The sequence below is a fragment of the Streptomyces sp. NPDC007991 genome (assembly GCF_042958445.1).
Taxonomy (GTDB): Bacteria; Actinomycetota; Actinomycetes; order Streptomycetales; family Streptomycetaceae; genus Streptomyces.
The window spans coordinates 1-363661 of the sequence record NZ_JBIBJD010000005.1 but is presented as its reverse complement, the minus strand read 5'-3'; the positions used below and the strand labels follow the sequence as shown (position 1 = coordinate 363661).

The following is a 363661-nucleotide window of genomic DNA, read 5'->3' as shown; positions in this document are numbered from 1 at the left end:
CCCGGGGGGCCGGGGGCGTCGGTGCCGGGGCGGTCACCCGGGGTGCGGGGGGGGGGGGCCACCCCGGGGGGGGGGGGGGGGGGGGGGGGGGGGGGGGGGGGCACCCCCCCCACCGACAGGGAGCCGAAGAGGACAGCCAGGACAACCAGCAGACGTACTCGGATAGTCGGCATGTCCACTACAGTCCGGTGATTTCAGGACACCGTCAACACCCCTGACTCTGGAGTAAGTTCCCTCTCGGGCAGCGCGCACACCTCAACCGCCCACTCTTCGTGTCACATTCAACAAGTACTCCTTCCTGTTCAGCGGGTTGTGGTCGGTGCGCGGACGCCCGGGAATCACGCCGTGCGTGACGGGCGCGTAGTGGTCGAAGGCGCTCTCCAGTTCTCCCTCGCCGCGCGTCAGCCCCGGCAGCAGGTGTCCGAGGGCGTGCACCCGGGCCGCAGGTACGGTGCCTTCGAGAACGCAGAGGTCGCCCCGGTTCCGCGTGGTCTCCGGTACGGCCGCGAGCCCGGCGAGGGCCGGCAGCAGGGCGCCGAGGGTGTCAGCCGGGGCCTCGACACGGAAGCGGTGCGTCGGCTCGTGGACCCGGGTCCCGGCCCGCCGCAGCGCCTCGGTCAGCACCAGCGGGGTGACGCCCCGGAAGTCGGCTCCGGTGCTCGACATGCTCTTGTCGAAGCCCTGGTGGGCGTGGCTCTGGCGGGGCGAGTAGCCGCTGTGGGTCATGGTGACCGTGCAGTCGGGGACCTGCCAGCCGTGCAGCCCCTGGCCGAGGGTCTCGCGCACGGTGTCCTCGACGGCCTTGAAGAAGGCGTACGGCATGGAGCCGAGCTCCACCTCCAGCCGGAAGGCGACGCCCGAGCCGGCCGGTGCGGGCTCGACGCGCAGGCCGACCGTCGCGAGGAACGGGTTGCCGTCCTTCTTGTCGAACTCCACGGCATGCCCCGTGCCGACGAGCCGTTCGACGCACAGCGGGGTGGTCTCGCGGAAGGTGACGTGCAGACCGTACTCGTCGGCCAGGGTCGCCTGGACGACCTCCTTCTGCACCTCGCCGTAGAGGGACACGGAGGTCTCCTGCCGGCGTTCGTCGTGGCGCAGGCCGATCAGCGGGTCCTGTTCGGCGAGCTGGGTGAGCGCGAGATGCAGGGCGCCTCTGTGCACACCGGGGCCGGGGACGACGACCGTCTCCAGGGTGGGCGGGGCGAAGACGTGCTCGTACGCCGTGCGGGGTTCACCGATCGCGTCGCCGATCCTGATGTCGGCGAGCCCCCACAGCCGGGCGATCTGTCCGGCGGCGACGGCGTCCGCGCGGGTGTCCGTGCCGTGGCCGAAGACGCTGATGCCGGTGACCCGGCCTTCGGCGCCGTCCGCTCCGCAGGGGATCCGGTCGCGGGTGCGCAGGGTGCCGGAGAACATCCGGGCGTAGGCGACCTTCTCCCCCGCCGGGCCCCGCTCGACCTTGAACACCGTGCCGGAGACCGGCCCGTCCGCGTCCCCGCCGGCGGTCGGCAGCAGTTCCTCGATGTCGGCCAGGAGCGCGTCCACACCCGCGCCGGTGGCGGCGGAGCCGAAGTAGACCGGGTGAACCAGGGCCTGTCGGGTCTGCGCGACGAGGGACCTGCGCAGGAGAGCGTCCGTGACGGTGTCCTCGACGTAGGCGGACAGCAGGGTGTCGTCGTGCCCGGTCAGCACGTCGAGTGCGGCGGCCGGGCCGGGCCCCGGAGTGAAACGGGCGGCGCGCGTGCCGAGGCCGGTGGCGGTTCCCATCGGCGCGATCGCTGGTGTCAGGCGGGCCGCGACCGACCGCAGCACCTCCTCGTCCCGCGCCCCGCGCCGGTCGATCTTGTTGACGAAGAGCAGGGTCGGGATGCGCAGCCGCTGCAGCGTCCGCATCAGTACCCGAGTCTGCGCCTGTACTCCTTCGACGGCGGAGATGACGAGGACGGCGCCGTCCAGCACGCCGAGCACGCGCTCCACCTCGGCGATGAAGTCCGGGTGCCCGGGGGTGTCGATGAGGTTGACCGTCACACCGTCGAGCGGGAACGAGACGACGGCGGACTTGATGGTGATGCCACGCTGCCGCTCCAGCGCGAGGGTGTCGGTACGGGTGTTCCCGTCGTCGACTCGGCCGACCTGGTCGATCACCCCGGCCGAATGGAGCAACCGCTCGGTCAGGCTGGTCTTACCCGCGTCGACATGGGCGAGGATTCCAAGGTTGAGCAACTGCACGAAGCGTCATGTCCTTCGGAGAGAGAGCCGTTCCTGTCTGGGGGGACATGGACGCAGTGCGCATCTGGGGCTCCTCGGGACTCGGTGACGTCGTCGACCCGTGCAGTGCAGCAGACCGGCGCGGACGGCCACAACGGAATTAACGGGGTACCCGGTGGGCTGCGTGGAAGGAGCCGGTCGTGCGTGACATCCTCCCGGTGCTCGGCCGCTGGTACGCGGCCGGGCTCCCGTTCGGGCTCGCGACGGTCGTCGAGGTCAGCCGCAGCGCGCCGCGCGATCCGGGCGCGGCGATGGCGGTGGGTCCGGACGGGGAGGTCGTGGGCAGTGTGTCCGGGGGCTGTGTCGAGGGCGCGGTGTTCGAGCTCGCGCAGGAGGTCGTGGCGAGCGGCGAGGCCCGGCTGGAGACCTTCGGCTACAGCGACGAGGACGCCTTCGCCGTCGGTCTGACCTGCGGCGGCGAGATCACGCTACTCGTGCGGCCCGTCATGCCCGAGCGGGATCCCTCCTTCGGCACGGTCGTGGACCGCGTCACGGCCGGAGATCCGGTGACCCTGGCGACGGTGACCGACGGCCCGGCCCCGTGCGGGGCGGCGCTCGCCGTCTGGCCGGACGGGGTGTCGGGCACGCTGGGCGCGGCCGGCCTGGACGCGGCCGTCGCCGCCGACGCGCGCGGCGAGCTCGCTCTCGGTGCCACCGGGCTGCGGCACTACGGGCCTCAGGGGCAGCGCCGTGAGGACTCCGTCAGTGTGTTCCTCCAGTCGTTCGCGCCGCCGCCGCGGATGCTGGTCTTCGGCGCGATCGACTACGCGGCGGCCGTCGCCCGTATCGGGGACTTCCTCGGCTACCGGGTGACCGTCTGTGACGCCCGCCCCGTCTTCGCCACGCCCCGGCGTTTCCCCGAGGGCGTCGAGGTGGTCGCCGAGTGGCCGCACCGCTATCTGCGGGACACGGACACCGACGAGCGCACGGTCGTCTGCGTCCTCACCCACGACCCCAAGTTCGACGTGCCGCTCCTGCAGGAGGCACTGCGCCGGCCCGCCGCCTACATCGGGGCGATGGGCAGCCGCCGTACCCACGCCGACCGGGCGCGGCGGCTGGCCGAGGCCGGGCTCACCGGGCCGGAGCTGGCCCGGCTGCGCTCACCGGTCGGGCTCGACCTCGGGGCCCGTACGCCCGAGGAGGTGGCGGTGTCCGTCGCCGCGGAGATCGTCGCGCTGCGCTGGGGCGGCAGCGGGGCCCCGCTCACCGCCACGCGGGGAGCGGTGCATCCGCCCCGCTGAGTCAGGACCGCGGGTCGTCCTCGGCGGGCCGCCGGCCCCAGGCCGAGATCATCGGTGAGGTGGCGAGGTCGAGGCGCCCGGCCTCCACGCCTGCGAGGTGCCGGTCGATCTCCTCGTCGGTGGCGAGGCCCTCGGCGACGAGCCGGCCCCGCACCTGCCGGACGGTGGCCGCCTCCAGGACGTCGCACGCGGGCGAGGTGATCGGGAAGTAGGCGTCGGCCTCGACCTCGACGAGGCCCGCCTCGCGCAGCAGGCGCGGCAGCCTGCGTCCGTAGGACAGGTCGGCACCCCGCTGCCGCAGCAGCTCACGGAAGCCGGTGCGGAGCCGGTTGGCCAGCTCCTGCTCGGGGCCGTACTCGTCGGGGCAGATCAGCGGCTGGAGCGCGGGGTCGGCGTCCTCCACCAGCAGCCAACCGCCGGGACGCAAGGCCTGGACCATGGTGCGCAGCGCGGCGTCGCGCTCGGCGACGTGGACCAGGACGAGGCGGGCGTGGATCAGATCGAAGGGCCCGGCCGGGGGTTCGTCGCGGCCGACGTCGTGCCGGAGCACCTCGACTCCCTCGGGTGCGGCCGCCTCGGTCCAGGACACGTCGATGTCGGTGGCGAGCACGCGCCCGCGCGGCCCGACGCGCTCGCGGAGCCAGACGGCGACGCTCGGGCCGCCGGCCCCGACCTCCCAGCACCGCCACCCCTCGGCGATCCCGACCTGCTCGAAGTGCCGGAACGTCGAGGCGTCGAAGAGGGCGGCCAGCGCGTCGAATCGCGTACCGGCCTCGGCCTGCCGATTGTCCAGGAGGTATCCCCTGTCCCGCTCGTCCCGCACCATGCGCCGATCATGTCACGGCGGTTCGACGGCGGATCCACGGCGGTCCGGCCGCCGGGATCGGTGCCCGGTTCGGGTCAGCGGGGTGTGCGGGGCGGCAGCCGGTGCAGTTCGACGTCGGTGAGCCGGCCGTCTGCGACGGCGGCGGTCAGGTACGTGCAGTGGGGCTGGCGGCGGCGGTCCGTCGGGGAGCCCGGGTTGAGCAGGCGCAGGCCCGTGGCGGCCGTGGTGTCCCAGGGGATGTGGCTGTGACCGAAGACCAGCACGTCCAGGCCGGGGAAGCGGGCGGCGCAGCGCTGCTCCCGGCCCTGGGCGGGGCCCGTCTCGTGGATCACGCCGAAGCGCAGCCCGCCCAGGTCCGCGTACGCCACCTCGGGCAGCCGGGCGCGCAGGTCCGGCCCGTCGTTGTTGCCGTACACGCCGACGAGCCTGCGGCAGCGCTGCTCCAGCAGGTCGAGGGTGGCCGTGTCGACCCAGTCGCCGGCGTGGAACACGACGTCGGCGTGCGGGAGTTCCGCCAGCAGCGGGGCGGGCAGGGCCTTGGCCCGCTTGGGCAGGTGAGTATCGGACATGAAAAGCAGACGCACCTTCTCACCGTAGAGGCTTCTCGCCGCCCCGCCCGGGAACCCGGCCGATCTTCGAACAGACGGCCTGTGCAGCAGATTTGCCCATGGCCGGAGATGATCACGGGCCGGTCTCGAAAGGTGAGGAGGCATCGCCGACCGGGTTAGCATCGGGCGACACCCAAGACAACAGGACGTCTACGGCAAGCGACCCGAAGGGGCCCGGAAACCCGATGCCGGTCAAGGTCAGCGTCATCGTCCCCGTGTACAACCCGGGGATCTACATCGAGGACTGCATCGCCTCGCTCCAGAGGCAGTCGCTGCCCCCCGACGAGTACGAGGTGATCTTCGTCGACGACGGCTCGACCGACGAGACACCGGCCCGGCTCGACGCGCTCGCCGCCGAGGACCCCCGGATGAAGGTCATCCACCAGGAGAACTCCGGCTGGTCGGGCAAGCCCCGCAACGTCGGCATCGAGGCCTCCCGCGGCGAGTTCGTCATGTTCGTCGACAACGACGACTACCTGGGCGACGAGGCCCTGGAGCGGATGTACGACTACGGCGTGGCCAACGGCGCCGATGTCATCGTGGGCAAGATGGCCGGCAAGGGCCGCGGGGTGCCGGTGGAGCTGTTCCGCCGCAACCATCCGCGCGCCACCGTCGAGAACGCCCCGCTCATCGACAGCCTCACTCCGCACAAGATGTTCCGCCGGGCCTTCCTGGACCGCATCGGCCTGCGCTTCCCGGAGGGCCGGCGGCGCCTGGAGGACCACGTCTTCATCGCCGAGGCGTATCTGCGCGCGGAGAACGTCTCCGTGCTCAGCGACTACGTCTGCTACTACCACCTCCGGCGGGACGACAGCTCCAACGCCGGCTTCGAGCGCTTCGATCCGGTCGGCTACTTCAAGAACCTCCGCGAGGCCCTCGACGTCGTCGAGCGGTACAGCGAGCCGGGACCGGTGCGCGACAAGCTCTTCCGGCGCTGGCTGCGCGTGGAGATGGTCGAGCGGCTGCGGGCCCGGCGCTTGCTGCAGCTGCCGGACGGCTACCGCAGGGAGCTGTTCGCCGAGATCCACGAGGTCGTCGTCGAGCGGTTCGGTCCGGGCGTCGCGGCCGGGCTCCAGCCGGCGCAGCAGGTCGTCGCCGCGCTGACCGCGGCCGACCGGTACGACGACGTGGTGTCCTTCGCCCAGTGGGAGGCGGGTATCGCCCCCAAGGCGGCCCCCGGGAACGTGGAGTGGCAGGGCGGCTCCCTCAGCATCGGCTTCACGGCCGAGTACACCTCCGGCGGTGAGCCGATGACCTTCCCGGCCGACGCCGAGGCGACGCCGCTGGACGACGCGCCGAAGGACGTCACGGAGGCGGTGGAGTGGGTGGCCGCGCAGACCGCGGCGCGCTTCGGCCAGGCCACCGCCGACCTGCTGCTGCGGGAGCGGTCCAGTGCCGCGCAGTTCTTCCAGCCCGTGCGGTTCACGCGCGAGACCGTGCCCGTCGGGGACGGCGAGGAGGTCCGGCTGGTGCTGCGGGCGACCGCCACCGTCGATCCGGCCGAGCTGCCGGGGGACGGCGTCTGGGACGCGCTCGTCCGGGTCAAGCTGGGCGGCTGGACCAAGGAATGCCGGCTGGGCCCGGCGCCGACGGCGAGCCGGCCCACGCCGGACGCCGGGGTCGTCGCAGGCCGTACGGCGCTGCCGTACTGGACGGATCCGCACGGCAACCTCTCCCTGGAGCTCGGCCCGCGCGGCAAGCGCCTCAGGCTGGGCCGCGTGCAGCAGTCCGCCGTCACCGTCACCGGGGACCAGGTGCGGGCGCGGCTCCCGCTGTTCGTCCCCGGCGAGACACGGGTGCGACTGCGGTTCGTGTCCGCCCAGGAGATCTTCGAGGCGTCCGGCACGCTCTCCCCCGCCCCGGGCGGGACGGAGGCGGTGCTGGCGGCGGCCCTGCCCGCGGAGAGCCTCTCGGGCGGGGTCTGGCGGGTGGCCCTGTGCCTGGCCCCGGACACCGCCCGGCCGCTGTACACCGGGCTGCCTTTCGCGCTGCGCGCGGCGGGCGGGCGTGTGCGGGTGGTGCCCGTGCCGCAGCCCGGTGTCGCGCTGCGGGTGGCGCGGCGTGCGCGACGCGTGCTCGGTGCGGTGCGCCGGAAGGTATCCCGTCTCAGGATCGGAGGGCAGTGACACATGCGACCACTGGGGATGGAGGGCGCCTGGGTTCTGGAGCCCAAGATCTTCCCGGACGAGCGGGGCAGCTTCCACGAGTGGTACCGGGGCGCGGAGTTCCGTGAGGCCACGGGCTACGACCTGTCCCTGGCCCAGGCCAACTGCTCGGTGTCCCGGCGGGGCGTGCTGCGCGGCGTGCACTTCGCGGATGTGCCGCCCAGCCAGGCCAAGTACATCACGTGTGTGCGCGGTGCCGTCCTGGACGTGGTGATCGACATCCGTGTCGGCTCCCCCACCTACCGGCAGTGGGAAGCCGTACGGCTCGACGAGGACACCCGGCACGCGGTGTTCCTCGCGGAGGGGCTGGGCCACGCGTTCATGGCCCTGACCGACGACGCGACGGTGGTGTACCTGTGCTCGACGGGCTACGCCCCGGAACGCGAGCACGGCATCCACCCGCTCGACCCGGCCCTGGGCATCGAGTGGCCCACCGGAATCGAGCCGCTCCTCTCCCCGAAGGACGAACAGGCCCCGACCCTGGCCGAGGCGGAACGCGAGGGCCTGCTGCCGTCGTACGAGACGTGCCTGGCGTATTACGAGGAGCTGCGGGGGCAGCGGGAGGGCTGACTCGACCACGGCACGTGGGGCGTCGCGGACCCGGACGGGGCGGCGCGCGACGCCCGAGGCTGCCCCGGAAGGCCGGGCGGTGTGTGGGGCGAGGGCGCGCGGGCGCGGTTTGGTGGCGGGGCAGCATCCGTGCGGGCAGGAGGTCCTCGGCGAGGGCGTACGCGGGTGACGTGCCCCGGCCCTGCGGACCCCGTTCGGACGAGGACGAGGGCTGCCTCGCGGTCCCGCACCTCGTGCTTGCGCCCGGAGCAAGCCGGGCCGTCTTGTGCGCGTGCGGGGCCGGGCGGCGCGCGGTTCTTGGGGCCGGCGCCCGCCGCAGCCGGAGAGGTTCACTCCCCCGACACACACCGGAGCCGGTCCGCGCGGCCCCTGCGACACGCCGTAGGACCGGCCCGCGCAACACCCCGACACGTCGAACGACCAGCCCGCCCAGCGCAGACGGCACACCCCGCAGAGCCCGGGCACGCCGCGGGCCCGGGCGCGTGTGGCGCCCGGGCCCGGATCCGCAGGGACGACCGACCGTGCCAGAGGGGTCAGCGGCTGACGCCCACCTGTTCCAGGGCCTTGCGCAGGGGCTCCCAGCCGATGGAGCGGGGCAGACCGCGGTTGCGGGCCTGGACGAGGGGGCGCCAGAAGCCCGCTTCCACGAGGGCCTCGGGGCGTACCGCGCCGGCCCGCTCCAGGATCGCCTCGGGGACCTTCTGGGGGTCGGGGATCTTGTACTCGGCCATGATCTCGTCGTACTTGTCGTGCAGGACCCGGTTGTTCGGGTCGGCGCCGAAGACGACGAGCTGGCCGGTGGGAGCGGTGTCCACCTGGATCGTGACCAGGTCGGGGCGGTAACGCGCCAGCACCTCGGTGATCTTGAAGACGTCACCGGTCCAGGCGTTGGTGTGCCGGTCCCGGGCCGCCTCGTCGATGCTGCGCGGCAGCATGTCGTCGAGGACGATCACACTGGACCAGTCCGAGTACTTCTCGACGTTCATGAAGTCGCGCAGTGCGAACTCGAACAGGTGCATGCCGTCGATGAACGACAGGTCCAGCGTCGTCTTGCGCCAGTAGCCGATCGGGCTGCGGCCGCGGCGCAGGTTGCGCAGCGGGTGACGGCCGCCCTTGAGGTGCTGGAGGGGGTTGTCACGCGCGAAGAAGTCGTCGCTGGTGGCCTTCACCAGGTGGACGTCGCATTTCAGCTCCGAGACCACCTTGAAGGCGGGGTCGATGGCGATGCTGGGGACGCGGGACAACGTCAGGCTGCGGCCGTCGTTGACGCCGATCTCCAGGTAGTTGCGATTGGCGCTGACCTTGTGCAGTTCCCGGAGGAACTCATGGCGTTTCACGAAGGGGGACCTTCCATGCGGATACGGGGCAGTGCTTCGTGCAGGGCGGAGCGCCAGTCACGCGGCAGCGGCAGGCCGATGTCCTGCCACCGGCTGTGCGCGAGGGCGCTGTACGCCGGGCGGGGCGCGGGCCGGGGGAAGGCCGCGCTGCTGGTGGGGCGCACCCGGTCCGGGTCGGCGCCGACGAGGGAGAACACCTCGCGGGCCAGCTCGTACCAGGTGGCCTCGCCGGAACTGGTGGCGTGGAAGACGCCGTGCGCGTCCGGGCCGAGCCGTACGCCGAGGTCGGCGATCCGCTCGGCGACGTCCGCGCTCCACGTGGGCTGCCCGCGCTGGTCGTCGACGACGTCGACGGTGTCGCGGCGGGCTTCGAGACCGATCATGGTCCGCACGAAGTTAGCGCCGTGGACCCCGTAGAGCCAAGCCGTGCGCACGATCGCGCTCGCCCCGGGCAGCTCCTCCAGCACGGCCTGCTCACCGGCCAGCTTGGTGCGGCCGTAGGCGCTGCGCGGGCCCGTCGGGTGATCCTCCGGGTAGGGCGTCGTGCGGGCGTCGCCGGAGAAGACGTAGTCCGTGGAGACGTGGATCAGGCGGGCGCCGTGCGCGGCGCAGGCCCGGGCCAGCAGGCGCGGTCCGTCGCCGTTGATCTGCAGCGCGCGGGCCTCGTCGCTCTCGGCGTCGTCGACGGCCGTGTACGCGGCGCAGTTCACGACCACGTCGGGCCGGTGGTCGCGCACGGCCGTGTCGACGGCGTCGGACCGGGTGATGTCCAGGGCCGCCCGGTCCAGGCCCGCCACGTCCTCGCCGCGCCGGGTGAGTTCCTCGACCATGTCACGGCCGAGCATGCCGCCCGCCCCGGTGATCAGCCACCTCATGCCCGCTCCTGGGCGACGCGCTGCTTGAGGGGTTCCCACCAGGCGCGGTTGTCGCGGTACCAGGCGACGGTCTCGGCGAGGCCGGTGGTGAAGTCGTGGCGGGGGCGGTAGCCGAGTTCGTCGCGGGCCTTGGACCAGTCGACGGAGTAGCGCAGGTCGTGGCCCTTGCGGTCCTCGACGTACTCCACCCGGTCCCAGCCGGCACCGCAGGCCTCCAGGAGCAGCCCGGTGAGTTCCTTGTTGGTGAGCTCGGTGCCGCCGCCGATGTTGTAGACCTCGCCGGGCCGGCCCTTGGTGCGGACGAGGTCGATGCCCTGGCAGTGGTCGTCCACGTGCAGCCAGTCGCGGACGTTGCGGCCCTCGCCGTACAGCGGCACCGTGTGGCCGTCGAGGAGGTTGGTGACGAACAGCGGGATGACCTTCTCGGGGAACTGGTGCGGGCCGTAGTTGTTGGAGCACCGGGTGACGCGCACGTCCAGGCCGTGGGTGCGGTGGTAGGCCAGGGCGAGCAGGTCGGAGGAGGCCTTGGAGGCCGAGTACGGGGAGTTCGGCTGCAGCGGGTGGTCCTCCGGCCACGAGCCGGTCTCGATGGAGCCGTAGACCTCGTCGGTGGAGACGTGCACGAAGGGGCCCGTGCCGTGGCGCAGGGCGGCGTCGAGCAGGGTCTGGGTGCCCAGCACGTTGGTGCGGACGAAGTCGGCCGCGCCGGTGATCGAGCGGTCCACATGGGACTCGGCGGCGAAGTGCACGACCTGGTCCGCGTCGGCCATGAGCTTGTCGACCAGTTCGGCGTCGCAGATGTCGCCCTGGACGAACTCCAGCCGGGGGTGGCCGAGTTCGAGGTTGTCGAGGGTGCCGGCGTAGGTGAGTTTGTCCAGCACGGTGATGCGCGGCGCGCCGGGCGTGTCCGGGGCGAGCAATGCGCGGACGTAGCGGGAGCCGATGAACCCGGCAGCGCCGGTGACGAGGAGATTCATGAAGTGATCTGCACCTTGCTGTGGTCTCCGAGGACGAAGCGGTGGGCGCTGGGGACGCTGGGGGCCGGCGTCACCTCGACGTGCCGGCCGATCAGCGAGGCCTCGATCCGGCCGACGCCCTGGATCGAGGAGTCCCGCAGCACGATGGAGAACTCGACTTCACTGTCGGTGATCCGGCAGTTCTCCGCGATGGAGGTGAAGGGGCCCACGTAGGAGTTGCCGATGACGGTTCCGGAACCGATGACGGCGGGGCCGACGATGCGCGAGTTGACGATCCGCGCGCCTTCCTCCACCACCACGCGCCCGATGGTCTCCGACGCGGTGTCCACGTCACCGTCGATGCGGCGGTCCACGCCCTCCAGAACCATGCGGTTCACCTCGAGCATGTCGCCGACGTTGCCGGTGTCCTTCCAGTAGCCCGTGATGACCGTGGAGCGCACGTCGGCGCGGGAGTCGATCAGGTGCTGGATGGCGTGGGTGATCTCCAGTTCGCCGCGCCAGGACGGCTCGATGGCGCGTACCGCTGCGTGGATGCGGGGGGTGAACAGGTAGACGCCGACCAGGGCGAGATCGCTCTTGGGTTCGCCTGGTTTCTCCTCCAGGCCGATGACCTGGCCGGAGGGGTCGAGTTCGGCGACGCCGAAGGCACGTGGGTCGGCCACGCGCGTGAGCAGGATCTGGGCGTCGGGCCGGCTGCCGCGGAACTCGTCGACGAGGTCGGTGATGCCGCCGACGATGAAGTTGTCGCCGAGGTACATCACGAAGTCGTCGTCGCCGAGGTAGTCCCGGGCGATCAGTACCGCGTGGGCCAGCCCCAGGGGTCTCTCCTGGGGGATGTAGGTGACCTTGAGGCCGAACTGCGACCCGTCGCCCACCGCCTCCTCGATCTCCGCGGCCGTGTCCCCGACGATCATGCCCACGTCGGTGATGCCGGCCTCGGCGATCGACTCCAAGCCATAGAACAGCACGGCCTTGTTGGCCACTGGTACCAGTTGCTTGGCCGACGTGTGTGTGATCGGCCTCAGTCTTGTTCCTGCGCCGCCGGACAGCACGAGAGCCTTCATTCGGCTCACCTTAGTCGTGATCCGGCGGATGTGAACATCACTTCTTTTGGATGCCGATGCGCGGAGTTGGGCCTCTCGTCACCGCGCGGTCCCCTGGGGAACGGTCAGTCCTCGCCCAGGACGATGTTCCAGTCCGGCTCGGAGCGCGCCGTCCTGGTGATGGCCCGGTCCTCCACGGCGGGGAGGCAGGTCCGCGGCGCGGCCTCGCCGCGCAGGCGGCGTGCCTTCGACCAGCCGGTCTCGGGCCGTCGGGTGAGGGGCTTGTCACTGGTCTCCATGGTCGTCACGGCTCATCATCTTCCTTCTGCGTCCGCTGCCGTTCGAGTCCCCGTGAACCCTCCGGACAAACCCGTGTCATGACGTCTCGGCCGGGCTCCGAAGTCCCGTGCGCCTCAAGGGTGTTGCCCGCGCCATGCGCCGGTCCCGCGCACGGTGCGTGCGCGGGACCGGCCGGCCGGGTGCGGTCGTCAGGTGTTGGGACGCGCGGCGCTGATGTCGCCCAGCGCCGAGTCGGGGTCGCGCTCCATGGCCATGTCGCCCAGGGAGACGATGCCCACGGGGTGGCCGTGGTCGACGACGGGGATACGGCGCACGGAGTGCTCGCGCATCAGCTCCACCGCCTGGTCCAGGTCGTCGTCGGGGCTGACGGTGACCAGGTCGTCACTGCACGCGCCGGCCACGGTGGTCCACTCCGGGTCACCGCCCCGGCTGATCGACCGGACCACCAGGTCACGGTCGGTGACCACGCCGCGCAGGTCGTCACCGTCCGTCACGAGGACGACGCCGAGGTCCTCGTCGCGCATGATGCGGGCCACCTCGGCGACGGAGGTCTGCGGCTCGACCGTGGCCGGATCGCTGGTCATGATGTCGCGGACATGCTGAGCCATGACGTTCCCCTTCCTTCGGCTCGGGTTCTCCGTCCTGCGCCGCCCGGGTACCCGGCGAACCGGCCACGGTCACCAGGTGACCGTGGCCGGTGCTCACCGCCCCAGTACCAGCTCCGCCCACACCTGCTTGCCGCCGCTCACCGGCAGGGTCCCCCACGTCGCCGACAGGGCCTCGACGAGGAGGATGCCCCGGCCGCCCGTGGCCTCCCAGCTGATGCTGGCCGGCCGGACCGGGCTGCGCGGGGAGGCGTCGGCGACGGCCACGCGCAGGCGCTTGTTGATGAGCGTGAGGTCCATACGGACCTGGCCGTCGGTGTGGACGAGGGCGTTGGTGACGAGTTCGGACACGACGAGCAGGACGGCGTCGACGTCCTCGGTGACGCCCCAGGAGCGCAGGGTGCGCCGGGCGAAGCGGCGGGCGTGCCCGACGGCCTGCGGGACGCGCCACACCGTCCAGCTCTCCCGCAGCGGGCGCAGGTCCATGCCGTCGTAGCGCACGAGGAGCAGGGCGACGTCGTCGCTGCGCGGGGCGTTGCCGAGGAGGGCGTCGGCGACGAGTCCGAGGTCGGCGGGGGCGGCGTCGGCCAGCCGGCCGGCGAGGCGATCCATGTTCTCGTCGATGTCGGTGCCGGGCGTCTCGACGAGCCCGTCCGTGGCCAGGGCGATCACGGTGCCGGGCGCCAGGCGCAGCGGGCTCATGGGGAAGTCGGCCTGGGTGATCACCCCGAGGGGCGGGCCGCCCTCGGCCTCCGCGATCTCGGTCCGGCCGTCCGGGTAGCGCAGCACCGGCGGCAGGTGCCCGGCGCGCACGCACCAGGCGGAGCCCTCCTCCAGGTCGATGTCGACGTAGGCGCAGGTGGCGAAGAGGTCGCTCTCCATGTCCATGAGCAGCCGGTTGGCGTGCCCGACCACCACGTCGGGCGGGTGCCCCTCGACGGCGTAGGCGCGCAGGGCGGTGCGCATCTGGCCCATGAGGGTGGCGGCGCCCGTGCTGTGCCCCTGGACGTCGCCGATGATCAGGGCGACGTGGTGGTCGGGCAGGGGGATGACGTCGTACCAGTCGCCGCCGAGTTCGAGTCCCGCCGTGCTGGGCAGGTAGCGGGCGACGGCCACCGCGCCCGGCAGCAGGGGCAGGCGGCGCGGCAGCAGCTGGCGCTGGAGCATGCCGACGAGTTCGTGTTCGGCGTCGAAGGCCCGGGCCCGCACCAGGGCCTGCCCGGCGAGGCCGGCGCAGGCGGTGAGCAGGGCGCGCTCGTCGGTGCCGAAGTCGTGCGGGGAGTCCCAGCCGATCAGGCAGGCTCCGGCCATGCGGTTCCCGGCGGGCAGCGGCAGGACGGCGAGACCGCCGGGGCCGACCTCGGCCAGGGCGCGTTCCAGGGGGCTGCCGGCGGGCCAGATCCGGGCCCGGCCCTCGCGCAGCGCGGCGGCGAGGGTGGGCATGGCGCGCACGGGCGCGTCGGGCCACTCGCCGCGCCACTCCGCGCGCCACACCTCGGGCCAGCTCTCGGGTTCGGGCGGGTCGAGGACGGTGACGACGAGCCGGTCGCTCTCCAGCTCGGCGAGGGCGATCCGGTCGGCCCTGAGCGGCCGGCGCAGGGCGGCGACCACGGCGTTGCCGACGTCGCGTACGGTGACGGCGGTGGCCAGCGCGGTGGCCAGGCGCTGGACGCGGGCCACGTCGGTGACGTCGGAGCGCAGGGTGGAGGCGTCGGCGACGGTGCCCACGAGCCGCACCGGGCGGCCCTCGCCGCCGGGCAGGAGACGCCCGCTCAGCCGGAGCCACTTCGGCGGCCCCGTCGGCTGGAGCACGCGGAACTCCAGCTCCCGGTCGCCGATGGACATGTGGTCCGCCTCCACGACGGACATCAGCGAGGGCAGGTCCTCGGGCACGGTCAGGCCGAGCAGCGTCTCGACCCGGCCGTCGAACTCCACGGGGTCCAGGCCGAACAGGTCCAGCAGATCGTCGCCGACCCGGACGCGGCCGGTGTCCATGGCGAGGCTGAAGGCGCCCGGCGGCAGCTCAGCGCCCTCGGCGGGCGCGGCCGGGGCGGTGAAGGCGACCGCCTCGGAGACGAGCTCCAGGCACGCGCGGTCGTCGGTGTCGAACCCGGCGGGACGCTCGCTGACGGCGAGCAGGCAGCCGCCGCCATTGCCGTGCACGGGCAGGGCCATCAGATGGAAGTCCCGGGACGGCACGCGCCGCGCCTGGGCGTGCTCGGCGAGTTCGGCCGGGCCCATCGAGACCGGCCGTCCTTCGCGGTGCGCCTCGGCGACCGGGGACCGCCCGGCGCCCGGGTAGCTGTCGCGCAGCCCGTACAGCGTCCTGGGCGCCCCGGCCGACTCGACGAGGCCGAGCAGTTCGCCGTCGTGGCCGGGCGCGTATACGGCGACGAACGCGGCACGGGCGAAGACGAGTGCCTGTTCGAGGGTGCGGTGAACCCGTTCGGGCGACTCCTGGTCGGCCGCGATCGCTTTGAGGGCACTTTCGGCACGCAGCGTTCGCGTTCCGCGCTCGTGTGCGCCCTCACTGACCACGTTGGCCATTACAGCGCTTATGAGACACCCGCGCAGCCCCTGTGGGCGTTCCGTGCAGCCGGGCCGGTGCGGGCGCCCGGAAGCCACGGAACACGTCTTTACCCATGCGTCCCCACGGTGTTCTCGTGACAGGCGTGACGGTCCGGCCCCGTCGCGTGGCCGGAACCGGCAGCGGGGGCTGGACCCGGTCGAGGGCGTCCTCGCGGCTCGGCCCGCCGCGCCGAACGTGTGCTGGTCATGGACGTCCGGAGCACGGCCCGGGGCGGCCAAGGGAGCTGATGCGGACCTCGGCGCTGCAGCGGGACCTCGTCGGGAGCTGGTGCCGCGCACACGTCCGGCCGCACGCGGCATGGGTCGCGGCGGTCGGGGTACGCGGGCGCCTGCAACGGTGCCGCGTGCCTGTGACCGACGGTAGCCAGGCCGATCCCCCGGGCCGCTCGTCGTGCGCGGCGGGCTCCCAGGGAGGACATTTGTTCCTGAGTCCGGTCGCACGGCCGTGCGAGGAGGTGGTCGGCGTGTCCGACGGGCAGTCGTCCACGCAGGCGCCGGCAGCCGCCAGGACGTCGGTGGGCCGTCCCCTGCTGTCCCTGGCGCTGGCCTCGATGATGGACGAGGTGCACGCCCACTCCGGCGCGGTGTACCTGCTGGGGCCGGACCAGCCGGTGCTGCAGATGGCGGTGATGGCGGGGCTGCCCCGGGCGTTCGCGGCGCCCTGGGAGCGGGTGGGGCTGAGCGCGCCGATCCCGGTCGCCGACGCGGCCCGCGAGCGGCGGCTGGTGTGGGTGGGCGGCGAGGAGGAGATGGCCCGCCGCTACCCGCGGATCGCCATGGTGCTGCCGTATCCGTTCGCCTTGGCCGCGGTGCCGGTGGCCACCGAGTCCAGCGTGTACGGCGCGGTGTTCGTGACCTGGCCGGGCGGGCATCCGCAGGAGCTGTCCGACCGGGAGCGCGAGCATCTGACGGCGGCCTGCGGGCGGCTGGCGGTCCGGCTGGAGCGGGCCGCCGAGCACAGCATCCCGCCGCACTCCGAGACCGATCTGGTCGCCTCGCCGCTGGTGGGCGGGATGGCCGGCACGCTCGGCACGGTCGAGGCGGCCCGGATGGTGAGCCGGCTGCCGTACGGGCTCGTCTCGCTGGATCTGCACGGGCGGATCGGGTTCGTCAACGCGGCGGCGTCCGAGCTGCTGAACGTCCCGGTCAGCCGGCTGCTCGGCACGCAGCTGTGGGCGTCGGTGCCGTGGCTCAACGACCCGGTGTACGAGGACCGTTACCGGGCCGCGCTGATCAGCCAGCACACCGCCTCGTTCGTGGCGCTGCGCCCGCCCGGCGAGTGGCTGTCGTTCCGGCTGTATCCGAGCACGACGGGCCTGAGCGTTCGGATCACCCGGGCCCGAGCCGTGGCGGAGATGAACCGGGCCGCACCGCCGCCCGACGGGACGCCTACCCGGCTGGTCACCATCACGCAGGTGCTGAACCTGGCCGGTGCGCTCACCGAGGCGGTAGGGGTGCAGGACGTGGTGCAGCTGGTCGCGGACGAGATCGCCCCGGCCGTGGGCAGCCAGGCCCTGGTCCTGCTGGGCTCGCGGGCCAACCGGCTGCGGGTGCTCGGGCATCGCGGGTACCGGGACCCGGCCGTGGTGGAACGGTTCGACGGGATGCCGCTGACCGAACCGACCCCCGTCACACAGGTGCTGCGGACGGGTGTGCCCGCGTTCTTCGAGTCGCAGGAACAGCTGGAGCGCCTCTACCCGGCGCGGGGCGCGACGCCCGACGGGTTCGCGGCCTGGGCGTATCTGCCGCTGGTCGCCCAGGGCCGGCCGGTGGGGACGTGTGTGCTGTCCTACGCCGAGCCGCACCCCTTCCCGACGGAGGAACGGGCGGTGATGACCAGCCTGGCCGGGCTGGTCGCCCAGGCGCTGGAGCGGGCACTGCTCTACGACGCCAAGCACCGGCTCGCGCACGGCCTCCAGGAGGCGCTGCTGCCGCACTCGCTGCCGTCGCTGCCCGGCATCGAGGCGGCCGCCCGCTACGTGCCGGCCACGCAGGGCATGGACATCGGCGGCGACTTCTACGACCTGGTGCGCACCCAGGGCATGGCGGCGGCGGTGATCGGGGACGTACAGGGCCACAACGTCACGGCGGCCGGGCTGATGGGGCAGGTCCGTACCGCGGTGCGCGCGTACACGGCCGTGGGCCAGGCGCCCGAGGAGGTCATGCGCAGCACCAACCGGCTGCTGCTGGACCTGGGGGCCGACCTGTTCGCGAGCTGCCTCTACCTGCGGCTGGACCCGGAGCGCGGCCGGGCCGTGATGTCCCGGGCGGGTCATCCGCCGCCGCTGCTGAAACGCCCGGACGGGCGGGTGCGCGTGCTCGACCTGGCCGGCGGTCCGCTGCTGGGCATCGACGCCGCCGCGGTGTACCCGACGACGGAGGTCTCCTTCGCCCCCGGCTCCCTGCTCGTCCTCTACACCGACGGGCTGGTCGAGTCCCCCGGCACCGACTTCGAGGAGGCCCTCGCGGTGCTGGGCCGTCGCCTGACCGACGCCGGGGACCAGCCGCTGGACGAACTGGCCGACAGCCTCGTCCGCCCGGAGCACCACCGCGCGGACGGGGAGGAACGGCTCGACGACATCGCCCTGCTGCTGCTCAGGGCCGTCGGGTAGGGCCCGGGACGTTCCGCTTCGCTCTCCCGCGGAGCTGCGCCGACACGCGACCGGGCCGGTCCTCCCGCCGAAGGACCGGCCCGGTCCACCGCCGCCCGGAACCGCGAAAGCGCGACTCGGGCCGGTCGGTGGCTTCGCACGCCGGTGGACGCCGCGGCCCCGGAACCCCGTCTCGGCCCGGTCACCGACCGGAACGCCGGCGAACGCCCCGGCCCGGAGCGCGTCTCAGTCGGCTCGGCAACGGGGAACGCCGACAGACATCTCGGCCCCAGAACCGCCCAAGCACGCCTCACGCCCCCGACAACCGGAAACTCCGACGGACGCCCCGACCCCGGAACCCCGCCTCAACCCGATCACCGACCGGAACGCCCACGAGCACCCCGGCCCGGAGCGCGTCTCAGTCGGCTCGGCAACGGGGAACGCCGACAGACATCTCGGCCCCAGAACCGCCCAAGCACGCCTCACGCCACTCAGCTGCCGCAAACGCCGGTGCGCCGGCCCGGTCCCGCCAGGAAGGGGGCGGGACCGGGCCGGCATCGTCGGACCGGCTGCCGACGTCTTCGGGTCAGCGGGACTCGGTCAGACCGGACTGGTCCTCGGCACCCTGGCCCGCGTCCTGGCCGGCGCCCGCTTCCTCGCCGCCGGCCTGCTCACCGGCACCTGCTCCGGCACCGGCTCCGGCCTCTTCACCGGCTCCGGCTTCCTCACCGGCACCGGCACCCGCGCCGGCGTCACCGCCCGCACCGGCCTCGCCGGCTCCGGCCTCCCCACCGGCGCCCGCTTCCTCACCGGCACCGGCGCCCGCGCCGGCGTCGCCGCCGGCACCGGCTTCCTCGCCCGCACCGGCATCTCCGCCCGCGCCGCCCGCGCCGAGGGTCGCGCCGACCGCCTCCAGGGCGGTGGTCACCGGCTGGAAGAACGTCTCGCCGCCGGCCGTGCAGTCACCGCTGCCGCCCGAGGTCAGGCCGATCGCGAGACCGTCCTGGGTGAACAGCGAGCCGCCGCTGTCGCCGGGCTCGGCGCAGACGTCGGTCTGGATGAGGCCGGTGACCGTGCCCTCCGGGTAGTTCACCGTGGCGTCGAGGCCGAGGACCTGGCCGTCGTTGAGCCCGGTGGTGCTGCCCATCCGGAAGACCTGCTGGCCGACGGTCGCCTCAGCGGCCTCGGTGATCTGGACGGTCTGGTCGCCGGTGTTGACCTCGCTGGGCGCCTCGGTCGCCGGGTCGTCGTACTTCACGAGCGCGAAGTCGCCGTCGCCGGGGAAGGTCGCCTGGTCGACGGTGGCGATCGGCTGGCCGCCCTGCGTGTCCGACCACTCGTTGCCGCCGAGCGTGCAGTGACCGGCCGTCAGGAAGGCCGGCGAGCCGTCGCCCGCGGTGACGTTGAAGCCGAGGGAGCAGCGCGAGCCGCCCGCGAAGATGGCGTCACCGCCCGAGACGAACGGCTTGAAGGTGCCCGAGGACTTCTTGAGGGTCGCCATGCCGGAGCCGAGGCTCTGCACGGTGGACTCCAGTCTGTCCCACTTGGCGCCGGTCACGGTGCTGTCGGCCGTCACCAGAAGCTTGTTGGTGACGGGGTCGATCGACCACGAGGTGCCCGCGATGGTCGCGTCCGACTTCAGGGTCTGCGCCCCGCTCTTCAGCTCCGACCAGCTGTTGTCGACCTCGCGGACCTTCGCACCCGCCGCCTTCGCCTTCACGACCACGTTGTTGTTGTCGCCCGGTACGACGTTGACGACGAGCTGCTGGCTGTCGCTGTCGTAGTAGGAGCCGCCGAACGCCTCACCGAGGAGCCCGGGGAGCTGCGAGGCGAGATCCGAGGCGTCGCCCGCCTTCAGGGTCTTCGGCGCGGCCGCCGCGTCGTCGGACGAACCGTCCTGCGAGGCGTTGGCGTTGGGGAGCAGGATCGCGGCCGCGCCGAGCGCCACCACACCGCCCGCCGCTATCGCGGCCTTGCGCTTCGGAATTCGCTTGTGACTCAAACTTCTCTCCTCCTGAGGGACGGAGTACGTGCCGCCGTCCGGCAGTTTCGGGGGGCGCCTGGATGGCTGTTGGTACGCATGGGCCCTCCGGGGCGTTCAATTCCGTTTGCAAGTGATCCGTTCGCATCGCGAAATCAGCCAACTCCCGCACCCGAGCACCAACCGCACGGTCTGCGACCGTCCTGGTCACAGCGGCACGCTGGAGAGCGCGAAGGGCGCGGACCCACGCCCGCCCATGGCCGGATGACGGCGTTTCAGCCACAGCTCCAGTGACGACCCACCGAACGAACACGATCCGTATCCAACTGGAAACGATCTGTTGCGATCGCCGAGTCGAATCCCACCTTCAGCGAATCTGCACACCGAATGCTCAACCCGGTCACCGAGTCGAGGATTGACCACGCGCCGGCCGCGTCGGACACGCCTTTGGGGCGGGAGTGCCGGATTCGCCGCTCCCCGCGACAAGGGGCCCGATGAGCCGATGCCGTGACGCATGTGAAGAACCGGCCACGAAGGCGTGCGCAGACCTGCACTCTTCGGTGCGGCTGGGGCGCAAGTTGCCTGGTGAGACGGGTGGTTGATTGGAAGCCCGTGCCCGCAGCGTGCTTTGATCCATCGCACCGCAGGGGCCGCACAGGGCACTCGGAAACGGGAGTCCGGCCTCGCGGTCGCGGCCGTCATCTGTCCCCAGAGGGGGCCGCTCCCCCCTTGTGAGATATCCATACGAAGGGAAGTTCCATCATGAACTCCACCCCCCAGGTTGAGACCGTCGAGATCGCCGACGCCGAGCTCGACGCCGTCTCCGGCGGCCTGTCCGTGAACGCTGTCAACACCGTCACCGACACCGTCGACGGCATCGCTCCGGTTTCCGGCCTGGTCGACACCGCTGTCGGCACGGTCGAGGGTGTCACCGGCCTGAACACGGCCCCGGTCACCAACCTGGTCTCCGGTCTCTGATCGAGCCCCAGTGCCGTTGACTCCCGGAGCCGCAGCCGGCGGTTCCGGGATCTTCGGGTGCCGTAACAGCCTCTGCTACGGCCGTAAGAACCTCTTCTACGGGTGAGGGAAGTTCCTTGCAGTTCCGCCAACAGGCCCTCGCCAAGCTCCAGTCACCCGAGGAGCTCGACCTGCCGGTGCGCTTCGCCCGCCCGCAGGGCTGGCTGGTGCTCTCGGTGACGGTCGTCGCGATGGCGGCCGCCTCGGTGTGGGCGGTGACCGGCTCGGTGACCTCCACCCTCAGCGCACCCGCCATCCTCACGCACGGGCAAGGCAGTTACCTCCTGCAGAGCCCGGTCGCGGGCCAGGTCACCGCGGTGCTCGCGAAGCAGGGCGAGACGCTGCCGGCGAACTCCCCCGTGCTCAAGGTCCGTACGCCCCAGGGCCAAACCGTCGTCCGCACCCTCGACGCGGGCCGTGTCTCCGCGCTCGCCGCGACCGTCGGGCAGATCATCCAGACCGGCGCGAACGTCGCCTCCGTCGAGAAGGTCGCCCACACCGAGGACGCGCTGTACGCGACGGTCTACGTCCCCGCCGAGAACGCCGCCTCGATCCCCGACGACGCCGCCGTCGACCTGACCGTGCAGTCGGTGCCGACGCAGGAGTACGGAGTGCTGCGCGGCCATGTGAAGTCGGTGGACCGCGCGGCCCAGTCTCCGCAGCAGATCGCCGCGTTCCTCGGGGACAGCCAGCTGGGCGAGCAGTTCACGAAGAAGGGCAGGCCGGTGGCCGTGACGGTCCGGCTGGACACGTCGTCCGCCACGAAGAGCGGGTACAAGTGGTCGTCCGCTGACGGGCCGCCGTTCAAGCTGACCTCCATGACGCTGGCCTCCGGGTCGATCCGGCTGTCCGACCAGCGTCCCGTCGACTGGCTGCTGCCGTGACCGCGACCGCACCGGACACCCGGGGCCGGCGCCGCGCCGCCCCGCCGAAGCGCAAGGTGCCCAAGGCCGGGGCGAAGACCGTCCGCACGCCCACCGTGCTCCAGATGGAGGCCGTGGAGTGCGGCGCCGCCTCCCTGGCGATGGTGCTCGGCCACTACGGCAAGCACGTCCCGCTGGAGGAGCTGCGCATCGCCTGCGGTGTCTCCCGCGACGGCTCGCGCGCCAGCAACCTCCTCAAAGCCGCCCGCAGTTACGGCCTGACGGCCAAGGGCATGCAGATGGACCTGGCCGCCCTCGCCGAGGTGAAGTCGCCGGCCATCCTGTTCTGGGAGTTCAACCATTACGTCGTCTACGACGGCATGGGCCGCCGCTTCGGCCGCCGCGGCGTCTACATCAACGACCCCGGCAAGGGGCGCCGCTTCGTCCCCATGGAGGACTTCGACGGCAGCTTCACGGGTGTCGTGCTGGTCATGGAGCCCGGCGAGGACTTCACCAGGGGCGGGCGCAAGCCCGGCATCCTGGGCGCGATGCCCGCACGGCTGCGCGGCACCGCGGGCACGATGCCGGCCGCCGTCCTGTCGAGCCTGCTGCTGGTGGCGGTCGGTGCGGCGGTGCCCGCGCTCAGCCGCACCTACATCGACGAGTTCCTGATCGGGAACCAGACCTCGCTGCTGGGCGTGCTGTTCGCGTCGATGGCGGCGTGCGTGCTGCTCACGGTGGTGCTCACCTGGCTCCAGCAGGCCAACCTGCTGCGCGGCCGCATCATCTCCTCCACCCTGTCCAGCGCCCGCTTCCTGCGCCATCTGCTGCGGCTGCCGGTGACGTTCTTCTCCCAGCGCAGCCCGGCCGACCTCGTCCAGCGGCTCCAGTCCAACGACGCGGTCGCCGAGACCCTGTCCCGCGACCTCGCGGCGGCGGGTGTGGACGCGGTCGTCGTCGTCCTGTACGCGGTGCTGCTGTACACCTATGACCCTCAGCTGACGTTCGTCGGCATCGGCGTGGCGCTGCTGAACATCGTGGCCATGCGGGTCGTCATCCGGCTGCGCGCCACGCGCACGGCCAAGTTGCGCGCCGACACGGCCCGCCTCACCAACACCGCCTACACCGGCCTTCAGCTGATCGAGACGATGAAGGCGACCGGCGGCGAGGACGGCTACTTCCGCAAGTGGGCCGGTCAGCACGCCACCACCCTGGAGGAGCAGCAGCGGCTCGGTGTGCCGAGCGCCTGGCTGGGCGTGGTCGCGCCGACGCTGGCGACCCTGAACAGCGCGCTGATCCTCTGGATCGGCGGCATGCGGGCGGTCGAGGGCCACATCTCGGTGGGTCTGCTGGTCGCCTTCCAGGCCCTGGTCACCCGGTTCACCGCCCCGCTGACCCGGCTCAACGGCGTCGCCGGCCGCATCCAGGACTTCGCGGCCGACGTGGCGCGGCTGAAGGACGTGGAGAACTTCAAGGCCGATCCGCTCTACGGCCGCCCCGAGGCCGGCGAGTCGACGCGCCGGCTGCAGGGCCATGTCGAGCTGGAGAACATCACCTTCGGCTACAGCCCGCTCGACAAGCCCCTGCTCACCGGCTTCGACCTGACGGTCGGGCCCGGGCAGCAGGTCGCGCTGGTGGGCGGTTCCGGCAGCGGCAAGTCCACGGTGTCCCGGCTGATCTCCGGCCTGTACGCGCCGTGGGAGGGCGTGATCCGCATCGACGGACAGCGCATCGAGGACATCCCGCGCGGGGCGCTGGCCGCCTCCGTCTCCTTCGTCGACCAGGACGTGTTCCTCTTCGAGGGCACGGTCCGCGACAACGTGGCGCTGTGGGACCCGTCGATCCCGGACGAGGCGGTGGAGGACGCGCTGCGCGACGCCGCCCTGTACGACGTGATCACGCGGCGTCCGGGCGGCATCCACAGCAAGGTCGAGCAGGACGGGCGCAACTTCTCCGGCGGGCAGCGCCAGCGCCTGGAGATCGCGCGGGCGCTGGTGCGCCGGCCGAGCATCCTGGTGCTCGACGAGGTGACGAGCGCGCTGGACGCGGAGACCGAGCTGGTCGTGATGGACAACCTGCGCAGGCGCGGCTGTGCCTGTGTGGTGATCGCGCACCGGCTCAGCACCGTGCGCGACAGCGACGAGATCGTCGTCCTCCAGCACGGCACGGTCGTGGAGCGGGGACGGCACGAGGACCTGGTGGCGCGCGGCGGAGCATACGCGGCACTGGTCAGGGAGCGGTGAGATGACGGCCGTTCAGGGACACGAGGGCGACCTCGTCCTCAACGCGTTCGGGCAGATGGGCACGCGCATCGACTGCGCCGGGTTCAACCGCCTGGACCTGGAGGGCCCGCAGGTGCTGTGGCTGGTCGCGTCGGGTGCCGTCGACCTGTTCGCGGTGGACGCCGGTCAGCAGGGCCACTGGCACCATCTGGGCCGCCTGGAGGCGGGCTCGCTGGTGCTCGGGCCGGTGCCGGGGCCGCAGCACACGCTGGTGGCCCGCCCGCTGCGGGACTGCGTGGTGCACCGCATCGGCCTGCGCGAGCTGTACCAGCCCGCCAACACGGCGACCTGGTCGTACGACGAGTACGGCAACCCGCAGTACGTGCCGCCGACGACGAGCCCGCTGGAGTACGCCCTCGCCCTCGGCGTCGGCCGCAGCCTGTCGATCCTCTTCCAGGCGCCGATGGCCACCGACCGGGCCGCCGTGCTCACGGACGACGACGTGTTCTGGATGCAGGTGCCGCCGGGCAGCGTGCAGTACGGCTCGCTGTACGGCGCGGAGGCCGCGGCCGACCTGCTGATGGATCCCGCGCTGTGGCAGTCCATGGTCGACCAGCAGTACCGGCTGCTGACCACGCTGGACCGCTGGATCGAGCAGCTGGAGCGCACCCACGAGTCGCGCACGGCCGAGGGCATCAAGGCCGGCGAGGCGGTGCGCGCCCAGGCCGATCAGACGCTGCTGGCCTCGATCGGGAAGCGGTCGTCGAAGCGGACCACCGCGGCCGACGCCGACGCCACGTACGCGGCGTGCAAGCTCGTCGCGCAGGCCGCCGGGATCGGCCTCACCGAGCCCACCCAGAAGGGCACCGGCGGCGACCGCCTCGACCCGGTCGAGCAGGTCGCCCTGGCCTCCCGCGTCCGCACCCGGGCCGTGCGCCTGGACGGCCGCTGGTGGCGGGACAACGTCGGGCCGCTGGTCGGCCACCGGGCCCTGTCGGGCGCGCCGGTGGCGCTGCTGTGGCGGCACGGCGGATATGTCGCCGTCCATCCGTCCACCGGCCGTGAGACGCCGATCGAGAAGGCCAACGCCGACGAGTTCGAGCCGCGCGCGGTGATGTTCTACCGCCCGTTGCCGGAGCGGGGGCTCAGTCCGCTGAGGCTGCTGCGGTTCTGTATGCAGGGCACGCGCGGCGACCTGACGGGGCTGCTGCTCAGCGGACTGGTCACGGTGGCGATCGGCGCCCTGGTGCCCATCGCGACCGGCAAGGTGCTCGGCGAGTTCGTGCCGAAGGCGCAGACGGACCTCATCGTGCAGGTCTGTATGGCGGTGATGCTCAGCAGCGTGGTGTCGGCGGCCTTCATGCTGCTGCAGAACCTGACCATCCTGCGGCTGGAGGGCCGGGTCGAGGCCACGCTCCAGCCGGCCGTGTGGGACCGGCTGCTCAGGTTGCCGACGAGGTTCTTCACCGAGCGTTCCACCGGCGAACTGGCCAGCGCGGCCATGGGCATCAGCTCCATCCGCAGGCTGCTGGCGGGAGTCGGGCCGACGGTCGCCCAGTCGGTGACGGTCGGGGCGATGAACCTGGGGCTGCTGCTGTGGTTCAGCGTGCCGATGGCGATGGCCGCGATCGGCATGCTCGTGGTCATCGCGGCCGTGTTCCTGGGGCTCGGGCTGTGGCAGGTGCGGTGGCAGCGGCGGCTGGTCGTGCTCGGCAACAAGCTGAACAACCAGGCCTTCCAGACGCTGCGCGGTCTGCCAAAGCTGCGGGTGGCCGCCGCCGAGAACTACGCGTACGCCGCGTGGGCGTCGCAGTTCGCGCGCAGCCGTGAGCTCCAGCAGAAGGTCGGCCGCATCAAGAACCTCACGACGGTGCTGGGCGCGGTGTATCTGCCGCTGTGCACCCTGCTGATGTTCATGCTGCTGGCGGGTCCGGCCCGGGGCTCGATGTCGGCCGCCGCGTTCCTCACCTTCAACACCTCGGTGACGATGGTGCTGACCTCGGTGACCCAGCTGACGGGTTCGTTCGTCTCGGCCGTGGCCGCGCTGCCGCTGTTCGAGGAGATCAAACCGGTGCTGGACGCGACGCCCGAGGTGCGCACCGCGAGCACGCGTCCGGGCCCGCTGTCCGGGGCACTCGAAGCCCGGCGGCTGTCCTTCCGCTACTCGGACGACGGTCCGCTCGTGCTGGACGACGTGTCGTTCGAGGTGCGGCCGGGCGAGTTCGTCGCGGTCGTCGGCCCCAGCGGCTGCGGCAAGTCGACGCTGCTGCGGCTGCTGATCGGCTTCGACCGCCCGGTCTCGGGCAGCGTCCTCTACGACGGTCAGGACCTGGCCGCGCTGGACCAGTCGGCGGTGCGCCGCCAGTGCGGTGTGGTGCTCCAGCACGCGCAGCCGTTCACCGGCTCGATCCTGGACGTCATCTGCGGCACCGAGCCGTACACGCCGGAGGAGGCGATGGCGGCGGCCGAGATGGCCGGGCTCGCCGAGGACATCAAGCGGATGCCGATGGGCCTGCACACCATCGTCTCGGGCAGCGGGGCCGTCTCCGGCGGCCAGCGCCAGCGGCTGATGATCGCCCAGGCGCTGATCCGCCGGCCGCGCATCCTCTTCTTCGACGAGGCGACCAGCGCCCTCGACAACGAGACCCAGCGCACGGTCATCGAGAGCACCAAGGCCCTCAACGCCACCCGCATCGTCATCGCCCACCGGCTGTCGACCGTGATGGACGCCGACCGGGTCGTGGTGATGGAGGACGGCAAGGTCGTCCAGCAGGGCCCACCGGCCCAGCTGCTCGCCGACACCGGCGGCCGGCTGCACGAACTGGTGCGGCGCCAGATGGCGTGATGCGGCCCGGCCCGGCCGTGGCGTGTCTTCGCCGTACGCCGGGCCCCCGACCGTTGGCCCCGCCCGGAAGTGGGTACCCACGGCCCATGCGAATCAGCGTGGTGGACGTGGGATCGAACACGGTCAGACTGGTGGTCGCGGACGCGGACGGCGGCGTACCGCTTCCGGTGCACACCGCCAAGTGGCGGCTCAGGCTGTCCGAGCAGGTCACACCGGGGGGACCCATCCCTGAACATGCCGTCGAGCAGTTGGTGCACGCGGTGGCCGAGGCGAGCCGGACCGCCGCGCGGTGGGGGGCGGCCGCGCCCCTGGCGTTCGCGACCGCCGTGGTGCGCGGTGCGTGCAACCGGCACGAGGTGCTGCATACCGTCCGGGCCCGTACCGGCGTGGACCTGTGCACTCTGCCGGGCGAGGTCGAGGCGGAGCTGACGTTCCTCGGGGCCCGGCGCTGGATGGGCTGGCGGTCGGGTCCGCTCGCCCTGCTCGACATCGGCGGCGGCTCGCTCGAAGTCGCCTTCGGGCGCGGCCGGTTGCCCGACTTCGTGGCCTCGCTGCCGCTGGGCGCGGGGCGGCTCACCCACGAGTTCTTCGAGGACGAGGACCCGCCGTCGCCGGAGCGGGTGCGGGCGCTGCGCCGCAAGGTCCGCCACCAGCTGCGGGACGTCGCGGCGCGGATCCGCTGGGAGGGCCCGCGCACCGCGGTCGCCACCTCGCGCACCTTCCAGCAGCTGGGACGGCTGTGCGGTACGGCGCCCGGACGCCACGGCCCGTTCGTGGACCGGGTGTTGCACCGGACGGCGCTGCGGGAGGCGATTCCGCGGCTGGCCGCCCTGCCCGCCGCCGAACGCGCGCAATTGCCCGGCATCTCCGCCCCGCGGGCCGCGCAGAGCCTGGCCGGGGCGGTGGTCGCGCACACCGCGATGAAGCTGACCGGCCTCAGGTCCGTCACGGTCTGCCCCTGGGCGATCCGCGAGGGCGTGCTGCTGCGGCACATCGAGGACGGCCCGGCCTGGTGGGCGGAGGTCACCCGCCGCCCCGAGGAGGCGGCCCCGCCCGACCCGGTGCCGCTGCGCATCGCCACCGCCTCTCCCTGAAGCCCGGAAGCCCGGAAGGCCGGACGGCAACGGACGCACCGAACGCACCGAACGCAGGAAGGAGACCCCCGTGTCCCAGGACGACAACCACGACAGCTCCGACAAGAAGCCCGAGACGGCGCTGGAGGAGGTCCTGCGCGAGATCGAGGAGGCGGAGAACCGCACCGAGGACTCCGCCGAGCAGCGACGCCACCGGGGCGAGGCCGGAGAGGCCATCACCCCCAACCCGCGCGCCCAGGAGGAGTCCCACGGCGACTGAGCGAAGGGACCCGCCGCGGCCCCTTCACGGCGTGCCGGAGTCCCTTCCCGCGGGAGCTACGCGGGTAGGTGACTCCGGTCGCCGGCCGGGTACCCGGCGGGCATGGAGCACGACCGCGGAGCACCAGGACTGCCCGCCCCGCGCGGCCCGCTGAGCGGGGGCGTCGAGGCATACCTGCGGGGCGCGGGCCGGCTGCCCCGTCTCGAGGACGTCGCCCGGGCCGCGGTGTACGGCGAGGATCTCCAGCTGGCCCTGTACCTGTGCTACGAGCTGCACTACCGCGGGTTCGCGGGGGTGTCCCCCGACCGCGAGTGGGACCCCGAGCTGCTGCGCACCCGGGCGGCTCTGGAACACCGCTTCCTGTCCGCCCTGCGCGCCGACGCCCGGGTGCACGACAGCGTGACGGAGGCGCTCGCGGACCTCCTGGTCGAGCCCGTCGACGGCACGGGCGTGAGCCACTTCCTGCGCGACGAGGGCGAGCTGTGGCACCTGCGCGAGTACGCGGCCCAGCGCTCCCTGTACCACCTCAAGGAGGCCGACCCGCACGCCTGGGTGCTGCCGCGGCTGTGGGGCCGGGCGAAGGCGGGGATGGCGGCGGTGGAGTTCGACGAGTGGGGCGGCGGCCGAGCCGACCGTGTGCACGCCCGGCTGTTCGCCGGCCTGATGACGGACCTGGGCCTGGACACCACGTACGGCCGCTACGTCGACGCGGCCTGTGCCGAGGCCCTGGTCACGGTGAACCTCATGTCCCTCTTCGGCCTGCACCGGGCGCTCAGGGGCGCCCTGGTCGGCCATTTCGCGACGGTCGAGATCACCTCGTCGCCGGGTTCGCGGCGGCTCGCCGAGGCGATGCGCCGCACCGGCGCCGGGCCGGCGGCCGAGCACTTCTACGACGAGCACGTCGAGGCCGACGCGGTCCACGAGCAGGTGGTGCGCCACGACGTCATCGGCGGCCTGCTGGAGGAGGAGCCGCAACTGGCCGCGGACGTCGCGTTCGGGATCGACGCCACCGGGTTCACCGAGGACCGCTTCGGCGCCCGGCTGCTCGCCGACTGGCGCGCGTCACGTTCGTCGCTGCGTGCACCGCTTGACCGTGAAATATCCCATATCTCCTGAATAGCCGGGTACCCGAGCGCGGTGAACCCACTGGTACCCCCGGGCGTGTACGCCCCGCAGGAGGACACCGAGCTGCTGGCCGGTGCCCTGGCCGACGAGCCGTTGCCGCCGAGCGCGGAGGTACTGGACGTCGGCACCGGCAGCGGCGCCCTGGCCCTGGAGGCCGCGCGCCAGGGCTTCCGGGTGACCGCCGTGGACGTCTCGCGGAGGGCGGTGTGGGCCGCGCGGCTGAACGCCGCCCGGTCGGGACTGCCGATCCGTCTACGGCGCGGGAACCTCTTCGATCCGGTGCGTGGCGAGTCCTTCGACCTGATTCTGGCCAATCCGCCGTACGTGCCCGCGCCGGGCGGCACCGGACGGCCGCGGGGCGCGGCCCGGGCGTGGGACGCGGGCGACGACGGACGGCTGGTCGTGGACCGGATCTGCCGGGAGGCGCCTGACCTGCTGCGTCCGGGCGGGGTGCTGCTGCTGGTGCAGTCCGCGCTCAGCGGCCCGGATCTGACCGTGGGGTGTCTGCGCGCGTCCGGCCTGAAGGCCGCGGTGACGCGCCGGCGGCGGATCGCGTTCGGCCCGGTGCTGCGGGGCCGGGAGCGCTGGCTGCGGGAGCGGGGGCTGCTGCCCGCCGCCGAGGACAAGGAAGAGCTGGTGGTCGTCCGTGCCGAACTCCCCGTCTGACCGATCCACGTCTGACCGGTCCACGTCTGACCGGTCCACGTCTGACCGGTCCACGTCTGACCGGTCCACGTCTGACCGGTCCACGTCTGACCGGTCCACGTCTGACCGCTCAACATCTGACCGGTCCACGGCGCCGCGCCGCGTCACGGTCCAGCGCAAGGGTCCGCTGCTGCTGGAGGGCCCGGTGGAGGTGGAGCTGGAGGACGGTTCCGTCGTCACCTCGGACCGCTTCCGCGTGGCCCTGTGCACCTGCCGCCGCAGCCGCCGCTATCCGTGGTGCGACACGAGCCACCGCGACCGGGTCTGAGACCGGTGCGCGATGGCCGGTGAGCCCAGGGGCCGGCAGGCGGCCCCACTCCGCCCGCCGGCCCCCTTGTGCGAGATCGCAGGTCCCCGCGTCAGCGGCCCGGCTCCCCAGCCTCGAACCGCCGTACCTCACGGGAACGGCGCGATCCCGGTCTCTCAGAACGCGAAGACGCCGGAACCGTAGGCGTTCTTCACGCACTCGTTGGAGAAGGTGCGCTCGTACGAGACCCTCTGGCCCTGCCAGACACCGTCGACGGTGACGACCACCGGGTCGTACTGCTTGGTGCACATCACGCCGTCCCTCGCGGTCAGGGCGCGGATGTCGCCGCCGACGCCGCGCAGCTGCGCGCAGGCGGAGCCGGCGACCGGGTGCGTGCCGGAGGGCGTCGGGGCACAGGTCAGGGTGACCGCGCGTTCCGGGGTCGCGGCGGCCGCGCTCTCACCGTGACCCATCGTGAGAACGAGGGCCGACGGGGCGTAGAGCGCGGTGGGGGCCTGACCCGGAGTGGCGAGGGCGGCCCCGGTGAGGGGTCCGCAGACGGCGGTGGCCGTCAGTCCGAGGATCGTGGCCCAGCGCGCGGTGTTCCGCATTGTGTGCATCCTTCCGCTCGATTACAGGGTGTGCCGGCCCGTGCTCGGTCGGTGCCCGGGACGGCGAACGCGAGTCTGCCGAGTCCGTCGCCGAAGCACACATCGACCCCACGGGTTTCAGTAACCTTGCGTGTTGAATCAGTGGCGTGAAGTTACGGAATCCGCCCGCGTGAAGCCCGTAACCGCACGGTGCGCGGTGGTGCGAAGCGGCCAGATGGCCGATTCCCGCACGCTCGTCAATCGGCCTGAAACATTCCGGTTCCGCTCTCAGCCGACTGCTTTGTTGCCCCTTGTGTTCATGCTCTGGCCGAGTAATCGTCATTACATGATTACGACAGAGCAGCGAGAGAAGCTACGCGGCTGGTTCGCCGGCCGCCTCCCCGACGACCTCTTCGAGGAACTGACCGAGATCACGGTCGACCGCGAGGAGATCACCGTCATCGGCCGCATCCCCGCACCCCGGCTGGCCGAGGACGCCCCGGCCGCCGAGCGGGACGCGGCCTTGGAGAGCCGGGTGCAGGAGTTCCGGGAACGCACGCGTGAGGACCGGATGGCCGTGGCCCGGGAAGCCGAGCACCGGTTCCGCCGGAAGGTGTCCTGGGGTGTGGAGTGCGGCGGGCGGCGATCGCTCTTCACGCACGTGGCCGCGCCCGTCATGACGCGGCTGCGCCAGCCCGAGCGCCAGGTCCTGGACACCCTGATCGCCGGCGGCGTCGCGCGCAGCCGCAGCGATGCGCTGGCCTGGTGCGTACGCCTGGTCCAGCGCCACACCGACGACTGGCTCGCGGAGCTGCGCGACTCCCTGGAACACGTGCAACGGGTGCGCGCCCAGGGCCCGGACGCGGAGCCGGACCACGCGCCGCCCACACCTGACGAGGAGTGACCCAAGAGTGGAGGATCCATCCACCGGCAACGCGGAAAATGGATGAACCGTCCTCTGGCGTAGATCACCTGCGCCGTCCTACGGTCGGCACAACCCCAGAGGACGGCTTCCGCGCGCCGCCGCACACCCCGGCGCCGGCGAGCGGCCGTCCGCCCCGCCGCCGCGCCACCCCGCGCTCCGCCGACCCGTCCCCGCTGGAGCCCTCTTGTCCTCGCAGGCCGAACGTCCCCCGGGCGCCGACCTCCCCTCCCCCGCCGCGCCTGTCCCGTCCCTGACGGAGGTCGAGGCCCACGGTATCGACCGCATCCCCGACGCCGAGCGCACCGCCACCCCGCTGGACCTGTTCCGGCTCGCCTTCGGCGGCGCCAACACCTTCTCCACCTGCGTCCTCGGCGCCTTCCCGATCCTGTTCGGCCTCTCCTTCTGGCAGGGCCTCGCGGCGACGCTCCTCGGGGTCCTCGCGGGCGCGCTGATCCTGTGCCCGATGGCGGTGTTCGGCCCGGTCAACGGCACCAACAACGCCGTGTCGTCGTCCGCGCACCTGGGCGTGCACGGCCGTGTGGTCGGCTCCTTCCTGTCCCTGCTGACAGCTGTGGCGTTCTTCTCCCTCTCGGTGTGGAGCTCCGGCGACGCCCTGGTCGGCGGCGCCCACCGGCTCTTCGGCCTCGCCCGGAGCGACCTGTCCTACGCCGTCGCGTACGCGCTGTTCGCGGTGCTGGTCCTCTGGGTGTGCGTCTACGGCTTCCGTTTCATGCTGTTCGTCAACAAGATCGCGGTGACGTCGGCGAGCGCGCTGTTCCTGCTCGGCGCCGTGGCGTTCGCGGGGGACTTCGACCCCTCGTACGCGGGCGTCTTCACCGACTCGGCGGACGCGGCGACGACGGCCGCGTTCTGGCCGTCGTTCATCGGGGCGGCGCTGATCGTGCTGTCGAACCCGGTGTCGTTCGGGGCGTTCCTCGGCGACTGGTCGCGCTACATCCCGGCGAGCACCTCGCGCCGGAAGGTGATGGGGGCCGCGTTCCTGTCGCAGCTCGCGACGCTGCTGCCGTTCCTGTTCGGCCTGACGACGGCGAGCATCATCGCGCGCCAGGCGCCGCGGTACGTCGATCCGGCGGCCCCCGACTTCGTGGGCGGGCTGCTCGCCATCTCGCCGGGCTGGTTCTTCCTGCCGGTGTGCCTGCTCGCGCTGATCGGCGGCATGGCGACGGGCACGACGGCGCTGTACGGGACCGGACTCGACTTCTCGTCGGTGTTCCCGAGGCTGTCCCGGGTCCAGGCGACACTACTGATCGGCGCGTTGTCGGTCGGGTTCGTCTTCGCCGGACGGTTCGGGCTCGACCTCGTGCGGTCCATCTCCGCCTTCGCCACGGTGATCATCACCTGCACCACGCCGTGGATGGTCGTGATGATGCTGGGCTACTGGACGCGGCGCGGCTGGTACGACCCGGAGGCGCTCCAGGTCTTCAACCGGCGTCAGCGCGGGGGCCGTTACTGGTTCGCGCACGGCTGGAACTGGCGGGGCATGACCGCCTGGTGGGTGGCGGCGCTGCTCGGCGTCCTCTTCACCGACATCCCCGGGCAGTTCGTCGGCCCGCTGGGCGGTCTCGCCGGCGGCGTCGACATCAGTCTGCCGCTGTCGCTGGTGGTGGCGGCGGTGCTGTTCCTGACGCTGCTGTGGCTGTTCCCCGAACCCCGGGCGGTGTACGGGCCCGAGGGCGCGCGGCTGGCCAGGACCGTCGAGGTGCCGGTGCCGCCGATCACCGGGCCCGGCGCCGAGGGGGCGTTGTCAGACCCTTCGGCTAGGTTGCCGGCATGACCAACTTCGTACTGGTGGCGGGGGCGTGGCTCGGGGCGTGGGCGTGGGACGAGGTGGCCGCGGAGCTGCGTGGCGCCGGGCATGACGTCCATCCGCTGACGCTCTCGGGCCTCGCCGAGAAGCAGGGTGAACCGGCCGGGCAGCAGACGCACGTGCGGGACATCGTCGACGAGGTGGAGCGCCTCGGCCTGCGCGACGTCGTCCTCGTGGGGCACAGCTACGCGGGCATACCGGTGGGGCAGGCCGCCGAGCGCATCGGGGACCGGTTGCGGCGCGTGGTGTTCGTCGACGCGAACGTGCCGGTGAACGGGGAGTCATTCCTGTCCGGCTGGCCGAGCGACCACGTACGGCGGTCGATCGCCGAGCACGAGGGGTGCTGGCCGCCGCTCGGCGCGCCGGACTGCGCGGGGCAGGGGCTGACGGACGAGCAGATCGCGCGGTTCGTCGGCGGTTCGACGCCGCATCCGGGTACCACCCTCACCGAACCGGCCGTGCTCACCCGTCCCTTGGGCGAGCTTCCGGCGACGTATGTGAAGTGCCTCCTCGACGGGGACGAGCCGATGCCGGCGGTGGCCGAGCTGCTCAAGAGGGACAGCTGGGAGCTGGTGGAGCTGGACACCGGCCACTGGCCGATGTTCTCGCAGCCGCGGGCCCTCGCCCGCCTCCTGGACGCGGCGGGGGCCCGCCCCTGACCCGGCGCCGCGCATACCGCTCGGTATCGTCTGCCGTGGAGCACGGTCTCGACGAGGAGACGACGAGAGGCGGCTGCGTACGGTGGGCAAGCACTGGGCGGACTTCCAGTACGAGATCTATCTGAACGGGATGACGGGTGCCGTACCGCGGCTGCCCACCGATCTGACCCGGCTGGAGGAGCTGACCGAGCAGCGGCTCGGGCCCGGCCCGGTCGGCTATGTGGCGGGCAGCGCGGGCACCGGCAGCACGGCCCGCGCCAACCGGGCGGCCCTGCAGCGTCGTCGGATCGTGCCGCGCATGCTGCGGGACGTGCACGAACGGGACCTGTCGGTGGAGGTGCTGGGCCGTGCCCTGCCGGCCCCGCTGGCGCTGGCCCCGGTCGGCGTGCTGTCGATCATGCACCCGGACGCCGAGTCCGCCGCGGCCCGGGCGGCCGCCGCGCAGGGCGTGCCCTTCGTTCTGTCGTCCGCGTCGAGCACACCCATGGAGCAGGTCGCCGAGGCGATGGGCGACGCCGAGCGGTGGTTCCAGCTGTACTGGCCCAGGGACCCGGAGGTCGCCCGGAGTTTCCTGACCCGGGCGAAGGCGGCCGGGTTCAGCGTCCTCGTGGTCACCCTGGACACGCCGCTGCTGGCATGGCGGCCCCGCGATCTCGACCAGGCGTATCTGCCGTTCCTGCACGGCGTGGGCACGGCCAACTACTTCTCGGACCCGGCTTTCCAGGCGGGTCTGGCCAAGCCGGTGCAGGAGGATCCGAACGCGGCCGTGGCGCACTTCGTCGGGATGTTCGCCGACCCGGCGAAGACCTGGCCGGACCTTGAGTTCCTCCGGGAGAACTGGGACGGCCCGATCGTCCTCAAGGGCGTGCTGCACCCGGACGACGCCCGGCAGGCCGCGGCGGCGGGCATGGACGGCGTCGTCGTCTCCAATCACGGCGGGCGCCAGGTGGCCGGGTCCGTCGCGGCGGCCGACGCGCTGCCCCGCGTCGCGGAGGCCGTCGGCGACCGGCTCACCGTCCTCTTCGACAGCGGTGTCCGCACCGGCGACGACATCTTCAAGGCACTCGCCCTGGGCGCCCGCGCCGTCCTCGTCGGCCGCCCGTACGTCTACGGTCTGGGTCTCGACGGCCGCTCGGGCGTCGAGCACGTCATCCGCTGCCTGCTGGCCGAACTCGACCTGACCCTCGCCCTGTCGGGCCATGCCACGCCGGGCACGATCGGTCCCGCCGACCTCATCGAGGACCCGGCATGACCAGCGGGGCTGCGCGACGCGTGCGCCGCGCAGCCCCGCTCAGGCGCCTGGGCCCGTGGTCACGCCGTCCGGCCGTGGGGCAGGGTCACATGCCGGGCCGCCGGCCCCGCCTGCTCCTCGATCGACAGGGAGCCCGCCGCCGTCGGCACGGGCTCGGCCTGCCAGCGCTGTGCGTCGGAGCGGTCGCGGACCTTGACGACGATGTCGGCGCCGGGGGCGTCGTCGATGGGCGCGAGGGCGAGCTGCTCGTCCCAGCGGGGCAGCAACTGCCCTTGCACGGTGAGGTCGTAGCGCACGTCGTCGGCCCGCTCGGCGTCCTCCTCGGCGCAGGTGCCGAGGACGACGACGCCGGCGTCCTTGTGCGAGTCCAGGCACAGGCCGGGATCGGCGACGCTGCGCAGCACCCCGTCGTTCTCGTACGTCCACTGCTGGGTCCATGCCGCCGAGCACTTGGCCAGCTCGGTCCCCGAGCCCTCCTTCGGCAGGTCCCGGACATCGAGGCACAGGTCGGCACCGGCGTTGCGCAACCGCGTCACGCCCGGTGCCGTGGGCAGCACGGCCGTGTCGGGCGGGGTCGCGGACCCGGCGCCGTTGCCGCCGGCGGCGCTGTTGGAGCCGGCCGGGTCGGCCTGGCCGCCGTCGTAGGACGACGCGCTGATGATGAGCACGGTCGCGAGCACCCCGGCCGACACCGCGCCGACGCCCGAGAGCAGCGCCCGCGAGGAGCGCAGCGCGTCCGGGAGGCGCACGCCCTGAACGCGGCGGACCTGCGCGGGGATCCGGGAGAGCAGGCGGTGGCGTCCGCCCCCGGGCCGCCCGTCACCGCGCCCCGCCCCGCGCCGGCCCGTGCGTGAGCCCCGCGTGCCGTGCGAGGACCGGCCTGGGCGGGAGTCGAGGTAGCGGCGGGCGCCCCAGCCGAGCACCGACTCGGCGATCAGCGGGCCCAGCCCGCCCTCGAAGTGGCTCAGTTGTTCGGCCGCGTTGCGGCAGTAACGGCACTCCGCCAGATGCTCCTGGACGTCGGGCAGCAGCGCGCCGCCCCGGCGGATCGGCACGTCGAGGAGACGGTTGTGGAAGCGGCAATCCTGGGTCGGCGCGAGTTCATGATGGGCACGCACACAGCCCTCGCGGAATGTGGTACGCGCTTGTTCGACTGCGGCCGACGCGAGGTCGGTGTCCATGCCCAGCAGAGCGGCCGGGACGCTTAAAGGTTCGGCCTCGACCTCGACGTGCCAGAGCAAACAGCGCGCGGCTGCGGGAAGTGCCTGAAATGCCCGCTCCGCGAGGACGCGATTCTCGGGCGTCATGGACGTGGCCGCGCGCAGCCCGCGCCCTCCGGCCGGTTTCTGCAATGCCGGCAGTACGGCGGCTATTCGATCGTCGCCGGACCACTCCCGGACCGTGTCGCGCGCGGTCACGAGAAGCGCCGGGCGCAGCGCGACGGCCGACTCGCCGAAGGCGAGGCGATTGAGGGTCCGGTGGAAGGCGGTCCCGGTGACCATCTCGGCGGCCTGCGCCGACGAGGCGAGACAGATGACCGCGTACTCGTGCACCGGCTTCCAGTGCCGCGCCATCAGCAGCGCGACGGAATGGGCGGCGACGTTGCCCTCCGGACTGCCTCTCAGGCGGGCGGCGAGAGATTCATCGGATTCCCCGGGATCCCCGCCGGGCGGGGGATACGGGGGACGAGGGGGGTGGGGGGTGGGCACTGAGATGGTTCCTTCCCACGCGCATGTGGCACACAGAAGTCCTGACGCCGAAAAAGGAGCCCGGTTGGTGCGTCCTTTTTTGACGGGCGCGGGAGGTGCGAATTCACCAGCGGCGAATCGGACTCGGTCTGCAAATCGCGTGCGACACTCGGTCATTCCCCCCCGCACGTATGTTTCACTCTTGCACAACCCTCACACGACCAACAAGGCGCCGGTGCAACATCAAGCCCATTGACAGGACGTCGGAAATGGGAACAAACACACGCTGCTCGCACCGGTTTTCGACCCTTAGATCTGCCAGGACCGCAGCCGGTCCGCCGCGCCGTAGACGTCGGCCGTGCCGGACATCAGGTCGCGGGCGAGGTCGACGAGGGCCCCATAGGGCGGATCGATGCCGACGCCGCTGACGAACATGTACGCCACGGCCGTCGCACATGCGAAGCGGGCGTTGGCCGACGGGAGCGGCCGCAGCAGGGTGATGGTGTGCAGCAGCGCGGCGGCGCGCCAGGCCGGGTCGGAGTTCACGCCGAGGCGGGGCGGGTCGACGCGGTGCCGGGCGACCGCGGCCACCAGCGCGGAGAAGTCATTGACGGTGGGCTGGTCCGGCAGGACCTCTTCGTGGCGCTGGAGCAGCCAGGGCACGTCGATATGGAGGACGGGTGCCATCGGTCAGGCAGCCCGTCCCTCGCCCTTGGCGGGCGGTTCGTCGTCCGGGAAGGCGGCGGCGAACTCGTCGGCGTGGGTCGCGAAGAACCTGCGGAAGGCCTCCGCGCCCTCCTGGAGGGCCCGGTGGCGGGCTATGTCGGCGGCGGCGGCCTCCCGCACGAGAGCCTTCATGGACGTACCGCGCTCCTTGGCGATCTGCCGCAGGTCCTCAAGTTCGCGGTCGCTGAACTCCACGTTGAGAGCTGGCATGCCTTCACGGTACCGCTGCGGGTACTGACTCGTAAATACTCCCAGGTCAGACAGCTAAGCGGACGGTACCGAAGGGGCCCCCTCCTTGGCCATTCGCCGAGATCTGCGTCACATCGCACCGTGTGATGTCACATTCCGGGCCCCATGCGGCTCGTAGGAGTGAGCGCGTCTCTGGGAGGACCACGCATGACCGAGATCCCCGTACCCGGCACCGCCGCCCCGCTCGACGAGGCGACCGGGGTGTTCGTCGACCACCGCGAACTGCTCTTCGGCGTCGTCTACAACATGCTCGGCAGTGTCGCCGACACCGAGGACGTCCTTCAGGAGACATGGCTGTCCTGGACGGCCCGCGGCAGGGGCGCTCCCCTGGACGGCGTCGACAACCCCCGCGCCTATCTCGTCCGGGTGGCGGTCAACCACGCGCTGCGGCGCCGGGCCGTGATCAGCCGCCGGCAGGAGACGTACGTGGGCTCCTGGCTGCCCGAGCCCCTGCTGAACGACGAGGGTGCCGAAACCGCCGACGGCCCGGCCCTGCGCTCCGAGTCGGTGTCACTGGCGATGCTGGTCGTCCTGGAGTCGCTCACCCCGCTGGAACGGGCCGTGTTCGTCCTGGGCGAGGTGTTCGGCTACCCGCACGCCGAGATCGCCGGCATCATCGACCGCTCCCCCGCCGCCGTACGGCAGTTGGCGCACCGGGCCCGGGAGCACGTGAACGCGCGGCGGCCCCGGTACGAGGCGCATCCGCGGGTGCGGCGGGAGGCGACCGAGCGGTTCGTGCGGGCGGCGCTCGGCGGGGACATCGCCGAGCTGATGGAGGTCCTCGCGCCGGACGTCACGGCGTGGACGGACGCCGGCGGCAAGCGCAGGCCGGCGAGCCTGCGCCCGGTGCACGGCCGGGACAAGGTGGCCCGTCTGCTCACCTCCGGGCGGGGCGGCCCGGACAACCCCGTGTTCCGCTACCGGCGCGTCAACGGCGACGACGCGGCGGTGCTGTTCGACGGCGACGCGCCCTACGCCGTCCTGGTCCTGGACCTCACCCCGGAGGGCGACCGGGTGTGCGGGATCTACGTCGTCGCCAACCCGGACAAGCTCGCCCACCTGCCCAGGGAGGCGGCGTGAGCGCGGTCGGGCGGCCCGGGAGGGCCCGCGGAACTCATGCTCGGGAATGGGCCCGGCAGAACTCCCGGACCGTCCGGTTGAACGGCTCCGGGGCCTCCAGGTTGCTGAGGTGCCCGGTGCCGGGCAGCACGACCAGGGTGGCCTCCGGGATCGCCGCCAGGAGGGGACGGGCGACGAGGTCCACCGGCGAGCGCGCGTCGAGCTCACCCCAGAGCAGCAGCGTCGGCACGCCGATCCTGGGCAGCAGGTCGCGCTGGTCGGCCTCGGCCATGATCGTGAGCTCGGTCCGCATGCTCTCGGGACGCGTGTCGCCCGACATCACGGACAGCAGGCGTACCGCTTCGGCGGGTGGTTCGCCGGCGAACAGGGCCGGCATCGTCGGCGCGAACTCCTCGGCCGGGACGGCGAGCATCCGCTCCGCCCCCTCGACCCGTGACCGCACCTCCGACGCGGGCAGCGAGCCCTTCCAGCCGGCGTAGGTGTCGACGAGGAGCAGCGTCCGGACGAGCTCGGGGTGGTGCCGGTAGAGCTCCAGCACCACGGTCCCGCCCCACGACAGGCCGAGGACGTGCGCCGGACCGAGGTCCACGTCCTCGATGACGGCCGCGAGGCAGCGGGCGTAGTCCGCCAGGGCGAAGGAGGGCGGTACGTCGGTGGAGCGGCCGGCCCCGGGCTCGTCCCAGGCGACGACGGTGAACGCGTCGGCCAGGTCCGCGAGCTGTGGGCGCCACAGGCGGGCGTCCGTCGTGGCGCCGTGCACGAGCACCAGGGGCGGGCCCCGGCCCACCCGGTCGTAGGCGACCTCGATGCCGGCTACCCGCACCGCGTGCATGACACCAGGCTACGCGCGCGTGCCGGGGGCGTCCTGTCGGTGGACTCCCCCGGCACGCGGCCGGGTCACCCCCTCGTCACCCCTGGTCCGCCACGAAGGCGGCCATGCGGGTCAGGGCGGCGTTCCAGTTGATCGTGTGCTCGTTGGTCGACCAGGACTGGATGTCGTCGATGTAGCAGAACTGGCCGACGCAGCCCTGGAGTTTGCTCTGTGCGTAGGGGTCCTGGATGCCCGAGTTCGGCCCGCCCGCGAGGGTGCCCTTCGGCGGGTTCGGCAGGTTCGGGTCGAGCTGGCGGGCGTACCAGCGGCTGTGCTGGTTCTGGGCGCTGACCTCGCCGTAGCCGGTGACGTAGGAGATGTTCAGCGCGTTGCGGCCCAGGATGTAGTCCATGCTCTGGAGCGCGCCGTCGCGGTACTTCGAGGCGCCGGTGATGTCGTACGCGGTGGCGAGGACGACGGCGTTGTTGAGGACCTGGTGGTTGGAGCCCCAGTCGTACAGGTTGCCGTCCGGGGCGTACGGCATGCCGTAGGGCTGTGCCTTCAGCGTGGCCAGGTAGCCGTCGGCGCCCTTGACGACGGACTGGCGGACCTTGTCCCGGCCGGGCAGCCTGTTCGGCACCGTGGCGAGGTCGAGCCGTCCCGCCGCGCCGGTCCGGGCCCAGTCGAAGGCGATGGGCTTGAAGAGATCGGCCGTGTGCACCGGGGACTTCAGGACGTACTCCTCGAACTGCTTCTCACCGGTGCTGAGATACAGCTCGGCCGCCGCCCAGTAGAAGTCGTCGGTCACGTCGGTGTCGGCGTAGGCGCCACCGCCGACACCGTCGCTGTCGGAGGCATAGCGGTCGGGGTGCGCGAGCGCCGCCGACCAGGCCTTGCGGGCGGCCGTCAGCGCCCGGGCGGCGAACGCCTTGTCGTAGGGCCGGTAGAGGCGGGCCGCCTGCGCGGCCGTGGCGGCGAGGTTCAGGGTGGCGGCGGTGGACGGCGGGTGCAGTTCGCGCTTCTGCGGGTCGTCGCTGGGCAGCAGCGGCAGTCCGGTCCACTGCTCGTCGTGCATCTTGTGGTGGGCCATGCCGGCCAGCGGCTCGCCGTCGGGCACCTGCATCCTGAGCAGGAACTCCAGCTCCCAGCGGGCCTCGTCGAGGATGTCGGGGACCTTGTTGCCGCTCTCGGGGATGGCGAGCGTGCCGTCGCCGAGCCCCCGGGGGTCGCCGGTGCGGGCGTGCAGCGCGCGTTCGTGGGTGCTCAGCACCTCCCAGGTGGAGATGCCGCCGTTGACGACGTACTTGCCGTGGTCGCCGGCGTCGTACCAGCCGCCGCTCGCGTCCAGGGTGTAGTCGCAGACGCCGGGCTGGCACGGTACGGCCTTGTCGCCCTTGTTGGGGGCCACGTCCACGTGGCCTGCCGGGCGGCCGTAGCCGGGGCGGAGGTCCTCGCGGATCGCGATGCCGCTGCGCTGGGTGTAGTAGTACTTCGCCGAGTCCAGCCGGAGCCGTTCGTAGGCGCTCGCGTCGATGTCGAAGGGGCGGCTGGTCTCGCCGTCGGCGACAAGCGTGAGGCCCGTGCCCTTCTTGCGGTACTTGCCGAAGTCGATCGAGTGGACGTTCTGCCCGGAGGAGGCGTCGACGCCGCGCGGCACGGTCGTGCCCCGGGCGACCACCGTCCCGCCGGAGTTCTTCAGCTTCCAGGGCAGCTTCGCCGCGGCGTCGGTGACCAGGGTGGCGTTCTTCGGCCCGGCCGGCAGATAGGCGACCTGGTTGACGCGGACCCGGGGCCCGGTGTCGGGCTCGTACGGCTCCGGCGTCACCCCGCCGAGCAGGGAGACGTCGTCCATGCAGAAGCGCCAGGGATCCGCGCTGCCGCCGAGCTGGAAGCCGACCTGGCCCTGGGTGGTGTCGACGGGCGCGGTGAAGGTGTAGGAGTAGGTGTCGCCGGAGACGCTGAGCTGCGGTGTCACCTCGTGGTAGGTGTCGTAGGGCGACACCGACAGGCCCACGATCGCCCGTACGACGTGCCCGGCGGGCGTGCCGGTGGCGCTGAAGGAGAAGCGGTAGGACTCCCCCTTCACGAGGGTGATGTCGTTCTGCCCGACGGCGGCGTCCCAGCGGTTGGTGGTGCCGCCGGGGACGTCGGCGCAGAGCCGGCCGTCGGACAGACCAGCGGTGACGTTGCTGGTGGCCCACCACGGGTCCATGGTCGTGTCGAAGGTGCCGTTCCTGACCTGCTCGACCTCTTCGGCCCCGGCCGGTGCGGAGGGCAGCGCGGTGAGCGCGGTCGCCAGCAGGGCCGTCAGGGACAACAGGGCGGTTCTGCGTCGTTTCACGTCCGGGCTCCTCTGGAGAGGTGCGGGTGGCGCTCGGCGTGGGAGCGCTCCCAGATGTGGATGCACGCCATGGTTGTGGCTGATGTGACGCCCCGTCAACGGTCCGGACGGGACTGGCTGTTCGTCGCCCGTCCGGACCGTCGCACCCGAGGGCTCAGGCGGCCGGGGTCTCCAGTCGGCTGATGCGGAGCGCGCCCCGGGGCTCGTCGGGGTGGCGGCTCGTCATCGTGAGCCGGATCCGGGAGCCCCGGACGGCCTTGAAGGTGATCACGGTCGGGGCGTCGGAGGCGGTGGCCCAGTCGATGGCCGCGTCCTGCACGGCCCGCCACGTCCGGCCGTCCCACACCGCCACCTCGATCGCCGCGGGCAGGCTGTGCGTGGCGTCCACGGTGAAGGAGACGTCCACGCGGTCGTAGCCGCGGGTGCGTCCGTGGTCGACCGTGACCCAGTCCTCGGCGCGGGCGCCGTCGAAGGCGGGCAGCAGGGCCGTGGCCTGCTTGAAGAAGCCGTTGGACCAGCCGGTGGCCGGGTCGCCGTCGAGCATGGCGGCGGGCAGGGTGTCCGGGCGGCCGGAGTAACTGGCGTCCGCGTGCGGGTAGTCGACGGGCGCCGGGTGCTCCGGCCGGAAGGCGGGCGGGGCGGTCTCGGCCCGGTCCGCCGCCCGGCCGGCGCGTACGGTCGCGGTGCCGGTGCGCAGGCCGTCGGCGCGGGCGGTGACCTTCACCGTGCCCGTCCTCGTGCCGGAGCGGACGATGGCGAGGGCCTTGCCGTGGAAGGCGGTGCGGGTGCTCGCCTGGTAGCGCTCGGCGCTCTCCTGGCGGCCGTTGTCGAGCCCGGCGAGAAAGCCGCCCGCCACCTCGAAGGAGAGCAGGTGCTGCGCGTCGGGCACCACCACACCGCGCCGGTCGACCACCTCGGCGGTGACGAAGACCAGCGAACGCCCGTCGGCGGCGAGAGAGTCGCGGTCCGGCGTCAGGCGTATCGCGTGCGGGGCGCCGGCGGTGCGCAGCACGTCGGTGGCGACCGCCTTGCCGTCCCGCCGCGCGACCGCCTTCAGCTCACCCGGCGCATAGGGCACCTTCCAGGTGAGGTGGAGCTTGCCGGCGCTGCCGTTCGGGCTGGTGTAACTGCCGGGGTAGGGGCCGTCGGTGAAGGTCTTGTCGTCGCCGGTCGGCTCGGTCGTCTCCAGGTAGGTGCGGCCGTCGACGGTCTTCTTGGTGTCGAACCGCCGTACGCCCAGGGACTTTCCGTTGAGGTACAGCTCGACGGTGTCGACGTTCGCGTACGCCCAGACCTCGACCGTGTCGCCCTCGGCGTGGTTCCAGGTCATCGGCAGCAGATGGACCATCGGCTTCTCGGTCCACTGGCTCTGGAACAGGTAGTACATGTCCTTGGGGAAGCCCGCGGTGTCGACGGCGCCGAAGAAGGACGCCTTGACCGGGAAGACGTCGTAGGGCGTGGGTTCGCCGATGTAGTCGATGCCCGACCACAGGAACTGCCCGGCGAACCACTTGCGGTCCCGGTCCTTCTTGTGGCCGTACTCGCCGCTCATGGTCCAGGAGGCGAGGTTGTTGTCGTAGGAGGAGGTCCCGCGCCGTCCGGGTGTGTGGTTCTCGCCGGTGTTGAGGTGTTCGGGCTCCTGGTACTCGCCCCGCGTGGAGGTCTCCGAGGAGGACTCGGACTCGAAGAGGAAGAGGTGCGGGTAGGCCGCGTGCAGCTGGTCGACCGACTTCGCGGTGTTGTAGTTGAGGCCGAGGCCGTCGAGCTTGGCCAGCATCAGGTCGGCCGCGGAGCCCTTGGCGGGGAGGCGGCGGTACTTGTCGGAGCCGATGACCAGCGGGCGGGTGTCGTCCGCGGCCCGGATCGCGGTGATGATCCGGTCGGCCATGGCGAGGCCGGCGGTGGAGGTGGAGTCGGGGACCTCGTTGCCGATGGACCACATCAGGACGGCGGGCGAGTTGCGGGCCGCCCGCACCATCTCGGTGGCGTCCTTCTCGCACCACTCGTCGAAGAACCGGCCGTAGTCGTACCGGTTCTTTCCGGTGCGCCAGCAGTCGAACGCCTCCACCAGCATGACGATCCCCAGTTCCTCGCAGACCTGGATCACCTCGGGCGCGGGTGGGTTGTGGGAGGTGCGCAGGGCGTTGACGCCCATGGAGCGCATGATCTCCATCTGGCGGCGGACGGCGTCCTTGCTGACCGCCGCGCCGAGCGCGCCCAGGTCGTGGTGGAGGTCGACGCCCTTGATCTTGTGGTGGGTGCCGTTGAGGAAGAAGCCCTCGTCCGGGTCGAAGCGGAAGGTGCGGATGCCGAAGGGCGTGCGGTAGGTGTCGGTGGTCCGGCCGGCGACGCGCAGCTCGGTGTGCAGGGTGTAGCGGTGCGGGGCCGCGATGTCCCACAGCTGGGGGCGCCGCACCGTGAGCTCATGGGTCTCGGTCCGCTCGTCGGTGACGGCGGCCGTGGAGGAGGTGCGGGCGACCGTCCGGCCCTTCGGGTCGACGATCCGGGAGACGATCTCGACGTCCGCGCCCGCGCCCGACGCGTCGACGACCGACGTGTCGATCCGGACGACGGCCCGTTCGGCGGAGACCTCGGGGGTGGTGACACGGGTGCCCCAGCGGGCCACGTGCACCGGCTCGGTGATCACCAGGCGGGCCTCGCGGTAGATGCCGCTGCCCGAGTACCAGCGGCTGCTGGGGAGCCGGTTGTGGACCTTGACCGCGAGCACGTTCTCGGTGGTGCCGTCGGGGTGCACCAGGTCGGTCAGATCGAAGGCGAAGCCGGTGTAGCCGTAGGGGTGGCGACCCACCTCGGTGCCGTTGCAGTGGACCGAGGAGTCCATGTAGACGCCGTCGAACTCCACCGAGATCCGCTTGCCGGCGAGGGCGGGCGGCAGGGTGAAGGCGAGGCGGTACCAGCCGAGGCCGCCGGGGAGGAAGCCCGTGCCGCTGGTGGTGCCGTGGTCGGTGGTGGGGGTCTGCTCGATGCTCCAGTCGTGCGGGACCGCGACCTCACGCCACCCGGAGTCGTCGTAGCCGGGCCGGGCCGCGTCGGCGTAGGCGCCGGTCGGGTCGGTGATGCCGCCCGGGTTGACCAGCGCGAAGCGCCAGCCGTCGCGCAGTGCGACGGTGCGGCGGCCGGACGCGCCGCGCGCCGCGTCGGCGGCCCACGCCTCCGGGGCGCCCAGCAGTGTTCCGGCCGCGGGCGCGGCGGCGGAGGCGAGCAGGACCGATCTGCGCGTGACCGACATGGCGGCTCTCCCTCATCAAAGCCCAGAAGTACTCATAACTGATCGCGAACAAACAGATTCTGTCGATGTGTCACACCGGGCCGTCAAGAGTGCGGCGGCGTCGTTCTGCCCGGGAGTCACCATCGGCCGGAATCGCGCCTTGACCCTGCACGGTCGGGCGGCACAGGGGTTACCGGGCCACGTCGGGCGCTCACGGTCTAGTCTGGAACTCAAGCGACCTCCCTGATCACTGTGAGTGTCCGTATGGAGTGGCGACGATGAGCCCGGACGAGCCGTTCGACGATGGCATGGCCGCCCGTGTCGTCATCGCCGCCGACGGCACGCTCACCGAGTGGAGCGAGGGCGCCCGCCGTCTGCTGGGCCACACGGCCGCCGAGGTCCTGGGCCGCCCGGCCGCCGGGCTGCTGGCCGACGGAGCGGCCCCGCCGCCCCTGCCCGCCGATTCCCGCTGGAACGGGATGCTCACGCTGCGTCACCGCGACGGGCACGCGGTCTCCGCGTGGGTGCTCGCCCACCGCAGACCGCCGGACGGCCCCGATGCCACCGAGTGGCTCGCCGTCTCGCCTCCTCAGCCCCCCGGCCCGGGGCTGCCGGACGATCCACTGATGCGGGCGGCCCTGACGCAGTCGCCCTGCGCCACGATGATCTTCGATGAGCGGCTGCGGCTGCACGGCGTCAACGACGCCATGGCGGACCTCCTCGGGCTGCCCGCCGACCGGCTGCGGGGCCTGCGGCCCACCGACGTCGGCAGCCGGCCGCAGAACGCGGAGCTGGAGGAGAATCTGCGCCGCGTGCTGAGCACCGGCCGGCGGCAGGACATGCAGACGTACATGAAGGCCAGCGGCGAGAGCCGGGGTGCGCACGCCTGGCTGGCCCGGCTCGCCCCACTGACCGACGACTCGGGCCGGGTGCGGGGCGTGTGCGTGACCGCCCACGACTTCAGCGACCAGTACCGGTCGCGGGAGCGGCTCCAGCTGGTCAACGAGGCGAGCGTGCGCATCGGCACCACCCTCGACGTCAACCGGACGGCCCAGGAACTGGCGGACGTGTGCGTCCCGGCACTCGCCGACTTCGTCAGCGTCGACCTGCTCGACGTACGCGAGCACGGCGGCGAGTCCGCCGGCCCGCCGCTCCCGCCGGTGAGCCTGCGCCGGGCCGCCCACCAGTCGGTCAACTCGGGCAGCCCCGAGGCCGTGGCCAAGCCAGGGCAGGTGGACGTCTATCCGGAGAACTCCCCGCAGGCCGCCTCGCTCATCATGGGACGCTCGGTCGTGGCGTCCGCAGCGGACGGCGGCGACCTCGAGAAGTGGCTGGCCTGGGACCCGGCGCGGTTCCGGCGCATCCGCGAGTACGGCATCCACTCGACGATGTCCGTGCCGCTCCAGGCCAGGGGCTCGACCCTCGGGGTGGCGGTCTTCACCCGCTTCCGGCGCCCCGAGCCCTTCACCGACGACGACGTGCTGCTGGCCGAGGAGGTCACGGCCCGCGCCGCCGTCTGCATCGACAACGCCCGCCGTTACTCCCGCGAGCGCGAGACGACACTCACGCTGCAACGCAGCCTGCTGCCCCGCACGCTGCCGCGCACGGCCGCCGTGGAGGCGGCCTCCCGCTATCTGCCCGCCACCCGCTCCGGCGTGGGCGGCGACTGGTTCGACGTGATCCCGCTGTCCGGGATGCGCGTCGCGATGGTCGTCGGCGACGTCGTCGGGCACGGCATCCAGGCCTCGGCCACCATGGGCCGGCTGCGCACCGCCGTCCGCACCCTCGCCGACATCGACCTGGCCCCCGACGAACTGCTCACCCACCTCGACGACCTGGTCGTCCGGCTGTCCCAGGAGTCCGGTGTCGACGCCGGCACCGGGGAGGTGGGCGCGACCTGCCTGTACGCGGTGTACGACCCCGTGTCGCGGCGCTGCACCCTGGCCCGGGCCGGGCACCCGCAGCCCCTGCTGGTGCCGCCGGACGGCCCGGCCCGGCAGCTCGACCTGCCCTCCGGTCCCCCGCTCGGTGTCGGGGGGCTGCCGTTCGAGAGCGCCGAGGTGGAGCTGCGGGAGGGCAGCGTCCTGGCGTTCCACACGGACGGGCTGCTCGCGAGCCGGGAGCGGGACCTCGACGCGAGTCACCGGATGCTCCGCGAGGCCCTGTCGGCTCCCTCCGACTCCCTGGACGAGATCTGCGACCGCGTGCTGCACGCCCTGCTCCCGCCGAGCGGCTCCGCCGACGACGTGGCCCTGCTGCTGGCCCGCACCCGGGGCCTGCCGTCCACCCAGGTGGCGACCTGGGACATCCCCGCCGACCCGGCGCTGGTGGCCCCCATCCGCAAGCAGGTCGTCGACCAGCTCGACCGCTGGGGGCTGACCGAGGCCACGTTCACCGGGGAACTGGTGGTGAGCGAGCTGGTCACCAACGCCATCCGCTACGGCGCCCAGCCCATCCGGCTGCGGCTGATCCACGACGCGTCCACGCTGATCTGCGAAGTGTCCGACACCAACCACACGGCGCCCCACCTGCGCCGCGCCAAGACCTGGGACGAGGGGGGCCGCGGTCTGCTCCTGGTCGCCCAGCTCACCCAGCGCTGGGGCAGCAGGCACACCGCCGAGGGCAAGACGATCTGGGCGGAGCTGGCCCTGCTCGACGGGCTGTGAGGACCGCGGTTTCCCGGTGCCGCCCGCCGTTCTCCCGGTGCCACCGGCGGTTTTCCCTTTGCCGCGGCGGACACCCGCAGGGCATGGCCACACCATCTCAGTCCGTACGCGTGGGGGCCGTACTCGCGAGCGCGCTCGCGGCTCTCGGCTCACTGACCGCCTGCGGCGGCACCGACCACCGTGCGCAGACCGCCGCACAGCAGGTGCCCGCCGCCGCCACCGGTACCCGCTGCCACACCTCCGAGCTGCGTGCCTCGGTCGGCCGGATGGATCCGGGGGCCGGGCAGCGCAACTTCCCGGTCGTGCTGACTAACGTCTCCTCGCGCACCTGCACCCTGCACGGCTATCCGGGAGCCGCGTTCGTAGACGCGTCCGGCCGGCAGCTGGGCCCCGACCCGAAGCGCACCCCCGGCGAGCCGGCGACCGTGACCCTGGCGCCGGGCAGGAGCGCCTGGGCGGGGCTGCGGTACGCCGCCCCCGAGGTCAGCGGCGCCCACGCCGCCACTCCGGCGGCGCTGCTGGTGACCCCGCCGGACGAGCGCAAGCCGCTTAAGGTGCGGTGGACGGCCGGTGAGGTGCCGGTCGGCGGGAACGCGTCCTCGGTGTTCCTCACGGCGTTCGAGGCGGGCAGCGGGCCGTGAGGCCGGGGCCCTCATAGGTCTCTTACCCACCCCTGGTTTCATGGGCGGGCACGCTGTGACCACGCCCCGGAGGACTCCGCCCTGAACGCCCCGCTCGCCGAAGTCCTGTCCGTGGTGCTGCTGGCCGCCGTGCTGGTCTGGGCCGTGCTCCGTCCGCGGGGGCTGCCCGAGGCCGTGCTGGCGGTTCCGGCCGCCGGGATCGCGGTCGCCGTCGGAGCGATCTCGCCGGACCACGCGTGGGAGGAGATCCAGCGGCTGGGACCCGTGGTCGGGTTCCTCGCGGCCGTGCTGGTCCTCGCGCACTTCTGTGATGTCGAGGGCCTGTTCACGGCGTGCGGGGCGTGGATGGCCCGCTGGGCGGCGGGGCGGCCCGCGCGGCTGCTGACCGCGGTGTTCGCACTGGCCTCCGTCATCACGGCCGTGCTCAGTCTGGACGCCACCGTCGTCCTGCTGACACCGGTGGTACTCGCCACCGCCACCCGGATGGGCGTCCAGGCCCGGCCGCACCTCTACGCGTGCGCGCATCTGTCGAACACCGCCTCGCTGCTGCTGCCCGTATCCAACCTGACCAACCTGCTGGCCTTCACGGCGAGCGGACTGAGTTTCACCCGGTTCGCGGCACTGATGGCGCTGCCCTGGCTGGTGGCGATCGGCGCGGAGTACCTGGTGTTCCGGCGCTTCTTCGACGAGGAACTGACCGCCCCGCTCCCCGCGCCCGACCCCGCACGGCCTCCCGAGCTGCCCCTGTTCGCCCTGGTCACCGTGGGATGCACACTCGCCGGGTTCGTCGTGGCCTCCGCCCTCGGGATCGCACCGGCCTGGGCGGCCCTGGCCGGTGCGCTCGTGCTGGCCGGGCGGGCGCTGCTGCGGCGGCGGGCCACCCCGCTGACGGTGGTGCGGTCCGCGTCCCCCGCCTTCCTGGCGTTCGTGCTCGCCCTCGGCGTCGTCGTGCGGGCGGTCGTCGACCACGGGCTCGCCGACGCGCTCCACCGGGTGCTGCCCGACGGCTCGGGCCTGCTCGCGCTGCTGGGCGTGGCCGCGCTGGCCGCCGTCCTGGCGAACCTCATCAACAACCTGCCCGCGGTCCTGGTGCTGCTGCCGCTGACCGCGGGGGCCGGCCCCGGTGCCGTGCTGGCGGTGCTGCTCGGTGTGAACATCGGGCCCAACCTGACCTACGCCGGATCGCTGGCGACCCTGCTGTGGCGGCGGATCGTGCAGCGGCACGGGCATCGGGTCGGGGTCGGGGAGTTCACCCGGCTCGGGCTGCTCGCGGTACCGGCCGCGCTGGTGCCTGCCGTGGCGGCGCTGTGGCTGTCGCTGCGCGTCGTCGGAGGCTGAGCCGCGCGTCCGGTCAGCGGCGGCCGCCTCCATAACCGCCGTAGCCGTAGCCGTAACCGGGGTACCCGTAGCCGTAACCGGGGTAGCCGTACTGGCCGCCCCCGTCGCAGGGGTAACCGTAGCGGGAGCAGCCCGAGTCGGTGGGTGCCGTGCCGGTCGGGGCCGGACGCGGTGCCGGCGGGGTGGCGGGCGGGGTCGGTGTCGCCGTGGGCGTCTTCGAGGGCGTGGGTGTCGGGGTGGGGCGCGGCGCCGGGGCTTCGGCGTGCCAGTTGACGGCCTCCATCTGGAGGTCCGCCTTGGAGGTGTCGATCACCCAGCGCTGGTCCGCGTCGTCCGCCCGGTTCTTGAGAACCAGGGACCCCGAGCCGTCGGTCGCGGCCGGAGCCAGGGCGAGATCCTGGTTCCAGCGGGGCACCAGGGCGCCCTGGAGGGTGAAGTCGTAGCGGATGTTCTTGGACTCCGGCTGGGACTCGCCCACGCAGGGGGCCAGCCGCACGGAGTAGCCGAGGTGCGAGTCCAGGCACAGGCCGGGGGCGGAGACATTGCGCAGCAGGCCGTCGGTCTCGTACGTCCACTGCTGGGCGGCGGCCGAGGAGCAGGGGGTGAGTTCGGCCTCCGCGTCGTCGACGGCCTTGTCGCCGTCGACGCCGACGCACAGCCCCGAGTCCACGTTGTGCAGCCGGCCGCGCAGCGCACCCTTCTCGGCGTCGCCCGACCCGACCCAGGACGGGTCGCCCGTCGGCTTTTCCGCACCGGAGCCGGGCGTCTGGGAGGGCCGTCCGGCACCGGCCTGCCGAGGGCCCTCGCCCGAGTTGCCGAGGGACCACAGGACCAGCGGGACGACGACCAGGCCGCTGACGGTCAGGATGCTCACGGTGAGGTTGCGGCGGCGGGCGCTACGGCGGGCCGCCTTGTGGGCGGATCTGCGGGCCGCGGTGCGGGGGCCCGCGGCGCGCGGGCCGGGGGTGGTTCCACCGGCCGGCGGGGTGTCGGGCGGGGCGGGGAAGCCGGCGTGGCTGTGGGCTGTTTTCTCCGTCGTGAGGGCGGCCGGCGTGCCGACCGGGTCGGTGAACGACTCCCCGGCCATGCCCGCGAGGACGACGGGGTCGGGGAAGGCCTCCCCGCCGGCCACATCCGCGGGGAGGCCGATCCCCGCGGCGGCCGTCTCCGGGCCGGGCCTCGGGACGTCCGTCACGCCGCTCTGCGCGACGCCGCCCGGTCTGCTCTGCGCGTACTCCAGCCCGCCCCAGCCGAGCACCGCCTCCGCCAGGGCGAGACCGAGGCCGTGGTTGAACCGGCCGAGCTGGTCCGCGGCAGCGGAGCAGTGCCCACAGCCCTGGATGTGCGCGCGCAGATCGGGATCGACGCCGAGGCCGCCCCGCCGGTACGTCACGTCGAGCAGGCGGAGATAGCGCCGGCACTCCTCGTCGGGCGCGAGCTCGCGGTGCAGTTGGAGGCTCTCCTCGCGCAGCCGGTCACGGGCCCGGTCCAGTTCGACGCGGGCGCCCTCCGCGTCCAGGCCGAGCAGCCCGGCGGGGACGGCGAGCGGTTCGGCCTCGACCTCGACGTGCCACAGCAGACAGCGCGCCGACTGGGGCAGCCGCTGGAAGGCGCCGGACAGCAGGCGCCGGTGCTGCTGCGGCAGCAGCCGGGCGGCCACCCGCTTCCCCTCGTCGGTCCCGGACAGCAGTTCCGGGTGGAGCATGTCGCGTCTGTGGTCGGTGGCCCACTCGGCGGCGATGCGCCGCACGGTGACGAGCAGATGGGGCCGCCAGGCGGAGGTCGGGCCGGTCTGGCGGAGGGTTTCGCCGAAGATCCGGGTGAACGCGGCGGTGGTGAGGATGCCGGCGGAACGCGACCCGTCGGTGCACAGCCGGGCGTAGGCGGAGGCCGCCTCCCAGTGCCGGTCCAGCAGTTCACCGACGGGGTGAAGTGCGGGGGTCGCCCCTGTCCACTTCCTGAGCTCGGCGCTCAGTTGCTCGTCCGTCGCGCCGATCCTGCGGGCCGGACCCGGAGAATTCGACGGGCCTGCGTCGTTCACGGCTGCATTCCTCTCACGGACATGCGGAAGAAAGTCCATACCAATGGGTATGTCGGCCCGGTGGCCTTGCGCATGCGAAGAAAGGCGTGTTGTCCGGACGCCGACAAGGCACACCTTTGCACAGGCCAGCGACAGGGAACAAGTGATCTAGCGGTTTCGTGCATTACGTAGGCGGGCAGGACCTTTCGACAGAACGTCAATGTGCGGCGCGAAAGGGATTTCCGCACTGTCCGTTCTGCTTTTTCCGGCACGTTTTCGCCGGGCTCCGGGCGTCGCCCCAAAACCATTGAACTGCCGCCTGCGCAGCAGCTCACACCCGCGGACCTTCCCCGCACGGCCCTTTGGACGACTCCTTCCGGAACCAATGACCACACCGCCGCTCAGCCCCACCGGCTGCCATGACCGGCGTTCCGGTAGGCCCCCGGAGGTGTCCCGTAGCGCTCGCGGAAGACGCGGTTGAAGTGGAAGGGGCTGGCGAAACCCGATGCCGCGGCGACGCGTTCCACGGGCAGGTCGGTGCCCTCCAGCAGGCGGGCGGCGTGACGCAGCCGCGCCTCGCGCAGCACACGCATGGGCGACCGGCCGACCTGGCGGCTGAACAGATGGGCGAAGCGGGACGGCGACAGGGAGACCTGCTCGGCCAGCGAGCGGACGGTGTGCGGGGCGCCCGGGTCGGCGTCGATCAGCTCCTGGGCCTGTTGGATCCGTGCGTCGAGTCCGGGACGGGGTGCCGCCGGCCGGGCACCGGCGGTGGTGAGGAGGACGATCTCCTCCAGTGCGCACAGGGCGAGTTCGCGGGCGACGCCACCGTGCGCGACGGCGATCCGCCCGACCGGGGCCGCTGTGTCGTCCGCGACGTCCCCCGAGGCCGCCGCCTCGGGCGGTGGTGCCCCGGCCCCCGGCCGACGGGCATCGGCGTGCATCCGCCGGAACGCCGCCTCGACACGGCCGTGCACCCCGGCCGGGGCGGACGTGACGACATGCACCCCGGCACCGGCCTCGTACGGCCGCAGCCACGCGGCCCACGACGGGCGGGCCCGGCAGTGCGCCCACCAGAAGCGCCAGCGCCGGGCGCCGGGCTCGACACCGTAACGGTGCGGGGCGCCCGGGGCGAGCACGACCAGCTGGCCCGCGCCGGCCGAGGTCTCCACCCCGCCCTGCCAGAGCCGCCCACGGCCTCCCGTGGTCCAGGTGAAGAGCCAACTCGCCGCCCCATGTGGCCGGTTGACGCCATAGCCGGGTGGCTGGTCGAAGTGGCCGATCACGACCGGGCCGGGCGGCGGTGCGGGGTCCCCGTCGTCCCCGTGCTCAGCAGTGCCGGGCAATCCGTCAGCACGCACGGGCATCCCCCTCGGCGGCTCGGTGTCCTAGCGTGTCGTGCCGGGGACCACTGACCGAGGAGTGCGCTCATGACAGTCACGGGCAATGGCGCCGCCGGCGCTCCCATCCTGGACCCTGCCGCCCTCCGGCGGTACCGGGAGGATTTCGAGAAGGACGGTTTCACGGTCGTGCGCGGGCTCTTCGGGGCCGACGAGACCGAGCGCCTGTGCGACGCGTTCGCGGCGCTGCGTGCGGCCGCTCCTGTTCCCGGGCACTTCGAGCCGCGCGCGGCCGGGCCGGGCGCCGATCCGCTGCACGTCTGGCCGCGGGTGATGCACCCGCACGAGATCAACGACCTCGCCCGCGACGTCCTGCTGGACGCCCGGCTGCGGACGGTGCTGGAGGTGCTCCTCGGGGAGGAGGTCCTGGCCGCGCAGAGCATGTTCTACTTCAAACCGCCGGGCGCCCGGGGGCAGGCGCTGCACCAGGACAACTTCTATCTGCGGGTGGAGCCGGGCACGTGTGTGGCGGCGTGGCTGGCCTGCGAGGTGATCGGCCGGGAGAACGGCGGGCTGGAGGTCGTGCCGGGCACGCACCGGATGGACCTGTTCTGCCCGGAGGAGGCGGACGCGGGGGTGTCCTTCGCGCGGGAGTACGTTCCGCCGCCGCCCGGTCTGGCCGCCGTGCCCGTGGACATGGAGCCGGGGGACGTCCTGTTCTTCAACGGCAGTCTGGTGCACGGGTCGCAGCCGAACCGGACGGCGGACCGGTTCCGGCGGTCGTTCATCGGGCACTACGTGGGGCGGTCGGCGGAGCGGATCGGCGGTTTCTACCGGACGTTGACGATGAGCGGGGCGCGGGTGGTGCTCCCGGAGAGCGAGGGGTCGGGGCCCTGCGGGACGGAGTTCGCGCCGCGGGGTCCCCACTAGGGCCCTAGTCGTCCGGCTGCGGGTTTCCCCTGTGGGGGCGCTTTCAGTGGCCGGCGGTCGGATGCGGTGTGTAGGGCCGCTCCAGTTCCTCGAGTTCCTTGTCGCTGAGCTCCAGCTCCACCGCCGCCACCGCGTCCTGAAGGTGCCGCGGCTTGGACGCTCCCACGATCGGGGCCGTCACCGTGTCCTGGTGGAGGAGCCAGGCCAGGGCGACCTGGGCGCGGGGCACGCCGCGCTCCCCGGCGATGCGGGTGACCGCCTCGACGATGGTGCGGTCGCCCTCCTGGTACAGGTTGCTGCCGAAGGTGTCGGTGGCGCTGCGCTCGGTCGTGGTGTCCCAGTCGCGGGTGAGGCGGCCGCGGGCGAGCGGGCTCCAGGGCAGCACGCCGACGCCCTGGTCCGCGCACAGGGGCAGCATCTCGCGCTCCTCCTCGCGGTAGAGGAGGTTGTAGTGGTTCTGCATGGAGACGAAACGGGTCCAGCCGTTCAGGCGGGCGGTGTACTGGGCCTTGGAGAACTGCCAGGCGTACATCGAACTCGCCCCGATGTAGCGGACCTTGCCGGCCTTGACGACGTCGTGCAGGGCCTCCATCGTCTCCTCGACGGGGGTGTGCGGGTCGAAGCGGTGGATCTGGTAGAGGTCGACGTAGTCGGTACCGAGGCGGGTGAGGCTCTGGTCGAGCTCGGTCATGATCGCCTTGCGGGACAGTCCGCCGCCGTTGGGCCCGGGCCGCATCCGGCCGTGCACCTTCGTGGCGAGCACGATCTCGTCGCGGCGGGCGAAGTCGCGCAGGGCCCGGCCGACGATCTCCTCGCTGGTGCCGTCGGAGTAGACGTTCGCCGTGTCGAAGAAGTTGATCCCCGCCTCGACCGCCTGGCGGATCAGGGGGCGTGAGGCCTCCTCGTCCAGGGTCCACTCGTGCCGGCCCCGGTCCGGCAGGCCGTAGGTCATGCACCCCAGACAGATCCGCGAGACGTCCAGGCCCGTCGAACCGAGCTTCACGTACTGCATCGTTGCTGCTCCTGCCTTCGGGAGGTGTTCCAGGGGGAGCGTACGTGCTCGTGTGCGCTCGAAGGCGTCAGCCGCGTTCGACCAGGTCCAGCGCCCGTTCCCAGCCGAACTCCGGCCGTCGGCCGTCCTCGTCGGGCTCTTTGGTGTACGGCTGTCCGAACCGCACGCCCATGCCCCGCAGCCGTTCGAGACTGTCCCGGTAGGCGGGGTGGGAGGCCAGCGCGTCGGCCACGCACGGCAGGACGGCGACCGGCACGCCGAGCCCCGCGACCTCGCACAGGGTGCCCAGGGCGAGGGTGTCGGCGATGCCGGCCGCCCACTTGTTGACGGTGTTGAAGGTGGCGGGCGCGACGACCACCGCGTCGGGCGCCGGGAACGGGCGCGGCTCGCCCGGGGTGCGCCAGGCGGACCGGATCGGGCGCCCCGTCTGGGCCTCGACGGCCACGGTGTCGAAGAAGCCGTTCATGGCGACGGGCGTCGCGATGACACCGACCTCCCAGTCGCGCTCCTGCGCCGCGGTGATCAGTTTGCTGACGTCCGCGGCGACACCGGCGGCGCAGACGACGACGTAGAGGAAGGGTCTCCGGGCGGCCTGTTCGGTCATCCCGGAAACCCTAGCGACTCCTCAAGGCTCACCGGACGGGAAACGTGGCTCCGCGTTCCCGCTCCGGCCGCGGGCCGAAGATGCGGCGGTCGCCCTCCTCGATCGGCACGTCGTTGATGCTCGCCTCGCGGCGGGTCATCAGGCCGTGCTCGTCGAACTCCCACAGTTCGTTGCCGTAGGAGCGCCACCACCGGCCTTCCGCGTCCCGGCACTCGTACTGGAAGCGGACCGCGATGCGGTTGCCGTCGAAGGCCCACAGGTCCTTGCGCAGCGCGTACTCCCGCTCGCGCTCCCACTTCGCGGTCAGGAACTCGACGATCTCACCGCGTCCGGTGAGGAAGGTGTCGCGATTGCGCCAGACGGAGTCCTCCGAGTAGGCGAGGGCGACCTTGTGCGGGTCGCGGGTGTTCCAGGCGTCCTCGGCGGCCTGGACCTTCTGCGCGGCGGTGTCCCGGGTGAAGGGCGGCAGCGGCGGGCGGTCGGTCATGGATCCTCTCAGCTCACCGTCTCCGACACGGTGATGGCGCTCACCGGGCAGGCCCGGGCCGCCTCCCGCACCAGCGGGCTGCCGCCGCCGTCCTCCTGGCCGGGCAGCAGGGCACTGTAGCCGTCGTCGTCCTGGGTGAACACGTCCGGGGCGGTCAGGGCGCACTGGCCCGCGCCGATGCAGACGTCCTTGTCGATGTCGATGCGCATGTCCGGAAGCCTCTTACCAAGTCACGGGGAGTTCCAGCATCCCCTGGATCGTGTCGCCCGGTTTGAAGGGGATCTCCTCGGCCGGGGCGGCCGGCCGCAGCGTGGGCAGCCGGTCGAAGAGGGTGTGCAGGGCGATCTCGAGTTCGGCGCGGGCGAGGTTCTGGCCGAGGCACTGGTGGATGCCGAAGCCGAAGGCGACGTGGTGGCGGGCCGGGCGGCTCCAGTCGAGCGTGTCCGGCTCGGGGTAGACCGTCTCGTCGCGGTTGATGACGGAGGTCGCGAAGACCACGCCGTCCCCCTTGCGGATCGTCGTCCCGGCCACCTCGATGTCCTCGACGGCCAGGCGCAGCAGACCGTCGGCGATCGACAGCATCCGCATCAGCTCCTCGACCGCGGCCGGCAGCAGTTTCGGGTCGGCGCGCAGCTCGGCCAGCCGCTCGGGGTGCTGGAGCAGGGTGAAGGTGCCGAGCGAGATCATGTTGGCGGTCGTCTCGTGGCCCGCGACCAGCAGGATGAGCGCCAGGGCGGTCAGGCCCTCGCGGTCGAGATCGCCCTCGCGCAGCTGCCGGTGGAGCAGGTCGTCGAGCAGGCCGGTGCCGGGGTCGCGCTGCTTGCGGTCGATCAGCTCGCCGAAGTAGGCCTCCAGCCGGTTGCGGGCGTCCTCCACGTCGGCGGTCTCCGGGCCGCGCAGCAGCCGTCGTGACTGGGTCTCGAAGAAGTCGTGGTCGGCGTACGGGACGCCGAGCAGGGCGCAGATCACCATGGACGGCACGGGCAGCGCGAAGGCGCTCACCAGGTCCGCGGGCGGGCCCTGGGCGATCATCGCGTCGAGCCGTTCATCCACGATCTGCTGGATCCGTGGCCGGAGTTCGACGGCCCGTTTGAGGGTGAAGTCCCCGACGACCATCCGCCGCTGGGCGCGGTGCTCGGGGTCGTCGACGCCGAGGAGGGCCGTTCTGCGGTTCTTGATCCCCGCGAATCGCCGGGTCGGGGCGGGGAAGCCGGGACGGCTGCGGTCGGAGGACAGGCGCGGGTCGGCCAGCAGGGCGCGGGCGGTCGCGTGCCCGCTGACCAGCCACGCCTCACGGCCGTCGAAGAGGGTGATCCGGGTCAGGGGACGCTCGCTGCGCAACGAGTCGTAGGCGGCGGGCGGCTGATAGGGGCAGGTCCGGCTCTGGGGGAAGGCGACGGGTGCGGTCGTTTCCGTCATGAAGACCTCGCAGACGAAGTGTGCGTCGTGCCGATCTTCATTAGATGCCCCAGGCACCTATGGGGCGACGCGAAGTTCGGCCAGATCGGTGGCGGCGGCAACATGGCCGAGGAATATGGCCGAGGAATGCCGTCTTCCCGTTCGAACGCCGGGTGTCCGGGGCCGGGAGCCGGGGGCCGGCCCCTTGCCGGAAGCGGCAGTGCGCGGGTGCCGGTGGGAAAACCGCTTGTCGGTGGGGCGGCGCAGGCCTCAGGATCCAGCCATGTCTGCTTGCGCCGTCCCGCTGCCGCTGTCCGCCGTCGCGTCTGCCGCGCGCCGACAGCAGCGGTCCGGCCGCCGTGGTGGACCGACGCCGCCGCGGTCATGACGGCCGCGCTCGTCGCGGGGCTGCTCGCCGGGTACGGCATCGCCGTCCCCGTCGGCGCCGTCGGGACGTACCTCGTCTCCCTCACCGCCCGTACGTCCCTGCGCACCGGTGTCTGCGCCGCGCTCGGCGTCGCCACCGCCGACGGGCTCTACGCCCTCGCGGCCACGCTCGGGGGCGTGGCCCTGGCCGGCGCGCTGCGGTCGGTGCTCGGGCCGCTGCGGTGGGTCTGTGTCCTGGTGCTGCTCGCGCTGGCGGCGTGGGGTGCGGTCACGGCCGTACGCGAGTACCGCGGCCACCGGCTCGCCACGCGGACGGCCCCCGCTCCCCCGGGTCCCGGCCGGGCCTACCTGGGGCTGCTCGGCATCACCCTGCTCAACCCCACGACCGTGATCTACTTCGCGGCACTCGTGCTCGGCTCCCGGGCCGCGGGCCCGGCCGGCCCTGGGGAGCAGGGCGCCTTCGTCCTCGCCGCCTCCGCCGCGTCGGCGAGCTGGCAGGTGCTGCTCGCCGGGGGCGGAGCGCTGCTGGGGCGGGCGCTGACCGGTCACCGGGGCCGGCTGGGGACGGCGCTGGTGGCGAGCGGGGTGATGACGGTGCTGGCCGTACGGACGGCGATGGCCCCGGGGTGAGACGCGCGGCCGGCCAGGATGTGGCACGGTACCCGCCGTACGGATGATTCGCGGGGGTACCGGCGTTGAAGGCGAACGCCGGTCAGGTGTGACACGACGACGAAGGGACGGATGCCATGCCCCTCCAGGGCGAGTACGAACCCAGCCCGACGCAGTGGGTGCGCAAGCAGGTGGAACTGTACGAGAGCTCCGGTGGAACGCAGGGCACGACCCTCCAGGGTTCGAAGATGCCGGTGGTCATCCTGACTTCACGGGGTGCCAGGAGCGGCAAGCTGCGCAAGACGCCGGTGATGCGGGTGGAGTACGAGGGGCGTTACGCCGCGGTCGCCTCCCTCGGGGGCGCGCCCAAGCACCCGGTCTGGTACTTCAACATCAAGGCCGATCCGCACGTGGAGCTCCAGGACGGTCCGGTGAAGCAGGACATGATCGCCCGTGAGGTCACGGGCCAGGAGAAGGCCGAGTGGTGGGAACGCGCCGTCGCGGCGTATCCGTCCTACGCCGCCTACCAGAAGAAGACGGACCGTGAGATCCCGCTGTTCGTGCTGGAGCCGGCCGACGGCGGGTGACGCGGGGGCCCTCCTCGGGCACGCCCCCGGATGATCCTCCCGACCGACTGAGGACGGTCCCTCCGGGCGTGCCGGACCGGCGCGTCCGACCGGTCGCCGAAGCGCCCTGCCTCCGGCCGAGCAGGGCTGAAGCGGCCGTCACCGGTCCGCCGGGGCACGGGGCGCCGCGCCCGGCGGGCCCGCAATGTCGCCCGCCCGGCCGGGCCAGGAACCCAACCCATCCGACGAAGCCCGCACGCCACCTGTCCCCCGGGCACGGGAGGCCGCCCGCCCGGCGGGGCCCGCAACCCAGCTGGGCCTCTAGCGCCGGGCGCAGGCCGGGTTCGGCGCCCGGCACGTTGCCGGGCCCGAACGGCTCGCCCGGGTAGCGCCCTTCCGACGAGGCCCACAACGCCACCCGCTCGGCAGGGCCCGGAACACCACCCCCTGCGACGAAACCCGCAACGCCACCTGTCCCCCGGGGTACGCGACAGCGCCCACCCGGCGAGGACCGCACCGCCGTCCCTCCGGCGAGGCCCGCAACGCCACCCGCCCCTGCCCGCCGGGGCACGAGACGCCACCCGCCCGCCGAGGCCCACCATGTCGCCCGCCCGGCAGGGCCCGGAACACCACCCCCTGCGACGAAACCCGCAACGCCACCTGTCCCCCGGGGTACGCGACAGCGCCCACCCGACGAGGACCGCACCGCCGTCCCTCCGGCGAGGCCCGCAACGCCACCCGCCCCTGCCCGCCGGGGCACGAGACGCCACCCGCCCGGCGAGGCCCGCAACACCGCCCCTCCTCCCGAGCCCGGAGACGACGGGTGTGCTCGCGTGGTTGCCCCGCTCGTGCGCAGCCCGGAGCGGTGATCACGCGGAGCGGGTCGGAGAAGCCGGCCGCCCTGTCGGGGGGCGGCTGAGAAGCTCTCCGGGCGGGGGTGCATGAACCGTCCGCGACGGGGCAAGCGTGGGTCAGGCCCCGCCGCGTTCCCCCGTCGCGGCGGGGCTTTCCGCTGCCTCCCGCGCGCGATGGTCGGTGACGTCGAGGAAGATCTGGTCGGCCTCGGGGACCGTCCGGGCGATGGAGCGTTTGATGCGGACGGCGACGTCCTCGACGCGCTCGCTGTCCAGGCCGGGCACGAGGTCGACGCGGGCGGCCACCAGGGCCGAGTCGAGACCCGTCTTCATGGTGAACAGCGCCTCCACGCTGTCGATCTCGGGCTGTGCCCGCAGCAACTCCCGGATCTTCCCGCTGGCCTCCCGGTCGGCGGCCTCGCCGATCAGCTGGTCGCGGGCGTCCCGGCCCAGCCGGTAGGCGACGTAGACCAGCAGCGCCCCGATCGCCAAGGACGCGGACGCCTCCCACACCACCTGGCCCGTGACCATGTGCAGCGCCATGCCGATGATGGCCAGCGTGACGCCGAGCACCGCCGTGCCGTCCTCGGCGACGACCGTGCGCAGGGCGGGGTCGCGCAGCCCGGCGCCCACGCCGCCCTGCCGGCGCACCTGGTACAGCGCGCGCAGCAGAGAGGCGCCCTCCGCGAGGAGGGCGATACCGAGCACGATCAGGCCCGCCACATAGCCGCCGAGTTCCTCCTCCGCTCCGCTCGCCAGGGCTTCGAAGCCCTGGAAGAAGGAGAAGCAGCCGCCCATCACGAAGATCCCGACGGCCGCGAGGAGCGACCAGAAGAACCGCTCCTTGCCGTAGCCGAAGGGGTGACGCCGGTCGGCGGGGCGGCGGCTGCGGCGCAGTGCCGCCAGTAGGAACACCTCGTTCAGGCTGTCGGCCACCGAGTGGGCCGCCTCCGACAGCAGTGCCGGTGATCCCGCGGCCAGGCCGCCGACCGCCTTGGCCGCCGCGATCACCAGGTTGGCAGCGAGCGCCACCAGCACGGTGACGCGTGTCCTCCGATCAGATCCTTCTGCAGTCACCCACGCCGATTGCCCCGGTCGGCGGTGCTCACACCGTGCCGTCGGCGGAAAAAGGGGAACGCGTCCACCAGGGCACACACGACAAGCAGGCCACCGGCACGCCGAAGGAGGTCATCCCCATGAGCCGCGACGACGGCGACGACGGCAACAGCGCCTACGGAAGGAGCAGGTTCAAGCGGTCCAAGGCGCATTTCTCGGACCGGATCACCGCCGATGGCCGGGACGGCTGGCCGGTGGAGGCCGGCCGCTACCGTCTGGTCGTCAGCCGCGCCTGCCCGTGGGCGAGCCGGTCGCTGGTCTCCCGGCGGCTGCTCGGCCTGGAGGACGCGCTGTCCCTGGCCGTCGCCGACCCGATCCAGGACGACCGCAGCTGGCGCTTCACGCTGGACGAGGACGGCCGCGACCCGGTCCTCGGCATCCGCTATCTGAGTGAGGCGTACGACCGCCGGGAGACGGACTATCCCGGCGGTGTCAGCGTGCCGGCGATCGTGGACGTGCCCAGCGGACAGCTGGTCACCAACGACTACCAGCAGCTGACGCTCGACCTCGCGACCGAATGGACGGCCCTGCACCGGCGGGGCGCGCCCGACCTGTACCCGGACACGTTGCGTGACGAGATCGACGAGGTGATGGCGGACGTCTACGAGGACGTCAACAACGGTGTGTACCGGGCGGGTTTCGCCACCGAACAGGGGGAGTACGAGGCCGCCTGCGCGGGCGTGTTCCGGCGGCTGGAGCTGCTCGCGGACCGGCTGGAACGGCAGCGGTACCTCGTCGGCGACACCATCACGGAGGCGGACATCCGGCTGTTCACCACGCTGGTCCGCTTCGACGCGGTCTACCACGGCCACTTCAAGTGCAACCGCTGGAAGCTGACGGAGAACCGGGTGCTGTGGGGATACGTCCGGGACCTCTACCAGACGCCCGGCTTCGGCGACACCGTCGACTTCGACCACATCAAGCGCCACTACTACCAGGTGCACACCGGCATCAACCCGACCCGCGTCGTGCCGCTGGGCCCGGACCTGTCCGGCTGGCTGACCCCGCACCACCGCGAGGAGCTGGGCGGCCGGCCGTTCGGTGACGGTACGCCGCCCGGGCCGGTCCGCGCCGGGGAGCGGGTCCCGGCCGCCCACACCCCCTGACCACTTCCGTCCACCCCTCACCGATCAAGGAGATTCACGTGGCCAAGAAGAAGAAGCTGCCCTTCGCCTACCAGCCCCTCGGGTTCGTGCTGGGCTGGTCGAGCGGCTGGCTGGCCGGGCTGGCCTTCCGCAAGACATGGATGGCGATCCGCAACGAGGAGGACGCGCCCGACGCGCTGGACAAGGACCGCGGCTGGGGGGAGATCCTGCTGGCCGCCGCGGTCCAGGGCGCCATCTTCGCCGTGGTGCGCAGCGCCGTGGACCGCGCGGGCGCCAAGGCCATCGAGCGTTCCACCGGCACCTGGCCGGCCGGGGAGAAGGGCGGCCGCGACTGAGAACGGCCCGGCCCCGCCCGCCGGTGCGGCGGGCGGGGCCGGGCCGTCCTGCGCGAGGGGGCGGCACGCACCGCGCCCCGTTCAGCCCTGCTTCGGTGCGGTCGGTGGAGTGCGGCGCAGGATGAAGGAGTGGCCTGCCGGGTCGGCGTAGCCGCGCTCCTCCAAGGGGCCTGAGGGCTCCTTGGCCTCCAGAGGGCGGCCGCCGAGGGCGACGACCCGGCGTTCCACGGCGTCGAGGTCGTCCACCACGAACTCCAGGTGCGCCTGGAGGGAGTTCTCGGGGCGGGGCCAGCTGGGCGGGGTCGCGTTGACGTCCCGGCGCAGGGCGATGCGGAAGCCGTCGGCGCCCTTGATCTCCACCCGGTTCGCGGTCGCGTCCGCTTCCTCCCCCTCCAGCAGTTCCTTGTAGAACACGGCGAGCTTCTCGGGCTCGGCACAGTCGAGCACCAGGACACCCGCTTTCACCAGTGCCATGTCTCCTCCGCAGGATTCCGGCCGGGGGGCGGTCGTGCCCCGCGGCCCCGTACCTTGCGGTTATCCCCGTCCGGCCGATTCAGTCGGCCGTCAACCACCGTCCGTCGCGCATGAGTTCACGGCCGTCCAGTTCATCGGCCTCCCGCCAGGCCTGAATCCGCTGCGGCACGACGCGGAAGTAGAGGTACGGCGTGGCCAGCCGTCGGGGGTCGAAACCGGTCTTGGCGGCGAAGAGTTCGGCGTCCTGCTCGGTCAGCTCGCCGGGCTGGACGGTCTCCACCACGCCTTCCACCATGACGACGTCGCGGGTCGGCCCGATGCCCACCCGGGCCCGGCCGGTCGCGGCGAGGTTCCGTCCGGTGGGGCTCGACGCGGGGGTCGCGAACAGCAGGTACGAGCCGTTCCAGAGGAACGACAGCGGGACGAGGTACGGCGTCCCCGACGTGCCGTCGGCCGTGGCGACCCAGGCGTCCACGTCGTGTTCGAGACGGTGCAGGGTGTCCTTCGTGCGCTGCTCAGCGCTGCGTGCGGGTGCGGACGTCATCGTCGGTGCGCCTCCTGGACAGTCGTAGAACGGGCTCCGACCAGTGTGACGTTCCGAGCCTGGGGAGGCTCGCCGGACAAGCCGGTACCGAGTGAGGGACGAGGGAGTATACGCAGCTCATGCACTTCGGACAGTAACGGAGATCACGGCAGGGTCACGGAATGGCTTATTCACGTCGTGGGCAGCCTCGTACCGCTTGTCGGTTCAACTTTCGGACTGCGAAGCCCAGTTCGAGTACGCGGGCGGTCACGGCACCGTCCGTTCGCAGGGGTGAGAGGACTCTGCGGTCCCTCTCCCGAAAGGAAACACATGCCTCAGGACGTCCGGTTCGACCTGCCCTTCGACCCCCCTGCCAGCCACCCACACGCCTCGGGCGCAGTATGTCGTGCCCCTCGCGGTCGTTCGTAACAGGAGCCACAGCCGGTCGCATGAGTCCGGCTGTCCGGCGACCGTCGCGGAAAGTACAAGATTCCCGGACACGGCCGGTCAACGACCACGGCCGATCGATTCCGTTGCCAGGACCACAGCTTATTGGGAGACCGGTGTGAAATCTCGAGTCGCAGGTGCTGTTCCGCAGGCGTCCGCCGACAGCTCGATCCCGGCGCAGCCAAGCGCCCAGCTCCAGCCCACGGAGGCGGGGAACACCCTGGCCCGCCTGTTGGTGAAACACATCAATGGGAGCACGGAGCAGTACCGAAGGTCCCAGGACGCCGCTCAGCAGCGGCTGAACGCGTTCGGCTCCCCCCACTCCAGCACCACGCTGCATGTGGAGGGAGCCCTTCATCTGGCGCGGCCCGCGTTCCTCCCGCCCGACGAGGAGGGCTACGCCAGGTTGAGGCACCTCGACACCAGGCTGCGCCTGATCGAAGCAGCCTTCCCCCAAGTCAGCACCGACATCGAGGTCTGCAGACTGGCCTGCGCGATGCTGGAAGGGGCCTGGAGGAGCCGGGCACTCGCCCCGCCGCGCGAGGAGGAGCAGACGACCGTCTGCGCCTGCCCTCTGTGCCGTCGGCTGCCCACGCCCCCCGCACGCACGCTGGACGACTACCGTTGGCGGCAGAGCGCCGGTCGTCCCCTCACCGTCAAGACCTGGCCATACCGCCGGGAACTCGACAGCGTCCTGACCGGTGGATGGTCCTGGACCCGGCAGATGAACGACCTCGAACGAGACCTCGGCCACCGCCACCGCTTCGAGGACGACATCCTCGTCTTCCACGAATACAAACGCGTGATCGACACCATCGACACAACGCGCCTCACCCAACACGCCGAAGGCCGCCTGGCCGAGAATTTCAGCACCAACAGCGCACGGGCCCTGGTCTCCGGACTCTTCGCAGCCCACAAGCGATCCGTCGACGAGTACTGGCTCCAACAGCACGACACGGGCAGCGTCATGCTCCCTCAGACCAACCCGCTCAACCAGAGCACCTACTCAGCCCTGCAGATGCTGGACTGCCTGTTCTGGCACGTCGCCCCCGACACCGAACTCTGGCAGGAGGAAAACCTCGCCTCCCTGCTGCTGTGCCGCGTCATCGACGACATGGCCGACGTACGAGCCGACGCCCTCACCGGCGAGATCAGCAACTTCTGGCTCGCCGACATGCCCACCCACACCAAGGCGCTCTACGCTGCCTGTGCGATAGCCCTCGTCAAGTACGGCTGCATGCCCGAGGCCCACAGCCCGATGTGGAACACCTGGCTGATGACCACCACCATCGTCTGGATGGGGCTCACGGGCCGCCACGCCCTGTGGTTCGACGGCATCACCCAGGGCCTCCCCCCGGCCGAGGATTGCCCGCTGTGCGACCTGCAGCCCAACCCATGCACCGGCATCCTCACGCACGGCACCACCCTCACCATCGCCCCGCGGCCCACCACACCAGCACTGAGCACCCGGGCCGCCGAGCTGTCCGCACGCTGTCGAGCCCAATACCCCCGGACATGGCCCCTCTTCGACGCCGAGCTCCGTGCCTTCGAAGCACTGCACGGCCCGTGGTACGGCAACACGGACAGCACATGGGAGATCGTGCGCCGCACCTACATCGCCGCCGTGGAGGCCTCCAGCGACGCACCATCGCCGGACCGCGCCCGTCAAGTCCAACAAGACGCCGGCGTAGTCGGATCCGAGAGGTTCCACACCCTGCACGACCCTCAGACCGGGAGGGAAGACACCGCACTGCTCGCCTACATGTTCGGCTGTGCCCACCCGCATTTCCTCTGGAACGCCACGGGATACCGCCCCACGGGCGTCGCAGGCGACTGGCTCGACGGCTGACGCCTCGACCGTGAAAGCCCGGGCCGCTGCTCGCACCCGCCTGGTGGTGGCAAGGGCCGGCCTGCGCCCTGCCCCACTAGGCGGGCGTGGCCGCGGCCGAACTCCCCGGACGCAGTTCGGTTGACGACCTGCTGGGCGTGGGAGCCACCGCCTGCACCCACACACGGCGTTGCCCGGCCGGAAACCGGCCGGGCAACGGTCCTCAGGCGTGGCCTAGACGGCGAACTCGACCGGCAGGCTGTCCAGCCGGGACTCCCACGTGGAGGCGGTCGAGCTGAGTTCTTCCGGCGGTACGGCCAGGCGCAGGTCCGGCAGCCGGTGCAGCAGGACGTCCACGCCGATCTCGATGATGGACTGGCCGATGCTCTGCCCCGGACACTCGTGCGGCCCGGCGCTGAACGCCAGGTGCGACTGGTTGCCCTGCACGGCGACGGCCGGGTCGGGCCGTACCTCCGGGTCGAGGTTGCCGGCGGCCAGTCCCAGGATGAGCAGTTCTCCCTCCTGGACGTGATGGCCTCCGAGCTCCAGGTCGGCGGTTGCGAACCGGCCCGGCAGCACGGACAGCGGCGGGGCGTCCCACATGATCTCTTCCACCACTGAGGAGATGTTCAGCTCCCCGCTGACCAGACCGGACAGCCGGGCGGCGTCGGTGAGGACCCGTTGCAGGACCCGGGCCAGCAGATTGCTGGTGGTGGTGTGCGCGGCGATCAGCACCAGGCGCAGATGGCTGACGACCTCGTCGTGGTCGAGGCCGGCCGGGTGCTGAAGCAGGGCCGTGGCGAAGTCGGAGCCCGGCTCGGCCCGCTTGCGCTCGGCGAGTTCCGCGAGGATCTCCATGATCCGTTCGTTGTGCTCGAGGGCGCCCTCACCGCCTCGGAGGACCTGGGCGCACGACTCGATCAGGCGTAGCCCGTCCGCCGAGGGAAGGCCCAGCATCCTGGTGAGCACGAGCATCGGCAGTTGCTCGGCGTAGTCGGCCACGAGGTCGGCGCGCCCGTCGTCGGCGAACGCGTCGATCTGCTTGTTCGCGAAGTGCGTGACGTGCCGCCGGATGCCTCGGACGGCCGCCGCCTGCAGCCCGTCGGTGACGGCGCCGCGCAGCCTGCGGTGCGGTTCGCCGTCCTGGGACACACAGTCGGGGCGCCAGCCGACCATCGGCATGATCGGCGAGGTCTCCTCGATCCGGCCCTCCCGCCAGTCCCGCCAGATCCGCGCGTCCCGGCTGAACTGGCGGGGGTTGTCGAGCACCCGCCGGTTGTCGCGGTAGCCGAGGACCAGCCAGGCGGGCACGTCGCCCTCGAGCAGGACGGGAGCGACCGCGCCGTGTTCCTTGCGCAGCCGCTCGTAGATGGCCGCCGGGTCGGTCGCGGCCTCCGGGCCGTAGAGCCGGGTCAGTTCGGCGGCGTGGTGGGCGACGGGGCAACCGCGCGGGGCGGTCTGATCGTTCATCGGGGCTCCAGGGCCACGGCCGAGCGTTGCTTCAGGTGGTGGATCAGGGCGACGAGGACGTCACGGCTGGAGGCCCGGTCGCGGGCGTCGAAGGCCAGGACCGGGGTGTGGTCGGGGATGTCCAGCGCGTCCCGGATCTCCTCGACCGGATAGTTCCGGGAGTCGGGGAAGACGTTCAGCGCGACGACGAAGGGGACGTCCTGCCGCTCCATCTCCTCGATCGCCCGGAAACTGGATTCCAGGCGGCGCGTGTCCACCAGGACGATCGCGCCGAGCGCTCCCTTGAACAGCCCGTTCCACAGGAACCAGAACCGCTCCTGGCCCGGCGTGCCGAACAGGTACAGCACCAGGCTCTCGTTGATGCCGATCTTGCCGAAGTCCAGGCTGACGGTGGTCTGCGTCTTGTCGGCGACGCCGATGAGGCGGTCGACGTCGACGCTGGCCTGGGTGAGGGTCTCCTCGGTGGTGAGCGGCTTGATGTCGCTGACCGACCGGACCATGGTGGTCTTCCCGGTGCCGAACCCGCCGGCGATCATCACCTTCACCGAGCGGGTGTCCCCGGCCGCCCGCCCTCCGGGTTGGTCAAAGCCTTTCAAGTCCACTGAGTACCTCCTCAAGGAGCGCGAGGTCGGGCCCGCGGCCGGCGTCGTGTGCCGGGATGGGATCACGGGCTTCGACCCGACCTGCGTCCAGCAGGTCCGACAGCAGCACCGCGAGAATGTTGAAGGGCAGCCCGAGGTGGGCGCCGAGTTCGGCGACCGACAGCGGATCGCGGCAGCGCCGGAGGATCTCCTCGTGCTCGTGCTGCATTCCCGGTAACGGGGCGGCGCGGGAAACGACGAGAGTCGCCACGTCGAGGCTCGACGCCGAACCGCCCGGTCCGCTGCGCCCTCCCGTGAGGACGTAGTAGCGCTCGAGACCGGACGGGTCGGACGGCCTGCGGGGAGCACTCATCCAGAGTGCTCCTCCAGGCGCGGAGTGGTGCCGAGGAGCTCACCCATCCTGCGGGCCAGGTCCCTCATCTGGTGCCCGAGCAGGCCCTGGTCGAGGCCCTCTCTGGCGAGGACACCGAGGTACGTCTCCACACCGGCGCGGACGACGAAGAGGTGCCCGCCGTCGACCTCGATCATCGCGAGGCGCAACTGCCCGGCGTACTTGGGGAACTGCTCGGCGACCGGCTGGGCCAGGGCCTGGAGGCCGGCCACCACGGCGGCGAAGCGGTCGACGTCGTCGGGGTCTTCGGCGCCGTAGGAGGTGATGGCCTTGCCGTCGCTGGAGGCCACGAGGGCGAAACGGATCTCCTGGATGCTCTCGACGAGATCGCGGAGCGCCCAGCTCACATCGGTTCCTTGCTGCGTCATGAGGACTAGTCGCTCTCTTCGGTGCGGTGCTCGGTGGACTCGCGTCCGGCGGAGGTCTCGCGGTCGTCGGCCGCCTGGGACGCCTCGGCGGCGTCACGGCCGGCGGTGGCGAAGGCCGCGAGACCGGAGAAGGATGCGTCCGGCGGGACGGCGGAGACGGCCGTGCTCCGGTCGCTCCGCTCGGCCTGCCGGGACCCGTCCGCCTCGGTCCGCTTGCTGCGGCGCCGGGGCAGTCCGCCGGGTGTGGTCTCCACGCTTTCCGTCTGTCCGGCCGCCGCCGGTGCGGTGACCGTCTCGCGGGCCGGGGCGGGCGCGGCGGGGCGGGCCTCGGGGGTGGGCGCGGCCTGGGTGGTCGCGGCCGCGGGCAGCGGGCTGAAGTACTTGTGCGGGACCACGACCACCACGGAGGTGCCGAGCCACGGCGAGTCCGCGAAGGTCACCCGGATGCCGTAGCGGCGGGCGAGGGCGCCGACGACGCGCAGGCCGATGCTCGCGTCCTCGGTGATGCCGCCGAGGCCCGCCCCGGGCGCGGTGCCCGCGAGGGCGTGTTCGGCCGCGCGCTTCTTCTCCTCGCTCAGGCCCTTGCCGGAGTCCTGGATCTCGATGCCGACGCCGTTGGGGACCTCCTTGCCGGAGATGAGCACCGGCTCGGTGGGCGGCGAGTAGCGGGCCGCGTTGTCCAGGAGGTGCGCGAAGATCAGCGTCAGGTGGTCCACCAGGCCGCCGTCGACGCCGAGTTCGGGCAGATGGCGGACCTGGACGCGATGGAAGTCCTTGATCCGGCCGATGCCGCCGCGCACCACGCTCAGCAGCCGCTGGGGTTCCTGCCACTGGCGTCCCGGGCGGTCCGAGCCGCCGAGCACACCGATGCTCGCGGCGAGCGAGTCGGCGGGGCCGAGTTCCTGGTCGAGTTCCATCAGCCCGCGTGCGACGGCCGGGAGCCTGCCGTGCTCGCCCTGCATCTCGTGCAGCCGGCCGCGGAGCTTGCTGGTCAGCACGTGGATGCGGTTGCCGATGCTGATCACGGCCTGCTCGGCGGTGGTGGAGCGGTCGAACTCCGCCTCCAGGCCGACCAGGGCGGTGCGCAGCAGCTTGCGCAGTTCGGTCTGGAGATCGGCGCTGACCTTCGCGCACTGCGTGACGGTGGGCAGGACGTCGTCGATGGCCTCGCCCGAGCGCAGCTTCTCCATGGCGTCGGGCAGTTGCTCGTCGGCGAGCCGGGCGACCGCGGCGAGCTGGTGGGAGAGCTGCTCCTGCCAGACCTCGGCCTGGTCGGCGAGCTGGGCCTCGTAGGACCTGGTCTGCTCGGTCAGCCGTTCCTCATAGGCCCGGGACTGGTCGGCGAGCTGCGACTCGTAGGTGGCGCTCTGCTCGGCGAGGCGCCGCTCGTACGAGGCGTTCTGCTCGGTGAGCTGGGACTCCAGGGTGGCGCGCTCGGCGGAGAACTTCCGTTCCAGACCGGCGACATGCTGCTGCCACTGCTGGTTGTGCTCGGCCTGCGTGGTGCGGAAGGAGCCTTCCGCGCGGTGCAGTTGGGCCCGGGTGCGCAGCAGCAGCCGTACGCACACGGCGCCGGCAGCTGTCGCCGCGACACCGGCGACGGCCACGGTTAGTCGCTCCGAGCTCATGAACGTGGCGGCAACGGTCCCGCCTCCCAAGCCCAGCGGCATCAACCACCAGCTGTACCAGGCGACAGGGGCCCGCGCCGCCGGTGGCGGAGTGGCGAGTTCCATCTGCATCCTTCGAAGCAACACGATCGAACGGGGGGTGTGGACCGCACTCATGAGTACGCACGGCGAGTCGACTGGACGCGATCGCTCCAACTCGCAGCGCCAATGGGAACCTTATCGGGTTTACACCCAAGAGGATCAACCTCGTCCCCTCGGCGGAGGTGAGGGTTCTGTCACGGTCCGACAGAAGGCAACAGGTCGACACATCGCTTTGCTGACCGACCAGTTGAGCGGGCGCCGGGTCCCGGGCAGGTCAGTGGGCTGTCTGGAACGTACGACGGTAGGCCTGCGGGGTCACTCCGATCGCCGCGTTCAGGTGCTGGCGCAGGGAGGCGCCGGTCGCGAAGCCGACCCGGCCCGCGATCTGGTCGACGGTGAGGTCGCTGGACTCCAGCAGATGCCGGGCCCGGGCCACCCGCTGCTGGATCAGCCAGCGGCCGGGGCTGAGGCCCACCTCGTCGTGGAAGCGGCGGGCGAAGGTCCGCAGGCTCATCCCGGCGTGGCCGGCGAGGTCGGCCAGGGTGAGCGGTTCGCCGAGGCGCTCCAGGGCCCAGGAGCGGGTGGCCGCGGTGCTCGCGGCGCCCTGTTCGGGGACGGGCTGTTCGATGTACTGGGCCTGGCCGCCGTCCCGGAACGGCGGTACGACACAGCGGCGGGCGACGGTGTTGGCCAGGCGGCTGCCGTGGTCCTTGCGGACCAGGTGCAGGCAGACGTCCACGCCGGAGGCGGCTCCGGCGGAGGTGAGGACCGGGTGGTCGTCGACGAACAGCACATCGGGGTCGAGGTCGACGTGCGGGAACATGCGGCGGAAGTGGTCGGCGACCTGCCAGTGGGTGGTCGCCCTGCGCCCGTCGAGGAGTCCGGCGGCGGCGAGGACGAAGGCGCCGGTGCAGATGGAGACGATGCGCGTTCCGGGGCGGACGAGCGCGAGCGCGGCCAGGACGTCGGCGGGCACCTCGTCGGCCAGGTGGGCCGGAGCGACGGGGGCGATCACCACGGTGTCGGCGGTGGCCAGGGCCTCGGGGCCGTGCTCCACGGTGACGCCGAAGTCCGCGTTCGTGCGCACCGGACCGCCGTCGACCGAGCAGGTCAGCACCTCGTACCGGCCGTCGGCCGCGCCCAGGATCCGGCTGGGGATGCCCAGTTCGAACGGGTACACGCCGTCCAGGGCCAGGACCACCACTCGCTCACGTCGCATGGCACGATCCTATCGAAGGTTGACCATTCTGCCATTGGCGGGCCGGGCGCCGGCGGGCACGCTGGATGACCATGAGCACACAGAACACGATGCGAGCCATCAGCCAGGACGTCCTCGGCGGCCCCGAGGTCCTGAAGGAAGTGGAAGTCGAACGCCCGGCACCCCGGCCGAACGAGGTGCTGGTCCGGGTGCGGGCCGCCGGGGTCAATCCGACCGACTGGAAGCACCGCGCCACGGGCGGTTTCCTGGGCGAGCCGCCCTTCGTCCTCGGCTGGGACGTCTCCGGGGTGGTGGAGGCGGCCGGCATCGGCGTCGCGGCGTTCGCTCCCGGTGACGAGGTCTTCGGCATGCTGCCGTATCCGTACGGGCACGGCTCGCACGCCGAGTACGTCATCGCCCCGGTGCGGGCACTGGCGCGCAAGCCGGCCGGGATCGACCACGTCCAGGCGGGCGCGCTCCCGCTGGTCTCGCTCACCGCCTGGCAGGCGCTCACCGAGCACGCGGACCTCCGGCCCGGGCAGCGGGTGCTGATCCACGCCGCGGCGGGCGGGGTCGGGCACGTGGCGGTGCAGATCGCGAAGGCACGCGGCGCGTACGTGATCGGCACGGCGAGCGCGGGCAAGCACGAGTTCCTGCGCGGGATCGGCGTGGACGAGGCGGTGGACTACCGGGAGACGGACTTCGCCGAGGCCGTGAAGGACGTCGACATCGTCCTGGACACGATCGGCGGCGACACCGCCCTGCGCTCACTGCGCATACTGCGCCCGGGCGGCGTCGTGGTGTCGATCCTGCCGGGTGGTTCGGACGACTTCTACGAGGAGGGCGAGCGGCTCGGTGTCCGCGCGGTCCGGATGCTGGTCGACGCCGACCGCGCCGGCATGGAGACGATCGCGGAACTCGCCGGGACGGGCAAGCTCCGCGCCACGATCGCCGAAACCTTCCCCCTGTCCGCCGCCGCACAGGCCCACACGTCGGGCGACACGGGCCGCACGACAGGGAAGCTGGTCCTGACAAACGACTGAGGCGAGCTTCGAAGGGGCGCGGGGAACCGCGCGGCAAGCCACGGCAAAGCCGCACTCGCCGATCCACCGCGCCCCCGAGTTCTCGGCCCTCAGAACATCAGAACCGGCTTGATCGTCTTGCCCGACCGCATGTCCTGCACCGCCCGGTCGATGTCCCCGAAGGGATACGTGCCGATCAGGCGGTGCAGCGGCAGCCGGCCGTCCTTCACCAGCCGGACCAGCGCGGGGATCATGGTCTGGGTCTCGCTGTCGCCGAGGGTGAGACCCACGATCCGCTTGCCGCCGAGCAGGCCGTTGACGTCGAGGGCGACCTCGGTGCCGAAGGGCGGGGCGCCGACCACGACCAGCGTGCCACGGGCGGCGAGCGCGTCGACGCCCTGGCGCAGGACGCCGACGTTGCCGGTGGTCTCCACGACACCGTCCGCGCCCTGGCCGCCGGTGATCTCGGCGAGGGCCGGGGCGAGGTCCGTCCCGCTCGTGTCGACGGTGTGCGTGGCCCCCAGTTCCGTCGCCAGGGCGAGGCGTTCGGCGACCCGGTCGACGGCGACGATCCGCGTGGCCGGGGTGAGGGCCGCCGCCATCACGGCCGACAGACCGACCGCTCCGGCTCCCAGGACGACGACCGTGCTGCCCGTGTCCGGCTTCAGGACGTTCCAGACGGCGCCGACCCCGGTCTGTACGCCGCAGCCCAGCGGGGCGATGGACTCCAGTGGCACGTCCGGGTCGACCTTGACGAGACTGCGCTCGTCGGCCAGCGCCCGCTCGGCGAAGGAGGACTGGCCGAAGAAGTGCCCGCCCAGGGCCTGGCCACCGCGGCTGATGGTGCTCGTGCCGTCCGCCCGGCTGCCGCCGAGCAGGTTCAGCGGCAGCCAGGTCGCGCAGTACGCGGGGTGCCCGCCGCGGCAGTTGCGGCAGTCGCCGCAGGAGGTGAAGGAGAGCAGGACGTGGTCGCCGGGCGTGACGCCGGTGACGGCGGAGCCGACGGCCTCGACGACGCCCGCGCCCTCGTGGCCGAGGACCCCGGGCAGCGGGAAGGGCAGTCCGCCGCTCGCCACCCCGAGGTCGGTGTGGCACAGGCCGGTGGCGACCATCCTGACCAGCGCCTCGTGCGGGCCGGGTTCGTCCAGGACGACGTCGGAGAGGGTGAAGGGCGCGCCGCCGGACTCGACGACCGCGGCACGGGTGGTGGTGGGCATCGCAAGAGCTCCTCGAGGGTGTCTCAGTCGAGCGAGACGACGACGGACTTGACCTTGGTGTAACCGGCGAGCGCCTCGGGCCCGTACTCGCGGCCGTAGCCGGAGTCCTTCACGCCGCCGAAGGGCATCGCGGGGTCGAGCATCGCCCAGTCGTTGACCCAGACGATGCCGGCCTGGAGCCGGTCGGCGACCCGGTGCGCGCGGGCGAGGTTGGTGGTCTGGACGCCCGAGGCCAGACCGTAGGGGGTGGAGTTGGCGAGGGCGACGGCCTCGTCCTCGTCGTCGAAGGGCTGCACGGTGAGGACCGGGCCGAAGATCTCCTCCTGGATCACCCGGGAGTCGTTCGACAGGTCGGCGATGACGGTCGGCTTGTAGTAGTAGCCGCCGTCCAGGTCGAGCCGCTCGCCGCCGCAGACGATCCGGGCGCCCTCCTTGCGGGCCAGGGCGACGTACTCCTCGACCTTCTTCAGGTGCTTCTCGGCCGCCATCGGGCCGACGACCGTGGCCGGGTCGCGCGGGTCGCCGACCGGTACGCCGGGTACGGCCTCGGCGAGGATGCCGAGCAGCGTGGGGTACACCGAGCGGGCCACCAGCAGGCGCGGGCCGCCCATGCAGAACTGGCCGGTGTTGAAGACGAAGCCCTTGATGACCGCGCCCACCGCCTTCTCCAGGTCGGCGTCCTCGAAGACGACGTGGGCCGCGTTCCCGCCGAGCTCCATGGTGACGGGCTTGAGGGCCTCGCCGGCGACGCTCGCCACGTGCCGGCCGATCGCGGTGGAGCCGGTGAAGGCGACCTTGTCGACACCGCGGTGGCGCAGCAGGGCCTCGCCGGCCACCGGTCCGCTGCCGGTCACGACGTTGACCACGCCGTCGGGCACCCCCGCCTCCTGGAAAAGCCGGGCCATGTACAGCGCGCTCAGCGGGGTCTCGTCGGCGGGCTTGTGGACGACCGTGTTGCCGGCCGCCAGCGCGGGGCCGATCTTGCTGCCGGCGAGGATCAGCGGGAAGTTGAACGGGGTGATCGCGGCGACCACGCCGAGCGGCTCGCGCCTGGTGTAGGCGAGGGCGTTCATGGGGGTGTCGCGCAGGGCGCCGTCCTGGCTCTGGGCGAGGTTGGCGACGTACTCGTAGTCGTTGGCCGCGTTCGTCACGTCGACCGCGCCGCACAGGGTGATCGGCTTGCCGACGTCGAGGCTCTCCAGTGCGGCGATCTCGTCGGCGTTCTCGCGGATCAGCTGAGCGACGCGGTGCAGCACCCGGCCCCGCTCGCGGCCGCTCAGGCCGGACCAGGCGCCGTCGTCGTAGGCCTCGCGGGCGGCCCGCACGGCCGCGTCGACGTCGGCCGGGCCCGCCTCCGCGACGGTGGTGACGACCGTGCCCCGGGACGGGTCGACCACCTCGGTACGAGCCCCGTCGGCGGCCTCGCGCCACCGTCCCCCGATGAACAGCTGTCCGGGTTCCCTCTCGAAGGTGGTCATCGCCGCTCCTCAGCGTCGTCGCCAAGATTTCAACAAACAGGATTCCTGTTGGTTCGCAGTCTCATTACAGACAGGTTTCCTGTCAATGCTCTAACCTGCGTCCATGCTCGACGCACAGGTGACCAAGGCGCCCCCTTCCCTGCTCTACATGGTCAAGCAGGTGGAGCTCGTCGTGCGCTCCCACCTGGACGACCTGGTCAGACCCTCAGGGATCACCGCCCTGCAGTACACCGCGCTGACCGTGCTGGAGCGGCACGACGGGCTGTCGGCGGCCCAGCTGGCACGCGACTCCTTCGTCACGGCGCAGTCCATCGCCGACCTCGTCCGCTCCCTTGAAGGCCGGGGTCTGGTGCGCCGGGAGCGCAACCCCCGCAACCGCCGCGAGCTGCAGATCCTGCTCACCGACGCCGGACGGGAACTCCTCTCACAGTACGCCGGGCCCGTCCGGGAGCTGGAGGAGCGGATGGTGCGCGACCTCACGGCCCACCAGACCGAGCAGTTCCGCCAGGCCCTGGTCAAGGCCTGGCACGCCCTGTCGTAACCCAGGGCGCACGCCCGCGCACACCCCCGCGCGAACCTCAGCCAACTCGGCTGCGATTCAAAGACATATGTCAATCGAACATGCTCAAATTCACCCGTTGGAGGGTAACTTGCAGGGCGGGGAACGGTTTTGAGGACCGCGGCCCCTCCCCACGCACGGAGCAGGCTGGAGGCGATCTCGTCGTGCGGCAAGGACCTGCACCGCTGACCCGGCATCTGCGCGTCCGCCGGGAACGGGGGCACACGGTGCTGGAGTTCCGTGGCGAGATCGACCTCGCCGCGGCCACGGAGATCGCCCCGCACCTGGACCGGGAGACCAACCGCCGCGCCGCCCGCGTCGTGATCGACCTCAGCCGGATCGAGTTCTTCGACTGCTCGGGCCTGCGGCTGCTGTACCGGGCCAGGAGCCGGGTGCTCGACCGGGACGGGCAGCTCCTCCTCGTCTGCGCCCACCCGCTGACGCTGCGCGTCCTGCGCATCACCGGCCTGTCCCGGCTGCTGCCCCCGCAGCCGACACTGGACGCGGCCCTGGAGCAGCCGGAGGCGGCGTCCGGCCCCGTGTGACGCCCGAGTGCGCCCTTCAGTGCTTCCGCTGACGTCCTCCATCCTCAACCCGCCGGTCTGGCACGGCCCGTGGCGGGCATCCGGACAGGAGGAAGGAGGGCCGTCGCATGACGACTCCCGTCAAGCGTCTCCCCCGGCGCGTGCCCGGCTGGGCGAAGGTGGTGGGCGCCCTCGTGCTGGTGCTCGTCGTGTTCTTCGCCGGGATCCGGCTGAGCGTGCTCCCGGGTCTGAAGGACCTGTTCGGCACCGACACTCACGACCGGTCCGGCCCCGCGCTGCTGAAGTCCGTCCAGGACCTCAGCCGTTACGACGCCGCATCCGGCAACTTCCAGGTCGTCGTGGACCTGGAGAAGGACGCCAAGTTCCTCCCCGACGCGATCCGCGGCACCCGCACCCTGTACGTCGGTGCGGGCACCGTCGACGCCTACGTCGACCTGGGCAAGGTCGGCGACGACGACGTGCAGGTCAACGGCGACCGCACGTCCGCCACGCTCCGGCTGCCGCACGCGCGGCTGGGCAAGCCGGCCCTGGACCCCGACCGTTCCTACGCGGTGTCCAAGCAGCGCGGTCTCTTCGACCGCCTCGGCGACCTCTTCTCGGACAACCCCAATGGCGAACAGGCCGTGCAGAAACTCGCGGTACGGCACATCGGCGACGCGGCGAAGGAGAGCGAGCTGACCGCCCGAGCCGAGACCAACACCACGGGCATGCTCGAAGGCCTGCTGCGTTCCCTGGGCTTCAAGGAGGTGCGCGTCACGTACGGGAACTGATCAGCTCCCGAGGATTCCGGGCAGGGCGAGCGCGCCCAGCAGCGTGGTGCCCACCAGCAGCCACGCGACGTAGTCACCGACGTGCCCGGACTGCAGGCGCCGCAGCGGCAGCGCCCGGTCCGGCGCGGCGAGCAGCCGCGGCCGGGTGACGGCCACCGCGGCCAGCGCGATCGCCAGCGCGGTGGAGACGAGGCCGAGCAGGACGCCCAGCGCGGTCCAGTGCACGGAAACGGCCACCAGGCCGCCGGTTCCGGCCTCCTGCACGGCGTGCCCCACCGCGCCGCCGAAGCCGGGGACCGCACCGACGGCGAGGGACCCGGCGAGCAGCACCGCCGGGATTGCCGTCATGGTGTCCGGGACCCGGCTCAGCCGCTGCCGGGTCTCGGGCTCCTCGCCGGAGCCGGTGGTCTCGTACGCGTCCCCTTCCTCCGGCCGGGGACCGAGGCCGAGGAACACGCGCGCGGCGACCCTCAGGACCGCCCCGGCGGTCACCGCACCGGACAGGACGTACAGCACGGTGAGCGGGCCGCCCACGGCCTCCTCGGTGACCGACTTGCCGAGCGCCGTGCCGAAGGGCGGCAGCCCGGCGAGGCCGAGACCGCCCGCGACGAACAGGACGGCGACCGAGCGCAGCCGCCGGGCCCGGCCGTACAGCGCGCGCTCGTCGACCGAGCCGTACCGGTCGAGGAGGATGCCCGTGCAGGCGAACAACGCGGCCTTCACACCGGCGTGCCCGAGGATGTACAGGGCGACCCCGTCGTCCGCCTCCGGGGTGAGGGTGCCGATGCCGGTGAGGAACAGCCCCATGTGGACGACGGTCGAGTAGGCCAGCAGCCGTTTGATGTGCCGCTGGTACCAGCACATGACCGCGCCGACGGCCGCCGTCAGCACGCCGAGCGCCACCAGGGCCCGCTGCACGTCGGCGGCGGGCAGCCCGCCCGGCCCGGAGAAGACGGTGTCGTGGACCCGCCAGACACCGAAGGCGCCGAGCTCCACCATGACGCCCGACAGCAGCATGCAGACGGGGGTGGGCGCCACCGCGTGCGCGTCCGGCAGCCAGAAGTGGAACGGGACGGCCGCGCCCTTGACCAGCAGCCCGGTCAGGACCAGGACGAATCCCGCGAGGACCGGCGCGTCGGGCGGACCCTGCGCGTCCAGCACCTGCCCGATCCGCGTCATGCCCAGCTCGCCGGTGCGGGCGTACAACAGCCCGATGCCCATCAGCATCGCGTACGCGCCCAGCGAGTTGACGATGCCGAAGGTCAGCGCGCCCTGCACGGCCCGGGCCTCCTCGACCCGGTGGCCGGTCAGCGCGTAGGCGACGACGCTCATCAGCTCGAACCACACGAACGCGTTGAACAGGTCGCCCGCGATGGCGAAGCCGCACATGCCCGCCTGGAAGAGCAGCAGCAGTGCCGGGAACGATCCGGAGTGCCCGCGCGGCGGTTCGTCGAAGTAGTGCCAGGAGTACACCAGGGCGGCCAGGGTCAGCGTCGAGGCGAGTGCGGCCATGCCGAGCCCCGGCCCGTCGCCCACCAGGACGATCCCGACACTCTCGCCGCGCACGGGCAGCCAGCCGCCCACCCACTCCACCTGTGGGGGCGAGGAGTCGAGCAGGAGCACGATCGCGAGGGCGCAGGTTCCGGCGGAGACCGCGCAGCCGGCGGACTCGGCGGCGGCCCGGGGCACGCGGCGGCCGGCGGCGGCCAGCAGCGCGGCCCCGAGCAGCGGGACGGCGACGAGGAGCGGCAGCAGATGGTGCATCAGCCACGCAGCTCGGACAGTTCGTCGGGGTCGACGGTGCCGTGCCGCTTGGAGACCTGCACGACGAGGGCGAGCAGCAGCGCGGTGACGGTGGCGCCGACGACGACGTCGGTGAGGGCCAGGGCCTGCACGACCGGGTCGACGACCGGCCGCGCGCCGGGCTTCAGGTCGGAGAAGACGGGCGCGGTGGCCCCGTCCCGGTAGCCGACGGCCAGCAGCAGCACATAGGTGGCGCACTGGCACACCGACAGACAGCCGACGGCGTGGATGAGATCGCGGCTGGTGGCCAGGCCGTAGCAGCCGGCCAGGAAGACCCACGCGGCGACCAGGTAGGCGAACACGTCCATCACAGCGGCCTCACGTTCCGCTCTCCTCCTCGATCTCGACGGCCTGGTCCAGGAAGCGGGCGAGCAGCACGACGACGGCGCAGGCGACCTCCATGCCGACGGCCGCGTTGAGCAGCGGGACGGTGCCGCCGGAGGACAGCGTGTTGAACGTGCCGTGCGGCAGCAGCGTGTTGGCGAGGAAGGCGGCGCCGCCGAGCAGCGCCGCGATGCCCGTGACGAGGTAGGCGCTGACGGCGACCCCGTCGCCCACCTCGTACAGTCCGACCGGCCGGACGCGTTCCAGGGCGCCGTAGTCGGCGCCCAGGTAGAGCAGGTGCAGGGCGGTCGCGGCGGCCACCCCGCCCTGGAAGCCGCCGCCGGGGCTGAGCTGCCCGTGGGCGATGACGTACAGGCCGGTGAGGAGCGCGACGGGCAGCACGATCAGGGCGTAGCGGCGTACGGGCGGGGCGACCTCGGCGGGTTCGGGCCGGGCGCGGTGTTCGTCGCGGGTCTGGCGCAGCAGGACGACGCAGCCGAGCACGGCCGCGAACAGGATGCTCAGCTCGCCGAGGGTGTCGAAGGCCCGCTGGTCGAAGTTGACGGAGGCGATGGTGTTGGCGGTGCGGTGGGCCAGGGACGCCCCGACGGCGCGGTCGCCGTAGGGGTGGTGGTCGCCGCCGAAGGCCGGGAGGCCGAAACAGGCCGCGACGAGCAGCGCGGCGACGCCCGCGCCGCCCACGGCGACCAGCCACAGCCGCGTGCGGGGGCTCACTTCCCGCTCCCCTCGCGTCGTCCGCGCCGTCTCACCTTGCGGACCGTCAGCAGCAGCAACAGCGGTGTCAGCGCAGCGCCCACCGCGAGCTGCGACAGTCCGACGTCGGGGGCCTGGAGCACGGTGAACAGCACGGCGAGCACGACGCCGAGGACGGACAGCACGAGGGCCTGGCGGACGGGGTCCCGGGTGGCCACGGCCACGGTCGCGCAGGCGGCCACCAGCACCAGCGCGACGGCGATCACGGCGTCGTCCACGGCTGCCCCCTCCCCTCCCCGGCGCTATGCACGACCGGCCCCTTCGTCCCCTCCGGCCAGCGCCCGCGAGGCGACGAGGTTGCCGCCGATCAGCAGGGCGCCGGTCACCAGGAGTTTCGCCATCGCCCGGCCAGGACCGGTTGCCGCGCACAGCGTCAGCACGACCACGGCCCCGAGGCCGGCCGCCGCCCAGGTCAGGCCCCGGGCGCGGGGCGGGTCCTCGGCCAGTTCAGGGGCGAGCAGCCGGGCGAAGACGAGCGTGCCGACCGGGCCGAGCAGGGCGAGAACCAGGGCGAGATCGACGTAGGACGGGCGGTCGTAGCCCTGGGCGAGGAGCAGCAGGCCCGGGCAGGCCACCGCGGTGGCCAGGTTCTGGGCGACGACCCGGCGCCGCAGCGGTCCGGTGGCGACGCCCCACAGGGCCGCCCCCAGCCCGGCGGCGAGGGTCAGCGTCGCGGCGAGGATCCAGCCGTTCACCGCCTGGCCACCGCCCGTCGCGCGGCCCGCGCCGCGAGCGCCCCGAGGAGGGCCGCGCCCGCGCCGACCGCGAGTTCCAGCGGGTCGACGGTGGTGACGAACACCAGCCACAGCGCGGTGAGCGCGGCCCACCACAGCGGCACCTCGGCCACGGCGAGGAGCGTCGTACGCCGGTTCACACGCCACCTCCGCGGACGCTGGTCGTTGTGGCGGCCATCCAAGCACCGCCCCGGCCGCGGGACGCGACGGCGCGCGGCGGCTCCCAGGGCGGAGTGCCCCGGCGGACGGCGCGGAAACCGTGGCCGGGAACGGCCCTCGGCGGCATCGTCGGCGCGCCCGTGGGTAATCGCCTTATCACCCTGGGAAGTTCAGTCTGGAGGACACAATGGCCGGTGCAGCCTCACGTCCCCGTACGGCCGGCTCGGGCCGGGAGCGACGCCGGCCACCGCTGCTCGTCCGGCTGCTGGCGGTGCTGTGCGCCTTCACGTTCATGGTGGCCTTCGCCGTGGTGCTGGCCCGGCTCACGCTGCAGCCCTCGCCCGCGTCGGAGGCGCTGACCCACACCAATCTGCATCCGGGGCGCTCGCTGAAGGCCTATCTCGACCAGCCGGAACTGCGGGACGCCGTCCGGCAGATCGGCGGCAACATCCTGCTGGGCCTCCCCTTCGGCGTCCTCGTGCCCGTCGTCGCCCCGCGCACCCGCGGCTTCCTGCGCGTGCTGCTGCTGACCGCCGTGGTGATGCTGCTGGTGGAGTTCGCCCAGGGCGCGCTGGTCACCGGCCGTGCCTTCGACATCGACGACGTCATCCTGAACACATCGGGCGCGCTGATCGGTTACCTGCTCCTGGGCCGCCGGCTGAGCCGCGCGGTCCACGCGCGCGGGCCGCGCGACGGCCGGGCGGGGAAGAAGCCGGCCACTCAGAGGTCCTAGTGCACGGTCCAGGTGAACTTGTCGCCGCCGACCCAGCGGACCACGTCCGGATCGTCCAGGTCGTGGACCGTGATGCCGAAGGCGGCGGCGGCCGCCAGTACGTCGGTGACGGCCTTGGCCTCACCGACCACCTGGCCGTCGATCTCCACGATCCGGAACGGCGGTGTGCCCGGCTGCACCGCGAGCACCATGATCCGCGGGTGTGATACGTACGGACTCCAGCTTTCGGTCATGCATCGAGCCTAGAACGCAACCGGCGGTGGTGCGGGTTGGGCAGCCGGCCGGTCCGGCCGGACCGCTCAGGGGCGGCGCCAGTCGTCGCTCGTCAGGTGCGAGCCGGCCTGCGGGCCCATACGGAGCATGCCCCCGTCCACGCTCCAGGAGGCGCCGGTGACGTACGAGGCGTCGGGGCCGGCGAGGAAGGCGATGACGGCGGCGACCTCGCGGGCGTCGCCGGGCCGGCCCAGCGGCACGCCGGGGCGGTTCTCGGTGTGCGGGTCGGTGTCCTTTTGCCCGGTCATGGGCGTGGCGATCTCGCCGGGTGCGACGGCGTTGACGGTGATGCGGTACTCCGCGAGTTCGAGCGCCATGACCTGGGTGAGCAGGCCGAGCCCGCCCTTGGCGGCGCAGTACGGGGCGGCGCCCACACGCGGCTGGTGCTCGTGGACGGACGTGACGTTGACGATCCGCCCGCCGTCGCCCTGCCGGATCATGTGCCGGGCCGCCTTCTGCCCGCACAGGAAGGGCCCCACGAGATCGACGTCGAGGACCTCGCGCACGTCGGACAGCTCCAGGTCGAGGAAGGGCGTCATGGTGCCGGTGCCGGCGTTGTCGACCAGCACGTCGAGACGGCCGAGGCGCTCGCACAGCTCGTCGACGGCGTCGGCGGCGTCGGGCAGGTGGGTGAGGTCCATCCGGGCGACCTCGGCCCGCCGCCCGTGTGCCCGGACCTCCTCGGCCGTCTCCTCCGCTCCCTTGTGGTCGCTGTGCCAGGTGATGCCGACGTCCATGCCCGCCTCGGCCAGCCGTACGGCGGTGGCCCGGCCGATGCCGGAGTCGGCGCCGGTGATCACGGCGACCTTGGCGGGGGACGCGGTGGGAGCGGACATGGCGGGCCTCCTCGTCGGCGCGTTCGGGACGAGGCATCGCAGTACCCGGGTGGGTACCGGGCAAACCAAGCGCCCGTCGTGCGGCCCTCCGAGCGCTGGGGAACCCTTGAGGTGGAGGTGGCGATGGACCCCGTCGAGGCACTGGACAGGATCGCCTTCCTGCTGGAGCGGTCCCTGGCACCGACGTACCGCGTGCGCGCCTTCCGTACGGCGTCCCGGGTGCTGAAGGAGCTGGGCGCTGACGAGGTGCGCCGGCGGGCCGACGCCGGGTCGCTGGAGTCGCTCAAGGGGGTCGGGCCGAAGACCGCGCAGGTGGTGCGGGAGGCACTGGCCGGTGACGTGCCGGGGTATCTGCGCAAGCTGGAGGGCGAGGCGAAGGAGCCGCCGGCCGTACGGGGCGGCGAGCGGCTGCGGGCGCTGCTGCGCGGCGACTGCCATCTGCACTCCGACTGGTCGGACGGCGGCAGCCCGATCGAGGAGATGGGCCGGGCCGCGGCGGCCCTGGGGCACGAGTGGGCGGCGCTGACCGACCACTCGCCGCGCCTGACGGTGGCCCGCGGGCTGTCGGCCGAGCGGCTGCGGCAGCAGCTGGACGTGGTGGCGGAGCTGAACGAGACCTGGGCGCCGTTCCGGCTGCTGACCGGCATCGAGTGCGACATCCTCGAGGACGGCTCCCTCGACCAGGAGTCGGAGCTGCTGGACCGGCTCGATGTCGTGGTGGTGTCGGTGCACTCCAAGCTGCGCATGGACGCCCGGTCGATGACCCGACGGATGGTGGCCGCGGTCCGTGATCCGCACTCGGACGTGCTGGGGCACTGCACGGGGCGGCTGCTGACCGGGCGGGGGCGGCCCGAGTCGGAGTTCGACGCGGACGCGGTGTTCGCGGCTTGCGCACAGACGGGCACGGCCCTGGAGATCAACAGCCGGCCGGAGCGGCTCGACCCGCCACGGCGGCTGCTGCGCCGGGCCGTGGACGCGGGGGTGCTGTTCTCCGTCGACACCGACGCGCACGCGCCGGGGCAGCTGGACTGGCAGATCAACGGGTGCGCGCGGGCGGAGGAGTGTGGGGTGCCGCCGGAGCGTGTGGTGACGACGTGGTCCCTGGACGAGCTGCTGGCCTGGACCCGTGAGCGGCGGGTGCCGTCCGGCGTGGCGGGCGGCTGAGGTGGTACCCGGTCGGGCCGGAGAGCGGGCTGAGAGGAAGGGATCGTACGCATGGCGAAGGCGGAACGGGCGGCTGTGTTCGACGTCGACGGCACCCTGGTCGACACCAACCACCTGCACGTCGTGACGTGGTGGGAGGCCTTCCGGCAGGCGGGCCACGACGTGCCGATGCACGCCGTTCACCGGGCCGTGGGCCTGGCCTCCACCGACCTCGTCGCACACCTGCTCGGCGAGGACCGGGACACGGAGCAGGACGCGGGGATCAGCGCCGCGCACAAGGCGCTGTACGGGCAGTACTTCGACCGGCTGCCCGCGCTGCCCGAGGCGGCGGCGCTGCTGCGGCGGCTGCACCGGGACGGCTGGGCCGTGGTGCTGGCCACCTCCGCCGGTGGCGCCGAGCTGAGCGCGCTGCGCCGGGCGATCGACGCGGACGACGCCATCACGGCCACGGCCAGCGCCGACGACGTGAACGCGGGCAAGCCCGCGCCGGAGCCCGTCGAGCACGCCCTGGAGCTGGCCGGGGTGCCGGCGGAGCGGGCGGTCTTCGTCGGCGACACCGTGTGGGACATGCGGGCGGGCAGCCGCGCCGGAGTGCGCTGTGTGGGCGTCCTGTGCGGCGGCATCCCGCGCACCGACCTGGAGAAGGCCGGCGCGGACGCGGTCTACGCGGACCCCGCGCACCTCCTGTCGTCCCTGCGGGAGAGTCCGCTGGCATGAGGCGGCGTGAAACCCCCGGTCACGCGGATACCCGCCGCGCATGACGCGTGTGAGGAGTGTGGTTCGACGGGCGGCTCACGCCTTCGGCCGCCGAAAGGACGAAGCCGCGACAACGAACGACACCGGCCCCTCCGGGGGGTCGACCCGGGAGACAGACCCCGACGGGACGAGAGGGGGCCGGGCGGCCTCGGGGTCCAGGCCCCACCACAGGGGACCCGACGAGGCGGAGGACGGCCCGTCGGGCCGGGAGACGGGACCCGGCGAGGCGAGCGGCAGCCGGGCATCCCGGCACAAGCGGCCCGACACGACGAGGGATAACTCACCGGCCCGGGAGGCGGCCCTCCACCCTGGGACATACGACCGGACGGACCGGCGGACACCGCCCCACGAGGCGACGGGCACGCAGGCGACCCGGGAGACGCCGCCCGGCAGGGAGACGGACATGCAGGCGGGCCGGGAAGCACGGCCCGGCAGGGCGACCATCAGCCCCTCGGGCAGGGAGACACCGCCCGGCAGGGCAACGGACACCCAGGGGGCCGGGGAGACACCGGCCGGCAAGGCGACGGACACGCAGGTGGCCCGGGAGACACCGGCCGGCAAGGCGACCAACAGCCCCTCGGCCCAGGAAACACCGCCCGGCAAGGCGACAGACACCCAGGCGGCCCAGGAAGCAGCGCCCGGCAAGGCGACCAGCAGCCCTTCGGGCCGGGAAGACCGGAAGGGCCGGAAGAACCGGCAGGACCGGGAAGACCGGGCCCGCAAGGTCGTGGGGGACAGTCGGGTGGCTGCCGATGCCCTGCGGGAGCGTATGGAGGATCTCGGGCAGGGGGTCCGCTCCGTGCGGCCGCTGGACGCCGTGCGGCGGGAGGCGCGGCGGGTCATGGAGGCCGTGCGCGCCGCCCGGCGGGGGCCCGGGCGGGAGCGGGACCTGGTCGTCCAGTCGTTGAAGGCCGCCGCGGCGGCGGTGATCGCCTGGCTGGTGGGCGGCGTCTGGATGGGCGACCCGCTGGCCCTGATGGCACCGTGGGTCGCGCTGGTGCTGGTGCAGGCCACCGTCTACAGCTCTCTCGTACAGGGCGCACGGCAGTTCGGCGCGATATGCGTCGGCACCGTGCTGGCCTCGGCGACGCTGGCCCTCACCGGTGACACGACGGGCGCGCTCGCCCTGTCCGTCCCCGTGCTGATGCTGCTCTCGAACTGGCCCCGCTTCGGCGACCAGGGCATCTACGCGGCGACCACGGCCCTGTTCACCCTCACCTCGGGCATGGCCGGCCTGGCCGGCGTCGGGCACCGGGTGGGGCAGGCGGCGCTCGGCGCGGTCATCGGCGTCGCCGTCAACGCGCTCGTCCTGCCCCCGATCCATCTGCGGGACGTCCGGGAGAACCTGGCGACCCTCGCCCGGGAATCGGGCGAGGTGCTGCGCTCCGTCGCCGGGGACCTGCACGAAGGCGACTGGGACGCGCAGACCGCCGCCGGCTGGCTCAACGCCTCGGCACGGCTGGAGCACCACCTGGACGCGTTGCGCTCGGCGCGCCGCTGGAGCCAGGAGAGCCTGCGCCTGACCTACGGCCCGCTGCGCGCCCTGCACCGCGTTCCGCACGTGCCCCTGCCGCCGCCGGACGAGGACGAACGCCTCAGCCGCGTCACCGGGCACGTCACCGCCCTGACCCGGGCGCTCGCGGTGGCCGTGGACGGCAACCGCACGTCCGCCCCGCCCGAGGGCGCGGCCCTGCGCTCGTACGCGGACCTGCTGGACATGATCGGGGAGGTCTGCGACGCGGAGGCCGACCGTCTGCTCAACGGCAGCATGGATCCCGGCCGGGACGACGACAGGGAGGAGAGGATGCGGGAGCTGCACCGGTACTTGCAGGAAAGGCTGCGCGAGCACGCCGGGCTGGGCGCCGCGCACACGGCGGTGCTCGGCACGCTGCTGCTCCAGGCCGAGAACCTGTGGGCCGAGATCCTCCCGGAGCACGAGGAGCGGTGACATACATCACCGGGGAACAGGTCCAAGCCCGGAACCCCCAGAAGTAGTTCCCCGTTGAACAACATGTGGGTGCGGAGGGGACGGTGTCCCCGGGCCGTACGCCCACCTCCTGAGCCGCCCCGGCCGTGATTCCCCCGTCCGGCCGGGGCTTTCCTCTGCCCGCGCGCGATCGGCCGCCGCGGTGCGGCCGCCCCGACCCGGGTACTCGGTCCTCCCCGAGGACGGGCGCGGCGAGAGGAGCGGACGGTGAGCAGCGGAACAGGCATGAGGGTCGTCGTCACGGGCGCCACCGGCAATGTGGGCACCAGCGTGGTGCGCCTCCTCTCGGAGGATCCGGAGGTCACCTCGGTGCTGGGCATGGCCCGGCGGATCCCCGACTGGTCGCCGCCGAAGACGGACTGGTCGGCGGTCGACCTGGCCTCCGAGCAGTCCGATCCGGCCGAGCAGTTCCAGGGCGCCGCCGCGGTGGTCCATCTGGCCTGGGCGTTCCAGCCGACACACGACCCGGCGGCGACCTGGCGCACCAATGTGCTCGGCAGCATGCGGGTGTTCGAGGCGGTCGCCGAAGCGGGCGTGCCGGCGCTGGTGCACGCCTCGTCGGTCGGCGCGTACTCGCCGGGCCCGAAGGACCGGGCGGTGGACGAGTCGTGGCCGACGCACGGCTGGCCTGACGCCGCGTACTGCCGGGAGAAGGCCTATCTGGAGCGTGCGCTGGACACGTTCGAGCGCGACCACCCCGAGACACGGGTGGTGCGGATGCGGCCCGCCTTCCTCTTCAAGCGGCAGTCCGCGAGCGAGCAGCGCCGGATCTTCGGCGGGCGTTTCCTGCCCGGGCCGCTGGCCCGCCCGGAACTGCTGCCCTTCCTGCCCGACATCCCGGGGCTGCGGATGCAGGCCCTGCACACGGACGACGCGGCGGGCGCGTACCGGCTGGCCGTGCACTCCGACGCCCGGGGCGCCTTCAACCTGGCGGCCGAGCAGTCGGTCGACGCCCAGGTGCTGGGCGAGATGCTCGGTGCGCGCCCGGTGCGGCTGCCGCGCACCGCGGCCCGTTCGGCGATCGCCGCGGCCTGGGGCCTGCACCTGCTGCCCGCCTCCCCGCACCTGTTCGACGCGGTGCTGCGGCTGCCCCTGATGGACTGCACGCGTGCGCGTGCGGAACTCGGCTGGCGTCCGGAGCATACGGCGACGGAGGTACTGGAGGAGTTCTTCCAGGGCCTTCAGCAGGGCGCCGGCGCCCGCACGGAACCGATGCGCGGACGCAAGGTGGGCTGACCGAGCTCACACCGCCGGAGCACTGGACGGCGCTCCGGCACAGGATCAGGCGGAGGACTCGTCCGGCGCCGGATGCTCGGGGTGGACGGTTCCCGAGCGCGGTTCGCCCTGCCGTCCCGTCCCCGCTTCGTCGGTGTCGGGGACATCGTCGACCGGCTCGTCGGCCACGTCCTCGTCGTCCTCGCGGTCCTTGCCGGTGCCCGTGAAGCGCGGGGCGGCCTCCCACGGGTCCTCGCCGGCGTCGGCCTGCTGGTCCGGCAGGTCCCGCGGCACGGGATCACCGTTCTCGCCGGGTCCTTCGAGGCGGTGGTCGGTCACGGCGTGCTCCCTTCACTGGTCCGGGCGTCACGCGAGTACCTCCGCGGTGACCTGGGAAACCTAGGCTGCCTCGATCTCCTCCAGCGCCGCGACCAGTTCCGGAGCGACCCTTTCCCGCACCCAGCGCTTCTGTTCCTCGCCTGCCTCGCGCGGAATCGTCTCGGTGAGCATGATCAGGTACAGGTACGCGCGGTACAGGGCCAGCCGGAGGCGGGCGGCGGCGTCGAAGCGGGCCCGGCCGCCGGCCTCCCGGTAGCCCGCCAGGAACGCCTCGTCCCGCTCGATGTCGCCCAGCAGCGCCAGGGAGACGAAGTCGGCCAGGGGGTCGCCCCAGAACATGCGCTCCCCGTCGATGAGGCCGCCGACGCGGGCGTCGCCGCCCGAGCGGTCGACCAGGATGTTGCCCTGCCACAGGTCGAAGTGGACCAGGCACGGGACGGTGACCTCGTCGAGGGCGTGGTAGGCGGACCGGGCGGTACGGGCCACCGCGCCGACGGGGCGGGGCAGCCATGCCCCGTAGCGCCGGGCGTCGTCGAGGACGGCGTCGAACATCGTCGTGAACGCCGTCCGCCAGTCGGGGGCGAGCGGGCCGAGGGCGCCGGAGGGGTAGCCGTAGCCGGGGCCCGTCACGCGGTGCAGCAGGGCCGTCTGGCGGCCCAGCTCCGTGCGCAGTGCGGTGTGTTCCGCGTCGGTGAGCGAGCCGTCCCAGGAGTCGCCGGGGCAGGCCGTCATCAGCAGGAAGTCCTCGCCCATGGAGACGAGGTGGGGTGCGGTGACTCCGGCGCGGGCGGCCGAGCGGTAGAACTCGGCCTCCGAGACGAGGAGCCGGCGCTCGTGGCGGAGGCCGGGGGTGGCCGCCGCGGGCGGGATCTTCAGCACGTAGCGGGTGCCGTCGGTGAGGCGGAGTTCCTCGACGGTGTTGTACGTGCCGCCGGTCAGCGGGGCGAGGTGGGCGAGGCGGCCGGGGTCCAGGCCCGCCGCCTCCAGGATGTGCCGGGCCCGTTCCCAGGAGTCCACCACCGCGCGCCCACCTCTCCCCTTCGGCTTCGGTCAGCCGGCCGCGTACACGTCCTCGACGTAACGCCCGTCCGCGACCAGCCCGTCGAGCCATTGCCCGGCGGCCCTCTCGTCGGCGCCCGGCGTGTGCTTGCGGTACAGGGTACGGAACGCCTCCCGCACTCCGGGTGCCATCCGCGAACCGTCCCCGCAGACGTACACCCGGGCCCCGGCGGTCAGCAGGGCCCAGACCTCCTCGGCCTCGGCGGCGATGCGGTGCTGCACGAACCGCACCTCGCCCTCGGGCGCCTCGCTGAAGGCGGGGCGCAGCGAGACGGCTCCGGCGGTCTCGGCGGCGCGCAGTTCGCCGGCGTGCAGGAAGTCGGCGTCGGGCGCGTCGCAGCCGAAGTAGCAGAGGGCCGGGGCGAGTTCGGCGCCTTGCGCCAGGGCCGCCGTACGGTCGGCGATGGCGCCGCGGAACGGGGCGAGGCCGGTGCCCGCCGCGACCATGACGACCGGTGCGGATCCGCCGGTGGCGTCGATGCGGAAGGCCTCGCGACACGGCTGCACGCGCGCGTACAGCGTGTCGCCGGCCTCGACGGTGGCCAGGTAGCCGGATCCGGTTCCCCGGTAGACGCCCTTGCCGGACCGGGCCGGCGCCTCCAGCAACGACACCATCAGGTCCACGTGGCCGGGGTCGGCGGCGGGCGACGAGGAGATGGAGTAGTGGCGCGGGCGCAGCGGGGTGAGGAGGTCGAGGAGTTGCGGCCAGTCCAGGGCGCCGCGCAGGGCCGGGTGGTCCTCGATGACCTCCACGAGGGTGCGCGGGTCGTCGGTGAGGGCGGCCAGGGCCGTGCGCTCCGGCGGGCACGGGTTGGCGGCGGCGAGCGCGGCCCGTGGTCCGGCGCTGGGGCGCTCCTGCAACTCGACGTGGTGGGCGAGGAGTTGTCGTACCGTCACGGGCCGGTCTACGGCGATGCCGTCGCGGCGCGGCCGGGTGGCGCGGATGTCCAGGACGGTGTCGAGGTCGGCACCGAGCGCGGCGGCGGCCCGGATGACGAGGTCCGGGTGGTTGACCGGCAGCACGGCGAGGTGGTCGGCCGTGCGGTAGGTGACGCCGTCCGGGAGCGCGACGCGGAGGAAGCGCTTGCGGCGCGCGTGGCCGGGCGCGGTGAGGTCGTAGGCCTCGGTGATGCGCATGGGGACGAGCCCGTGCCGCTCGGCGAGGGCGTCCAGCGGGCCGCCGGTCAGGGTGCGGACCGCGTAGGCCGCGGTGGGCTCGGGGTCGGGGGTCGTGGCGTCCGGGTCGCCGTACCGCTCCAGCAGGGCGGTGCGCAGGGCCGTCGTGAACTCCCGGACGGTGCCGGTGAGATCGCCGGAGGCGTCGGCGGCGGCGCGCTCCAGCAGCCGGGTGGCGCCGGACTCGGCGAGCCGCTCGTCGATGGAGGTGGGGACGTGCTGGTAGGTGGCGGCCCAGTTGCGGTCGCCGACGCCCAGGACGGTGTAGGTCACGCCGGACAGGTCGTGGGCCTCCCTGGTCTCCTCCAGCCAGGCGGCGAAGGCGGTGGCGTCGTCGGTGGGGCGGCCGTTGTAGGAGGCGGCCGTGATGACGACGGGCCGGTCGGTGGGCAGGCCGCCGGCGTAGGCGTCCAGGGGCGCCACCTGGGCCTCGCAGCCGATCGCGGCGGCCTCGTCGGCGAGTTGGGCGGCGAAGTCGCGGCAGGTGCCGTAGTTGCTGCCGTGCAGGAAGAGGGCGGCGGTGCCGGGGCGGACGCGGGCGGGCAGGCCCTGCCGTTCGGCCGACCGGGAGTCCCGGGCCGGGGCGGCGCCGGGCAGCGGCGCGTGGACGCGGTCGGCGGACGTGCGCGGGGTGAGCGTGAGGGTGAAGCCCTCGGGCTTGAGGGTGAGGGTCTCCTTGACGTGGAGCCGGTCGTCGGCGTGGTCGCTCAGCCGGTAGCGGTGGACGAGCATGGCCAGCAGCATGGTCGCCTCGTGCAGGGCGAACTGCCGTCCGATGCAGGCGCGTTCCCCGGTGCCGAACGGCTTGAAGGCGTGCACCGGGCGCTGCGCCTCCGCCTCGGCCGTGAAGCGGGAGGGGTCGAACAGCTCCGGATTGTCGCCCCACACGGCCTGGCGGTGCAGCATCGGCGTGAGCACCAGGGCGGACTGCCCGGCGCGCAGCGGGATGCGGCCGCCGAGCAGCGTGTCCTCGCGGGCTTCCCGGGCGAAGACGGCGGCGGTGGGCCACAGCCGGAGCGCCTCGTTGAGGACCTGGCGGGTGTAGGTGAGCCGGCCGATCTCGTCGTAGGCCGGTTCGGGGTCGGCCTGGTCGCCCCACAGCGCGTCGGCCTCGCGCTGCACGAGCCGGAGCGCGGTCGGGTGCTTGGCGAGGTAGTACAGGGCGAAGGACATGGCGCCGGAGGTCGTCTCGTGGCCGGCGATCAGGAAGGTGATGACCTGGTTGCGGATGTTGGCGGCGTCGAGGGTGCTGCCGTCGGCGGGGTGCTCGGCGGTGAGCATGAGGCCGAGCAGGTCGTCGGCCTGGCTCTGGTCGGTGCCGGTGCGTGCGGCGATGACGTCGTCGACGACCCGGGCGAGATAGGCGGAGTCTTCCCGGAAGGCCGCGTCCTGCGCCGAGTAGTCCCGGCCCGGGACGCGGGCGAGGCGGGTCATGCTCCACTCCAGGCAGCGGACCATCGACTCGACGAAGGGGTGCGGCTCGGAGCGCTCGAAGGAGCCGAAGTCGTAGCCGAACCCGGCCAGTCCGATGGTGTCGAGCGTCATGCGGGTCATGTCGCCGGGCACGTCGACGGGGAGTCCGGCGCGGGCGTCGCGGTCCCAGGAGTCGATGAGCCTGCGGGCCACCTTCAGCATCACGGGGTGGTAGGTCCGCATGGAGCCCAGCGCGAAGGCGGGCATGAGGATGTCATGGGCCTTGGCCCAGTTGGGCTCGTCGTTGTACGCGGTGAACAGGCCGTCGGCGGCGAACTCGCGGACGTTCTCCAGGCCGGGCCCGATGTGCTTGGCGAACCGCTGTTCGTCGGCGAGTTCGGCCACGAGGTCCAGGTCGCCGACGAACAGGGTGTCGCGTCCGTACAGCCGCCGCACGAACACCGGCCCGTGCTCGCGCATCAGATCCATGGCCTGCTGGACGGGCGCGTCGCCGGGTCCGGTGCCGGAGATGTCGGCGACGGGGACGCCGGGGAGGCCGTCTGCGGGCCGGGGGGTGTGTGCGGTGGGGCGCATGACGCGACAACTGCCTTTCGCGGTACGGACGTACTGCGATCCAGCGTGGTCCACGGGACTCTGCGCGGCGCGCCGCGGCCCTACATGATTGTGTAGTACAAGCAGATGCGTCGCACTTGCGCGGGGCGACCCGGCGTGGCAGGAGGAGCTCGTGGACCAGGCCCGGCAGGAGGCCGTGACATGGCGCAACCGCGCCCTGCTCCTCTTCGACCGGGTCGCGATGCCGGTCGCGGTGTGCGATGTGTACGGGGCGGTGCTGCTGGCCAATCCGGCGATGGCCGCGGAGTGCGGTACGACGCCGGGGCGGCTGCGCGGCCGTGACGTCCTGGACCTGTTCAGCCCGCGGGAGGCCACACAGGTGGAGCGCATCGCCCAGGCCCTGCGCCTGCGGCACCGCTCGCGCTACCAGGTGTCGGTGTGCTGGGAGACGCCCGGCGGCGGGGAGCGGTACGGGGAGCTGACGGCGGACCCGGTGAGCGACACGGCGCAGGACACGCCGGCGCTGCTGGTGATGCTGCGCGTGGAGGGCGAGCAGGCCCCCTCCCCCGCCCCGCCCGCCGAGCAGGCCCGGGTCGCTCCCATGGAGGCCCGCATCCTGGCCCTGCTGGCCGCCGGCGCCACCACGGCCCGGGCCGCCCGTGAGACCGGCCTCACCACCGACGGCGTCACCTACCACCTGCGCCGCCTGTCCTCCCGCTGGCACGCGGCCAACCGCACCCAACTGGTGGCCCGCGCCTACGCGCTGGGGGTACTCACCCCGGGAGTCTGGCCGCCGGAGGCCCCGGCCGCGAAGTAGGCGGAGCCCGTTCCCTGCCGCTGGGGGGAGTGCTCACCCTGGCGGTCTGGCCGCCGCAGGCCCCGGAGCAGTCGGAACACACTCCCCGCTGACGGCCCTCACCCGGCAGTCCGGCCCTCACACCCCCCGCCCACCGGGCAGGCCGTGCCCGCCCCCTCCGGCGCGCCGAAGCGGGCGAGGGTGTGCCACACCTTCTTCAGGTCCTGCGGGTCGTACCGGCCCGTCCGGGCGGCGTCGCCGATGGCCCGAGGGTCGACGAGGCCGTCCCGGGCGATCCGGGCGCCCAGTTCGGCGTACTCCCGGCCGCGGTAGCCGGCGTGGCGCAGCAGTCCGGCCACCGTGATCCGGTAGCCGGGGTGCCACTCGACGCGGCAGGGCAGGTGCCGTGCCGCGGCGTCGACCGGTGTGCCGCGGTAGCAGGCGTCCAGCACCAGCGCCTCCACGTCCCGGGCGAGGCCGACGCCGCCGTGCACATGCGCCTCGATGTAGTCGTCGAGGGCGTCCCGCTCGTCCGCCTCGGCCAGCGCGATGAGCGACATGCCGGCCGCCACGCCGAAGTCGGCCGGCTCGGCGGCGCTGTCGGGGTAGCAGAACGTGGCGCGGGGCAGAACGCCGGCGCGCAGCCGGAAGTGCGAGGAGCCGAAGCGCGGCGCCGCGCCGACCACCTGCCGGCGGAAGTCGAGAGCGCCGTACACGGGCCGCTCGTGGGCGGCGGCCTCGTCGTACGCCCCGCCGAAGATCCGGCTCTCCCAGCGCCACCGGTCACCGCCGGGGTGGGCTGTGAGGCCGCCGTTGCTGGTGCCGGTCACGAACTGCGAGTGGTAGGCGCCGTCCCGGGCGAGCGCCACGAGGAGGGGCACCTCGCCCGCCGGCCGGTCCGGGTGGAAGTTCAGCGTGATCCGCAACTGCGGATCGACGGCGGGTCCGGACGAGCCGCCCGCCACATGGCGCAGCGCCGCCCGTGCGCGCGCCGGCGCGCCCTGAGGAATATCCACTGGCTCCCCCTTCGTCGATGCTTCTACCCTGAACCCGAAACCTAGGGCCCCTAGGTTTCGGCTACGACGACCAGGAGCCCTCCCATGAGATCACTCACCGAACACGACATCCGCAACTCATTTGTGAACTGCTCCAAGGGAGAAGCCAAGCGTCTGACCGTCCCGCGGGACCTCGCCGAGCGGCCGTGGGACGATCTCGACTTCCTCGGGTGGCGGGACCCGGGGGCACCCGACCGGAGTTATCTGGTCGCCGAGCGCGACGGGCGGCTCGTGGGGCTGGCGATGCGGTTCCAGACGGCCCAGCGGGGCTTTCTGCAGCGCAGCATGTGTTCGCTGTGCCTGACGACGCACCCGCGGGGCGGTGTGTCGCTGATGACCGCGCGCAAGGCGGGCGCGGCCGGACGCGAGGGCAACTCCGTCGGGGCGTACATGTGCACCGACCTCGCCTGCTCGCTGTACCTGCGCGGCAAGAAGCTGCCGGAGAACGGGACCCGCTTCGACGAGAGCCTCACCCTGCGGGAGCAGATCGAGCGGACCCGGGGCCATCTGGCCGCCTTCCTCGACAAGGTGTACGCCTGAGGCCCTCGGTCGCCCGTGGTTTCCCCCGGCGTTAACGTCCTTCGTGAACGCGTTCGACACGCCAGGGGAAAGGGAACAGCCCGAGGATGCGAGAGGTACGTGAGTGGACGGCGCACGCCAGGCGGATCCTGCGCAAGCGCCGGGACCCGGTGGTCGTCCAGACGGTGCGGTCCGCGACCGCGGCGACGATCGCGTACGTCATCGCGCTCCGGCTGAGCCCCGAGCCGGCACCGCTCACCGCTCCCCTGACGGCACTGCTGGTCGTCCAGGTGACCCTGTACGCCACGCTCACCAACGGCTTCCGGCGGGTGAACGCCGTGGTGACCGGCGTCCTCGTCGCCATCGCGTTCAGCCTCCTGGTGGGCCTTACCTGGTGGAGCCTGGCGCTGCTCCTCGTGGCCTCGCTGGCCGTGGGACGCCTGGTCCGGGTGGAGGAGTACGTACCCGAGGTCGCGATCAGCGCGATGCTGGTGCTCGGGGTCACCACCGTCGGGGACACCGCCTGGGCCCGGGTGGTGGAGACTCTGATCGGCGCGGTCGTCGGGCTCGGCTGCAATCTGCTGCTGGCTCCTCCGGTGTGGGTGGAGGAGGCGGGCGAGTCGATCGAGGGGCTGGCGCGCCGGCTGCGGCAGCTGATGCTGCGCATGGGCGAGGAGGCCGCCGGCGGTACGCCACCGGACGAAGCGGTGGAGCGGCTGCACGAGGCGCGGCGCCTGGACCACGACATCGTCGAGGTGGACGCGGCGCTCCAGCAGGCGGAGGACAGTCTGCGGCTCAACCCGCGCGTGCGGGAGGGCCTGCTGCACCGGGTGGTGCTGCGCACCGGCCTGGACACGCTGGAGATCTGCACGGTCGTCCTGCGCGTGCTCGCCCGCTCCTTCACGGACCTCGCGAAGGAGCGCGCGCCGCAGCCGCTGTTCGACTCCGAGACGGGCGCCGCGCTGGAGCAGCTGCTGTCCGAGATCGCCGACGCCGTGGTGAGTTTCGCGGTGCTGGTGACCACCCACCTCAGTGCGAGCGCCGAGTCGGCGGAGGAACGTCTCACCGCGGAACTGCGCGCCGCGGCGGGCACGCGCGACAAGCTGGCCCTGCTGCTGCGCGAGGAGGCCGAGCGCGAGACGGGGCACTGGCAGTTGCTCGGTGCCGTCCTGACGGAGGTCAACCGGCTCCTCGACGAGCTCGACACCGAGCACCGCACACGGCGCCTGTTCGAGGAACTGGACCGGGTGTCGCGGGAACAGCGCATGCGGATGCCGCGCCTGACGCGGCTGCGGGAGCGCCTGGGCGTTCAGGAGCAGATGTGGCGGACCCGTACGGGGGTCGGCGAGCGTTCTCGCTGAGCGGCCGCCGGAAGCGGATTGCGCCCTGCGCAACACCCGGTGCCGTTGTTGCGTCCGGCGGGTGATCCACGCCAGGCTGGCTGTCGCGGCGGGGACGAGTGACGACCTGAGGGGCGACATGGGCAGTGGTGGCTGGAGCAGGCGCCGGTTCGTCGGCGCGCTGGCGGGCGGAGCCGCCGCGGCGGCGCTGCCCGCCTGTGACGACGCGCCCGCCTTGGCCCCGACGGGTCCGACAGCCTCCGAGGCGAGCGTGAGCCCGTCCCGGGAGGCCCGGCGCCCTTCCGGCCCGCGCCCCCTCTACCTCGGCACGTACACCTCCGTCGAGGGCGGCGGCAAGGGCATCGGCCTGGCCACGTACGACGCGGCGACGGGCCGGATCAGCGGCACCGGCACGCTCACCGGCGTCGCCAACCCGTCGTACCTCGCGATCCACCCGGACCGCCGCACGCTGTACGCGGTGGACGAGCGCGACGACGGCGCCGTGACGGCCGTCCGGCTGTCCGACCGGAAGATCCTGGGCAGCCGGAGCACCGGCGGCGCGGGCCCCTGCCATCTGTCGGTGCATCCGGGCGGGCGCTGGCTGTTCAGCGCGAACTACGGCTCGGGCAGCGTGGCGGTGCATCCGGTCGACGCCTCGGGCGCCCTCGGCGAGCGGACGGATCTCGTCCGGCACTCCGGTCCGCCACCGGGTCCGGGCCAGCAGGGCCCGCACGCCCACCAGGTCTTCACCAGCCCCGACGGCGGACATGTGCTCGCCGTGGACCTGGGGACGGACACCGTCTACACGTACCGGCTCGACGAGAAGGCCGGCACGCTCGCCGAGGTCGCGCAGGCGCGGACCCGGCCCGGTGCGGGCCCGCGCCATCTGACGTTCCACCCCGGCGGCCGGTACGCCTATCTCGCGAACGAGGTCGACAACACGGTGGCGGTCTGCGCGTACGACCCCGCCTCCGGCCGCGTCACGATCGGTGAGCCGCAGTCCACGGGCACCGGTCCGGGCACCAGCTATCCGGCGCAGTTCGTGGTGACCCCGAACGGCCGTCACGCCTTTCTCGCCAACCGCGGCGACAACAGCGTCACGCGCTACGCCGTCGAGGCGGACGGCGCCCGGCTGAAGCTGCTGGACACCGTGCCGGTGGGTGGGGACTTCCCGCGGCAGATCGCCCTCTCGCCGGAGGGGACGCTGCTGTTCGCGGCGAACCAGAAGTCCGGCACGGTGACCGTCTTCCGCGTGGACGAGGAGAGCGGCGCGCTGCGGCGCACCGGCGAACCATTTCCGTCACCGGTCGCCGTCTGTGCGCTGCCGCTGTAGGGCCCGCGGGCAGGCAGCGGCGGTCGCCCGGCCGAGCAGGACGTGCATGCGCTCGGTGAGCTGCGCGACGTCGTCGGCGGGCGTGTGGAAGGCGAGCCGTACGTCGCCGTGGGCGCGAGTGCGTTCGATGCGCAGGGTCAGTCCGTGCCGGTCGACGGCGAGCGGCTGGACGCGCATCGCGCCGTGCAGGCTCTCGGCGTCGACGAGCCGGGTGAGCCGCTCGACCGCGTCCGCGTGGCAGTCGGCGAGGTGCGTCAGCAGCCGGGCCTCGGCCGCGGTGAGCGGGTCGGGCGTGGCGGCGGCGAAGTCGTCCAGGTCCACGACCACGGCCCCCGACGACTGCCGCAGCACCACGCGCGTGGTCCGGAAGGCCAGCCGGCCCTCCTCCTCGACGGTGAACCAGCCCGCGAGCCACAGCCGGGCGCGGATCCGGTCGCGCACGGGGACGGGCGCCACGTCGGCGAACTCCAGCACCGCGGACGGCTCGCCGCGGGGCGCGCAGATCGCGGCCCCGAGCAGGGCACTGCCCCCGGGCACCTCGACCAGCACCCGGCCGTCCTCGGTCACCGTGTGCGCACCGACCAGCTCCTCCCGCACGCCCTGCGCGGTCACCGAACAGGACCACGCGGCGGCGAGCACCGAGCGCGCCCGCTCCGCGGCGGCGGGGGCCGCCGTCCAGCCGTGGCTGTCGTCGTGGCTGTCGTCACCCATCCCAGACCTCCTTAGGTAAGCCTTGCCTAACCTATCGAAGATCTGGGTGTGAGCCAACCACGTCACGTGATCTTTACGAGGCCGTTCAGGGAGTGAGGACACCCAGCAGGGCGCGGGCGCACAGCTCACGCACCTGATCCCGGCTCAACTCCGTGCCGCGCAGCCACTCCAGACAGACGGACGTGGTGAACGCCAGCCAGCCGCGCACCGCGAGCCGCACCTCCGGCCGCTCCTCGAAGGCCGGACCGAACTCGGGATCCTCGGCGAGCGCCGCGAGGATCTGCCGCTCCTGCGCGGCCAGGGCCCGCTGGTAGACCCGGCGCACCGCCTGGTCCCCGGCCGCGTCGGCGCGGTGGAAGGCGCGGTAGCCGTGGGCGTGGGCCTGGACGTACTCCAGGAACGTGTCGAGGCCGCCCGCGAGCTGCTCGCGCACCGGGACGCAGGGCACCGCCGCCGTCATGCGCAGCATCCGCTCGCTCTCGCGCTCGACGACCGCCGCGAAGAAGTCCCGCTTGGCCGGGAAGTAGTGGTACAGCAGCCCGCGCGACACCCCGGCGATCTCCGCGACCTGCTCGATCCACACGTCATCGTACGGACTCTCCGAGAACAGCCGCGCCCCGACCGACAGGAGCTGCTCCCGGCGCTCCTCGGTGCTGAGCCGGCGGCGCGTGCGCCCGCTCTGGTTCGCGGCCATGCCCGCACTGTACTTGACGCCGGTTCAACAACGGGACCAGACTGAACGGCGCTATTGAACCCACGTACAACACATGCGAACCCGCCGCTGGATCAAGGGAGATCGCGTCATGACGCAGGCGCCGACACGGGACGGGCTGCCGAAGGGGTTCCGCGGTGCCGAGCTGGGCTGGCCGGAGCTGGAGCGCATTCCGCACCCGCCGCACCGGATCCCGCTGCTCGGTGACGTGGTGGGCGTGAACCGGCGCACTCCCCTCCAGGACACACTGAAGTACGCCCGCGAACTGGGCCCGGTCTTCCGCCGGAAGGCCTTCGGCAAGGAGTTCGTGTTCGTGTGGGGCGGCCGGCACGCGGCCGATCTCGCGGACGAGTCGCGGTTCGCCAAGCACGTGGGTCTCGGCATAGCGAACCTGCGGCCGGTCGCCGGGGACGGCCTGTTCACGGCGTACAACCACGAGCCGAACTGGCAGCTCGCGCACGATGTGCTCGCCCCGGGGTTCAGCCGCGAGGCCATGGCCGGCTACCACCCGATGATGCTGGCCGTCGCGCGGCGGCTGACGGAGCACTGGGACCGGGCGGCGGCTGCGGGCCGGGCGGTGGACGTGCCCGGCGACATGACCAAGCTGACGCTGGAGACGATCGCGCGCACGGGCTTCGGCCATGACTTCGGGTCGTTCGAACGCGCCCGGCCGCATCCCTTCGTGACCGCGATGGTCGGCACGCTGACGTACGCGCAACGGCTCAACACGGTGCCCTTCCCGCTGGCCCCGCTGCTGCTGCGGAGCGCGAGCCGCCGCAACGCGGCCGACATCGCCTGTCTCAACCGCACGGTCGACGAGCTGATCCGGGCCCGGCGCGCCGGCGGCGGCGCAGACGGGGACCTGCTCGACCGGATGCTGGAGACGGCCCACCCCGAGACCGGGGAGCGGCTGGAGCTGCGGAACGTCCGCCGCCAGGTCATCACCTTCCTCGTCGCCGGCCACGAGACGACGTCCGGCGCGCTCTCCTTCGCGCTGCACTACCTCTCCCGCCACCCCGAGATCGCGGCCCGGGCCCGCGCCGAGGTGGACCGCGTGTGGGGCGAGACGGCGGAACCGGCCTACGAGCAGGTGGCCCGGCTGCGCTACGTCCGCCGGGTGCTGGACGAGTCGCTGCGGCTGTGGCCCACCGCGCCCGCCTTCGCCCGGGAGGCACGGGAGGACACCGTGCTGGCCGGGGAGCACCCCATGCGGCGCGGTGCGTGGGCGCTGGTGCTGACGCCGATGCTGCACCGGGACCCCGAGGTGTGGGGCGCGGACGCCGAGCGGTTCGACCCGGACCGCTTCGACGCGCAGGCGGTACGGTCCCGGGCCCCGCACACCTACAAGCCGTTCGGGACCGGGGCGCGGGCCTGCATCGGGCGCCAGTTCGCCCTGCACGAGGCGACGCTGGTGCTCGGCCTGCTGCTGCGCCGCTACGAGCTGCGGCCCGACCCGGCGTACCGGCTGCGCGTGACCGAGCGGCTGACGCTGATGCCACAGGGGCTGCGGCTGCGGCCGGAGCGCCGGACGCCGGTGCGGGAGCCGGCCTCAGACCTGCGCTGTCCAGTGCCCGGGGCGGGTGACTGACGCGGGCAGCCGGGTTCCGGCACTCCCCCGGGCCGCGTTCACCTGCGGCTGGGTGAGGAAGAACGCCCCGGTCAGGTCGGCGTCCGTGAGGTCCGCGTCGCGCAGGTCGGCACCGATCAGGTCCGCGCTCCGCAGGTCCGCGCCGGTGAGGTCGGCGGCGATGAGGTACGCGCCCCGGAGGTCGGCACCGCGCAGGTCGGCCCCCTTGAGGCGGGCGCCCATGAGGTCCGCGCCCCGGCGGTTCTTCTTACGGCCCTTGGTGCCGGCCCGGGCCAGCTCGCTCGTCCTCAGCAGCAGGACGTTGACCTCCCGGCGGTGCGCCGCCACGTCCAGCCCGGCGAGTTCCTCGGGGGTCAGCCCGGTCAGCTCCTCGGTCTTCTCCAGAGCCCCCCGCAGATCGGCGTGGACCGGCCGGGCCGCGGGCAGGGCGAGCGCCTCGGTCAGGTACCAGAGCAGCTCGTGCAGCTGGCGGACGACCGGGAAGACGTCGAACATGCGGCGGGCGTGCTCCGGCGGCCCGGACCGCCAGTCCCGGCCGCCGAAGGTGACCTGCGAGACCTGCTGCCCGGCGCCGAAGCAGTCGTAGACCGTGCAGCCGGTGAACCCTTTCTGCCGCAGCCTGGCGTGGATGCCGCAGCGGTGGTCGCTCTGGAGATTGCGGCAGGGTGTGCCGGCGTCCTTGTCGACGGCGAAGTCGGCCGAGGCCGCGAACGGCAGGGCGACGCAGCACAGACCGAAGCACCGCTCGCAGTCGCCGCGCAGTTCCGCCTGCGCAGGCTTGTGATCTCGCATGACGTTCAGCATACGAAACGAAAAAACCGCCGACGTCATGCTCGCCGTCATCTGGGGAACAGTTCGAACGCCACCGCCGGCTTGCCCCCGAACCGCTCCCCGGTGGCCTCGGCGTGCCGGGTGAGGAAGCCGCGGACGTAGGTCTCCGGGTCCTCGTCGGTCAGAGCCTCGATGTAGGTGCGGTGTTCCAGCAGTGAGCGCACCGCGCGTTCCATGCCGGACGTCGCGTCGACCGCGTGCGTGGGGCTGCTGGAGCCGGCGACGGCGACCCAGCGCACGCCGTCCCAGGGTTGAAGGCCCTGCTCGGTGAGCTCCGGGAAGATCCAACGGTTGCCCGCGTCGCCGGCCGCGTCGAGCGTGGCCCGGCCGACCGCGACGTGGTCCGGGGTGTTCCAGGCGACGCCGCCCCAGGTGTCACGGTGGTTGAGCGTGATGACCAGTTCGGGCCGGTGCCGGCGGATCGCGGCGGCGATGTCGCGGCGCAGGGCGGTGCCGTACTCGACGACACCGTCCCTGTGGTCGAGGAACTCCACGGCCGACACGCCGACCACCGCCGCGCTCGCCCGCTGCTCCCGCTCCCGCAGGGGCCCGCACAGCTCGGGCTCCAGTGTGTCGATGCCCGCCTCGCCCCGGGTCGCCAGCACATAGGCGACCTCGCGGCCCTCGTCGGTCCAGGCCGCGATCGCCGCAGAGCAGCCGTACTCGAGGTCGTCGGGGTGGGCCACGACCGCGAGGGCACGCCGCCAGTCATCGGGCATGGGCTTGAGTTGAGTGGTCGTCATGCCCGCAGACTAATCCGCGCCGCCGGCATCACCATGTGTCCGGCACGGCATCACGCCTCGTTCCGCACCAGCGCCAGCAGCCGGTCGAGGACCCGCTGGCCGCCGGTGCGCACGCCGTCGTGCTCGAACTCGTCCGTGACCCAGGTGCGCAGGCCGCCGATGGCGCGGGCGGTGCGCAGCGAGTGGGCCGTGTCGACGTACATGTCGTCGTGGAAGACGGCGGCGACGACGGGTACGTCATTGGCGGCGAGGCGGGCCGGATCGTACAGCGGTGTCCAGTCGGTGCGGGCGGCGAGCAGGTCGGCCGTCTCGCGCAGGGGGCGCAGCGCCGGGTCGCAGTCGAACATCCAGGGGTGGATCGACTCGCCGGTGAACAGCAGCGGTTCGTCTCCCGCGAGGGCCTTGGCGGCGTCGAACTGGGGGAACTCGGCGCGCACCCGCTCGGCCGACCAGGCGGTGGGCCGGGCGTCCTGGCCGTAGATCGCCTCGTGGACGAGGGCGTACAGCGGGTGGCGGGCGTAGGAGAGCATGCCCTGCGCCTGCTCCTGGAACGCGTCGGAGAGCGTCAGGCCCTGCGGGGTGCGGACGAAGGCGTTCTCCAGGAGGTAGTGCAGGCGGTGGGTGCCGTCGCCGGTGCCGAGGACGATGCCGAGGGACTGGAAGGCCTCGACGGTGAGCCGGTAGCCGTTCGGCAGGACCACGTCGTGCGTCAGGAGGTGGTCGGCGATCCTGCGGGCACGTTCGGCGTCCTGCGGGTAGCGGGCGTAGTGCGCGGTGACCTTGCGTTCGATGCGCGGGAAGGCGGCCCGGTAGACGTCGTCGGCGTGCGCGTCCAGGGAGGGCAGCCCGCCGGTGATCACGGCGGTGGCCAGGCCCTCGGGCGCCAGGGACAGGTAGGTGGTCAGGCAGAAGCCGCCGAAGCTCTGGCCGAGGACGGTCCAGGGGGCGCCGCCGGTGACCTGCGCGCGGATGGCCTCGCAGTCGCGGACGATCGAGTCGGCCCGGAAGTGGGTGAGGTAGCCGGCCTGTTCGGCGGGGCCGCCGCGCAGCGGGAGCGTCTGCCGGTTGGCGGGCGTGCTGTGGCCGGTGCCGCGCTGGTCGAGGAGGAGCACGCGGTACTCCTTCAGCGCGCGGCCGAGCCAGCCCGGCCGGCCGACGGAGCGGTCCGCGCCGAAGCCGGGCCCGCCCTGGAGGTAGAGCAGCCACGGCAGATCCTGGTGCGCCTTGTCGCTGGCGACGACCTCGCGGGCGTACAGCTCGATCGTCTCGCCCCCGGGGCGGCCGTGGTCGAGGGGGACGGTGAAGCGGCGGTCGGTGAGGACGACTCCGGGCTGGCGGTAGCTGAGGGACAACAGGGCTCCCGGGACGGACGGATTTTCGGGCCGCGTCCCAGTTCATCACAGCGGGCGTCCGCGGGTGGCCCCTTCGGATCATGAAATCTTCCTGAACGGCGGTTCAGGCTCAGCGGGCGGACAGACTGGAGCGGCGGACCACCAGCTCCGGCTGGAGGACGACCCGCCGGTGCTCGTGCGGCCGGGCCGGGCCCTCCTCCTCCGTCTCCTCCAGGAGCAGGTCGGCCGCCATGGCGCCCATGGTGACGGCGGGCTGCCGTACCGAGGTGAGGGGGACGGCCGCGGCGGCGGCGAACTCGATGTCGTCGTAGCCGACGATGGCGAGGTCGTCCGGGACGCCGACACCGGCCGCGTACATGGCCTGGAGGACCCCGAGCGCCAGCAGGTCGTTGGCGCAGAAAACGGCGGTAGGCCGGTCGGCGAGGCCGAGCAGACGGGCGCCGGCGTCCCGGCCGGCGGCGACGTCGAGCCGTTCGGTGGGCAGCTCGCGCAGCGCGTCGGGGCCGAGCCCGGCCTCCGCGAGCGCTTCGAGTGCGCCGGTGCGCCGGTCGCGGACCTGGTTGAGGCCGGGCGGGCCGCTGACGTAGGCGAGGGAGCGGTGCCCGGCGTCGACGAGATGGCGTACGGCCAGGGCGCCGCCGGCGACGTCGTCGACGGAGACCGAGCACTCGGTGGTGCCCTCGGCGACCCGGTCGACCAGGACGAACGGGATGCCGTGCCGGCGGAACGCCTCGATGTTGCGGCCCGTGGCGTCGGCCGGGGTGAGCAGCACACCGCGCACGCGCTGTTCGGCGAAGAGCGACAGGTACTCGGCCTCCTCGCCCGGGCTCTGGGCGCTGTTGCAGACCATCACGCCGAGCCCGGCCTGCCGTGCGGCGCGTTCGGCACCGCGGGCCACGTCGACGAAGAAGGGGTTGCCCATGTCGAGGACGAGCAGCCCCATGATGCGGCTGCGGCCCGCGCGCAGTTGGCGCGCGGACTCGCTGCGGACGTAGCCGAGCCGGTCTATCGCGGACAGCACGCGGGCCCGGGTCTCGGTGGCGACCGTGTCCGGGCGGTTGATCACGTTCGACACCGTGCCGACGGAGACTCCGGCGGCGCGGGCGACGTCCTTGATACCCACCGACTGGGCCATCGGGCAGGGACCTCCAGGGGGAGACGAGGGGGGTGGCGGCCGGGGCGGCTTCACATTACGGCACGCCGCCCCGGGAACCGGGCGCGGTCAGGCGGGCAGCCGGAAGTCGACGACGTGCAGCGCCGAGGGCGTCGTACCGCTGGACTTCTCCTGGTACATGAAGGACAGCACCCCGTCCTGCGCGACGCGCATCTCGTCGATGACGACCTCGCCGAACGCGTTGAGGCCGCTGCCGTCGAACAGGATCTTCCAGTCGGTGTAGCCGGAGGCCGCCGAGGCGCCGGCTATCCGCCCGAAGGGGAAGATCGCGTAGGCGTTGTCGTACCTGTCCAGGATCAGCTTGGTGCGCTGGCTGGAGTTGAGCGGAACCGGGATCTCGGTCTTCTGCCAGGAGCCCGAGGCGTTCTTGCGGACGTGGAAGGCGCGTCCGTTGGCGGTGCGGTCGGCCACGTAGTTCGTGGTGCACTGACCGAAGCGGCCCGGGACGTAGGAGATGATCGCGTGCGGCCGGCCCGCCGAGTCGGTGAACTGGCTCTCCTGGTTCATCAGGGAGTGGTCCGGGTTGAGCGGGTCGACGACCAGGCCGGCGTCGGTCACGGACACCTTGTCGGAGCCGCCGGTGACGCCGACGACGGTGCCCGCGTTGTTGCGCCAGGTACGGCCGCGGTCGTCGGAGTAGACGTAGCCGGTGTCGTGGTTGGTGATGCCGCCGCTGTTGCACATCACGGCGCCGTTCTGCTCGCGCCAGGTGAAGAAGGAGTGCAGCCGGCCGCTGCGGTCGTAGTCGATGCCGTGCAGGTACATGTTGCGGGCGGTCGAGGAGCCGTGCTCGCTGGTGTACGTGCCGGTGGAGCTGGACCACTCCCCCAGGTTGGTCCACTTGGTGCCGTCGTACTCGGCGAGCGCGTTGCGGCCGTTGCCGGAGATGGCGACGCGGTAGCTCAGCTGGAGCTTGCCGTCGGGCGTGGAGATGAACTGCGGGTAGGTGAACTGCGAGGTCAGCGCGAGGCCGTCCAGGGTGGTCTGGGGCGCGCCGAAGCGGCTCGCGGTCCAGCTCAGCCCGCCGGGGTTGTCCAGGAGCCCGGCGACCGACTTGACGTAGGTGAAGCCGTCGCTGTGGGAGTCCATGTTCAGGTGCAGCCGGCCGTCGACCTTGGAGACGCCCATGGAGATGACGTTGTGGGAGTCGTTCGTCTTGAGGGTGTGACCGACCTTCACCGTCGACCAGGTGCTGCCGCCGAGTACCCGTCGTCCGACGACGGCGCCCCGGTCGGCGGTGTACCAGACGGCGTACTGGTAGCCCTTGTAGGTCAGCAGGCCGTTCTTCTGGAACGAGTTGTTGTTGACCAGGCCGTCGTACGACACGAAGAAGATGGCCTGGCTGTCGAGGGTCGTGGTGCCGGTCCGGGTGACGGAGGGGCCGGGGTCGGCGGCCCGCGCGGTGCCGGAGGCGAGGGCGGGGGTCACCACGGCTCCGGCGAAGGCCGCGGCCAGCAACGTACGTCTGCGCATCTCATGAACTCCATTGTTCAGGCGAGGTGGAACACTTCCGTGAGCGGTTTCATGGCCTCGTCGGGCCGGGCGCCGTCCAGCGACTCGAAGAACGGCGCCATCTCCGCCTGCCAGCGGGCGTTGACGTCGGTGGCTTCCATACCGGCCTGGGCGGCTGCGAAGTCCTCGGTCTCCAGGTAGCCGACGAGCAGTCCGTCCTCGCGCAGGAAGAGCGAGTAGTTGTGCCAGCCGGTCGCCTTCAGGGCGCCGAGCATCTCGGGCCACACGGCGGCGTGCCGCTCGCGGTACTCGTCGAGGCGGTCCGCCCGGACCTTCAGCAGGAAGCACACGCGCTGCATCAACAACCCTCCGGTGATCAGAAGTTGAACTGGTCGATGTTCTTGGCGTCGAACACGGTCGGCTTGCCGAGGCTGATCACGCCGTCCTTGCCGATGGTGTACTCGCCCATGGAGCCGGCCTTGAAGGTCTCGCCCTCCTTGCCGGTGATCTGCCCGGAGGACAGGGCGACGGCGGTACGGGCGGCCAGCTCGCCGAGCTTCGCCGGGTCCCACAGCTCGAACGCCTCGACGGTGCCGTTCTTGACGTACTTGCGCATGTCGTTCGGGGTGCCGAGGCCGGTCAGCTTGACCTTGCCCTTGTACTTGGAGCCCGACAGGTACTGGGCGGCGGCCTTGATGCCGACGGTGGTCGGGGAGATGATCCCCTTCAGGTTCGGGTGCTCCTGGAGCAGGCCCTGGGTCTGCTGGAAGGACTGCTGGGCGTCGTCGTTGCCGTACGCGGTCTTCACCAGCTTCATGTTCTTGTACTCGGGCTTCTTCAGCTCGTCCTTCATGAAGTCGATCCAGGTGTTCTGGTTCGTCGCGGTCTGCGCGGCGGACAGGATCGCGATCTCGCCCTTGTAGCCGATCTGCTTGGCGAGCAACTGCACCTCGGTACGGCCCAGGTCCTCGGCGGAGGCCTGCGAGACGAAGGCGTTGCGGCAGTCGGGGGTGGTGTCCGAGTCGTAGGTGACGACCTTGATGCCGTTCTTCATGGCCTGCTTGAGCGCGGTGCACAGGGCGCCCGGGTCCTGCGCGGAGACGGCCATCGCGTCGACCTGCTGCTGGGTGAGCGTGTTGACGTAGCTGACCTGCCCGGAGGTGTCGGTCGCGCTGGACGGCCCGACCTCCTTGTACGTGGAGCCCAGTTCCTTCAGCGCCTTCTCGCCGCCCTTGTCGGCGGAAGTGAAGTACGGGTTGTTGACCTGCTTGGGCAGGAACCCGACGGTGAGGCCCTTCTTGGTGGCCGCGTTCGGGTCGGCCTTGCCCGCGGTGGCGGCGCCCCCGCCCTCGTTCGCGACGTCCTTCTTGGTGGTACCGCCGCCGCAGGCGGTGAGCGCGAGCGCGAGAGAGGTGGCGGTGGCGAGGGCCGCGCAGCTGCGGCGGAGGGTCGACTTGCGCATGGCGTTGGTCCTTTATGAGGAAGGGCTGATTAGGAGGTGGGAGTCGAGGCGGCTCTGCGGCCCGCCCTCGCTGTGGAGATCTGCCGCACGACCCGGGGGCCGAGCACGGACAGAACGAGCAGGACGCCGGTGACGACGATCTGGGACTGGGCGGACACGTCCTGAAGGCTCATCACGTTCTGCAGCGCGCCGAGGAGGAACACCCCCGCGATCGCACCGCCCAACGTGCCCTTGCCGCCGTCGAAGTCGATACCGCCGAGCAACACGGCGGCCACGACGGACAGTTCGAGGCCGGTGGCGTTGTCGTAGCGGGCGCTGGCGTAGTGCAGCGCCCAGAAGATGCCGGTCAGGGAGGCCATCAGGCCGGTCAGCGTGAACAGGATCAGCTTCTGCCGCTTGACCCGGATCCCGGCGAACCGCGCCGCCTCCTCACTCGCCCCGATCGCGAACAGCGACCGCCCGAACGGCGTGGCGTGCAGCGCGACCACGGCGACGGCCAGCAGGACGAGGAACGGCAGGAGGGCGTACGGGATGAACGTGTCGCCGATGCGCCCGGACGCGAAGTCCAGGTACTGCGTGGGGAAGTCGGTCACCGCGTCCGAGCCGAGCACGATCTGCGCGATACCCCGGTACGCGGCCAGCGTGCCGATGGTGACGGCCAGCGACGGCAGTCCCAGCCGGGTCACCAGCAGTCCGTTGACCAGCCCGCACACCACACCCAGCAGCAGACAGATCGGGATGATCGTCTCGATGGCCATGCCCTGGTTCCACAGCGCGCCCATCACCGCGCCGGACAGCCCCGCCGTGGACGCCACCGACAGGTCGATCTCCCCGGAGACGACCAGCAGGGTCATCGGCAGTGCGATCAGCGCGATCGGCAGCGTGTTGCCGATCAGGAACGACAGGTTGAGCGCGTTGCCGAACCCGTCGACGAAGCCGAAGGAGAACAGCAGGACCACGATCAGCAGGGCGCCGACGACCGTGTCCCAGCGGACCGCTCGGCTCAGGGAGGTGTCAGCCATGGCGGGCGTTCCTCTTCTTCAGGGCGGAGGCCACGCGCAGCGCGACGATCCGGTCGACCGCGATGGCGAGGATGAGCAGGATGCCGTTGATCGCGAGCACCCACACGGAGCTGACGCCGAGGGCGGGCAGCACACTGTTGACGGAGGTCAGCAGCAGCGCGCCGAGGGCCGCGCCGTAGACGCTGCCGGAGCCGCCGGTGAAGACGACGCCGCCGACCACGACCGCGCTGACGACGGTCAGTTCGTAGCCGTAGCCGGTGCCTGAGTCGACGTTGCCGAACCGGGCGAGGTACATCGCGCCGGCGAGTCCGGCGAGGGCGCCGCAGAAGGTGTACGCGGCGAGGATCCGCTTGCGCACGGGGATGCCGGCGAGGCGGGCGGCCTCGGGGTTGGAGCCCAGCGCGTAAAGCTCGCGGCCGCTGGCGAAGTGCTTGAGGTAGTAGGCCGTCGCCACCAACACCGCCAGCGCGATCAGCGCCAGGTACGGCACCGCCGAGATCCCGCCGGAGCCGAAGTCGACGAACCCGCCGGGCAGATCGGCCGCGGTGATCTGGCTGGAGCCGACCCAGATGGAGTCGACGCCGCGGATGATGTAGAGCGTGCCCAGGGTGACGACGAGCGCGGGCACCTGGCCGATGCTGACGAGCAGGCCGTTGAGCAGTCCGAAGCCGATGCCGAGCACCACGGACAGGGCGATCGCCACGACCGGGTTGCCACCGTCCTGGAGATACGTTCCGGCGGCGAAGGCGCTGATGCCGAGTGTGGATCCGACGGACAGGTCGACGTTGCGGGTGATGACGACGAGGGACTGGCCGGTGGCGACCAGCACGAGGATCGTCGCGTTCAGCAGCAGGTCCTTGATGCCCTGTTCGGAGAGGAACTCGCTGTTGCCGGCCTGGGTGACGGCGATCATCACCAGGAAGACGGCGAGGATGGCGAGTTCGCGCATCTTGAAGACGCGGTCGACGAGGCGGGTGCCGCTCGACTTGGGCACGTCGGCCACGGGGGCCTCTTGTGGGGTGACGACCGTCATGCGGCGGCCCTCCCCGTGGCTGCGGCCATCACGGTTTCCTCGGTGGCGTCGGAGCGTGGGATCTCGGCGGTGAGACGGCCCTCGTGCATGACCAGCACGCGGTCGGCCATACCGAGGATCTCGGGCAGGTCGGAGGAGATCATCAGGACGGCCACGCCGTCGGCGGCGAGCTGGGACAGCAGCCGGTGCACCTCGGCCTTGGTGCCGACATCGATGCCGCGGGTCGGCTCGTCGACGATCAGCACCCTGGGCGCGGTGGCGAGCCACTTGGCGAGCACGACCTTCTGCTGGTTGCCGCCGGACAGGGTGTTGACGGTGTCGGCGATCCGGGCGTACTTGACCTGGAGCTTGACGGCCCAGTCGAGGGAGCGGCTGCGCTCGGCGCCGCGGTCCATCAGGCCCGCCTTCACCGTGGTGCGCAGTCCGGTGAGCCCGATGTTCCGCTCGATCGACATGTCCATCACCAGGCCCTGGGCGCGCCGGTCCTCGGGGACCAGGGCGAGTCCGGCGGCCATCGCGGTGGACGGGGCGCCGTTGACCAGGGCCTTGCCGTCGACGGTGACCTCGCCGGCGTCCCAGCGGTCGATACCGAACACGGCCCGGGCGACCTCCGTACGCCCGGCGCCGACGAGTCCGGCGAGGCCGACGATCTCGCCGTGCCGCACCTCGAAGGAGACGTCGGTGAACACCCCCTCGCGGGTCAGCCGGCGCACGCTCAGGGCGACCTCGCCCGGCCGCACGTCCTGCTTGGGGTAGAGCTCGTCGAGGTCGCGGCCGACCATGCGGCGCACCAGGTCGTCCTCGGTCATGCCCGCCAGCGGCTCGCTGCCGACCCAGGCGCCGTCGCGCAGGGTGGTGACCCGCTGGCAGATCTCGAAGATCTCCTCCAGCCGGTGGGAGATGAACAGCACGGCGGCGCCCTGTTCGCGCAGGGTGCGCACCACGCCGAAGAGGCGGGCGACCTCGCTGCCGGTGAGCGCGGCGGTCGGCTCGTCCATGATCAGGACGCGGGCGTCGAAGGAGAGGGCCTTGGCGATCTCGACGATCTGCTGGTCGGCGATGGACAGTCCGCGGGCGGGCCGGTCGGGGTCGAGTTCGACTCCGAGGCGCTCCATGAGGGCGGCGGTCGCGTTGTGCGTGGCCTTGTGGTCGATCCGGCCGAGGGCGCGCCGGGGCTGGCGGCCCATGTAGATGTTCTCGGCGATCGACAGGTCGGGGAAGAGCGTGGGCTCCTGGTAGATCACGGCGATACCTGCGTCGCGGGCGTCGCCGGGACCATGGAAGGCGACGGGCGCACCGTCGAGCAGCACCTGGCCGGCGTCCGGCCGGTGCACCCCGGCGAGCGTCTTGATGAGGGTCGATTTGCCGGCACCGTTCTCACCGGCGAGGGCGTGCACCTCCCCGGGGAACAGCTCAAGGGAGACGTCCCGCAGTGCGCGGACCGCGCCGAAGGACTTGGAGACGTCCTTCAGTGCCAGAACCGGGGCCGGACCCGTGGTGGACGGGTGGGTCATGGGGGCTCCTCGACGACGCCGGCGGTACCGCCTCTCGGCGTCGTGGGCGTCGTGAAAGGTTTCAACTGGGTTGCCGGGACGTTAGGCGTGCCGCGCATGTCACGTCAATGGGTTCCGGTCGAAAAAGTTTCGAGGACAGAAGGTCACGCCCGGGTCACGAGCAATCGTGTCGACGGGAGGGGTTGACACCCCTTCGGGGGGCCCATAACTTCGCCTCCTGAATCGTTTCATTCGGTGGTCGTTACGACCCGATGCCTCAGGAGCCCTGACGTGACCGAGCTCGCCGCGGTGAAGGCCGCTCTCAAGACCCAGGCAGTCGAGACGCCGTCGTGGGCGTACGGGAACTCGGGCACGCGCTTCAAGGTGTTCGCGCAAGCGGGTGTGCCGCGCGATCCGTACGAGAAGCTCGACGACGCGGCGAAGGTGCACGAGTTCACGGGGGTCGCCCCGACGGTCGCCCTGCACATCCCGTGGGACAAGGTCGACGACTACGCGGCGCTGGCGAAGCACGCCGAGAAGCGCGGGGTGAAGCTCGGCGCGATCAACTCCAACACGTTCCAGGACGACGACTACAAGCTCGGGAGCATCTGCCACCCGGAGGCCTCCGTGCGCCGCAAGGCCGTCGACCATCTGCTGGAGTGCGTCGACATCATGGACGCGACCGGTTCCACGGACCTGAAGCTGTGGTTCGCCGACGGGACGAACTATCCCGGGCAGGACGACATCCGGGCCCGGCAGGACCGGCTCGCCGAGGGGCTCGCGGAGGTCTACGAGCGGCTGGGCGACGGGCAGCGGATGCTCCTGGAGTACAAGTTCTTCGAGCCGGCCTTCTACGCGACCGACGTGCCGGACTGGGGCACGGCGTACGCCCACTGCCTGAAGCTCGGGCCGAAGGCGCAGGTCGTCGTCGACACGGGGCATCACGCGCCGGGGACCAACATCGAGTTCATCGTGGCGACGCTGCTGCGGGAGGGGAAGCTCGGCGGGTTCGACTTCAACTCGCGGTTCTACGCGGATGACGACCTGATGGTCGGGGCCGCGGATCCCTTCCAGCTGTTCCGGATCATGTACGAGGTGATCCGGGGCGGCGGGTTCTCGCCCGAGGTGGCGTTCATGCTCGACCAGTGCCACAACATCGAGGCGAAGATCCCGGCGATCATCCGGTCGGTGATGAACGTGCAGGAGGCGACGGCGAAGGCACTGCTCGTCGACCGGGAGGCGCTGGGTGAGGCGCAGAGGTCGGGTGACGTACTCGGGGCGAATGCCGTGCTGATGGACGCGTACAACACCGACGTGCGTCCTCTTCTCGCCGAGGTGCGGGGGGAACTGGGGCTCGATCCGGATCCGATCGGTGCGTATCGCCGTTCCGGGTGGGCGGAGAAGATCGCCGAGGAGCGCGTCGGCGGACAGCAGGCCGGTTGGGGGGCGTAAGCGTCTGCCGGGTTCTGTTCGATTCGGACTGCGGGCCATGTGTGGCTGGTCGCGCAGTTCCCCGCGCCCCTGAAGGCATCACCCACTCCCGTCTGAAAAGGAACTGTCATGACACCCCACCCCGAAGCCGCCGCTCTCCTGGCCCGTTCGCATCGGCTCGGCTCTGATCCCCGTAACACCAACTACGCGGGCGGCAACGCCTCCGCCAAGGGCACCGGGAGCGACCCCGTCACCGGTGGTGATGTCGAGCTGATGTGGGTCAAGGGGTCCGGCGGGGATCTCGGGACACTGACCGAGGCCGGGCTGGCCGTGCTGCGGCTGGACCGGATGCGGGCGCTCGTCGATGTCTATCCGGGCGTGGAGCGCGAGGACGAGATGGTCGCCGCGTTCGACTACTGCCTGCATGGCAAGGGCGGGGCGGCTCCCTCCATCGACACGGCCATGCACGGGCTGGTCGAGGCCGCGCACGTCGATCATCTGCACCCCGACTCCGGTATCGCGCTGGCGTGCGCCGCCGACGGGGAGAAGCTGACCGCCGAGTGTTTCGGGGACAGTGTCGTGTGGGTGCCGTGGCGGCGGCCCGGATTCCAGCTGGGGCTGGACATCGCGGCCGTGAAGGAGGCCAATCCGCAGGCCATCGGGTGCATTCTGGGCGGGCACGGCATCACCGCCTGGGGTGACACGTCCGAGGAGTGCGAGCGGAACTCGCTGCACATCATCCGGACCGCGGAGAAGTTCCTCGCCGAACGCGGCAAGGCCGAGCCCTTCGGGCCGGTGATCGAGGGGTACGCCGCGCTGAGCGCCGGGGAGCGCCGGGAGCGGGCCGCCGCGCTCGCGCCGTACGTCCGTGCCCTCGCCTCCCTGGACCGGCCCCAGGTCGGGCACTTCAACGACTCCGAGGTCGTCCTCGACTTCCTCGCGAGCGCCGAGCATCCGCGGCTGGCCGCGCTGGGCACCTCCTGCCCGGACCACTTCCTGCGGACCAAGGTCCGGCCGCTGGTCCTCGACCTGCCGCCGACCGCTCCGCTCGACGAGGCCGTGGCCCGGCTGAAGGAGCTGCACGCGCAGTACCGCGAGGAGTACGCCGCCTACTACCAGCGGCACGCCGAGCCCGACTCCCCCGCCATGCGCGGCGCCGACCCGGCGATCGTGCTGGTCCCGGGCGTGGGCATGTTCAGCTTCGGCAAGGACAAGCAGACCGCCCGGGTGGCCGGTGAGTTCTACGTCAACGCCATCAATGTGATGCGCGGCGCGGAGGCCGTCTCCTCGTACGCGCCGATCGAGGAGTCCGAGAAGTTCCGCATCGAGTACTGGGCCCTTGAGGAGGCCAAGCTCCAGCGGATGCCGAAGCTCAAGGCGCTCGCGACGCGGGTGGCGCTGGTGACCGGTGCCGGCAGCGGGATCGGGAAGGCCATCGCGCACCGGCTGGCCGCCGAGGGCGCCTGTGTCGTCGTGGCCGATCTGAACGGCGAGAACGCGGCCGCGGTCGCCGAGGAACTGGGCGGGCCGGACAAGGCCGTCGCCGTGACGGTGGACGTCACGTCCGAGGAGCAGATCGCCGAGGCCTTCAAGGCGGCCGTGCTGGCGTTCGGCGGTGTCGATCTGGTCGTCAACAACGCCGGCATCTCGATCTCCAAGCCGCTGCTGGAGACCTCGGCGAAGGACTGGGACCTCCAGCACGACATCATGGCGCGCGGGTCGTTCCTGGTGTCGCGGGAAGCGGCGCGGGTGATGATCGCGCAGGAGCTGGGCGGCGACATCGTCTACATCGCGTCGAAGAACGCGGTGTTCGCCGGGCCCAACAACATCGCCTACTCGGCCACCAAGGCCGATCAGGCCCATCAGGTGCGGCTGCTCGCCGCCGAGCTGGGCGAGCACGGCATCCGCGTCAACGGCGTCAACCCGGACGGCGTCGTGCGCGGCTCCGGGATCTTCGCCGGCGGGTGGGGGGCCCAGCGGGCCGCCGTGTACGGGGTCGAGGAGGACAAGCTCGGCGAGTTCTACGCCCAGCGGACCATCCTCAAGCGTGAGGTGCTGCCCGAGCATGTCGCGAACGCGGTCTTCGCCCTCACCGGCGGCGATCTGACCCACACCACCGGGCTGCACGTCCCGGTCGACGCCGGCGTCGCGGCCGCCTTCCTGCGGTGAGCGCGGCCGTGAAGTCGTACGCCGCGGTCGACCTCGGCGCGTCCAGCGGGCGCGTCATGGTCGGCCGCGTCGGCCCCGACAGCCTGGAGCTGACCGAGGCGCACCGCTTCCCGAACCGGCCCGTGCGCGTGCCCGAGGGGCTGCGCTGGGATGTGCTCGGTCTGTATGCGGGGGTGCTGGACGGGCTGAAGGCGGCCGGGCAGGTCGACTCCGTCGGGATCGACAGCTGGGCCGTGGACTACGGGCTGCTCGACGCGGACGGGGCGCTGCTCGGCAATCCCGTGCACTACCGGGACTCCCGTACGGAGGGGGTCGCGGAGACGGTGTGGGCGACCGTCCCGGCGGAGGAGCTGTACGCGGCGACCGGGTTGCAGTACGCGCCCTTCAACACCCTGTACCAGCTGACGGCGGCTCGCTCCTCGGCCCACCTGTCCTCCGCCGAGCGGCTGCTGCTCATCCCCGACCTGCTGACGTACTGGCTCACGGGCGAGCAGGGCACCGAGCTCACCAACGCCTCGACGACCCAGCTGATCGATCCCCGCACGCGCGACTGGTCGTACGACATCGCCTCGCGGCTGGGGATCGACCTGGGGCTGTTCGCTCCGCTGCGGCAGCCCGGTGATCCGGCGGGTCTGCTGCGCGGCGCGGTGCTGGAGGAGACCGGGCTGACCGGGCCCGTGCCCGTGACGGCGGTCGGGTCGCACGACACCGCGTCGGCCGTGGCCGCCGTACCCGCCGGGCGGGAGCGGTTCGCGTACATCTGCACCGGCACCTGGTCCCTGGCCGGTCTGGAGCTGGACGCGCCGGTGCTGACCGAGGAGAGCCGGGCGGCCAACTTCACCAACGAGCTGGGGCTGGACGGCACGGTCCGGTACCTGCGCAACATCATGGGGCTGTGGCTGCTCCAGGAGTGCGTGCGGGCCTGGGGCGAGCCGGACCTGGGCGCGCTGCTGCTGGAGGCCTCCAAGGTGGAGGCGTTGCGGTCGGTCGTGGACGCGGGCGACACGGCGTTCCTCGCGCCGGGGCGGATGCCGGAGCGGATCGCCGCGGCGTGCCGGGCCTCGGGGCAGCCGGTGCCGGAGTCGCCGGCCGAGGTGACGCGCTGCATCCTCGACTCCCTCGCCCTCGCCCACCGCGAGGCCGTCCAGGACGCGCAGCGGCTCGCCGGGCATCCGGTCGACGTGGTGCACGTGGTGGGCGGCGGTACGCGCAACGCGCTGCTGTGCCAGCTGACCGCCGACGCGTGCGGCCTGCCGGTGGTGGCGGGGCCGACCGAGGCCGCCGCCCTGGGCAATGTGCTCGTGCAGGCGCGGGCCCACGGGCTGGCCGGTGATCTGGCGGGGATGCGGCGGCTGCTCGTCCGTACCCAGCCGCTCACGCGCTACGAGCCGCGCGGCGGGACCGAGCGGTGGCGCGCCGCGCAGGACCGGCTCGCCGGGGACTGACGGGGTCTCCCCCGGCTGTCGTCCCCCGGCTACGCTGCACTCATCCGATGATCGACCACAAGGAGCCGCGATGCGTGTCGCCCTGTTCCTGACCTGTGTCAACGACACGCTGTATCCGGACACCGGGCGCGCCGTGGTGAAACTGCTGACCAGACTGGGCGTCGACGTCGACTTCCCGATGGCGCAGACCTGCTGCGGCCAGGCCCACTACAACACCGGATACCGGCACGAGGCCGAACCGCTCGCCCGGCACTTCTCCGATGTCTTCGGTGGGTACGAGGCGATCGTGACGCCGTCCGGATCGTGCGGGGCGATGGTGCGGGAGCTGTATCCGCGGATGGGCGAGCGGGCCCGGGCCGAGGGGCGGGGTGACGCCCTCGCGGCGACGCTGGCGCCGGTGGTGCCGAAGACGTACGAGCTCACGGAGTTCCTGGTGGATGTGCTGGGCGTGACGGACGTCGGGGCCTACTACCCGCACAAGGTGACCTACCACCCGACCTGTCACGGTCTGCGCGGACTCGGGCTCGGCGACCGGCCGAGGCGGCTGCTCCAGGCCGTGAAGGGGCTGGAGCTGGCCGAGCTGCCGGGGGCCGACGAGTGCTGCGGGTTCGGCGGCACCTTCGCGCTGAAGAACGCCGACGTCTCGGCGGCGATGGGTGCCGACAAGGTACGCAACGCCGAGTCGACGGGCGCCGAGGTGCTGTGCGCGGCCGACAACTCCTGCCTGATGCACATCGGCGGCACGATGACCCGGCTGCGGACCGGCATGCGGCCGGTGCACATCGCGGAGATCCTGGCGAGCACGGAGGAGGAACCGGCCGTATGAGCGGGACGTATCTCGGGATGCCGGCGTTTCCGGACGCCGCGCGGGAGGCTGTGGGCGACAAGACGCTGCGCGGCAATCTGCGGCACGCCACGCACACCATCCGCGCCAAGCGCGCCAAGGCCGTGTCGGAGATGTCCGACTGGGCCGAGCTGCGCGAGGCGGGCAAGCGGATCAAGGACCACACGCTGCGCCACCTCGACCGCTACCTGGAGCAGCTGGAGAAGGCGGTGACCGCGGCCGGCGGCGTCGTCCACTGGGCCGCCGACGCGGCCGAGGCCAACGAGATCGTCACCCAGCTCGTGAAGATGACCGGCGAGTCGGAGGTCGTCAAGGTCAAGTCGATGGCCACGCAGGAGATCGGGCTCAACGAGGCGCTCCAGGCGGAGGGCATCCGCGCCTACGAGACGGATCTCGCCGAGCTGATCGTGCAGTTGGGCAAGGACCGGCCCTCGCACATCCTCGTCCCGGCCATCCACCGCAACCGCGGCGAGATCCGCGACATCTTCTCCCGGGAGATGAGCGAGTGGGGCCGCCCGGCCCCCGAGGGCCTCACCGACACGCCCGCCGAACTCGCCGAAGCGGCCCGGCTGCACCTGCGGGAGAAGTTCCTGCGCGCCAAGGTCGGCATCTCCGGCGCCAACTTCATGGTCGCCGAGACGGGCACGCTGGTGGTCGTGGAGTCGGAGGGCAACGGCCGGATGTGCCTGACGCTGCCCGAGACGCTGATCTCGGTCGTCGGCATCGAGAAGATCGTGCCGACGTGGCGGGACCTGGAGGTGTTCCTGCAGACCCTCCCCCGCTCCTCGACGGCCGAGCGCATGAACCCGTACACCTCCACCTGGACCGGCACGACCGACGAGGACGGGCCGGGCACCTTCCATCTGGTGCTGCTGGACAACGGCCGCACCGACACCCTCGCCGACGAGGTCGGCCGGCAGGCGCTGCGCTGCATCCGCTGCTCGGCGTGCCTGAACGTGTGCCCGGTGTACGAGCGGGCCGGCGGCCACGCGTACGGCTCGGTGTACCCGGGCCCGATCGGCGCGATCCTCAGCCCTCAACTGCGGGGCACGGGCAGCGAGATCGACGCCTCGCTGCCGTACGCGTCGTCGCTGTGCGGCGCGTGCTACGAGGTGTGCCCGGTCGCCATCGACATCCCCGAGGTGCTGGTGCATCTGCGGGAACGGGTGGTGGAGGGCGGGGAGGTCACCCGGGAGGGCAACAAGGTGGTGCTGCGGCCGGCGAAGGGGCATGCCGCCGAGCGGGCGGCGATGCGCGCGGCACGCTGGGCGTTCACGCACCCGGGCGCGCTGCGCACCGGGCAGCGCGCCGCCTCCCGGACCCGGCGCTTCCACCCCCGCACACTGCCGGGGCCCGGCCGGGCCTGGAGCGGGACCCGGGATCTGCCACCGGTGCCCGCCGAGCCGTTCCGGGACTGGTGGCAGCGGACGCGCGGCGGGAAGGACGGGAACAAGTGAACAGCAGGGAGCGGATTCTCGGACGGGTGCGGCGCGCGCTGGCGGATGTGCCACGGGACGAGATGCCGTACGAGCAGGCGGTTGCGCGTGACTATGCGCGCGAGCACGGCGACCGGAGTGTCGAGGAGACCGTCGAACTGCTCGCCGAGAACCTCGCGGACTACCGGGCGATCGTGCACCGTACGGACACCGAGGGGCTGGCCGGGTTGATCGCGGGGCTGCTGGAGAAGCGCGGCTCGGCGTCGGTGCTGGTGCCGCCCGGGCTGGACGAGGGGTGGCTGGCGGCGACCGGTGTGACACGGGTGACGGACCGGGCGGAGACCACGCCGCGGGAACTCGACCGGGTGGACAGCGTGGTGACGGCCTGTGCGGTCGCGATCGCGGAGACCGGGACGATCGTGCTGGACGGCTCGCCCGACCAGGGCCGTCGCCGGATCACGCTCGTCCCGGACCACCACATCTGTGTCGTACGCGTCCCCGGCCAGGTCGTGTCGTCCGTGCCGCAGGGTCTGGAACGCCTCGATCCGGCGCGGCCGTTGACCTGGATCTCCGGTCCGTCGGCGACCAGCGACATCGAGCTGGACCGGGTCGAGGGGGTGCACGGTCCGCGCACGCTGGAGGTGATCCTGGTGGGCGGCGCCTGACGGGCCGAGCGCCGGCTCAGAGCATGATCGAGTCGACGTAGCCGCCGTCGACGCGCAGGGCGCCGCCGGTCGTCGCCGAGGCTTGGCCGGAGGCGAGGCAGACGACCATGTGGGCGATCTCCTCCGGCTCGATGAGCCGCTGGAGCGGGGACCGCGGCCGGTGCTACCGCATGAAGGCGCGCTGGCCTCGTCCCAGGGCAGTCGCGGCCGACGAGCCGGTGGACGAAGTCCTCGACGCCGCCGGTGCGGGTCGGTCCGGCGATGACGGAGTTCACCGTGACGCCGGTGCCGGCCGCCCGCTTGGCGAAGGCCCGGCTCACCGCGAGCAGGGCCGTCGCCGACATGCCGTAGTGGATCATCTCGGCGGGATCACGACCGCCGAGTCGCCGGCGATGTACTGGACGCGTCCCCAGCCGCGTCCGGTCATGCCGGGCAGGACGAGACGGGCGAGGCGGACGGCCGAGCTGCCGTTGACGCCCATCCTGGCACCGACGGGTTCTGCACGCGGAGTCTCCGTGACATCATCGGTGAGCAAGCGCTTGGACACCTCACTGCCCTGCCCGCTGCCGCCGACCTGGAGGCCCCGTTGTTCACATCCGTCGACGACGTCTCCGCGCGTCTGGCCGAGACCGGCTATCTCGCCTCGCCCGCCGTCGCCACGACCGTCTTCCTCGCCGACCGCCTCGGCAAGCCGCTGCTGGTGGAGGGCCCGGCCGGGGTCGGCAAGACGGAGCTCGCCAAGGCCGTCGCGGAGGTCTCAGGGGCGCGGCTGGCGCGCCTGCAGTGCTACGAGGGGGTCGACGAGTCCCGCGCACTGTACGAGTGGAACCACGCCAAGCAGCTGTTGCGCATCAGCGCCGGCCGCGACGAGACGTGGGACGAGACGCGCACCGACATCTTCAGCGAGGAGTTCCTGCTCACCCGGCCGCTGCTGACGGCCATCCGGGGTGACGACCCGAAGGTGCTGCTGATCGACGAGACCGACAAGGCGGATGTCGAGGTGGAGGGCCTGCTCCTGGAGGTGCTCAGCGACTTCCAGGTGACCGTGCCGGAGCTGGGCACCATCACCGCGACGCGCCGCCCCTTCGTCGTCCTCACGTCCAACGCGAGCCGGGAGCTGTCCGAGGCGCTGCGCCGCCGCTGCCTCTTCCTCCACATCGGCTTCCCCGAGGAGGAGCTGGAGCGCCGGATCGTACGGCTGAAGGTGCCGGGGCTCGACGAGGCGCTGGCCCGCTCGGTCGTCCGGGTCGTGGGCGCGCTGCGGGCGATGGACCTGCGCAAGGTGCCGTCGGTGGCCGAGACCATCGACTGGGCGCGCACGCTGCTCGCCCTCGGCGCGGACACCCTGGACGAGACGGTCGTGCGGGCTACGCTCGGGGTGCTCCTCAAGCACCAGGACGACGTGCTCAAGGCGACCGCCAAGCTGGACCTGGACGCCCTGTGACCACGCCGGCGGGGGTCGCGGAGCGGCTGACCTCCCTGGTCGGGGCGTTGCGCGCGCACGGCATCCGGATCGGCACCGGTGAGACGGTCGACGCGGCGCGGGCGGTCGAGGCGCTCGGCCTCGCGGACCGGGAGCTGCTGCGCGAGGGGCTCGCTGCGACTCTGCTGCACGGTCCCGGCGGGCGGCAGGTGTTCGACCCCGTCTTCGACCTGTACTTTCCGCGCGGTGTCGGCGGCCCGGAGGAGAAGGCCGCCGGCCGGGACGATCTGCGTGACCGGCTGGCGGCCGCGCTCGCCGCCGACGACCATGCGCTGCTGGGCCGGCTGGCGGTCGAGGCGGTCGACGGTTTCGGCGGGTACGGTTCCGCGCCGGGGTCGGACGGCTGGTCGTCGTACCAGACACTGGAACGGCTGCGTCCGCAGACCCTGCTCGCCCGGGTCCGCGACGACGTGCGCGGCCGGGGCGGGAGTGCGGGGTTCACGGACCGGCTGCTGGAGGACGAGATCCGTCGGCGTATCGAGAGCTTCCGCGCGTTGGTGGCGGCGGAGGCGCGGCGCCGGGTCGCCGAGCGACGCGGGCGGGACGAGATCGCCCGGCGGGCGGTGGCGCCGACCGCCGACCAGGTCGAGTTCCTGTTCGCCGGGACGGCCCGGCTGGCCGAGCTGCGCAGGACGGTTCAGCCGCTCGCCCGCAAGCTCGCGACGCGGCTCGCGGCCCGCCGCCGCCGTGCCTCCCGGGGCGCGATCGACCTGCGGCGGACCCTGCGCGGTTCGCTGTCGACGGGCGGCGTGCCGATGAAGCCGGTGCTGCGCAGGCGGCGTCCCGTCCGCCCCGAACTGGTGCTGCTGTGCGATGTGTCGGGATCGGTGTCCGGCTTCTCCGACTTCACGATGCTGCTGGTGCAGGCGCTGCACGACCAGTTCAGCAAGGTGCGGGTGTTCGCCTTCGTCAACCGGATCGACGAGGTGACCGGACTGCTGCGGCACGGCACCGCGGATCCGGAGGGACTCAGTGCCCGTATCCAGGCGGAGGCCACGCTCACGGGCTGGCACGGCAGCAGCGACTACGGCATGGCGCTGGGCGAGTTCGCGGAACGCCACGGCGACGCCGTCGGCCCGCGCACGACCGTCTTCGTCCTCGGTGACGCCCGCACGAACATGAGCGACCCGAACCTGCCGGCCGTACGGCAGATCGCCGAACGGGCCCGCCGGGTCTACTGGCTGAACCCCGAGCAGCGGTCGCGCTGGGGCACGGGCGATTCCGCCGCACCCTCCTACGCCGAGCTGGTCCAGATGCACGAGTGCCGCACCGTCCGGCAGTTGAGCTCACTGGTGGGACGGCTGCTGCCGGTGTGATCAGGCGGCCCGCACGAAGGACGACGGGACTCGCGGACACGCCTAGTCCTTCTTGGCATACTCCTTGGCCATGCTGCCCGCGAAGTCGTACACCACGCACTGCTCGTCGCCGACGACCCAGGCGTCGTGGCCGGGTGAGCAGACGAACACGTCGCCGGCTCCCACTTCGCCTTCCGCTCCGTCGTCCATGCGGATGCGCATGCGGCCCGAGACGACGTAGCCGTTGTGGTGGATCTGACAGCTGTCGGTCCCGGCGATCGGAGCCACGGACTCGGACCAGCGCCAGCCTGGTTCGAACGTGGCGATGGCGAAGTCCAGTCCCGACATGTGGACGGCTTCCAGATGGCCTCGGGGGTAGTCGCGCCGCTCGTCCGGCTTGTCGAGCGTCTTCATCTCAAGCATGACGCTCCTCCTCGGTGAGGGATGTGCTTCCATCGTCCGTCCGGCGAGCGGGCCGCGCCATTCAGGCGGTAGCGGTGCCGCACAGCCGGGCGAAGCGCTCCGCGTCGATGTTGCCGCCGGAGAGGATGACGCCGACGCGGCGCGGGAGAGGGCCCGCGCGGCCGGTGAGCAGGGCGGCCAGCGGGGTGGCACCGCTCGGCTCCACGACGATCTTCAGGCGTTCGAAGGCGAACCGCATCGCGTCCCGGATCTCGTCGTCGGTGACCAGGACGATGTCGTCGACGAGCCGCCGGTTGACGGAGAAGGTGAGTTCGCCGGGGGTGTGCAGGGCCTGTCCGTCGGCGATGGTGTGCGGCACCGGGATGCTGACGCGCCGTCCCGCCTCCAGGGAGCGCTTGGTGTCGTCCCCGGCCTCCGGTTCGACACCGATCATCCGGATGTCCGGGTGCAGGCCCTTGGCCGCCGTGGCGCTGCCGGCCATCAGCCCTCCGCCGCCGACCGGCGTGAGCAGCGCGCCCAGCTCCCCCGTCTCTTCGAGGAGTTCGAGCGCGGCCGTGCCCTGTCCGGCCATCACGTGCGGATGCTCGTACGGCGGGATGACGGCGAGACCCCGCTCGGCGGCCAGGGCCTCGGCGATGGCGACCCGATCGCCGGTGTAGCGGTCGTAGGTGACGATCTCGGCGCCGTAGCCGGCGGTGGCCGCCCGCTTCGACGGCGGGGCGTCCTCCGGCATGACGATCACGGCGGTGGTACCGAGCTCGCGGGCGGCCAGGGCGACGGCCTGGGCGTGGTTGCCGGAGGAGTAGGCGGCGATGCCCCGGGACAGCTGGTCGGGAGTGAGGCGGGAGGCGGCGTTGTAGGCGCCGCGGATCTTGAAGGCGCCGACGCGTTGGAAGTTCTCGCACTTGAGGTGGATCTCGGCGCCGACGAGTGCGTCGAGGGTGCGGGAGCGCAGGACGGGCGTGCGGTGGGCGACGCCCCGGAGCCGGGCGGCGGCGTCCCGGACGTCATCGAGGGTGACCGGTGGGGTGGTGGTCGTCACGCGTGTCCTCCAGCGGATGTGCCGGACGCCGCGCTGCGGGCGGCCCGGGCCTGGGAGAGGTAGTTGTAGGCGGAGGCGCGGGAGATGCCGAGCCGGGCGGCGACCTGCTCGACCGCGCCGCGCACGGCGAAGACCCCGCGGGTGTCGAGCCCGCCGAACAGCTCCAGGCGCTCGGCGCGGTCGAGCTCCGCCCAGCTGCCGCGCTGTTTCGACTGGTGGGCGTCGACAAGGGCGTCGACGACGGAGTCGATGTCGTCGCCGAAGGTGGTGGTCGGCAGCTCGGCGGGGGCCGCGCCGACTCCGGCGAGGGCGCCGAGCAGGTCGTGGGCCTGGCTGACGGCACTGACGTCCACGTTGACACAGAGCGCGCCGAACACGGCTCCCGTGGAGTCCCGCAGCACCATCGTGGAGGACTTCACCAGTGTCCCGTTCCGGGTGCGGGTGATGTAGTTCAGGTCGTCGGCCGCCTCGTCCCCGTGGGAGAGGACGCGCATGCCGATCTCGCTCATCGCGCCGCCCACCGTCCGCCCGGTGACCGATCCGGCCACGGCGACGACGGACTTCTCCCGGTTCCGGTAGTCGTGCAGCACGACTTCGCAGACCGGCCCGAAGGTCGCGGCGATCCCGTCGACGACCGGTGTCAGCGCGGCGAGGATCGCATCCCGTTCCGCGGTCAGAGCCTCTCGCATGGATTTAGACTACAGGTCCAGAGCCTGGACCACCAGTCCATAACTTGGCCCAACAATTGGCAATGATTTCCACATGACTTCGGCCCGAACCCGCTCGTGACATTCATTTCCATCTAGCGTGGCGCCTGCCGGACACCCGGCACCCCCTGTGCACATCCGTCCTGGAGGAGCCATGCCCCTGTCCACGTCCCGCCGCCTGGCGCTGCTGACCAGCGCGTCACTGGCCCTTCTCGCGGGCTGCGGCAGCTCGTCGGACTCCTCCGACGCCAACAGCGCCTCGGCCAAGGTGCCCGTGGTCGCCTCCACGAACGTCTACGGCGACATCGTGCGCGGCATCGGCGCCGACAAGGTCGACATCACCTCGGTCATCAGCGACCCCGACCAGGACCCGCACTCCTACGAGGCCGACACCCACAACCAGCTGGCCCTGTCCAAGGCGAAGGTCGTCGTCGAGAACGGCGGCGGCTACGACGACTTCGTCGACCGCATGCTCAGAAGCGGCCACAACGACTCCGCCCAGGTGATCAACGCCGTGCGGGTCTCCGGCAAGACCGCGCCGCAGGGCGGCGAGCTGAACGAGCACGTCTGGTACGACTTCCCCACCGTCGCCCGCGTCGCCGACCGCATATCCGCGGCCCTCGCCAAGGCCGACCCTGCCGACGCGGCCGCCTTCCGGGAGAACGCCACCGCTTTCAAGGCGGGACTCGGCCCGCTGGAGGCCAGGGAGGCTCAGATCAAGAAGGAGCACGGCGGTGAGGGCGTGGCCATCACCGAGCCCGTGCCGCTGTACATGACCGAGGCGAGCGGGCTGGTCGACAGGACACCGGCGGCGTTCAGCGAGGCGATCGAGGAAGGCGACGACGTCTCCCCGCGGATCCTGAAGGAGAGCCTGGCCCTGTTCAGCGGCAGGAAGGTCGAGGCACTCGTCTGCAACGAGCAGACCTCCGGCCCGCAGACCGAGAAGGCGAAGGCGGCGGCCAAGGCGGCCGGCATCCCCGTCGTGCCCGTCACCGAGACCCTGCCGAAAGGCAAGGACTACCTCGGCTGGATGACCTCCAACGTCGACGCGCTCGCGAGCGCGCTGGCCAGGTGACCGCCGTGTCCGGGCAGGACGGCACTGCCGTCGTCCGGCTGCGCGGCGCGGCCCTGTCCTACGGCGATCGCACGGTGTGGAGCGGCCTCGACCTCGACGTACGCCCCGGGGAGTTCCTGGCCGTGCTGGGGCCGAACGGAGCGGGCAAGACCAGCTTCGTACGGGCGCTGCTGGGCCGCCGTCCGCTGTCCGCCGGAACGCTGACCGTCCTCGGCCGGCCCGCTCGCGACGCCGCCCGGCACATCGGCTACGTCCCGCAGCAGGCGGCGCTGTCCGCACAGGCCATGCTGCGCGCCCGGGATCTCGTGCGGTTCGGCATCGACGGGCACCGCTTCGGGCCGCGCCTGCGCACCGGCGCGGTCCGCCGCCGGGTGGACGAGATCCTCGAGTCGGTGGGGGCCGCGGCCTACGCCGACGTCCCGCTCGGCATGCTGTCCGGCGGCGAGCGGCAACGCGTGCGCATCGGGCAGGCCCTGGCGACCGATCCGCGGATCCTGCTGTGCGACGAGCCGCTGCTGTCGCTCGACCTGAACCACCAGCGGGCCGTCACCGACCTGATCGACGCCCGGCGCCGCTCGCACGGCACGGCGGTGGTCTTCGTGACGCACGAGATCAACCCGGTGCTGGGGATGGTCGACCGGGTGCTGTACCTGGCCCCCGGCGGCCACCGCGTGGGCACCCCGGACGAGGTCCTGACCTCCGAGTCGCTGTCCCGGCTCTACCGCACGCAGGTCGACGTGGTGCGCGTACGGGGGCGGGTCGTCGTCGCCGGGGCCCCCGACGAGCCGGCGGCGCCGCAGCACCATCCCGGGCAGGTTCACGAGACGGACGGAGTGCGCGCATGACGCTCGCCGGCGGGGTCTGGCAGCAGATCTTCGACTTCACGGACTACGGCGAACTCCTGGGCCTGGTCCGCAACTCCCTCATCGCGGGCGTGGCACTCGGTCTCGTGGGCGGGCTGGCCGGGGTCTTCGTCCTGATGCGGGACCTGCCGTTCGCGGTGCACGGCATCAGCGAACTGTCCTTCGCGGGCGCGTCGGCCGCGCTGCTGCTGGGCGCGAACATCGTGGCGGGCTCGATCGCCGGTTCGCTCCTCGCGGCCGGCGCCATCGGGGTGCTGGGGACACGGGCCCGGGACCGCAACTCGGTGATCGGCATCATCATGCCGTTCGGGCTCGGTCTCGGGGTGCTGTTCCTCGCCCTTTACAAGGGCCGGGCGGCCAGCAAGTTCGGGCTGCTCACCGGCCAGATCGTCGCCGTGGACACCCCGCAGATGTCGTGGCTGCTGGGCACGTCGGTGCTGGTGCTGATCGCCCTGGCGGTCATGTGGCGCCCGCTCGCTTTCGCCAGCACGGACCCGGATGTGGCCCAGGCCCGCGGGGTGCCGGTGCGTGCGCTGTCCTTCGCGTTCATGCTGGTGCTCGGGCTCGCGGTCGCCCTGTCGGTGCAGGTCGTCGGCGCGCTGCTGGTACTCACGCTGGTCGTCACCCCGGCCGCGGCCGCCGCCCGCGTCACCGCCTCGCCGGTGCTGCTGCCCGTGCTGAGCGTGCTGTTCGCCGTGGCCTCGATCGAGGGCGGCATCCTGCTCGCGCTGGGCAGCAGCGTTCCCATCAGCCCGTACGTCACGACGATCTCGTTCGGTGTCTACGCGGTGTGCCGGGTGGCCGGGAGGTACCGGACCTGGCGGTGGGGATCGCGGCGGACGGCTGGGGCGGCGTGAGGTGGTGATCGCTCCTGCGCCCGACCCGGCTCAGCGTTCGAAGACCACCTGCCCGTCGAACACCGTGAGATCCACCCGGACCTCGGTGATGTCGTGGGGGTCGAGGCCCAGCAGTGGCCGGTCCAGGACGCACAGGTCGGCGGCCCTGCCCGGCTCGACGGTGCCCTTCCAGTCGTCGGCGAAGTCCTGCCAGGCCGGGGTGGCCGTGTAGGCGCGCAGGGCCTCGGCGAGCGGCACGCACTGTTCGGGGCCGCTGGGCCGGCCGCTGGCCTTGGACTCACGCAGCATCATCGAGGCCACGCCCTGGCGCCAGTCGGGCTCGGTGATCGGCGCGTCCGAGCTGGCGCAGACCCGTACCCCGGCGTCGAGCGCGGAGCGCACCGGCCACTGGTAGGCGGAGCGTTCGGGGCCCACGACCTCGTCCATCAGGTCGGAGATGGTCCACTTGATGGCGGGGTTCATGTTGACGCCGTAGCCGTGCGCGGCGAGCTTCACCAGGCTGCCGGGGCTGATGAAGTCGCCGTGGATGACGTAGTGCCGGGCGTCGGGGCGGGGCGCGGCCGTGTTCGCGGCGACGAAGGCGTCCACCACCGTGTCGATGGCGCGGTCGCCGGTGACGTGCACGCCGAGCTGGAACCCGGCCTCGTGGGCGACCCGGATCATCTCGCGCAGTTCGCCGGCCTGGAGCGCCGGGGTGTCGCCGTGGACGCACAGGGCGCCGTGACCGCCCTGCGGGTAGGGCTCGTTCATCCATGCCGTGCGGTTGGGCGGCACCCCGTCGCCGAAGATCTTGACGCCGATGGCCCGCAGCAGCCGGGGGTCGGCGGACTCGGGGCGGCGCAGTTCGGCCAGTCCCTCGCGGACGTCGGCGGCGGAGCCGCCCATGGGGGCGGGCAGCAGCAGGACGCTGACGCGCGCCCGGAGTTCGCCGCTCGCCGCGAGGTCCGCGTACGCGGTCCAGTTGTCGGTGCTCAGGCCGCCGAAGAGGGTGCCGGAGCCGCCGGGCCCGAGGCCGGGCTCGGTGTAGCTGGTGATGCCGCGGGTGTGCAGTTCGCGGATCACGTTCTGGATGGCCTGCCGGCGCTGGGCGGGGGTGGGGGCGGGCAGGGCGGCCTGGACGAGCCGCCCGGCGGCCTCGCGCAGGATGCCGGTCGGCCGGCCGTCGGGGTCGTGGTCGATGACGCCGCCGGGCGGGGGTGTGGTGTCCGCGTCGATGCGGCAGCGGCGCAGTGCCTCGGAGTTGGCCCACACCATGTGCGAGGAGAAGTCGGTCAGGCAGACCGGGTGGTCCGGCGCCACCGCGTCCAGGTCCCGGCGGTGCGGGAAACGGCCCGGGTCGGCCAGGCACTCGGCGAGGTAACCGGGGTCCCATCCCAGGCCGACGATCCACGTTCCGTCCGGTGCGTCGCGTGCGGCCCGGGCCACGGCCGCGGCGATGTCGGCGAGGGACCCCACGGCCGGATGGCCGACGTCGATGGCGAACGGCGGTTTGGTCATCCCGTAGGCGGCTGCGTGCAGATGCGAGTCGTTGATGCCGGGGAGCACGGTCCGACCGCCCAGTTCGACGATCCGGGTGCGGGGCCCGGCCAGGGCGCGCATCTCGGCGTCGCTGCCGACGGCCAGGATGTCCCGGCCGCGTACGGCGACGCCTTCGGCGACGCTGAAGTCCGCGTCGGCGGTGAGGACCTGGCCGCCGGTCAGGACGAGGGTCGGGGCGGTGTCGCTCACGGTGACCTCTTTCTGTCTCAGGGGGATCGGGGGAGGGGGATCAGCGCCCGGTGCGAGGCGCGACGTAGGCCAGGGCCGCGCCGGCCACCAGCGCGACGCCCTGGGCCATCTGCTGCCAGAACGTCGGCACGTTCAGCAGGGTCAGGCCGTTTTGCAGGCCGCCGAGAAACAGCACGCCGAGCAGGACGCCGAGGATCGAGCCGGAGCCGCCGGTGAGGGCGACTCCGCCGACCAGAACGGCGGTGAGCACGGCCAGCTCGAAACCGGCTCCCGAGGTTCCGGCCACCACGCTGTCCAGGACCGACGCCTTGACGACACCGGCCAGGGCGGCCGCCACGCCGGTGACGACGAACAGCGCGAAGGGGGTGCGGCGGACCTGGATGCCGGAGAGGTGGGCGGCCTCCCGGTTCACGCCGATGGCGAAGACGTGCCGTCCGGCCGGGGTGAACGCGAGGAACAGCGCACCCGCCGCCAGCACGACCGCCGCTATGACGACCGGCGCCGCGATCCCGGCGATCCGCGCCCCGCCGATCCAGGCGAACCCGGAACCGAAACCGCTGAGCGGCAGCGGGAACAACTGCTGCGCCAGCCCGCGTACGGCGGTCAGCATGCCGAGGGTGACGATGAACGCGGACAGGCCGAAGTAGCAGCACAGCACGCCGTTCACGGCGCCGACCACCGCCCCTGCGGCGAGCGCCCCGAGCAGGGCCACGGCGGGCGGCTGGTGGTGCTGCCCGGCCAGCCAGCCGGCGACGAGACCGCCGAGGGCGAGCGTGGAGCCGACCGACAGGTCGAGGTATCCGCTGATGACGAGGAGGGCCAGCGGGACGGCGACGATGGCGAGGGTGGCGGCGTCGGTGGCGATGCCGCCGAGGTTGGCCGGGTCGAGGAAGCTGCCCGTGGTCAGCTGGAAGACCAGCACCATCGCGACGAGGACGGGAAGGAGCGGGTTGCGGCGTACGGTGCTCAGCCCGCCCGTGGCGAGCAGACGCGGGCGGGTGAGGACGCGGTCGGCGGTGGTCATGCTGCTCCTTCGGCGGGCAGGGGGTCGGGATCGGCGTCGTGGACCGCCGAGAGCAGGGCCTGTTCGGTGAGTCCGGTGCCGGAGAGTTCGCCGACGATCCGTCCGTGGGCGACGATCAGGCAGCGGTCGGCGAGCGCCACGATCTCCTCCGGGTCGCCGGAGGCGAACAGCACGGCGGTGCCGCGCTCGGCGGCGAGCCCGGACACCACCCGGTAGATCTCCTGACGGGCCCCCACGTCGACGCCCTGGGTCGGCTCGTCCAGCAGCAGCACGTCCACGTGCCGGGCCGCGTTGATCCACCGGCCCAGGACGAGCTTTTGCTGGTTGCCGCCGGAGAACGCGCTCGCCGGCAGCCCGGGCCGGGCCGGGCGCAGCCCGATCGCCGTGGCCAGTGCGTCGAACACCCGCCGTTCGGCGCCCAACGCCCGTACGTGGTACCGGGCCAGGGTCCCGACGGCCGGAAGCAGCGCGTTGTCCCGCGCGGACAGTGACGGGAACAGGCCCTGTGCGCGCCGGTCCGCCGGTACGAGCGCGATGCCGGCGCCGAGCGCGTCGGCGGGCCGGGCGGGGCTGACGGTGCGTTCGCCGACGCGGATGGTTCCGGCGGTGGCCCTGCGCCGGCCGTAGAGCGTCTCCAGGATGCGGGTGCGGCCGGAGCCGATGAGCCCGAACAGGCCTACGCGTTCCCCCTCGGCGACGGTGAGGCCGACGGGGCCGAAGCCGGGGCCGCGCAGGGCTTCGACGACCAGGCCGGGCGCGGTCGGCGTGTGCTGCGGCCTGGGCGTCTGGGGGCCTGGCGTGTGCTCGTCCCGATCGGGAGTGCGCCCCGGCTCCTCGGCGGCCGGGCTCGGCGTGTGACGGGCGGCGTGCCCTGCCGGGCCGGGCGCGTGCGGCGGGCTTTGGGCGTCCGTGCCCGGCATGCCACGCGCCGCGTCCGGGCCGGGCGCGTAACGCGGCCTCCGGGCGTCCGGGCCGGCCCTGCGCGGCGGCTCCGGCGCGTCCGTGCCCGGGGCGCGCCGAGGCCCCTGCACGGCCTCCGTCGGCCTGCCCGCGATCGCCTCGACCAGGTCACGGCGCGTCTGTCCGGCCATCGTGGCCTGGTGGGTCACCCGGCCGTCGCGCAGGACGGTCACCGCGTCCGCGAGCCGTTCCACCTCCGACAGCAGGTGGGTGACGTAGACGATGGCGAGGCCCTGCGCGCGGAGGTCCTCGACGCGTTCGGCCAGGGCGTCGGTCTCCGCGCCGGACAGCGCCGCGGTCGGCTCGTCGAGGACCAGGACGGCGGCGCTGCGGCTGAGGGCCTTGGCGATCTCGACCAACTGCCGCTGTCCCATGGGCAGATCACCGACCCGGTCGCGCGGGGAACACCGGGCCGCGACCCGCTTCAGCAGCCCGGCCGCGACCTCTTCCTGGGCGCGCCGGTCGATGCGGCCGTAACGCGTCCACTCCTGGCCGAGGAAGATGTTCTCCGCCACGGTCAGAGCGTCGACCACGCTCAGCGTCTGGAAGATGATCGCCACGCCGGCCGCGATCGACTCGCGCGGCGTGAGACGGGTGTACGACGCGCCGCCCACCTCGATCGTGCCGGCGTCGGGCGGGTAGGCGCCGCCGAGGCACTTGATGAGGGTGGACTTGCCGGCGCCGTTGTGGCCGAGCAGGGCGTGCACCTGCCCGGCGGGCACGGTGAGGTCCACGCCGTCGAGGGCCCGGACGCCGCCGAAGGACTTGGTCAGGCCGCTGATGCGGAGGTTCGTGGTCGTCATGGCGGTGGGCCTCAGGCGTTCTGCGCGAGCAGGGCGTCGATCTCGGCGGTGTCGGCGTGCTGGACGAGCGCGACCGGCACCTGGGCGCTGGGGTTCGCCTTGCCCGCGGCGACGGCGCGCGGCACGTCGACGATGGCGGCGGCGATGTCCTTCGGGGCGAGCGCGGCGGAGGCCCGGTAGAAGGTGCCCTGCTTGACGGCGAGGAGGGAGGGCGCGGAGCCGTCCTGGCCGCCGACGAACGTCCTGGCGTCGTCGGCGGCGCGGCCCGCCTGCTGGAGGGCCTTGAAGCCGCCGTACGCGGCGGCGTCCGTGACGCCGAGGACGAGGTTGAGGTCGGGGTGCTTGGCGAGGATCGCCTTCGTCTTCGACAGGCCCGTGTCCGGGTCGATGGCCTGCTCCCGCGCCACCACGTCGACGCCGGGCGCCAGCCTGGTGAAGGCGTCGATCATGCCCTTGGTGCGTTCACGGCCCAGCTCGATGGTGCTGTCGGTGAGGAAGGCGATCTTGCCCTTGCCGCCGAGGTGCTCCTCGGCCCACTGCGCCGCGGCCTCGCCGAGCAGGGTGCCGCCCTTGCGGAAGCTGAACTGGATGTCGGCGCTCTGGTGGTGCAGGGAGCCGCCGTAGGTGACCCAGATCAGTCCCGCGTCCAGGGCCGCCTTGGCGACGGGCTCGGCGGCCTCGAAGACCATCGGGAAGGACACGATCGCCGGGACCTTGCGGGCGACCCAGGTGGTGAGGTTGCTCGCCTGGGTGTCGGCGCTGGCGTTGTCGCTGGTCGTGAGCAGCGAGATGCCGTGCTTCTTGGCCTGGGCGGTGGAGAGCTTCACCAGCGTGGAGTAGAGCGGGAGCTGGGTGAAGGGGTAGTCGAGTCCGATCTTCGTCAGGCGGGTGCCGCCGGAGGGTGAGGGCTTGGCCGAGGCGGCCGTGTTCTCCGGTGCCGAGCAGCCGGCGGCGGCCAGGGCGGTGGCGGCGGAGAGGGTGAGGAAGTGCCTGCGTGAGGGTGTGGACGGGGGTGATGTCATGGCGGGGCTCTCCGAGGGGCGGGCCCGGCTGGAGCGGGCGTCCGGGTGTGCCGAACAGGAAAGCCCCGCCGGGCCCGCCGCACCATCCGTACAAATACCGACTGCCCACGACGGCCGGCGGATCATGGACCCCTCGCTCGGCACAAGGGCGAACACCTTGCCGGACCCGGAGCGACCCACTACCGTTAGGGCCCAAACGACCTCGTGCCCGAGCCGTCCGGAGGCTCGTCATGCCCAGTCACCACCAGATCGCGGCAGCAGCACGCATCGGCATGCTCACCCGCGAGCGCGACACCACGTCGGCTTCCGCCGAGGCCCTGGGCGAACTCGCCCGCGCCCTGCCGCTGGACGCGGCGACCCTGCTCACGATCGACCCGCTGACCGGCTCCCACGTCCAGGTCGCGAGCATCGGCTACACCGCCGCGGCCTCGCAGGCCCTGGCCGGGGAGTTCGTCGCGACGCCGTGGTACCGCAATGTCGTACGGCGGGAGCTGCCACCGTCCATCTCCGAGGACGCGGAGGACACCGACGGCTCCGGGCCGCGCTTCCGGCACGGCTGGTTCTACGCCGAGCGGGTCCGCCCGGCCGGTTTCCGGGACGGTGTCACGGGAGCGCTGCGGCACCGGGGCCGGCTGGTGGGCCTGGTCCACCTCTCCACCGAGAGTGCGGACGCCTACGACACCGACGCCCGTCGGCTCCTCGCCTCCGTGATGCCCGCCCTCGCCGCGCTCGCCGACCCGTTGGCCCACGCCGGCGACCTGCACGGCCTGGCGGCGGAGGATGCGGCGAGCCTGGTCACGGGCGACGGCGGGGTGATCGACCTGCCGGGCCGGGACCGGCCGCGGGTGCTGCGGGAGCCAGGCGGGTTCCGCGCGCTGCTCGACGCCTTCACCGGCACGGGCGGCCGGCGCCTGCGCCTGCTGTGGCCGGCCGGCGGCGGCTGGCAGCGGGTCGTCCTGCACCGGCACCCGGCCGGACCCGGCCTCGCGTCCGAGGCGGTGCTGGTGCACGAGACGCCCACGGAACTGCCGTACGGGCTGAGCCCCCGGGAGCTGGACGTGCTCACCCGGGCGGCCACGGGCCAGACCAACCAGGCCATCGCGCAGGCCCTGTTCCTGTCTCCCCGGACGGTGCACAGCCATGTCGGGCATCTGCTGCGCAAGACCGGATGCGCCTCCCGTGCGCAGGCGACCGCGCTCGCGGTCCGGGACGGGCTGCTGCGGCCGGACCCGGATCACCTCGGGCGGTTCGTCGAGCGGTGATCCGGGCCGTGGCGGACAGTCCGGGCCGTGGCGGACAGTCCGGGCCGTGGCGGACAGTCCGGGCCGTGGCGGTCAGGACGTCAGGTTCGCCACGCGCCGCATGACCTCCCGGCAGAACTCCCCCACCCCGTCGGGGTCGTCGATGAACTGGTTCGGCTTGACGCAGAACGTGGTGAAGCCCTGCTCCAGTTGCTCGGGGATGACGCAGAGCGCGGCACCGAGGTCGGCCGGTGAACGGTCGTCGGGGAAGACGGCCCGGGTGCCGCCGATCATCTCCAGGTCGGCGACGTCCCGTCCGGCGGCGGTCATCGCCTCCTTGAGCGCCTGGAGGTCCTCGGCTGTGGGCCGGCCGAGGGGGTGGAAGCCGTGGCCGTACCGCACGAGGCGGCGCAGGACGGGCCCGTGCAGCCGCTGTCCGCCGAACCAGAGCCGGGGGCCGTCCGGGTGGTGCGCCTTGGGCTCGAAGTAGACGTCCTGGAAGGGGTAGTGCGGTCCGTCGTGGGAGAGCGGCGACGGGCCCCAGGCCTTCGCCCAGATCTCCAGGTGCTCGTCGAGGAGCCGCCCGCGCCGGGCGAAGGGCACGCCGAGGGCGTCGTACTCGTCCTTGCTCCAGCTGACCGTGGGCTGCACGACGAGACGCCCCTGGCTGAGGAGGTCGAGAGTGCCGAGCTCGCGGGCGAGGAGCAGGGGGTGGCGCAGCGGGGCGAGGACGGCCGCGGCGGCCAGGCGCAGCCGGGAGGTGACGGAGGCGATGGCGGCGAGCAGCAGCAGGGAGTTGGGCCAGGGGGTGTACGGGTCCTGGTTGCCCGGGAGGGCGTAGTCGCGCGGGTTGCCCATGATGCCGGCGGCGGCCGCGTCGGGGCCGAGGACGATGTGCTCGCTGACCATGACGGCGTCAAAGCCGGCGTCCTCGGCCTCGCGGGCCCAGCGGACGGCGGCGGGCAGGTCGGCCCGGCCGCCGGTCAGCGTCCAGTTCTCGCTGAGGACGAGGAGCATGCGGGGAGGGGTGGGCATGTGGGGTTTACCTTTCGTCTCCGTACAATTTGAGTCCGAACGACCGGACGGCGAGGACGCGCCGCCCGGGTGTGACGCCTCGCGACCAGACGAAGGAGCCGCCCGTGCCGGGCCACCGATCCATCACCGAGGCCGAGAAGCTCGCAGCGGCGAAGCTCGGCGGTGTTCCGATCCGCCGGGAGCAGATGGCGGCGGTGGCGAACATCTACCGGGCCGCGTCCGCCGTGCGGCAGCACCTGGAGAACTCGGTGTTGCGCGGTTCGGACCTGACCTGGACGGCCTTCGTGGTGCTGTGGGTGGTCTGGGTGTGGGGCGAGTCGGAGACCCGGCACGTGGCGGAGGAGGCGGGGATCTCCAAGGGCACGCTGACGGGTGTGGCGCGCACGCTGGAGTCGCGGGGGCTGTTGCGGCGGACGGCCCATCCGAGCGACGGGCGGCTGGTGCTGCTGAGCCTCACCGAGGAGGGCGACGCGTTCATGCAGCGGGTCTTTCCGGCGTTCAACGAGGAGGAGGCGTTCGTGACGGCCCGGCTCAGCGACGCCGAGTGCCGCAGCCTCGCCGAGGGGCTGCGCAGTGTGGTGCTCCAGGTCGAGGAGCGGGGTGAGGAACGGCGCCGGTCCCTGCTGGGCGGCGCCGAGCCCGCGCCCCGGCGCAGCGGGCGGCGGCCCCGGGCCTGACTCCCCGCCGCGGCTCATCGGGCCGCGGCTCGCACGAGTGCGTCGAACAGGCCCTGCTGGGCGGGGTCCTCGTGGGCGGTGTCCTCCGGGTGCCACTGGACGGCGGTGAACCAGCCCCTGGCACCCGGGAGTTCGAGGGCCTCGACGGTACCGCCCGCCGCCCGGGCCGTGACACGCAGGCCCGCGCCCAGGTGGTCGACGCGCTGGTGGTGATAGCAGGAGGCGTCGGTCTTCTCGACGCCGGCGGCCCGGGCGACGACCGAGCCGGGTTCCAGGGTGACGGGGTGCACGAGGTGCCGGTGATCGCGTTCGGGCCCGCCCATGTCCTGCTCCAGCGTGCCGCCGAGGGCCACGTTGACGGCCTGGAGGCCGCGGCAGACCGCGAGCAGGGGCAGGCCCGACTCCAGGGCGTGGCGGGCGACGTCGAGGTCGAAGGCGTCCTGGAGGGGGTCGACGTCGTAGACCGTGTCGTGCGTTTCGGTGGCGCCGTAGCGGGAGGGGGCGAGGTCGCCGCCGCCGGGGAGCAGGACGCCGTCGAAGCGGGCGAGCCGGGCGGCGGTTCCCGTGTCCGCGGGGTGGATGCTCGCCGGTTCGCCGCCGGCCCGCCAGACAGCCTCGATCAGGGCGCGGGCGTTGACCTCGGCGGCGTGGCGGAGGGCGGAGGTCCGCGCGGAGAACCGGGCGGGTATCGCGATCAGCGGCCTCACAGCTGGATCCACGTGGTCTTGAGCTCGGTGTACTTCTCCAGCGCGTGGACGGACTTGTCGCGCCCGTTGCCGGACTGCTTCATGCCGCCGAAGGGCACGGTCAGGTCGCCCTCCTCGTAGCAGTTCACCCAGACCGTCCCGGCCTTGAGTGCGCGCGAGACCCGGTGGGCGGTGGACAGGTCGGAGGTCCACAGGCCGGCGGCGAGGCCGTACTCGGTGGCGTTGGCCAGGCGGACCGCCTCGTCGAGGTCGTCGAAGGCGAGCACGGACAGGACGGGACCGAAGATCTCCTCGCGGGCCAGGCGCGAGCGGGGGTCCACGCGGTCGAAGACGGTCGGCTCCAGATACGTCCCGCCCGTCTCGGCGAGCAGGCGCTCGCCGCCGGTGCGCAGCCGGGCGCCCTCGTCGACGCCGTGCCGGACGTGGTCGCGTACGCGGTCCAGGTGTGCCCGGCCGGCCAGCGCGCCCATCTCCGTCTCCGGGTCGAGCGGGTCGCCCACCCTCAGCTCGCGGGCCCGCCGGACCACGGCCTCGGTGACGCGCTCGGCGATCGAGGCGTGCACGAGAAGCCGTGAGGGGGCCGTGCACATCTCGCCCTGGTTGAAGAAGATGCCCCAGGCGGCCGTGGCGGCGGCCCGGTCCAGGTCGGGGGCGTCAGGCAGGACGATGTTGGGCGACTTGCCGCCGAGTTCCAGCCAGACGCGCTTGAGGTTGGAGTCGGCGGCGTAGCGCAGGAAGTGGCGGCCGACGGCGGTGGAGCCGGTGAACGCCAGGACGTCGACGTCGGGGTGAAGGCCGAGGGCCCGGCCCGCGGCGGGGCCGTCGCCGGTGACGACGTTGAGCACGCCGGGCGGGATTCCGGCCTCGGTGGCGAGGCGGCCGAGGAGCAGGGCGGAGAGGGGGGAGTTCTCCGAGGGCTTGAGGACGGCGGTGCATCCGGCGGCCAGTGCCGGGGCGATCTTCCAGCCGGCCAGGGTCAGCGGGAAGTTCCAGGGGACGACCGCCCCGACCACGCCGGCGGGTTCCCGGGTGACCAGGGCGAGGGCGTCCGGGGCGGTGTGCGGGGCGGTGTCGGTGAGCTTGTCCGCGAGCTGCCCGTACCAGCGGAAGGTGCTGATGACGGCGCGCAGTTCGATGTCGTGGGCGTCCGTGATCGATTTGCCCATCTCCAGGCTCACGGTCAGCGCCAGTTCCTCGCGCCGCTCTTCGAGCAGGCCGGCGAGGCGGAGCAGGGCCCGGCCGCGCTCGGCCGGTGCCAGGCGCGGCCACGGGCCGGTGTCGAAGGCCCGCCGGGCGGCGGCGACGGCCGCGTCCACCTCGGCGGTGCCCGCGTCCGGGACTTCGGCGAGGACCCGGCCGTCACGCGGTGACACGACCGGGAACGTCGCCCCGCTCCCGGGCTCGTCGGCGCCGGCGATGTGGTGGGCGCCGGAGAGCTGGAACGCCTTGGCGCGGCGCAGCCACTCGTCGTGGGTGACGGCCGGCATGGAGGACCTCCTTTGAACTCAAACGATATGGGCGTGACGGTCCGCGGACCACGACGAGCGCGGTCAGCCTTCGGCGGCCGCGACGGCCCTCCCCCGCACCCGTGCGGCGACGACGCCCAGCGCCATGACCACCGGGACAGACAGTGAGAGCCATACGGCTGTGCCGCGTTCGCCGCCGATGAGGGTGGTGAAGTTGGCCAGGATGAGCCAGATCGCCCCCGCGATGCCGAGCGCGCCCAGGGCGGGAGCGATCAGCGTGTTCCAGGGGCGGGCGTCGAGGCGCTCGCGGCGGAAGAAGACGACGACGGACACCGAGGTCAGCAGGTACAGCAACATCATCGCCAGGACGGCGACCCCGCTGAACCAGGAGAACAGCGTCAGCACCGGGTCCTTGCCCGCCAGCGCGAAGGGCGTCACCAGCAGCACGGCCAGGACCGTCTGGACGCATCCGGCCGCCCAGGGCGCGTGCCGGCGGTTCAGCCCGCACAGCCGGCGCGGCAGCAGCCGGTCGCGGCCGAGGGAGAACAGGTAGCGGTTGGCCGAGTTGTGGAAGGTGAGGATGCCGGCGAAGAGGGACGTGGCGAGCAGGACCGGCAGCACGTCGCCGACCCAGCCGCCGAAGTCGGCCGCGATGGGCGCGAACACGAAGCCGGCCCCGTCACCGCTCTCCAGGGCCTTGCCCGCTGCCGCGGTGGCCTGGGACGCGCCGTAGGAGGAGATGAGCATCCAGGAGACCAGGGCGAAGAAGCCGGTGACCACGACGACCGCGAGATAGGTGGCCCTCGGCACGGTCTTCCTGGGCTCGCGGGCCTCCTCGCCGTAGATGGCGGTGGCCTCGAAGCCGAACATGGACGCCACGGCGAACATCACGGCCACGCCGGGCGCGCCGTCCAGGGCGGCGGACGGGGAGAAGCTGCCGGCGAGGCCGAGTCCCTCGGGTCCGCCGCCCTTGACGAGGGTGACCAGGGCGAAGACCGACAGGATGCTGAACTCCGCGAGGACGAGGACGGCCAGCACCTTGGCGCCCATCTCGACGCCGGCCGCCCCGAGGGCCTGCACGACGGCCATGGTGGCCAGCGCCCAGACCCACCACGGCAGATCGAGGCCGGTGTGGCTCGCGACCAGGCCGCTCACGATGGAGCCGTAGAGGCCGTACATGGCGGCCTGGATGGTGCAGTACGCGAAGAGCGCGAGGCCCGCGCTGCCGGTGCCGGTGGTCCGGCCGAGGCCCTTGCCGATGTAGGTGTAGAAGGCGCCCGCGTCCACGACGTGGCGGCCCATGGCGACGAAGCCCACCGAGAACAGCAGGATCACCAGGCCCGCCACCAGATAGGCGGCGGGCACGCCGGGCCCGTTGCCGAGCGCCACTGCGATGGGGGCCGCGCCGGCGATGCCGGTCAGCGGGGCCTGGGCGGACAGGACGAAGAAGAGGATGCCCAGGACGCCGAGGGCGTTGGGCTTGAGCGTGCCTGCGGTGGGCGCGTCCGGGGTCGCCGTGTGCCGGGAGACCGTCTGACTGTCCACGCGGATCACCTGCCTGAGGGAGGACGGATCGTTTCAGGCCAAACGAGTTGCCTCATCGTGGGGCGGAACTATCCGTTTGGCAAGGGGTGCGGAGCGGGGAATTCCAGGGCCTCCGGCCGGAAGGTCGCGGCCGGAAGATCAGCCGGCGGCCGGGAAGATCAGGCCTCGCCGTCGCGCTTGTCGGCGAGCAGCCGCAGCACCGAGCGCAGTTCGTCGAGGGCGTCCTCGATGACCTCGCGCTCGCCGAAGACCAGCTGGTGCAGGACGAGTCCCTCCAGCGTGGCGAAGACCATCCGGGACAGGCCCTCGTCCACCGGGCCGGGCAGCATCTGGGTGAGCTCGCGCCGGGTCGCGTCGAAGTACTCGGCGTACAGCGACCGCAGGTGGGCCAGGAGCTCGGGGCGGCGCCGGGACTCCAGCAGCAGTTCGTACTGGAACGCCTGAAGGTCGGGGCCGGACTCCACCATGTCCGTCAGGCCCACCGAGAAGTCGGCGGCCTCGCCCGTGCCCGGTTCGAGGGCGCTGCTGCTCAGGGAGGACCGGATGGCGTGGGTGAGGGCCTCTTCGATCAGAGCGTCACGGGAGCCGAAGTGGTGCACGACCAGTCCGTGGGTGACACCGGCCTCCTCCGCGACCGCCCGGTAGGTGAGCCGGCGCAGCCCGCCCCGGGCCACGACCCGCACGGCGGCCTCCAGCAGTGCCTCGCGGCCCGTGCCGTAGTGCACGCGCTTGCGGGGGCGGCGGCCGGCGGGCTCGGTCATGTCCGTGACCCTACCCGGGGCGCTCCGCTCCCCCGCACGGCGGCCGGAGCCCGCGTCAGCGACGCGGTGGCCGGATGCCACGGAACTCCCAGTCGCCGCCCAGTGCGGTCGACAGCACCTCCTCCGACTCGGTGGGCTGGGCGCCCACGTCCGTACGGATGGCGGTCGGCCCGGTCACGATGTGGTTGGTGAGCCGTCCGAGCCCCTCGACCTCCACCTCCACGACGTCCCCGGGCTGGACGGGACGCGAGTTGGCCGGTGTCCCGGACAGCAGGACGTCTTGGGGGTGCAGCGTGATGGTGCGGGCGATGTCGGCGACGAGGTAGTGCATGTCCCACGTCATCTCGTCGGTCGAACCGTCCTGCGCGACCTGTCCGTTGACGTAGGTCCGCAGCCGCTTGCCGTGGAAGTCCCAGTCGGTGACCAGCCCGGGGCCGAGCGGGCAGAGGGTGTCGGAGCCCTTGACCCGGAGCATGGAGCCGGCGTCCGTGTCGCGGAAGTCGTGCAGCCCGTAGTCGTTGGCGATGGTGTAGCCGGCGATGTACTCCCCCGCCTCGGCCGGCGAGATGTTCCGCGCCGTCCTGCCGATGACGATGGCGACCTCGCCCTCGTAGTTCAGCCACTTGCAGCCCTCGGGCCGGACGATCGCGCCCTGGTGGGCGTTGAGGGCGGAGACCGGCTTGTGGAAGTAGGTCGGGGTATCGGGAAGACCGATTTGGAACTCGTCGACCCGGCTGCGGTGGTTGAGGTGAACGGCGATGACCTTGGACGGCACGGCGGGCGGCAGATGCCGCGCGTCCCCGGCCTTGACGCGGCGGCCGTCCCCGGCGACGAGCTCGTCACCGTCGACGGTGACCTGGACGGCGGCGCCGTCGAGGAGGATGCGGCGGTACTCAGGCATGGGCGGACTCCTGCGCGGGGGTGTGGTCTGCGGTCCAGCCGTCGGCCGGGCGGTCGAACCAGAGGTGGACCTGGCCGGTGCCGACGGAGTTCTCGTACTCGCCGTACTGCCGGGCCGGGGCGACGCAGCCCTGCTCGCCGAGGGCACCGGCCATCATCAGGTAGTGGAAGAACTTCGCCTCGGGCTTGTGCTTCCAGAACGCGTCCATGGTGTCGAGGACCTTGTCGTGCCGGCCCTCCTTGAACCAGGCGATGCGTTCCAGGTCCGCCTCGCGGGCCTCGGGCGTACGGATGTGCACGGGGTCACTGGCCTCGTGGTCACGCAGTTCGCGCAGCGGCCAGAAGGTGTGCGAGAGGGCGCCGGAGGCGATGAGCAGCACCCGTCGCCCGGGGGTCGCGGCGATACCGTCTGCGAGCGCCCGCCCGAGCCTGAGGTGGTCCTCCATGTCGCCGGTCTGGCAGACCCCGATGGTGATCCACCGCTTGTCGGGCAGGCCCTCGCCCAGGTACGTCCAGAGGTTGGTGGTGGCGTAGTAGATCGGTAGGTACTCGTCGTCGATCGGGGTGATCCAGGTGCCGTGCTTGTCCGCGAACTTCGCCACGTTGTGGGCGAGTTCGGGGTCGCCCGGGAAGTCGTACGGCATCCGGCACATGCCGCGCGGCAGCTCCTCGGAGGTGAAGAGCCCCGCGCGCCGCTGCTGCGCGGTCACGACGAACTCGACGGTGGTCGCCCAGTGGGAGTCGAGCACGACCACGGTGTCGTAGTCGTCCCGCTCGAAGACGTCCCTGCGGAGCTCCCGGAGCCCGGTGACGAGGGTGATCTCCTTGCCCGAGTTCAGCTCCAGCCGCTCCTCCTCGGGCAGCACGATGGTGGGTACGTGGGCGAGCAGCCCGGCCCCGACGATCTCACCCATGGTCCTTCCATCCCTTCGGTGCGGTGACGGTGTTCTTCAGGTCGCAGTAGAAGTCGAAGCTCCAGGTGCCGCCCTCACGTCCGACACCGGACTGCCGGGAGCCGCCGAAGGGCGCCTGGAGGTCGCGCACGAAGAAGCAGTTGACCCAGACGGTCCCCGCGACCAGCTGCCCGCTGACCCGTTCGGCGCGCTCCCGGTCGCCGGTGACGACGGTGGCGGCCAGCCCGAAGCGGGTGTCGTTGGCGAGCCGGACGGCCTCGTCCTCGCCGGCGAAGGTCTGGAGGGTCAGGACCGGCCCGAAGACCTCCTCCTGCACGATCTCGGAGTTCTGGGCGACGCCGGTGAGGAGCGTCGGCGCGTAGTACTGCCCGTCCTTGCGATGCCCGCCGACGACCGCCCGCGCCCCGGCCGCGACGGCCCGCCGCACGAACCCGTCGATCTTCTCCAGCTGGCGGGGGTGGATGGTGGGCCCGATGTCGGTGGCCTCGTCGCGGGGATCGCCCTGGGCGAGGGCGGACGCCTTCTCCACGAACCGCCGGGTGAACTTCTCGGCGACCGGCTCCTCGACGAGCAGCCGGGTGCCCGCGAGACACACCTGGCCGGCGTTGTCGTACTGCTCGACGGCCAGGTCTACGGCCAGGTCGAGATCGGCGTCGGCGAAGACCAGCAGCGGTGACTTGCCGCCGAGTTCGAGGCTCAGCGGGGTGAGGTTCGCGGCTGCCGAGGCGGCGATGCGCCGGGCCGTCGGCACCGAGCCGGTGAAACTGATGCGGCGCACGTCCGGATGCGAGGTGAGGGCGTCGCCGACCTCGGAGCCATGGCCCTGGACGACGTTGAGGACACCCGCGGGCAGCCCCGCCTCGGCGGCGATGTCCGCCAGCAGGGAGGCGGTCAGCGGCGACCACTCGGCGGGCTTGAGTACCACGGTGTCACCGGCGGCCAGGGCCGGGGCGACCTTCCAGGTGGCCAGCATCAGGGGCGCGTTCCACGGGGTGATCAGCACGCAGGGGCCGGCCGGGTCCCACGAGACGTGGTTCGTGTGCCCGCGCGTCTCGAAGTCCTCGTGGCCGAGAGTGAGCAACCAGTCGGCGAAGAAGCGGAAGTTGTGGGCGACGCGGGGCATCACGCCCCGCCGGTGCGACCGCAGCAGCGCACCGTTGTCGGTGGTCTCGACGATCGCCAGCTCCTCGATCCTCTTCTCGACACCGTCGGCGATGGCGTGCAGGACGCGGGCGCGTTCGCTGCGCGGGGTGGCGGCCCAGCCGGGAAATGCGTCCCGGGCGGCGGCGACGGCGGCCTCGGCCTCGGCGGGACCGCCCCGGGCGATCTCTCCCAGCACACTGCCGTCGATCGGCGAGTGGTCGGTGAAGGTACCGGCGGAGGCGACACGCCGGCCGCCGATCCAGTGCCGGGTGTCGACGGCGACGCCGGCGACGGTGATCTTGTCAAGCATGAAATGAGCTCCTTTGTTCATCAGGGGGCGGGTTCGTGCTCTCGGGGGCGCGGGGAACTGCGCGAACAACCACGACGAATCCGCACCCGCCCGCCCGCATCACTCGGCGGACGCCCCCGACCTACCGGCCTCCAGCAGCCGGCCGCCGTCCCAGACCACGCCGACCTGGCGGTAGTACGCGGCGATCGGCTCCCGGATCTCCAGGCGGGCCAGTTCCTCGGTCGGCGCCTCGAACAACTCCAACTCCGCGTCACCGACCCACGGCTGACCGCCCTCGAAGGACGCGGCCCCGGACTCGACCAGCTCGTCGAGAGCCAGTCCCGTGCCCTCGATCGACGGCAGCCACCGGTGATGCGCCATGGGATGCGCATTGACGAACCCGCCGCTCCCGGAAGGCCCCCGCAGCGTCACCACGGCCTGGGCAAGACGCCGATCCGCAGCCGCCAACGTCGCCCCGAACCGAGCCCCGGCCTCGATCCGCGGCGCAGGCCCGTAGGGATGCGGTCGCGTCTGATGAATGGAGCCCAGCTTCTTCGGATACCCCTGATGCAGCCCGCGCGCGATCGCGAAGTCCTTGTCCACCCAGATGTACACGCACCGCGAGTACGTCCGCCCCCGGTACCGGCACCGCACCACCGCGAACGCCTCCTTGTACTGGGAGCGCACCGGATCCAGCAGTTCCTCCCCCGACCCCGAGCAGGACTGCCAGTCCGCCCAGATCAGAGCGACCGCCCCCGGATCCTCCTCGGCCAACTCCAGCGGCTCGGGGAGCAGTTCACGCACCCGCGCCGGGTCGGTGCGGTACTCGACCGTCAACAGGTCACCGGAGTAACGCCAGGGCGGGGAAGGAATCAGCGACGACGCGCCCGTCGCCGTCTTGGGGTGGAAGTAACCACGAAGACCGGTCACGAGAGGGCTCCTTACGGGGTGGGGGCGGGCTGCTTCAGGAGTTCGGCGCGGTACCGGGCCGCGGCACGGACGACGGAAGACCGTCCGAGCGCGACGATGCCGACCAGACGTCCGTCGCTGTGGTAACCGACCAGCACGTCCCCGGAGGTGTCACCGTCCAGGACCCGGACATCACCGAGCCCCAGAGCGGGCGCGCCGAAGGACTGCAACCGGAAGTCGTGCTGGTCGCTCCAGAAGGTGGGCAGCGGAGCGAAGGGCGCCACGCCGGCGTCACCCCCGACCAGCACCTTCGCGGCGTGCCTGGCCGAGTCGCCCGGCACGGACCAGTGCTCGACCCGCCGCGGCACACCGTCGTAGCGGGCGTTCGGGAAGCGGGCGACATCGCCGACCGCGACGACCTCCGGTCGGCCTCCTGCCCGCAGGTGCCGATCGGTGAGGACCCCGTCGCTCAGGTCCAGCCCGTTGCCGTCCAGCCACTCGGTGTTGGGAACCGAGCCCACGGACTCCACCACCACATCGGCGGGGAGCACGGACCCGTCGCTCACCACGACACCGGTGACACGGTGGTCCCCCTCGAACCCGGTCACACCCGAACCCAGCACGAAACGGACCCCGCGCTCCTGGTGCCGCGTGAGCAGCACACGCGCGAGCGTCTCTCCGAGCGGCCCGGCCATCGGCAACGGCAGCGGATCGACGACGGTCACCTCGGCCGCACCGAGCCCGACGGCCGTCGCGGCGACCTCGCAGCCGATGAACCCGGCGCCGACCACGACCACGCGCACGCTGGGCCGGGTCAGCGCGTCGCGCAGGACCCGGGCGTCGTCGATCGTCCGGACCGTGTGGCGGCCCTCGACCGGCCCGGGGCAGCGCAGCCGCCGGGGCCGCGTCCCGGTGGCGACGACCAGACCGTCGTAGGAGAGGACCGAGCCGTCGTGGAGTTCGACGGTCCGCCCGGCGAGCCGGGCCGCGGTGACTCTCGTGCCCAGCCGCCACTCCACATCGGCCGCGACCGGCTTCGGCGTGAAGGCGAGCGAGGCGAAGGACGCCTTGCCCGCGAGGACCTCCTTGGACAGCGGGGGCCGGTTGTACGGCCGGTGCGGCTCGTCACCGATCACCGTGATGCGGCCGGCCCAGCCCGCGGCGCGGAGCTGCTCGGCGGCCCGGAGTCCGCCCAGGGAGGCGCCGGCGACGACGATGCGCCCACTCATGTCAGTCCTCGATCCGGATGGCCTGGAGCGGGCAGACGTCCGCCGCCTCCTCGACCTCGTCGCGCAGGGCGTCGTCGGGGTCGGGTACGTAGGCAAGGCGGCCGTCGTCGTCCATCCGGAAGACGTCGGGGGCCGCGAAGACGCACTGGCCGTGGTCCTGGCACTTGTTCATGTCGACGACGACCTTCATGGCCGGTCCTCCTGAATGTGAGGGCGTCGAAGCGGGGTGAAAGGGGCCCGGCCGGAACGGGCCGGGCCCCGGCCAACGGGGTGCGGTCACCGCGACCCCGAACTCGTTTGGCTTCAAACAAGGTAGGCAGGGGCAGGGGTCTGGTCAATAGCTATCCGGATGGATAAATTCTTGCCCCCACCCCCTTGCGGCACCCTTCACCCACCCCTACCGTTTGGCATCAAACAAAGCTCCGGGCGGTCCCTGGCTCCGCCGCGCCCGACAGCTCGTTCCCCACGCCACCCGCCTCCCCGGCCCCTGGTCCCCGGAGGTGTCCCGACGTCCGCCCGAGGAGACAACGGTGAGCGCTCACGACCTTGAAGAAGTCCGCCGCCACATGGAGCGGCTCGCCCGCGACGGCATCGACGTGGTCCGGGTGACCTATCCCGACCTCATCGGCACCGACCGGGCGCGTGACGTGCTGCTGGAGGAGCTGCCCCGGGCCTGTGAGCACGGTCTCGCGTTCTGCCGGGCCGTCTACCACACCAGCCCGCAGGGCGACGTGGTCCCGGTCAGCGGCGGCCTCGACGCGGGGCTGCCCGACATCTGCGTCCGCCCGGACCTCGGCACGCTGGTGCCGCTGCCCTGGGAGCCGGGGGTGGCCGTCTGCCTGGGGGAGGTCGTCGACCCGGCGACCGGCGCACCCGCGCCGGAGTCACCCCGCGACCTGTTGCGCGCCGTCCTCGCCGGGTGCGCCGAGCACGGGCTGCGGCCGGTGGTCGGACCCGAGCTGGAGTACTTCCTGTGCGAACCGGACCCGGCCGGCGGCTGGCGCCGCTACGCACCCGACCCCGGGGTCGTCTACACGGCCGGGCTGCGCGCCGACCCGGCCAACCACCTGCTGCGCACCCTGCGCCACGTGCGCGATCTCGGCGTCGGGGCGATCAGCGGCAACCACGAGTTCGACGGCGGCCAGATCGAGATCAACCTGGCGCACTCCGACGCCGCGTCGGCCGCCGACCGGGCCTTCCGCTTCAAGGCTGCGATCAAGGAGCTGGCCCGCAAGGAAGGCAGACTGGCCACCTTCATGGCCAAGCCCTTCAACGACGCGGGCGGCTCGGGCTTCCACCTCCACCTCTCCTGCGACGACGCCGAGGGCCGCAACACCTTCGACGACCCGTCGGGCCCCTACGGCCTGTCCGCCACCGCCCGGCACGCCGTCGCCGGCATCCTCGCCCACGCGCCCGCCCTGGCCGCGTTGCTCAACCCCACGATCAACTCGTACAAACGCTTCGGCCCGGACACCCTCGCGCCCTGGCTGATCGACTGGGGACTGGACAACCGCAGCGCCATGGTGCGCATCCCGCCCGAGCGCGGCAGCGGCGCCCGGCTCGAACTGCGGCTGGGCGACGCGAGCGCCAACCCCTATCTGGCGATCGCCGGGACGACGGCCGCCGCGCTGCTGGGCGTCCTGGCCGGCGAGGAACCGCCCACGCCGCTGGAGGGGTACGGCTACGACACCGCCCGCTCCGCGGTCCTGCCGCAGACCCTGTCCGCCGCGCTCGACGCGCTGGAGGCGGACACCGCCCTGACCGGCCTGCTCGGCAAGGGCTTCACCACGTCCTTCCTCTCCTACAAGCGCGACGAGGCCGAACGCTTCCACCGGCACGTCACCGACTGGGAGTTCACCGAGTACGCCTACCACCTGTGACGCCGAGGAGCTGTGCCGATGACGACCGAGACCCTGACCGACGCCGTGCGTGAGCCGCTGCCCCTGGCCGACGTGGACCTCGCCGACCTGGACCGCTTCACGGACGGCGTCACGCCCTGGCGGATGTTCCACACCCTGCGCCACGAGGACCCGGTGCACTGGCAGCCCGAGGAGGGGCCCAACTCCGGTTTCTGGGCGGTGACCCGGCACCGGGACATCGTCCGGGTCGACCGTGACGCCGAGACCTTCACGTCCACGAAGTTCGTCAACCTGGAAGAGGTCGACGACGACCAGATCAAGAAACGCGCCTCGATCCTCGAACTGGACGGGGTCCGGCACCGGGCACTGCGCAGCCTGATCCAGCGACAGTTCGGCGCGAACGTGATCAGCGGCTACACCGACTTCCTGCGCGGCCTGACCGCGCGGACCCTCGACGCCGCCCTCGCCAAGGGCCGTTTCGACTTCGTGGCCGACGTCTCGGCGGACTTCCCGATCAACGTCCTCGCCCGGCTGCTGGACGTGCCCCCGGAGGACAACCAGAAGCTCATCGACTGGGGCAACCGCATCATCGGCCACACCGATCCCGACTACGCGGACGTCCTGCTGCACAGCGAGGAGAGCGAGCAGTACCGCGACCTGCCCTTCCGCTCCCCCGCGTCGCTGGAGGTCTTCGAGTACGGACGGGAGCTGGCGCGGCGGCGCCGGGGCGGCGACGGCACGGACCTGATCTCCCGCCTGGTCAACACCACACCCCGGGACGGGGTCCCGCTCTCCCCGCAGGACTTCGACAACTACTTCCTGCTCCTGGTCGTCGCCGGCAACGAGACGACCCGCCACACCATCTCCCACTCCATGCTGGCTCTCATCCAGCACCCCGAGCAGCTGGCCCGTCTCCAGGAGGACCCCGCGCTGATCCCGGGCGCGGTGGAGGAGTTCCTGCGCTGGGCCTCCCCGGTCTACCACTTCCGCCGCACCGCCACGCGCGACGCCGAGCTGGGCGGCAAGCGGATCAGGGAGGGGGACAAGGTGGTGATGTGGTTCGCCTCCGGCAACCGCGACGAGGAGGTCTTCGGCGACCCGTACGACTTCGACGTCACACGGACGGACAACGACCACGTCACCTTCGGCAAGGGCAGCCCTCATCTGTGCCTGGGCAACCTCCTCGCGCGCACCGAGATCCGCATCATGTTCGAGGAACTGATCCCGCGCCTGGCGGACATCCGCCTGGCGGGCGAGGTGCCGCGGGTGCGCTCCAACTTCGTCAACGGCATCAAGAAGCTGCCGGTCGAGGTCACGCCCGCCTGACACGGTGCATCCCGTCGCGCGGCGGCCGGATCGTCCCTCGACGTGCTCCTCGTGCAGGTAGTGCCCGCTGTCCGGCCCGTGGTCGACGCGGGCGCCGGGCACGGTCAGGGTGCCGCGTTCCCCGGCTGCCGCCTCCGCCGAGGCACATGGCGTGAGCGCGGGCTGTGTGCGGCGGCGCAGGTTGGGCGCCTCATCCTCGCATCCGGCCCCGCTCCGTCGCCCATGGGTGCGGACATCGCCCGGGCCGGGCACTCGATCCAGGCCATGTGATCCGGAGCACGCCCGTGAGCCACCGGCCGCACGCGGCCAACGTCGCTTCGACGGGCCGTTCTAGAGTGCTCGTCATGTCGACAGCAGCCACGCCGGCCACCCAGGCTTATCTCTCCGAGTTGTTCTCCCTGCACGGCCGGACGGCGGTGGTCACGGGCGGCAGTTCCGGCATCGGCCGCGCCATCACCGGTGCCCTCGCGCGCGCCGGGGCGAGCGTGGTGGTCGTGGCCCGTGGCGAGGCGGGACTGACCGAGACGGTCGGGGAGCTGACGGCCGAGGGCTGCCGCGCCGCGTGGGTCGGCGCGGACCTGAGTTCGCGCGAGGGTGTGCGGACGGCCGCCGAGCGGGCCGTCGAGGCGTTCGGGGAACCGGACATCCTCGTCAACAGCGCCGGGATCAACGTGCGCCCGCCCATGGACGAACTCACCGAGGACGTCTGGGACCTCACGATGGCCGTCAACCTGGACGCGCCGTTCCTGCTGGGCCAGCGCTTCGGCCCGGGCATGGCGGAGCGCGGCTACGGGCGGATCCTGCACATCAGCTCCCAGCAGGCGCACCGGGCGTTCGTCCAGAGCGGTGCCTACGGGGCCTCCAAGGGCGGCCTGGAGTCGCTGGCGCGGTCGCAGGCCGAGGCGTGGTCGCCGCGCGGCGTCACGTGCAACGTGCTGGTGCCGGGTTTCGTCATGACACCGCTCAACGCGCGGCTGTCGTCGGATCCGCAGAAGGTGGCCGCCCTCGCCGAGCGCACGCTGATCGGGCGCAACGGCCTGGCCGAGGACTTCGCGGGGGCGGCGGTCTTCCTGGCGGGCCCGGCGTCCGGCTACATCACCGGGCAGGCGGTCTTCGTCGACGGCGGCATGTCGGTGCACTGACGCCGTCCCGCCGCATCGCGGTCAGTGCCCGCAGGAGTCCTTCCGCCATACGAAGACCTCCGTGCTCGGGCCGCGTTCGGAGAACCGGCCCGTGGGAGAGGCCTCCCGCAGCAGCCGGCGCAGGTCCTCCTCGAAGTCGTCCCGGCGGCCTTCGAACAGATGCGGCGCCGAGAACGACATCGAGAACACCCAGGCGACGACGTCGTCCACGGTCCGCTCCAGCGCCTGCCCGCCGGGGACGACGAGACGCCGGGGGCCGGAGAATCCGGCCCGGGCGAACACCTCGGCCTCACCGCCCGGTGTGCCCCGCGGCAGCGCCCCGCGGCCCGCTCGCCGCACGGGTCCCAGGTACCGCCTGACCAGTTCGTCGACGGCCCCGTAGGGGACCGCCGGGTGCGGCAGGCCGTCGAGGGTGCGGTGCTCCGTCTTCAGGTCCGAGATGTGCACCAGGGCGCCGCCCGGCCGGAGCATGTCCCTGACGGTCGCCGCGACCAGGTCGCGGTCCATCCAGTGGAAGGACTGCGCGAAGGCGGCGACGGCGAACGTGCCGAGCCCCGCGGGCAGTTCCTCGGCGCGGGCCCGCACCCACCGGGTCCTCTTTCTCACTCCCCGGTCAGCGGCCCGGCGTGCGGCTTCGGCGATCATCCCGCGGTCGGGGTCCACTCCGACGACCTCGCCGAACAGATGCGCGAGGCTCAGGGCGACGGTCCCGGGCCCGCAGCCCACGTCGACGAGCCGCCCCTCCCCGTCCGGCCGCAGCTCCTCGGCGAGCGCGTCCGCCAGCCCCGGGGCGTACGGCAGCCGCCCCCGCTCGTAGTAGGCGGCGGTCCCCGCGAACAACGTGTCGTCCCACTCCCAGCCGACCGCCACGCCGCCCACCACCTCACCGCACAGGATTCCGTCATCACCCGACCGGACGATGACCCCGATGATTCCACGGCCCCGCAAGCCACCGGGGCCGGACGGCCGGGGACCAGCCGGCCGGGCCCTCGACCGGCGGGCGGTTGTCAGTGCCCGGTGTCACGCTGGGCCCACCGAATCTGCGGAAGGGAAGCATCGCCATGATCACCACGGAGTTCGCCCCCGGATCCCCCTGTTGGCTCGACCTCGGCACTCCGGACGTGCGGGCCGCCGCGGCCTTCTACGGCGCCGTGCTCGGGTGGGACTACGAGTCCATGGGCGGGAGCGAGGACTTCGAAGGCGGCATGTTCCGGAAGGACGGCAAGACCGTCGCCGGCCTCGGCAAGCTCACGGAGGAGGGAGCGCGCTCGGCCTGGATGCTCTACTTCAGCGTCCCCGACGCGGACGCCACGACGCAGGCCGTGCAGGAGGCGGGCGGCACCGTCCGGGTGGCGCCGATGGACCTCGACGACTGGGGCCGGATGGCGCAGTACACCGACCCGCTGGGCAGCCAGTTCGCCGTCTGGCAGCCGGGGACGAACAAGGGCGTCGACCTGGTCGACCAGCCGGGCTCGCTGTCGTGGACTGAGCTGCTCACGAGCGACGCGAGAGCCGCGAAGGAGTTCTACGGCGGCCTGTTCGGCTGGCAATTCAGCGACATGGAGCTGCCGGGCGGCGGAGGCACGTACACCCTCATCACCCCCGCGGGACTGCCCGCGGAGCGCATGCACGGCGGTCTCATGGAGATGGCCAAGGAGAACCTCTCGCTGACGAACGGCCGGCCCTACTGGCACCCCGTCTTCAACGTCGAGGACTGCGACGCCGCGGTGGCCAAGGTCACCGAGAACGGCGGCAGCGTGCAGATGGGGCCCGCGGACGCGGAGGGCGTCGGCCGGCTGGCCGTCTGCCTCGACCCGGCGAACGCCGACTTCGTGGTGCTCACCCCGGCCGGGAGCTGAGCCCGGCGGACCCCACCCCCCGGTGAGCCGGTAAACGCTTCTTGCATATGATGTGCAAATGCGGAACACCATCATCAGGGAAGCCACGGCGGAGGATCTCGACGGGGCCCGGGTGGTGATGCTCGACGCGGTGTACCGGGACTTCGGGACGGGGTACGTGCCAGAGTGGCACGCCGACATCATCGACCCCGCGTCCTTCTACGTCCTGCCGCCACGGCACACGCTCCTGGTCGCCGTGGACGAGCGGGACGGGACGGTGGCGGCCACGGCGGCCCTGGACGCGCGCGGCCCGGCGCATCCGCCGAACCCGCGCCGGCTGGCCGAGCGGTTCCCCTCGGGCGAGACGGCACAGCTCCGGCGGGTGTACGTACGCCCCGAGCACCGCCGGCGGGGCCTGGCCCGGCGGCTGGTGGAGGGTCTGCTGGACTTCGCGCGGGCCGACGGTGGATACCGGTCCGTGTATCTGCACACGTATCCGAACTCGCCGGGGGCCATGGGCCTGTGGCGGGCGCTGGGCAAGGTGGTGTGCGACGAGCGGGAGGACGTGCCCGGCGGGGGCAGCGGCGTGGTGCACTTCGAGATCCCCTTCGCCTGAGCGCCCCGGGGACGACGGTGAACACCTCGATCTCACCCCTGTCCAGGGGCCTGGCCGCCCTGCGCGTGCTGGCGCGCGGCGGCGTCCCGACGCTGCTGTGGCGGGCCGCGCTCACAGCCGGCCTGGTGGGCGCGATCGGCCTGCTGCCGTGGCTGTCGCGCACCGACCCGGCGCTGACCGTGCTGAAGTCCCGCTCGGCGGACCGCGACCCGACCCCCGAGGTGCTGCGCGCCATCCGCGACGAACTCGGCCTCGGCGACGGCCCCTTGGCACTGCTCGGCCGCTGGCTGGGCGGGCTGGCGCACGGGGACGCGGGCACGTCGTGGGTGTCCGGTGCCCAGGTGCTGCCCTCCGTCATGCCGGCGCTCGGCGTGTCGTTGCTGCTGATGTCCGGCGCCCTCGTCGTCGCCGCGGTCACGGCGACGGCCGTGTGCGCCCGTACGCTCCGGCTCGGCGCGCGGGGCCGTCTCGGCGCGCGCGGTGCCGGCGGCACGGCGACCGCGGTACTGGCCGCGCTGCCCGAGTTCCTCGTCGCCGCCGTGCTCGCCTCGGTGATCGGCGTGCAGCTGGGGTGGCTGCCGGCCCTGGGCTGGTACGGGCCGCGGTGGATGGTGCTGCCCTCGCTGGCCCTCGGCCTGCCGGCCGGCGCGGTCCTCGGGCGGATGCTGGACGATCTGCTGCCCGGCGCGTTCGCCGAACCCTGGGCCCTGGCCGCCGCGGCCCGGGGTGTCCCGCCGGCATCCGTGGCGCGGCAGGCGGTGCGCCGCTGTGTGCCCGGTCTGCTGCCCAACCTGGGCCTGTTCGTGGTCGGTCTGACCGGCGGGTCCGTCGCCGTCGAGCAGATCTTCGACATCCCCGGCCTGGGCCGGCTCACCCTGAACGCCGCGCTCGCCCAGGACCTGCCCGTCCTGCAGACCGGCACGCTCACCCTCGTCCTGCTCGCGGCCACCGCCGGTGTCCTCGCCCGGCTGGCGGCCCGGCTGCTGATCGGGCCCGCGCTGCGCGACGGCGCCCTGTCCTCCCTGCACCGGCCGGCCCCGCCCCCGCCCCGCGCCCTGCCCCTGCTGTACGGGGCGCTGCTCGCCACGGTCATCGGCCTCGGCCTGCCGCGTGACGCACGCGCCCTGGACACCCTCGCCCGGCTGCAAGGCCCCTCCCCGACGCACCCGTTCGGGACGGACGCGCTGGGCCGCGACGTCCTCGCCCGGGTCGCCCACGGCGCGCTGAACACCCTCGGCACGGCGCTCGCGGTGAGTGCCGCGGCCCTTCTCGCCGGGCTGCTGCTGGGGCTGCTGCCGCGGCTGTCCGGGCCGCTGGTCGACACCGTCAGTGCCGTACCGCCCGTCCTGGCCGGGCTCCTCGTCGCCGGTGTCACGGGCAGCGGCCCCTGGGTGCCCGCCCTCGCCGTCGGCGCCGTGGCCTGGTCCCCGCTGGCCGCCCACACGTCCTCCCTGCTGCGTCAGGAGCGCGCGACCACCCACCTGGCCGCCACCCGTGCCCTGGGCGCCGGGCGTGGCTACCTGCTCCGGCACGAACTCCTGCCCGCCGTGCTGCCGGCGGTGACCCGGCACGCCCTGCTCCGGCTGCCCGGCGTCGCGCTGGGCCTCGCCGCGCTCGGCTTCCTCGGCCTGGGCGCGCAGCCACCGTCCCCCGAGTGGGGTCTGCTGCTCGCCGAGAACCAGCCCTACGCCGAGCGTGCCCCGTGGGCCGTCCTCTTCCCGGCCGCCGTACTGGCCCTGCTGGGCGCGCTCGCGGTGACGGCCGCCGGCGGCGTACGGCTGCCCCGGCGGCGTACGCGGGCCGACAGCCCGGCGCAGCCGCCCGGTGACCGGTTCGTGCCCGCCCCGCGGCAGCGGCCGGACCACGACGACGCCCTCCCGACCCCCGTGTCCCTCTCGACGAGAGAAGAACGATGACAGGCCTCATATCCCGCGTCCTGGCCCGCCGGTCCGCCCCTGCCTCCGGCGACGGGACACCCGGCGAAACGACGCCCGGGGCCCCGCGCGCGAGCACCTGGCGGCTCTGGCGGGACCTGTCCCCGCTGCTGCGGCTGCTGATCGTGACCCAACTCGCCTTCAACGTCGGCTTCTACGCCGTGCTGCCGTTCCTGGCCGAGCACCTCGGCACCGCGATCGGCATGGCGGGCTGGCTGGTCGGCTTCGTGCTCGGGCTGCGCACCTTCAGCCAGCAGGGCCTGTTCGTGGTCGGCGGTTCGCTCGTCGACCGCTACGGCGTACGCCCGGTCGTGCTGGCCGGATGCGTACTGCGGATCGCCGGGTTCGCGTGGCTGGGGTACGCGGAGGCGAGCTGGGCCGTGATCGGGGCGGTCCTGGTGATCGGCTTCGCCGCCGCGCTGTTCTCCCCCGCCGTGGAGTCCGAGGTGGCCCGCCAGGCAGTGGTCTGGGAGGAGGAGGGACACGGCTCACGCACCCGTCTCCTGGCCCTGTTCAGCGTGGCGGGCCAGGCCGGGGCCTTCGTCGGACCGCTGCTCGGCGCGCTGCTGCTCGCCGTCGACTTCCGCACCGCGTGCCTCGCGGGTGCCGCGGTGTTCGTGCTCGTCCTCGCCGGGCACGTGTGGCTGATGCCGCAGCACATCCCCGGCCGGGTCCGGACCCGCGAGAAGGGCGGGGTGCGCCTGCTGCTGCGCAACCGCCGCTTCCTGGGCCTGTGCTGCGCGTACGGCACGTACCTGCTCGCCTACAACCAGCTGTATCTGGCCCTGCCGGACGAGGTGCAGCGGGCGGCGGGCTCCCAGGCTCCGCTGTCCTGGCTGTTCGCCCTGTCCTCGGTGCTGGTGGTGTTCGCCCAGCTGCCGGTGACCCGCTGGGCGGGCGACCGGCTCGACCTGCGCCGCTCCATGACCGCGGGGCTGCTGCTGATCGCGTCGGGTTTCGCGGTGGTGGCCGCGGCGAGCCCCGCGGGCTGGACGGGGACCGCCGGACTGCTGCCGGCCGCGGGCTTCGTCGTGCTGCTCACCGTGGGGCAGATGCTGGTCGTGCCCGCCGCCCGCGCCTGGGTTCCCGACCTCGCCGAGGAGGGCCGGATCGGCCTCTACATGGGTGCGCTGTCGTCCGTCTCGGGCCTGATCGTCCTCGCCGGCAGCGCGGCCACCGGCTCCCTGCTCGAAGCGGGCCTCCCGGCCGCCGTGCCGTGGCTGGCCCTCGCGGCCGTACCCGCCCTGACGGTGACACTGCTGCCGCGATGGAAGGAGCGGGCGCGGGAGGCGGGCGCGACGGCCTGACGGCACGTGGACACACCGGCCGAGGCGGCCCGGCCCATGGCTCAGGAGGCGGGCGCGTGGCGACCTTTGACCGCACCCGGAGACACAGGGGCCGGTGCGCGGCAGCCCGATCGCAGGCCCAGGCAGGGGGCGCGGCGGCCGGCCCGCAGGCGCACGGGCGGGTGCGCGGCAGCCCGGCCACACGCGGCAGGCAGCCCGGCGGCAAGCGGTGACGCGGGGAAGCGACCGCAGTGGCCCGGCCCGGTGGCCCGAAGGCACCGGTGACAGCCGCGGCAACCACGCCCGCCGTGCCGTCACCCCCGCGAGACACTGCTTCACTCACCGATCAACGGGGACGTACCGTCCCACGGCACCGCACCGGGGAAGAGTGGTCACGCGGCGCCAGTATCCTGGGTCGGCTGCACGCCCCCCACCAACCCCCGCTCCGACGCGGGGAGTTACGGGCTGCCGCGAGGACCTTCCCACTGAGCATAGGACGAGGACGAGTGCTGCTAGCGGGCCGCTACCGGCTGGACGTTGAGATCGGGCGCGGCGGAATGGGAGAGGTCTGGCGTGCGTACGACGAGACCCTCGCCAGAGCGGTGGCCGTCAAACTGCTGCTGCCCCAGGACACCGACCCCACGGCGGCCTCCCGGTTCCGCCTGGAGGCCCAGACGGCCGGGCGTCTCAACCACCCCAACGTGGTCGGGGTCCTGGACTTCGGCGAGTACGACAACCGCCTGTACCTGGTGATGGAGCTGGTCGAGGGCGACAGCCTCGCCCGGGTGCTCTCCGTGGCGGGCGCGCTCCCCGCGGAGCGGGTGGCCCGACTCGCCGCGCAGGCCGCCGCCGGACTCGCCGCCGCACACGAGCAGGGCATCGTGCACCGGGACGTCAAACCCGCCAACCTCCTGCTCGACGCGGGCGGCACGCTGAAGATCGGCGACTTCGGCATCGCGCGTTTCCTCGACGACCCGGGCGCCGCGCTCACCGCCACCGGCCAGATCGTCGGCACCGGTCTCTACCTCGCACCCGAACGGGCCCTGGGCCGGCCCGCGGGTCCCGCCTCCGACCTGTACTCCCTGGGGTGCGTGCTCTACCAGCTCCTCAGTGGCCGCCCGCCGTTCCAGGCGGACACCGCCGTCGCACTCCTCCACCAGCATCTCGACAACGCCCCCGTGCCGCCCAGGGAACTCGGTGTCGCCGGTCTGCCGCCGGCCTTCGAGAGCTACCTCCTCGCCCTGCTCGCCAAGCAGCCCGAGGACCGGCCCACGGCGCAGCAGGCCGCCGAGTGGTTCGCCGGCGGCGCCTGGCGGGGGCTGCCCGAGCCGCTGCCGGAGGCGGCGTCGCCCGTGCCGGCCGCCGGGCCCGGGCCGTACGCACCGGCCGGCACCGGCACCCCGGCCACGTACGTGCTGCCCACCGGGTCGCGCACCGCCCCGGCCGGGCGTTCCCGTCGCGCCGCGCCCCGCAACGGCCCCGGCAATCACCGGAGAACGGCCGCGGCGGTGGCGGCTGCGGCCGTCTTCCTCGCCGCGATGCTCGCCGGCATGCAGTGGTTCTCGCCCGACGACACCGCGACGCAGGGCACGGACCCTGACGCGTCCCCGTCCGCGAGCAGCCCGGCCGCCCCCTCGCCCCGCTCCGCCGACTCCGCCGACCCCCTGGCCTCCGCCCCGGCGTCCGCCACGACTCCGACCGCCGACGCGGTGGCCGATGTCACCCCCTCCACCACGGCACCCGAATCCCCGGCACCCGCCGAAGCGACGGCCGGCGCCACGAGCCCGGCGCAGGAGACGGGCGACAGCTCGCCGGAGAAGGCGAAGAAGGCGGACAAGCCCCAGCAGGAACAGCCTCCGCAGTCCGGGGACGGCGAGGAGGTCGATGGCGACGAGGGGGACGACTGAGCCTCCTGCGCCGGCGCGAGCGGCCGCCCCTCGGTGCGGCGCTCCTCCCCGTCCGGGGCCCGCACCGGGCCCGCCCCCGAGGCACCGGCCCGCCCCGACCTGCCCCGAGGACGCGGGACTGCGACTGCCGTGGGAGGGCCGCTGCGGCGGAACTGCTGTGCGTACAGGGGTGGTTGGCCGCCACGGAGCCGGAGCCGCGGACGCCCGCGGAACTCGCCGCCCTCCCTCGCGGCGGGACCGCTGGGCACGCCCGAAGCCTGAACCGCGCCCGCAGCGCGACAACCGAACACGCCCGCGCTTGAGGCGCGCCCGTCTTCATCGCCGCTGTCAGCGCAGCACCGGCGGTGTCCAGTCGGCATGCCGCAGGATCGTGCGGACGGTCGCGCGGGAGGGGGCCAGTCGGAGAGCGGCGTTCCGTGCGGCGACGGCCAGTGGGTGCGTCAGCTGTTGCCCCAGCCGGCCTGCTTGGCGGGCGGCGCGTGCGACGGACTGGCTGCGGGGGCGGCGCTCGGCGTCGTAACGGGCCAGCGCCGATGCGACGGTGGGCTCGCTGGCGAGTACGGCGGCCAGCACGGCCGCGTCCTCCAGCGCCTGGCAGGCGCCCTGGCCGAGATTCGGGGTCATGGCGTGGGCGGCGTCGCCGAGCAGCGCGACGCGGCCGGAGGTGAACGCGGGCAAGGGCGTCACCAGTTCGTGGATGTCGTGGTGCAGGACGGCGTCGGGGCGGGTCGCGTCCAGCAGCCCGGGAATCGGCTCGTGCCAGGTGCCGAACCGTCGGCGCATCGCGTCGAGGGCGTCCGTGTGCCGTACCCCGGGCGGCGAGTTGAGCACCGCGTGCCACTCGGCCCGGCCGTCGGCGAACGCGATGTGCCCGAACTCCGCTCCCCTCCCCCAGGTCAGTTCGAAGTCGGTGGCCGGCTCGACCGGATGCTCGGTGACGGCGCGCAGCACGGTCGAGCCGCTGTAGGCCGGCCCGGGGTGCTCAGGGAACAGCTGGGCGCGCAGCCGGCTGCCCACTCCGTCGGCGGCCACGAGCAGATCCGCCTCCAGGACGGTGTCCCCGAGCGCTATCCGCACCCGGCCGGGGTCAACGCGGTCGACGGACGTCGCTTCGGCCCCGGTCACCAGGCACTCGGCCGGCAGCGCGGCGCGCAGCAGATGGTGCAGCCCGGCCCGGGGGATGCCGGCGATCGGTGTGCCCAGTTCGCGTTCGAGAGCGGTGCCGTCCATCCGGGCCAGCCAGCCGCCGCCGGGGGTCCGGGTGCCCCCGGTGTACTGGGGCCGGGCGGCCGCGCGCACCGCCTCGCCGACACCGAGGGCGTCCAGAGCGCGGATGCCGTTGGCATGCAGGGAGATACCGGCACCCGCGTCGGCCAGGACGGGGGCGCGTTCGGCCACCGTCACCTCCCAGCCGATCATGCGCAGACCGATCGCGGCGGCCAGACCGCCGATGCCTCCGCCCACCACGACCGCACTGCCCCCCATACCGGCCCTCCCTCGTTCGCCCCGCCGTGCTTCTTCTACAGATGTAGAAGGATCCTACCCCCGCTCCTCTACAGGTGTAGAAAGGGGGGGATGCCCACAGACCGACGTACCGTCCTCGCCGATGCGGCCATCGGCGTGCTCGCCGACGCCGGAATGCGAGGACTGACCCATCGCGCGGTGGACCGGGCGGCAGGCCTGCCGGCCGGCACCACGTCCGCGTACTACCGCACCCGCCAGGCACTGCTCACCGCCCTGGTCCGGCGCCTGGTCGCCCTCGACCAGGCGGAACTCCAGGCGATCGGGGACCGGGCACCGGTGCCGCGCACGGCCGAGGAACTGGTGGCCGGGATCGCCGCGTTCGTCGAGCAACGGCTCACCGGGGAAGGACGGCGACGCTCTCTCGCGCGCTACGCGTGTGCCATCGAGAGCGTGCACCACCCCGAGCTGCGGGAGATCCTCGTGCCGCGCCGGAACGCGGGGCGGCAAGCCGTCTGCGACTTCCTGGCCGATCAGGGTGTCGCGGACGCCGAGGACCGCACGGTCACGCTGCTGACCTGTGTGGACGGACTGGTCTTCGACCGGCTGGTGGGCGGCGGCTCCGTGTCGGAGCAGGAGATCCGCTCACTCGTGGCGGCGGCGCTGCGAGCGCCCACCCCCGCGGACGCCGCCCACGGCACGCCCGGCCCGCCGTAAAGCGCTTGTCGGCCTTCACCGCGCGGCATACGTTGCCGAGGTGGATCTCTTCTCACGCTCCTGGACGGCGCTTCGCGCGGTGGTCGCCGAACTGGCCGACGAGGACTTCGCCCGGCCGTCCGGCTGTACCGGCTGGCTGGTGCGGGACCTGGTGTGCCATCTGGTCATCGACGCGCAGGACGTCCTGATCACCCTCGCCACCCCCGCCGACGGGGAACCGACCCGTGACGCGCTGACCTACTGGGAGATCTCCGGCACGCCGCCCACCGGAGACGATCCGCTCGATGCGCTGACCGTCCGGCTGGCCACCGCGTACGAGGAACCGCACCTGCTCAAGTTCCACCTGGACGACGTCGGCTCCGCCGCCGGCCGCGCGGCGGAGCTCGCCGGCCCCGGTCTCAGGGTCGGCACCCGCGACGAAATTCTCACCGTGGGCGACTACCTCTGCGCGTATGTCATGGAGTGGACGCTGCACCATCTCGACCTGATCGCCCACCTCCCGGACGCCGCGCCGCCGCCCGCGGAGGGGCTCGCCCGGTCCCGCGCGATGCTGGAGCAGATCGCCGGGAGTGCGTTCCCCCCGTCGTTCTCCGACGCGGACGCCCTGCTGGTGGGCACGGGGCGGCGGGCGCCGACCGGGGCGGAGCGGGCCGAACTGGGCGAACTGGGCTCGAAGGTGCCGCTCTACCTGGGCTGAGCGAGGAGAGCGGCCCTCGCGACGGCGCTGCGGTACGTCGAGATGCCGAGCGCGAGCACCAGGGTGACCGCCACGTAGACCAGTCCGATGGCGAAGGCCGGCGAACCGACCCACTCGTAGGCCCCGGGACGGCCCGTCCCTGGGCCCTGTCGCGAGGGCGTGCACGGCGTCGCGGGGCAGGCGGGAATGTGACGACAGGGCCTAGTCCGCCGACCGTGCCTCTTGGCGCTCCCTGCGCACCACCGCCCGGCCGGAAAACGCTTGGACGCCGCGGTCGCCGTCGCGGGAGACTGCCGGACTCGACCCGAATCTCCACACATCCGTTGCGGCGATGGCCCCTGCCCGCACATGCGCGCGTGGCGGGCGGCCACAGAACGACACAGGGGTGGGATGGATACGCCTGGAACTCGCAAGGTTCAGCCGGGCAAACGCTCGGTACTTCTCGCACTTCGTTACTACGGACGGGAGTTGTTCCGGCTCCGCCGGCTGACGGCACCCGCGATGCTGCTCATGGCGCTGGGCAACATCGGCATCAACTACGTCGCGCCGCTGATCGTCGCCAAGCTCATCGGCGGCATCGCCGACGACAGGGATCTCACGATCGGCTCGGCACTGCCGTACGTCCTCGGTTTCGCCGGGGTCCTGCTGTTCGCCGAGGCACTGTGGCGGGTGGCGCTGCACTGCCTCAACCGGCTCGACGCCCTCGGCATCGAGCACCTGTACGTGATCGGGATGGACGAACTGTTCGCCAAGGACGCCGCGTTCTTCCACGACAACTTCGCCGGTTCGCTGACCAAGCGCGTCCTGAGCTTCGCCTCGCGTTTCGAGCAGTTCGTGGACACGCTGACGTTCCAGATCGTGGGCAGCTTCGTGCCGCTGGCGTTCGGGGCGGTGGTGCTGTGGCGCTACGAACCCCTGCTCGTGGTCGGAATGCTGGTGATGATCACGCTGACCGGGGTGCTGGTCGTGCCTCTGATCCGGCGCCGCCAGGCGCTGGTCGACCTGCGGGAGGAGGCGATCGCCCGGGTGTCGGGCCATGTCGCCGACAGCCTGATGAACATGGACACGGTGCGGGCGTTCGCCGCGGAGGAGCGCGAGGCCGCCGAGCACCGCTCCCGGGTCGCCACGTCGCGCCGGCTCACGCTGCGGTCGTGGGACTACGGCAACCTCCGCATCGACACACTGGTCGCGCCGATGTCGGTGCTCACCAACGCGATGGGGCTGCTGCTCGCGATCACGCTCGCCGGGGGCGGGAACGGCGTGGAGGCGATCGTGGTGGCCTTCACCTACTACAGCAACGCCACCCGGATCATGTTCGAGTTCAACCAGATCTACCGCCGGCTGGAGAGCTCGATGACGGAGGCCGCCCAGTTCACCGAGCTGCTCCTGACGCCCCCCACCGTGCTCGACCCGCCGTCGCCGGAGCCGCTGCGGCCCCGGTCCGCCTCCATCCGCTTCGAGAAGGTGACCTTCGCGCACCGGGGCGGCCGGCCGTTGTTCGAGGGTCTCGACCTGGACGTGCCGAGCGGGGCGAGGGTCGGCCTGGTCGGCCGGTCCGGCGGCGGAAAAACCTCCCTCACACGGCTGTTGCTGCGGATGACGGACATCGACGGCGGCCGCATCCTCGTGGGCGGCCAGGACATCACCCGGCTGCGCCAGGCCGACCTGCGCAGCCAGATCGCCTACGTGCCGCAGGACCCGGCGATGTTCCACCGGACGCTGCGGGACAACATCGCCTTCGCCCGGCCGGACGCCACCGAGGCCGAGATCCGCCGGGCGGCCGAGGCGGCCCATGTCACCGAGTTCGCCGACACGTTGCCGGACGGCTTCGACACCCTGGTGGGCGAGCGCGGCATCAAGCTGTCCGGCGGTCAGCGCCAGCGCGTCGCCCTCGCCCGGGCGATCCTGCGCGACGCGCCGATCCTGCTGCTCGACGAGGCGACCAGCGCCCTGGACTCGGAGAGCGAACTCCTCGTGCAGGAGGCGCTGTGGCGGCTCATGGACGGGCGGACCGCGCTGGTGGTGGCGCACCGGCTGAGCACCGTCGCCTCCATGGACCAGCTCGTCGTCCTCGACCGCGGACGGATCGTCGAGCAGGGCACGCACCAGGAGCTGCTCGCGTCCGACGGCGCCTACGCGAAGCTGTGGCAGCACCAGTCGGGCGGGTTCCTCGACGACACCACGGGGCGGGCCGAGGTGCTCTGAACGGGAGGCGGGCCGTCTCCTCGTCCCTGGAGCAGACGGCCCTCCCGGACAGCACAGCCAGGTCGAGGTCGAAGCCGATGAGGAGGAGGGCATCGACGCCCTGTCGCACGCGGTGCGGTGAGGCGGCGGCCTGATCAGTGGCCGTAGGGCGGCTCGAAGCAGCCGGTCTCCGGGTACGGCCCGTTGGCCCGGACTTCGAAGTTCGACTTCTGCACGAACGCCGTGACGCAGGCGTCGTCATGAACGCGCAGCGCGACCCGCGTCCCCTCGGGCGTCACGTAACCGTCGTCCTTCCAGCGCGGGGACATCCCGGTGACGGTGAGCGTCCCGCCGAGCCGCTTGCCGTCCTTCGTGACGCGCTCCTCCTCGTAGCCGAGCCGCAGCAGGGCCGCCCGCACCGTCGCCGGGTCCCACTTCCGCCGCTCCCACAGCCGCTTGAGCACCGGCCTGATACGGCCTGCCTCCCGCTCGGCGTCCTTCGCGTGGGCGGGAGACATCTCGCGCGACCGGCGGTAGGCGTTGTTCTCGTTGTAGTGCGGGGCCCCGTCACCGGCCCCCGGCTCCACGTACGGCGAGGCCCCGGTGGACGCGCTGGGGGTGGTGGAGGCGCTGGGAGTGGCGGCCCGGGCCGTCGCCTCCGAGGCGTGCAGGTCACCGCATGCGGAGAGGGTGGCGACGAGAACCAGGGCGACAGCGGCAAGCGGGCCACGGACGACGGGCGTTGAGGCGGGCATGGAGGGACCCTCTCATGCCCGTCGTGCGCCCACCTCCGGCATGGAGGACCCTGGAGACAGCGGCCGGCCCCGAGCCGGGCCGGTCAAGGGCAAAGGCGGCGCCATGACGATCGACGTGTTGGTGGAGCGCGTCATCCCGTTCCCGCCCGAACAGGTGGCCGAGTACGCCATGGACTGGCGCCATGACGCCGAGTGGACGCAGGGCATCCGCACCGCGGAGCTGACCCGGGAGGCGGATGCGGGCGGCTTCGGCGTGGGCGCCGAGATCACCCGGACGGCCTTCTTCCTCGGCCGGCGCATCGACTACGTCCTGCGGGTGGCCGCGTACGAGCCGCCCCGCCTGCTGGACATGATCTCCGTGGCCGGCCCGATGCCCATGCACGTCACGTACGCCTTCGAGCCGGACGCCCGGGGCACACGCGCCCGCATTCGCGTCCGGGGCGGCGAAGGCGGCTTCTACCGGCCGGCCGCGCCGCTGCTGGCCCGCCAGGTCCGCTCGTCCCTCCGCAAGGACCTGCGCGATCTCGAACGGCGGCTCACCGGACGGTAGAAGCACCCGTCACGGCGAGAAGGCATCGATTCACCCTATTGACACGTGACCGAAACGCGCGTCGCCGAGCGACTCACGGCGTACGCCGCCGACACCCCACTGGGCCGCATCGCCGAGGTCACGCTTCCTCAGGCTGCTGTCGGCACGTGTGCGCGGATCAGGCCATCAGGGCCGCTGCCGTCTCGTGATCGGTCACCAGCACGTCCACCAGGCCGCTCGCCACCCCGATCTTCCGGCGGGCGGCGGCGAGCTGCTCACGGCTGATGCCGACGACCCGGGAGTCCAGCCCGGACTCGACCGGCCGGCCCTCGGCATCGTTGAACCGCAGACACACATCGCCCACCGCGCCCAGCTTCTCCAACCCGGCGCGTTCCTCGTCCGAGAAGGCGTTGCCGCTGCGGGCGAGCGTGCTGGACGGGGTGATCTCGCCGATGCCGACCAGCGCCACGTCCAGGTCGCCCAGTTCGCCCAGGGCCGCCGACACGAACGGGTCCGCGCGCAACGCCTGCGCGCTCTGCGCCGACCCGGCCACACCGGGCGCCTGCAGATGGACGGCCTCACCGTTCGCCAACTGCGCCAACTGCCCCGTCATGCGCGAGGCGTGGCCCGCCGCGGCGGGATCACCGATACCGCCCACCGCCTGCACGATGCGCACGCCCTTCAGTCCCGGGACCGGCTGCATCGCCTGGACCGTGGCGAGCAGGGTGGCGCTCCAGGAGGAGATGCCCACGGTGTCGCCCGAGCGCAACGTCGTCTGGAGGTAGTAGGGGGCGGCCGCGCCGAGATCGCCGAGCAGCGTGCGCTCGTCGTCCGGGGCGGTGTCGACGACCAGTGCGAGCAATCGCCACGGGACTCCTCTTCTGCCGTCTCAGCCTGTCTCACCGGCCGGGCCCCCTTCCCCGAACGCGCCGCACAGACCCTGCTGGTGGGACGCTTCCCGACCGACCACTACCGCCTCGCCGACGCGCTCGGCTCGGACGAGCGCCCGTCTCAGAGCTGACGGACGCGGGCGCCGCGCAATCGGCCCCGGGTGTCCAGCACCAGTCGGGCGTGCTCGGGCAACCGGTCCAGCGGGACGGTGTCGTGGTCCTGCACCAGGATCGTGAGGTCGGCGTCCGCGGCGGCGGTCAGTGCGTCGACGGACCGCCGCACCGGTTCCCCGCCGGGCGACCAGGCGTCCACGAACGGGTCGTGGTACGTGACGTCGGTGCCGCTCTGCCGCATCAGGCGGACGATCGCGGCGGCCGGGGTCGCCCGCAGATCCGTGCTGTTGCGCTTGTAGGTCACTCCGACGAGCAGCACCCGCGCGTCCCGCAGGGCGCTGCCCCGCTCGTTCAGCAACTGCTCGGCACGCCGTACGACATGTGCCGGCATCCGGGCGTTGATCTCCTGCGAGAGCTCGGCCAGCCGCAGCGGGGTCCCTCCGGTGCGCGCCCAGTGCGTGAGGTAGACGGGATCGACCGGGATGCAGTGCCCGCCCACGCCCGGCCCGGGCCGGAACTCCTGGAAGCCGAAGGGTTTCGTGCGCGCGCAGTCGAGTGCCTCCCAGACATCGACTCCCAGCGCGCGGGCGGCAACGGCGAGTTCGTTGACCAGGGCGATGTTCACGCTGCGATAGGTGTTCTCCAGGAGTTTCGCCAGTTCGGCCTCGCGTGCGGAGCCCGCCTGAACGACCCGGTCGCACAGGTGCCGGAAGAACTCGGCCGCGGCCGTCGTGCACCTCCGGGTGTAGCCACCCACGACGCGCGGGGTGTTCCGCACACCGAAGGTCTGGTTGCCCGGGTCGATGCGCTCGGGTGAGAAGGCCAGGAAGAAGTCCGTCCCGGCACTGAGACCGGAGGCCCGCTCCACGATGCCACGGACCACGTCGTCCGTGGTGCCGGGGAAAGAGGTGGACTGCAGGACGACGAGGCTGCCGGGTTTCAGGCGGTCCCCGAGAGCGGAGGCGGCGCTTCGCACATGGCGAAGGTCCGGGCCACCCGTGTCGTCCAGCGGTGTGGGGACGCAGATCACGGCGACCGATGTCTCCGCCAGCGGGCTTTCGTCGGCGGACGCCCGGAAACCGGCGTCCAGCATGGCGGCGAGGTCGGCATCGGTGACGTCGGGGACGTGCGAGCGGCCCGAGTTCAGGGCGGCGGTGACGGACGGGTTCTCGTCGATCCCCGTGACACGCATACCGGCGCGGCACGCCTCCCGGGCCAGGGGGAGGCCGGTGTATCCGAGTCCGATGACGGCGACGCTGTCCATATCGCTCCCTGATCCGGGGTGTTGGCAGGGGAACCGGGGCTTACCGCTCCCCCGAGGTCTCACGGGCGGCCATCAGCGCGAGGGTCCGGCGGCAGACCTTCCCGCTGGGGCCGAGTGGCATCTCCTTGACGCGCAGCAGGAGTTCGGGGAGTTTGCGGCGTTCGAGGCCGCGCTGCGAGTCCAGGAACGCCGTGAGTTCCCGCAGGTCCGGTGCGGGCGCGTCCGGCGCCGGGCGGATGCACGCGCACAGGCGCTCCCCCAGTTCCGGATCGGGCACACCGACGCAGGCCACCTCGGCCACGGCGGCGTGCGCGGCGAGTTCGCGTTCCACCTCCGCCGGGCTGATGTTGTAGCCGCCCCGTACGACGATCTGCTTGATACGGCCCAGCACGTGGAGCCTGCCGTGTTCGTCCAGGAGCCCCCAGTCGCCGGTGCGCACCCAGCCGGTCGGCGTGCGGTACCGGGCGTCCAGTCCCGGGTCGCCGACGTAGCACAGCGGTGTCATGGGGCCTCGGGCGCAGATCTCGCCGGGCTGTCCGGCCGGCACGGGAGCGCCGGTGTCGTCGGTGATGCGGATCCGCGCCACGGCCGGGTCGGGGAGTCCGGTGCCCGTCTCGGGGCCGAGGCCGGTGGCGGCGGTGTGGCAGTTGACGCCGTCGGATGATCCGTAGACGGCGATGACCCGGCGGCCGAACCGGGCGCGGCACGCCTCGGCGGTGGCGTCCGGGAGGGCCGCGCCGCTGGAGACGACGGCCCGCAGCCCGGTGAAGTCCTCCCGGCCGGCGGGGGGTTGTTCGGCGATCCGCCGCAGCATGGTGGGCACGCCGAAGACATGGGTGGGACGGTGCCCGACGATCATGCGGAGCGCCTCGGCGGCGTCGAACGACTCCTGCACCAGCAGCGTGCCGCCGAGCGCGGCGAGGGTGACGGAGGTGCCGCAGGAGCCGAACGAGGAGGCCAGCGGGACGAGCACGAGGTTGCGCATGGGGCCGTCGCCGGTGTGCAGGGCGCGTACGTAGGCGGCGCGGCCGCCGGCCATCGCGTTGTGAGAGTAGGCGACCATCTTGGGTTCGGCCTCGGAGCCGGAGGAGACGAGAATGCGGGCGGGCGCTTCGGGGTCGACGGGCCGGGCCCGGAAGGGCCGGCGTGCGGGCGCGGCGAGCGACTGCGCGCCCCGACCGCCCTCGCCGAGGGTGAACACCGCTTCGAGGCAGGGAAGACGGGCGCCCGGAACCGCGTCGGAGAGGTGGCGGACGATGACCGCGCGGGCGCGGGCGCGCGCGAGCAGGCTCGCTGGTCCCCGGCTGCCGGGCCCCGGCGGATAGGGCAGTGCCACCGCTCCGATCGCGGCGACCGCGAGTTCCGCGGCCACCGCGTCGCGTCCGTTCGGCAGGCGTACGGCGATGATGTCCCGGTCGCCCAGGCCGCTTTCGGCGAGCCGGGCGGCGATGTGCCGCACGCGGGCGTCCAGCCCCGCGTAGTCCACCGAACCCCCCGAGTCGATGACGGCCGTCCGGCCGGGGTGCCGGCGCGCATGTCCGGAGAAGAGCGTGTACAGGTCCCGGTCGGGGCACAGCCCCTGGTCGGACCAGGCGCGCCGCAGTCGCGCCGGCACGAGGTCACGGATCTCCACGCCGGCGTTCGATGTCCATCCGGCCCTCATGAGAACTCCCAGGGTGCGACGGGGGCCGCGTACTCCCCGACGGTCAGCGCCGGAGCGAACCGCGGGTCGCGGGCGAGGTCCGCGAGGCGGGTGCACACCGGCGTGGCGACCACGCCCACCGCCGCCAGCCCGGGCAGCCAGTGCGTGGTGGGCCGGGTCCGGGCCCGGGAGGCGATCGTCTCCGCGCTCGCCGAGGCCCCGAGACCGAGCGCCCGCGTGAGGAGCTCCGGCCGCTCGCGGGCCCGCGGTTCCAGCGCGATGTAGCCGTCCCGCGTGCGCAGCGGGCGGCCGGTCGCCGGGGGCCGTCCCGCCCCTCGGGGAACGAGGGCGGCGGCGGAGTACAGGGAGGAGTCCACGCGGCCGCCTCTCCCGGTGCGAAGCCGCGCCACGAGCGCCGTCAGTACGCCCTGCGCGCAGACCAGCCCGCCGAGGACGTCGGTGAGCGTCATCAGGGAGGGCGCGGGCGGCTCGTCCGCGGGCCGTACGGCGGCGGCGAGGCCGCTGTGCGCCTGGACCAGGTAGTCCGTCCCCACGGGTGGTTCCGGCCCCAGGGCGTCGCCCCAGCCCGATGCCCACGCGTACACCAGCCCGGGGCGTGCCGCACGCAGGTCTTCGGCGTCCAGCCCGAGCCGGGCCGCCTTGCCCGGTGCCCAGTTGTGCAGGAAGACGTCGGCCTCGGACACGAGGTCGCGGACGGCCCGCCGTCCGGCGTCCGTGGTGAAGTCGATCTCCGTGACGGCCTTGCCCGCGTTGAGGGCGCTGAAGCGGGCCGACGTCGTGCCCGCCATCGGGGGGATGCCGCGCATCGGGTCACCGCCGGGCGGTTCGATCCGTACGACGTCGGCGCCCAGGAGCCGCAGGACGTGGCCGGCCAGGGGCCCCTGGACGCGTCGCGCCGACTCGACGACCCGCAGTCCCGCCAGGGGCGCCGTGGCCGTACGAGCCCTGTCGATCGTGGGGCCGCCCGGCTCGGGAAACGGTGTGAGGGTCCACGGCGGCGTCACGGTGGGCGGCAGGGGGTCCTCCCGTACGGCCAGGACGGCGGCTCCCGACCGGTCCGCGGCCGACCGGATCGTCGTGAACGGCGTGCGCCGTGCGATCGCGGGCAGCGCTGGGGGCAGCGCGCAGGTGGCGGTGGCGAACCGCTGCTGGAACGAACGCCAGCCGCGGCCGGTGGCCGCGCGGTCCGCGCCGAGCAGCCGCCAGAAGTCCAGCCACCGGCCGGCGTCGAGGGCCTCGATTTCGAAGCGCACGCCGTCGGCGGAGACGAACGGGCAGGCGGCGGCCACGAGTTCGTCTCCCGCGTCGGCAGGCGACGGCGGGCAGTCCTCCGGGGCGTCGCCGTCGGCGGTCGCCGCCGCGAGGTACTGGGCGAGGGCCAGCAGCGCGGCCTGACCGACCGACGTCCGTACCCGGGTCACGTCGGCGCCGCCGGCCCGTGCGAGGAGTGCCGCGCAGACTCCCTGGGCCGCGAGGACGCCCGCCACCGTGGAGGCGTAGTCGACGGCGAGCGGGGCCGGGGCTCCGGCCGCCCGGCCGTGCACGTGCATGATCCCGCAGGCCGCCTGCACGGCATGCTCGTCGGTCAGGGGGACGCGGAGCGGGCCCTGCCAGTCGATGTCCCAGCGGACGGTGGCGGTGGCGGGATCGCCCACCAGGCCGAGAAGGCGCGCCGCGACCCCGGCGGCCACCGGTGCCGTGGCCCGGGCCCCGGCGCGCGGCACGCAGAGCGTCATCGGACGGCCTCCGGGCGGCGTGGCCGCAGGCCGTCGTCCGCCTCGTCCGCGTCCGGGCGGCGCCCGTGTACCGAGTAGACGACGCTGGACGCGGCGCAGAACGTCGGGTCCCGCATCAGCGCCCGTACGTCCGCCAGTTGCGCCTCGGTCATGCCCGCGGCCAGGAGTTCGTCCCGCAGGTGGTACGTGTGGTTGAGCTGCATGCGCAGGCCCGGCGACCCGGCGGTGCGCAGCTCGATGCGGGGCCGCGGGTCGATGTCGACGAGCCCCGCGGCACGCATGGCCGCCGGCGCATAACGGGCCCAGTGGGGGTCTCCCCCACCGGCCCGCATGACGGCGCACTTGGCGTCGAGGAAGGCCGTGTAGAGCCGGGCGGATTCCTCGTCCGGGGTGAGCAGGGGCGGTTCGTAGGAGGCGTCGAACTCCTCGATGTGCAGCCGGCCTCCGGGTTTGAGGGCCCGCACCAGTTTGCCGAGGACGGCGTGCCGTTCGGGCAGGTGCTGCAGGACGAGGCGGGCGACGACGAGGTCGAAGGCGGCCTCGGGCAGCGGATCGGTCACCACGTCGTGCTCGACCGCGGTCAGGCAGGGCCCGTCCGGGATGTGGCGGGGTTTGATGTCGGTGGCCACGACCTCGCCGGTGGGAGCGACGCGTTCGGCGAGCCACCGGGCCACGCTTCCGCTCCCGGAGCCGATGTCCAGGCACCGCCAGCCGGTGGTGACTCCGGTCTCGGCGAGCCTGTCGAAGGTCATGGTGTCGTACGCGTCGGTGAGGCAGCGGTGCAGCTCGTCGCTGTGCACGCTGTCGTTGTCGAAGACGTACCCCGGGTCCCGGCCCAGGCTGTCGTGCATGGCGTCTCCCGTCGTGCCCTCTCAGGCCACGTCCGTCTCAAGTCCGCGTCCGTCTCAGGTCCACGTCCGTCTCAGGTCCACCGGTCGTCTCAGGTCCACCGGCCGGAGCCGTAGGTGTCGGTCCGTCCGGTGAGGCGGTGCAGCAGTTCCCTGCGCCGCACCTTGCCGGTGCCGGTACGCGGTACCTCGTCCCAGGTGAGTGCGACCGGTTCGCGCAGCGGCGGCAGGTCGCGCACCGCCTCCTTCCAGTGGGCCCGGTCCATCTCGCCGTCGGCGGTGACCACGACGGGCAGCGGGTCCCGGCCCGGCTCGGCGAGGACGACGCACTCCATGGCCTGTGGCAGCCGGGCTTCCAGGAGGTCCTCGGTCCGCAGGCAGCTGAGCTGCGCGGCGCGGTCCACCTCGCGGTCGAGCAGTTCGATGCTGCCGTCGCGGTTGCGGGCGCCGATGTCGCCGGTGTTCCACCAGCCGTCGTGGCGTTTGGCCGACCAGCGGTCCTCCTCGCCGACGTAGCCCAGGGCGCAGGCGGAGGTCCTGGCGAGGACGAGGCCCGCCTGTCCCCTCGGCAGGGGCCGGTGGGTGTCGGGATCGACCACGCGCAGCCGCGTTTTGACGGGCACAGGACGACCGAGGTTGCGGGTTTTGGCCGTGTCCGGCGCCCGGCGGACGGATCGCCGGGTGTGGAAGCGGAAAGTCAGCGGTCCCGTCTCGGTCTGCCCCCACCCTTCCAGCCACACGGGACTGCGGTGCCGGCTCGCCCCGAGGTAGGCACGCACGGTGGGGGGATGCACGGCGTCGTATGTGCTGATGACCAGGCGGACGCGCCGGAACGGGTTGTCCAGTCCTTCGGTCAGCGGCAGGAGACGCACGAACGAGGCGGGTAGCGCCTCCAGGACGGTCGGCGGATGGGCGCGCAGCACGGGATCGGCGAGGTTGGGGTCCTGCGTGGTGATGATCGAGATCGCGGAGGGGCCCATGCACAGGGCGCTCGCGGTCCAGCAGAACGTCCTGCCGTGGGCGAACGCGCTGGCGTTGGCCAGGACATCGGTGCGCCGCAGGCCGATCCGCGGCAACCGCACGCTCTCGAACCGCGCCAGCTTCCCGATGATCGTACGGGTGGAGTGCACCACCAGTTTGGGCACACCGGTGGTGCCCGACGTGTGGTGGATGACCAGGGGCTCGTCGTCGTGCCGGCGGCGGGGCCCGGGGGCGGAGTGTCCGCGTACGTCGTCCATCCCCAGCGTCCCCGGCACGGCGTCGTCCAGCACCAGGGTGGCCCGTGCGGCCGAGGCCAGGTCGGTGCCTTCCCTCCGGCCGCGGTGCAGCACCCGTGCCGTCGTGACGAGCAGAGCGGGGCCGAGCCGGGCCAGCAGTGTCGCCAGCGTCTTTCCGGACAGGTGCGCGGACAACTGCGCGGGGACGGCGCCGAGGCGCACGGCGGCGCAGGCCAGCAGATCGTAGTCCCAGTGGTTGTCCTTGACGATCGCCACCCGGTCGCCGGGGCCGGCCCCGGCGGCGTCCAGCCAGCCGGCCGCCTCCCGTACGAGCGTGGCCAGTTGGGGCAGCGTGTGGTGGGTGCGGGCGTCCGCGTCGATGTCGAACGGCCGGTCCAGGTGGACGCGGGTGCCGGTCTGCCGCTCGGCGCACTCGTCGAACAGGACGCCCATGTCGTGTGGTTTCACGAGACGTTCTCCTCGGTGGGGCGAGGGGCGGGGCGTGTCCGTCCGAGGGTCCGCGGCGGCCGCAGCCGGCTGAGGACGCGCGAGGCCGCGAGGGCGCCCGCGCGCACGGCGCCTTCGCTGGCGGGCCGCAGCATCACCCAGTCACCGGCGTACTCGACCGGCCGTGCGGCACGCGCCATGAACCGGCCTCGTCCGCGCAGGGCCTCGGGAGTCGCCTCGGGCAGGCCGTGGGCGAACGCGTGCACGAAATAGCGTCCGGCGGCGGCCTGCAGACCGGGGACGTACCGGGTGGCCGCCCGCACGAGCCGGTCGGCCGTCTGCCGCTCCGGCGCGGTCAGCAGGTCGGGGATGCGGCGGGCGTCGGCCATCAGGGTCAGCAGTCCCCTGCCCGCGGGCGCCCGGTCCGGATGCTTGGCGTGGTCCACGATGATCGCGGAGAGCACGTCGTCCTCGGCATCGGGCGTCAGCAGGACGTACAGCGGCGTGCGGGACGGGGGTGCGAGCGGCCGGTCCAGCAGGCAGCTGACCTTGAGCGTGGGAGTGAAGGTGCAGGCCGACAGGAACGCGAGCTCGTCGGCGGGGGCGTCGGCGTGCAGGCGCGCCGCGACCGGGGCGGGCACGCACAGGACGACCGAGCGCGCCGTGACGTTGTCGTTCCCGACGCTCAGCCGCGCGCGGCCTTCCTCGGTGACGACCTCGTGCACCTGTGCGCCGGTGACCACGTCGAGCCCCTCGGCCAGCCGCCGGGCGAGCAGGTCCATGCCGTCGCGGTACGTCCGCCAGCCCGCGGCGGGGCCCACCTCCAGGAGCAGGCTGAGCATCGGCGCGACGGCGGATCGTGCCGTGTCCCAGCCGAAGAAGCTTCCGGCGACCGGCTGCAGCAGGTAGTCGTGCACGTCCCTGTGGTACCGGCGGGCGAACTCCCGGACCGTCAGGGCCCCTGCCGGGGTGCGTTCGGGGTGGTCGGCGTCGAACCTGCGGCGATGCGCCCCCGTCCAGGCCAGGAGCCGGGCGAGGTCGATCCGGGCACGGGGGGAGAGCCCCGCCCCCGTGAGCACCGCGGCGGGGTCCGCCACGCCGGGGTGGGCCCGTCCGCCGCGCCACACCGCGACGGACCTGCCGATGCGCGGCACGTCGCCTCGCGGCACGCCCAGCCGCGCCAGCAGCTCCCAGGTCGCGCGGTAGCCCTGCTCCGAGATCTGTTCGGCACCCTCGTCGATGGTGTATCCGGCGTGCCGGAAGCTGCGCATCCGGCCACCGACGTGCTCGTGCTGTTCGTAGACCCGCACCTCCAGCCCTGCGCGCCGCAGTTCGTGCGCGGTGGTCAGTCCGGCCATGCCCGCGCCGACCACGGCCACGTCGACATCGGGGCTCATCCGGTGGCCCCCGCGCCGGCGATCAGGTTCGCCGTGATCAGCAGCACGGTGCTGACCCGGTGTGCGGGGAAACCGAGCTTGCGGGCGCCCATGATGTCCCCCCGCCGGAAGCCGGTGCGGTACTGACGCACACGCAGCGCGGTGACGGGCAGCATCAGGAACACGAACCACCACGGGGCGATCCCGACGGCGGAGGCGACGGCGCCGGTCAGGAACTCCGCCGCGGAGAGCGACCCGATGAAGACGGCGTTGCCCTTCGGTGACACCAGGCACGCCACGGTGCGACGCCCGACGGCCCGGTCCCCGGGGATGTCGTTGGTGTTGGAGTACACGCCGAACAGCAGCGGTCCGCACCCGAAGAGCACCCCTTGCACCAGGACGAACCCGGAGAAGTGGCCGGCCGCGAGCCCGTACGCGCCCATCACCAGGGCCGCGCCCAGCCCGGCGAGGAAGATCTCCTGGAAGCCGTGGTAGCTGATCTTCAGCCCGTAGGAGTACTGGACGGAGAACACGAACAGCACCGCGATCAGCACCGAGGTCCACAGGGGCCGGTGTGGGGCGGCCGCCACCGCGGCGGCCCACAGGGCGGCACCGGCGGCGGCGGTGGCGTATCCGAAACCGAGCGCTTCGCGCAGGGTCAGGGTTCCCGCCACGAGTGGCTTGCGCAGTTTGTTGCGCAGGGGGTCGTCCGGTCCGTAGTTCGCGGCGTCGCTGCCGTCGCGGTAGCCGGTCACGTCGTCGAGGGCGACCATCGCCACGATGACGCAGACCGCGCCGAGGAGGAACAGGGTGAGCGTCACGATCGTCGCGGGCCGCAGACCGGAGACGGGCAGCAGGACCGCGGACAGTGCCACGGCGACGCTCGGGTAGTAGTCGTAGACGTCGAGTTTGCCCAGCCGGGCGTAGCTGCGCAGCTTGCTCTCGGGACGTGCCGTGCCGGACGGGAACGGTCCGGCCTCGGTGCGGGTCGTCATCTGCTCCGCTCCTTCGGATGGGTTCGGTCAGCGGCTGCCGCTCGGCCCGGCGTAGGCGCAGACCGTGTCCGCGATGTGCTCGACCTGGGTGTCGGTGAGGCGCGGGTGGACCGGGATGGCCAGTTGGCGCCGACTGGCGCTCTCCGCGTGCGGCCAGCTCCGGCCGGCGGGCGCGAACCGGGTGAACGCAGCCTGGTGCGGCAGCGGGAGGGGGTAGTAGACGTGGCTCTCGACTCCCCGCTCGGCCAGGTACCGCCGCAGTGCGTCCCGCTCCTCGACGAGCAGCGAGTACACGTAGAAGCACCGGCCGTCGCGGCCCGGCGGCGGGGGCAGGACACCGCGTTCGGCGAGCGGTGTGAAACGGTCGGTGTAGTAGTCGGCGATGCGGGCGCGGCGCTCCAGCAGTCCGGGAAAGGCGGGGAGCCGGTGGAGCTGGAAGGCGGCGAGCACTTCGTCGAACCGGCTGTTGTAGCCGGTGCGCGGGTAGACGAAGCGTTCGCTCTGCCCGTGGTTGCGCAACGACCTGACCGTACGGGCGAGTTCGGGGTTCATGGTGACGACGGCGCCGCCCTCGCCGGCCGTTCCGAAGGTCTTGACCTGGACGAAGGAGAACACTCCGGCCTCGCCCCACGTCCCGGCCGGGCGGCCGTCGAGGACGCCGCCCTGCGCGACGGCCGAGTCCTCGACGAGGCGCACGCCGTGGCGTCGGGCGATCTCCCTCATGCGGGGCATGTCGGCCATCACGGAGAACATGTGCGCGGGCATGATCGCCCTGGTCCGGCCGGTGATGGCCCGCTCCACCTCGTCCGGGTCGGCCACCATCGTCCACGGGTCGACGTCCGCGAAGACCGGTGTCGCGCGCAGTCCCGCCACGGTGTTGGCCAGCGGAGCGCACCCGTAGGCCGGTACGACCACCTCGTCCCCGGGTCCGATGCCCATGGCGTGCAGGACGAGGGTCAGCGCGGAGGTGCCGCTGGAGCAGGCCACCACGTCGGCGGCGCCGAGCGAGTCGCGCAGGGCCTCCTCGAAACGTGCGGTGTGCTCGCCGAGCAGGAACTTCTGCTGCGGTGCCGTACCGATGTCGTGGACGAGGTCCATGAGCAGCTGCCGGTCGTCCTCGAAGAGGTCCGGGGGGAAGAACGGAACCATCACGCCGGCCTCCTCGCCATGAAGCGGCGGACGAGCCCGCACACCGTGTCGACGTCGTCGACGCTCATGTCGGGGTACAGCGGGAGGGCGAGGGTGCGCTCGCAGGCCGCCTCGGCGTGCGGGAAGTCGCCGCGCCGGTAGCCGAGACGGGCGAAGCACTCCTGAAGGTGCAGCGGGGCCGGGTAGTACGTCTCGGTGCCCACGCCGTGCCCGGCCAGGTAGCCGGCCAGTTCGTCACGCCGCTCGGCCTCGATGAGGTAGACGTAGAAGACGGGGTCGGTCCGCGGGGTGCGGGGCACCACTGTGGGGAGCCGGAGGACGCCGGGCGTGCCGGCGAGCCGTTCGGTGTAGGCGGCGGCGAGCCGGGCCCGGCGCGCGATGTCCTCGTGCAGCCGGGTCAGTTTGGCGATCAGGACGGCCGCCTGGATGTCGTCCATCTTGCTGTTGACGCCGGTGACGGTGGTCTCGTTGCTGATGCCCGGGAAGTGGGCCAGGGTCCGGCCGTAGCGTCCGTGGTGGCGCAGCGCCGCCGCGGTCTCGGCGAGGCGGGGGTCGTCGGTGAGGATCGCCCCGGCGTCGCCGATGGCCCCGAGTGTCTTGGTCGGGAAGAACGACAGCGCACCGCCGGCTCCCAGCAGCCCGGCATGGACGCCGTCCCACCGCATGCCGATGGCCTCGGCGCTGTCCTCCACCACGGTCAGCCGGTGCCGGCGCGCGACGTCGAGCAGCGCGTCCATGTCGGCCATCTGGCAGAACAGGTGGACGGGCATGATCATGCGGGTCCGTGGAGTGACCGAGTCGGCCGCGGACTTGGGGTCGATCGTGTAGGTGACGGGGTCGATGTCGGCGAAGACGGGGCGGCCGCCTGCCAGCACGACGGAGGAGGCCGAGGCCACGAAGGTGAAGGCGGGGACGATGACCTCGTCACCCGGCTGCAGACCGCAGGCGCGCAGCAGCAGCACCAGGGCGTCGGTGCCGCTGTTCACGCCGACCGCGTAGCGTGCGCCGGTCCAGCCGGCCAGTGCCTCCTCGAACCGGCCGACCTGCCGGCCGTGCGAGAACTTGCCGTGGTCGAAGACTTCGGCGAGCCGGGTCCGGATGTCCGGCCAGAGCGCTTCGAAGGTCCGGGCCTGGGTGAAGAACGGCACCTGTACCGAGGTCTCGTCCGCGGTGCCGGTCGCCGAGCCGCGCCTGCCGTTCCTCGATCCGGGGGATGCGCTGGACATGTTTCCTTTCGTGGACGGGGCGGATCGGGCTGACCGGCCGGGAGGTACGCCGGCGCTCCTCGTGGGCCGGGGAGCGCCGGACGCGGGTACCGGTGGATCCGGACGGGTCAGAGCAGGGAGAACTCCAGCTCACCGGAGTGGTAGCGGTGGACGGCCGCGATCAGCTCGTCGACGGACAGCTGACCGTCGTTGTCGGTGTCGATCAGCTTGAACGCCGTGCCCGCCGTGGACTCGTTGCTGCCGATGGCCACGATCCAGCGCTGGAATTCCTGAGGGCTGACCTGACCGTCACCATCGGTGTCGCACAGGCCGGCGATCGCGCTGATCGTCGGGCGCAGCACCTGGTCGAAGCCGTCCTGTCCGCGGTCGAGCACCTCGGCGGCCGCGGCGGCCTTGAACCGGTCGAAGTCCAGTGCGCCGTCGCGGCCGACTCCGGCCTGCCCCGCGATGTGATCCCACATGCCGAGGTAGGCGTCGGTGAGGGCCCTGCCCTTCGGGGAACTCTCGTTCTCTCCGAAGGAGAGCAGAATGCGTTTGGCCTCGCCTTCCCAGTCACTGCGATCGATGGTGCCGTCACCGTTCTTGTCCCACATGTCGAAACGGCGACGCAGTCGCTGTTCCTGTACGGAAGTGCTCACGCTTCTTCCTTTCGTTTTTTGCTTTTCGGGACCTGCGCTTCAGATGCTTTCCTGAACCGCCTTCCTCAATCCACTCTTACGAGTGAGAGGAAAAAACGTCATGTACGAAGTGTTCGTTGTACGGGGGGAATTTGGTCACCCACGCGAAAACCGGGAGCGGAAAAGCGGAGGCGCCCGGTTTCCGGCGCCGACCCCGCGGACGAGGGCCCACTCCGAGCGGTCCTCGTAGGGAGTGGCTCCTGCCGTGGGTCCGTCCGAAAAAATGACTTTTCCCGACTCCTTGAGGGTGAATCTGCAAGGTACATGAGTACGGCAGCCTTACCGGCCTGTCAATGGCGAGAAGCACCGCGGGAGAGCGCAGGAACATTTTTTCCGCTCGCCGATCACCGCGTCACGGCCGATTGTTTTCGTCCACGGGTTCGGCCCGCAAAGCCGGAATCGCCAGCCAGAGCCGCACCGGCCGGCCGGGCCGGACGCAACAGCCCGTTCCGCCTTACATTTCAGCCATCCTGTCACGCGGATCAAAAATGACGTCCACACCCACGGCAGGTGACCATCGGATACGATGCGCCGAGGTCGCGACAACCATTTCTCCGCGCATTCCATGAGGACTGCCATGCGTGTTTCAGGGACGGACGGGATGGGTATGCAGAAGAATTTCGACGCCATTTTCCAGCCTGCACCCAGCGCACTTCACGCCGCATTCGGAACCGAAATCATACCGGTGTGCGACATCCGAAAAGGCTGCGCGAAAAAAGGGGTCGAGCCGTGCTGTACACATTGATCGTCGGCCTGGGCCGCTCGGGCCTGGGCTTGCATGTGCCGGTGCTGACGCGCGCCCGGTCCCAGGTCCCCGGCACCTTCGCCGACCACCCGATCGTGGGAGTCGATCCCGGCGGCAGCGCCCGTGTCGAGCGGCGGGACCTGCTGATCGCCGCATCCCTGCGCCGGGCGCGCGAGCTGCTCGACCCGGCGCGGACCGTCGTCCATCTGTGCACTCCGCCCGCCGTACGCGCCGAGGTGCTCCGCGAGGCGGCGGCCCTCGGGTTCTCCCGGATCCTCATGGAGAAGCCGCTGGCCGGGGACCTGGCCACACTGCGGTGCGTCCTGCGGCTCGCACGGGAACAGCAGCTGCGCCTGTCCGTGGTGGCGCCCTGGCTGCACAGCACGCTGACCCGGCGCCTCGTCCAGCTGGTCGGCAACCGGGGCCCCGGCGCGGTGCGTTCGGTGTCCGTCACCCAGCACAAGCCCCGGTTCCGGCGCTCCCTGAGCACCAGCAGTCACACCTCCGCCTTCGACGTGGAGGCGCCGCACGCGGTGGGTCTCCTGCTGCGCCTGCTGGGTGACGCGCAGGTGCGCGGCGCGCGCTGTGCCGACCTGCGCGTGGGCACGACGACGGTGCCGGACATGGGCGGCGCGCACCTCGAACTGCTGCACACGGGCGGGATCCGCAGCGAGGTGCTGTCCGACCTGTCCGCACCGGTACGCCAGCGGCGGATCGTGCTCGGCATGGAGGACGGAAGCGTCGTCGGGCACTACGCGGTCGGCCAGGACGACGACTTCGCACAGCTGGAGATCACCCGTGACGGCCACACCACCCGCGAGGTCCTCCGGGACGACTCGCTCATGGCCTGCCTGACCCATGCCTACCGCGGCTACGCCGAGGGCGGCGACGGAGCCGGGAGCGGCGACCTCGGCCTGCACGTGCGGACGGTCGAGCTGCTGGCGGAGGCGAAACGGCTGGCGGCCCGATCTACCGCCGGCGGCACCTCTCCTGTCGGCGGCGCGTCTGACGCCGACGGCGCATCTCCGGCCGCCGACACGCCTCCCCCCGGCGGCACGCACCCCCGCAAGGAGGCCCTCGCGCATGGGCGTTGACCTTCCCCGGGAGGATCCGCGGGAAGCCTCGTGCGCGGTGACCGAGGACTTACCGAGTGGACGCGCTGCCCCCGGGATCCGGTTCGCGGGCATCGGGGACGAGGCCGCGGCGGATCTCACGGGGCAGCTGGAGGCACTGCGCCGGCTCGGCTGGGGGGCGATCGAACTGCGCACCGTCGACGGCGTCGCGGTCGCCGACCTCGACGACCGGGCCTTCGCCGCCCTGGCCCACCGGGTCGCGGCAGCCGGGCTCGACGTCGTCTGCGTCGATTCCCGGATCGCCAACTGGAGCCGCCCGGTCACCGGGCCCTTCGAGGAGGATGTGCGGGAGCTGCGGCGGCTGGCCCCGCGCTGCGCCGCCCTGGGCACCCGGTTCGTCCGGGTGATGTCCTACCCCAACGCCGGCCTGGACGACGAGGAGTGGGGCAGGCGGGCGCTGGAGCGGATGACCCGGCTGGTCCGGCAGGCCGAGCAGGAAGGGCTGGTGCTGCTGCACGAGAACTGCAGCGGATGGGCCGGCACCCGCGCCGACCGGATGCGGGAACTCCTCGGCCGCGCCGGCGGTCCCGCGCTGCGGCTGCTGTTCGACATGGGCAACGGAGTGCCTCACGGCTACGACGCCCGCGCGCTGCTGGACGAGATCATCGACCACGTCGCCCATGTGCACATCAAGGACGCCCGTACGGGGCCCGACGGCCAGGTCGTGTACACGCTGCCGGGCGAGGGCGAGTCTCACGTGCGCTCCTGCCTCGACGTCCTCGTCGATCACGGGTACACCGGCGCCTGGTCCATCGAACCGCACACGCATCTGCGACCGCACCAGGGCCGGGACACCACCGGAGCCGACGGTGTGGCGGCGTTCGTCCGCTACGGGCGGTGCCTGGAACGGCTCGTTCGGCAGGGGACCCGGCCGGCCCGGACTCCCGCCGGTGGAGGGCGGCATGGCTGACGTTCCGGCCCGGCCCGGCTCCCCGGCCGCATCCGCCGCCCCGCCACGGTCCGCGGCCCTGTCGCAGCCCGCCCGGTTGGCGCCGGCCGATCACGACCTGCTGCTCGATCTGCTCGCCACTCCGACGGCCGGGCCACTGGAGACCGGCCCCGGCGGTCCCGCCGTGCGCCTCTGGGAAGCCGGACGGGCCTATGCGGGGGCCGCCGCGGCGATCGGTATGCGGGTGCTGCGGCACGCCCCGCCCGATCCGGCGGCGCTGCACCGGGACGACGTGCCGCTCACGGTCCGTCAGGCGGCGGCGCGGGACGAGAGGTTTCTGGCCCGGCAGCCCAGTCTGGTGCTGCGCCTCGGCCCCGAACTCCCGCGGCGGGACACGGTGATGTTCAACGTCCACCTGGACACGGTGGCCGGCTGGTGGCCGGCCCGTTTCGACGGCCGGCGGTTCACCGGCCGGGGAGCGATCGACGCCAAGGGACCCGCCGTCGCCCTGCTCGCCGGCATCCGGGCCGCCCGCGCCGCCGAACCGGCCCTGGGCAGCCGGATCGGCGTGCTCGTCCAGGCCGTCGCCGGGGAGGAAGGCGGTGCCATGGGCACGTTCGGCACCAGGCCGCTGGTGGAGGACGGGTTCACCGGCGGGCTGAACCTGTTCTGCGAGCCCACCGGACACCGCTTCCTGCCCCGTTCGACGGCCTCCATGACGGCCATGGTCCGCGTCGAGGGCGAGGACGCCGTGGACGACCGCCCGGAAGCCGGGCACAACGCGACCGTGCTGCTCGGGCACCTCGGCCACTACCTGGCGCGGGCCCTGCCGCCGCGGATCGGCGACGGCAGGGTGTGCGTGGCCGGCCTGCACACCGGCGAACGGCACAACCGGGTCTACGGCACCGGCCGGCTGCTGCTCAACATCTCCTACGGGTCACAGCCGGCCGGCCGCGCCGCCGAGGCCGTGCTGGAGCGGACGCTGCGCGAGGCACTGGCCGACTTCGCCTCCGGGGCCGCCGGCACCCCCGACCTGGCCAGGACGGCCGCTGACGCGGCACGCATCACGTCCCTGCACTGGTACAAGCGCGGCCTGCCCGCGCTGGACGGCCGAGGCCGCGCACCGTGGGCGGAAGACCTGCTGGAACGCCATGCGGGCCTGGTGCGCTGGCCCGACGAGGAGCCGGCCTTCACCTGCGACGCGATCTGGATGGCGGACGTAGGCGGCTACACGGCGGTCTTCGGCCCCGGCGACCTCGACACCAACCACGCGCACGCCGCCGACGAGTACGCCGACCTGGACGACCTGGACCGGTACGCCGACGAGATCGCCCGGATTCTCGTCGCCCGGGTCCGCCACGGGCCGCCCGGCGGCGGTGCCGGCGAACCATCTCACACTCACTCAGCTGCCGTGCCCGGCACGGCCGCGGACAGGATCTCTCCTCGATGACCTCGACGGTTCCCACCCTCTCCACGTCCTCCGCGGACGCCACCGGCCCGGCTGCCGCCAGGCCCCGTTCCGGACCGAGCGCCGTCCCGCCGCAGGACTCCGGCACTGCCGGCGACATCGCCGTACGGGTGCCGTACCCGGACCTCCTCGCGTTCGTGACGCAGGTCCTGAGCGCCAGGGGACTGCCCGAGGGCCGCGCGGGAACCGCCGCGGAGGCACTGTGCCACGGCGACCTGACGGGCTTCACCAGTCACGGCGTCACCAACCTCACCCGGCTCTACCTCCCGCTCCTCGACTCGGGCCGCTGCGACCCGCGTGCGGAGCCGAGCATCGTCGCCGACCGGGGTGCCTCGGTGCTCCTCGACGCCCGCCGGGCGCTCGGACTGTGGGCCGCCGCCGAGGCGATGGACCTGGCGGTCGAGCGTGCCCGGCGGTACGGGGTCGGCATGGTCTCGGTGCGCGGAGCCACCCACTTCGGCTGCGCCGGCCACCATGCCCTGCGCGCGGTCCGGCACCACATGGTGGGCCTGGTCACCGCCAACTGCGGCCGGCAGCGGATCGTCCCCCCGGTGGGCGGACGGGCTCCCATGCTGGGCACCAATCCGCTCGCGCTGGCCGCCCCGGCCGGCGACCGGCCGCCGTTCGTCCTGGACATGGCCACCACGGTCGCTCCCACCGGCAGGATCCGGGCCGCCGCACGCGCCGGGCAGAGCGTGCCCGCGGGCTGGCTGCAGGACGACGACGGCGCGCCGGTGACCGACCCGGCCGCCTTCGACCGCGGCCAGGCGCACCTGCGCTGGCTCGGCGGTGATCCCGACACCGGCGCGTACAAGGGCTTCGGGCTCGCATTGCTGGTCGAGGTACTGTCCGCACTCGTCCCCGGCGCGGGAACCGGCCCGCGGGATCGGACGGCGGAGCCGGCCGGCCCCGACGACGACATCGGCTTCTTCATGCTGGCCGTCGCGCCCGGGCGCCTCAGGCCCGAGGCGCAGTTCCGCGCCGACGCGGCCGACGTGTTCGGCGCCCTCCTCGGCTGTCCGCCGCTCAGGGCGGACGAACCGGTGCGCTATCCCGGCTGGCCGGAGGACGCCCGCTCCAGGGAGCGGCGCGCTCACGGCGTCCCGCTGGCGCCGGCCCTGCACCGGGAGATGCTCGACCTGGCCCGGGACAGCGGTATCGGCTTCCCGGAACCCGTCCCCCCCACGAGGCCGGGGAGCCCGGCATGACGCTTCCCCGCATCGGCATCATCGGCCTCGGTGTCATCTCCCGCTTCTACCTGGCCGCGCTCGAAAAGACCGCGTACGCACGGCTGGTGGCGGTGTGCGACCCCGACGAGAACCGGCTCGCCGCCGCACCGGCACATGTGCCGCGCTACCGCGACCACCGGGAGCTGCTGCGGGCCGCGGACCTGGACGCCGTGGTGGTCAACGTGCCCAACGACCTGCACTATCCGGTGTGCAGGGACGCGTTGGCGGCCGGACGCGCGGTCTGCGTGGAGAAGCCGCTCGCCACGCGTGCGCACGACGGCCACCATCTCGCGCGGCTCTCCCGGCAGAGCGGCACCGTGCTGTTCACCTCCTTCCACCGCCGCTACAACAGGGAGGCCGAAGGGCTTCGCGGGCGCATCGCTGCCTCCGGCGCGCCGATCGTGTCGCTGACGGTGCGCTACGAGGAGACGATCGAGGAACACGCCGGCCGGGACCGCTGGTATCTCGACCCGGAGCGCTGCGGGGGCGGCTGCGTCGCCGACAACGGGCCCAACGCGTTCGATCTGGTCCGCCTGTTCCTCGGCGACGTACGGGTGACCGAGGCCACCGTGTACCGCGATGATCGGGGCGTCGACCGGCAGGCGCAGGTGCTGTTGACCGCCCTGTCCGGCGGGGCGGCCGCCCGGGTGGTGCTCGACTGGTCCCGCCCCGGCGAGTGCAAGACGGTCGAGGTGCGGCTCGCCGACGGAACCGTCGACAGCGCCGACATGCTCGCGGGACATCCGGAGTTCAAAGGGTCCCTCTGGCACGAATACGTGGGCGTACTGCGGGACTTCACCGACGTCCTGTCCGGTCGGCGCACCAACGGCCCCGACGGTCTGGCCGCCCTGGAGCTGGTGGCCGCCACATACGCGTACGAACACCTCGGCCGGCCCCGTGCCGGACAGGAGGCAGGCCACCCATGACACCCGGGGAGGACGGTGCCAAGCGCGCCGTGCACGGGCAGTTGGTGAAGGTCCTCATCCACCGGCGTGACGACCGGGGGATGGCGCTGGAGGAGTGCGCGAGCCGGTGTGTCCGCCGTGGGGAGGTGCACGAGCTGGTGACCACCGACCACACGGAGACCGCCCCCGGGACCCGGATCGACCGCGTCGGATTCCTGGGCTTCGTGGAGATCGGCTGCGCCGGCGTCATCGACCGGGGCGACGAGGTCTGGGTCGACGGGAGCATGGTGGGTTCGGTCCTCGGGTTCGACGCCTGCCATTTCCCGAACCACTACAACATCCTCATCTCGGCGCCCGAACGGCTCACCGGCATGGACCTCGGCCTCGCCCCCGAAGCCGAGGTCAGGTTCACCGCACGCGCGCCGGCGCAGCGGCCTTGAGTGGCTCAGCGCGCTGCGGATGCGTCTCATCGAATGCGCCGGGCGACCCCTGTCGCCCTGCCCATCAGCCATTCGAGCGGCCCTCGCTGGAAGAAGCGGGACCATACGGCGGCGAGGACGGTGACGGACGCGATGAAGCCGAGCAGGACGTACAGGGGCGGGACGGTCGCTTCCTCGGTGTTCAGGAGCCAGATGGCGACGATGTGGTAGACGTACGCCGTCAGCGACATCGAGCCGACCGCGATCACCGGCCCGGCCAGGCGGCGCAGCCGGGGGAAGGCGTCCGTGGCGGCCAGGCACGCGGTGATCACCAGGATCGCGACACCGGTGGCGGCCACGATGGACAGGGTCGCCTCGCTGTGCGGGGCGGAGGCCAGCATCCCGGCCGGGCTGTCGCCGAAGATGCCGATGCTGTCGGGCGATACGGATGACACGGACGACATGGATGACATGTCCGAGCCCTGTTCGGCTTTCCGGACGGCCTCGGCGGCACCGGGCACGAGGCGCACCGCCAGCCAGGAGCCGCCGTAGCCGGTGACGGCGAGGGCGACGCCGGTGAGGGCGAGGCGTATGCGGACGGCGGTGGCGGCCAGGTCGAGGCGGGCGACGGCCATGCCGGCGAGGAGGAACGGGACCCAGGTCAGGGCCGGGTAGCCGCCGGTGAAGAACAGCGAGACGGGGCCGTCGGCCTGGCCGTAGGAGAGGAAGACGCGGCCGCCGACCACCGGCTTCAGTGCGTACAGCAGTTGCGGCCCCACCAGCGCCCAGCCCACCGCGATCAGCGCCAGCGGCTTGGCGCCCAGCCGGTACAGCGGCAGCACGAGCAGGAAGAACAGTCCGTAGAAGGCGAGGATCGGCACGACCGGGGTGCCGGTCATGGTCAGAGCGGTGCCCAGGGCGATCAGGATCACGGCGCGGATGATCACCTTGGCGACGGCCTGGCGGCCGGCCAGGCCGGTCTTCGGTGTGCGGCGCCCGGTGATGAGGGCGACCGCGAAGCCGGCCAGGACGGCGAACAGGGCGGAGGAGCGGCCTTGCGCCGGCTCCATCAGGAAGCCGATGACACCGTCCTGGCCCGGGGCGGGGCCCACATGGACCGCGTACATGCCGAAGACGGCCAGGCCCCGGGCCAGGTCCAGTCCGACCAGCCGGCCCACGCCGGGCGCGCCCGGCGTGGGCTCACCGCGCTCGTGTTCAGGGGATGGTGCGCCGGTCGGCGGGGAGGCTGCGTGCTGTGTCATGGCTCTCAGGCTGGAGACCGGGCGAGCCGCTGAGTATCCGGCAGAAGGCTGCCGTGCCCCTGCCGACTGGAGGGCGATACCCCGCCGGGTGGCTGGAGCCGGCATCCGAGACGCTGCGGGGACGCTCCGGGGCTTTAGGGTCGAGGCGGCATGAGCCGGGTGGTAGGGACGAAGGTGAGGCGGAGCGCACGTGATCCGGGTAGTGGTGGTGGACGACGAGGCCCTGGTCCGCTCGGGCTTCGGGCTCATTCTGGGCGCGTCCGAGGACATCGAGGTCGTCGCGACCGCGAGCGGGGGCGACGCCGTGGACACCGTCCGCCGGGAGCGGCCGGACGTGGTGCTGCTGGACATCCGGATGCCGGACGTCGACGGGCTGACCGTCCTGCGCGAGCTGCGGACGACGCCGGACGCTCCGGTGGTGGCGATGCTGACGACGTTCGACGCCGACGAGTACATCCTGACCGCGCTGCACGCCGGTGCGGCCGGTTTCCTGCTCAAGGACACCGAGCCGGAGCAGCTCGCCCACCTGGTGCGCACCCTGGCCGCGGGCGGTGTGGTGCTCTCCCCCAAGGCGTCGCGGACGCTGCTGCACAGCCACCCCCGCACCGAGGCGGCCGTCGACGAGGAGGCGGCCAGGGTCCGGCTGCTCACCACCCGTGAGCGCGACGTTCTCGTCCTGGTGGCGGAGGGGTTGTCGAACGCCGACATCGGGGCGCGCATCCACCTGGGTGCCGGCACGGTGAAGGACCACGTCAGCGCGATCCTCACGAAGCTGCGGGTGACCAGCCGGGTGCAGGCCGCGTTGCTGGCGCAGCGGGCCGGACTGCTCGACGAGCGCCCGCAGTCGCAAGCCGGACGATGAAAAGCGCACGTGTCCTGTGGGGGCGTGTGCCCGCGCCGGTCGTCGACGTCGCCCTGGTGGCGGTGGCGGGCGCGGACGTATGGCTGACCCTGTGGGACGACACGCGTCCCGGCGTCGCGCCGGCCACGCTCGGCTGTGCCGCGCTGGCCTTCCGGCGCAGGTTCCCGCTCGGTGTCTTCCTGCTCACCCTGCCCATCGCGCTGATGCAGCCGGTCGCCCTCGCCCCGCTCGTGGCGCTGTTCACGCTGGCCGAACGCTCCCGCAGCCGTCCGCTGCTCGCGGGATGCGTCGCCCTGGCCGCAGTCGCGGGCAGTATTCCGTGGCCCCTGGCCGGTTTCGCCGAGGTCGGCCGGACCATGACGCTGATCGACTTCGTGTACAGCCTGGCCACCGCCGCCGCCCCGGTCCTCTTCGGGCAACTCCTCCAGGCGCACCGGGACCTGGCGCGGCGACTGGCGGAGATCGAGGAGGCCAGGGAGCACGAACGTGCCCTGCACGCCCAGGCCGTGCTCGCCCGCGAACGCGCCCAGCTGGCCCGCGAGATGCACGACGTGGTCTCCCACCAGGTCAGCCTGATCGCCGTACAGGCCGGAGCCATGCAGGTCGCCGCCAAGGACCCGAACGCCAAAGAGGCCGCCCGCACGATCCGTTCACTGAGCGTCACCACACTCGACGAACTGCGCACCATGGTCACGCTCCTGCGTGCCTCCGGCGGCCAAGCCACCGAGCTGACGCCTCAGCCCACCCTGGCCGACCTGCACAAACTCGTGGAATCCAGCGGCACTCACGCACAGCTGAAGGGCGAACTCCCGCCCATCGTGGGCACGCCGGCCCAACGGGCCATCTACCGCACGGTCCAGGAAGCGCTGACCAACGTCCGCAAGCACGCCCCCGGTGCCGACGCCCGCGTCGAACTCTGGCAGGACGGCGACCACGTCGGAGTGACCGTCACCAACACCCCACCCACACGCCCCTCGTTGTCCCTGCCCGGATCACAGCACGGTTTGATCGGCCTTGGGGAACGGGCCGACATCCTCCACGGCACCCTGGAGGCAGGCCCGACCACTGAGGGCGGCTACCGGGTGCGGCTGCGGATTCCCCTCAGCGCGGACGGGTGACCGGCCGGTTCCGTGGGTGCCGGTTCGAGCCGCGGTCTCAGGCCGTGCGGGCCGTGAAGAAATCGCGGTTCGCCGCGATGGAGTCCTGTGACGCCTCCGGGACGTCCTCTTCGGGGTAGATCGCCTCCACCGGGCAGACCGGTTCACAGGCGCTGCAGTCGATGCAGGCGATCGGGTCGATGTAGAGCTGGGCGTGCTCCCGGAAGCCCGCCTCCTGCGGTCCGGGGTGGATCGCATCGGCGGGACATGCCTCCCAGCAGGCGGCGTCCTTGCTGTCTGCACACGCTTCAGTGATCACGTAGGTCATGGGAACCTCCGCTGCGAAGATGGTCGGGTCTGTCCGGCCGCTCAGCCGGCCTGGGCGAGTTCCGGCCCGTCATGGACGTCCGGTTCGGTGAGCCCCATGAGGGCGGACAGGTTCCTGGGGGTGAAGAACTCCGCCCAGGGGACGGTGTTCTGGATGACTCCGAAGAACCGGTCTATGGCGTCCTGGTTGCCCCGCATCGCGGCGAGCACGTCCTGGAACGCCGGGTCGAAGGGCTCCATCGCCGCGTGGTCGACGATGAAGTCGTAGAGGGGCTTCAGCGCCTCGTTGCGCTTGTACTCGTACGTGCTCAACGCCGTTTCCAGGGGCATCCTCCCGGAGAATCCGGCATCGAGGGCCTGGGCCAGGAGTCCGGCGTCCCGGAACGCGTCCGTGATGCCCTGGGCGGTGATCGGGTCCTTGTGGACACCGGCGTCACCGACCAGAGCCCAACCGGGTCCGAAGGGCTTGCGGAAGAAATTGGGGCGGTTGCCCGCTCCCATGAACCGATGTGCGAGGCGCCCGGTTTCGAGGCGAGCTCCCAGCCCGGGCGCGATGTCGTTCACCGTCTTGAGGTAGTGGGCACGCACGTCGGTCTTGAAGTCGGCGAAGTCGCGCTCGGGCCGCTCGACGAACACGGCGGCCTGGTCGTCATGGGTCGGGAAGGCGATGACGGTGCTGCCGGGGCGGGTGTAGAACTCCAGGCCCATGAGTTCCACGTCGTCCCAGTAGGTGTAGTAGCCGAAGGCCTTGGGCGGCACGACGTGGTACTCGGGGGCCTCGACGGTCCGGGCGACGATCGACCGCATGCCGTCCGCGCCGATGACCATCCGGGCCTGCTCGGTGATGGAGATGCCACTGGCTCCTCGTCCGCGCACCCCTACGACTTTGCCGTCCTCGGTGAGCACCTCCTGCACGGTGAAACCCTCGCGGACCACGGCGCCGGCCGCCGCGGCGGCGTCCACCAGGATCTTGTCGAGGATGGTGCGCTTGGGGGCGTAGATGGCGGCGAATCCGTCGTCGTCCGGGGAGGGGAAACCCTCCAGGGTGAAGTGACCGTACCTGTCGAAGCAGAGGTCGAGGACGATGTTCGTCACGGCCGGGCACCGCGAGGCCTCTACCTGGCCGAGCAGCCCCCAGCGCCTCAGCTGGGCGCTGCCCTCGACAGTGATCATGTGGGTGGAGACGGTGTCACTGGGGAAGGTGGCCCGGTCCAGCAGGAGTACGCGGTGCCCCTTCCTTGCGAGCAGCATGGCAGTGGGTGCGCCGGACACGCGGGCACCGATCACGATGGCGTCGTACACGGCCGATTCCCTTTCTTCGTACGTCTTCTTCGTACTTCTTCTGGACGTGCGCGGATCGTTCAGCGAGGTCGCCCGAGCGGTCGCTCAGGCCGCGAACCGGTCTTCGGTGCGCCTGCGCCAGATCTCATAGCGGGGTTCCACGCTGATCACGGGCAGGTCGCGTGCTGCTTCCTCGACGACGTCGGCCGCGTCATCGCTGCCGCTTTCGCAGAAGATCCGGCAGGCGAGGTCGGTGTGCGCGGCCGGGTTACCCGCGGTGCGGCGTCCCCACGCGGCGGTCGCCGCACCGCGGGCCAGTTGTGGCCGGTAGGCGGATGCGTGGGCGAGGACCGCGCGCAGGGCGGCCTCGTCCACGCCACCGCCGTAGGCGGATGCGAGGCCGATGCCGCTCCACAGGTCCGCGTGCCGGTCGGGCTGGAATCCGGCGACGAGCCGGGTGACACGGTCGACCACCCCGCCGTTGGAGAACCACAGCGCGCGGCCCACTCCCTGGTCGAAGTACTGCCGGCCGTGCCGGGAGAGCCGCGTCGGTACGGCGTGCTGCTCGACGTAGCGCCGACGCCTGAAGAAGGCCTCGTGGAATCCGTAGCCGTCGGCCGTCACCCAGCCCAGCAGCGGGTCGAGTGCGGCCAGTTGGCTTTCCGGGGTTCGCCTCAGCCGGGCGTAGGCGAGGCCCACCCCGACGTAGACCGGGTAGACATGGCGAGCGCCGGGCCCGGCGGCGAAGGCCTCGAGCCGCCGCTTCCAGGGCGCGGCGGCGTCCAGTGCTGCCAGCCCCATGCCCGCGCCTTCGTAGGCGAACCCTTGCAGCGATGGTTCGATCGCCTCCAGACGCGCTGCGAGAACCGGCATCCTGGGGTCCTCGAGTGCCGCGTGGTAGCCCTCCATGAGAGAGGTCGCCACCGGTGCGAACCGCTCCCATGCCTCCGGAGCGAACCCGGGCCGGGAGAACACCGCTTTGGCGGACGGGATTCCGAACAGCCGCCTGCGGGCCGCTCCGACAGTGGTCATGTGCCGAACTCCTTCACTCCCGCGACCGGGATCGAGGTGCTGAGCCAGGCGGCCCGGATCTCCTGGCGCCACCGCGCGTAGGCGGGTTCCGGGTTCGATCGGTCGTCGGTGCCCGCTCGGCCCAGGCGCCGGCCGGCCTCGTGGGCGAGGGCGGCGACCTCCGCCCCTCCCCTGCCCCACACGACCCCGCACGCCAGGTCGGTGTGCGGGGCCGGCTGGCCGGACTGTTCACGGAAGATCGATGCGACCGCGGTGCCTGTGGCGAGGTCGGCTCCATGGCCGCCTGCCGCCTTCAGGAGGGTGACGACGGCGTTGCGGTCCATGACGCCCGCGGCGTATGCGCAGGCCAGGCCGATGCCGCTCCAGATGTCCCCCTGCCGCCGGGAAGGGAAGGAGGTCACCGTGTCGATGATCCGCTCGACATTGGCGCCGGTGGAGAACCACAGGCTGCGCCCCAGGCCCTGGTCGAAGGCGCGGGCCGCGTATCCGTGGATCCGGCGCGGGGGCCGGCGCCGCTCGACCGTGTCACGCCAGGAGAAGAACCCCTCGTAGAAGCCGTAGCCGTCCATCACCAGCCAGCGCAGGAAGGGGTCCTGACGGGCGAGGAAGCGCTGCGGGCCGACGGGGACACGAGGCAGGACGAGTCCCGCACCGATGTAGACCAGGCACCGGTAGGGCGCGCCGGGGCCGTGGATGAAAGCGGGCAGCCGCTTTTTGTACGGGGCGAGGCTGTCCAGCAACATCAGCCCCATGCCGGCGCCCTCGTAGGCGATCCCCCGCAGTTCGGGCGGCGTCGCGTTCAGCCGTGGGGCCAGGTCCTCGTGGCGTGGGTGGTTCAGCGTCAGGTAGAAGCTGTCCACCAGGGTGCGGGCGACCGGCTCGAACATGCGCCAGGTCTCGTCCATGTCCTCCTGGGCGCCGAAGCGTTCGGCCGCCATCTTGGGGAAGGACTCGGCGGACAGCGGGAAGATCGGCTTGAGCAGCGTGCCGAGGGGCAGGGTCATCGCGGACCTCCTCCCGCCTCGGCAAGGCTCGTGACAGCCCCTGCGGCGGCTCCGGGGACGGGAGCGGGCCGGGGGCGGAACCTGCCGTAGACGAGCTCGAACAGCGGGGTGGCCATGAGCGTGGTCGCGATGGCCATGAAGACCAGGATGGTGAACAGGGTCGGGGTGATCAGGCCGGCCTGGAGCCCGATGTTGAGCAGGATGAGCTCCATGAGGCCCCGCGCGTTCATCAGGCTTCCCAGCGCCAGGGCCTCCCGCTGCGGCTCGCTGTTGAGCCGGGCCGCGAACCAGCAGGCGACGCCCTTGCCCAGTACGGAGACCAGCAGGATGAGCAGCGCGACTCCCCACAGCGTGACGCTGTTGACGAGGCCGATCTCGGTGTTCAGGCCGGAGAACACGAAGAAGAGCGGCAGCAGCAGATGGGTGGTGAGCGGCTCGAAGGCGCGGCGTATGCGCTCGGCGAAGACACCGCGGGGCATCGCCGCGCCGAGGATGAAGGCGCCGAACACCGCGTAGATACCGACATAGTCGGTGAACCAGGCCGCCAGCATGAGCAGCGTCAGCACCAGCGCCATGAGCGGCGAGCTCACGCCGCCTTCCCGCTCGGCCTTGGTGCCCAGTCGGCTCAGCAGCCGCTTGCCGACGGTCAGCACGAAAGCGGCGTAGAGGACGCCACCGCCGATGGCCAGGAGGGCGATCTGTGTGTCGTTCTTGAACACGGCGAGGACGACCGCGAGCAGGCACCAGGAGACCGCGTCGTCCGTGGCTCCGGCCGCCAGTGCGAGGGTGCCCAGCGAAGTCCCCGTCAGCCGACGCTCGAAGATGATGCGGGCGAGCATCGGGAAGGCGGTGATGGCGATGGCCGATCCCATGAACAGCATGGCCTGCCAGGTCGCGACGCCCTCGGTGAAGAACGTGCCGTCCTGTCGCACGAGCAGCACCGCGGTCAGGGCGCCCAGCACGAGCGGCGCGAAGATCCCGGACAGGGAGATCGACACGGCGCTGGGGATTCGGTGACGGATCAGCCCGGTGTCGAACTCCAGGCCGACCAGGAACATGTACAGCACCAGTCCGACCTGGGAGACCACGTAGATCATGGTCATGGACGGGCCGGTGGGGAACAGCTTCTCCTGCCAGTGCGGGACCAGCAGCCCCAGCAGGGACGGCCCCAGCAGGACGCCGGCGATCATCTCGCCCACGACCTGCGGCTGCCCCATCCTCCGGACGAGCAGGCCGACCAGACGGCAGGCCGCGAGGATGGCGGTCAGCTGCAGGAAGAAGAGAACGGCGATTTCCGAGTTGGACACGTTGCCCCCGAAGTCTCGGATGGTGGATGTGACTCAGGTGAACTGCCGGCGAATGCGTCGGCGCCAGATCTCATAGGCCGGTTCGACGTCGTCGGTGGGGAGGTCGACCAGGGCCGCGGCGGCGATCTCCGCGGCCTTGCCGCTGTCGACTTCGCAGATCACCCGACAGGCGACCTCGTTGTGCTCGGCCGGATTGCCCACCTGGTGCCGGGCTCTGGCCGCGACGATCACGCCTTCGGCGAGCCGGCTCCGGCAGCCGTCCGCACGATTGCGCAGCGCCTCGATGGTCGGTTCGTCGACCCCGCCTGTGTACCCGCAGGCCAGACCGACACCGGCCCACAGATCGCCCCGGCGTGACGCGGGGAAGGCCTCGATGGTCGCCGCGACCCGCTCGACGTCCGTGCCCGTGGCGAACCAGATGCTGCGTCCCAGTCCGTGGTCGAAGGCGCTCAGTCCGTAGCCACTGAGATGTCTCGGCGTGGCACGCTCCTGCACATGGCGGCGGTAGGCGAAGAAGCCCTCGTGGAAGCCGTATCCGTCGAGGACGGCCCAGTTGAACACGTCGTCCCGCAGGCGCCGGCGGAACGGTTCCGGGTTGCGGCGCAACCGTGCGAGGCCCATGCCCGCGCCGAGGTAGACCGCGAAGACGTACTCGCTCGCCGCCCGGTCGACGAAGCGGCGGGTGCGCTGTTTCCACGGCAGCAGCTGGTCCAGCGCCGCGAGCCCGACCCCCGCTCCCTCGTAGGCGAACCCCCGCAACTCCTCGGGGTACGCGTCCAGCTTGGGCACCAGGGCTGCCTCTCGGCGGTTGAGGAGCGTGAGCTCGCAGCACTCCGTGACGGTGAACACGACCCTGCTGAGCCGCTCCGCGCCGGCTCCCGTACCCACCGAGGCGGGGAAATCCGACGGGGCGACCTCGAACAGCGGCCTCATCACAGCACCCAGCACGCTCATGCCGTGTTCCCCTTCGTCGAGGGAGTGACGGCGAGGCTGGTCTCCAGTCGCCGCTGAAGCGTGTCGTACGCGGGCGCGGACCGGGTGTCGGGCAGATCCTCGAAGGCCCGGTCGACGAGTCGGGCGGCATCCTGGGCGCAGACGCCGCACAGCACCTCACAGGCCAGCTCGGTGTCGGGTATCAGGTTGCCGGCGCGCAGGCGGCCCTTGGCCACGAACGCCGTTCCCACGGCCATACGCGAGGTGTGCCGCCCGGCGGCCACGCGCAGCGCCTCGACGGTGGGCCTGCCGACCCCGCCGACATACCCGCAGGCCACGCCGATGCCCAGCCACAGATCGGCGTGCCGGTGCGCCGGGAACGCGGCGATGGTCGAAGCGATCCGGTCGACGTCGGCGCCGGAGGTGAACCAGATGCTCCGCCCCACTCCCTGGTCGAAGACGCGCCGGGCGAAGGGCGACAGATGTACGGGGACCTGTTGCCGTTCCACGAACCGGCGCTGCTTGAAGAAGCCTTCGTGGAAGCCGTAGCCGTCCATCACCAGCCAGCGCAGCGCGGGATCGGTCAGGCGGCGCATGAAGGGGTCCGGTTTGCGGCGCAGCCTGGCCAGCGCCTCCCCCGCCCCGATGTGGACCATGTAGATGTGCGGGTTCCCGGGACCGTCCATATAGGCCTGGAGCCGGGATGCGCCCGGCAGGAAGCAGTCGAGGCCGGTCAGTCCCATGGCGGCGCCTTCGTAGGCGTATCCGCGGAACTCCAGGGGGGTCCGGTCCAGGCGGGGGACGAGGTCGTCGAAGCGGCTGCCGTCGAGGACCGCGTGATAGCCGCCGACGGCAGTGTGTACGACGGTCTCGAGGTGTTTCCAGGTCGGGGTGTCGCCGCGGCTGAAGGCGGTCGCCTCCGCGTCCGGGACGCCCATCACGGCGCGACGCAGTCTGCTAAGCGACAGTGTCATGGTTCATCGCTCCCGTCGGGTGCTCGGAGGCTTTCTCGGAGGGTGCCTGCTCCAGTTCGTCGAGGAGTTGCTCGAGTTCGTCGGGCGGGACCCGCGCGAGCAGGGCGGCGAGTTCCTCCTCCTGGGGTCCCTCGCCCGGGGGGTCCGGTTGGGGTGTGGCCGGTCCGGCGAGGTCCTGTTCGACGGGTTTCTCCAGGGCGAGCAGCGGCAGGATCCGGTGGGCGAGGCCGAGGACGGTCACCCCCTGGAGAAGGTCCAGGACCGAGACGTCGGCGCGCAGGGTGGCGTCGATGCGGTGCTTGATCTCGACGGCCATCAGGGAGTCGACGCCGAGGTTGCTGAGGTTCTCCTCGTGGCCGAACTCCGCCGGATCCAGCTTGAGCACCAGCGCGACGATGTCGTGCAGGTGCTCCGCGAGCGCGTCCAGGCGGTGCGCCTCGGGCGTGCGGCACAGAGCGTCGAGCACGGCGCCGGCGTCGGCCACGTCGTCCTCGCCGTGCAGGTCGGCCTGTTCCGTGCCGAGCTCGGCGAACAGGGGCGGGAGCTGTCCTCCCATCGAGGTCGCCCGGGCGGTCGCCCAGTCGGCGGTGATCGCCACCACGTGTGCCGGGCGCTGGCCGATGAGACGGCCGAGGATGCGTGCCCCGGCCTCGGGGGTGATCAGCTCGATGCCCCGTCGCGCGTACATCTGCTCCAGGTTGAGCTGCTCCACCATGCCGACCGACCAGGGCCCCCAGCCGATGCTCAGGGCGGGCAGACCGAGGGACCGGCGGTGGTGGGCCAGCGCGTCGAGGAAGGCGTTCGCGGACGCGTAGTTGGCCTGGCCTGCGGATGCGATGACCGATCCGACCGAGCCGAACAGGACGAAGAAGTCCAGTGGCGTGTCGGCGAACAGACGGTGCAGCAGCCAGCCGCCGCCGACCTTGGGGTGCATGACCCGCTGGAAGGTGTCCCGGCTCATCCGGAGCATCAGCTCGTCCTCGACGACCCCGGCGGCGTGGACGACACCCCCGACCGGGGGCCGCTGGAGCCGCTGGTGTTCGGCGAACCAGGCGTGCAGCTGAGCCTCGTCGGCGGAGTCGACCGCGGCGTAGTGGACATACACGCCGCGGCGTTCCAGGCGGAGCAGTTCGTCGACCAGTTCGCGCCGCGGGTGCTGGGCGGGCAGGTCGTGCCAGGCGTCGCGCGGGGGCAGGGAGGTCCGCCCCATCAGGACGAGGTGGCGGGCCCCGCGCTCGGCCAGGAACCGGGCGACCAGGCAACCGAGGGCTCCCGCGCCGCCCGTGACCAGGTAGGTCGCGTCGTCGCGCAGGGTCGTCGGGAAGGCCGGGGTGAGGTGCTCGCCGGCCGGTGCCAGACGTGCGACGTACCGCTGCACGCCCCGGAACGCGACCTGATCCTCGCCGCTGGGTGCGCTGACCTCCTCGACGAGACGGCGCGCCTGCTCCGTTTCCGGCCCGGCATCGAGGTCGACGATGCCGCCCCACATCCCGGCGAACTCCTGGTGGCCGATGACACGGCCGATGCCCCACATCGGGGATTGCGGCAGGGCCAGGGGCCGGGGGCTGTCTTTGACCGCCTGTGCCGTGCGGGTGACCAGCCATACGCGCGGCAGCCGCTGGGTGACCTCGGCGGAGAGCGCCTGCATCAGGTGCAGGACCGAGAGTACGCCGAGGTCCTGGGCGTCCCGCAGCGCCGTGACCGAGATGTCCTCGCCGAAGGGCAGATCGAGGCTCCACAGGTGCAGGACCCTGCCGATCTCGGTCTGCTGGGCGATTTTCCGCAGCAGCCGCTTGTAGTGCTCGACGTCGGTGGGGTCGATCACATAGCCACCGGCCGGCGTCTCGACGGGGTCAGGGACCTCGCCGGGGGCCACGGTGACGACGCGGCGTCCGGCCTCCGTGAGGAACCGGGCCACCTCGGAGCCCACCCCGGTCGCGTCCGTGAAGAGCACCCAGGTGCTCGCCTCGCCGTCGTCCCGCGCGCTTGCGCCCTCGGCTTCCGGCTCCGCGGCGTCCTCGCGCGACGACTCGCGCCACTGGACTTCGTAGAGGCCCTGGTCGATACGTTCCGGGGTGAGACTGGCCGCGGCGTCGAGGGACTGCGCTCGGAAGCCGCGGATGTCGACGAGAACCCTTCCCTGGTCGTCGCAGAGGGCGATGTCGCTGACGATGACGCGTGCGTCGGCGCTGGTGACCTCGGCCACGACATACATCTCGTCGGCAGGGCGCCCGAGAACGGTGACGCTGTCGACACCCACGGGCAGGTAGGGACTGGCCGGGAGCGTCGCGTCCGTCACTCCCGGCGCGGCGGAGGTGAGCAGGACCTGGAACGCCGCGTCGATCAGGCTGGGATGGAACCGGTACGTCCCCAGCTCGTCGCGGACGCAGGCGGGGACGGTCACCCGTCCGACGGCCCCCCGCGGGCCGGTGACGATCTCCTCCACCGCCTGGAACGCCGGCCCGTACTCGAAGCCCATCTGCTGGACGAGGCCGTCGAAGTCCGCGCGCGACACGTGCTTCTCACAGGCGCCGCGTGCGCCGGCGAGGTCGCGCGCGGTGCGGACGGGCGGGCGCCGGCTGAGCCGGGCTGTCGCGTGCAGCGTCCAGGTGCGGTCGCCGCCGGGCGTGGCCGCGAAGCCGGCGACCTCGACCCGGCCCGACTCCGGGTAGAGGGTGGTGCGCACCCGCGGGTCGGCCGTGTCGGGGAGCACGAGAGCCTTGCGCAGCTCCAGGTTCTCGAGGGCGTGGTCCCCCTCGCCGTACACCTCGACCGCCGCCGCCAGGGCCAGTTCGATGAACGCGGCGCCGGGAAGCACGGTGTTTCCCTGGACGCGGTGGTCGGCCAGGTAGCGCAGGAGCCGTGGGTTGAGCTCCCGCTCCCAGGTGGGATGGACGGCGTTCATCCGCTGTCCCAGCAGTGGGTGGACCTCCGTGTAGTGGCGGTCTTCCCGGGCCTCCACCGATTCGTTCCAGTATCTCTTCAACTGCCATGGGTAGGGCGGCAGTCGAAGCAGGCGGGCGTCGTCGCCGTAGAACGCCTCCCACTGGATCTCGTGGCCATGGCTGTAGAGGGTGCCGAGGGAACCGAGGAGTACCACGTCGTCGGATTCGTCGCGGCGCAGGGACGCGACGACCAGCCCGTCCTGCTGCTGCTCCGCCAGCAGTTCCCTCATGGAGCCGGCCAGCACGGGGTGGGGGCCGAGTTCGACGAAGTGGGTGTATCCGTCGGCCACCATCTGGCGGAAGGCGGCCGCGAACAGGACTGTCGCGCGAACGTTCTGCCACCAGTAGTGCGCGTCCGCGCCTCGGCCGTCGATGCGCGTGCCGGTCACGGTCGAGTACAGAGGAAGGACGGCGGATGACGGGCGGAGGTCGGCGAGCCCCTTCTCCAGGTCTGCGCGCAACGGGTCCATGTAGTGGCTGTGGTACGGCACCTTGACGGTCAGGAACCGGTGGAAGACCCCGAAGGTCTCCAGCTGCGCCGCCATGTCCTCGAGGATCGCCGCGTCCCCGGCCAGCGTGACGGCGGTCGGGCTGTTGACCGCCGCGACCGAGACCAGGGGCCCCGCGTCCGCGACGGCCTGGTTCAGGGTCTCGGGGGTCATGCCCACCGCGAGCATCCGGCCGTTTCCCGTGGCCCTCTGCTGGAGGCTGCTGCGGTAGTAGTTCACCTTGATGGCGTCCTCGAAGCCGAGAACGCCCGCCAGGTACTGCGCGGCGACCTCCCCGGTGCTGTGCCCGACGATCCCGTCGGGTTCGATGCCCCAGGAACGCCACAGCTCCGCCAGGCCCAGCTGGACCGCGAGGTTTGCCGGTTGCGCGACCTCGGTCTCGGCCATGCGGGACTGCTCCTCAGGGGCGAGGAGTTCGTCGAGCAGTGACCAGCCGGTGTACTTGCCGAGCTCCCTGTCGCATCGTTCGACGACGGCCCGGAAGACGGGCTCGCCGTCCAGCAGCTGCCGGGCCATGGCCCACCACTGCGGGCCCATCCCGGAACAGACGAAGGCCAGCTTCGGCGGTTTCCCGGCCTGGACGCGACCGGAGGACACACCCTTGGCTTCGCGGCCCGCGCTGAAGGCGCCGAGCTTCTCGGCGGCCTCGGCCGCGCTCGCCGCGACGACCGCGAGCCGGTGGTCGTGGTGAGTGCGCCGCAGCGCGCGCGTATGGCCCACGTCCCGCACGGCGTGCGGGCTGTCCGACAGCGTCTCCCCCAAGGCCGCCGCCATGTCGGACAGCGCCTCGGGGCTACGGGCCGACAGCGGGACGAGGTACGGGCGGTCGTCGTCGGCGTGCGGCGCGACCGGCCGCTCGGCGGGAGGGCCCTGGAGGACCACATGGGCGTTCGTACCGCCGAAACCGAAGGAGTTGACCCCGGCCAGGCGTGGCCCGGGTACCTGCGGCCAGTCGCCGAGCTCCGTCTGGACGTGGAGCTGAAGGGCGTCGAACGGGATGGCCGGGTTGGGTCGGTGGTGATGCAGCTGCCCCGGGATGCGGCCGTGCTTGAGTGACAGTGCCGTCTTGATCAGGCCCGCCACTCCGGCCGCCGCCTCGAGGTGCCCGATGTTCGTCTTGACCGACCCGATGACCACACGGTCACGGGTGGGGCGTCCTTCGGAGAAGACCCGGCCGATGGCAACCGCCTCGACGGGATCCCCGACGGGTGTTCCGGTGCCGTGTGCCTCGACGTACTGGACGGTGCGCGGCGCGACGCCGGCCTGCCGGCAGGCCGCGCGCATGGCCGCCTCCTGGGCGTCACCGTTGGGGACGGTGATGCCGTTGCTGTGTCCGTCCTGGGACACGGCCGTCCCCCGGATCAGTGCGTAGACCGGGTCGCGGTCCGCCAGCGCTCGTGCCAGCGGCTTGAGGACCACGACGCCGGCGCCCTCGCCTCGCGCGTATCCGTCGGCGGACGCGTCGAACGCCTTGCAGCGGCCGTCGGGGGACAGGAATCCGCCCTTGGATTCGGCGATGGTCATGTTCGGCGCGATCATGACGTTCACGCCGCCCGCGAGGGCGAGGGAGCATTCGCCGTTCCACAGGCTCCGGGCCGCCAGGTGCACCGCCACCAGGGAGCCTGAGCACGCGGTGTCCACGGCAAGGCTCGGTCCCCGGAAGTCGAAGGAGTACGACAGCCGGTTGGCCAGCATCGTCATCATCATGCCGGTGGCCGAGTGCGTCTGGAGCTCGTAGCGGCTGTGCACGCCGTAGTTCTGGAGCAGCTGGTAGTCCAGCGTGAAGCCGCCCATGAAGACGCCCGTGTCGCTGCCGGCGAGCCGGGCGGACACCTGGCCGCCGTCCTCCAGGGCCTCCCACGCGGCGTGGAGCAGAAGACGCTGCTGGGGATCCAGCCAGATCGCCTCGCGCGGGGAGATCCCGAAGAACTGGGCGTCGAACTCGTCGATCCGGTCGAGGAATCCGCCTCGCTGGGTGGCCATCTTGCCGAGCTTGGCGCCGTCCGGGTCGTGGAACTTGCCGGTTTCCCAGCGATCCGGGGGCACTTCACGGGTGGCGTCCACTCCGTTGCACAGCAGTTCCCAGAAGGCGGCGGGCGTCGTGGCCCCGCCTGGGAAGCGGCAACCGATCCCGATGATGGCGATGGGTTCCGGTGCCGGTTCGTCCGTCGGCCGGTCAGTCATGGCACCTTTCTCCTTCCTCGGTGCGAGTGGCCGCCGCCCCGAGCTCCCGGGAGAGTTCGGCCAGCAGCAGGTCCTGTGAGCTGTGCAGGAAGAAGTGAGAGCCCGGGAGCATGACGAGCCGGAACGGCCCGCCGGCCTGCGACCGCCACATGTCGAGATCGCTGCGGCTGACGCGCACGTCCTGGTCACCGCCGAAGACCGACAGGGGCATGGGCAAGGGGAGCTCGTCGCGGTACCGATAGGTGTCGCACAGTTCGAAGTCGGCCCGGAGCATGGGCAGCAGAGCCCTCATCAGCTCCCTGTTGTCGAGCACCTCCGGGGGCGTGCCCTCCTTGCGCAGCACCGTTTTGAGCACTTCGTCGGGCATGTGATGGATCCTGATGTTGGGGTTGGGCAGCTGGGGCGCCCGGAACGCGGCGAGGAGCAGCCGGGACGGCTGTGGTGCCCCCGCGAGACGCAGCCGCCGGGTGAGCTCGAACGCCACCAGCGCGCCCATGCTGTGACCGAAGAACGCGTACGGCAGGTCCAGCCGTGGCAGGACGGCCTCGTACAGGGACTCGACCAGCGGATCCAGCTGTCGTAGGGCGGGTTCGCCCACCCGGGACTCCCGGCCCGGCAGCTGGGCAGCCCACAACTCGACGCCGGCGGGCAGCCCCTCGCTCCACGTGCGGAACACCGAACCGCCGCCCCCGGCATAGGGGAAGCAGAACAGCCGGACCACAGGCGCGTCGGCGGCGGAGTACCGCACGAACCAGCTGCCCTCGTCCTGGGGGGCGTTCGGCCTGCCGCGCAGTTGGCGCAGCAGGCGGGCGCGCTTGTCGTCGGGCAGGCGTGCCACGCGGTCGCGCAGGGCGCCGCCCTCGCCCGGCGCGGCGGTCACCGGGACTCCCCCGTGCCGACGGCCTCGTCGGCCGGACGGAGCCTGATCCACTGGTCACCGAGCGGCGCCGACTCCTGTTCGCGCAGATGGACTTCGACGAGGGACATCAGGGCCTCATCGGCCCGCCAGCGCCGCGCCTGCTCCCGCTTGGCCGGGTTCCAGGGCTGGGCCTCGAACTCCTCCAGCACGGTCGCGACCAGTTGGCCCGACAGGCGCTCGATGAAACGGATGTTGGCCTCGAACTGTGTGGCCAGGTCCGAGTCCGCGAGGCCCGCTGTCATGCCGATGTGGAGGCGGCTCATGAAGTCGAAGTCGTAGAAGCGCACGAAGGGTGCCTGGTCGCGTGGCTCGTCGTCGACCGCGCTCCATTCCCGGAAGAAGCGCTGGACCTCCTGGCTGGCGGTGCTGAAGCGGGCCAGTCCGACGACCATGTCGGGCCGGTCGCCCAGGTGCCGCAGCACGTCGTGGAAGTACAGCAGCCCCGGAACGGCCCAGTACACGGCGGTGTCCCAGATCACCTTGGTGAGCATGACCCGCGCGTTGCCCATCAGCGCGTACTGCTTCTCGTAGATGCTGAGCCAGCCCTCGGCGATCAGCAGAAACACCTGGTTGTGGATCGCGGCGCGTTCCCCGGTGTTGTCGTCGCCGTCGAGCGCGTGCGTGACCAGGTCCGTGATCAGGCTGTTGCTGATCGCGATCAGGTCCAGCCCCGGGGAGTACAGGGGGTCCAGGAAGACGCCGGCCTCCCCGGCGAGGCACCAGCGGTCCGCGGAGAAGACCTGCTCGCAGCTGTAGGCGTAGTCCTTCATGACGCGGAAGTCCTGCAGCTTGTCGCGGTGCCGGCGGACGATGCCGGCGCACTGCGGCTCGTGCCGGTCGAGCCATTCCAGAGCGCGCTCGAACCGGTTGAGCTGCTCGAACCCGTGGAGGTCCGGGTCGGTCACGATGCCCACGCTGGTGGATCCGGAGGCGAGCCTGATCAACCAGACCCAGTAGCCCGGGCCCATCAGGTGGTTCGTGGACAGTTCCCGCCGTCCCTCCTCGATCCGCGCGTGCCAGTCCGGGTCGTCGGACCACTGATCGACGTCGATGGAGCAGCCGACGCGGAACCAGACGGCGTTGGCCCGGTGCCCGACCTTCTTGGCGAGGCCGAGCCGTCGCTTGAGGATGGACGCCCGGCCGGTGGCGTCGACGACCCACTTCGCCTGGATCTGCCGGGTGGCGCCGTCGTCGGTGCGGACGTGGAGCCGGTGGTGCTCGGCGTCGGGTTGCAGGTCCACGCTCTCGACCTTCGTCCCGGGCAGGAACCGCACTCCGCGGGCGAGAAGTTCATGGCCCAGGGCGTTCTCCAGGCGGCCGCGGTCGAGCTGGTAGGTGCCGACCGCGCCGGGCGGGCGGACCGAGTGGCCGAGTTCCACACGGCGGGTGATGTCGTCGTTGCCGTCCTTGGAGAAGAACATCCGCAGTCCGTACTTGTTCAACTGCTGGGACTGCAGGTGGTGTCCGAGCCCGAGGACCTCCCGCAGGTAGTAGCCGGCGATCTCCACAGTGGACTCCCCGACCTTGTGCGTCGCCTCCGGCACCGGGTGTCCCTGGCGTTCCAGCACCACGATCCGGGTGCCGGGGCGCTGCCCGAGCAGTTGCAGGGCCAGGGTCAGCCCGGCGGCGCCGCCACCGACGACGGCGACATCGACGAGGTCGTCGGGCGCCGTCCGCGCGGCGCCGCGGTCGTTCATTGCGCTGGTGTCGGTCATGGCGTCACCGCCGCGGGCCGGCTGCCGAGGGTGATCCAGGCGCTGTCGATGGGGTCGACCGGGTCGCGCTCCTTGTACCGTTCGACGGCCTCCCGCAGCAGTTCGTCGCGGCGCCACTCCTCGATCCGGGCCTTGGCCGCGTCGTCGGCACCGCGCTGTTCGAGGCGCTCGACGACGGTGCTGACCAACTGGCCCGCGATGTGCTCCAGCAGCTCGACATTGCGTCCGAACTGCTCCTCGAGCTCGTCGTCGTCGAGGCCCGCCGCCATGCCGTTGTGCAGGTCGACGATGAAGTCGAGCAGGCTGTACGGGTCCGCGAAGACGTCGGAGGCGGGCTCGTTGCTGACGAGGTGCCACTCCCTGAGGAACTGCTGGACCCGCGTGTGGAGCAGCCATGTGCGCTGGAGATTGGCGAACGCCGCGGGGCTGGCGCCGAGGCGGCGGAACTTGTCGTGGAAGAACAGCAGGCCGGGCACGGCCCAGTAGATGATCGTGTCCCAGATGACCTTCGCCACCATCACCTGCGGGTTGCCCATGACGGGGTACTGGCCCTCGTAGGCGACCAGCCAGATCTCGCTGAGCACCAGGTAGACCTGGTTGTGGGCCACGGCCTTCTCCCGCACGTCCTCGCCGCGGCTGTCGCGTGTGACGAGATCGGTGATGAGGCCGTTGCTGATCGCCATCAGGTCGCCGCCGGAGGAGTAGAGGGGGTCGATCGAGACCCCCGCCTCCCCGGTCAGGCACCACCGGTCCTCGGAGTACACCTGCGTGCAGCCGTAGGCGTAGTCCTTCATCACCCGGAAGTCCTGGATCTTCTCCAGGTGCCGCCGCACCTCGGCCGCACACTGGGGCTCGTGCTCGGCGAGCCAGTCCAGGGTCCGCTGGAGGGTGTTGAACCCCTCGAAGGAGTGGGCCGAGTCCTCGGCGACGATGCCGACGCTCGTCGAGCCCGACGCGAGCGGAATGAGCCAGACCCAGTATCCGGGTCCCATCAGGTGGTTGGTGGACAGCCGGCGCAGGCCGCCGTCGACCCGGGCCCGCCACTGCTCGTCGTCGGACCACTGGTGCACGTCGATCTCGTGCTCGATGCGGAACCAGGAGGCGTTCGCCCGGTGACCGACCGGCCTGGCCAGACCCAGCTTGCGCTTGAGCAGGCCGGCGCGTCCCGTGGCGTCGACGACCCACCGTGCCCGCAGCGCGTGCTCTTGCTCGTGTTCGCCGTCGAGGACGCGTACGACGTGGTCGTCGTCGCCGTCGGCGAGCTGCACGTCGCGGACCTTGCAGCGCTGGCGGAAGTCGACGCCGAGGTCGGCGACCATGGTGCCGAGCGCGTTCTCCAGCCGGCCGCGGTCGAGCTGGTAGGAGGCCAGCGGAGCCTCGCTGATCTGGCCGTACTCGACACGCCGGGCGATGTCCTCGTTGCCCGCGTGGGTGAGGAACATCCGCAGGCCGAACTTGTGCAACTGGTCCCGTTCGAGGTGCTCTTCGAGGCCGAGGACGTCGCGCAGATAGTGTGCCTGGACCTCGACGCTGGACTCGCCGACCTTGTGGGCGGCCTCGGGCACCGGGTGCCGCCCTCGTTCGAGGACGGTGACCTGGAGACGGGGGTCGGTGCGCTTGAGTTGGAGGGCCAGGGTCAGTCCGGCGATGCCGCCGCCGAGGATCGCCACGTCGAAGCGCTCGGAGATGTCAGGCATAGCTCACCTCGCTGCTCTGCTTTTCCATGCTGTCCGCTCCGTTCGGTTCGTGACCTGTCGTGTTCTCCCCCGGGCGGGACGGGCGCAGGGCGATCCAGCCCTCACTGGTGGGGTTGTGCTGCCGCTCGCGCCGATGCGTGGCGATCAGGTCGGTGATCAAGGGATCCCGCTGCCAGGACTGGACCTGGGCGATGACGCGGTCGTCGTCGTACCGGTCGCCGTGGGCGTCGATGACCGCGGTGACCAGTTGCCCGGCCAGTTGGGCCAGAAGCCTGGCGTTGTCCGAGAAGCGCTCGGGGAACCTGCTGCCGGGCAGGTCGTCGGCCATGCCGGCGTGCAGCTTCACCATGAAGTTCAGCGGGGAGTACAGGTCGACGAACCTGGCCTCGAGACGGGAGTCGTCGATGGCCGCCCACTCGCGGAAGAACGTCTGGACCCGGTTGCTGATGTCGGTGAGGCGTTCCAGGTCGGCGGCCACGGAGGGGCTGCCGGCCACGGTGCGGAACTTGTCCTGGAAGAAGAGCAGGCCGAAGACCCCCCAGTAGAAGGCGGTGTCCCAGATGACCTTGGAGGCCATCACGCGGGCGTTGCCCATCAGCGCGTACTGGTTCTCGTAGACGGCGAGCCACATGTCGGTGACACGCCTGAACAGCGAGTCGTGCACGGACGCCAGGGCCGATACGTCCTCGCCGTCCAGGGACCTGGTGACCAGGTCGGCCGCCAGTCCGTTGCTGATGGCGATCAGATCCAGGCCCGGTGAGTAGAGCGGGTCGAGGAAGATCCCGGACTCGCCGGTGAGGCACCAGCGTGCGCTGCCGTCGTAGACCTGGTCGCAGCTGTAGGAGTAGTCCTTCATCACCCGGAAGTCCTGGATCTTGTCGCGGTGTTCCTCGACGGCCCGGGCGCACTGCGGTTCGTGCTCGGCGAGCCAGTCCAGGGCCCGTTCAAGGGTGTTGAAGTCGTCGAACCGGTGCGTGCCGGCCTCCGCGACGATGCCGATGCTGATGGATCCGGAGGCGAGCCGGATGAGCCAGACCCAGTAGCCCGGTCCCATCAGATGGTTGGTGGACAGTTCCCGCCGGCCCTCGCGGATCCGGGCGTGCCATGCCTGGTCGCCGCTCCAGGTTCCGAGGTCGATGGGGTGCCCGACCCTGAACCAGGCGGCGTTGGCCTTGTGGCCCACGTCCTTGCGCAGTCCGAACCGGCGTGGCAGGAGCCGGCCGCGTCCGGTGGCGTCGATCACCCAGCGGGCCCGGACGCTGTGTGCCTCGCTGTCCGTGAGCAACTGGACCTCGTGGTGGGACCCGTCGGGTGAGAACGCGACGTCGACGACCTTGCTGCCCGGGAGGAACTCGACGCCGTCCCGGGCACAGGCCGCGCCGAGTTCGTTCTCCAGGCGTCCTCGGTCGAGTTGATAGGTGGCCAGCGGAGGGAAGACCGAACTGCCGAGTTCCACGCGTTCGGCGATGTCGGCGTTGTCCTCGCTGCTGAAGAACATGCGCAGACCGAACTTGCGGATCTGCTGTGTCTGAAGGTGCTCGCCGAGTCCGAGGATGTCCCGCAGGTAGTGGGCGGCGATCTCCACGGTCGATTCGCCGACCTTGTGTGTGGCCTCGGGCACGGGGTGCCGCTGCCTCTCGGCGACCAGCACCCGGATGCCCGGCCGCTCCCGGCGAAGGTGGAGCGCCAGGGTGAGGCCGGCGGCGCCGCCTCCCAGAATCACGGCGTCGTAGTGGTCAGGCCTGGTGGCGCCGCCGGCGACACGCGTCCGGAGCTTCTGAGCGAGCAGGGCCCGCTTCTCCGCAGACAGGTCGGATATGCGATGTCGTGCTGGTTGGGTCATGCATCCCCCTTCATCCCAAATGACTATCGGTGGCGGGATTACGGAGGACTTACTTCATGTGCAAGCTGAGGGCATTGATCCCCTTCGCCCATGGGCCATTCGGCGGCCCCGGACGGCGGGGGGCGTGTCCCCGGCGGGCCTGCCCCGGTTGAGCAGGGGGCAGCGGTCGACTCTCGATCGAGCGCCGCGCGTTCACCTCGACACAACAGGAAGCTGCCATGATCGACGCACCCAGCCCAGCCCTGGAGACCGCCCTCGCCTACCACCGGGCCTGGACCGGTCACGACTTCGACCGGGCCATGACCTACATCGACGACGACATCGTGTGCGAGGCACCGGCCGGACGCCTCCAGGGCGCCGACGCGTTCAGGGGGTTCATGGAGCCCTTCACGCACATTCTCACCGACTCCAGCCTGCTGGCCGCTTTCGGCGACGAGACGACGGCGCTGCTGATGTACGACACCAGGACGCTGCCGGTCGAGAGCGCGCCCGGGGCAGAGTGCCTGACGGTTAAAGACGGCGCCATCACGCATATGCGGATCATCTTCAACCAGGCACCGTTCATCGCCGCGGAGGCCCGGGCGGCCGGATCGTGACCGCGGGGGCCTGACCGCGGGGTCGTGCTCGCTGGGTCATGGCGCCGGGCCGGGCGCCGTGCTCCGAAGCCCACGGACGTCAACGCGCCGTGGATCGGTCGGGGCAGGCGCCCGCCAGGGCCCTTGCCGCCCGCACCCGAGCGGTACTCGGATCACTGCGGTGACGTCTGCTCAGATCACCGCGGTGACGTCCCGCCGCGCCGGGGCGGGGGCCGGCCGCCCTGGAACGCGGCCGAGCTGCGGCGTATGCATGATCCGCTCCCGCAGCGCCAGCAGGTGGCTGCCCGGCGCGGCGCCGAGGTCGCGCTCGACGGACCGCAGGAACAGTGACAGCTGGTCCAGCGCATACGCGGCCCGGCCGAGCTTGAGGTGGGCCTCGATGATGGTGGTGACGGCCAGTTCGTTGTACGGGTCCAGCCGCAGCTTCTCGTAGGCGTACTCCAGCGCCTCGTCCAGCTCGCCTCGTGCACTGTGGATCTGGATCAGGCGGAGCAACGCCTGCGCGGAGAGCCCCTCGTACTGCCTGCGGTAGGGGGCCAGCCACTGCTGCTGGGCCTCCTCACCCTCGAGGAACCGGCGGACGGTGTAGGCGGCGACCCTGCTGTAGTAGAAGCAGGCACGGCGTGCGTCCCCCCGGGCGTCGCAGGTGCGCGCCTGTTCGAAGAGCCGCTCCACCTCGTGCACGTCGCTCCACCACCCTTCGTCGGCTTCGAAGCGGTAGAAGTTGGTGCCGCTGCGGTGGATGAAGGACGACTCCTGCCCCGGCCGCAGATCCGGCTCGAGCATCCGCCGCAGGCAGTGCATGCCGACATGGAAGCCGCTGGCAGCCTTGTCCGGGGCGGTGTCCTGCCAGCCGAGGTCGATGAGCTGGTCCATGGACACCGGCTTGCCGGGGTTCAGCAGGAACCACTTGAGCAACAACAGTGCCTTCTCCCGGCGTTGCCGACGCCGGCCGAGCACCTCTTCCCCCTTGAAGACCCGAAAGGGCCCGAACAGGTAGGCCCGGTAGGTGGCTTGATGCTCCCGATCCCGTGGATGACTCCACTCGGGCTCCGGAAGCAGGGCTGGTCCCGATGTCATACCTCGCACGTTCGCCCTCCCCGTTTTGTTGCGTAGCGATCGTGTATGGGTATTGGGTCAGTTACTAGCATTAACGGTGAACGGTGTTCACGAGCGTTGTCAAGCGTTACCGTGGATCCGGCAGCTGGGCATACCTGCCTCTGCGCGCCTTGACGGTGAAGGACTTGGAGGTGCCGGATGAGTCAGGTCGATCCCGCGCGCGTGGAGCCGACGCGCCCGGCGTTGAGCCGCAGGGAGCGTCTGCGACAGTCCACCCTCGATGAGATCGTCCAGACCGGCCGGTCGCTGCTGCGTGAGGGCCGCGAGGTGACGCTGCGTGCCGTGGCGTCCGAGATGGGCTTCACCGCGCCCGCGCTGTACCGGTACGTCGGCAACGTCGCCGCGCTCAACCAGCTCCTGTCGAACCACATCTTCGCCGAGATCGTCCACGAGATGTCCACGACGGCCCAGCCCTATGGCGACGACGACCCCGCGGCGCAGATGGTCGCGGCCGCCACCGCCTTCCGCTGCTGGGCGCTGGAGCACATCGACGAGTTCCAGCTGGTGTTCCACACGAACTCCCTCTCGGGGGAGCACGTCACTCGGTCCGAGGCCGGCAAGCCGCTGAATCCGCTCGCGCCGTCCACCGCGACGGGCGCCGCCGACGGGGTGCAGAAGTTCGCCGAGTTCTTCGGGGGGATCTTCGTCAGACTGTCGCAGCAGCGCCCGTTTCCCGTGCCCGCCCCCGAGGAGCTCGACGACGCGTTCGCGGCCGTCCACTCCCCCGGCGGGGACGGCGGACCCGACCTCGTCGGACTCCTCGGCGCGGACGGGCTGGGCCTGATCTGGCTGTTCGAACTGTCCTGGGCACAGCTGTACGGCATCGTGACCCTTGAGGTGTTCGGCCACATCCGTCCTCAGCTGATCAAGTCGGGGGCCCTGTTCACCGCCGTGATGCGGGACATCGGCAGCCGCGCCGGGATGGCCGACGACTGGGACCGCCTGGCGGCGGTCAGCCAGGAGGTAGTGGCCCGCAGGGCGTAGCGCCGGAAGATGACGGCCGGTCAGGGGCCGCCGCGGCTCGGCGCGACGCCCCGGCATCGGCGTCATCGCGCCCACCTCACCCGCTCCCACAAGGCCCGCAGTTCAGGGCTGGGCGGCACCCCGAGATCCTCCCGCAGGAGGCCGACGAACTGCTCGAGCTGCGCAACGGCCCCCGTCAGGCTGCCTTGCTGGAGATGGATCTCCACGACGGCTGTGGCCGCCTCCTCCGAGTAGGGGTCACGGTCCAAAATCCTCATCGCGCAGGTCAGCGCCTCATACAGATGGCCGGTCTGACGGTGCAGGCGTAACAGCTGGAGCAGGGCTTCCTCGTGGCCGCGCTCATGGGCCGCCCGGAAGGGCGCGAAGGCGTCGTGGTACACCTCCTCCGGCAGGAAGCCCTGGTCGTAGTAGGCCAGCAAGCGTTCGTACGACGCTATCGCCGCCGGTGTGTTGCCCGCCCTGCGTGCGGCACACGCGGACTTCCACAGCAGCACGACGTTCTCGGCATCCGTCCACCAGCAGCCGGACGGGTCGAACCAGTAGTGCCCGTTCGGGTCCGACCGAATGAACTTCGACGGCTGTCTGGTGGCGAGCTCGGGCTCCAGGATCCGACGCAGGGAGTGCTGTGTCACATGGAGCCGGTTCGCCCGATCCCCCGGACTGCCGGGCCAGAGCACGTCCGCGAGCTCACTGTCGCGGAACTCCTGTCCGGGGTTGAGCAGGAACCACTTGAGCAGCGTGCGCGCGCTCGCCCGCCCCCTGCACGGGTCCCCCAACGGGGCGCCCGCGCGATGCACCCGGAACGGGCCGAAGAGCCACGCCTCATACTCCCGGCGCGCATCGGCCGACCGGCCGGCGTCGTCCGGTGAGCCCCCTGGTGATCCGTCCATTCCGCCCCCCGTACTCCCTGAACAGCACCACGGTCGACCCGTCGTTCCCCTGGCGGAACCATCCGAATCACCCGGTATGCAAGTGTTGGCCACCTAAGTACCCACATCCCGGCGGATCCCGGCCTGCGGCAAGGACCGCCCCTCCGGCTTGACCAGGCATGCTGCCAGCAGCAAGCGAAAGCTATAGGGCCTCGATTCAGCCACCTTTCTCCCGGTGTAAGTCGTCTGTAACCGCACCGCCGGAAAGTCCCCTTCTGCATCGAGGGGGATCCATGAGCCGACCGCCAGGGCAACGGACGTCCAGCATGTCCACCGCGACGCGGGAGTTGCTCGCGCTGGGGCTGCGCAGGCAGCTCGGCCTCAGCCGGGTCGCGCCCGACCACTACGACGCTCCGGACCCCGGCGCCGGTTCAGGGGCATCGATGGTGGAGACCGCCGCCCACTATCTGTACGACATCCTCCTGCTCAATGACCTGACCCCGCCTCACGAGGGCGGCGGCACCACTTTCCCGACCCGTAAGCGATCGGTAAGTCGCCGGGACTAGCTTCACCGAGGCAGCCGCAGAGGCTGCCTCCCGCACATCCCCGGTCCGAGAAAGGGACCGCACAGTGCTCTCCCACCTGGACGCGGTGGGCGACCACCTCCAGCTGTTCGATGTGTATCCGCAGGTCAAAGAGATCCAGAGCCAACTCGGCCTGGACTGACCACAAGGAGCCGACCGATGTCCATGACCGTCGAGGAGTTGTTCGAGCACCTGTCGACGCGCTTCAACACGGAGGCCGCCGCAGGCCTGAATCGGACCCTGCAGTGGAAGATCACCGATGTGGACCCGGGCATCTGGGCCTTCGAGATCAAGGACGGGCAGGGCCGTCTCATCCCGGGTGGGGTCGACGAGCCCGACACGACCTTCGTGACCAGCAGCGAGACATGGGTCGCGATCGCCGAGGGCCGCCAGGACGCGATGCGCGCCTTCATGACCGGAAAGCTCAAGGTCAAGGGCGACATGATGCTCGCGATGAAGGTCCCCAAGCTCTTCGAAACCGGCGTCTGACACCTGACCGAGGAGTTGACGACGTGCACAAACCGGCCGAGCACGAAAGCGATCCCGAGAAGGTCCGCCTGGAGCAGGTCGCGGCCCTCACCGACCCCGCCACCATCCGCTACCTCGAGCAGATCGGGGTCCGCGAGGGGTGGACCTGTGCCGAAGTCGGGGCGGGCGCGGGATCGATCGCACAATGGCTGTCCAACCGGGTGGGCCACTTCGGCAAGGTCCATGCCATCGACATCGAGACCGCGTACATGGAAGGGCTGTCCGCGCCCAACCTCGAGATCCGGCAGCAGGACATCACGACGACACCGCTGGACGAAGGCGCCTACGACCTCGTCCACTCCAAGATCCTCCTGATGCATCTGCCGGACCGGGAGCGCGTACTCGGTGAGTTCGCCAAAGCACTCAAGCCCGGTGGTCACCTTCTGGTCGAAGAGGCCGACATCCGCAGCATTCAGCGGGTCGATCCGCCCTCTCCGCTGCTCACCCGGGCCGCCACCGCCCTGGAGACCTTCTTCTATTTCGGTGGCGCCGACCCCGGATACGGAATGAAGCTCCTGCCGGCATTCCGCCGCACCGGACTCAAGTTCATGGGAACCGACTGCCAGCTCACCGCGGTGCAGGCGGGCACCCCCGAGATGCAGACCATCGTGCTGAGTCTGGCCAAGCTCGCCCCGGTGATCACCAAGGTCGGCCTGATGGGGCAGAAGGAGATCGAGGCTGCCTTCGACGAGCTCCAGCAGCCCTCGGACACGGTCCTGTACACCCCGATCACCGTTTCCGTCTGGGGCCGGCGGGACGAGGACTGACCGCCCGCCTCGGCGGCGCACGGAAAGGACAGCCGCATTGCTGTACGCAGTCATCGCCTATGACAGCACCGACCCCGGGACCTTCGAGCGGCGGATGCTCGTCCGTCCGGCCCATATGGCCAACGGCGAGAAGATGTTGGCCGACGGAAGCTTCCTGTTCGGCGGGGGAATTCTCGACGGCGCCGGAAAGATGACCGGCGGAGTTCTGATCGTCGACTTCGAGACCCGCGACGAGATCGACGAATGGCTCAAGAACGAGCCCTACATCGTCAACAAGGTGTGGGACCGCGTGGAGGTGCACCCCTTCCTCGTACCTCCCCAGTTCCTCAGCCTCTTCCCGAAGTACCAGGAGCAGCCGACCGCCGGCTGAGCCCCTCACCACGCACATTCTCAGGGAGCTCACGCACCATGGAGACAACATCACGCAGCAGCAGGGCTCTGACGCTCCTGGTCACCAGCCTGGGGTCGTTCATGGTCCTGCTCGACGGGTCCATCATCTTCGTCGCCCTGGGCGAGATCCAGAAGGATCTCGGCGCGGAGATCTCGCAACTCCAGTGGACCGTCGACGCCTACACGCTGCCATTCGCCGCGCTGATGCTGACGACCGGAACCTTAGGAGACCGGCTCGGCCGCAAACGGGTGTTCCTGACGGGGCTGGTCGTCTTCGTCGTCGGCTCCGCCCTGTGCGGTTTCACGGACAGCTTCAGTGTGCTCGTCCTCGGTCGGGTCCTGCAGGGGATCGGCGCCGCCGCCATCGAAACCGGAAGCCTTTCCCTGTTGGTGTCGACCTTCAGTGACCCGCCGGGCCGAGCGAAGGCGATCGGTATCTGGACGGCCGTCTCCGGCGTGGCGCTGGCCCTGGGCCCGCTGTTCGGCGGCGTCCTGATCGAGTCCTTCAGCTGGCACGCGATCTTCCTGATCAACCTGCCGGTCGGCGTGCTGGCCCTGGTCCTCGGCGTCCGCTGGCTGATCGAGTCGCGGAACCCGGGCGCCGGCCATCTCGACGTCCCCGGCCAGATCCTCGTGACCGCTGGTCTGTTCTGCCTGATCATGGGGCTGATCCAGGGCGAGCGAGAGGGATGGGGATCCCCGCTGATCGTCGGCCTTCTGGTCGGATCCGTTCTGCTGCTGGGTGCGTTCCTGGCCGTGGAGATGCGCAGCCGGGAGCCGATGCTGCCGCTCGATCTGTTCCGCAACCGCACCTTCGCGGTGTCCAGCGTCATCGCGTCGCTGCTCGGATTCATCATCGTCGGCGCGATGTTCTTCATGGCCCAGTACTTCCAGACCGTGCAGACGCATTCGGCGCTGGAGACGGGTCTGCGTCTGCTCCCGCTGACGCTGGGCATCTTCTTCTTCTCGCCGCCGGCGAGCACCATCGCCGGCAAGCTCGGGCCGCGCATTCCGATCATCGTGGGCGGGGTGCTGGTGAGCGCCGGCTTCCTTCTGCTGATGACGGTGGAGGCGGACTCCGGATTCGGCTCGGTGTGGTGGAAGCTCGGGCTCGTCGGGGGCGGCATCGGCTGCATGTTCGCCCCGCTGACGCTGGCCGTGATGGCGTCCACGCCTCCGGAACGGGCGGGTCTGGGCTCCTCGATGATCAACACCACGAGGATCGCGGGTTTCACCGCCGGTGCGGCGGTTCTGGGCACGGTCGTCGTGGCCGTGTTCAAGGACAAGGTCGTCGCGGCTCTCACCGATCTGGACGTCGCCAGGGGCGTCGGCCACCAGATCGTGGAGCGCATCGGCGGATCGGGCGCGAGTGCCGGTCAGGGTGCGGGGGCGATCCCCGATCTGCCCGTTGACCGGGCCGAGTTCACCTCTGCGGTGCATCAGTCCTTCGTCGACGCCATCCACGTCGCGTTCCTGATCTGCGCCGGCTGCACGCTCCTCATCGCGGTGCTCGCCGCGGCGCTGATGACCCGCGGGCCGGTGTCCGACCCCGTCGCCCTTGCCGGGACCGCGGGCGGTACGGACGGGCCGGACGTCAGGTCGGCGGGCGTTCCGGACGGCAAGGGCGTTGCCCGCGCCGACACCACACGGCTGCCCTCGGCGCTCGTCGGGACCGAGTGGCTCGCCGAGCATCTGGGACGGCCGGGAATCGTCGTCGTCGACTGCACGGTGAACCTCCGGCTGCTGCCCGAGGGCGGCGTCGATCTCGGCCCCGGTCACGACGGCTACCTAGAGGGGCATGTCCCGGGCGCCGTCTTCGCCGATCTCCTCGTGGAACTGGCCGACCCCACCGCGCCCAAACCGTTCGCCATTCCGCCGGCCGACGTCCTGGCCGCCGCCATCGAGCGGCTCGGCATCAGCAACGACGACACCGTGATCCTCTACGATCGCGCCCACACGGCGTTCGCGACCCGGCTCTGGTGGATGCTGCGATGGCTCGGCCACGACAACGCCGCCGTGCTCGACGGGGGCTGGAGGAAGTGGACCGCCGAGGGCCGCCCGGTGAGCAAGGACGTGCCCGAGGTGAGCCGCGGCAGCTTCGCGGCCCGGCCCCGTCCCGAGCTGTTCGTCACCCGTGACCAGGTGCAGGCCGCCATCGATGTTCCAGGCGTCTGCCTCGTCAACGCGTTGTCACCCGAACAGCACGCCGGCCACATCCCGGTCGCGCACGGCCGCGTCGGCCACATCCCCTCCAGCGTCAACGTTCCGGCGGCGGCGCTCATCGACCCGGACACCGGCTGCTTCCTTGCGGCCCGGCAACTCACCGCCAGGTTCGAGGCGGTCGGTGCCACGCAGGCCCGGCAGGTCGTCGCCTACTGCGCCGCGGGGGTGGACGCCACCATCGACGCGTTCGCGCTGCAAATGCTGGGGGTGCGTGAAGTGGCTCTTTACGATGATGGCCTCGTGGAATGGAGCGGCGATCCGGCGCTGCCCCTGGCCACCACGATCTAGGAGGACAGCCGAGGATGGCGTACGACCAGGAACTCGCAGACCGGATCAGAGAAGCCCTCTCCACCCAGCGGCAGGTGCGCGAGGTGCGGATGTTCGGTGCTCTGGCCTTCATGGTCAACGGCAGCATGGCGGTCACGGCCAACGCGGACGGCCGCCTCATGGTCCGCTGCGACCCCGACCGGGCCGAGAAGCTGCTGGAGCGGGAGGGCGCCGACTGGGCGGAGATGCGCGGGAAGCCCATGGGCAAGGGCTGGATCGTCGTCGCCGACCACGGCATCGAATCGGACGAGGCCTTCGACGGCTGGATGACGGAGGCCCTGGACTACAACAGGAAGGTGAGCGGTAGTGACGACTGAGAAGGGTGCGCAGACCACCCCGCCCTTCGACGGGTTCCCGCCCGAACTGTTCACCTTCCTGGAGGGCTTGGAGAAGGACAACTCCAAGACGTACTGGGAGGCTCACCGGGCCGTCTGGGAGGCGTCCGTGAAGGAGCCGGTGAACCGTCTCATGGCCGACCTGGAGGACGAGTTCGGGCCGCTGCGCACGTTCCGGCCCAACCGTGACGTCAGGTTCTCCCAGGACAAGTCCCCGTACAAGACGTGGGTCGGCGTCACCACCAGCGACCGGGCGGTGGGCGGAATCGGCGCCTTCCTCCGGCTGGACGCCGACGGCATGCGGCTGGCGGGCGGGGCCATGGCCCTGGCGCCGGACCAGATCAAGCGGTTCCGCACCGCCATCGACAGCGGCGAGTCCGCGGCGGAATTCGACAGCATCCAGCGGCAGTTGGCCGATCAGGGCCTGCCCGTGGAGCCGGGCATGCAGCCCGTGCTCAAGCGGGTCCCCACCGGCTTCCCTGCGGATCACCCCCGCGGCGAACTCCTGCGCTGGAAGGGCGCGGTGGTCATCAAGGAGCATCAGCTGGCCGGCTGGATGCATGAGCCGCGGGCCATCGAGGCGGTGCGCGAACTCTGGAGGGCCACGCGGCCGCTGAAGGAGTGGATCGAGACGCACGTCGGGGAGAGCGAGGCGCCGCGCCGCCGCTGATCCGGCGCGACGGCGGTACCGGGGAACTCACGCGAGCGGGTGAGCGAGCGGGACGTGCGGGACGTTTCTGCAGACCACAGGAGGACGGCAGATGTGTGGCATAACCGGCTGGATTTCGTTCGACCGTGACCTCACCCGCGAACGGGAGACCCTGGACGCCATGACGCAGACCATGGCGTGCCGGGGCCCCGATGCCTCCGGCACATGGGTCGATCGGCACGCCGCCCTCGGTCACCGAAGGCTGGCCGTGATCGACCTGCCCGGCGGGAAGCAGCCGATGACGGTGCGGACCCCGACCGGCGAGGTAACCCTCGTCTACAGCGGCGAGACCTACAACTTCACCGAACTGCGGCATGAGTTGGTACAGCGAGGAGAACGCTTCGAGACCGCCAGTGACACGGAGGTCGTCCTGCGCGGATACCTGTGCTGGGGCGAGGCCGTGGCCGAGCGGCTCAACGGCATGTACGCGTTCGCGATCTGGGATGCACGGGCCCGGAAACTGGTGATGATCCGCGACCGGCTCGGGATCAAGCCGTTCTACTACTACCGCACGGCCGACGGCCTGCTGTTCGGCTCGGAGCCGAAGGCGATTCTGGCCAACCCGCTCGCCGAGCGCGTGGTCGACGCGGACGGACTGCGTGAGACGTTCTCGTACTGCTTCACTCCCGGGCACGCGATCTGGTCGGGCATGCGGCAGGTCGAGCCCGGCACCGTGGTCACGATCGACGCCGCCGGACTTCGGGAGCGCACCTACTGGCGGCTGGAGACCCGTCCGCACACCGACGACGTGGCCACCACCGTCGGACGCGTCCGCGAGTTGCTCGAGGACACGGTGCGCCGACAGCTCGTCGCGGATGTGCCGCGCTGCGTGCTGCTGTCCGGTGGCCTGGATTCCGGCACGCTCACCGCGTTGTCCGCGGCCCATCTGGGCGACGAGCGGGTGCGGACGTTCGCTGTCGACTTCATGGACCATGCGGCGAACTTCAAGTCGGACGACCTGCGGGACACTCCCGACGCGCCCTATGTGAAGGACGTCGCGGAGCATGTCGGTTCGGAGCACGCCGACATCGTGATCGGCCCTAAGACACTGGCCGACCCGGCGATCCGACAGGCCGTGATCGGCGCGCGCGACCTGCCGATGACGATGGGCGACATCGACTTCTCGCTGTATCTGCTGTTCAAGGAGATCCGGCAGCGGTCGACGGTGGCCCTGTCGGGCGAGGCGGCCGACGAGATATTCGGCGGCTACAAGCACATGCACGTCCCCCAGATCCAGCAGGCCCACGCGTTTCCCTGGATCGCGCTCAACATCGGCGCGTTCGACAAGGACGGCACGGGTCTCAACCCGCAGCTGTGGTCCGGCCTCGGGCTGGAGGAGTACCGGAAGGACTCGTACGCGAGTGCTCTGGGAGAGGTCGAGCGGCTCGGCTCCGGCGACGTCTACGCCTGCGAGGACGACTTCGAGCACCGTATGCGGATCATGCTCCATCTGCACCTGACCCGGTTCATGCGCTACCTCCTCGACCGGAAGGACCGGCTGAGCATGGCGCTCGGGCTCGAGGTCCGCGTGCCGTTCTGCGATCACCGGATCGTCGAGTACGTCTACAACACGCCCTGGGCGTTGAAGACCTACGACGGTCGGGAGAAGAGCCTGCTTCGGGGTGCCGTCAAGGACATGCTGCCGGAGTCGGTCGCCTGGCGCCCGAAGAGCGCCTATCCCTCCACGCAGGACCCCTATTACGCCCAGGAGCTCCAACGGCAGGCCAAGGAACTGCTGAGCGACCGCGGCCATGGAGTCTTCGAGTTGGTGAACCGGCAATGGCTGGAGAGCGCGACCGGGAAGGACACAGCCGGGATGGACAGGCTGACCCGGCTGGGTCTCGAGCGAACGTTGGATCTCGCCACCTGGATCGATGCCTACCGCCCCACGCTCAGGCTCCCCTGACGGGACGGCCGGGTCGGCCGCACCGAGGCCCGCTGAGCACAGTGGGGCCGGGTCGCCGGCGGCGGCTCGGCACACGCCGCGCGCCGCGCGCCCGTCGTGCGGCCCCCTGCGCCTGGCTACGTGATGTCGAGGACATCCCGCACAGGCCGGCGCGGGGTGGCCGGGCCCCTCGCCGCGGGTGCTCAGCACGGCCAGGTGCGGGGTGTACTCGAAGGCGGTGGTGCCGCGGTCGGCCACCGGCCTGCGTCCGGAGAAGTCCCGTACGGGGCAATGTCTCGGCATCCCAGGGGCCGGGGAAGGCCAGCGTCGCCCCCTCCCGCGCCGCCACCTTCCTGCAACGTGGTCCACGCCGGGCCGGGTCCCGCAACCACCTCGCAGTGATCACCTTTCCGAGGGGCCCTGCGCTTCCCTCACCGGGGCATGCCACACCAGTCGCGTTCCGCCGCCGTCCCGGCCGGCGAGTTCCATGTCCCCGCCGAGCTTCCTGGCCCGTTCGGCCATGTTGGCGAGGCCGCTGCGGCGGCCCTCCTCGGGTACGCCCACACCGTTGTCGGTGACCGTGAGGCTTACCTCGTTGCCGTCGGTCTCCAGCACCACCTCGGCGCGGTCGGCGTGCGCGTGGCGGGCGATATTGGTGAGGGACTCGGACAGCACGGCCACGATGTGGTCGGCGGTCTCCTTCGGGACATGGGTGTCGAGCAGTCCCTCCATGCGCACACTGGGCGCGAAGCCCAGGACGGGTGCCGCCTCACCGACCGCGCGTACCGCTCGGGCCCGCAGGCCGGGGGCCGCGTCGTCGTCGCGCGTGCGCAGGCCGAAGATCGTCGATCGAATGATCTTGATGGTTTCGTCAAGGTCGTCGACGGCCCGCAGCACGCGCTCCGAGGCCTGCGCGTGCTCGATGAGGCGGCCGGCGCTCTGCAGGGTCATCCCGGTGGCGAACAGCCGCTGGATGGCCAGGTCGTGCAGGTCCCGGGCGATCCGGTCACGATCTTCGAGAACAGCGATCTGCTCGGCGTCCTTACGGCGTTCGGCGAGCTCCATGGCGACCGCGGCCTGCGCGGCGAAGCCCTGCAGCGGCTCCATCTCCTTCTGGGAGAACTCGTTCGCGCCCGCCTCACGCACCAGCAGCACGACCCCGCGTACGCCGTCCCCCGTCCCCACGGGCACGGCGACGGCCGGGCCGAGGCCGGAAAAGCGCGGCGGACCGGCCGAGATCCGGTCGTCCTGGGAGATGTCCGGGCTGGTCACCGGTGCCACGTCGGCGAAGGCCCGCCCGACGATGCTGCCCCTGACGGGCAGCACCAGCCCGCGGTGGGCCTCCGCCTGCCGGCCGATGGCCAGCTCCACGGTGAGCGCGTCGGTGTCCTGCATCGGCACCGCGACCACGGCGAGTCCGGCGCCGGTGATGTCCCGCGCTCGCTCGGCGATCAGCCGCAGTACCTCCGCTTGGTCGCCGCCGGACATCAGGCTGTGGGTGATCTCGGCGTTCGCTTGCAGCCACCGCTCACGCAGCCGGGACTCCTCGTACAGACGGGCGTTGTCGATGGCGACGCCTGCGGCCACGGCGAGGGTGGACAGGACCGCCTCGTCCTCCTCGTCGAAGTCGGTCCCGCCCCGCTTCTCGGTCAGGTACAGGTTGCCGAACACCTGGTCCCGGACCCGGATGGGGACTCCCAGGAACGTGTTCATCGGGGGATGGTGCGGCGGGAAACCATAGGAGGCCGGATGCTCGGAGAGCTTCGGCAGGCGCAGCGGCTCGGGGTGGCGGATCAGCTCACCCAGGATGCCGTGCCCCTCCGGGTAGTTCCCGATGCGGGCGATCTGGTCCTCACTGACGCCGACCGTGTGGAAGGCCGACAGCCGCTTGCCGTCCGGGCCGATCACGCCGAGTGCGCCGTACTGCGCGTCCACCAGTGCCGTCGCGGCCTCCACGATGCTGTACAGCGCCTGCTCCAGGTCGAGTTCCCGGCCGACCGACAGCACCGCTTCCAGCAGACTGTGCACCCGGTCCTGGGTCCCCCGGGCCGCGTCGATGCGGGCCTGCAACTCCTCCAGCAGCTCGTCCAGCCTGAGCTGGGGCAGCCTGACCTGAGCCTTCCGAGCCTCCTCGGAGCCTGACAACGTGGTCCTCCAACCGTCCGCGTCGAGCCGACCGCCGTCCGCTCATCTGCCACGGTAGCGGTCGGCGCGACCGCGCGGGCCGCACCGGTGCTGGTGGGATGGTGTTGACAGCGGCGCTCCGGCCCCGGCGCGGGTCCGTGAGCGGACCGTCGAGGACCCGGCGAGGTGAGATCGTCGACCGCCGCGACCTCGATGGAGGTGCCTGCGGGGTTCTCCGCGCGCTTCAGCGCGCAGCGCAGGTAGTTGCGTCCGAGGCGGCCGAAGCCGTTGATGCCCACGCGTACATCAGCCGTCCGTCGGCGTGTGGGGCGGGGCTTGCGCCCAGTGGGGTCAACCGGGAAGGCGTCGATACCGCCTCGCCGATGCTCCGGCTCCGGCTCAGCGTCCTTCGCCGCGGAGCCGGTCCTGTGCCTGAGTGGCGATGACCGCGGCCTGGATCCGACGTTCCACGCCCAGCTTGGCCAGCAGGCGGGAGATGTGGTTCTTCACCGTCTTCTCCGCCAGGTACAGCCGCTGGCCGATCTGCCGATTGGTCAGGCCCTCACCGATCAGGGCCAGAATCTCCCGCTCCCTCTCGGTCAGCCCCGGCAGGGCGTCCGGCTCTGCCTCCTGCTTCTGGCCTCCCCGCAGCCTCGCCATCAGCTTGGTCGTGGCGCTCGGGTCCAGCAGCGACTGGCCACGGGCCACGGTGCGCACCGCCGAGACCAGGTCCGAGCCCTGGATCTGCTTCAGGACGTACCCGGACGCACCTGCCATGATCGAGTCCAGCAGGGCTTCCTCGTCGTCGAACGAGGTCAGCATCAGGCAGGCCAGCTCGGGCATGCTCGAGCGCAGTTCACGGCACACGGTCACACCGTCGCCGTCGGGCAGGCGGACGTCGAGGACCGCCACATCGGGGCGCAGCGCGGGGACGCGCACCAGAGCCTGCTCGACCGTGGCGGCTTCGCCGACGACCGTGATGTCCGGCTCGTCGTCCAGCAGGTCGTGCACACCACGCCGTACGACCTCGTGGTCGTCCAGGAGGAAGACCCTGATGGGGCCCCCGGTGCCGGCCTGCTCACTGTCCGCCATCAGTTACTCCTTGTGATGTCCTCTTCTTTCCATGGAATCCTTCCCCATCCGAGGGACTGGAGGCCAGGGCCGATGGTCCCTGATGACAGGATTCCACTCTCCGGAGAGGGTCAGGCGGTGAGGTCCACGCCGTACAGGGTGCGTCCGCCGACGAGTTCACGCCCGGTGACCAGTTCGGGCTCGATACGGACGAAGACTTCCTGCGGTGAGGGCACCCAGGAGGCCGGAACGGTGCGGGCCAGGCGTTCGTGCCCGGCGGGGTCGGTCACCACCGCGGCCGTACCGGTGACGATGACGCTCCAGCCGGAGTGCCGGACCGCGTCGACGTCGTCGACCTCGAAGGCGACCACCGCGCCGTCGATCGCGCGGACCAGTTCCGAGGACGCGGAGGTGCGCAGCACCACCGCGCCTTCGCCGTCCACACCGTGGTTCACCGGCAGCACGGCGGGCAGGGCCTGGCGCGTGTAGACGATGCGGCCGACGGGCACCATGGCCAGCCGCCGCAGGCACTCCTGCCGTCCGAGTTCGTGGAAACCGTCGTTGGTGTACATCAGCCGGCCCGTCTTTCGCTTGGTACACGGTTCTGCGTCACCCCCATCCTGAGGCGGATGCGGCCCGGGAATGAGGGGCCATCGGTCCCTGCCCTACCGGAGAAGGACCCGTGTCACACCGCACCACGCGGTCCCAGCCACGGCGCGGGGTGCGGGCGCCGAGCGGTGCGACGCCCGCGATTCCTTGTCGTGCGACCAGCGGTCCCGGTAGAACTCGTCCGCCTGCGCACCAGCGCCTCCGCCAGTTCGCCGTCCATGGCCGCTCGCGTCTGTTCCCGGCTGGTCTCCGTGCTCACCGTGCCACTCCGCCCCGGGACAGGGCGCCGCCTGCCTGCGTGCGCACCCTCTCGACCGCTTCCCACTCCTCCGTGCTGAGGTTGGCGAGCGCGGCCGGGAAAACCCCGTCCTGCTCCTTGAGGATGTGATCGCGCAGCAGGGCCATCGCCTCGATGAGCCGGTCCGGCCAGGTCGGGTCCGAGGGCGTCGTGCCGTCGGCGGCCTCGGCCAGCACCGCCTCGATGCGGCGGTGCTCGGCCTCCAGAGCGGCGATCTGCTCGGGGAAGTCCAGGGCCATCGCGGGGAACAGGCCGTGCTCCTCGACCTGCGTGTGCGGGTCGAGCACGGTGGTGATCTCGCGGGCGATCCGGGCCATCCGGGCCACGTCACCGTCCTGGCGGGCGGGGCGGAGGTGGCTGATCAGGCGGACGACCTCGTCGTGCTCACGGGTCAGCTCGTCGATCGACGCCAGCGACTGGCAGCCGCAGTACTCGCACACCGGTCTTCTCCTGTCCTTCGTTTCTGCCGGTCGGGGCGCTCGCCCTTACACGGTGATGCCGGCGGTGCGGTGCCGGCGCCGACCGCCGGTGCGGGGCCTCGCCCCGCCTTCGGATGCGGCGCGGACGGCGGTGAGGGTGAAGGTCAGCGCCCCGACGGCGACGATCGCGAGCAGGACGAGACCGATCGCGTACGACTCGTACGCCCCGTACAGCGAACCCATCACCAGCGGCGGCAGGAAGCCGCCCAGGCCGCCCGCGGCGCCGACCACGCCGGTGACGGAGCCGACCTGGTTGGCCGGGGTGCGCAGGGCCACCAGGGCGAACGTCGCCCCGCTGCCGGCACCGAGCGCTGCGGCCATGGCCAGGAAGGCGACGGTGCCCACCGGCGCCAGGACCGGAGTGAAGGACTGGGTCAAAGCCCCGGCCACGACCACGGCCAGCGAGCCGGCCAGTACGCGGACCGGGCCCACACGGTCGGACAGCCAGCCGCCGACAGGACGCATCGCGACCGCCAGCAGCACGAACCCGGCCATGCGGTTCGCGGCGTCCGCCTGGGTGAGGCCGTAGCCGGTCTTGAGGTAGGTGGGCAGGTAGACCGAGAAGGCGACGTAACCCCCGAACGCGACCGCGTACAGCGCGGATGCCTGCCAGGTGATGGGCAGCCGGGCGGTCACGGCCAGTCGGCGGACCAGCGGCTGAGTCGGCACGGTGCGGCCGGGCGCGTCACGCAGCAGCAGCGCGGCGGCCATGGCATACACGGCCAAGACAGCGGCGGTGATCAGGAACGGGGTGGACATGCTGCCCGCGTCGACCAGCTTCACGGTGGTCAGGGCGCTGATGGCCGTGCCTCCCATGCCTGCCCCGAAGACGCCGATGGCCAGGCCGCGGCGCTCGGGAGGGAACCAGGCGTTGACGAGCGGCACGCCGACGGCGAAGGCGGTGCCGCCGATCCCCAGGAAGAACCCGCCGATCAGCAGTGCGGCACGTGAGGAGTGCCCGGCCAGGCCGAGGTAGAGCACCGGCACGATGGTGACCGCCGACACGACAGGGAACATGACACGACCGCCGAACCGGTCGGTCAGCGCGCCCACCGGGATCCGTCCCAGGGAGCCGACCACGACCGGCACCGCCACGAGCAGCGACTGCTCGAACGACGACAGGTCGAGGCTGTCCTTGAACCGCGGGCCCAAGGGGCTCAGCAGCGCCCACGCCCAGAAGTTCACAGCGAATCCGACCGTGGCCAGGGCCAGCATCAGCCATGCCCGGCCGGACACCGGAGCGCCCGACGGCGAGCTCCCGATCTTCGACTTCAACGGCTGGACCATGTTGTCCGTCCCTCTCCTGTGCGTGGTGGTACGGCGCCACCGGGATCGCATGCGCACCACAGGCCCCTTGCCTGCGGAACGGCGCCCCGTCACCACTGTCGGCGTCAGGACTCACCGGAGGCATGGGCCGTCAGTCCCTACCGGCGGACGGACGGTCCCGGGGTTCGGACCCGGCAGTCCTTCCACAGCTCCTGCGGGCAGCGCCCTGTCTGCGTCCGCACCCGCGAAGCGACGGCTGCGATCGGCCTTCCTCGCGCCGGGAGGGCCGGTTGGCCCTACCCCCACACGGCGGCCGTGGGGACGATGGACTGATGTACCAGAACGACGCCTTTCGCGCACTCGACCGGCAGGAAAGCCTGCGCCTGCTCGCCAAGGTGCCGGTCGGCCGCGTGGTCTACACCCGGCAGGCATTGCCGGCGGTCCTCCCCGTCAACTTCTCCCTGGACACGGACGCCTCCGTTCTGCTGTGCACCTCGCCCGACTCGGACCTCGTACGCGCCGTCGACGGCGTCGTCGTCGCCTTCGAGGCGGACGAGTTCGACGCGGCAACCCGGTCCGGCTGGAGCGTGGTCGTCACCGGACGGGCCACCGTGGTGACCGACCCCGCCGAGCACGAGCGGCTGTCCCAGGACGGCCCCACGTCCTGGATGCCCCTGGAAGGGGCCGTGTTCGTGCGGATCGAATCCGAGATGGTCACGGGCCGGGAGCTCAACGGGGCGCTCGGCTATCCGTGAGGCGGGGCAGAGCGGGCCGGGCGACGGTCCTCGATCTGCACGGGCCACGATCGCCCGCCGGGCCGGTGGAGGGTGGTGGCAGCGTTCGCCGCACCCCCAGATGCCGCCCGCAGCGGCAGTCTGGCGCTGAGGGAGCCGTCCTGGGGCGGGTGTGATCGTCACCAGGGCGGCGCCCTGGAAGGTGGCCCGCCGTCAGAGCGCGCAGTGGTTTCCGCCGGGAGACGGCCGCCGCTGGGGTGGGGCCGTCTACGACGGCCTGCGCTGCCGGGGTGCGGCGTCGGACTCGGCGGCCTCAAGGTTGGCCAACAGCTCGGCCTGGCCCGCCAGTACGCCGGACAGGATGGTACGCGCGACCCGCAGCAGCTCCGCCACCTGCGGACTGGCCAGCGAGTAGTAGACGGCCGAGCCCTCCCGGCGGGGGATGACGAGGTTGGCCCGGCGCAGCACGGCCAACTGCTGGGAAAGGTGAGCCGCTTCGACACCTACCTCACCGAGCATTTCGGAGACCGCGTGTTCGCGCCGGCTGAGGAGTTCCAGCACGCGGATCCGCACCGGATGGCCGAGGGTCTTGAAGAACTCCGCCTTCAATTGGTACAGCGGCGCGCTCACCGCACCCGCCCCGCGCCCGTCAAGGCCGCCGGGGCCGGGGTACCGGACGGCCGCTGTCGTGCGTGCACCGTGCGTCGCATCCACTCAAAACTCTTCGCCATGGGGACATCCTCGCGCCCTCACACGCACATGACGACCTCGAGAATGACGAAGCCAACCCACCCCGGCCGGTTCCCGTCATCGCGCCGGACAGCGCCGGCTGGTAGGGGTGGTGATCGTGCACGGCGAACGCGAACGTGTCCGGGCCGGCCGCGTAGATCACGGTGGGGTGAGGACCTGCTCGGTGGTCTCGCGGGCGATCCGTACCGCCGGGCCCATCGTCGGCAGGGTCAGCACATGCCGTTAGGGCAGGGTTTCCCACTGGGCACTCATCGGACGGCCCCGGCGTGGGCCAGGCGGACCCATGTCACCGCCTGCGGGCGCATGCGGACCAGCCTGTCGTGCGGGCCGTGGGCCCGGCCGGGCAGCATACGGCGGCGGGAGGGAGTGCTCATCGGGAAGCCTCTTCGGTGACACGGATGCCGGGCAGAAGCCCGGCCCGGTGCAGGTGGGCGCGGGCCACGGCGATGGCCTCCGGCGTGGTGGCACACTCCCGCCCCTCCGGCTGGAGCAGGTCCAGGACGCCGACGGACTGCAGGGCTCGGCGCTGGCCGGGGCGTATCCCAGAGGTCAGCACGGCGATGCCGCGCCGGTTGAGCTTCTCCACCGCGTCCTTGATGACCAGGGCGCCGGTGGCGTCCAATGTCGTGATCCGCGACATGCGCAGGATCACCACGCGGACGTCGGCCACCTCGCTCAGTTCCAGGAGGAAGCGGTGGGCGCCGGCGAAGAACAGCGGCCCGTCGATCCGGTAGGCGACGATGTGCTCGGCCAGCAGGGCGTGCTCCTCCTCACTGTGCTCGCCGGGTAGGTCGGCCTTGAAGTCCACTTGATCCATCCGGGCCTGGTTGGCGACGGACCGCAGGGCCAGGGCGCCGGCCACGACCAGGCCGATGATCACCGCGTAGACCAGGTCCAGGGCGAGCGTGGCGACGGCCGTCAGGACCAGGACGATCGCGTCCGAGCGGGTCGCCTTCACTATCGCCCGCAGCGCGCCGACCTCGACCATCCGGATCGCGGTCGCCAGCAGCACCCCCGCCAGCGCGGCGAGCGGGATCTCGGAGACCAGCGGGGCGACGGCGAACACGATGACCGCGAGGACGGCGGCGTGGGTGAGCGCGGCCAGCCGGGAGCCCGCGCCGGTGCGGACGTTGACAGCGGTCCGGGCGATCGCCGCGGTGGCGGGGACGCCGCCGAACAGGGGGGCAGCCAGGTTCGCGATGCCCTGCCCGAACAGTTCCTTGTCCGGATCGTGCTGCTGGCCCACCGTCATCCCGTCCGCGACCGTCGCCGACAACAGCGACTCCAGGGCGGCCAGCGCGGCGACCGCGACGGCCGGGGCGAGCAGCGAACCCACCGCGGACAGGTCGAGGAAGGCCAGGGAGGGGGCGGGCAGTCCGGAGGGCAGGTCGCCGATCGGCTTGGCGGCGTCCAGGTGGAAGAGCTGGGACAGCAGGGTGGCGGCGATGACTGCGACGATCGAGAACGGGATGGTGGGCCGCCACCGGGTCCCCAGCAGCATCACGGCCGCCACGGCGAGCGCGAGGATCACGGCGGTCCAGTTCGGTGCCTTCACGAACTGCTCGATGGCCCGCCAGGTCACCACCAGGACCCTGTCGCCCTCCGGCTTGGCCACCCCCAGCGCGTTCGGGATCTGCTGCAAGGCGATGACGCAGGCGATGCCGAGAGTGAAGCCCTCCACCACCGGCGCGGGGACGTAGCGCATGTACCGGCCGGCCTTCAGCAGGGCCAGCGCGATCAGCAGCACACCGGCCATCAGCCCGACAGTCAGCACTCCACCCGGCCCGTACTGGGCGACGATCGGCACCAGCACGACCGTCATCGCTCCTGTGGGGCCGGAGACCTGGAGGTTGGAGCCGCCGAACAGCGCCGCCAGGGCGCCGGCCACCACGGCAGTCGCAAGTCCTGATGCGGCTCCGAGCCCGGAGGAGACTCCGAAGCCGAGCGCGAGCGGCAGCGCCACGATGGCCACCGTGAGGCCGGCGAGCAGATCCCGGCGTGGGTTGCGGGCCATGAAGGTGAAGTCGGCGCGGACAGGCAGCAAGGAGCGCACCCGTCCCACGACCGGAGTGAGGAACGTACTCACGAAGCCGCGACCTCGGCTTCCCGCAGCTCTTCCAGGAGTTCGTTCCGCCCTGCCAGCATCTCGGTCAGGATCCGGCGCGCGGCCCGCATCAGCTCCGCCACATCCCCGCCCGCCAGCTCGTACACCACGGTCGAGCCATCGCGGGCCGAGGTGACGATGCCCGAGCGACGCAGGACCCCGAGCTGCTGCGAGAGCGCCGAGGGCTCGACTTCGATCGCGGTCAGCAGGTCACGTACCGGCATCGGCCCATCCTGCAGCAGCTCGAGTACGCGTATACGGACCGGGTGCCCGAGCATCCGGAAGAACTCCGCTTTGGCCTGATACAGCGGAACCGACACGGCCTGGGCCCCCCTTCACCACCCCGATGACTCGGAGGTGTCCTCTGGCGCCGTGCCCGCGGCCACGTGCGGACACAACCAACACAGCATGTAGTGAATTGCAGAATTTCGCAATTCATAGGCCGTGCGATGAGCGCAGCCGCCGGTGCTCTGCCGCGTCCGGCCGCGGTGGGCGGCCGGACGCTCGACCGAACCGGGCGCCACGCGCCGTACGCGCTGCGCCTTCGGCCGCCTGGGACGGGGGAATCGGCCGCCATGCAGGCGCGGAATGCGGTCGTACAGCTGGGCATCTGCGGTTCGATCAATGCCCGGCATGCACGCCGGGCACAGCCGGCTCCCCCGCCGACCGGCCCCCGGTACGGGGGCCATTGGTCCCTGTCGTGACCCGCCGGGTGGGGCCGGAAGGTCATCCGGCAGGGACCGCCGGCCCCAGATACACCACGGCGTGCGGCTTCTAGCGTTCTCAGCCATGGAGAACGATCAGAACGCACGGCGCCGGGCGTCGCACGCCGGGGAAGGCTGGCCGCTGGCCGCACGCAGACTGCTGACGCGCCGCGAGGTGTCGGCCGACGGACGCGCCGTGTTCGGCGAGAACGACGGCAAGTGGGAGGGTTTCTACCGGGACCGGTGGTCGCACGACAAGGTGGTGCGCTCCACGCACGGGGTGAACTGCACCGGTTCCTGCTCGTGGATGGTGTACGTCAAGGACGGCCTCATCACCTGGGAGCACCAGGCCACCGACTACCCGTCCATCGGCACGGACTGCCCCGAGTACGAGCCGCGCGGCTGCCCGCGCGGGGCGTCGTTCTCCTGGTACACGTACTCGCCCAGCCGGGTCCGCTACCCGTATGTGCGCGGCACGCTGCTGAAGCTGTGGCGCGAGGCCCGGGGGCGGCTCGGTGACCCGGTGGCGGCCTGGGCCGAGATCACCGGCGACCCGGCCAAGGCTCGCACGTACAAGCGGGCGCGCGGCAAGGGCGGCCTGGTGCGTGCCGACTGGGACGAGGTGAGCGAGCTGATCGCCGCCGCCCAGGTGCACACCGTCAAGGCGTACGGTCCCGACCGCGTGGCGGGCTTCTCACCGATCCCGGCGATGTCGATGGCGTCGTTCGCGGCCGGCGCGCGGTTCCACTCGCTGATCGGCGGGACCCTGCTGTCGTTCTACGACTGGTACGCGGACCTGCCGATCGCCTCACCGCAGGTCTTCGGCGACCAGACCGACGTGCCGGAGGCCGCGGACTGGTGGAACGCGGGCTATCTGATCATGTGGGGTTCCAACATCCCCGTGACCCGGACGCCGGACGCGCACTTCCTCACCGAGAGCCGGTACAACGGCACCAAGGTCGTCGCGGTCAGCCCCGACTACGCCGACAACGTCAAGCACGCCGACGAGTGGGTCGCTCCGCACCCCGGCACGGACGGGGCACTGGCGATGGCCATGGGCCACGTCATCCTGCGGGAATTCCTGGTCGACCGCGAAGTGCCCTATTTCCAGGACTACATGCGCAAGTTCACCGACGCCCCGTTCCTGGTGACCCTGCGCGAGCACGACCGCGGTCTCGTCCCGGACGGGTTCCTGACCGCCGCCGATCTCGGACACGACACGGAACACGCCGGGTCCAAGACGGTTCTCCTGGACAGGGCCACGGGTGAACCCGTGGTCCCGGGCGGCTCGCTCGGCTTCCGGTGGGGGGAAGCCGAGCGAGGCCGTTGGAATCTCGATCTGGGCGATGTCGTCCCCGAGTTGAGCCTGCTGGGGTGTGCGGAGGAGACGGCCGAAGTGGCTCTGCCCCGGTTCGACGAGGGCAGTACGGAGGGGGGTTCGGTCATGGTGCGCGGGGTGCCCGTGCGCCGGATCGGCGCTCGCCTGGTCACCACGGTCTTCGACCTGATGCTCGCCCAGTACGGAGTGCGGCGGCCGGGTCTCCCGGGAAGCTGGCCGTCGTCCTGCGAAGACGCCTCGCAGCCCTACACCCCGGCCTGGCAGGAGACGATCACGTCGGTGCCGGCGGCACAGGCGGCCCGGATCGCCCGGGAGTTCGCCCGCAACGCCGAGCGCACCCATGGCCGTTCGATGATCGCGATGGGCGCCGGCACCAACCACTGGTTCCACTCCGACACCATCTACCGCGCCTTCCTGGCGCTGACGACCATGACCGGGTGCCAGGGCGTCAACGGCGGCGGCTGGGCGCACTACGTCGGCCAGGAGAAGGTCCGCCCGGTCACCGGGCAGCAGCACCTGTCGTTCGCCTTCGACTGGCAGCGGCCCACCCGGCACATGGCGGGCACCTCGTACTGGTACCTGAACTCCGACCAGTGGCGTTACGAGACGTTCGGGCCCGAGGAGCTGGCTTCCCCGCTCGGTGCGGGACGCTTCAAGGGCAGGGCGTTCGCGGACACGCTCGCGCAGGCCGTGCGGCTGGGCTGGACACCCGGTCACCCCGGCTTCAACCGCAACCCGCTCGACCTCGCGGACGAGGCGGCCGCCGCGGGCCGGCCGGTCGCCGAGCACATCGTGGACGAGCTGAAGTCCGGCAGAGTGCGGTTCGCCGTCGAGGACCCCGACGACCCGGCCAACTTCCCGCGCGTGCTGACCGTGTGGCGGGCGAACCTGCTCGGCTCCTCCGGCAAGGGCAGCGAGTACTTCCTGCGGCACCTGCTGGGCACGGACGCGGCGGTCCGCTCCGAGGAGACCCCGCCCGAAGGGCGTCCGAAGGAGGTGGTGTGGCGGGAGGAGGCCCCCGAGGGCAAGCTCGACCTGCTGGTCACGATGGACTTCCGGATGACCTCCACCGGTCTGCTCTCCGACGTCGTCCTGCCGGCCGCCACCTGGTACGAGAAGGACGACCTGTCGTCGACCGACATGCATCCCTTCGTGCACGCCTTCACCCCGGCCATCGCCCCGCCCTGGCAGGCCCGCACCGACTACGACACCTTCCTCACCCTCGCCGACAGGTTCAGCGAGCTGGCCGCCGAGCACCTGGGCACCCGCACGGACGTGCTCGCGGTGCCGCTGCTGCACGACACCCCGGACGAACTCGCCCAGCCCGGCGGGGCGGTACGCGACTGGAAGGCCGGCGAATGCGAACCGGTCCCGGGGCGGACCATGCCGAAGCTCGTCGTCATCGAACGGGACTACGCCGCGACCGCGCAGAAGATGCGCGCCGTCGGCCCGCTGCTGGACACCCTGGGCACCACGACCAAGGGCGTCACCGTCCACCCGAACCAGGAGATCGAGGAACTGCGGCGCCGTAACGGCACCGTCAGGGACGGCATCGCCGCCGGACGGCCCTCGCTCGCCACCGCGAGCGACATGTGCGAGGCGATCCTCGCCCTGTCCGGCACCACCAACGGGCGCCTGGCCACGGAGGGCTTCCGCGAACTGGAGCGGCAGATCGGCAGCGAGGGCCTGGTGGACCTCGCCTCCGAACGCGAGGCCGAGCGGATCACCTTCGACGACACCCGCACCCAGCCCCGCTCGGTGATGACGTCGTACGAGTGGTCGGGCTCGGAGACCGGTGGCCGCCGCTACTCGGCGTTCGTCATCAACACCGAGCACAAGAAGCCCTGGCACACCCTCACCGGCCGGCAGCACTTCTTCGTCCAGCACGACTGGATCGCCGAACTCGGTGAGCAACTCCCCGTCTACCGGCCGCCCTTGAGTATGCCTCGGCACCAGGGCGACCAGGAACTGCACGACGAGGACCGGGCGGAGGTCACGGTCCGCTATCTGACCCCGCACTCCAAGTGGTCCATCCACTCGAACTACCAGGACAACAAGTACATGCTCGACCTGTCCCGCGGCGGCCCGGTGATCTGGATGTCCACCGCCGACGCCGAGAAGATCGGCGTGAAGGACAACGAGTGGATCGAGGCGTACAACCGCAACGGCGTGGTCGCGGCCCGCGCCGTGGTCACCCACCGCATGCCCGAGGGCACCGTGTACATGTACCACGCCCAGGACCGCAACGTGAACGTGCCCAAGACCGAGGTCAGCGGCAAGCGCGGCGGCATCCACAACTCGCTGACCAGGCTGCTGCTCAAGCCGACCCATCTCGCGGGCGGCTACGCCCAGTTCACCTACGCCTTCAACTACTACGGCCCGACCGGCAACCAGCGTGACGAGGTCACGGTCATCCGCCGACGCTCGCAGGATGTGGAGTACTGACATGCGCGTCATGGCCCAAGTGGCGATGGTGATGAACCTCGACAAGTGCATCGGCTGCCACACCTGCTCGGTCACCTGCAAGCAGACGTGGACCAACCGCACCGGCGTCGAGTACGCCTGGTTCAACAACGTCGAGACCAAGCCCGGCGTCGGCTACCCGCGCCGCTACGAGGACCAGGAGCAGTGGAAGGGCGGCTGGCTGCTCGACAAGCGCGGACGCCTCGTCCTGCGCTCCGGCGGCCGTGTCAAGCGGCTCCTGTCACTGTTCTCCAACCCGGACCTGCCGTCCATCGAGGACTATTACGAGCCGGTCACCTACGACTACGACAACCTCGTCAGCGCCCCGGCCGGCAAGGACATGCCGGTGGCCCGCCCCCGCTCGGTGCTCACCGGCAAGCCCACCGCCATCACCTGGGGCGCCAACTGGGAGGACGGTCTCGGTGGCGCCCCTGAGAACGCCGGCGGGGACCCGAATCTCACCGGGGAATGGGCTCAGAAGGTCAAGTTCGAGTTCGAGCAGACCTTCCTCTTCCACCTCCCCCGCCTGTGCGAGCACTGCCTCAACCCGGCTTGCGTCTCCGCCTGTCCGTCCGGCGCGATGTACAAGCGGGTCGAGGACGGCATCGTCCTGGTCGATCAGGACCGCTGCCGGGGCTGGCGGATGTGCGTGACGGCGTGCCCGTACAAGAAGGTGTACGTCAACCACGCCACCGGCAAGGCCGAGAAGTGCACGTTCTGCTTTCCACGCATCGAGGCCGGCCAGCCCACCGTCTGCTCCGAGACCTGTGTGGGGCGGCTGCGCTACCTCGGGCTGCTGCTGTACGACGCCGACCGCGTCGGCGAGGCCGCGGCCACTCCCGACGAGCACGACCTGCTGGACGCCCAGCGCGGCGTCTTCCTCGACCCGCACGACCCCGAAGTGATCGCGGCGGCACGGGAGTCGGGCATACCCGGGGACTGGCTGGCGGCCGCCCGCCGCTCCCCGGTGTACGACCTGGTCATGCGCTACAAGGTGGCCCTCCCGCTGCACCCGGAGTACCGCACCATGCCGATGGTCTGGTACGTGCCTCCGCTCTCCCCCGTCCTGGACGCCGTCGACGCCGCGGGCGGCGACCAGGACGACCCCGACCACGTCTTCGCCGCCGTCACCCGGCTGCGCATCCCGCTGGAGTACCTGGCGGAGCTGTTCACCGCCAAAGACGCCGACGTCGTCGCCGGGGTACTGATGAAACTCACCGCCCTGCGCTCGTACATGCGGGAGCGCACCCTCGGCGAGGAGGGCGACGAGGCCATGCTCAAGGCCGTCGGCCTGACCGTCCGTGAGGCCGAGGACATGCACCGGCTCCTCGCGATCGCCAAGTACCAGGACCGCTACGTCGTCCCCGCCGCCCACAAGGAGGACGCCGCCGCGCTGAGCGCGGTGGAGAACCGCTGCCCCGTCGAATCGTCCGACGACCCCGTGGACACGGGTGGCCGACGGGTGATGCTCGGCATCCCCACCCTGCGACGCAAGACCGCCGGAGGCCGCTCGTGACCCCGCTGCCCGCGACCATCCCCGCCCTCGTCCGCACCCGCCTCCGCGCGGCCGTCCGCCGCCCGGCCCGGCTCAGGCCCGAGGAGGTGGAGGCGCGCACGCTGCTGCTGCGGCTGTGCTCGCTCCTGCTCCAGTATCCGGACGCCGAAATCACCAGCGCGCGGCCGGGGTTGGCTATCACCGTCGAGGCGCTGCCGCCCTCGCCGGCCGCCGAGGACCTGGCCGCCTTCACCGCCTGGTTCGCCGGCCAGGAACCGGAGGTGCTGGAGCGCCACTACGTCGAGATGTTCGACCTGCGCCGCAAGAGCAGCCTCTACCTCACCTACTACCTGCACGGCGACACCCGCCGCCGCGGCATGGCCCTGCTCACCCTCGCCCAGCGGTACCGCGCCGCCGGCTGGGACACCGACGGGGGCGAACTGCCCGACCACCTCCCGGTCGTCCTGGAGTTCGCCGCCCTGGCGGGCCCGCGCGGCGGCGAGGCGCCGCTGCGCCAGCACCGGCGCGGCCTCGAGCTGATCCACCGGGCGCTGACCGACGCCGACTCGCCGTACCGGCACCTCCTTGCCGCGCTGCTCACCCTGCTGCCGCCGTCCACCGAGGCGGACCGCGCGGCGGTGGCCCGACTCGTCGCCGAGGGTCCGCCGAACGAGGAGGTCGGTCTCGACCCCTACGGGACGTACGGCGAGGGGGAGTTCGCCCCTCCGGGCACGTTCGTGCCGCCGACGGCCGCTGCGCCGACCCGTGTGCCGCCCGCCGGCACGACCACCAGCCGTATGGAAGGCACCCGATGAACGCCGCGTCCCTCGCCCCGTCGACCGCCGCGGCGGCGAGCGGCACCGACCTCCTGCTGTGGGTCGCCGTCCCGTACGTCTGCCTCGCGGTGTTCGTAGTCGGACACATCTGGCGCTACCGCCAGGACCAGTTCGGCTGGACCACGCACACCAGCCAGCTCCTCGAACACCGCTGGCTGCGCTGGGGCAGCCCGCTGTTCCACCTCGGCGCCTTCATGGTGATCGCCGGCCATGTCGTGGGACTCGGCATTCCGGACTCGTGGACCGAGTTCGTCGGTATCTCCGAGCACGCGTACCACACGACGGCCGTCTGGGCGGGTTCGGTGGCGGGCGTCGCCATGGTCTCGGGTCTCGGCATGCTGTGCGCCCGCCGGTTGCTGACCCGCCGGATCCGGCTCGGCACCGACCGCAGCGACAAACTCCTCTTCCCGCTGCTGTCCGCCACCGTCCTGCTGGGCATCAGCGCCACCGCCGCGCACAACGTGTTCGGCGCCGGCTACGACTACCGCTCCACCATCTCCGTATGGTTCCGCGGTCTGTTCGTCCTTCAGCCGCACCCGGAGGCGATCGCCGGCGCCCCGCTGCTGTTCCAGCTGCACGCCCTGACCGCCTTCCTGCTCTTCGCCGCCTGGCCGTTCACCCGGCTGGTCCACGTGTGGAGTGCCCCGATCGGGTACGTGGCCCGCCCGTACCTGGTCTACCGGCGACGAGCCGCGCCGGCGACAGCCCTCACGGCAGAAGGCCGGCCCCGGTCGGCCTCCGGCTCCCGGTGAGCCGGATGAACCCCGGGCCCGCGCCGGCACCGGACGCCCTGACGTGGGCCCGTCGGCTGGCTCGCCTCGTGAGCAGGTCGTGGATGGTCTCGGTCTCGACGATGCCCTCGGGCATGCGTGAGGCGACGACCTGGCGCCACCCGGTGGCGTCCTTGGCGATGTGCCAGCCGCCTTCGGGCGAGGGTGCGGGCGACGTCCCGGGGGTACACCGGGCCGACGCGCTTCGCGGGCCGTGCGAAGGCCGGGTCGTCGGCCCGTACCACGGTGTGGGTGACGAGTGCGGCGATCTTGCGGCCGGGCAGCGTGTCGTGCCGGGCCCGGACCAACAGTGAACCGATCAGCATCACCCGGTCGATGTTCGCCTGCTGTACCGCGGCGTCGGGGCGGTCACCCCGGCGCAGCAGGGCGTTGCCTCCGAGGGCGATGACGATGCGCACGGCTCGAGTCCTCCAGAGAGGCCACGAGAAGGTGAAGGAGGCTGGGGAGGCAGAACGCACCGCCGGTGCTTCGGGTTCGCGGCGGGCAGTGCGTGCCCGCGGCCCCGCTGGGCCCTCAGGACGAACGCGTCGCGCGCGGCGCTGAGCACGAAGGCGACCGCGGTGGAGATCCCCAGGAGGACGGCGAACCGCCTCCGGGACTTGGGGGTCGGTGACGTACCCACCATGCACACCCCTTCCGCTTCCGTCGGGTTGGCTCTCGTCTCCATCGAACCTCCGGGCCCGTCCGGGCACAGGGTGCCGAAGGGCCCGGACGGGGTACCGGCCGGCCCGGTCATGGGGCCGGGTGGCCCATGGCCCGGCACCAGGTAGGGGGACACGCTGGAGGTGGCAGGTTCGTACGTCCTGACTGGAGGCACTCCATGAACGCTCCCGCCACGGCCGGCACGCCGCAGACACTTCCGGCCGAACACAGGCAGCGGCTGATGCGCTGCGCCCGGGATGTGTCCTTCCCCCAGGGCACCCGCCTCTTCGAGGAAGGGGCCCGCGCCGACCGGTTCTGGATCATCCGCACCGGCTCGGTCGACCTCGACATGCGCGTGCCCGGCCGCCGCGCCGCCGTCATCGAAACGCTTCGTCACAACGACCTCATCGGCTGGTCCTGGCTGTTCGCCCCGCACGCCTGGCATCTGGGCGCCGAGGCGACCACTCCGGTGCGCGCCCACGAGTTCGACGCCATCGCGGTCCGCTCGATGTGCCAGGACGACCTCGCGCTCGGTGCGAGCGTCGCCCAGTGGGTGGGCGGTGTCCTCGCCCACCGCCTGCGCTCGGCCCGCACCCGGCTGCTCGACCTGTACGCCCCCTACGGCAGCGGCAGCCTCCTGTGACCGCGGCCACGCCTCGAAGGGAGTCGTGAAGCTCGGCGGCCGTATGCGGGACACCTCGCTGGTCCCGGTGGCCGTACGCCTGGTCCGTGCCGTCGAGGAGGTCGTGGACGTGGAGTCCGACCTCTCCGCGCACGCCTCCGCAGCGGCCAGGGGCTCGCTGCAGTAGCGTGCTGTCCGGGTCCACGTATGTCCCCGGGTGATGGAGGCGGCATGGCCGGCGAGAACGCGGCGACGCTGCCGCGCAAGACGTACGAGAAGGAACTGCTGCGCCTGCAGACGGAGTTGGTGAAGCTGCAGGAGTGGGTGCGCGCGGAGGGCGCACGCCTGGTCGTCGTCTTCGAGGGACGGGACGCGGCCGGCAAGGGCGGCACCATCAAGCGGGTGGCCGAGCACCTCAACCCCCGCGTCGCCCGGATCGTGGCGTTGCCGAAGCCCACCGAGCGCGAGCGCACCCAGTGGTACTTCCAGCGGTACGCCGAGCATCTGCCCGCCGCCGGGGAGATCGTGCTGTTCGACCGCAGCTGGTACAACCGGGCGGGCGTGGAACACGTGATGGGCTTCTGCACCAAGGAGGAGCACCAGCTGTTCCTGCGGCAGTGCCCGATCTTCGAGCGGATGCTGGTGGAGGACGGGATCCTGCTGCGCAAGTACTGGTTCTCGGTGAGCGACGACGTGCAGCAGGAGCGGTTCCGGCAGCGGCTGGAGGACCCGACGAAGCGCTGGAAGCTCTCCCCGATGGACCTGGAGTCGATCACCCGGTGGGAGGCGTACTCCCGTGCCAAGGACGAGATGCTCGTGCACACCGACATCACCGAGGCACCGTGGTACGTCGTCGAGAGCGACGACAAGCGGCGCGCCCGGCTGAACATGATCGCGCATCTGCTGAGCACCGTGCCGTACCGCGAGGTACCGCGTCCGGTGCTCGACCTGCCGCCGCGTCCGCCGTCGACGGGCTACGTACGGCCGCCGCGCGATCTGCAGACGTACGTCCCCGATCACGCGGCGGGTCTTTGAGCCGGTCGTCGGATCACCTCCGCCGCGGTACGACGGCGACCGGGCGGGCTCGCCCGCGAGGAGGGGGTGGTCGGTGGTCTCGTGCGCGGGGCACCGCCAAGCCCGCACGGCCTCCAGCACGGCCCTACGTCGCTCCGCCTCCTCGAAGGCGAAGCGCACCCGCACCGTACGCCTCCTCGCCGACGCCGAGCAGGATGCGCCCGCGCGTCACCGGCTGTACCCGCTTGTCGTGGCGGCCGCGCAGCACGATCACCGGGCAGGCGGCGTAGGCGGCCACGGCCAGGCTGACGGAACCGAGCAGGAGGCTCGGCGATACCGCCGCGCCCCCGGGACCCCAGGACCCGTCGGCGAGCAGCTGCTCGGACGGCTCGCCGAGGTCCTCGGCGGGCGCGGCACCTGCGTACCGCTCCCACAGCGAGGCGTGCACCAGCCGCAGTGGCACCCCGCGCAGGGCGGCCTCGTCCGCCGCCCAGTCGACGGCCCGCAGACTCGGCTCGGAGCCGTCCACGCCCACGACCAGAGGGAGTTCCATGCTGCCGTGGTGCTTCTCGTTCATGGTGGCTCCTCCTGAAGGGCTCGGGTGCGTCAGTCGTGTGCGACGACGGCGACGGGGGCGGTGGCGTGGTGCAGCACGGCGTTCGTGACGGGGCCGATGTGGGCGCCGAGCGGGCTGCGGCGGGCCCGGCGGCCGACGACGACCAGGGACGCGTCGCGGGAGGCGTCGACCAGGTGGACGGCGGGACTGCCGGGGCGGGACTCCTCGATGACCTCGACGGCCGGGTACTTCTCCTTCCAGTGGTTCAGTACCTCGGCCAGCGTGGCGGCGTCCTGCTTGCCCAGCGCGGCGTCGAGTTCGGGGTCGGCGGGCAGGCCGTAGGCGAAGTACGGCGGCGGGTTCCAGACGTGGACGACCCGCAGCGGTGTGACACGGCGGGCGGCCGCCTCGAAGGCGAAGGTGATCACCGTGTCGTCGGGGTGGTCGGTGCCGAGCCCGAGGACCACGGGCCCGCCGGTGGCCTGGTCGCCGGCACGGACCACAACCACAGGCTGCTCGGTGTGCGCCACGACGGCCTGGCCCACGGAGCCGACGAGGAATCCTCCGATGCCGCTCAGCCCTCGGGAGCCGAGGACCAGCAGCTCGGCGTCCTTCGCCGCCTCGGTCAGCACCTCGGCGGGCCGGCCGGAGACCTGCTCCACCGACACGTCCAGTCCGGAGTGACGCAGCTTGAGGTCCTCGACCACCTCGCGCGGAACACGCTCGCTCCACCGCTGCTGCGTGTCGGCACCGAGGAACTGCGCCAGGGCGACGGGCGCGGGAACCGGCTCCCACACGTGGACGAGTCTGAGCGGCAGGACGCGCCGCTTCGCCTCGCGGGCCGCCCACTCCGCCGCGGCACGGCTCTCAGCCGAGCCGTCGAGACCTACGGCAACACTGCGGATCATGTTCTGCCTCCTCATCCGGGATTCGATTCCAGCGTCGCGGCGCGGGGGCCGGTGGTGCAGGGGCCGCAGGTCCCGAGCCGGGGCCGGTAGGCCCTGTGGGCGGCGGCACGGAGTGGGCCGACAGCCCTCTGGAGGGTCGGCGCCGTTCGGCCCCCGGGCTCGGCACACTCCTCGGCTACCGGCGCTCGTGGCTGAAGGTGGCCGGTGTGACGGTGGCCGCGTACCTCGTGCCCCACGTTGCCGCGCCGGACAGGGCCGACAGGAAGTCGTCCCCAGCCCATCCGGCCCGGGCCCCGGCGGGACCCGTGGGGCACCTGTGCCCGAATCGATGGGGCCGTTCGGCCCCTCTTCGCCCAGCGCCGCCGAAACGCGGTCCGGTGCCTGCTACACAGAAGACGGCCGCCCCTTCGTGACGGCGCCCATCCCACCTCACCCCGCCTGCCTGGGAGTCTTCATGCTGTCCGCAGAATCCGCCGCCGTGGTGCGCGCCACCCTGCCCGCCGTGGCCGGAGCCCTCGACGAGATCACCACCCGCTTCTACGGCGCCATGTTCCGCGACCGGCCGGAGCTGCTCGACGGGATGTTCAACCGTGGCAACCAGGCAAGCGGTGCCCAGCGCCGCGCCCTGGCCGGTTCGATCGCCGCCTTCGCGACCATGTTGCTGGAACGACCGGACGTCCGGCCCGACGCCCTGCTGAGCCGTATCGCGCACAAGCACGCTGCGGTGGGGGTCACCGAAGACCAGTACACGATCGTGCACAAGTACCTGTTCGGCGCGATAGCCGAGGTCCTCGGCGACGCGGTCACCCCCGAGGTGGTGGCCGCGTGGGACGAGGTCTACTGGCTGATGGCCGGCGCCCTGATCGCCCAGGAGGCCCGCCTCTACCAGGACGCGGGCGTCGAGCCCGGGAAGACCTGGCGGCAGTGGACGGTCGTCGAGCGCCGCAGCGAGACCGACGACGTCGTGTCCTTCCTGCTGCGCCCTGCCGACGGGCAGCCGGCACCGCGGGCGCGGGCGGGCCAGTACGTGAGCGCACGGGTGCTGATGGCCGACGGGGTGCACCAACTCCGCCAGTACAGCCTGTCGTCCGACCCGGGCGGGGACCTGCGGCGCATCACCGTCAAACGGGTCGCCGGCACGGACGGCGCACCGGACGGCGAGGTCTCCAACCTGCTGCACGACCAGATCCGCGAGGGAGACGAACTCACCCTCTCCGCTCCCTTCGGGGACGTCTTCCTCGACGACCCGGCCGGTGCCACCGCTCCGGTCGTCCTGGTCTCCGCGGGTATCGGCGGCACGCCCATGACCAGCATCCTGGCGCAGCTCGCCGCCCTCGGCTCGACCCGGCCGGTGCTGGTGCTGCACGCCGACCACTCCCCCGCCGGCCATGCCCTGCGCACCGAGACAGGCGAGCTGGCCGGGCAACTGCCGGGAGCCCGCGTGGTCTTCTGGTACGAGCAGCCCGGCCCGGAGGAACCCGACGCGCGCGAGGGCTTGATGAACCTCGACGGCATCGAACTGCCCGACAGCGCCACGGTGTTCCTGTGCGGCCCGCTGCCGTTCATGCGGGAGGTGCGCGGGCAGTTGCTGGCCGCGGGCGTCCCGGCGCGCAGCATCCGCTACGAGGTCTTCGGCCCCGACCTGTGGCTGCCTGGCACTGCGGCGTGAACCACTTGTCCACGACGGTCCACCGACCGGGCCGTCGTCGTTCCTGCCCGCCCACCACGGCAGCCCGTCCCGATGGGGCCTACAGTCCCGCTGGGAACGTTCACCGACTCGAACTGGCTCCTCACCATCGCCGCGGGCCGCCGGCCCGTCTACCGCGACCGTGCTGCGGCCCGAGCGGCCGGGGGGCGTTCACGTTCTCGGTGCCACGGCCGCTTCGGCCCGGGCCAGGGCGACTTCCAGTACGACCAGCAGCGCATCGCGGACCGAGCCCGTCCTCCGTGCGTCGAAGACGATCAGGGGAACGTGCTCGGCGATGTCCAGTGCCCACCGCACCTCGTCGAGGTCGTGCTCGACCTCCCCGTCGAAGGCGTTGACGGCGACCGCGAAGGGCACGTCCTTGTGCTCGAAGTAGTCCACCGCCGCGTAGCAGTCGTCCAGTCGGCGGGTGTCCACGATCACCAGACCGCCGAGGGCGCCGTCCACCAGGTCGTCCCACATGAAGCCGAACCGGTCCTGGCCCGGGGTGCCGAACAGGTACAGCTTGAGCGTCGGATCGATGGTGACGCAGCCGAAGTCCATGGCGACCGTGGTGGTGGTCTTGCCCGGAGTGTGCGTGAGATCGTCCACTCCAGCCGCGACCTCGGTGATCGCGGCCTCCGTGGTGAGCGGCCGTATCTCGGAGATCGAGCCCACGGTCGTCGTCTTGCCTACGCCGAAGCCGCCGGCGATGACCAGTTTGACCGGCGTCGGCGGCTGTTCAACTGGTGTCACGGAGTGTCCCCCGTGAGTCGGGGACGGCACGAAGACCATCGATAACCCTTCGCAGTACGGAGAGATCCTGGGCGGTCCCAGCCTCCGGCCGGTGGACCGCCAGATGCCCTGCGGCACGCAGGTCCTCGGCCAGCACGCGGACCACGTTGAGGTGCAGTCGCAGCCCGGCGGCCAGTTCCGCGACCGACTGCGGCCGCCGGCAGGCCGCGATGATGTCGTGATGTTCGAAGGTGAGCGAGTGCAGGACGGAGAGCCCCGCCGAGGTCGACACGACCTGCGTCTCGACCGGGATCGGCAACGCCGCGCCGCCCCCCGACACCCGGCCTGCGGTCAGCAGGAACGGCCGGATCGCGGGGGCGCGGCCGACGGCCGGGTCCGGCGAGTCCCCGGCATGCCCTGCTGCGTCGTGTGGTGGTCCGCCGACGGCCATCACGATCCCTTTCCGAAGTGTCTGTAGCCGTGCCCCGGGCGGGGGACGGTCAGCCGGCCGGGGCCGCGCCGACACTGTTCTTCAGCTCCAGCACCAGCTGGGGGGTGAGCGCGGCCCCGGCCCGGTTGGCGAAGAGAGTCATCTCGTAGGCGATGTTGCCGAGCTTCGCCTCCTTGGAGGTCACCACTCCGAGGACGGCGCCGCAGCCGATGGCCGACACCAGCACATGGCCGCCCTCCAGATCGATGATGACCTTGTTGAGGCTGCCGAGCCCATAGTTGCCGGAGGCGCCCGCGGCGAGACTCGTCAGGCCGGACACGATCGCGGCGAGCCGCTCGGAGTCGGCGTGCTCACGCAGCTGGGAGACGGCGATCAGCAGGCCGTCGGACGACACGGCGATGGCGTCGACCACACCGGCGGTCTCCGTGGCGAACCGGTCCAGCAGCCAGGTGAAATCGGCCGCGGCGGCTCGCAGATCGGTGGGTTCCGGCCGCTCGGAACTGCTGTCAGCTGTCGACGTGGTCACTACCGGACTCCTTCTGGGATTGCTGAGGGCGCGATGGTGCTGGTTTCGTCCGGGCATGAGCACTGTCCTGCTCTGCCCTGCGTACGGCCGCCTCGAACTCGTCGAGCTCCGAGCGGACGGCCTCGGCGTCGGCGGGCTGCCGCACCGTCGGCGCCCCCCGGTCAGCCCGCGAGGAGGTCATGGCGAGCGTCGCGCCGCGTACCCGCCGCCGCAGGGGCCGTGAGTCCTCTGCGGCACGCCGTTCGCCCGAGGTTGCCGGCCGCTCCCCGCCGACGTCCTCGACGGTCCGTTCCGCGATGGCCGGTCCTGCGGCGGTGCGAGCCGGAAGGCGCCGGGGAAGCGCGTCGTGCGACGAGGTGGCCGCCGACCGCTCGGTGACACCGGTGTCGGAGACCGGTACGCGCGACGGCGCGGGCACGGCGGTCTCCTGCCCGGTCCTCACCGGGAACGCCGCCACGGCTCCGATCGGGCCCGTGTCCACCGGCTGCTCGGCGTCCACGGGCTGCTCGGGGCCCTCGGGACCCACGGCCAGCAGGAGCGAGGCGGGGATCCAGACGGTTGCGGTGACCCCGCCGCCCGGCGTACGGCCCAGCGACACGCGCACACCCCACCGCCGGGCGAGACTGCCGACCGCGAAGAGGCCGAGCACCCTGGTCGGCACGACGTCGAGCCGTTCCCGGCGCACGAGCCTGGCGTTCTCCTCGGCGAGACGCTCCGCGCTCATGCCGAGGCCGTGGTCGATGACCTCGATCAGCGCCCCGCCGTCCTCGGTGACGTCGGTCCCGGGGCGGACGGCCACCTCGACGGGCGTGTGGGAGGGTGAGAACGCGACCGCGTTCTCCAGCAGTTCGGCGAGCATCAGCGTCAGGTCACCGACGATGTCGGGCGCGACGGTGACCTCCGTCTCGGGCCGCAGAGACACCCGCTGGTAGCCCTCGATCTGGCCGAGCGACGCCCTGATGACGTTGGCCAGGGGGGTCGGCCGTGCCTCGACGCCGGTCTCCCGGATTCCGGCGAGCAGCATCAGGCTGTCGGCGTTGCGCTGGAGGCGTACGGCGATGTGGTCGATGCTGTACAGCCGTTCGAGCAGTTGAGGGTCGGTCTCCTCGCGTTCGACGGCGTCGATCAGCATGAGTTGACGCGTCGTCAGGTTGCTGACCCGCCGGCCGACGTTGCCGAACATCTCGGCGACGTTGCGCCGGCTGAGCACCTGCCGCTCCAGCAGCTGGGCGGCGGTGACCTGAACCTGGTTGAACGCCTCGGCCAGTTCGCCGATCTCGTCACGGACCGGGACCGGGATCGACCTCGGTCGCAGGGGGGTGCTGTCGGCGGACTCGTCGTCGGAGACCCGGGCGAGTTCCTCGCCCGCCACGTCGACCACCTCCTGGGCGGAGCGGGTCAGGACCTCCAGTGGGCGCACGACCGAGCGCCGGATCAGGACGCAGAAGGTCAGCCAGGCGGCGAAGCCGAGCAGGGTCAGACCGAGCAGGTAGACGGCGTTCCGCAGGGCATCCGCGGAGACGGCGTCGGCCCGGGCGGCGATCTGCTCGATCAGCGTCCTGGTGATGCCGAGTCGGGCTTCGGACTGCCGCGTTCCGTCGGCGATCGCCCTACGCAGCTGCGCCGGCGTCTGGCCCTGCAGGGCCCCGGGATCGATCTGGAGCTCCGCGAACCGGGCTTCGACACCGTACCGTTCGGCACTGCGCCGCATACCGTCCATGCGCAGGACCTGCGCCGGTGTGGCGATGCGCTCGAACCGGTCCAACTGGTAGTCGTAGAGCCGGCGAGCGCCGACCGCCCGGCTGTACTCGGTGAGGGCGTTGGCGTCCCTGGTCTGGGCGGAGAACACGGCGCTCTCGAAGGCCGCGTGGGACGCGTCGGCGCGCAGCACCGTGTCCAGGATCGTCACGACCGATGACGACGAGGTGCCGGAGTAGCGCCCCAGGCCGATGCCGTCGATCAGGTACTCGACCGCGGAGGCGTACGCCGGGTCGATGTTGGCGGCGGGGACATAGCCCCGTTCGAGCTTCTCGCGCAGGACACCGAGACCGCGGATGTAGTCGAGCGCCTGCGCCTCCTCAGGCGGCAGGCCGGAGGCGAACACCGAACGCACGGCGGCAGCTTGCGCGTCGGTGCTCCGCTGCGCCCGTCGGTAGTCGGTGGTCGGCGGCAGTGGGGCTCCGGGGCGGGCCGAGTCGTACCGCACGGAGAGCAGGAGCGCCTGCCGGTGCTCGGCCTGCACGTCGTTGATGAGCCGCGCGACCTGTTCACTGTCGCGCACCAGGTCCGCGATCCGGTCGGCGTCCCGGGCCTGCCGTACCTGGCTGTAGGCGCCGACGCCGAGCAGTACGCCGACGACCGCGATGGGCGCGATCACCAGGACGTTGAGCTTTCGCCGGAAGGGCCACCGGTCGAGAACGGTCGCCGCCTTGCGGCGAAACCGCGGAGTCCGGCGGGCATGCCTGGGTGGGTCCGGCGCGTGCGGCGGGTTCCCTGTGGTGGCGGACACCCGGGCCTCCTTCGATGTGTTGCTGAGCGGTGACGGGGATGCCGTGCTCACGGACCGCCGACCGGCCGGCACCGCACGTGACACTTTCACGGCCTTCGTCGCTGATAGGAACGAAGAGATCGCGCCAGGTGTCTGGAACCAGCCGGGCGAGAGTACCGTTTTTACCATGACATGACAAAGTTTGGGCCATAAAGAATCAATGACGGAATTATTGCGAAGTATCTCTCGATTGCAATGCTTCGCCCGATGAGGCGCCCGTCGTACGGCACACGGCTGATCCATCCACGGTGCTCAGTGCGGACGTTGACGCGGACCGCCCCGTCGCCCGCGCCCCTCGGCTCGCGCACGCACCGCTGCCCCGCGACACCGCCGGGCGGCGTCGCCCGCCGGCCTCGCGGGCCTCTCCTCCCTTCGCCGGCCTGATCCTCACGGCTGTGGCCCCGCGCGGGAGCCGTCGCCGACCCACGCCCCGCCTCCCCACCCAGCCCTGCCCTCTCTCGAACCGTGTTGGAGACCCCATGCACCCCACCCGCAAGGCGGCCGTGACGGCCACAGCTCTCCTGGCCTCGGCCGCCATCACCCTCACCACCGGCTGCGAGAGCGCCTCCACCACAGGCGGGTCCGTCGCCTCATCCCCCAGCGACTCGTCCAGCCCCGGCTGCCCCACCGCCCTCACCGAGGCGAAGCGGGCCGTCAAGACGGCCGAGGACATCAACGCCCCCTGGTCCGGGCCGACCAGCGGACCCCGAGCCGTCCCCGACAAGACCATCGTCTACATCGCCCAGACCCTGACCAACCCCGGCGTGACGGGCGTCGCCAAGGGCGTCCAGGAAGCCGCCGGCATCATCGGCTGGCGCGTCCGCACCCTCAACGGCCAGGGCACGCCCGCCGGAATCAAGGCCGCCTTCGCCGAGGCCCTGGCCCTCGAACCCGACGGCATCGTCATCGGCGGTTTCGATCCCACCTCCATCGCCGCACAGGTGGAGCGGGCGAACGCGGACGGCATCCCACTGATCGGCTGGCACGCCCTCGCGGCGCCCGGCCCCAGCGAGAATCCGAAGCTCTTCAGCAACATCACCACCAGGGTCGAGGAAGTCGCGAAGATCAGCGCCGACTGGATCATCGCCCGGTCCAACGGTCGCGCGGGCGTCGTCCTGTTCACCGACGCCTCGATCCCCTTCGCCAAGCGGAAGTCGGATCTGATCAAAAAGGAACTCGCCACCTGCTCCGGCGTCACACTGCTGAGCTACGAGAACGTCCCCATCCCGCAGGCGGGCAGCCTCACCGCCAAGAGAGTCTCCTCCCTGGCCTCCCGCTTCGGCGACAGGTGGACCCATTCCGCCGCCATCAACGACCTGTACTTCGACCACGCGGGCCCCGCCCTGCGTGCCGCAGGCAGGCTGGGCGACGGTGCCCCGTTCAACATCGGGGCCGGTGACGGCGATCCCTCGGCCTTCCAGCGCATCAACAGCAAGGAGTTCCAGGCCGCCACCGTGCCGGAACCGCTGTCCGAACAGGGCTGGCAGATCATCGACGAATTCAACCGTTCCTTCGCCGGCAAGCCGGCCAGCGGATACGTCGCCCCCGTCCACGTCACCACCGCCGCCACCAGCGGCGGCGCACTGTCCTGGGACTCGGAGGGCTACCGCGAGGCGTACCGCAGGATCTGGGAGAAGTAGACGCTCAGCGGACCGGCTACCGGCGGGGCGGGGTTCCGCACCTGCGACCTGGGGTGCGGCCCCAGCGAGCCACCGAGGGTGCTCCTGCCCCGCGCCCGTACACCAGCGATGTTCGAGTGCCCGTCAGCCCAAGTCAGTCCCTCTGTGCGCCCGTCGGCAGGGTACGCAGCCGCATGGTGCTCGCCGAGCTGGCGCCGAAGGCGTAGTCCAGCAACTTGGCGGCGTCCTTGTAGCGGTACTGGTCGTTGAGGAGCACGCCGATGACCGTCTTCTCGTTGCGGGTCGCGGCGAAGACGAGGCAGGGGCCGGACGGCGTGTTGGTCCCCGTCTTCACCCCGATCGCGCCGCTGTATGAGCCCAGCAGCTGGTTGGTGTTGTACCAGGTGTACGTGCGGGTGCCGCCGGTGCTGGTCGTCGCGTACTGGACGGTCTTCGGCTTCTTCACGATGCCCGCGAACGTCGAGTACTTCATCGCGCTCCGTGCGAGCTTGGCGAGGTCGCGCGGCGTCGTGTAGTTCGTGTTCTGCGTCGAGTTGCCGTCGAACGAGTCGAAGTGCGTGTTGGTCAGGCCGAGGGTGTCCGCCTTGGCGTTCATCTTGCTGATGAACGACTTGGTCCGCGCCGAGGTGGTCGTACCGGTGCCGAATGTGTCCGCGAGGGCCATCGCGGCGTCGCAGCCGGACGGCAGCAGCATCGCATGGAGCAACTGGCGGACGGTGACCTTGTCGCCGGTCTTGAGATCCGCAGTGCTCGCGCCCTTGGCAGTGACGTAGTCCCGGTAAGCCTGCTTGATGGTGACCTTCCGGTCGAGGTTCAGGTCGGGGGTGCTCAGCACGACGCGAGCCGTCATGATCTTGGTGGTGCTCGCCATGGGCCGCTTGGTGTCGGCGTACTTGCTGTAGAGCGTGGAGCCCGTCGCGCTGTTGAGCATGAACGCGCCTTTGGCACTGACCGAGGGCGCGGTCGCCGCCTGCGCGGGCGCGGTCAGGGCGCCGCCCGTGAGCAGCGCGCCGGCGCCTGCGACAGCTGCGGCTCTGCGGATACGTACGTCGTTGATGCCGGTTATCACTATGAGCGCTCCGAGTGTGCCAAATGTCAGATGGCATGTGCGAAATGAAGCGGGGGGAGGCTCTAGGGAGACTCACGGGGGGCACCGGGGGTTGTAGGTCGGGCGGAAGTAATTCAGGGAGACCTGCGAGCCGCCGCTACGGCGGAGGCCACCCGGACGCAGGCATGCCGACGGAGGGGCAAGCGCGGGCGTCGACCGACGTCGTCCGCCATCCAGGACGCTCGGCCCGAAGCGCAGGAGTGACCGCTGGAGCGCCAGCAGACCCTCTCGCCGAAGGAGCCCGGCTTCTTTCAGCGCAGAGAAGGGTGCCTGACCAGGGAAGATGCTCGCCAGGCGGCCTTTTTCAGTCTGAGAAGCCGGTGTCAGCCGCCGCGCCGCACCCGGGCCGCTTTGCGGGCCTCCGCGAGCTTGCGGGCCTCGCTGCTCTTGCGGGACGGCCTGGCGCCGGAACCCCCCTCGGGGTCCTTGCTGCTGCCCAGGCCGCGGAACGGGGCGTTGTGGTTCTTGGGGCGCGATACGGCCCGCCCGCCGTCGAGAAGCTTTCCGGAGGGGGCCTTGGCGCCGGTGATCCGGCTCAGCTCCGCCTCCCCGGACCGCACTTTGGTGACCGTGGGGGCGACGTCGGCGTCCGCCATGACCTGGCTCGTCTCGCGGCGCTGCGCCGACAGGACGAGTGTCACGACGGTGCCGGAACGGCCGGCCCTGGCCGTGCGGCCCGCGCGGTGCAGATAGTCCTTCGGGTCGGCGGCCGGGTCGACGTTGACCACGAGGTCGAGGTCGTCGATGTGCAGGCCGCGTGCGGCGACGTTCGTCGCCACCAGCGCGGTGACCTGTCCGTTCTTGAACTGGGCCAGGGTCCGGGTGCGCTGCGGCTGGGACTTCCCGCTGTGCAGTGCGGCGGCGGCCACGCCGCTGGCCCGCAGATGCCGTGTGAGCTGGTCGACGCCGTGCTTGGTGTCCAGGAACAGCAGGACGCGGCCGTCCCGCGCGGCGATCTCCGTGGTCACGGCATACCGGTCCGGGCCGTGCACGACGAAGACGTGGTGCACGATGGCGGAGACCGCGCTGGACGAGGGGTCCACGGAGTGGACGGCGGGGTCGCGCAGGTAGCGCTGCACCAGCTGGTCGACGTCGCGGTCGAGGGTGGCGGAGAACAGCATCCGCTGCCCGTCGGGACGCACCTGGTCCAGGATCTCGGTGACCTGCGGAAGGAACCCCATGTCACACATCTGGTCGGCCTCGTCCAGGACCGTGATGCGCACCCGTCCCAGGCGGCAGCCCTTCCGCTCGATGAGGTCGTGCAACCGACCGGGCGTGGCGACGACGATCTCGGCGCCGTCCCGCAGCACGGCGGCCTGCCGTCCGATGGACACGCCGCCCACCACGGTCGCGAGCCGCAGCCGCAGCGCCTCGGCGTACGGGGTGAGCTCCTCACCGACCTGCTGCGCCAGCTCCCTGGTGGGCACCAGAACCAGCCCCAGCGGCTCTTTCGGCTGCGTGCGCTGCCCGGCCGTCCGGGCGAGCATCCCCAGACCGAAGGCGAGCGTCTTGCCGGATCCGGTGCGGCCCCGGCCCAGGACGTCCCGTCCCGCGAGCGCGTTCGGCAGCGCCGCCGCCTGGATGGGGAAGGGCACGGTCACACCGCGCTCATCGAGCGCCCGCAGAATCTCGGCCGGCAGCCCCAACCGTGCGAAGGACGCCGCCGTGGGCCCCGCCGAAGTCGTGTCCGACGACTCGGACACATCGTCCCGCTGCCGGGCATCGGCACGTGCTGATTCGCTCACAGGGAGCCTTCCTCCGAAGGGACCGTACCGTGGAGGGCGCGGCGGGGACGCGGCCACCGGCCGGAGACACCGAACGGAGACCGGCACAGCGACGCTGCAAACGAGCAACGCTAGCACGGGACATGCAGACGGACCGGCCGGATGCCGCGCTGGGCGTCGGTGCCGGGAGTGTCAGCCGGGGGGTGAGGCGGCGTTCTTCTGGACCTGGCCGCTGGTCTTCGCGGGCCGGATGCTGGTCGCGCTCTGCTTCGCCGAACTGGCGGCACGCCGGCCCATCTCGGGGGCCGTCTACCAGTACGGGGGGGTTCGGGGCGTTCACCACCGCAGACTCAGCCATCGACGCCGGCGGTTCCCCGAATCTGCGCGTTGGAGGACCTCAGCGCGAGGGCCGCGATGTCGTCGTCGAGCCTTCCGCCGCTGTGCCGCAGCAGAGCCCGGTGCAGCTGGTCGAGCAGCTCGCGGGGCTGCTCCAGGCCCTGCCGCCGCATCCAGTCCGGCAGCGGGAAGAACTCGCCCGCGTGGTCCCGGGCCTCCGATACGCCGTCCGTGTAGAGCAGCAGCTGGTCCCCCGGGAAGAAGGCGGCGACGTCGACCCAGTAACGGTCACCGATGAGCGCTGCGAGGTTGAGGGGCGGGGAGGCGATGGTCGGGACCAGGACCCGGATCTCTCCGTGATGCGCGATCAGCGGCGGGGGATGCCCGCAGTTGAGAAGTCGTACGCAGCCGCCGTCGTGCGGGATCTCGGCGAGGAGAGCGGTGGCGAAGTGCTCGGGCTCGTCCTGGGACGGAAACGCGGTGCTGTGGCGCGTGACGGCGGTCTCGAGGCGGTGGATGATGCCCCGCAGGTCGGGCTCGTCGTAAGCGGCCTCTCTGAAGCAACTGATGACCGCGGAGGCCGCCCCCACTGCGGACAGGCCCTTGCCCCGTACGTCTCCGATGAGCAGCCGGACCCCGTACGGTGTACCGATCGCCTCATAGAAGTCGCCGCCGATCCGGGCCTGCTCTTGGGCCGCCAGATACAGCGACTCGATCTCGACGCCCTCGATGCGGCGTGGCAGCGGGCGCAGCAGCACCTTCTGGGCCGCGTCGGCGACGAGCCGGATCTGGAAGATCATTTCCTCACGCTGAAGTCGGACATGACTCCCGTATGCGGCCGCCAGGGTGACCGCGACGATCGCGGCCGCCGTGTACTGCGTCCCCAGATCGGTGTAGAAGAAGCTGAGGACGATCATGAGCAGCAGGCAGAACGCCCCCAAAAGGATCGTGGGGAGCACGGGCCACATCGCGGCGGCAAGGGCGGGCGCTGCGGGCAGAAGGCGGCTGAAGGCGATGTCCCTGGGCGTGGAGAACGCCAGGCCGGCGATGAGAGCGGTCACGATGACGGGTGACAGCTGTGCAGCTTCCCATCGGCCGCCGTAGCCGGGGCGACGGCGCCACAGCCGTGCAGACATGATCACAAAATGCATCATATCGGCCTATTCGGGCATAAGGCGCGAAGGGATCATGCGCCGTACGCGAGAAGCGCGCGCCGGACAGCCACGTCCACAGGAGCCGAAGCCATGCGGTGCCTCCACACGCTCCCAGACGCGTCCCGAACGCGCTTCGTCGACAACGGGACGCCGGACGGCGCCGAGCGCCCAGCGCCGCTGATCCACAGGGGCGGAGTCCTTGCCGTGCAGTTCGACGGCGAAGGCCGAGAAGTCGCGGACGAGGACGGAGAACAGCTCGTCGGGCACATCCTCGTCCAGGTCCGTCAGTCGGGCCTGCTCCAGGATCAGCCGGCCCTGCACCACCAGCGCGAACAACTGGCCGACGGCGAGCAGAAGATCAAGGTCGCGGCTCTGCTCTCGGGCTCCCCTGTCCCAGCTCCTGGGCTCCCTCCAGGCGTGGACCGAACGCGGCGAGGCCCCGCGGTTCCTCAGCCAGCAGGACACTGCCGCGGGCGTCGAGCGGACCCGCCTGCCCCGACACGGCCACCGCGGCGGGCTCCGACGCGCCCTGTCAGACGCGGACCACGGTCCCCGCCGACCTCGTCCACACCTCCCTCATCTCCACGGACCGCCGCTGATCCACGGAGACGGGGTCACGCCCCTGCCGGGCGTGACCCCGTCTCCGTGCTGACTGCCGCCGTGCGGGACGCCGCAGTCGATCGGTGCTCAGCTCACCGGGGTCGCCCCGCCCGACGCGACGTCGAGGGCGATGTCCACGATCATGTCCTCCTGCCCGCCGACCAGGCCCCGGCGGCCGACCTCCAGCAGGAGCGCGCGGGCGTCGACGCCGTAGCGTTCGGCGGCGAGCTCGGCGTGGCGCAGGAAGGAGGAGTAGACGCCCGCGTAGCCGAGGGTGAGGGTCTCGCGGTCCACCTGGACCGGGCGGTCGCGCAGCGGTCGCACCAGATCGTCGGCGGCGTCCTGGAGGGCGAACGGATCGCAACCGTGCTTCCAGTCCTGCAGGTTGGCCACGGCGATGAAGGCCTCGACGGGACAGTTGCCCGCGCCCGCGCCCTGCCCGGCCAGGGACGCGTCGACGCGAGTGACGCCCTCCTCCACCGCGACGACGCTGTTCGCCACCGACAGGGACAGATTCTCGTGCGCGTGCACGCCGATCTCGGTGGACGGGTCGAGGACGTCCCGGTAGGCGCGGACGCGCTCACGCATGCCGTCCATGGTGAGCCGGCCTCCGGAGTCGGTGACGTACACGCAGTGGGCTCCGTAGGACTCCATGAGCTTGGCCTGGGCGGCTAGTTCGGCGGCCGGGGCCATGTGGCTCATCATCAGAAAGCCGGAGACGTCCATGCCGAGGTCACGGGCCTTGGCGATGTGCTGGGCGGAGATGTCGGCCTCGGTGCAGTGCGTGGCGATGCGGACCGAGCGGACGCCCAGGGCGTGGGCGCGTTCGAGTTCGGCGATCGTGCCGATACCGGGCAGGAGGAGGGTCGTGAGCACCGCGTCCTCGATCGCGTCCGCCGCCGCCTCGATCCACTCCCAGTCGGTGTGGCTGCCAGGGCCGTAGTTGAGCGACCCGCCCGCCAGGCCGTCGCCGTGCGCGACCTCGATCGCGTCGACGCCCGCCGCGTCCAGGGCTGCTGCGATGCGGCCCACGTCGGCGGGGTCGATGCGGTGCCGGATGGCGTGCATGCCGTCGCGCAGGGTGACGTCCTGGATGTACAGGCTGCGGCTCATCGGTGGGCCTCCACGGGAACAGCGTTGCGCCGGGCGATCGACTCGGCGACCCGCAGCGCGGCCGACGTCATGATGTCGAGGTTTCCGGCGTAGGCCGGCAGGTAGTGGGCGGCGCCCTCGACTTCGAGGAACACCGAGATCCGGGTGGTCACCGGACCTGCACCGTCGGGCACCAGGGTGTGCACCGGTTCGTCTTCGGCAACGGAGGTGAACTGCACTTCCTGCTTGAGGCGGTAGCCGGGCACGTACTGGGCCACTCGATCGGCCATCTCCTTGACGGAGGCCCGCACGGCGTCCTGGTCGACGTCACCGGTGAGGCAGAGCACGGTGTCCCGCATGATCAGCGGAGGCTCGGCGGGGTTGAGGATGATGATCGCCTTGCCGCGCGCGGCACCGCCGACGGTCTCAATGGCGTGGGAGGTGGTCTCGGTGAACTCGTCGATGTTGGCGCGGGTGCCGGGTCCGGCCGACTTGGAGGCGATGGAGGCGACGATCTCGGCGTAGTGGACGTCGCTCACGGCGGAGACGGCAGCGACCATGGGGATGGTCGCCTGGCCGCCGCAGGTGACCATGTTGAGGTTGTCGGCCCCGGCGTCGAGGTGTTCCTCCAGGTTGACCGGCGGCACGACGAACGGGCCGATGGCCGCGGGCGTGAGATCGACGAGCTTCTTGCCGTACGGCGCCAGCTTGCGGGCGTTGACCAGGTGGGCCTTGGCCGAGGTGGCGTCGAAGACGATCTCGATGTCGTCGAAGTGCTCCATCGCGATCAGGCCGTCGACTCCCTCGTGGGTCGTGGGGACCCTGAGGCGGGCGGCGCGCGCGAGGCCGTCGGACTCCGGGTCGATGCCGACCATGGCACCGACCTCCAGGGTGTCCGACAGACGCAGGATCTTGATCATCAGGTCGGTGCCGATGTTGCCGGACCCGATGATGGCGACCTTGGTCTTCGTCATGCGTCTCTCTTTTCGGAGGATGCGGCCTTCTCGGAAAAGGCGGCGGTGACCTCGCCGAGCGAGCTGATCTCGGCGCGGATCCGGGTGCCGGGCGGGGTGGGGACCATGGGGCCGAGCGCGCCGGACAGGACGACCTGGCCCGCGCGCAGCGGCTCGCCGAACTCCCGTGCCGTACGGGCCAGCCAGGCCAGTGCGTTGAGCGGGTCGCCGAGGCAGGCGGCGCCGGAGCCCTCGGAGACGAGCACGTCGTCGGCGTACAGCCGCATGGCGGTCTCGCCGGGCTCGAACCCGTCGAGGGTGACCCGGTGTTCGGCGAGGACGAACAGTCCGCTGGAGGCGTTGTCCGCGACCGTGTCGGTGAGGGTGATGTCCCAGTCGGCGATGCGGCTGTCGACGATCTCCAGCGCGGCGACCGCGTGGTCCACAGCCGCCCGTACCCGCGCCGGGGTGAGGTCGCCCTCGGCCAGGTCCTCCTTGAGCACGAAGGCGATCTCCGCCTCGGCCTTGGGCTGGAGCAGCCGCCCCGACGGCACCTCGGGCAGACCCGAGACGTCCATGTCGGCGAAGAGCACACCGAAGTCGGGCTGGTCGACGCCGAGTTGCCGCTGCACGGCGGGTGAGGTCAGGCCGATCTTGCGGCCGACGACGACCGCGCCGTCCGCCAGCCTGCGACGGGTGAGCTCCTGTTGTACGGCGTAGGCGGCGGCGATGTCGTGTTCCCCGAGCAGGTCCCGTACGGGCGGGACGGGCCGGCCCTCGTCCAGGGCGGTGGCGAGCCGTGCGGCGGCGCGGACCACGGCCTGTGCGTCGACTGGCGTGTGCGTCATGCCGTTCACCGCCCCTGTGCCGTGGCCACGGCGAACCCGGCGATCCACGCGGGGATGGCCTCGTAGAAGCGGGAGGTCATCTCGTACGGCCCGGTGGCGGCGAGGGAGGCGAAGGCGGCGATCCAGGTGCGGACTTCGTGGGCGGAGCCGCCGGCGTCCTTGGCCATTCCGTCCACCGTCCAGGAGTCGAACTCCGCCAACTCGCCCTGTTCCAAGTGGTCGAGGAGACGGTTGTCCCAGGCGGGGTTGATCGGGATCATCGCGCTCGACCCTGCGGCGTAGTCACGCCCCGCCTGGACGACTCGCTGCTCGCCCTTCGCGCGCTGCTCGGGCGTCGGCGGGTGGCCCTCGATGAGCGCGTCGGCGACTCGGGGCGGTGCCCCCTCCAGCACCGGTACGGGCGGGTCGTGGGAGAGGCCGCCGGAGGCGAGGAACAGCACCCGGCGGTCGAGGTGGGCGGCCGCCTGCCCGATCGCGGTCCCCAGGGACCTGATGCGGCTCACCGGACCCAGCGGTGTGGCCACACCGTTGACGAAGACGGGCACGACCGGAACCTGGCCGATGCCGCCGAAGAGGACTTCCAGCGGCTGCGCGAAGCCGTGATCGACGGTCATCCGGGCCGAGACAGTGAGGTCGACACCGCGGTCGAGCACGCCCTGGGCGAGAGCGTTCGCGGCGGCGGTGTCGACCGACAGCGGTCCCGCGGCCGTACCGAAGTCGCCTACCGCGTGTGCCTCGGTGGCCAGGCAGAACGGCGGCATCTCCTTGTAGAAGAAGCCGTTGTAGTGGTCGGGCGCGTAGAGCACGACCAGGTCGGGCGCGAAGGCACGGATGAAGGTCCGCGCCGTGTCGACGGCCTCGTCGACACGGGCCAGGACCTCCGGTTCGGGGTCGTTCTTGCCGATGAGGGGCGAGTGGGACAACCCGACGGCTGCTGCGGGCATGGGCGTTCCTATGGGTGAGAGGGGGAATCCGACGGGTGGATGACGAGCTTCCCGGTCAGCCCGCCGTCGATCATGAGCTGGAATCCCTTGTGGATGTCCGTGAGCGGGAGGGTCCGGTGGATCACCGGACGGACCCCGGTCGCCTCGAGCATGCGGAGCATCGCCACCAGCTCGGCGCGGGTGCAGCCGGTGGAGCCGAGGATGCGCTGCTGGAGGTAGAAGACGCGCCCCAGGTCGGCGGGCGGGTTGGTGCCGCTGGTGGCTCCGGCGACGACGACCGTGCCGCCGGGTCGCAGGGACTTCAGCGAGTGCGACCAGGTCGCCTCGCCGACCGTCTCGATGACGACGTCGACCTTCTCGGGCAGCCGCTCCCCGGTGGGCAGCGCGGCCCGGGCCCCCCAGGCGAGGGCCTCGGCGCGCTTGTCCTCGCTGCGGCTGGTGGCGTAGACGACGGCACCCGCGGCCACCGCGAGCTTGATCGCGGCGGAGGCGACACCGCCGCCGGCGCCCTGGACCAGCACCCGGTCGCCGGCGGTGATCCGGGCCTGGGTGAACAGCATGCGGTAGGCCGTGGTCCAGGCGACCGGCAGACAGGCGGCCTCGTCGAACGACAGCCACGCGGGCTTGGGGACCAGGTTGCGGGTCGGGACCGTGACGTACTCCGCGAAGGCACCGTCGTGCTGCTCGGACAGCAGCGCCCGGTTCGGGTCCAGCGTCTCGTCGCCGCGGCCGGCGTCCGGGTCGCCGAGCACCGGGTGGACGATCACCTCGTTGCCGTCCTCGTCGTATCCGGCCGCGTCGCAGCCGAGGACGATCGGGAGCCGCTCGGGCGGGTGGCCGACGCCCCGCAGGGTCCACAGGTCGTGCATGTTGAGCGAGGAGGTCACGACACGGACCCGGGACCAGCCGGGCTTCGGTGCGGGCTCGGGTACGTCGTCGCGCAGCGCGAGCCCGGAGAGGGGGTCGGTGGCGCTCTGGGAGATGGCGATAGCGGCAAGCACGAGATCAAGGTGACGGGGGCATGGTGCTGGGCTCCAGCCTGTGTGCCGCTGTGCAGCACGGAGGCCGCCGTAGTCGTATCCGGGGCGGCGCCCCTTCGGGGCGAACGCCGATGGCCGACGGCCAGGTCTCGTGCCTTTGCCGTCGGCCGTTGTGGAGGGAAGTGGGCTCAGTGAGGCATGTCGTCCAAGGCCGTGGGGAGGTCGGCCAGCCAGGACGGTTCCGCCGTGAACAGGACGACGCTGCCGTTCGGCAGGTCCGCTTCCGCGACCCGGCGGAAGCCGCCCGTCTCGAAGGCGGCCTGGACGGCAGTGTCGTCCTCGGCCGGTGCGGCGACCACACGGCGGCAGTGCGGGTCGGCGGCGAACAGCGCGGGGACGAGGTCGTTCAGCAGCCGACCGGCCATGTTCTGCGCGTCCTGGACCAGGACCAGCCCGACGGCGATGTCGTACGCGCCGTAGGGGTAGCAGGCACGCAGCGGGTGGCGCCGGACGCGGTACAGCCGAAGCTCGACCGGTGTGCCGCCGCCGCGCGGGGCGACGGCGTACGCGTGGACGCCGTGACCGGCGTCGGGGAGTGGGCGCAGCGTCCAGCCGTCGCCGAGGACGGGCTCGGGCGGCGGCGGCACGTCGAGGAACGTGGTCATGACGGGCTCACAGCGTGTCGGCGGCCGGCTCGGCATACGCCTCGACCAGTCGGCGCAGTTCGCCCTTGGCCAGCTTGCCGCTGGCGTTGCGGGGCAGCTGGTCGACGAGCAGGAGCCGGGTGGGGAGCTTGTAGCGGGCGAGGTGCCGGCCGGCGAACTCCCGCACCTCTTCCAGCGTGAGCGAGGTTCCGGGCGCACAGGTGAGCACCGCCTGGACGGTCTCGCCCCATGTCGGGTCGGGGACGCCGATGACGGCCGCCTCCAGAACGCCGGGGCAGGCGGCGAGGACGCGCTCCACCTCGGCCGGGTAGATGTTCTCGCCACCGCTGATGATCATGTCCTTCAGCCGGTCGACGATGTAGTAGAAGCCTTCCTTGTCACGGTGGGCGATGTCGCCGGTGTGGAACCAGCCGGCGTCGTCGAAGGCGGCGCGGGTCGCCTCCGGGTTGTTCCAGTAGCCGGGGGTGACGTTGGGTCCGCGCACGCAGAGCTCGCCGCGGGTGTCGGCCTCGGCGATCCTGACGCCGGTGACGGGATCGGCGAGACAGATCTCGGTGTACGGCATGGGGGCGCCGGCCGAGCCCGCCTTCTCCAGCGTCAGCTCGGCGGGCAGGTACGTGGCGAAGGGAGCCGTCTCGGTGAGCCCCCAGGCCTGCTGGAGCAGGATGCCGCGTTCGGCGTAGTCCTTGATCAGCTGCGGCGGGACGGGTGCGCCCGCGACCACTGCGGAGCGCAGGGCTCCCAGGTCGGCCTCGGCGAAACCGGGTGTGCGGGCGAGGGCTGCGTACATGGCGGGGACCGCGAAGAAGGCGGTCACCCGGTGCTGGACCAGGTCCTCAAGGCACTGGGCGGGCTCGAAGCCGCGGCGCAGGACGACCGTGCCGCCGCGCAGCAGGGTGCGCAAGGTGAGGGCGTTGAGGCCGCCGATGTGGAAAAGCGGGGCGACGGCGAGATTCACGTCGTCGGAGCGGGTGTCCACCATGCTGTCGACGTTGACGGCGTTCCACCACAGGTTGCCGTGGGTGAGCATGACGCCCTTGGGGCGCCCGGTGGTGCCGGAGGTGTACATCAGGGCGCCGAGGTCGTCGTCGTGCAGCGGCACCGGCTCCCGTTCGGGCCGGCCGGGGCCGAGCAGCTCCGACAGCGGCGTCCACGCGGCGGCGGGTGCCTCGCCGGCCGGGCAGGCGGGGTCGGTGTCGACCAGGACGTGGCGGCGGGCGGGGATGTCGCCGAGGACCGACTCCACCAGTTCGCGGTGTCCCTCCTCGACGACCACGGTGTGGGCTCCGCTGTCGGTGAGGATGTGGCGTACCTCGTCGGCGGCGAGGCGGAAGTTGACCGGGACGAAGACGGCCCCGAGGTGGGCGGCGGCGAACAGCGTGTGGAAGAAGGTGGCGCTGTTGAAGCCGAGGTAGGCGATCCGGTCGCCGCGGCGCAGTCCCCGCTCGGCGAGTCCGGCGGCCAGTTCGGTGGCGGTGCGGCTGAGCTGGGCGGCGGAGAGCTCCTGGCCCTCGTAGACGAGGGCGGCGGGCGTGGGGTACTTGGCTCTGCGGTGCAGGGCGGCTGCGGGGCTGATGTCGACGGCGGCCATACGGCGGCTCCTTCGATGGCTGTCGTACGAAAGCGGAGGGCGTCGTACAGGAGGCGGAGGGTTTCTACAGGCCGGCGCCGCCGGCGGCGGTGCGGAAGCCGCGCACGGCGATGCCGCCGTCGGCGGGGATGACGGTTCCGGTGACGGTGCCGCTGTTGGTGCGGGAGGCGAGCAGGACGTACGGGCCGGTGAAATCCTCGGGCTCGACGCTGGAGTCGTACAAGGGGATGAGCGGCGGCTGTTTGTCGCCGGACGCCTCGTTCTTGGCGAAGGAGGCGTCCAGCGTGCGGTCCTGCAGACCCAGGCTCCCGGGGCCGCGCAGCTTGGTGCGCATGCCGCCGACGGCGACGCCGTTGACGCGGACCTTCGGTGCGAGTTCGTAGGCGAACTGGCGGAGCAGGCCGAGGCAGGCGTGCTTGCTGGCGGTGTAGAGGGAGCCGCCGCCGTCGGTGTGGAAGGAGGCGTTGGAGAGGGTCATGACGATGCTCCCGCGACTGCGGACCAGTTCCCTCCAGGCGGCCTCCACGGCCAGGACGTATCCCTTGACGTTGATGCCGAAGATCTCGTCGAACGCCTCGGAGAGCTCCTTGCCGGACAGCCGGGTGACGCTGCGGTGGTAGTCCCAGATTCCGGCATTCGGAACGAGTATGTCCAGCTTGCCGAAGCGCTCGGCGGTGGCCTCGACGGCGCGGTGCAGGTCGTCCGGGGAGCGCACGTCGCCGGGGACGGCCAGCACACCGTCCGGGAGGTCGGCCGGCTGCCCCGCGTCCCGGTCCAGTACGGCGACCCGCGCGCCCTCGGCCAGATACCGCAGGGCGACAGCCCGCCCGATGCCCGAGCCGCCGCCGGTGATCAGGGCGACCTCGCCCTCCAGCCAGCCGCCCATCACCGCGCACCGAGGAAGTCGGTGACCAGGCGCTCGAACTCGGCCTGCCGTTCCAATTGCACCCAGTGCCCGCAGCCGCCGAATACGTGCAGCTGGACGTCGCGGATCTGCTTGAGCATGAGCTGGGCGCCGTCGAGGGTGATCGTGCGGTCGTCTCGGCCCCACAGCAGCAGGGTCGGCGCCTTGATCCTGTGGACGCGCTGCCAGAGCGGGTCCATGCCGTGCCGCTTGGCGAAGGCCGCGTTGTAGGCGTGGTAGAAGGCGATGTGGGACTCGTCGAGGGAGGCCTCGTAGCGGTCCTGGACGGTGTCCTCCCAGCGCTTGGGTTCGGCGGTCATGACGCGGATGAAGTCCCGCATCTTCTTCACCGTCGGGCCTTCGCCGTGGTAGTAGCGGAACATCGCCTTCTGGCCCTCGGTCGGGGTCGGCCCGAACGGCAGCCAGCCGCCGCCCGGCGCCATCAGCACCAGCTTCTCGACTCGCTCGGGAGCGGCGAGAGCGGTGGCGATGGCGGCGGCGCCGCCGAGGCTGTTGCCCAGCAGGTGGAAACGGTCGATGCCGAGGGCGTCCAGGGTCTGTAGCAGCGCGTCGACCGTGATCTCGGTGATGCTGCGGGCGTCGAGGTCGGCCTCGGTGGGCCGGTAGCTGCGGCCGAAGCCGGGCTGGTCGGGCAGCACGACCCGGAAGTGGGGGGTGAGGGCGGCCAGGTTCTGGTGGTAGTTGGCCACCGCGCTCGCACCGGGGCCGCCGCCGTGCAGCATCACCAGCACCGGGCCCTCGCCGGCCTCGCTGACCGCGACGGTCCCGAGCGTCGTCCGCACGGTGTGCTCGACGAGCTTCGGATCTTCAGTCTGTGCAGTGCTCACGTGCGTCTCCGGTCGGTCATCACAGGAAGGTGCTGATGTTCTTGGCGAGCAGGACGTTCTGGTCGAGCAGGATCGTGCGGCGGGCGATCAGCAGACCGCCGTCCTCGGTGCGGCGCAGGACATCGGTGCGACCGCCGGCGTAGAGGTCGACCTCGCGCTCCAGCCGGTTCCGGTAGCAGAGGAACGCCGACTCGGCGACGTACTCGCCGTCCTCTTCGCCCGGCCGTACCGTCACGTTGGTGATCAGATGCCGGGTCCGTGAGGGCGGGTCCTCGGCCCACGCCATCCCCGAGTCGAACCGGCGGATCCGCCAGGCCAGACTCGCCTTGGTCTCGTCGAAGATCGCCACCTCGCCGGGCGAGCCGTCGGCCAGGGCCTGCTGGCGGCGCAGCCGGTTGGTGCGCACCGGCGCCCAGTAGTGCAGGTCGTCGGCGAACAGCTCCAGCCAGTCCGCGTAGCGGTGCTGGTCGAGGAGTTGCGCCTCGACCGCGTACAGTCGCTGCACCTCGAAGTGGAGCCGGATTTCGTCGTAGGAGACCGTCGAGGCCTCGTCGACCGCCGGCTCCGGGTGAATGCTCATCGGTGGGTCCTCCAGCGGGCCGCGCTCGGTGCTGTCATTCCAGCGCGGAAAGGGTGGCTCGGGGAGCGCGTGTGCCGGTGTGTGGCACGGCGGGGTCAGCGCCTGAGCAGCGCCCGCAGGTCGGTGTGCTCGTCGGTCAGGTGCACCGGGTCGACCACAGTGCGGCGATCGACGAGACGGCGAGCGGCCTTGATGTCCCGGGCGCGGTCGATGGCGGCCGCAGCCACCACCCGATCACCGCGCAGCCCGAAGACGGTGAAGGCACCGCTGTCAGGCGCGCCGCGCCGCACGGTCCGCTCGGCGTCAGCCATCGTGCCGACCGCCTCCAGACGCGACCCGTGCCGGTCGGACCAGAACCACGGCGCGCCGGGCTCCGGAACAGGGCGGCCGAGGATGCCGCGGGCGGCGGACTCGCCCCCCTGCTGGGCGGCCTCCCAGTGCTCGTGCCGTACGCGATGCCCGTCCCGGCGGGCCACATCACCGACGGCGAAGACATTCGGACGGGAGGTGCGCTGACCGGCGTCGACCACGATGCCGTTGTCCACGGCGAGTCCGCCGGCCTCGGCCAGTTCGGTGGCCGGCCGGATGCCGATGCCGACCACCACCGTGTCAGCGGCGATGACTTCGCCATACCCGTGGAGGTGCAGCAGAACGCCTCCTGTCCGGGCCTCGACGCGCTCGACGCCGGCGGTGATCACTTCGATGCCCTCGGCGGAATGCCTGAGGTGCAGGGCACCTGCGACCTCGTCCCCGACCACCGCGGCCAGCGGTACCGGCACCGGGTCGATCAGGGTGACGCGGCAGCCCAGGGCGTGGGCGACTGCCGCGGTCTCGGCACCGATCAGCCCGGCCCCGACCACGGCCACCCGGGCGCCGGGCAGCAGGCGTTCCCGCAGCCGCTCGGCGTCCTCCCAGGTACGCAGCAGGTGCACGGCCTGGTCGTCGCCGCCGGGCACGGGCAGCGCGCGGGGCGTGCCACCGGTGGCCAGCACGACCCGGTCGGCGCCCACGACCGACCCGTCGATCAGTTCCAGGCCGCCCTCGTGCGGGCGGAGCGCCCGGACCCGGGTACCCTCGCGCAACTGGACGCGCTGCTCCTCGTACCACCGCTCCGGCCGCAGCAGGACGTCGTCGCGCCGGGCCTTGCCGAGCAGGACGTCCTTGCTGAGTGGCGGCCGGTCGTACGGCAGTTGGTGCTCGGCGGAGTACAGCGTGAGCTCCCCGTCGTAGCCCTGGGCGCGCAGGGCGTCGCAGGTGGAGACGGCGGCCATGCCCGCGCCGACGACGGCGATGCGCTGCGGCTGGGTCATGCGGTGGCCTCCTGGCCGGGGTGCAGCCAGATGCCGCCGTCGCGGACCTCGACCCGGTGGGTGCGTGCGGCGACGGTGGCGGGCATGCACTGAGGTTCGCCGGACTTCAGGCAGAAGCGGGCGCTGTGCAGCGGACACTCCACCTCGCCGTCCTCGATCCAGCCCTCGGACAGCGAGGCCTGTCCATGGGAGCAGGTGTCGTCGAGGGCGTAGTAGGCGCCGCCGTCGTGGAAGACGGCGATGGCGCCGCCGTAACCGGTGGTCTCGGCGGGCACCTTCAGCGCCTCGCCCTCCTCGATGTCGTCCACCTCGGCGACGCGGATACCGGTACCGGTGGTGCTCGTGCTCATCAGCCGTCCTTCTCGTGCCAGGCGGGCGTGTTCATCAGGTCGCGCCAGCGGGTGTAGAAGCCGCGGGCGGCACCGTCGCTGTAGAGGCGGCCGGTGGTGCCGGGATGGATGCCGTCCTCGGTCTGAAGTCCCAGGCCCATCTGGTAGTTGAGGGTCATGGAGCCGGCCACGAAGCCGTGGGCCGTGGCCTGGACTTCGCTCCAGTTCTCGCCGTCGTCCTGCTCGAAGATGCCGGTCGGCCCGAACGTCCGCAGGTTGTAGATCCGTTGGGCGTCCTTGACCTCGTCCGGCATGGACTTGTCGACGAGTGTCCAGGCCCAGACCTCCATCTTGTCCGGCCCCTTCGGGTGCCAGACACGGATGGACCCGTTGACCGGGAGGTACGAGAGGTTCGGGAAGACCGTGCCGTGACCGGTGGTCATCGGGCCTTCTACGCGTGCGTCACCAAGGCGCTCGCGCAGCACGGCGTAGTCGTAGTGCTCGTGCACGACCCGGTCGTCGAAGCGGCTCTTCGGGTGGGTCGGGAAGCCGTGCCCGTGGCCCAGCGGGTCGGTGTACTGCCGTCCCGGCGTCTGCACGATCTCGGCCTTGGGGCCCTTGCCGGTGGGAGACATGACCATCAGCGCGGAGGCGTGCGAGATGTTGACGTGGTACCAGTCGGAGGCGAACTGCTCGGCGGCGAGCTTCCAGTTGCCCTCCAGCACCCACTTGTGGACCCCGCCGATCACCTCGGTGCCCTCCGGGTCACGGTCGAGCATCGCGTCCATATACCAGGCGAGGCCGCCGAGCGCCTGGCGCAGCGGCGGGGCCTCGGGATTCCAGGTCGCGAAGACGAGCCCCTTGTACGTGTCGAGCTGGGCGACCTCGATCAGCCCCCACTGGTCCTGGTCGAAGTGGGCCGGATAGTCCTCGCCGTTGGGTACGTTGATCAGCTTGCCGGAGGTGTCGTACGCCCAGCCGTGGTAGCTGCACGTGAACGCCTTCGTGGCGCCCGCGTCGGCGCGGCAGACCCGCATGCCCCGGTGGCGGCAGGCGTTGAGGAAGGCCCGCAGCTTCCGGTCGCGGCCCATCGTGACGATGACCGGGTCCTCGCCCATGTACGTGGTGAAGAAGTCGCCGGGCTTGCTGAACTGGCTCTCGTGCGCGAGGAACAGCCAACTCGGCGCGAAGACCCGGCGCAGCTCTTGCCGGTAGAGGCCGGTGTCGCTGAAGATCGTCCGGTCGATCAGGCCACGGTCCAGGTCGAAGTAGGCGCCGACGTCGACGGACGGCTCGCGGACACGAGCCGGACGGTCCGCCGGACGGACAGGGGTGGATGTCATCGCTGGGCCTCCTCGCACCTGGGAATCTGCGGCGCTGAGGCGGTCGGGGCCGCGGTGCCATGTCGCTGCATGGGCACAGCAGACGTCGCCCGGCGGTGCCCTGCCCAGCCATCGTGCCGAGATATGGAACAGCACAGACGCTTCGCTGCCGTTTACAACCCCGAAATGGTCACCTACATTGGACATGCGTCCATTTTAATGTGCCGCCTGATCGTCATCGGAGCCCGCCATGCCAGTTCACTCCCCTCCTTCGCACCGCAGCGAGCGCGCACCCGAGTGCGAGCCGGACACCGCGCCGGCACAGCGGACGGCCGTCGACAAGGCGCTCACCCTTCTGAAGTCCCTCGCCGAGCTGGACGGCGAGATCGGCGTGAGCGAGCTGGCCCGCCGGACCCGCATGAGCAAGTCGACGACCTTCCGGCTGCTGGGCATCCTCCAGCGCAATGATCTTGTCGAGCGGGTCGGCAGTGACTACCGGCTGGGCGCGCAGCTCTTCGACATCGGCAGCCGGGCCTACGGCCCCCACACCCCGCTGCTCCAGGAGCGGCTGCTGCCGCACCTGGCGGACCTGTACGAGCTGACCCACGAGACTGTGCACCTGGCCGTGCTCCACGGCACGCACATCGTCTACGTCAACAAGCTCAGCGGCCACCGGGCGGCCCGCTCGCCGTCCCGGATCGGCGCCCGCCTGCCCGCCTACTGCACAGGGGTCGGCAAGGCCCTCCTGGCGTTCGACCACGACGCCGCAGAGGCGGCCATCGAGGCGGGGCTACCCGCCCGCACCGAGTACACCCTGAGCGACTCCGACCGCTTCAGGGCCGACCTGCGCCGCATCCGCCAGGACGGCATCGCCTACGACCGTCAGGAAGCCGCCCTCGGCCTCACCTGCGTCGCCGTACCGATCATGGGGCCCGCCGGTCGCCCCGTGGCAGCTCTGTCCATCGCCGGCGCGGACCGGCGCTTCGACCCCGCCCGCTTCGCCCCGGCCCTGCGCCGCGTGGCCTTCGAAGCGGGCCGGACGATCACCGCGGCGAAGGCACGGCAAGTGGCACCGGCCGGGCTCGGCGGTCTTGTGGGGGCCTGACTGACGCTGGGGCCGCCGCCCTGACGGACCGTCCGTCCGTGACCACGCTCCCGGCCCGGGCCGTACGCACCAGGCAGACGTGCCGACCGACGGCACACCACCCCGGCGCTCAGCGCCGACCGCCGCCATGAGTGCGCGCGACGGTCGTTCCGCCGGTACCGGGCTGCACCCTCGGCACACTCACCACGATGTGCACCAGACTCTCGCCGTCCAGCGACTCGTACACATGCGGGCGGTCACCCGGATAGCGGACGAAGTCTCCTGCCGACAGCTCCACCGGAGTGTCCGCGGGGCCCACGCGCACCCGGCCGCTGATGACGTACAGGTGCTCCAAGGTGCCCACCGGGTGCGGCTCGGACGGCTTTCCCGCGCCCTCCGAGTCCCGGCTGATGCGCACCAGATAGTTCTCGATGACACCGGATCCGTAGACGTGGTCCAGCGAGCGGGACTCGTAGCCTGCGCGCCGCTGCCAGACGACGTCGTCGCCCCGCTGCACGGTCATCACCTGTTCGCGCTCCGCCACCAGCCGGGTGACGGGCACGCCGAGCGCGGTCGCGATGGAGAACAAGGTGTCCACCGTGGGATTGCCCGCCCCCTGCTCCAGGTTCGACAGGGTCTGCTTCGCCAGCCCTGCCTGCCGGGCCAGTTCGGCCAGGGACAGACCCCGCTGCTCTCGGAGAAGGCGCACATTGCGTGCCACCACGGCGTTTCCTTCGGACACGCCACCACTTTAAGCGCAGGCCGGACAGCGGCCGACGCCGGTCGGGTCGACATGGGGGCCTACGGCCATGTGCGGCGTGCCGGAGGGCGGCACGACCGCGTGCACGACGCTCGGCCAGGCGTCACCTTTCTGCGCACCACGTCCCCGCTGTGGTGTGGATCACCGGCATCCGACGCCACAGTCCAACCGGAAACGAGCCGCTCCATGTCCGAATCCGTCAGCAGCCCGCCCGCACTCCCCGGCACCCGCCCGAGCGGCACGAGCGACACGAGGACGGTGTCACGGGTCGCCGTCGCGAGCCTCATCGGCACCACGGTCGAGTACTACGACTTCGCGGTGTACGGCACCGCCGCCGCGCTCGTCCTGGGCCCGGCCTTCTTCCCGTCCGGTAGCGCCACGGTCCAGACCCTCGCCGCCTTCCTCACCTTCGCGGCCGCGTTCCTGGCCCGTCCCGTGGGTGTGGTGCTGTTCGGCACCATCGGCGACCGGCTGGGCCGCAAGCGGGCACTGGTCGTCTCGCTTCTCCTGATGGGCGTGGCGACGGTAGGCGTCGGCCTGCTGCCGACGTACGAGACCGCCGGCCTGCTCGCTCCCGTCCTGCTGGTGGCGCTCCGGCTTCTGCAGGGCGTCAGCATGGGCGGCGAGTGGGGTGGCGCGGTGCTGCTGGCCGCCGAGCACGCACCCCCTGGGCGCCGGGCGATGTTCGCCTCGATCCCGCAGGTCGGCCCACTGCTGGGCTTCCTGCTGTCCAGCGCCGTCATTCTGCCGACCCTCTCGATCGCCGGGCGCGACGGCTTCGCGGCCGGGGCATGGCGCGTGCCCTTCCTGCTCAGCGCACTGCTGATCGTCATCGGCCTCTGGGTGCGTACGAGGGTCACCGAGTCGCCGGTGTTCGCGGAGCGGGGACGCACCGCGGGAGCCGCTCCCCGCTTCCCGCTCGGCACTCTGCTCAAGGAGCACCCCGGCCGGCTGCTGCTCGGTATCGGCGCGGCGGTCGGCGGCTCGTCGGTCTACTACCTGACAGTCGTCTACAGCCTCTCGTACGGCCCGAAGGCCCTCGGTATCTCGCAGAACACGATGCTCGCCGCCGCGAGCGTCGGGGCCGCCGCCGCTGCCGCCACCACCGTGCCCGCCGCACGGCTGGCCGACCGGGTCGGCAGACGGCCCGTGATCCTGGCGGGCGCGATCGGATGTGTGCTGTGGGCACTGCCCATGTTCGGGGCGCTGAACACCCGCAACGGGCTCGTCATCACAGGGGCGTTCACGGTCGGCCTGGTCCTGTTCACCCTGATGTTCGCGCCGATCGCGGCGTTCCTGCCGGAGCTGTTCCCGGCCCGGCTGCGCTACACGGGCGCCTCCGCGACGTTCATCCTCGCCAACACCCTCGGCGGCGGCTTCGCCCCGCTGGTCGCCACCTGGCTGAACAGCCACTGGGCGTCGCCGCTGGCGCTGGGCGCCTACGCGGGCGGGCTGTGCCTCGTCAGCCTGGCGTGTGTCCTGGCTCTGCCGGAGACCCGGGACGGAGAGTTCGAACTCTGACAAGCATGGGCGGCCGCTCACCCGGGCGGCCGTCGTCCACGGTTGCGCGGATGTGCGCGGGGCGGCTGTCCAGGCCGGTGGAGCTGGTGCCATCGAGGGAGAAGCCGAACTTGCCGACGATGACGACGTCCTCGCGCCAATCACCCCGAACTACGCGTCACGGACAGCACTCCTTTCGACCACCTTCGAGCCCCTGAACCGCCCTGTACTGAGCCAGCATGGTGGCCGCACGCATAGCCACCCCTCGAACTATGTTGCCCCACCACATGTGCGCCTGACCTGCATGTTTCTACCGTGTGCCGACACGTACCCGTCCCCACCGCACACGAGGAAGTGGCGCACATGGCCTCCGGAACCACCGCTCCCCCACCCCCCGCCAGCCTCAAGCGCATCGTCGCCGCCAGCCTCATCGGCACCACCATCGAGTGGTACGACTTCTTCCTGTACGGCTCCGCCGCCGCGCTCGTGTTCAACAAGCTGTTCTTCCCCGGCTCCGACCCGCTCGTCGGCACGCTGCTGTCGTTCCTGACGTACGCGGTCGGGTTCGCCGCCCGGCCGCTCGGTGCGCTGGTGTTCGGGCACTACGGTGACCGGCTGGGGCGCAAGAAGCTGCTGGTGCTGAGTCTGCTGCTGATGGGCGGGGCGACCTTCGCGATCGGCCTGCTGCCCACGCACGCCACCATCGGGACGGCCGCGCCGGTCCTGCTCACGGTGCTCCGGCTGGTCCAGGGCTTCGCGCTCGGCGGCGAGTGGGGCGGTGCCGTGCTGCTGGTGTCGGAGCACGGGGACGCGCGACGGCGTGGGTTCTGGGCCTCGTGGCCGCAGACCGGCGCACCGGCGGGGCAACTCCTCGCCACCGGTGTGCTGTCGCTGCTGACCGCCGTGCTGTCGGACTCCGCGTTCGGCGGCTGGGGCTGGCGGATCCCGTTCCTGCTCTCCGGGGTGCTGGTGTTCGTCGGTTTGTGGATTCGTCTGTCTGTCGATGAATCGCCCGTCTTCAAGCAGGCCCTGGCGCAGGCCGAGGCCCGCAAGGCGGACCGGTCAGCGGAGGCCGAGAAGCTGCCGCTGGTCGCCGTGCTGCGGCATCACTGGCGGGACGTGCTGGTCGCGATGGGGGCGCGCATGGCGGAGAACATCAGCTACTACGTCATCACGGCGTTCATCCTCGTCTACGCCACCACCTCGGCCGGCGTCTCGAAGCAGACCGCGCTCAACGCCGTACTGATCGCCTCGGCCGTGCACTTCGCCGCGATCCCGGCGTGGGGCGCGCTCTCCGACCGGATCGGACGCCGTCCCGTGTATCTGATGGGTGCGGTCGGGGTCGGGCTGTGGATGTTCCCGTTCTTCTCGCTGATCGACACCGGCGGCTTCGGCAATCTGATCCTCGCCGTCACGGTCGGGCTGGTGCTGCACGGGGCGATGTACGCGCCCCAGGCCGCGTTCTTCTCCGAGATGTTCGCGACGCGGATGCGTTACTCCGGCGCGTCCATCGGCGCCCAGTTCGCCTCGGTCGCCGCGGGCGCGCCCGCGCCGCTGATCGCCACCGCCCTGCTGTCCGACTACGGCAGCTCCACGCCGATCGCCCTGTACGTCATCGCCGCGGCCGTGCTCACGGTGATCGCGGTGGCGGCGGCCGAGGAGACCCGCCACCGGGACCTGGCCGATGTCGCCCCCGCGGGCGACGCGGACCGGATCGCCGCACCGGCGGCGGACGCCCGGACCCTCTGAGACGCTCCGGCACCGGCCCCCGTGCGTCCCTCCCCGCCGTTGGGAGGCCCGCACACGGGGGTCAGATCCGTGCCGGCGCCGACAACCGGTGCAGTCTCAGGGCGAGTTGGATCTCCAGGGCGCGGGCCGGGCTCTGCCAGTCGTCGCCGAGGAGGCGGCCGACGCGCTCCAGGCGCTGGGCGACCGTGTTCACATGGACGTGCAGTTCGTCCTTGGTGCGGGCCGGGCTCATCCCGCAGGCGAAGTACGCGTCGAGGGTGCGCAGCAGATCCGTGCCGCGTCGTCGGTCGTAGGCGACGACCTGGCCGATGGTGCGGTCGACGAAGCCGGGGATGTCCCGGTCGCCGGCCAGGAGCAGCCCGACGAAGCCGAAGTCCTCGGCGGCGGCCCCGTCCCCGGAGCGGCCGAGGAGCCGCAGGGCGTCCAGGCAGCGCCGGGCCTCGGCGTAGGCCGTGGCCACGGAGTCGGGGCGGGTGGCGAGGTCCTGCGCGGGTGCGGAGGCTCCGACGGTGACCGGTGCCTGGACCGCTGTGCCCAGATGCCGGGCGGCACGGCGGGCCAAGTCGGTGGCGGTGTCGCCCGGGCCGAGGGGCAGCAGCAGGACGGTGCCGCCGTCGCGTGCGGCGGCCAGGCCCTGCCGGGTCGCGGCGAGGTGGGACGCGGCGGCGGCGAGGCGTCTGCGGGCGTCCGCCTCCTCGCCGGCATCGGGCGCGTCGCCTTCCCGCCGCGCGGCCAGCACGACATGGACCGCGTCGAGGTCGGCGTGCAGGCGGGCCGCGCGCTCTCGCAGCAGGCGCGGGTCGCGGTCGCGGGCGTCGAGCAGGTCGTCCAGGAGCTCGCCGTGGACGCGTTGTTCCGCCTCGGCGGCGGACCGGCGGGCCAGGAGCAGCAGGGAGGTGACCATGGCGGCGCGCTCCAGGGTGCGCTGGTCGACGGGGTCGAGCCCCGGGTGGCCGCGCAGCACGAGCGCGCCGAGCAGTTCTCCGCCGGCGGCGACGGCGGCGATCCAGTCGTCCTCGTGCCGCACGGCGTGGCCCTCCGCGCGGGACGTCTCCAGGGCCTCGCCCGGTGTCGCGGCGGCCTCGGTGAACTCGACCGTGCCGTCGAGGACTTCGGAGACCGCGGCGGCCACGTCGTGGACCCCGCCGCCGCGCAGGACGAGCTCGGCGAGCCGGTCGTGCACGTCGGAGGCGCGTTCGATGACGCCGCTGCGGTCCTGGATGATCTCGTTGGCCCGTTCCAGACCGGCGAGGGCCGACCGGGTCTCGGCGAGCAGGTTGGCGGTGTCGATGGCGGCCGCGGCGAGGGCGGCGAAGGAGCCGAGCAGGGCGATCTGCTCCCGCTCGAAGACCCGGGCGCGGCGGTCCGCGGCGAACAGCACGCCGATGACGTGGTGTCCGAGCGTGAGCGGCACGCCGAGGATGGCCACGAGCCCCTCGTCCCGCACGCCGGCGTCGATGGTGCGGGTGTGCTGGAAACGGTCGTCCTTGAAGTAGTCGTCGGTGACATAGGGACGTGCGGTCTGTGCGACGAGGCCGCCGAGGCCCTCCCCCATGCCGAGCCGCAGCTGCTGGAACCGGGCCGCCACCGAGCCCTCGGTGACCCGCATGTAGGTGTCGCCCCTCGCCGGGTCGTTCAGGCTGAGGTAGGCGACGTCGGTGCCCAGCAGGGACCGGGCGCGCTGCACGATCGCCCGGAGCAGGGCGTCCAGGTCACGCAGCCCGGCGAGGTCGTGGGCGGTCTCGAACAGGGCGGACAGCTCGGCCTCGCGGCGGCGCCGTCCCTCCAGCTCCGAGCGCACCCGCAGGGCGAGCGGCTTGGCCCGCTGGAGTGCGGCGATCCACTCCGCCGGGCGCCCTTCGGCGCGCGCGAGCAGCACCGGCTGCTCGTAGGCGTCGGCGGACGCGCCGCGGGCCAGGAGCTCGAGATACGGCGTCTCCGCACCTGCCGGTGGCTGTTCGGCGAAGCCGGCGGAGCCGGCGGAGCGCTCGGCTGACTGCACGTGGTCGCTGGACATGCCCACAGGATTCACCATGACCGTCCCGTCCCGTCAGCCCTGTGGATAACTCCGGGCCGACGAGGCCAGAGGCTCAGTGGGCGGTCCAGCCGCCGTCGAGCACGAGTGAGGTACCGGTCACGAAGGACGCCTGCGGACCGCACAGATACGCCACGGCCTCGGCGACCTCCTCCGGTTCGATGAGCCGCTTGACGGCACTGTCCTGGAGCAGCACCTCGGACAGGACGCGCTCCTCGGGGATGCCGTGCGCCCGGGCCTGGTCGGTGAGCTGTTGCTCGACCAGGGGGGTGCGCACATAGGCGGGGTTCACACAGTTCGAGGTGACACCGTGAGGCGCGCCTTCGAGGGCGGTGGTCTTGGAGAGTCCCTCCAGCCCGTGCTTGGCGGCCACATAGGCCGACTTGTAGGCCGAGGCGCGCAGCCCGTGGACGGACGACACATTCACGATGCGGCCCCAGCCCTGTCCGTACATATGGGGCAGGGCGCCGCGGATGAGCCGGAAGGGCGCCTCCAGCATCACGGTGAGCACCGTGTGGAAGACGTCGGGCGGGAACTCCTCGATGGGGCGCACGAGCTGGAGCCCGGCGTTGTTGACGAGGACGTCGGTGCCCGCGGCGGCGAGTTCGGCGGCGTCCAGGTCGGTGAGGTCGAGGACGTGCGGTTCCACGGTGCCCGCGAGGTCACGTCCCTGTCCGGCGAGCGCCTCCAGCCCCGCGGCGTCCCGGTCGACCGCTCTGACCTTCGCCCCGGCGGCCGCGAGCCGCAGCGCGCAGGCGCGGCCGATGCCGCCGGCGGCGCCGGTGACGAGCGCGGTGCGGCCGGCGAGGTAGAGCGGGCAGGCGTGGGGAGCCGGAAGGACATGGGGCGCGGTCATGCCTCGACCCTAGGCAGCGCAATGGCCGCGCCCCATATGGTCACGCCCTACAGTTCAGCCGGATGCAGTGGGGTGGAACCATGTGGGGGCGTCCGACAGGGCCTGCTTGATCCGGAACAGCCCGAACTCGTTCAGCGCGGGCAGGGCGTCGATGTCGAACCAGGCCACGTCCAGCGACTCGTCGTCGTTGACCCGTGCCTGGCCGCCGACGGCCCGGCAGCGGATGGTGATGTCCATGAACTGGCAGATGTCGCCGTTGCCGTAGGTGACGGGTTCCAGGGCCTGGACGAGGACCACCCCTTCGGCGACACAGTGCACGGCCGTCTCCTCGTAGACCTCCCGCACGGCGCAGGCCGCGGGCTGCTCCCCCGGGTCCGGGATGCCGCCGATCACCGACCACTTGTGGGTGTCGGCCCGGCGGTTGAGCAGCACTCTGCCCTCGTCGTCGAAGACGAGGGCGGTGACTCCGGGGAGCCAGAGCAGCTGGTGACCGGCCGAGGCGCGGAGGGTGTGGATGAAGTCGGGAGTAGCCATGGCCCGACCCTAATGGGCGGGTTGCGGGCGCCCCGCCGGGTTCCAGGAGCCGTGCGACCGGCGTTCGGCTACACGTCACCGGCGCGTCGCCCGCGCAGACCGGCGCCTACGGCCCAGCCCAGCCCGCCGGCCGCGACCAGCACGAGGGCGATCTCCGGCAGGACTCCGAGCTGTGTGGCGGGCGTCTGCGAGGAGCGCAGCGGCACCTTCTGCACCAGCGAGTCGGCGACGAACATGCCGGTCTTCTGCGTGATCCTCCCGTCGGGCATGATGATCGCGCTGACGCCGCTCGTCACCGGCACCACCACGGTCCGGCTGTGCTCCACCGCGCGGACCCGGGACATGGCGAGCTGCTGGTAGGTCATCTCGCTGCGGTCGAACGTGGCGTTGTTGCTCGGCACGGAGATCATCTGGGCTCCGTCGGTCACCTCGGAGCGCACGGTCCAGTCGAAGGCGGCCTCGTAGCAGGTGACGAGACCGACCTTGGCGCCGTCCATGGTGAACACGCCCGGCTTGGTGCCGCGGCTGAAGTCCTGGCGGGCCATCTCCGTCCAGTTCTTGTTGATCGCCCCGACGAGCCGGCGCAGCGGGAGGTACTCGCCGAACGGCTGGATCTGCCGCTTGTCGTAGGTGTCGACGGGGCCCTTCACCGGATCCCACAGGATCAGCTCGTTGTACAGCTTGCCGTCCCGCTCCACGACGCCGCCGACCGAGATCGGCACGCCGATGGCCTTGGCCGCTGCGTCGATCACGGCACGGGCGTCGGGGTTGGCGAACGGATCGACGTCGGAGGAGTTCTCCGGCCACAGCACGAAGTCGGGCCGTGCGACCTTGCCGGCCTTGACCTGTGCGGCCAGGCGTTCCGTCTCTCGCGCGTGGTTGTCGAGCACGGCCCGCCGCTGGGCGTTGAACTCCAGCCCCGCCCGGGGCACGTTGCCCTGGATCGCCGCGACGGTCACGCTGCCGTCCTCGGCCTTGTCGCTGACCAGCGGGCGCGCCGCCACGGCCGCCACGACCGGGACGGCCAGGCTCAGCAGCCCCACGGCCGCCGCCGCCCGGCGCACCGTCCCGGTCCGGCGGGTCTCCACCGCGAGGCGGACGACTTCGTACAGTCCGAAGCCGCACACCACCAACGCGAAACCGAGCAACGGTGTGCCGCCCACCGCGACGAGCGGCAGGAAGACACCGTCCGCCTGCCCGAACGCGATCTTCCCCCAGGGGAAGCCGTCGAACGGCACGCGTGCGCGTGCCGCCTCGCCGGCGATCCACAAGGCGGCCGCCCACACCGGCCACCCCGGCAGCCGCGACACGACGGCGACGCCCGCGCCGACCAGCGCGACGAAGATCGCCTCGATCGCCGCCAGGGCGACCCAGGGGAGCGGCCCGACCTCCACTCCGGTCCACACCAGCAGCGGCAGCAGGAAGCCGAGCCCGAACAGGTAGCCGAGGCCGAGCCCCGCCTTCCAGCCACGGCCGCGCAGCACCCAGCCGAAGACCGCGAAGGCCGGCAGGGCCAGCCACCACAGGGTGCGGGGCGGGAAGCTGACGTAGAGGAGCAGGCCGGCGAGCGCGGCTGCGGCGGCCGGGAGGGGACGCGTCAGACGCCGGGCCCAGGGCCGCGCTCCTGGCGCGGTCCGCGGCTCCAGCTGGTCCGACTCGCCGACGGAGGTTGCGGTGACGGTCACTCCCGGAGTGTAAGGCGAGTGACCTTGACGCCGACAGCGCGGTCCGCGAGGCGGCGGCGTCACCGCCTCGCCGCGCGGCTGCCGCAACGTTCCTGCTCATTTCGTCACGACACATCCACAAACCGGCCACCAGCGGCTACGGTGTGCCGAAGCCTCGGTCGTGCCGCCGTCGGCGGCCCGTGCGTCCGGGGTCTTCACAGGTCGGGGGCGATGTGGCGCGGGGGGCGGGGCGGGGTGGGTTCCAGTGGGCTGACATCCGCGTCCGGGCAGGACGCGGACGGTGAGAGACGAATCGTCGTGGACGCGGCCGGCGTCGTGGTGCTGGGGGCCTGCGCCGGATGGTCCCTGGTCACGGCGGCGATGCACGACGGCCGCCCGGAGGGTGTGCTGCTCGCGGTGCTGGCCGTGGCGGCCGGGTACGCCGCCGGGCGGATCGGCGGGGCGTTGCTGCCGGTCGGCGCGCCCTGCGCCGGGGCTCTGGCCGGTATCGGGCTGACCGTGGCGGTGCCGCACCTCGCGCCGGGCCCGCAGATCACCACACCTCTGGGTCATGCCGGGGCGACGGCTGCCGTACTGACGCTGTCGGCCGGGGCCGCGTGCTGCGCGGCCTGGGCCGCGCGCGATCCGGCCGTGCGGTTCGCGCTGCGGCTGGCCGCCGCCGGGGCCGCGGTGCTGGCGGCCACGCTCGGCTCCGCCACCGGATGCGTCGCCTGCGCCGCGGTCCTGTTGTGTTCGCTGGCCGCCGGCCGCACCCGTCACCGCGGCGCGGGCCTCGCCGTCCTGGGCACGGTCGTCGCCTTGGTGACCGGCCTGACGTGGGCGGTCGCGGCGCGGGCCGTACCGGGCGGGCTGGCGGCCGCCCTCGAAGAGCGGCTGACACCGCACCGCGTGCGGCTCTGGCAGGACGCATGGCTGCTGCTGCGCGACGACACCGCCCTGGGCGCCGGCCCGGGGCGCTTCGGGGAGCTGAGCCGGACGTCCGCGCAGTCACTGCTGTCCGACGGCAAGCCCCACTCGGCGCCCCTTCAGCAGGCGGCCGAACAGGGGATCGTGGGTGTGGTCCTGCTGGCGGCGGCGTTCGGCTGGGTGCTGTTCGCGCTGTGGCGCAGCCCGCGCCCGACCCCGGTGGCGCTCACCGCGGGCGCGGCCCTGACGGCGCTCGCGGTCATCGCCGCGATCGGCAACGCGCTCAGCTTCACCGCGGTGTCGGTCGGTGCGGGCCTGCTGGCGGGCATGGCCACGGCCCGGCCTCTGGCCGAGGAACCCTCGAGCCCCACGCCGGACACACGTCCCCGGGGTGCCGGACGGACCCCGGCGTGGTGACCGGACGTCCGCTCAGTGCGCGGGGGCGCCCGGCTTGGTCCGCCCCAGCCGCGCCTTGATCACCTGCACGGCCGCCTCCGCGTCGTCCACGGTGACCGTGAAGGTGTGTCCGTCCCCCAGCTCCAGCACGACGCCCTCACCCTGTCGTACGACCACCGCGGTGCCCATCTCCGGCCGCCATCGATAGCCCCAGCCACCCCAGTGACGGGGAGTGACATGCGAGATGTACGTGGCCCCCACCACCTGGGAGAGCGGGATGCGGCGGCGGGGCAGTCCGATGTGGCCGCAGCGCACCTCGAGGTTCTCCTGGTCGACCCGCAGGGCGACGTGCACGAAGGCGAGCGTTCCGAACAGGACCAGCAGCCCGGCGGCGATGCAGCCGACCACGGCCATGACCAGGGGGACGATGCCGGACGTCCACGCCGAGTCGACGGCCAGTTCGATGCCCAGTGCCATGCAGGCGGCGCCGACGAGCGCCAGCAGCCACTGGACGCGGTTGGTGGCGCGGCCGGTCCAGACATCGGTGTGCGCGTGGGGAGCTTTCTCGCCGTGGCGGTGGTCCCTCATGCCTATGAGGTTACTCAGGTTTCGCTCCGCTGGTACTTCGTGGCGGAGCGTTACTGCGCCGGCCGGGCGGCGGTCAGCGGGCCGGCGTGACCGCCTGCAGCAGCCGCCCTTCGGCGTAGGCCAGGGCGGGTGCGGGCAGCGTGCCCTCGCGTCCGCTCAGCAGGACGGTCAGGGTGCCGTGCGGCGTGGCTCCCGGCGCGGGCTGCTCGCGCAGTCGGCGCAGGGCCTGCGCGGCCACGGCGCCCGCGGAGCCGTGCAGCACGAGGGGCGGCCGGCCGGGGCGCTGGACGGCGGCCCGGATGCGCTCGGCGACCAGTTCGTAGTGGGTGCAGCCCAGGACGACGGTGGTCACCTCGTCGGGGGTCAGGGCGGCGGCCGCGGACACGGCCGCGTCGATCGCCGCCTCGTCCGCGCGTTCGACGGCCTCGGCGAGGCCCCAGCAGGGCACCTCGGTGACGGGGACGCCGCCGGCGAAGTCCCTGATCAGGTTCCGCTGGTACGTGCTGCCGGTGGTGGCCGGGGTGGCCCAGATGGCGAGGTGTCCGCCGCCGGCCGCGGCCGGCTTGATCGCCGGGACGGTGCCGATGACCGGAAGACCCGGTTCGAGGCGGGCGCGCAGGGCGGTGAGCGCGTGCACGGTCGCGGTGTTGCAGCCGACGATCAGGGCGTCGGGGCGGCGCGCGGCGGCCGCCTCGGCGACGGCCAGGGCGCGCTCGGTCAGGTCTTCCGGGGTCCTCGGGCCCCACGGCATGCCGTCGGGGTCCAGGGAGAGTACGAGATCGGCGTCGGGGCGCAGCCGCCGAACCGCGGCGGTGGCCGCCAGCAGACCGATTCCGGAGTCCATGAGCGCGATCTTCACCCGATCACGATAGACGATGAGCGGTGCCGGACCGTTCCGGTGGGGCAGACTGCGCGCGTGAGCGCCGTTGTGTGGACTGCCGCCGGATCACTTCTCGCCTGGCTGTGGCTGCTGCTCTGTCAGGGCTTCTTCTGGCGCACGGACGTGCGCCTGCCACCACGCCGGGAACCGGACGTGTGGCCGTCCGTGTGCGTCGTCGTCCCGGCCCGCGACGAGGCGGCGGTGCTGCCCGCCGCGCTGCCGTCGCTGCTCGGGCAGGACTATCCGGGGCGTGCGGAGATCTTCCTCGTCGACGACGGCAGTTCGGACGGCACCGGTGACCTGGCGCGTGAACTGGCGCGCCGGCACGGCGGACTGCCGCTGACGGTGGGCTCGCCCGGCGAGCCGCCCGCCGGCTGGACCGGCAAGCTGTGGGCGGTGCGCCACGGCATCGGTTTGGCACGCGCGCGTGACCCCGAGTACCTGCTGCTGACGGACGCCGACATCGCGCACGCGCCGGACAGCCTGCGGGAACTGGTGGCGGCGGCCGACGCGGGTGGGTTCGACGTCGTCTCGCAGATGGCCCGGCTGCGGGTGGAGAGCATGTGGGAGCGGCTCGTCGTGCCGGCCTTCGTCTACTTCTTCGCGCAGCTCTACCCCTTCCGCCGGATCGGCGGGAAGGGGACCCGGACGGCGGCCGCGGCCGGCGGCTGCGTCCTGCTGCGGGCACAGGCCGCCGAACGGGCGCGGATCCCGGACACGATCCGGCACGCCGTGATCGACGACGTGGCCCTGGCACGTGCGGTGAAGGGCGGCGGCGGCCGTGTCTGGCTGGGGCTGGCCGACCGGGTGGACAGTGTCCGGCCGTATCCGCGGCTGGGCGATCTGTGGCGGATGGTGTCGCGCAGCGCGTACGCCCAGCTGCGGCACAACCCCCTGCTGCTGGCCGGGACGGTCGCCGGGCTGGCGCTGGTGTATCTGGTGCCGCCCGTGGCGCTCGTGGCCGGCCTGGCGACGGGGAACGCGGCGGCAGCGGTCGCGGGAGCGTCGGCCTGGCTCGTGATGACGGGGACGTACGTGCCGATGCTCCGCTACTACCGGCAGCCGCCGTGGCTCGCTCCCCTGCTGCCGTTCACGGCGTTCCTCTACCTCCTCATGACGGTCGACTCGGCGGTGCGGCACTACCAGGGGCGCGGCGCCGCCTGGAAGGGCCGCACCTACGCCCGCCCGGACGCCGTGCCCGAGGAGGGATGACGCCCACGCCCGCGGCCGCCGGGAGGAGTCACTTCCTGCCGGGGGTCCAGTTCATGCCCCACCCGTAGGCGTAGTCGACGGTCCGCTGCGGGCTCACCCCGCGCTCGGGCACGAGGTAGCGCGCCTCGCGTTGCACGACGAGGTCGGCGCCCGTGTTGGTGATCAGGGCGAGCGCGCACACGGGCGAGGGGACGGTGCACTCGTCGAGGAAGAACTCGACGGGGGCGCCGTGCTGCGGCTGGAGGGTGACGGTGGCGTTCAGGTCGGCGAACGAGCGGGCGCCTTCGTAGATGGTGACGAAGACGAGGATGCGCCGGAAGGCGTTCTTGTGGTCGAGATTGACGGTGAGGTTCTCACCGGTCGACACGGCGCCGGTGCGGTCGTCGCCGTCGAGGTGGATGTACGGGGGCTGGTGCAGGGCCCCGAAGGCGTTGCCGAGGGCCTGTACGACGCCCTTGCTGCCGTCGGTGAGTTCGTACAGCGCGCACAGGTCGAGGTCGAGGTCGGAGTGCATCGCGGCCGGGCGGCCGAACTTGCTGCTCCACCCCGAGAACTGCTTGTGCACCTGCCAGTTGAGGTTCACGTGCAGAGCGCCGGAGGTGCCGCCCTGCTTGGTGAGCGACACGGAGGGGGCCGCCTTGGTGAGCGTCACCTTGGTGAGGCGGACGGGCTCGGGCGGTGCCGCCGGGGGCGTGGCCGGCGGGGGCGGGGCCACCGGCCTCGGGTACGCCGAGGGCCCGGCCACGGGCGGCACGGGAGCCACGGCCGGGATCGGAGCCGGTGCCGGAACCGGTGCCGGGGCCGCCTGCTGTGGTTCGTCCACCGTGATGCCGTAGTCCGTGGCCAGTCCTTCGAGTCCGCTGCTGTAGCCCTGGCCGACGGCTCGGAACTTCCAGGCGCCCTGGCGGCGGTAGAACTCGCCGAGCACGAAAGCGGTTTCGGTGGTGGCGCCCGGGTTGTCGAAGCGGGCGACCGGCGTTGCCCGCGTGGTGTCCCGGACCTCGATGTACAGCCCCGGGACCTGCCCGAAGGCGCCGCCGTCGGCGGAGGCGGCGAGCACGATCGTCTCGATCGCGGGCTCCACGCGCGTGAGGTCGACGAGGAGCGTGTCGGTCACCCGGCCGTCGGCGGTCCGCTTGCCCTCGTGCCGGATCGCGCCGGAGGCGTGCGCGGGCTGGTTGTAGAAGACGAAATCCGCGTCCGAGCGGACCTTTCCGCTGACCAGCAGCAAAGCGGAGGCGTCGGCGTCGGGCACCCCCGGGCCGGCCCGCCAGCCCAATTCCACGCGCAGCACCGAGGTCGGCACCGGAGTATTTGAACCTTTCAACATGTTCATGTCCGCCCCCATTGCGTGTCACCGCACCGGGCCCACCCCGGCCGTCCGACGAGTTCCGTCCGCACAACCTATTCCTCCCCGCGGCGAACTCCCATGCACCGCCACCGGAAGACCGGCGGCCAACCCCTGGCAACCCGCCCGGAACTCGGCCTTTACGCGATCAGAACCCTATCCGGCGCCCCTTTTTGCCGAGTTCGCTCGCATTGGGGATACCCGGTCACTGGGGACACGGAAAACAACCCTCTTATCGGTCTCCCCAACCAGCACATCGTGGGCTTAACTTATGTGCCATGACCTCCCCCCGCTCCACCTATGGCGGCGGCTACTACTCCGCCTCCTTCCCGGACACCCCGATCTACGACAAGCTCGTCGCCGAGCGGGGCACCCCGCAGATCGCCCCGATCCGGGTCCCCGCGCAGTACGACACGCCCGGCGGCAACCTGCCCGCCCTCCCCTCGGCGCTGCCCGCTCTTCCGGCTGCCCCGTCCCAGCCCGCCTACGGCTATCCGCAGGCACAGCAACCGGCCCCGCTCCAGCAGGCGCCCGCGGCGTACATCCCGCAGCAGGCCACCGCACCGCGCGGCTACCCCGGCCCCCAGCCGCAGCAGCCGCGCCCGGCGGCACCCGGCGCGGGCTACGAGGCGATGCGCCCCGCGGCTCCCCGGCCCGCGCAGGCGCCCTATCAGGACCCGTACAACAACCAGCAGTACCGCGGTTACTGAGCCGCCTGCCCGGGGGCTGTCGGTGCCGGCTGACACGATGGCCCCATGGGGAACGCACATCTGCACTCGATCCACGTCCATCCGGTCAAGGCGGTCCGGGGCCTCGCGCCCCGGGAGGCCGTCGTGGAGCCCTGGGGGCTGGCCGGAGACCGGCGCTGGGTGCTGATCGACGACGGGGGCAAGGTCGTCACGCAGCGCGGGCTGCCGCGCCTCGCACTGGCCGCCGCCGAGCTTCTGCCGGACGGCGGCGTCCGGCTGTCCGCACCCGGCATGGAGCCCCTGACCGTGCCCGTCCCCCGGTCGTCGGGCACGGTGCCGGTGGAGCTCTTCCGCGACAAGGCCGACGCGGTCCCCGCCGAGGACGAGGCCGCGCACGCCTGGTGGAGCGCCTGTCTCGGCATCGGCGTGCGCCTCGCGTACATGGACGACCCGGCCACGCGCCGGCCCGTCGACCCGGAGTACGCGCGTCCCGGCGAGACCGTCTCCTTCGCCGACGGCTTTCCGCTGCTGCTCACCACCACGGCCTCCCTCGCCGCCCTCAACTCCCTGATCGCGCGGGGTGACCACGCGGACGAGGGCCCGCTGCCCATGAACCGTTTCCGGCCGAGCGTGGTCGTGGCGGGCACCGAGGCCTGGGCCGAGGACGACTGGACGCGTCTCGCCATCGGGGATGTGTCCTTCCGCGTCGCCAAGCCCTGCGGCCGGTGCGTGGTGACCACCACCGACCAGGGCACCGGCGAGCGCGGCCGCGAGCCCCTGCACAGCCTGGGGCGGCACCGGCGGCTCGGCGGCAAGCTGGTCTTCGGGCAGAACCTGGTGCCCCTGTCCCAGGGCACGATCCGGGTCGGGGACCCGGTCAGGATCCTCGAACAGGGCCAGGCCCGAGGTCTGCGCCCGGGTGGGAACCGCCCCGTTCGCCCGGGCGTTGGCCTTGTGTGAGAAGTTCATGAGAGCCGCCGGTGAGAGGTGATTTCCCTCTCTCTTCGCCGGGTTGGCGCGCGGGACGGCTCCGCCGGGGGTTATCCAGGAGCGGGAAGGGGGTGCGGGCAGTGCGAGCGATCAGCGGACTCTGGCGCTGGCGGCGCAACCCGCTGTGCCGCGCCACCGATCTGGCCGAGGCCTGGGTGGCGCTGGCGGCCCTGGTGCTGATCCTGCTGACCGCCCCGCTGGCCGGTTCCCTCGTCGGGGGCGCCGCCCAGGAGGCCCTTCAGCGCTCCGTCCGCGAGCAGCACCAGGCGCGGCATCCGGTGACGGCCACAGTGGTCCGCACACTCGACCGCTCCCCGCTGGACGCCGACCCGGAGACGTCCACGGGCCGGGATCTGCGCACCCGCGTCCTCGCCGACTGGACGGCACCGGACGGCACCGCGCATCACGGTTCGGTGCTGTCGAGCCTCAAGGACCCGCGGCACGGCGACGAGTTCCGGATATGGACCGACCGGCACGGCCGGATGGTGGCCCGGCCCCTCGACTCCGCGACGGCGTCGACGCACGCGGTCCTCGCCGGCTTCGGCGCCGCCCTGGCGGCCGGCGGTCTCATAGAGGGCGGCAGACGGCTGATCGTCTGGCGCATGGTCCGTCGCCGGTACGCCCGTTGGGACCAGGCATGGGACAAGGCGGGCCCGGACTGGGGCAGGACGGGCACCGGCAGCTGACGGCCTTCCGGCTCTGGTCAACCCACCACCCGCGCGCACGCTACGGTGGTCCGGCCGAACCGTTCGGCACAACCCGCGCGCGAGCGAGCAGGAGGGGCGCGCCGGTCTCGACGCCGCGTGCGCGCAGGCCCCAGGGGCCCGGCACGGTCGCGGCCCCGACACCGGCGGCGGCGCCCCGAAGGCGAACGAGCCATCAGTACGACCGAGGTGGGGGCACAGCTACACCATGGCACAGGGCACGGTCCAGGTGACGCACACCGGCACGTCGCGGTGGCGGCGCCGCACGGGTGAGTACGCATCGCTCGCCGCTGCCCTGGAGGCCGCGGCCGACGGAGACGTCCTCACGGTCGCCCCCGGCACCTACCGGGAGAACCTCGTCGTGCAGCGCGCGGTGACCCTGCGCGGCCCCGAGGGCTCCCCCGGCTCGGTGCGGATCGCGCCCGTGGACGGCGTGCCGCTGACCGTGCGCGCCTCGGCGGTGGTCCAGGACCTGCACGTGGAGGGCCAGGACGCGGCGGCCCCCGCGGTGCTGGTGGAGGAGGGCACGCCGGAGCTGAGCAACGTACGGGTGGTCACGCGGTCGGCGGCCGGGATCGAGGTGCGCGGCAGTGCCCGGCCCACGGTCCGGCGCTGCGCGGTCGACAATCCGGCGGGCATCGGCATCGCCGTGGTCGACGGAGCGGGCGGGGTGTTCGAGGAGTGCGAGATCGTCGCGGCGGGCCAGGCGGGCGTGGCGGTGCGCGGTGGCGCCCATCCCCGTCTGGAGCGCTGCCGGGTGCACCACACCTCGGGCTCGGGCCTGTCGGCGACCGGGGAGAACTCGGCGCTGGAGGCGGTGGGCTGCGAGGTCTACGAGGTCCGGGGCAGCGGTGTGCAGATCACCGGCCGGGCCACCGCGCACCTCACCGACTGCGATGTGCACCGCACGACGGCCGACGGTGTCACGCTCGACACGGACGCGGTGCTGACGCTCGCCGACTGCCGTATCCACGACATCCCGGAGAACGCGGTCGACCTGCGCTCCCGCTCCGTCCTCACGCTGACCCGCACCACGGTGCGGCAGTTCGGGCGCAACGGCCTGTCGGTGTGGGACCCGGGCACGCGCGTGGACGCCAACCAGTGCGAGATCTTCGACAGCACGGGCGACTACCCGGCGGTGTGGGTGAGCGACGGCGCCACGGCGGTGCTCGACTCGTGCCGGGTGCACGACGTGCCGGACGCCCTGTTCGTCCTCGACCGCGGCTCGCGCGCGGACGTCGTCGACAGCGACCTGTCGCAGGTGCGCAACACGGCCGTGTCGGTGAGCGACGGCGCCACCGCGCAGCTCGACGACTGCCGGATCCGGGACGCGGCGACGGGCGCCTGGTTCCGCGACCACGGCAGCGGCGGCACCCTCAGCAACTGCACGCTGGACGGCACCCAGACCGGCGTGATCGTCACCAAGGGCGCCGACCCCACGGTGGAGCGCTGCACGATCGACTCACCCGCCGAGGCGGGGGTGTACGTCTCGGCCGGCGGCCGCGGCAGCTTCCACCACTGCCGGGTGACGGGCAGCGGCGGCTACGGCTTCCATGTGATCGACGGCAGCCGTACGAGCCTGCGGAAGTGCCGCACGGAGCGGTGCGCGCGCGGTGGTTACGAGTTCGCGGACAGTGGCGCGGAATCGGCGTCCGGGGCGGGTCCCCTGGTCGAGGACTGCACCAGCGACGAGAGCGCGGGGCTGCGGGCACCGGCGGCGCGGGAGACGGCCGTGCAGACGGTGAGCCACTCCCCCGGCCTGCTGGGCGCGGTCCCTGGGCAGCGCGCCGAACCGGAGCCCCCGGCCCCGGCTCCGGTCGCGGAGCCCGGGCAGCCCGCCCGCAACTCCAAGGACGTCCTGGGTGAACTGGACGCGCTGGTCGGCCTGGAGAGCGTCAAGCGCGAGGTGCGCGCCCTCACCGACATGATCGAGGTGGGCCGGCGCCGGCAGCAGGCGGGCCTGAAGGCGGCGTCGGTCAAGCGGCACCTGGTCTTCACCGGCTCCCCCGGCACGGGCAAGACGACGGTCGCCCGGCTGTACGGCGAGATCCTCGCGTCGCTCGGTGTACTGGAGAAGGGCCACCTGGTCGAGGTGTCCCGGGTCGATCTCGTGGGCGAGCACATCGGCTCGACGGCGATCCGCACGCAGGAGGCCTTCGAGAAGGCGCGTGGCGGTGTGCTGTTCATCGACGAGGCGTACGCGCTCTCCCCCGAGGACGCGGGCCGCGACTTCGGCAAGGAGGCCATCGACACGCTGGTGAAGCTGATGGAGGACCACCGGGACGCGGTCGTGGTGATCGTCGCGGGCTACACGGCGGAGATGGAGCGCTTCCTGTCGGTCAACCCAGGGGTGGCGTCCCGTTTCTCACGGACCATCACCTTCAGCGACTACGGCCCCGAGGACCTGCTGCGGATCGTGGAGCAGCAGGCCGAGGAGCACGAGTACCGGCTGGCCGAGGGCGCCGCGCAGGCCCTGCGGACGTACTTCGCGAAGATCCCGAAGGGCCCGGCGTTCGGCAACGGCCGTACCGCCCGGCAGACCTTCGAGGCGATGGTGGAGCGGCACGCGAGCCGGGTCGCCCAGCTCCCCGAGCCGAGCACGGACGACCTGACCCTGCTCTACGCCGAGGACCTTCCCGAGCTGCTCTGAGGACCGGCCTGCGCCCCCGGCCCGGCCTCCGGGTCCGGGCAGGGCTGCTCGGCGGTGTGGCGGGGTGCCGGCAGTCCGGGCCGCAGCCGGGCCAGCAGCTTGCGGCGCTCCTCGGCGAACGCCGGGTCCGCCTGGTAGTCGGAGTGGCCGAGGATCGGCGCCGGCAGCGGGTGCAGGTCGGTGCGGCCGTAGGAGAGCGGGTCCATCAGCGGCACGTGGTCGACGCCGCGGTCGTGGTCGCCGGGCAGGCGCACCGGGCCGCCGATGGGGTCGGTGAGCCGGTACAGGTTGCGCCAGCAGTCCACCTCCCGGTGCAGGGAGCTGAGCGCGGCGGGGCCGAAGTGCGCCGGGAACCAGCGGCCGTAGAGCCGCTCCAGCGGGGAGCCGTACGTCAGCAGCGCGACGCGTCTGCGGGTGGACGGCGCGAGTTGCCAGGCTGCCGCGGCGGCGAGGACGCTGCCCTGCGAGTGCCCGGAGATGACCAGCCGTCCGCCGGTGACGCGGGTCCAGGTCGCGATCCGCCAGGTCAGGTCGGGCACCGCGCGCTCGGCGTAGCAGGGCGGGGCGAAGGGGTGGGCGGCGCGCGGCCAGAAAGTGCCGACGTCCCACAGGATGCCGATGGTGCGGCGGGCCGCGGCGTCCTTGTAGGCGCGCCTGCCCCAGGTGACGAACAGTATGAAGCCGAGGCCGATCAGCCAGGAGCCGAGGGCCTCGGCGGTCTCGGCGGCGCCGTGCAGGACGGGGTAGGTGCCCTGCGCCGCCTCGCCCGGCGTCTCGTCGGTGGCCAGGGCGCCCACGAGGGCCGCGGCGCCGAGCAGCAGGGTGACACCGGAGGTGACGGCGATGACGCGGGGTCCCCGGTCGGTGAGGGAGGCCATCGCGCGGATGTAGGCGATACGGCGGGTGCGGGCCCGGTCCTGGGCCTCGTCCGGGTAGTCGCGGGCCACCGCCTCGCGTTCGGCGCGGGCGAGTTGCCAGGCGCGGTGGGCCAGCCAGCCGAAGAGCACCAGCAGCACCACGATCAGGGGCGGGATCACGGACGCCTGCCAGGTCAGCAGGACCGGCGGGCCGTCGATCGACGTGCCGGTGCCGTCCAGCCAGTCGGACACGCGCTGCGACACGCCGCCGGACATCACGCCGCCCAGGGCGCAGGCCAGCATCGCCACGGCCGGTCCGCCGAGGCCCCGCAGGACGGCCCGCCGGTCGGGGTCGGTGCGGTGCAGTGCGTGAGCGACGCCGGCGAGGACGATCACGAGCAGGCCCTGGGCCAGGGCGAGACCGCCGAAGGTGGCGTCGCCCGGCAGCCGGCCGGCCGACTCCCAGCCGGGGCGTTCCCAGCCCGCGTACAGCAGGGCGAGGGCGAGCAGGACGAGGGCGGCGAGCGGCAGGCGTCGTACGAAGCGCTCGTCGAGTTCCCGGTCGAGGCGTCTCTCGCTGCGGCCCCGGCGGCACACCACCCAGACCACGGCGACGGCGCAGGCCGCCAGGGCGGCCTCCAGGAGCAGGCCCAGGGTGCTCAGCGTGGCTGGGCCGCCGGGCTCGCGGTCGTGGCGGGCGGCGGCGCTGGCGACCGCGGCGGCGACCGTGAGCAGTCCGGCGGCGGTGTGCGCGGCGCGCAGCCGGGCCACCAGCCGGCGTCCGTACCAGAAGCCGGGCCGGCCGAGCGCGGTCGGGCCGTCGCCGTCCTCGTCGGGCTCGCGGTCGCGGGCCGGTGGCTGCTGGGACTCGTAGTCGCTCCAGGTGCGCCGGGACAGGTACCACAGCAGACCGGTCAGGGCGGTCGGGACGAAGGAGGCCAGGGCGAGCCTGCGGCCGGGGCTGCTCCACCAGCCGCCGTCCGAGACGGTGGGCGAGAGGAAACCCAGCCAGGAGTGCCGGTCGGCGCAGGCGCGCGTGCCCGCGCACTGCCAGGCCGCCAGGTCGAGGGCGACCTCGCAGGCCGCCGCGACGAGCAGCACCGTCAGGGTGAGCCCGGCGAGCCGCACCAGGAGCCCGTACAGGCGCACGGTGCGGCGGCGTCCACGGGCGTGGGGGCGCATCCAGTGGGCGAGGTTGACGACCATGAACGGCAGCAGCAACAGCCACAGGGCGCGGGTGCCGTTGCCGGAGGTGAGGTTGCACCAGACGTAGGCCTCGGGCACCGGTCCGTCGCGGCGGCGGTCGTCCGGGCTGGTCTCGGCGTCGACGTCGTCGGCGCGCCGGAAGACGGCCGCGATGCCGTCGCCGGTGATCCGCACCGTGCGCGGATCGTCGAGCATCTCCTGCGGCGTGGTGCCGCCCACACCGTGGACCAGGAGTTCCAGGGCGGTCCCGGTCTCACCGGGCCGCCGGGCGGGCTGGTCCGGCCCGCCGGTCGAGGCCTGTTCCTGCGCAGGTTCCACTGGTTCGCACTTCCCCCGTGACACGCCGTCGGCTCTGTCCGTGCGGGCACAGGATCTCCACTTCCGCGGCGTCGCACACCTGCTGTCACGGAATCTCCCCGATCCGTGACCCTGCGGAGAGCGACAGGTGACCTACGCGCGGCGAGCGGTCGGTGGCGCCGTCGGTCCCGCGACATGCGAGGATGAGGCGTCCGCGCACCGGAGCCGGGGAGAATGTCCCTGTTGGGGCAGGTGTGCTGGGCCTGACGGACGGCATTGAGGCGAAAGGACCGGAGCGTACGTGAGCGAGAATCAGAACCTCCTCGCGGAGCAGCGGCGATCCCTGATCCTCGACGAGGTCCGCCGCCGGGGCGGGGTCCGGGTCAACGAGCTGACCCGCAAGCTCGGCGTGTCGGACATGACGGTCCGCCGCGACCTCGACGCTCTCGCCCGTCAGGGCGTGCTGGAGAAGGTGCACGGCGGCGCGGTCCCGGTGGTCGAGGCGAGTACGCACGAACCGGGCTTCGAGGCCAAGTCGGGGCTGGAGCTGACCGCCAAGGAGGACATCGCGCGGGCCGCGGCCAAGCTGGTCGCGCCGGGCGCGGCGATCGCCCTGTCCGGCGGCACGACGACATACGCGCTGGCGCAGCAGTTGCTGGACGTGCCGGACCTGACGGTGGTCACCAACTCGGTGCGGGTGGCCGACGTCTTCCACGCGGCGCAGCGCACCTCGGGTCCGCGGCAGGGCGCGGCGACGGTCGTGCTGACCGGCGGGGTGCGCACCCCGTCCGACTCGCTGGTGGGGCCGGTCGCCGACCAGGCGATCGCGGCGCTCCACTTCGACCTGCTGTTCCTCGGGGTGCACGGCATATCGGTCGAGGCCGGGCTGTCGACGCCGAACCTCGCGGAGGCGGAGACGAACCGGCGGCTCGTGCAGTCGGCCCGGCGGGTCGTGGTGGTCGCCGACCACACCAAGTGGGGCAAGGTGGGCCTGAGTTCGTTCGCCTCGCTGGAGCGGATCGACACACTCGTGACGGACGCCGGCCTGCCGGACGAGGCGCGCGGTGTGGTCGTGGAGCATCTGCGGCGGCTGGTGGTGGCCGGGGAGCCCGAGGAGGGCGGGGCAGACATCTGACGGGGCGCCAGCTAGGGTGACCTGCCGGTCATCGCCCGCTCCCTTGCCAGGAGGGCTTCGCCCATGGCTCACCGTCTGCGCCCCGTGGGGCTCGACTTCGTCGGGATCGCGCCCGTACGGCACGTCTGCGAGCGGGAGATCTCCGCTCCGGTGGAGGCGGTCTACCGGGCGCTGGAGGACGTGCCCGGCTGGGCCGAGTGGTTTCCCCAGGTGACGGACGCCCGGCCGGTCGACGGCGGGAAGAGGCGCGACATCCGGCTCGTGGGCGGCCTCCGGTTCCGGGAGTCGATCATCGCGGCGACGGAACCCGAGGTGTACGCCTATCGCGTCGACGTCACCAGCGTGCCCGGGGTGCGCGCGATCGCCGAGGAGTGGCGGCTCGCCCCGGCCGGTACCGGCACCCGTGTGCGGTGGACGTTCGCGACCGACGGGACGGCGGCGTACCGGCTCGCCATGAGGCCCGTGCGGACGGCTCAGAGCAAGGCCTTCCGGGACGCCGTCACGGCGCTGGACCGGAGGCTGACGGCCTGAAGGGCCTGTCGTCTCAGTCGGGCCAGACGCCCGTGGCCAGCAGCGAGTCGATCGCGGCCGTGTACGGCCCGATGTCCAGTTGCTGGGCGGCCAGCCAGGTGTCGGAGTAGTACTTGTCGAGATACCGGTCCCCCGGGTCGCACAGCAGCGTCACGACGCTCCCCTGCCGTCCCTCGGACACCATCTCCGCGACGATCTTCAGCGCGCTCCACAGGCCCGTGCCGGTCGAGCCGCCCGCCTTGCGGCCGATGGCGCGCTCCAGTGCCCGCACCGCGGCGACACTGGCCGCGTCGGGCACCTTCATCATCCGGTCGATCGCGCCGGGCACGAAGCTCGGTTCCATACGGGGCCGGCCGATGCCCTCGATCCGGGAGCCGCAGTCGCAGGTGACGTCCGGATCGCCGGTGGTCCAGCCCTCGAAGAAGCACGAGTTCTCGGGGTCGGCGACGCAGACGCGGGTGTCGTACTGCATGTAGTGGACGTAGCGCGCGAGGGTCGCCGAGGTGCCGCCGGTGCCCGCCGTGGCGACGATCCACGCCGGCTCGGGGAACCGCTCCAGGCGCAGCTGCCGGAAGATGGACTCGGCGATGTTGTTGTTGCCGCGCCAGTCCGTGGCCCGTTCGGCGTAGGTGAACTGGTCCATGTAGTGGCCGCCGGTCTCGGCCGCGAGCCGGGCGGACTCCTCGTACATCGTGCGGGGGTCGTCCACGAAGTGGCACTGCCCGGCGTGGAACTCGATGAGGCGGATCTTCTCGGTGCTCGTCGTGCGCGGCATGACGGCGATGAAGGGCACGCCGATGAGCTTCGCGAAGTACGCCTCGGAGACGGCCGTCGAGCCGCTGGAGGCCTCGATCACCGGGCGGTCCGGCCGGATCCAGCCGTTGCAGAGGCCGTAGAGGAAGAGGGAGCGGGCGAGCCGGTGCTTGAGGCTGCCGGTGGGGTGGGTGGACTCGTCCTTCAGGTACAGGTCGATGCCCCACCGCTCGGGCAGGGGGAAGTGGAGGAGGTGCGTGTCGGCCGAACGGTTGGCATCGGCCTGGACTCTGCGGACGGCTTCTTTCAGCCATGCGCGGTAGGCGGGGTCGCTGTGGTCGACGTCGAGGGTCACGCCGGTCCGGGTCTGCTGTGGGGTGCTCACGAGGGGGGCTCCTAACGCTGCGCGCCGACGACGCGTCGCGCGGCCGACACCCCGATCATAAGCACCTGGCACACGCTCCTCACCTGCATAAACGCATCTTTGAGCCCCCCAAAGCGCCCCCTGGGGCAGAGCCGGGTGCAAGGGGGCGCGCGGTCCAGGGGGCGCACTTGCGTGTGTGCTCCGGGTGCCCCCTGGAGAGGGGGTCTGCTGTACTGGTGCTCGACGCCCGGTGGGGGCAGACTTCACCGCGGGACCGGGGCCCCGGACGGGGTACCGGCAGGGGTACGGCGCACCACCGGAGCGAGCCCCCCGGACGGGGGCACACTGGATCAGGACACGGGCCTGTGCCGGGTACCGCGCAGAGGGCGGGCCGGTGCACCGACGCGCACAAGGGGGCGGGTGGCATGGCGGAGCCGGAGTTCAGGGCCACGGGCGTGCGGATCGGGAAGCGGCTGCGTTCGCTCACCCGGGCCGGCCAGGTCCGGATCAGCGATGGCCGGCTCGAACTGCTGACCAGCTACGGCAGTGAGATCGACAGCGCGCCGGTGCAGGCGGTGCGCGCCTCCAAGCCCTGGTTCGGCCCCGATGACCGGGCCACGGCGGATCTCAACGGCAACCGGTACCTGCTCACCCTGGGCGATCACGACCCCGCTCCGGGCGAACCGGGGCCGCCGGCCGCGCGGCGCTTCATCGAGGCCGTGCGCCGGGCGGCGGGGCGCGGCGGCTGAGATGTCCGCGACTTGCGGTCCCCCACCCCCTGCGTCACTCTGGTCTCACGTCACTCTGGGTTTACCGGCGATAACGCTGCGAACCAGCCCGCCGGCCACGACAGCGGGCGGCAGCGTCACCAAGGCGCCCTGCTGGATCCGAACTCCGTGTTCTTCCGGACCTCACGTCGGGGAGTCGCAGCCGTGATCAGCTACCCAAGCAGGCACTGCACGGTGGAGCTCCAAGCCCTGCCGTCGCGGATCGGCCAGGTCCGCAGAATCGTCTCTGCGCAGTTGCGCTACTGGCATCTGGACGCTCTGATCGACCGGGCCTCGCTCGGTGTGACGGAGCTGCTGTCCAACGTCCACCGGCATGCCCAGCCCGACAAGACGTGCACCGTGGAGATAGAGCTGCTGCTCGACCGGCTCACGGTCTCGGTGCGCGACCACGACCCGCGGATGCCCGTCGTGGAGGACCCTCAGGACATCGCGCCGCTGGCGACCTGCGGGCGCGGGCTCGCGATGGTGGCCGCCATGAGCGAGAGCTGGGGCGTCCGGCCGGACGGCGAGTCCGGCAAGGTCGTCTGGTTCACCCTCCCGACGACCTCCGCCGCGGTCGCGGCGCCGTCGCGCCGGGCGCGGCACACGGTCCTGGAGAAACCCGCGCGCAGGTTCGCGGAGGTGGGGCACGCCGCCGAAGGGCTGCTGCCCGAACACGCTCCCGCCCGGTCCGCCGTTGCCGGTTGACCGGGCGGTGACCACCGTTCGCACGGGGGGGGGCCGCGTGGGCGGCCCCCCGGGTCACTCGGTGGCGATGGCCCGCAGCACGTCCAGGCGTGCCGCGCGCCGGGCCGGGCGCAGCCCGGCGAGGGCGCCGGCCGCGAGACCCACGAGGGCCACGACCGCGAGCTGCGCGGGCGGCACGGCGAAGGCGAAGGCGCTGTCGCTGCTGCCGTCGGAGGCCCTGACGAGGACCCAGCCCAGGAAGGCGCCGAGGGCGAGCCCGCCGGCCGTGCCGAAGGCGGCGACCAGGACCGACTCCCAGCGGACCATGGCCCGCAGCTGGGAGCGGGTCTGTCCGACGGCCCTGAGCAGGCCGAGTTCGCGGGTGCGTTCGTGGATCGCCAGGGTCAGGGTGTTGGCGATGCCGAGGAGCGCGATGACCACCGCGAGGGCGAGCAGGGCGTAGACCAGGGTGAGCATCATGTCGATGCCGCCGGCCGAGGACTGCGCGTACTCGTCGCGGGTCTGGACCTCCGGGTTGCCGTACCGGGCGGCGGTCTTCTCCACCGCCGCCTTGCCCGCGTCGGTGCTCACGCCGTCCTTGAACGTGACGGCGACGAGCGTGTCGGAGTCCTGGGTGCGGTGCGGGGCCCAGGCGGCGCGGGTGATGACGTAGTCGCCGGCGAGTTCGGACTGCCCGTAGACCGCGCGGACGGTGAACGTCTCCTTCCTGCCGTCGGTGAAGGTGAGCTGTGCCTTCTCGCCGGTGGTGAGGTGCTGCCGGGCGGCCTCCTTCCCGGTGACGGCGATGCCGTCGGTGCCGAGGCCGCGCAGCGAGCCGTCGATCCCGCCGAGGTCGAAGGTGCGTTCCAGGGCGACCGGGTCGGTGACCGTGAGGGCCCGGCCCTCGCCGTCGACCTCGGCGACGCCCCGGCCGAGTCCGACCGCCGTGTTCACCTCGGGCAGCTTCTGGACCGCGCCGGCCAGCCTCGGGCTCAGCCCGCTGCCGCCCGCGCCGAAGGACGGGGCGCTGACGGCGACGTCGCCCGCGAAGGACCGGGACACGGTCTGGTCCATGGTGGCCTTCAGCGAGGCACCGAACACCGTGAACAGTGACACGACGGCCACGCCGATCATCAGCGCACCGGCGGTGGCCGCGGTGCGCTTCGGGCTGCGCAGGGCGCCCTGCCGGGCCAGCGCGCCGGTGACACCGCGCAGCCGGACGAGCGGGCTGCCGAGGATCCGGACGGCGGTGGCGGAGGCGACCGGGCCGAGCACCACGAACGCGACCAGGGCCAGCACGCCGCCGGAACCCGCCAGCCAGACGGACGGCGACACGAGCACGCCGGCCAGGGTGAGGGCGAGGGCCAGCGCGATCAGCCCCGCGCCGGTGACCGCCCGCAGCCGGGACGCGCCGGAGGTGTCGACGGCCGTCTCGCGCAGGGCGGCCAGCGGCGCGGTGCGGCCGGCGCGTACGGCGGGCAGCAGGGCGGAGCCCAGGCAGACCACGATGCCGACGGCCAGCGGCAGGGCCAGGGACAGGCCCTTGACCACCAGGTCGCCCTCGGGGAACGGGAAGCCGATGGCCGGGAACAGTGCCTGGAGCCCGGCCGCGACGCCGATGCCGCCCGCCAGGCCGGCCAGGGACGCGGTCACGGCCACGGCGGTGGCCTCCACCAGGGTGGTGACGGTGACCTGGCGGCGGGAGGCGCCCAGCGCCCGCAACAGGGCGTTCTCACGGGTGCGCTGGGCGACGACGATGGCGAAGGTGTTGTGGATGGAGAAGGTCGCCACCAGCAGGGCGACGCCGGAGAACACCAGCAGGAAGAGCGTGAAGATGTCCAGGAACTGGCTGGAGATCATCTCGTTGTTCTCCTGAGCCGACTCCTGGCCGGTGATGGCCTCCACGCCCCGGGGCAGGACGGGGGTCAGCCGGTCGACGAGCTCCCGCTGGCTCACCCCGGGGCCGGCGCGCACCTGGATGCTCGCCGCCTCGCCCGGCCGGGCCGTGAGGTACTTCTCCGCGTCGGCCGCCGTCATCCCGGTGAAGGTCACCTGCGCCATGCCGTCCTCACCGGCGAAGGTGGCGAGGCCGACGACGGTCACCCGGACCGGGTCGGGGGTGCGCAGAGTGGTCGTGTCACCGATCTTCAGGCCGCCCTTCTCGGCGGCGCCGCGGTTGACGACGACCTCGCCGGGCCTCTGCGGGGCACGCCCCTCGGCGAGCCGGTACGGGTTGAGCCGCGGGTCGGTGATCCAGTTGCCGGCGAGGGTGGGCGGGCCCTGGCCCCCGATCGGGTCGCCGTCCGCGCCCACGAGCTGCCCGGCGCCCTGGATGCTGGGCGCGGCGGCCGCGACGCCCGGGACCTTCTCGACGGTCCTGACCAGGCCGGTGGCGACCGGCTGCCGTACACCCTGGCTCTCGCCGGGCGTGGTGATGGCGTCGGCGCTGCGGACCACGGCGTCGGTGCCGCTTGCCGCCTTGCCGAACATCGAGTCGAAACCGGCGCGCAGCGTGTCGCCCATGACGAGCGTCCCGGCCAGGAACGCCACGCCCAGGAACACGGCGAGGAACGTACCGGCGAAGCGCCGCCGGTGGGCGCGCAGGGAGGACACACTCAGGCGGACGGCGGCGTTCATGAGGGCACCTCGAAGGCCTTCATCCGGTCCAGGACCCGGTCGGCGGTCGGGGACTCCATGCGGTCGACCAGGCGTCCGTCGGCGAGGAAGACGACCTCGTCGGCGTGCGCGGCGGCCACCGGGTCGTGGGTGACCATGACGACCGTGCGCCCTGTCCGGCGTACGGTGCGGCCGAGCAGGCCGAGGACCTCCTCGCCGGAGCGCGAGTCGAGGTTGCCGGTCGGCTCGTCGGCGAAGACGACGTCCGGCCGGCCGGCGAACGCCCGGGCGACGGCCACGCGTTGCTGCTGCCCGCCGGAGAGCTCGGCGGGCCGGTGGTGGAGCCGGTCACGCAGTCCGACGACGTCGATCAGCGCGTCGATCCACTCCGGATCGCCCCGGCCGCCCGCCAGGTCCAGGGGCAGCCTGATGTTCTCCGCGACAGTGAGGGTCGGCACCAGGTTGTACGCCTGGAACACGAAGCCCACGCGGTCGCGGCGCAGGAGCGTGAGGCGACGGTCGTCGAGGCCGCCCAGGTCGGTTTCGCCGATCCGGGCGGTGCCCGAGGTGAGCGTGTCCAGACCGGCCGCGCAGTGCATGAGGGTGGACTTGCCGGAGCCCGAGGGCCCCATGATCGCGGTGAAGCGGCCGGCCGGGAAGCTCACGGTCACGCCGTCGAGGGCGCGTACGGCGGTGTCGCCACCGCCGTACACCTTCACCGCGTCGACGACCCGGGCGGCGGGCCGCGTGGCCGTCGTGACGGTCGTCGTGGTCATGCCGCACCTCCGTTGCGGCCGAACTCCTCGTTCAGCACGGACAGCCGGCGCCAGTACTCGTCCTCGTCGATCTCGCCGGTGGCGAAGCGGTGTCCGAGTACGGCGATGGGCGAGTCGTTCCCGGCCGGGGGCCGGCGCCAGGGACCGCCGCGACGGTCGTGCCACGCCGTGCGGCGCAGCAGTGCGATGCCGCCGCCGATGACCAGGGCCCAGATCACCGGGAAGAGCAGGATCCAGGGGCCGGGGCCGCCGTCACCGAAGTTCGCCAGGGTCTGCATGTCGTTCAACTCCTCGGACGCGTTGACCGCGATGTCCTGTCTGTCGCTTCCGAGCGTCGCCCCGCGAGGGGTCCCCGGTCGTCGTACGGCCAGCGGCAGTGCGCGTACCTCGTGGGGAGTAGACGGGCGCCCCCGGGCTGCTCCCCCGGCCGCGCGGGAGCTGCTGCGGGAGCGCGGCTACGTGGGCGCGAGCCCTGACCACGGACCCGGACGTGATCGCCGGCGCCGGGCTGCGCGCCCCGGTCGACGAGACGTTCCACCGGCTCCGGGAGCGGATGGCCGGGATCGTCGAGGAGGGCAGTGGAACAGGGCCGGTTCGCGCCTGCCGGTCAGCCCGCGGCCTGGTTGTTGTCCTTCATCTCGCCCCAGCCGTGCCAGCGGTCGACCTCGATCCAGGCGCTGACCCGGGGCCGGACGCGGTTCGGGTAGGGCTTGCCGCCGTAGCGCCGGGAGAGCAGGTCGATGTCGGCCAGGTCCTCGTCGTCGTACATCTCGGTGACGCGGCCGATGAGGGTGATGTGGGTGTACCAGTTGTCGTCGGCGAGGACGGTGAGAGTGACGCGCGGGTCGCGGCGCAGATGCTTCAGGCGGACCCGGTCCGCGTCGAGGTTGATCAGCACCCTGCCGTCCTGCCACGCGTACCAGGTGGCGGTGGAGACCGGTGTGCCGTCGGAGCGCAGCGTGGCCATGACGCACGGGTTGGGCCGGCTCAGCAGCGCTTCGGCCTCGGGCGGCAGCGGCGGCTTGGACATGGGGAACCTCCCGGTGATCAGACGGACGGGTTGTCGGCGAAGCTGGCGAAGTAGGCGGCGGCCATGTCCTCGTCGCCGTGGCCCTGGGCGGCGGCACGCTCCATGCGGGCGGCGGCGGCTTCGGCCACGTCCAGGCGGACGCCGTGGTCCGCACCGGCCTCGACGATGAGGCGGGCGTCCTTGGCGGCGGTGGTCACCGCGAACTGGGGCGGGGTGAGCCGGTCTTCGAGGACCAGGCCGGACTTGGCGTGCAGATAGCCCATGTCGAGCGGGCCGCCGGCGATGAGGTCGAGGAAGCCGCGCGGGTCGATGTCGAGGGCCTTCGCCAGGGCCAGGGCCTCACCGGCGGCGGCCGTCACGGCGAGGACCCAGCTGTTGGCGACCAGCTTCAGCCGGGTGGCGCCACCGGCCGCCCCGTCCTCGCCGGCCCACACGGTGCGGGCGCCGACGGCGTCGAACACGGGCGTCACCCTGTCCCGGCCTTCGACGGGTCCGGCGGCGAGCACGGTGAGCTGCCCGGCCTCGGCGGGCTGGCGGGTGCCCAGGACGGGCGCGTCGTAGAAGACCAGGCCGTGCTCGCGGGCGAAGGCGGCGAGGTCGCCGACGGCCTCGACGCCGGCGGTCGTGGACTGCACCCAGGCGGCGCCCGGGCGCAGGGCGGGGGCGGCCGCCCGCATCGTCTCCAGGGCGGCGGGGCCGTCGTGGAGCATGGTCAGGACGATGCCGGTGTCCCGGACCGCCTGCGCGGGGGTGTCGGCGATGCGCACGCCCTCGGCGGCCAGCGGCTCGGCCTTGGCACGGGTGCGGTTCCAGGCGTGGACGGTGTGTCCGGCGCGTGCCAGGTTGCGGGCCATCGCGGCACCCATGATGCCCGTGCCCAGAACGCTCACGGTGAGCTTGTCGGTCATGACGTCAACTTCCTCGTTCGTACGGTGCGGGTGAGCCGCGTGCGTCCCAGCCTGCCCGCTCACGCGCGAGCCTTCCCGGAAGCGGCGCGGACACGCCCCTAGGCCAGCGCTCCCAGCGGATCGTCCAGTACCGGCTGCCACGCCAGTTCCGCCGCGCCGACCAGGCTGTTGTGGTCGAGCGTGCACGGCAGGATGGGGACGCCGCCGCTCTGGCCCCACAGGCTGCGGTCGGCGACGACGGCGCGGAGCCGGTCCGGGTCGGCGCCGAGGAGGGTGCGGTGCAGGCCGCCGAGGATGATGCGGTCCGGGTTGAGGATGTTGACCAGGCCGGCGAGTCCGAGGCCGAGCCGGTCGATGAGGGTCTCGGTGGCGGTGCGCACGCCCGGGTCGTCGTAGTGGTGGCGGACGAGGTCGATGGACTGCTGGAGCAGGGAGACCTCGGGGCCCGGTTCGCGGCCCGCCGCCGTGAGGAAGGCCAGCGGGTCGGTCTCCACGTCCAGGCAGCCGCGGCTGCCGCAGTGGCAGGGGCGGCCCTCGGGGTGCACGGTGAGGTGGCCGACCTCCAGCGCGAGACCCGAACTGCCCCGGTGCAGGCGGCCGTCGAGGACGAGCGCGCCGCCCACGCCCCGGTGGCCGGTGGCGACGCACAGCAGGTCGCGGGCGCCGCGTCCGGCGCCGTGCCGGTGCTCGGCGAGCGCGGCGAGGTTGACGTCGTTCGCGGCGAACGCGGGTCCGTCGAGGCCGGCCGCGCGCACCTGCTCGGCGAAGATGTCCCGGACGGGCGCGCCCGCGGGCCAGGCCAGGTGCAGCGGGTTGAGCGCCAGACCCTCGGGTTCGGCGACCGCGGACGGTACGGCGAGTCCCGCGCCCACGCACCGGCGCCCGGTCTCCCGCAGCAGCTCGGCGCCCGCCGTGACGACGGAGGCGAGCACCTTCGCCGGGTCGGCGTCGACGACCTCGCAGCCCGGCGCGGTGGCGACGATCCGGCCGCCCAGTCCGACCAGCGCCGCCCGGAACCCGTCGGCGTGCACCTGCGCGGCGAGCGCGACGGGCCCGTCCTCGGCGACGGCCAGCTTGTGCGAGGGCCGGCCCTGCGAGCCCGCCGCCGCGCCGGGCCGGGCGTCGACCCGGATCAGTCCGAGGGCCTCCAGTTCGGCGGCGACCGCTCCGGCCGTCGCCCGTGTCACGCCGAGTTCGGCGGTGAGCACGGCCCGGGTCGGCGCGCGTCCGGTGTGCACGAGCTCCAGCGCGGGTCCGAGGGCTCCGCGCCCCCGGTCCAGCCGCGTCCTCGAGGTGCTCCCATCCCCCGCCGGCCGGGGGTCAGCCTTCCCGCTCATGAGGGCGAGTCTCCCATGATCCGCAGGGCCGGGGGCCTACAGGCCGCTGACCCGGAGCGTGATGTTGAGCCGTCCGGTCAGGCCGAGACCGGGCGGTGCCGTGCCCGCGTGCACCCGGGGGACTCCGTGGTAGGCGAGGCGCGACGGGCCGCCGAAGACGAACAGGTCACCGCTGCGCAGCTCGACGTCGGTCCAGGGCCGGGTGCGGGTCTCGGGGTTGCCGAAGCGGAACACGCAGGTGTCGCCGAGGCTCAGCGACACCACCGGCGCGTCCGACTTCTCGTCGCTGTCGCGGTGCATGCCCATCCGGGCGTCGGCGTCGTAGAAGTTGATCAGGGCGATGTCGTAGGCGGGTGCCGGTCCCCCGAGCGTGTCGCGGACCGCCCGGCGGCCCAGCTCGCCCAGCCACGCGGGGAACGGCTTCGCCGGGGCGCCGTCGCCGTCGACGACCGTGCGGGCGTAGGCGTAGGGGTGCCAGTGCCAGCCGAGGCAGACCTGCCGGGCGGTCATGGTGCCGCCGCCGGGGGTGCGGACCGTGCGCAGTCCGGCCGGTGGGCGCGCCCACGCACGGCAGGCCTCCAGCAGCTCGCGCTGGCGCTCGGCGTCCAGCCAGTCCGGCACGTGTACCGCGCCCGGCGCCGCCTGCGTACGGGCTCGGGGGAACAGTTCGCCGTCCATGTCCCCATCCTCTCCCCTCCTCCCCGACCTGGGCTGAGCTGCGGCTCGGCTAGCCTGGACGCACGATGGACGACCGTATGACGACGCCCTGGGGCGAGCTCGCGCTGACCCGTTTCCCCGAGGACCCGCGCGACAGGCTGCGTGCCTGGGACGCCTCCGACGAGTACCTGCTGAGGTATCTGGCGCGGGAGGGGGTCCCGTTGTCGGGCACGGTCGTGGTCGTCGGGGACCGCTGGGGTGCCCTGGTCACGGCGCTGGCGGAGCGCCGCCCGGCGCAGATCACGGATTCCCACCTGACGCAGGAGGCGACCCGGGCCAATCTCGCGCGGCACGGTGTCGAGCCCGGCGCGGTCCGGCTGCTCACCACGCAGGACCCCCCGCCCGGCCGGGTCGACGTTCTCCTCGTGCGCGTGCCGAAGAGCCTCGCGCTGCTGGAGGACCAGTTGCTGCGGCTGGAGCCGACGGTGCACGCGGGGACGGTCGTCGTGGGCACGGGCATGGTGAAGGAGATCCACACCTCGACGCTGCGGCTGTTCGAGCGGATCCTCGGCCCGACCCGCACCTCGCTCGCCGAGAAGAAGGCCCGGCTGATCTTCTGCACGCCGGATCCCGCGCTGACGCGGCCCGCCAGTCCGTGGCCGTACGTCTACACGCTCCCGGACGGCATCGGAGCGGTCTCGGGGCGCACCGTCGTGAACCACGCAGGTGTCTTCTGCGCCGAGCGGCTGGACATCGGTACCCGGTTCTTCCTGGAGCATCTGCCGGGCGGCGGGGGCGGCCGGCGGGTGGTGGACCTGGGGTGCGGCAACGGCGTGGTCGGTACGGCGGTGGCGCTGGCCGATCCGGCGGCCGAGGTGCTGTTCGTGGACGAGTCGTTCCAGGCGGTGGCCTCGGCGGAGGCGACGTACAAGGCGAACGGGGTGCCGGGGCACGCCGAGTTCCGGGTGGGGGACGGGCTGGCGGGCGTGCCGTCGGGCAGTGTCGATCTGGTCCTCAACAACCCGCCGTTCCACTCCCACCAGGCGACGACGGACGCCACGGCCTGGCGGATGTTCACCGGGGCGCGGCGTGCGCTGCGGCCGGGCGGTGAGCTGTGGGTGATCGGCAACCGGCATCTGGGCTACCACGTCAAGCTGCGGAAGCTGTTCGGCAACAGCAGGCTGGTGGCGAGCGATCCGAAGTTCGTGGTGCTGAAGGCCGTCAAGCGGTAGCGGCGCCGAGCGTCTGGAGGGTCCTCGCCACCGTCCGGGTCATGGCCTCCCGGGCGACCGTCAGATAGCCGCGCGGGTCGACCGTCTCGGGGCGGGCGGCGAGGTACTCCCGGATCGCGCCGGTCAGCGCGATGTTGAGGGCCGTGCCGATGTTGACCTTGGTGATGCCGCCCTGGACCGCTGCCGTGAGTTCGCCGTCCGGGACGCCGGAGGAGCCGTGCAGGACGAGCGGGACGTCGAGCGCGGCCGACAGTTGTCCGAGGAGGGCGTGGTCGAGGGTGGCGGTGCGGGTCGTCATGGCGTGGGCGCTGCCGATGGCGACGGCCAGGGCGTCCACACCCGAGTCGGCGACGAAGGCCCGGGCCTCGTCGGGGTCGGTGCGGGCCCCCGGGGCGTGGGCGTCCAGCGGGGGTCTGCCGTTCTTGCCCCCGATCTGCCCCAACTCGGCCTCGATCCAGAGGCCTTGCCCATGTGCCCAGTCGACCGCCGCCCGGGTCGCGGCCAGGTTCCGCTCGTAGGGCAGCCGGGCCGCGTCGTACATCACGGAGCTGAAGCCGGCCTCCGCGGCCTGGTGCAGCAGGGTCTCGCTCTGCACGTGGTCGAGGTGCAACGCGACGGGTACGGCCGCCCGTTCGGCCGCTGCGAGGGCCGCGCGGGCGAGCGGGAACAGCCGCCCGCCGTGGAACCGGACCGCGTTCTCACTGACCTGGAGCACGACGGGGGCGGGCACGGACTCGGCGCCCGCGAGGACGGCCTCGACGTGTTCCAGCGTGATGACGTTGAAGGAGGCGACGGCCGAACGGGACGCGGCGGCACGGGTGATGAGCTCGCCGGTGGTGGTGAGGGGCACGGTGCCTCCGGGGTCAGTGGGCGAGGATCACCGAGCGGGTGAGGTGGCGGGGCCGGTCCGGGTCGAGGCCGCGGGCGGCGGCGACGGCGACCGCGAGGCGCTGGGCCCGGACGAGTTCGGCCAGGGGGTCGAGCCGGCCCTCGATCCACAACCCGCCGGTGGAGCGCACCTGTTCGGCCAGCCCGTCCGGCGCCTGGCCGAGCATCCAGGTCGCGGTGCCGCTCGTGGTGACGCTGATGGGCCCGTGCCGGTACTCCATCGCCGGGTAGGCCTCCGCCCAGGACTGGGACGCCTCGCGCATCTTCAGCCCGGCCTCGTGGGCCAGACCGACGGTCCAGCCTCGCCCCAGGAAGGTGAACTGGGCGCAGTCGACGAGGCCTTCGGGCAGGGGTTCGGTCAGGGCGGTGCGCGCGTCGGTGACGGCGGTGTCGCAGTGCAGGCCGAAGTGGGCGCGCAGGAGGGTGAGGGCGGTGGTGGCGAACCGGGTCTGGACGACGGAGCGTTCGTCGGCGAAGTCGAGGACGGCGAGCCGGCCGGCCGCCGTCCGCACGGGGGTGTCCGGGTCAGCCGTGATCGCGGTGGTGCGGGTGCGGCCCTTCAGCCTGCCGAGGAGTTCGAGGATCTCGGTCGTGGTACCGGAGCGGGTGAGGGCGACGACCCGGTCGTAGGCGCGGCCGTACGGGAACTCCGAGGCGGCGAACGCGTCGGTCTCGCCCTGGCCCGCGCCCTCGCGCAGGGCCGCGGCCGCCTGGGCCATGAAGTACGAGGTGCCGCAGCCCACGATCGCGACCCGCTCCCCCGGCGCCGGCAGCGCCTCCGCGTGGTCGGCCGCCTGTGACGCGGCGCGTGTCCAGCACGCGGGCTGGCTGGTGAGCTCGTCCTCGACATGGGTCATGCCGCACCCTCCGGTCTGATTGTTCCTGCAAGATATCGCCAGCTTTTGAGCATTATCAAGCATGAGGGCCGGATCGGGTGCGCCAGAGCCCCCTGAAGACCGGGCGGCGGTTCGGGGAGGCAGGACCGCAGGTCGTCACGGTGTACGCCTTGGCCGCCGTCAGGCGGGCCGCGCGCCTAAGCTGGGGCAGAGGCGCATGCCGGGCCAGGGAGGCGTCATGGGCGGACCAGCGCGGGACCACGACGTGCCGGGCGGCCGGCGGTATCTGCCGATCGCCGAGCACGGGCTGATCGGCGATCTGCGCAGCGTGGCCCTGGTGGGGACCGACGGGACGATCGACTGGTACTGCTGCCCGGCCTTCGACGCGCCCAGCGTGTTCGCCTCGATCCTGGACGCGGAGCGCGGCGGCTGCTTCGAGCTGGCGGCGGCGGTGCCGGCGCGGACCAAGCAGTTCTACTTCCCCGACACCAACGTCCTGATCACCCGGTTCTTCACCGAGGACGGTGTCGGCGAGGTGCAGGACTTCATGCCGCTCGACGGCGAGCCGGCCGAGGCCGAACGGCACCGGCTGATCCGCCGGGTGGTGTGCGTACGCGGCTCGATCCCGTTCCGTACCCGCGTCGCCCCCCGGTTCGACTACGGCACCCGGCCGCACACCGTCCGGCTGACCGGTGACACGGCGGTCTTCGAGTCCGAGGGGATGGCGCTCGGGCTGACCGCGACCGTGCCGCTGGAGACGGACGGGCCGGACGTCCGCGGGGACTTCAAGCTCTCCGAGGGCGAGTCGGCGGTGTTCGCGCTGGACAAGCTGGGCGGCGACGTGGCGCCCCGCCGGTGTGCGCGCACGGAGGCGGAGGAGCAGTTCGCGGCGACGGTGGTGTACTGGCGGCGCTGGCTGGCGGCGTCCCGGTACAAGGGCCGCTGGCGGGAGATGGTGCACCGCTCGGCGCTGACGCTGAAGCTGCTCACCTACGCGCCGACCGGGGCGATCGTGGCCGCGCCGACCACGAGTCTGCCCGAGCGGCTCGGCGGCGAACGCAACTGGGACTACCGGTACGTGTGGGTGCGCGACGCGGCCTTCTGCGTCTACGCCCTGCTGCGGCTGGGCTTCACCGGCGAGGCCGAGAAGTTCATGGACTTCCTGACCCGGCACATCAGCCCGGGCGACTGCAAGGCATCCGGTCCCCTGCAGATCATGTACGGCATCGACGGGCGCACCGAGCTGCCCGAGACCACCCTCGGCCATCTGGAGGGCCACGAGGGTTCCGCACCGGTACGGGTCGGCAACGCCGCGGCCGACCAGCTCCAGCTCGACATCTACGGCGCGCTGATCGACTCCATCTACCTGTACGACAAATGGGCCAAGCCCATCTCCAGCGGCCAGTGGGACGACGTGTGCGCGCTGGTGGACTGGGTGTGCGAGAACTGGGACCAGCCCGACGAGGGGATCTGGGAGACGCGGGGCGGGCGCAAGCGCTTCCTGTACTCGCGGCTGATGTGCTGGGTGGCGATCGAGCGGGCCATCCGGATGGCCATCCGGCGCGGACTGCCCGCCGACCTGCTCCACTGGCGGGAGTGCCGCGACACCATCTACCGGCGCATCATGAGCCGGGGCTGGTCCGAGGCGCGCCGGGCCTTCGTCCAGCACGAGGACGGTGACGTGCTGGACGCGGCCGTGCTGATGATGCCGCTGACGAAGTTCATCGCCCCGACCGATCCGAAGTGGCTGTCGACGCTCGACGCGCTCACCGAGGAACTCGTCTCCGACTCGCTGGTCTACCGCTACGACCCGCAGTCCAGCCCCGACGGGCTGCGCGGCGACGAGGGCACGTTCTCCATCTGCTCGTTCTGGTACGTCGAGGCCATGGTGCACGCGGGCCGCATCGAGGAGGCGCGTCTCGCCTTCGAGAAGATGCTGACGTACGCCAACCATCTCGGCCTGTACGCCGAGGAGATCAGCCACACCGGGGAGCAGCAGGGCAACTTCCCGCAGGCGTTCACGCATCTCGCGCTGATCAGCGCCGCCTTCAACCTGGACCGGGCGCTCGGCTGACCCTCGGCATCCCGCATGCGCGGTGTTTTCGGGTTCCGGCTGTGCGAAGGGAAGGCACGGGAAATACTCAGGGAATGGTGAGGAGGACTGATCCGCCGACCACGTCTTCGCCCGGGGACCGGTCGGCCTCCGTGGGTCGGGACGCCGGCCAGATCGTCACCGGTGACGGCGCGACCGGGGTGCACGTCGAGAACATCGAGCGGGCGGTTCTGCTGTCGAAGGAGGCGTTCGCGCAGGCCGCGTATCACGAGCGGTCGGCCGCGGCGGCGTTCCCTTCGCATGTGGACCTCACCTCGGTCCCGCTCGCCGTTCCCCAGCGACGGGTCGCCGCGGACCGGCTGCGCGGGCGGGACGCCCTGGTGGCGGCGCTGACCGGCGGCATGGGACACGATGCGGGTGACGGCTCGGACCACCCCCGCGTCCATGTGCTGACCGGGCTAGGCGGCTGCGGCAAGACCACGGTGGCTCTGGAGGTCGCACACCGGCTCTCCCCCCGGGCGGGCCATGTGTGGTGGGTGTCCGCCGCCGACCGTGAGAGCCTCTGGGGCGCTCTGCACGCCGTCGCGTTCGACGCCGGGGCCGACAGCGGGGAGTTCGTCCGCGCCCACGCCGCCGATGTGCTGTGGAAGCGGCTCAACGCGCTCACCGAACCCTGGCTCCTCGTTCTCGACAACGTCGACGATCCATCCTTCCTCCGCGCGCCGTCACAGCCCCTGGCACGTGGCGTCGGCTGGCTGCGGCCGCCCGGCACCCCGCACGGGACGGTACTCGTCACGAGCCGCGAATCGCGTCCGGAGCGATGGGCGCCGTGGATACAGGTCCTTCCGGTGGACGTGCTCGACATCGACGACGGGGCTCGTATCCTGCTCGACCTGGCACCGGACGCGGGCCATGAGCGGGAGGCGAAGGAGCTGGCCCGGCACCTCGGCGGCCTGCCCCTGGCCCTGGACCTCGCCGGCTCCTACCTCGCGCTGGCCGCCGACGAGCCATGGCCCGTGCCCGGAACGCCCGAGACGTTCGCGGAGTACCGCCGTGACTTCGACGGACGGATCGCGGAGATGGCCGCCGACCCGGACTCCTCGCTCGGGGAGGCGGAACAGGCCCGCCGGGCCATCCTGACGACCTGGGAGATCTCGCTCGATCTCCTCCACGACCAGGGCAACGACCTCGCCCGGCCGCTGTTGCGCCTCCTGTCGGCGTTAGGGCCGGCACCGATTCCCCACCGGCAACTGCTCGACCCCGAGTTGCTCGCCACCTGTGAGCTGTTCCCCGCTCCGACCGACGAACGGATCCAGGCCGCGTTGAAGGGGCTCTCCGGTCTGCGGCTGGTCAGCCTGCAGAGCGTGAGCCCGGAACCCGGCAGCGGGGCATCGTCCGACGCCGACATCCGCCGGAAGCTCGACATCCACCCGCTGGTCCGCGCCAGCAACCGCGCACACGCCGACTTCGCCACGCACACCGGGACATTCCTCGGCCTCGTCACGGCCCTGCTGGAGCGCGCCGTGAGCCCGCTCGAACCGGACGACCCCACGCACTGGCGCCGATGGCGCCATTTCGCCCCGCACTGCACCGCTCCCCTGCACCTGCTGGAACTGGTCGGCTCCGTGCCGGACGACGTCACCGTCGCCGCCACCGAACCCGCCTTGCGTGCCGCGCAGAGCCGCAACTTCCTCGGCCTGTACTCCCTGGCCGTCACCGAGCTCAGCACCGTCGTCGCTGTGCGGGAGAGCCGTCTGGGGCCCGACCATCCCGCGACGCTCGAAAGCCGTCTGAGCCTTGCTCTGGCTCTGCGCGACGACGCACGGCTCCATGAGTCCGAGGCCGAGTACACGGCGACGGCTGAGGCGTGCGAACGGACGCTGCCGCACGACCACCCCTTCCTCCAGTCCGCCCGAGGCGGCCGGGCACGGGTGCTGTGTGCACTCGGACAGCCGGAGGTGGCGGAGAAGGATCTGCGCGCCGTCCTCGAAATCCGGCTGCGCGCCCCGGGGCCGAACTCCCGCAAAGCCTTGCGTACCCGGTACGACATCGCCACGGTCCTGCGCATGCGTGGGCTGCTCAGGGAGTCCGCCGACGAACTGCGGGAGATCCGGCGAGCGGGGCGAGAGCTGTTCGGACACCGCGATCCGCTGACACTCGCCGTCGGCGCCGGCCTCACCCGGGTGTTGCGCGATGCCGGGGAGCTCGACGAGGCCGAACGCGTCGGAGCGGAGGTGGTGGAGGACTCCGTGAACCTGATGGGCCGCGCCCACCCCGACACCCTCATCGCCCGCCACGAACTGGCACGCGTCATGCGGGACAAGGGCCGGCTCACCGAGGCCCGGGCCGAGTTCGCCGAGATCTGGAACGTCAACAAGGGGCGTTTCGGCGAAGGCCACCCCGACGCGGTCGCGAGTCGGCACGAACTCGCCACCACGTTGCATCTGCTGGGCCGCCCGGCCGAGGCGGCGGAGCACTTCCGTGCGGTGCTCGACGCCAACGTCCGGCTCCTGGGCGAGGAACACCCCGATGTGCGGACCAGCCGCCGGAACCTCGCGCTTGTCCTGAACAGAGCCGATGAGGAGGACCACCCAAGGATGGCACTGCACGAGGCCCTCGCAGCCGACAGCGACGAACCGGCCCCCGATGTCCGACGAATCCTCGAGAGGTTTGCCCGACCACGGCAGAGCAAATCGGGTGAGGGAACCGGCGGCGGCGGATACTCGGGCGGCAGCTACTCCTACTCCCCGGACCCGCAGTCCCGACCGGTGCTTTCCTACCGCTCGCAGTCCCGCTTCCAGGACAACCCCGCCGCCCTGCCCACGAACGCCAGGAGATGCCCGCCGGCTGTGCTGCGTGCCCTGGCCGCCGGGCGGGAGACCAGCAGCGACGTCGAAAAGCTGCGCGCCCATCAGCTGGACATCCGCGTCCTGGCACTGACGAGCATCCTTGCCTGGTACACCGAGCGGGACGGTGCCCCGTGGGTCCGGCAGGCGCGAGCGTTGTTCGCGACAGCCGACCGAGCCGACCCGGTCCTCATGGACAGGCTGCTCCTGCATCCCGCTACGGGCCGGTGGATGAGTCGTACGCTGCGTGCCCTGGAGGACGACTCCTCACAGGCCGATCCCGGTCATCTGCGGGCACTCGCGGCCACGGCCGGCATCAACGCCGGGTTGTCCCTCGCCCTCCGGATTCCCTTGCACGAGGGCCTGGCCGTCCTGCCGGCCCTCGGCTTCGCCGACCTCGGAACCGACCGGCGTACGACGGAGGCGCACGTCGTGACGGAGAACGGCCTGACATACGTCCGGGCCGCAGGCAAGGAGGTGCGGCTTCCCTCTTCGCCGGAGGCCGAGTCTCCCGGCTGGCACCCGATGCGCCGTATCAAGACCTGTGCCGCCGGCGAAACCCGCCTGGTCTGCCTCGACGACATCGACCCTTACCGCGGTGTCGGCCCCGGCACGGCGCCCTGCCCTCTCACCCCCGAGCAGGTGGACCGCTGGCAGGAACTGCTCGGTGAGGCATGGGCCCTGCTGGACCAGACGGACGGCGTGGACGCCGGGGCGCTCGCAGCCGCTCTCACCACCCTCACGCCGCAGGCCCCGGAGCCCGGCGGCGCGCCGACTTCGCTGACGTCGAGCGATGCCTACGGCGGGATCGTCCTCGCCGAGCCGGAGGACGCGCTGCACCTCGCCCTGACACTGGTGCACGAGGTCCGGCACATCAAGCTCCACGCCCTCCTCGACATGGAGTCACTGCACAGTGAGCAGGACAGTGCGCAAGAGCTGTTCTACGCGCCCTGGCGGGATGATCCACGGCCCTTCGACGGCCTGTTCCAGGGGGTGTTCGCCTTCTTCGGAGTGGCCGGGTTCTGGCATGGGCGCTGCCTTCGGTCGACCGGCGATGACCTGAGGCGCGCGCAGTTCGAGCTGGCCTACTGGCGCATCCAGGCCTGGGAGGCCTTCACGGTGGTGACGTCCTCGCCTCGGCTGACGGACACGGGCCGGCAGTTCGTCGCCGCGATGGCGGACAGCGCCGCCGCGTGGCGGACAGAGCCGGTCGTACCCGCCGACGTAGCCGAGGCGGCCCGGGCGGCCGCCCTCGCCCACCGGGCCCGGTGGGACCTCCGCCACGGCCGGCCTTGACCTGCGAGGACGGCTCGCTGCCCGGGGCCTTGGGGCTCAGTGCCCGTGGCCGTCCTCCGCATGCCCCTCGGGGGTACCGGATCCGGCCGCCGCTCCCCGGGCCGTGACGGTGAACGCCGCCGTGTGCACCTTTCCGTCGTGCTTGAAGTCGAGGAACAGACGGTAGGAACCGGCGCTGGGGGCCGTGGCCGTGAAGGAGATGTCCGGGCCGGGCTGGGTCTTTCCGTCGCCTGGTTCGCCGTTCGGGTGGACGTGCAGGTAGGCGAGGTCGCCGGAGCGCAGGGCCACGAGGTGGCCGTAGGCGCCGAGGTAGGGCTGGAGGTCGGTGACGGGCCGGCCGGCGCGGGAGACCTTCAGCTTCAGTTCGCTCGCCTTGCCGGGGCGCAGGGCGCCGGACAGCTTCACTTCGTAGCCGTTGGTCCTGGAGGTGGCGGCCGGTGCGGGCAGTTCCTTCGGCTGGTACGGGCCGGAGACGGCGAGGTCCGCGCCGAGGGTGAGGTTCCGGGCGTCCGCCCTGGCCGGGGTGAAGTCGGCGAAGACGCGGTAGCCGCCCGCGCGGGGCAGGTCGACGGGGGTGCTCCAGGTGCCGTCGGCGGCCCGGGTGGGGTGCAGATGGCGGTAGGTGACCAGGTCGCGTGAGGCCACGATGAGGTGCAGTTCCTTGTCGTGTTCGCGCTGGTAGGCGGTGACGGCGCGGCCTCGGCCGTCCCTGACCGTGAGGCGCAGGTCGGCCCGCTGCCCGGCGGTGACGCTCGGGGTCTGCAGGTCGAGGGTGTAGCCGTCTTCGGAGATCTGGAGCCCGCCGGCCGGGGGCGTGTCGTGTCCGGTGTGGCCGCCGGCCTGCTCGGGTGGGGGTGCGGGCCGAGTGTGCTCGCCCTCGTGCCGTGGCGGGCTGTCGGCGACGACCGGGTCGATGCCCTGGCCGAGGCCGTAGGCCGTGCCGAAGGTCGCCGCCAGGACGGCGGCGAAGGTCGTGATCTTCAGTCCGGTGTTCATGGCCCTGCATCTCCTTCAGAACCGGGTCTCCCGCTCCGGCGCGGGACCCTCACGCTGTTCACCATACCCCCAGGGGGTATTCAGTCAAGTGATGCTCGCACTTGCTTCTTATACCCCTAGGGGGTATACAGGAACTCGGCGAGGACATACCCCCGCCCCGTATGCGAGCATCACGACCGTACCCAGGAGGCACGCCATGACCGCCACCACCTACGCCGTTTCCGGAATGTCCTGCGGCCACTGCAAGGCGACGCTGACCAAGGCCCTCGGCGAGCTGGACGGCGTCAGCGGCGTCGAGGTGGATCTCGACGCCGGGCACGTCACCGTCACCAGCGCCGCCGGGCCGGACGACGCCCTGATCGCGGCGACCGTCGACGAGGCCGGCTACGAGCTGACCGGGAGGGTGTGAGCCATGACCGTCGACACGACCGGTACCGGTGCCGAGGTGGAACTCGCCATCGGCGGCATGACCTGCGCCTCCTGCGCGGCGCGCATCGAGAAGAAGCTCAACCGCATGGACGGGGTCACCGCCACCGTCAACTACGCGACCGAGAAGGCGAAGGTCAGCTACAGCGGTGACGTCCGCGTCGACGACCTGATCGCCACGGTCGAGGCGACCGGATACACCGCCCAGGAGCCCGCTTCGCCCGCCGGGCGGGAGGAGCCGGCCGAGGAACCCGACGAACTGCGGCCGCTGCGGCAGCGGTTGGTCACGGCCGTGGTGCTGGCGGTGCCCGTCGTGGCCCTGGCCATGATCCCGGCCCTGCAGTTCGAGTACTGGCAGTGGCTATCGCTCACGCTGGCCGCGCCCGTCGTGACGTACGCGGCGTGGCCCTTCCACAGGGCGGCGTTCACCAACGCGCGGCACGGCGCCGCCACCATGGACACGCTGATCTCGGTGGGCACCTCGGCCGCGTTCCTGTGGTCGCTGTGGGCGCTGTTCTTCGGCACCGCGGGCACGCCGGGCATGACACACCCCTTCGAGCTGACCATCGAGCGCACGGACGGCGCCGGGAACATCTACCTGGAGGCCGCCGCGGGCGTGACCGCCTTCATCCTGGCCGGCCGGTACTTCGAGGCCCGCGCCAAGCGCAAGGCGGGCGCGGCGCTGCGCGCGCTGCTGGAGCTGGGCGCGAAGGACGTCACCGTGCTGCGCGACGGCGGCCGCGAACAGACCGTGCCGGTGGACGAGTTGCGGGTCGGGGACCGGTTCCTGGTCCGGCCCGGCGAGAAGATCGCCACCGACGGGACGGTCGTCGAGGGTTCCTCGGCCGTGGACGCGTCCATGCTCACCGGCGAGTCCGTGCCGGTGGAGGTGGGCGCCGGGGACCCGGTCACGGGCGCCACGATCAATGTCGGCGGGCGGCTGGTGGTGCGCGCCACGCGGGTCGGTGCCGACACCCAGCTGGCCCGGATGGCCCGGCTGGTGGAGGACGCGCAGAACGGCAAGGCCGCGGCGCAGCGGCTCGCGGACCGGATCTCCGCCGTCTTCGTGCCGGTGGTGATCGCTCTCGCGCTGGGCACGCTGGGCTTCTGGCTCGGCAACGGCGCCGGACTGACGGCCGCGTTCACCGCCGCGGTCGCCGTCCTCGTCATCGCCTGCCCGTGCGCCCTGGGGCTGGCCACGCCGACCGCGCTGATGGTCGGCACCGGGCGGGGTGCGCAGCTCGGCATCCTCATCAAGGGCCCGGAGGTGCTGGAGTCCACGCGCCGGGTCGACACCGTCGTCCTGGACAAGACCGGCACCGTCACCACCGGCCGGATGACCCTGCTGGCCGTGCACACCGCCGACGGCACCGACGAGGCCGAGGTGCTGCGGCTGGCCGGGGCGCTGGAACACTCCTCCGAGCATCCGATCGCCCGGGCCGTCGCCGACGGCGCGCTGGAGAAGCTGGGCGCGCTGCCCACGCCGGAGGACTTCGCCAACGTGCCCGGGCTCGGCGTCCAGGGCGTCGTCGAAGGGCATGCGGTGCTCGTCGGGCGGGAGCGGCTGCTCGCCGACTGGGCGATGGAACTGCCGGCGGAGCTGGCCCGGGCCCGGGCGGCGGCCGAGGACGCCGGGCGCACCGCCATCGCGGTCGCCTGGGACGGGGAGGCACGCGCGGTGCTGGAGGTCGCCGACGCGGTGAAGGAGACCAGTCCCGAGGCGATCCGGCGGCTGCGCGCTCTCGGGCTGACCCCGATCCTGCTGACCGGGGACAACGAGGCGGTGGCCCGGTCCGTCGCCCGCGAGGTGGGCATCGCGCCGGAGCACGTCGTGGCCGAGGTGCTCCCGCAGGACAAGGTCGACGTCGTCAAGCGGCTCCAGGCCGAGGGCCGTTCGGTCGCGATGGTCGGCGACGGTGTCAACGACGCGGCGGCCCTCGCCCAGGCCGATCTCGGTCTGGCCATGGGCACCGGCACGGACGCGGCGATCGAGGCCGGCGACCTGACCCTCGTCCGGGGCGATCTGCGGGCCGCGGCGGACGCCATCCGGCTCGCCCGCCGCACCCTCGGCACCATCCGCTCCAACCTGTTCTGGGCGTTCGCCTACAACGTGGCGGCTCTGCCGCTGGCCGCGTCCGGTCTGCTCACACCGATGATCGCCGGGGCGGCCATGGCCTTCTCGTCGGTGTTCGTGGTGGGCAACTCGCTGCGGCTGCGCACGTTCCGGGCGGCCGGCTGAGACGGTGGCGGGTCAGCGGCGGTGCCACACCAGCGTGTGACGCCAGAACAGGCGGCGGCGCAGGCGGGCGCCGGGCAGGACGGTCCGGGCCTCGCGGACGATCTCCGGGAACGTCATGTCCGCCGGACGCGTACGGGCCGTCATGGCGACGGGGCGGGACACCTGCCGGCCCCGGTTCTTGAGGAGAGCCATGACGATGTTGAGCGGGATCGACGCGACGCCGAGGAGGTGGTCGACGGGCGTCCGCTCCCGGGCGACACCGACGATCACCAGGGTGCCGCCGGGGGCCAGACGGGCGCGGAAAGCCTCCAGGGCCTCGGTGAACGGCAGGTGGTGGACCACGGCGACGCAGGTGATGACGTCGTACGGACCGGCGGGCAGCCCGGCCGGCGCGTCGGCCACCGTGTACGTCACCGGGACCGCCGTCGGGGTCAGCTCCCGCGCCCGGGCGATGATCGCCCGGTCGGCGTCGACTCCGTGCACCCGCTCGGCCCGGCCGGCCAGCAGCCGGGCGAGATCGCCGCTGCCGCACCCCACGTCCAGGGCGCTCCCGACCCGCCCGGGGAGCTGCCGCAGGATCCAGCGGTGGAAGTGGGCGTTGTGATCCCAGGGACGGGCGGCGTGGAAACGGTCGAGTGCGCGCAGTACCCGGCGTGGCAGGGGCATCATGCCCCCAGTTCAGCAGACGGGTTCAGCCGCCTTGCGTGGGCACTCGGGAGGTACCGGCTCGCAGGGGCGCCGAGCGTGCGCCCGGCGTGAGCCGGTACCTTGCTGGGGAAGGCCACTGCGGGGAGAAGCACATGACCGATCCGACGACCACAGACGAGGACGCCCTCCGTCCGCTCCCGCCGGACGGGAAGCCCTCCGGCGGCGGGCCCCGCCGGCTCCTGGGCGCCGTCATGGGCGATCTCAGGGCCGTGGACGGCGCGCTGTACGCGGCGGTGGCCGCCACTCCCACCCCCACGCTCGACCGGACGCTGCGCCGGCTGTCGCACGCGGCCGACCACTCCAAGATCTCGTTCGCCATCGCCGCGGCCCTGGCGCTGGGCGGAAAGCGGCCGAGGAGGGCCGCGGTCGCCGGCGTCGGGGCGATCGCCGTGGCCTCGGCCTCCGCCAATCTGCTCGGCAAGCGCCTGGTACGCCGGGCCCGGCCGGACCGGGAGGCGGCCCGGGTGACGGTGGACCGGCACGTTCCGATGCCGACGTCGGCCTCGTTCCCGTCCGGGCACACGGCGTCGGCGGTCGCGTTCGCCACGGCCGTCGGTGTGGTCCTGCCGCCCGCCGCGGTACCGCTCGGGGCGCTGGCCAGCGCCGTCGGCTACTCCCGTATCCACACGGGCGTGCACTACCCGGGCGACGTGGCCGCGGGCGCGGTCCTCGGCATCGCGAGCGCCGCGGCGGCCCTGGCGGCGGCAGCGGCGGCCGCCACCCCGTCGGAGCGGGCGCAGGCTCTCCTCACTGCGGCCCGTTCCTGGCCGCGGATCGGCACGCGGTGAACCCGAGGGCTCGTTCAACGGCATCACGAGCCCCACGGCGACACTGACGGCGGCCACGGCCGCGCCCGGAGCGGACACAGGGGCAGCGGACCACCAGCGGCACCGCCGCACGGCTGCAGCCGCGGACCGGAACCAGACGCGCCTCGCCCACGGCCCCTTCCCGGCCACGGACCAGCACCGACGCCGCACGGCGGAGAGACCGCAGGCCCGTTCCACGGCATCGCGAGCACGGGCGGCGGCCACCCGCACAGGCCCTCCTCACGGCAGCCCGCTCGTGCCACGAACCCGCACCGGCACCGCCACACTGCTGAAGCCGCGGACCGGAACCAGACGCACCTCGCCCACGGCCCCTTTCCGGCCACGGACCAGCACCGACGCCGCACGGCGGAGAGACCGCAGGCCCGTTCCACGGCATCGCGAGCACGGGCGGCGGCCACCCGCACAGGCCCTCCTCACGGCAGCCCGCTCGTGCCACGAACCCGCACCGGCACCGCCACACTGCTGAAGCCGCGGACCGGAACCAGACGCACCTCGCCCACGGCCCCTTTCCGGCCACGGACCGGCACCGACGCCGCACGGCGGTGAGGCCGCGGGCCCGTTCATCGGCCCCTCTGCTCCTGGCTATTCCAGAACAACCACGGCGGACCGGCGGACGTCGACGGCGGTGAGTGCCAGGGCCAGCGGACCCGGGGCCAGGAAGGCCAGGGGCAGGAGCATCCAGGCGCACAGTGCGGCCGTCGCCACGGCGAGCAGGACCAGGCCGCTGCCGCCCGCGTCCGCCACGGCGTCCCGGGCGGCCCCGCGGACCGCCGCTCGCCAGTCGGTGAGCGACTCGGGGCGGGCGCAGGCCCGCAGGCCGACGACCGTCGCGCAGGCGCCGATGGCGGCGGCGAGCACCGCGAACAGCGGCGCCCCGGGCAGCCCGGCCCCCGCCAGCGCCAGGTCGGCCGCGAGCAGCAGCAGCCCCGCCAGGGCGACGGCCCCCGCCAGCAGGTCACCGGGCCGCAGCCGTTGCCGCAGCAGGACCAGGTACCGCCCGGCCGTGACGGGCCGGTCCTGTCCGGCGCCGCGCAGTACGGCGCACGCCGTCGACAGCGCGGCCGGTGCCGTCACCAGCGGCAGACAGGCCACCGACGTGGCGAGGCCGACGCTGAGCACGTCCGCGAACAGCGTCATGCGCGGCCCGAACACCTCACCGGCCTCACGTGTGCGCATCCCGCTCACCCCTTCAGTCCGGAGCTGGCCATGCCCTCCACCAGGAACCGCTGGAAGGCGAGGAAGAACAGCACGATCGGCAGCAGCGCGATCACCGACATCGCGAACATCGGGCCGAACGCGGAGGTGCTGGAGGCGTCCACGAAGGAGCGCAGCGCGAGGGTCAGCGTGAACTTGTCCGGGTCGAACAGGTAGATGAGCTGGGTGAAGAAGTCGTTCCAGGTCCAGATGAAGGTGAAGATGGCGGTGGTGATCAGGGCCGGCCGGGTGAGCGGCAGCACGACCTGGAAGAAGCTGCGGAAGGGCCCGCAGCCGTCGATCCGGGCCGCCTCCTCCAGTTCGCGCGGCAGGCCGCGCATGAACTGCACGATGAGGAAGACGAAGAAGGCCTCGGTGGCGAGGAACTTCGGCAGGATCAGCGGCCAGTAGGTGTTCACCAGACCGAGCTGGTTGAAGATGATGTACTGCGGGATCAGCACGGCGTGGTGCGGCAGCATGATCGTGGCGATCATGAAGGCGAACAGCGGCCCGCGCAGCCGGAACCTGAGGCGTGCGAAGGCGTAGGCGGCGAGCGAGCAGCTGATGACGTTGCCGAGGACCGCGCCGCCGGCGATCAGCAGGGAGTTGCCGAGCAGCCGCCAGATGGAGACGTCGTTGACGCCGTCCATGGCGGTGGAGTAGTTGGACCATTCCAGGTGGCTGGGCAGCAGGTTGAGGCTGGCGATCACCTCGTCGGCGGGCTTGAGCGAGGTCGCCAGCAGCCAGGCCAGCGGGTACAGCATGACCAGCAGCGCGGCCAGGCAGCCCAGGTGGACGGCGACCCGCGCCCAGCGGACGGGCTTGTGGGTAACGGCGGTCGAGGTCATCGGTCCCCCTCGGAGGCGTAGAAGACCCAGGAGCGGGAGGTGCGGAACAGCACTGCCGTGACCACACCGATCACGAGGAGCAGCACCCAGGCCATGGCGGAGGCGTAGCCCATGTGGGAGGCGACGAAGCCGCGGTCGTAGAGGTACATGGTGTAGACGAGGGTCGAGTCGGCCGGCCCGCCCTTGCCCGCGCTGACCGCGAAGGCGGGCGTGAACACCTGGAAGGCCTGGATGGTCTGCAGGACCAGGTTGAAGAAGAGCACCGGGGACAGCATCGGCACGGTGACGGACAGGAACTGCCGCCATTTCCCGGCCCCGTCGACCGCCGCCGCCTCGTACAGCTCGGCGGGTATCTGCTGCAGACCGGCGAGGAAGATGACCATCGGGGCGCCGAACTGCCACACCGTCAGCAGGGCCACGGCGAGCAGCGACCAGCCGGGCTTGTTGACCCAGCCGCCGGTGCCCAGCAGGTTGTCCACCGTGCCGCCGTCGTTGAAGACGGCCCGCCAGACCAGGGCGATGGACATCGACGCGCCGAGCAGCGAGGGCGCGTAGAAGGCGGAGCGGTAGAAGGCCTTGCCGCGTTTCATGCCCTTCAGGGCGAGCGCGACGACCAGGGCGAGGGCCAGTTGCAGGGGCACGGCGATGACGACGTACGTCACCGTCGTCACGACCGAGCGCCAGTAGCGCGGGTCCTCGGTGAACATCTGCACGTAGTTGCGCAGGCCCACCCACTTCGGCGGGTTGAACAGGTCGTAGTCGGTGAACGACAGGTACAGCGACACGGCCATCGGCAGCAGGGTCAGGACGATCGCGCCGAGGACCCAGGGCGAGAGGAACACCCAGGCGGCGCCCTCGCGTTCGCGCTTGGGGCGGCGTTTCGGGGCGGTGGCGGGGACGCGTGGTGTCTGCGTGGGGACCGCGGTGGTGGTCATGACCTCAGCTCCGCCTTCGCCTCGGTGACGTAGTTCTCGGCCGCCTCGCGCGGCGACATGCGCGCGTAGGACACCTGGTCGTAGTCGCGCTGGAAGGTGCTCTGGAGGGCGTTGTCGCCGGAGGGCGGTGCCTGCGGCGGGTCCTTGAGCTTGCCCTCCAGGGACGCCTGGAAGTCGGCGATGGTCTTGTCGAAGTCCTTGAGCTGCGGGCCGATCTCGTCGCGGACGGTCTCGTTGACGGGGATGCCGCGGCTCGCGCCGAGGATCTTCGCGGCCTGCCGGTCGTTGATGAGGAAGTCGACGAGCTGTGCCGCTTCCTTCGGGTGGGCGGTGTTCGCGGAGACTCCGACGAACATGGACGGTTTGAAGTACTGGCCGGGTGTGCCGTCCTCGCCGGACGGCATGGGGGCGAGCGCGACGCCGCCCTTGACGAGGGCGAGGAAGCCGCTGGCCGGGGCGTCCCAGTTGGCGTCGGTGACGGAGGTGCCGCGCCCGAGCGGGGTGTTCTCGACGGAGCCGTCGAGCTGGGTGGTCTGCTCGGCGGGCGAGACGGCGCCCTCGCGGCGCAGCTTGTCGGTGAAGGTCCACCAGCGGGTGAGGTCGTCGGCGGTGAAGCCGAGCCGGCCGTCCTCGGTGTAGAGGGCCTTGCCCTGTCCGCGCAGCCAGACCTCGAAGGCGTCCTCGCTCTGGCCGGGGTCGGTCGCCCCGGGCTTGCCGGTCTTCTTCGCCAGGGCGCGCATGGTGTCGGCCCACTGGCTCCAGGTCCAGCTCTTGCCGGGCAGCGGCACGCCCGACTTCTTCCAGGTCCCGACGTCGTAGGCGACGGTCTCGGTGCCGCGGCCCTGCGGGATGGCGTACTGGACGTCGTCCACGCGGCCGGTGGCGAGCAGCCCCTGGTCGATCTCGGAGGTGCGCAGGACGGACTTCTGCTTCGCCAGGTCGAGCAGGACGCCGCCGGAGGCGTACTGGTCGATCTGGCGGTAGTCCAGCTGCATCACGTCCGGCGCGTCACCGCCGGCGGCCTGGGTGGCGAGCTTCTGCTTGTAGGCGTCGTAGCCGGAGAACGACGTCGTCACGTCGACGTTCGGATGCTGTTTCTCGAACAGGGCGACGGCCTGCTCGGTGCGTTCCGCGCGGTCGGGGTTGCCCCACCACGTGTAGCGCAGCACGACCTTGCCGCCGCCGGCCGATTCACCGGATCCTCCGCAGCCCGCCAGCACGGCACACAGTGCCAGTGCGGCGGCCGACGCGCAGAACCCCTTTGTCCTGTGTCGCGGCATGCCGAGGTCACCTCTTCCTTTCCTCGGACTTTCTGTGGGCCCCCCTCGCCCCCCTGCTGCGTTACTCGCTCTGGTACGGCAGTGTCGTCCCGGGCAGGTTGTACTCGTCCCGCCGGCCGCACATGCCGAAGCCGCCGAGCCGGGTGGGCGCGGCCTCGTAGGCGGTGGCCTCGCCGAGGTAGGCGGGCTCGCCGCCGGCCAGCGCGTCGAGCTGGGCGCCGGTGCGTTCGGCGGTGGCCAGGGCGCCCGCCCGCCACAGGGCGCGCCAGGTGGGCACCTTGTCGCGCACGATCCGGGCGGCGGCCCGCTGGAACTCCAGGTACGGGCCGTTGTCGCCGGAGACGAGCGCCTCGCGCAGGGTCAGGTAGCCCTCCACGGCGAGGTCCCGGCGGCGCTGGGCGGCCGCCGCCGTCTGAGGTCCCGTACCGGGCGGCAGGGTCGCCGCGGCGGCGTACTTCTCCGGGTCGGCGAGCACGTCGGGCGGGAAGGTGAACACGGCGTCCCCGGCCTCGGGCAGGCCGCTGTTCTGCATCAGCACGGTGATGCGCAGATCGCCGCCCTGCACCATGCGGTGCACGGTGCCCGGGGTGAACCAGGCGATCGAGCCGGGCGCGAGGGGGATGTCCCGGTAGCCGTCGGGGCTGAGCGTCTGGACCGCTCCCCGGCCGCCGGTGACGACGTACGCCTCGGTGCACACCAGGTGCAGGTGCGGGCTGCCGCCGCAGACGCCGTCGGCGGCCTCCCAGTCGTAGGCGCTCAGATGGGACAGGCCGATCGCGCCGGGCAGCGGGTGCGGCAGGGCGGGCTTGGCGTCGTTCACCACGGCAGGCCCTCCAGGTGGGTGCCGACCCGGTCGCGGTCCCAGGCGCCGTCGGCGACGACGAGCCGGTAGCGGTAGGCGAAGGACTCGCCCGGCGGGAGTGCGAACTCCTCGAAGAACGCCCAGGAGAAGGCGACCGTCGGGAAGGGCTCGGAGCGGACGAACCAGTGGGACTCGTGGATCGCGGACGTCGCGTCGAGGTTCTCGGGCGCGTGCGCGAAGACGAGGGTGGAGTGGCCGTCGACGTCGTCGTGCTCGGTGGTGAAGGCGAGCCAGGGGCCCTGGGTGCCCATCAGCTTGCCCGCGTCGGCGCCGGTGTCCGGGGCGAAGACCGTGCCGCCGGTGAAGTCGCGCGGGCCGCGCCACTGGAGTCCGGTGTAGCCGGCCATCTCACGGCCCGCGGTGGTCGGGGAACCGAAGGCCAACGGCTCGGAGCGGACGTTGGTGAGGCGGATCGACCAGTCCAGGACCCAGGCGCCGGCCTCCTCGTCCACCGAGTGGACGGTCAGCCCCCGCACCTCGCGCGCCCACTCCTCGCCGCCGTTCTCCACCCAGGTGAGTTCCTCGGTGAAGGCGAGGCGGTCGTCCTCGGCCGTGAACTCCGGGAAGCCGTCGTGCCGCATGGAGCCGACGCGCTCGGGCAGGGGCAGATAGCCCTGGCCGTGGACGTAGCAGTTGCCGCCCCAGAAGTTCTGGCCGGACAGATGGCTCGCGGTCATCTGCAGGCCCTTGTGCCAGCGGTGGTCACTCGGGCGGTAGCCGGTGACCGTGCGGCCGGACAGGGTGCGCACCGGGTGGGCGTACGGCTTGCGGGACTCGAAGGGATCGGGGTCCGGGCGGTAGACGTAGCGGAGGATCTCCGTGCCGTTCGCCGCCGTGACGGCGATGTCCTCGCCGTGGGTGTGGGTGACTCGGATGCTCATGCGCGCTCCTTGGGGGCCCAGTCGGGGTACTCGCCGTGCATGGCCTCGTAGAAGGGGTCGCCGGGGCCGATCTCGCCCGCGTGCACGGAGCGGCCGGTGAACGCCGCCTTGTACAGGGCGGCGGCGAACTCCAGGGTGGCGCGGGCGTCCTGGCCACTGCCCGGTGGCCGGGTGCCGTTGTCGTAGGCGTCGAGGAGGGCGCCCAGCTGGGCGGTGTGCGAGCTGGGCACGTCGTTCGCGGGGGTGCGCCAGGCGGTGGCGCGGTCGGAGGCGACGTGCGGGGCCGGGGTGTAGACCCAGCTGTCGTTGGTGTGGCCGTACAGGTGGGTGAGTTCGACGGTGGCGTCCGCGCAGTCGATGCGGATACGGCTCACCTCGTCCGGGGAGAGCACGCTGTTGACGACGGTGGCGAGGGCGCCGCTTGTGAACCGCACCAGCGCGGTGGAGACGTCCTCGCTCTCGGTGTCGTGGACGAGCCGGGCGGCCATGGCGCGGATCTCCTCCCACTCGCCGAGAAGGTGGAGCATGAGGTCGTACTGGTGGATGCCGTGGCCCATGGTCGGGCCGCCGCCCTCGCTCGCCCACTTCCCGCGCCACGGCACGGCGTAGTACGCGGCGTCCCGGTGCCAGGTGGTCTGGCAGTGCGCCACCAGCGGGGCGCCCAGCTCGCCGCCGGTGATCAGCTCGCGGGCGTGGACCGCGCCGGATCCGTAGCGGTGCTGGAAGACGACCGCCGCGTACGCCCCGGAGGCCTCCTCGGCGGCGGCGATCTCGTCGTACTCGGCGAGCGACAGCGTGAGCGGCTTCTCGCACAGCACCCAGGCACCGGCCTTGAGCGCGGCCACCGTCTGGTCGCGGTGCAGGGCGGGCGGCGTCCCGATGAGGACGAGGTCGGGGCGTTCGGCGTCCAGCATCGCCTCCACCGAGGTGTACCCGGCGACCCGGCCGCCGGCCAGCTCGCGGAAGGCGTCGAGGCGCTCCTGGTCGACGTCGACGGCGGCGACCAGTTCCACCCGGTCGGAGTGGGCCCGCAGCGCGGGCAGATGACTGCCGCTGACGATCGCTCCGGTGCCGACGACGGCCACGCGGCGGCGGGCGGGGGACAAGGACATGCGGCGCTCCTCGGACGGCCGGCGGACACACGCTGGGACAGCACTTGGAAAGCGCTTGCACCCGGAAGCCGACCCTAGGCGTGAGCGAATGTCTGGACAACCCCCCTGCAGCGACCTGCACAAGGTCTGCCCGAGCGTTCTCCCAGCTCGGGGGTGAGATCCGGGTTGTTGCCACCACCATCGAAAGCCGCGTGGCCCCCGCCTCGGCGGTGGTGTTGACCCCACCACCGACCCGGCTGCCAGCCGGAGTGATCAGCGACTGGCCCGCCCCTACGGTTCTGTCGCACAGCACCCCTGATCGGCATGCCCACGACCACCCGATGAGGGGACCGTCGCGACAGAAGGGACATCCACGTGTTATCCCGCAACCCGGGAACCGCGAGAAGAGCAGCCCTGGCCCTGACGGCCGCCGCCCTCGCCCTCACCGCACTGCCCGCCACGGCCGGGGCGAGTCCCGCCTCCGGCCCCCTCGCCCGCTACCACCACCAGAGCCTCGCCTGGAAGAGCTGCGTCCTCGGACCGGGCGACACCACCGGCAAGGAACTGGAGCGGGCGGGCGCCCGCTGCGCCGACGTGACCGTCCCGCTGGACTACTCGGACCCCGGGGGCCGCACGATCACCGTCGCGATCTCCCGGATCCGCGCCACCGACACCGACCGCCGCGTCGGCCCGCTGCTGCTCAACGGCGGCGGCCCCGGCGGGCAGACCCTCGGCGATCCACCGTGGGTGCGCAAGGCGATGAAGGACGTCGCGGCCCGGTACGACGTGGTCGGTGTGGATCCCCGCTTCGTCGGCCGCAGCACACCCCTGGACTGCCACTGGCCGACCGGCTCGGCGTGGCGCGGGGCGGGTGAGGACCGGGCCGGCTTCGACCGCGTGGCCGCGTTCTCGAAGGACCTCGCCGAGCGCTGCCGCGCCCACGCGGGCGATGTCCTTCCTCACGCCACCACCCGTAACACCGCGCGCGACCTGGACGTCATCCGGGCCGCGCTCGGCGAGCGGCGGATCTCCTACCTGGGCTACTCGTACGGCAGTTACCTCGGCGAGGTGTACGCCACGCTGTTCCCCGGCCGGACCGACCGGGTCGTCCTCGACGGCGTGATCGACCCGGACCGCTACGGTGCCCGGCTGTGGCTGGGCGTCGAGCGGGCCAACCGCCGGGCCCTGAAGGGCTGGGCCTCCTGGGCGGCGGCCCGCGACGCGGCCTACGGTCTGGGCCGTACGCGCGGCGAGGTGCTGGCCACCGTGGAACGCGTCCGGCGCGCCGCCGCCCGCACCCCGCTGCGGCTCGGCGAGCACCGCCTGGACGAGCACGTCATGCCGATCGTCGCCCTCAACGGCCTCTCGCAGGACAACGACGCCGCCTACGGGGACTTCGCCCAGGGCGTGCGGGACATGCTCCGGGCCGCGCAGGGGCGGAAGGTGACGCCGTCCCCGTGGCTGGCGGGGGTGCTCGAGTTCGTGCTCACGGGCACCGACTCCCCCTACGGCAGTGCGCAGACGGCGATCGTGTGCGGTGACGGAGCCGCACCGCGGGACCCCGAGATCTACTGGCGTGACGTCCAGCGCACCCGCGCGCAGGACGCGCTGTTCGCGCCCGTGACCAACAACCTCAACCCGTGCGCCTTCTGGGACCGGCCGCGCGAGCGACCGACGACGGTCCGGGACGACCTGCCGGCCCTGCTGGTCAACGCCACCGGGGACCCGCGCACCGGCTACGACGGCGCCCGGGCGGTCCGCGGCAGGTGGCCCTCCTCGCGCCTGATCACCCTGACCGGCGCCGACCAGCACGCGGTGTACGGCGTCTACGGTGTGCCGTGCGTCGACGACACGGTCAACGCCTACCTCGCCACGGGCCGGCTGCCGGCCCGGGACGTGAGCTGCGCCGCGCCCGCCCGGTGAGCCGGGGGCTCGCGGCGTCCGCGCCGCGAGCCGCCCGCCTCCCCGGCGGTCGTGACCGCAAAGACCAAAAACTCCGTTGGTTCCGCAAGAGAGACAGCCCGTCGGCGCCCGTGCACCATGTGGCCCACATCACCCTCCCCCACAGGGCCCTTACCCACCCGCAACGACGTACCGACAGGTGGTGGCACTCGTGCGCCTGCGCACCCCCCTCGCCCTGCTCGGGGCCGCCGTGCTCGTGCTCGTCGGACCACCGCTGCTGACCACCGGCAGCGGCTCCGAGACCGGCACACAGATCCCGGGCCTGCGTTTCATGGTCCCCAACACCCCCGGCGGCGGCTACGACATCACGGCCCGCACGGCCGCGAAGAACGCCGAGGACGCCGGACTGACCCACAACATCGAGGTGTTCAACCTGCCCGGCGCCGGCGGCACGGTCGGCCTGAGCCGGCTGGTGAGCGAGCACGGCAACGGCAAGCTCGCCATGTCCATGGGCCTGGGGGTCGTGGGCGCCGTCCGCTCCAACGACGCGCCCAAGACGCTCGGTGACACCACGCCCATCGCCCGGCTCACCGAGGAGCAGGACGTCGTCGTGGTGGCCAAGGACTCCCCGTACAAGACGATCGACGATCTCATCGGCGCCTGGAAGGAGAACCCGGGCAAGCTCCCGGTGGGCGGCGGCTCGTCGCCCGGCGGGCCCGACCACCTCGCGCCGATGCTGATGGCGCGGGCCTCCGGCATCCCCCCGAAGCAGGTCAACTACATCCCCTTCGACGGCGGCGGCGAGCTGCTCGCGTCGATCCTCGGCAACAAGGTCGCCTTCGGTGTGTCCGGCGTCGGCGAGTACCTGGACCAGATCAAGGCGGGCGAGCTGCGTCTCCTCGCGGTCACCGGCCCCGAGCGCGTCGACGGGCTGGACGCGCCCACCTTGAAGGAGGCCGGGTACGACGTGAACTTCACCAACTGGCGCGGCATCGTCGCCCCGCCCGGACTGGCCGACGGGGAGCGCCGCAAACTCGTGCGGCTGATCGAGGAACTGCACGACTCCGACGAGTGGCGCACGTCCCTGCGGCAGAACGGCTGGGACGACGCCTTCCTCGCCGGTGAGGAGTTCGGCGCGTTCCTCGACGCCGAGGACAAGCGCGTGGTTTCGGTGCTGAAGGAGCTGGGACTGTGACGACGCAGACCACCGACATTCCCCCCGCGGAGCAGGGCGAGCGGCGCTCATGGCTGCGGGAGCACTCCGAACTCGGCGTGTGCGCCCTGCTGCTGGTACTGGGCGTGCTCGTCCTGACCGACGCGCTCACCATGGACGTCGACATCGCCCAACGCGGCCCGGTCGGCCCGAAGACCGTGCCGGTCGTGGTCGGCGCCGGCCTGCTGGTGATCGCCGCGCTGCTCGCCGTGGACGTGCTGCGCGGCGGCCGGGGCCAGGCCGAGGGCGGTGAGGACATCGACCTGTCCGAGCCCGCCGACGGGCGCACGGTGCTGCTGCTCGCCGGGGTGTTCCTCGGCTCGGCCGTCCTCATCGAGCCGCTCGGCTTCCCCGTCGCGGGCGCGCTCCTCTTCTGGGGTGCGGCGTTCGCGCTCGGCAGCCGCAGAACCGGCCGCGATCCGCTCATCGCGGCCGGGCTCTCCCTCGTCACCTACGTCGTCTTCAACAACCTGCTCGGAGTGCCCCTGCCCGGCGGTCCGCTGATGGGAGTGCTGTGATGGATGCTTTCAACTCCCTCCTGGACGGCTTCGGTACGGCCCTCACGCCGGTCAACCTGCTCTGGGCCGCGATCGGAGTGCTGCTCGGCACGGCGATCGGCGTACTGCCCGGTATCGGCCCGGCCATGGCGGTGGCGCTGCTGCTTCCGGTGACGTACGGGCTCGACCCGATCGGCGCGTTCATCATGTTCGCCGGTATCTACTACGGCGCGATGTTCGGCGGCTCGACCACCTCCATCCTCCTCAACACGCCCGGCGAGAGCGCGGCGGTGGTGGCGGCCATGGAGGGCAACCCCATGGCCAAGTCCGGGCGCGGCGCGCAGGCCCTCGCGGCGGCCGCCGTCGGGCACTTCGCGGGCGGCCTGATCGGCACGATCCTGCTGGTGGCGCTCGCCCCGACGGTCGCCGAACTGGCCGTGGACATCGGCGCGCCGGACTACTTCGCCATCATGGTGCTGGCGTTCATCGCGGTGACGTCGGTGCTGGGCTCGTCCCGGATCCGGGGCCTGGCCTCCCTGCTCATCGGCCTCACGCTGGGCCTGGTGGGCCTGGACCAGATGACCGGCCAGCAGCGCCTGACCTTCGGCTCGCTCCAACTGGCCGACGGCATCGACGTAGTGATCGTCGCGGTCGGCCTGTTCGCGATCGGCGAGGCCCTGTGGGTGGCGGCGCACCTGCGGCGCAGGCCGCCGGAGCCCATCCCGGTGGGGCGTCCGTGGCTGGGGCGCGGGGATGTGAACCGGACCTGGAAGTCGTGGCTGCGGGGCCCGTTCATCGGTTTCCCGTTCGGTGCGATCCCGGCGGGCGGCGCGGAGATCCCCACCTTCCTGTCGTATGTGACGGAGAAGCGCCTGTCCAAGCACAAGGACGAGTGGGGCAAGGGCGCCATCGAGGGCGTGGCCGGGCCCGAGTCGGCGGCGTCGGCCTCGGCGGCGGGCACCCTGGTGTCGATGCTGACCCTGGGCCTGCCGACCACGGCGGTCGCGGCCGTGATGCTGGCCGCCTTCCAGCAGTACGGCATCCAGCCCGGCCCGCTGCTCTTCGAGCGCGAACCCGACCTGGTCTGGGGTCTGATCGCCTCGCTCTTCGTCGGCATGGTGCTGCTGCTCGCGCTCAACCTGCCGCTGGCGCCGGTGTGGGCGAAGCTGCTGCGCATTCCGCGGCCGTACCTGTACGCCGGGATCATGTTCTTCGCGGCGGTCGGCGCGTACGCGGTCGGCGGTGAGGTGATCGACCTGGTCATCCTGCTGATCATCGGCCTGATCGGCTTCGGCATGCGCCGCTACGGGCTGCCGGTGCTGCCCGCCGTCATCGGTGTGATCCTCGGCCCCAACGCCGAACAGCAGTTGCGGCGGGCTCTCCAGATCAGCGACGGCAGCGTGACGGGGCTGTTCAACACGCCGTTCGCGGTGACGGTGTACGCGGTGATCGTGCTGCTGCTGGCCTGGCCGCTGGTGCGCAAGGCGGTGACGCGGGGCCGCGCCACGGCCTGACCCGGTCACCGCGGCACCCGTTCCCGGGTGCCGTCCGGGAAGCGGATCTCCACCTCGCCAGTCGCGGCGACCCGTACGCGCGGTCCTGAACGCCGCGTGTGCGGGTCGCCGTTCGTCTCCGGACCGGCGCTCAGCCCGACGAGGGTCACCAGGAGGTGAGTGCCGCCCGGGTGGGCGGGCAGGGTGAGGTACGGGGTCGCCGAGTGGTGGCCACAGGCATTGGTGCCGACCGCGTGTGCCACTGCCGTCCCGGCGTCCTGCCATCCGTACAGGGCGACGACCGTGCTGGTCAGCCCGTCGGCGCGCCGGGCCGTCGCCCAGCCGGGGCCGGTCGACGCGACCGGCGGCGCGCTGTCGTCGGCGACGGCCCAGCCCCCTTCGCGTACGGGTGTGCCGGGCGGCGCGTCGACGCGGTGCACCCGGACCTCCCAGGGGCCGTGCACCACGCTGACCGTCTCGATGCGGTGGCCTTCGCCGTCGCCCGGGAGCAGGGCCCGGTGCCAGGAGGCGGCGCGGGGGCCCTCGACGCCGAGGGGGTGGATGCGGCCGCGCGGGGTGGGGGTGCCGTCGGGGGCGAGGAGCGCGATGTGGTTGTCGGGGCCCGGTGTCTCGGGGGCCGTGGCGCTGGAGTAGGCGAAGCGGGCGTAGTGCGGGCTGTCGTCGGCCGTTGCCGGTGGGGGCGGGAGGCGGTCGCTGCCGTGGTTGACGAGCCGGACGATCCCGTCGGCGGCGGTGGAGTGCAGCAGCCAGCCCGGTGCCGGTAACGCGAGGCGTACGTCGGCCGTCTCCACCGGGCCGGGTTCCTCGGGCGCGGTCCACACGGAGTGGTCGGCGGGCAGGAGCAGGCCGAGGAAGGCCTTGCTCGCCCAGTACGGGGAGGCCGGGCCCGAGTACCGCTGGGTGACGGGGAGGAAGGGCCCGTACCAGCCGAGCGTGAGGAGTCCCCGGGCGTCGGGCACGCCGCGCTCGGCGAAGTGCTTCAGCGCGCCGGAGGCGAGACGGCGGGTGCGGCCGGGTGGCAGCGGGGTGGCGCCGGCGAGGGCGCCCGCCCACAGGGGGGCCGTCGTCGCGAACCGGTAGGTGAGCGAGCGGCCCTGGTGGACGGGGGCGCCGTCGGCGCCGAAGAAGTGCTGGTGGTCGTGGAGGAACGACCGCAGGCGCGTCCGGTGTTCCGCCACCAGCCGGGGGTCGGCGCGCGGCCCGGCGATACGGGCCCACAGGACCGGATACAGGTGCAGCGCCCAGGCGTTGTAGTAGTCGAACTTGCGGCCGTCGCCGTCGGTGTACCAGCCGTCGCCCCGGTACCAGTCCTCCAGGCGGGCGAGGCCGGCGTCGATCTCGGTGCGGCTGTGCGGGGCGCCGACGGAGGCGAGGAACTCCTCGGTGACGACCTGGAACAGCCGCCAGTTGGAGTCGTTGACCACCGCTTTGACGAAGCCGCCGAGCCAGTCGGCGACCCGCTGCCGTACCCGGTCGTCGAGCCGGTCCCAGATCCAGGGGCGGGTCTCGTGCAGGGCGATCGCGAGGGACGCGGCCTCGACCATGGGCTGGGACCGGTCGGTGATGGGCGGCCAGCGGTCGGGGCCGCGAGGGTCGGTGCCGGCCGCGAGCCCGGCCGCGTACCGCTCGATCAGGCCGAAAACGCCCTCCCCTCCGGAACCGGCGATGCGGAACGCGGCCAGCAGGAAGGAGCGGGCGAATCCCTCCAACCCGTCCGACCAGGGCCCGGAGTGGCTGGGCGGGCCGGGCAGCCGGTACTGGGCCAGGCCCGGGGAGGCGTAGGGCGTCAGGGCGTCGAGGAGGCGGTCGGCGATCGCCTCCCAGTGGGCGCGGGTCCAGCCGGTGAGGGGCGAGGTCAGCGGGTCGGGGGGTGGCAGGTGGGGCAGGTTGGGCAGGTGCGTCGGGTCGGGGAGCGACACGTGCGGCGCGCTCATGCGGGTGCGGTTCCTCCGTTGGTCACAGGGCGCGCCCGGGCGGGGGCGCGCCGACGCTGTCGCGTACGACGATGTGGGTGCCGAGCAGATGGTGGGCCCCGGCGGCGTGCTCGGGGTCCCGCAGCGCGATGCGCACGGCGGCGCGGCCGAGTTCCTCCGCCGGGGTGCGGACGGTGGTCAGGGGCGGGTTGAAGTCCTCGGCGAGCGGTATGTCGTTGTAGCCGACGACGGAGATGTCGCCGGGCACGCGCAGTCCGGTGTCGGCGATGGCGCGCAGGGCGCCGGCGGCGACCATGTCGTCTCCGGCGAAGACGGCGGTGAACTCCCGGGTGGATTTGAGGAGTTCGGTCATCGCGCGGTGGCCGGCGGCCCGGCCCAGGCCGCAGTCGACGACGTGGGCGGCCTCGGGCGGCAGTCCGTGTTCGGCGAGGGCGGCACGGTAGCCGGCGACGCGGGCGTCGAGGGCGGTGTTGCCGGGCAGTCCGCCGAGGAAGACGATCCCGCGGTGGCCGGCCGACAGCAGATGGGCGGTGATGGCGCGGGCCCCGGCCTCGTTGTCGAACTCGACGACGAGCGCGGGGATGTCCGGGTCGGGCGCGGGCCGGCCGCAGAGCACGAGCCGGGCTCCGGAGGAGTCCAGGGCGTGGGCGTAGTGGGCGACGCGCTCGCGGTAGGCGTCGTCCTCGACGACCCCGCCGACCAGGATCACCAGCCGGGCACCCTCCTCCCGCATGAGCTGCACGAACTCCATCTCGCGCTGGGCGTCGCCGCCGGTGGCGCCGACCACGCAGAGCCAGCCGCGGTCGGCGGCCTCCGCCTCCACGCCCTCGGCGACCTGGGCGTAGAAGGGGCTGGTGACCTGGCGGACCACGACGGCGGCCATCTTGCGGCCGCCGCCGACCAGGGCGCGGGCGTGCGCGTTGGCCACGTAGTCGAGGTCGCGGGCCGCCCGCAGGACCCGGGCCCGGGTCGCCGGCGGCACCGGGTGGTTGCCGCTGAGCGCGCGGGAGGCGGTGGCCGTGGACACGCCCGCCCGCTCGGCGACCTCCCGGATCGTGACCCGTCCCTTGGACCCCATGTCGTTCCCCATCCCCCGCGTCTCCTCTTCGGCCCACCGCTGCTCAGGTGTTGGCCGCGTAGTCCTTGGCGTATTCCTCGGCCATTCTGTCGCCGCCCCGGCTCCGCCACTTCTTCACGGCCGCGTCCCACTCGGACATGGGCAGCCGCCCGGCGATGATCCCGGTGACGGTGTCGTCCAGGAACGTCTTGAGGGTGGCGCCCTGGGCGTTGTTCGTCGCCGACTGGAGCCCGAAGGAGGCGTCGCGGATGGCGTGCGGTACGACCTTGCGCTGCCAGGCGTGCAGGGCGCGCACTGCGTCGGGCATGCCGGGCACGAACAGCACCTGGGGGCCTTCGGCGAGGTACTTCAGCGGCAGGTTGGTGTTGTTCTCGACCTCGCCGAGCTTGGTGTACTCGGGCGATCCGTCCTTGCCGCGGGTGAAGTGGACGCCCTCGACGCCGTAGTGGACGAGTTCCCACTCCTGGCTGCCGAAGGGCGCGGCGAGGTAGTCGAGGATGCGCAGCAGCAGTTCGATGCGCTCCTTCCTGGCCTGCTTCAGGACGGTGTAGCCGAAGGAGCGGCGGGCGGCGACGATGCCGCCGGTCTCGCCGTCGACGCTGTACGGCAGGGCCGCGGCGGGGTTCATCTTGCCCTGCGACTCCCGGTACTTGGGCAGGTAGGCGCCGAACCCGTCCTGCATGGAGCCGACGGTGCCGTTGTAGTAGAGGGTCGTCAGGTCGATCTGGGAGATGGACGTGGCGTCGGGGTGGTAGGAGCCGTTCTCGCGCAGCCGGGCCTGGAAGGCGATGGAGGCCTTGTAGCGCTCGTCGGCGGCGGCCGGCAGGAAGGTGCCGTCCTTGGTGACGGCCCAGCGCTGGGGGGCGTTGTGGGCGGCGGAGTGGAAGCCGTTGCCGAACAGGGAGCCGTTGGCGGCGCCGAGCATGTACGTCCTGCCGCGGGTGCCCCGCCGGGCCACGGAGGTGAAGTCCTCGGCGGTCCAGCCCTCCTTCATGCCCGCGTCGGCGAACATGTCCTGGTTGATCCAGAGGGTGGAGCCGGGCAGCGGGCGTTCCAGCGGGATGCCGTAGATGCGGCCGCCGATACGGCCCATGTCCCGCCAGGCATGGGTGGGGATGCCGGCGAGGTTGGGGTAGTCGGCGATCGCGTCACCGGAGAGGTGCGGCGTGAGGTCCTCGGCGCGGCGCTGTACGAACTGTGCCTCACGGGGCAGGGTGAAGCCGGAGAACATGTTGATGATGTCGGGCAGGGCGTCGGCGTCGCCCGCCATCACGGTCGCCATCTTCTTCTGGTAGTCGGCCTGGGAGATGACCGTGTACTCGATCTTCACACCGAGGGCCTTCTCGACGGCCGCCCAGAAGCGGTTGTGCGAGGCGGGCTTGGGCGGGGTGCCGAAGGAGACGGTCATGACGCGGACGGTGGAGCCGTCGCCGGGGGTGCGGGAGACCGACTTGACCAGGTCGGAGGGGTAGGAGGTGTAGCCGGCCTGGACGCCGTCCTCGGTGGGGGCGAGGTCCGGCCTGGGCCCGGTTGCCGGGCGGTGGGCGGGCCAGGGGGCGAGCTTCTTGCCGGCGTTGGAGACGTCGCTGTCGCCGGAGCCAGAGGAGCAGGCGGTCAGCAGACCGGGGACGGAGACGGCGGCACCGCCCACCGCCATGGAGCGCAGGAGGGTGCGTCGGGACATGCGGGGCATGGGTGAATCACCTCGTGTCGGCTTGGGTCAGCTCTTGATGGCGCCGGTGAGCACGCCCTTGGTGAAGTACTTCTGCAGGAAGGGGTAGACGAGCAGGATCGGCACGGTGGCGATCACGAGCACCGCCATCTGCACGGTCTGCGGAGCGGTGACGGTGGCCTCGCCGGTGGTCGCGTCGGTGAGTCCGGCACCGGCCACCACATAGGTGCGCAGCACCTGCTGGAGCGGCCAGTGTTCGCTCTCCAGATACAGCGAGGCGTAGAACCAGGAGTTCCAGTAGGCGACGGCGTAGAACAGACCGACGACGGCGAGCGCGGCCTTGGACAGCGGCAGCACCACCGACACCAGCACCCGCCAGTCCCCCGCCCCGTCCAGCCGGGCCGCCTCGTACAGCTCCTCGGGGACCGACTGGAAGAAGCCGCGCAGGACGACCAGGTTGAACACGTTGACCAGGACCGGCAGGACGAGCGAGGCGTACGAGTCGAGCAGGCCGAGTTCCTTGACGAGCAGGAAGCTCGGGATCATGCCGGGCGGGAAGAGGAACGTGAACAGCACCAGCAGCAGGACCGGTTTGCCGCCGAAGACGCCCGGTCGGGACAGCGCGTAGGCCAGCGTCACCGTGCAGGCGAGGCTCAGCAGGGTGCCCACGATCGTGACACCGGCGCTGACACCGAGGGCGTGGGTGACGATGCCGCCGTCGAAGATGTCGCGGTAGGCGTCGAGCGAGGGTTCCGTGGGCCACAGCACCCAGCCGCCGTTGTCGACGACCTCCGGGGTGGACGCCAGCGAGGTCGACACGATCACCAGGAACGGCACGCACACCAGCAGCACGACCGCGGCGAGGGCGAGGGCCTTCGCGGTCTGGGTGAGCGGCCGGGGTTTCTCCATCCAGCCGGGCCGGGCGGACGCGCTCACTTGTAGACCCCCTGTTCGCCGAGGCGGTGGGCGACCTTGTTGGCCGCGTAGACGAGGAGGGCGCCGACGACCCCCTTGAACAGGCCCGCGGCGGCCGCGAAACCGTAGTCGCCGCCGACGATGCCCTGGTAGTAGACGAAGGTGTCGATGACCTCGGCGGCCTCCGGTCCCACCGCGTCGCGTTGCAGCAGCATCTGCTCGAAGCCGACGGAGAGGATGTCGCCGAGCCGCATGATGAGCAGCAGCACGACCACCGGTCGGATGGCGGGCAGGGTGACGTGCCAGAAGCGCCGCCAGGGCCCGGCGCCGTCGATGGCGGCGGCCTCGTACTGCTGCTCGTCGACCTGGGCGAGCGCGGCGAGGAAGATGATCGTGCCCCAGCCGGCGTCCTTCCAGATGACCTGGGCGACGACGAGCGGCCGGAACGCGTCCGGGTTGCCGATGATGTCGACGGTGTGCAGACCGGCCCCGCTCAGGCCGCTGTTGAGCAGGCCGGTGTCCCCCAGCATCTGCTGGAACAGCGCGACGACGATCACCCATGAGATGAAGTGCGGCAGATACGCCACCGACTGCACGAACCGGCGCACCGAGCTCCAGGTGAGGGTGTGCAGCAGCAGGGCGAGACCGAGCGGCACCGGGAAGTAGAAGACCAGCTGGAGGACGGCGATCCAGAGGGTGTTGAGGAGGGAGTCCCAGAACGCCGCGTCCTCGAACATGCGCTGGAAGTTGCCGAGGCCCACCCAGGGGCTGCCCCACAGGCCGTCGAAGGGCACGTACTCCTTGAACGCGATGACGTTGCCGACGAGTGCGCCGTAGTGGAACAGCAGGAAGTAGGCGACGCCGGGCAGCATCAGCAGGAACAACGTCCGGCTCTGAAAACCTTTACGCTTGCGCTGCACGCCAGCAGGATCACGTCGGCCCGGACTCGCGCCCTTCGTACCTGCTCGTTCCCGTAAGGCAGTTGCCACGGCTCCCCCTCACCTCGGCGTGTCCGGTGGAGGGAAGTTAAAACGTTTTCACTGTGCGGTCAACACTTCTGGCGCGGACGGGAGTTGACCCGGTCGAACCTTCAGGCCGAGAGCAGCCCCCGGCCGAACCAGTCGGAGGACGAGCGCACGCCGGGCAGGGCGAAGAAGTAGCCGCCGCCGGTCGGGGAGATGTAGTCCACGAGCGGCTCGTCGATCAGCCGGGTCTGCGTGGCCTCGAACTGACGCCGCACGTCCTGCTGGTAGCAGCAGAAGACCAGTCCCATGTCGAGGTTTCCGACGTTGTCGACGCCCCGGTCGTAGTTGTAACCCCGGCGCAGGATGCGGGAGTCGTCGGTCGCCGCGGTGCGCGGGTTCGCGAGGCGGATGTGGGCGTCGAGCGGGATGGCCGTGCCGTGCGGGTCCTTGGCGTAGTTCGGGCTGTCGGTCTCCTGGGCGCCGTCCAGCGGGGCACCGGTGTCCTTGCGCCGGCCGAACATCCGCTCCTGCTCGGTCAGCGAGACCCGGTCCCAGAACTCCACGAGCATCCGGATGATCCGGACGACCTGGTAGCTGCCCCCGGTCGCCCAGCCGGGTTCGCCCTGCCCGTCGCGGACCCACACGAGGTGGTCCATCGCGCGGGCCGAGGTGACGTCCGGGTTGGCTATGCCGTCCTTGAAGCCCAGCAGGTTGCGCTGGGCACCGCTGGGCCGGGGCGTGTTCTGGAAGCCGTCGACGCGCCAGCGGAGCTGCATGGCGCCCCGGGTGTGCTTGGCGATGTCGCGCAGCGCGTGCAGCACGGTGTCCTGCCGGGCCGCGCAGATCTGCAAGGACAGGTCGCCGTGGCACTCGGCGGGGTCGAGGTTGTCGTTGGGGAAGGTCCGCATGGGCGTGAGCCGGCGCGGCTTCGCCCCGGCGAGTCCGTAGCGGTCGTCGAAGAGGGAGGCGCCGACGCCGACGGTCACGGTGAGCGCGTCGGCCGGGACGACCGGCCCGAGGATGCCGTTGTCCGAGGGCGGGGCGCCGACACCCAGGTCGGCCGGGGTGCCGCCGGCGGTGAGGAAACGGGCCCGCTGGGTCAGGGTCCGCAGCAGGTCGGCCAGTTCCGCGCGGTCGCCGGCGATGACGTCGAAGGAGACGAAAGCGGCGGCCTGCTGCTGGGGGGTGAGGATCCCGGCCTGGTGGGCGCCGTGGAAGGGCACGGCGGCGTCCCTCCCTTCGGCGGCCCGGGCCGTGCCGTCACCGCTCTCGGCGAGCACGAAACCGCCCCCGGCCAGTACGGCTCCCGCGGCTCCGGCGCCGAGGGCCGTCCTGACGAAGGAGCGGCGGCCGGCGTGGGCGGGGCAGCCCGGCGGAGGCGTGTCGGCGGACGGCATGGGGGCGTTCCCTTCGGCGGGTTCGGCGGGTTCGGCGGATTCGGCGTGGTCGGCGGATTCGGCGTGGTCGGCGGATTCGGCGTGGTCGGCGGGTTCGGCGTGCCGGCGGCGGTGGCCGGTGCTCACGCGGACTTCCTGATCTCCAGCAGGTCCGGCACCGGCGCCAGGTCTTCCAGGAGCTGCCCCGTGGCCCCGTCGATGCGGTCCTTCGCGGTCCGGCCGAGCCGGTCGACGGGGGTCCAGCGGCCGTCGTGGTGCTCGGCGTCGAGCAGTGCTTGGAGTCGTGCGATGTCCGCGTCGACGGTCGGCAGCAGGCGCGGGGCCCGGGGGGTGAGCAACGGCCGCAGTACGGCGAGCAGTTCGCGGGTACCGGCGAGGTCGGCCTCGGCCGTGGCCAGTCCGGTGCCGCTGCCCTGGTCGGTGTCGCCGGTCAGTTCGAACTGGAGGGTGTTCTCCAGGATCTCGTGGGCGCGCAGGGGCAGGTCGGAGGGGTCGAAGTCCTGATGCGGGAAGGCCTTCCGCAACCCGGTGGCGTCGGCTGCGAGTTGCTTCGCCGGGCCCTTGAGCTCACCGGCCGGCCGGCCGTGCCACAGCCCGTACTCGATCCGGTGGAATCCGGTGAAGTCCTTGTCGTGGACCCCGCCCGGCAGACCGTCGGGCCGGCCGTCGATCTCCTGGTCGAAGTCCTCGAAGGTGCCGTAGGCGGCGCCGAGGGAGGCGTAGGTGCGGTGCGCGGTCAGCCAGTCGGCGCGTGCCGTGTCCAGGTGCCCGCCGCGGATGTCCTCGCTGAGGGTCCGGGTCTCGGTGACGAGGGTGGCCAGGCCCCGGTTCACATACGCCTTGTACGCCCGCAGCGGTCCCGCGAGATCCCGCGCGGAGACGGGGGCGACGGCCCTGGCACCGGCGGCGCCGCCCACCCGGACCGCCTTGGAGGTGACGGGCTTGCCGTCGGCGGGGACACAGCGCCAGGCGTACGTACCGCCCGCCACGGTGGCTACGAGGTCCCGGGTGGTGCCGGGGGCCAGGCCCTCGATCTCGCCGTAGACCGCGTGGCTGGCCGGGTCGATGAGGTACACCTCGGACGTCTGGTCGCCGGTGTTGCGCATCTGGAAGGTCTGCCGCCCCGGCTGGGGCGCGGTGAAGCCCTGCCCGCAGTCCTTCACGGAGACGGCGACCGTCTCGCCTCCGGCGGGCTTGGGGCGTGCCAGGGCGACGACGAGTCCGGCCAGGACGGCGGGCACGACGACCACGACGCCCGGGACGAGCCAGGCGGGGCGGCGGCGGGTGGGCCCGGAGGCGGCAGTGGACCGGGGTGGCGGGGCCTGCGTGGGGCGGGGCGGTGCCGCGGACGCGCGTCCGGTGGGGGGCAGTGTCGCGGACGCGGGTCCGGTGGGGGCCGACGGCGCGGACGCGGCCCCGGTGGGGGCCGACGGCGCGGACTCCGACCCGGTAGGGGCCGACGGCGCGGACCCGGACCGCGCAGGAGCCGACGGCGCGGACCCGGCCCCGGTACTGGCCGACTGCGCGGACCCGGACCCGGTAGGGGCCGACAGCGCGGACCCGGACCGCGCGGGAGCCGACTGCGCGGACGCACTCGTGGCTGCGGGCGCAGGCGTACGCATCGCCTGCGCGGACCCGGGTGAGACCGGTGGCCCGGACGCGGACCCGGAGGAAACCACGGGCCCGGGCGCGAGCCCGGATGAGACCGCGGACGCGCCCCGCGTCGGACTCGGAGCCGGGGCGACCCCCCGCACGCCCCTCACGAACAGCGTCATCACCACGCCGAGATACCCGGCGTACCCGGCCACCTGAAGCCACGTCATCGTCGGCGTCAGGTTGAGGACGCCCTGGAGCAGGGTGCTGTACCAGGACCCGGCGTCGACGCTGCCGCCGAGGTCGAGCGCGTAGGCCGTCCCGCCGGGCAGGACCCCGCCCTCCTGGAGGTCGCGCAGCCCGTAGCCGAGCACGCCCGCGGCGATCACGATGAGGACGGCGCCGGTGGCGGTGAAGAAGCGGGTGAGGTTGATGGAGAGCACCCGGCGGTAGAGCCCCCAGCACAGCACCGCCGCCAGCACGAGCCCGATGCCCGCGCCGGTCAGCGGCCCGGCCGACTCGCGTGCGGCGCGGGCCGTGGTCCACAGGAACAGGGCCGTCTCCAGGCCCTCCCGCCCCACCGCCAGGAAGGAGGTGAGGACCAGCACGCCGGCGCCCATGGTCAGTGCCCCGGTGACCTTCTCCCTGATCTCGCCCGCCAGACTGCGGGCCGAGCGGCGCATCCAGAACACCATCGCGGTCACGAAGGCGACGGCCACGATGCTCAGCGTGCCGCCGAAGGCCTCCTGGGCGGCGGTGGAGAGGGACGCCGCGGTGAAGGTGAGGACCGCGCCGAAGCTCATCGAGAGCGCGATCGCCGCCAGCACTCCGGTCCACACCTGCGGCACACGGGACTTGGCGCCCGCCCGCACCAGAGTGGCGACCAGCACGGAGACGATGAGACCGGCTTCCAGTCCTTCCCGCAGTCCGATCAGGAAGCTGGGAAACGCGTCGTCCCACATGTGCTGCGGCCCTCCCGGCCCTCCGCCCCGGCCACCGCGCAAGCGAGTTAGCCAAGGCATGCCTTACCGACGCCGACCATCATGACCTCGACTCTCTGGGCATCCGGTCATGAATGCCTCATGGCCCGGCAAAAGTACGGAGGCTCAAGGTGCGGACTCCCTACAACCACACGCCGAACCACTGCTCCGCGCCGAACTCCTCGAACCGCTCCACCTCGGTGAACCCCAGCTTCGCCGCCAGCCGCATCGAGCGTTCGTTGGCGGTCTGGGTGCAGAGCACCACCGGCTCACCGGGCAGCGCGTCGGCGAACCAGCCGAGTACCGCCGCGCACGCTTCTTCGGCGTATCCACGCCCCCACGCCTCCGGCAGGAACATATAGCCGAGCTCGGCGTCTTTGCCCTCCGGACGGACGCGCCCCGGGCGTTCCGCGTCACGCCGGTCGAGCGTGACCGTGCCGATCATCGCTCCGTCGAGATCGATCACGAACAGGCCGGGGCGCCGCCCGGGCACCTCGGGCACCGCGCGTTCGAGCTCATGACGCGGCCGAGGACCACCGAGGTAAGTGCCCACCTCCGGCGAGGCGAACAACTCGATGAACGCGGCACGGTCCCGGGCCTCGGACTCGCGGAGCACGAGCCGTTCGGTCTTCATCGGGGCAGGTGGCCAGGCGACGGGCCCTAATCCAGTCATGGCGGGCAACCTATCGCGAGGCCGTGCGAGCGATCCCGAAGACGTGGCGGGTCAGCTGGGGTTCCGCATCACCCCGGGACTCTCACCCGGGGAGCGGCCCCGCCCCCTGCGCTCACCGGGGTCGGCACGGGCCCGGATACGCGCCACAGGCCGCGACTGCTCCCCGTTTGACATGGTTCGGACCGGTGGCATGGTGGTGTGCGGGGGCGAACACCGGGAGGTCGGCGTGGCATCCGATTCGGCATGGCGTTCCGCAGCGCGGCAACTGCCGCTCAGGCTCACCGTCGGTGCGTTCTTCCTCAACTCCGGACTGTGGAAACGCGAGGCGGACCAGGCCACCGCTCAGCGACTCCAGCAGTTCGCCGGCGCCACCTACCCCTTCCTGGGCAAGCTCGACGCCCAGAAGTTCACCCGGCTGCTCTCCACCGGGGAGATCACCGTCGCCGCCGCGCTGCTCCTGCCGATCGTCCCTGCCGCTGTCGCCGGGGCCGCGCTCACCGCGTTCTCCTGCGGCACGCTGGGGCTGTACCTGCGGACGCCCGGCATGCGCCAGGAAGGCAGCCTGCGCCCCACTGAGCAGGGAACCGCGCTGGCCAAGGACGTCTGGATGCTGGGCATCGGCGTCTCCCTCATCGCCGAGGGCATGACCGGACACCGCGGACCCGTGACGGCCGTCCTCAGCCCTCGGCGCCGCCTGCCGCGACACTGACCAGACCGCGAGATGCCCCGCCCCTCTTGACGCGTCAATGACAACAATGGCTTGATGCATGGGAGCGCTCCCACCTCACCCAGGGAAGGGACCCCCATGCGCAGAACCCGCCGCTTCTCCCCACGTTTACGCATCGTCCCGGTTCTCGGCCTGCTGGCCGCCCTGCTCCTCCCCCTCGGCCTCACCTTCGCGCCTAGGGCCACAGCCGCGCCGGCGGCGGCCGACCCCGTCCGCATCATGCCGCTCGGCGACTCGATCACCGGCTCGCCCGGCTGCTGGCGGGCGGTGCTCTGGAACCGGCTGCGGAACAGCGGATACACGGACATCGACTTCGTCGGCACCCTCCCACCGCAGGGCTGCGGACAGGCCCACGACGGCGACAACGAGGGTCACGGCGGCGAGTTGGTGACCAACGTCGCCGACCAGAACCTGCTGCCGGGCAGGCTCGCGGCCACCCGTCCGGACATCGTTGTCATGCACTTCGGCACGAACGACGTGTGGAGCAGCATCTCCCCCGACCGCATCCTCGCCGCCTACACCAAGCTCGTGACGCAGATGAGGGCCTCGAATCCGGACATGCGGATCCTCGTCGCGCAGCTCATCCCCATGAACCCGAGCAGTTGCGCGGGCTGCGCGCAACGTGTCGTCGACTTCAACGCGCGGATCCCCGACTGGGCCCGGGCGACCGGCACCGAACGCTCCCCCATCACCGTGGTCGACCAGTGGACGGGCTTCAGCACGGCCACGGACACCTACGACGGGGTGCACCCCAACGCCTCCGGCGACGACAAGATCGCCGCCCGCTGGTTCCCGGCCCTCACGGCCGTCCTCGACGCGGGCGTCCCACAGGACCCCGGCGACCCGGGTGGCCCAGGCGACCCGGGCGACCCCGCGGCTTGCACGGCGCGCTTCCGGGCCGTTTCGACGTGGCAGGGCGGCTACCAGGGTGAGGTGACGGTGACGAACACGTCCGCCTCCGCCGCCTCGGGCTGGACCGCGACGGTCCTGCCGGCGGGCGGCGCGCGCATCGGCCAGGTCTGGAACGGCACGCTCACCACGGCCGCGGACGGTACGGCCACGGTCACGAACGCGGCCTGGAACGGGGCGCTGGCGCCCGGCGCGAGCGCCACGTTCGGTTTTGTCGCCACGGCCCCGGCAACGGCCGGCTCCCCGGCGGCGACCGTCACGTGCACGGCGAAGAGTTCGGGCGCCTGACGCCCGGCGCGAACCAGAACGGGCCCCCCGACCACGAACTCACCGCTCCCTCCCCCCGGGTTCGGACCCGCCCCGCACCAGGCCCCGCCCCATCCCACCCCCACCTCTGGAGCCGCCATGAGACCCCGCACCGCCCCCACCCCACGCGTGGCCACCGTGGCCGTCGCCCTCCTCGGCCTCCTGCTCTCCTTCCTCTCCCTCGGCGCACCGGCGCACGCCGCCCCCACCGGCTTCCGGATCGCCGACGGCCGGCTGCTGGAGGCGTCCGGGAACGACTTCGTGATGCGGGGCGTCAACCACGCCCACACCTGGTTCCCGGACCGGATCAGCTCGCTCGCGCACATCAAGGCCAAGGGCGCCAACACCGTCCGCGTGGTTCTCTCCAGCGGTGACCGCTGGACCCGCAACGACACCGCCGATGTGGCGAACGTCGTCTCCCAGTGCAAGCAGAACCGGCTGATCTGCGTGCTGGAGGTGCACGACACCACCGGGTACGGCGAGCAGAGCGGGGCCGTCACGCTCTCCCGCGCCGCCGACTACTGGATCAGCGTGCAGAGCGCGCTGGCCGGTCAGGAGGACTACGTCATCGTCAACATCGGCAACGAGCCGTACGGCAACACCAACTACGCGAGCTGGACGGCCGACACCAAGGCGGCGATCCAGAAGCTCCGCGCCGCGGGGTTCGACCACACGATCATGGTCGACGCGCCCAACTGGGGCCAGGACTGGGCGTTCACCATGCGGGACAACGCCGCCTCGGTCTTCGCCGCCGACCCGGACGCCAACACGATCTTCTCGATCCACATGTACGGCGTCTTCGACACGGCCGCCGAGATCACCGACTATCTGAACCGCTTCGTCACGGCGAAACTCCCCATCGTCGTCGGCGAGTTCGGCCACAACCACTCGGACGGCAACCCCGACGAGGACACCATCCTGGCCGTCGCCCAGCAGCTCAAGCTCGGCTACCTCGGCTGGTCCTGGAGCGGCAACGGCGGCGGGGTCGAGTACCTGGACATGGTCACGAACTTCGACCCGGACCAGCTCACCAGCTGGGGACAGCGGCTCTTCAACGGCGCGAACGGCATCGCCGCCACCGCCAAGGAAGCCGCGATCTACTCCTCCGGCGGAGGGGACACCACTCCCCCGACGGCTCCCGGTGCCCCGACCGCCTCGGGGGTGACCTCCTCGTCGGCCACCCTGAAGTGGGCCGCCGCCACCGACGCGACCGGCGTCACCGGCTACGACGTCGTCCGGATCAGCGGGGGCGGCGAGACGGTCGCCACCAGCACGGCCACCACGACCGCCACCCTCACCGGCCTGTCCCCCGCCACCTCCTACACCGTCGCGGTCTACGCCCGTGACGCCGCCGGCAACCGGTCGCCCCGCTCGGCCACGGTGACGTTCACGACGTCCTCCGGCGGGTCGTCGTCGTCCTGCGCTGTCGGCTACCGGGTGACGGGCAGCTGGTCCGGCGGCTTCCAGGGCGAGATCACCCTGCGCAACACCGGCACGTCGGCGATCAACGGCTGGACGCTGCGCTGGACCTTCCCGGACAGCCAGCGCATCACCAACCTGTGGGGCGGCACGGCGACGCAGAGCGGCTCCGAGGTCAGCGTCGCGGCCGCCCCGTACACCGCGACGATCCCCGCGGCGGGTTCGGTCACCCTGGGCTTCACGGCCTCCCGGGCGGCGGTGAACCCCAGCCCGACGGCGTTCACGCTGAACGGGGCGGCCTGCTCGGTGAGCTGACCGGGCGGGCATCACCCCCCTGGGTGTGATCCGCGCAACATCCACATCAGAAAGCGGTTTACGCCGGGCCGGAGTGGTGAGGCGGCGGGGATGTCGCACCGGCACCCCACCGCCGTCACTCCGGCCAGACGTGTCCCCGCCCGTCCGTGTTCCCCGCACCGTGCCCGGGAGGTGCGATGAGCGAGGACACCCTGCGTATGCGGGCCGCGGCGGGCACGAGCGGCGAGAGGGGGGCCAGTGCCTCACGCGAGGCCGCCGCACCGCCGAAGCCGGCCGGGCAGCGCGACGCGTTCTTCGACAACGCCAAGTACCTGGCGATCGTGCTGGTGGCGATCGGGCACGCCTGGGAGCCGTTGCGGGACGGCAGCCGGACGGTCAGCGCGCTCTACATGGTCGTCTACGCCTTCCACATGCCGGCGTTCATCGTCATCTCCGGCTACTTCTCCCGCTCGTTCGACGCGAGCCCGGGCCGGATCAGGCGTCTGGTCACCGGACTCGCCGTGCCCTACGTCGTCTTCGAGACGGCGTACACGCTGTTCACGCGCTGGACGGACCAGGAGCCGGACCGGCCCGTCAGCCTGCTGGATCCGTTGTATCTGACGTGGTTCCTGGCGGCGCTGTTCATCTGGCGGCTGACCACGCCGGTGTGGCGGCGCGTGCGGTGGCCGCTGCCCGTCGCGCTCGCCATCGCGATGCTGGCGACGCTCTCGTCGTCCGTCGGCAACGACCTCGACCTGCAACGCACCCTGCAGTTCCTGCCGTACTTCGTCCTCGGTCTGCTGCTGAAGCCGGAGCACTTCAGGATGGTGCGCCGCCGCTCGGCGCGGGTGCTGGCCGTGCCGGTCTTCGCCGCCGCGGTCGTCGTGGCGTACTGGGCGGTCCCGCGGATGACGGGCGCCTGGTTCTACCACCGTGACAGCGCCGCGGAACTCGGCGCTCCGGCCTGGTACGGGCCCGTGATGACGCTGGTGACGTTCGGCTGTTCGCTGCTGCTGGTGGCCTGCTTCCTCGCGTGGGTGCCCGGGCGCCGGGCGTGGTTCACGGCGCTGGGCGCGGGGACGCTGTACGGCTATCTGCTGCACGGCTTCGTCGCCCAGGGGTCCAAGTTCTGGGGCTGGTACGAGCCGGAGTGGGTCCACCGGCCCGTGGGCCTGGTCGTGGTGACGCTCTTCGCCGCGGTGCTCGTGACCGCGCTGTGCACCCCGCCGGTGCGGCGGCTGTTCCGCTGGGTGATGGAGCCCGACATGGCGTGGGCGTTCCGGGACGCACCTCGGCGGACGCGGGAACGGCATGCCGTCCGCGAGGGGAGCGCCGTACGCGGGTGACGCCCGGCGCCCCGCCTCACCCGTCCTGCGTGAGGCGGATCAGCAGCGCGCCGGGCGTGCGCGGCACGGACACCGTCAGCCCCTGCCCGTCCCAGACGGCCCGGCCCGCCTCCGCGGAGGACGGGTGCAGGACGTCCGCGCGGACGGTCCGGCCCGCCAGGTGCCGGACGGGGACGCGGAGTTCGGCCGGTCCGCCGCGCCGCCACACCGACAGGTAGGCCGTGCGGTCGCCGGGGACCTTCAGCCCCAGGGCGAGCCACTCGTCCGTCCAGCCGGGCAGGCCGAGCGGCCAGAACGGCAGGGCCCGCGCGAGGTCCCCGCGGATCGACTTGTAGACCGCGACCGCGTTCCGCACGAGGGCCAGCTGGTGGTCCGACATGCGGTCGAGGTGGCCCGAGAGGTGGATGCGGCCGAGCAGGGCCCCGCCGAGGGTCGTGGTGATCAGTTCGTCGTCGAAGCCGGGCTGCGGATAGGCCCAGACGGCGCCCTGCTCGGGCGGGGCCGCGGTCGGCGCGGCGGCGGCGATGGGCGGGTAGCGCAGGGGGTCCTGCTGGTCGCTGGTGGACTGGAGCTGGGCGACGGCCAGTGTGGCGCCGTCCATGCGCATGCCGCCCGAGGCGCAGTTCTCCACGACGAGTCCGGGGTGGCGGTCCAACACGCCGGACAGCCAGTCCAGGTAGGCGTGGGCGTGGCCCAGCAGTCCGGCTCCCGGTGCGAGGTCGCCGGGTGCCTGGGTGCCGGGGTCGACCACGATGTTGTAGTCCAGCTTGAGGTACCCCACGCCCCAGTCGCCGACGATGCGGTCCACGGTCTTGTCGAGGTGGGCGCGGGCGGCCGGGTGCCGCAGGTCGAGCTGGTGGCGGCCCTGTTCGGCCAGGCGCACGCCGTCGCGCTGGAAGAAGGCCGCGTCGGGCAGTTCCGCCGCGACGGGGCTGCGCACCCCGACGACCTCCGGCTCCAGCCACAGCCCGGGCACCATCCCGCGCTCCCGGATCCGGTCCAGGACGGCCTGGATGCCGCCGTCGGGGAAGCGGCGCGGCGAGGGCTGCCAGGCGCCGACGCTGTCCCACCAGCCCCGGGTGTCGTCGTCGTACCAGCCCGAGTCGATGCAGAAGTACTCGGCGCCGGCGTCCGCGGCGGCGTCGATCAGCGGCCGGAGCTTGGCCGTGGTCGGGTCGCCCATCAGGGTGTTCATGTAGTCGTTGAAGACGACGGGAAGGGCGGTGTGGTCCGGGTGCGGGCGGCGGACCGCCCGGCGGTAGGAGGTCAGGGCGCCGAGCGCCGCGTCGAGGCCGGAGCCGAGGGCCAGGGCCCCGTACACGGTGGCGAACTCCTCGCCCGGGGCGAGCCGGACCCGCCACTGGTGTTCGGCGTCGGTGGGGCCGTTCAGCGCCAGGTAGCTGCCGTGCGCGTGTTCGCCCACGTCCCAGCGCCAGCCGGCCGGGGACTCGACCTGCCACGCCCAGGCCCGGCCGCCGCCGCGCTCCGTCAGCGCCCCCATGGCCAGATGGCCGTCGGTGGGCCAGCTGCCGCGCCCGGTGAGGGCGAGGGCGGCCCGGCTGTCGTGCTGGTGGACGTCGACGTGGATGTCGGCGACGGCTGCGCGCAGCGGCTCGGCGTACCAACGGCACTCGGCGAGCCAGTCGTTGCGGGCCCGGTGGACGTCGAGGGCGTCCGGTGCGGGCAGGCCGCCGAGCAGGAGGCTGCTGACGGACTGGACGACCAGCGGCGCACGGCCCTCGTTGCGCAGGCGGACGCGGGAGCGCAGGACGGACACGCCGGTGGGTGAGGTGAGGTCGATGAACGCCGTCAACCCGGTGTCGTGGTCGTGGAGTTCGACGGTCAGCCACTCCCAGCCGTCGCGTCTTTCCGTGCGGTGGGTCCGGTAGGCGAGCCGGGCGCCGAAGGCCGTGCCGGTGAAGCGGGGTCCTGACCAGCCGCTGCCGTGGCCGAGGGCGGTGAGCTCCACGAGCGGGAGCGCGGAGTGCGGGGCGGCGGGGCGGTCGTCGTCGGGGTGGGCCAGGCGGACCAGCCGCAGCGTCCCGTCGGCGGCGACGGCGAAGCCGGCCCGCAGGGCCTGATGCCCCCAAGTGAACTCGTCCCGCCGCTGGTTGGAGGCCATGTGCGCCGCATCCGCCGTGCCGGTCAAGGTGCTCCCCCTCCTGACCCCGTCCCGTCCTCGGGGAACGGAGGTCCGTGTGAATCCCTCGTTACGGTCTCTTGACGACCCAAGTGTGACCGGTCACAATCCTCGCATGAATGTGACCGGTCACACAAGGCGCCCGGCGAGCATCAGGGACGTCGCGACCGCCGCGGGGGTCTCCTACCAGACGGTCTCGCGGGTGATCAACGGCCATCCCAGCGTCCGGCCGTCCACCCGGGAGCGGGTGCTCGCCGCCATCGAGGAACTGGGCTTCCGCCGCAACGCGACCGCCCTCGCCCTGGCCAGCGGACGCAGCCGGGCCGTGACCGTGCTCACCGCGAACACCACCCACTACGGCTACGCCTCGATCCTCCAGGGCATCGAGGAGGCCGCCCGGGCGGCGTCGTACGCGGTCGGGATCGGGGTGCTGGAGTCCGCCGAGGACGCGGCCGTCGCCGCCGAGGTGCAGCGCGCGGCGGACGCGGGCGGCGGGATCGTCGTGATCGCCTACGATCCGGCCGGTGTCCGGGCGCTGGAGGCGGTGCCCGCCGGGCTGCCGGTGGTGGGCGTGGTCGAGACCCCGGCGAGTCCGCCCGGCGGCGACCGCCCGTGGGTGTGGGCCGACGACCGCGAGGCCGCCTACCAGGCGACCCGCCATCTGCTCTCGCTCGGCCACGAGACCGTGCACTACGTGGCCATCCCGTCCAGCACCCGCCGCACCAGCGCCCGCACCGGCGGCTGGCGGCAGGCGCTGAAGGAGGCCGGCGCCCCGGAACCCCGCCCCGTGCAGAGCAGTTGGGGACCGGCGGGCGGGCACGCGGCCGGGCTGAAGCTGGCGAGGGACCCGTCCGTCACCGCCATCCTGTGCGGCAACGACGACCTCGCGCTCGGCGTGCTGCGCGCCCTGCACGAGACGGGCCGCCCGGTGCCGGGCGAGGTCAGCGTGGCCGGTTTCGACGACGCCCCGCACTCCGCCTTCCTCACCCCGTCCCTGACGACCGTACGCCTGGACTTCACCGGCCTCGGGCGCTCGGCGTTCGCCCTGCTGCACGGCGTGCTGGAGGAGTCCGCGCCGGTCGCCCCGCATCCCGTGTCGGTGCCGGAACTGGTGGTGCGGGAGAGCTCGGGGCCACCGCCCGCCCGCACCTGAACCATCGGCACCTGAACCACCCGAACGAGCCCAGCAGTTGTGAGTCCCGCTTTGTGAACCGAACCGCCTGCTTGGAAAGGCACGAGATGAAGAGAAGAGCTCTCCCCGCCCTGGCGCTGATATGCGCCGTCGGCCTGGCCGCCACCGCGTGCAGCGACCCCACCGCCGGGGACTCCGGTTCGGACGGTTCGGACGCCAAGCAGACGGCGGTGAACCCGACCGCCCGGCTGGACGGCGTGAAGCTGACCATGTGGACCGCGCAGAACACGGTGACCGCGCCCAAACAGGTCATCGACGCCTTCGAGAAGGCCACCGGCGCCAAGGTCGACACCCAGGCGATCCCGGACCTCTACGAGCAGAACGTGCCGACGAAACTGGCCTCCGGCGACCGCCCCGACCTGATGTTCTGGCAGCCGTCCATCTCCACGCTGCCGTTCGTCCAGCCCAAGCAGAACCTGCTCACCCTCGACAAGGAGCCGTGGGTCTCCAAGCTCGGCGACACCGAGAAGTCCCTCGGCGTCATCGACGGCAAGCGGTACGCGGCGATCGTCACCAGCCCCGCCATGCTCGGCGTCTACTACAACAAGGACGTCTTCAAGCAGGCCGGGCTGAGCGAGAAGGACTTCCCGACGTCCTACGACGAGCTGCTCGCCCTCGGCCACAAGGTCGTCGACAAGACCGACGCGGCCGCCTTCTACGAGGCCGGCGGCGACAAATGGCCGCTGCAGTGGCAGATGCAGGTGCAGCTCACCGACCTCGACCGGCAGTGGTGGGCCGATCTGAACGCCGGCAAGAAGAAGTGGACCGACCCGGTCGTCGTCGGCGCGATCAAGAAGTACAAGGAGAAGCTGCTCGACGCCGGGCTCGCCCAGAAGAACTACCGGACGGGCACCTTCACCGGGCAGGCCGACGCGCTGTGGAAGGGCGACGTCGGCATGGTCCTCAACGTCACGTCCTTCCAGAGCCAGTTGCAGGCCAAGTACTCCACCGCGGAGCTCGACAAGAAGATCGGCTGGTTCCCGGTCGCCAACTCCTCGGCCACCGGCCTGTACTCCCCCGACCAGACCAACGGTGTCGTCGCCTTCAAGACCGGTGACGACAAGCGGCAGAACGCGGCCCGGCAGTTCCTCGCCTTCTGGCTCGGACCGGACTACGCGGACTACATCAAGACGATGAAGATCCCGTCCGTGCAGCCGTCCGTGCCCACTCCCGACGGGCTGCCCGAGACGTCCAAGGCCCAGATGGCGGCCCTGCCCAAGGCCATCGGCGTCTTCCAGGCCAAGGCGATCGTCGCCCCCGACACCCACCTCTACCTGGCCGACATGATCTTCGGCAAGAAGAGCCCGCAGCAGGTCGCGCAGGCGATCCAGGACCAGTTCGCGCAGGTGGCCAAGGCCCAGGGCGCTCCCGGGTTCTGACCATGGCGGACACGGTCGTACGTACGCGCAAGCAGCCGGCCGCACCCGGCGCACCCAAGGGCGTGGGACGGCTGCCACGCGCCGCCGTCCACCACCCCTGGTGGTTCGCGCTCCCCGCGATCGTCGTCTTCGCGGGCTTCTTCCTGGTGCCCAACCTGCTGAACTTCTACTACCCGTTCACCAACTGGTCCTCGTACCACGCGGACATCGCCTTCACGGGCCTGGACAACTTCCGGACCATCGCCGAGGACGGCTCGCTGCTGCGGGCGATCCGCACGACCCTGGTGTACGCGCTGCTGGCGGCGCTGTTCCAGAACGGCTTCGGGCTCGTGCTGGCGCTGCTGCTGGAGGACGACAGCCGCTTCAACCGGTTCTTCCGCGCCGTCTTCTTCCTGCCGGTGCTGATCTCGGCCCTGGCGACCGGTTACGTCTTCCAGGCGCTGCTCGACCAGGACGGGGCCCTCAACTCCGTCCTGGGCACGGACGTCCCGTGGCTGGGCTCGACGACCTGGACGCTGGCGATCGTCACGCTCATCCACGGCTGGAAGTGGATGGGCCTGTCGATGCTGATCTATCTGGCCGGGCTCAAGGGCATCCCCGGCGAGATGCTGGAGGCCGCGAAGTGCGACGGCGCGGGGCCCTGGCGGACGTTCCGGTCGGTGCGCTGGCCGATGCTCGCGCCGGCCGTCACCTTCAACGTCACCACGGCGCTGATCGGTTCGATGAACACCTTCGACATCGTGCAGGCCACCACGGGCGGCGGCCCCGCGGCCTCCACGGAGGTCTTCAACATCTACATGTTCCGGATCTTCGGGCAGGGCCTGTACGCGCAGGCCTCCGCGATGAGTCTCGTCCTGTTCCTGGTGGTGGTCGTCGTGGCGATCCCGCTGGTCGTGGGGCTCCGGCGAAGGGAGCAGCTGCTGTGACCGCGGTGTGGCGGTACGGCCGCCCGTCCCTCGTCGTCCTGCTCGCCGCGCTGGCCGTGGGCGTGCCGCTGTGGCTGGTCGCCGTCACCTCGGCCAAGCCGCAGGCCGAGGCGATCAAACCGAATCTGGACCTGCCCCGGCACTGGCAGCCCGCGAGCAACTACGCGGACGCCGTCGGCCAGGGCGAGATGCTGCGCGGTTTCCTCAACTCGCTGCTGGTCGTGGTGCCTTCGGTGGTCCTCGTGCTGATCCTGGGCGCGGGCGCGGCCTGGGTCTTCGCCCGCCGGAAGTCGAAGCTGGTCTCGGCGGCGTACGCGCTGTGCATCAGCGGACTGCTGCTGCCGCCCGCCGTCATCACCATCGTGATGGAGCTGCGGCAACTGGGGCTGTCCAACACCCGCCCCGGCATGATCGCCGTCTACACCGGGATGTACCTGTCGACGTCGATCTTCTTCATGACCGGTTTCATCCGCGCCATCCCCATGGAGCTGGAGGAGGCGGCCCGGATGGACGGGGCGAGCCCGTCGCGGATCTTCTGGCGGATCGTCCTGCCGCTGCTCCGGCCGGTGATCGCCACCGCGACGATCATGGTGATGCTCTACGCCTGGAGCGACATCTTCTACGCGTTCTTCGTCCTCGGCGGCGGAGAGCGGGCGACCCTGCCGCTCAACCTCTACCAGGTCGCCAGCGCCCAGCTCTACCTCAACAACTGGCATCTCGTCTTCGCGTACGTCGTGGTGATGAGCCTGCCCATGGTCGCCGTGTTCCTCGTCGGCCAGCGAAAGATCGTGTCCGGAATCACCAGTGGAGCCGTGAAGTGACTGGAGGTCCAGCAGCGTGATCACCCCCGCCCGCACGAGAGCCGGTACGAGGTCTCGTACCAGAACCGCTTTGATGACAGCACTACTTGGAGCAGCCGCCATGGCAGCCACCCTCCCCGCAGCCGGCAACGCGGCAGCAGCGGACCCCCAGCGCCTCACCGTCGACCTCAAGGCCTCCCAGGGCCCGGTGATGCTGGGCGCCAACGGCTCGCTGTACGGCCTCAGTGACGACGGCGTGCCCAGCGACGCGGCGATGGAGCCGCTGAAGATCACCAGCGTCTCGCAGAAGCCGGAGGGCGGCGCCCAGCACCCCAACGGCGACGCGCTCACGGTCTCGAAGTCGTTCTTCCGCACCGGCGGCGGCGAGATCAACGTGATGATGCAGGACATCTACGCCAAGTGGCCCTACGAGGACCTCGGCATCGCCGACTACCTCCCCAAGGTCGACAAGATCGTCAAGGAGGTCTCGGCCGACCCGAACAGCGACCGCTTCGTCTACATCCCGTTCAACGAGCCGGACCAGATCTGGTACAAGCTCGGCGTCGAGGACCAGGCACAGTACGAGAAGAACCGCGACCGGTTCTTCCAGGACTGGAAGACGGTGTACCACCGGATCCGCGCGATCGACCCGGACGCGAGGATCGCCGGACCCAACGAAGCCGCTTACCACACCCGCCTGTTGAAGGACTTCCTGGCCTTCGCCAAGCGGGAGAACGTGCTGCCCCAGGTGATGACCTGGCACGAGCTGGGCTCCGGCTCGCTGCGCGACTTCCAGGCCCACTACGACGACTACCGCAAGCTGGAGCGCGAGGCGGGCATCGCCCCGCTGAAGATCAACATCGACGAGTACGCCAACCGCCGCGACCTGTCCGTGCCGGGGCAGCTCGTGCAGTGGGTCTCGATGTTCGAGCGCAACAAGGTGTACGCCAACATGGCGTACTGGGACGCCGCCGGCAATCTCAGCGGCCAGGTGGTGCGCTCGAACATACCCAACGGCGGCTGGTGGCTGTTCCGCTGGTACGCGGGCATGACCGGCGACACCGTGAAGGTGACGCCGCCGCAGCCCAACACCATCGACACGCTCCAGGGGCTGGCCTCCCTCGACACCTCCCGCCGCCAGGCGCAGGTCCTGCTCGGCGGCTCGGCGGGCGACTCGGACGTGGTCGTGCGCGATGTCCCCCGATCGGTGTTCGGCCGTACGGTCACCGCGACCGTCGCCGAGGCCGCCTGGTCCGGCTACGAGGGGCAGCACGCGGCACCGCGCGTACTCGCGCGCACCAAGGTGAAGGTCGCGGACGACGGCTCGGTGACCGTCCCGCTGCGCGGCCTGCACAAGATGTCGGCGTACCGGATCGTCCTCACCCCCGGCGGCTCCGGCACCCCGTCCGCCGCCTCCGTCCCGTGGTCGGCGTCGTACGAGGCCGAGGACGCGGCCATCACCGACGGCAAGGTCTACACGCAGGGCACGGTCCAGAACGCCAACGGCTACGCGGCCTCCGGCACCAAGGACGTCGGCTCGCTCAACCAGCCCGGCAGCAAGGTCGCCTTCTCGGTGACGGTGCCCAAGGACGGCACGTACGACCTGGCGATCCTGTACGGCAACCAGTCCGGCGGACCCGCCACGCAGAAGATGTCGGTCGACGGCGGCGACCCGGTGACGGTCACCTACCCCTCCACGGAGAACTGGACGTACCGCGCCAAGCAGGATGTCAGTGTCCAACTGAAGGCGGGCACACACCAGTTGACCCTGTCCAAGGGCGACGGCGAGGTCACCCTGGACCGGATCGACCTGACCACCCGGACGGGCGTGCCCTCCGCGTCCTACGAGGCCACGCTGGCGGACATCAGCGGCAAGCCGTCGTACGACTACACCTCGTCGGCCGGCGTGGGCACGGGCTCCCTGGTCCTGCGCTCCGGTGACAAGGCGGTGTTCGACGTCTACGCCCCGCGGGACGGCTACTACACGGTGGTGCCGCGGACCTCGGCGGCCGTGCGGCTCGCACTGCACGGGGAGACGGTGACGGCCGCGCCCGGCCGCCCGCTGCGGCTGTACCTGGTCGCGGGCAACAACCGGATCGCGATGACGTCCGGCCACAGTGCCGTCCGCTCGCTCGACGTCTCCGGCGACGGCTCGGCCGCCGGCACCCTCTCCTACGAGGGCGCCTCGGCCACACTCGCCGGCGGCGCCAAGCTCGTCGACTCCCCGCACGCGTCGGCCGGCTCGTACATCGGCTGGCTCGGCAACAGCCCCTCCAGCACCGCCGAGTTCACGGTGGACGCGCCCCGGTCCGGCCGCTATCTGCTCGTCGTCCACTACGCGCACAACGACCGCCGGGACAACGGCCACGCCTACAACACGGACATCATGTCCCGCACGGCGGACATCACGGTCGGATCCGCCGACCCGGTGAAGGTCACCTTCAAGAACACCTGGAGCTGGGACGACTACTGGACCGTCGGCGTCCCGGTCGATCTGGCGAAGGGCGCGAACAAGGTGACGTTCGGCAACGCGAGCGCCTGGGCGCCGAACATCGACCGGATCGAGCTGGGCCGGGTCGTGGGCTGACGCGCACGGTGACGGGGGCGGGTGCGGAGGAGCGAGTGGTTCTCCTCCGCACCCGACGGCAACGCCTCGCCCGTCGGGTGGTGGGCCGAGCAGGGCCGCCACCCGGCGCGGCCGGTCCGCTCGTGTGGGCGGGGTGCCGCCGCGCCGCATCGTCCGGCCTGCCTCGCCGTACGGACGGCTGCCCGGCAGGACGCGCGGCGGCCGCTCGCCGTCGGCAGTCCGCTGCCCGCCCTCGCGGCCCTGGGCGCGGTGCTGTGCTCGCCCCTGGGCCGGCGGGCCGGCCGTGTGGAACAAGCCCGCTCGCCCGGCGGCAGGCGCCGGCGGGGATCACAACGGGCTCCCCACCCGGTACGCTCGCGCCGTGCCCGGCCCGGGCGAGAAAGGACACGACACCATGTTCGGACTGAGCGAGCTCGCGATCCTCCTCATCGTCGTCATAGCCGTGATCGGGGCCAGGAAGCTGCCCGAACTGGCCCGGTCGGCCGGCAAGTCCGCCCGCATCCTCAAGGCCGAGGCACGAGCCGCCAGGGACGAGGAGGCCGGGACGGCCCCCGCGCCGCGGGTGGTCCAGGGCGAGGTCGTCCCGCCCGGCGCGCGGGCGGCGGACGCCCCGGACCCCCGCTGACCCGTCCCCTGCCTACAGCGAGCGCTCCAGGCGGTCGGCCACGAGCTTGACGAAGCGCGCGGGGTCCTTGGGCTGGCCGCCTTCGGCGAGCACCGCCAGCGTGTGGAGCAGCTCGGCGGACTCGACGAGGCCCGAGCGGTCCTCGCGCTCCTTGTACGCCTGGTTCAGGTTCTTCACCAGCGGGTGGCCGGGGTTGAGTTCGAGGATCCGCTTGGTGCGCGGCACCTCCTGGCCCATCGCCCGGTACATGTTCTCCAGGGCCGGGGTCAGGTCGTGCGCGTCCGAGACGACACAGGCCGGGGAGACGGTGAGCCGCGCCGACAGGCGCACCTCCTTGATGTCCTCGTCCAGCTGCTCCCGCATCCAGCCGAGCAGTCCGGCGTACTCCTCGGTCTGCTTCTCCCGCTCCCCGCCGGCCTTCTCGTCCTTCTCGCCGTCGAGGTCGATCTCGCCCTTGGTGACGGAGCGCAGCTTCTTGCCCTCGTACTCGCCGACGGCGTCGACCCACACCTCGTCGACCGCGTCGGTGAGCAGCAGGACCTCGATGCCCTTGTCGCGGAACGCCTCCATGTGCGGGGAGTTCTCGATGCTCTGCCGGGATTCGCCGGTGATGTAGTAGATGTCCTGCTGGCCGTCCTTCATCCGCTCCACGTACTGCGCGAGGGTGGTCGGCTCGTCCTCGGCGTGCGTGGTCGCGAACGACGCGACGGCGAGGATGGCGTTCCGGTTCTCGGAGTCGGTGACCAGGCCCTCCTTCAGGACGGTGCCGAACTCCCGCCAGAACGTGGTGTAGCGGTCGGCGTCCTTGGCCTTGATCTCCTTGACCGTGGAGAGGACCTTCTTCGTCAGCCGGCGCTGCATCATCGCGATGTGCCGGTCCTGCTGGAGGATCTCGCGGGAGACGTTGAGGGAGAGGTCCTGCGCGTCGACGACGCCCTTGACGAAGCGGAGGTAGGGCGGCAGCAGCGCCTCGCAGTCGTCCATGATGAAGACGCGCTTCACGTACAGCTGGACGCCGCGCTTGAAGTCCCGCGTGAACAGGTCGTGCGGGGCGTGCGAGGGCACGAAGAGCAGGGCCTGGTACTCGAAGGTGCCCTCGGCCTGGAGCCGGATCGTCTCCAGCGGCTCGCGCCAGTCGTGACTGATGTGCTTGTACAGCTCGTGGTACTCGTCGTCGGACACCTCGTCGCGCGAGCGCGCCCACAGGGCCTTCATGGAGTTGAGCGTCTCGGGCTCGGGCGCGTCCTCGCCGTCGGCCTTGTCCGGGACCATCCGGATGGGCCAGGTGATGAAGTCCGAGTACCGCTTGACGATCTCCCTGATCGTCCACGGCGAGGTGTAGTCGTGGAGCTGGTTCTCCGGGTCGGCGGGCTTGAGGTGGAGCGTCACGGAGGTGCCCTGCGGGGCGTCGTCGACCTTCTCCAGCGTGTACGTGGACTCGCCGCGCGAGGTCCAGCGGGTCCCCTGGCTCTCGCCGGCGTGCCGGGTCACCAGCGTCACCTCGTCCGCCACCATGAAGCCGGAGTAGAAGCCGACGCCGAACTGGCCGATGAGCCCCTCCGCGCCGCCCCCGTCCTGGGCCTCCCGCAGTTCCTTCAGGAAACGGGCCGTGCCCGAGTTGGCGATGGTGCCGATGAGCCGTCCGACCTCGTCGTACGACATCCCGATGCCGTTGTCCCGCACCGTGAGGGTCCGGGCGTCCTTGTCTACGTCGATCTCGATGTGCAGGTCGGACACGTCCGCGTCGAGCGAGTCGTCCCGCAGCTTCTCCAGGCGCAGCTTGTCCAGCGCGTCGGAGGCGTTGGAGACGAGCTCCCGCAGGAAGACATCCTTGTTCGAGTAGACCGAGTGGATCATCAGCTGGAGCAGCTGACGTGCCTCTACCTGGAACTCAAACGTTTCGGTCGTCATGGTTCGCGAATACCTCACAGGTCCCACTGTCGCCTGAACTGGTGGCAGTCACTTTAAAACACCACGTCAGGCCTCAGGCCCGGATGTCACACGAGGTGGGCGAAGACGACCAGGTTCTCGGTGTAGTCCCGGGCCTGACGGTCGTAGGGGCCCGAGCACGTGATCAGCCGGACCTGGGCGTCCGGGGTGTCGCCGTACACGCGCTCGCTGGGGAACTCGTCCTTCTCGAAGGACTCCGCGTCGTCGACCACGAAGGTCGCCCTGCTGCCGTCGGCTCGCGCCACCTGGAACCGGTCACCCTTCCTCAGCTCGCTGAGCCCCGCGAACACGGCCGGTGACGTCGCGGTGTCCACGTGCCCGGCGATGATCGCGGTTCCGGCCTCCCCGGGCGAGACGCCCTTGGCGTACCAGCCGACGAGGTTGGTGTCGTGGGCCGGAGGCGGTTCGAGCTGACCCGAACGGCCGATGACGAGGTCGGTGAAGGGCGCGTCCACCGAGATCTTGGGGATGTACAGGCGGACCGGCCGGGACCGCGGCAGATGGCGCCCGGTCCCGGACGCGGCGGTTCCGTGCGGCGCCGCGGACGAGGGCGGCGCGTCGGGCACGGCGGGCGCGGCCGGCGAGACGGCCGGCGGGGCGTGCGGCGGGCCGCCGGTGTCGGACGACGACTCACCACGGCCGGCGACCATGCTCACGGTCAGGACCAGGGCGGCGAGACTCCACAGGACCGTCATGACGGTACGGAATCGCCGCCTCGACGGCGCGAGGCCGGGCTCGGCAGGGGGAAGGGGGCTGGCTGCCATAGGGAGACCACCTCATTCGGGCACGGCAGCGGAACGGACACGGCAGCGGGGACGGCACACGGGAGGACGAGCCGGGCCGCCGCGACGCGAGGAGCACGTGCGGCGGCCACGGCGGCTACGGGGTCAGGCCTCGGTCATGCCACGCCCCGGGAGGCCTTCTGGCGCCGCAGTGCGTACAGACCGGTGCCGGCCACCGCCAGTACCGCGAGACCGCCGGCCGTCACGCCCGGCCCGGCGGCCAGCGCGCCGCCACCGGTGTGCATCCCGCCGTGCGGCTTGTCGTGCTTGTCGCCGTGCCCGGATTCCTTCCCACGGCCCTCGTGCTTGCCGTGCTCCTCCTGCTTGCCGCCCCAGGAGTCCTCTTCCTTCTTGTCGCCCCAGGAGTCGTCGCCGCTCCCGCCGTCCTTGAAGGCGTCCTGGTCCCAGTCGTCCGAGTTCACCACGGCCAGGGCTCCGCTGCCCGTGTGCATCCCGCCGTGCGGCTTTTCGTGCTTGTCGCCGTGCCCGGATTCCTTCCCGTGGCCCTCGTGCTTGCCGTGCTCCTCCTGCTTGCCTTCCTTGCCGTGCTCGCCGTCCTTGCGGTGGTCCTGGTCGTCCCCGGCGTCCGCGGGCACCGCGGCCAGGGCTCCGCCACCGGTGTGCATCCCGCCGTGCGGCGCGTGGTGTTTGCCGTCCTTGTCGTGCTCCTTGCTGTAGGAAGTGGTGTCGTGGTCCCAGTCGCCCATCGCCTCGGCGTAGGCGGCGGGTGCGGCGATCGCGAGGGCGGCGGTGGCCGTGGCCGTCGCGAGCAGCATGCGGGCAGAGCGCATCGGTGAGTCCTTCCGTCGCGGACCGGGCGCTGGCGCCTCGCCAGCTCACGAGACCCGGCCTCGACGTGAACCACCGTCAGTCATGCCGGACCCTCCCACCATCCGGGGCGTTCACACGGGTTACAACTCCACCCTGACGGCGGCATCCGCCCCGGCCGCCCAGCGCGTCACCATCGCCTCTGCCGCTGCCGGCCCAGGCGGCTCGGGTCCGGGTCGACCAGTTGGGCCGCCATGCCGACGAGGACCAGCCCGGTCGCGATGAGCAGCCCCTGCGCCAGGGCGATGCCGGAGCCCAGCACGGCCACGCCGAGGGCCAGGGCCCACCACGCTCCGGTACGCCGGTACTCCCGGGGCCGGGCCGGGCGCCCGGCTCTCATGGCCCGGGTGAACCTGGGATCCTCCTGCTCGAGTCGCGCTTCGAGGTCGACGAGACGCGCGTCTTCGGACTGGGGCACGGCTTCTCCTTCCCGGAACCCGACAGCGCTTCGAAGCAGGGCACGGCCGAGGCCATGACGAGTGCTGGGGGTGTCGGGCCGCGTGACGGTACAGAGAGAGACGGCCCGCCGACGCGCGGCGCGGCCGGTCTCACCAGGGCTTCAGCTTCTCCCCCCTCCAGCGGCGTCCGCCATGGGGCCCACACCTCATCCTTCCCGGCGGCCGCGCTGTACGAACGCCGGGCCGTACGGCGGATGTTCGGTCCGTGGAGGGGTGACGGCACGGATGGCATCGGGGGTGCGGGGAACCGCACGAGCGGCCACGACGACGGCCGCGGATGCGGGGTATGCGGGAACATGCCCGGCTCGCCGGCTTCCCCGCCCCGCCCGGCACGACGGGAGCGGGCCGTCACCGAACGGCCTGAGGGACCGTACGGAACCGCCCGCTATGCCGTTGGCGTGACGGCTGACCGAGTCCTGAGGGCAGGTCCTACCGCTCGGCCTCGGCCGGACGGGCGGCGGAGGCGGAGGACGGTGTGCTGTCGTCCTGGGGCCGGGGCTCGGTGTCGTACGACGGGGCCGTGCGACCGGGCAGGACGTCCTGGGCCGGCCGGAGCGCGCGGGCGAGCAGGTGCGCCTGCCCGGCGGCGATGGGACCGAGGACGGCGAGGACGAGGACGTACCCGGCGATGAACGGGGCGAGCCGGGCGTCGAGTCCGGCGCTGGCGGCCATGGCGGCAAGGATCAGCGCGAACTCCCCGCGGGCCAGGAGGGTGGTGGCGATCTCGGCGGCGGGCTGGGTGCCGTAGCGGTACACGCGGGCGACGAGGAGTCCCGCGGCGACGTTCATGACGACGGTCAGGACCGCCGCCGCGGTGACCGGACCGACGACGGAGACGATGTCGCCGGGGTCGATGGAGAGCCCGAAGGCGAAGAAGAAGATCGCCGCGAAGGCATCGCGCAGCGGATGCACGAGTTCCCGGATGCGCGGCCCGGAGGGCGTGCCGGCCAGGATCAGGCCGACCATGAACGCGCCGATGGCGTCGGCCACCCCGAGGACCTCGGCGACTCCCGCCACGAGGACGGCCGCGCCGAGGAAGCTGATGACGAGCAGTTCGTTGTCGCGGGTGGCGATGAGACGCCCGACCAGCCGGGTGCCGTAGCGGGCCGCGGCGGCGAGCAGCAGCAGGAAACCGAAGGCCTTGGCGCCCTGGAGGACCATGTCGCCGACGCCCCGGGCGCCGCTGATGACCGGCTGGAGCGCGGCGAGGTAGAGGGCCAGGAAGATGTCCTCGACCACGATGACGCCCAGGATGAGGCGGGTCTCCGGACGGCCGATGCGGCCCTGGTCGATGAGGATCTTGGTGACGATGGCGGACGAGGAGATCCCCAGGACACCGGCGAGAACCAACGCCTCCCGGACGCCCCAGCCGAGGGCGAAACCGAAGAGCAGACCCGCACCGACGTTGAGCAGCAGATAGATGCCACCCGCCGTCAGCAGCCGCCGGCCGCCGCTCTTGAGGTCGTCGAGGTGGAACTCCAGACCCAGGTAGAACAGCAGCAGCACCAGTCCGAGCGCGGAGAGCATCTCGAAGTCGTGTGCGTCCTCGACGATGACCAGACCCGGGGTGTGCGGGCCGAGCAGGATGCCCGCGAGCATGAACAACGGGATCGTCGGGAGTCCGATCCTGCCGCCGAGGCGGGCGAGGAAGGCGGCGGCCAGGAAGGCCCCGCCCATGGCGAGGAGGCTGTCAGCGTGTCCCACGGATCACCGCCTTCGCGGGCGCGCCGGGGGCGGATCGTTTCACCGTGCGGGGATGGATAGGGGCTCCTCCTTCGTGGGGCCGGTTCGGACGGCGTCGTGCGCGTCTCGGCGCCGGCCGAGGCCGCGGCCATGACAACGGGCGCGAGCCTCGGCGACGCCGCCAGCGTCACACGGGCCCCGGGGCGGTCACCATCGGTGCCCGCACCCATTTGGGGGTGGGAGGCGACCCCCATCCTCGGGGCCCATCACCCGGGTCCTGTCACGGGGGCCGGTCGCCCGGGAGCACCCATCACGGGTCGGCGCCGGTCACAAGCGGGACCCGCCCGTGAGGGGCGACACCCCTCACGGGGGGGACCCGTCACACGGGACGCGGGGGGACCCGTCACACGGGACGCGGGGGGACTCGTCACGGGGGGGGGACCCGCCCCGGGGGGGGACTCGCTACGGGGGCAGCACCCGTCACGGGGGGGGCCGCACCCGTCACGGGGGGCAGCACCCGTCACGAGGGCCCGCCAGGCCCATCACGGGGGGGGCGGCATCCGTCACGGGTCGGACCCAGCACGAGGGGCGGCACCCGTCACGGGAGGGGGCGGCACCCATCACAGAGGTGGCCCCCGCCCCCCTGTCACACGTGGCGGTGGTCGATGCCCAGCAGGCTCGCCGCCGCCCTGAAGTCGGCCGCGTGGGGGCCGACCGCGAGGGACCAGTGGTGGCCGACACCCGTGGCGCTCCACGCGTCCACCCATTCGCCGGGATCGCGGCCGAAGTCGACGCGGCTGGTGGTGTTGCCGATCTCCAGCAGGGGTCCCGGTACGACGGTGCCCTCGGAGGTGACGAAGGACAGGCTGCCGTCGGCGTCCTGGCCGAGGCCGAGCAGGGTGACGGGCCCGTGCTGGACGTCGAACTCGACGCTCACGCCCCAGCCGCGTTTGCCGTGGTAGACACCGAGCCCGCGCAGCAGCGGGTCGCGCGCGCCGACCGCGAGGTGGGCGGGTCCGTCGTGGCCCATCTCCACGACGCCGTCCTCGAAGTTCAGGGCCTGGATCTCGGTGAAGGAGCCGCCGGCTCCGACGCTCTGGGAGGCGAGCTGGGCGACGCTGGTGCGCAGTTCGTACTCCCCGGCCGCCGGCACGCCCCGGGCCGTGAGCAGGGAGGCGCCCAGGATCATGCCGGCACCGAGCCGCTCGTGCAGTTCCCCGTCGAGGCCCCGGTGGTAGTACGCGAGGCTGTCGAGCTGGAAGTCCGCCACGAGCCGGTCCAGGGCGACCGACACGGTCGCGCCCCAGGCGAAGTCCTCCTCCACCACGCTGTCGTCGAGGGTGAAGACCTGCCGGGCGAGCGCCATCCGCTCCCGGGTCTCCTGCTCGGTCACGCGCTCCACCCGGTGCCGCAGGTCGTCGAACTCCAGCACCTCCACGTGCGAGCCGAACGTCGTGGACAGCAGCGTGGGGTCGGTCTGCACGTCGAGCATGCCGGGGTACACGTGTCCCATGAGGCCGTGCCGGGCGTGCCGGAGCGCGGCGCGGATGTGCGCGGCCCGGATCCACTGTTCGATGCGCCGCCAGGCCGACTCCTGCCGCAGCCAGCCCGAGACCGACCGGAAGGGGATGCCGGCGCGCCGGAACACGTTGCCGACCTCGGGGACGGGGCACTGGCCGCAGTAGGCAAGCCAGGCCCCGGTGTCGAAGGAGGCGTGGTCCATCCTCTCGGTCGGCTGCAGGTCGATGACCAGGACCGGCGTGTGCGAGCGCTGTGCGATCGGCAGCACCATCGAGGAGGTGAGGTACGTCGTCAGGAACAGCACGATGAGGTCGCAGTCGGCCTTGCGCAACTGCTCGGCGGCGCGCGCTCCTTCCCGGGCGTCGGAGACGAATCCGGCGTCGGTCACCTCGGCGTCCATGCCCCGGAAGCGCTCGGCGACATAGGCGGCCGACTCCTGCAACTGCGGCAGGAGCCCGGGGAACTGCGGCCAGTACGTGCCGAGTCCGCCGGCGACCAGTCCGATCCGGGTGCGGCGCCGGGTGACCGGCGGGAGCAGGTCGTGCAGGGCGGCGGCCCGAACGGCGGTGCGGTCCGCGGTCGTTGCCATGGTCGGTGCTCCTTGTCGGGTCTGCTGCGGCTCAGGTGCTGGGGACACGCAGGTCCGCTCTGTCCCGCACGGCGCCGGTGGTACGGCGGACCAGGACGCGGATGATGAACACGCCGGCGAACGCGGCCACCGTCATACAGGCGGTGATCGTCCAGAGCAGGACGGACGGGCTGTAGTCGGCCAGGGCGGGAGTGAAGAACGCGGCGACCGCGAAGACCCCGCGGGACAGGGCGTAGGTGAGGCCCTGGGTGGTGCCCCGGGTGTCCGCGGGCAGCGTGAGCTGCGACCACACCTTGTAGTTCGCCTCTCCCGCGAAGGGGTTGGAGAGCTGGTAGAGCACGAAGAAGACGAGCATGCCGACGAGCGCGCCCGCGGTCAGGGAGGCGATGACGAAGGCGAGGATCTGCACGACCGCGGCCACGTGGAAGAGCCGGTCGCGCCAGGGGCTGTCGGCGACGCGGACGAAGGCGAAGGTCAGCAGCACCCCGATCGGGATGAAGGCCAGGTTGATTCCCGTGGCCAGGCTCTGTGAGGCGTCGCTGACGGTGACGAGCAGATAGGTGCCGAACTGGCCGAAGGTGTTGGCGCCGAGACCCCATGTGACGTAGAAGACGAACGTCGCCGTCATGGGCAGCAGGGCGGCGCGCGTCCAGATCTTCTTCAGGGCGACGCGCTGCGGGGCGGCCTCCGTCTCGGATTCGGCCGTGTCGTGCTCGGACAGCTTCAGGCGGGAGCGCAGGGCCCAGGTGACGAGTGCGGCGACGGCGAGTTGTCCGGTGATGAGCCGGGCCCCGGTCATGCCCGTGGTGGACAGGACGAAGCCCAGGAAGATGGCGACCGTGATGCCCAGCATCCACATGACCTGGGTGAAGGCGATCAGCCTGCCGCGGGCCCAGGAGGGCGCGGCGTCCGAGACCACGGCCAGGGACGTCGGCAGGTCGGCGCCGGCCGCGAGTCCCGCGACGAGGACGCCGATCAGCAGCGTGATGTCGTCGGGCGCCAGCGTGATGACGATCGCTCCGAGCGCGAAGCAGAAGATGTCCCAGTTGTAGACGCGGCGGCGGCCGAAGAGGTCGGCGAGCCGGCCGCCGACGAGGGAGCCGACGGCGATGCAGCCGGTGACGATCGCGCTGATCGCACCGGCCATCCACACGCCCATGTCGTAACTGTCGCGGTAGATGGCCAGGTTGACGGAGATGCTGACGATCAGCCCGGCGTCGAGGTAGGAGGCCATGCCCGACAGGGCGGCGGCCTTCCAGAGCGGTGTGGGGATGGGGCGGGTACCGGCCATGATGCGACTCCGTCGTCTGGTGACATCGCGGTTCCGGGGGCCTGGTCGCAGCGAATATAGGGCGGGAAAAACGTTGCAACAAGGTGTCGCGCAGACATCGGCTTCAGCGTGTCGCCGTCCGCCGTGCCGTCCGGGGATATGGCGTGACCGTTCCAGGTCGCCTACGGTGAAAGTGGCCTGAAAACGTTTTAGGGGAAGGACCGCGTCCGTGATCTCCCCCGCGCTCCTGCAACTGTTCGAGGACCCGCCCCGCGATTTCGGCCCGGCTCCCCTGTGGTGGTGGTCGGGTGCGAAGGTCACCCGCGAGCGACTCGCCTGGCAACTGCGGGCGTTCGCCGAGGGCGGTGTGCACAACCTCGTCGTGATCAACCTGGCCCCGGCCGGCCCGACGTTCGGCGCCCGGGCGGACGATCCGGCGTGGTTCGGCGAGGAGTGGTGGGCGCGCTTCACCGACGCCTGCGAGATCGCGGCGGAGTTGGGCACACGCCTGTGGTTCTACGACCAGATCGGGTTCTCCGGTGCCAATGTGCAGGGCAGTGTGACACGGCGTCATCCCGAGGCCAGGGGCTGTGCGCTGCGCTGCCGCGATGCCACCGTCGTCCGGGGCACAGTGGCCCTGCGGGACGCCGAGACCCCGCTGGCCGCGTACTCGCCGCGGGGCCGACGCCTCGACGTCGCCTCGGACGGCCCGGGCACCCTGGCCGTCGCCGCCGCCGACGGGACCGGCGTACGGCTCGTCACCGCCGCGCCCACGGCGTTCGACTACCTGGACCCGCACGCCGTCGGCTTGTTGATGGACGCCGTGCACCACGAGTACGACCGCCGCGTGCCCGAGCACCTGGGCACCGTCATCGCGGGCAGCTTCCAGGACGAACTGCCGGGCACGAACGCCTGGAGCCACCGCTTCGCCGACGAGTTCCGCGCCCGCCGCGGCTACGACCTGCTCGACCACCTGCCGGTCCTGTTCGGCACGGACGCCACCGTCCCGGAGACGAAGGTCCGCGCCGACTACTACGCCGTACGCGCGGAACTCACCGAAGAGGCCCTCTTCCGGCCGCTGGCCGCATGGCACCGCGAGCGCGGGATGCTGCTGGGGAGCGACCAGAGCCACCCCGCCCGCGCGGGCTATCCGGCCCAGTCGACGCAGATCTACACCGACTACTTCCGCACCCACCGCTGGTACGGCGCGGCCGGCAGCGACCACCACGGCGACGCCAAGGTGCACTCCTCCATGGCCCACCTCTACGGCCACGAGCGGGTCTGGATCGAGGCGTTCCACTCCTCCGGCTGGGGCGGCACGCTGGAGGACACCTACCACTGGCTGCTGCCGTTCCTGCGCAGCGGCGCCAACCTGTACAACCCGCACGCCAGTTACTTCGGCACAGCGGGCGGCTGGTTCGAGTGGGCGCCGCCGTCCACCGACTGGCGCCAGCCGTACTGGAAGCAGTACCCGGCGTTCTCCCGGGCCGTGGCGCGGATCTGCTCGATCATGTCCTGGGGCGGCTACGCCGCCGACGTGGCGGTCCTGCACCCGACCGCGACCATGCAGGCCCTCGTCCCGCTGGACGCGCCCGTCCGGCACTTCGGCGACGGCCGGCTGGGCGACGGCCACGCCGACGCCGACGAGACGCAGCGCCACTACCTCGGCCTGTGCGGCACGAACAACTGGCTCGCCCCACACGCCGGCGCCCTGGACCGGCGCGGCATCTCCTTCGACGTCGTCGACGACGACTCGGTGCGGCGCGCCGAGGCCGCCGACGGCGCCCTGCGGATCAGGGATCTTGCCTACCGCGCGGTGCTGCTGCCCTCGGCGAGCGTGCTGGAGGAGGACACGGCGCGGCGGCTGGCCGAACTGCTGGACGTGGGCGGCCGTGTCGTCGTCGTGGGCCGTCCTCCCGCCACGGCAGCGGGGCGGTCCGGTGACGACGCGGTGGTGGCGGCCCTGCTGGCGCACCCCCGGCTGGAGCGGGTGCGCGACCCGGAGGCCGGCGCGGCGGCCGTGTCCGACGCGGCCGGTCACGCCACGGGCGACGTACCACTGCTCGTCCGGCGGACGGGGAACGAGGCGGTGGCGCTGGTGACGGCGGCCTTCCCCGAGATCGGCGCGCATCCGCTGCGGCCCGGGTCCTCCCCGTCGGGCGACGCCGCCGGCACCTCGTCCGTCACCGTGCGGGCCGCCGTCGCGGAGGCCGAGGTGTGGAACCCGGCGACCGGGTCCCGCGCCCCCGCGCACGTCACGGTCTCCGTCTCCGGCGACAGCGACACAGACACCGACGGCGACGGCGACGGCGACGTCTCGACCATCGACGTGCCGCTGGACGGCGCCCCCGCGGTCCTGGTCGTGTGGCGCGAGGGCCGGCCGGCGCCCACGCGTCCTCGACGGGAGACACCGGCCCGGGTGATCGACGTCTCGGCCGGCTGGCACGGCCGTCTGGTCCCCACCATGGACAACACCTGGGGCGATCTGGCGCTGCCCCCGGGTGCGCCGCTGGACGAGCCGCAGATCTGGACCATGGAGTGGGCCGGGGACGGGGCCTGGGAGCGGACGCCGGTCACATACGGCAACCGGGTCCGCGTCCTGCCGCCGGTGCCGCCCGGTGAGGTGCCCGAGCCGCTGGACGCCGTGTCCGTGGAGCGGGTCCTGGCCGGTGAACTGCCGCTGGTGCCGCCCGGCGCGGGCTGGGACGTCGCCGTGTACTCGTCGAGCCGGGGCATCCCGGACCCGGGCGGCCTGCTGGGCCTCAAGGGGCTGGTGAACGAGGAGTTCGTCCGCGTGCCGGTGCCGGTCGGCGGGGCGGCGGCCCGGGTCCGGGCGATCGTGGAGACCGGCCACCGCGGGCCCGCCGAACTGCACGTCGGGGCGGAGTGCGTCAAGCGCGTGTGGTGGAACGGCGAGCCGCTGGAACCGGACGGCGGCGGCTACCTGGCCTCCGCCCGGGTCACGGTGACCCGGGACCGCAACGTGCTGGAGTACGAACTGTCCGGCGCCCAGGGTCGCCCCTCGGCGATCTCGGCCACCGACGGCACGCCCCTGGGCAGCTTCTTCTGCCTCTCGGAGCCGGGCGGGCTCGGGCCGCGTCCACGGTTCATGCGGCCTCCGGACGGAGTGCGGCCGGCCGGCCGCGTCACCTACCGCGCGCGGCTCCGGGTCCCGGCCGGCGACGCCCGGGCGGTGCTCGTCGTGGGTGCCGCCTCGGCGGTCACGGTGCTGCTCGACGGGGAGGTCGTGGCGCGGCAGGAGAAGGTGGAGTACTACGAGGCGGACTGGGGCGCCGTGCCGATGTTCTTCCGGCACGAACCCGAGCTCGGGGCGGGCGAGCACACGCTGGAGGTCGTGGCCGACGGTGCCGACGCCCGGGACGCGGTGTTCGCCGACCTGGTGGTGCGTTCCGGCGCCGGGGTGACGGCCCTGGTCAGCGGCGCCGGCTGGGAGGCCGAGTCGGGTGACTGGCGGGGGCGGACCGTCGAGGACGAGCGCAGGCGGGGCGAGGTGCAGCACTGTCACGCGGCGGTGCGGCCGCACCCGCTGCCGGACACGGGGTGGCTCACGGGCCGGCCGGTGCTCGGCGGCACCGTATGGCGGTCGCGGTCCACCGACGACGTCCACGCGGTGCCGCAGCGTTTCCGGTTCACCGTGCCGGCGGGAACGGTGTCGCTCGGCCTGCCGTTGGCGCTGCGCGCGAGGGTGCGCGTCGGGGACGGGCCGGAAATCCCCCTGGAGGGCGACCGGCTGACACTTCGCCGGCCGCTGCCCGAGCCCACACAGGTCGATGTGGTCACCGAGCCGACGGCGGTCCTGCGGGGCGGCTCCGCCTGGCGGGGGCCGGTGCGGGTGCGTGCCGTGCCGGCGCCGATGCCCCTGGGGGACTGGCGGCAGCGGGGGCTGGGCAGTTGGAGCGGAGGCGTGACGTACGCGCGGGTCCTCAAGGTGCCGTCGGGGCCCGATCCCGTGCTGGATCTCGGGCGGGTGCGGGGCAGTGTGGAGGTGTCGGTCGACGGGGAGCCGGCCGGTGAGGCGTTCTGCGCGCCCTACCGTTTCCCGTTGCGCGGCGCGGCCGGGCGCAGCGTGCGGCTGGAGGTGACCGTCCGGGGCACGCTGGCGCCGTATCTCGCCGAGGCCACGCCGACGGCCTGGGCGTTCGAGTCCCAGCTGTCGTCGGGCTTGTCGGGGCCGGTGACGCTGCGGATCCCGTCTGTCTCGGAGGGCGGGGGCTAGGGCCCTTCTGATGGATCTCCGCAGGAGAAGGAGCGGCGTTCGGTGCGTGCGTTCGGCGTGCGGTGCGCAGGGTCATGTGGCGGAGCCACCTGGCCCTGCGCACCGTGCGGCGAGCGTGCGTGCCGGGCGTCGCGACGCTGCGGAGAT

At 72.2% G+C, this 363661-nt stretch carries 309 protein-coding genes and 6 pseudogenes; 128 read left to right on the top strand and 187 right to left on the bottom strand.

Annotation, left to right across the window (positions count from 1 at the left end; translation table 11 throughout):
• Positions 1-255: 255 nt before the first annotated feature.
• On the bottom strand, positions 256-2229 hold the full coding sequence (locus ACFZDA_RS16260) for a GTP-binding protein (RefSeq protein ID WP_391080999.1): 1974 nt from the start codon (positions 2227-2229) through the stop codon (positions 256-258).
• Between the two features lie 179 nt (positions 2230-2408).
• On the opposite strand from ACFZDA_RS16260, the gene ACFZDA_RS16255 reads away from it, so the two are divergent.
• On the top strand, positions 2409-3509 hold the full coding sequence (locus ACFZDA_RS16255; RefSeq protein ID WP_391080996.1) for an XdhC family protein: 1101 nt from the start codon (positions 2409-2411) through the stop codon (positions 3507-3509).
• A gap of 1 nt (position 3510) precedes the next feature.
• On the opposite strand, the gene ACFZDA_RS16250 is transcribed toward ACFZDA_RS16255, so the two are convergent.
• On the bottom strand, positions 3511-4335 hold the full coding sequence (locus ACFZDA_RS16250; RefSeq protein WP_391080993.1) for a methyltransferase domain-containing protein: 825 nt from the start codon (positions 4333-4335) through the stop codon (positions 3511-3513).
• 74 nt (positions 4336-4409) lie between these two features.
• Positions 4410-4919, bottom strand: coding sequence for a YfcE family phosphodiesterase (locus ACFZDA_RS16245; protein ID WP_391080990.1), 510 nt, complete (start codon positions 4917-4919; stop codon positions 4410-4412).
• 209 nt (positions 4920-5128) lie between these two features.
• Between ACFZDA_RS16245 and ACFZDA_RS16240 the strand changes: the two genes are divergently transcribed.
• Both ACFZDA_RS16240 and rfbC read left to right on the top strand, forming a co-directional pair.
• Entirely contained in the window at positions 5129-7069 is a 1941-nt protein-coding gene (locus ACFZDA_RS16240; RefSeq protein ID WP_391080987.1) for a glycosyltransferase, read from the top strand.
• Positions 7070-7072: 3 nt separating this feature from the next.
• Positions 7073-7678, top strand: a complete 606-nt coding sequence (rfbC, locus tag ACFZDA_RS16235; protein ID WP_391080984.1) for a dTDP-4-dehydrorhamnose 3,5-epimerase — start codon at positions 7073-7075, stop codon at positions 7676-7678.
• 533 nt (positions 7679-8211) lie between these two features.
• On the opposite strand, the gene ACFZDA_RS16230 is transcribed toward rfbC, so the two are convergent.
• The 7 genes from ACFZDA_RS16230 to ACFZDA_RS16200 form a co-directional block, all read right to left on the bottom strand.
• Positions 8212-9015 carry a class I SAM-dependent methyltransferase gene (locus ACFZDA_RS16230; protein ID WP_391080981.1) on the bottom strand — a complete coding sequence of 268 codons (804 nt, stop codon included), beginning with the start codon at positions 9013-9015 and terminating at the stop codon, positions 8212-8214.
• Positions 9012-9890 carry a dTDP-4-dehydrorhamnose reductase gene (rfbD, locus tag ACFZDA_RS16225; protein WP_391080979.1) on the bottom strand — a complete coding sequence of 293 codons (879 nt, stop codon included), beginning with the start codon at positions 9888-9890 and terminating at the stop codon, positions 9012-9014. The genes ACFZDA_RS16230 and rfbD overlap by 4 nt, the downstream gene beginning before the upstream one ends.
• A complete protein-coding gene (gene rfbB / locus ACFZDA_RS16220; protein ID WP_391080976.1) occupies positions 9887-10867 on the bottom strand; it encodes a dTDP-glucose 4,6-dehydratase in 981 nt (326 codons plus the stop codon). Before rfbB ends, rfbD begins: the two co-directional genes overlap by 4 nt.
• Complete coding sequence (locus ACFZDA_RS16215) at positions 10864-11931, bottom strand: glucose-1-phosphate thymidylyltransferase (protein WP_391080974.1); 1068 nt, start codon at positions 11929-11931, stop codon at positions 10864-10866. The genes rfbB and ACFZDA_RS16215 overlap by 4 nt, the downstream gene beginning before the upstream one ends.
• 104 nt (positions 11932-12035) lie before the next feature.
• Positions 12036-12218 carry a hypothetical protein gene (locus ACFZDA_RS16210; RefSeq protein WP_391080971.1) on the bottom strand — a complete coding sequence of 61 codons (183 nt, stop codon included), beginning with the start codon at positions 12216-12218 and terminating at the stop codon, positions 12036-12038.
• Between the two features lie 180 nt (positions 12219-12398).
• Positions 12399-12818: a CBS domain-containing protein gene (locus tag ACFZDA_RS16205; RefSeq protein WP_391080969.1), complete on the bottom strand. Its 420-nt coding sequence runs from the start codon at positions 12816-12818 to the stop codon at positions 12399-12401.
• 93 nt (positions 12819-12911) lie between these two features.
• A complete protein-coding gene (locus ACFZDA_RS16200; protein WP_391080967.1) occupies positions 12912-15362 on the bottom strand; it encodes a SpoIIE family protein phosphatase in 2451 nt (816 codons plus the stop codon).
• Between the two features lie 497 nt (positions 15363-15859).
• Between ACFZDA_RS16200 and ACFZDA_RS16195 the strand changes: the two genes are divergently transcribed.
• Entirely contained in the window at positions 15860-18016 is a 2157-nt protein-coding gene (locus ACFZDA_RS16195; RefSeq protein WP_391081723.1) for a SpoIIE family protein phosphatase, read from the top strand.
• A 565-nt stretch (positions 18017-18581) separates the two neighbouring features.
• On the opposite strand, the gene ACFZDA_RS16190 is transcribed toward ACFZDA_RS16195, so the two are convergent.
• Positions 18582-19997, bottom strand: coding sequence for a trypsin-like serine protease (locus ACFZDA_RS16190; protein ID WP_391080964.1), 1416 nt, complete (start codon positions 19995-19997; stop codon positions 18582-18584).
• Positions 19998-20738: 741 nt separating this feature from the next.
• On the opposite strand from ACFZDA_RS16190, the gene ACFZDA_RS16185 reads away from it, so the two are divergent.
• From ACFZDA_RS16185 to ACFZDA_RS16145, 9 genes are all read left to right on the top strand, one after another.
• Positions 20739-20954, top strand: coding sequence for a type A2 lantipeptide (locus ACFZDA_RS16185; RefSeq protein WP_355842127.1), 216 nt, complete (start codon positions 20739-20741; stop codon positions 20952-20954).
• Positions 20955-21070: 116 nt separating this feature from the next.
• Positions 21071-21877: an HlyD family efflux transporter periplasmic adaptor subunit gene (locus tag ACFZDA_RS16180; protein ID WP_391080961.1), complete on the top strand. Its 807-nt coding sequence runs from the start codon at positions 21071-21073 to the stop codon at positions 21875-21877.
• Positions 21874-24099 carry an NHLP family bacteriocin export ABC transporter peptidase/permease/ATPase subunit gene (locus ACFZDA_RS16175; RefSeq protein WP_391080959.1) on the top strand — a complete coding sequence of 742 codons (2226 nt, stop codon included), beginning with the start codon at positions 21874-21876 and terminating at the stop codon, positions 24097-24099. Before ACFZDA_RS16180 ends, ACFZDA_RS16175 begins: the two co-directional genes overlap by 4 nt.
• Position 24100: 1 nt before the next feature.
• Positions 24101-26923, top strand: a complete 2823-nt coding sequence (locus ACFZDA_RS16170) for an NHLP bacteriocin export ABC transporter permease/ATPase subunit (protein ID WP_391080956.1) — start codon at positions 24101-24103, stop codon at positions 26921-26923.
• A gap of 86 nt (positions 26924-27009) precedes the next feature.
• On the top strand, positions 27010-28017 hold the full coding sequence (locus ACFZDA_RS16165; protein ID WP_391080954.1) for a Ppx/GppA family phosphatase: 1008 nt from the start codon (positions 27010-27012) through the stop codon (positions 28015-28017).
• Between the two features lie 70 nt (positions 28018-28087).
• Positions 28088-28276: a hypothetical protein gene (locus ACFZDA_RS16160; RefSeq protein ID WP_391080951.1), complete on the top strand. Its 189-nt coding sequence runs from the start codon at positions 28088-28090 to the stop codon at positions 28274-28276.
• A 102-nt stretch (positions 28277-28378) separates the two neighbouring features.
• The gene (locus ACFZDA_RS16155; protein ID WP_391080948.1) at positions 28379-29392 is read left to right on the top strand and encodes an iron-containing redox enzyme family protein; all 1014 of its coding nucleotides are present in this window, start codon (positions 28379-28381) and stop codon (positions 29390-29392) included.
• Between the two features lie 45 nt (positions 29393-29437).
• Positions 29438-30067 (top strand): HemK2/MTQ2 family protein methyltransferase, encoded by a 630-nt coding sequence (locus tag ACFZDA_RS16150; protein WP_391081721.1) that lies wholly within the window; start codon positions 29438-29440, stop codon positions 30065-30067.
• A 166-nt stretch (positions 30068-30233) separates the two neighbouring features.
• On the top strand, positions 30234-30374 hold the full coding sequence (locus tag ACFZDA_RS16145) for a CDGSH iron-sulfur domain-containing protein (RefSeq protein ID WP_391081719.1): 141 nt from the start codon (positions 30234-30236) through the stop codon (positions 30372-30374).
• Between the two features lie 155 nt (positions 30375-30529).
• Here ACFZDA_RS16145 and ACFZDA_RS16140 read toward each other — a convergent pair whose 3' ends face one another.
• Complete coding sequence (locus ACFZDA_RS16140; RefSeq protein WP_391080945.1) at positions 30530-30964, bottom strand: protease inhibitor; 435 nt, start codon at positions 30962-30964, stop codon at positions 30530-30532.
• 325 nt (positions 30965-31289) lie between these two features.
• Between ACFZDA_RS16140 and ACFZDA_RS16135 the strand changes: the two genes are divergently transcribed.
• From ACFZDA_RS16135 to ACFZDA_RS16120, 4 genes are all read left to right on the top strand, one after another.
• The gene (locus ACFZDA_RS16135; protein ID WP_391080942.1) at positions 31290-31847 is read left to right on the top strand and encodes a hypothetical protein; all 558 of its coding nucleotides are present in this window, start codon (positions 31290-31292) and stop codon (positions 31845-31847) included.
• 205 nt (positions 31848-32052) lie between these two features.
• Positions 32053-33663 carry a cytosine permease gene (locus tag ACFZDA_RS16130; RefSeq protein WP_391080939.1) on the top strand — a complete coding sequence of 537 codons (1611 nt, stop codon included), beginning with the start codon at positions 32053-32055 and terminating at the stop codon, positions 33661-33663.
• On the top strand, positions 33660-34355 hold the full coding sequence (locus ACFZDA_RS16125; protein WP_391080936.1) for an alpha/beta fold hydrolase: 696 nt from the start codon (positions 33660-33662) through the stop codon (positions 34353-34355). The genes ACFZDA_RS16130 and ACFZDA_RS16125 overlap by 4 nt, the downstream gene beginning before the upstream one ends.
• 82 nt (positions 34356-34437) lie before the next feature.
• Positions 34438-35607 (top strand): alpha-hydroxy-acid oxidizing protein, encoded by a 1170-nt coding sequence (locus ACFZDA_RS16120; protein WP_391080933.1) that lies wholly within the window; start codon positions 34438-34440, stop codon positions 35605-35607.
• Positions 35608-35666: 59 nt separating this feature from the next.
• Here the strand turns inward: ACFZDA_RS16120 and ACFZDA_RS16115 are convergent, their stop codons facing one another.
• From ACFZDA_RS16115 to ACFZDA_RS16105, 3 genes are all read right to left on the bottom strand, one after another.
• On the bottom strand, positions 35667-37316 hold the full coding sequence (locus ACFZDA_RS16115) for a ricin-type beta-trefoil lectin domain protein (protein WP_391080930.1): 1650 nt from the start codon (positions 37314-37316) through the stop codon (positions 35667-35669).
• Between the two features lie 288 nt (positions 37317-37604).
• The gene (locus ACFZDA_RS16110) at positions 37605-37982 is read right to left on the bottom strand and encodes a toxin Doc (protein ID WP_391080928.1); all 378 of its coding nucleotides are present in this window, start codon (positions 37980-37982) and stop codon (positions 37605-37607) included.
• A 3-nt stretch (positions 37983-37985) separates the two neighbouring features.
• Entirely contained in the window at positions 37986-38231 is a 246-nt protein-coding gene (locus tag ACFZDA_RS16105; RefSeq protein WP_030845137.1) for a hypothetical protein, read from the bottom strand.
• 186 nt (positions 38232-38417) lie between these two features.
• Here ACFZDA_RS16105 and ACFZDA_RS16100 point away from each other — a divergent pair, with 186 nt between their 5' ends.
• Positions 38418-39350, top strand: a complete 933-nt coding sequence (locus tag ACFZDA_RS16100) for a sigma-70 family RNA polymerase sigma factor (RefSeq protein WP_391080925.1) — start codon at positions 38418-38420, stop codon at positions 39348-39350.
• A 34-nt stretch (positions 39351-39384) separates the two neighbouring features.
• Here the strand turns inward: ACFZDA_RS16100 and ACFZDA_RS16095 are convergent, their stop codons facing one another.
• The 3 genes from ACFZDA_RS16095 to ACFZDA_RS16085 form a co-directional block, all read right to left on the bottom strand.
• Positions 39385-40182 (bottom strand): alpha/beta fold hydrolase, encoded by a 798-nt coding sequence (locus tag ACFZDA_RS16095; RefSeq protein ID WP_391080922.1) that lies wholly within the window; start codon positions 40180-40182, stop codon positions 39385-39387.
• A 76-nt stretch (positions 40183-40258) separates the two neighbouring features.
• On the bottom strand, positions 40259-42502 hold the full coding sequence (locus ACFZDA_RS16090; RefSeq protein WP_391080919.1) for a glycoside hydrolase family 9 protein: 2244 nt from the start codon (positions 42500-42502) through the stop codon (positions 40259-40261).
• 154 nt (positions 42503-42656) lie between these two features.
• On the bottom strand, positions 42657-45752 hold the full coding sequence (locus tag ACFZDA_RS16085; protein ID WP_391080916.1) for a glycoside hydrolase family 2 TIM barrel-domain containing protein: 3096 nt from the start codon (positions 45750-45752) through the stop codon (positions 42657-42659).
• 257 nt (positions 45753-46009) lie between these two features.
• Here ACFZDA_RS16085 and ACFZDA_RS16080 point away from each other — a divergent pair, with 257 nt between their 5' ends.
• From ACFZDA_RS16080 to ACFZDA_RS16070, 3 genes are all read left to right on the top strand, one after another.
• The gene (locus tag ACFZDA_RS16080) at positions 46010-48397 is read left to right on the top strand and encodes a SpoIIE family protein phosphatase (protein ID WP_391080913.1); all 2388 of its coding nucleotides are present in this window, start codon (positions 46010-46012) and stop codon (positions 48395-48397) included.
• An 83-nt stretch (positions 48398-48480) separates the two neighbouring features.
• Positions 48481-49038: a DUF4232 domain-containing protein gene (locus ACFZDA_RS16075; RefSeq protein WP_391080911.1), complete on the top strand. Its 558-nt coding sequence runs from the start codon at positions 48481-48483 to the stop codon at positions 49036-49038.
• An 81-nt stretch (positions 49039-49119) separates the two neighbouring features.
• The gene (locus ACFZDA_RS16070) at positions 49120-50376 is read left to right on the top strand and encodes an SLC13 family permease (protein WP_391081716.1); all 1257 of its coding nucleotides are present in this window, start codon (positions 49120-49122) and stop codon (positions 50374-50376) included.
• A 13-nt stretch (positions 50377-50389) separates the two neighbouring features.
• Here the strand turns inward: ACFZDA_RS16070 and ACFZDA_RS16065 are convergent, their stop codons facing one another.
• Complete coding sequence (locus ACFZDA_RS16065) at positions 50390-52417, bottom strand: ricin-type beta-trefoil lectin domain protein (RefSeq protein ID WP_391080908.1); 2028 nt, start codon at positions 52415-52417, stop codon at positions 50390-50392.
• A 380-nt stretch (positions 52418-52797) separates the two neighbouring features.
• Positions 52798-53763 (bottom strand): helix-turn-helix domain-containing protein, encoded by a 966-nt coding sequence (locus ACFZDA_RS16060; protein WP_391080906.1) that lies wholly within the window; start codon positions 53761-53763, stop codon positions 52798-52800.
• 63 nt (positions 53764-53826) lie between these two features.
• Between ACFZDA_RS16060 and ACFZDA_RS16055 the strand changes: the two genes are divergently transcribed.
• Positions 53827-54666, top strand: a complete 840-nt coding sequence (locus ACFZDA_RS16055) for a phytanoyl-CoA dioxygenase family protein (protein ID WP_391080903.1) — start codon at positions 53827-53829, stop codon at positions 54664-54666.
• Between the two features lie 43 nt (positions 54667-54709).
• On the opposite strand, the gene ACFZDA_RS16050 is transcribed toward ACFZDA_RS16055, so the two are convergent.
• From ACFZDA_RS16050 to ACFZDA_RS16030, 5 genes are all read right to left on the bottom strand, one after another.
• Complete coding sequence (locus tag ACFZDA_RS16050) at positions 54710-55678, bottom strand: aldo/keto reductase (protein WP_391080900.1); 969 nt, start codon at positions 55676-55678, stop codon at positions 54710-54712.
• Between the two features lie 67 nt (positions 55679-55745).
• Complete coding sequence (locus ACFZDA_RS16045; RefSeq protein ID WP_391080897.1) at positions 55746-56282, bottom strand: flavoprotein; 537 nt, start codon at positions 56280-56282, stop codon at positions 55746-55748.
• 28 nt (positions 56283-56310) lie between these two features.
• Positions 56311-56769, bottom strand: a complete 459-nt coding sequence (locus ACFZDA_RS16040) for a DUF1348 family protein (RefSeq protein WP_391080894.1) — start codon at positions 56767-56769, stop codon at positions 56311-56313.
• A gap of 8 nt (positions 56770-56777) precedes the next feature.
• Positions 56778-56978 carry a ferredoxin gene (locus ACFZDA_RS16035; protein ID WP_391080891.1) on the bottom strand — a complete coding sequence of 67 codons (201 nt, stop codon included), beginning with the start codon at positions 56976-56978 and terminating at the stop codon, positions 56778-56780.
• 13 nt (positions 56979-56991) lie between these two features.
• A complete protein-coding gene (locus ACFZDA_RS16030; protein ID WP_391080888.1) occupies positions 56992-58188 on the bottom strand; it encodes a cytochrome P450 in 1197 nt (398 codons plus the stop codon).
• Positions 58189-58551: 363 nt separating this feature from the next.
• Here ACFZDA_RS16030 and ACFZDA_RS16025 point away from each other — a divergent pair, with 363 nt between their 5' ends.
• Together ACFZDA_RS16025 and ACFZDA_RS16020 are read left to right on the top strand one after the other, a co-directional pair.
• Positions 58552-59184 carry a LysE family transporter gene (locus ACFZDA_RS16025; protein WP_391081714.1) on the top strand — a complete coding sequence of 211 codons (633 nt, stop codon included), beginning with the start codon at positions 58552-58554 and terminating at the stop codon, positions 59182-59184.
• Positions 59185-59300: 116 nt separating this feature from the next.
• Positions 59301-59750 (top strand): nitroreductase/quinone reductase family protein, encoded by a 450-nt coding sequence (locus tag ACFZDA_RS16020; RefSeq protein ID WP_391080885.1) that lies wholly within the window; start codon positions 59301-59303, stop codon positions 59748-59750.
• A 950-nt stretch (positions 59751-60700) separates the two neighbouring features.
• Here the strand turns inward: ACFZDA_RS16020 and ACFZDA_RS16015 are convergent.
• Complete coding sequence (locus ACFZDA_RS16015; protein ID WP_391080882.1) at positions 60701-61621, bottom strand: cation diffusion facilitator family transporter; 921 nt, start codon at positions 61619-61621, stop codon at positions 60701-60703.
• A gap of 158 nt (positions 61622-61779) precedes the next feature.
• Between ACFZDA_RS16015 and ACFZDA_RS16010 the strand changes: the two genes are divergently transcribed.
• Positions 61780-62805 (top strand): glutathione S-transferase C-terminal domain-containing protein, encoded by a 1026-nt coding sequence (locus ACFZDA_RS16010; RefSeq protein WP_391080879.1) that lies wholly within the window; start codon positions 61780-61782, stop codon positions 62803-62805.
• 38 nt (positions 62806-62843) lie between these two features.
• Positions 62844-63140 carry a DUF4235 domain-containing protein gene (locus ACFZDA_RS16005; protein ID WP_086565167.1) on the top strand — a complete coding sequence of 99 codons (297 nt, stop codon included), beginning with the start codon at positions 62844-62846 and terminating at the stop codon, positions 63138-63140.
• A gap of 81 nt (positions 63141-63221) precedes the next feature.
• Here the strand turns inward: ACFZDA_RS16005 and ACFZDA_RS16000 are convergent, their stop codons facing one another.
• Both ACFZDA_RS16000 and ACFZDA_RS15995 read right to left on the bottom strand, forming a co-directional pair.
• Positions 63222-63614 (bottom strand): VOC family protein, encoded by a 393-nt coding sequence (locus ACFZDA_RS16000; protein WP_391080876.1) that lies wholly within the window; start codon positions 63612-63614, stop codon positions 63222-63224.
• Between the two features lie 79 nt (positions 63615-63693).
• A complete protein-coding gene (locus tag ACFZDA_RS15995) occupies positions 63694-64158 on the bottom strand; it encodes a pyridoxamine 5'-phosphate oxidase family protein (RefSeq protein ID WP_391080872.1) in 465 nt (154 codons plus the stop codon).
• Positions 64159-64702: 544 nt separating this feature from the next.
• Here ACFZDA_RS15995 and ACFZDA_RS15990 point away from each other — a divergent pair.
• Positions 64703-66433, top strand: a complete 1731-nt coding sequence (locus ACFZDA_RS15990; protein ID WP_391080870.1) for a hypothetical protein — start codon at positions 64703-64705, stop codon at positions 66431-66433.
• Between the two features lie 213 nt (positions 66434-66646).
• Here ACFZDA_RS15990 and ACFZDA_RS15985 read toward each other — a convergent pair whose 3' ends face one another.
• From ACFZDA_RS15985 to ACFZDA_RS15960, 6 genes are all read right to left on the bottom strand, one after another.
• A complete protein-coding gene (locus ACFZDA_RS15985; protein ID WP_391080867.1) occupies positions 66647-67882 on the bottom strand; it encodes a cytochrome P450 in 1236 nt (411 codons plus the stop codon).
• Positions 67879-68484: an ATP/GTP-binding protein gene (locus ACFZDA_RS15980; RefSeq protein ID WP_391080864.1), complete on the bottom strand. Its 606-nt coding sequence runs from the start codon at positions 68482-68484 to the stop codon at positions 67879-67881. The genes ACFZDA_RS15985 and ACFZDA_RS15980 overlap by 4 nt, the downstream gene beginning before the upstream one ends.
• A complete protein-coding gene (locus ACFZDA_RS15975; RefSeq protein ID WP_037668707.1) occupies positions 68465-68836 on the bottom strand; it encodes a DUF742 domain-containing protein in 372 nt (123 codons plus the stop codon). Before ACFZDA_RS15975 ends, ACFZDA_RS15980 begins: the two co-directional genes overlap by 20 nt.
• A complete protein-coding gene (locus ACFZDA_RS15970; protein ID WP_003994857.1) occupies positions 68833-69243 on the bottom strand; it encodes a roadblock/LC7 domain-containing protein in 411 nt (136 codons plus the stop codon). Before ACFZDA_RS15970 ends, ACFZDA_RS15975 begins: the two co-directional genes overlap by 4 nt.
• 5 nt (positions 69244-69248) lie before the next feature.
• The gene (locus ACFZDA_RS15965; protein WP_391080860.1) at positions 69249-70976 is read right to left on the bottom strand and encodes an ATP-binding protein; all 1728 of its coding nucleotides are present in this window, start codon (positions 70974-70976) and stop codon (positions 69249-69251) included.
• Between the two features lie 250 nt (positions 70977-71226).
• The gene (locus ACFZDA_RS15960) at positions 71227-72171 is read right to left on the bottom strand and encodes a helix-turn-helix domain-containing protein (protein ID WP_391080857.1); all 945 of its coding nucleotides are present in this window, start codon (positions 72169-72171) and stop codon (positions 71227-71229) included.
• 71 nt (positions 72172-72242) lie between these two features.
• On the opposite strand from ACFZDA_RS15960, the gene ACFZDA_RS15955 reads away from it, so the two are divergent.
• Positions 72243-73193 (top strand): zinc-binding dehydrogenase, encoded by a 951-nt coding sequence (locus ACFZDA_RS15955; RefSeq protein ID WP_391080854.1) that lies wholly within the window; start codon positions 72243-72245, stop codon positions 73191-73193.
• Positions 73194-73282: 89 nt separating this feature from the next.
• Here ACFZDA_RS15955 and ACFZDA_RS15950 read toward each other — a convergent pair whose 3' ends face one another.
• Both ACFZDA_RS15950 and ACFZDA_RS15945 read right to left on the bottom strand, forming a co-directional pair.
• Entirely contained in the window at positions 73283-74389 is a 1107-nt protein-coding gene (locus ACFZDA_RS15950) for a zinc-binding dehydrogenase (RefSeq protein ID WP_391080852.1), read from the bottom strand.
• Between the two features lie 23 nt (positions 74390-74412).
• Positions 74413-75867, bottom strand: coding sequence for an aldehyde dehydrogenase family protein (locus ACFZDA_RS15945; RefSeq protein ID WP_391080849.1), 1455 nt, complete (start codon positions 75865-75867; stop codon positions 74413-74415).
• A gap of 103 nt (positions 75868-75970) precedes the next feature.
• Here ACFZDA_RS15945 and ACFZDA_RS15940 point away from each other — a divergent pair, with 103 nt between their 5' ends.
• The 3 genes from ACFZDA_RS15940 to ACFZDA_RS15930 all read left to right on the top strand — a co-directional run bounded on the left by ACFZDA_RS15940 (position 75971) and on the right by ACFZDA_RS15930 (position 77741).
• Positions 75971-76408: a MarR family transcriptional regulator gene (locus tag ACFZDA_RS15940; protein ID WP_391080846.1), complete on the top strand. Its 438-nt coding sequence runs from the start codon at positions 75971-75973 to the stop codon at positions 76406-76408.
• A 182-nt stretch (positions 76409-76590) separates the two neighbouring features.
• The gene (locus ACFZDA_RS15935; protein ID WP_391080844.1) at positions 76591-76971 is read left to right on the top strand and encodes an anti-sigma factor antagonist; all 381 of its coding nucleotides are present in this window, start codon (positions 76591-76593) and stop codon (positions 76969-76971) included.
• A 107-nt stretch (positions 76972-77078) separates the two neighbouring features.
• On the top strand, positions 77079-77741 hold the full coding sequence (locus ACFZDA_RS15930) for a DUF4230 domain-containing protein (protein ID WP_391080841.1): 663 nt from the start codon (positions 77079-77081) through the stop codon (positions 77739-77741).
• Here ACFZDA_RS15930 and ACFZDA_RS15925 read toward each other — a convergent pair whose 3' ends face one another.
• Genes ACFZDA_RS15925 through ACFZDA_RS15900 form a run of 6 tightly spaced genes read right to left on the bottom strand, consistent with a single transcriptional unit; the run spans position 77742 to position 81516 of the window.
• On the bottom strand, positions 77742-79505 hold the full coding sequence (locus ACFZDA_RS15925) for a proton-conducting transporter membrane subunit (RefSeq protein WP_391080839.1): 1764 nt from the start codon (positions 79503-79505) through the stop codon (positions 77742-77744).
• The gene (locus ACFZDA_RS15920) at positions 79505-79852 is read right to left on the bottom strand and encodes an NADH-quinone oxidoreductase subunit K (RefSeq protein WP_391080836.1); all 348 of its coding nucleotides are present in this window, start codon (positions 79850-79852) and stop codon (positions 79505-79507) included. Before ACFZDA_RS15920 ends, ACFZDA_RS15925 begins: the two co-directional genes overlap by 1 nt.
• A gap of 10 nt (positions 79853-79862) precedes the next feature.
• Positions 79863-80603, bottom strand: coding sequence for an MnhB domain-containing protein (locus ACFZDA_RS15915; RefSeq protein ID WP_391080833.1), 741 nt, complete (start codon positions 80601-80603; stop codon positions 79863-79865).
• Positions 80600-80860: a hydrogenase subunit MbhD domain-containing protein gene (locus ACFZDA_RS15910; protein ID WP_391080830.1), complete on the bottom strand. Its 261-nt coding sequence runs from the start codon at positions 80858-80860 to the stop codon at positions 80600-80602. Before ACFZDA_RS15910 ends, ACFZDA_RS15915 begins: the two co-directional genes overlap by 4 nt.
• 24 nt (positions 80861-80884) lie before the next feature.
• Entirely contained in the window at positions 80885-81337 is a 453-nt protein-coding gene (locus ACFZDA_RS15905) for a monovalent cation/H+ antiporter complex subunit F (RefSeq protein WP_391080827.1), read from the bottom strand.
• Positions 81334-81516, bottom strand: coding sequence for a hypothetical protein (locus ACFZDA_RS15900; RefSeq protein WP_391080825.1), 183 nt, complete (start codon positions 81514-81516; stop codon positions 81334-81336). The genes ACFZDA_RS15905 and ACFZDA_RS15900 overlap by 4 nt, the downstream gene beginning before the upstream one ends.
• A 206-nt stretch (positions 81517-81722) precedes the next feature.
• Here ACFZDA_RS15900 and ACFZDA_RS15895 point away from each other — a divergent pair, with 206 nt between their 5' ends.
• A complete protein-coding gene (locus tag ACFZDA_RS15895) occupies positions 81723-82268 on the top strand; it encodes a VanZ family protein (protein ID WP_391080823.1) in 546 nt (181 codons plus the stop codon).
• On the opposite strand, the gene ACFZDA_RS15890 is transcribed toward ACFZDA_RS15895, so the two are convergent.
• Positions 82265-82501 carry a hypothetical protein gene (locus tag ACFZDA_RS15890; protein ID WP_391080820.1) on the bottom strand — a complete coding sequence of 79 codons (237 nt, stop codon included), beginning with the start codon at positions 82499-82501 and terminating at the stop codon, positions 82265-82267. The two genes, ACFZDA_RS15895 and ACFZDA_RS15890, sit on opposite strands and share 4 nt — an antisense overlap.
• A 66-nt stretch (positions 82502-82567) precedes the next feature.
• Entirely contained in the window at positions 82568-83377 is an 810-nt protein-coding gene (locus ACFZDA_RS15885; RefSeq protein WP_391080818.1) for an SDR family oxidoreductase, read from the bottom strand.
• 123 nt (positions 83378-83500) lie between these two features.
• Between ACFZDA_RS15885 and ACFZDA_RS15880 the strand changes: the two genes are divergently transcribed.
• The 4 genes from ACFZDA_RS15880 (at position 83501) to ACFZDA_RS15865 (ending at position 88520) form a co-directional block, all read left to right on the top strand.
• Complete coding sequence (locus tag ACFZDA_RS15880) at positions 83501-84541, top strand: PHP domain-containing protein (protein WP_391080815.1); 1041 nt, start codon at positions 83501-83503, stop codon at positions 84539-84541.
• A 51-nt stretch (positions 84542-84592) separates the two neighbouring features.
• Entirely contained in the window at positions 84593-85258 is a 666-nt protein-coding gene (locus ACFZDA_RS15875) for an HAD-IA family hydrolase (RefSeq protein ID WP_391080812.1), read from the top strand.
• An 808-nt stretch (positions 85259-86066) separates the two neighbouring features.
• Complete coding sequence (locus ACFZDA_RS15870; RefSeq protein ID WP_391081711.1) at positions 86067-87245, top strand: aromatic acid exporter family protein; 1179 nt, start codon at positions 86067-86069, stop codon at positions 87243-87245.
• Positions 87246-87491: 246 nt separating this feature from the next.
• Positions 87492-88520 carry an NAD-dependent epimerase/dehydratase family protein gene (locus ACFZDA_RS15865; RefSeq protein WP_391080810.1) on the top strand — a complete coding sequence of 343 codons (1029 nt, stop codon included), beginning with the start codon at positions 87492-87494 and terminating at the stop codon, positions 88518-88520.
• A gap of 45 nt (positions 88521-88565) precedes the next feature.
• Here the strand turns inward: ACFZDA_RS15865 and ACFZDA_RS15860 are convergent, their stop codons facing one another.
• From ACFZDA_RS15860 to ACFZDA_RS15850, 3 genes are read right to left on the bottom strand one after another with little or no spacing between them, the layout of a single operon-like run.
• Positions 88566-88838, bottom strand: a complete 273-nt coding sequence (locus tag ACFZDA_RS15860; protein ID WP_391080808.1) for a hypothetical protein — start codon at positions 88836-88838, stop codon at positions 88566-88568.
• A 60-nt stretch (positions 88839-88898) separates the two neighbouring features.
• Complete coding sequence (locus ACFZDA_RS15855) at positions 88899-89858, bottom strand: phosphotransferase (RefSeq protein WP_391080806.1); 960 nt, start codon at positions 89856-89858, stop codon at positions 88899-88901.
• A gap of 30 nt (positions 89859-89888) precedes the next feature.
• Entirely contained in the window at positions 89889-93080 is a 3192-nt protein-coding gene (locus tag ACFZDA_RS15850) for a cytochrome P450 (RefSeq protein ID WP_391080804.1), read from the bottom strand.
• A gap of 151 nt (positions 93081-93231) precedes the next feature.
• On the opposite strand from ACFZDA_RS15850, the gene ACFZDA_RS15845 reads away from it, so the two are divergent.
• Positions 93232-93876 (top strand): PAS domain S-box protein, encoded by a 645-nt coding sequence (locus ACFZDA_RS15845; protein ID WP_391080802.1) that lies wholly within the window; start codon positions 93232-93234, stop codon positions 93874-93876.
• 98 nt (positions 93877-93974) lie between these two features.
• Here ACFZDA_RS15845 and ACFZDA_RS15840 read toward each other — a convergent pair whose 3' ends face one another.
• Positions 93975-94871, bottom strand: coding sequence for a DUF3626 domain-containing protein (locus ACFZDA_RS15840; protein WP_391080800.1), 897 nt, complete (start codon positions 94869-94871; stop codon positions 93975-93977).
• An 84-nt stretch (positions 94872-94955) separates the two neighbouring features.
• On the opposite strand from ACFZDA_RS15840, the gene ACFZDA_RS15835 reads away from it, so the two are divergent.
• From ACFZDA_RS15835 to ACFZDA_RS15825, 3 genes are all read left to right on the top strand, one after another.
• Complete coding sequence (locus tag ACFZDA_RS15835) at positions 94956-95450, top strand: FBP domain-containing protein (RefSeq protein WP_391080797.1); 495 nt, start codon at positions 94956-94958, stop codon at positions 95448-95450.
• Positions 95451-95536: 86 nt separating this feature from the next.
• Positions 95537-96790: an FUSC family protein gene (locus ACFZDA_RS15830; protein ID WP_391080794.1), complete on the top strand. Its 1254-nt coding sequence runs from the start codon at positions 95537-95539 to the stop codon at positions 96788-96790.
• 118 nt (positions 96791-96908) lie between these two features.
• Positions 96909-98102 carry a beta-propeller fold lactonase family protein gene (locus tag ACFZDA_RS15825; protein WP_391081709.1) on the top strand — a complete coding sequence of 398 codons (1194 nt, stop codon included), beginning with the start codon at positions 96909-96911 and terminating at the stop codon, positions 98100-98102.
• Here the strand turns inward: ACFZDA_RS15825 and ACFZDA_RS15820 are convergent.
• Positions 98070-98813 (bottom strand): DUF2470 domain-containing protein, encoded by a 744-nt coding sequence (locus tag ACFZDA_RS15820; protein WP_391080791.1) that lies wholly within the window; start codon positions 98811-98813, stop codon positions 98070-98072. The genes ACFZDA_RS15825 and ACFZDA_RS15820 overlap by 33 nt on opposite strands.
• 85 nt (positions 98814-98898) lie before the next feature.
• Positions 98899-99507, bottom strand: coding sequence for a TetR family transcriptional regulator (locus ACFZDA_RS15815; protein WP_391080789.1), 609 nt, complete (start codon positions 99505-99507; stop codon positions 98899-98901).
• A gap of 109 nt (positions 99508-99616) precedes the next feature.
• On the opposite strand from ACFZDA_RS15815, the gene ACFZDA_RS15810 reads away from it, so the two are divergent.
• On the top strand, positions 99617-101113 hold the full coding sequence (locus tag ACFZDA_RS15810) for a cytochrome P450 (protein ID WP_391080787.1): 1497 nt from the start codon (positions 99617-99619) through the stop codon (positions 101111-101113).
• On the opposite strand, the gene ACFZDA_RS15805 is transcribed toward ACFZDA_RS15810, so the two are convergent.
• The 10 genes from ACFZDA_RS15805 to ACFZDA_RS15760 form a co-directional block, all read right to left on the bottom strand.
• Complete coding sequence (locus ACFZDA_RS15805) at positions 101075-101917, bottom strand: pentapeptide repeat-containing protein (protein WP_391080784.1); 843 nt, start codon at positions 101915-101917, stop codon at positions 101075-101077. The two genes, ACFZDA_RS15810 and ACFZDA_RS15805, sit on opposite strands and share 39 nt — an antisense overlap.
• A 35-nt stretch (positions 101918-101952) precedes the next feature.
• Entirely contained in the window at positions 101953-102687 is a 735-nt protein-coding gene (locus ACFZDA_RS15800; RefSeq protein WP_391080781.1) for a PIG-L family deacetylase, read from the bottom strand.
• 50 nt (positions 102688-102737) lie between these two features.
• Positions 102738-104039 carry an alpha/beta fold hydrolase gene (locus tag ACFZDA_RS15795; RefSeq protein ID WP_391080778.1) on the bottom strand — a complete coding sequence of 434 codons (1302 nt, stop codon included), beginning with the start codon at positions 104037-104039 and terminating at the stop codon, positions 102738-102740.
• 109 nt (positions 104040-104148) lie between these two features.
• Positions 104149-105174, bottom strand: a complete 1026-nt coding sequence (locus ACFZDA_RS15790) for a substrate-binding domain-containing protein (RefSeq protein WP_391080775.1) — start codon at positions 105172-105174, stop codon at positions 104149-104151.
• An 87-nt stretch (positions 105175-105261) separates the two neighbouring features.
• Positions 105262-106686 carry a BNR-4 repeat-containing protein gene (locus tag ACFZDA_RS15785; protein ID WP_391080772.1) on the bottom strand — a complete coding sequence of 475 codons (1425 nt, stop codon included), beginning with the start codon at positions 106684-106686 and terminating at the stop codon, positions 105262-105264.
• Between the two features lie 17 nt (positions 106687-106703).
• Complete coding sequence (locus tag ACFZDA_RS15780; protein ID WP_391080770.1) at positions 106704-107024, bottom strand: L-rhamnose mutarotase; 321 nt, start codon at positions 107022-107024, stop codon at positions 106704-106706.
• Positions 107025-107041: 17 nt separating this feature from the next.
• Positions 107042-108127, bottom strand: coding sequence for a rhamnose ABC transporter substrate-binding protein (rhaS, locus tag ACFZDA_RS15775; protein WP_391080767.1), 1086 nt, complete (start codon positions 108125-108127; stop codon positions 107042-107044).
• Positions 108128-108156: 29 nt separating this feature from the next.
• Positions 108157-109149 (bottom strand): ABC transporter permease, encoded by a 993-nt coding sequence (locus ACFZDA_RS15770; RefSeq protein ID WP_391080764.1) that lies wholly within the window; start codon positions 109147-109149, stop codon positions 108157-108159.
• The gene (locus tag ACFZDA_RS15765) at positions 109142-110182 is read right to left on the bottom strand and encodes an ABC transporter permease (RefSeq protein ID WP_391080761.1); all 1041 of its coding nucleotides are present in this window, start codon (positions 110180-110182) and stop codon (positions 109142-109144) included. The genes ACFZDA_RS15770 and ACFZDA_RS15765 overlap by 8 nt, the downstream gene beginning before the upstream one ends.
• Complete coding sequence (locus ACFZDA_RS15760; protein WP_391080758.1) at positions 110179-111696, bottom strand: ATP-binding cassette domain-containing protein; 1518 nt, start codon at positions 111694-111696, stop codon at positions 110179-110181. The genes ACFZDA_RS15765 and ACFZDA_RS15760 overlap by 4 nt, the downstream gene beginning before the upstream one ends.
• Positions 111697-111966: 270 nt before the next feature.
• On the opposite strand from ACFZDA_RS15760, the gene rhaI reads away from it, so the two are divergent.
• From rhaI to ACFZDA_RS15730, 6 genes are all read left to right on the top strand, one after another.
• Entirely contained in the window at positions 111967-113127 is a 1161-nt protein-coding gene (rhaI, locus tag ACFZDA_RS15755) for an L-rhamnose isomerase (protein WP_391080755.1), read from the top strand.
• A gap of 108 nt (positions 113128-113235) precedes the next feature.
• Positions 113236-115275 carry a bifunctional aldolase/short-chain dehydrogenase gene (locus ACFZDA_RS15750; protein WP_391080753.1) on the top strand — a complete coding sequence of 680 codons (2040 nt, stop codon included), beginning with the start codon at positions 113236-113238 and terminating at the stop codon, positions 115273-115275.
• Positions 115272-116720 carry an FGGY-family carbohydrate kinase gene (locus tag ACFZDA_RS15745; protein ID WP_391080749.1) on the top strand — a complete coding sequence of 483 codons (1449 nt, stop codon included), beginning with the start codon at positions 115272-115274 and terminating at the stop codon, positions 116718-116720. Before ACFZDA_RS15750 ends, ACFZDA_RS15745 begins: the two co-directional genes overlap by 4 nt.
• 70 nt (positions 116721-116790) lie before the next feature.
• On the top strand, positions 116791-117546 hold the full coding sequence (locus tag ACFZDA_RS15740) for a heterodisulfide reductase-related iron-sulfur binding cluster (protein WP_391080746.1): 756 nt from the start codon (positions 116791-116793) through the stop codon (positions 117544-117546).
• Positions 117543-119021: a LutB/LldF family L-lactate oxidation iron-sulfur protein gene (locus tag ACFZDA_RS15735; protein ID WP_391080744.1), complete on the top strand. Its 1479-nt coding sequence runs from the start codon at positions 117543-117545 to the stop codon at positions 119019-119021. The genes ACFZDA_RS15740 and ACFZDA_RS15735 overlap by 4 nt, the downstream gene beginning before the upstream one ends.
• Positions 119018-119665: an LUD domain-containing protein gene (locus tag ACFZDA_RS15730; protein WP_391080741.1), complete on the top strand. Its 648-nt coding sequence runs from the start codon at positions 119018-119020 to the stop codon at positions 119663-119665. Before ACFZDA_RS15735 ends, ACFZDA_RS15730 begins: the two co-directional genes overlap by 4 nt.
• Before the next feature lie 16 nt (positions 119666-119681).
• Here ACFZDA_RS15730 and ACFZDA_RS15725 read toward each other — a convergent pair.
• A pseudogene (locus ACFZDA_RS15725) lies at positions 119682-120140 on the bottom strand (SDR family NAD(P)-dependent oxidoreductase); the annotation flags it as partial.
• Between the two features lie 111 nt (positions 120141-120251).
• Here ACFZDA_RS15725 and ACFZDA_RS15720 point away from each other — a divergent pair.
• Positions 120252-121109, top strand: coding sequence for an AAA family ATPase (locus ACFZDA_RS15720; RefSeq protein WP_391080738.1), 858 nt, complete (start codon positions 120252-120254; stop codon positions 121107-121109).
• Entirely contained in the window at positions 121106-122464 is a 1359-nt protein-coding gene (locus ACFZDA_RS15715; RefSeq protein WP_391080735.1) for a VWA domain-containing protein, read from the top strand. Before ACFZDA_RS15720 ends, ACFZDA_RS15715 begins: the two co-directional genes overlap by 4 nt.
• A gap of 42 nt (positions 122465-122506) precedes the next feature.
• On the opposite strand, the gene ACFZDA_RS15710 is transcribed toward ACFZDA_RS15715, so the two are convergent.
• The 3 genes from ACFZDA_RS15710 to ACFZDA_RS15700 form a co-directional block, all read right to left on the bottom strand.
• The gene (locus ACFZDA_RS15710) at positions 122507-122866 is read right to left on the bottom strand and encodes a cupin domain-containing protein (protein WP_391080732.1); all 360 of its coding nucleotides are present in this window, start codon (positions 122864-122866) and stop codon (positions 122507-122509) included.
• 61 nt (positions 122867-122927) lie between these two features.
• Positions 122928-123908, bottom strand: a complete 981-nt coding sequence (locus ACFZDA_RS15705; protein ID WP_391080729.1) for a pyridoxal-phosphate dependent enzyme — start codon at positions 123906-123908, stop codon at positions 122928-122930.
• Positions 123905-124597: a PAS domain-containing protein gene (locus tag ACFZDA_RS15700; protein ID WP_391080726.1), complete on the bottom strand. Its 693-nt coding sequence runs from the start codon at positions 124595-124597 to the stop codon at positions 123905-123907. Before ACFZDA_RS15700 ends, ACFZDA_RS15705 begins: the two co-directional genes overlap by 4 nt.
• A gap of 172 nt (positions 124598-124769) precedes the next feature.
• Between ACFZDA_RS15700 and ACFZDA_RS15695 the strand changes: the two genes are divergently transcribed.
• The 3 genes from ACFZDA_RS15695 to ACFZDA_RS15685 are packed head-to-tail and all read left to right on the top strand — an operon-like array spanning position 124770 to position 127410.
• On the top strand, positions 124770-125690 hold the full coding sequence (locus ACFZDA_RS15695) for a metal ABC transporter solute-binding protein, Zn/Mn family (protein ID WP_391080723.1): 921 nt from the start codon (positions 124770-124772) through the stop codon (positions 125688-125690).
• Positions 125687-126535: an ATP-binding cassette domain-containing protein gene (locus ACFZDA_RS15690; protein WP_391080719.1), complete on the top strand. Its 849-nt coding sequence runs from the start codon at positions 125687-125689 to the stop codon at positions 126533-126535. Before ACFZDA_RS15695 ends, ACFZDA_RS15690 begins: the two co-directional genes overlap by 4 nt.
• On the top strand, positions 126532-127410 hold the full coding sequence (locus tag ACFZDA_RS15685; RefSeq protein WP_391080716.1) for a metal ABC transporter permease: 879 nt from the start codon (positions 126532-126534) through the stop codon (positions 127408-127410). The genes ACFZDA_RS15690 and ACFZDA_RS15685 overlap by 4 nt, the downstream gene beginning before the upstream one ends.
• Positions 127411-127440: 30 nt before the next feature.
• Here the strand turns inward: ACFZDA_RS15685 and ACFZDA_RS15680 are convergent, their stop codons facing one another.
• The 4 genes from ACFZDA_RS15680 to ACFZDA_RS15665 are packed head-to-tail and all read right to left on the bottom strand — an operon-like array spanning position 127441 to position 132947.
• A complete protein-coding gene (locus tag ACFZDA_RS15680; protein WP_391080713.1) occupies positions 127441-129138 on the bottom strand; it encodes an amidohydrolase family protein in 1698 nt (565 codons plus the stop codon).
• Positions 129139-129178: 40 nt separating this feature from the next.
• Positions 129179-130162, bottom strand: coding sequence for an ABC transporter permease (locus ACFZDA_RS15675; RefSeq protein ID WP_391080710.1), 984 nt, complete (start codon positions 130160-130162; stop codon positions 129179-129181).
• Positions 130159-131925, bottom strand: a complete 1767-nt coding sequence (locus tag ACFZDA_RS15670) for an ATP-binding cassette domain-containing protein (protein ID WP_391080707.1) — start codon at positions 131923-131925, stop codon at positions 130159-130161. Before ACFZDA_RS15670 ends, ACFZDA_RS15675 begins: the two co-directional genes overlap by 4 nt.
• An 11-nt stretch (positions 131926-131936) precedes the next feature.
• Entirely contained in the window at positions 131937-132947 is a 1011-nt protein-coding gene (locus tag ACFZDA_RS15665) for a substrate-binding domain-containing protein (protein ID WP_391080704.1), read from the bottom strand.
• Between the two features lie 230 nt (positions 132948-133177).
• Between ACFZDA_RS15665 and ACFZDA_RS15660 the strand changes: the two genes are divergently transcribed.
• Complete coding sequence (locus tag ACFZDA_RS15660) at positions 133178-134209, top strand: LuxR C-terminal-related transcriptional regulator (protein WP_391080701.1); 1032 nt, start codon at positions 133178-133180, stop codon at positions 134207-134209.
• Positions 134210-134281: 72 nt separating this feature from the next.
• Here ACFZDA_RS15660 and ACFZDA_RS15655 read toward each other — a convergent pair whose 3' ends face one another.
• Positions 134282-135223: a TIGR03619 family F420-dependent LLM class oxidoreductase gene (locus ACFZDA_RS15655; protein WP_391080697.1), complete on the bottom strand. Its 942-nt coding sequence runs from the start codon at positions 135221-135223 to the stop codon at positions 134282-134284.
• Between the two features lie 104 nt (positions 135224-135327).
• Here ACFZDA_RS15655 and ACFZDA_RS15650 point away from each other — a divergent pair, with 104 nt between their 5' ends.
• Positions 135328-135900, top strand: coding sequence for a MarR family transcriptional regulator (locus tag ACFZDA_RS15650; RefSeq protein WP_391080694.1), 573 nt, complete (start codon positions 135328-135330; stop codon positions 135898-135900).
• Positions 135901-135914: 14 nt separating this feature from the next.
• On the opposite strand, the gene ACFZDA_RS15645 is transcribed toward ACFZDA_RS15650, so the two are convergent.
• The 10 genes from ACFZDA_RS15645 to ACFZDA_RS15600 all read right to left on the bottom strand — a co-directional run bounded on the left by ACFZDA_RS15645 (position 135915) and on the right by ACFZDA_RS15600 (position 145953).
• Complete coding sequence (locus tag ACFZDA_RS15645; RefSeq protein WP_391080690.1) at positions 135915-136607, bottom strand: gamma-glutamyl-gamma-aminobutyrate hydrolase family protein; 693 nt, start codon at positions 136605-136607, stop codon at positions 135915-135917.
• The gene (locus ACFZDA_RS15640) at positions 136604-138094 is read right to left on the bottom strand and encodes an aldehyde dehydrogenase family protein (protein ID WP_391080687.1); all 1491 of its coding nucleotides are present in this window, start codon (positions 138092-138094) and stop codon (positions 136604-136606) included. The genes ACFZDA_RS15645 and ACFZDA_RS15640 overlap by 4 nt, the downstream gene beginning before the upstream one ends.
• A gap of 63 nt (positions 138095-138157) precedes the next feature.
• Positions 138158-139618 (bottom strand): amino acid permease, encoded by a 1461-nt coding sequence (locus ACFZDA_RS15635; protein ID WP_391080685.1) that lies wholly within the window; start codon positions 139616-139618, stop codon positions 138158-138160.
• A gap of 158 nt (positions 139619-139776) precedes the next feature.
• Positions 139777-140379 (bottom strand): TetR family transcriptional regulator, encoded by a 603-nt coding sequence (locus ACFZDA_RS15630; RefSeq protein WP_391080682.1) that lies wholly within the window; start codon positions 140377-140379, stop codon positions 139777-139779.
• 55 nt (positions 140380-140434) lie between these two features.
• Positions 140435-141280: a fumarylacetoacetate hydrolase family protein gene (locus tag ACFZDA_RS15625; protein WP_391080679.1), complete on the bottom strand. Its 846-nt coding sequence runs from the start codon at positions 141278-141280 to the stop codon at positions 140435-140437.
• A complete protein-coding gene (locus ACFZDA_RS15620) occupies positions 141273-142193 on the bottom strand; it encodes a 3,4-dihydroxyphenylacetate 2,3-dioxygenase (protein ID WP_391080676.1) in 921 nt (306 codons plus the stop codon). The genes ACFZDA_RS15625 and ACFZDA_RS15620 overlap by 8 nt, the downstream gene beginning before the upstream one ends.
• Complete coding sequence (locus ACFZDA_RS15615; RefSeq protein WP_391080674.1) at positions 142186-143646, bottom strand: aldehyde dehydrogenase family protein; 1461 nt, start codon at positions 143644-143646, stop codon at positions 142186-142188. The genes ACFZDA_RS15620 and ACFZDA_RS15615 overlap by 8 nt, the downstream gene beginning before the upstream one ends.
• 99 nt (positions 143647-143745) lie before the next feature.
• Positions 143746-144555: an acetoacetate decarboxylase family protein gene (locus tag ACFZDA_RS15610; RefSeq protein ID WP_391080671.1), complete on the bottom strand. Its 810-nt coding sequence runs from the start codon at positions 144553-144555 to the stop codon at positions 143746-143748.
• Between the two features lie 11 nt (positions 144556-144566).
• Positions 144567-145763 (bottom strand): FAD-dependent oxidoreductase, encoded by a 1197-nt coding sequence (locus ACFZDA_RS15605; RefSeq protein ID WP_391080669.1) that lies wholly within the window; start codon positions 145761-145763, stop codon positions 144567-144569.
• Between the two features lies 1 nt (position 145764).
• The gene (locus ACFZDA_RS15600; RefSeq protein WP_059420853.1) at positions 145765-145953 is read right to left on the bottom strand and encodes a ferredoxin; all 189 of its coding nucleotides are present in this window, start codon (positions 145951-145953) and stop codon (positions 145765-145767) included.
• A gap of 340 nt (positions 145954-146293) precedes the next feature.
• Here ACFZDA_RS15600 and ACFZDA_RS15595 point away from each other — a divergent pair, with 340 nt between their 5' ends.
• The 3 genes from ACFZDA_RS15595 to ACFZDA_RS15585 all read left to right on the top strand — a co-directional run bounded on the left by ACFZDA_RS15595 (position 146294) and on the right by ACFZDA_RS15585 (position 150090).
• A complete protein-coding gene (locus tag ACFZDA_RS15595; protein WP_391080665.1) occupies positions 146294-147643 on the top strand; it encodes a glutamine synthetase family protein in 1350 nt (449 codons plus the stop codon).
• 18 nt (positions 147644-147661) lie between these two features.
• Positions 147662-148948, top strand: a complete 1287-nt coding sequence (locus ACFZDA_RS15590) for a cytochrome P450 (protein ID WP_391080662.1) — start codon at positions 147662-147664, stop codon at positions 148946-148948.
• 344 nt (positions 148949-149292) lie between these two features.
• Positions 149293-150090 (top strand): SDR family oxidoreductase, encoded by a 798-nt coding sequence (locus ACFZDA_RS15585; RefSeq protein WP_391080659.1) that lies wholly within the window; start codon positions 149293-149295, stop codon positions 150088-150090.
• 21 nt (positions 150091-150111) lie between these two features.
• Here ACFZDA_RS15585 and ACFZDA_RS15580 read toward each other — a convergent pair whose 3' ends face one another.
• Positions 150112-150960: a methyltransferase domain-containing protein gene (locus ACFZDA_RS15580; RefSeq protein WP_391080656.1), complete on the bottom strand. Its 849-nt coding sequence runs from the start codon at positions 150958-150960 to the stop codon at positions 150112-150114.
• A 191-nt stretch (positions 150961-151151) separates the two neighbouring features.
• On the opposite strand from ACFZDA_RS15580, the gene ACFZDA_RS15575 reads away from it, so the two are divergent.
• From ACFZDA_RS15575 to ACFZDA_RS15555, 5 genes are all read left to right on the top strand, one after another.
• Positions 151152-151949, top strand: coding sequence for a VOC family protein (locus tag ACFZDA_RS15575; RefSeq protein WP_391080653.1), 798 nt, complete (start codon positions 151152-151154; stop codon positions 151947-151949).
• A gap of 58 nt (positions 151950-152007) precedes the next feature.
• Positions 152008-152544: a GNAT family N-acetyltransferase gene (locus ACFZDA_RS15570; RefSeq protein WP_391080650.1), complete on the top strand. Its 537-nt coding sequence runs from the start codon at positions 152008-152010 to the stop codon at positions 152542-152544.
• 65 nt (positions 152545-152609) lie between these two features.
• On the top strand, positions 152610-154460 hold the full coding sequence (locus ACFZDA_RS15565) for an ABC transporter permease subunit (protein WP_391081707.1): 1851 nt from the start codon (positions 152610-152612) through the stop codon (positions 154458-154460).
• Complete coding sequence (locus ACFZDA_RS15560) at positions 154457-155785, top strand: MFS transporter (RefSeq protein ID WP_391080647.1); 1329 nt, start codon at positions 154457-154459, stop codon at positions 155783-155785. The genes ACFZDA_RS15565 and ACFZDA_RS15560 overlap by 4 nt, the downstream gene beginning before the upstream one ends.
• A 485-nt stretch (positions 155786-156270) precedes the next feature.
• Entirely contained in the window at positions 156271-157671 is a 1401-nt protein-coding gene (locus ACFZDA_RS15555; RefSeq protein ID WP_391080644.1) for a protein kinase, read from the top strand.
• Between the two features lie 327 nt (positions 157672-157998).
• Here the strand turns inward: ACFZDA_RS15555 and ACFZDA_RS15550 are convergent, their stop codons facing one another.
• Positions 157999-159156, bottom strand: a complete 1158-nt coding sequence (locus ACFZDA_RS15550; protein WP_391080641.1) for an FAD-dependent monooxygenase — start codon at positions 159154-159156, stop codon at positions 157999-158001.
• Between the two features lie 90 nt (positions 159157-159246).
• On the opposite strand from ACFZDA_RS15550, the gene ACFZDA_RS15545 reads away from it, so the two are divergent.
• From ACFZDA_RS15545 to ACFZDA_RS15535, 3 genes are all read left to right on the top strand, one after another.
• Complete coding sequence (locus tag ACFZDA_RS15545) at positions 159247-159849, top strand: TetR family transcriptional regulator C-terminal domain-containing protein (protein WP_391080638.1); 603 nt, start codon at positions 159247-159249, stop codon at positions 159847-159849.
• A 40-nt stretch (positions 159850-159889) separates the two neighbouring features.
• On the top strand, positions 159890-160546 hold the full coding sequence (locus ACFZDA_RS15540; RefSeq protein WP_391080635.1) for a maleylpyruvate isomerase N-terminal domain-containing protein: 657 nt from the start codon (positions 159890-159892) through the stop codon (positions 160544-160546).
• Positions 160547-160936: 390 nt separating this feature from the next.
• Positions 160937-162751, top strand: a complete 1815-nt coding sequence (locus ACFZDA_RS15535) for an ATP-binding cassette domain-containing protein (RefSeq protein ID WP_391080632.1) — start codon at positions 160937-160939, stop codon at positions 162749-162751.
• A 134-nt stretch (positions 162752-162885) separates the two neighbouring features.
• On the opposite strand, the gene ACFZDA_RS15530 is transcribed toward ACFZDA_RS15535, so the two are convergent.
• Positions 162886-163485: a hypothetical protein gene (locus ACFZDA_RS15530; RefSeq protein WP_391080629.1), complete on the bottom strand. Its 600-nt coding sequence runs from the start codon at positions 163483-163485 to the stop codon at positions 162886-162888.
• 103 nt (positions 163486-163588) lie between these two features.
• Here ACFZDA_RS15530 and ACFZDA_RS15525 point away from each other — a divergent pair, with 103 nt between their 5' ends.
• On the top strand, positions 163589-164035 hold the full coding sequence (locus ACFZDA_RS15525; protein WP_391080626.1) for an SRPBCC family protein: 447 nt from the start codon (positions 163589-163591) through the stop codon (positions 164033-164035).
• A 157-nt stretch (positions 164036-164192) separates the two neighbouring features.
• On the opposite strand, the gene ACFZDA_RS15520 is transcribed toward ACFZDA_RS15525, so the two are convergent.
• The 11 genes from ACFZDA_RS15520 to ACFZDA_RS15470 all read right to left on the bottom strand — a co-directional run bounded on the left by ACFZDA_RS15520 (position 164193) and on the right by ACFZDA_RS15470 (position 177577).
• A complete protein-coding gene (locus ACFZDA_RS15520; RefSeq protein ID WP_391080623.1) occupies positions 164193-164876 on the bottom strand; it encodes a sugar-binding domain-containing protein in 684 nt (227 codons plus the stop codon).
• Between the two features lie 149 nt (positions 164877-165025).
• The gene (locus tag ACFZDA_RS15515; RefSeq protein ID WP_391080620.1) at positions 165026-166282 is read right to left on the bottom strand and encodes a nucleotide sugar dehydrogenase; all 1257 of its coding nucleotides are present in this window, start codon (positions 166280-166282) and stop codon (positions 165026-165028) included.
• A gap of 40 nt (positions 166283-166322) precedes the next feature.
• The gene (locus ACFZDA_RS15510) at positions 166323-167945 is read right to left on the bottom strand and encodes an AMP-binding protein (RefSeq protein ID WP_391080617.1); all 1623 of its coding nucleotides are present in this window, start codon (positions 167943-167945) and stop codon (positions 166323-166325) included.
• Positions 167942-169681 carry a CoA transferase gene (locus ACFZDA_RS15505; RefSeq protein WP_391080614.1) on the bottom strand — a complete coding sequence of 580 codons (1740 nt, stop codon included), beginning with the start codon at positions 169679-169681 and terminating at the stop codon, positions 167942-167944. Before ACFZDA_RS15505 ends, ACFZDA_RS15510 begins: the two co-directional genes overlap by 4 nt.
• Positions 169678-170532, bottom strand: a complete 855-nt coding sequence (locus ACFZDA_RS15500; RefSeq protein ID WP_391080611.1) for a methyltransferase domain-containing protein — start codon at positions 170530-170532, stop codon at positions 169678-169680. Before ACFZDA_RS15500 ends, ACFZDA_RS15505 begins: the two co-directional genes overlap by 4 nt.
• A gap of 89 nt (positions 170533-170621) precedes the next feature.
• Positions 170622-172199, bottom strand: coding sequence for an AMP-binding protein (locus ACFZDA_RS15495; RefSeq protein ID WP_391081705.1), 1578 nt, complete (start codon positions 172197-172199; stop codon positions 170622-170624).
• A gap of 11 nt (positions 172200-172210) precedes the next feature.
• On the bottom strand, positions 172211-173590 hold the full coding sequence (locus tag ACFZDA_RS15490) for an FAD-dependent oxidoreductase (protein WP_391080608.1): 1380 nt from the start codon (positions 173588-173590) through the stop codon (positions 172211-172213).
• On the bottom strand, positions 173587-174564 hold the full coding sequence (locus ACFZDA_RS15485) for a UbiA family prenyltransferase (RefSeq protein ID WP_391080606.1): 978 nt from the start codon (positions 174562-174564) through the stop codon (positions 173587-173589). Before ACFZDA_RS15485 ends, ACFZDA_RS15490 begins: the two co-directional genes overlap by 4 nt.
• Before the next feature lie 27 nt (positions 174565-174591).
• Positions 174592-175713 carry an aminotransferase class I/II-fold pyridoxal phosphate-dependent enzyme gene (locus tag ACFZDA_RS15480; RefSeq protein WP_391080603.1) on the bottom strand — a complete coding sequence of 374 codons (1122 nt, stop codon included), beginning with the start codon at positions 175711-175713 and terminating at the stop codon, positions 174592-174594.
• Positions 175713-176939: an aminotransferase class I/II-fold pyridoxal phosphate-dependent enzyme gene (locus ACFZDA_RS15475; protein ID WP_391080600.1), complete on the bottom strand. Its 1227-nt coding sequence runs from the start codon at positions 176937-176939 to the stop codon at positions 175713-175715. Before ACFZDA_RS15475 ends, ACFZDA_RS15480 begins: the two co-directional genes overlap by 1 nt.
• A 107-nt stretch (positions 176940-177046) precedes the next feature.
• Positions 177047-177577 (bottom strand): EF-hand domain-containing protein, encoded by a 531-nt coding sequence (locus ACFZDA_RS15470; protein WP_391080597.1) that lies wholly within the window; start codon positions 177575-177577, stop codon positions 177047-177049.
• Positions 177578-178345: 768 nt separating this feature from the next.
• Here ACFZDA_RS15470 and ACFZDA_RS15465 point away from each other — a divergent pair.
• Genes ACFZDA_RS15465 through ACFZDA_RS15440 form a run of 6 tightly spaced genes read left to right on the top strand, consistent with a single transcriptional unit; the run spans position 178346 to position 184425 of the window.
• Complete coding sequence (locus ACFZDA_RS15465) at positions 178346-179455, top strand: Gfo/Idh/MocA family oxidoreductase (RefSeq protein WP_391080594.1); 1110 nt, start codon at positions 178346-178348, stop codon at positions 179453-179455.
• A complete protein-coding gene (locus tag ACFZDA_RS15460) occupies positions 179445-180404 on the top strand; it encodes a TIM barrel protein (protein WP_391080592.1) in 960 nt (319 codons plus the stop codon). Before ACFZDA_RS15465 ends, ACFZDA_RS15460 begins: the two co-directional genes overlap by 11 nt.
• Positions 180397-181833, top strand: a complete 1437-nt coding sequence (locus ACFZDA_RS15455; RefSeq protein WP_391080589.1) for a M20/M25/M40 family metallo-hydrolase — start codon at positions 180397-180399, stop codon at positions 181831-181833. Before ACFZDA_RS15460 ends, ACFZDA_RS15455 begins: the two co-directional genes overlap by 8 nt.
• On the top strand, positions 181830-183059 hold the full coding sequence (locus ACFZDA_RS15450; protein ID WP_391080587.1) for an Ldh family oxidoreductase: 1230 nt from the start codon (positions 181830-181832) through the stop codon (positions 183057-183059). Before ACFZDA_RS15455 ends, ACFZDA_RS15450 begins: the two co-directional genes overlap by 4 nt.
• Positions 183056-184006: a Gfo/Idh/MocA family oxidoreductase gene (locus ACFZDA_RS15445; protein ID WP_391080584.1), complete on the top strand. Its 951-nt coding sequence runs from the start codon at positions 183056-183058 to the stop codon at positions 184004-184006. Before ACFZDA_RS15450 ends, ACFZDA_RS15445 begins: the two co-directional genes overlap by 4 nt.
• The gene (locus tag ACFZDA_RS15440) at positions 184003-184425 is read left to right on the top strand and encodes a DUF6917 domain-containing protein (protein ID WP_391080582.1); all 423 of its coding nucleotides are present in this window, start codon (positions 184003-184005) and stop codon (positions 184423-184425) included. Before ACFZDA_RS15445 ends, ACFZDA_RS15440 begins: the two co-directional genes overlap by 4 nt.
• 26 nt (positions 184426-184451) lie before the next feature.
• Here the strand turns inward: ACFZDA_RS15440 and ACFZDA_RS15435 are convergent, their stop codons facing one another.
• Positions 184452-185666: a DUF418 domain-containing protein gene (locus tag ACFZDA_RS15435; RefSeq protein ID WP_391080579.1), complete on the bottom strand. Its 1215-nt coding sequence runs from the start codon at positions 185664-185666 to the stop codon at positions 184452-184454.
• Positions 185667-185856: 190 nt separating this feature from the next.
• Here ACFZDA_RS15435 and ACFZDA_RS15430 point away from each other — a divergent pair, with 190 nt between their 5' ends.
• Together ACFZDA_RS15430 and ACFZDA_RS15425 are read left to right on the top strand one after the other, a co-directional pair.
• On the top strand, positions 185857-186528 hold the full coding sequence (locus ACFZDA_RS15430) for a response regulator (protein ID WP_391080576.1): 672 nt from the start codon (positions 185857-185859) through the stop codon (positions 186526-186528).
• Complete coding sequence (locus ACFZDA_RS15425) at positions 186525-187646, top strand: histidine kinase (RefSeq protein ID WP_391080573.1); 1122 nt, start codon at positions 186525-186527, stop codon at positions 187644-187646. The genes ACFZDA_RS15430 and ACFZDA_RS15425 overlap by 4 nt, the downstream gene beginning before the upstream one ends.
• 37 nt (positions 187647-187683) lie before the next feature.
• On the opposite strand, the gene ACFZDA_RS15420 is transcribed toward ACFZDA_RS15425, so the two are convergent.
• From ACFZDA_RS15420 to ACFZDA_RS15365, 12 genes are all read right to left on the bottom strand, one after another.
• On the bottom strand, positions 187684-187953 hold the full coding sequence (locus ACFZDA_RS15420; RefSeq protein ID WP_391080571.1) for a 4Fe-4S binding protein: 270 nt from the start codon (positions 187951-187953) through the stop codon (positions 187684-187686).
• 41 nt (positions 187954-187994) lie between these two features.
• Positions 187995-189254: an FAD-dependent monooxygenase gene (locus tag ACFZDA_RS15415; protein WP_391080568.1), complete on the bottom strand. Its 1260-nt coding sequence runs from the start codon at positions 189252-189254 to the stop codon at positions 187995-187997.
• 84 nt (positions 189255-189338) lie between these two features.
• Positions 189339-190265: a DUF1702 family protein gene (locus tag ACFZDA_RS15410; RefSeq protein WP_391080566.1), complete on the bottom strand. Its 927-nt coding sequence runs from the start codon at positions 190263-190265 to the stop codon at positions 189339-189341.
• Entirely contained in the window at positions 190262-191269 is a 1008-nt protein-coding gene (locus ACFZDA_RS15405) for a DUF1702 family protein (RefSeq protein WP_391080563.1), read from the bottom strand. The genes ACFZDA_RS15410 and ACFZDA_RS15405 overlap by 4 nt, the downstream gene beginning before the upstream one ends.
• A complete protein-coding gene (locus ACFZDA_RS15400; RefSeq protein ID WP_391080561.1) occupies positions 191266-192576 on the bottom strand; it encodes a cation:proton antiporter in 1311 nt (436 codons plus the stop codon). Before ACFZDA_RS15400 ends, ACFZDA_RS15405 begins: the two co-directional genes overlap by 4 nt.
• A gap of 33 nt (positions 192577-192609) precedes the next feature.
• Entirely contained in the window at positions 192610-193530 is a 921-nt protein-coding gene (locus ACFZDA_RS15395) for a DUF1702 family protein (RefSeq protein ID WP_391080559.1), read from the bottom strand.
• Positions 193527-194483, bottom strand: coding sequence for a DUF1702 family protein (locus ACFZDA_RS15390; RefSeq protein ID WP_391080556.1), 957 nt, complete (start codon positions 194481-194483; stop codon positions 193527-193529). The genes ACFZDA_RS15395 and ACFZDA_RS15390 overlap by 4 nt, the downstream gene beginning before the upstream one ends.
• Positions 194467-200121, bottom strand: a complete 5655-nt coding sequence (locus tag ACFZDA_RS15385; RefSeq protein WP_391080554.1) for a beta-ketoacyl synthase N-terminal-like domain-containing protein — start codon at positions 200119-200121, stop codon at positions 194467-194469. Before ACFZDA_RS15385 ends, ACFZDA_RS15390 begins: the two co-directional genes overlap by 17 nt.
• Positions 200114-201001 (bottom strand): alpha/beta fold hydrolase, encoded by an 888-nt coding sequence (locus ACFZDA_RS15380; RefSeq protein WP_391080551.1) that lies wholly within the window; start codon positions 200999-201001, stop codon positions 200114-200116. Before ACFZDA_RS15380 ends, ACFZDA_RS15385 begins: the two co-directional genes overlap by 8 nt.
• Positions 200998-202755, bottom strand: coding sequence for an FAD-dependent monooxygenase (locus ACFZDA_RS15375; RefSeq protein WP_391080548.1), 1758 nt, complete (start codon positions 202753-202755; stop codon positions 200998-201000). The genes ACFZDA_RS15380 and ACFZDA_RS15375 overlap by 4 nt, the downstream gene beginning before the upstream one ends.
• Positions 202752-204452, bottom strand: a complete 1701-nt coding sequence (locus ACFZDA_RS15370; protein WP_391080545.1) for an FAD-dependent oxidoreductase — start codon at positions 204450-204452, stop codon at positions 202752-202754. The genes ACFZDA_RS15375 and ACFZDA_RS15370 overlap by 4 nt, the downstream gene beginning before the upstream one ends.
• The gene (locus tag ACFZDA_RS15365) at positions 204445-206295 is read right to left on the bottom strand and encodes an FAD-dependent oxidoreductase (RefSeq protein WP_391080542.1); all 1851 of its coding nucleotides are present in this window, start codon (positions 206293-206295) and stop codon (positions 204445-204447) included. Before ACFZDA_RS15365 ends, ACFZDA_RS15370 begins: the two co-directional genes overlap by 8 nt.
• 218 nt (positions 206296-206513) lie before the next feature.
• Here ACFZDA_RS15365 and ACFZDA_RS15360 point away from each other — a divergent pair, with 218 nt between their 5' ends.
• On the top strand, positions 206514-206891 hold the full coding sequence (locus ACFZDA_RS15360; protein ID WP_391080539.1) for a nuclear transport factor 2 family protein: 378 nt from the start codon (positions 206514-206516) through the stop codon (positions 206889-206891).
• A 171-nt stretch (positions 206892-207062) separates the two neighbouring features.
• Here ACFZDA_RS15360 and ACFZDA_RS15355 read toward each other — a convergent pair whose 3' ends face one another.
• Entirely contained in the window at positions 207063-207971 is a 909-nt protein-coding gene (locus tag ACFZDA_RS15355) for a BTAD domain-containing putative transcriptional regulator (protein ID WP_391080536.1), read from the bottom strand.
• Positions 207972-208148: 177 nt separating this feature from the next.
• Between ACFZDA_RS15355 and ACFZDA_RS15350 the strand changes: the two genes are divergently transcribed.
• Complete coding sequence (locus tag ACFZDA_RS15350; RefSeq protein WP_391080534.1) at positions 208149-208994, top strand: WHG domain-containing protein; 846 nt, start codon at positions 208149-208151, stop codon at positions 208992-208994.
• 62 nt (positions 208995-209056) lie between these two features.
• Here the strand turns inward: ACFZDA_RS15350 and ACFZDA_RS15345 are convergent, their stop codons facing one another.
• Complete coding sequence (locus ACFZDA_RS15345) at positions 209057-209884, bottom strand: BTAD domain-containing putative transcriptional regulator (protein ID WP_391080532.1); 828 nt, start codon at positions 209882-209884, stop codon at positions 209057-209059.
• Positions 209885-210189: 305 nt separating this feature from the next.
• Between ACFZDA_RS15345 and ACFZDA_RS15340 the strand changes: the two genes are divergently transcribed.
• From ACFZDA_RS15340 to asnB, 8 genes are all read left to right on the top strand, one after another.
• A complete protein-coding gene (locus ACFZDA_RS15340) occupies positions 210190-210429 on the top strand; it encodes a hypothetical protein (protein ID WP_391080529.1) in 240 nt (79 codons plus the stop codon).
• A 177-nt stretch (positions 210430-210606) separates the two neighbouring features.
• Positions 210607-210936, top strand: coding sequence for an SCP2 sterol-binding domain-containing protein (locus ACFZDA_RS15335; protein WP_388063044.1), 330 nt, complete (start codon positions 210607-210609; stop codon positions 210934-210936).
• Positions 210937-210959: 23 nt separating this feature from the next.
• Positions 210960-211742 (top strand): methyltransferase domain-containing protein, encoded by a 783-nt coding sequence (locus ACFZDA_RS15330; RefSeq protein ID WP_391080525.1) that lies wholly within the window; start codon positions 210960-210962, stop codon positions 211740-211742.
• Positions 211743-211779: 37 nt separating this feature from the next.
• Positions 211780-212112: a YciI family protein gene (locus ACFZDA_RS15325; protein ID WP_391080523.1), complete on the top strand. Its 333-nt coding sequence runs from the start codon at positions 211780-211782 to the stop codon at positions 212110-212112.
• Positions 212113-212150: 38 nt separating this feature from the next.
• The gene (locus ACFZDA_RS15320) at positions 212151-214643 is read left to right on the top strand and encodes a DHA2 family efflux MFS transporter permease subunit (RefSeq protein ID WP_391080520.1); all 2493 of its coding nucleotides are present in this window, start codon (positions 212151-212153) and stop codon (positions 214641-214643) included.
• A 14-nt stretch (positions 214644-214657) separates the two neighbouring features.
• Positions 214658-214999: a TfoX/Sxy family protein gene (locus ACFZDA_RS15315; protein WP_388063040.1), complete on the top strand. Its 342-nt coding sequence runs from the start codon at positions 214658-214660 to the stop codon at positions 214997-214999.
• A complete protein-coding gene (locus tag ACFZDA_RS15310; RefSeq protein WP_391080516.1) occupies positions 214989-215687 on the top strand; it encodes a DUF2461 family protein in 699 nt (232 codons plus the stop codon). Before ACFZDA_RS15315 ends, ACFZDA_RS15310 begins: the two co-directional genes overlap by 11 nt.
• Before the next feature lie 91 nt (positions 215688-215778).
• The gene (asnB, locus tag ACFZDA_RS15305) at positions 215779-217632 is read left to right on the top strand and encodes an asparagine synthase (glutamine-hydrolyzing) (protein WP_391080513.1); all 1854 of its coding nucleotides are present in this window, start codon (positions 215779-215781) and stop codon (positions 217630-217632) included.
• Between the two features lie 381 nt (positions 217633-218013).
• Here the strand turns inward: asnB and ACFZDA_RS15300 are convergent, their stop codons facing one another.
• From ACFZDA_RS15300 to ACFZDA_RS15275, 6 genes and pseudogenes are all read right to left on the bottom strand, one after another.
• Positions 218014-219756 carry a GAF domain-containing protein gene (locus ACFZDA_RS15300; protein ID WP_391080510.1) on the bottom strand — a complete coding sequence of 581 codons (1743 nt, stop codon included), beginning with the start codon at positions 219754-219756 and terminating at the stop codon, positions 218014-218016.
• A gap of 164 nt (positions 219757-219920) precedes the next feature.
• Positions 219921-220034 (bottom strand): annotated as a pseudogene (locus tag ACFZDA_RS15295) (type I glyceraldehyde-3-phosphate dehydrogenase); the annotation flags it as partial.
• Between the two features lie 100 nt (positions 220035-220134).
• A complete protein-coding gene (locus ACFZDA_RS15290) occupies positions 220135-220827 on the bottom strand; it encodes a response regulator (RefSeq protein ID WP_391080507.1) in 693 nt (230 codons plus the stop codon).
• A 110-nt stretch (positions 220828-220937) separates the two neighbouring features.
• Positions 220938-221378: a pyridoxamine 5'-phosphate oxidase family protein gene (locus ACFZDA_RS15285; RefSeq protein ID WP_391080504.1), complete on the bottom strand. Its 441-nt coding sequence runs from the start codon at positions 221376-221378 to the stop codon at positions 220938-220940.
• A 292-nt stretch (positions 221379-221670) separates the two neighbouring features.
• Positions 221671-222153, bottom strand: coding sequence for a hemerythrin domain-containing protein (locus ACFZDA_RS15280; RefSeq protein ID WP_391080501.1), 483 nt, complete (start codon positions 222151-222153; stop codon positions 221671-221673).
• Between the two features lie 45 nt (positions 222154-222198).
• Positions 222199-223407, bottom strand: coding sequence for an MFS transporter (locus ACFZDA_RS15275; protein WP_391081702.1), 1209 nt, complete (start codon positions 223405-223407; stop codon positions 222199-222201).
• 383 nt (positions 223408-223790) lie between these two features.
• Between ACFZDA_RS15275 and ACFZDA_RS15270 the strand changes: the two genes are divergently transcribed.
• Positions 223791-224213 (top strand): pyridoxamine 5'-phosphate oxidase family protein, encoded by a 423-nt coding sequence (locus ACFZDA_RS15270; RefSeq protein ID WP_391080498.1) that lies wholly within the window; start codon positions 223791-223793, stop codon positions 224211-224213.
• Between the two features lie 246 nt (positions 224214-224459).
• Here the strand turns inward: ACFZDA_RS15270 and ACFZDA_RS15265 are convergent, their stop codons facing one another.
• The 5 genes and pseudogenes from ACFZDA_RS15265 to ACFZDA_RS15245 all read right to left on the bottom strand — a co-directional run bounded on the left by ACFZDA_RS15265 (position 224460) and on the right by ACFZDA_RS15245 (position 227366).
• Positions 224460-224822, bottom strand: a complete 363-nt coding sequence (locus ACFZDA_RS15265; protein WP_391080495.1) for a metalloregulator ArsR/SmtB family transcription factor — start codon at positions 224820-224822, stop codon at positions 224460-224462.
• A gap of 19 nt (positions 224823-224841) precedes the next feature.
• A pseudogene (locus ACFZDA_RS15260) lies at positions 224842-225140 on the bottom strand (hypothetical protein).
• A 50-nt stretch (positions 225141-225190) separates the two neighbouring features.
• Positions 225191-225316 carry a hypothetical protein gene (locus ACFZDA_RS15255; RefSeq protein WP_391080492.1) on the bottom strand — a complete coding sequence of 42 codons (126 nt, stop codon included), beginning with the start codon at positions 225314-225316 and terminating at the stop codon, positions 225191-225193.
• Positions 225313-226956 carry a SulP family inorganic anion transporter gene (locus ACFZDA_RS15250; RefSeq protein WP_391081700.1) on the bottom strand — a complete coding sequence of 548 codons (1644 nt, stop codon included), beginning with the start codon at positions 226954-226956 and terminating at the stop codon, positions 225313-225315. The genes ACFZDA_RS15255 and ACFZDA_RS15250 overlap by 4 nt, the downstream gene beginning before the upstream one ends.
• Positions 226957-227024: 68 nt before the next feature.
• Entirely contained in the window at positions 227025-227366 is a 342-nt protein-coding gene (locus ACFZDA_RS15245) for a metalloregulator ArsR/SmtB family transcription factor (protein WP_391080489.1), read from the bottom strand.
• A 469-nt stretch (positions 227367-227835) separates the two neighbouring features.
• Between ACFZDA_RS15245 and ACFZDA_RS15240 the strand changes: the two genes are divergently transcribed.
• The 4 genes from ACFZDA_RS15240 to narI are packed head-to-tail and all read left to right on the top strand — an operon-like array spanning position 227836 to position 234635.
• Positions 227836-231534 carry a nitrate reductase subunit alpha gene (locus ACFZDA_RS15240; protein ID WP_391080486.1) on the top strand — a complete coding sequence of 1233 codons (3699 nt, stop codon included), beginning with the start codon at positions 227836-227838 and terminating at the stop codon, positions 231532-231534.
• A gap of 1 nt (position 231535) precedes the next feature.
• The gene (gene narH / locus ACFZDA_RS15235) at positions 231536-233068 is read left to right on the top strand and encodes a nitrate reductase subunit beta (protein WP_391080483.1); all 1533 of its coding nucleotides are present in this window, start codon (positions 231536-231538) and stop codon (positions 233066-233068) included.
• Positions 233065-233862, top strand: a complete 798-nt coding sequence (gene narJ, locus ACFZDA_RS15230) for a nitrate reductase molybdenum cofactor assembly chaperone (protein ID WP_391080480.1) — start codon at positions 233065-233067, stop codon at positions 233860-233862. The genes narH and narJ overlap by 4 nt, the downstream gene beginning before the upstream one ends.
• Complete coding sequence (gene narI / locus ACFZDA_RS15225) at positions 233859-234635, top strand: respiratory nitrate reductase subunit gamma (RefSeq protein WP_391080477.1); 777 nt, start codon at positions 233859-233861, stop codon at positions 234633-234635. The genes narJ and narI overlap by 4 nt, the downstream gene beginning before the upstream one ends.
• A 70-nt stretch (positions 234636-234705) precedes the next feature.
• Here narI and ACFZDA_RS15220 read toward each other — a convergent pair.
• Positions 234706-235072: pseudogene (locus ACFZDA_RS15220) on the bottom strand (carbamate kinase); the annotation flags it as partial.
• 422 nt (positions 235073-235494) lie between these two features.
• On the opposite strand from ACFZDA_RS15220, the gene ACFZDA_RS15215 reads away from it, so the two are divergent.
• Genes ACFZDA_RS15215 through ppk2 form a run of 3 tightly spaced genes read left to right on the top strand, consistent with a single transcriptional unit; the run spans position 235495 to position 236973 of the window.
• Positions 235495-235959, top strand: a complete 465-nt coding sequence (locus ACFZDA_RS15215) for a cyclic nucleotide-binding domain-containing protein (protein WP_391080474.1) — start codon at positions 235495-235497, stop codon at positions 235957-235959.
• Between the two features lie 25 nt (positions 235960-235984).
• A complete protein-coding gene (locus ACFZDA_RS15210) occupies positions 235985-236125 on the top strand; it encodes a hypothetical protein (protein ID WP_391081750.1) in 141 nt (46 codons plus the stop codon).
• A gap of 44 nt (positions 236126-236169) precedes the next feature.
• Positions 236170-236973 carry a polyphosphate kinase 2 gene (gene ppk2 / locus ACFZDA_RS15205; RefSeq protein WP_391080472.1) on the top strand — a complete coding sequence of 268 codons (804 nt, stop codon included), beginning with the start codon at positions 236170-236172 and terminating at the stop codon, positions 236971-236973.
• A gap of 39 nt (positions 236974-237012) precedes the next feature.
• Here the strand turns inward: ppk2 and ACFZDA_RS15200 are convergent.
• Positions 237013-237505, bottom strand: a pseudogene (locus ACFZDA_RS15200) (universal stress protein); the annotation flags it as partial.
• A 53-nt stretch (positions 237506-237558) separates the two neighbouring features.
• Positions 237559-238416, bottom strand: a complete 858-nt coding sequence (locus tag ACFZDA_RS15195) for a universal stress protein (protein ID WP_391080469.1) — start codon at positions 238414-238416, stop codon at positions 237559-237561.
• A gap of 454 nt (positions 238417-238870) precedes the next feature.
• Between ACFZDA_RS15195 and ACFZDA_RS15190 the strand changes: the two genes are divergently transcribed.
• The gene (locus tag ACFZDA_RS15190) at positions 238871-240085 is read left to right on the top strand and encodes a globin domain-containing protein (RefSeq protein WP_391080466.1); all 1215 of its coding nucleotides are present in this window, start codon (positions 238871-238873) and stop codon (positions 240083-240085) included.
• Between the two features lie 189 nt (positions 240086-240274).
• Here the strand turns inward: ACFZDA_RS15190 and ACFZDA_RS15185 are convergent, their stop codons facing one another.
• Genes ACFZDA_RS15185 through ACFZDA_RS15170 form a run of 4 tightly spaced genes read right to left on the bottom strand, consistent with a single transcriptional unit; the run spans position 240275 to position 244321 of the window.
• On the bottom strand, positions 240275-240895 hold the full coding sequence (locus tag ACFZDA_RS15185) for an ATP/GTP-binding protein (RefSeq protein WP_391080463.1): 621 nt from the start codon (positions 240893-240895) through the stop codon (positions 240275-240277).
• Positions 240843-241286 (bottom strand): DUF742 domain-containing protein, encoded by a 444-nt coding sequence (locus ACFZDA_RS15180; RefSeq protein ID WP_391080460.1) that lies wholly within the window; start codon positions 241284-241286, stop codon positions 240843-240845. Before ACFZDA_RS15180 ends, ACFZDA_RS15185 begins: the two co-directional genes overlap by 53 nt.
• 49 nt (positions 241287-241335) lie before the next feature.
• Complete coding sequence (locus ACFZDA_RS15175) at positions 241336-241812, bottom strand: roadblock/LC7 domain-containing protein (RefSeq protein WP_059422253.1); 477 nt, start codon at positions 241810-241812, stop codon at positions 241336-241338.
• A complete protein-coding gene (locus tag ACFZDA_RS15170) occupies positions 241793-244321 on the bottom strand; it encodes an ATP-binding protein (protein WP_391080456.1) in 2529 nt (842 codons plus the stop codon). Before ACFZDA_RS15170 ends, ACFZDA_RS15175 begins: the two co-directional genes overlap by 20 nt.
• A 518-nt stretch (positions 244322-244839) precedes the next feature.
• On the opposite strand from ACFZDA_RS15170, the gene ACFZDA_RS15165 reads away from it, so the two are divergent.
• Positions 244840-246000: a substrate-binding domain-containing protein gene (locus tag ACFZDA_RS15165; protein WP_391080453.1), complete on the top strand. Its 1161-nt coding sequence runs from the start codon at positions 244840-244842 to the stop codon at positions 245998-246000.
• Positions 246001-246133: 133 nt separating this feature from the next.
• Here the strand turns inward: ACFZDA_RS15165 and ACFZDA_RS15160 are convergent, their stop codons facing one another.
• From ACFZDA_RS15160 to ACFZDA_RS15080, 17 genes and pseudogenes are all read right to left on the bottom strand, one after another.
• Positions 246134-247069 carry a serine hydrolase gene (locus tag ACFZDA_RS15160; RefSeq protein ID WP_391080450.1) on the bottom strand — a complete coding sequence of 312 codons (936 nt, stop codon included), beginning with the start codon at positions 247067-247069 and terminating at the stop codon, positions 246134-246136.
• A gap of 362 nt (positions 247070-247431) precedes the next feature.
• On the bottom strand, positions 247432-248853 hold the full coding sequence (locus ACFZDA_RS15155) for a DEAD/DEAH box helicase (RefSeq protein ID WP_391080447.1): 1422 nt from the start codon (positions 248851-248853) through the stop codon (positions 247432-247434).
• 329 nt (positions 248854-249182) lie between these two features.
• The gene (locus ACFZDA_RS15150) at positions 249183-250304 is read right to left on the bottom strand and encodes a SpoIIE family protein phosphatase (protein WP_391080444.1); all 1122 of its coding nucleotides are present in this window, start codon (positions 250302-250304) and stop codon (positions 249183-249185) included.
• 105 nt (positions 250305-250409) lie between these two features.
• A pseudogene (locus ACFZDA_RS15145) lies at positions 250410-250700 on the bottom strand (acyl-CoA dehydrogenase); the annotation flags it as partial.
• A gap of 309 nt (positions 250701-251009) precedes the next feature.
• Positions 251010-252035 carry a 4-hydroxy-2-oxovalerate aldolase gene (dmpG, locus tag ACFZDA_RS15140; protein WP_391080441.1) on the bottom strand — a complete coding sequence of 342 codons (1026 nt, stop codon included), beginning with the start codon at positions 252033-252035 and terminating at the stop codon, positions 251010-251012.
• Positions 252032-252988 carry an acetaldehyde dehydrogenase (acetylating) gene (locus tag ACFZDA_RS15135; protein ID WP_391080438.1) on the bottom strand — a complete coding sequence of 319 codons (957 nt, stop codon included), beginning with the start codon at positions 252986-252988 and terminating at the stop codon, positions 252032-252034. The genes dmpG and ACFZDA_RS15135 overlap by 4 nt, the downstream gene beginning before the upstream one ends.
• Positions 252985-253815 (bottom strand): fumarylacetoacetate hydrolase family protein, encoded by an 831-nt coding sequence (locus ACFZDA_RS15130; RefSeq protein WP_391080435.1) that lies wholly within the window; start codon positions 253813-253815, stop codon positions 252985-252987. Before ACFZDA_RS15130 ends, ACFZDA_RS15135 begins: the two co-directional genes overlap by 4 nt.
• 5 nt (positions 253816-253820) lie before the next feature.
• A complete protein-coding gene (locus ACFZDA_RS15125) occupies positions 253821-254759 on the bottom strand; it encodes a 3-carboxyethylcatechol 2,3-dioxygenase (protein ID WP_391080432.1) in 939 nt (312 codons plus the stop codon).
• A gap of 8 nt (positions 254760-254767) precedes the next feature.
• Positions 254768-255760 (bottom strand): zinc-binding dehydrogenase, encoded by a 993-nt coding sequence (locus ACFZDA_RS15120; protein ID WP_391080429.1) that lies wholly within the window; start codon positions 255758-255760, stop codon positions 254768-254770.
• A gap of 167 nt (positions 255761-255927) precedes the next feature.
• Positions 255928-256404, bottom strand: a complete 477-nt coding sequence (locus tag ACFZDA_RS15115) for a GNAT family N-acetyltransferase (RefSeq protein ID WP_391080426.1) — start codon at positions 256402-256404, stop codon at positions 255928-255930.
• 7 nt (positions 256405-256411) lie between these two features.
• Positions 256412-257995 (bottom strand): long-chain-fatty-acid--CoA ligase, encoded by a 1584-nt coding sequence (locus tag ACFZDA_RS15110; RefSeq protein WP_391080423.1) that lies wholly within the window; start codon positions 257993-257995, stop codon positions 256412-256414.
• A 64-nt stretch (positions 257996-258059) separates the two neighbouring features.
• Positions 258060-258881: an SDR family NAD(P)-dependent oxidoreductase gene (locus tag ACFZDA_RS15105; RefSeq protein ID WP_391080421.1), complete on the bottom strand. Its 822-nt coding sequence runs from the start codon at positions 258879-258881 to the stop codon at positions 258060-258062.
• Positions 258881-259747 (bottom strand): alpha/beta fold hydrolase, encoded by an 867-nt coding sequence (locus ACFZDA_RS15100; RefSeq protein WP_391080418.1) that lies wholly within the window; start codon positions 259745-259747, stop codon positions 258881-258883. The genes ACFZDA_RS15105 and ACFZDA_RS15100 overlap by 1 nt, the downstream gene beginning before the upstream one ends.
• Before the next feature lie 19 nt (positions 259748-259766).
• Positions 259767-260327 carry a 3-phenylpropionate/cinnamic acid dioxygenase subunit beta gene (locus ACFZDA_RS15095; RefSeq protein WP_391080415.1) on the bottom strand — a complete coding sequence of 187 codons (561 nt, stop codon included), beginning with the start codon at positions 260325-260327 and terminating at the stop codon, positions 259767-259769.
• Between the two features lie 95 nt (positions 260328-260422).
• A complete protein-coding gene (locus ACFZDA_RS15090; RefSeq protein ID WP_391080412.1) occupies positions 260423-261637 on the bottom strand; it encodes an FAD-dependent oxidoreductase in 1215 nt (404 codons plus the stop codon).
• Positions 261634-261987, bottom strand: a complete 354-nt coding sequence (locus tag ACFZDA_RS15085; RefSeq protein WP_391080410.1) for a bifunctional 3-phenylpropionate/cinnamic acid dioxygenase ferredoxin subunit — start codon at positions 261985-261987, stop codon at positions 261634-261636. The genes ACFZDA_RS15090 and ACFZDA_RS15085 overlap by 4 nt, the downstream gene beginning before the upstream one ends.
• Entirely contained in the window at positions 261987-263309 is a 1323-nt protein-coding gene (locus tag ACFZDA_RS15080) for an SRPBCC family protein (protein ID WP_391080407.1), read from the bottom strand. Before ACFZDA_RS15080 ends, ACFZDA_RS15085 begins: the two co-directional genes overlap by 1 nt.
• A gap of 229 nt (positions 263310-263538) precedes the next feature.
• On the opposite strand from ACFZDA_RS15080, the gene ACFZDA_RS15075 reads away from it, so the two are divergent.
• Positions 263539-264393: an IclR family transcriptional regulator C-terminal domain-containing protein gene (locus tag ACFZDA_RS15075; RefSeq protein WP_391080404.1), complete on the top strand. Its 855-nt coding sequence runs from the start codon at positions 263539-263541 to the stop codon at positions 264391-264393.
• A gap of 109 nt (positions 264394-264502) precedes the next feature.
• Here ACFZDA_RS15075 and ACFZDA_RS15070 read toward each other — a convergent pair whose 3' ends face one another.
• Positions 264503-265114 (bottom strand): helix-turn-helix domain-containing protein, encoded by a 612-nt coding sequence (locus ACFZDA_RS15070; protein WP_391080401.1) that lies wholly within the window; start codon positions 265112-265114, stop codon positions 264503-264505.
• A gap of 204 nt (positions 265115-265318) precedes the next feature.
• Here ACFZDA_RS15070 and ACFZDA_RS15065 point away from each other — a divergent pair, with 204 nt between their 5' ends.
• Together ACFZDA_RS15065 and ACFZDA_RS15060 are read left to right on the top strand one after the other, a co-directional pair.
• A complete protein-coding gene (locus tag ACFZDA_RS15065) occupies positions 265319-266653 on the top strand; it encodes an MFS transporter (protein ID WP_391080398.1) in 1335 nt (444 codons plus the stop codon).
• 342 nt (positions 266654-266995) lie between these two features.
• Positions 266996-268381, top strand: a complete 1386-nt coding sequence (locus tag ACFZDA_RS15060) for an MFS transporter (RefSeq protein ID WP_391080394.1) — start codon at positions 266996-266998, stop codon at positions 268379-268381.
• 61 nt (positions 268382-268442) lie between these two features.
• Here ACFZDA_RS15060 and ACFZDA_RS15055 read toward each other — a convergent pair whose 3' ends face one another.
• The 4 genes from ACFZDA_RS15055 to lnt all read right to left on the bottom strand — a co-directional run bounded on the left by ACFZDA_RS15055 (position 268443) and on the right by lnt (position 273491).
• Positions 268443-270398, bottom strand: a complete 1956-nt coding sequence (locus tag ACFZDA_RS15055) for a GAF domain-containing protein (protein WP_391080392.1) — start codon at positions 270396-270398, stop codon at positions 268443-268445.
• Between the two features lie 73 nt (positions 270399-270471).
• The gene (locus tag ACFZDA_RS15050; RefSeq protein WP_391080389.1) at positions 270472-271272 is read right to left on the bottom strand and encodes a 3-hydroxybutyrate dehydrogenase; all 801 of its coding nucleotides are present in this window, start codon (positions 271270-271272) and stop codon (positions 270472-270474) included.
• 54 nt (positions 271273-271326) lie between these two features.
• Complete coding sequence (locus ACFZDA_RS15045) at positions 271327-271806, bottom strand: NUDIX domain-containing protein (protein WP_391080386.1); 480 nt, start codon at positions 271804-271806, stop codon at positions 271327-271329.
• A gap of 68 nt (positions 271807-271874) precedes the next feature.
• Entirely contained in the window at positions 271875-273491 is a 1617-nt protein-coding gene (gene lnt / locus ACFZDA_RS15040; protein WP_391080384.1) for an apolipoprotein N-acyltransferase, read from the bottom strand.
• A 297-nt stretch (positions 273492-273788) separates the two neighbouring features.
• Between lnt and ACFZDA_RS15035 the strand changes: the two genes are divergently transcribed.
• Complete coding sequence (locus ACFZDA_RS15035; protein WP_391080381.1) at positions 273789-274814, top strand: O-antigen ligase family protein; 1026 nt, start codon at positions 273789-273791, stop codon at positions 274812-274814.
• A 12-nt stretch (positions 274815-274826) separates the two neighbouring features.
• Here the strand turns inward: ACFZDA_RS15035 and ACFZDA_RS15030 are convergent, their stop codons facing one another.
• Positions 274827-275381, bottom strand: coding sequence for a hypothetical protein (locus tag ACFZDA_RS15030; protein ID WP_391080378.1), 555 nt, complete (start codon positions 275379-275381; stop codon positions 274827-274829).
• 73 nt (positions 275382-275454) lie between these two features.
• A complete protein-coding gene (locus tag ACFZDA_RS15025; RefSeq protein WP_391080375.1) occupies positions 275455-276240 on the bottom strand; it encodes an aspartate/glutamate racemase family protein in 786 nt (261 codons plus the stop codon).
• Between the two features lie 39 nt (positions 276241-276279).
• Here ACFZDA_RS15025 and ACFZDA_RS15020 point away from each other — a divergent pair, with 39 nt between their 5' ends.
• Positions 276280-277473: a glycosyltransferase gene (locus tag ACFZDA_RS15020; protein ID WP_391080373.1), complete on the top strand. Its 1194-nt coding sequence runs from the start codon at positions 276280-276282 to the stop codon at positions 277471-277473.
• Between the two features lie 28 nt (positions 277474-277501).
• Here the strand turns inward: ACFZDA_RS15020 and ACFZDA_RS15015 are convergent, their stop codons facing one another.
• Positions 277502-278803, bottom strand: coding sequence for a TerD family protein (locus ACFZDA_RS15015; RefSeq protein ID WP_391081697.1), 1302 nt, complete (start codon positions 278801-278803; stop codon positions 277502-277504).
• A 296-nt stretch (positions 278804-279099) separates the two neighbouring features.
• On the opposite strand from ACFZDA_RS15015, the gene ACFZDA_RS15010 reads away from it, so the two are divergent.
• The 4 genes from ACFZDA_RS15010 (at position 279100) to ACFZDA_RS14995 (ending at position 283854) form a co-directional block, all read left to right on the top strand.
• Complete coding sequence (locus tag ACFZDA_RS15010; RefSeq protein WP_059423876.1) at positions 279100-279531, top strand: DUF6643 family protein; 432 nt, start codon at positions 279100-279102, stop codon at positions 279529-279531.
• 45 nt (positions 279532-279576) lie between these two features.
• Positions 279577-280470: an MOSC N-terminal beta barrel domain-containing protein gene (locus ACFZDA_RS15005; protein WP_391080370.1), complete on the top strand. Its 894-nt coding sequence runs from the start codon at positions 279577-279579 to the stop codon at positions 280468-280470.
• A 110-nt stretch (positions 280471-280580) separates the two neighbouring features.
• Positions 280581-281186 (top strand): hypothetical protein, encoded by a 606-nt coding sequence (locus ACFZDA_RS15000; protein WP_391081696.1) that lies wholly within the window; start codon positions 280581-280583, stop codon positions 281184-281186.
• Positions 281187-281412: 226 nt separating this feature from the next.
• Positions 281413-283854, top strand: a complete 2442-nt coding sequence (locus ACFZDA_RS14995) for a right-handed parallel beta-helix repeat-containing protein (RefSeq protein WP_391080367.1) — start codon at positions 281413-281415, stop codon at positions 283852-283854.
• On the opposite strand, the gene ACFZDA_RS14990 is transcribed toward ACFZDA_RS14995, so the two are convergent.
• On the bottom strand, positions 283824-286235 hold the full coding sequence (locus tag ACFZDA_RS14990) for a hypothetical protein (protein WP_391080364.1): 2412 nt from the start codon (positions 286233-286235) through the stop codon (positions 283824-283826). The two genes, ACFZDA_RS14995 and ACFZDA_RS14990, sit on opposite strands and share 31 nt — an antisense overlap.
• A gap of 280 nt (positions 286236-286515) precedes the next feature.
• Between ACFZDA_RS14990 and ACFZDA_RS14985 the strand changes: the two genes are divergently transcribed.
• Both ACFZDA_RS14985 and ACFZDA_RS14980 read left to right on the top strand, forming a co-directional pair.
• Complete coding sequence (locus ACFZDA_RS14985; RefSeq protein ID WP_391080361.1) at positions 286516-287349, top strand: DeoR family transcriptional regulator; 834 nt, start codon at positions 286516-286518, stop codon at positions 287347-287349.
• Positions 287350-287412: 63 nt separating this feature from the next.
• Positions 287413-287880 carry an SRPBCC family protein gene (locus tag ACFZDA_RS14980; RefSeq protein ID WP_391080358.1) on the top strand — a complete coding sequence of 156 codons (468 nt, stop codon included), beginning with the start codon at positions 287413-287415 and terminating at the stop codon, positions 287878-287880.
• A 13-nt stretch (positions 287881-287893) separates the two neighbouring features.
• On the opposite strand, the gene ACFZDA_RS14975 is transcribed toward ACFZDA_RS14980, so the two are convergent.
• A complete protein-coding gene (locus ACFZDA_RS14975) occupies positions 287894-289018 on the bottom strand; it encodes a pyridoxal-phosphate dependent enzyme (RefSeq protein WP_391080355.1) in 1125 nt (374 codons plus the stop codon).
• A 404-nt stretch (positions 289019-289422) separates the two neighbouring features.
• On the opposite strand from ACFZDA_RS14975, the gene ACFZDA_RS14970 reads away from it, so the two are divergent.
• Both ACFZDA_RS14970 and ACFZDA_RS14965 read left to right on the top strand, forming a co-directional pair.
• Positions 289423-289746: a hypothetical protein gene (locus ACFZDA_RS14970; RefSeq protein ID WP_086563123.1), complete on the top strand. Its 324-nt coding sequence runs from the start codon at positions 289423-289425 to the stop codon at positions 289744-289746.
• 183 nt (positions 289747-289929) lie between these two features.
• Complete coding sequence (locus tag ACFZDA_RS14965) at positions 289930-290472, top strand: ATP-binding protein (protein WP_391080350.1); 543 nt, start codon at positions 289930-289932, stop codon at positions 290470-290472.
• 54 nt (positions 290473-290526) lie between these two features.
• Here the strand turns inward: ACFZDA_RS14965 and ACFZDA_RS14960 are convergent, their stop codons facing one another.
• From ACFZDA_RS14960 to ACFZDA_RS14930, 7 genes are all read right to left on the bottom strand, one after another.
• Complete coding sequence (locus tag ACFZDA_RS14960; RefSeq protein ID WP_391080347.1) at positions 290527-293088, bottom strand: FtsX-like permease family protein; 2562 nt, start codon at positions 293086-293088, stop codon at positions 290527-290529.
• The gene (locus ACFZDA_RS14955) at positions 293085-293843 is read right to left on the bottom strand and encodes an ATP-binding cassette domain-containing protein (protein ID WP_391080344.1); all 759 of its coding nucleotides are present in this window, start codon (positions 293841-293843) and stop codon (positions 293085-293087) included. The genes ACFZDA_RS14960 and ACFZDA_RS14955 overlap by 4 nt, the downstream gene beginning before the upstream one ends.
• Positions 293840-294121, bottom strand: coding sequence for an SHOCT domain-containing protein (locus ACFZDA_RS14950; RefSeq protein WP_391080341.1), 282 nt, complete (start codon positions 294119-294121; stop codon positions 293840-293842). Before ACFZDA_RS14950 ends, ACFZDA_RS14955 begins: the two co-directional genes overlap by 4 nt.
• Positions 294122-294450: 329 nt before the next feature.
• Positions 294451-294873 (bottom strand): TIGR03618 family F420-dependent PPOX class oxidoreductase, encoded by a 423-nt coding sequence (locus ACFZDA_RS14945; RefSeq protein ID WP_391080338.1) that lies wholly within the window; start codon positions 294871-294873, stop codon positions 294451-294453.
• A gap of 17 nt (positions 294874-294890) precedes the next feature.
• A complete protein-coding gene (locus ACFZDA_RS14940) occupies positions 294891-295781 on the bottom strand; it encodes an NAD(P)-binding domain-containing protein (RefSeq protein WP_391080335.1) in 891 nt (296 codons plus the stop codon).
• A 98-nt stretch (positions 295782-295879) separates the two neighbouring features.
• Positions 295880-297118 carry an ROK family protein gene (locus tag ACFZDA_RS14935; RefSeq protein WP_391080332.1) on the bottom strand — a complete coding sequence of 413 codons (1239 nt, stop codon included), beginning with the start codon at positions 297116-297118 and terminating at the stop codon, positions 295880-295882.
• A 36-nt stretch (positions 297119-297154) separates the two neighbouring features.
• The gene (locus tag ACFZDA_RS14930; protein WP_391080329.1) at positions 297155-297796 is read right to left on the bottom strand and encodes an alpha-ketoglutarate-dependent dioxygenase AlkB; all 642 of its coding nucleotides are present in this window, start codon (positions 297794-297796) and stop codon (positions 297155-297157) included.
• Positions 297797-297873: 77 nt separating this feature from the next.
• Here ACFZDA_RS14930 and ACFZDA_RS14925 point away from each other — a divergent pair, with 77 nt between their 5' ends.
• Entirely contained in the window at positions 297874-299007 is a 1134-nt protein-coding gene (locus tag ACFZDA_RS14925; protein WP_391080326.1) for a methyltransferase, read from the top strand.
• Here the strand turns inward: ACFZDA_RS14925 and ACFZDA_RS14920 are convergent.
• Together ACFZDA_RS14920 and ACFZDA_RS14915 are read right to left on the bottom strand one after the other, a co-directional pair.
• A complete protein-coding gene (locus ACFZDA_RS14920; RefSeq protein ID WP_391080323.1) occupies positions 298997-299857 on the bottom strand; it encodes a ketose-bisphosphate aldolase in 861 nt (286 codons plus the stop codon). The two genes, ACFZDA_RS14925 and ACFZDA_RS14920, sit on opposite strands and share 11 nt — an antisense overlap.
• A gap of 13 nt (positions 299858-299870) precedes the next feature.
• Complete coding sequence (locus ACFZDA_RS14915; RefSeq protein ID WP_391080320.1) at positions 299871-300752, bottom strand: SIS domain-containing protein; 882 nt, start codon at positions 300750-300752, stop codon at positions 299871-299873.
• A gap of 217 nt (positions 300753-300969) precedes the next feature.
• On the opposite strand from ACFZDA_RS14915, the gene ACFZDA_RS14910 reads away from it, so the two are divergent.
• Both ACFZDA_RS14910 and ACFZDA_RS14905 read left to right on the top strand, forming a co-directional pair.
• Complete coding sequence (locus ACFZDA_RS14910; protein ID WP_391080317.1) at positions 300970-302805, top strand: glycoside hydrolase family 15 protein; 1836 nt, start codon at positions 300970-300972, stop codon at positions 302803-302805.
• Positions 302806-302936: 131 nt separating this feature from the next.
• Entirely contained in the window at positions 302937-306926 is a 3990-nt protein-coding gene (locus ACFZDA_RS14905; protein ID WP_391080314.1) for an aKG-HExxH-type peptide beta-hydroxylase, read from the top strand.
• A gap of 36 nt (positions 306927-306962) precedes the next feature.
• Here ACFZDA_RS14905 and ACFZDA_RS14900 read toward each other — a convergent pair whose 3' ends face one another.
• Positions 306963-307922, bottom strand: a complete 960-nt coding sequence (locus tag ACFZDA_RS14900; protein ID WP_391080312.1) for a hypothetical protein — start codon at positions 307920-307922, stop codon at positions 306963-306965.
• A gap of 196 nt (positions 307923-308118) precedes the next feature.
• On the opposite strand from ACFZDA_RS14900, the gene ACFZDA_RS14895 reads away from it, so the two are divergent.
• Positions 308119-308331, top strand: coding sequence for a cation transporter (locus ACFZDA_RS14895; protein WP_391080309.1), 213 nt, complete (start codon positions 308119-308121; stop codon positions 308329-308331).
• A gap of 3 nt (positions 308332-308334) precedes the next feature.
• Complete coding sequence (locus ACFZDA_RS14890) at positions 308335-310587, top strand: heavy metal translocating P-type ATPase (protein ID WP_391080306.1); 2253 nt, start codon at positions 308335-308337, stop codon at positions 310585-310587.
• A gap of 12 nt (positions 310588-310599) precedes the next feature.
• Here the strand turns inward: ACFZDA_RS14890 and ACFZDA_RS14885 are convergent, their stop codons facing one another.
• Complete coding sequence (locus ACFZDA_RS14885; RefSeq protein ID WP_391080303.1) at positions 310600-311256, bottom strand: methyltransferase domain-containing protein; 657 nt, start codon at positions 311254-311256, stop codon at positions 310600-310602.
• A 131-nt stretch (positions 311257-311387) separates the two neighbouring features.
• Here ACFZDA_RS14885 and ACFZDA_RS14880 point away from each other — a divergent pair, with 131 nt between their 5' ends.
• On the top strand, positions 311388-312083 hold the full coding sequence (locus tag ACFZDA_RS14880; RefSeq protein ID WP_391080300.1) for a phosphatase PAP2 family protein: 696 nt from the start codon (positions 311388-311390) through the stop codon (positions 312081-312083).
• Between the two features lie 621 nt (positions 312084-312704).
• On the opposite strand, the gene ACFZDA_RS14875 is transcribed toward ACFZDA_RS14880, so the two are convergent.
• The 7 genes from ACFZDA_RS14875 to ACFZDA_RS14845 form a co-directional block, all read right to left on the bottom strand.
• Positions 312705-313298, bottom strand: a complete 594-nt coding sequence (locus tag ACFZDA_RS14875; protein ID WP_391080298.1) for a hypothetical protein — start codon at positions 313296-313298, stop codon at positions 312705-312707.
• A 5-nt stretch (positions 313299-313303) separates the two neighbouring features.
• Positions 313304-314164, bottom strand: a complete 861-nt coding sequence (locus tag ACFZDA_RS14870; RefSeq protein ID WP_391080295.1) for an ABC transporter permease subunit — start codon at positions 314162-314164, stop codon at positions 313304-313306.
• Complete coding sequence (locus ACFZDA_RS14865; protein WP_391080292.1) at positions 314161-315099, bottom strand: ABC transporter permease subunit; 939 nt, start codon at positions 315097-315099, stop codon at positions 314161-314163. Before ACFZDA_RS14865 ends, ACFZDA_RS14870 begins: the two co-directional genes overlap by 4 nt.
• Positions 315096-316379 carry an extracellular solute-binding protein gene (locus ACFZDA_RS14860; RefSeq protein ID WP_391080289.1) on the bottom strand — a complete coding sequence of 428 codons (1284 nt, stop codon included), beginning with the start codon at positions 316377-316379 and terminating at the stop codon, positions 315096-315098. Before ACFZDA_RS14860 ends, ACFZDA_RS14865 begins: the two co-directional genes overlap by 4 nt.
• A 61-nt stretch (positions 316380-316440) precedes the next feature.
• Entirely contained in the window at positions 316441-317202 is a 762-nt protein-coding gene (locus ACFZDA_RS14855) for a cupin (RefSeq protein ID WP_391080286.1), read from the bottom strand.
• Complete coding sequence (locus tag ACFZDA_RS14850; RefSeq protein WP_391080284.1) at positions 317196-318122, bottom strand: DUF6807 family protein; 927 nt, start codon at positions 318120-318122, stop codon at positions 317196-317198. The genes ACFZDA_RS14855 and ACFZDA_RS14850 overlap by 7 nt, the downstream gene beginning before the upstream one ends.
• The gene (locus tag ACFZDA_RS14845) at positions 318119-319234 is read right to left on the bottom strand and encodes a Gfo/Idh/MocA family oxidoreductase (RefSeq protein ID WP_391080281.1); all 1116 of its coding nucleotides are present in this window, start codon (positions 319232-319234) and stop codon (positions 318119-318121) included. The genes ACFZDA_RS14850 and ACFZDA_RS14845 overlap by 4 nt, the downstream gene beginning before the upstream one ends.
• A gap of 354 nt (positions 319235-319588) precedes the next feature.
• Between ACFZDA_RS14845 and ACFZDA_RS14840 the strand changes: the two genes are divergently transcribed.
• From ACFZDA_RS14840 to ACFZDA_RS14825, 4 genes are all read left to right on the top strand, one after another.
• Positions 319589-321136 carry an alpha/beta fold hydrolase gene (locus ACFZDA_RS14840; protein WP_391080278.1) on the top strand — a complete coding sequence of 516 codons (1548 nt, stop codon included), beginning with the start codon at positions 319589-319591 and terminating at the stop codon, positions 321134-321136.
• A 190-nt stretch (positions 321137-321326) separates the two neighbouring features.
• On the top strand, positions 321327-322310 hold the full coding sequence (locus ACFZDA_RS14835) for a tripartite tricarboxylate transporter substrate-binding protein (RefSeq protein ID WP_391081693.1): 984 nt from the start codon (positions 321327-321329) through the stop codon (positions 322308-322310).
• Entirely contained in the window at positions 322307-322846 is a 540-nt protein-coding gene (locus tag ACFZDA_RS14830; protein WP_391080274.1) for a tripartite tricarboxylate transporter TctB family protein, read from the top strand. The genes ACFZDA_RS14835 and ACFZDA_RS14830 overlap by 4 nt, the downstream gene beginning before the upstream one ends.
• Positions 322846-324339, top strand: a complete 1494-nt coding sequence (locus ACFZDA_RS14825) for a tripartite tricarboxylate transporter permease (protein WP_391080271.1) — start codon at positions 322846-322848, stop codon at positions 324337-324339. The genes ACFZDA_RS14830 and ACFZDA_RS14825 overlap by 1 nt, the downstream gene beginning before the upstream one ends.
• 5 nt (positions 324340-324344) lie before the next feature.
• Here the strand turns inward: ACFZDA_RS14825 and ACFZDA_RS14820 are convergent, their stop codons facing one another.
• The 8 genes from ACFZDA_RS14820 to ACFZDA_RS14785 form a co-directional block, all read right to left on the bottom strand.
• The gene (locus ACFZDA_RS14820) at positions 324345-326273 is read right to left on the bottom strand and encodes a DUF2264 domain-containing protein (protein WP_391080268.1); all 1929 of its coding nucleotides are present in this window, start codon (positions 326271-326273) and stop codon (positions 324345-324347) included.
• Between the two features lie 22 nt (positions 326274-326295).
• The gene (locus ACFZDA_RS14815) at positions 326296-327363 is read right to left on the bottom strand and encodes a substrate-binding domain-containing protein (protein WP_391080265.1); all 1068 of its coding nucleotides are present in this window, start codon (positions 327361-327363) and stop codon (positions 326296-326298) included.
• A gap of 31 nt (positions 327364-327394) precedes the next feature.
• Positions 327395-329044, bottom strand: a complete 1650-nt coding sequence (locus tag ACFZDA_RS14810; RefSeq protein WP_391080261.1) for an extracellular solute-binding protein — start codon at positions 329042-329044, stop codon at positions 327395-327397.
• A 27-nt stretch (positions 329045-329071) separates the two neighbouring features.
• Positions 329072-329959, bottom strand: coding sequence for an ABC transporter permease subunit (locus ACFZDA_RS14805; protein ID WP_391080258.1), 888 nt, complete (start codon positions 329957-329959; stop codon positions 329072-329074).
• Positions 329956-330810 (bottom strand): ABC transporter permease subunit, encoded by an 855-nt coding sequence (locus ACFZDA_RS14800; RefSeq protein WP_391081691.1) that lies wholly within the window; start codon positions 330808-330810, stop codon positions 329956-329958. Before ACFZDA_RS14800 ends, ACFZDA_RS14805 begins: the two co-directional genes overlap by 4 nt.
• 218 nt (positions 330811-331028) lie before the next feature.
• Entirely contained in the window at positions 331029-332300 is a 1272-nt protein-coding gene (efeB, locus tag ACFZDA_RS14795; RefSeq protein WP_391081688.1) for an iron uptake transporter deferrochelatase/peroxidase subunit, read from the bottom strand.
• 122 nt (positions 332301-332422) lie between these two features.
• Positions 332423-334855, bottom strand: coding sequence for an iron uptake transporter permease EfeU (efeU, locus tag ACFZDA_RS14790; protein WP_391080255.1), 2433 nt, complete (start codon positions 334853-334855; stop codon positions 332423-332425).
• Positions 334856-335015: 160 nt separating this feature from the next.
• Entirely contained in the window at positions 335016-335546 is a 531-nt protein-coding gene (locus ACFZDA_RS14785; RefSeq protein WP_391080251.1) for a GNAT family N-acetyltransferase, read from the bottom strand.
• 226 nt (positions 335547-335772) lie between these two features.
• Here ACFZDA_RS14785 and ACFZDA_RS14780 point away from each other — a divergent pair, with 226 nt between their 5' ends.
• From ACFZDA_RS14780 to ACFZDA_RS14765, 4 genes are all read left to right on the top strand, one after another.
• The gene (locus ACFZDA_RS14780; protein ID WP_391080247.1) at positions 335773-336255 is read left to right on the top strand and encodes a hypothetical protein; all 483 of its coding nucleotides are present in this window, start codon (positions 335773-335775) and stop codon (positions 336253-336255) included.
• A 96-nt stretch (positions 336256-336351) separates the two neighbouring features.
• Entirely contained in the window at positions 336352-337470 is a 1119-nt protein-coding gene (locus ACFZDA_RS14775) for a GDSL-type esterase/lipase family protein (protein ID WP_391080244.1), read from the top strand.
• Between the two features lie 117 nt (positions 337471-337587).
• Complete coding sequence (locus ACFZDA_RS14770) at positions 337588-339222, top strand: cellulase family glycosylhydrolase (protein WP_391080241.1); 1635 nt, start codon at positions 337588-337590, stop codon at positions 339220-339222.
• A 197-nt stretch (positions 339223-339419) separates the two neighbouring features.
• On the top strand, positions 339420-340547 hold the full coding sequence (locus tag ACFZDA_RS14765) for an acyltransferase family protein (RefSeq protein WP_391081685.1): 1128 nt from the start codon (positions 339420-339422) through the stop codon (positions 340545-340547).
• 16 nt (positions 340548-340563) lie between these two features.
• On the opposite strand, the gene ACFZDA_RS14760 is transcribed toward ACFZDA_RS14765, so the two are convergent.
• Positions 340564-342669 (bottom strand): alpha-galactosidase, encoded by a 2106-nt coding sequence (locus ACFZDA_RS14760; protein ID WP_391081683.1) that lies wholly within the window; start codon positions 342667-342669, stop codon positions 340564-340566.
• 133 nt (positions 342670-342802) lie between these two features.
• Here ACFZDA_RS14760 and ACFZDA_RS14755 point away from each other — a divergent pair, with 133 nt between their 5' ends.
• The 6 genes from ACFZDA_RS14755 (at position 342803) to ACFZDA_RS14730 (ending at position 350196) form a co-directional block, all read left to right on the top strand.
• Entirely contained in the window at positions 342803-343840 is a 1038-nt protein-coding gene (locus ACFZDA_RS14755; RefSeq protein WP_391080238.1) for a substrate-binding domain-containing protein, read from the top strand.
• A gap of 86 nt (positions 343841-343926) precedes the next feature.
• The gene (locus ACFZDA_RS14750) at positions 343927-345258 is read left to right on the top strand and encodes an extracellular solute-binding protein (protein ID WP_391080235.1); all 1332 of its coding nucleotides are present in this window, start codon (positions 343927-343929) and stop codon (positions 345256-345258) included.
• Positions 345259-345260: 2 nt separating this feature from the next.
• Complete coding sequence (locus tag ACFZDA_RS14745; protein WP_391080232.1) at positions 345261-346184, top strand: ABC transporter permease subunit; 924 nt, start codon at positions 345261-345263, stop codon at positions 346182-346184.
• Complete coding sequence (locus ACFZDA_RS14740; RefSeq protein ID WP_306969392.1) at positions 346181-347005, top strand: carbohydrate ABC transporter permease; 825 nt, start codon at positions 346181-346183, stop codon at positions 347003-347005. The genes ACFZDA_RS14745 and ACFZDA_RS14740 overlap by 4 nt, the downstream gene beginning before the upstream one ends.
• 100 nt (positions 347006-347105) lie before the next feature.
• Positions 347106-349571, top strand: a complete 2466-nt coding sequence (locus tag ACFZDA_RS14735; protein ID WP_391080229.1) for a CBM35 domain-containing protein — start codon at positions 347106-347108, stop codon at positions 349569-349571.
• Positions 349572-349965: 394 nt separating this feature from the next.
• Positions 349966-350196, top strand: coding sequence for a twin-arginine translocase TatA/TatE family subunit (locus ACFZDA_RS14730; RefSeq protein ID WP_391080226.1), 231 nt, complete (start codon positions 349966-349968; stop codon positions 350194-350196).
• Between the two features lie 12 nt (positions 350197-350208).
• On the opposite strand, the gene htpG is transcribed toward ACFZDA_RS14730, so the two are convergent.
• From htpG to ACFZDA_RS14695, 7 genes are all read right to left on the bottom strand, one after another.
• Positions 350209-352107, bottom strand: coding sequence for a molecular chaperone HtpG (gene htpG / locus ACFZDA_RS14725; protein WP_391080223.1), 1899 nt, complete (start codon positions 352105-352107; stop codon positions 350209-350211).
• 86 nt (positions 352108-352193) lie between these two features.
• Entirely contained in the window at positions 352194-352910 is a 717-nt protein-coding gene (locus ACFZDA_RS14720) for a class F sortase (protein ID WP_391080220.1), read from the bottom strand.
• A gap of 134 nt (positions 352911-353044) precedes the next feature.
• Positions 353045-353719, bottom strand: a complete 675-nt coding sequence (locus tag ACFZDA_RS14715; protein WP_391080217.1) for a hypothetical protein — start codon at positions 353717-353719, stop codon at positions 353045-353047.
• Between the two features lie 167 nt (positions 353720-353886).
• A complete protein-coding gene (locus ACFZDA_RS14710; RefSeq protein WP_391080214.1) occupies positions 353887-354174 on the bottom strand; it encodes a DUF3040 domain-containing protein in 288 nt (95 codons plus the stop codon).
• Positions 354175-354643: 469 nt separating this feature from the next.
• Positions 354644-355918 carry a cation:proton antiporter gene (locus ACFZDA_RS14705; protein WP_391080210.1) on the bottom strand — a complete coding sequence of 425 codons (1275 nt, stop codon included), beginning with the start codon at positions 355916-355918 and terminating at the stop codon, positions 354644-354646.
• A gap of 625 nt (positions 355919-356543) precedes the next feature.
• Positions 356544-358007, bottom strand: coding sequence for an arabinose isomerase (locus tag ACFZDA_RS14700; protein ID WP_391080207.1), 1464 nt, complete (start codon positions 358005-358007; stop codon positions 356544-356546).
• 31 nt (positions 358008-358038) lie between these two features.
• Complete coding sequence (locus ACFZDA_RS14695; RefSeq protein ID WP_391080204.1) at positions 358039-359298, bottom strand: MFS transporter; 1260 nt, start codon at positions 359296-359298, stop codon at positions 358039-358041.
• A 208-nt stretch (positions 359299-359506) separates the two neighbouring features.
• On the opposite strand from ACFZDA_RS14695, the gene ACFZDA_RS14690 reads away from it, so the two are divergent.
• Complete coding sequence (locus tag ACFZDA_RS14690) at positions 359507-363514, top strand: glycosyl hydrolase (protein WP_391080200.1); 4008 nt, start codon at positions 359507-359509, stop codon at positions 363512-363514.
• The last annotated feature ends 147 nt before the right edge of the window (positions 363515-363661 follow it).

Coding starts and splice junctions, on each gene's coding strand:
- ACFZDA_RS16250 (WP_391080993.1), bottom strand. CDS start 4,335: ATGGTGCGGGACGAGCGGGACAGGGGATACCTCCTGGACAATCGGCAG.
- ACFZDA_RS16240 (WP_391080987.1), top strand. CDS start 5,129: ATGCCGGTCAAGGTCAGCGTCATCGTCCCCGTGTACAACCCGGGGATC.
- rfbC (WP_391080984.1), top strand. CDS start 7,073: ATGCGACCACTGGGGATGGAGGGCGCCTGGGTTCTGGAGCCCAAGATC.
- rfbD (WP_391080979.1), bottom strand. CDS start 9,890: ATGAGGTGGCTGATCACCGGGGCGGGCGGCATGCTCGGCCGTGACATG.
- rfbB (WP_391080976.1), bottom strand. CDS start 10,867: ATGAATCTCCTCGTCACCGGCGCTGCCGGGTTCATCGGCTCCCGCTAC.
- ACFZDA_RS16215 (WP_391080974.1), bottom strand. CDS start 11,931: ATGAAGGCTCTCGTGCTGTCCGGCGGCGCAGGAACAAGACTGAGGCCG.
- ACFZDA_RS16205 (WP_391080969.1), bottom strand. CDS start 12,818: ATGGCTCAGCATGTCCGCGACATCATGACCAGCGATCCGGCCACGGTC.
- ACFZDA_RS16200 (WP_391080967.1), bottom strand. CDS start 15,362: ATGGCCAACGTGGTCAGTGAGGGCGCACACGAGCGCGGAACGCGAACG.
- ACFZDA_RS16185 (WP_355842127.1), top strand. CDS start 20,739: ATGAACTCCACCCCCCAGGTTGAGACCGTCGAGATCGCCGACGCCGAG.
- ACFZDA_RS16170 (WP_391080956.1), top strand. CDS start 24,101: ATGACGGCCGTTCAGGGACACGAGGGCGACCTCGTCCTCAACGCGTTC.
- ACFZDA_RS16165 (WP_391080954.1), top strand. CDS start 27,010: ATGCGAATCAGCGTGGTGGACGTGGGATCGAACACGGTCAGACTGGTG.
- ACFZDA_RS16155 (WP_391080948.1), top strand. CDS start 28,379: ATGGAGCACGACCGCGGAGCACCAGGACTGCCCGCCCCGCGCGGCCCG.
- ACFZDA_RS16140 (WP_391080945.1), bottom strand. CDS start 30,964: ATGCGGAACACCGCGCGCTGGGCCACGATCCTCGGACTGACGGCCACC.
- ACFZDA_RS16135 (WP_391080942.1), top strand. CDS start 31,290: ATGATTACGACAGAGCAGCGAGAGAAGCTACGCGGCTGGTTCGCCGGC.
- ACFZDA_RS16125 (WP_391080936.1), top strand. CDS start 33,660: ATGACCAACTTCGTACTGGTGGCGGGGGCGTGGCTCGGGGCGTGGGCG.
- ACFZDA_RS16110 (WP_391080928.1), bottom strand. CDS start 37,982: ATGGCACCCGTCCTCCATATCGACGTGCCCTGGCTGCTCCAGCGCCAC.
- ACFZDA_RS16105 (WP_030845137.1), bottom strand. CDS start 38,231: ATGCCAGCTCTCAACGTGGAGTTCAGCGACCGCGAACTTGAGGACCTG.
- ACFZDA_RS16100 (WP_391080925.1), top strand. CDS start 38,418: ATGACCGAGATCCCCGTACCCGGCACCGCCGCCCCGCTCGACGAGGCG.
- ACFZDA_RS16095 (WP_391080922.1), bottom strand. CDS start 40,182: ATGCACGCGGTGCGGGTAGCCGGCATCGAGGTCGCCTACGACCGGGTG.
- ACFZDA_RS16085 (WP_391080916.1), bottom strand. CDS start 45,752: ATGTCGGTCACGCGCAGATCGGTCCTGCTCGCCTCCGCCGCCGCGCCC.
- ACFZDA_RS16080 (WP_391080913.1), top strand. CDS start 46,010: ATGAGCCCGGACGAGCCGTTCGACGATGGCATGGCCGCCCGTGTCGTC.
- ACFZDA_RS16075 (WP_391080911.1), top strand. CDS start 48,481: ATGGCCACACCATCTCAGTCCGTACGCGTGGGGGCCGTACTCGCGAGC.
- ACFZDA_RS16060 (WP_391080906.1), bottom strand. CDS start 53,763: ATGCCCGTGCGTGCTGACGGATTGCCCGGCACTGCTGAGCACGGGGAC.
- ACFZDA_RS16055 (WP_391080903.1), top strand. CDS start 53,827: ATGACAGTCACGGGCAATGGCGCCGCCGGCGCTCCCATCCTGGACCCT.
- ACFZDA_RS16050 (WP_391080900.1), bottom strand. CDS start 55,678: ATGCAGTACGTGAAGCTCGGTTCGACGGGCCTGGACGTCTCGCGGATC.
- ACFZDA_RS16045 (WP_391080897.1), bottom strand. CDS start 56,282: ATGACCGAACAGGCCGCCCGGAGACCCTTCCTCTACGTCGTCGTCTGC.
- ACFZDA_RS16040 (WP_391080894.1), bottom strand. CDS start 56,769: ATGACCGACCGCCCGCCGCTGCCGCCCTTCACCCGGGACACCGCCGCG.
- ACFZDA_RS16035 (WP_391080891.1), bottom strand. CDS start 56,978: ATGCGCATCGACATCGACAAGGACGTCTGCATCGGCGCGGGCCAGTGC.
- ACFZDA_RS16030 (WP_391080888.1), bottom strand. CDS start 58,188: ATGACGGAAACGACCGCACCCGTCGCCTTCCCCCAGAGCCGGACCTGC.
- ACFZDA_RS16025 (WP_391081714.1), top strand. CDS start 58,552: ATGACGGCCGCGCTCGTCGCGGGGCTGCTCGCCGGGTACGGCATCGCC.
- ACFZDA_RS16020 (WP_391080885.1), top strand. CDS start 59,301: ATGCCCCTCCAGGGCGAGTACGAACCCAGCCCGACGCAGTGGGTGCGC.
- ACFZDA_RS16010 (WP_391080879.1), top strand. CDS start 61,780: ATGAGCCGCGACGACGGCGACGACGGCAACAGCGCCTACGGAAGGAGC.
- ACFZDA_RS16000 (WP_391080876.1), bottom strand. CDS start 63,614: ATGGCACTGGTGAAAGCGGGTGTCCTGGTGCTCGACTGTGCCGAGCCC.
- ACFZDA_RS15995 (WP_391080872.1), bottom strand. CDS start 64,158: ATGACGTCCGCACCCGCACGCAGCGCTGAGCAGCGCACGAAGGACACC.
- ACFZDA_RS15985 (WP_391080867.1), bottom strand. CDS start 67,882: ATGAACGATCAGACCGCCCCGCGCGGTTGCCCCGTCGCCCACCACGCC.
- ACFZDA_RS15975 (WP_037668707.1), bottom strand. CDS start 68,836: ATGAGTGCTCCCCGCAGGCCGTCCGACCCGTCCGGTCTCGAGCGCTAC.
- ACFZDA_RS15970 (WP_003994857.1), bottom strand. CDS start 69,243: ATGACGCAGCAAGGAACCGATGTGAGCTGGGCGCTCCGCGATCTCGTC.
- ACFZDA_RS15965 (WP_391080860.1), bottom strand. CDS start 70,976: ATGGAACTCGCCACTCCGCCACCGGCGGCGCGGGCCCCTGTCGCCTGG.
- ACFZDA_RS15960 (WP_391080857.1), bottom strand. CDS start 72,171: ATGCGACGTGAGCGAGTGGTGGTCCTGGCCCTGGACGGCGTGTACCCG.
- ACFZDA_RS15955 (WP_391080854.1), top strand. CDS start 72,243: ATGAGCACACAGAACACGATGCGAGCCATCAGCCAGGACGTCCTCGGC.
- ACFZDA_RS15950 (WP_391080852.1), bottom strand. CDS start 74,389: ATGCCCACCACCACCCGTGCCGCGGTCGTCGAGTCCGGCGGCGCGCCC.
- ACFZDA_RS15945 (WP_391080849.1), bottom strand. CDS start 75,867: ATGACCACCTTCGAGAGGGAACCCGGACAGCTGTTCATCGGGGGACGG.
- ACFZDA_RS15940 (WP_391080846.1), top strand. CDS start 75,971: ATGCTCGACGCACAGGTGACCAAGGCGCCCCCTTCCCTGCTCTACATG.
- ACFZDA_RS15930 (WP_391080841.1), top strand. CDS start 77,079: ATGACGACTCCCGTCAAGCGTCTCCCCCGGCGCGTGCCCGGCTGGGCG.
- ACFZDA_RS15925 (WP_391080839.1), bottom strand. CDS start 79,505: ATGCACCATCTGCTGCCGCTCCTCGTCGCCGTCCCGCTGCTCGGGGCC.
- ACFZDA_RS15920 (WP_391080836.1), bottom strand. CDS start 79,852: ATGGACGTGTTCGCCTACCTGGTCGCCGCGTGGGTCTTCCTGGCCGGC.
- ACFZDA_RS15895 (WP_391080823.1), top strand. CDS start 81,723: ATGGCCGGTGCAGCCTCACGTCCCCGTACGGCCGGCTCGGGCCGGGAG.
- ACFZDA_RS15890 (WP_391080820.1), bottom strand. CDS start 82,501: ATGACCGAAAGCTGGAGTCCGTACGTATCACACCCGCGGATCATGGTG.
- ACFZDA_RS15885 (WP_391080818.1), bottom strand. CDS start 83,377: ATGTCCGCTCCCACCGCGTCCCCCGCCAAGGTCGCCGTGATCACCGGC.
- ACFZDA_RS15880 (WP_391080815.1), top strand. CDS start 83,501: ATGGACCCCGTCGAGGCACTGGACAGGATCGCCTTCCTGCTGGAGCGG.
- ACFZDA_RS15875 (WP_391080812.1), top strand. CDS start 84,593: ATGGCGAAGGCGGAACGGGCGGCTGTGTTCGACGTCGACGGCACCCTG.
- ACFZDA_RS15870 (WP_391081711.1), top strand. CDS start 86,067: ATGGAGGATCTCGGGCAGGGGGTCCGCTCCGTGCGGCCGCTGGACGCC.
- ACFZDA_RS15850 (WP_391080804.1), bottom strand. CDS start 93,080: ATGCGCCCCACCGCACACACCCCCCGGCCCGCAGACGGCCTCCCCGGC.
- ACFZDA_RS15835 (WP_391080797.1), top strand. CDS start 94,956: ATGAGATCACTCACCGAACACGACATCCGCAACTCATTTGTGAACTGC.
- ACFZDA_RS15830 (WP_391080794.1), top strand. CDS start 95,537: ATGCGAGAGGTACGTGAGTGGACGGCGCACGCCAGGCGGATCCTGCGC.
- ACFZDA_RS15825 (WP_391081709.1), top strand. CDS start 96,909: ATGGGCAGTGGTGGCTGGAGCAGGCGCCGGTTCGTCGGCGCGCTGGCG.
- ACFZDA_RS15820 (WP_391080791.1), bottom strand. CDS start 98,813: ATGGGTGACGACAGCCACGACGACAGCCACGGCTGGACGGCGGCCCCC.
- ACFZDA_RS15815 (WP_391080789.1), bottom strand. CDS start 99,507: ATGGCCGCGAACCAGAGCGGGCGCACGCGCCGCCGGCTCAGCACCGAG.
- ACFZDA_RS15810 (WP_391080787.1), top strand. CDS start 99,617: ATGACGCAGGCGCCGACACGGGACGGGCTGCCGAAGGGGTTCCGCGGT.
- ACFZDA_RS15805 (WP_391080784.1), bottom strand. CDS start 101,917: ATGCTGAACGTCATGCGAGATCACAAGCCTGCGCAGGCGGAACTGCGC.
- ACFZDA_RS15800 (WP_391080781.1), bottom strand. CDS start 102,687: ATGACGACCACTCAACTCAAGCCCATGCCCGATGACTGGCGGCGTGCC.
- ACFZDA_RS15790 (WP_391080775.1), bottom strand. CDS start 105,174: ATGGCCCAGTCGGTGGGTATCAAGGACGTCGCCCGCGCCGCCGGAGTC.
- ACFZDA_RS15785 (WP_391080772.1), bottom strand. CDS start 106,686: ATGCGCAGACGTACGTTGCTGGCCGCGGCCTTCGCCGGAGCCGTGGTG.
- ACFZDA_RS15780 (WP_391080770.1), bottom strand. CDS start 107,024: ATGCAGCGCGTGTGCTTCCTGCTGAAGGTCCGGGCGGACCGCCTCGAC.
- rhaS (WP_391080767.1), bottom strand. CDS start 108,127: ATGCGCAAGTCGACCCTCCGCCGCAGCTGCGCGGCCCTCGCCACCGCC.
- ACFZDA_RS15770 (WP_391080764.1), bottom strand. CDS start 109,149: ATGGCTGACACCTCCCTGAGCCGAGCGGTCCGCTGGGACACGGTCGTC.
- ACFZDA_RS15765 (WP_391080761.1), bottom strand. CDS start 110,182: ATGACGGTCGTCACCCCACAAGAGGCCCCCGTGGCCGACGTGCCCAAG.
- ACFZDA_RS15760 (WP_391080758.1), bottom strand. CDS start 111,696: ATGACCCACCCGTCCACCACGGGTCCGGCCCCGGTTCTGGCACTGAAG.
- ACFZDA_RS15750 (WP_391080753.1), top strand. CDS start 113,236: ATGACACCCCACCCCGAAGCCGCCGCTCTCCTGGCCCGTTCGCATCGG.
- ACFZDA_RS15740 (WP_391080746.1), top strand. CDS start 116,791: ATGCGTGTCGCCCTGTTCCTGACCTGTGTCAACGACACGCTGTATCCG.
- ACFZDA_RS15735 (WP_391080744.1), top strand. CDS start 117,543: ATGAGCGGGACGTATCTCGGGATGCCGGCGTTTCCGGACGCCGCGCGG.
- ACFZDA_RS15710 (WP_391080732.1), bottom strand. CDS start 122,866: ATGCTTGAGATGAAGACGCTCGACAAGCCGGACGAGCGGCGCGACTAC.
- ACFZDA_RS15700 (WP_391080726.1), bottom strand. CDS start 124,597: ATGCGAGAGGCTCTGACCGCGGAACGGGATGCGATCCTCGCCGCGCTG.
- ACFZDA_RS15695 (WP_391080723.1), top strand. CDS start 124,770: ATGCCCCTGTCCACGTCCCGCCGCCTGGCGCTGCTGACCAGCGCGTCA.
- ACFZDA_RS15685 (WP_391080716.1), top strand. CDS start 126,532: ATGACGCTCGCCGGCGGGGTCTGGCAGCAGATCTTCGACTTCACGGAC.
- ACFZDA_RS15675 (WP_391080710.1), bottom strand. CDS start 130,162: ATGACCACCGCCGACCGCGTCCTCACCCGCCCGCGTCTGCTCGCCACG.
- ACFZDA_RS15670 (WP_391080707.1), bottom strand. CDS start 131,925: ATGACGACCACGAACCTCCGCATCAGCGGCCTGACCAAGTCCTTCGGC.
- ACFZDA_RS15665 (WP_391080704.1), bottom strand. CDS start 132,947: ATGACATCACCCCCGTCCACACCCTCACGCAGGCACTTCCTCACCCTC.
- ACFZDA_RS15660 (WP_391080701.1), top strand. CDS start 133,178: ATGCCCAGTCACCACCAGATCGCGGCAGCAGCACGCATCGGCATGCTC.
- ACFZDA_RS15655 (WP_391080697.1), bottom strand. CDS start 135,223: ATGCCCACCCCTCCCCGCATGCTCCTCGTCCTCAGCGAGAACTGGACG.
- ACFZDA_RS15640 (WP_391080687.1), bottom strand. CDS start 138,094: ATGCCGGCCGTCACCCACGACGAGTGGCTGCGCCGCGCCAAGGCGTTC.
- ACFZDA_RS15630 (WP_391080682.1), bottom strand. CDS start 140,379: ATGACCGAGCCCGCCGGCCGCCGCCCCCGCAAGCGCGTGCACTACGGC.
- ACFZDA_RS15625 (WP_391080679.1), bottom strand. CDS start 141,280: ATGCCTGAGTACCGCCGCATCCTCCTCGACGGCGCCGCCGTCCAGGTC.
- ACFZDA_RS15620 (WP_391080676.1), bottom strand. CDS start 142,193: ATGGGTGAGATCGTCGGGGCCGGGCTGCTCGCCCACGTACCCACCATC.
- ACFZDA_RS15615 (WP_391080674.1), bottom strand. CDS start 143,646: ATGCTTGACAAGATCACCGTCGCCGGCGTCGCCGTCGACACCCGGCAC.
- ACFZDA_RS15605 (WP_391080669.1), bottom strand. CDS start 145,763: ATGAGTGGGCGCATCGTCGTCGCCGGCGCCTCCCTGGGCGGACTCCGG.
- ACFZDA_RS15600 (WP_059420853.1), bottom strand. CDS start 145,953: ATGAAGGTCGTCGTCGACATGAACAAGTGCCAGGACCACGGCCAGTGC.
- ACFZDA_RS15590 (WP_391080662.1), top strand. CDS start 147,662: ATGACGACCGAGACCCTGACCGACGCCGTGCGTGAGCCGCTGCCCCTG.
- ACFZDA_RS15585 (WP_391080659.1), top strand. CDS start 149,293: ATGTCGACAGCAGCCACGCCGGCCACCCAGGCTTATCTCTCCGAGTTG.
- ACFZDA_RS15575 (WP_391080653.1), top strand. CDS start 151,152: ATGATCACCACGGAGTTCGCCCCCGGATCCCCCTGTTGGCTCGACCTC.
- ACFZDA_RS15570 (WP_391080650.1), top strand. CDS start 152,008: ATGCGGAACACCATCATCAGGGAAGCCACGGCGGAGGATCTCGACGGG.
- ACFZDA_RS15560 (WP_391080647.1), top strand. CDS start 154,457: ATGACAGGCCTCATATCCCGCGTCCTGGCCCGCCGGTCCGCCCCTGCC.
- ACFZDA_RS15550 (WP_391080641.1), bottom strand. CDS start 159,156: ATGGGGGGCAGTGCGGTCGTGGTGGGCGGAGGCATCGGCGGTCTGGCC.
- ACFZDA_RS15545 (WP_391080638.1), top strand. CDS start 159,247: ATGCCCACAGACCGACGTACCGTCCTCGCCGATGCGGCCATCGGCGTG.
- ACFZDA_RS15535 (WP_391080632.1), top strand. CDS start 160,937: ATGGATACGCCTGGAACTCGCAAGGTTCAGCCGGGCAAACGCTCGGTA.
- ACFZDA_RS15530 (WP_391080629.1), bottom strand. CDS start 163,485: ATGCCCGCCTCAACGCCCGTCGTCCGTGGCCCGCTTGCCGCTGTCGCC.
- ACFZDA_RS15525 (WP_391080626.1), top strand. CDS start 163,589: ATGACGATCGACGTGTTGGTGGAGCGCGTCATCCCGTTCCCGCCCGAA.
- ACFZDA_RS15515 (WP_391080620.1), bottom strand. CDS start 166,282: ATGGACAGCGTCGCCGTCATCGGACTCGGATACACCGGCCTCCCCCTG.
- ACFZDA_RS15510 (WP_391080617.1), bottom strand. CDS start 167,945: ATGAGGGCCGGATGGACATCGAACGCCGGCGTGGAGATCCGTGACCTC.
- ACFZDA_RS15505 (WP_391080614.1), bottom strand. CDS start 169,681: ATGACGCTCTGCGTGCCGCGCGCCGGGGCCCGGGCCACGGCACCGGTG.
- ACFZDA_RS15500 (WP_391080611.1), bottom strand. CDS start 170,532: ATGCACGACAGCCTGGGCCGGGACCCGGGGTACGTCTTCGACAACGAC.
- ACFZDA_RS15495 (WP_391081705.1), bottom strand. CDS start 172,199: ATGGGCGTCCTGTTCGACGAGTGCGCCGAGCGGCAGACCGGCACCCGC.
- ACFZDA_RS15490 (WP_391080608.1), bottom strand. CDS start 173,590: ATGAGCCCCGATGTCGACGTGGCCGTGGTCGGCGCGGGCATGGCCGGA.
- ACFZDA_RS15485 (WP_391080606.1), bottom strand. CDS start 174,564: ATGACGACCCGCACCGAGGCCGGACCGTTCCCGTCCGGCACGGCACGT.
- ACFZDA_RS15480 (WP_391080603.1), bottom strand. CDS start 175,713: ATGGTTCCGTTCTTCCCCCCGGACCTCTTCGAGGACGACCGGCAGCTG.
- ACFZDA_RS15475 (WP_391080600.1), bottom strand. CDS start 176,939: ATGTCCAGCGCATCCCCCGGATCGAGGAACGGCAGGCGCGGCTCGGCG.
- ACFZDA_RS15460 (WP_391080592.1), top strand. CDS start 179,445: ATGGGCGTTGACCTTCCCCGGGAGGATCCGCGGGAAGCCTCGTGCGCG.
- ACFZDA_RS15455 (WP_391080589.1), top strand. CDS start 180,397: ATGGCTGACGTTCCGGCCCGGCCCGGCTCCCCGGCCGCATCCGCCGCC.
- ACFZDA_RS15450 (WP_391080587.1), top strand. CDS start 181,830: ATGACCTCGACGGTTCCCACCCTCTCCACGTCCTCCGCGGACGCCACC.
- ACFZDA_RS15445 (WP_391080584.1), top strand. CDS start 183,056: ATGACGCTTCCCCGCATCGGCATCATCGGCCTCGGTGTCATCTCCCGC.
- ACFZDA_RS15440 (WP_391080582.1), top strand. CDS start 184,003: ATGACACCCGGGGAGGACGGTGCCAAGCGCGCCGTGCACGGGCAGTTG.
- ACFZDA_RS15435 (WP_391080579.1), bottom strand. CDS start 185,666: ATGACACAGCACGCAGCCTCCCCGCCGACCGGCGCACCATCCCCTGAA.
- ACFZDA_RS15425 (WP_391080573.1), top strand. CDS start 186,525: ATGAAAAGCGCACGTGTCCTGTGGGGGCGTGTGCCCGCGCCGGTCGTC.
- ACFZDA_RS15420 (WP_391080571.1), bottom strand. CDS start 187,953: ATGACCTACGTGATCACTGAAGCGTGTGCAGACAGCAAGGACGCCGCC.
- ACFZDA_RS15410 (WP_391080566.1), bottom strand. CDS start 190,265: ATGACCACTGTCGGAGCGGCCCGCAGGCGGCTGTTCGGAATCCCGTCC.
- ACFZDA_RS15405 (WP_391080563.1), bottom strand. CDS start 191,269: ATGACCCTGCCCCTCGGCACGCTGCTCAAGCCGATCTTCCCGCTGTCC.
- ACFZDA_RS15395 (WP_391080559.1), bottom strand. CDS start 193,530: ATGAGCGTGCTGGGTGCTGTGATGAGGCCGCTGTTCGAGGTCGCCCCG.
- ACFZDA_RS15390 (WP_391080556.1), bottom strand. CDS start 194,483: ATGACACTGTCGCTTAGCAGACTGCGTCGCGCCGTGATGGGCGTCCCG.
- ACFZDA_RS15385 (WP_391080554.1), bottom strand. CDS start 200,121: ATGACTGACCGGCCGACGGACGAACCGGCACCGGAACCCATCGCCATC.
- ACFZDA_RS15375 (WP_391080548.1), bottom strand. CDS start 202,755: ATGACCGACACCAGCGCAATGAACGACCGCGGCGCCGCGCGGACGGCG.
- ACFZDA_RS15370 (WP_391080545.1), bottom strand. CDS start 204,452: ATGCCTGACATCTCCGAGCGCTTCGACGTGGCGATCCTCGGCGGCGGC.
- ACFZDA_RS15365 (WP_391080542.1), bottom strand. CDS start 206,295: ATGACCCAACCAGCACGACATCGCATATCCGACCTGTCTGCGGAGAAG.
- ACFZDA_RS15360 (WP_391080539.1), top strand. CDS start 206,514: ATGATCGACGCACCCAGCCCAGCCCTGGAGACCGCCCTCGCCTACCAC.
- ACFZDA_RS15355 (WP_391080536.1), bottom strand. CDS start 207,971: ATGACATCGGGACCAGCCCTGCTTCCGGAGCCCGAGTGGAGTCATCCA.
- ACFZDA_RS15350 (WP_391080534.1), top strand. CDS start 208,149: ATGAGTCAGGTCGATCCCGCGCGCGTGGAGCCGACGCGCCCGGCGTTG.
- ACFZDA_RS15345 (WP_391080532.1), bottom strand. CDS start 209,884: ATGGACGGATCACCAGGGGGCTCACCGGACGACGCCGGCCGGTCGGCC.
- ACFZDA_RS15340 (WP_391080529.1), top strand. CDS start 210,190: ATGTCCACCGCGACGCGGGAGTTGCTCGCGCTGGGGCTGCGCAGGCAG.
- ACFZDA_RS15335 (WP_388063044.1), top strand. CDS start 210,607: ATGTCCATGACCGTCGAGGAGTTGTTCGAGCACCTGTCGACGCGCTTC.
- ACFZDA_RS15320 (WP_391080520.1), top strand. CDS start 212,151: ATGGAGACAACATCACGCAGCAGCAGGGCTCTGACGCTCCTGGTCACC.
- ACFZDA_RS15315 (WP_388063040.1), top strand. CDS start 214,658: ATGGCGTACGACCAGGAACTCGCAGACCGGATCAGAGAAGCCCTCTCC.
- asnB (WP_391080513.1), top strand. CDS start 215,779: ATGTGTGGCATAACCGGCTGGATTTCGTTCGACCGTGACCTCACCCGC.
- ACFZDA_RS15290 (WP_391080507.1), bottom strand. CDS start 220,827: ATGGCGGACAGTGAGCAGGCCGGCACCGGGGGCCCCATCAGGGTCTTC.
- ACFZDA_RS15285 (WP_391080504.1), bottom strand. CDS start 221,378: ATGTACACCAACGACGGTTTCCACGAACTCGGACGGCAGGAGTGCCTG.
- ACFZDA_RS15275 (WP_391081702.1), bottom strand. CDS start 223,407: ATGCTGGCCCTGGCCACGGTCGGATTCGCTGTGAACTTCTGGGCGTGG.
- ACFZDA_RS15270 (WP_391080498.1), top strand. CDS start 223,791: ATGTACCAGAACGACGCCTTTCGCGCACTCGACCGGCAGGAAAGCCTG.
- ACFZDA_RS15255 (WP_391080492.1), bottom strand. CDS start 225,316: ATGAGCACTCCCTCCCGCCGCCGTATGCTGCCCGGCCGGGCCCACGGC.
- ACFZDA_RS15250 (WP_391081700.1), bottom strand. CDS start 226,956: ATGGCCCGCAACCCACGCCGGGATCTGCTCGCCGGCCTCACGGTGGCC.
- ACFZDA_RS15240 (WP_391080486.1), top strand. CDS start 227,836: ATGGAGAACGATCAGAACGCACGGCGCCGGGCGTCGCACGCCGGGGAA.
- narH (WP_391080483.1), top strand. CDS start 231,536: ATGCGCGTCATGGCCCAAGTGGCGATGGTGATGAACCTCGACAAGTGC.
- narI (WP_391080477.1), top strand. CDS start 233,859: ATGAACGCCGCGTCCCTCGCCCCGTCGACCGCCGCGGCGGCGAGCGGC.
- ACFZDA_RS15215 (WP_391080474.1), top strand. CDS start 235,495: ATGAACGCTCCCGCCACGGCCGGCACGCCGCAGACACTTCCGGCCGAA.
- ppk2 (WP_391080472.1), top strand. CDS start 236,170: ATGGCCGGCGAGAACGCGGCGACGCTGCCGCGCAAGACGTACGAGAAG.
- ACFZDA_RS15195 (WP_391080469.1), bottom strand. CDS start 238,416: ATGATCCGCAGTGTTGCCGTAGGTCTCGACGGCTCGGCTGAGAGCCGT.
- ACFZDA_RS15190 (WP_391080466.1), top strand. CDS start 238,871: ATGCTGTCCGCAGAATCCGCCGCCGTGGTGCGCGCCACCCTGCCCGCC.
- ACFZDA_RS15185 (WP_391080463.1), bottom strand. CDS start 240,895: ATGGTCTTCGTGCCGTCCCCGACTCACGGGGGACACTCCGTGACACCA.
- ACFZDA_RS15180 (WP_391080460.1), bottom strand. CDS start 241,286: ATGGCCGTCGGCGGACCACCACACGACGCAGCAGGGCATGCCGGGGAC.
- ACFZDA_RS15165 (WP_391080453.1), top strand. CDS start 244,840: ATGCACCCCACCCGCAAGGCGGCCGTGACGGCCACAGCTCTCCTGGCC.
- ACFZDA_RS15150 (WP_391080444.1), bottom strand. CDS start 250,304: ATGTCTGCACGGCTGTGGCGCCGTCGCCCCGGCTACGGCGGCCGATGG.
- dmpG (WP_391080441.1), bottom strand. CDS start 252,035: ATGAGCCGCAGCCTGTACATCCAGGACGTCACCCTGCGCGACGGCATG.
- ACFZDA_RS15135 (WP_391080438.1), bottom strand. CDS start 252,988: ATGACGAAGACCAAGGTCGCCATCATCGGGTCCGGCAACATCGGCACC.
- ACFZDA_RS15130 (WP_391080435.1), bottom strand. CDS start 253,815: ATGACGCACACGCCAGTCGACGCACAGGCCGTGGTCCGCGCCGCCGCA.
- ACFZDA_RS15125 (WP_391080432.1), bottom strand. CDS start 254,759: ATGCCCGCAGCAGCCGTCGGGTTGTCCCACTCGCCCCTCATCGGCAAG.
- ACFZDA_RS15115 (WP_391080426.1), bottom strand. CDS start 256,404: ATGACCACGTTCCTCGACGTGCCGCCGCCGCCCGAGCCCGTCCTCGGC.
- ACFZDA_RS15110 (WP_391080423.1), bottom strand. CDS start 257,995: ATGGCCGCCGTCGACATCAGCCCCGCAGCCGCCCTGCACCGCAGAGCC.
- ACFZDA_RS15105 (WP_391080421.1), bottom strand. CDS start 258,881: ATGGGCGGCTGGCTGGAGGGCGAGGTCGCCCTGATCACCGGCGGCGGC.
- ACFZDA_RS15095 (WP_391080415.1), bottom strand. CDS start 260,327: ATGAGCATTCACCCGGAGCCGGCGGTCGACGAGGCCTCGACGGTCTCC.
- ACFZDA_RS15090 (WP_391080412.1), bottom strand. CDS start 261,637: ATGACCCAGCCGCAGCGCATCGCCGTCGTCGGCGCGGGCATGGCCGCC.
- ACFZDA_RS15085 (WP_391080410.1), bottom strand. CDS start 261,987: ATGAGCACGAGCACCACCGGTACCGGTATCCGCGTCGCCGAGGTGGAC.
- ACFZDA_RS15080 (WP_391080407.1), bottom strand. CDS start 263,309: ATGACATCCACCCCTGTCCGTCCGGCGGACCGTCCGGCTCGTGTCCGC.
- ACFZDA_RS15075 (WP_391080404.1), top strand. CDS start 263,539: ATGCCAGTTCACTCCCCTCCTTCGCACCGCAGCGAGCGCGCACCCGAG.
- ACFZDA_RS15065 (WP_391080398.1), top strand. CDS start 265,319: ATGTCCGAATCCGTCAGCAGCCCGCCCGCACTCCCCGGCACCCGCCCG.
- ACFZDA_RS15060 (WP_391080394.1), top strand. CDS start 266,996: ATGGCCTCCGGAACCACCGCTCCCCCACCCCCCGCCAGCCTCAAGCGC.
- ACFZDA_RS15055 (WP_391080392.1), bottom strand. CDS start 270,398: ATGTCCAGCGACCACGTGCAGTCAGCCGAGCGCTCCGCCGGCTCCGCC.
- ACFZDA_RS15050 (WP_391080389.1), bottom strand. CDS start 271,272: ATGACCGCGCCCCATGTCCTTCCGGCTCCCCACGCCTGCCCGCTCTAC.
- ACFZDA_RS15045 (WP_391080386.1), bottom strand. CDS start 271,806: ATGGCTACTCCCGACTTCATCCACACCCTCCGCGCCTCGGCCGGTCAC.
- ACFZDA_RS15030 (WP_391080378.1), bottom strand. CDS start 275,381: ATGAGGGACCACCGCCACGGCGAGAAAGCTCCCCACGCGCACACCGAT.
- ACFZDA_RS15015 (WP_391081697.1), bottom strand. CDS start 278,803: ATGTTGAAAGGTTCAAATACTCCGGTGCCGACCTCGGTGCTGCGCGTG.
- ACFZDA_RS15010 (WP_059423876.1), top strand. CDS start 279,100: ATGACCTCCCCCCGCTCCACCTATGGCGGCGGCTACTACTCCGCCTCC.
- ACFZDA_RS15005 (WP_391080370.1), top strand. CDS start 279,577: ATGGGGAACGCACATCTGCACTCGATCCACGTCCATCCGGTCAAGGCG.
- ACFZDA_RS14995 (WP_391080367.1), top strand. CDS start 281,413: ATGGCACAGGGCACGGTCCAGGTGACGCACACCGGCACGTCGCGGTGG.
- ACFZDA_RS14980 (WP_391080358.1), top strand. CDS start 287,413: ATGGCTCACCGTCTGCGCCCCGTGGGGCTCGACTTCGTCGGGATCGCG.
- ACFZDA_RS14970 (WP_086563123.1), top strand. CDS start 289,423: ATGGCGGAGCCGGAGTTCAGGGCCACGGGCGTGCGGATCGGGAAGCGG.
- ACFZDA_RS14960 (WP_391080347.1), bottom strand. CDS start 293,088: ATGAACGCCGCCGTCCGCCTGAGTGTGTCCTCCCTGCGCGCCCACCGG.
- ACFZDA_RS14955 (WP_391080344.1), bottom strand. CDS start 293,843: ATGACCACGACGACCGTCACGACGGCCACGCGGCCCGCCGCCCGGGTC.
- ACFZDA_RS14950 (WP_391080341.1), bottom strand. CDS start 294,121: ATGCAGACCCTGGCGAACTTCGGTGACGGCGGCCCCGGCCCCTGGATC.
- ACFZDA_RS14945 (WP_391080338.1), bottom strand. CDS start 294,873: ATGTCCAAGCCGCCGCTGCCGCCCGAGGCCGAAGCGCTGCTGAGCCGG.
- ACFZDA_RS14940 (WP_391080335.1), bottom strand. CDS start 295,781: ATGACCGACAAGCTCACCGTGAGCGTTCTGGGCACGGGCATCATGGGT.
- ACFZDA_RS14935 (WP_391080332.1), bottom strand. CDS start 297,118: ATGAGCGGGAAGGCTGACCCCCGGCCGGCGGGGGATGGGAGCACCTCG.
- ACFZDA_RS14930 (WP_391080329.1), bottom strand. CDS start 297,796: ATGGACGGCGAACTGTTCCCCCGAGCCCGTACGCAGGCGGCGCCGGGC.
- ACFZDA_RS14925 (WP_391080326.1), top strand. CDS start 297,874: ATGACGACGCCCTGGGGCGAGCTCGCGCTGACCCGTTTCCCCGAGGAC.
- ACFZDA_RS14915 (WP_391080320.1), bottom strand. CDS start 300,752: ATGACCCATGTCGAGGACGAGCTCACCAGCCAGCCCGCGTGCTGGACA.
- ACFZDA_RS14910 (WP_391080317.1), top strand. CDS start 300,970: ATGGGCGGACCAGCGCGGGACCACGACGTGCCGGGCGGCCGGCGGTAT.
- ACFZDA_RS14900 (WP_391080312.1), bottom strand. CDS start 307,922: ATGAACACCGGACTGAAGATCACGACCTTCGCCGCCGTCCTGGCGGCG.
- ACFZDA_RS14895 (WP_391080309.1), top strand. CDS start 308,119: ATGACCGCCACCACCTACGCCGTTTCCGGAATGTCCTGCGGCCACTGC.
- ACFZDA_RS14890 (WP_391080306.1), top strand. CDS start 308,335: ATGACCGTCGACACGACCGGTACCGGTGCCGAGGTGGAACTCGCCATC.
- ACFZDA_RS14885 (WP_391080303.1), bottom strand. CDS start 311,256: ATGATGCCCCTGCCACGCCGGGTACTGCGCGCACTCGACCGTTTCCAC.
- ACFZDA_RS14880 (WP_391080300.1), top strand. CDS start 311,388: ATGACCGATCCGACGACCACAGACGAGGACGCCCTCCGTCCGCTCCCG.
- ACFZDA_RS14875 (WP_391080298.1), bottom strand. CDS start 313,298: ATGCGCACACGTGAGGCCGGTGAGGTGTTCGGGCCGCGCATGACGCTG.
- ACFZDA_RS14870 (WP_391080295.1), bottom strand. CDS start 314,164: ATGACCTCGACCGCCGTTACCCACAAGCCCGTCCGCTGGGCGCGGGTC.
- ACFZDA_RS14865 (WP_391080292.1), bottom strand. CDS start 315,099: ATGACCACCACCGCGGTCCCCACGCAGACACCACGCGTCCCCGCCACC.
- ACFZDA_RS14860 (WP_391080289.1), bottom strand. CDS start 316,379: ATGCCGCGACACAGGACAAAGGGGTTCTGCGCGTCGGCCGCCGCACTG.
- ACFZDA_RS14850 (WP_391080284.1), bottom strand. CDS start 318,122: ATGAGCATCCGAGTCACCCACACCCACGGCGAGGACATCGCCGTCACG.
- ACFZDA_RS14845 (WP_391080281.1), bottom strand. CDS start 319,234: ATGTCCTTGTCCCCCGCCCGCCGCCGCGTGGCCGTCGTCGGCACCGGA.
- ACFZDA_RS14825 (WP_391080271.1), top strand. CDS start 322,846: ATGGATGCTTTCAACTCCCTCCTGGACGGCTTCGGTACGGCCCTCACG.
- ACFZDA_RS14820 (WP_391080268.1), bottom strand. CDS start 326,273: ATGAGCGCGCCGCACGTGTCGCTCCCCGACCCGACGCACCTGCCCAAC.
- ACFZDA_RS14815 (WP_391080265.1), bottom strand. CDS start 327,363: ATGGGGAACGACATGGGGTCCAAGGGACGGGTCACGATCCGGGAGGTC.
- ACFZDA_RS14810 (WP_391080261.1), bottom strand. CDS start 329,044: ATGCCCCGCATGTCCCGACGCACCCTCCTGCGCTCCATGGCGGTGGGC.
- ACFZDA_RS14800 (WP_391081691.1), bottom strand. CDS start 330,810: ATGCTGCCCGGCGTCGCCTACTTCCTGCTGTTCCACTACGGCGCACTC.
- efeB (WP_391081688.1), bottom strand. CDS start 332,300: ATGCCGTCCGCCGACACGCCTCCGCCGGGCTGCCCCGCCCACGCCGGC.
- efeU (WP_391080255.1), bottom strand. CDS start 334,855: ATGTGGGACGACGCGTTTCCCAGCTTCCTGATCGGACTGCGGGAAGGA.
- ACFZDA_RS14785 (WP_391080251.1), bottom strand. CDS start 335,546: ATGACTGGATTAGGGCCCGTCGCCTGGCCACCTGCCCCGATGAAGACC.
- ACFZDA_RS14775 (WP_391080244.1), top strand. CDS start 336,352: ATGCGCAGAACCCGCCGCTTCTCCCCACGTTTACGCATCGTCCCGGTT.
- ACFZDA_RS14770 (WP_391080241.1), top strand. CDS start 337,588: ATGAGACCCCGCACCGCCCCCACCCCACGCGTGGCCACCGTGGCCGTC.
- ACFZDA_RS14765 (WP_391081685.1), top strand. CDS start 339,420: ATGCGGGCCGCGGCGGGCACGAGCGGCGAGAGGGGGGCCAGTGCCTCA.
- ACFZDA_RS14760 (WP_391081683.1), bottom strand. CDS start 342,669: ATGGCCTCCAACCAGCGGCGGGACGAGTTCACTTGGGGGCATCAGGCC.
- ACFZDA_RS14755 (WP_391080238.1), top strand. CDS start 342,803: ATGAATGTGACCGGTCACACAAGGCGCCCGGCGAGCATCAGGGACGTC.
- ACFZDA_RS14750 (WP_391080235.1), top strand. CDS start 343,927: ATGAAGAGAAGAGCTCTCCCCGCCCTGGCGCTGATATGCGCCGTCGGC.
- ACFZDA_RS14745 (WP_391080232.1), top strand. CDS start 345,261: ATGGCGGACACGGTCGTACGTACGCGCAAGCAGCCGGCCGCACCCGGC.
- ACFZDA_RS14735 (WP_391080229.1), top strand. CDS start 347,106: ATGGCAGCCACCCTCCCCGCAGCCGGCAACGCGGCAGCAGCGGACCCC.
- ACFZDA_RS14730 (WP_391080226.1), top strand. CDS start 349,966: ATGTTCGGACTGAGCGAGCTCGCGATCCTCCTCATCGTCGTCATAGCC.
- htpG (WP_391080223.1), bottom strand. CDS start 352,107: ATGACGACCGAAACGTTTGAGTTCCAGGTAGAGGCACGTCAGCTGCTC.
- ACFZDA_RS14720 (WP_391080220.1), bottom strand. CDS start 352,910: ATGGCAGCCAGCCCCCTTCCCCCTGCCGAGCCCGGCCTCGCGCCGTCG.
- ACFZDA_RS14715 (WP_391080217.1), bottom strand. CDS start 353,719: ATGCGCTCTGCCCGCATGCTGCTCGCGACGGCCACGGCCACCGCCGCC.
- ACFZDA_RS14700 (WP_391080207.1), bottom strand. CDS start 358,007: ATGGCAACGACCGCGGACCGCACCGCCGTTCGGGCCGCCGCCCTGCAC.
- ACFZDA_RS14695 (WP_391080204.1), bottom strand. CDS start 359,298: ATGGCCGGTACCCGCCCCATCCCCACACCGCTCTGGAAGGCCGCCGCC.